A 428,716-nucleotide genomic window follows, 5' to 3' on the forward strand; every position below is an offset into this window, starting at 1 on the left:
GCTCACCTGGCCGCATCAGCTGGTGCGGGTGATGCTGGGTGAACAACTCTACAGGGTGGCGACGATCCTGTCGGGTCATCCCTACCACAGGTCCTGAAAGCCGCCGGATCGCGCCGAATTTGGCCCCAAATGCCGCGCAAGATTCAACGTGGGCCTGTTTTTCCGTTGCATTGCGTTATTGCGAACCCTTTGGGCGACAGGCGCTAACATGGTTGATGATTCGTTAACGAAGGCGCGGATAGAATCGATCGCGAATGTCTGAAGGCTGGAAATCGACGACGGGCCCATCGACGGGGGGCTCCTGGCGCGTGCGCTGCGGTATCGCCGCGGCGGCGGTGCTTCTGTCGCTGCATGCTGTGCGGGCCGAAAACACGCTCGACATGGCGCCCGATCCGGACCAGAGCCGTGCCGAATACGAGCAGGTTTCGAAGGAAATAACGCTGTCGTCGGAACGGCTGGCCAAGCTCGCCGCCGATATCGCCGCGGTCAAGAAGGACCACGCCTCGATCACCGCGGCACTCATCCAGTCGGCGATGACCGAGCAGAAGCTCGGCCAGGACATCGAGGACATCGGCGCCAAGCTGGAAGGGCTCAAGGGCCAGCAACAGAAGATCCGTACTTCGCTGGCGGCGCGGCGCGATGTGCTGGCCGAAGTGCTGGGCGCCCTGCAGCGCATGGGGCTCAACCCGCCGCCGGCGATCCTGGTCAAGCCGGAAGATGCGCTGTCGTCGGTGCGCAGCGCCATCCTGCTCGGCGCCGTGGTGCCTGAGTTGCGCCAGCAGACCGACAGCCTGCTGGCCGATCTCAAGGAGCAGACCCGGGTGACGGCTTCGATCGAGGCGGAACGGGCGCGGCTGACGGCGGCGGTCGGCGATCAGACGGCGGAGAAGAAGCGGCTCGGCATGCTGCTCGAAGCCAAGCAGAAGCTCGAGACCGACACGAAGGCGCAGATGGCGGCCGAACAGCAGCGTTCCGAGCAATTGGCGGCCAAAGCCAGCAGCCTGAAGGATCTGATCATCTCGCTCGAAGCGCAGGCGGACAAGAACCGCAAGGCCGCGGACGCCGCAAAGGCAGCCGCCGCTGGCCAGGCCGGCGGCACCGAGCCCGGTGGCGACCAGACGGCATCGCTGCCGGTCCCCGAAGGCAACAGGTTGACCGCCGCGGCGCCTTTCTCGGCGCTGCAAGGGCAGGTCGCCCTGCCGGTCACCGGCCGCATCAAACTCAGGTTTGGCGCCGACGACGGTAACGGCGCCTTGATGCTTGGGGACATGGTTGCGACACAATCGGGAGCCATCGTTACCGCGCCGGCGGATGGGAATGTGCTTTATGCGGGGCCGTTTCGCTCCTACGGTCAACTCTTGATCCTCAATGCCGGCGACGGTTATCATGTCGTCTTGGCTGGGATGAGCAGAATCAGCGTCGTGACTGGCCAGTCGGTGCTTGCAGGAGAGCCGGTCGGCGCGATGGGAGAAGCCCGGGTGGCAAGCACCTCGGTTTCGAAGAATGGAAATGCCACGCCGGAGCTCTATGTCGAGTTCCGCAAGGATGGAAAACCCGTCGATCCGGCCCCATGGTGGGCGGACCGTTTTTCTGGAAGGACGTGAAATGATGCGGAAACTGTCGCTTCTGTTTGCCGGTGCGCTGATGGGCGCGTCCGCCATGAGCCTTGTCTATGGCGCACCCGGCTCGGCGGCGAACGCTGCGGGGTCCGAGACTTACAAGCAACTGGCGATCTTCGGCGACATCTTCGAGCGGGTGCGGGCGCAGTATGTGACCCCGCCCGACGACAAGTCGCTGGTCGAGAACGCCATTAACGGCATGCTTTCCTCGCTCGACCCGCACTCCTCCTACATGAACGCCGAACAGGCGCAGGACATGCGCGTGCAGACCAAGGGCGAGTTCGGCGGGCTCGGCATCGAGGTCACCATGGAGAACGACCTGGTCAAGGTGATCACGCCGATCGACGATACGCCGGCCGCCAAGGCTGGCGTGCTGGCCGGCGACTATATCGCCAAGATCGACGGCGAGGAGGTTCGCGGCCTGACGCTCAACGACGCGGTCGACAAGATGCGAGGCCTGGTCAACACGCCGATCAAGCTGACCATCCTGCGCCAGGGCGCCGACAAGCCGATCGAGCTGACGGTGGTGCGCGACATCATCAAGGTCAAGGCGGTCAAGTTCCGGGTCGAGAACGATATCGGCTACATGAAGATCACCTCCTTTACCGAAAAGACCTATGACGACCTCGAGAACGCCATCGAGACCATCAAGAAGCAGGTGCCGGACGACAAGCTGAAGGGCTATGTGCTCGACCTGCGCCTCAATCCGGGCGGCCTGCTCGACCAGGCGGTGAGCGTGTCGGACGCCTTCCTCAAGCGCGGCGAGATCGTCTCGACGCGCGGACGCGATCCAAAGGACGTCACCCGCTTCGACGCCAAGCCGAAGCAGACCGACGATATCAATGGCAAGCCGATGATCGTGCTCGTCAATGGCGGCTCGGCCAGCGCTTCGGAAATCGTCGCCGGCGCGCTGCAGGACCTGCGCCGCGTCACGGTGGTCGGCACGCAGTCCTTCGGCAAGGGCTCGGTCCAGACCATCATCCCGCTCGGCGAGAATGGCGCGCTCAGGTTGACGACGGCGCTCTATTACACGCCGTCGGGCAAATCGATCCAGGGCAAGGGCATCACGCCCGACATCAAGGTCGACCAGCCGCTGCCGCCCGAACTGCAGGGCAGGGACCTGACGCGCGGCGAATCCGATCTCAAGGGCCATATCAAGGGCGCCGACGAGAGCAAGACCGGCTCGGGTTCCGCGGCCTATGTGCCACCGGATCCGAAGGACGATCTGCAGCTCATCTATGCCGAGCAGTTGCTGCGCGGCCAGAAGACCGATCCGGCCTTCCCGCCCAATCCGGAAAAGGCCGTGCTCAACCAGTAAGGCAACCGGTCTGGCCGGTTGAACGAAGCAATGCGATGCTGCCGGGACCGAAAGGTTCCGGCAGTTTGATTCGGGGGCAGGACCAGGCCTCCAAATACGGCGCCAAGGCGCCGGGATGGATGAATTCGTGCATGTGTTGCCGAAGGAGGTCGCCTTCGGAACCGTGCATCGGGGACAGGGCTTGGCTGATATCGGCAAGGACATCGAACGCCCGCTTGGACAGGCCGTCCGGGCGCCTCGCGGCGCCGGCAGGATCAGCGTCGGTGTGATCGCGGCGAGCGCGATCGTGCTTGCCGTGGTCGGCGTCTCGGCCGCAATCGCGTTCAGGGAAAAGCCGTTTCGAAAGCCGCAGGAAGTCGCCGTCTCGACGCCGAAAGTGACCGCGGCGGCCGAGCCCGCCGCGTCGCCTCCCGCATTGGCTCCGGCGACGACGCCAAAGGTGGAGATGCCGGCCAAGACGGGCGGTCCGCAGATCATTCATGTGCAGACCGAAGAAGGCGATGGCCCGCCAAAGGCGGCAATCGTCATTCGCGATCCATCGACCGTCGGCCAGAACCTCAAGATCGCGCATATTCCCGACAAGGCGCTGATCGAAACCAGTGAAACCGGGCTCTTGCCGATGCGCTCCGCCGACGGAAGGCGACCGTTCGACGTCTATGCGCGGCCATGGTCCGGCACGCGTGGCGCGCGTGTGGCGATCATCATCGGCGGGCTCGCGGTTTCACAGACTGGTACCCAGGCGGCGATCGCCAAGCTGCCGGCGGAAGTGACGCTGGCCTTCGCGCCACAGGGCAACAGCATCGGCCGCTGGATGCAGGCTGCAAGGCAGAGCGGCCACGAGGTCGTCATGCAGGTGCCGCTCGAGCCGTTCGACTATCCCAAGGTCAACCCCGGCCGCAACACGCTGACGGTGGCGGCGAGCGCGGAAGAAAACCTGAAGAACCTGCACTGGGCGCTGTCGCGGACGACGAACTATACCGGTGTCATGAACTATATGGGCGCGCGGTTTTCCGCCGACTCCGCGGCGATGGAGCCGTTCATGGCCGAACTTGGCAAAAGGGGCCTCGCCTATATCGACGACGGCTCGTCGGCGCGCAGCTTGGCTCCGGACATGGCGCTGAGGAATGGCGTCCCTTTCGTCGCCGGCGACACGGCGATCGATGCGGTGCAGGATCGCGGCGCCATCCTGAAGAAGCTCGACAGCCTCGAAGCGACCGCGCGTGCCAAAGGCACGGCCGTCGGCATCGGCTCGGCTTTCGACCTGACGGTCGACACGGTCTCGTCATGGGTGGCCGAGGCCAAGAAGCGCGGCATCGAGATCGTGCCGATTTCAGCGGTGGCCGTCGATCCGCAAAAAGGTTAGCCAAGGCCTTCGGAAGGCGACTGGAGAGACTGAGTGATGCCGCAGACGAAAAAAGTCGACCGCGAAACGCTGCCCTACCGACCCTGTGTCGGGCTGATGATCCTCAATGGCGAGGGGCTGGTCTGGGTCGGGCATCGCATTGCCGAACCCGACAGCGAGTTCGCCGGCACGACGCAGCTCTGGCAGATGCCGCAAGGCGGCATCGACAAGGGCGAGGAGCCGTTGCAGGCCGCCGAGCGCGAGCTCTACGAGGAGACCGGCATGCGCAGCGTCTCGCTGTTGGCAGAAGCGCCGGACTGGATCAACTATGACCTGCCGGACCATCTGGTCGGTATCGCCTTCAAGGGGCGGTATCGCGGCCAGACGCAGAAATGGTACGCCTTCCGCTTCCATGGCGATGCCAGCGAGATCCAGATCAATCCGCCGCCGGGCGGCCACACAGCCGAATTCGACAAATGGTCATGGCAGCCGATGCAAGACCTGCCCGACCTGATCGTGCCGTTCAAGCGCAAGGTCTATGAAGAGGTGGTGGGGGCGTTCCGTCACCTTGTGCCATAGCTGGACGGGCTCCGGCCGCGGTTCAAACGCCCGCGGTTGCCGCGCCGGTTCGACCGCCTTATTGATTTGATGTCTGTCCGTCACAAGAAGGGCCGCCATGTACGACGCCCCCAAAAGATCACTGCCCGAGGAAGCCGACGCCCCGAGCGAGGCTGCTGCCGGGGCTATCCTCACCATCGATCTTGGCGCGATCCGTGAAAATTACCGGCGACTGAAGGCGCGGCTGGGCGGCGTGCGCTGCGCGGGCGTGGTCAAGGCCGACAGCTACGGTCTGGGTGCGAGCCAAGTGGCATCGACGCTGATGAAAGAAGGCTGCGACATCTTCTTCGTCGCTCTGCTGGCCGAAGGAATCGCGCTCCGCAAGGCGATCGGGGCAGGACCCGAGATCTATGTGCTGAACGGTCTGCCGCCAGGCTCCGAGGGGGAAGCGGTCGCGTCTGGTCTCTGCGCGGTCATCAACAGTGGCGCACAGTTGAGAGCCTGGCGCGCGGCGGCACATCGCGTTGGCCAAAGACTTCCGGCCGCGATCCAGGTCGACAGCGGCATGTCGCGACTTGGCATGGCGCCGCCCGAAGTCGAGGCCATGGCCGGCGACACCGCCGCGTTCGATGGCATCGCCATCAGGTATGTAGTGAGCCATCTGGCCTGCGCCGACGAGCCGCACCATCCCGCCAACGAACAGCAGCGGCGGGCCTTCGAGCGGTTGCGTGCCATGCTGCCCGGGGCACCCGCCTCGCTCGCCAATTCCTCCGGCATCTTTCTGGGACCGTCCTACCATTATGATCTCGCCCGCCCTGGCGCCGCGCTCTATGGCATCAATCCGACGCCTGCCGAACCCAACCCGATGCTGCCCGTGGTGCGGCTGCAGGCCAAGGTGGCGCAGACGCGCAGCGTCGAAAAGGGCACCGGCATCGGCTATGGCCACACCTACCATGCGGAAGGGCCGCTCAGCCTGGCGACGATCTCGTTCGGCTACGCGGATGGCTGGCTGCGCCGGTCCGCGTCGGCCGCCTGGTTCGAGGGGGCGCGCCTGCCCTTCCTCGGACGCGTATCGATGGATTCGATCATTCTCGACATCTCGGCCTTGCCGCCCGGCAGGCTCCGCGAAGGGGATCTCGTCGAACTGCTCGGCCCTTCACAGAGCGTCGACGATGCCGCCGGCCATGCCGGCACCATCGGCTACGAAATCCTGGCCAGCTTTGGGACGCGGTTTCATCGGCGCTATGTCGGCGGCTGAGCGGTTTGGCCGCGCTTGACAAGCGGACGCCTGTCGGCAAGGTTCGGCGCATGAGCAACCTCGCTTGTAGCACAACCTTGTTCAGGGTCTGCCCGATCGCGGGATCGTAGCCCCGGCGCGGCCGCCTTCCGGCGTCCGTCCGTACCGGGGCATCCATACATCCACAATCGCCATCAAGCCGAACAGCCCTTCGCGGCTGCCGGCCTTTCATCACGCCGCCGCCAGTGCGGCGGCAGGCGCGCATCCGTTCGATGCGCCGATCCCATGAGGTTTGCCATGCAACATGCAAAAGAACTGCGTCCAAACAGCCATATTCTGATCAGCGAAGCCGACCATGACAGGCTGACCGGCCTGGCGAGGGCGTTGCTCGATCGCGCGCCCGAGACGGCCGAGGAGCTGCTTTCGGAAATGGACCGGGCCGTCGTCACGAACGCGGCGGCGATGCCGGCCGGTGTGGTGCGAATGGGCTCGACGGTTATGGTGCGCGGCGAAAGCGGGGACATCCAGCGCATCATGCTGGTCTACCCGGGTGAGGCCGACATAGCCGAGAATCGGATCTCGGTGCTGACGCCGATGGGAACCGCGCTCATCGGCGCGAGCGTTGGGCAGGCGGTTTGCTGGAACGGTCGTGGTGGTCGGGAACTGTTCGTGACCGTCGAAGCCGTCGATACGCCGGCTTCCGGCCCGCAACGAGCTTGAAGGCGGAGGCGGTGATGACGAGCACGAATTGCTGCCTGACGACGAAGGACTTTGCCGTTCTCGAAGTCATGCTGGAGCGCCGGCGGGCATTCGCGGATCCGATCGTGCGCATGCTCGAATACAAGCTTTCATGCGCCGATGTCGTGCCGATCGATTCGGTCGGCCCCGACATCGTCACGCTGAACAGCAGGGTGGTGTTCGGCGTCGATACCGGTCCCGCGGAGACGCGAACCCTGGTGCAGCACGAGGTGCGCGGGCCGGTCGGCTCCAGCCTGTCGGTCGCAACGAGGCGCGGACTCTGCATGCTTGGCATGGCGCAAGGCCAGACTGCAATGGTCGAACACGCCGACGGCCGGCGGGAGTGGATCCTGATCCGGGCCGTGCTCTACCAGCCGGAGGCTGCCCGGCGCACGGTCAGGCAGAAACACCAGGCTGACGCGCAGCGACCGCACGGGCTCAGGCTCGTCTACAGTGCCGCAGCCGATTGGAGGCCTCTTGGCGAGACGGCCGGAATGCGGCAGACAGAAGACGACGACCCCGGTCCCTCGGCGGCGTGAATGGGCAACAGCGCGTGGTCTCGAAGATCGACATCGATTTTCGCTCGGGATCATGCGCAAATCGAAAAATACGGCCGCGTCCACGGGCGTCCTGAGGACGCTCGGCGCGGCAAGGAGTGAATGATGAAAATCATGGTGCTGGGCAGTGGCGTGATCGGGGTGACCACGGCCTATTATCTCGCCGAGGCCGGCCACGAGGTGACGGTGATCGACCGCCAGAAAGGGCCGGGGCTGGAAACCAGCTTTGCCAATGCCGGCGAGATTTCGCCCGGCTATGCCTCGCCTTGGGCCGGGCCCGGCATCCCGCTCAAGGCGATCAAGTGGCTCTTGATGAAGCATGGTCCGCTGGTGGTGCGGCCGGCCTTCGATCCGCATATGTGGACGTGGCTGGTCAAGATGCTGCGCAACTGCACCGCCGAGCGCTACGCGATCAACAAATCGCGCATGGTGCCGCTGGCGGAATACAGCCGCGACACGCTGAAGGCGCTGCGCGAGGCGACCGGCATCGCCTATGACGAGCGGACGCAGGGCACGCTGCAGCTGTTTCGCACGCAAAAGCAGCTCGACGGCACATCAGGCGATCTCGAGGTGCTGAAGAAATATGGCGTGCCCTATGAGGTCCTTGATCCCGACGGCTGCATCACGGCGGAACCAGCGCTGGCCGGGGTGCGTGAAAAATTTGTCGGCGGCCTGAGACTGCCGGGCGACGAGACCGGCGACTGCAAGATGTTCACCGACAGGCTGGCCGAGCTCTGCGTGGCGCGCGGCGTGAAGTTCGAATACGACACGACGATATGGCGCGTCATCCGCAGCCGCAACCGCGTCAACAATATGAGCACCAGCAAGGGCTGGCTGACCGCCGACGCCTATGTGATGGCGCTGGGCAGCTATTCGGCTGGTTTCATGCGCCGGATGAAGCGACCGATCCCGGTCTATCCGGTCAAGGGCTATTCGATCACGGTGCCGATCAAGGACGCCGCCGCCGCACCGGTGTCGACGGTGATGGACGAAACCTACAAGGTCGCGATCACCCGGCTCGGCGATCGCATCCGCGTCGGCGGCACGGCCGAGATTTCCGGCTTCGACCTCAGGCTGCATGAATCGCGTCGGCGCACGCTCGAACACTCGGTCGGCGACCTGTTTCCGGGAGCCGGCGCGATGCGCGATGCGACGTTCTGGTGCGGGCTGCGGCCGATGACGCCGGACGGACCGCCGCTGATCGGCCGCACGGAGCTGTCCAACCTCTATCTCAACACCGGCCATGGCACGCTCGGCTGGACCATGGCCTGCGGCTCGGCCAAGGTGCTGGCCGACATCATCTCCAACCGGGTGCCCGATATCGACGTGCGTGCCTTGGCCCAGGAGCGTTACCTGAAATAGCCGCCGCGCGTCTCGCGCTTTATTCTTTGCTTATGTCGTTGCCCCGGAACCGGGGCGATATCAGAACGCCTGCCTGACCCACGCCTCGTCGAACAGCAGCCGGTAGGCCCACGGGATCGTCACATTGGTGGCGACCGGGTTCGAGTGGACGAGGTAGTCGTCATAGACCGGCTTCATCCTGGCATAGATGGCGCGGTCGAGCACCATCATGCCGTTCTCCGAATCGTGGAAGAAGCTGCGGTTGTTGAGGTTGACCGAGGAGATGGCAACCAGCCTTTCATCGATCATCATGATTTTGGAATGCAGCACCACGTCAGGCGCCTTGAACTCGCGGATATCGATACGGTCGCCATATTTCTCGACGAACAGCTTGTTGAGCGCGGTGAGAAACCTGCCCCCGATATCGCCCTTGAGGTCGATGCGGCCGACGATATCGATCCTGACGCCGCGGGCGAGCGCCCGGTCAAAAGCTTTGGCGAGGCTGGGCGTCAGATTGAGGTAGGGGTTGACGATCTGGATATGGTGCCGGGCGGCATCGACCAGTTCGACGAAATAGGCCTCCAGCGCATGGTCATCCTCATAGGGCATCGAGATGAAATGCCGGGCATTGCCCCGGGGGCCATCTCCGCGGACCGGGATGGAGAAGGGGCGCGCCAGGTTGGTGTCGGCGTCGCGCAGCCATATCGTCGACAGCTGCGCGGCGAGCGTCTCGACCGTCGCCCGGTCGGCGAACTCGATGTCGAAGTCGCTCCAGTTCGAGTAGTAATTCAGCGAAAACCCGTCGGTCTTGCCGTATTGCTCGAGGTCCGGATAGCGCGACAGATCGATCGGCTGGTGGAACAGGAAACCGTCATGGATGTTGCGGCCGCCGATGATGACGCGCGAGCGCGCGGGGTCCTGCGCCAGCGTGGCCAGCATCTTGACATGATGGACCTTGTGCAGTTGTGAAATCTGCTCGTCGATCGGCGCGCCGTGGTCCGCCCGCCAGCGATATTCCTGCAGCTCCACATTGGGGAATTCGGCGGCCAGCCGGTGCAGCATGGCGTCGTCCTTTTCGCGCTCCAGCACGTCGGTGACTATGATGCGCACCTTGGTGCCAAGCGCTGCATGATGGCGGATCAGCCGTTCGATGACGCGCCCGGAAAAATCGGCCTTGAATTCCAGCGAGGACAGATAGATCAGCTTCAGCCTTGGCGCCTTCGAGAAATCGAGCGGCAGTTCCGGATCGCCCTTGTCTATTGCCGCATTGGACAGCGGCGCGCCCATCAGCGCCTCGACCTTGGCGTTGAAGCCGTCGCGCGACTTGCGCAGCAGCCTGGGCTCGCCGATCGGCATGGCGCAGGTCTGCGACAGCCAGCGGCTGGCATAGAAGGCGCGCTCGAGCGCATCGAGGCCTGCATCGCCGGGGACTGGGCAGCGCTGGTAGCGGCTGTCCAAGCTGGCAAGCGCCGGATCCGCGGTTTCTTCACGCCGGATGGTGAGCGGTGTACCGGTGGGCGCAAGGCTGGAGCGGATCCTCGCCGTGCACCGGTTCAGGCCGTCGCCCGGGAACAGGCTGACCGTGTCGTCCTCGCCGGAGAGGTGAAAGTGGAATGCCGCGCCGGCGGCGATGGTGCGTGAGGCTCCGCCAGCGCGGAGCGCCACTGCGCCGTCGCAACTGCCTTCGATGTCGGCCGGCTGTTTGCCCGCCTGGCGCACGACGATCTCGGTGCTGCGTGCCTGCAAGCCGGAGAAATCGAAAATCCTGGCGGCCGAGGGCCGCGCCGCCGCATCGATATAGAGCGTCTGCCGCGACACCCGCCAGCGGCCGTCGAAATGACCGTCACCGCTGCCCCCACCGGTCGGCGGCAGATGAGCGTTGGCGACCGGTCCGGCCAGGTGCTGGAGCGTCGAATAGGTCGCCTGGAAATCGCGGTTCTGGACATCGAGGCGGTTGCGCCCGAAGGGGCCGGTGCCGTTGGCACGGTCCATGGCGCCGAGCTGGTGGTGGGCGAGCAGTGCCAGGAACCGTCTTTCATAGTCGCTGCCGCCGTCATTGCCGAAGAACTGCTCAGCCGCGACCCGCGACCCGGGCGTGCCAGCCGACAGCGAGGGCCGTGCGCAAGCCTCCTGCCCGGCCGATAGTTCGCAGGCATTGCGGCCCGCACCGCAGCCGGCAAGGGCGGCCAGCCCGAACAGGGCGAGGATGGCCGTGCGGATGTTCACCCCGTCGCCCCGGCCTTCATGACGCTCAACTGCGCCGGGTCGCGGGGCGGCATGAAACCTTGCGGGAAAACCTTGCAGACAGGGATGGCGAAGGTGGCGATCAGCAGGTCCGCCTCGCCGCGCATCTTGCGGGGCGCCGTCATGTCATCGCGGATCGCCCTCGCCGAGGCGACAAGGGCGCCGTCGCAGTCGCAATGGTTGCGGCGGGCGATGTAGCAGGCATCATGGGTTCGGCAAACGGCGTCGAGGCGATCGACAGGCCGGGCCGACAGATCGCCGGTGCGGGTGCCGGGACCGCAGTAATTGCCGATGACGAAAGGCGAGGGACGCGCCATGGCGTAGCGGATCGGTTTCGGCAATTCGGCTTCCGGAACTTTTGTCCATGGGTTGGCGCATGCGGAGACGAACAGCAGCGGCAGGATGGCAAGAACGGCTCGCATGTCTATCCGCGCCAGCTTTCTGAAAGATTTCCCCACCCGACCTGTCCCATGGCCGGCGACCGCACGCCTGATGCCACACTGGTCGGTTTTGTGGCAAGGAAAAGGCGGCGTGCGTGATCCAGGCCCGCGTTATTGTGATGTCGGCACCCTGCCTGAAGGGCGCGAAACCCGCAGGCATCTGGGCGAAATCAGGTAAACAACCCCCGCTCCCGTTCCACCGCCTTGGTGATGAAGGAGGCAACGATCTGGACGCGGCGCAGCGGTCTCACCGATTCGTGATAGACCAGCCAGTAGGCGCGGCGGATGGGCGCGACCACATCGACGGCGACCAACTCCGGCATCGAGCGGGCGACGAAGGTGTGCAGGATGCCGATGCCGGCGCTCGAGCGCACCGCTTCGGCCTGACCAAGTGCGGAGGAGATGGCAAAGCTGGTCCGCCAATCGGCGCTGAATTCGGCGGCGTAGTCGAGCGACGGGCTGACGATCAGGTCAGGCACATAGCCGATGAGGGTGTGCTGGCCAAGTTCGGCGGCGGTTTTGGGCAGGCCATGCGCGCCGACATAGCCGCGGGAGGCAAACAGCCCGAGCGAGTAGTCGACCAGTTTTCCCGCCACCAGCCGGCCTTCGGTCGGCCGCTCGACGGTTATGGCAATGTCGGCCTCGCGTCGCGACAGGGAGAAGGAGCGCGGCACCGGGACGAGCTGGATGGTGAGTTCGCGGTGCTGGGCGGTGAGTTCGCCCAGCCGCTTGGCCAGGAAAGCGACGCCGAAGCCGTCAGGCGCGCCGATGCGCACGGTTCCGGACACGTCGTCGCCTTCGCCCGATATGGTCGAGCGGGCGGCGATCATGTCGCCCTCCATGCGCTCGGCGATGTCGAGGAAGCGCTCGCCGGCCGGGGTCAGTTCGCTGCCGGTGGTCAGCCGGCGGAAGAGTTTCGTGCGTAACGCGTCTTCAAGGGCCGCGATGCGGCGCGAGACCGTGGCGTGGTTCAGCTCCAACCGCCTGGCGGCGCCAAGGATCTGGCCGGCCCGCGCCACGGCGAGGAAGATGCGGACGTCATCCCAGTTCATGGCGTTCCCCTGATGGCGATCTCGGGCGAGTATTGCGAGAATTGATGCTCGCGCGTCAATCGATATCTATTTTGCGCACAACGGTTGCGTTCTCCCTCGCGTTGCCATCGGCCGGCCAAAGGCGGACAATGCGACATCACAACCCAGGGAGAGAAATCATGATCGACTACGGTCATTTCATCGGCGGCAAGCGTGTCGCCGGCACCAGCGGCCGCAAGCAGGACGTCATGCAGCCGATGGACGGCACGGTGCGCGGCACGGTGGCACTGGCCTCGCAGGCGGAATTGCGCGCGGCGGTCGAGAACGCCAAGGCCGCACAGCCCAAATGGGCCGCGACCAATCCGCAGCGCCGCGTGCGCGTGCTGATGAAGTTCCTCGAACTGGTTGCCCGCGACTATGACGAACTGGCTGAGATTCTTGCGCGCGAACATGGCAAGACCATCGCCGACGCCAAGGGCGATATCCAGCGCGGCCTGGAAGTGGTCGAGGTTTGCATCGGCGCTCCGCACATGATGAAGGGCGAGTTCACCGACGGCGCCGGCCCCGGCATCGATGTCTATTCGATGCGCCAGCCGCTCGGCGTCGTCGCCGGCATCACGCCATTCAATTTCCCGGCGATGATCCCGCTTTGGAAGATCGCGCCGGCGATCGCCTGCGGCAACGCCTTCATCCTGAAGCCTTCGGAGCGTGATCCGGGTGTGCCGATGCGCATTGCCGAACTGTTCATCGAGGCCGGTCTGCCGGCCGGCATCCTCAATGTCGTCAACGGCGACAAGGATGTCGTCGACGCCATCCTCGACGATCCGGATATCAAGGCCATCGGTTTTGTCGGCTCGACGCCGATCGCGCACTACATCTATTCGCGCGGCACGGCGGCCGGCAAGCGCGTGCAGTGCTTCGGCGGCGCCAAGAACCACATGATCATCATGCCCGACGCCGACATGGACCAGACCGTCGACGCACTGATCGGCGCCGGCTACGGCTCGGCCGGCGAGCGCTGCATGGCTATCTCGGTGGCCGTTCCGGTCGGCAACGACACCGCCAACCGGCTGATGGAAAAGCTGATCCCGCGCGTCGAAAGCCTGAAGGTCGGCCCGTCGACGGATTCGGCAGCGGATTTCGGCCCGCTGGTTACCGCTCAGGCGCTGGAGCGCGTCAAGGGTTACGTCGACACCGGTGTCAAGGAAGGCGCCAAGCTTGTCGTCGACGGCCGCGGCTTCAAGATGCAGGGCTATGAGAACGGCTACTATATGGGCGGTTGCCTTTTCGACAATGTCACGGCCGATATGCGCATCTACAAGGAAGAGATCTTTGGGCCGGTGCTCTCGGTGGTGCGCGCGCCGACCTATGAGAACGCCATCAAACTCGCCAACGATCATGAGATGGGCAATGGCGTCGCCATCTTCACCCGCGATGGCGACGCCGCGCGCGACTTCGCCAGCCGTGTCCAAGTCGGCATGGTCGGCGTCAACGTACCGATCCCGGTGCCGATCGCCTATTACACTTTCGGCGGCTGGAAGGCGTCTTCCTTCGGCGACCTCAACCAGCATGGCCCGGACGCGTTCCGCTTCTACACCAAGACCAAGACGGTTACCTCGCGCTGGCCGTCCGGCATCAAGGACGGCGCCGAGTTCGTTATCCCGACGATGAATTGACCGGACGCTTTTTTATCTGGTCTTCCTCGCTGCAGGGCGGATGAGAAGATCGATTGAACCTGAGGCCTAAGTCCCCGGACTTAGGCCTTTTGTTTTTGCAAACGCTAATGTGATGGAACCGGTGGGGGATTGCGCGACTTAGGGCTGCAATCCTGCCGTGGAGGAGGCGCGGCAGACAACCAGGGCGCCGACGGCGGGCCGGTGGCATTGCATCGTCCGGCGCAAGGAGGTGTCAAATGACACGACGTCTTACGGCGACAATGTTCGTTGCGGCGATGGCGATGTGCTCGTGCGCTGCTCAGGCAAATGCAGCTGGGCAATGCGCGCCACGCGCCGATATCGTGAAGGCGCTCGGCGAGAACTTCCACGAAAGCGAAGCCGGGCGCGGCCTGATCAACCCCAATGTGGTCCTCGAGGTCTTCGTTTCGGAACAAGGCAGCTGGACGGTCTTGGCTTCCGATACGAAAGGCCAGAGTTGTATCCTGTCGGTTGGCGAAGGCTGGGACAGCCCGACACTCAAGGCGGCCTTGCCGGGCGCCTGAGCGATTTGCCTTCGCGCTCTTGCAACTAGCGCGTGGCGGCGACCTCGGCATGGCCGCGCAGCAGTGCCATCAGTTTCTTGGCGTCCTTGGCGGCGCCTTCCTCATCGCCGTCCAGGATCGAGCGGATCAATGCAACATGGTGCTCGGCGGACTCCGCCAGCCCGGTGTCGGCCTTGTAGCGGAACCAGAAGCGGCGGCTGTGGGTCTGCAGGGGGGCGGCCAGCCGGGCGGCGAACGGGTTGTCGGCGGCCAGCGCCAGCGCCTCGTCGAGCGCCTTGTCGGCCTGGATGAAGGCGAGCACATTGCCTGATATCACTGCTTTCTGCATGGCGAGCGCCGCCTCGTGGAACAGGTCGGCGGCCTCGCGGGTGACGAAGCGTGCGGCCGAACGGGCGAGCACCACCTCGACGCCGCGCCTTGCGTCGAGCACACGCAGCCAGTCGCCGGGGTGCAGTGGCGCGATCGCGATGCCGGCGCGGGGCCTGACGTCTAGCAATCCCTCCCAGGCCAGCCGCTGGATCGCCTCGCGCACCGGCGTGCGGCCGAGCGCCAGCCGCTCGATCAGGGACCCCTCGGTGACAAAACTCGCCGGGGCCAGTTCGAGCGTGACGATCATGTTTTCGAGGACGCGATAGGCCTTGGTCGCCGCGGGCTCCGACACGATGCTTGCTTCCATGGATATCAAAGGCTCTCTCCTGATATATCTAGAATATATCATAACAGATTCCGCGTTGACAGCAGCTTTCCTAACAGATATACAGCTGATATATCAGATGGAGAGATAGCTATGTGGACCGGAGTTTTCCCCGCCGTCACGACCAAATTCACCGCCGACGACCGGCTCGATCACGCCGAGATGGAGCGCTGCTTCGGCCTGCAAATGGATGCCGGCTGCGATGGCATCATCGTCTGCGGCTCGCTGGGGGAGGGACCGATGCTGTCGCCTGACGAGAAGATCGAGGTGCTGAAGACCGCGCAGAAGATCGCTGGCAAGAAGCCGGTGCTACTGACGGTCAACGAGGCCGGCACCCGCGAGGCCGCCAGTATCGCCAAGCGCGCCGCCAAGGAAGGCGCCAATGGCCTGATGGTGGTGCCGAGCCCGATCTACCACACCAACGCGGAAGAGACGGTGGCCGCGCTGCGCGCAGTGGCGGAAGCCGGCGACTTGCCGGTCATGATCTATTCCAACCGCCTCGCCTACCGCGTCGATGTAAGCGTCGACCAGATGGAGGAGCTGGCGTCGGACAAGCGCTTCGTCGCCATCAAGGAATCCTCCGACGACATCCGCCGCTCGACCGAGATCATCAACCGCCTGGGCAGCCGCTACGACCTGTTCACCGGCGTCGACAACCTGGCCTTCGAGGCGCTCTCCGTGGGTGCCATCGGCTGGGTGGCCGGCCTGGTCACCGCCTTCCCGCGCGAGACCGTCGCCATCTACCAGCTGATGAAGCAGGGGCGCCGCGAAGAAGCGCTCGCCATCTACCGCTGGTTCCGGCCGCTGCTCGACCTCGATGTCTCGACCTATCTGGTGCAGAACATCAAGCTTGCCGAAGTGTTCGCAATCAACACCAATGACCGCGTGCGCATGCCGCGCATGCCGCTGTCGGGCGAACGCCGCAAGGCTGTCGAGAAGATCATCAAGGATGCGCTGGCGGCGCGGCCGACACTGCCGCAGTTCTAAAGAGGGTGGCGGCAGCCAGATGAGAGGCAGCGCCCAGGTGCAAGGAAAGTCCAAATCGACAGACAAGGGGCGGCGCTCCTCATCCGCCCTGCGGGCACCTTCTCCCCGTGAACGGGGAGAAGGGAGAGACATCGCCATCGTCGGTGGCGGCATCATCGGCATTTGCGCGGCTGCCTTCCTTGCCGAGGCGGGACTGGACGTCACGCTCTTCGACCGCACGGGTATCTGCGAGGAGACGAGCTCCGGCAACGCCGCCGCCTTTGCCTTCTCCGACGTGCTGCCGCTGGCGCACAAGGGCATGATCCGGCAGCTGCCAAAATGGCTCGCCGATCCACTCGGCCCGCTCAGCATTCCGCCCGCCTACCTGCCGAAGCTGCTGCCCTGGCTGATCCGGTTCTGGCGCGCCGGCGCGCCTGGGAAATACGAGGCGAGCCTGACCGCGCAGGCCGGCATGATGAAGCTTGCCGAGGCCGAATGGATGGATCTGCTCGATCGTTCCGGCACCCGGCCGATGCTACGTGAGGACGGTTCGCTCGAACTTTACGAAGGCGAGGCCGAGTTCCGCGCCGCGCTGTCGGGCTGGGCGGCGCGCGAGCGCTTCGGCATCGGCTTCCGCCATGTCGAGGGCGAGAACCTAGCGGACTTGCAGCCGGGGCTGTCACCGCGCTTCGTCAAAGGCACTTTCGTGCCTGGATGGAAGACCGTCGCCGATCCAAAACTGCTCGGCAAGGCGGTGTGGGCGTACGCGCAGTCCAAGGGCGCCCGCTTCGAAATGGCCCGCATCGACCGCGTCGCGGCGGATCAGGATGGCGCGACACTGACGCTGGCCGACGGCACGACGAGGCAAGCCGGTCACATAGTCATTGCCGCGGGCGCCTGGTCGCATCTGCTGGCGCGGCAACTCGGCGATCGCATTCCGCTGGAGACCGAACGCGGCTACAACACGACGCTGCCGCCGAGCGCCTTCGACGTGAGGCGACAGTTGATCTTTTCCGGCCATGGCTTCGTCATCACCCCGCTCGAAACCGGCCTGCGTGTCGGCGGTGCCGTGGAACTCGGCGGCATCGAGCGGCCGCCCAATTTCAACAGGTCGAAAGCGCTCTTGCGGAAGGCGCGGGAATTCCTGCCGGGGCTCGATCCCTCGGGCGGGCGCGAATGGATGGGGTTCCGGCCCTCGCTGCCGGATTCGGTGCCCGTCGTCGGCAAGGCGGCGCGAAGCCAGTCGGTGATCTACGCCTTCGGCCACGGCCATCTCGGCCTGACGCAGGCCGCGGCAACCGGGCGGTTGATCAGGGAATTCGTTCTGGGGCAGACTTCATCCGTTGATCTGGCCCCCTTCAGTCCACAACGGTTTTGATCTCGAGGAGCGACATGGCCAAGAAATCCTTCTTCTGCATCGACGGCCACACTTGCGGCAACCCGGTGCGGCTGGTCGCCGGCGGGGGCCCGCTGCTGCAGGGCTCGACGATGATGGAGCGACGGGCGCATTTCCTGGCCGAATACGACTGGATCCGCACCGGCCTGATGTTCGAACCGCGCGGCCATGACGTGATGTCCGGCTCGATCCTCTACCCGCCGACCCGTGAGGATTGCGACATCGCCATCCTGTTCATCGAGACGTCCGGCTGCCTGCCGATGTGCGGTCACGGCACCATCGGCACGGTGACGATGGCGATCGAGCATGGGCTGATCAAGCCGAAGACGCCGGGTGTGCTGCGGCTCGACACGCCCGCCGGCCTGGTCATCGCGGAATACAAGCAAGTCGGCGAGTATGTCGAGGAGGTGCGCATCACCAACGTGCCGTCATTCCTTTATGCCGAAGGACTGGCGGTAGAATGTCCGGGGCTCGGCGAGATCACCGTCGATGTCGCCTATGGCGGCAATTTCTACGCCATCGTGGAGCCGCAGGCGAACTATCGCGATATGGCCGACTATTCCGCCGGCGACCTCATCGCCTGGAGCCCGGTGGTGCGGCAGCGGCTCAACGAGAAGTATTCCTTCGTGCATCCGGAGAATCCCGGGATCACCGGGTTGTCGCACATGCTGTGGACCGGCAAGCCGACGGTCGAGGGAGCCGATGCCCGCAATGCCGTCTTCTACGGCGACAAGGCGATCGACCGCTCTCCATGCGGCACCGGCACCTCGGCGCGCATGGCGCAACTCCATGCCAAGGGCAAGCTCAAGGCGGGGGATGCGTTCGTCCATGAATCGATCATCGGCTCGCTGTTCAAGGGCAAGGTTGAAAAGGACGTCACCGTCGCCGGCAAGCCGGCCATCATCCCTTCGATCGGCGGCTGGGCCCGCATGACTGGACTGAACACGATCTTCATCGACGACCGCGATCCGTTCGCGCATGGTTTCGTGGTCAAGTAGGAGAATCCTGACCCTGCGGAAAGGAGTGTGACGAAAAAACGAACCGTGTCAGGAACGCAACGATTCCTCTTATCACCTAATTTTGACGGTGATTTCTTCGAAACGGAGCGCATGATGCGGCTCAATCGTCAAAGACATTGCGTTATGCCAATGATAGGGTCCGCGATAGTCCAGGGGCTGGGTGCGAAAAGCGGGCGATCGGGAAGACGTGACTTGCAAACACGCGGAGCGGTCAAAAAAATCACGTTGCAATCCGGGCTCGAAACTTTACGACTAGGGGAAATACGAAAAGGAATGCGTCTGCATGGGCGACATTCCAGGGGAGCCATGTACACATGCAGTACTTTGTCCAGCAGCTTATCAACGGGCTGACGCTGGGATCGATCTATGGGCTGATCGCGATCGGCTACACGATGGTCTACGGCATCATCGGCATGATCAATTTCGCCCATGGCGACATCTTCATGGTGGGCGCTTTCACGGCGCTGATCGTCTTCCTCATCCTCGGCGCGCTGTTTTATTCGGTGCCCGTGGTCATCGCGCTGCTGGTCATGATGATCGTGGCGATGCTGCTCACCAGCCTCTACAACTGGACGATCGAGAAAGTGGCCTACCGGCCGCTGCGCGGTTCCTTCCGGCTGGCGCCGCTGATCACCGCCATCGGCATGTCGATCGCGCTGTCGAACTTCGTCCAGGTGACGCAAGGCCCGCGCAACAAGCCGATCCCGCCGATGGTCAGCCAAGTCTACAACATCAACGGCGTCAGCGTTTCGCTGAAGCAGATCATCATCGTCATCGTCACCGCTTTGCTGTTGGCGCTGTTCTGGTACCTGGTCAACAAGACCTCGCTTGGCCGGGCGCAACGCGCCTGCGAGCAGGACCGCAAGATGGCCGCACTGCTGGGCATCGACGTCGACCGCACCATCTCGATCACGTTCATCATGGGCGCCGCTCTTGCCGCTGTCGCCGGCACGCTGTTCCTGATGTACTACGGCGTCATCGCCTTCTCGGACGGCTTTACCCCCGGGGTCAAAGCATTCACGGCGGCGGTTCTTGGCGGCATCGGCTCATTGCCAGGTGCGGTGCTGGGCGGCCTCCTGATCGGCTTCATCGAGAGCATGTGGTCGGCCTATTTCTCGATCGACTACAAGGACGTCGCCGCGTTCTCGATCCTGGCAATCGTGCTGATCTTCCTGCCTTCCGGCATATTGGGCCGGCCAGAAGTCGAAAAGGTCTGAGACCATGGCCGTGACCGTATCTCCAGAGCGCGACACCGTCGCCAGCCCCATGCAGCGCGCGCTGCGCGAGGGCTTCTATGCCGGCGCCATCTCGCTTGGCCTGTTCGTGCTGTTCATCGGCCTCAAGACAGACCAGAACATCTCCAATGAACTGGTCCTGGTGAAGCGCTGGGGCCTCTTGGCCGCCGTGGTGATCGCCACGGCTATCGGCCGTTTCCTTTATGTCGCCTATGGTCAACCCTTCATGGCCAACCAGAAGATCGCCGATGTCGCCACCGGCCTGTTGCCGGCCAGTGCGGCGTCGCGCTTCTTCCTGTTGCCGGCGTTTGTCGTGGCGATCATCGCGGTGGTGCTGCTGTTCGTGTTCAACGGCTCGCTTCCCGGATGGATAGGAGCAGAGGCGGCCGGCTATCTGCAGTTCCTGCGCGCGCTCGCAATCATCTATGCGCTGGCCTGTGTGATCTACTATTACCGCGGCTTCATCCACGCCAACTTCACCAAGCTCGGCATTGCCGCGCTGGTGCTCTATCCGATCCTTGTCATCGTCGTGCTGTCGCTGATGTCGTGGTCGGTCGCCACCGGATTGCAGGGCTCGCTGAAATGGGTCGACAATTTCGGCATCCAGATCCTGATCTACGTGATGCTGGCCTGGGGGCTGAACATCGTCGTCGGCCTCGCCGGCCTGCTCGATCTGGGCTACGTCGCCTTCTACGCCGTCGGGGCCTACGCCTATGCGCTGCTTGGCACAACCTACGGCCTGTCGTTCTGGATCCTGCTTCCGGCGGCCGGCGCCATGGCCGCGTTCTGGGGCGTGCTGCTCGGCTTTCCGGTGCTGCGCCTGCGCGGCGATTACCTGGCGATCGTCACCCTTGCCTTCGGGGAGATCATCCGCCTGGTGCTGATCAACTGGCGCGATGTGACCAACGGTTCGGCCGGTATCTCCGGCATCCCGAAAGTCACCTTTTTCGGCTTGATGACCTTCAACGTCTCGGACCCCAACTACATCGCCAAGGTCCTGCACCTCGCAACCTCGAGCGCCTACTACAAGATCTTCCTCTATTACCTGATCCTGGCGCTTTGCATGCTCACCGCCTTCGTCACCATCAGGCTGAGGCGCATGCCCGTCGGGCGTGCCTGGGAGGCGCTGCGCGAGGACGAGATTGCCTGCCGCTCGCTCGGCATCAACACCACCACGACCAAGCTGACGGCGTTTGCCACCGGTGCCATGTTCGGCGGTTTTGCCGGGGCATTCTTCGCCGCGCGACAAGGCTTCGTCAGCCCGGAATCCTTCGTCTTCCTGGAATCGGCCATCATCCTGGCCATCGTCGTCCTTGGCGGCATGGGGTCGCTGGTCGGCATCGCCGTCGCCGCGATGGTGATGATCGGCGGCACCGAGGCGCTGCGCGAGCTCGACTTCCTCAAACAGGTCTTCGGGCAAGACTTCACCCCCGAACTCTACCGCATGCTTCTGTTCGGCATGGCCATGGTCATCGTCATGCTGTGGAAGCCGCGGGGCTTTGTCGGCAGTCGTGAACCGACAGCCTTCCTCAAGGAGCGAAGGGCTGTCTCAAGCTCCTTCACCAAGGAGGGTCACGGCTGATGAATGCGAACGCACAAATGAACGACGCCATCCTGCAGGTCGATCATCTGTCGATGAAGTTCGGCGGCCTGGTCGCCATCGGCGACCTGTCCTTCACTGCCAGGCGCGGCGAAATCACCGCGCTGATCGGCCCCAACGGCGCCGGCAAGACCACCGTGTTCAATTGCATCACCGGCTTCTACAAGCCGTCGGAAGGCATGATCACGCTCAACCGGGCCGATGGCTCCAGCTACCTGCTGGAACGGCTGCCCAACCATGAGATCCCGGCGCGCGCCAAGGTGGCGCGCACCTTCCAGAACATCCGCCTGTTCTCGGGCATGACGCTGCTGGAGAACCTGCTCGTCGCCCAGCACAACAAGCTGATGAAGGCCTCCGGGTATACGATCCTGGGCCTGTTCGGCTTCAGCGGCTACCGCAAGGCCTCGGCCGAATCGGTGGAGCTTGCCAAGCACTGGCTGGAAAAGGCCGATCTCGTCGATCGCGCCGACGATCCGGCCGGCGACTTGCCCTACGGCGCACAGCGGCGGCTCGAGATCGCGCGCGCCATGTGCACCGGTCCCGAGCTTCTGTGCCTCGACGAACCGGCGGCCGGTCTCAACCCGAAGGAATCGGCGGCTCTCAACGAACTGCTGATGGGGATCAAGCACACGACAGGCACCTCGATCCTCCTGATCGAGCACGACATGTCGGTGGTCATGCAGATCTCCGACCATGTCGTGGTGCTGGAATATGGCCGCAAGATCTCCGACGGCAATCCGCAGTCGGTGCGCACCGACCCGCGCGTCATCGCTGCCTATCTTGGCGTCGACGACGAGGAGGTCGAGACCGTACTTACCGAAGTCGGCGACGAGGACGTCATCGAACAGCTCGACATCGGCCCCGATTCCGCGCATGGCCCGGGGACATCGTCATCGTATCTGGCCGGGCCGGTGAGCGACACCGTCGGCCATAGCCAAGGCGAACGCGTAACCGTGTCGAAAGGCGCCTCGAAGGCAGCGCAGGTCGATGCCCGCGGCGCCAGCGTGGCAAGCAGGCCTGTTGCCCCGACACCGGCGCCGGCCAAGCCCGCCGCGAAGAAAGCGGCACCAAGGAAAACGGCGGCCAAGGCGCCCGCCGCGAAGGCCGAAGGCGTTTCGAACCGCCTCGCTGCCCCCCGTGGCGGCAAGGCCGACAATCTGACCCGCATCAAGGGCATCGGCACGGTCAACGAGAAGAAGCTCAACGAACACGGCATCTTCCACTTCGATCAGATCGGCGCCTGGAAGAAGGCAGACGTCGAGGCGGTCGAGGCCTATCTCGCCTTTGACGGACGCATCGCGCGCGAGGAGTGGGTCAAGCAGGCCAAGCTGCTCGGCCAAGGCAAGGATACGGAATTCTCGCGCCGCGTCGATGCAGGCAAGGTGGCGACCAGTCATGTGTCCGGCAAAGCCAAGGCGAGCACAGCCAAGCCCGTTCAGGGCAAGCGTGGAGGGGGCAAGTGATGGCCACGACAACGCTGCTCGATATCAAGGGCGTGGAGACCTATTACGGCAACATCCGTGCGCTGAACGGCGTCAATGTCAGTGTCAAGCAAGGTGAGATCGTGGCGCTGATCGGCGCCAACGGCGCCGGCAAGTCGACGCTGATGATGACCATCTTCGGGGCTCCACGCGCCCGCACGGGCACCATCACTTTCAACGGGACCGATATCACCCAGTTGCCGACACACGAAATCGCGCGCATGCGCATTGCTCAGTCACCGGAGGGCCGGCGCATCTTTCCGCGCATGACGGTGATGGAAAACCTGCAGATGGGCGCCAGCCTCGACAACCTCAAATATTATGGCGAGGACGTCGAGAAGGTGTTCACGCTGTTCCCCAGGCTGAAGGAGCGTATCGCCCAGCGTGGCGGTACGCTGTCGGGCGGCGAACAGCAGATGCTGTCGATCGGACGCGCACTGATGGCGCGGCCGAAACTGCTTCTGCTCGACGAGCCGTCGCTGGGTCTGGCGCCGCTGATCGTCAAGCAGATCTTCGATGCCATTCGTGAGTTGAACCGCACCCAAGGGCTGACCGTGTTCCTGGTCGAGCAGAACGCGTTCGGCGCGCTCAAGCTCGCCACGCGCGGCTATGTCATGGTCAACGGCAATGTGACGATGAGCGGCACCGGCAAGGAGCTGCTCGCCAATCCGGAAGTGCGCGCCGCCTATCTCGAAGGCGGACATCACTGAGTTCAGGAGACTTCCCATGCAAGGCATTCTCTACGAGGAACCGTCGATCTGGCAGTTCTTCTTCGTCACCTGCCTGCTCGGCGGATGGGCGGCCTGGATGACCGGCAAGGCCAGTGCCCAGACATGGCGCAGCTTCATCCAGCTGTTTGCCTATCTGCTCGGGCTCGGCATCGGAATCCGCTTCATCCATCACGCGCTGTTCGACGGCACGATGTTCTCGCTGCATTACTATATCGTCGACACCATCGTGCTGATGATACTGGGCTTCGTCGGCTATCAATACACACGAACCAACCAGATGGTCACACAGTATAATTGGCTCTACGAAAGAGCTTCAATCTTGAGCTGGAAACCGAAAGGTTGACGTTCATCATTAACGCCGCGTCAGGGATGAATCGGCGTGACAAGTGCCTGAAAATCGGCAAACTATGCTTTCTGCGATAAGGGTGGGCATCGCATGAAAGCTTCATCCACGCCCACTCCGTTAATGGGAGCGTTTAAATGAAAAAGTCACTTTTGTCCGCCGTGGCCCTGACCGCGCTCGTCGCGTTCGGCGGCAACGCGTGGGCTGATGTAATGTTCGCCGTCGCCGGGCCGATCACCGGTCCGAACGCGGCCTTCGGCGCACAGTTGCAGAAGGGCGCCGAAGCGGCGGTCGCCGAGATCAATGCCAAGGGCGGCATCAATGGCGAGCAGATCAAGCTCGAAGTCGGCGACGATGTCTCCGATCCGAAGCAGGGCATCTCGGTCGCCAACAAGTTCGTCGGCGACGGCGTCAAGTTCGTGATTGGCCACTTCAACTCGGGCGTGTCGATCCCGGCCTCCGAAGTGTACGCCGAAAACAACATCGTCGAAATCACGCCGGCCGCAACCAACCCGAAGTTTACCGAGCGCGGCTTGTGGAATGTGTTCCGTACCTGCGGACGCGACGACCAGCAGGGCAGCATCGCTGGCGCCTATATCGCCGCGAACTTCAAGGATGCCAAAGTCGCCGTGATCCATGACAAGACCCCTTATGGCCAGGGCCTCGCGGACGAAACCAAGAAGGCGATGAACGCCGCCGGCATCAAGGAAGTGATGTATGAAGGCGTCAATGTCGGCGACAAGGACTTCTCGGCGCTGATCGCCAAGATGAAGGAAGCCGGCGTCACCCTGATCTACTGGGGTGGCCTGCATACCGAAGCCGGTCTGATCATCCGTCAATCGGCGGACCAGGGCCTCAAGGCCCCGATGATGTCGGGTGACGGCATCGTGACGGACGAACTCGCCGCCATCGCGGGCGACGCTGTCGCCGGCACCCTCAACACGTTCGGCCCCGATCCGCGTCTGATCCCGGCCAATAAGGAACTCGTCGAGAAGTTCCGCGCGCAGGGTTTCGAGCCGGAAGCCTACACGCTCTACGCCTATGCCGCCGTGCAGGTGGTCGCCGAGGCGGCCGCTGCTGCCAAGACGAACGATCCGCAGGCCGTCGCCAAGGCGATGCATGAAAGCGGCCCGTTCCCGACCGTTCTGGGCGATCTCGCCTATGACGCCAAGGGCGATCCGAAGCTGCCGGGCTACATCATGTACGAATGGAAGAAGAAGGACGACGGGAAGTATTCCTGGTTCCCGAAGTCGTAATTCATTCGGATCCGAAACCAACGATGCCCGGCGCCTCGCGCCGGGCATTTTCTTTTGATGCGCGGCGGCAGCCGGGTTACGTCACGGTGAGCCTTCCTTAGCCAGGAAGATCGCATCCAGGATCGAAATTGTCGCCATTGTTCCGTCCGTTCGAACCGATGCATGCGAGTGTTGGCCGGACAATCGATCTAAATCGGTTTAAATCAGCGTCGATTTTGTTTGCACTGCAGCATTTTCGCGCTAATCATTGCCCCGATTTCCCGTTCCTTCCGCTGCTGGAGCCCAGTCCTTGGCCATCACGAAGATCCTCGTCGCCAACCGGTCAGAAATCGCCATCCGCGTCTTTCGCGCGGCCAACGAGCTGGGCCTCAAAACCGTGGCGATCTGGGCCGAGGAAGACAAATACTCGCTGCACCGCTTCAAGGCCGATGAGAGCTACCAGGTCGGGCGCGGCCCGCATCTCGGCAAGGACATGGGTCCGATCGAGAGCTATCTGTCGATCGAGGAGGTGATCCGCGTCGCCAGACTTTCAGGCGCCGATGCCATCCACCCCGGCTACGGGCTGCTGTCGGAAAGCCCCGAATTCGCCGAGGCCTGCGCGCAAGCAGGCATCACGTTCATCGGTCCCAAGCCCGACACGATGCGCCGGCTGGGCAACAAGGTTGCCGCGCGCAATCTGGCCATCGAGGTCGGCGTGCCCGTGGTGCCGGCGACCGATCCGTTGCCGGACGATATGGAGGCGGTCAAGGAACTCGCCAAGACGGTCGGTTATCCGGTCATGCTGAAAGCCTCGTGGGGTGGCGGTGGCCGCGGCATGCGCGCCATTCGCTCCGAGGCCGACCTCGCCCGCGAGGTCATGGAAGGCAAGCGCGAGGCGAAGGCCGCCTTCGGAAAGGACGAGGTCTATCTCGAAAAGCTGATCGAGCGCGCCCGCCATGTCGAGGTGCAGGTGCTTGGCGACACACACGGCAATGCAGTGCACCTGTTCGAGCGCGACTGCTCGATCCAGCGCCGCAACCAGAAGGTCGTCGAGCGCGCGCCGGCGCCCTACCTTAGCGAGGACCTGCGCCAGGAACTTTGCGGCTACGCGCTGAAGATCGCGCGCGAGACCAGCTATATCGGCGCTGGCACCGTCGAATTCCTGCAGGACGCGGATACCGGCAAGTTCTACTTCATCGAGGTCAATCCGCGCATCCAGGTCGAGCACACCGTCACCGAAATGGTGACCGGCATCGACATCGTGAAGGCGCAGATCCACATCCTCGACGGTTTCGCCATCGGCACGCCGGAATCGGGTGTGCCGGCGCAGAGGGATATCCGGCTGAACGGCCATGCCTTGCAGTGCCGCATCACCACGGAAGATCCCGAACACAATTTCATTCCGGACTACGGCCGCATCACCGCCTATCGCGGCGCCACCGGCTTCGGCATCCGCCTCGATGGCGGCACGGCCTATTCCGGCGCGGTCATCACCCGCTTCTACGATCCGCTGCTGGAGAAGGTCACGGCCTGGGCGCCGACGCCGGCCGAGACGATCGCCCGCATGAACCGCGCGCTGCGCGAGTTCCGCATCCGTGGCGTCGCCACCAACCTCACCTTCCTCGAAGCGATCATCAATCACCCGAGCTTCGCCGACAATTCCTATACGACCAGGTTCATCGACACGACGCCGGAGCTGTTCCAGCAGGTCAAGCGTCAGGACCGCGCCACCAAGCTGCTCAACTACCTGGCCGACGTCAGCGTCAACGGCCATCCCGAGACGCGCGGCCGGCCGACGCCAAAGGCCGACGCGGCGCCGCCCGTGGTGCCCTATCTAAACGGCAATGTGCCGAGCGGCAGCAAGCAGAAGCTCGACGTGCTCGGGCCGGAAAAGTTCGCCGCCTGGATGCGCGAGCAGAAGGAGGTGCTGGTCACCGACACGACGATGCGCGACGGCCACCAGTCGCTGCTCGCCACCCGTGTGCGCACGCATGACATTGCCGGCATCGCCGGCACCTATGCGCGCGCCTTGCCGCAGTTGCTGTCGCTCGAATGCTGGGGTGGGGCCACTTTCGACGTCGCCATGCGCTTCCTCACCGAGGATCCATGGGAGCGGCTGTCGCTGGTGCGGGAAGCCGCCCCCAACCTGTTGCTGCAGATGCTGCTGCGCGGCGCCAACGGCGTCGGCTATACCAATTATCCCGACAATGTCGTGCAGCATTTCGTCAAGCAGGCTGCGTCGGGCGGCGTCGACCTGTTCCGCGTCTTCGACTGCCTGAACTGGGTCGAGAACATGCGCGTCGCCATGGACGCGGTCGGCGCCGAGGGCAAGCTGATCGAAGCGGCGATGTGCTATACCGGCGACATCCTCGATCCGGCGAGGGCCAAGTACGACCTGAAATACTATGTCGGGCTCGCCAGGGAATTGCAGGCCGCCGGCGCCCATATCATCGCCGTCAAGGACATGGCCGGCCTGTTGAAGCCGAGTGCTGCCCGCGTGCTGTTCAAGGCGCTGCGCGAGGCGACCGACCTGCCGATCCATTTTCACACCCACGACACATCGGGTCTGTCGGCGGCAACCGTGCTGGCGGCCGTGGAAAGCGGTGTCGACGCCATCGACGCGGCGATGGACGCCTTCTCCGGCAACACCTCGCAGCCGTGCCTGGGTTCAATCGTCGAAGCGCTGAAAGGCACCGAGCGCGATCCAGGCCTCGACCCGCAATGGATCCGAAAGATCTCGTTCTACTGGGAAGCCGTTCGCAATCAGTACGCTGCTTTCGAGAGCGACCTGAAAGGCCCGGCTTCCGAGGTTTATCTGCACGAAATGCCGGGGGGGCAGTTCACCAATTTGAAGGAACAGGCGCGTTCGCTGGGGCTGGAGACACGCTGGCACGAGGTGGCGCAGACCTATCACGACGTCAACCTGATGTTCGGCGACATCGTCAAGGTGACGCCGTCCTCCAAGGTCGTGGGCGACATGGCGCTGATGATGGTGAGCCAGGACCTGACCGTTGCCGATGTCGAGAACCCGGCCCGCGACATCGCCTTCCCGGACTCGGTGGTTTCGATGCTGCGCGGCGATCTTGGCCAATCCCCTGGCGGCTGGCCGCAGGCGTTGCAGAAGAAGGCACTCAAGGGCGACAAGCCGATCACGGCGCGGCCCGGCTCATTGCTCAAGCCGGCCGACCTCGAGAAGAGCCGCAAGGAGATCGAGGACAAGCTCGAGCGCAAGCTGTCGGAATACGAGTTCGCCTCGTGGCTGATGTATCCGAAGGTGTTTTCCGACTTCGTCGCCGCGCAGGAGACCTACGGCCCGGTCAGCGTTCTGCCGACGCCGACCTATTTCTACGGCATGAAATCGGAAGACGAGATTTTCGTCGATATCGAAAGGGGCAAGACCTTGGTCGTGCGCTGCCAGGCGTTTGGCGATGTCGACGACAAGGGTATGGTCACGGTGTTCTTCGAGCTCAACGGCCAGCCGCGGCGCGTGAAGGTGCCCGACCGCGCGCATGGTGCGTCGGCGGCCAAGGCGCGCCGCAAGGCGGAGCCCGGCAACGAGGCGCATGTTGGGGCGCCGATGCCGGGTGTGGTTTCCGCACTTTCGGTCGCAGCCGGCCAGGCGGTCAAAGCCGGCGACGTGCTGCTTTCCATCGAAGCGATGAAGATGGAGACGGCGCTGCACGCCGAGCGCGACGGCACCGTCGCCGAGGTGCTGGTGAAGGCCGGCGACCAGATCGATGCGAAGGATCTCCTGATAGCCTTCAACTGAGAGCTCGCAAGGAACGGGCAGGCTGTCGGCTCATGACGGCAGGCCTTGGCGAGCTGTTCGATAACGGCTTGACCCGCCGGCTCCGGTCGGGCATCGAACCGCTGAAATTCGTCGCGGCACGTTCCCCGAGTCGCGGCGCGGAACCGATTTGGAGAAAACATGGCCGACGATATCACCGAGACCAGCCAGACTGTTGCCGCCGGCCAGCTGCGTGCCTTGATCGAGCGCATCGAGCGGCTCGAGGAAGAAAAGAAGACGATCTCCGACGACATCAAGGAAGTCTTCGCCGAAGCCAAGGGCACCGGCTTCGACACCAAGGCAATCCGCACCATCATCCGTCTGCGCAAGAAGGACCAGGCCGAGCGCCAGGAGGAGGACGCCATCCTCGATCTGTACATGGCCGCCCTCGGCATGGTGTAAGACTAACCGGCCGGTGCCCGACGCGGTTGCCGGTGATACGGTTCGAACCATGAGCGAATTCGACTTCGGCGGCCGCCGCGCCTCGGAATTCCGCCATCGCGGCTTCTGGTTGCTGTTTGCCGAACGGCATCCGGAAGAAAGAGCCCGGCTGGCGCGGCGCGGGCCCTGGTTCTGGCAGCGCGGACTGCCCGATTTCGCTCTGGTGCTTTCCATGTATGTCGCGCCGGCGCAGAACCATGTCGGCGTCTTCTTCGGCCGCAACGAGAAGTTCGGCGCCACGCAAAGCTGGTCGCGGCTGGAGCCGCTCCGGCCAGCGATCGAAGACAGGCTGAAACTCAGGCCGGAACAAAGCTGCGAGGGCCTTGGCATCAATTCGATGTGGCGCGTCAATTGCTTTGCCGAGGACAACTGGCCTGCCATGACCGACTGGCTGGTGACGGAATGCTCGCGGGTCGAGTGCGCCGTGACCGAAGTGCTGAGGCAGGGGTAAGTGATCGCGGATTTCTTCCGCTCGCGTTGGCTTGGCGAGGTGCCGATCGGCCGGCTGTTCTGGCGCGACATGATGCTTGTCGGAACCGCGATCAATATAGTGTCGTCCGCCGCGGCGCTGATCCTGCTTGGACTGAAGATGCCGCTCGGCCTCGTCCTGGCGGTGCATTTCGCACCGGTGCCCTACAGCATCTTCCTGGCTTTGGCGGTCTGGCGCACGGCTGAGAAGGCCGGTGGTGCCAGGGCTTCCCTCTTCATGCTGGGATCAGCGCTCTGGCTGATCGCCACCATCGTCGTCTGACGAAGCTGCCCGCACGAAAAAGGGCGGCCGGAGCCGCCCTTGGCAAGCATTCACGACGCGTTGTTCAGCCGGCCGGCTCGAATTTCAGCGCCACGCCATTGATGCAGTAGCGCAGGCCGGTCGGCGGCGGGCCGTCCTCGAAGACATGGCCGAGATGGCTGCCGCAACGGGCACAATGGCATTCGGTGCGGACCATGCCGTAGCTGCGATCGACGGTGTTCTCGACCGAGCCCGGCACGGGATCGTTGAAGCTCGGCCAGCCGGTGCCGCTCTCGAATTTCAGCGTGGATTGGAACAGCGGCTGGTCGCAGCCGACGCAGGAAAAAGTACCGGCGCGCTTCTCGTACAGCAGGGCACAGCTTCCCGGCCGCTCGGTGCCATGGTTGCGCATGACGGCGTATTGCTCCGGCGTCAGCCGGGCGCGCCATTCGGCGTCGGTGCGGGTGACGGGGTAGGTGTGGGTGTCCATTTGATCTCCTCAGCCTTGGCGGCTCGTTCTTGGTTGCAACCGGATATTCGCAACAAGATAGGGGTTTGTTACAGACCTGCCCAGTCCGACCGCTCCGGATATCTCAATGTTTGCGCGACAATTGCCTCGTGGCGCCTTCCAGTCCGGCCAGAGTCAACGGGAACATGCGGCCGTCGAAGATGTCACGGATTATCGCGATCGAATGGGTAAAGCCCCAGTTCTTCTCGTTCTCGGGGTTAAGCCACACCGCGTTCGGCCATTGCCGCAGCAGCCGGCCGAGCCAGACGGCTCCGGCCTCGAGGTTCCAGTGTTCCACCGAGCCGCCTGGGTGGGCGATCTCGTATGGGCTCATCGAGGCATCACCGACGACGATGACCTTGTAGTCGGGGCCATATTTGTGGATGAGATCGAAGGTCGAGATCGTCTCGGCATGGCGGCGGCGATTGTCCTTCCACACGCCTTCGTAGAGGCAGTTGTGGAAATAGAAATATTCGAGCTGGCGGAATTCGGCGCGGGCGGCGGAAAACAGCTCCTCGACGCTCTTGATATGATCGTCCATCGAGCCGCCGACATCGAAGAACATCAGGAGCTTCACCGCATTGCGGCGCTCGGGCCGTGTCTGGACGTCGAGATAGCCGTGCTCGGCGGTGGCGTGGATGGTACCGGGCAGGTCGAATTCTTCTTCGGCGCCCTCGCGCACCCAGCGGCGCAGGCGCTTCAGCGCGATCTTGATGTTGCGGGTGCCGAGTTCGACGGCATCGTCGAAATTCCGGAACTCGCGCTTGTCCCAGACTTTCACCGCGCGACGGTTGCGGCTTTCGTTCTGGCCGATGCGCACGCCTTCGGGGTTGTAGCCATAGGCGCCGAAGGGAGAGGTGCCGCCGGTGCCGATCCATTTCGAACCGCCCTGGTGGCGGCCCTTCTGTTCCTCGAGCCGCTGCTTTAGCGTCTCCATCAGCCTGTCGAAACCGCCCAGCGCCTCGACCAGCTTTTTCTCTTCCTCGGTCAGGTGCTTTTCGGCGAGCCGGCGCAGCCATTCCTCGGGAATATTGGCGACGTCGACCGCATCCGGCCCGCCCAGTGCCTCGACGCCCTTGAAGACATGCGCGAAGACCTGGTCGAAGCGGTCGATATGGCGTTCGTCCTTCACCAAAGCGGCACGGGCGAGATAATAAAAACCCTCGACGTCGTAATCGACCAGCCCGGCGGCCAGCCCCTCCAGCAGAGAGAGGTATTCCCTGAGCGAGACGGGAACGCGCGCTGCCTTCAGCTCGAGGAAGAAGGGGATGAACATGGCCGGTTACAGCAAATCATACTCGATAAAGCCCGTCCTGCGCGCGACATGGTCGTAGAGCTTGCGGGCGGTGGCATTGGTTTCGTGCGTCATCCAATAGACGTTCTTCACGCCGATTTTGCCGGCCTCCTGCTTCACCGCCTCGATGAGGGCCGCGCCGATGCCCTTTCCGCGCACATCCGGGTCGGCGAACAGATCCTGCAGGTAGCAGTTGTTTTTCTCCGACCAGCCGGAGCGATGGTAGAGATAATGGGTGAGGCCGACGGCCTTGCCGCCCGATGTGGCGATAAAACCCTTCGGCTCGAACTCGCCTTCGGTGAATAACCGTTTCCAGGTGATGGCATAGACCTCTTCCGGCAGCTTGGTTTCGTAGAAGGTCAGATAATCGGTCCACAGGCGGTGCCAGTCGGCGTGGTCGGATTGCGCGAGCGGGCGGACAACGATCTCAGACATTTTATCTCCTCCGAAGGGTTCTGGCCGAAGCTGACCTTCTCTTCGGCCCGCGGCAACGGTCCACAGCCGGGGAAAGCGCTGCCCTATTGCTGTCTTCTCGCCATGAATGCCAGCCGCTCGAACAGATGCACGTCCTGCTCGTTCTTCAACAGGGCGCCATGCAGTTTAGGCAATGCGTTCTTGGGGTCGGCGCGCAAATCCTCCGGCGCGATGTCGTCGGCGACCAGCAGGCGGATCCAGTCGAGCGCCTCGGAGGTCGATGGCTTCTTCTTCAAGCCTGGCACGTCGCGGATTTCATAGAACTGGGTGAGGGCCGCGCGCACCAGGTTCTGCTTGATGCCAGGATAGTGCACGTCGACGATTCTGTGCAGCGTGTCGACGTCGGGAAAGCGGATGTAGTGGAAGAAGCAGCGGCGCAGGAAAGCGTCCGGCAACTCCTTCTCGTTGTTGGAGGTGATGATGACGATCGGGCGAACGGCGGCGCGGATGGTCTCGCCGGTCTCGTAGACGAAGAACTCCATCCGATCGAGCTCCTGCAGCAGGTCGTTGGGGAATTCGATGTCGGCCTTGTCGATCTCGTCGATCAGAAGCACGACCTTCTTGTCGGCCGCGAATGCCTCCCAAAGCTTGCCGCGCTTGATGTAGTTCTTGATATCGTTGAACCTGACATCGCCGAGCTGGCTGTCGCGCAGCCGCGACACCGCATCGTATTCGTAGAGACCTTGCTGCGCCCGCGTCGTCGATTTGACGTGCCACTCGATCAGCTCGAGGCCGAGTGCCGCCGCCACCTGGCGGGCGAGTTCCGTCTTGCCGGTGCCGGGCTCGCCCTTGACCAGCAAGGGCCGCTCCAGCGCGATCGCCGCGTTGACCGCCACCATCAGATCCTTGTCGGCGACATAGGCCGCCGTGCCTTCGAAACGCATTTTTGCTCCTTGGTTGGTCGTCGCGACCGTAAGGACGCCGCCGCGGCTGTGCAAGGGTTGCGCCGGATGGCGAATAAAGCCGCCGTGACTGCCTGCGTCACTGGCGCTTGAGCCACCAGCGGCCTATATTGGGCAGGACGGTCTGTGCTTCCCGGCAGGAGAACATTTTCCCCGGGGCCTTAACGATCCTTAGGGAGCTGTCCCTGGGAAGACCCGTGGGTTTTCTCACACGGCGCCCACCTACTTTGTAGGTTCCCGGGATCGCTCTCTCCACCGGTTGTGTGGATCGTCACTTGTCGCAAGGCGTCCACGCATCTTGGTGGATGATGCGGTGGAAAACGTCGCACTTGAGACCCCGCACAGCTCTGACCTTTTCTACCTTGGCCGCATGACCTCTCCTAAAGACCTGAAAAAGAAGCTGCGCCTCGAGGCACTCGCCCGCCGCGACGGCCTCGATGCATTCTGGCGGGTGGAGGCTGCGCTCGAAATGGCGGAGACGGCGCGCGACCATCTGGAGATCGGGCCCGGTCAGATCGTCTCCGGCTTCTGGCCGATGCGCTCGGAGGTCGATGTCAGGCCGCTGATGTTCGCCTTGCGAGAGAAGGGCGCACGGCTCTGCCTGCCTGCCATTCTCGACAAGACCACCATCGTCTTTCGCGAACTGGTTCGCGGCGCGCCGATGGTCGACATGGGCTTTGGCACGGTCGGGCCGCATGCCGAGGCCGAAGTTCTCGATCCTTCGGTCGTGCTGGTGCCGCTCGCCGCCTTCGACGCGCGCGGTCACCGCATCGGATATGGCGCTGGCTATTACGACCGGGCGATCGCGAAGCTCGTCGACAAGGGACTCGCGCCCCGGCTGATCGGCATCGCCTTCGACTGCCAAGAAGTTTCGCAAGTTCCAGACGAACCCCATGACGTGGTCATCCCGGAAATACTCACCGAGAGCGGGTTGCGCCGCTTTGCGCCAAAATTGTAGATAGTTCTTTGAAACGCATGATCTTTGCCGAAAAGTCATGCAACTTTTCGGGATCAGGCATAGATGCGACTTCTTTTCCTCGGGGACATGGTCGGCAAGACGGGCCGCACCGCGGTATGGGAACAACTGCCTGGCCTGATCTCCGACTTCAAGCTCGATTTCGTCATCGTCAACGGCGAGAACGCGGCCGGCGGCTTCGGCATCACCGAAGAGATCTTGCGTGAGACGATCGCGGCGGGCTGCGATGTCGTGACCACCGGCAACCATGTCTGGGACCAGCGCGACGCTCTGGCCTTCGCGCCGCGCGAGCAGCGGTTCCTGCGGCCTTCCAATTTCCCCAAAGGCACGCCCGGGCGCGGCTCCGGTGTCTACATCGCCAAAAACGGCGCGCGCGTGCTGGTCGCCAACATTATGGGCCGGGTGTTCATGCACCCGGAACTCGACGACCCGTTCCAGGCCGGCGAACGCGAGCTTGCCGCCTGTCCGCTCGGCGAGCAGGCGGATGCGGTGGTGATCGACTTCCACGCCGAGGCAACCTCGGAAAAAATGTGCTTCGCGCATTTTGTCGATGGCCGCGCCAGTCTCGTCGTCGGCACTCACACGCACCAGCCCACCGCCGACCACCAGATCCTCAATGGCGGCACCGGGTACCTGTCGGATGCCGGCATGTGCGGTGACTATGATTCCTCGCTCGGCATGGACAAGGAAGAACCGCTCAACCGGTTCCTGTCGAAAGTGCCGAAAGGGCGTTTCGAGGCGGCGACGGGACCGGCGACGTTGTGCGGCGTCGGCGTCGATATTTCCGACCGCACGGGGCTGACCGAGAAGATCGCGCCGTTTCGTCGCGGGCCAAGGCTGGAAGAAACGGCTCCGTCCTTCTGGGCGTGACATTGATATAGGGGGTCGCAGTACCTAATTGCCGGCGACACTGCTCTAGATCGTAGGGGACGACCTCCATGCAGCTTATCGAATTCCTGGCGCCGCATTTTCAATTCGTTTCGGACCCGACCGCCTGGGTCGCGCTGCTGACGCTGGTGGTGCTCGAGATCGTGCTCGGCATCGACAACCTGATCTTCATCTCGATCCTCACCAACAAGCTGCCCGTGGAGCAGAGAGCTCGCGCGCGGCGTCTTGGCATCTCAGCGGCGCTGGTCATGCGCCTGGTGCTGCTCGCCACCATTTCCATCATCGTTCAACTGACGACGCCGGTCTTCACGGCGTTCGGCCACGGCTTCTCCTGGCGCGACCTGATCCTGATCGCCGGCGGTCTGTTCCTGGTGTGGAAGGCGACCAAGGAGATCCACCACACGGTCGATCCCGACGACCATCAGGACACGATGCTGGGCGAAACGCTCAAGATCTCGCTTGCCGGCGCGATCTTCCAGATCCTGCTGCTCGACCTCGTCTTCTCCATCGATTCCATCATCACCGCCGTCGGCATGACCGACGAGATCGCCATCATGTATATCGCGGTCATCGCGGCCGTGACCGTGATGATGCTGGCGGCCGGACCGCTGGCGGACTTCATCGCCAAGAACCCGAGCATCGTCATGCTGGCGCTGGGCTTCCTGCTGATGATCGGCATGACGCTGATCGCCGACGGCATGGGCTATCATGTGCCCAAGGGCTACATCTATGCGGCGATGGGTTTTTCGGCGCTGGTCGAGGGGCTCAACATGCTGGCGCGGCGGCGCAAGAAAGCGAAAACCGGCGACGGCCACTGATACTAGTCGGCCGGGGCGAGCCTAGTGCCCCGGAACACCCTTCGGATGGCGGTCACCCATCAAGCCGAGCGTCAGGCCCTGTTCCAGCCAGGCCTTGGCGCCGGCGAGCACAAGCGCAAAGCCGTCGGTTGAGCCGACCGCTTGTTTCACCTGCTCGTCGCCATTGCCGGCAAAGCCGAAATTGTGGACCTCGAGGAATGTCGCTTCGCCAGGCATTTCGGTGAAGGTCCAGACCACCGTGGTCGGCGGATCGCTCCACGTCATGACGATCTTCTTGTCCCTGGCGATCTCGCTGACCTCGACTGTCGTCGAGACCCCATACATGCGCCACTCCCACTGAACCGGTTTGCCGCCATCAAGCCGGCCGCTGCCATGGGTGAACCAGAATTTGGTCGTGATCGCCGGATCGACGACGGCTTCGAAAACCTCAGCGACCGGCCGCCGGATCAGCATGGCGGCTTCGGCTGTCGGTGTCTCACGGATTTCCATGGCGATCTCCTTTCGAATACGCCCTCACCAGGCGTCGGGTTCGCGCACCATATGGATGATGCCGGCCGGATTGGTGATCCAACCACCTCGGAAACCCGCGTCCAAGGGCTCGACGGCATCGCAACGCACAATTCCCGCCTTGGCCAGATGATCCGCGGCGCCCGGAAAATCCCGCGTGAAAAGCTCCAGCCAGATCTCGGCCTGGCTCATCGTCGGCGCCTCGTCGATCCAAAGCCTGTTGGGGCCGAGCTCGAAGCCGATGGCCGGCGCCTTGGCTGTGAACGGCTTGAGGCCGACGACATCGCGGTAGAAGGCGATCGTCGCTTCGTACTGGTGCGATGGCACCTTCATGGCGATGTTGATGCCGCCGGTGATCTTCGCGGTCATGGCTGGGCTCTGTTTTCAAATGTTGTTTTCGCTGGCGGGTTCGCCCTTCATCTCGCTGCGGTAATAGCCGTCGCGCAGATTGATGCCGTATTCGACATAGGCCTTCATGCAGGCCAGCATCTGCGACCAGCCCTCGCAATTCAGGTAGGACTTCTTCAGACCGACCGCGCCTTCCTGCCAGCCGCTCTCGGCGATGGTGACGAAGGTGCCGCCATCGTCGAGCGGCTCGAAATTCATCTCGATGCGGGTCTTGTAGGCGGGGTTGCCGTCGGCGTCGGTGGCATCCCAGCGCAGCACGATGCGGCTGTCCTTGACCACTTCGTCGGCCTCGACCGGCACCTTGCCCCACCAGACGACAGCCGAACCGGCGACCAATGGCGCGCTGGCACCGCCGATGGTGGTGAAATAGCCGCTCAGCTTCTTCGGGTTGACGACCGCGTCGAAGACTTCGGCGACCGGTTTGCCGATGCGCCCTGAAACGCTGAATCCAAGAGACATATCCACAGCTCCTTGCTTGAACGAGCCAACAATATGTTATAAAAACATAACATGTCAAGCCGATCGCAGGACGACCATGTTTTCAAGGCGCTGGCGCATCCGCGCCGGCGCGAAATGCTGGATCTGTTGAAAGACCAGCCAAAGACCACCGGCATGCTGTGCGAAGCTTTTCCCGATATCGACCGCTGCACGGTCATGCTGCATCTCAAGGTGCTGGAGGACGCGGACCTGATCGTCGCGCGCCGCGACGGACGCGAGCGCTGGAACCATCTCAATGCGTTGCCGATCAAGCAGATTCACGACCGCTGGATCAGCCAGTATGCCGGCCATGCGCTCAGCATCATTGACCGGCTGAAGTCCGATCTGGAAGGGTAGGACAGCCTGCTTGCCGGGCCGCCGCATGCCGAGCGCCCCGGCAACGCGGCGCGGCTGGACGAATTGAGCCGATTTATCTATAAGCCGGCCATTCCGACACAGGGCGCCGTACGTTCACCCGGACGCATCGGGACGCTCTGAAATTGAATTCGAGCCTTTTGCAAAGGCGAGATGACGCATCTCGCGGCAAGACGCTCTAGCCGAACACGACAGGGGTGCCATGGCTGGCCATTCACAGTTCAAGAACATCATGCACCGCAAGGGCCGTCAGGACGCGGTGCGGTCGAAAATGTTTTCCAAGCTGGCGCGCGAAATCACCGTCGCCGCCAAGAGCGGAACGCCGGACCCATCGATGAACCCGCGTCTGCGCCTGGCGATCCAGAACGCCAAGGCGGTGTCGATGCCCAAGGACAACATCCAGCGCGCCATCAACAAGGCCTCGATGGGCGACGCCGAAAACTACGAAGCGGTGCGCTACGAAGGGTATGGGCCTGGTGGCGTCGCCGTGATCGTCGAGGCGCTGACCGACAACCGCAACCGTTCGGCGTCCAATGTGCGCGCCGCCTTCACCAAGGCCGGCGGCGCGCTCGGCGAAACCGGATCGGTGTCGTTCATGTGGGACCGCGCCGGCGAAATCTACTATCCGGCCTCGGCCGGCAGCGCGGACAAGATCATGGATGCGGCGATCGAAGCCGGCGCCGACGATGTCGAATCGGACGAGGAAGGCCACACGATCTATTGCTCCTTCGAGACTCTCGGCGAGGTGTCTAAGGCGCTTGAAACCTCGCTCGGCGAGGCCGAATCGGTCAAGGCGATCTGGAAGCCGCAGAACAATGTCCCCGTCGACGAAGAGCGGGCGCAATCGCTGATGAAGCTGGTTGCCACGCTCGAGGATGATGACGACGTGCAAAGCGTGTACGCCAACTTCGAAGTCGACGACGAGACGATGGCGAAGCTCAGCGCGGCGTGAGCGAAGGTCGTCCGATATGAGCAAAGCTCAGTTGCCGGCCATCCGCATTACCTACTGCACGCAATGCCAGTGGCTGTTGCGTGCCGGCTGGATGGCGCAGGAGCTGCTGTCCACCTTCGGTACCGATCTCGGCGAGGTGACGCTGGTGCCGGGCACCGGCGGCATCTTCACCATCTCCTGTAACGATGTGCTGGTCTGGGACCGCAAGCGCGACGGCGGCTTCCCTGACGCGGCCAAACTCAAGCAGCTGGTCCGCGACGTGATCGATCCGGATCGGGATCTCGGTCACGCCGACCGCAAAGGCCACAAGGGTGACACGCAGAAAGACCTCGCCTGAGCGGAGTTTTTCTGCGTCTCGTTAGACCTCTTCAGAGCAATGCGAAGATAAAGCACGCCATCGCCACGATGGCGGTGACGGTGCGGACGTGGTTCCACATCACCCATTGGCTCAGATGGTTCGCCCACACGGCAGCGCCGTTGCTGCTGGCCGGGTCGACGGCGGCGAGAGCATCGTTGAGCGGCACGTTGAAGACCATGGTCACGATAGGGTTGCCGACCAGATAGATCACCGCGCCGGCCAGTAACCAGTACGAGCCGGACTGGCTCCAGCCCAAGAGAGCGGCGGCAATGAGAACGAGGCAGATGAGGCCGGTGCCAAACAGCGCTGTCATGAAGGTCGGGGTGATCACCGTGACATTGATCGAATTCATCGCGGCGATGCCCGCTGGGACGGGCAGCCGGGCAAGGGCCGCCATGACGAAGTTGGAAAAGGCGAAGAATACGCCACCGACGACGCCCGCGCCGATCGCGGCAATGAAGGTGAGGGTTGGAAGAAGCTTGATCATCTCAGTTGCTCCAGACGCCGGTTGCGGCGGTTTGCTCTCTAAAATGTGAGCATACCTCACATTTGCAAAACGTGATAAACCCTCGTATTTTGTAAGTCAAGTCGTTCCCGGCGATTTTGCCGGGCGCGTTTGTTGGAGACGGTCATGGAAGGCACGCAAACCAATGAGCGGATCGGTTCGCCGCGCCGGGCGCCAAGCCAGCAGCGCAGCCGCGAGCGGGTCGAGCGCATGCTGGCCGCCGCCTCGGCGCTGATTGCCGAACAAGGCAGCGACGCAATGCGCATGGGCGAGGTGGCGGAGCGGGCTGTGGTGTCGATCGGCTCGCTCTACCAGTTCTTTCCGGACAAGAGGGCGATCGTCTGGGCGCTGGCCGAACGCTACACAGCGGAAAGCCAGGCTTGTATCTCGGCGGCACTCAGGGATGTCAGCGACGCCAAAGGCCTGCGGCAGGCTTTCTCGGAGCTGGTCGATATTTACTACGAGCTGTTCCTGGCCGAGCCGGTGATGCGCGACATCTGGTCGGGCACGCAGGCCGACAAGGCGCTGCGCCAGCTCGAACTCGCCGACAGCCGCGCGAACGCGGAATTTCTGATCGCGGTGCTCAAGCGCCTGCGGCCCGATGCCGATCCGGTGGCGCTCGACACGACGGCATTCTTGGTGTGGCAGATGGGCGAGGCGGCCATGCGGCTGGCGATCTCGGTCGACAGGCAGGAGGGCGACAGGCTGGTCGCGGCCTACAAGCGCATGGCACTCAGGGAATTGCTGGCCGAATAGGGCCGAAGACCCAGCCTTCGGCCAAGCAACAAAAAACCCGCCACAAGGGCGGGCTCTTGATCCGCGAAAAAGCTCTTCGCTTTAGAGACCGAAACCTTCGAAGCGCTTCTTGAACTTCGACAAGCGGCCGCCGCGGTCGAGCAGGGTCTGCTGGCCGCCGGTCCAGGCCGGGTGGGTGGTCGGGTCGATATCGAGGTTCATCGTATCGCCTTCCTTGCCCCAGGTCGAACGGGTCGTGTATTCGGTGCCGTCGGTCATGACGACCTTGATGGTGTGGTAGTCGGGATGGATTGCGCTCTTCATGGCTCTGTTCCTGGCTTGCCGGCGCGGCGGACGGGCATAAGCCTGCGTCGATGCGCCTCTTTTTAAAACTCGAAGCCGCAGCTATTGAGGAGCCGCGGCTTCTAAAACGGTCGGCGTGCCTATACATCAGCCGGAATTGAATCACAAGGCCGCGGCAAGCGCATATTGAGGCGCATAGGCTGAAGTGGCTAGAGGAAACACCGAGATGGTGCAATCAAGCAGCGCAGACGAGCGCCGACGCTCGCTCAAGCCGCTCAGGCGCCTGTTTCCGTATATCGCCGGATATCGCACGCTGGTCATCGGCGCCCTTATCTCACTGGCCATCGCGGCGGCAACGACATTGGCACTGCCGCTGGCCGTCCGGCGCATGATCGACCACGGTTTCTCGTCGGCCAGCACCACCTTCATCGCCGAATATTTCGGCGCCCTCGTGGCGATGGCCGCCGTGCTGGCCGCGGCGTCGGCCGGCCGTTATTACTTCGTCATCACGCTCGGCGAGCGCGTCGTCGCCGACATCAGGCGCGATGTCTTTGCCCATGTGACGACGCTGTCGCCTGCCTTCTTCGACACCGCCCAGTCGGGGGAAATCGTGTCACGGCTCGCCGCCGACACCACGCAGGTCAAGTCGGCGGTAGGCGCCACCGCTTCGGTGGCGCTGCGCAATGTCATCCTCGGCCTCGGCGCGGTGGGCATGATGGTCGTCACCAGCCCGAAACTCTCCGGCCTGGTCATCGGGGCGATCCCCGTGATCGTGCTGCCGCTGGTCGCCTTCGGCCGCTCGGTGCGGCGCAAGTCAAGGCAGGCCCAGGACACGCTTGCCGACGCGACGGCCTATGCCAGCGAGCAGATCGGCGCGGTGCGCACGCTGCAGGCCTTCACCAATGAGAGACTGGTCACCGGACGATTCTCGGGCGCGGTGGAAGCGGCCTTCGAGGCAGCGCGCGCTTCGATCTTCGCGCGCTCCTTCCTCACCTTCTTTGCCATCTTCACCATTTTCTCCTCGGTCGTGGCGGTGCTGTGGTTCGGCTCGCGCGACGTGCTCGACGGCACGATATCGCCTGGCACGCTTGGCCAATTCCTCCTTTATTCGGTGTTCGCCGCTGGCGCGCTCGGCGCGCTGTCGGAAGTCTGGGGCGAACTCGCGCAAGCCGCAGGTGCCGCCGAACGGCTGACCGAGATTCTGGCCGAGACGCCGGCAATCCAGGCGCCGGCCGATCCGAAGCCGCTGCCGGCGGTTGCCAAGGGCGCGATCGTCTTCGAGAATGTGTCCTTCTCCTATCCGGCGAGGCCCGATCGCGCCGCCGTCCACGGCCTGAGTTTTCAAGTCATGCCCGGCGAGACGGTCGCCATCGTCGGCCCCTCGGGTGCCGGCAAGAGCACGGTGTTCTCGCTGATCCTGCGCTTCTACGATCCGGAAACCGGCAAGATCCTGATCGACGGCGTCGATGTGCGCGAGGCCGATCCCGTCGTGGTCAGGCAGCGCATCGCCATCGTGCCGCAGGACGTCACCATCTTCGCGGCGAGCGCGCGCGACAATATCGGCTTCGGCCGGCCAGGCGCCAGCGAGGCCGAGATCGAGGCCGCGGCCAAGGACGCACTGGCCGACGAGTTTATCCTCAGGCTCGAGAACGGCTATGACAGCCAGGTCGGCGAGCGTGGCGTGACGCTGTCCGGCGGCCAGCGCCAGCGTGTGGCGATTGCACGTGCCATCCTGCGCGACGCGCCGATCCTGCTGCTCGACGAGGCCACCTCGGCCCTCGACGCCGAAAGCGAGACGCTGGTGCAGACCGCGCTCGAGCGGCTGATGCGGGGGCGCACCACCATCGTCATCGCCCACCGGCTGGCGACGGTGCTGAAGGCCAACAGGATCCTGGTCATGGATGGCGGCCGCATCGTCGAGGAAGGCACGCATCAGAGCCTGGTCGCCAAGGGTGGCATCTATGCCAGGCTCGCCAAGCTGCAGTTCGAGACCGGCGCCAGCGCCTTCAGGGGCGCGGCGGAGTAGCAGGTTCAGTTCGCCTCGGCGTAACGAAAATTGTCGTCCCAGGCGGCATCTCAGCCGCCGTAGCGCTGCCTCAAATGGTTGACGAAATGCTTCGCGTTGAGCTTTTCGCCGGTGGCGCGCTCAAGCAGGTCCGGCGTCGACCAGCGCGACCCCTGCGACCAGATTTTCTCGCGGCGCCAACCGTTGATCGCCTCGAAATTCCCCTTTGCAAGGTCTTCGTCGGCTGAAGGACGCTCGCGCGTCAGCGCGGCCCATTGCTGCGCCGCCATCATCGCGCCCAGCGTATAGGACGGGAAATAACCGAAGGCGGCACCCGGCCAATGGACGTCCTGCATCGGCCCGTCGGCGGGGTTGTCGATGGTCGAGAGACCAAGATAGTCGCGCATCCTGGCATCCCAGGCTTCGGGCAAATCAGCCACTTCGAGGCTGCCCGAAACAAGCTCCTGCTCCAGTTCGTAGCGAAGGATGACGTGCAAGGGATAGGTCACCTCGTCGGCGTCGACGCGGATCAGGCCACGTTCGACACGATGCACATGCGGCAGGATATCGTCGAGCGACCAGGCTTCGCCGAGATGCTTCTCCACCACCGGCAGCGCCCAGCGCCAGAAGGCAGGATTGCGCCCGATCTGCTTTTCGACGAACAGGCTCTGGCTCTCATGCACGGCCATGCCGCGGGCCTTGCCGAGCGGCCAGTGCGCCCACGCCTTGGGCAGGTTCTGTTCGTAGAGCGCATGACCGGTCTCGTGCAGCACGCCCATCAGCGCCGACAGGAAATCCGAGGTCTTGTAGCGCGTGGTGATGCGCACGTCGCTGGGCACGCCGCCGCAGAACGGATGGTGCGATACCGACAGTGAGCCGTGCGTCAGGTCGAAGCCGACCGCCGCCATCATGGCAAGGCCGAGTTCGCGCTGCCGGTCGATGGCATAGGTACCCGAAAGCGGCTTCAGCGGATGCTTGCGCAGCCGCGCTTCCTGGATCGCCAGCGCCTCCGGCATGAAGCCCTTGAGGAAGGCCTTGAGGTCGGCGAAGACGGGCGTGATGTCGGCCGTGCGATTGCCGGGATCGTATTGTTCCATCAGCGCGTCATAGGGGGCAAGGCCGAGCACGTCGGAGCGCAGGGCGGCCTCGTCGCGCACCAGCGCCACCACGCCTTCAAGCGCCGGCTGAAAACCCGCCCAATCGTTCTTGGCGCGCAGGGCGCGCCACAATTGCTCGCAGCGCATGCGCGCCGTCGTCTGGCGCTCGACGAATTCGACCGGCAGGCAGGTCAGGTTGGTGTATTGCCGCCGCAGCTCGGCGAGAGCCGCCCGCTGCTCATCGTCCAATTCCTCGCCTTCGGCCGCGGCGATCCAGTCCGGTATTTCCGGCGCGGTCGCCCTGGTGTGATACATGCCGGCAAGGGCCGCCATCGCCTTGGCGCGCTTCTCGCCACCGCCGACGGCCATGTGGGTCGCCTCATCGGCGCCGAGGATGGCCAGCGCGTGCTCAAGCGCTTCGAGCTTGCGGCCGAGATCGTCGAGTTTGTGAAAGGACATGGCGGCTTCCGTGGTTGGGGACGGGGCGAAAAGACACCAACGCAAAAGCATTGGCAACCCTCGGATACCATCCGGCAGATGCAGCTTGCGCAAGCGAGGTTGGGCATGAAATGCTGCCGGCGATGGATGAAGGGGGAGCAGAATGATCGGCAACATCCTGGTCGGGCTGGTGGCCTTGATCCATGTCTACATCGTCTATCTCGAGATGGTGCTTTGGGACACGCCGCGCGGGCACAAGACATTCCGCCTGACGCCGGAATTCGCCGGCGCCTCCAAAGTGCTCGCCGCCAATCAGGGTCTCTATAACGGCTTTCTCGCCGCCGGCCTAATCTGGGGGCTTTACCTCGGCGCCGCCGGTTTCCAGGTCGAGGTCTTCTTCCTGTTGTGCGTGACCATTGCCGGTCTCTATGGCGCGGCGACGGTCGGCCGCAAGATCCTGTACATCCAAACCGTGCCGGCGGTGGTCGCCCTGGTCGCGGCCTGGCTCGGTTGGTAGGCAGGATGGGCTGGTAAGGAAAAAAAGGACGCCAGCGGGATTGGGTTCCCGAAGGCGTCAATGGGTCCCTTCCCCGAGGAGGTTTCCAGGCCGGAATAGCCTCAGCCGTTCGGATAGTTTCCGCCGTCGGCGCCATCACCCATCAGGAAACCGCTGCCGGTGTCGATCATCAGGCGTTGATCCACATTGTCGAGCCGGCGCAGCAGGTCATGGTATTGCGCGGCCGGGATCCTGCCGTGATCCGACGCGGCTATCCTCTCGGCGACCTGACTGATGCGGGCGGTGCGCATTTCCAGGCGCTCCGCGACGGCCGGGGTGATGTGGTTGGCTTGCCTGGCGTCGACGATGCCCTGATGAACACCCTGGACCTGCTGAACGAGCGCCTCGACACGGGGGCCTGCCATGTCGGTGGGGGCGGTCGCGTCGAGAGCACCCTTGTGGTGGCCCGCGGCATAGGCGCCGGCGAGCGGGACGGCAATGAGAATTGCGGCAAGCGTTGCAGTCTTGAGAGATGCTGATGAGCGCATGGTGTGCTTCCTCCTGCTGGGAAGGGAGAGCGGCCGCGCCGCCTCGCCTTCCGACCATTTCGGGTCGTCCAGTCCCGTCGCGTCGCGATGGGAGGCATCGCCGGCGGTTCTCGGCCCTGCGCAGCAAGCTAGGAGCGCTTCGGCGCGAAGTGTAATTAAAAAAAGATAATCTTTTCAGGCCTTGCCGGCGGATGCCTGCGCCCTAGAGTTGAGCCGGCGAACAATTTCGCGTGAGTTCGCGTGATGATGGATCAACGTTCGGTGAGCTTCAGTTCAATGCGGCGGTTCTTGTTGCGCGCCTCTTCGGTGTCGGCGGGATCGAGCGGCTGGAATTCCCCGAAGCCGGCGGCGACGAGCCGGTTAGCCGGCACGCCATTCTCGATCAGGAACTTGACCACCGAGGTCGAGCGCGCCGTCGACAGTTCCCAATTGTCGCGATAACGGCCGTTGCCGGACAGCGGCTTGTTGTCGGTGTGGCCGTCCACGCGCAGCACCCAGTTGATCTCCGGCGGGATCTCTTTCTGCAGTTCGATGATGGCGTCGGCGAGCTTCTTCATCTCGACCTTGCCGGCATCGTTGATCACTTCGGATCCGGTCGGGAACAGAACCTCCGACTGGAACACGAAGCGGTCGCCGACGATGCGGATGTTCTCGCGATCGGCCAGGATTTCGCGCAGACGTCCGAAGAAATCGGAGCGGTAGCGGTTCAGTTCCTGCACACGCTGCGCCAGCGCCACGTTCAGGCGACGGCCGAGATCGGCGATCTTGGTGTTGGAATCGCGGTCGCGCGTTTCGGAGACGTTGAGGGCATCCTCGAGCGCGCCGATCTGCTTGCGCAATGCCGCGATCTGCTGGTTGAGGATCTCGACCTGGCTCAGCGCCTGCTGGCTGATCTGGCGCTGGCTGTCCAGTTCGCCGCCCAGCGCCGCGGCTCGCTGGTTGGCGGCGTCGCCGGCACCCGCACCCTGCGCCAGCAACTGTTCGAGCCGGCTCTTCTCCGCCTCCGCCGCCGACAGCGACGCCTGCAGGTTGGCCAGCGAATCGTCCTTGTCCTGTGCCGTCGAGCGCTCCAGCGCCAGAAGCTGGGTCAGTTCGTTGATCTGCGAATTGAGGCGCGACAGCGCTGTATCCTTGCCGGAGATTTCGCGCCCGAGCAGGAACTGCGCCAACACGAAGACGGTGAGCAGGAACATGATGGCGAGCAACAGCGTCGACAGCGCGTCGACGAAGCCCGGCCAATAGTCGATGCGGCGATCGGTACGCCGGCCCCTGGCAAGCGCCATGCTAGTGCACCCCGGGCTTCTTCAGCGCGTCGGCGATCTTTTCCAGCGTGTTGCGCATCGCCTTTTGTTCGTCCGACTGGGCTTCGACCCAGTCGCGCATGATCTGCTGTTCGGAGCGCATGTTCTTGACCAAGCCGGAAATGCCGTCGGCGAGATTGGCCATGGCGGTGGCGACGCGCGGGTTGGAGCCGCCGCCATTCTCCTGCATGCTGCGCAGCCGCTCCGACAGGACGCGGATCTCGTCGGAAGAGTCGGCCTTGGCCGGGTCGGAAACGACGATGTCGGACGACAGATCCGTGACCGAGGACAGCCAGTTCTCGAGCTCGGTGTAGAAACGTGTCTGGGCGCGGCCGGCCTGCAAGTCGAGGAAGCCGAGCACGAGCGAGCCGGAGAGGCCGAACAGCGAGGACGAGAAGGCCGTGCCCATGCCGGCCAGCGGCGCCGACAAGCCCTGTTTCAGCGAATCGAGCACCGCGGCGGCGTCACCCGTGCCGGGATCGAGCGATTCGATGGTCTCGCGGATCGAGCCGATCGTATTCAGCAGGCCCCAGAAAGTGCCAAGCAGGCCGAGGAACACCAAAAGGCCCACAAGGTAGCGCGAGGTGTCGCGGCTTTCGTCGAGGCGGGTGGCGATGGAATCGAGCATTGTGCGCATCGATGAGGTCGAAAAGGCCATGGACGAGGAACGGCCGATCATCGCCTTCATCGGCGCCAGCAGCACCGGTTCGGTGGTTTCGGAGCCGGCTCGGAAAGAGTTGACCCAGCGGACCTCGCGAAACAGCCGCCCGACCTGCGTGAAGGCCAGCAGGATACCGACGACGAGCACGCCGACGATCAGGCCGTTAAGGCCGGGGTTGGTGACGAAAGCGGTGGTGACCTGGCGGGTCAGGATGGCGGCGATGAAAGCGACGATGGCCAGGAAGATGACCATGGTCAGCAGGAAGACCTGCGGACTGGACAGTTTATGCGGGTCGTAGATCAGCACGTCGGAGCGCCTGCCCATGCCGAAGGATCTGAGAAAAGCCATCCGTGCCCCGTTTCCGATGCCGCTGCCGCTGCCGCCGATCACGTAGTTGGCAACTCTAAACGGAATTATGACCAAATTGAATGGTGCTTGGCAATATTGCCACAGGCGGCCTTTGGAGCCGGCGCATCAGAGGCGGTTGATGACGAGGCAGTCGACCATGGCCGCCAAATGCAGGCCGGCGCCGGTGACGACGAAGCCGTGCCACAGTGCGTTGTGGAAGCGCAGCGCCTTCCAGGCGAAGAAAATCACGCCGCAGGAATAGACGACGCCCCCGGCGACGATGAGCACGATCGACGTGGTCGGCAGCGTCTCGACGAGCGGCTTGACGAGAACGATGCCGCTCCAGCCGATGGCAAGATAGAAGACGATCGCCAGCCTGTCGAAACGGCCGGGGAAAAACACCTTGATGGCAATGCCCGTTGCGGCCGCGGCCCAGACCAGGACGATCATCCAGCGCGCCAGCGCAGAGTTTCCCAACTGGGCGAGAAAGGGTGTGTAGGTGGCGGCGATCAAGAGATAGATAGCGGCATGATCGAAGCGCCGCAGGATCCATTTCGCGGGCGAGGTCACCGGCCACAGATTGTAGGTCAGCGATAGCGAGAGCACGGTGAGCAGCGACACGACATAGAAGGCGGCGGCGATATATTCGCCAGGCCCGACCCGGAAGGCAGCGAGCGCCAGCAGTGCCGAACCGGCCGCGATCGCCAGCACGATCCCGATAGCATGGACGATCCCGTCGGCGATCATCTCGGCGCGCGAATAGTGCCAGCGTCCGATGAACGGAATCTCGATCTGTGGCGGGGTGTTGGTCATCTATCGTCCTGCATCACCCCATATCTGGGCAACCGACGGACAGTATTTCAAGCTTTGTTTGCGGTTTTACGACTGCGCGCTTTGCCTTGACGCAATGCCAGATGCAAAACCGCGAACATTTTTTCCGGAATTGCTTCAGCGCGGCGGGAGCGGCTTTTTCACCGTCTTCAGCAATGCGCGCTGGATGATCTCGTTGCCGGCGACGACCGTGCCGGTGTCCAGCATGTCCTGTCCGCCATCCATGTCGGAGGCGAAGCCGCCCGCTTCGCGGATCAAGAGCAGGCCGGCGGCCATGTCCCAGGCCGACAGGCCCACTTCCCAGAAGCCGTCCATGCGGCCGGCGGCGACATAGGCAAGATCGAGCGAGGCGGAGCCCATGCGGCGGACGCCGGAGACCTCGGCCATGACGTTGCGCAGTTCGACCAGGAAATTGCCGTGATGGCCGCGGCCGAGATGCGGCACGCCGCAGCCGATCACCGTGTCGACAAGCTTGGTGCGGCCGGCAACGCGCAGGCGCCGATCATTCATGAAGGCGCCGCCGCCGCGCTCGGTGGTGTAGAGCTCGTCCATGGCGGGATTGTAGACGACCCCCGCCACGATCTGGCCCTGGCGCTCCAGTGCGATCGAGACGGCGAAAAGCGGGATGCCGTGCAGGAAATTGGTGGTGCCGTCGAGCGGGTCGACGATCCAGCGGTGCTGGCTGTCATCGCCGGCGACGGCGCCGCGCTCTTCCATCAGGAAGCCGTAGCCAGGACGTGCCTTCGACAGTTCGGCGAAAACGATGTCCTCGGCCTTGCGGTCGGCCTGGCTGACATAGTCGCCGGGGCCCTTCATCGAGACTTGCAGGTTCTGGACCTCGCCGAAGTCGCGCGACAGCGAGCGGCCGGCCTTCATTGCGGCCTGGACCATGACGTTGAGGAGGGCTGAGCGTGCCATAGTGCTTCTTCCTGGTGCGGCGCTTTAAATTCTGTCTCGATGCATGCCGGCGACCCAAACCGGGGCCGCTTCCGGGCGACATGCATGCATCAGTCGGCGCGGCGCACGTAAGTGATTTCGTTGGTGTCGACGATGATGCGTTCGCCGGCACCGATGAAGGGTGGCACCAGCACGCGAATGCCATTTTCCAGCACCGCCGGCTTGTAGGAGGATGCCGCCGTCTGGCCCCTCACCACGGGATCCGCCTCGGTGATGGTCAGCGTCACGTAATCGGGCAGCGAAATGCCGATCGGCCGCTCCTCGTAGAGCTGAACCGTCACCATCATGCCGTCCTGCAGGAACGCGGCACGGTCGCCGACGAAATCCTTGTTCAGTTCGAGCTGCTCGTAGCTTTGGGTGTCCATGAACACCAGCGCGTCGTCCTGCTCATAGAGGAAGGAGAAGTCCTTCAGGTCCAGCCGGATCTGCTCGACCGTCTCGGCCGAGCGGAAGCGCTCGTTGAGCTTGGTGCCGTTGATGAGGTTCTTCAGCTCAACCTGGTTGTAGGCGCCGCCCTTGCCGGGCTTGACGGTGTTGGTCCTGACCGCCACCCAGAGGCCGCCATCGTGTTCGATGACGTAGCCGGGGCGGATTTCGTTGCCATTGATCTTGGCCATGATGATGGGATCCGGGATGCTGCCAACGGCCGGGCCATTGGTATGGGATGTTCGCCGTGACAGGCGATTTAAGGCTCCAAGACCACAAATCGCCCGGAGAGGCAAGGGAGGGCGGGTTGCGGCTGAGCAAGGGGGCCGGTTCCGCCTACCGCCATCAGGGCAGGCGGTTGGCCTTCTGCAGGGCCTGCTTGGTCTGGTCGTCGCTCAGCCCTTGCAGGAAATCGTCCATCTGCTGATCGATGAGGCCGGCGCGGCGGGCGACGATGTACCAGGCGCCGGCGAGCACGAGGTCGGGATCGGTGCCGATGCCTTGCATATAGAGTTTTGCCAGCCGGTTCTGGGCCGCGACATTGCCGCCTTCGGCGGCCTGCTTCGTCCAGCCGAAGGCCGATTTCAGGTCGCGCGCGCCGCCGCGGCCCTCGATCATCCAGGCGGCGAGATCGATCTGCGCGGTGTCGTAGTTCTGACGGGCGGCCTGCGCCAGCAGCCGCCGTGCCTGTGCATCGTCGCGCGGCTTGCCCCCGACGCCGTTGGCATAGATCTGCGACATGGCGTACTGCGCGTCGGCGAGACCGGTCGCGGCGGCACGCTCATAGTAGGAAACCGCCTTGGCCAGGCCGGCGTTGCCGGGATCCTGCTGGACCAGCATCTGCGCGAAATTGAACTGCGCCAGCTGGTTGCCGGCCTCGGCGGCAGCCTGCATCAGGGCATAGGCTTCCTTCGCGTCCTTCTTGACGTAGCGGCCGTCGAGCAGCATCAACGCATATTGGAACTGCGATTCCGGCACACCCTGCTCGGCGGCAAGCGCGTACCATTTCGCGGCCTCGGCCGCGTTCAACGGCACGCCCAACCCACGCGACAGGATCTCGGCCACCAGCGTCTGCGCCGCCGGATCGCCATTCTGCGCACGGACCAGCGCCAGATTATAGGCGGTCTTGTAAAGACCACGCTGGAAGGCACCATAGGCAGCGTCCGCCGGCTTGGCGCCAAAGCGGTCGGGATTGACGCTGTCGGCCGATGGCAACGGCGCGGGTTCGGATGTGGTGGCGGGCTGCGGCAGCTGCTTTTCGATCGGCTTGTCGGTGTGCACGCCGGTTTCAGGCTTGGGCTGCGGCAAGGGTATGGTTTCGGCGGCGGCGGCCTGGATCATCACCGCCGCAAGCAGGGCCTGAAGGGAAAGCCTTGCCAGGAACACGTCAGTCCTCGAGGCGCGGCGCTGTTTCGTCGAGCAGCGCATTGGCCCGGGCGATCGCCGCCTTCGGATCGATGCCGTCGGCGAACACGGCGCTCGACAGCGCGACGAATTCGGCGCCGGTGGCGGCCACGGTTTCGACAGAGGCAAGATCGGAACCGGCCTCGACGATGCAGGGGATCTGGATCATCTGCGCCCACCATTGCCCCAATGACAGGTTGCGCGGATGCGGCTCGGGCTTGTTGTCGTAGCCGAACCGGCCGAAGAAGATGTAGTCGGGCCGGGCTTCGCCGAGTTCGAGCGCGTCGTCACGCGTCTTGGCGCCGCCGGCGCCGACCGTCATTTTCGCCTGGAAATGTTCGATCGTCTCGGCGAGTTCGGCCTTGGAGACCTCGACATGGATGCCGTCGGCCTGGACGCGGCCCGCGATGCGGGTGTCGCCAGCGATAATGACGGCCACTCCGGCGGCCTGCGCGGCCGGCACGATACGCTCGGCGAAGGCCTGGAAGGAGGCCTCGTCCATGCCGTTCTCGGGCAGGATCAGCGAGGCGACATCGCCGCCGTCGAATGCGGCCGTGATCCGATCCGCCGACACGCCGGACGGCGCGATCAGCACGATGCGGCAGCGGTTGGGGGGCGTTGCGTCATTCATGGTTCTTCGATCCCGGGTTTCGCCTATGCCGGGCGAAGATGGTTGGATTGCGGCATAGAGCAAACTGCCCGCTTTGAACAGGCGGGCAGCCGGGATCGCGATTTTTGATCCGCCGGGCAGCCGGCGCGTCGCCTTACCTGATCGGCTCGGGGCTCGCGGCGGCCGGTCTCGGTTTCCGCAATGTCCAGCCGAGGTTCATGCCGGCGGCCGCGATCAGGATGGCGGCGGCGCCGGCGACCTGGCTGAGGTGCAGCCGGTGGCCGAAGGCGGTGACATCGACCAGGATGGCAACGACCGGATAAATGAAGGACAGCGACCCCTGCAGATGCGTCGGCAGCTTCTGGATGGCGCCGTACATGAGGATGTACATCAGGCCGGTGTGGACGATGCCGAGCGTTGCCAGCATGGCCCAGCTCCATGGATCGCCGGGGAGATGCGCGAGATTGGCGAAGGGCGCCAGCATGGCGACGCCGACGCAGACCTGAATCAGCGCGATCAGATGCGGCGGCGTGCCCTTGAGCTTCTTGGTGACGATTGCCGCGACGGCCCAGAAAAAGGCGGCGGCCAGGGCCATCAGGATGCCGGCGAAATAGTTCGTGCCGACATCAGCGGCATCGGGAGCAGCGGCGACGATCAGCAGCATGCCGGCGAAGGCGATTGCCAGCCATGTCAGCTTGGTCAATGTCAGCCGCTCGGCGAACAAGAGCGCGCCGAAGCCGACCAGCATGAAAGGCTGCGTGTTGTAGACGGCAGTGGCGATCGAGATCGACGCGCGGGAGAAGGCGCTGAACAAGAGCAGCCAGTTGACGACGATCGCCGCACCCCCTAGCGCGGCAAGGCCGATGACGCGCAACGACAGCCTGTTGCGCAGCAATCCAAGCGAAGCGCAGATGAAGAGCAGCGTCAGCGCGCCGAACGCGCAGCGCCAGAACACGACATCCATGATCGGCTGACCGGACATGATGACGAACCAGCCGATCGTTCCCAGGATCGCCATTGCGGCCGACATTTCGACCGTGCCTCGTACCGTATCGTTCATAATAAGCCTCTGAACCCGTTGAGGCGGCATAATCTCATGTGAGGTCTGGGCTATCCATCTCCTAGGAAAGGCAATATAATGATAGTGCCTAATTAAATTAGGCATCCGCTCGAAATCAACGAGAAATAGAAAATGCTGGATGATTTAGACCGAAATCTGCTGGAAATCCTGGTCAGGGATGCGCGAACCTCGCTGAAGGATCTGGCGGCCCAGGTCGGGCTATCGTCGCCGAGCGTTTCGGAGCGGCTGCGGCGCCTCGAGGAGCGCGGCGTCATCCGGGCGTTCACCGTCGAGATCGATCCGCTGGCGCTCGGCTATACGCTGCAGGCGATCGTGCGGATCAAGCCTCTGCCGGGCAAGCTGCACATCGTTCAGAAATTGATCGAGGAGATTGAGGCGTTTGGCGAATGCGACAAGGTGACCGGCGACGACTGCTTCGTCGCCCGGCTGTTCGTGCGCTCGATCGGCGACCTCGACGGCATTCTCGATCGCATCGCCGACAAGGCCGAGACCAGCACCGCCATTATCAAGGCACAGCCGATCCGGCGGCGACCGCCGCCACTGGGGTTGCCGGCGGCCTCGTAGGCTTGACACGGCATGGCAGTGGTGGAAAGGCGCGGCCAGTCCACCATCTGTCAGTCTTCCGCCGGATGACCGTCCGAGGAGCCAAAAAAAGATGGCGCAGAACATTTATGATCAACCCGATTTCTTTGCGGGCTACAGCCAGCTTGGCCGCTCCGTCGAAGGCCTGGATGGTGCCGCCGAGTGGCCGGCGTTGCGCGCGATGCTGCCCGATGTCGGTGGCCTGAGGGTCGTCGACCTCGGCTGCGGCTTTGGCTGGTTCTGCCGCTGGGCACATGAAAATGGAGCGAGGGAAGTCCTTGGGCTGGACCTGTCGGAGAAGATGCTGGCCCGTGCGAGAGCGGCCGGCCCGGACACCGGCATCACCTACGAGAGAGCCGACCTCGACCAGCTCAGCCTGCCGCAAGGCGGCTTCGACCTCGCCTACAGTTCGCTCGCCTTGCATTACGTCGAAGACATTGAGCGCCTGTTCGGGGCCGTGCACGAAGCCCTGTCGCCCGGCGGGCATTTCGTCTTCTCGACCGAGCATCCGATCTACATGGCGCCGACCAATCCGGGCTGGTCGATCGATGGGGAGGGGAAAAGGACCTGGCCTGTCGACCAGTATCTGGTGGAAGGGCCGCGCAAGACCAACTGGCTGGCCAAGGGGGTGGTGAAACATCACCGCACCATCGGCACCACGCTCAACGCCCTGATCCGCGCGGGTTTCACGATCGAGCATGTCGAGGAATTCAGTCCGACGGACGCGCAGATCGCGGCCAGACCGGACCTGGCGGAAGAACTCGAGCGACCGATGTTCCTGCTGGTTTCGGCGTGCCGATAGAATAGGGGCATGGCGAGGCGCGCGGGTTGCTTTTGCTGTCGCTCGACTCAAGATTGTGGGCTATTCAGGCGTCGACGCGCTTTCCCTCCAGATCAGTTCCTCCTCATGTCAGGCCTGCTTCTCGATCCGTGGTTCTACGCGGCCGCCATTCCGGCGGTCATCCTGGTCGGCCTGTCCAAGGGCGGCTTCGGCGGCGCGGTTGGTTTCGTCGGCGTGCCGCTGATGGCGCTGACCATGCCGCCGGTTCAAGCGGCCGCCATCCTGCTGCCCATCCTGTGCCTGATGGACATCGTCTCGGTGTGGACATGGTGGGGCGTGTACGACCGCAAGATGCTGGTCGACATGATGCCGGGCGCCATCGTGGGCATCGGGCTTGGCTGGCTGACGGCGGCACTGGTCACCGAGGAAGCGGTGCGGCTCATCGTCGGCGCCGTTGCCATTATCTTCGTGCTGCGCTGGCTTTACCTGCAATTTCGTCATGGTTCCGACCATGCGGCCGCACCTAATCGCGTGGCCGCGGCCATATGGGGCACGGTCGCAGGCTTCACCAGCTTCGTCGCCCATGTCGGCGGCCCGCCCTTCCAGGTCTATGCCTTGCCGATCCGGCTCGACCCCAAGGTGTTGTCGGGCACGGCAGCGATCTTCTTCGCCGCCACCAACGCGCTGAAACTCATCCCCTATTTCGCGCTCGGCCAGTTCGACACCGCCAATCTGACGGCGTCCGCCGTGCTGATGCCGCTGGCGCCACTGTCGACCATCGCCGGTGCCTGGCTGGTGCGGCGGATGCGGCCAGAAATTTTTTATCCCTTCACCTATGCGACCGTGGCGGTCGTGGCAGTGAAGCTTCTGTGGGACGGGATCGCCGGCATCATGTAGCGCTCCAGCCGCGTCAGGCGGCGCTGGGCACCATGCGTCTTGGCCGGCTGAGCGCCATTGTGGCACCGGCGGCAAGGACCACCACCATGCCGGCGAGAATCCCGACGTCGTGCTGGGTAGGCTTCAGAACCATGTCGGTGATGATGATGAGCATGACCGCATAGTCGAAGCGCGCCGCCCGCAGGATGCGCTGTCCATAGCCAAGTGCCGCAGGCGTCACGCCATCCCTGGCGATCATCGCGCCCATGCGGTCGGCGGTCGGCTTGAAGACGAACATGCCAATGCAAAAGGTCGTGGCGTAGCCGGCAAGCCCGATCAGGACCCAGAGATCGGAGAAGCCGACCCAGAACGAGCACATGATCAATCCGAAGACCAATGTCAGCATCGACATCGGAGCGAAGAAGCGGTTGCCCAGTTCGCCAGTGGCGCGCATCGCCTGCAGCGTTCCCTGGATGTTGCCGGCGCGATCCGCCAGCGTCGCCAGCACCATCAGAGTGAAGCCGCCGCCGACCCAAAGCATCGCCGAAAGGATGTGCAGCAATTTGATGATGGAATACCAATCCATGGCTTTTCCCCGATGTCCAATGGTTGCTGGCGAGGCCGCGCCATTGCCCGCCCGCCGCTTCGATGCCGCAGCGTTTAGCGCCGCGGCTGTTTCAGGACGATGTCGTGGAAAAACCGGCTGTGTTTCAGGCTGTCGGCTAACGAAAGGAGAGACTAATATGATGAACCCACCGCCCGGTTTTCTGCTATCGTCGGCAGCGTCGGGGAGCGACATCGTCCGGAAACACTGCCGATGCTAGTGCCGACGCCGGAAGTCCGGCGGCGACAGCGCTCGCCTGACGATCAACCCATTCCCAGCTTGGGAAAAAGGCAATTCGGGGGACTAATATGCAAGGGGTAGCACGGAATTTCTTCACGCTGGCGATCATCTACGCGTTGTGCGGCATGGCGCTCGGCATCCACATGGCGATCAGCGAAGACCACGGCCAGATGCCGACCCACGCCCACACGATGGTGGCCGGTTGGTTGATGTCGGCGGTTTTCGCGTTCTTTTACCACCTGTTTCCGGCTGCCGGGCAAAAGACGCTGGCCCTTGTCCATTTCTGGCTGACGGCAATCAGCGGCATCGGGCTGATGATCGGCCTTTATATACTGCTTGCCGGAAATCCGGGGATCGAGCCGTTGCTGGGGATATCTTCGATCGGCTTCTACGCAGGCATGCTGCTGTTTGCCTTCATCGCCTTGCCGGTGGTGTGGAAAAAAAGCCTGAGTGAAGGCTGAAACCCAGCCGGTGCGGCTGTGTTGTTACGGCACAGGAGCACGGTGTTGGGTAAAAAAACATCAGAGCCGTTAAGGGTTCATTAAGCTTTACAGGCGTTTACTATGTCCATCCAGTGATCTGGATTCTTACCGAGTGGTTGGAGCCACTTTGTTTGACGCCTCCCTGTTAAACTCCTGAGAGCCGCCTTATCCGCGGCTCTTTTTTTGTCCGCACCCAGGCGGCATTCCGCACGGCCGAACGCCGTTAACCTTCTGTTAAACATGTGCTTGCCTTCACCCCGGACGAAGCGCATTTTCAAGCTTCAGTTTTATAGGGTCACGGGTGTATCGGCAGAGAGCCGAATCGGCCGGTCGCAAGTGCAGGGGCGTATCAATGAACGAGCCTTCGAAGGGCATTGCGAAAACCGTCAAGCTGGCGGAACGCCGGGTGTTTTCGCACTCCTTCAAACCGCTTTACCAGGAAGGCATGGGCCTAGTCGAACAGGCGGCGGAATATCTCGACGGCAAAGGCCGGGCAGAGGCCAAGAAACTGTCGCGGCTGGCGGCCACGCTCTACGCGGCCGAATCGATGCGGCTGACCACCAGGCTGATGCAGGTTGCCTCGTGGCTGCTTTTGCAGCGTGCGGCGAATTCCGGCGAGATGACGCGCGATCAGGTCGCTTCGGAAAAATCCAAGGTGCGTCTCGACACCGCTTCCGCCCATGACGAGGCGGCCGGCTGGGCCGAACTGCCGACCGATTTCCTCGATCTCGTCAACCGGTCGTTGCGCCTGCAGGCATTGGTGCGCCGCATGGACGAAGAGATCTATGGCGCAGGCGCCGTGGTCGACATGCAGCCCGTGGCTCGCCGGCCCAATCCGGTGTCGGACCAGATCAGCTTGCTCAACACGGCGTTCGCCCGAAACTGAGAACGTCGAGGCCTTCCCGGTTGGTCGGGCAAACGTTTCCGGTTTGTTCACTTTTCGCTGGCATCGCTGTCCGCCGGAGGTACACTCACGGCATGGGGGACGCGATTCGCATCATCGGGATCGATCCGGGGCTCAGGCGCACCGGCTGGGGCATCGTCGAGAGCCTCGGCAATTCCTTGCGCTTTGTTGCTGCGGGCACCGTGCGCTCGGAGGACAAGGCGGCGCTGGCGACGCGGCTTTGCCAGCTGCATGACGGGCTTGCCGAGATCCTGCATCGGGCCATGCCGCATGAAGCCGCGGTCGAACAGACCTTCGTCAACAAGGATGCCGTGGCGACGCTGAAGCTCGGCCAGGCGCGCGGCATCGCCATGCTGGTGCCGGCGCGCGCCGGCCTCGTCGTCGCCGAATATGCGCCGAACGCGGTGAAGAAAGCGGTGATCGGCGTCGGTCACGGCGACAAGAAGCAGATCCACATGATGGTGAAGGTGCTGTTGCCGAAAGCGATCTTCGACACCGAACATGCCGCCGACGCTCTGGCCATCGCGATTTGTCACGTGCATCACCGGCAAAGTGCCGCTTACCGGATGGCGCTTGCCGAATAGCAATGTTCTTGACTTGTTCACGCTGCGCGCGTAGTAATACCCTAGAGGTATTACCATGCGCGTGACCACCAAGGGCCAAGTCACAATCCCCAAGCCGATAAGGGACCATCTGGGCATCGGACCGGGCTCCGAGGTTGAGTTCGTGGCCACCGAGGAAGGGGCTCGGCTCGTTGCCGTCAATGAAAACCTGTCCGATGAAGAAGTCGCGCGCAGGTTCAGGAATATTCTCCACGGCATGGCGGGCACACTGGATCTGGGAGGCATGACCGCCGACGCTTACATGGAGTGGTTGAGAGGCCCGCGTGAAGATCTCGACGTTGATTGACACCAATGTCCTCATCGACGTTTGGGGGCCAACCGGGCCCCTGACGGAATGGTCAGCGTCTGCAATCGTTTCATGCCGTAGCGACGGCGCATTGGTCGTCAATACAATCGTCTGGTCTGAGCTCGCGCCGCTGATCCCGACGGAGACGGCGCTTCGAAGAGCCGTCGACATGCTCGAAATGGATCGCGAACTTGTACCTTGGGAGGCGGCATTCCTTGCGGGCGTCACGCATTCCCGCTATCGCCGGGCCGGCGGCGTTCGGGAACGCATCTTGCCTGATTTCTTTATTGGTGCTCATGCGGCTGTTGCCGGACATCGTCTTTTGACCCGCGACGCCGCGCGCTATCGCAGTTATTTCCCCGATCTCGATATCATCTCTCCCGAAACGCACCCATGAGGGGCTTATCTCCCATGAAAGATCTGGCATGATCGGCAAGCTCAAGGGTACGCTCGACGAGGTCGACGAAGACCATTGTCTCGTCGATATCCACGGCGTCGGCTACGTCGCGTACTGCTCGACCCGCACGCTTGCCGCGCTGCCTTCGCCTGGCGAAGCGGTGGTGCTGTTCATCGAGACCTATGTGCGAGAGGACATGATCCGGCTCTATGGTTTCCAGTCGCAGCTCGAGCGCGAATGGTTTCGGCTGCTGATGAACAATGTGCCGGGTGTCGGCGCCAAGGTGGCGCTGGCCATCCTGTCGACGCTGGCGCCGGCTGACCTTGCCAATGCCATTGCACTGCGCGACATCGCCATGGTTTCCCGCGCGCCCGGCGTCGGCAAGAAGGTGGCCGAGCGCATCGTCACCGAATTGAAGGCCAAGGCGCCGGCCTATGCGGGCACCGCCACCGGCACCATTGGGCTCAAGCAGGAACTCGGCGAAGGCGTAGCGCCGGCGCCGATCACCGACGCCGTCTCGGCGCTGGTCAATCTCGGCTATTCCCGCGACACCGCCGCCAATGCGGTGTCAGCAGCGCTGAAGACGGCGGGCGAGGGCGCCGATGCGTCCAAACTGATCCGTTTTGGGTTGAAGGAACTGGCACGGTGAGCCATCGCTTGTCCGGGGCGCTGCCCTGTGCAAGGAAGGTCCCATGAGCCTTTCCCCCCGCCTCATTGCACCGGAAAAGCGCGGCGAGGATGCCGAGCAGACCCTGCGGCCGCAAACGCTTGACGATTTCGTCGGCCAAGCGGCGGTGCGGGCCAATCTCAAGGTCTTCATAGAGGCCGCCAAGGGCCGCAAGGAAGCGCTCGACCATGTGCTGTTCGTCGGACCGCCGGGGCTGGGCAAGACGACGCTGGCGCAGATCATGGCGCGCGAACTCGGTGTCAATTTCCGCTCGACCTCCGGGCCGGTCATCGCCAAGGCCGGCGATCTCGCGGCATTGCTTACCAATCTCGAAGAAGGCGACGTGCTGTTCATCGACGAGATCCACAGGCTCAACCCGGCGGTGGAGGAAATCCTTTATCCGGCGATGGAGGATTTCCAGCTCGACCTGATCATCGGCGAGGGTCCGGCGGCGCGTTCGGTGAAGATCGACCTAGCGCACTTCACGCTGGTCGCCGCCACCACGCGGCTCGGCCTGCTCACCAATCCGCTGCGCGACCGCTTCGGCATCCCGGTGCGGCTCAACTTCTACACCGTCGAGGAGTTGGAGCAGATCGTGCGGCGCGGCGCGCGCATCCTGCAGATGCCACTCGGCGACGACGGTGCGCTGGAAATCGCGCGGCGCGCGCGCGGCACGCCACGCATTGCCGGACGGCTGCTGCGGCGCGTGCGCGATTTCGCCTCGGTGGCCGGCGACGGCCATGTCGACCGCCTGATCGCCGACGAGGCCTTGACCCGGCTCGAAGTCGACGCGCTTGGCCTCGACGCCCTCGACCGCCGCTATCTCAGCATGATCGCCCGTAATTTCGGCGGCGGTCCGGTCGGCATCGAGACCATCGCCGCCGGCCTGTCCGAGCCGCGCGATGCCATCGAGGACATCATCGAGCCCTATCTGATCCAGCAGGGGTTCATCCAGCGCACACCACGCGGACGCATGCTGACCGCCAATGCCTGGCGCCATCTCGGCCTCGATGCGCCGAAGGATTTGGCGCAGCAGCAGATCAATCTGTTCCAGGAAGAATAGCCACGCAAGCGATCAGGCGCGGGTTTCGCGGACTAGCGATCAAGCATCAGTGAACGGGCCTGCGCAAATTCTCCTCATCTTCGCCGGCTTACCGGCGTATTGCTGGATTTTGTCGGGTTCGCTGCATCCATGCATGTCCTCCTCCCGACCGAGATCGCTTTTGGGCGACATGTAGCAGCGCATGCCGAAATGAGGTGCCGGAGCCACTTGATGATAACCAGACGCGGGTTCCTGCGCTTTATCGGCGGGTCGTTCCTGTCGGTCGCCTCCTTCAGCGCCTACGCCGTCGGTATCGAGCCGATGCTGCTGACGCATGTGAAGCGCTATGCGCTGACGCCACCGCATTGGCCGGCCGGATTGAAGCTGCGCGTCGTCGCGCTCGCCGACATCCATGCTTGCCGGCCGTGGATGACGCCGGAGCGGATCGCTTCGCTTGCCGAAGAGGCGAATGCCTTGCAGCCGGACCTGATCGTGCTGCTCGGCGACTACATAGCCGGCATGCGCCTGGTGTCGCAAAGGGTGACGCCGCCGGAATGGGCTGGCGCCCTGTCGGGCCTCAAGGCGCCGCTCGGCGTGGTGTCGATCCTCGGCAATCACGACTGGTGGGCCGACGGCTTTGCGCAGCGTGCCGAAGTCGGCCCGACGATCGCGCGCAAGGCTCTGGAGAAAGCCGGCATCCCGGTGCTGGAGAACGACGCCGTGCGTCTGGAAAAGGACGGACATGGCGTCTGGATCGCGGGCCTCGCCGATCAGTTGGCGCTGTTGCCGAAAAAGAAGCACGAGCCTCCCAGGGGATTGGACGATCTCGACGGCACGCTGGCCAAGATCAGCGACGCCGCGCCCGTCATCCTGCTGGCGCACGAACCGGACATTTTTCCAAAAATGCCGTGGCGTGTGTCGCTGACGCTATCGGGACACACCCATGGTGGGCAGGTGCGGCTGTTCGGCTATTCGCCGATCGTGCCATCCCAGTTCGGCAATCGCTACGCCTATGGCCATGTCGTCGAGAACGACCGCAACCTCATCGTCTCGGGCGGGCTTGGCTTCAGCAATTTGCCGATCCGTTTCGGAATGCGTCCGGAAATCCTGCAGATCGACCTCGGCTGACTGGCGCGTCATGGCAGGCTTCGGATTGCGTCCAGCACGTCAGGCTCGGCCTTGTCGCCATTGAATGCGTCGACGATGCCGAAAGCCCCGCCATAGCTCCACACCGACCATGAGAAGCCATGCGCTTCGGCCCGAGCGATCATGTCCCTGACATAGGCGGCCCGATATTCGGCCGGCATCACGTAGGCATTGCCATACTCCTGGCGGATCATGCCGAACTCGCCCAGCGTGATGTCTTCCGGCTTGATGCCGTTGGCCCTCGCCCAAGCCTCGACAGCCTTGAACGGCGCATCCATCAAGCCAAGCAGCTTGTCGGCGCTGTCCATGCTGGCGACCTGCTCGTCGAGGTAGGCAAGCAGGCCATGCTGCCGTGTCCACGGCGCCTCGGCCTTGATCCGGGCGCGGATGGTGTCCAGCGTCACATCAAGCTGCGCCTTCGGCACCGCGGTCAAAGGATAGGGCAGGCCGGTCACATAGGGAATGAAGTCGCCGGCCCAGGTCGCGCCCTGATGGGTGAGCAGGAACGGGTCATAGGAGTGGAAGGTCCAGATGACGTTGTCGTCGGGGATCGTCTTCGGGTCGATCTTTTCCAGAGACGAAGCAGCGGAATAGCAAGCTCCGGTCAGGACCAGCGTCAGTTTCGTCGCCGAGGCGCGCGCCGCCGCGAACAGCTTGCGCTGGCGGTCAGGCCACAGGCTGGTGCCGTCGCTGCCGCAATCGACGATCGGCTCGTTCATGGGTTCGAAAGCGACCTTCTCGGGATCTTCGGCGGCCAGCGTGCGCGCCATGCCGCGAACCACCTCGACATAGCGGTCGAAGGTCGCGGGGTCGTCCATCACTTCGCCCATGCCGATCTTGCGGCCGCCGCCGGCCGGGATCAGGTGCATGTCGACGATGACCTTCAGTCCGGCGCGATTGATCATGCGCGCCGAGTCCAGCACGCTGGCATTGAGTTGGTCACGAAGGTCCGTTGTCTTGTCCGAGAGAAAAGGCGACGGATCGACCGGCATGCGCAGGAAATCGAAGCCGGCATCCTTCAGCGCCTTGAGGTCGTCCTCGTTGAGGAATTTGCGCCATTCCGGGTAGGGCAGGATGGCCTTGGCATCACCCCACTGGTCCTCGCCGGGCCAGGTGACCCACTGGTCGAGATTGAGACCGCGCTTCATCGTGAAGGTCGCCGCCTCACCCGACAGTGTGGAAGCGGCCAGCGCCAGCACGACCGCCATCAAGGTCTTGATCATCGTCGTTAACAGTGCCATCGGGTTCATGCGCCAAAAATACCTGCCGCGTCGGCATCCAAAAGGGAAGCGCAATGGGCGATCATGGTGAATCCGCGGCATTGCTGGCAGGGCTTTCCGGTGCGCTGACCGCGTTCGGCCACCGGCTGATGGCGCGGGTCTATTATGCCGATACCGATTTCTCGGGTGTCGTCTATCACGCGCGCTATCTGGAATTCCTCGAGCGCGGCCGATCCGACTATCTCAGGCTCACCGGCGTGCATCACACCGAACTCGCCGACGGCAAGCACGGCGAGAAGATCGTGTGGGTGGTGCGCCGCATGGAGATCGACTTCCGCATCCCCGCCCGTATCGATGACATCCTGACCGTCGACACCCGCACCGAGACCATTTCCGGCGCGCGTATCTTCATGGCGCAGCAGCTCAAGCGCGGCGAAGAGGTGCTGGTCGAGGCCAAGGTCGAGGCGGCGATCATCGGCGAAAACGGCCGGCCGAGGCGTTTTCCCAGGGAATGGGTGGCGGCGTTCATGCCCAAGGTCGTTCCCCAGGACTGATTGGACGGATCGCGTGCTGACTTCGCCGGCGGCGGTGCCGGGGCGCGGCAATGCGCCGCGCCTTATGGACTAACCCATCCTTAACCATAACGGTTCATGAAGAGATTGGTGAAGATTGGCGTTATCGAGCGCCTTCCTTTCACCAATATTTGCCCCGAAAAGGCCGCTAACGGCACGGTTTGGGGTGTCCGGTAGCTTCGTGCGAACCGACCACAAGGGATGCCATGGGCCAGCCGCCAGCTTCGCCCGGAAAATCTTAAGGACGTAACGATGGAAAATATCGCACTCGCCGAACCGGGCGCGCAATTGTCGATTTGGGCCTTGTTCATGCAGGCCAGCTGGGTGGTCAAGCTGGTCATGATCGGGCTGCTCTGCGCCTCGGTGTGGACCTGGGCGATCATCGTCGACAAGCTGGTTGCCTATGGCCGCATGCGCCTGGCGCTGAACCGCTTCGAGCAGGTTTTCTGGTCCGGGCAGTCGCTGGAGGAGCTCTATCGCACCCTTGCCGACCGCAAGACGACAGGCATGGGCGCCATCTTCGTCGCCGCCATGCGCGAATGGAAGAAGAGTTTCGAGAAAGGCGCCAAGTCGCCGCTCGGCCTGCAGACCCGCATCGACAAGGCCATGGACCTGGCGCTGACCCGTGAGATGGAAAAGCTGGAGGGCCGCCTCGGCTTTCTCGCCACCACCGGCTCGGCGGCACCTTTCATCGGCCTGTTCGGCACCGTCATCGGCATCATGACCTCGTTCCAGGCCATCGCCGGCTCAAAGAACACCAGTCTCGCGGTGGTCGCGCCCGGCATCGCCGAGGCGCTGCTGGCGACGGCCATCGGCCTGCTCGCCGCCATTCCGGCGGTCATCGCCTATAACAAGCTGTCATCGGATGCGAGCAAGATCGCCGTGCGGATGGAGGGGTTCTCCGACGAGTTCTCCGCCATACTCTCGCGCCAAATCGATGAAAAAGTCGCGCCGAAGGCCTGAGGGACGATCATGGGAATGTCTGTAGGCGCAGGTGGTGGACGTGGCGGCAGGGGTCATCGACGGCGCGGCCGTCACCATGCATTGATGTCGGAGATCAATGTTACGCCGATGGTCGACGTGATGCTGGTGCTGCTGATCATCTTCATGGTCGCCGCACCGATGCTGACGGTCGGCGTGCCGATCGACCTGCCCGACACGCAGGCCAAGGCGATGAATGCCGACACCCAGCCGATCACCGTCTCGATCGATGCGACCGGCAAGATCTTCCTGCAGGAAACCGAGATTCCGATCGAGGAGCTGGTGGCCAAGCTGCAGGCGATTTCGAAGACCGGCTATGAAGAGCGCATCTTCATCCGCGGCGACAGGTCGACGGACTACGGCACGGCGATGAAGGTGATGGCCCGCATTTCGGCCGCTGGCTACAAGAACATCGGCCTGGTTTCACTGCAGGAACAGGATCAATAGACACACGATGAGGACCGGCCTCACCACATCGGTGATCTTGCATACGGCGGTGCTGGCCTTCGGCCTGTTCACGCTGTCGGCGCCGGCCGCGCTTCCGTCCGCCGATGTCGAGTCCGTCGCGGTCGATATCGTGCCGATGGAAGCCATTGCGCAGACCCTGCAGGGCGACAAGAAGGCCGTGATGCATGAAAAGCCGGCGCCGTTGCCGACGCAGCGTCCCGATATCGTGCCGAATGCACAGAAGGTCGGCGAAAACAGCGTCGACACCGACAAGCCGATAACGCCTGAAGCCAAGCCGAAACCCGTCGACACGACCTCGGCTCCGGCGCCAGCACCGACCCCGAAGGAAATCCCGAAGACCGAGGACGTGCCGAAGCCGCAGGAAAAGCCCAAGCCCATTCCGGCGACGGAAGTGGCGCCAGCGCCGACGCCCAAGGAAGAGGTCAAGCCTGAGCCGGTCAAGCAGACCGAGCCAAAGCCCACTCCGGCAAAGCCCGCGCCGACACCGCCGCCGCAGGACAAGACCGCCGCCATCGATCCGACGCCCGAGGTCAAGCCCGACGCCGTCGCCGAGGCCATAGCCAAGGACCCGCCCACCGAGGAGACGCAGTTGCCGAATTCGGCGCCCGCGCCGGAGGCCCGGCCGAAGCCGCAGCCGGCACAGGCCGAAAGCGCCAAGGCGCCGGAACGCAAGGATGCCGACAAGCCAGTCAAGGAAGCCTCGTCCAAACCAAAGTCGGACGACAAGCAGTTCAACGCCAACGAGATATCGGCGCTGCTCGACAAGCAGAAGCCGTCCGGCGGCGGCGCCAAGCGCTCGACGCAGCAAGCGTCGCTCGGCGGCGACAAGGATCAGGGCCAGAAGCTGTCGAAGTCGGAGCAGGGCGCCCTGGAAAGCCAGCTCGGCGGTTGCTGGACCTTGCCGGCCGGGCTTGAAGGTTCGGAGAATTTCGTCGTCGTCGTCCGTTTCAACCTGAACAACTCCGGCAAGCTCGACGGCCGTCCTTCCGTTGAAACGTCGAGCGGCAACAGGCAGTTCGACGAGAGCGCGGTGCGCGCGGTTCAGAAATGCGACATGGCCGGCCTGCAGGTTCCCGCCGGCAAGCAGGACATCTGGAACGACATCCGGGTCACATTCGACCCAAGGGAGATGCTCGGCCTCTAGGCCCTGATATCCGAAGATCAGTATGAGAAGCGAGAAGACATGAAATCAATCCTCAAGCCGCTCCTGACGATTGCAGCCATGGCGCTGGGCATGACGGCCATCGTTCCGATGCCTGCCTGGGCGCTGGTCGAACTCAACGTCAACAAGGGCAATGTCGAGCCGTTGCCGATCGCCATCACCGATTTCCAGGGCGGCGACGCACTTGGCGCGCAGATTTCCCAGATCGTCACCGCCGACTTGAAGCGCTCCGGCCTGTTCGCGCCGATCGACAAGAGCGCCTTCATCGAGAAGATCGCCAATCCGGACGCAACCCCCCGCTTCGACGACTGGAAGGTGATCAATGCGCAGGCTCTGGTCACCGGCAGCGTCAGCAAGGAAGCAGACGGCCGCATCCGCGCCCAGTACCGGCTGTGGGACACATTCGCGGGGCAGCAGATGGCCGGTGAGCAGTTCTTCGCCAACGACGCCAATCAGCGCCGCGTCGCCCATATCATCGCCGACGCCATCTATGAGCGGCTGACCGGCGAGAAGGGCTATTTCGACACGCGTGTCGTGTTCATCGACGAGTCCGGCGCCAAGAACGCGCGCAAGAAGCGCCTCGCCATCATGGACCAGGACGGCGCCAACGTCCGCTACCTTTCGGACGGCAGGTCGATCGTGCTGACGCCGCGCTTCTCGCCGAACCGGCAGGAAATCACCTACATGTCCTACGAGAGCGGCCAGCCCAGGGTCTATCTCCTGCAGATCGAGACCGGGCAGCGTGAACTGGTAGGCAATTTTCCAGGCATGACCTTTGCACCGCGCTTCTCGCCCGACGGCCAGAAGGTGATCATGAGCCTGCTGCGCGACGACGGCAATTCCAACATCTTCGCCATGGACCTGCGCAGCCGTTCGACGACGCGGCTGACCAACTCGACCGCCATCGACACCTCGCCTTCCTACTCGCCCGACGGCAGCAAGGTGGTGTTCACCTCCGACCGTGGCGGTCGCGCGCAGATCTACGTCATGGGCGCCGACGGATCGGGCCAGACCCGCATCTCGTTCGGCGACGGCGTCTATTCGACGCCGGTGTGGTCGCCGCGCGGCGACCTCATCGCCTTCACCAAGCAGAGCGGCGGCGAATTCCAGATCGGCGTCATGAAGACCGACGGCTCGGGCGAGCGCATACTGTCGTCCGGCTTCCAGCAGGAAGGCCCGACCTGGGCGCCGAACGGCCGCGTGCTGATGTTCTTCCGCGACGCCAATGGCGGCCCGAAACTGGTTTCCGTCGATCTCACCGGCCGCAACGAGCAGCCGATCCCGACGACGAACTTTGCTTCGGATCCGGCCTGGTCGCCGCTGCTGGAATAGAACGGGAATTGGCGAACTGAAGAATTGAAGAGATGGTGAAAGCAGAGGGCTACGTTAAGCGAGCAAAGGATCTAGAGGTCTACAAGCGCGCTTACGTGGTCTCTCTGGCGGTTCACAAGGCCACCCTCGCTTTTCCCAAGATAGAGCAATACGCGCTGGCCGATCAGTTGCGGCGTTCCAGCAAAGGGATTTGCGCCAATCTGGCTGAGGGATTTGCCAAACAGAGCCACTCCAAAGCCGAATTTGGCCGGTTCATTTCGATGGCCATAGGATCGTGCAGTGAAGTGGAGACGTGGATTTCATACGCGTTCGATCTCGAATACATCTCGCAGGCGCAACGGGACGAGTGGCTACAATCGTATGGCCAGGTGTACGGAATGCTGGTGAACCTCAGAGTGAAGCTAGGGTGACCATCCTTCTTCAATTCTTCAGTTCTCCAACTCTTCAATTCCCCTCTTACATTCCCCTTTTCCATGCCTTCGTCGCGTTTTGGCCGCATTTCCGCCTAGGGTCCGCGCCAACTGTGGCCTATGACAAAACAGCTGCGGACGGGCAGCCTAAACCAAATTTTAACCGTGTTTCTTGAATGCCGGTTAACCCAAACGTGGTTACTGGGTGATCAACGAAATCACTCGAAACATGATCACTCGAATACGAAGGAGAGGCGGCATGGGCCGTATCGCAGCACTGACCAGAAACCCGGCCATGATCGCGCTGGTGGCGATGCTCGCCATCACCGGTTGCGCTTCGAAGAAGACCCCGAACAGCGCCGCTGACCTTGGCCTCAATGGCGCGGGTGCCGCAACACCCGGCTCGGCACAGGACTTCACCGTCAACATCGGCGACCGTATCTTCTTCGATACGGACTCGACCTCGATCCGTGCCGACGCACAGACGACGCTGTCGCGCCAGGCACAGTGGCTGAACCAGTACAAGCAGTATGCCATCGTCGTCGAAGGCCATGCCGACGAACGCGGCACGCGCGAATACAATCTGGCGCTCGGTGCCCGCCGTGCCGCCGCCACGCGCGACTTCCTGGTTTCCAAGGGCGTTTCGGCGAGCCGTCTCAAGACGATTTCCTACGGCAAGGAACGTCCGGTCGCCGTATGCGACGACATCTCCTGCTGGTCGCAGAATCGCCGCGCCGTCACCACGCTCAGCGGCGCTGGTTCCTGAGGCGTCGCGCGCCGAAAGGCGCGCACGGCACAGATGGCAAAAATACAACACCTCTTTGCGAAAGGCGGTCCTCGGGCCGCCTTTTTCATGTCCTGACACCCGAAACAAAATTTGGCCGAAGTCTCGCGCCCTGCTATGAGCCGAGGGCGCTTGGCTGGTCTCACATCGATTGGAAGGCGCGAACAAGCTAACGATTGGACGGCGAGAGACACATGCATTTGAGATCGGTTCTAAGCGGCACGCTGGCGCTGCTGCTCCTATCAGGCGTAACCGCTTCGGCGAGCGGTACAGGGCAAACAGCCGAGACCGGCTTTTCCTTCCATCTGCCGACACTCGAGTTGCCCAGCCTTTTCGGCGAGAAGAAAAAGCAAGATCAGGTCCAGCTCGCCCAGTCGAGCGGCGCCGGCGTGACCGGGCTCGAGGACAAAATGCGGCAGCTGACCGGCAAGGTCGAGGAACTCAATTTCCAGATCCTGCAGATGCAGGAGCAGATCCGCAAACAGCAGGAAGACAACGAGTTCCGCTTCCAGCAGCTTGAAGGCGGCTCGCAAGGTGGACAACCGCCGGCGCAGAAGAAATCAGATGCCACCACCGGAACCAACACCGACGTGGCCTCGGCCCCGGCAACCCAGGCGCCGGCCGATGCCGGGGCCGCGCCGGGCGGCGATCAATCCACAGGCGGCAAGACGGTCGAGGACGTCATCGTCGAATCACCCGACGGTGACCCCGGCAAGGTGATCCCCGGCAAGGGAGCGCCCGAAAAGACCTTTGGGTCCATCACTGTCGACAAGAATGGCAATGTGATCGATGCTGGCGGCAGCACGCAGGCAACCGCGCCGGCACAGGACACGGCACCAGCCGCCAGCGCGCCGGCCAAGGCCGGCAAGGCCGGCGGCACGGTGGTCGCGGCGCTGCCCGCGACCAACAATCCCGAAGAGCTTTATCGCAACTCCTACCAGTTCATCCTGTCGGGTGACTACGGCACCGCCGAACAGGGTTTCCGCGATCATATCTCGCGCTTCCCCAAGGACGCGAAGGCGGCGGACGCGCATTACTGGCTGGGGGAATCGCTGCTTGGCCAGCAGAAATACCGCGATGCGGCGGAAGTGTTCCTCGCCGCCAGCAAGGATTATCCCAAAGCCAAGAAGGCGCCCGACATGCTGTTGAAGCTGGGCGTGTCGCTGGTCGGTCTCAAGCAGCACGATGTTGCCTGCGCCACCTTCAGCGAGGTCGGCAAGCGCTATCCCGATATTTCCAGCACACTCAAGGAACGCGTCAAGCAGGAGAAGGCCCTGGCTGCGTGCTGATTTTTTCTGGGGGTCTCGTAGTCCCAAAACCGGGACCGCTTTTTGGCGACATGGATTGATGCTCGATACGGGGCCTGATCTTTCGACCGGACTCTTTTCGCATATCGATTTTTCCAACGGCGCCGTAGCGGCCGTATCCGGGGGCAGCGACTCGACTGCGCTCCTTCTCCTTCTCAAACAGCATCTCGACAAAACCGCACCGTCCGCGAAGCTGCTCGCGGTCACAATCGACCACGGCTTGCGGCAAGGTTCGGCTGATGAGGCGCGGACCGTGGCGAAGCTTTGCGCGGATCGCGACATCGCCCACCGCATGCTGGCCTGGTCCGGCGCCAAGCCGTCGACCGGCCTGCCGGCGGCGGCGCGCGAGGCGCGCTACCAGCTGCTGGCCAGCGCCGCCCGGGCGGAAGGCATCGGCCTGATCGTGACCGGACATACAGCGGACGACCAGGCCGAGACGGTGCTGATGCGGCGCGATCGCAACGATGCGACCCGCGACGAGGGACGGGGCCTCGCCGGCATGGCGCCCGCCACCCTGCATGACTGGCGCGACTGGATCGTGCGACCGCTTCTTGGCGTGCGGCGCGATGCGCTGCGCGATTTCCTGCGGCGCCAACAGGTCGGCTGGGCCGAGGACCCGACCAATGCCGATGAAGCTTTCGAGCGCACGCGCATGCGCGCAGCCCTTGCCGGGGAGGCCGGCGCGCAGCGCATGAACGACGCGCTGGCGTTGGCCGCGCGGCAGGCCGGCGACCGGACGCGGCTTGGCGGTGAGGCCGCCCGTCTGATCGAGCGCTTTGCCAGCCAGCCGGCGGCGGGCCTCATCCGGCTCGATCCGGCCCTGCTCGGCGCCGGCGCCGATCGGGCGGCCGTATACGCACTGCGCGTGCTCCTGGCGACGTCAGGCGGGATTGCCTTCCTGCCGGACCAGGCCCGCGGCGAGGCGTTGTTCGCCCGGCTGAAAGCCGGATTTCTTTGCGCCACATTGTCGCGGACAGTGGTCGACTTCCGGCGCGCCGGCATCTTCCTGCGTCGGGAGATGCGCGGTTTGCCGGCGGCGGCGGCAACGATCGACGGCGCCATCTGGGATGGGCGCCGCCAAATCACATTGAACGACGCCGGCGGCGCATTGTTGATCGCGCCATTCGGGGCAATGGCGGCGAAGCGGCTGGCTGTAGGCCGGGACGAAACCCCGCCAAGCCTGCTGCGTGCCGCATTGGCGGCGGAACCAGGATGGCTGCAAGCCGTCGAGAAGGTGGGTCCGGAGCCTGATTGGCCGACATCGCAAGGGTTCGCGGCCTCGCCGGTCGTTGCTCCCTTTGCCCGCTTCCTGCCGTCCTTCGACCTGGCCCCGGCGCGCGCCGTCGCCGGGTTGATCGGCGCGGCGCCGCTTCCCGCCCTGCCATTGCGTGGCCCTAGTGCCGGTTGATGCTGGGCGAAAGCTTAACCCAGACATGCTGTTCTGCTTGGCAAGGGGGTACGCTCTCCCTATGTTAGGCCCAAGTTTCCTCTCATGATGCTGTCCGCTCGCGGACGCCAACGGGACAATTGATGAATCCGAACTATCGCAACCTCGCGCTCTGGGCGATCATAGCGGTCCTGCTCATCGCCCTCTTCAATCTGTTCCAGACGCCGCAGACGCGCGGGGCTTCGAGCGATGTGCCTTATTCGCAGTTCCTGCAGGACGTCGCGGCCGGCCGGGTCAAGACGGTGACCATCGCGGGCGCCCGCATCACCGGCAACTACACCGACAATTCCAGCGGCTTCCAGACCTATTCGCCCGGCGATCCCCAGCTGGTCTCGCGGCTGCAGGACAAGAACGTCACCATCAATGCGCGGCCCGAGACCGACGGCTCCAATTCGCTGTTCGGCTATCTGATCTCGTGGCTGCCGATGATCCTCATCCTCGGCGTGTGGATATTCTTCATGCGCCAGATGCAGTCCGGCTCCGGGCGCGCCATGGGCTTCGGCAAGTCGAAGGCCAAGCTGCTTACCGAGGCGCATGGCCGCGTCACCTTCCAGGACGTCGCCGGCGTCGACGAGGCCAAGGAAGACCTCGAAGAGATCGTCGAATTCCTGCGCGATCCGCAGAAGTTCCAGCGCCTCGGCGGCAAGATTCCGCGCGGCGTGCTGCTGGTCGGCCCTCCCGGCACCGGCAAGACGCTGCTTGCCCGTTCGGTCGCCGGTGAAGCCAACGTGCCGTTCTTTACCATTTCGGGTTCGGATTTCGTTGAGATGTTCGTCGGCGTCGGCGCGTCCCGTGTCCGCGACATGTTCGACCAGGCCAAGAAGAATGCGCCCTGCATCATCTTCATCGACGAAATCGACGCCGTCGGCCGCCATCGCGGTGCCGGCCTCGGCGGTGGCAATGACGAGCGCGAGCAGACGCTGAACCAGCTGCTCGTCGAGATGGACGGCTTCGAGTCCAACGAAAGCATCATCCTGATCGCCGCCACCAACCGGCCCGACGTGCTCGATCCGGCGTTGCTGCGTCCAGGCCGTTTCGACCGCCAGGTGGTGGTGCCGAACCCAGACATCGTCGGCCGCGAGAAGATCCTCAAGGTGCATGTGCGCAACGTGCCGCTGGCGCCCAATGTCGACCTCAAGGTCGTCGCCCGTGGCACGCCCGGCTTCTCCGGCGCCGACCTGATGAACCTGGTCAACGAATCCGCGCTGATGGCGGCGCGGCGCAACAAGCGCCTCGTCACCATGGCCGAGTTCGAGGACGCCAAGGACAAGATCATGATGGGCGCCGAGCGCCGCTCGTCGGCCATGACCCAGGCCGAGAAGGAACTGACCGCCTATCACGAGGCCGGACACGCCATCCTGGCGCTCAACGTGCCGTCGGCCGATCCGCTGCACAAGGCGACCATCATCCCGCGCGGCCGCGCGCTCGGCATGGTCATGCAGTTGCCGGAAGGCGACCGCTATTCCATGAGCTACAAATACATGGTCTCGCGCCTCGCCATCATGATGGGCGGCCGCGTTGCCGAGGAGTTCAAGTTCGGCAAGGAGAACATCACGTCCGGTGCTTCCTCCGACATCGAGCAGGCGACCAAGCTGGCGCGCGCCATGGTCACGCGCTGGGGCTTCTCCGACAAGCTCGGCCATGTCGCCTATGGCGACAACCAGGAGGAAGTGTTCCTCGGCCATTCGGTGGCGCGCACGCAGAACATTTCGGAAGAGACCGCGCAGATCATCGACGGCGAGGTGCGCCGCCTGATCGACGAGGCCTATTCGACGGCGAAGTCGGTGCTGACCAAGAAGAAGAAGGAATGGATCGCGCTGGCGCAGGGCCTGCTCGAATACGAGACGCTGTCGGGCGAGGAGATCAAGCAGCTGATCGCGGGCAACAAGCCCTCGCGCGACCTCGGCGACGACACGCCGCCGAGCCGTGGCTCGGCCGTGCCGAAGTCCGGCGGCCGCCGCAAGAAGGGTCCCGAGCCCGAAGGCGGCATGGAGCCACAGCCGTCAAGCTAGACCAGAGCGGTTCACCGTTTCACGGAACGCAGAACCGCTCTGTTCTTTGACGCTATCCCCGACGCGCTTTAAGTCTTTGCTTCTAAGTATGTCGTCGCCCCCAAACCACCTTTGGGCGACATCGCATCAGGAGGCTGGCCGGACGTACATTTGGAACGTCAACCTCAGGCTAGCCCGAGGTCCAGATGTCGCCCGACAGCAGATCCTCGGGACAGCCTGAGGATAACGGCCACGTCTGCGGGAAAAACGGTGAACCGCTTTCCGCCGTTATCGCTTTTTATGATTCAGCTTTCAGCCGCGCATTGCACAGGCTGTAATAACCACCGCCCTTCTGGATCCAGCGAAGGCCGTTCAACGTACCTGCCTCCTTGTTGCCATGGTAACCCTGCAGGCAGGTCTTCATCCGTGCCTTCGCGGGCTTTTCGGTCTCGAACTCGGCGGCGAGGGTGGTCGGGAATGTTACGCCCGCTGGCGCTACGGTGGGGGCAAGTGCCGCGCTGGTTTCCTTTTTCGGCTGCGGTGCGGTTTCGACCTTATCCGCGCTGACACTCTCCGCAGCCGACGTCGCGCATTTCTCCTTGCGGAAAGCGGCCCAGTCCATGCCATTCAGAGTGCCGCTCTCCTTGGCTGTCCGATAGGTCTCGCCACATTCCTTCATCGTCAATGCGCTTGCAGGGGCGACGCCGCAAGCAACCAATGCCGTCACAGCCAATACCGCCAATTTTAAACTGGGCATAAGATCCTCCTGGTTGATGACAAGTTCAGACGTCTTTTGTATACTTTTTGTTCCTGATATGTTCAATCAGAATTTTCATGAGTTACCAATCAGCCTCGCGGCGAGAGTGTAAGCGAATTGATGATGCAGGCAGCTTCCGCGATATGCAGACGCGAGCAAGACCCTGGCGTCTTCGTGCGCAACAAAAGGCCCGCGAAGCAGATGCATCGCGGGCCTTTGCCTGGCCTTGCCAGATTTCATCTAATTCAATTCACCGTCATGCCCCATCGATCCCGGGGGGATGCTATGCGCGGCTCAGCCCTTCAGCTTGGCATTGCAGAGGCTGTAGAAGCCGCCGCCCTTCTGGATCCACTTCAGACCGCCGAGTGCGTTGGCGTCCTTGAGGACATAGTACTGGTCAAGGCAGGTATGCATGCGGCCTTTTCCGGGGGTCTCGCTGGCATATTTCGCCGAGATCGCGGACGGGAAGGTGACGCCCTTGGGGGCAACCGTCGTCGGCTTTGCGGGTTCCTTGGTGTAGCTCGCCTCGCTTGGAGCGGGCACGCTGTCGTCATCCGAGGCACTGGCGCCGCATTCGGCCTTGCGGAAGTCGTTCCACTTCATGCCCTTCAGCGTGTTCGCCGTCTTGGCAGCCTGGTACTTGGTGCTGCATTCGGCCATGCTCAGGCCCTTGCCAGAAGCTGCGGCCGTCGTGGTCGCAGCCTTGGTGGTCGCCGGCTTGACGGTGTCGGCGGCGGCGGATGCGCCAGCGGCGCATTCGGCCTTGCGGAAGTCGTTCCACTTCATGCCGTTCAATGTGCCGGCGGCCTTGGCCGCCTGGTACTTGGTGCTGCATTCCTTGGCGGTCAGGCCCTTGGCCGTGCTGTCGCTGGCCGCTGCGGCGGCCTTGGTGGTCTTGGCCGGCTTGGCTTCGGCCGGCTTGGTTTCAGCAGCCTTGGTCGTGGCCGCCTTGGTGTCGGTGGTGGCGGCAGCGTCAGTGCCGCACTGTGCCTTGCGGAACTGGTTCCAGGTCGCCCCGGCAAGTGTCCCAGCGTCCTTGGCGGCGTTGTACTTCGTGCTGCACTCGGCCATCGTCAGCGCGTTGGCTGGCGCGGCCAGGAACAACGTCGCGACCGCAAGGCCGGTCAGAGTAGCAATTCGGTGGATGAGCATAGCGTTTCTCCGTGGCTGCAGCCCATTATACGTCCCAGCGAATCAATAACGCTCAACGGTCGGTTGCGCCAGATGCCAGGCGGCTTATATATCGCCGAAATCGCTTTCTAACGACAAGGTGATGAAATCATTCGGCCTGACTGCCGCCGAGGCAAGAATTCTCGGGATGTATCCGCGCCGAATGGCTGGCAAAACTGGTATATGTGACGCCACAGCGTCTCCGTGCTAGGCTGCGGCCATGTTGTGTGCAACGCACAACAATGATTTTCTAAGGATTGGTAACATATAATCACACAATGTGATCGAGGCACGACGGCCAATTGTGGCATGACGTGCCGGCTAAGGACAACCAAGGAAACTGACTGGCATGGCAGGGAATTACTTCGGCACGGACGGCATTCGCGGGCGCGCCAACAAGTTTCCGATGACCGCGGAAATCGCCATGCGGGTCGGCATGGCCGCCGGCCTTTCGTTCCAGCGCGGCAGCCATCGCCATCGTGTCGTGCTCGGCAAGGACACCAGGCTGTCCGGCTATATGATCGAAAACGCGATGGTGGCCGGCCTTTGCGCCGCCGGCATGGACGTGTTTCTGCTCGGCCCGATCCCGACCCCGGCGGTTGCCATGCTGGTGCGCTCGCTGCGCGCCGACATTGGCGTCATGATCTCGGCCTCTCACAATCCCTACTACGACAACGGCATCAAGCTGTTCGGCCCAGACGGCTACAAGCTGTCCGACGAGATCGAAGAGCGCATCGAGAGCATGCTCGACAAGGATATCGAACTGGCGCTCGCCGATTCCGACGGGCTTGGCCGCGCCAAGCGCGTCGACGGCGTGCATGACCGTTACATCGAATTCGCCAAGCGCACCTTGCCGCGCTCGATGTCGCTTTCGGGTCTGCGGATCGTCGTCGACTGTGCCAATGGCGCGGCCTACAAGGTGGCGCCCGAGGCGCTGTGGGAACTGGGCGCCGAAGTCGTGGCCATCAATGTCGAACCCAATGGCTTCAACATCAACAAGGAATGCGGCTCGACCCATCCCGCCGATCTGCAGAAAAAGGTGCACGAAGTGCGCGCCGACATCGGCATCGCGCTTGATGGCGATGCGGACCGGGTCGTCATCGTCGACGAGAACGGCGCCATCGTCGACGGCGACCAGATCATGGCGCTGATTGCCGAGTCCTGGCACCAGAGCGGGCGGCTGGCTGGCGGTGGCGTCGTTTCGACGGTAATGTCCAATCTCGGCCTCGAGCGCTTTCTCGGCGACATGAAGCTGCAGTTGCACCGCACCAAGGTCGGCGACCGCTATGTCGTGGAGCATATGCGCGCGCATGGGCTCAATGTCGGCGGTGAGCAGTCGGGCCACATCGTGCTGTCCGACTTCTCGACCACAGGTGACGGGCTGGTCTCGGCACTGCAGGTGCTGGCCTGCATCAAGCGGCAAGGCCGCCCGGTCAGCGAACTGTCGAAGAAGTTCGAGCCGGTGCCGCAATTGCTGAAGAACGTTCGCATCGCCGGCGGCAAACCGTTGGAGGAAGCCCCGGTCAAGGCCGCGATCGAGGACGCCCGCCATCGTCTCGGCAAGGCTGGGCGGCTGGTCATCCGTCCATCCGGCACCGAGCCGCTGATCCGTGTGATGGCCGAGGGCGACGATCCGCAACTGGTCGAGGCCGTCGTCAACGACATCGTCGGGGTCATCTCGGAAACCCGCAGCAGCGCCGCCTGATCCCCGCCAGCCCCGAAGGCGTCACGCCGCCTTTATTGCATCGAAGCCCGCCCCTCCGGCGGGCTTTTTTGTTGGCAAAGGATCGGCTCTTTCTGTCGAAATCCTTGCCAGATCTCCGGGATTCTGGAGATTCGTGGTTAATCGATAGGGTTAAACGCCTTTTAACTTTTGCAATTCATTATCCACGCCTGAAAGCCAATCTTATTCGGACACGATCGCCGTTCCGAGGTTTCTAGGGGTAACAAGCATGTTCAATACAGCAAGAAAGGCCCTGTTCGCGCTGCTGTTCGCGGGCTTGGCCTGGCCGGTGTTCGCAGCTGACCTGCCCGAGCCGCAAGTCGAAGAAGCGCCGCCGCCGGTCTATGAGCAACCGGTCGATGTCGGCGGCTGGTATATCCGTGGCGACCTCGACTATCACAAGTCGAAGGTCGGTGACATCGACTACATCACCTACGGCGCCGCGCCTTGCCCGTGCGGGCCTCCTGTCGGGGTCGCCGGGAGCAAGTCCTTCGACTATGGCAAGCTCAAGGGCGGCTTCTCGCTTGGCGGCGGCGTCGGCTACAAGATCAATGAACACTTCCGCACCGACCTGACCGCCGACTACTGGTTCAAGTCGAACTTCAACGGCGGCACCTCGGATCTCACCACGGTCTCGGTCGAGTCGTCGAAGATGAGCGCCTTGCTGCTTCTGGCAAATGCCTATGTCGATATCGGCACCTGGCACGGCATCACGCCCTATGTCGGCGCCGGTATCGGCGGAGCGCGCGTCAAATGGGATACTGTCTACGACCCGACCCCGGGCGCAACCGAGTCCAACCCCGGAACATCCAGCTGGCGCTTCGCGTACGCGGTAATGGCCGGCGCCTCCTACTGCTTGACCGACAAAGTCATCCTCGATGCTGGTTACCGTTTCTCCCATATTCAAGGCGGTCGCATGTTCGAGTATGGTCCAGCCGGCGCCACGCCGGGCGCCGGGCCGGGCTTCGATCACGGCTTCAACACCCACGAGGTGCGCGGCGGTCTGCGTTACCAGTTCGGCGGCAACAACGGTTGCGCCGCGCCGGTGGTGGCCTATCAGCCGGAGCCCGAGCCGATCTACACCAAGTAATCGCTTCGAAGTTTCCAGGAATTCGTCGACCGCCCGGCATCAGCCGGGCGGTTTTCGTTTGAGATGAGCCGAGGTCAGCCCGTTCGAAATCAATTCGCTAACCCTCTGTTAGCCTTAACCGGCACTTAACCACTATGGTTAACAATGGCTCATGAAACGTTGGCCGCCGTTGCTTGTTTGACGGCGCCGAATTCGGGAGCCGGGGACCATGATACCAATATCGCGTATGGCGCTGGCGCTTGCCGCACTGCTGTTGCCGCTGGCGCCTGCAATCGCCGCCGACTACGATCCGCCGATCTATGTCGACCAGGCGCCGGATTATGTGCCGGTCGAGGTCGGCTCCGGCTGGTACCTGCGCGGCGATGTTTCATACCTGGCGCAGAAGAGTTTCGAGAATGGGGATTTCACCTTCCCGTCGGCGATCAACAACGAAAACTTTAGCGAGAGCGAAGATGCAATTTTTGCGAGCGTCGGCTTCGGATATCATTTCAACGATTACCTCCGCGCCGATCTCAACTTCGGCTATTTGCCGGGTAACAAGGCAAGCTTCGGCTATGACGATACTGCTACCGCACCGGCTGGAACGTCGATCGTGGGATCGGGAAACCTGAAGAACTATGCGTTCTCAGGCATACTCAATGGCTATGTTGACCTTGGCACCTATGTTGGAATCACACCGTATGTCGGTGCGGGTGTCGGCGTCGTCCTGAGCAAACGCAGCCTCTCCGCCAGCTATGCCGACGAGGCCACCCCCGCCAACGATTTCACGCTTGATGACAGCAAGACGCAGTATTCCCTCGCCTATACGTTGAATGCCGGTCTTGCGTATCAAGTGTCCAAGAATGTTTCCGTAGATCTCGGCTATCAGTATTTTTCCGCGCCTAGCGTCGAATACGCGACCGCCGCGAGCCTGACTTCCTTTCCGGTCGAGAAAGGGATCAGCAATCACCAGATCAAGCTCGGGCTGCGCTACGATCTCTGGTAGACTGGGCACACCAGCTCTTGACGGCGGATCTCTCGGGTCCGCCGTTTGCATTTGAAGTCACGCGATCCTGATCGCGGCGCTTTCCTGTTTGACGCATGTCGTAGCCCCAAAACCGCCGCGCACCTTTTGGCGACATGCATCCGGTATCCCGGCAGCGACAAAAACTTTCCTCTTGACGCCCGATGCCTGAACGCATATCGCCGTCCGTGGGCCACCCCTCCCCAACGAGGGGCCACTATCTGGAAGGATAGACCACGATGACGACGCTTACGAAGCCCGGACTCCGTCCGGCAAATCCCAATTTTTCCTCTGGTCCCTGCGCAAAACGTCCCGGCTGGTCGGTCGAGGCGCTGAAAGCTGCCGCGCTCGGCCGTTCCCACCGCGCCAAGATCGGCAAGACCAAGCTCGAGCAGGCGATCGCGTTGACGCGCGAGATACTCAAGGTCCCGGCCGACTACCGGATCGGCATCGTGCCGGCTTCCGACACAGGTGCCGTCGAGATGGCGCTGTGGTCTCTTCTCGGCGAACGCGGCGTCGACATGGTCGCCTGGGAAAGCTTCGGCTCCGGCTGGGTCACCGACGTGGTCAAGCAGCTGAAACTCGCCGATATCAGAAAGATCGAGGCCGGTTATGGCGCGCTGCCTGATCTGACCAAGATCGATTTCGATCGCGACGTGGTCTTCACTTGGAACGGCACGACCTCGGGCGTGCGCGTGCCGGACGGTGACTTCATTCCCGCCGATCGCAAGGGCCTGACCATTTGCGACGCTACTTCAGCGGCCTTCGCGCAAAGGCTCGACTTCGAGAAGCTCGATGTCGTGACCTTCTCCTGGCAGAAGGTGCTGGGCGGTGAGGGTGCGCATGGCATGCTGATCCTGTCGCCGCGTGCCGTAGCGCGGCTGGAGAGCTACAAGCCTTCATGGCCGCTGCCGAAAATCTTCCGCCTGACCTCGGGCGGCAAGCTGATCGAGGGCATTTTCAAGGGCGAAACCATCAACACGCCGTCGATGCTTTGCGTCGAGGATTATCTCGACGCGTTGAACTGGGCTAAGTCGGTCGGCGGCCTCGATGCGCTGATTGCCAGGGCGGATGCCAATGCCGCCGTGCTCGACCGGTTCGTGGAAAGATCATCCTGGCTCGGCCATCTTGCGGTGGCCCCGGCGACACGCTCGAACACGTCGGTCTGTCTGTCCTTCACCGACCCCGATATCGCGGCGCTCGACGCTGATGGACAGGCGGCGTTTGCCAAGGGTCTGGTCTCGACGCTCGACAAGGAAGGCGTCGCCTACGACATCGGTTCTTATCGCGATGCCCCGCCGGGATTGCGCATCTGGTGCGGCGCAACCGTCGAGACCTCCGATCTCGAAGCGCTGCTGCCTTGGCTCGACTGGGCCTTTGCCAGCCAGAAGGCGTCGCTCAAAGCGGCCGCCTGAGAGTTTCCGTGGCGGCCCCGAGGGCCGTCCGTTCCCGGATCAATTTCATTTTCAAGGAGGCCGCCATGGCGCCCCGCGTTCTCGTCTCTGACAAACTCTCTCCCACCGCCGTGCAGATCTTCAAGGATCGCGGCGTCGAGGTCGACTATCTGCCCGACCTCGGCAAGGACAAGGAAAAGCTGCTCGAAGTGATCGGCAAGTATGACGGTCTCGCCATCCGTTCGGCGACCAAGGTCACCGAGAAGCTGATCAACGCGGCCACCAATCTCAAGGTCGTCGGTCGCGCCGGCATCGGCGTCGACAATGTCGATATCCCGGCGGCAAGCCGCAAGGGTATCATCGTGATGAACACGCCCTTCGGCAATTCGATCACGACGGCCGAACACGCCGTGGCGATGATCTTCGCGCTCGCCCGCCAGATCCCGGAAGCCAACGCTTCGACCCATGCCGGCAAATGGGAGAAAAACCGCTTCATGGGCGTCGAGATCACCGGCAAGACGCTGGGCGTCATCGGCTGCGGCAATATCGGTTCGATCGTCGCCACACGCGGCGTCGGGCTGAAGATGCACGTCGTCGCCTTTGATCCGTTCCTGTCGGACAAGCGCGCCGAGGAGCTCGGCGTCGACAAGGTGGAACTGGACGAACTCTTCGCCCGCGCCGACTTCATCACGCTGCACACGCCGTTGACCGACAAGACCCGCAACATCATCGATGCGGCGGCGATCGCCAAGATGAAGAATGGCGTGCGTATCATCAACTGCGCGCGTGGCGGGCTGGTGGTCGAGGCCGACCTGGTTGCGGCGCTGAAGAGCGGCAAGGTGGCAGGCGCCGGCATCGATGTGTTCGAGGTCGAACCGGCGGAGCAGAATGCGCTGTTCGGCATGGAGAACGTGGTGGCGACACCACACCTTGGCGCCTCGACGGCGGAAGCGCAGGAGAATGTCGCGCTGCAGGTCGCCGAGCAGATGGCCGACTACCTGATCAAGGGCGCGGTCTCCAACGCCATCAACATGCCCTCGATCACGGCGGAAGAGGCGCCGCGGCTGAAGCCGTTCGTCAAGCTCGCCGAAGTGTTGGGCGCCTTTGTCGGCCAGGTCACCGAGGATCCGATCAGCGAGGTCGAGATCCTGTTCGACGGCTCGACCGCGACGATGAACACGCGGGCGCTGATCAGTGCCGCCCTGGCCGGACTGATCCGGCCGCAGGTCGCCGACGTCAACATGGTGTCGGCGCCGATCATGGTGAAGGAGCGCGGCATCATCGTCGCCGAAGTCAAGCGCGACAAATCGGGCGTCTTCGACGGTTACATCAAGCTGACCGTCAAGACCGAGCACATGACGCGCTCGATCGCCGGTACCTGCTTTTCGGACGGCAAGCCGCGCTTCATTCAGATCAAGGGCATCAATCTCGACGCCGAGGTCGGCCAGCACATGCTGTATACGACCAATGCCGATGCGCCCGGCATTATTGGCCTGCTCGGCACTGTCTGCGGCGAGAACGACGTCAACATCGCCAACTTCCAGCTTGGCCGCAACCGGCCGGGCGGTGACGCTATCGCACTGCTCTATCTCGACGCCCCGTTCCCCGAGAAGGTGCTGGAGCAGGTGCGCGGCCACAAGTCGATCGATTCGGCAAAGCGGCTGCGGTTCGACGTGGGCGGGATCTAGCCCCCACACCCTCTGAGGTGACAAGCCATACATCAGACGCCCCGTTTGCCGGCATGCATGCGGGGCGTTTCCATGACCGCTGGCGCCGCCCGACGGTTTGCGTCGTTGCGGGCGCCGCCGCAGGCGTCGCGCCAACGGCGTCCTTGCGTCAAGCTGCTGCAAGATATCCTTTTTTGCCGCCAGTACATTAGCGGATTTAGATAAGCATAAGGTCTGGCCCAATCTAACGATTTTGTGATCTGCTTGACGATCCCGGTTTCTTTCCGCACGCTGCGGTCAATTGATGGATGCGATCTAAACTTAACTGAGTTGGTCATGATTTTGCGCGCAACATCCGGCGCGCTTCTGTTGCTGTCGGGGTGCCTTCGATGGATCATCGCAATACTGTCCGACTGAGCCGGCGTCTTTTTCTGTCTTCGGCTGCGATGTTTACAGTGACGGCAACATCGGCAGGTTTTGCCCGATCCTTGTCCGGCTCGCTGCCCTGGGCGCCGCTGTCTTCCGATCCTCCGATGCAGGTGGTGTCCGGCGGCTGGCAGTTCTTCACGCCGCAGGAGGCCGCGCTGGTCGAGGCTATCGTCGACCGCATCATCCCCGCCGACGATCTGTCGATGGGCGGCAAGGAGGCCGGCTGCGCCGTCTATATAGACCGTCAGTTGACGGGCGCGTTCGGAACGTCGAGCCGGCTCTACACAAAAGGACCGTTTCTGCCGGGATTGCCCACGCAGGGCTACCAGGGCGAGGCAAGCCCCGCCCAGCGCTACCGCTCCGGCCTCGCCGCCATCGACGCTTTCCTGAAGCAGCGCGATGGCAAGGCATTCACCGAACTCCAGCCGGCCGATCAGGATACGTTCCTGGCGGCGATGGAGGCTGGAAAGGTCGACTTGCCCAATGGAGTCGAGGCTGCCGGCTTCTTCGGACTTCTGCTGCAGAACACGATGGAAGGGTTCTTTGCCGATCCGGTCTATGGCGGCAACAAGGACATGGTGTCGTGGCGCATGCTTGGTTTCCCCGGCGCGCGCTATGACTACCGGGATCACGTCAGCAAGCACAATCAGCCCTATCCGCGGCCGCCCGTCTCGATCGAGGGCAGCCCGGAATGGCTCGTGAAAAGGAGCTGACCATGACGACGATACTGCCCCGCAAGGACGTCGTGATCGTCGGCCTCGGCTGGACGGGGTCCATCCTTGCACATGAACTGACCGATCAAGGCCTGGACGTGCTGGCCATCGAGCGTGGTCCCTGGCGCGACACGGCGACCGATTTCAACATCGGCTATGCGCAGGACGAGTTGCGCTACAGCGTGCGGCGCGACCTGTTCCTGCAGCCAGCCGTCGAAACCATGACGATGCGCAACGACCCTTCGCAGACGGCGCTGCCGATGCGCGATTTCGGCTCGTTCCTGCCCGGCAACGGCGTCGGCGGCGCAGGCGTCCATTGGAACGGCCACACCTGGCGGTTCTGGGACTCCGACTTCCAGATCAAGACCAACCTGACCAAGAAGTATGGCGCGGCGCGGATCGCCGATCTCCAGGTCGAGGACTGGGGCGTGACCGGCGCCGAGATGGAGCCGTATTACGACCAGTTCGAATATCTGGCGGGAATCTCGGGCAAGGCCGGCAATATCAAGGGGCAGATACAGGAAGGTGGCAACCCGTTCGAGGATCCGAGGTCCCGGGATTACCCAAATCCGCCAATGGAGATGACCTACGCGCCGACCCTGTTCGCCAATGCCGGCCGGTCCATGGGACTGCACCCGTTCCCGACACCGTCCGCCAACATGTCGCGGACCTATGTCAATCCGCTCGGCATCACCATGGGGCAGTGCACCTACTGCGGATTCTGCGAGCGGTTCGGCTGCGCCAACTACTCCAAATCCAGCGCCCAGACCACCATCCTTCCCGTGCTGATGAAGAAGGCCAATTTCGAGGTGCGGACCGACAGCGAGGTGCTGCATGTCGATCTCGCCGCCGGCGGCAAGTCCGCGCGAGGTGTCACTTACGTCGATACGTCGGGGCAGGAATTCTTCCAGCCGGCCGATCTCGTGCTTCTGTGCGCCTACGGCCTCCACAATGCCCGGCTGATGATGCTGTCGGGCATCGGCAAGATCTACGATCCCGCTACCGGCGAGGGCACCGTCGGGCGCAATTATTGCTACCAGACCAATGCCGGCGTGCAGGTGTTCTTCGACGACAAGAACTTCAACCCATTCATTGCCGCGGGCGCGCTCGGACAGACGATCGATGACTATAATGGCGACGCTTTCGACCATGGCGGCCTCGATTTCGTCGGCGGCGCGGGCATCAACTGCATTCCCACCAATGGACGTCCGATCGGGACGAGGCCGACGCTGCCCGGCACGCCGAAGTGGGGTAGCGCCTGGAAGAAGGCGACCGTCGCGGGCTACAAAAGCACGCTCGGCTTCTCCTCGCAGGGCAGCAGCTACGCGACGCGCACCAACTACCTCGACCTCGATCCGACCTACAAGGATCGCTTCGGCCGGCCGCTCATGCGCATGACCTTCGATTTTCCCGACAATGATATCCGAATGTCGAATTATCTCTGCGACCGGATGGAGGAGATCGCGAAGACGCTTGGGGGCAAGCAGTACAATGTCGGCCGCCGCAAGAAGGGCTGGGACAGCGTCCCTTATCAAAGCACCCATAATACGGGCGGCGCCATCATGGGAACGGACCCTAGGAAGAGTGCGGTCAACAGCTTCCTGCAAAGCTGGGATGTGCCCAACGTCTTCGTCATCGGCGCCTCGGCCTTTCCGCAGAATGCCGGCAAGAATCCGACGGGAACGGTCGGCGCGCTCGCCTACCGCGCCGCTGACGGCATCCGCAATCACTATTTGCGCAATCCCGGCGCCCCCTTGGTGCAGGCATGAGGACGCTCGCCGCCGCCGCTGGCGCCGCTATGCTGGCGATCACGCCGGCGCTCGCCGCCGACCAGGCCGACCAGATCATCCGTGGCCAATATCAGGCCGTGCTCGGCGATTGCGCCGGCTGTCATACCAGGCCGGGCGGCAAGCCGCTGGCCGGCGGCCTGCCGCTCGAAACGCCTTTCGGCGCACTGGTGCCGCCCAACATCACACCCGACCACGAGACGGGCATCGGCAATTGGTCGGAGGCCGATTTCCGCAACATGATGAAGACCGGCGTCGGCCACAATGGCGTGCGGCTCTATCCCGCCATGCCTTACCCCGCCTATACCAGGATGAACGAGCAGGACATTTCCGACCTGTGGGCCTACATGACCACGGTCGACCCGGTCTCGAACAAGGTCGAAGCCAACCAGCTGCCGTTCCCGCTGAACATCCGGCTGGCGATGTGGGGGTGGAACCTCCTCAACTTCAGCGAGGCAAGCTTCCAGGCCGACCCCTCCAAATCGGCGGAATGGAACCGCGGCGCCTATATCGTCCAGGGCGCCGGGCACTGCGGCACCTGCCACACGCCCAAATCGTTCCTTGGAGCGGACCAAGACAGCGGCTTCCTGCAAGGCGCCTCGCTGCAAGGCTGGTTTGCCCCCGACATCACCAACAATGCCCAATCCGGCCTGGGCAAATGGTCGCAAGACGATGTGGTCGCCTACCTCAGGACCGGCGTCAACGCGCATTCGATCGCATCCGGTCCGATGGCCGAGGCGATCGAGAACTCGACCTCCAAAATGACGGATCCCGACCTCAAGGCCGTGGCCGTCTATCTCAAGAGCCTGGGGCCGGACACCGGCAATGCGCAGGCGCCCAAGCCCGACGAGGCGCGGATGGTGGCGGGCGCGGCGATCTATCGTGACAATTGCTCGGCCTGCCATGGCGGCGATGGCGCCGGGGCCGGAGCGCTTTTCCCAGCGCTTGTCGGCAACTCGATCGTCGCGCAGGGCAATCCCGAGACCCTGGCCCGCGTCGTTCTCGCCGGAAGCCAGGCGGTGCACACGGCCGGTGCGCCGACGACGCCTTCGATGCCCTCGCTGGCATGGCGGCTGAAGGACCAGGAAATCGCCGACGTGCTGACCTATGTGCGCGGCAGCTGGGGCAATTCCGCTCCGGCGGTCTCGTCGGACGATATCGCGGCGGTGCGCAAGGAATTGGTGCAGTAATTTAGGCGCGCGTTAAACGCCGGATGCCATCTTGCGCCCGCTGTATTCCGCGAGCCCGATGCCGCCCAGAACGAGAACCAGCGCCAGCGCCTGATAGAGCTGGAAGGTCTCGCCGACGATCAGCACCGAAAGCAGCGTGCCGAAGATCGGCACCAGATTGATGAACAGGCCGGCGCGATTGGCGCCGATCAGTTCGTTGCCCCTGATATAGGTTATCTGCGAGATGACCGAAGCGCCGATCGCCGTGTAGACGATGACCGCCCAGCCGCGGGCGTCGGGCACGATCACCTTGCTGGCGGCGGCTTCCCACAGGAAGAAGGGCAGTGAGGTGATGAGCGCGGCGAACGACATGGCCAGCATCAGGCTTTGCCAGCGCATCGCCGGCTTCAGCCGTAACCCGACCGAATAGCTGCTGTAGAGAACGACCGCGACCAGCATGATGGCGTCGCCGAAATTGAGCTCCAGCGTCAGCAGCCGGCGCGGATCGCCATGGCAGGCGGTCAGGATGACGCCGAAGACGGTCAGCACCACGCCGGCGATCTGCGCCCAGTTCACGCGCAGGCGGAAGAAAACGAAATTGGCTGTCATGATCAGGATCGGCATCGCCGCCTGTTCGATCGAGACATTGATCGCCGTGGTGTAGTTGAGGGCGGTGTAGAAGATGGTGTTGAACAGGGTGAAGCCGCTGGCGCCAAGCGCCGCCAGCACGAGCCAGTGCCGGCGCACGACGGGCCAATCCTCCTGGATCGTGCGCCAGCCGATCGGCAGCAGGATCGCCACGGCCAGCATCCAGCGCAGGAAGACCAGCGTCATCGGCGAGACGTGGCCGACCGCCAGCTTGCCGGCCACCGAATTGCCGCCCCACAGCAAGGTGGTGAGCAGCAGGAACATGTAGGCGTTTCGATGCATCGCTGGCTTCCGGCCGCGGGATGGGCCGCGGTGTTTGCCGGCCTATTGCCCCGGTCAGCCCAAGTAAATGATGTCAAAGCCGAAAATTGTTGTGCCTCAGGGCATTTTCGGCGGCAAAGAAAGGTCGCACTCGCGAGGTCTTGACGCTATAGAGGCCTGTCGTTTCGAACCATATCCAAGCCGCGCGGCGGCGTCTCAAGGGAAAAGAAACATGGCCAATGTGGTGGTCGTCGGCTCGCAGTGGGGCGACGAAGGCAAGGGCAAGATCGTCGACTGGCTGTCGGAGCGCGCCGATGTCGTGGTGCGTTTCCAGGGCGGCCACAATGCCGGCCACACGCTGGTCGTCGACGGCAAGGTCTACAAGCTGTCGCTGCTGCCTTCGGGCGTCGTGCGGGAAGGCAAGCTGTCCATCATCGGCAATGGCGTGGTCTTCGATCCGCATGCTTTCGTCGCCGAGGTGCAGAAACTGAAAGGCCAGGGCGTGGACGTGACGCCGGATCGCCTGAAAATAGCCGAAAACACGGCGCTTATCCTGTCCGTACACCGGGAGCTGGACGGGTTTCGCGAGGATGCCGCTTCGAATTCCGGAACAAAGATTGGCACGACCCGACGCGGGATCGGCCCCGCCTACGAGGACAAGGTGGGGCGGCGCGCGGTGCGGGTGATGGATCTGGCGGATTTGGAAACTTTGCCCTTGAAGGTCGACAGGCTGCTGACGCACCACAATGCGCTGCGTCGCGGGCTCGGCCATGACGAAGTCACGCATGATGCGATCATGCAGGAATTGACCTCGGTCGCGAACGACATCCTGCCCTACATGGACCGCGTCTGGAAGGTGCTCGACGACAAGCGCCGCGCCGGCGAGCGCATCCTGTTCGAGGGCGCGCAAGGCACGCTGCTCGACATCGACCACGGCACCTATCCCTTCGTCACCTCGTCCAACACGGTCGCCGGCCAGGCCGCCGCCGGCTCCGGCGTCGGCCCGGGCGCCATCGGCTATGTTCTCGGCATCACAAAGGCCTACACGACGCGTGTCGGCGAAGGTCCGTTCCCGACCGAGCAGAAGAACGAGATCGGCGAATTCCTCGGCACGCGCGGCCATGAATTCGGTGTCGTCACCGGGCGCAAGCGCCGCTGCGGCTGGTTTGACGCGGTGCTGGTGCGCCAGGCGGTTGCCGTCAACGGCATCAAAGGCATCGCGCTGACCAAGCTCGACGTGCTCGACGGGTTGGATGAGATCAAGGTCTGCACCGGCTACAGGCTGGACGGCGAGACGATCGACTATCTGCCGGCAAGCCAGGGCGCCCAGGCTCGCGTGGAACCCATTTACGAGACGTTGGAGGGTTGGAAGGGCACCACCGCCGGCGCACGCAGCTGGAATGATCTTCCGGCCCAGGCCGTCAAATATGTCCGATACATAGAGGAGTTGATCGGCGCGCCGGTCGCACTCCTTTCCACCAGCCCGGAACGGGACGACACGATACTTGTGACCGATCCGTTTCAAGACTAGTTTCTGAAGCCTTTCCGGGCATCGCGGCTGATTTGCGGGGGCCGGCGCGGAGGCAAAAAATACAGGTCGACTGAAGCATGGCAGATTTCGTTGCTGTTCTGAAAAACGCGTTCGAGAAGCACGGCGACGAGACGCCCGAGAAGCGTACGCGCATCTATAACAGCGTGCGCGCCATGCTGGCCAAGAAGCTGGCGGAATATTCGCCGCCGCTGGCTTCCGAGGCCATAGACAAACAGAAACGCGCGCTGGACGACGCCATTGCCGGCGTCGAGCGGGACTATGTCAAGAGTGTGCCCGAGCCGGATCCGCTCGCGGAACTGGAACACATCTTTTCCTCCATCGACCGCAACAAGAACCAGTCGAACCACGTCAAGCAGCCGGCCAAGGCGGAGGCTGCCGCAATTCCTGCTCCGTCTCCGTATCGGCCCGCCCCGGCCACGGTCAGGCCGGAGCCGTACAAGCCGGCACAGCCGGCGGCGAACCCCGAACCCTACCGGCCCGCTCCAGCCGCCAAGGTCGAGCCTGGCTGGCAAAGGCCGGCGCCGGTGCAGCCCGCTCCGGACTTTTCCGAGAAGACCTTGCCGGGGATGGACGCGGATCGGGACGACGACCAGGACGACGTCTTTGCCGATGACGAAGCGCCTGCCGCCACCGACACTTTCGAGCGTTTGCGGCCGGCCGAACGCAAGCGCAGCTATGGCGGGCTGATCGCCGCCGTCGTCGCACTGCTGGTCGTTGCCGGCGGCGGCTACGGCATCTGGCTGAACAAGGATGCCTTCGGCAAGATGCTGGGCCTGGAGAGCAGCAAGGTTGTTGCCAAAACCGAGCCGGTGAAAACGACGCCGGCCAAGCCGGCGACCGATGCCGCGGCCACGCCGCCGGCGCCCGCGACCGGCGCGGAAGGCACGAAGTTCACGCAGCGGCTGACGCCTGAAGGCGGCGAGACCGACCCCGGCCCAGCCGGCGGGCAAAGCGGCGTAGGCGAGGGCGAATCCGTCGCCGCGCTGACGACACCGCCAACGGCAACGAATGCGCCGGCCACGGCAGCGCCGGCGGTTCCCGCGCCGGCTGCCAATACGCCGGCTGCCAATACGCCTGCTGCCGGTACGCCCGCGGCAGGCGCGCCAGCCGCGACCACGCCCGCGGCGGGCACCCCGCCCGCGACACCGCCCACCAACGGAACCGTGCCCGCGGCCCCGGCCGATGCCGCCGCCACGCCGCCGCCCGCACCGGCAGCCGCAACGCCGCCGGCGGCACCGGCTCCGGCCGTGGCGCCAACCTCGGTTCCGGTCGGCCAGAAGGCGATCTTCTATGAGGAGCGCACCAGCACCGCGCAGGGTTCAGCCGAGCCCGGCAGCATCGTCTGGTCGCTGGTGCAGGAATCGCCCGGCGGCGACCTGCCGCCAGAGCCTGCGATCCGTGCCGAGGCGACCATTCCCGGCAAGGACATCCAGTTGCGCATGACCATCCGTCGCAACACCGACCAGACCCTGCCGGCCAGCCATATCATCGAGATGATCTTCCTGACCCCAGACGGGTTCGAGGGCGGCGGCGTCGACAATATATTGCGCGTTGCCATGAAGAGTTCGGAACAGGACGCCGGCAGCCCGCTGATCGGCATCCCGGCCAAGATCGCCGACGGCTTCTTCCTCGTCGCGCTCAACGACACCAAGGCCGACGAAGACGCCAACATGACCCTGTTGCGCGGCCAGGACTGGATCGACGTGCCGGTCGTCTACAAGACCGGACGGCGGGCACTGCTGACCATGGAAAAGGGCATTCCCGGCGAGAAGGTGTTCGACGAGGCGATCAAGGCCTGGCAGGCCAAGACGGCGGGCTGAGACGGCGGGTTGAGACGGGCGGCGTGACGGTCGCCTCCGTTCAGAATCCTTGGAACAGCATGTCGAGCGCGGCAACGATGTCATCGTGATGCTTCGCCAGGTTCAGCCGACTTTCAACCAATTCGCTTGCGGGAACGGTGGCGATCAGGTGTGTCGCCATGACCAGCTTCCGTCCATTGATCTCGAAGATCGGATGAAGCTTTCGCATTGGCGGCGGCACCGTTGCGACCGGCAGAAGCGGAACGACAACCCGCGTCTTGAAATTGTCGAGCAGGTCGGATTGGACGTCGAGCAAATAGTTGTCTTCAACGCGACCGGCGAAGACATCATAGCGGGGCATCAGAACTGCCGATACTCTTCCAACGGGATGCCGTTCTTGTCGATGTAGTCGTTCCACGCATCCATCGTGGTACGGTTCTCAAGCTTCCACAGCCGCCCCTTTTCAGCTGCCACCGCCTCCGCGATGCCGGCTTCCGCAGCGCGCGAGACATTCACGTCAAGCCCCTTGGCTTCCCGCATGAGGTTCGAGTCGATCGACAGATTTGCTGGCTGACGGATCGCATTCAAGGCAATCTTACGCATAATGGCCTCCGCAACATGCGCATAATGTATGCGCATTCCGATGTGGAGGCAATGCTCAGGCGCAGCAAGGAGCGCCCCACTATGGCTCCGGGCGCTCGTCGCTTCAGTCGACAAATCGTTGTCAATCGATCGGCCTACGGCCGACCGCTCTTCACCCTTCCATCTCCTCGCGCAGCATCTCCAGTTCCAGCCATTCTTCCTCGAGCGCGGCCAGCGTCGCACGCTCCTTGTCGAGGGCGGCGATCGTCTTCTGGAACGAGGCCGGGTCGCGTTCGTAATAGGCCGGGTCGGCGATGTTGTTCTCCAGCCGCGAGATCGACGCGGTCACTGCCTCGATCTTCTTGGGCAGGGACTCCAGCGCGAACTTCTGCTTGAACGACAATTTCTTCGCCGGCCCTTTTGGCGCCGCCGGATCGCTCTTGCCCGGTGCCGGCGCATCGCCGGCTTCCGCCTTGGCGCGCGCCTTGCGGTCGTCAAGCCTGGTGCCGCCGCGCTGCGCCAGCATGTCGGAATAGCCGCCGGCATATTCGACCCAGCGGCCGCCGCCGTCCGGCGCGATGATGCTGGTGACTGTGCGGTCGAGGAAATCGCGGTCGTGGCTGACCAGGATGACGGTGCCGGCAAAACCGGCGACCAGTTCCTGCAGCAGTTCCAGCGTCTCCATGTCGAGATCATTGGTCGGCTCATCGAGAACCAGGAGGTTTGCTGGCCGTGCCAGCACGCGCGCCAGGATCAGCCGCGCCCGTTCGCCGCCGGACAGCTCGCGCACCGGCGTGCGGGCCTGTTCCGGCTTGAACAGGAAATCCTTCATATAGGACACGACATGGCGCTGCTCGCCATTGATGACGAGGTTCTCGCCGCGCCCGTCGGTCAGATATTGCGCCAGCGTCTCTTGCGGGTCGACCGCCTCGCGCTTCTGGTCGAGCGTGGCGATCTCCAGATTGGTGCCAAGCCGTATCGAACCCGCGTCCGGCGCCAATTCGCCGGTCAGCATCTTCAGAAGTGTCGTCTTGCCGGCGCCGTTCGGCCCGACAAGGCCGACGCGGTCGCCGCGCTGGATGCGGGTCGAGAACCCCTTGACGACGGTGAGGTCGCCAAAGCTCTTCTCGATGTTCTTGGCCTCGATCACCAGCTTGCCGGATTCGGCGGCGTCGCTTGCCACCATTATCGCGGTGCCTTCGGCGCCGCGATGGCCGCGAAAACGCTGGCGCATGGTCTGCAACTCGCCTAGGCGCCGCATGTTGCGCTTGCGCCGCGCCGTCACCCCGTAGCGCAGCCAGTGCTCCTCGCGCACGATCTGGCGGCCGAGCTTGTGCTGTTCGCGCTCTTCCTCTTCCAGCACCAGGTCGCGCCATTCCTCGAAATGGCCAAAGCCCTTGTCCAGCCTGCGCGTCTGGCCGCGATCGAGCCAGACTGTGGCGCGCGACACGCGCTCGAGGAAGCGGCGGTCATGCGAGATGACGATGAGCGCCGAGGAGGTCCGGACGAGCTCTTCTTCCAGCCATTCGATGACAGATAAATCAAGATGGTTAGTCGGCTCATCAAGAAGCAGGATGTCGGGCTCCGGCGCCATGACGCGGGCAAGCGCGGCGCGCCTGGCCTCTCCGCCGGACAGGTCGCCAGGCCGTTCTTCGCCCGACAGGCCGAGATGCTCCATCAGATAGCTGGCGCGGTAGGGATCGTCGGCGGGCCCGAGCCCGGCCTCCACATAGGCGCGCACGGTTGCAAAGCCGTCCATGTCGGGCATTTGCGGCAGATAACGCACCGTCGCCGAAGGCTGGCGGAACACCTCGCCGTCCTGTGGTTCGATCAGGCCGGCGGCGATCTTGAGCAGCGTCGACTTGCCGGACCCGTTGCGGCCGACCAGCGCGATCTTGTCGCCGGCCGAAGCGGTCAAGGCGGCGCCGTCGAGCAGCGGCGCGCCGCCGAAGGTCAGTCTTATCCCGTCGAGATTGAGAAGAGGCGGGGCCATGTCAGCTTTCGGGCAATGGATAGGGATGGGCGAGCAGCAGCGCGCGGCCATGGCCGAGCGCGATGTCGAGGCGGCCCCCGGTCTTGCCGAACTTGACCTCGTTGGAAATGGTCAGCGACGAACCGAACGCCACCTCGACCTTGTCGAGCGGCCATTTGGCGCCGGTGACGGTCAGGCCGGAGAGTTCGGAGAAGCCGAGAATCGAGAACAGCGTGCCGTCGGCATAATCGAAGCCGGCCCTGCCGGGCAGCAAGGGAACACCTTCCTGGGCGCCGCTGGTCAGAAACACATCCATTCCGGCTTCGGCCAGCCGCAGGCCAAGCGCCAGATGCAGGAAGGCGTGGTCGGCGCGCTTGCCGCCGAAGGCGCCCGCCAGCACAAGGCGGGTCGCCCCGCGCTCCAGTGCGGCCGCGATCGCCAGTTCTCCGTCGGTCTTGTCCTTTTCCGCCGGGAAGGTTTGCCGCGGCACGGCGGCGAGGTCGGCGGGCAGATCAGCCGGGACCGAGTCGAAATCACCCACCCACAGTTCCGGCACGAGGCCCAGCATCTGCGCATGGCCGATGCCGGCGTCGGCAGCGATGACGCGCGAGCCTTCGACCTGGCGGTCGAGCCGAGGCGTGCGGATGAGGTCGCCGCCAAGCAGGATGGTGAATGTGCTCATATCCCGTCGCCTTACCAGCCCGGCACGGGAAACGGAAGGCGGCAAAGTCCCACTTGCGCGGGTCATCGGCCCGGCCTATGTGTCGAAACGCTCTAACGGGGTGCCGGACGCGAATTTCGCGGGCCGGCTGAGAGGCAGTCTCGCCAACCCGCTGAACCTGATCCGGTTTGTACCGGCGGAGGGATTAGACGTTTCGGACACTCCGACGCCTCAATTCCTTTCAACGCAAACGAAGGAGGCGCCGATGCGCACGTTTTTATATTCTCTGGTCGCCGCCACGGCAGTAACCCTGTCCGGGCCGGCCTTGGCCAAGGACAAGCTGACCGTCTACACCTATGAGAGCTTCACCGCCGACTGGGGTCCAGGTCCCGTGGTGAAGAAGGAATTCGAGGCAGAATGCGGCTGCGATCTCGAGTTCGTCTCGGTCGCCGATGGCGTGGCGCTGCTCAACCGCGTCAAGCTGGAAGGCGCTTCGACCAAGGCCGACATCGTGCTCGGCCTCGACACCAATCTCACCGCCGATGCCAAGGCCTCGGGCCTGTTCGCGCCACATGGCGCAATAACGGACGTCAACGTGCCGGGCGGCTGGACCGACGACACTTTTGTCCCGTTCGATTACGGCTACTTCGCCGTCGTCTACGACACTGAAAAGCTGAAGAGCCCACCCAAGAGCTTGAAGGATTTGGTGGAGGGTAGCGCCGACGACAAGATCGTCATCCAGGACCCGCGCACATCGACGCCCGGTCTCGGCCTGCTGTTGTGGGTGAAGTCGGTCTACGGCGACAAGGCGCCGGAGGCCTGGGCCAAGCTCAAGACCAAGGTGCTGACCGTGACGCCGGGCTGGAGCGAGGCCTATGGCCTGTTCACCAAGGGCGAGGCGCCGATGGTGCTGTCCTACACCACCTCGCCGGCCTACCACATGGTCGCCGAGAACACCGAGCGCTATCAGGCGGCGTCGTTCGAGGAAGGCGAATATCTGCAGATCGAGGTCGCGGGCATCACCACGACCGGCGCCAAGAATCCGCTGGCGGAAAAGTTCATGGCCTTCATGACTGGGCCGAAATTCCAGGACGCCATCCCCGAGACCAACTGGATGTTCCCGGCCGGGAAGACCGACAAGCCGCTCAACCCCGCCTTCGACAAGCTGGTCAAGCCGACCAAGACCTTGCTGTTCAGCCCGGAGGAGGTCGCGGCCAACCGCAAAGCCTGGGTCGATGAATGGCTGGCGGTGATGAGCAAGTAGGTTTTGTGGGCTAATCTCGTGAGATGAACGCTCTCCGGCGATGCTCCCTAAGCTTCACCCAATCGTTGATGTGCGGTGTGCAAACCCGCTCTGATCCCCGCATCACAGCCGGCGTGATAGGGCTCGCCGCCATCGCCATTTTGATCGGCGGAGCGTTTGCGGGGCTGCTTGTCGAAGGTGCTCGCGATTTTTCCGGCGCTTGGGCTGCGTTCGATCTCTACCTGTTCCGGGTCGTGCGCTTCACGCTCTGGCAGGCGGCCCTGTCGACGCTGCTCTCGGTCGGGCCGGCCCTGCTCGTGGCGCGGGCGCTGTCGCGGCATCCACGGTTTTTCGGCCGTGCCTTCATCCTGCAGCTCTTCGCCGTGCCGCTGGCGCTGCCGGGCATCGTCGCGGCGCTCGGTATCCTGGCGCTCTATGGCCGCGCCGGCTATTTCTCCGGCTTTCTCAGCGCCGTCGGCGGCCAGGGTTGGCCGGGCATCTATGGCCTGTCCGGCATTCTCGTCGCCCATGTCTTCTTCAACCTGCCGCTGGCCACACGTCTGCTCCTCGAGGCGCTGCGGACCATTCCCTCCGACCAGTGGCGGCTGGCGAGCCAGCTCGGCATGGGGGCGCGGCCGGCATTCCGGCTGATCGAGTGGCCGACGCTGCGTGCCGCGCTGCCCGGGGTCGCCGGACTTGTCTTCATGCTGTGCGTCACATCCTTCACCATCGTGCTGACGCTCGGCGGCGGGCCGGCCGCGACGACGCTCGAAGTCGGCATCTATCAGGCATTGCGCTTCGATTTCGATCCCGCGAGGGCTGTCGCGCTGACAACGCTGCAGATCGCCTTGACCCTCATCGTGGTGCTGGCGTTGACCCGACTCGGAGCCGACGTCGTCGCCGACGTCAACCTGCCGGTCGCGCCGCGCCGCTACCTCTCCGTCAACAGGACCGAAGCCTGGCTGAACGCGACGCTCATCGTGTTGGCCTTGCTCTTCGTTGCCGGGCCGATGGCGGCGACCGTGGCGGCCGGCCTTGGCGCCGACCTCGGCCGGCTTGCAGGCGAGGCCACTGTCCGTCAGGCGACGCTGACCAGTGCCGTGCTCGCTTTCCTTTCGGCATTGCTTTCGGTGATGCTTTCGCTGGCATTGACCATGGCGCGCAGGGCGCTGGCGTCGAACCGCCGCTTCGGGGCAAGGACACTGCTCGAACATGCCACCGATACCGGCGCCGGGTTTGTCCTGGTCGTGCCGCCGATCGTCGTCGGCGCCGGCTGGTTCCTGTTGCTGCGCCATGTCGGCGATGTGTTAGCCATCGCCCCGCTCATGGTCGTCACCGTCAACGCTGTCATGGCGATGCCTTTTGCGCTGCGCGCCATCCGTCCCGCCTATGATGCGGCAAGCGAGCGTCACGAGCGGCTTTGCGCGCAGCTTGGAATTTCCGGCTGGTCAAGACTGTGGCTGGTCGACTGGCCGACGTTGCGGCGGCCGCTGGCCACCGCTTTTGCCTTCGCCATGGCACTGTCGCTCGGCGATCTCGGCGTCATCGCCCTGTTCGGCAGTGATTCCGTGCAGACCTTGCCCTACCTTCTCCTGGCGCGCATGGGCAGCTACCGAACCGAGGACGCCGCCGGCTTGGCGCTGCTGCTCGGCCTTGTCTGCCTGGCACTGGTGCTGGCAGCGGACCGGCTGGGAAAGGAGACGGCCCGCAATGTCTGACGGGGCGGCTGGCGGCAAAGGGGTTTCGGTGCGGCTGGACAAGGTTTCGTTCAGCTATGGCGAGGCGTCGTTCGCCTTCGATGCCGAGTTCACGGCGGGGCAAATCACCGCCATCATGGGACCGAGCGGCTCCGGAAAGTCGACGCTGCTCAATCTGGTGGCCGGGTTCGAGCCGCCGCGATCCGGCCGCGTGCTGATCGGCGGGGCCGATGTCAGCACCGCGCCACCGGCGGCGCGGCCAGTGTCGGTGGTTTTTCAGGAAAACAACCTTTTCGCGCATCTTTCCGTCGAGCAGAATGTCGGGCTCGGCCGTTCGCCATCGTTGCGGCTGGCCGAAGCCGATCGCGCTGCGATCGCCGATGCGCTTGCGCGCACCGGTCTTGCCGGCAAGGAGAAGCGGCTGCCGCGCGAACTTTCCGGCGGCGAGCGCCAGCGCGTCGCCCTGGCTCGCGTGCTGGTGCGTGACCGCCCGGTGCTGCTGCTCGATGAGCCCTTCGCTTCGCTTGGGCCCGCCTTGCGAGACGATATGCTCGACCTGGTTGCCGGCCTGCATGCCGAGCGTGGCATGACGGTGCTGTTCGTCACGCATCAGCCGCAAGATGCCCGCCGCATCGGTCAGAGGCTGGTGTTTCTCGAGAACGGCGCCGTCGCCGCTATCGGCACGGCGGATGATTTCTTTGCCGGGGCTGGTCCGGAGGCATTCCGGCGCTATATCGGAGCCGGTGCCGGGGATTCCTTATCACGAGATATTGCCCGGAAGCGGACATAATTTACGCTCAAACCGGCCCGATGCGATGTGGCGCTTGCTTGCCATGACTGGAGTAGTGTGGCTAGGTCCGCTCGATACCGGTCCGGCACAGGCCGTGATTTGCCTACAGCTTCCGCCGCATGCTCCGAGGGGCGCGTGACGGATACTGTAGCAGTTTGTTTTGCGCATGTGGTCATGTGCAGGGACCTGAAAGGAAGCCGTTCTGGCGATCGGCGTTGACAGGCTACGAATGAACTCGCTGGCGCGCTTTCTGGCGCTGGCCGGCTTTGCCGTGGCGCTGGCGAGCTGCCAGATGTTCACGCCTCCAGAAGTCCAGGAATCAGGCTTTCAGCCATCCGACAAGCCGATCACGGTCGACAATGTCGCCGCCAACAACAAGCTCGCGGAACTCGCCAAGGCGCAGCATCCGCGCATCCTGGCGACCTATGGCGGCGAATATTCCGATCCCAAGCTCGAACGCATGGTCGCCAAGGTGGTCGGCAATCTGACCGTGGTGTCGGCGAACCCAACCCAGACCTATCGCATCACCATCCTCAATTCGCCCAACGTCAACGCCTTCGCGCTGCCGGGCGGCTATCTCTACATAACGCGCGGCCTCTTGGCGCTGGCCAATGATTCGTCCGAGCTCGCCGCCGTCATCGCGCATGAGATGGGCCACGTCACCGCCAATCATGGGCTGCAGCGCCAGCAGCTGGAGGCCGAGGAAGGTCTGGCGACCAAGGTCGTTTCCGATGTGCTTGGCGACAGCCCGACCGCCAAGGCTGCACTCATCCGCGGCAAGCTCAGGCTGGCGCAGTTCTCGCGCAACCAGGAGCTTGAGGCTGACGCCATCGGCATCAAGTCGATCGGCGAAGCCGGCTACGATCCCTATGCCGCCGGCCGCTTCCTGCAGTCGATGTCGGCCTATACCGATTTCCGCTCGATCAGCGGCGCCACCGACGCCAGCCTCGACTTCCTGGCGACGCACCCCAACACGCCGCAACGCATCGATTTGGCACAGCGGCACGCCCGCCAGTTCGGTGCGCCCGGCTTCGGTACACGCGACCGCGATTCCTTCCTCGCCGGCATAGACGGCCTGCTTTACGGCGACACGCCGGAAGAAGGCTATGTGCGCGGCGAAACCTTCCTGCATCCAGGCTTGGGCGTGTCGTTCACGGTGCCGGACGGTTTCATCATCGACAATTCGGCGGCGGCGGTGACGGCGACCGGTCCCGGCGACATAGCGATCCGCTTCGACGGCGTTTCGATCGACAAGAACCGCGCCCTGACCGACTATATCAGAAGCGGCTGGGTGGCCGGCCTCGACGACAGCACCGTCAAGCAGGAAACCATCAACGGCAATGAGGCGGCGACCGCCCATGCAGGCGCCGAAGGCTGGCAGTTCGATATCGCTGTGATCCGCGCCGGCGGCCAGGTTTACCGATTGCTGACCGCGGCCCCCTCGGCCAGCACCTCGCTTGAAACGGTAGCGCGCTCGGTCAGCGGCTCCTTCCGCATCCTCAGCCCCGCCGAGAAGGCGGCACTGAAGCCACTGCATATTCGTGTGCTCACCGTGCAGCCGGGACAGACCATGGGGTCGCTTGCCGCGCAGATGGTTGGCGTCGACCGCAAGCTCGACCTGTTCCGCGTGCTCAATGCGCTGTCGCCGGGGGCCGCGGTTTCGGCCGGCGACAAGGTCAAGATCGTCACCGACAAATAAAAGCCCGAGCGGGAGATCAGGCGGCGGTCGCCATGAATTCCGGATTCTGCTTCACCAGCGCGACCTTGAGCTTTTCCATGGCGCGCGCCTCGATCTGGCGGACACGTTCCTTGGAGATGCCGAGCGTCTCGCCGAGCGCCTCGAGCGTGGCCCCCTCGTCATTCAGCCGGCGTTCCTCGATGATCCTGAGTTCACGCGCGTTGAGCGCGTGAAGCGCTTCCTTCAGCCAAAGCGAGCGGCGCGCGACATCGATCTTGTCGCCGACAATTTCGTCCGGCAAGGGATCGTCCGAGACCAGGAAATCCATCCGCTCGGTGCCGCCCGCGTCGTCGGCCAGCGGTACGTTCAGCGAAGAATCCGGAGCCGACAGTCGTGAATCCATCATTGCGACATCAGCCTCGGATACACCAAGCGCAACCGAAACCTCGCGGTAGAGATTTGTGTTGGAGAGCGGCTCGGCGCCGTTCGCGAGACGCGCACGCAAGCGTCTGAGATTGAAGAACAGGGCCTTTTGCGCCGAACTGGTGCCACCGCGCACGATCGACCAGTTGCGCAGGATGTAGTCCTGCATCGATGCGCGGATCCACCACGTCGCGTAGGTCGAGAACCGCACCTCGCGCTCCGGTTCGAAACGGGCGGCGGCCTCGAGCAGTCCGACATGGCCCTCTTGAACCAGATCGCCGAGCGGCAGCCCGTAATGGCGGAATTTCGAGGCCATGGAAATAACCAGCCGCATGTGGGCGACGGTGATGCTGTGCAGCGCGTTCTGGTCGTTGTCTTCCTTCCAGAGCAATGCCAGCCGATGCTCCTCCTCGCGCTCGAGATAGGGTGCCTTCATTGCCGCGCGGACCATGATCCGTCCTGCCGTGTCTTCCATCATAAGGCGCTCCGTGGCTCGGCGAGGCGAATGGCAGACACCGGCTTGAAATGACGGCGGCGTGCCCTACAACAGCCAAAACTGTCATGCGGGAGAAAGGTTCCGCCGGTGCGGGCAGGGCAAGCGCTAGCGTCCGCGCAGCTGTCTGGAACTTCCGGGCCTGCGAGTGAATTCCTTCCGGAGAATTTGATTTCCGGAAGACGCTCTGTTTGAAATTTCATTCCTTATTTTTTCGACGTGCATCTGTCATTTTCCAGCCCTCACAACATGCCGGGTTACCGGCCAAGGACGGGATCACAGAAAAATGAAATGGCTCAAGTCACTCATCATCGCCGGAACGTTGCAGGCCCTGGCCGTCGCATCGGGCCACGCCGGCGCCAATCTCGACCAGATCAAGCAGGCCGGAATCATCAAGGTCGGTACGGAGGGCACCTACGCTCCCTTCACCTACCATGACGCTTCCGGCGCGCTGGTTGGCTTCGATGTGGAGATCGCGAAGGCGATCGCCGATAAGCTCGGCGTCAAGGCTGAGTTCCTCGAAGGCAAGTGGGACGGGCTGATCGCCGGCCTCGACGTCAACCGTTATGATGCCGTCATCAACGAAGTCGGCATCACCGACGCCCGCAAGGCCAAGTACGACTTTTCCGATCCCTATATCGCCTCCAAGGCAGTGCTGATCGTGCGCGGCGACAACACCGACATCAAGGCCTTCGCCGACCTCAAGGGCAAGAAGTCGGCGCAGTCGCTGACATCCAATTTCGGCAAGCTGGCCGAGTCCAATGGCGCCGAACTGGTCGGCACCGACGGCTTCGACCAGTCGATCCAGCTGCTTTTGACCGGCCGTGCGGACGCTACCATCAATGACAGCCTGTCGTTCCTCGACTTCAAGAAGCACAAGCCCGACGCCAATGTGAAGATCGCCGCCCAGGAAGAGAATGCCGATTACTCCGGCGTCATCGTGCGCAAGGGCGATCCGGAGCTGGTCGCGGCCATCAACAAGGCGCTGGCCGACATCAAGGCGGACGGCACCTACCAGAAGATCGCCAACACCTATTTCGGCCAGGACGTCTCGAAGTAATTCACCAAGCGGGGCCGGCTGTCGCCCTGTGACGTATCCAGCGGCGAGTCGTTTTTGACGGCTCGCCGCTTTTGTCGTGATATGGCTGGCGCATTCGCGCTTGGATGACGCTCCCCGTCCATTCCGGAGGATCTTTCGTGCCGCACTGGCTGCAACTGATGCTGGACTCGCTGCCCTCGCTGCTGTGGGCAGCGTTGATCTTTACCGTGCCGCTGACGTTGCTGTCCTTCGTGCTCGGCCTGACGGTAGGGCTGGGCGCGGCGCTCGGCAGGCTGTTCGGCCCGAAGCCGCTGGTGGCGCTCGTGCGCTTCTATGTCTGGATCTTCCGCGGCACGCCGCTCCTTGTGCAGCTTTTCCTGATCTTCTACGGCCTGCCGTCGGTCGGCATCCTGCTTGACGCCTTCACCGCGGCGCTGATCGGCTTCACGCTCAACATCGGGGCCTACACGTCGGAAATCATCCGGGCGGCCATCGGCTCGGTGCCCAAGGGCCAGTGGGAGGCCGCCTATTCGATCGGGATGACCTGGAGGCAGGCGATGCGGCGCACCATTCTGCCGCAAGCCGGACGGGTGGCGGTACCGCCGCTCTCCAACACCTTCATCTCGCTGGTCAAGGACACGTCGCTGGCCGCCGCCATCACCGTGCCGGAAATGTTCCAGGCGGCGCAACGCATCGTCGCCACCACCTATGAGCCGCTCATCCTCTATGTCGAGGCGGCGATCCTCTATCTGGCGATGAGTTCGGTACTGTCGGCCTTGCAGACGCGACTGGAGGAGCGGCTCAACCGCTATGGCGGCTTCCTGGAGGCACGCTCATGATCAGCCTCACCAACATCGAAAAGCGTTTCGGCGACAATCTCGTGCTGAAGGGGGTGACTGTCGCCATCGCCGAAGGCAGCGTCACCGCGCTTGTCGGCCCTTCCGGCGGGGGGAAAAGCACGCTGCTGCGCTGCATCAACCTGCTGGAGATCCCAACTTCGGGCACGGTGCGGATCGGCGACGAGACGCTTGAGTTCCGCCCGGGCGGGAAGGTGCCGGCGGCGGACATAAGGCGTCTGCGCCTGCAGACCGGCATGGTGTTCCAGAATTTCCAGTTGTTTCCGCATCGCACAGCCATCGAAAATGTCATGGAAGGCTTGGTTACGGTGCTCAAATGGTCGCCGCAGAAGGCACATGAGCGGGCACTCGCGCTGCTGGAGAAGGTCGGCATGGTGCATAAGGCCGATGCCTGGCCGGCGACGCTGTCGGGCGGCCAGCAGCAGCGCGTGGCGATCGCCCGTGCGCTGGCGCCGTCGCCGAAGGTGCTGCTGTGCGACGAACCGACTTCGGCGCTCGACCCGGAGCTGGCTCAGGAGGTGGTCGATGTGCTGGGTCAGCTCGCCAGCGAGGGAACGACCATGGTGATGGCGACGCATGATTTGCGCCTGGCCTCCAAGATCGCCCAGGAGGCGGTGTTCCTCGACGCCGGCGTCATCGTCGAGCAGGGGGCATCCGCCAAGCTGTTCGGCAATCCGGAGCGCGAACGCACCAAGCGGTTTATCGCCACGCTGAAGCAGGAGGCGGCGGAGGAAGAGGGAGGCGCATAGGCGCGACAATCGCGGCCTTCCCCAAAAACAAAAACCCGGCGCGAGGCCGGGTTTTCGTCAACTTGAATGCGAAAAAGCTCAGGCAGCTTCTTCCTGCTCGGCTTCCTCATTGTCGGCCTTGGCGCCACGCTTGGGGCCTTTGTTGAGGTTGACCTCGATCAGGCGCACGGCTTCGGTTTCCGACATGCGGTTGACGGCCGCGATCTCGCGGGCCATGCGGTCGAGTGCCGCCTCGTAGAGCTGGCGTTCGGAATAGGACTGCTCCGGCTGGTTGTCGGCGCGATAGAGGTCGCGCACGACTTCCGAGATCGAGATCAGGTCGCCCGAATTGATCTTGGCATCATATTCCTGGGCGCGGCGCGACCACATGGTGCGCTTGACGCGGGCGCGGCCCTGCACGACCTTCAGCGCGCGCTCGACATAATCCTCTTCCGACAGCTTGCGCATGCCGATAGAGGTCGCCTTGGCGACCGGCACTTTCAGGCGCATCTTGTCCTTCTGGAAGTCGATGACGAACAGTTCCAGCTTGTGGCCGGCCACTTCCTGCTCGTCGATCGAGACGATCTGGCCGACGCCATGCGCCGGATAGACGATGAACTCGCCGGTCTTGAAACCGTGACGTGCAGCTGTGGACTTCTTCTGCGGGGTGATCGTTGCCATTACGCCCTGAACTCCTTGTTGTGGGCCGGCGGCGGTGCCGGCTGAACTCACGTGATCGGGGTCACCGATCATTAGCCGCACAACAGATGAACCCACCGGAAAGCCGGGACCGGCAAACCGCAAGAATTGCGACCGCCTGGCCCAGATCGCTCTGGTCCGGAATGGGATTTTCACCTTTCAGTGATTTGGGGCGTCTGCGCCATAAATCGACGTTGTGTCACCGGCATGTTTCGCTGATGTAACACAAAAAGTCGGAAGAATCAAGGTTTTGCTGCGTAAGCGAAGGCCACAACCAATCGCCGCCTGTCAAGCCGGTTAATCCGGCGTGCCTGTTACGCTGCGTCATACAAGCCTTTGCAGCGGTGTTGTCAATCGCCTTCGCCGGGCTCGGCGGAGAAGTATTTCTCGAATTTGCCGGCCTCGCCGTCGAAGCTCTTGGCGTCGGCCGGCGGCTCCTTCTTGGCGGTGATGTTGGGCCATTTATCGGCATATTCGGTGTTGATCTGCAGCCATTTGTCGAGGCCCGACTCGGTGTCGGGCTTGATCGCGTCGGCCGGGCATTCCGGCTCGCAGACGCCGCAGTCGATGCACTCGTCGGGATGGATGACGAGCATGTTCTCGCCTTCGTAGAAACAGTCGACCGGACAGACCTCGATGCAGTCCATGTATTTGCATTTGATGCAGTTGTCGGTCACGACATAGGTCATCGGTCGGCTCCGGGACGTCCCGTTTTTGTTGGCTTTTTCCGTGAGGTAACGCCTTTATGGGCTGCTTGCAAGGGTAGCCATTCCCAGCGGCGCCAGAGTTTGGGAATTGAATTTTCAGGTCGGCGGTGCCGCGACGGTCCCGCATCCCTCACCGACGTTGGTTTGCCGGTGCAAAATTCGCTTTGGTTGCCGTTGCCGCGGGAGCGCACATCTGCGTCGATCGGCAGGCTCAATCTTCGTCGCGCAATCGGTCGGTCTGGCGACGCTCTTTTTTGGTCGGGCGGCCGCTGCCTGCCTCGCGCAGCGCCGCGATAGCGTCGGGCGGGGCGTCGCCCTTTGGTGCGGGCGGAGGCGACATGTCTTGATAAAGAGTGCGGGCTTCCTCGGACGGGCCGCGCCGCGCGCCAGCGCCGAGCACCTTCCAGACGAAGATACGCCGGTCGAGCGTGATGGTCAGCACGTCGCCTGGCTTGACCAGATCGGAGGCCTGCGCCGCTTTGTCGCGATTGATGCGCACGCGGCCGGCGACCACCAATTTGGCCGCCAGCGAGCGCGATTTCACCGCGCGCGAGAAGAACAGCCATTTGTCGATGCGCTGACGGCCTTCAGCAACCATCGAAGCGAGTTTACTTCTTCAATTGGTCGCGCAAGGCGGCGAGCTTGGCGAAGGGTGAGTCCGGATCGAAACGCACCGGGCGCTCCTCGCGCGGCTTGGGCTGGAAAGCGGGCTTTCCGCCGCGATCGGCACCCTTGCCTTCCGGCCTGCCGCCCTTCCAGTCTGGCCGGCCTTCGCGGCGCTCGGGACGCTCGCCCTGCGGGCGGCCGTCGCGGCGCTCAGCACCCTCAGCTTGCGGCTTGGGCTTGAACTTCGAGCGGTCGAAGCGCGGCTTTCCGGCGCCGTCGCGGCGTCCTTCGTGTGTGGGACGGTCCGCGGGCGCGGCTGTTGCTTGTTCACCGCCGGCCGGCGCGTTGCTTCGGCCGCGCGCCTGTCCGTTTTGCGGCCGGTTGTTGCGGCCGTCGCGATGACGCGGACGCTGGTCGAAGCGACCTTGGCGCCACAGCAGGATCGGCTTTGGCGCTTCGGCTTCCGGCACGGGTTCGCCGGCGGCTTCCGCCACTGCAGCCGGTTCGGCGGCTTCAGTCGACGCGGAGGCTTCGACGGCGGGCTCCGCCGCTGCGGTTTCCTCGGTGGGCTCGGCAGTTTCAGGTTCGGCCCGCGGCTCAACCGGCGCCGGCTCGGCGGCTTCAACAGCGGCTTCGGCTACAGGTTCCTCCGCAACTTCAGCGGTGGCTTCCGCCTGCTCTTGCGCGACAGCTTCCACCGGCGCGTCGGCGGCGACTTCGGCTGGAACCTCCGTCTCCACGTCGGTTGCCGCATCCGGCACCAGTTCAACTCCCTCGGCGGCCGCCTCTTCCGCCGCCTTGGCTTGTTCCGCGCGGGCTGCTTCTTCGGCTGCCTGCCTGGCCGCGGCGGCTTCCCGCGCGGCATTGTCCTGCGCTTCCAGCCGTGCCTTGACTTCCGCGGCCGGCTTCGGCTCGGCGCGATAGCCAAGACCCTTGAGGATCTCTTCCATGTCGTCGGCGGTGGCGCCAAGGATCGACATCATCGGCGGCGTCACCATGAAGGACTGGCCGTCATAGGCGCCGTCCGGACGCTGGCCAAGGCCGGGCTTCCAGTTGGTCGCCGGGCGGATCAGGTCGGCCAGCCGCTCCAGAATGTCGATGCGCACGGCGCGGCGGCCGAGATTGCGGTAGCCAGCGAGCTTGTAGAAGGCCTTGTCGAAGGCCGGGTCGATGACAACAGAGGTGCGGCCCGAGGCCAGCGCGTGGACGACGTCGCCGAAGCCTGGCTTGTCCTTGCCGTCGTTCTTCAACGCCCACAGCAGCGTCACCAGCCCGGCGGGTGCCGGCTTGATCAGCGCGGGCACGAACACGTGGTAGGCGCCGAAGCGGACGCCAAGCCGGCGCAGCGCCGCGCGGCCTTCCTGGTCCAAGGATTTCATCTCTTCGGCGATGTCACGACGGTTGATGAGGCCGAAATTCTCGACCAGCTGGAAAGCGATGCCACGGCCGATGCCGGAAATCTGCTCGGCGTTCTTCAGATCGACCAGCGGCTTCAACAACGACTCGATCTGGAAATTGACGAAGCGTTCGGCGCGCGCCGCGACCTTGTCGCGCGCCGGGCCCGTCAGCTGTTCGTCAGTCAGCAACACCAGGCGCGGCTTCAGCGCGTCTTCGCCCGAGACCAGCGTGCCTATCGGCGCGCCGATCCAGCGCAGCGTGCCGTCCGAACCGAGCGCGAGATCGCCATTGGCGCAGGCGCCGAAGCGCTCCGCGCGTGCCTCGAACTCGGCGGCAAGCGCCTTTTGCGCGGCAGTGCGCACGGCCTTGGCGTCTTCGCCGCCGGCGGTCTGGTCGGCGGTGAAGCGGAACCCTTGCAACTCGCCGACATGATGGCCTTCGACAAGGACGGTTCCGGTAGGACTGATTTCGGCTTCAGGCATGGTATTTTCTCTAAGGCGCCGCATGAGGACGGAAGTCCTGCGGTCTACGAAGCGTTTCGTCAACCGCTCATGCAGCGCATCCGACAATCTGTCTTCGATTTCGCGCGTCTTTTCCTGCCAGTGTGCCTGATCGGCCAGCCAGCCGGGCCGGTTCGACACGAATGTCCAGGTGCGGATCTGGGCGATGCGGTGCGACAGCGTGTCGATGTCGCCCTCGGTGGTGTCGGCGCGGCGCACCTGTTCGGCCATGTAGTTCTCGTCGACATGGCCCTGCCGGGCGAGGTCCATGTAGATCGAGGCGATGAGGTCGGCATGCTGGGCAGGCGCGATCTTGCGATAGTCGGGCAGGGCGCAGGCTTCCCACAGCAGCGCCACGCGCTTGGCGTTGGTGGCGAGCGCGCGGATGTCTTCGTCGCGGGAGAGATGTTCGAGCGCTTGCGCATCGACGGCCGGCAGCGCGCGTGTCAGGCCCTCGACCGGAGCGTTGGTTTCGATCGAGCGCTTCAGCGCATCGAGGCTGGCGAAATCGAATTGGGCGGTGCGCCACTGCAGCACCTTCACTGGGTCGAAGTCATGGCCCTCTATCTTCTGGACCAGGTCCTCGTCCAGCGGATCGACCTGGCCGGTGACGCCGAACGTGCCATCGCGCAGATGCCGGCCGGCGCGGCCGGCGATCTGGCCGAGTTCGGCCGCCGTCAGATTGCGGTACTGGTAGCCGTCGAACTTGCGGTTCTGGGCGAAGGCGACATGGTCGAGGTCGAGGTTGAGGCCCATGCCAATCGCATCGGTGGCAATGAGATAGTCGACATCGCCCGATTGGAACAGCGCCACCTGAGCATTGCGGGTGCGGGGCGACAGCGCCCCGAGCACGACGGCCGCACCACCCTGCTGGCGGCGGATGAGTTCGGCGATGGCATAGACCTCGTCGGCGGAGAAGGCAACGATCGCGGTGCGCCTGGGCAAGCGGGTCAGTTTCTTGGAGCCGGCATAGGCCAGATGCGACAGCCGCGGCCGCGTCACTACCGAGACGCCTTTCAGCAAGCGCTGCAGGATACCGTGCATGGTGGCGGCACCAAGCAGCAGCGTCTCCTGACGGCCGCGCAGATGCAGGATGCGATCGGTGAAGATATGGCCGCGTTCGAGGTCGCCGGCCAGTTGCACCTCGTCGATGGCAACAAAGGCGGCGTCGGTTTCACGCGGCATGGCTTCGACGGTGCAGACCGAATATCTGGCGCCCGGCGGCTGGATCTTCTCCTCGCCGGTGATCAGCGCCACTTTGTTGGCACCGACCTTTTCGCAGACGCGCGTGTAGACCTCGCGGGCCAGCAGCCTCAGCGGCAGGCCGATGATACCGGTTTCGTGCGCCACCATGCGCTCGATGGCGAGATGGGTCTTGCCGGTATTGGTCGGCCCAAGCACGGCGGTCACGTCGCGGCCCGACAGGATCAGCGGCTCGGTGTGTTTCGGCTGGATGTTCATCGGCTCGGAAATAAGGCTTTCTGGCCTCTCGTGGTCGGGAGCGTGCCAGGACGGCGCGTATGACAGCCGACACATAGGGATTTCGGGCGCGAAGCGAAAGCAGAATGTTCCGGCAGGGTTCCGGAGACGCCCGCCTCACTCCGCAAATCAGCCCCTGCTTAACAGTTGGAACGAGTCTGGAACGAATCAGCGACGAATCGGCGACTCCGTAAGATTCAGCTTTTGTTCACGGCTAGATATGGATTTCGTGACCACGAGTCTCACCACATGCTGAATCACCGAACTGGCCCGTTTTATGCTGGGCGGGTCCTGCCGTTAACTTTCGCCGGGAACGATGAGGGCGATTCGGTGCGCGCCCGTTAAACTTATGAAACTGTTAATCTTTCTAAACTCGACGTTAAAGAATAGCAGCTTATCCCAGCCATTAATCTTAACATTGGGCTCAAAGCCGGAACGAATCGGCGACAAAGCAGCGCCGGCCGTATTTTCTCTTTTTGTTCCCTCAATATCTTGTCTTGTGAACAGCTTATCCACCGAGAATCCACAGGCTTAATCACAGGGTTCGCGCAGACGCGCCTACCGGCATTAACCTTTGCGTGCCGGATTGGGGCATTGCGTCACAGCGGCGTCTTCCAAGAGTCAGGCGCCATTTGGAAGCGGACCGATTTTCCGGTCCGCTTATCGCAGGGCACGCATGGATCCGCAGCGTTGGACTGCGCGAGCAGACGTCTCAGACGAAGTATTGGCCGCCATTGGCGGTGAGGGTCGAGCCGGTGATGAAGCCGGCATCTTGCGAAGCGAGGAAGACCACGCAGCGCGCGATCTCTTCCGGTTCGCCAAGGCGGCCGACCGGAATTTGCGGGATGATGCGCTCGTTGAGCACCTTTTCGTCGATTGCCTTGACCATCTCGGTGGCGATGTAGCCAGGGCAGATGACGTTGACGGTGATGCCCGCGCGGGCACCTTCCTGGGCGAGCGCCTTCGAGAAGCCGATGTCGCCGGCCTTGGCGGCGGAGTAATTGACCTGACCGGCCTGGCCCTTCTGGCCGTTGATCGAGGAGATGGTGATGACGCGGCCGAACTTGCGGTCGCGCATGCCGCCCCACAACGGATGGGTCATATTGAAGACACCGGACAGATTGGTATCGATCACCTCTTTCCACTGCTCGCGGGTGATCTTGTGGAACATGGCGTCGCGGGTGATGCCGGCATTGTTGACCAGCACCGAGACAGGGCCGAGGTCGGCCTCGACTTGTTTGATACCGGCCGCGCAAGCGTCATAGTCGGCGACCGACCATTTGTAGACCGGAATGCCGGTCTGCGCCTTGAACTTCGCCGCCGCCTCGTCGTTGCCGGCGTAGTTCGCGGCAACCGAATAGCCGGCGTTCTTCAAAGCGATCGAGATCGCCGCGCCGATGCCACGCGATCCACCCGTGACGATTGCAACCTTGGTCATGCATTTCCCCTTTTTGAAATTGCCCTGTTGTCGGGCTTGGCAGGCACTGGATTTGCTACAGGCACCACATGTGAAACGGGCGGCTTGCGCCGCCCGTCCAAAGTCTATCAGAAAGCCTCCACGCACATGGCGACGCCCATGCCGCCGCCGATGCATAGGGTGGCCAGTCCCTTCTTGGCGCCGCGCCGGCGCATTTCGAAGACCAGCGTGTTGAAGATGCGGGCGCCCGAGGCGCCGATCGGGTGGCCGATGGCGATGGCGCCGCCATTGACATTGACGATCGAGGGATCCCAGCCCATGTCCTTGTTGACGGCGCAGGCCTGTGCGGCGAACGCCTCATTGGCCTCGACAAGGTCGAGATCCCCTGCCGACCAACCGGCCCGTTCCAAGGCCTTGCGTGAAGCGGGAATGGGTCCGGTGCCCATGATCGCCGGATCGACGCCGGCGGTCGCCCAGGAGGCGATGCGCGCCAGCGGGGTGATGCCACGCCTTGCGGCTTCCGCTTCGCTCATCAGCAGCGCGCCGGCGGCACCATCATTGATGCCGGAGGCATTGGCGGCGGTCACCGTGCCATCCTTGTCGAAGGCCGGCTTCAGCTTGGTCATGGCATCGATCGTGGCGCCGTGGCGGATGTATTCGTCCTGATCGACAACCGTATCGCCCTTCTTGCCCTTGATGGTGAAGGCGACGATCTCGTCCTTGAACTTGCCCGCCTTCTGCGCGGCCTCGGCCTTGTTCTGGGAAGCCAGTGCGAACTGGTCCTGGTCGTCGCGGGTGATCTGGAACTGGCGGGCGACGTTCTCGGCGGTGTTGCCCATGTGGTAGCCATTGAAGGCGTCCCACAGCCCGTCCTTGATCATGGTGTCGATCATCTTGTAGTCGCCCATCTTGACGCCGGCGCGCAGGTGCTCGGCGTGCGGCGACAGCGACATCGATTCCTGGCCGCCGGCAATGATTACCTTGGCGTCGCCGGTGGCGATCTGCTGCATGCCGAGCGCGATGGCGCGCAGGCCCGAACCGCAAACCTGGTTGAGGCCCCAGGCGGTGGTCTCCTTGGGCAGTCCGGCAAGGATCGAGGCCTGGCGGGCCGGGTTCTGGCCTTGCGCCGCGGTCAGCACCTGGCCGAGGATGACCTCGTCGATCTCGGCCGGTTCGACCCCGGCACGCGCCAAAAGTTCCTGCACGACGACGGCGCCGAGCTCATGCGCGGGCGTGGCGGCGAAGGCGCCGTTGAAGGAGCCTACAGCCGTGCGCGCGGCGCTGGCAATGACAATGGAAGCGGACATTTTCTTCTCCAGACTTCAAGGGTGTTGTTGTGCCGTTGAGGACTTTTTTGCCCTTTCCCACCCCCAAGTCAAACCGGAAATCGGCATGGCGCCGATGCGCCGCAAGCGGGCCGCGCATCGTGGTGTCGGCGGTCCGGTCGCTGCCGCGCAGCATATTTTGCCTGCTATGCAGCATTATATGATCCCGCAGTGCACAAACTGCTTGGAATTGTAGGGCTTTTGCGCATATCCTCAAAAAGGGCGCAATCGTTACCGGCTGCTTACTCAGGCGTGCCGGGATCCGGGGAGGATGCAGATGGCCGCAAAAGACGACCCTATCATTATCAAGAAATACGCCAATCGCCGCCTCTATAATACGGGGACGAGTACGTATGTGACGCTCGAGGATCTGGCCGAGATGGTCAAGAAGGGCGAGGAGTTCACCGTCCAGGACGCCAAGACCGGCGACGACATCACGCATCCGGTGCTGACCCAGATCATCTTCGAGCTGGAGAACAAGGACGGGCAGAACATGCTGCCGATCCCGTTCCTGCGCCAGCTGATCGCCTTCTACGGCGACCAGATGCAGATGATCGTGCCGAGTTTCCTCGAGCAATCGATGATCGCCTTCTCCAAGGAACAAGAGCGGTTCCGCGAGCAGATGAAGGGCGCCATCGGCAAGTCGCCACTGGACGTGATGAAGATGGCGACGCCGATCAAGGCGCTGGAAGAACAGACGCGCCGAAACATGGAAATGTTCCAGAACGCGATGCGGCTGTTCACGCCTTTTCCGCCCGCCGGCTCGGCACCGGCAGCGGCCCCCGCCGAGCCGGCCAGGAAGGAAGCGCCGGAGAAGTCCGACGATCTGCAGCAGTTGAAGGACCAGATCGCGGCCATGCAGCGCAAGCTCGATACGATGTCGTGAGCGCATAGCGCTCACGCGATTTACGGCAGCAATCCCTCATAGCGGCCGCGCGGCCGGATGATGCTGCCGGTCACGATCTGTTCGACCAGATGTGCCGCCCAGCCGACGCTGCGTCCAAGCGCGAAGAGGTGGAACGGTGCATCGCGCGGCAAGCCAAGGCTGCGCGCCAGCACGGCCAGGGCAAAATCGATATTCGGTTGGGCGCCGGTCGCCGCCATGGCGGCGGTTTCCAGCGACCGCAATGTTTCATCGGTGTTGTCGAAGGCCGCCAGAAGCGCCGTGGCCCGGGGATCGCCCTCGGGATAGAGCTGGTGGCCGAATCCCGGCAGTGGCCGGTCGTGGCCAAGCCAGTGCCGGATCGCGGCATCGGCACCATGCCGTCCCGCGTCTTCGGCGAGTTGCATCACGGCTTCGCCGGCGCCGCCGTGGCGGGGACCTGACAGTGTCGTCAGGCCGGCCAGCAGACAAGCGGCGGGCGAGGCTCCGGTCGAGGCGGCGACGCGGGCCGCGAAGGTCGACGCGTTGAGTTCGTGATCGGCAAGCAGCACAAGCGCACGCCGGATCGCATCCGCGCCTTCATCGTCCACCGACCAGCCCCGCGCCAATCGCTGGTGCACCGGTTCCGGCCCCGCCTCGGCACCGAGGGCGCTGGCCAGCACGCCGATCGCGTGTGCGGCATCAGTGCACAGCGAGGCACCATTTCGTCCAAGCGAGGGCCGCGCCTGGCCGGCAAGCAAAGCGAGTTGCACGAACGCCTGGGCGCGGCCGGTCGGACGCGGCGCATCTGGAGGCGATGCTTCGAAATGGACCGGGCCGGGCAGAGCCCAGAGCAGTCCAGCGGTTTCTTCCAGCGTGGCATGGTCGGACAGCGCAACGGCATTCCGGCCCCGATAGATGAGGTTGCCGTGCCAGACGGTCGAAATCGCGGTGACGAGCGACGGCTCGCCCCAGGCGATCGCGCTTTCGGCGATGGCCGAGGGGCTGCGCCCGCGCGCCCTTCGCGTTGCCAGCGCCGCGATGTCGTCGGCGCGGTACTGGCTGCGGCGCGGATCGGCCCGATCCGGGCGCATGCCGATGCGGCCGCGGCTGACATAGGCATAGAGCGTCTGCGGCCTCACCCGGAGCCTTTCCAGCGCCTCTTCCCGCGACAACCATTCGGACATATCGAGCTCGGATATTGATTCTATTGATCAAGATTGATGCTTGTGGCGCCCATCCTTATCTCCCACCCGGAAAAGCTCCAAGGAGATAAGGCCATGGCGAATGGGCTCGATGATGTGGTGGCGGCCGAAACCGTGCTGTCCGACGTGGATGGCCTGGGCGGCCGCCTGACGATCCGAGGTCATTCGCTTGGGGACTTGGCTGGACGATGGAGTTACGCCCGGGTCGTCCGCCTGCTGCTGGACGGCTTCTTCGACGATCTGCCCGGTGACGCCGAACTGGCGGCAAAGTTGGGCTAGGCACGCGTCGAGGTCTTCGACCGGCTCGCGCCTTCGCTGCCCCTGCTGGCGCCGCTCGAAATCTACAGCACCATGCGCGCCGGCATGGCCTTGCTGCCGGATGGCGAAACGCTGGCGGACGCCCTGCGGCTGATCGCTGCGCCCGCGGTGCTGACGCCGGCCCTGCTGCGCCTGCGGCGCGGAGAGCAGCCGATCGCACCCGACGGTAAGGCGGATCATGCCACCGACATGTTGAGGATGCTCAGGGGATCGGCCCCGTCGCCGGCATTGGCAAACGCGCTCGACACCTATCTGGTGACCGTTTGCGATCATGGCCTCAATGCCTCGACCTTCGCCACCCGCGTCGTCGCTTCGACCCTGGCGGGCCTGACATCGTCGGTGCTAGCCGGGCTTGGCGCGCTCAAGGGGCCGCTGCATGGCGGCGCGCCCGGCCCGGTCATCGAGATGCTCGACGCCATCGCCGCGCATGGCGATGCGGCCACCTGGCTGCGCGACGAGATCGCGCATGGCGAACGCATCATGGGCTTCGGTCACCGCATCTACCGCGTGCGCGATCCGCGTGCCGATGTCCTGAAAGCGTTGGTGCGCAAGCTTGGCGGTGAGGGCGACACCGGCAGGCGGCTGGCTTTCGCCGAGACGGTCGAGCAAACCGCGCTCGACGTGCTCCGGGTCGCCAAGCCGCAGCGTTCGCTGCAGACCAATGTCGAATTCTACACCGCACTGGTGCTGGAGGCGGCAGGGTTTCCGCCCGAGGCGTTCAGCAATGTCTTCGCAGCCGGACGCGTCGCCGGGTGGGTCGCGCACGCGCGCGAGCAGCAGACCACCGGACGGCTGATCCGTCCGCAGTCACGCTATATCGGGCCTGTGCCGGACCTCGTCGCCTAGCTCCCATGCCTGGCTTCATGTCTGTTTCGAAAGCCGCGGTCTCTCCGCATGCAGCGATTGGCTTTCGCACGACCGAAATTTCATGTGATCACGCGAGCGTGTTCGTGTTCTTGCCTTGGCCCATCCTTATATGCTGCACTGCAACATAAGCTGGCGATAGCTGCTTCCTTCGAATGACGTTGGGGGGCGGGCTGGCGTATCAGGATGACAGGAACGCCATGACGAAGAACGGCAAGGCGGAGGAAAAGAAGAAGATCAACATCGCTCTCCAGGGTGGCGGCTCGCATGGCGCCTTTTCCTGGGGCGTGCTCGACCGGCTGCTGGAGGATGGCAGGCTGGAGATATCGGCGGTGTCCGGTACCAGTGCCGGCGCGATGAACGCGGTGGCGCTGGCTGACGGTTTTGTCAGAGGCGGGGTCGAGGGCGCGCGCAAGAAGCTGGACGATTTCTGGCGCGCGGTGGCGGCGAAGGGACGGTTCAGCCCGGTGCAACGCATGCCGTGGGATGTCGCCTGGGGCAATTGGTCGATCGAGAACACGCCGGGCTATGTCTTCTTCGACACCATGTCGCGGGTATTCTCGCCCTATGTCGCCAACCCGCTCGGCCTCAATCCGCTGCGCGACGTCGTCGCGCAGGAGATCGATTTCGGGAATGTCCATGCCTGCAAGCCGATGGAACTGTTCATCTCCGCCACCAATGTCGAGACAGGGCAGTTGCGAGTGTTTTCCGATGGCGAGATCGATCTCGACACAGTGATGGCCTCGGCCTGCCTGCCGCAACTGTTCCGTGCTGTCGAGATCAAGGGCGTGCCCTATTGGGATGGCGGCTATGGCGGCAACCCGGCGCTCTATCCGTTCTTCAAGACGGCGGCGACCGAGGACGTGCTTCTGGTGCAGATCAACCCGGTGGTGCGCGAGGGAACACCAAGAAGCGCCAACGAGATCCAGAACCGCATCGACGAGATCACCTTCAATGCCGGGCTGCTGCGCGAATTCCGCTCGATCGCCTTCGTCAAGGAGCTGATCGCCGCCGGGCGTCTGCCGCATGGCGAATACCGGGACATCCGCATGCACCGCATCGATGCCGACGAGGCGTTCAAGGATCTGTCGGCATCCTCGAAGGTCAATGCCGAATGGGCCTTCCTGACCTATCTGCGCGACCTCGGCCGCACCGCCGCCAGCGACTGGCTTGAAGAGAATTACGATGCCGTCGGCAAGCATGCCACGCTCGACCTCTCGGGCGAACTCGACGACGGTTTCAAGCCGGTCCGCGGTCCGGCACCGGGCCGTCGCGTGAAGGAGTTTCTCGCCGTTCGCAAGAATCCGGAGGCAGAGCGCCGTCGGGCCTGAGCCCGCCGGCGGCACGGCGGGGTCTCCGCAGCAGCGCGTAGTCCAGCGCTGCTGGCGTGACAGCAACCTTGGCGTGCGGAAGAGCCGTCATCATGCTGACGCCTGTTGCCACCAACGGTCAGATGACGCCGGGCGGAAGACGTCCGAAGGGATCGGGCGCAATGCTCGATCCCGAATTGCGAATGGGACGAAACACACCCGGTGTTCCCGCCCTGTCTCGTGCCGAGCCCTATGTCGCGCGTATCGCGACGCGATTGTCCAGGGCGTAAGAATGCGGGCGCGTCGAGTTTTTCAGCATCAGGTTCGACCTCGGGGCATTGGCGGCGGCAAGCCTGACCTGAAAGCTTTCCGTGCCTCTTTTTCGAGGGATTCCAGCGGCTTGGCCGAGTGTTGTGGTGTCTTTGTCATTGCCCATCGTAGACCGCACTGACGCGGGATCGTCGGTTTGTGCCTGCACTTCGATCCGCGACGCGATGCGGATCGCGGCTGTATTCGGAGACGGCCGGACGGGCCTGTGGCGAGCCGCGCTGGTCTCCGGTGGACGATGTTTCAGAGCCGGATCGTGAGCCGGCGGCCGGCTTCACCAAGTAGCCTGGCAAGTCACGAAGAACCGTTTCATGGCGGCCACGCCTTGTTCGGCTACGCAATGCTGCTGCAACTTTGGGGCTATATTGCGATGCAACTTTGATGTAGAAGCGCGCTCGCCGATCACGGCAATTTGAACACGGTCGAGCGCGCACCCATATCGGCGACGCGCACGCGTCATCAGACGCGGTGCTGGCCGAACCCGCAGTGGAAAAATGACGATGCCTAAAATCAGGTTTCACAAGCTTGCAGCCATTGTTGTGCTCATCGGTTTCGCGGCGTGGATGGCGACAGGCGAGTTCTCGTCGGTCGGCAGCTTCTCGTCGGTCGGCAGCGTAGCGGCGAACAAGGCCAAGGCAGCCGAAGCCGAGCAGGGCAAGACGCCGGACGCGAGCAAGCCGAAGACGGCGGAAGCCGAACCGAAAGCCCCGCTGCGTACCGTCGCTGTGGTGACGCCGCCGCGAAAGACCTATGCGCGCGCCATCCGCATTTCCGGGCTGACCGAAGCCGACAAGCGCGCGGTGCTGGCAACCCGCGTCGCCGGCGTCATCGACAAGCTGCCGGTCAAGCAGGGCGACCACGTCAAGACCGGCGACCTGGTGCTGATGCTCGCCGCCGAGGAAAAGATCTCGATGGTCGACAACGCCAAGCAGCTTGTGGCGCAGCGCAAGGCCGAACTCGACGCCGCCGAGCGTCTGGCCAAGACAGGCAATTTGCCGAAGCTGCAGCTCGACACCGCCCGCTCCAACCTGACCCAGGCGCAATCCCAGCTGGACACCGCACAGGCCGAGCTCGACCGCAACGAAGTGAAGGCACCGTTCGACGGCGTCATCGACCGGGTGCCGGTGGAACTCGGCAGCTCCGTCATGCAGGGCGGCGAGGTGGCGACGATCCTCAAGCTCGACCCGGTGATCGCGCGCGGCGAAATCAGCGAGCGCGACCTCGGCTATCTCAAGATCGGCGACAAGGCCAGCGTTCGGCTGGTCAGCGGCCAGACCGTCGAAGGCACCGTGCGCTATATCAGCCGCGACGCCTCGTCGGCGACCCGCACCTTCCGTGTCGAGATTGCCATCCCCAATGCCGATGGCTCGGTGCCGGCCGGCATGACGGCCGAAATCCGGCTCAGCGCGCTGCCGACCGACGCGGTGCTTTTGCCGCGCTCGGTGGTGACGCTCGGCGACAAGGGCGACCTCGGCATCCGCGCCGTCGGAAAGGACAACAAGGTGGCGTTCTTCCCGATCGATCTGGTCGACGATACGCCGACCGGTCTCGTGCTTGGCGGCATCCCGGCCGATGCACGCATCATCGTTGCCGGCCAGGAACTGGTGAAGGAAGGCGACGAGGTCCATCCGGTCGAGGCCGATCAGGCGACCATCAAAAAACTGATCGGCGAAGCCACCGCCGGGACGCAGTAGCGCATGGGCGCCGGCGCCGGGCCTTGTCCGGCGACAGCATGTCCGTTCGCCACTCCCGAAAGCAACAGCAGGCATAAGTCATGGATATCGTCAGACTCGCAATCAACAATGCCCGCCTGACCATCTCGGTCCTGGTCTTCCTGCTGATTGCAGGCTGGGTCGCCTATCAGTCGACACCGAAGGAAGCGGAACCCGATGTTCCGATTCCGATGATGTATGTCAGCCTGATCTATCAAGGCATTTCGCCGGAGGATTCCGAGCGTCTTCTGCTGCGGCCGATGGAAAGCAAGTTGAAAAGCCTGAAGGGCCTCAAGGAGATGCGCTCGGCCGCCTTCCAGGGCGGCGGCTACGTTCTGGTCGAGTTCCAGCCGCAGACGAACCTGGCGACGGCACTGCAGGACACACGCTCCAAGGTGCAGGACGGCAAGGCCGACCTGCCGCAGGCGGCCGAGGAGCCTGTCGTCACGGAGGTCAACATTTCCGAATTCCCGGTGCTCGTCGTCACGCTGTCCGGCGAATTGCCCGAACGCGTGCTGGCTGCCGCGGCGCGCGAACTGCGTGATCGCATCGAGGAAGTGCCCGGCGTGCTCGAAGGCTCGTTGCAGGGCTCGCGCGACGATCTGGTCGAGGTCGTCATCGATCCGATGAAGCTGTCGTCCTATGGCCTGCAGCTCGACCAGCTAATCGGCGCGGTCGGTGCTTCCAACAGCCTGGTCGCCGCCGGCAACATCGAGGGCTCGGAAGGCAAATATGCCGTCAAGGTGCCGTCGCTGATCGAGACACCCGAGGATGTGGCGGCACTTCCCGTGGTCGCCGGGCCCAATGCCGTGGTGCAGGCCAAGGACATCGCGACGATACGCTCGACCTTCGCCGACGCGACGACAATCACGCGCCTCAACGGCAAGCCGGCCATCGCCATCGAAGTCAAAAAGCGCATCGGCGCCAATCTGATCGATACGCTGACCAAGGTCAGGGAGGTGTCGGATGCCTTCGTCAAGACCATGCCCGAGGGCATGCACGTCACCTACACGCAGGACAAGTCGGTCTTCGTCAACCAGCTGCTGGGGGACTTGCAGAACCATGTGATGATCGCCGTCATCCTGGTGTTCATCGTCATCCTCTACGCGCTGTCCGGCCGTGCCTCGCTGCTGATTGGCCTGGCCATTCCGTCGTCCTTCCTAATCGGTATCCTGCTGCTTGCCATGATGGGCTACACGATCAACATGATCGTGCTGTTCAGCCTCATCCTGGCGGTCGGCATGCTGGTCGACGACGCCATCATCGTCACCGAGTTCGCCGAACGAAGGATGAGCGAAGGCATGCCGAAGCAGGAAGCCTTCGCGCTTGCCGCCAAGCGCATGGCCGGCCCGGTCATCGCCGCGACGATGACGCGTATCGCCGCCTTCTCGCCGCTGTTGTTCTGGCCCGGCATCATCGGCGATTTCATGAAGTACATGCCGATCACGCTGATCGTCACGCTGTCGGCCTCGATGCTCTATGCGCTGGTCTTCGCGCCGACGCTGGGCGCTATATTCGCCAAGGCGCCGCAGCATCACGAGGATGGCAATCGCGACGGCTGGTACATGGCTGTCGTCAAGCAGGCGGTGCGCTTTCCCATCACCGTGATGGTGCTCACCGTCGTCTTGCTGACCGGTATTTTCGTTGGCTATTCAAAGTACGGTGCCGGCGTCGAGTTTTTCCCGAGCGTCGAACCTGACTACGGCCTGCTTTACGTGCATGCCCGCGGCAACCTTTCGCTGGCCGAAATGGATACGGCGACCAAGATCGCCGAGAGCCGGTTGCTCGGGTGGCCTGGCGTGAAGTCGGTCTACACCCGCGTCGGCAAGACGCAGGGCGGCGGCCAGGACGTGCCCGAGGACGTCGTCGGCGTCATCCAGTACGAATTCATCGACTGGCGCGAACGCAAGTCCGCCAACCAGATCCTAAGCGATCTGCGCGGCGTGATGGCCGGCATTCCCGGGGTCGACGTGGAGGTGCGCGTGCCGGAAGCCGGTCCGCCGACCGGCAAACCGATCCAGATCAGGCTATCGGCCGTCGATCCAGCCGGCCTCGACGACAAGGCGCGCGCCGTCGCGGCGCGTATCGCCAAGGTGCCGGGCGTCATCGATATTTCCGATGGCCTGCCGCCGCCCGGCGTCGACTGGGCTCTCGAGGTCGACCGCGCCAAGGCCGCGCAATACGGCATCAGCCCGACTTCGGTCGGCACCGTGGTGCAGCTGGTGACGAACGGACTGAAGCTCTCCGAATACCGGCCTGCTGGTGCCGATGACGCCGTCGACATCCGCCTGCGTCTTCCGGAAGACCGGCGCACGCTGTCGACGCTGGACGAGCTCAGGGTGCAGACCTCGCAAGGGTCGGTGCCGATCTCAAACTTCGTCGTGCGCAAACCCGAGCCGACGGTCGGCATCCTCAACCGCATCGACGGTGCCCGAACCGTGGTGGTGCAGGCCAATGTTGCCGCCGGCCAACAGGTCGCGGCAGTCCAGCAGCAGGTCACTCAGGCCGTCACCGATATGAATCTGGGCAGCGGAATACGCTGGAAGCTCGCCGGATCGAACGAGGACAGCGCGGAAGCCAGCGCCTTCCTCAGCAAGGCCTTCGGCGCGGCGATCTTCCTGATCTTCTTGGTGCTGCTGGCGCAGTTCAACAAGTTCACCAGCGTATGGCTGGTGCTGTCCTGCGTGGTCATGGCGACAATCGGCGTGTTCCTTGGACTGCTGATCACGGGCGAGACGTTCGGCATCGTCATGTCGGGCATTGGCGTCATCGCGCTGGCCGGCGTGGTGGTGAACAACAACATCGTGTTGATCGACACCTACGACCGGTTGCGTGAGGAGGGCTGGGACAAGATGGACGCGGTGCTGCAGACCTGCCGCGAGCGTGCGCGACCGGTTGTGCTGACGGCGGTGTCGGCGATTCTCGGCGTGCTGCCGATCGCCTTCGGCCTTGGGCTCGAAATCTTCCATCACGAGACGACGATCAATGCGCCGTCGACGCAATGGTGGATTTCGCTGTCCTCCGCGATCGTCTTCGGCCTGTCCTTCGCCACCATTCTCACGCTGGTTGTGACGCCGTCGATGCTGATGGTGTTCACCCGCGCCAAGGTCAAGCCCGGCGCGCGACGCGGCTTAATCAGCCGTCTCTTCCGGCGCGGCCAGGGCGAGATATCGTCCCAAGGGCCTCTGGCAGATGTCGGCGCCGAGCCGGCAGTCAGCTTTCCGAAGGCGGCGGAATAGAGCATTTCGCAGGCCAAGCAACAAAGGCCGTCCGGGAACAACCGGGCGGCCTTTTGCATTGTTCCCTCGAATGCAACCAGACGGCGAGGGCTCAAAATGACGATCAGCACACTTCTCGTTATCATCCTGATCCTGATCCTGATCGGCGCTGTGCCGGCATGGCCGCATTCGCGCTCCTGGGGCTACGGACCATCGGGCATTGTCGGCGTCATACTGGTCGTGGTGCTGATCCTGCTTGTGCTGGGCAGGATCTGACCGGCAACGATCCGCCGCCGGACCCTTACTGGGCGCAGCTGTTCTCACCTGCCAGCAAGCTCGATCAGGCGGCCTGGCGACGGGCGGGCGCGACGGCGATGCCGATATCCTGCAAGGCTTTGTTCACCGCCTGATCGAGCGGCGTATGCGGGATTTCGCCGATGATGCCTGCCAGCCGCGTCGAGATCAGCCGGTGCGGCTCGAAGCGCAGGTATGACATCGAGACGATCTCGCGCCACATCGCCACGAACGGGCTGCCGGCGCGCAGCACCCACCAAGGCATGGAAGTCATCTTGAGTTGATGGCCGACGGCGTTCTCGGCGGCCACCTTGATCTCGAGATCGGTGACGGCATGGCCCGGAAAGTTCAGCGCCTCATAGAAGCCGAGCTTGTCGAGATTGCGGGCCAGCGCGACGAAACCGACGGCGAAATCCGGCAAATAGGCCCATTCATGCACGAGGTCGGCCGGACCGGGCGCGGTGTAGATGCCCTTGTTGATCTTGGCGGCGACGATCAGGTCAAACCAGGAGCCACTGCCGGTGCCGCCGAAGAAATCGCCGGCCCGCAGAACAATGGTGCGCACCCGTCTGGCCTCGGCCTCACGGCGGAACAGATCCTCCATGGCACAGCGGATGCGGCCCTTCTCGGTCGTCGGATGGAACGGCGTGTCTTCCGTGATCACCGCCGGCATGGGCGAGCCGTAATTGTAGACCGTGCCGGGGAAGAGATGCTGCGCATCGTTGGCATGGCAGGCGGCCATGACATTTTCGGCCATTGGCAGGCATTTGCCCCAGTCGGTGTAGATCGGGTTGAGGCCGTTGAAGATGATGTCGACGCCCTCGGTGGCCTGGATCAGCGATTGACGGTCCAGCGCATCGCCGGCAACCGCCGTGGCGCCCTCGAGCTCGGCCGGCACCATGCCGGTACGGGTGACGGCGCGGACGTCGAAGCCGGCGTCGATGAAGGCCTTGGCAACCACGCGACCGAGCCGGCCATTGGCGCCGAGAATTGCGATCTTGGTCATTCTTCGTCTCCTTATTCGTTTTCAAGTGCGGGATTTGCCTAGAAGCGACGGGACGAGCCCGCCGCTTCTGGATTTTCGAGGACCACCGTTCAGCGGCTGCCGAAGAGGTCGCGGTTGCTGCCCTGGACGACAGGCTTCTGATTGGTCGCCTCGGATTTGCTGATCGACGAGGTGGTCACATTGTCGGTGGTGGCGACGGTCTGGCTGGCATTGTCCGAGCCAAACTTGTCGCTGCCGGCGAAAGCCGTGTTGGCGGCGATGAAGAGGGCGGCGGTTGCGAGTGCGATCTTGGTCATTTGGATTGCTCCTGGTTGGTTGTTGCAGTCCGTGTTTGCAGGGTGAATATGATTGCTTCATCAATGAATTAAAATTGACTATGAATGCAGTTTCGATATTCATTATTGAATGGACAACATTGACTGGAACCTGATCAAGAGCTTTGTCACCGTGGCGGAAACCGGCAGCCTGTCGGCCGCGGCGCGAAAGCTGTCGGCAAGCCAGCCGACGCTTGGCCGTCACATCGGGGAGTTGGAACAGGCGCTCGGCGTCACGCTTTTCCGGCGCGGGCGAAGCGGCTATGCGCTGACCGAAGCGGGAGCCACGCTGTTCGAGCGCGGCAAGACGGTGAGCGAGCAGGCAAGCGCCTTTTCACGGCTCGCGCTGGGTTCGGTCGAGGCGATCGAAGGCACTGTGCGCATCGCGGCCAGTGAGGTGGTAGCGGCCTATGTGCTGCCCGACATGATGGCGCGGCTCGGCATCGACGAGCCCGGCATCGAGGTCGAGATCGTTGCCTCGAACCAGGTCGAAAACCTGCTGCGCAGGGATGCCGACATTGCCATCCGCATGGTCAAGCCGGCGCAGAACGAACTGGTGGCGCGCAAGGTCTGCGATATCGAACTCTGCGCCTGCGCGGCCATATCCTATCTCGACAGGTGCGGGCGCCCGCTGGGGCCGGCCGACCTCGTCAATCACGCCCTGATCGGCTTCGATCGCAGCGACGAGATGATCCGGGCCTTTTCCCGGTATGGCATCCCGGTCACCCGAAACAGCTTTCGTTTCAGGGCCGACAATCAGATCGTGCTCTGGGAAGCGGTGCGGGCGGGAAACGGCATTGGTCTTGGCCAGGAGCCGCTGGCAGACCTCGATCCGCTGGTGGAGAAGGTGTTGCCCGGCCTGCCCTTGCCTGCCCTGCCGGTATGGCTGGCCATGCATCGCGACGTGCGCACCAGCGTGCGCATCCGCCGCGTGGCTGATTTTCTCCACGAGGAATTGAAGCACTATTCGGCGGGCGCGGCATCCGGAGCGAATTCGGCGCGGTGAGCCAAACCGGCCATCAGCAAGACGACGATCAGCAGAGCCGACATGGCGATGAAGATCGGGCCGAAACTGGAATGCTCGGCGACGAAGCCGATCGCAGACGGCGCCACCAGAATGCCGGAATAGCCCATGGTGGTGACGACGCTCATGCCGGTGCCCGAGGACATGCCCTCCTGGTTGCCGCCGGCCGAAAAGATGATCGGCACCATGTTGGCGATGCCGAAGCCGCAAAGCGCAAAGGCTGATATGGCGAGCCAAGGCGAAGGCGACAGGCCGGCGATCAGCATGCCGGCGGCCGCGACGATGGCCGAACCGCGCAGTGTCATCACTGCGCCGAAGCGGTTGCGGACGCCATCGCCGAAAAAGCGCATGATCGCCATGACGCCGGAGAAGGCGGCATAGGCAAGACCGGCGACGGCGAGGTCGGCGCCGAGTTCCTGCCGCAGATACAGCGCCGCCCAATCGAGCACCGCGCCCTCTGAAATCATCGTCAACAGGGCCATCAGGCCGATGAGGTAGACCAATGGGTTTGCCGGCAGAGCGAATTTATGATGCTCGACCGCCTGCGGTTTGTTTTCGGCCACGATGTGGGGCACCGCCGCCGCGATTGCCGCGAAGGCAAGCACGGTCACCACCGCGGCATGGGCGAGGTGGCCATAGGTCTGGATGGCGAAGCCGCCGAGGGCGCCGCCGGCGAACCCGCCGAGGCTCCAGAAGCCGTGCGACGAGGACATGATGGCGCGCCCCAGCCGCCGTTCCACCACCACCGCATTCGCATTCATGGCGACATCCATGCCGCCGATGGAGCCGCCGAATATGAACATGGCGATGGCCGCCAGCGGCACGTCGGGTGCCAGCGCCACGACCAGCAGGCCGAGGCTGCCGCACAGGCCGAACCAGCGCAGCACGGTGCGCGAGCCGTGTTTGGAGATCAGGTGGCCGCACCATGTCATGGCGGTGACCGCGCCGGCGCCGAACAAAAGGATCAGCAGGCCGAGCGTGAATTTCGAGATGTCCAGCCGGGTCAGGAAGACAGGAATCTGCGGCGCCCAGCTGCCGGTCAGGAAACCATTGGCGAGGAAAATGGCCGCCACGGCCCATCGCCCGCGAATGGCAGTCTGCATGGCGTTCGAAGCGTTCATGGCACGAATCCGGTCAGAAAATGGCTTTGCGCGGCAAATTAGATCGATTCAATTTCCAGTCAAGCGCTGTTGTGGGAAAGCATTTGGGCCAAACGGGCTCAGTGATCCTTGGGGCGCCGTGCTTCGAATTCCGCCTTCTTGGCGTCCGACGCCTCTATCTGGTTGAGCGCCTGCCATTGCGCATAGGGCATGCCGTAGACGATCTCGCGCGATTGCTCTTTGCCGAGCTCGACGCCTTCCGCATTGGCTGCTTCGCGGTACCAGTTCGACAGGCAGTTGCGGCAGAAGCCGGCGAGGTTCATCAGATCGATGTTCTGCACGTCGCCCCGTTCACGCAAATGCTCGACCAGTCGCCGAAAGGCGGCGGCCTCGAAGTCGCGCTTCTGTTCGTTGCTGAGTTCGGTCATCGAAACCTCCGTCATAGCGGCCCGGTGCGCGAGCCGAACATCTTTACCGCATGTATATCGGGACGGCGGTCGATCGCGTCAACGATCGGTGCGAGCCGCCCGGCCCAGGCGACAATGCCCTTCTGGTCCGCTATCAGATCCTGGCGGATTTCGATCAGCGCGTGGGCATAGCCATTGACGATGGCGTGCCTGAACATGGTGTCGCCGCGCAACGCGCCATCATACGGTTCGTTGTCGCCAACCACGAGTTGTTTGTCCTCAGCCAGCATATCGATCAGCGGTCGCGCCACCCGGTCGTCCTTGTCCCACAGGATACCGACATGCCACGGACGTTGCTTGCCCTGCATGGCAGGGGTGAAGGAATGCACCGAGAAGATGAAAGGCGCTTGCCCTGAAGCCTGCGCGACTGACGCAATCATGGCGCCGACCGCGTCGTGATAAGGGCGGTAGAAGCGATCGAGCCGCCTTTCGCGTTCCTCCTGCGCCAGGGGATAATTTCCGGGAATGATGGTGCCGTCGTAAAGCTGGCGAATGAGTGTTGGATCGTCCTCGCCTCGGTTGGGGTCGATCAGCAGCCGCGAGAAATTGGCGAGCACCGCCGACGCATCGAGCAGGGCCGCCAGTTCGCGCGTCACCGCTTCGACGCCAATGTCATAGGCGATATGGCGGTCGAATTCGGCCGCCGGCAGCCCCAGGCTGCCATATTCTTCCGGCAGGTCGCGGCGGGCGTGATCGGCCAGAAGCACGATGCCTCGCTTGCGGTCGCCCTCGACGATGTCGAAGGGCGCGAAAACTGTGGATCGGGTCATTGGCGGAAAATGGTCGTTCGCTGGCCTTCGGGGAGGATGCTATCGTCATTCCACGAAGACGACGTGTACGCAATGCCGTTGTTTAGCCAAGGTTTCCCGGGAAATCTGGCACGGGGCGACGGTCGTGCGCCGGGAGCCTTCCTAAATCGATTGGAATTGGTCAAAACGGCGCGTTGACATGCGCCCGGACTTTTCCGAAAAGGGGCGCAGAGAGATGCTGATGTGGTTCTTGAGGGGTTTTAGGATGGGTTCCCACGGCGGGCAGCGCGCGCGCTTTGCCTTAGCCATGCCGCTCCTGACGCTCGCCGTGGGACTGTCAGCGATGGTCACAGCTTCACCGGCGCGCGCCGACTTCCGCGTCTGCAACGCCACGCAGAACCTGGTCGGCGTCGGAATCGGCTATCGGGCCAAGGCCGGCTGGATCACCGAGGGCTGGTGGCACATCGAAGGATCGAGTTGCAAGACGTTGATCGAAGGACCGCTGTCATCAAGGTTTTACTATCTTTATGCAGAAGACGCCGAGCGCGGTGGACGCTGGGACGGCCCGATCAACATGTGCGTGGCTGAAAAAGAGTTCAAGATTGCCGGCGTAAGCGACTGCGTCGCCAGGGGCTTCCAGCGCGCTGGATTCCAGGAATATGACACGGGCGAGCAGGCAAGCTGGATGGTCCAGCTCACCGACGAGCCCGCAACGGGAGGCGCTCCAGCCGCCCCGGGAACGAATAGTCAATGAGACGTAGCCGCAAGGTCAAGATCCTAGCCACAATCGGTCCGGCATCTTCCTCCGAGGAGATGCTGAAGAAGCTGTTCGAAGCCGGCGCCGATGTGTTCCGCATCAATATGAGCCATACCGATCATGAGCTGATGCGCACGCTGGTCGCCCGCATCCGCGCGGTCGAGGAAAGAGTTGGCAGGCCGATCGGCATCCTCGCCGACCTGCAAGGCCCGAAGCTGCGCGTCGGCAAGTTCGCCAATGGCAAGGAAGTCCTGACGCTGGGCCAGATATTCACGCTCGACGACAATCCCGAGCCCGGCACCTCGACAAGGGTCTACCTGCCGCATCCTGAAATCCTGAGCTCGGTCGAGGCTGGCCATCGCCTCCTGATCGACGACGGCAAGCTCGAACTGAAGGCGGTAAAGAGCGACGGCAAGTCGATCGTCTGCACCGTTATTGCCGGCACCACCATTTCCGACAAGAAGGGCGTCAGCCTGCCCGATACCGACCTGCCGGTCGGCGCGCTGACCGAGAAGGACCGCAAGGATCTCGACGCGGTGCTCGCCACGGGCGTGGACTGGGTCGCGCTATCCTTCGTGCAGCGGCCGGAAGATCTGGCCGAGGCGCGCAAGATCGCCCGTGGCCGAGCGCTGATCATGGCCAAGATCGAAAAGCCGCAGGCCGTGGCCCGGCTGGCCGAGATCATCGAACTGTCCGACGCGCTGATGGTCGCCCGCGGCGATCTCGGCGTCGAAATGCCGTTGGAAGCGGTGCCCGGCATCCAGAAGCAGATCACGCGCGCCGCGCGCCGCGCCGGCAAGCCGGTGGTGGTCGCCACGCAGATGCTGGAATCGATGATCACCGCCCCTGTGCCGACCCGCGCCGAAGTGTCCGACGTTTCGATTGCCGTCTTCGAAGGCGCCGACGCGATCATGCTGTCGGCGGAATCGGCAGCGGGCGCCTATCCGGTCGAGGCGGTGGCGATGATGAACCGCATCGCCGCCAAGGTCGAAACCGATCCGACCTATGCCGGCATCATCAACGCACAGCGTTCGGAGCCGGAAGCGACCGGCGCCGATGCCATTTCGCTGGCCGCCCGCGAGATCGCCGAGACGCTGAAACTGTCGGCGATCATCACCTACACGGCATCGGGCACCACCGGCCTGCGCGCCGCGCGCGAGCGTCCGCAGGTGCCGATCATCGCGCTGTCGCCGATCCTCAACACGGCGCGACGGCTGTCGCTTTTGTGGGGCACGCATTGCGTCGTCTCGCCCGATGCCACCGATCTCGACGACATGGTCAACCGCGCCTGCCGCATCGCGCTGGAAGAAGACTTCGGCAAGCCGGGCGACCGGGTCATCATCACCGCAGGCGTGCCGCTGCGGACTCCGGGATCGACCAACATGCTGCGCATCGCCTATGTCGGATCGGAAACAGCCGGCCGGTAGTCGGCCGCCAGCGTCGTTGCAGTCCCCAGCGCTCTTGCCGCGGCTTCCGCGTGGTTTCTTCGCTGGAGAAACCGTCGAGCGCGAGGAATGGGGTCATGCAGATACTGATCCGGGCCGAGCATCTTTCGCCGGTTGAGCTCGGTCTTATCGAGCAGATCGAAATCGACCTTCGCAATCGCGCAATGCCATCCGGTGTTGCGCGAAGCCCAGCTTCTTTCATGGTGTTCGAGCAACCGCTCTCGGGCGCAATAGCCGTGGTAGTCGAAAGCGATCAGGCCGTTCGTCACATAGATATGGTTTCCTGAAAAACCTTCGTCAGAAATGATCCGTTCGCCGTAAAATCCCTCCAGAGGCGGATGCTTGAGGAAGGTGCCGGCGAGAATGGCGCATGCGCCGTGACCGAAGAAGATGCGATCCGGCAGCGCCCATCGCTTTTCCGGATTTTTCTTTATGCCGTGTTTCAGGACGTACATGCCGCTCTGATCCCAATGGCGGGCTGCGATAGCCGTTTTCGGATGGCACGCATCAGGTCGGCGCGAGCTCCGCTTCAGGTTCCTTGATGTCGGCGCATTTGCCCGTGCCATATGTGTCGCTGGCAATCCGTGCCTCCACCGTCCTGGCGATTGCTTCCAGATCGATATCCTTGCCGCCGACTTTCTCGATGGCGCCGACGACGAGGTCGGAAGCGATCCAGTCCGGCTTATGACCGAGATTATGCACCCAGACGAGCTCGGCACCCGGGATGTCGCGCACCAGGCCGACGGAGTGGATCCGGGCATAGACGACCTTGTCGCGGTCGCCGGAGATGACCACGGTCGGGGCCGTGATCTCTTTGTAGTGCGGTGCGGCGGCGAGCGCATAGCGATAGAGGCCGGCAACGTCGGTGGCGTTGGCGCGAAAGGCCGACGGCCTCAGCACCAGCGGGATCGAGGTTGCGGCGAGATAGTTGTCGGGCACCTTGTTGGGTGAGAAGACGCAGGTCGTGGCGTCCGCCATCCACAGCGTCCCGGCAGGATAGGTCAGCGTCTCGGAAAACAGCCGGCCGATCACCGGAATGGTGGTCAGGTCGTAGTACCAGGACGTCGCGCCGCCCGGCCAGGGATGGGTCGCCGGCGCCAGGAAGACCAGCCCGAGCGTCTTGTCCGCATGCTCGCGGCCGAAAGCCGCCGTCACCACGCCGCCGAAAGAATGGCCGACGATGATTGCCTTCTTGATGCCGAGACGGTCCATCAGGGCGGCGATGGTTGCGGCTTGCGCCGATGGGTCCTCATTGTTGCCTGGACCGCGGCCGGACCAGCCAAAACCAGGCCGGTCGAAGAACAGCATTTCGGCACGGCCTTCAAGCAGCGGCCTGAGGGGCAGCATCTGGTCTTTCAAATTGGCGCTGGCGCCATGGATGAAGACGATCGGCGGCAGATCCGCACTGGCTGGGGCGGGGAGGTGGACGTAGTGGATGCGAGCACCGTCGATGTCGGCGAAAGCGCCGACCGATGGACCGCGGCGCTCGATCAGCCACGAGCCGGCGCGGGTGACGCCGACAAGGGCAAGGACAAGCGCCATCAGGAAGGCGAGCGCGGCATAGATCAGGTTCATGCGGGGATATACGGGAATGGAGGGGGATAAGTTGTGGGGCAGTAGGGCTGGCTCCAGCGCCAGCGCCTAATGGCTATTCCTGATCTATCAAATGCCTTCGCCGGCAAGCTCTTCCGACAGGGTCGCGACCTGGTTCTGGGCGCTGCGCATCATCGGGTAGATGGCCAGCACCTTCTGCCAGGCCTCGAGCGCCGATTGCTTGTGGCCGGTCTCGGCCATGATCTGGGCCAGGCCCGACAGCGCGCCAAAATGGCGTGGCTCGAGCTGCAGCGTGCGGTCGATGTCGGCCATCGACTTGCCGTAGTTCTTCATCATGAAATGCACGGTGGCGCGACGGTTCCAGCCTTCGGCGTAGCTAGGCTGCAAGGTCACCACCTGGTCCAGGAAATCGAGCGCGACGTCGAACTTCTGATCATTCATCGCCTTTTGCGACCACTGCATCATCAGGTCGATCGAGGCGCTGCCGGACTGGAACCATTCGTTCCAGATGCTGCCGGCAATGCGCTCGGCGGCCTTTTCGTTGCGCTCGCGCTTCAGGTCGGAGAACAACTTGTCGAGCCGGGCCTGTTTCGTCATCGGCGCGGCCGGAGTGTCCGGAGCCGCTGGCTGGGCATCGGCGGGCGCCGGCTGACCATCCGCGGCCGCCACCGCGATCGGCCGATCACCGGCTTGGGCCGGCAGGGAGATGACGCCGGAAACCAGCAAAGTCGTCAAGAATACAAAAAGAATCCGCATCGCCCGAGTTTAATCCCGGGCGGCGGAACATCAAAGTGATTTTAGCGTGGGAAGGTCGGCTGGCCGACAAGCATCAGTGGGCGGAGACGAGAAGCCTCCGGCCGAAAACTCAACCCTGGCGCGCCTTGTAGCGCGGGGCGGTCTTGTTGATGATGTAAACGCGGCCCTTGCGGCGAACCAGCTGGTTGTCGCGGTGACGCGCCTTCAACGCCTTGAGCGAATTCTTGATCTTCATGGTCTTGCCTGTCGGTCTGGACCCGGTTCGGGGTCGAATTTTTAAGGCGCGCCAGAAGACGCGCCTTTTGAACGGTGGGTGGCTCATAAACGAGGAGACTTGCCCATGTCAACCGTAAGTCAACCGCAAGCGCGCTCCGCGTCCCGATATCATCAAATATCCGCCATGTCGGCCCCGTGGCATTGCGCGGCCATGAGCCGGCTGGGATGATGTCGTCCATCGCAAGCGATTTGGGAACGACCATGCGCCGAATATTCCTCTCCTCCTGCCTCGTCATCCTGGCGGCGAGCTCGGCTGCCCGAGGGCAAGAATGCGACCGCTCCGACGACAGCCAGCAGATGATGAATATCTGTGCCGGCGAGGACTATCAGGCGGCCGACGCCAGGCTCAATGCGGCCTATCAGGCGCTGATTGGCTCCGATGATGCCGACGGCAAGAGATTGCTTCAGGTGGCACAACGCGCCTGGATCAGCTTCCGGGATGCCGAATGCGCGCATAACACCGCCGCCAGCCAGGGCGGGTCCATCCATGCGATGGAGGTCTCGCAATGCCTGACCAGGCTGACCAATGATCGCATCAAGCAGCTCGCCGCCTCCGCCAATTGCGAGGAAGGCGACGCAAGTTGCGCCAGCCCCGACGCGGACAGCGACGAGGTGCAATAGGCGTGTCTGGTATCAGCCGCGGCGGCTGATGCGGGTGAAATGACCCATCTTGCGACCGGGCCGGGCCTCGGCCTTGCCGTAGAGGTGCAGCATCAGGTCGGGTTCGGCGAGCAAGGCGGGAACGCGCAGCACGTCGTCGCCGATCAGGTTCTCCATCACGCAATCGGAATGACGGTTCGAGCTTCCCAATGGCAGGCCGGCAATGGCGCGGATATGTTGCTCGAACTGCGAAACGATGCAGGCGGCTTCGGTCCAATGGCCGGAATTGTGGACGCGGGGCGCGATCTCGTTGGCCAGCAGGGAGCCGTCGGCCGGTACGAAGAACTCGACACCGATGACGCCGACATAGTCGAGCGCCGACAGGATTTTCGTCGCCGCGTCTTTCGCGTCCCGCGCGGTCGCCGGCGCAACGCCGGCCGGCAAGGTCGATGTGTGCAGAATACCGTCGCGGTGCACATTCCAGGCTGGATCGTAGGCGGCGACAGTGCCGTCCAGCCCTCGCGCGGCGATGACGGAAATCTCGCGCTCGAACTGCACGAAGCTTTCCAGGATCAGCGGCACATTGCCCATCCCCTCGCAGGTGCCGGCGAAACCGCCGGCTTCCATGTTGCGGAAGACGCGCTGGCCCTTGCCGTCGTAACCCATTCGCCGCGTCTTCAGGATGCCGCTGCCGCCGAAGGCCTTCAGCGCCGCCGCCAGCTCGTCGTCGGTGTCGACTTGATGGAACGCGGCGGTGGCGATGCCGATGCCGTTGAGGAATGTCTTTTCGCTCACCCGGTCCTGCGCCACGTCAAGCGCCCGCGGCGGCGGATAGACCGGCACTTTGGCGGCAAGCGCGGTTGCGGCGGCGACCGGCACGTTCTCGAACTCGTAGGTGACGACGGCGCTTGCAGCCGCCAGTTCGGCAAGTGCTGCCGGATCGTCATAGGCGGCCGTAATCTGCCGGTTGGCGACCTGTGCCGCCGGGCAATCCGGTTGAGGCTCCAGCACGATGGTGCGATAGCCGAGCCGGGCGGCGGCCATTGCCAGCATGCGGCCAAGCTGGCCGCCGCCAATGATGCCGATGGTCGATCCGGCGGGCAGGCTCACGGCGTATCCGTCGGTTCGGCCGCGACCTTGGCGGTCTGCGAGGCGCGCCAGGCATCGAGGCGCTGGGCAAGCTTGTCGTCGTTGAGCGCCAGCACGGCGGCGGCCAGCAGGGCGGCGTTGGCCGCACCAGCCTTGCCGATGGCCAGCGTTCCCACAGGAATGCCGGCCGGCATCTGGACGATCGAGAGCAGCGAATCCTGGCCCGACAGCGCCTTCGATTCCACCGGCACGCCGAACACCGGCAGTGGTGTCATCGCCGCCGTCATGCCGGGCAGATGCGCGGCGCCGCCGGCGCCGGCGATGATGACCTTGTAGCCGGCGGCCTTGGCGCCTTTGGCGAATTCGTAAAGCCGGTCGGGCGTGCGGTGCGCCGAGATGATCAGCCGTTCGTGGGGCACACCAAGCGCCTCCAGCGTCTCCGCTGCCTGGCGCATCGTCGCCCAATCGGATTGGCTGCCCATGATGATGGCGACGTCGGCGCGTTGATCGTCCAAGCTTCTGCTCCCCGGCGACAAAGGCGCGCCTTAGCGGAATTCGCGCGGGGCCGCAAGGATTTCAGGCCATCGGCGAGATGCCGACGGCCATATTCCGGCTCATGCCGCCGCCTTGCGGAAGCGAGCGACGAAGTCGTCGAGCTCGGGGCGCTCCATGTCGGAGATCGCCCAATAGGAGAAGGCGCCGTCGCTCCAGTGCACCATCGAAAAGCCGCCGGAGGAAAGATCGTCCGGCTGGGTGGTCTTGCCGCCCTGCTGCGGTTCGGCGACCAGGGTGATCAGGTGCTCGCGGTGGCGGTAGACCAGTGCCGGTACCGGCCGGCCCGATATCACCTCGACCCGGCCGCCGATGAGGGCGAAACCCTCCTGGGCAAGATCCGGCGCCGGCGGCGAGACGCCGATGCGGGCGTCCAGCCACGGTTTGACCGTATGGCGGTCGGAGGAGACGATGTCGATCGGGCTCGCGGCGAGCAGGCTGCGGCGATGGCCGCTGGCGACGGCCGCGGCCAAGCCGTCTTCGGCGCCGTTGAACATTACCCATTGCGTTGCGCCGCTGGCCAGCACCGCGCTGATCATGATCGATGCCGCCATGGCGCGCCAGTCGAACGAGCCGAAGCGGCTTGCCCTCGGCGATCTCCGCGCCAGCGAAGGACGCGTCCCGGCTTCACGCCGCTGGCCGACGCCAGCGCCGGCAATCAAGCCCGGCAGCGCCGACGGCGTGCCGCGCTGCGGCTCTGCTGCCTCGGCTGTCGCCGGCTGCTCGGTGCTGGCCATGCCGATCGCCGCGATGCGGGCCCGAAAGGCGTCGCTCACGTCGGGGCGCGGCAAGCGGCTGACCGCGCCTCGCAAGGCAAGGATGCGGGCATGTTCGGCGGCAAGCCGGGGATCGGCGGCGATGCGACGCTCCACCGCAAGGGCCGCCGCCGCATCAAGCTCGCCATCAACAAGGGCGTGGATCATCAGTCTGACACCTTCGGGATCATTGGGCAGTCCATCGTCATGGCCGGTCATGGCGCTCTCCCCAGTTCGGACGCCAGCAGGCCGCGGGCGCGGGCCAGCCTGGACATCACCGTACCCATCGGCACGTCGAGCATGGCCGCTATCTCGCGATAGCTGAGGCCGTTGATGTCGCGCAGCACCAGCGTTTCGCGAAACGGCTGCGGCAGGGCAGCGATCGCAGCCTCCAGTGCCGCCGTGTCGGCCCTGGCGATCAGGCTCGCTTCCGGACCATCCTCGTCCGGCAGGCTGGTGCCATGGGCGGCCGCCATGTCGTCGAGATCGCCGAGGTCGCCGACGGCCATCATGCCGCGCGGCCGGTTGCGCGCCATCCAGGTGTAGGAGGTGTTGCGCACGATGGTGAGCAGCCAGGCACGCGCATTGCCGCCGGCGTAGCCTGATATGCCGGCATGCGCCTTGATGCAGGCGTCCTGAACGACATCCTCGGCGTCGGCGGCATTGCCGGTCAGCCAGCGGGCAAGCGCCAGCGCGTCGCCGAGATGCGGCAGCACTACGTCGTTGAAACGCTCTGCCAGGGCCCTGTCGCTCAAAGCAGCACCATGATCCTCTCCGGAGCGGACAGGCCGTGCCGCCTCAAGATGCGACAGCGATTTTGCCTGGCTTGCAGGAGCAAAGCCCCCGGAAACGGGCAAAGTCGTCTGCCTTGCTGAAAGTGAATTCATCTGCGTCACCAGTGTCAAGCGCTATGAAAGGAGGGGCGCTATGAAAAGGAGGGGCGCCATGGAGAAGGGATTGATGACGATCATGCTCGGCAGCGCATGACGGCGGCTGACGCCGCAGCCGTGTTCGCTGTGCTCGCGATGATGGGGCATGCCAGTCTCCTCAACGCCAGCCGTGGCGTATGTCGAGGAGACTTGTTGAAGAGAGGATTTATTCCCGCGTGGGCAAATTCCGGCTGTTCACAGTCGCGTGATCAGCCGATGCCTTCGGCATGGTCGGTTTAGCGATCAATCCGGCCAGCGCAAGACGCCTGACGAATCCTTGCGGGCGACCTTCATCGCGTCGGCCGGGCGCTCCTTCGCCGTCAGCACGGCGCGCAGACGTTCGGCGACAATCTCCGCCTCGCCGGGGTGAAGGTTGCAGGGGTCGAGGAAGAAATGGCCGCGCTCGACCTCGTGGTTGCGCACGATGATCGGCGGCGAGCCGGCGGCAAGGGCCGAGGCAAGACCGGCGGCGGTGAAGCGGCTCTCCGGCGTGACGAATATCTGCAGCCGGTCGAGCGGATTGGCGGTGGGGTCGGGAATGATGATGGCGGCGATGCCGGGCAGTCCCTGCAGCGCGTCCTTCCACAGGTTCAGTGCTGCTTCCTCGCGCCGGCGGATGCCGGCATGGTCGCGCTTCTCCCAGGCTTCGAGTGCCGCCATGGTGCCGGCGATGCTTTCCTTGCCGACCTTCATGGCGCGCGCAACGCCGCGGTTCTGCAGATAGGCGGCCCGCACCAGATCCTTGCGGCCGGTGACGATGCCGCTGGTCGGCCCGCTCAGGAATTTATGGCCGCTGTAGATGACGACATCGGCGCCGCGCGCCAGAAAACCGCGCAGATCATACTCGGACGCGGCGTCGACGATCACCGGCACGCCCTTGGCGTGGCAGATATCGCCGAATTCCTCCAGCGACAGCATGCCGTATTGCACCGTGTGGTGGGCCACGACGTAGAGGGCCGCCGCCGTGCGCTCGTTGATCGCCTCGCTTACATGATAGTCCTGGGTCACGCTGACCGTGCCGGCGGGCACCACCCTGGCGCCGGCGACGCGGACCGACTGGTCGATCGGGGCGCCGTAATTGACGATGTGGCCGAGCTGGATGACGACCTCCGACTTGAGGTCGCCAGTGTCGTCGGGCAGGCGCTCGATGGCGAGCAGGCTGGTTCCGGTCATCGCACCGGCGATCGCCATGGTGATGCCGCTGGCGCAGCAGGCGGTGATGAAGCCGGCCTCGCCGCCGGTGAGGCGTGCGACGACCGTGCTCGCGGCGCGCTGCAGATCGTCCATTTCCACCCATTGCGAGGCCATTTCAGCCATGGCGGAGATCGCTTCCGGGACGATGATCGAGGCGCCGAGCGCGGTCATGGTGCCCGAGACGTTGATGATCGGCCGCAATCCCAGCCGTTCGCGGATGGTGGTGTTGGAGCCGGTGTCGGAAGAGGTTTTCATGTGAGCTAATCCCGTGGGTGGCAGGTCAGGCGGCGATCTCGACGACCGCTTCGATTTCGACGGTGATGTTTCCAGGCAGCGAGCCGACGCCGATCGCCGAGCGGGCATGGCCGCCGATCTTGTCGAAGACATCGGCGAACAGGTCCGAGCAGCCATTGACCACTTTCGGGTGGTCGCTGAAGGTCGGCGTCGCGTTGACGAAGCCGAGCAGCTTGACGACGCGTACGATACGGCCGAGATCGCCGGCGGCGGCATGCATGACGGCAAGCAGGTTGAGCCCGGTCAGCCGGGCATGCTGATAGGCCTGCTCGACCGTCACGTCCTCGCCCACCTTGCCGGTGCAGAGCGTGCCGTCGGCGCGCAGGGGCCCCTGGCCGGAGAGGAAGATCAGCCGCCCGCTCTCGGCATGGGTGACGAAGTTGGCGATCGGCGTCGGCGGCTCGGGCAACGTCAGGCCGAGTTCGGCGAGCCTGATATAAGGCGTCATGGATGAAGGCTCCTTGGGCGGCTTTGGCCGCCTGAGTTTAGAAATGCGAGGCTCGGAAGCGCGCCAGGAAAGTACGGAGGCGTTCGTTGCTGGTCTCCGCCGCGAGGATCTCCTTCGGCGGCCCGACGGCGCTGACGCCGCCATCGGCCATGAAGACGATGCGGCTAGAAGCGTCGCGGGCAAAGGCCATTTCGTGGGTTACCATCAGCATGGTCATGCCATCCTCGGCGAGGCTGCGCACCACGGCCAGCACCTCGCCGACGAGTTCGGGATCGAGCGCGGAGGTGATCTCGTCGAGCAGCAGGATCTTCGGTTCCATGGCCACGGCGCGGGCTATGCCGACGCGCTGCTGCTGGCCGCCGGAGAGTTCGGCCGGCAGGCTGTCGGCCTTGTGGCCAAGGCCGACGCGCCCGAGCCAGTGTTCGGCGATCGATCGTGCCTCGGCGTCCTTTTTTCCGCGCACCTTGGTCAGACCCAGCATGATGTTGCCGGCCGCCGTCAGGTGAGGGAAGAGGTTGAAGCTCTGGAACACCATGCCGGTCTCGGCGCGCATGGCGGCAAGATCGCGTTCGCTACGGCGCTGACGCGTTCCGGCTTCGCGAAAACCGACCTCCTTGCCGTCGATGCGGATCGAGCCGCTGTCGTAGCTCTCCAGGAAGTTGACGCAGCGCAGCAGCGTGGTCTTGCCGCTGCCGGAAGGGCCGATGACGGTCACCACCTCGCCGCGCTTCACCTGAAGGCTGACGGAGCGCAGCACCTCGACGGCGCCGAAGGCCTTGGAGACATCGCGCACGTCGAGCAGTGCCGGACTGGCGTTTGGGGCTTCGGACATCGTTGCTATTCCCGGATGAAGGAGAAACGCCGCTCGAGCCGCCGGCTGGCGAGCGAGAGTGCGTAGTTGACCGCGAAATAGAGGAGCGCGCCCAGTATATAGAGCGGCATCGCTTCATAGGTGCGGCCGATGACCTGATTGATGGCCTGCATCAAGTCGGTGATGCCGAGCAGCGACACCAGCGCGCTGCCCTTGACCGCGTCGGTGACGCCATTGATCCAGGGCGGCAGGAAGCGCCTGAAGGCCTGCGGAAAGATGACGTAGGTGAGCCTCTGGCGAAAGGTCAACCCGATCGCCATCGCGGCTTCGGACTGTCCCTTCGGGATCGAGCCGACCGCGCCCCTGAGGTATTCGATGACCTGCGCCGTCTTGAACAGGGTGAGCGCGGACACCGCGGCCCAGAACGATGGCAGATGCAGCCCGATCGCCGGCAGGCCGTAATAGACGAAGAACATCAGCACCAGGATCGGAATGCCGCGAATGGTGTCCGAGAAGATGCGCACCGCCCAGCGCAAAGGGGCGGGACCATAGATCAGGCCGACGCCCAGCAGGACGCCGGCGATAAGCGACAGCACCACCACCAGCAGCGAGACCCACAAGGTCACGGCGAAGCCCTGGGCAAGGAAGGGCAGTGCGTAGAGGATCTGGCTCAGCATGTCAGCGCGCCGCCCTGAACCGGCGCTCGACGAGCCGCAGCCCGAAAAGCAGCGCATAGCCGGTTACCAGATACATCGCCGTCGTGACCAGGTAGACCTCGACGATGCGGAATGTGTTGAAGTTGATCCATTGGGCGCCGAAGGTGAGTTCGGGCACCGAGATGACCGAGGCGATCGAGGTGTCCTTGAACAGCGAGATGAAGGTGTTGGAGAGCGCCGGCAGCGTGATGCGCAGCATTGTAGGCAGGCGCACGTGCAACAGCCTCTGCCATGGCGTTAGGCCGATCGCCTTGCCGGCATCGAGCTGGCCGCGCGGGACAGCCTCGAGCCCGGAGCGAAACACCTCGACCAGATAGGCGCCGCTATAGACCGACAGGGTCAATACAAACGAGGTCGGTGCACTGTAGGCCAGGTCGACCACGGTCGGCAGGCCGTAGAAGACGAGATAGACCAGCAGGATCAGCGGCACGTTGCGGATGAATTCGACATAGGCGGCGATCACCGCCCGCACCACGCGTCCGGCCGAGACGTACCAGACCGCGAGCACCAACCCGATGACGACGCCGATGGCGATCGAGATCACGGCAAGCTCGAGGCTGAGCAGCAGGCCGCCCCAGAGCTTGTCGAAATGCCGCCAGATCAGGTTGAAATTAAGGGCATAGCCCATGCATCCGCCTCGGTGTGAAGGACGTCGAGTCGATTACGGAAGGGCAACAACGCCACCCTTCCGTAATCCGGGATCAGATGACCGGGAAGCCGGGGTGACGCGCCGGCGGCTCCTGGCCGAAATAGTCCTTGAAGGCGGCGTCATAGAGCGCCGATTCGTGGCCGAACATGGCGATGGTGAAAGTCTGGTTGACGAAGGTCAGCCAGTCCAAATCGCCTTGCCGCAGCGCGGCGCCGTAAAGCATCGAATACCAGCTCTTGCCGGCATCGAAATACTTGTCTGGATTGCGCGAGGCGAGCCAGCGCACGGTGGACAGGTCGACCGCGGCGGCGTCGGCACGCTTGGACTCCAGCGCCTGCAGCACGTTCGCCTGCGTGTCGATCTGCAACACCTGGGCCTGCGGCAGAGCATAGTGGACCGAGCTTTCGGCGTCGACATTCTGCAGGATGGAAATGCGTGTCGCTGAACCACCGGCCAGCAGCTTGTCGAAGGTCTTGTTCTCGGCGGTCGGCAGGGTCAGCAAGGCAACGCCTTCGACATAGTAGGGCCGGGAGAAATTGATCAGCTGCGAGCGCTGCGCCGTCATAGTCATGAACTGAATGGTGATGTCGACCTTGTTGGTGGTCACGTTGGGAATGCGCTGGGCCGGATCCTGCATGACGAACTCGACCTTGGTCGGGTCGTCGAAAAGGCCCTTGGCGAGAATGCGGCCCATGGTGATATCCATTCCGACCAGTTCGCCGGCATCGTTCTCGAAATGCCAGGGTGCGTTGGTGCTGCCGGTCCCGACAATCAGCTTGCCTCTGTCGAGCACGGTGCGCAGCAGGCTGTCGGATGCGGCCTGTGCGGCGGCCTTCTGCGCATCGACGGCTGCCAGCACGCCGGCCGTGGCAAGTCCCGCCATTCCCAATTTCAGAAAATCACGTCTTCCGGATGTGTCGTTCACGGCGACCTCCTTTCGTGTTGTGTTCCCCTATGCACAGGCCATACACGCGGCAGTGATTATCAAAGATTGTCTCTTACAAGAGACGCATGTATCCTGTACAAGACAGATACTAGCACCGGGAATCGACAATGCAAGATAGTAGTGTTTTGGCTGCTTCGGCCGACGAGAAGGCGCCGGGCTCCCGTGAGAAGGGCCTCAACCGGGTCCTGGAAATCCTAGAGTTCCTTCACACGACGCAGCGTGCGATCGGCATTGGCGATCTCGCCAAGGGCGTCAATGCGCCGCGTTCGACCACCTACACGCTGGTGCGGTCTCTGGTCGATGCCGGCCTCCTTGAAATGGCCGGCGACGGCAATCGCGTCTATTTCGGCAAGAAGCTCTACCTTTACGGAATGGACTATGTGCGCGGCAACGACCTGTTGCGGCGCGGGCGCCAGGAGGTCGACCATCTGTCGCGCGAGACGGGCGAGACCTCGGAATTGTGCATGCTGCAGAGCGGCCGCTACACGATCGTCCATTCCAGCCCTGGTAGCAGGCCGTTCCGCATCAGTTCGGCCACCGGCCTGCAGATACCGCTGCCCTGGACCGCGTCTGGACGGCTATTGCTTGCGGGGCTGGATAGAGCCGCGATCGAAGCTATGGTGTCTGATGACGATCTCGTGCTGCCTGACGGGCGCAAGCTGCGGCTCGACGATTTCATCGCCGACATCGCAAAGGCAGGGGTGACCGGCTACTGCGTCACGTCGGGCCTGGTCGACGCTTACACGAAATGCCTTGCCGTGCCGGTCTTTTCAGCCCCAGGCAAGGTCGAGGCGACGATGTGCCTGGTGGTTCCGATCGATACGTCGGAGGAGCGGACCGCCGATCTCATCGGCCTGCTGCGCGGCCGCGCCGCCGGGCTCTCGATCGGCGCATAGGCGGAAAGTGCCGGCAGCGCGATTCCGTCTCAGGCGATGATGTCTGGAATGATCCTGTCTTCCAGCTTCATCAGCCGGTCCTTGAGGAACAGCTTCTTCTTTTTCATGCGCTGGATCTGCAGCGGGTCGCAATTCATGGCGATCATCGCGTTGATCGCGGCATCGAAATCGGCGTGTTCCTGCTTCAGCCGGGAAAATTCGAGGCGAGTATCGGCCTGTTCCTGATCGGACATTCTCTACCGTCTGCACGTCTGCGGCGCCCAAAACTGGGCCTGGTTGGGCGGGGGCGGCAATTTCTGCCACCGGCGCGCAGGCCATATCACATTTCACGTTGTCGTGGAATGCTACCACGCAGCATTCGACATCGCTGCTCGATGGTGGCACACTGTCATTGTGCCGTCACAGATACGACCTGCGGTGTACGTGCCTTGGCGGCTGCAATCGAGGAAACCATGAAAGGGAGAACCAATCATGTCTCTTGCATCCCATCTTGATGAGTTGCAGCGGAAACACGGCGACATCGAACGCGAAATCGATGACGCGATGAATCACCCGTCGGTTGACGACCTCGAAATCGGGAATCTCAAGCGACGCAAGCTGGCACTCAAGGATGCGATTGAGAAACTGAGGGCGCAACCAACCACGCATTGATCCTCACCTGACATAGCCGCTCACCACTGGCGGTCTTCCTTGCCGGCGGCGCCAGCCGCCGGTGCAGTGATTGCGATTTTCAGCGCTGCACCATAAGCCGGAACTAATATCCTTCGGACCCATTTTGTCCACCTGGCCGCCGCCAGGTCGCGTGCTGTTTCAGGCCCCGGCCGGGACCAATTGCTGCCAGTGGCGACCTGTCGCCATTGACAAGCCATCTTTGCTCCTCCACCTCATGCCGGACTTCAGCGCATCGGCCTCGGCTTGTGCGTCCAGGTGGACGCACGCGCTTCAGAGAGACGCATAGCGCTCCAGAGACAAAAGGCTGCCGGCATGACCGGATATTTTTCTTCTCCCTTCCCCCGCCGCACCTCGGTCGGCGTCGATGTCGGCGGCGTGGTCGTCGGCGGCGGCGCGCCGGTGGTCGTTCAGTCGATGACCAACACCGACACGGCCGATATCGACCAGACAGTCGCGCAGGTCGCGGCGCTGCACCGCGCCGGCTCCGAGATCGTGCGCATCACCGTCGACCGCGATGAAAGTGCCGCCGCCGTGCCGCGCATTCATGAGTGGCTGCAGCGGCTTGGCATCAACGTGCCGCTGGTCGGCGATTTCCACTATATCGGACATAAGCTCCTGGCCGATCATCCGGCTTGCGCCGAGGCGCTGGCCAAGTACCGCATCAATCCCGGCAATGTCGGCTTCAAGGATAAGAAGGACCGGCAGTTCGCGGCGATCGTCGAGATGGCGATCAAACATGACAAGCCGGTGCGCATCGGCGTCAACTGGGGCTCGCTTGACCAGGAGCTCCTGACGCGGCTGATGGACGACAACCAGGACAAGGGTTTCCCGCTGACGGCGCAGGAAGTGACGCGCGAGGCAATCGTGCAGTCGGCGATCCTGTCGGCCGAGATGGCCGAGGAAATCGGTCTTGGCCGCGAAAAAATCATCCTGTCGGCCAAGGTCAGCGGCGTGCAGGACCTGATCGCCGTCTACACCGAGCTTGCGACCCGTTCCAACCATGCGCTGCATCTCGGCCTCACCGAGGCCGGCATGGGCTCCAAAGGCATCGTCGCGTCTTCCGCGGCCATGGGCATCCTCTTGCAGCAAGGCATTGGCGATACCATCCGCATCTCGCTGACGCCGGAGCCCAATGGCGATCGCACCCGCGAGGTGCAGGTGTCGCAGGAACTGCTGCAGACCATGGGTTTCCGGCAGTTCGTGCCGATCGTCGCGGCCTGCCCGGGCTGCGGCCGCACCACCTCCACCGTGTTCCAGGAACTGGCGCAGAACATCCAGGCGGACCTGCGCAAGAACATGCCGGTGTGGCGGGAGAAATACCCGGGCGTCGAGAACCTCAAGGTCGCGGTGATGGGGTGCATCGTCAACGGTCCCGGTGAATCCAAGCATGCCGATATCGGCATTTCGCTGCCCGGCACCGGCGAGACGCCGACCGCGCCGGTCTTCGTCGACGGCAAGAAGGCGGCGACGCTGCGCGGGCCGTCGATCGCGGCGGATTTCGAGAAAATGGTCGCCGACTATATTGACCAGCGCTTCGGTCGGGGCGGCAAAGCCGCGGCAGAGTAAACCAGATGCGGCGTTTCCCGTGGGCGGCGCTGATATTCCTGTGTGGTATGGCCTGGTCGACGCTTGCCCAAGCGGATCCACCGCAATCGGCCAAGCAGCGGCTGATCGACAAGGTCTGTAACCTGATCCAGGCGCATGCCGACCAGAACGGCCTGCCCCGGGATTTCTTCGCCCGCCTGATCTGGAAGGAAAGCCGGTTCGATCCCAACGCCGTGAGCCCTGTCGGCGCCGAAGGCATTGCCCAGTTCATGCCGGGCACCGCCAAGATGCGGGGGCTGGAAAATTCCTTCGACATCAACCAGGCAATTCCGGCGTCGGCCAGATATCTCGCCGAAATGAAGGCCGGCTATGGCAATCTCGGTCTGGCGGCCGCTGCCTACAATGCCGGCGAGAGCCGGGTGTCGCGCTGGCTGAATTCCGGTGGCTTCCTGCCGATGGAGACGGAAAGCTATGTCTTCGATGTGATGGGCGAGCCGGTCGACAAGTTCACCGACCGGGCCTATGCCGGCAAAGTCGAGCCACTCGACGCCAAGCTGGATTTCGCGGTCGCCTGCCGCAAGCTGCCGGTGATCATGTCCAGAACCGTGGCGATGGCCTCAATCAACATCAAGCCATGGGGCATTCAGGTGGCGGGCAATTTCCGCCGCAGCGCCGCGATCAGCCAATGGCTCAGGGTACGGGGCCGTTTTCCGGCCCTGCTTGCCGGGCATGATCCGGTGGTCAGCCGAGTGCGTACGCCGATCGGCCGGCGCGGCATCTACGCGGTCCGGATCGGCGTCGACGACCGCGCCGCCGCCAATGTCATCTGCCAGAAACTGCAAAGCATCGGTGGCGCCTGCGTGGTGGTGCGCAACCGGTAGCCGAGGAGGGTTGGGCTGCACGGGGCACACGCCGTTGGAATGTGCCCATCGTATCCAGCAACGATTTCAGCTATAGCGGCGCCGGACCGGTGGGCTGGTCCGCCTTCGGCAGCTACAGGGACAGCGATGTTCGACGCGTACATTATCTGCGGCACGCCCAGAACCGGCAGCACCTTGCTGTGCAAACTGCTGGCGGCCACCAGAACGACCGGCGATCCACACTCATTCTATCGGCGGCAGGATGTGTCGGAGTGGGCCGAAGAATGGAACCTGCCGCCTCGCGACACGATGGGCGAGCTTGAATTCCAGCTTGCCTATCTCAATGCGGCGATCGATGCCGGCAAGGGTGGTACGGAAATCTTCGGTCTTCGCCTGATGCGAGAAAACCTGGACGAGCTTTCAGCGATCCTCGACCGGATTTTTCCGGGGCTTGTGTCGGACAAAGCGCGTTTCGAAAGGGCTTTCGGTCGCGTTCTCTACGTGCATCTGTCGCGTGAGAACAAGCTTGCGCAGGCTGTCTCCCTGGTCAAGGCGGAGCAGACCGGCCTTTGGCACGTCGCTCCCGATGGAACGGAGATCGAAAGGGTCGGATCGCCAGGAGAACCGCGGTACGATTTCCAGCGTATCAGGGACGAAGTCGCCGAGCTTGAGGCCTATGACGCAGCGTGGAACACATGGTTCGCCGAGCAAGACATAACGCCACTGCGGATTGGCTACGAGCGGCTTTCAAGCAGCCCGGCGGCGACACTGATTTCCATCTGTCAGGCCTTGGGCGTACAGTCGCCGAACGCCGGGGATGTGAAACCGGGTGTCGCGAAGCTCGCCGACGCGACAAGCCTCGACTGGATGCGCCGCTACCATCTGGACGCAACCGTCTGACGCCGGACGGAGTTCAGGCCGTCTTGGCCACCACCGTTTCGCTGAGCCAGGTGCCTATCTTGGCGCCGAGGCGATCGGGCGAAACGGGCTTGGGCAGATAGTCGTCCATGCCGGCCTCGATGCACTTGTCGCGGTCGCCCTTCAGCGCATGCGCGGTGACGCCGATGATCGGAATGTGGCCGCCCGACGACGCCTCGATCGCCCGAATGGCGCGTGTCGCCTCGTAGCCGTTCATTTCCGGCATCGAGACGTCCATCAGAACCAGCCTCGGATGCAGCGACCGGTACATCTCGACCGCGGTGCGGCCATTGCCTGCGATGCGGTAGCTCAAGCCCAGCCCATTGAGGATTTGGCCGAACACCATCTGGTTCACGTCATTGTCCTCGGCGATGAGGATGTCGATCGGGCTGTTCGGCGCGGCATTCGATTCCGGCACTGCCGCGATCGGCATGGCGGGGCCGCGGATAACCGTGAAGGCCGGCGGAGCCGGCTGAGGCATCGGTTGGATCGGTTCGCGAATGAAGTGCGCCTTGCCGACCTGCGAGCGCGCCTTCTGGATGACCGAGATGACGGTGCCGAGCAGGACCGCCGAGCGCGCCGGCTTGGTCAGATGCGCCGATATACCGAAGTCGATGATCATCTTGCCGAAATCGACCTGGTCGACCGAGGTCAGGATAACGACTGGGATGGTGGACAGCCGGCTGTCGGCGGCGATGGCCCGGGCGACATCGGCGCCGTTCATGCCGGGCATCTGATAATCGAGGATGATGCAGTCGACGCTGGCGCCGAGCTGGCAGGCGCGATCGAGGAAGGCGAGGCCAACCGCGCCGCTTTCGGCGGCGGCGCAGTCGAAGCTCCAGCTTCTGAGCTGTTCTAGCAGGATCTCGCGGTTGACCGGATTGTCGTCGATGACCAGCACACGCGCGCCGGTGACGTCGACCGGCACGATGGCGTCGCGCGCCTCGGCACGGTGGACCGGCAGCGGCACTGCGAACCAGAAGACGGAGCCGCGGCCGATCTCGCTCTCGACGCCGATCTTGCCGGCCATCAGGTCGACGAGGCGGGCGGCGATGGCGAGCCCAAGGCCGGTACCTTCGTGACGGCGGGTCGAGGAGCCATCGACCTGAGCGAACTTCTCGAACACGTTCTGCAATTTCTCGGCCGGAATGCCGATGCCGGTGTCCTCGACGCGCAGCTTGAGCTGGACGACGTCGTTGACGGTTTCGCCGCCGACATCGATCAGCACATGGCCCTTCTCGGTGAATTTCACCGCATTGCCGACCAGGTTGGTGACGATCTGCCGGAAGCGGCCGGCGTCGCCGACGACATAGGCCGGCAGCCTGGGGTCGACGCGCACGATAAGTTCCAGGTTCTTCTCGGCGACGCGCGCCGAGACAAGCGTCGCCACGTCCTCCACCGCTTCCGAGAGGCGGAAGGGGGCGGGGTCGAGCGTCAACTGCCCGGCATTGATCTTCGAGAAGTCGAGGATGTCGTTGATGATGGTGAGCAGCGCGTTGCCCGACTTGACGATAACGTCGGTGAACGTCTTCTGGCGCGGGTTGAGCTCGGTCTTGGCCAGCAATTCGGCCATGCCGAGCACGCCGTTCATCGGTGTGCGGATCTCGTGGCTCATATTGGCCAGGAATTCCGACTTGGCGCGGTCGGCGGCCTCAGCCTTGAACAAGGATTCGGCCGACTGGGCAAAGGCGCGACGGATCGCCTGTTCCATCGGCCGGAAGATCCAGAAAGCGACGATGCCAAGGACGGCAAACAACAGGCCGCTTGCCCACAGAAGCAGCCGGTCGCTGGAGGCATCCGCCTGATGGCGTTCGTCGTCCATCGCGGTGCGGACACGCACCAGCATGGGTTGAACGAACAGGTCGTTCTGGTTGCGGATTTCGCGAGTGCTCCATTCATCGGTCTTTTGCGCCACCGACATCAGATTGAAGTTGCGAACCATGTCACGCGGCGACCAGAACAAGTCGCCATTGACCGAAGCGGCTGCGAGCTCGCTGACGGTCTTGGCCGACAGGCGCGGGCGGATCGCGGCGAGCTGGGCGGTCAGTGTCTCGATCTCGCCGGTCAGCCGCTCGGAATGGTCGCGCGCCGAAGCCGTCAGCGCATCGCGCGTCTCGATCCGCCAGGCGGAACTGGTTGTCTCGGCGAAGCTGGTGGCGTTGCGCAGATCGCGGGTGAAAATGACGAGATTGCTGCTCAGCGCATCGATTTCATGGCGCAAGGAATTGACGCGATTGAGCGCAACCATGATGGCGGCTGAGGCCAGCGCGAAAACCAACAATCCTGAAAGATAACGTATCCGGACGGACCGGATAAAGGAAGAATATTCCGGCATGCGCAACCCCAACACATACGCATCATTCTAAGGATTGGGATTACGCTTCATTTACATTAAGATTTCGTTGGCACAACCGCAGGTGCACTGCTCAACGGTATGAGCCTGCCGTCAGCTGTTACGGGTTGCGACGAAGATCGCCGCGGCTTTCAGCAGGGCAGCCTTTTCGCCATAGGGTTCGAGCAGCGCGTGCGCCTGGCCGACGAGGCCGTCGAGCTGCTTGCGTGCCCAATCCGCACCGTGCAAGGCCACCAGCGTACCCTTGCCCGCGGCGGCATCCTTGCCGGTCGCCTTGCCCATCTGCTCGGCGTCGGCCGTCAGATCCAGCAGGTCGTCGGCGAGCTGGAAGGCCAGGCCGATCGCCGAACCGAACTCGGCAAGCCTTTCCAGGTCATCCGACTGTGCGCCGGCCAGGATCGCACCCGCCTCGCAGGCGAAGCGGATCAGCGCGCCGGTCTTCATCGCCTGCAGCTTTATGATGCCGGCCTCGTCCGGTCGCACTTGCTCGGCTTCGAGGTCTAGCTTCTGGCCGCCGACCATCCCACCGGCCCCGGCGGCGCGGGCGAGCGCCAGCACCAGGGCTGCGCGCCGTTCGGCCGGGAGCGCCGTCGCTTCGCCGGCGATGATGTCGAAGGCAAGCGTCAGCAAGGCGTCGCCCGCGAGGATGGCGGTGGCTTCGTCAAAGGCCTTGTGCACGGTCGGCTGGCCGCGGCGAAGGTCATCGTCGTCCATCGCCGGCAGGTCATCGTGGATCAGCGAATAGCAATGCACGCATTCGAGCGCCGCCGCGACGCGCAACGCCGCTTCGCCATCGGCGGAAAACAGGGCGGCACTTTCCATGACCAGGAAGGGGCGCAGGCGCTTGCCGCCGTTCAACACGCCATGGCGCATCGCCGCCATCAGACGATCGGGCCGAGCGATCTCACCCGAAAGCGGGCGATCGTCGAGCAAGCGACGCAGCATCACCTCGACGGCGGCCGCGCGCCTGATGAGCGCCATTTCGAACGCCATTTCGTCGTCATTCGTCATGGCCGGGACCGGTAGCCGACACTCAGACGTTGCGCAAGAAGGCAAGCGCCATTATGCCGGGGCGGTAAGAGCCCGTTTGGAAACTCATCTCCTGCGGTCATCTGAAGGCGTTTTCCGCGCTTCCGGTGTTCACGTACTCGAATGTACGCTCCGCTCCGGTTCTCGAAAACACCCTTACATGACTCCCAGGAGGCAGTTTCAAAGCGAGTTCTCTGGCATGGGTTGGGCGGCTTGGCGGAACCGATCGTCGATCATGAGACCGAAAAGCTGGACATGGCGACGAGATTGCGAGGCGTGAGCCGCCGCAGTCTCAAGCGCTGGGTCCGGCGCGGCATCGTCGTGGCCGCCGTGCTGGCGCTCATCCCGGTGGTGCTGACCTTTCTCTACCTGCCGTCCTTCGTGCATCCAGTGTCGACGCTGATGCTGAAGGATCTCGCGACATTCTCCGGCTACGACCGGCGCTGGGTGTCGATCGATGATGTCGCGCCTGTGCTCGCCCATTCCGTCATCATGTCGGAGGACGGGCAGTTCTGCTTTCATCGCGGCGTCGATCTTGGCGAGCTCAGGGGGGTCGTCGATGATGCGCTGGCCGGCGAGGCGACGCGTGGTGCCTCGACCATCACCATGCAGACGGTGAAGAACCTCTTCCTGTGGTCGCGGCCGCTGGGCTCGGTGCGCAAGGTCGTCGAACTGCCGCTGGCCGTCTATTTCGACGCGGTGATGTCGAAGCGGCGCATTATGGAGATCTATCTCAACATCGCCGAGTGGGGGCCCGGCATCTACGGCATCGAGGCGGCGGCGCGGCACCATTTCGGCATTTCGGCAAAGCAGCTGTCCAGACGGCAGGCGGCCCTTCTCGCCGTCACGCTGCCCAATCCGATCGCCCGCAATCCGGCAAAACCAGGGCCGGGCTTGAGAAGGCTCGCCAATCTGATCGAGCGGCGCGCCGGCCGCTCCGGCGCCTATGTCGGTTGCCTGGACTAGCCGGTATAAAAAAGATTCACCACAGTGCTGGCCAAAACGGTGTCAGGCGTGTATAGGCACCCGACTTTCTCAGATTTAGGCCCCGACATGGCCCTTTCACGAGGGCGGGCGGGGCTTTTGACCATGTAGTGGAGCATATCCATGGCCGTTCCGAAACGCAAAACCTCTCCGTCCAAGCGCGGCATGCGCCGCTCGGCCGACGCCCTCAAGGCCCCGACCTATGTCGAGGACAAGAACTCCGGCGAAATGCGCCGCCCGCACCACATCGACCTGAAGACCGGCATGTATCGCGGTCGCCAGGTGCTGACGCCCAAGGAAAGCTGAGACCAGCTTTTCCCAAGCAACCGAGTTACAAAAGACCGGCTTCTGGCCGGTCTTTTTGCGTTTTGGCCTTGCCCTGCGCGCCGGCTACTTCAAGCGCTGAGCTTTTTTGTCTCGTCTTTCATGTCGGCCGGGCAACCGGCTGACATGGTTGTTGCATCCGGTATTCGACCGTGTTTGCGGCCGCGCACGAAAAATCTTGACGCCGTGCCTGTGGGGCATTCTACAGAAGGTGCCCCCATATGGAGACGCCAGATGTTCGGTGCCGTCCCGCTTTTGATCGTGCCTTTCGTGCTCTACAATCTCGGCCTGCTCGGTATATTCGGCGGCGGCGACGATCCGTGGGCGAGCGAGATGTTCTCGTTCCGCATGATGTCGGGCGGGGTGTTCTCGATGACGCTCGGCGACCTGATCGTGCTGATCGGGCTGATTTTTCTGTTCCTTGAAATGGTGAAGTCGGCGCGCACGACCACCGCCTCGATCATGGACCATCTGTTGTCGACGCTTGTCTTCGTTGCTTTCCTGGTCGAGTTTCTGCTGGTGAAGGGTGCCGCGCACTCCATCTTCTTCACGCTGCTGATCATCGCGCTGTTCGACGTGCTGGCCGGGTTCGCGGTGTCGATGCGGTCGGCCAGCCGCGACATCAATTTGAGTTAGACCGGAACCTCAGCCCGGATCGGCGGCGAAGCCGGCGGCTTCGATGCCGGCAATCGCGGCCGCCTCGTCATTGTCAGACGTGTCGCCGGAAATGCCGACAGCGCCGATGACACTGCCTGCCTTGTCGCGGATCAGCACGCCGCCGACGACCGGCAGCACGCGTCCACCCGACACGTCGGAAATGCCGGCAACCAGATGCGGGCGCTCCTTGGCGAAGGCCTCGACCCTGCGCGAGCCCATGCCGATCGCCAGCGCGCCATAAGCCTTGCCGGCCGACATTTGCGGGCGCAGGAACGAGGCGCCGTCCTGGCGCTGGAAGGCGACCAGGTGCCCGCCGGCGTCGAGCACCGAGACGCCGAGCGGCTTGAGCTTGAGGTCGGCGCCCCTGGCGAAGGCGGCATTGATGATCTCGACGGCTTTTTCGAGCGACAGAGCGGTCATGGCAATCTCCTGTTGAACAGCCCAATCATCGCCGGCCAGCCGGACCAGGCAATCCCGCTTTCGGTTGAAATTGCTTCCCGCGCAGCAGCGGGACGAAGGCGTGCCTGTCGGATGCGTTACGACCGCTCGATCCAGGACGAGGCATTGGCGGAGAGACGGGGCTATTTTTTCTTGGCGCGGGCCGGCTTCTTGGCAGGTGCGGCAGGCGCGTTGGCTAGATCTTCGGCTTCCTTGGCCAGCCGCAGCGCCCGCAGCTTGTCGGTCTTGGCCTTGCGGGCATCGCTCTCGGCGACGTATTCGGCCATGGCTTTCTGCCGGACCGTCGCCGCCTCTTCCTGCTTCTTGAAGCGCAGATCGGCACGCGCGCGGGCAGTGTCCCTAGAGTTCTCAACCAAGAGCGTATCCAATCCCGTGAAGTGTGATTTCCGTCCTTTGTAGCAGAGCCGGCCTTTCAACGGGGAAAATAGTTGGTCAGACGGCCGGGCTGGCGTTGCGGGCCTTTTCGGCAACCACCGCTTCATAGGCGGCCTGCAGCGTCGCGCGGACAGAGGAGCCGGGCGCTGTGTCGAGGGGGGTGCCGAGATGCTCATGGCGCAATTCGTCCATGAATTTCTCCCACATTGGAGGTCCGCCCTTTTCCAGGAGTTCGGCGCGGATCGAGAGTTCCTCGCTTGTCGGCAGCCAGACGCGGCCCCAGGCGCCGAGATGGGCCAGGATGGGCACCAGCGTGATGGCCATCTCGGTCAGGCTGTAGATCGCCTTCTGCTTATGACTGGGGTCGTCCGCCTTGGTCAGCATGCCGAGCTCCATCAGCCGCTTCAAACGGTCTGCGAGGATGTTGGAGGCGATACCCTCCATCGAGCCGTTGAGCAGCTCGCGAAAATGGCGCCTGCCGCCGAAAATCATATCGCGCAGGATGATCAGGCTCCAGCGATCGCCGAACACCTCGAGCGAAAGGTTGATCGGGCAGCCGGACCGGCGATCGAGGGTCATTCCATTTTCTCCACAAAAACCGGTTGCATTATTGTATCGGTTTTATTATCGTGCAACCGATTGCAAAATGCAAGCAGATGAGGAGGCCATGAAATGACGAGCAAAGACCGTCCCGAGATCGTATCGGAAGCCTTTGGCGATCCGGCGGATCCGGCGCTGCTGCTGATCATGGGCGCGATGGCCTCGATGCTGTGGTGGCCGGAGGCGTTTTGCCGGAAGCTCGCGAATGCCGGCCTTTACGTGATCCGCTACGACAATCGCGACACCGGTCGGTCGACCAAATATCAGGTGGGGCAGCCGCCCTACACTTTCGACGACATGGCTGACGACGCGATAGCCGTTCTCGACAGTTACGGCATCGGCAAGGCGCATGTCGCGGGCATGTCGATGGGCGGCATGATCGCGCAGTTCGTCGCGCTCCGGCACCCTTTGCGCGTCGCTTCGCTGACCGTGATCAGCAGTTCGCCCGTGGGGACCGACACGTCGCATCTGCCGCAAACGACCGATGCCTATATCGAGCATTCGGCCGATGGGGCCAAAGTCGACTGGGCGGACCGCCGCCAGGTCATCGACTTCATGGTCAGCGATGCACGCGCGATCGCCAGCACCGCGCATCGGTTCGACGAGGCCGGGATGAGGGCGTTCATCGAGCGGGATTATACCAGGTCCGGCGGCTTGCTCAGCGCCACCAATCATTTCATGCTCAAGGGCAATGACCAATGGAAGGGTCGCCTGCACGAACTGGCGGTGCCGCTTCTGGTCATCCACGGCACGTCGGATCCGATCTTTCCGGTCGAGCATGGCGAGGCCTTGGCCCAAGCAGTTGCCGGCGCGAAACTCCTTCGTGTCGAAGGCGGCGGTCACGAACTGCATCCGGATGACTGGCCTGATATAGAAGCCGCCATTGTCGAGCATGTCCGATCCAGCTGAGACTTCGTGGGCGAGCCTTGACGAGCGAGGCCTGCCGCAATAGTTAAGTAAATGCTTCAGTGTTTCCACAGAACAGATGAGCACAAGAATGTCCCTGACGCTGCATTTCCATCCGCTGGCCTCCTTTTGCTGGAAGCCGCTGATCGCGCTCTACGAGAACGCCACGCCTTTTGCGCCTGTCATCGTCGATCTGGGCGACGAGCAATCGCGCGCGGCCTTTCTGAAGATATCGCCGACCGGCAAGATGCCGGCGCTGCGCGACGACGCGCGTGACCGGACGGTGCTGGAATCGACCATCGTCGTGGAATATCTGGCCACGCACTATCCGGGACCGGCCGAACTCATTCCAGCCGACATCGATTTGGCGCTGGCTGTCCGCCAGGCCGACCGCTTCTATGATTTCTATGTGCAGGAGCCGATGCAGAAGATCGTCGGCGACAGGTTGCGGCCGCAGGACAAGACCGATCCATTCGGTGTCGAGCAGGCGCGGAGCCAGCTGCGCAATTCCTACGCCATCATCGAACGGGAGATGCTGTCGAGGGAATGGGCTGTGGGCGATATCTTCACCATGGCCGATTGCGCGGCGTCTCCGGCGCTCTTCTATGCCAACAAGGTCGAGCCGTTCGGCGACAGCTATCCCGCCGTGAAGCGCTATCACGACCGCCTGCTGCAGCGCGCCGCCTTCACCAGGGTGATCGAGGAGGCGCAGCCTTACTTCAAGTTCTTTCCCTACAACAACGGCTGATCGCGATGCTGCACGATCCCGCCCAACTCGACCTGATGTTCCAGGCGCTCGCCGATCCGGCGCGGCGGCAGATGGTCGACCGGCTATCACGCGGCCCGGCGTCGGTGAGCCAGTTGGCCGAGCCGCTGGCGATGTCGCTGTCGGCGGTCGTCCAGCACCTCAATCTCCTGGAGGCGAGCGGCCTCGTGCGCACGCAAAAGGTCGGACGGGTGCGCACCTGTCAGATCGAGCCGAAGGCGCTGCGCGCGGCCGAACACTGGATCAATGAGCGGCGCCTCTCATGGGAACGCCGGCTGGATCGGCTCGGCGATTTTCTTGCGGAGAACTGAAGAGGAGCATGCCATGTCAAAGAGAAAATCCGATCTTGTCCGCGGCTATTTCGCGGCCTTTCAGGCCGGCGACCGCGCCGTCATGGAGGCGACCCTCGCCGACGATTTCACCTTCACCAGCCCCTATGACGACGCCATCGATCGCACGACCTATTTCGAGCGCTGCTGGCCGAATGGCAAGCTGTTCCGGTCGATGACGATTGAGCGGATTTGCGAAGACGGGGCTGCCGCCTTCGTTCTGTATGGCTGCGAAACGGTGGACGGAAAATCCTTCCGCAACACCGAGCTACACGTGTTTCGCGGCGGCCGGCTGCGTAGTGTCGAGGTCTATTTCGGCGCTGCCTATCGCAACGGTGTCTTCATTCCGCCGAACCAATCGAGTTGACCAGCGAGGACCCAAGCCATGACCGAACGTTCCGTCGTCCACTCCACCTTCGTTATCGAGCGCCTCTATCCGGCGGCGCCATCGAAGGTCTTTTTCGCGCTCAGCAATCCGGACGCCAAGCGGCACTGGTTCACCGATCCGGGCAACCCGATGCCCAGCCGATACGAACTGGACTTTCGCGTCGGCGGCAAGGAGATCAATGCCGGAGGGCCGAAGGATGGGCCGATCCACGTCTACACCGCCACTTACTGGGATATCGTGCCCGACCAGCGCATCGTCTACAGCTACGACATGCTGTTTGGCGATATCAGAATTTCGGTGTCGCTGGCCACGATCGAACTTTTTGCCGAAGACAAGAGCACGCGCCTGGTGCTGACCGAGCAGGGCGCTTTCCTGGATGGCCATGACACGTCCGGCACACGCGAGCATGGGACCGGGGTGTTGCTCGATCTTCTCGGCAAGTTTTTGCGGATAGAAACCTGATCGTTGTGGCCGCTGACCGAAGAGGATCAGGCTTCCCAGAATTGATCGAGCCAGATGTTGAGTCTGAGGAAGCCGGCATTGCTCACCGTATAGACACGCCGCGTCCCTTCAGCCTTGGCATTGACCAGTCCGGCGTCGAGCAACACTTTCAGATGCTGTGATACCGCCGGGCGGGAGACTGGCAGCCCGGCCGCCAATTCGTTGACGGTCTTCGGACCGCGTCGAAGTTCTTCCAGAAGATGGCGCCGATTGGGATCGGCGATCGCCATGAAGGCGTCGGAAAACATCATGCCTCATTTGTGAGGCAAAGTTTTTCAAATCTCAACTGTTTGCTTCTGCTTTTCTTCTCGGATCGAGCCGCAATGCTTCGGGGGTCACCGAGCGGTCGGCCGGCTGCGTCTTGAAGGCATCGCGATCTCCGATCGGCACCGGCGCGCGGCGGCTGATGCGCAGCAGCGTGTAGCCGGCCAGCGACAGATGCGCGAAGGCTGTCGCCAGGAACAGGCCCTCCGGGCGCATCCAGCCCATCAGGGCGGCGGCCAGCAACGGCCCGATCATGGTGCCGAAGCCGTAAAGCAGCAGCAGCCCGCCCGACACCTTGACGAAATCTTCCGACCGGGCGTGGTCGTTGGCATGCGCTACGGCGATCGAATAGAGCGTGTAGGCGAAAGCGCCGTAGGCGGCGGTGAAGACGAGGACGAAGACCGCCGAGCGCGGCTCGAACAGGAAGATGAGCAGCGCAAACAGCGCCGCGCCGAAGGCGGCACCGGCCAGCACGAAACGCCGGTCGGTCTTGTCGGAGAGGCGCCCGGCCGGAAGTTGCATGGCGGCGCCGGCGACGACCACCAGGCTCATCATCAAGGCGATCTCGGCGGTGGAGATTCCGATGCGGGCGCCGTAGACGGCGCCGAGCGTGCCCCAGGCGCCGTTGGCGATGCCGATCAAAAGGCAAGCGATCGCCGACACCGGCGAGTTGGCGTAGAGTCCCTTGACGTCGAGCTTGACGTCCTGCAGCGGCTTGGGATGCGAGGCGGTCGACACGGCCGTCGGGATCAGTGACAGGCAAAACAGGATGCCGGTGATCATGAACAACGACGCCGATTTCACGTCGCCGCCGGCGACGATCATCTGGCCGCCCATGATCGAGGCATAGGTGACCATCATGTAAAGGCCGAAAACGGTGCCGCGGTTCTCGTTGGTGGCTTTCTCGTTCAGCCAGCTTTCGATGACCATGAAGGCGCCGGCCATGGTGAAGCCGGTAAAGGCACGCAGCAGGATCCAGACATACTCGTCGATGATCAGGCCGGTGAGCAGTGCCACGATCGCGCCGGACGCGGCAAAGGCGCCGAAGGCGCGCACATGTCCGGCGCGGCGCACGATGCGCGGCGCAAAGAAACAGCCGGTGACGAAGCCGCCGGCCCAAGCCGTGCCCATCAGGCCGAGCGAAGCGGTCGAGAACCCTTCCACCTGGCCGCGCAAGGGCAGCAGCAGCCCGTGCAGTCCCGATGCAGCCAGAAGAAAGGCGGTGCCGCGAAGCAGGGAAAGGATCGGTCTGTAGGCTGCGAGCATTTTTTGATCCGGCTGGGGACTGGGCGGGGACGCAGGTTTAAAGGCAGTCGCATTCGGTTTTCGGCGGCGGGCGGTTACCTCAGCGAACTTATCCGCGACGGAACAGCGCCTCGGCAGCCGACTTGGTGGTGTCCTTGGTCTTGAGTTCGGCCTCCAGCCGGGCGATCTCGTCGCGCAGGATGCCGATGCGCTCGGACAGTTCACCGACGGAAAGCAGCGACAGGTCTTGCCCGATCTCGTGCGGACGTGCCTTCTTCTTGGGTTCGTCGTCGAAGATCGCCATGGCTGCTCCTCCTCCGCCAGACCAGATTGGCCATTTGCCTGATTTGGCAATGAGCATACATAGGGCAAGGGCGTCGATGCAAACAGCCGGTAAGAGTGCGGCGAGGAAAGACGGAAAACTTCATGGCGAGCGGACAGAAAATTCCGGCACGGATGACGGCGATCGCTATCTCGGAGCCGGGTGGCCCACGGGTGCTGAAACCGGAAACGCGCGACGTACCGCAGCCCGGCCCCGGCGAAATCCTGATCAAGGTGCATGCCGCCGGCGTCAACCGGCCGGACGTGCAGCAGCGCAAGGGGGCCTACCCGCCTCCGCCCGGTGCATCGGACCTGCCGGGCCTCGAGGTGTCGGGAGAAGTGGCCGCTCTTGGCGACCAGATATCGCGCTGGCGCATCGGGGACAGGGTCTGCGCGCTCACGCCCGGCGGCGGCTATGCCGAATATGTCAGGGTTCATGCAGGCAGCGTTCTGCCACTGCCGGCGGGCTTCACCCACACGGAAGCGGCGGCGGTGCCGGAAAACTATTTCACCGTCTGGCACAATGTGTTCGAACGCGGCGGCCTGAAGAAGGGTGAGACACTGCTCGTCCATGGCGGCTCGTCCGGCATCGGCACCACGACGATCCAGCTCGCCTCGGCCTTCGGCGCTTATGTGATCACCACCGCCGGATCCCAGGAGAAATGCGACGCCTGCCTGAAGATCGGAGCCGACCGTGCGATCAATTACCGCGAGCAGGATTTCGTCACCGCGGTCAAGGAGGTGACCGAAGGCCGAGGCGCCAACGTCATCCTCGACATGGTCGGCGGCGACTATGTCCAGCGAAACTACGAGGCCGCCGCTGTCGAGGGCCGGATCGTGCAGATCGCGGTTCAGGCAGGCGCTGTCGCCAGTGCCGATTTTTCCAAGGTAATGGTCAAGCGGCTGACCCATACGGGCTCGACGCTCAGGCCGCGCACAGTCGAATTCAAGGCGGCGATCGCGGCGGCGCTGGAGGCACAGGTGTGGCCTCTGCTGGGCACGCGCAAGGTGGCACCGGTGATGGACATGATCTACCCGCTTACCGACGCATGGCGCGCGCATGAGCGGATGGAGGAGGGGGAGCATATCGGCAAGATCGTGCTCGACGTCGGCTAGGACGCCAGCATTTTCGGCTCGGCCCGACCGGATCTCGACACGGTCTGGCCAGCGTCCTTCGCCCCTGCCCACAAGATGAACACAAGCTTAATGGTGCAATGCAGCATTTGCATCATTGCTATGCAAAATCGGCTGTTCAAGTCCCGCCCGATGATCACTATTTGAGCATCATCGAAACGAACCCAATTCAGGAGGACTACCATGAACCCGATCCGTGCTTTCCGTAACTGGCGCATGTACAACGAGACCGTTCGCGAACTGAACCGCCTCAACGCCCGTCAGCTCAGCGACCTCGGCATCAACCGCGGCGACATCGAGCGGATCGCCCGTCAGGCGATCTGATTGCAAGCGCGACCCGCCGCAAGGCAGGGTCGCAATGCAGAGCCGCCGCAGACGCTTGTCGTCGCCGGTTCCAAACCCGCTGGACCCTGTCCGGCGGGTTTTGTCTTTTGGGGGATTGGATTCATCTCGGCTTCGGCGTGATATGCCATGGCGATCCGCGGCAAATGCGGCGGCAGGGTTTGGACCGCCGTGGCAAACGTTAGCCGTCACCGCGTGCCTCGGTTGGCCACGTCGTTCCCAGCTCTTCCAAAAACGTTGCGAAACGACCTGAGAGCAGTTATACAGGCCGCGAATTTCCCATTTTGGTGGCTCTAAACCACCGCCCGCGCGGGAACGCGGGCGAAGGAGAAGGATTTTTGAAATGGCCAATACGCTCTTGATGCCCAAGGCGACCGCCGTCTGGCTGGTCGACAACACCGCGCTCTCCTTTGAGCAGATCGCGCAGTTCTGCGGGCTGCATCCGCTCGAGGTCAAGGCGATCGCCGACGGAGAATCGGCGCAAGGCATCAAGGGCATGGATCCGATCATGACCGGCCAGCTGACCCGCGACGAGATCGCGCGCGCCGAGAAGGATCCGAACCAGCGCCTGAAGCTTTCCGACCCCAAGGTGCGGGTACCCGAATCCAAGCGCAAGGGCCCGCGCTATACGCCGCTGTCGAAACGTCAGGACCGGCCGAACGCCATCCTGTGGCTGGTGCGCAATCATCCAGAGCTGAAGGACGCGCAGATTTCGCGCCTCGTCGGCACCACCAAGTCAACGATCGAGCAGATCCGCGAACGCAAGCACTGGAATTCGGCCAATCTGCAGCCGATGGACCCGGTGACGCTGGGTCTCGCCTCGCAGATCGACCTCGACATGGAAGTCAACCGCGCCTCGCGCGGCCGCGAACAGGCGCAGCCGGTCGGCGACACGCTGCTGCCGGCGGCATTGACCGAGCGGTTGGTGCCTGCACCGGAGAAGCCGAAGGACGAGGACGCGGAGCTCGATGCAAACGCCGTCTTCGCCAAGCTGTCGGCGCTGAAGTCGAAGGACACCGATACGGACGACGAGGAATAGGCTTTTCGCGAACGGAACAAAATAGCCCGCTTCGAGCGGGCTATTTTGTGCGGCCGGCAAGTCTCAGCTTCGCGCCGCGCGGTCGGGCGCCATGCCGTAGTCCTCGCTGCGCTCCACCGCCCGGTAAAAATCGGCAAGCTGCTTGCCGCGCTCCGGCTTGAAGATCCGGCCGGCGATGACCACGGAGGCAATGCGGTCGATGCGGAAGGCGCGGAAATCATCGCGCATCTCGCACCAGGCGACCAGCGTCCACACCTTGCCCCAGAACCACAGGCCGAGCGGCCTGATATCGCGCGCGGTGCCGCGGCCGGCTTCGTCCGAGTAGTCGATGGTCAGCACCTGGCGCTTTTCGACCGCGCGCTCGATCAGGTCGATCGCCTCGCGGGCGGCATCGCTGACCACCCACATCGGCGTGTGGATCTCGGTGCGGGCGATGCGGTCTTTCTCGGCATCGGGCAGCACGGCACCGATCTTGACCAGTGCTTCGTCGGCGGCCCGCGCCATGGCGGCGCCGCCAAAGGCGCGCACCATGCGGGCGCCGGCTACCAGCGCCACGATCTCGTCACGCGTGAACATCAGCGGCGGAAGGTCGAAACCCTCCCTCATCATATAGCCAACGCCAGCCTCGCCGTCGATCGGCACTCCGGTCGACTGCAGGTCGGCTATGTCGCGGTAAATGGTTCGCTCGGAAACCTCGAGCCATGTGCCGAGCTTCTGGGCGGTGACAAGGCGGCCACCACGCAGATGCTGCACGATCTGAAAGAGCCTGTCGGCGCGGCGCATCGTTTGCTTCCCCAGTGTTTTTCCCATGCATGCCGTGGCTCCCTGACCGGATCCACTTCCACATGACATGCATTACGGCTTCAGCCCTTCGCGCTTGCGCTGCGCGGCGACGAATTCCGCGCCGAAGGACAGTTTCCTCGTTGTCGGCGTCTTCGCATCGAGAACGCGCCAGAAGGGAGCGACGTCGCTGAGCGTCATGCCGCGCTCGAGATCCTCCTTGGCAGCCTCGGCGACCGTACGCGGATGATAGCCCATGGTGACCGGGCATGTCACTTCGGCGCCATGCTCGATGGCAAGGGCCGTGCGCAGCGCGCGAACGTCCATATCGACGCCTTCGGGGATGGAGCGGATGAAATCGTCGACCTGGCGCGCGGTCGGCACCAGCATGGGCTGGCCTTCGATAACGTCCCCTACCGTGCGCGGCGTTGGCTTCACGCCGTTGATGCCAGGCGCGTTCAGCCTGTCGTTCCAGTGTTTCATCGATCGTCCTTGGCCGGCCATGCGCATTGTCCCACCATCGCACGCACCTCCTGACAGCATGCTGTCAGGAGGCTTCAGCATACTCCTTGGCGAACAGCGTCCGCATCTGCGCGAGTTCGCTGCCTTTTTCCGGGTAGAGCGTCTGCAGGAAGGCAAGGGCGAAAGTGCCGGGCGCCGAACCTGGCGCGGACACGATTTTGCCGTCGGCCACGGCATGTGGCACATCCTGATAATTGCCGTCGCCTGCATAGCCGGACTCGTGACGGCTGATCCAGTCACGGCCATTGCTGGTATGTCTGGCGTTCTCGAACATGCCGGCTCGGGCCAGCGCCAGCGTTCCCGCACAGATGCCACCAACGACACCGCCGCGCGATGCGACAGCCATCAGCAGTTCGGCAGCATCCGGCGGCGTCTTGCCCGCCCAGTGGTCGGAACCGATGACGGCCACGGCATCGAGATCGGTATTCTCATTGATGCTGGCCGAGCGGTCTGGCGTCAGCTTAAAACCGCTGATTCCGGTCACCGGCTTGCCGTCGGGCGTCAGCGACACGGCGCGAGCGCCGAACCATTCGACCGCCGAGGCCGCCAGCAGCCCATATTCCCAGTCGGCAAAACCTTCGATGAACAGAAAGCCGATTGTCTTCTGATCGGACATGAGCTCGCTCCATCCCTCGCGCGCCGGACTTGATATCTGGGTGCTGACGCGTGAGCATCCAACCGCTGCGTTGAAAATTTCGTCTCAATTGCCGTGATGGCGACGCTCGGCATACATGTCCGGCCAGCCGATATCCTTGCGAATGTCTGCGGGTAGCGCGTTCATGAACCGCTGGGTCCGGATCTCGTTGCGCATCGTGCGGATCTTGCCGACATAATGCTGCATGCCGCGCAGAATGGTAAAACCGTTCATGACCAATCTCCTCTCTCTAACTGGAGACACTATCGCACACCCCTCCTGACAGCAGTCTGTCAGGAGGATGGCAGGTCGTGTGGCGACTGTTCCGTTCTTGTCGTGACGGGTCACGCGAGCGCGGATTGTTCACTAAGGCAGGGCTAATCGAGGCAGTATTGTTCATAGCTTGGCGACGGACTGTCGGGATAGGCGGCCTTCAGCGAAGTGACCGGAGTTCTGATATGAAAGGAGAAAATTCTTCCCCAAAAACAGGGAGACCACCATGAGCTTGCAACTGACAGGAATTCACCACCTGACCGCCATCACCGCCAATGCGCCCGGCAATCTTCACTTCTACACGAGGCTGCTGGGGCTGCGGCTGGTCAAGAAGACAGTGAACCAGGACGATACCTCGGCCTACCATCTCTTTTACGCCGACGCCGAGGCAACGCCGGGTACCGACCTCACCTTCTTCGACTGGCCGATCGGCCGCGAACGGCGCGGCACACACAGCATCGCGCGGACCAGCCTCAGGGTCGGCAGCCAGGAGAGCCTTGGCTGGTGGAAGCAGCACCTTGCCAGCGAGGGCATCGTGACAGGAGAGATTGCCGATATCGGCGGCTACAAGTCACTGGATTTCGAGGACCCCGAAGGCCAGCGCCTGCGGCTCGTCAGCGATGGCGGCAAGGGCGGCAGCCATCCCTGGGCGCAAAGCCCGGTGCCGGCCGAGCATCAGATCCGCGGACTGGGGCCGATCGTTATCAGTGTTCCCGACATCACCAACACCGAGGCGGTGCTGGCCAGGGTGATGAACATGCGCAAGGTCCGCGACTATGCCTCGCCTGATGGCGAGGGCCAGGTCCACGTTTTCGAAATGGGCGCGGGCGGGCCGGCGGCGGAGCTTCATGTGGCCGTGCAGCCCGGGCTGGCACCCGCAAGGCAAGGCGCCGGTGCGGTTCACCATGTCGCCTTCAGGGCGCCGGACGAGGAGACGCTGCATCAGTGGACGGCGCGCCTGGCGGAATTCCGGCTGCCGTCAAGCGGCGAGGTCGAGCGCTACTACTTCCGCTCGCTCTATTTCCGTGAGCCGAACGGCATCCTGTTCGAGATTGCCACCGACGGGCCAGGGTTCACCGCCGACGAGCCGCTGGAGACGCTGGGCGAAAGCCTTGCCCTGCCGCCGTTCCTGGAGGCAAAACGCGCATCGATCGAGGCTGGCCTCAAGCCGCTGAAGTAGATTGCTGCGCGGTCAAGGCGTGCGTCGCGTTCCAGTTCGGGTTCGCGGCGCCTTTTCTTTCCCGGAGACCGAACGAACCGCTTTGACAGGCGCAAGCGTTGCTGGTCAAAGGCAGCATGACGAAACTCCTCGCCCTTGTCATCGTCGGGTTCATGGTCATCCAGCTCATCAAGCCGCTCGGCTGGCCGGGGCTCAGGCGCCGCGGCGATTTCTGGAAATTGGCATTGCTCGCCATGGCGGCGATCTCACTGGCGGCCGTGCTCGGGCACTTGACATAGGCCTGGGGACAGCTGCGGTCGCTCTTCAGCCGGCAAGCACTGGGCCGACGAGATGTTCCGCCCAGGCCCGGTAGCCGGCCTCCGAGGCATGAAACCCGTCGGAAGCAAAACCGGCCTCGGGGTTGGTGATCGGCAGGCGCGGCGCCGGCACCGCGCCGCGCTCCAGGCAGAGGCGTTCGCCCATCCGGTTCATCGCGGTGGCGCGGATCTCGAGGATCTTGCCGAGCAGCGATGGCATGGCTGGCGCACGCGTGAACTCCAGCACCGGCGACCATACCACGCGCGCCTCCGGCCATTTGGCGCGCAGCGCGTAGAGGAGGCCGCCGAACTCCTTCTTGAAGCGCGGCACGGAATGAAAATTCTTGGTGTCGTTGGTGCCGATGGCGAGCACGATATGCGTCCACGGATCAGCCGACAGATTGGGCAGGACATGGTCGCGGATCTGACCAGATGTCGCCGAATTGAAGCCGGCGGCACGCCAGCGCACAGCGCCGCCGGTGCGCTGTGCAATCATGACGGCAAGCTGCGCGGCAAGCCCGTTTTCGGAATTGCCGATGCCGACCGAGGCGGCGGAGGAATCGCCCAGCACCAACAGCGAGATCGCCGGAGCCTGGCCCGAGATCTCGTGCATGACCGGTCCCCGCGCCGGCAGCATGCGCGAGGTGCGGCGGCGGACACCCAAGCCCTGCCAGACATAGATCGGGAAGGCGAGCCAGGTGAGGAAGGTCGGAAAGCGTCGCATCGCTGGTCCATTGAACTGGTTTGCGACCAGCATCTAACGCATGTCGCGAGAGAGGTGAACGAGCATCTCCGGCGAAAACAGGATCGCCTCGAACGCTCTACCCCTTTGTTTTACGCAATTCCGAAGGCGCTCCGCACTTTTGCTGGTCAGCCATCGTGGCAATCGTGCTCCGCTTGCGGCTCGCCTGCATATTCGTCATGCAGCCGCACCCAATCCATCAGGTTGCGGTAGAGGCCGGTCTCACCCCGGCCCTTCGGCGTCAGGTCCAGATAGTGGTAGGCGCCGATCAGTTGTTCGCCGCCACGGGCACGCGAAACGAAGGTCAGGAAGATATCGCCGTTCTCGTCCCTGTAGAAAACGCTGGCGCCCGGAAGCTCCTTCGATGTCCGGGGTCGGGTCTCGAAGTTGTAGGTGGTGTCGCCAGCCGCGATCTGCCTGTCGGTGAAGGAGACCTGCATGTCGAAGTTGAAATCCGACGCATAGGACGACACCCAGTCGAACTTCCAGCCCATGCGCTGCCTGTAGGCTACAAGCTCGTCCAGCGGCGCGCGCGAGATCACTACCAGCGATACGTCGTGGTGCATGAGGTGCTGGTTGGCACCGTCGATATGATCGGCAAGAAAGGAGCAGCCTTCGCAATGATTGACGCAGCCCGGCCCGAACATGAAATGGTAGACGATCAGCTGGCTGTTGGCGCCAAACAGATCGGCAAGTTTCTTCGGCCCCCTTTCGGTCTCGAAGACGTAGTCCTTGCGAATTTTCAACCAGGGGAGTTCGCGCCGCTCGGCCGCGACGCGCTCGCGAAGCCGCGTCAGTTCCTTCTCGCGGGCCAGATGTGCCTTATGAGCCTCGAACCATTCTTCGCGCGAAACGACCTTGTTGCGATGCATGAACTTCTCCCTGTCTGCACCCCAAGGACGTACGGGATGGGCTCGCCCCGACATCGCCGCTGTCAGGAATGCTCAGAGAAAATAAGAATTCGAATGCCTTGACCCAAGGCCGGTGCGCCAAACAAAACCCGGGCACGTCTGCCCGGGTTCGAAGGGACGGATAGCAGGGGCTTCAGGCAGCCTGTTCCAGGCTCGCCTTCCATTTCCCAAGTGCCGCCAGGTGGTTCATGTGGGCGCGGTGGGTGAAGGCGGCCTGGCCGGCGGCGATGTTCGAGGCCTTGCCGCTCCATGCCTTCTGCGGGGCGGCCTGCAGCGCGCGGCCATAGGAGAAGGTCAGCTTCCACGGATGCGGGCCGATGGCGTTGATGGCATTGAGGTTGGCGGTCGCTTCCTCGTCATCCTGGCCGCCGGAGAGGAAGGCAATGCCCGGCACCGCGGCCGGCACCGTCTCGCGGAACAGCTTTATCGTCTTCTCCGCGACTTGCTCAGGACTGTCCACCGTGCCCGACTTCTTGCCAGAAAGCACCATGTTGGGCTTCAGGATCGTGCCTTCGAGGACAACACCGGCAGCGTGGAGCTCGTCATAGAGTTTTATCAGCGTCGCCTTGGAGACCTCAAAACAAGTGTCGATGTCGTGAGCGCCGTCCATCAGCACTTCGGGCTCGACGATCGGCACGATGCCGGCCTCCTGGCAAAGTGCGGCATAGCGGGCAAGCGCATGGGTGTTCGAGTTGATCGAATTGACCGAAGGCACGCCCTTGCCGGTGTCGATGTCGATCACCGCGCGCCATTTGGCGAAGCGGGCGCCGAGCTTGTAATAGTCGGCAAGCCGCTCGCGCAAGCCGTCGAGGCCTTCGGTAATGGTGTCGCCGGGAAAGCCGGCCAGCGGCTTGGCGCCGGCATCGACCTTGATGCCTGGAATTGCGCCCGCCGCCTTGATGATGTCGACCAGCGGCGTGCCGTCGGCGGCCTTCTGGCGAATGGTCTCGTCATAGAGGATGACGCCGGAAATGTATTTGGCCATCGCGTCCTTGGCGCGGAACATCATCTCGCGGTAGTCGCGGCGGCTGTCGGGGGTAGATTCGACGCCGATGACGTCGAAGCGCTTCTTGATCGTGCCGGAGCTTTCATCGGCGGCCAGCAGGCCCTTGCCGTTGGCCACAATCGCGGCGGCAATGTCTTCGAGACGTTCGCTCATTATGCTTCTCCTAACCGGTTGGTATCGGCCAGCAGGACACTACCGCCAAAGGAATGACGCCGGAAAGCTCGAATCGAGCGAAAGTGGCCGGCGCTGCCGCCAGCTCCCTTCGAGTTGATCGAATTGCCGGTGAGCCGTCGTGCCCTCAGCGCTTCAGCACGTCCACGCCGGGCAATGGCTTGCCTTCCATCCATTCCAGGAAGGCGCCGCCGGCGGTCGAGACATAGGTGAAGTCGTCGGCGACACCGGCGTGGTTCAATGCAGCCACGGTATCGCCGCCGCCGGCGACCGAAACCAGCTTGCCCGCCTTTGTGCGCGCCGCCGCATGCTTGGCCGCCGCCACCGTGGCGTGATCGAACGGCTCGATCTCGAAGGCGCCGAGCGGTCCGTTCCAGACCAGCGTCGCGGCGCGGTCGATCCACTCGCCGATCGTCGTCACGGTCTTGGCGCCGACATCGAGGATCATGCCATCGGCCGGCACGTCGGAGATGGCGATGGTCTCGCAGGCCGCACCCGCCTTGAATTCCTTGGCGACGACGCCGTCGACCGGCAGGATGATGGCGCAGCCGGCCTCCGCCGCTTCGATCATGATCTGCTTGGCGGTCGGAGCCAGGTCGTGCTCGCACAGCGACTTGCCGACATCGGTGCCGCGCGCGGCGAGGAAGGTGTTGGCCATGCCGCCGCCGATGACCAGCGCATCAACCTTCTTCACCAGGTTCATCAACAGGTCGATCTTCGTCGAGACCTTGGCGCCGCCGACGATGGCAACGACCGGACGGACCGGGTTGCCCAGGCCCTTCTCCAGCGCCTCGAGTTCGGCCTGCATGGTGCGGCCGGCGAAGGAGGGCAAGAGGTGCGCCAGCCCTTCAGTCGACGAATGGGCGCGGTGGGCGGCGGAAAAGGCATCGTTGACGAAGATGTCGCCATTGGCGGCGAGCCGTTCGGTAAAAGCGGGATCGTTCTTCTCTTCGGCCTTGTAGAAGCGGGTGTTTTCCAGGAGCAGCACGTCGCCCTTGTCCATTGCGGCGACAGCGCTGCCTGCCGTGTCGCCGATGCAGTCGGAGGCGAATCCAACGGGACGGCCGAGCACCTCAGCCGTCGCCCTGGCGATCGGCTCCAGCGAGAATTCAGGCGAGGGACCATCCTTGGGCCGACCGAAATGGGCGAGCAGGATGACCTTGGCGCCCTTGCCGGACAATTCGGCGATGGTCGGCGCGATGCGTTCGATGCGGGTGGCGTCGGTGACCTTGCCCTCAGCGACGGGAACGTTGAGGTCGACGCGCACCAGCACGCGCTTGCCGCTGATGTTGCCGATATCGTCCAGTGTCTTGAAGACAGCCATGCCGGTTCCCTTTCGTCTGAAATCGCCGGGACCATACCTCGCATCAATGACGATGCAAGGCTTGGCTGGGGCCGGGTGCGAAATTTTGAGGCGGACGGGGACATAGTCCGTGAAGACCGCCCGGCCTATGTCAGGGGCGAACGGTCGCCCGCGTCAGCTTTCGGCCGACGCTTTCTCGACCGGGGGCTCAGGGGTGTCATCCGCCTGTGTGGCCCCCCGCGCCTCAGCCGGCTTGCGCCAGCTGCGGATAAAGGCGGCGAGACGGTCGCCGATCTCGCCGGCGCTCAGGAAGACAGGCACGCGCGCCACCGGCGCGGTCGGCTCGAAGGACAGGCCGAGCCCGGTGATTTTGCCCTTGTCGTCGACGTCGCGCACAATCAGCTCGATCGGACCAAGCAGCACGCGGTCCGCATATTCGGCATGGCCGCCGAGCCGCGCCGTGATCAGCGCACCGACGGTCTGTTTCTGCTCGGCCTCGCTGAGACCGGGCGCATAGGCTGCTTCCAGTTCGGCGGCGGACCGTGCCGGATCGACGGCGAAGGCGCCGAAGAAATCGGCATCCTCCGGGTCGACGACGGCGCGGCTGGCGAACAGCTTGTCGAGCAGGCGGGGATAGCGATCGGGCACGAAGATGTAGACTTGATCGCCGGCGGCGAGCCGGCCCATGTCCTGGAAACGCATCGAGCGGCCGTCACGCAGCACCAGCGAGGGCCGCGCCCATCGCGGGATGCGTTCGCCGCGCGCCACCGGACTGCCCGGCGCCACACGATAGGCAAGGAGTTCGTGATGCGCGGAGCCGGGCAGTTCCAGTTCGACCTTGTCCAGCGGTCCGAGCCGGGCCGGCACGATCAGGCCGAGGCGCCGCGCCAGCGGGCCGACGGTCCAGCCCTGTATGACCAGGGACACCAGAACGATGATGAAGGCGGCGTTGAAGATGGTGCGGCCGTTTTCCAGCCCGCCGAGCAGCGGTGTGATGGCGAGCAGGATGGACACGGCGCCGCGCAGGCCGACCCAGGAGACGAAGGCGACTTCGGGACGCGGCAGGCGGAACGGGACCAGGCAGAGCCAGACCGCGACAGGACGGGCGACGAACATCAGGAACAGGCCAAGCGCTATCGCAGGCACCATGATCGCCGGGAACTGCGAGGGCGTCGCGAACAGGCCGAGGATGAGGAACATGATGATCTGCGCCAGCCACGACATGCCGTCCTGGAAGCGCTTGAGGATGGTGACAGCGCGGATGTCGGAATTGCCGGCGATGAGCCCGGCGATATAGACCGCCAGGAAGCCGGAGCCGCCGATGGCTCCGGCGGCGGCAAAGACCATCAAGGACAGCGTCAGCACGAAGATCGGCAGCAGGCCATGGTCGAGGTTGAGCCGATCGACAAGACGCACGATGGCGAGGCCGCCGAGCACGCCGACGATAGCGCCAAGGCCCATGTTGATGAGGAAGCCGAGGATCAGATTGGTGACCAGGACATTGGCTTCGGGGTTGGCGTGGGCGGCGATGATCTCGACCAGCGTGATGGTCAGGAAGATGGCGATCGGATCATTGGTGCCCGATTCCACCTCGAGCGTGGAGCGCACGCGCTCGCGCAGATTGATTTCGCCGGCGCGCAGCAGGAAGAACACCGCCGCCGCGTCGGTCGAGGCGACGGCTGCGCCGAGCAGGAAGGATTCCAGCCAGCTGAGGTCGAGCAGGTAGTAGGCGGCGGCGCCGAACAGGCCAGTGGTGAGAAGGACGCCGAAGGTCGCCAGCGACAGGGCTGGTCCTGCCGCCTGCCGCAGGGCGTTGAGTGGCGTGCCGAAACCGGAATCGAACAGGATGACGGCTAGCGCCAGTGAGCCGGCAAAATAAGCGATGCGGGCATTGTCGAACTGGATGCCGAGCCCGTCGGTCCCGGTGGCGAGCCCGATGCACAGAAACAGGAGCAGGAGCGGGGCGCCGAAGCGAAAGGCGATCAGGCTCGAAAACGCCGCGGCGACAACAAGCGCCGTGCCGACCAGCGTAACGAGATAGATCGCATGCTCCATCCGTGATTTGCCCCTCGAATTCCTCTGTCTCCTGGCTTCGCGGCAGAGTGGGGCGAAGGCGTGACCAGTGCAAGGCGGGAGGGTGGTTTTTTGCCCGGCGCCGCCGATTTTCGCGTTGCTGCTCCGGCAAATGAAAACGCCCGGACTAGGCCGGGCGTTTCGAGTGTCGGGAAGATCGATCTTCAGGCGATGGTCTTGCCGAAAGCCACGGCGGTGTCGCCCATGCGGTTGGAAAAGCCCCATTCATTGTCGTACCAGGACAGCACCGAAACGAAGTTGCCGTCCATCACCTTGGTCTGGTCGAGCGCCATGATCGAGGAACGCGGATCGTGGTTGAAGTCGATCGACACGTTCGGGTGATGGGTGACGCCGAGGATGCCCTTCAGCTTGCCGTTGGAGGCGGCGATGACCGCCTCGTTGATTTCCTGCACCGTCGTCGAGCGCTTGGCGATGAACTTGAAGTCGACGACCGAGACGTTCGGCGTCGGCACGCGGATCGAGATGCCGTCGAGCTTGCCCTTGAGGTCGGGCAGGACGAGGCCGATCGCCTTGGCGGCGCCGGTCGAGGTCGGGATCTGCGACAGGGCGGCGGCGCGGGCGCGGTAGAGATCCTTGTGCATGGTGTCCAGCGTCGGCTGGTCGCCCGTGTAGGAATGGATCGTCGTCATCATTCCCTTTTCGATGCCGACGGTCTCATGCAGGACGGCCGCCAGCGGCGCCAGGCAGTTGGTGGTGCAGGACGCATTCGAGATGACGATGTGGTCCTTGGTCAGCTTGTCGTGGTTGATGCCGTAGACGACGGTCAAGTCAGCGCCGTCGGCGGGCGCCGAGACCAGCACGCGCTTGGCGCCGGCGGTCAGGTGCGCGGCGGCCTTGTCGCGGGCGGTGAAGATGCCGGTGCATTCGAGCGCGATGTCGATGCCGAGTTCCTTCCACGGCAGCTGCGTCGGATCCTTGATCGCGGTGACCTTGAACTTCTCCTTGCCGACGCTGATCTGGTCGCCGTCGACCGACACTTCATGCGGAAAGCGGCCGTGCACGCTGTCAAAGCGCAGCAGGTGGGCGTTGGTCTCGACCGGACCGAGATCGTTAACGGCGACGACATCGATATCCTTGCGGCCGGACTCATGGATGGCGCGCAGGATGTTGCGGCCGATGCGGCCAAATCCGTTGATGGCAACTCTGACAGTCATTTTTCTCTCCCGGGGAGCTGGAGGGCAGACGATTGATCCGCAGCTTCATAGCGGCGGACGGGCAAAGAATCCAGCCGCAACGGGCTGGATTTAAATCGATTAGGTTGGGCCAGCCTGGCAAAACCGCTTTTCACGCGATCTCGCCGGGTATTTTGTTTCGTGCATGTCGTTATCTCAAGACCGCGACACACTTTTGGGCGACATGCCCGGGCCTCATCTGCCGTGCAGGCGGGCTTCCGCCGCCTTGGCGGCCGCCTCGGCGGTGATGCCGAAATGCGGATAAAGCTGTTCGATCGTACCGCTCGCACCGAAGCCGGTCATGCCGATGAAGATGCCGTCCGAGCCGATGAGATGATCCCAGCCCTGGCGGATGCCGGCCTCGATCGCCATCTTGATCGGTGCGTCGCCGATCGTCTTCTTGCGATAGGCGTCGGTCTGCTTGTCGAACAGTTCGAAGCAAGGCACCGAGACGACACGGGTCGGATGGCCATGTTTTTCCAGAAGGTCGCGTGCGCCAAGCGCGATCTCGACCTCGGAACCGGTGGCGAAGATCGTCACGGCGGCGTCGCCGCTGGCGGCGGCGAGCTCATAGGCCCCCTGGCTGCTCAGGTTCTTTTCGGTGAACTCGGTGCGCACCGTCGGCAGGTTCTGGCGGGTCAGCGCCAGGGTCGACGGCGTCTTTTCGGATTCGAGCGCGATCTGCCAGCATTCGGCGGTTTCCACCGCGTCGGCCGGACGGAACACATTGTGGTTGGGAATGGCGCGCAGGGCGGCCATGTGCTCGACCGGCTGGTGGGTCGGCCCGTCTTCGCCCAGACCGATGGAATCATGGGTCATGACGAAGATCGAGCGGATACCCATCAGCGAGGCAAGCCGCATCGAGGGGCGGGCATAGTCGGAGAAGCACAGGAAGGTGCCGCCATAGGCAATGACGCCGCCATGCAGCGTCAGGCCATTGATCGCGGCAGCCATGCCGTGTTCGCGGATGCCGTAATGGACATAGCGCTGGCCGTAATCGTCCGGCGTGATGTTCTTGGTCTGGCTGGTCTTGGTGTTGTTGGAGCCGGTCAGGTCGGCCGAGCCGCCGATGGTTTCCGGCACCGCACCATTGATGACTTCCAGCGCCATTTCCGACGATTTGCGGGTCGCGACCTTCGGCTTGTCGGCTGAAAGCTTCTTCTTGTAGTCGGCGATGACGGCGTCGAAATTCGCCGGCAGCTTGCCACTGGTGCGGCGCTCGAACTCGGCCTTCAGCTTTGGATCGGCCTTGGCCAGGCGGCCTTCCCAGTCCGTGCGCGCCTTGACGCCGGCCTTGCCGGCGGAGCGCCAGGCATCGAGAATGTCAGCCGGGATCTCGAAGGGCGGCGAGTCCCAGTTGAAGAACTTGCGCGCGCCAGCGATCTCGTCTGGGCCGAGCGGCGAGCCATGCGCCTTGTTGGTGCCGGCCTTGGTCGGGGCACCGAAGCCGATGGTCGTCTTGCAGGCGATCATCGTCGGCTTGTCGGAATGGCGGGCGGCCTCGATGGCATAGGCGATCGCTTCCGGATCGGTGCCGTCGATGTGGCTGGCGTTCCAGCCGGAGGCCTGGAAGCGCGCGACTTGGTCGGTGTTGTCGGCGAGCGAAACCGGACCGTCGATCGAGATGTTGTTGTTGTCCCAGAAGACAATCAGCTTGTTGAGCTTGAGGTGACCGGCAAGGGCGATGGCTTCCTGGGAAACACCTTCCATCAGGCAGCCGTCGCCGGCCAGCACATAGGTGTAGTGGTCGACAAGGTCGTTGCCGAAGGCGGCGTTCATGATGCGCTCGCCGAGCGCGAAGCCGACCGAGTTGGCGAGGCCCTGGCCGAGCGGGCCGGTCGTGGTCTCGATGCCGGTGGCGTGGCCATATTCGGGATGGCCGGCGGTTTTCGAGCCCAACTGGCGGAAGTGCTTGATCTGGTCGATGGTCATGTCTTCGTAGCCGGTCAGGTGCAGCAACGAATAGAGCAGCATCGAACCATGGCCCGCCGACAGGATGAAGCGGTCACGGTCGGCCCAATGCGGGGCCTTGGGATCGTATTTCAGGAAGCGGGTGAACAGCACCGTGGCAATGTCGGCGCAACCCATGGGCAGGCCGGGATGGCCGGAATTCGCCTTCTCGACGGCGTCCATGGAGAGAAAACGGATCGCATTGGCCATCCGGTCATGTTGTTCACGCGACGTCATGGTACCTCCAGGGTGGGGGTTTGGGGGCTTGGGAGAGCCCTTGAAAAGGGTGCGCGACACATAGCAGGCGCGGGCTTTTAGTCAACAAATCGGGTGCAGATTTGCCGGTCTTGTGATGTCGGCGGTGGACCTACTTTAGCGTTAGCGGGGGACAGTCGCGAGAGCTTTATTGACGTTGCCTTCACCCGGTGCCTAATGTTTCCGGGATAACGCGTTCTGAACGCGAACGATTCGGTGATGGGCAGGGCACAGGACGAAGCCATGACCGGGGAAACCACGCTCAAGGAAGTGATCGCCAGGCTGAGCAAGGCCATCGAAGGGCTGGAAAACGCCGTCGCGGCCAAGCTCGAGCATGAACGCGACTATTCGGAAGCCGAGGCCGAAGTACAGCGGATGAATGCCGACCGCTCGCGGTTGGCGCAGGAACTCGACAATTCCGAAGCGCGCGCCGAACGGCTGGAAGACGCCAACAAGGAAGTGTCGCGACGGCTGGTGACCGCGATGGAAACCATCCGCGCCGTGTTGGACAGATAGGAGCTGGCCCGATGGCACAGGTCACGGTTTCAATCGACGGCAAGCAGTACCGCATGGCCTGCGACGAGGGTCAGGAAGAGCATCTGATCGATCTCGCCGAGCGTTTCGACCGCTATGTCTCGCACCTGAAGGATTCCTTCGGCGAGATCGGCGACCAGCGGCTGACCGTCATGGCCGGCATCATGGTGATGGACGAGCTTTCCGAGCTGCAGAAGCGCGTCAAGGGCATGGAAAGCGAAGTGCTGACCTTGCGCAAGACGCGCGACGAGGCGTTGACCAAGGCCGACAAGAGCGACAGCGTGCTGACCAGCGCGCTCGGCGCCCTGGCGCAGCGCATGGAAGATTTGTCGGCGACGCTGGCAATCAACAAGGCCTGAGGCGTCTTTGCCGATTCCTGCCGCTTGTCTCATGCCCGATACCACGACGTATTTTTGGCCTGATCCCGCGCGTGGGGAAAAATTTTTGCCCATCGAGTGAATGGCCGTCATCTCCAGCGTTTAATCAATCGCGCTGCGGTGCTACGATCAGGTGCCGGGCGCCGGGCGGCGAAGATACCGGCCACATTCACAAGGGGTAGGGATAGGTCATGAGTCTTCGTATCAACGATATCGCGCCGGACTTCACCGCCGAGACCACGCAGGGAGCCATCAAATTCCATGACTGGATCGGCGACGGCTGGGCGATCCTGTTCAGCCATCCGAAGAATTTCACGCCGGTCTGCACGACCGAGCTTGGCACGATGGCCGGGCTCGAGGGCGAGTTCAAGAAGCGCAACGTCAAGATCATCGGCATTTCGGTCGACCCGGTCGAAAGCCATGGCAAATGGCAGGACGACATCAAGACGGCGACCGGCCATTCGGTGCATTATCCGCTGATCGGCGACAAGGACCTCAAGGTCGCCAAGCTTTATGACATGCTGCCAGGCGGCGCCGGCGAAACCTCGGAAGGCCGCACACCCGCCGACAACGCCACCGTGCGCTCGGTCTACGTCATCGGGCCGGACAAGAAGATCAAGCTGGTGCTGACCTATCCGATGACCACGGGGCGCAACTTCGACGAGATTCTGCGGGCGGTCGATTCCATGCAACTCACCGCCAAGCATCAAGTGGCGACGCCGGCGAACTGGAAACAAGGTGAGGACGTCATCATCACCGCCGCCGTTTCCAACGAGGATGCGATCAAGCGCTTCGGCGCCTACGAGACCATCCTGCCTTATCTCAGGAAGACCAAGCAGCCCTCCGCCTGAGCCAGCACGCCGGAATGGTTTCCGGCGTTTTCCGCTCCTGCGAACCAAGTCATGCTTGACTGGTTCGTCGGGGCGGACAACCATGCTCACGGTGGGTTCCGGCGGAGAAAATCGTTCCTGCCGGCTAGGTCTGGGGAAGCCGGACGTGCAGATAACTTTGGCGAAGCCGCAGGTCAGCGGGTTTTATGACAAGCCGACCGGGGCCATCCAGTATGTCGTCGCTGACCCGGCGACGAAGCGATGCGCCATTATCGATCCGATCCTCGACTTTGATGAAAAATCCGGCGCGACGAGTACGATGAGCGCGGATAGCTTGCTCGATTTCATTGGGGAAAACGGGCTGGAGCTCGAGTGGATTCTCGATACCCATCCCCACGCTGACCATTTCTCGGCGGCGCATTACCTGAAACAGAGGACCGGCGCGCCGATGGCGATCGGCGACAAGGTCGTCGACGTCCAGGCACTGTGGAAGGTGATCTATAACTGGCCGGACTTTCCGGCAGACGGCTCACAGTGGGACAGGCTGTTCGCCGAGGGCGAGACCTTCCGGATCGGAACCCTTCCGGTCAGGGTGCTGTTCTCGCCTGGACATACATTGGCATCGATCACCTATGTGATCGGTGACGCCGGCTTCATCCACGACACCCTGTTCATGCCCGACAGCGGCACGGCAAGAACGGACTTTCCCGGTGGAAGCGCCGCGCGGTTGTGGCGCTCGATCCAGGGCATCCTGGCCTTGCCGGAGGAAACCCGGCTGTTCGTCGGCCATGATTACCAGGCCGGCGGGCGCGAACCGATGTGGGAAAGCACGGTCGCGGCGCAGAAGGCGACCAACATCCATCTTGTCACCGCGCGTACAGAGGCCGAGTTCGTCGCGCTACGCGAGGCGCGCGATCGCACATTGCCGATGCCGCGGCTGATCCTGCATGCGCTGCAGGTCAACATCAATGGGGGGCGGCTGCCGGAGCCGGAAGCCAATGGCCGGCGCTACCTCAAATTTCCGCTGGATTCGCTTTGAGGCAACCGTCGTCCCGGCTGCGGCGTACAAAAAAGGCGGCGCCAGTTTCCTGACGCCGCCCTGCTACTTCCTGCGCGAAGCCGGCTTTAAGCCGCCGGCTGTGCCTCGATGGTGCGCAGCGCCTGCATCTGGCGCTTGGCGGCGGCCTTGACCGCATCCTGCACCTTCTCGAAGGCGCGCACCTCGATCTGCCGCACGCGCTCGCGGCTGATGTCGAACTCGGCCGACAGTTCCTCGAGCGTCAGCGGCTCCTCGGCGAGGCGGCGCGCCTCGAAGATGCGCCGCTCGCGATCGTTGAGCACGGCCAGAGCGCCCGACAGCATGCCGCGCCGGTTTTCCAGCTCGTCCTGCTCGATCAGCATCTCTTCCTGGCTTTCGTGGTCGTCGACCAGCCAGTCCTGCCATTCGCCGGACTCGCCTTCCGTCGCCCGGATCGGCGCGTTGAGTGACGCGTCGCCGGACAGCCGGCGGTTCATCGACACCACTTCGGCCTCGGAAACGTTCAGCCGCGTGGCGATCTCGGCGATCTGGTCGGGCTTGAGGTCGCCATCGTCCAGCGCCTGGATCTTGCCCTTCACCTTGCGGAGATTGAAGAACAGACGCTTCTGGTTGGCGGTCGTGCCCATCTTGACCAGGCTCCACGAGCGCAGGATGTATTCCTGGATCGAGGCCTTGATCCACCACATGGCGTAGGTGGCGAGACGGAAACCGCGCTCGGGTTCGAATTTCTTGACGGCCTGCATGAGGCCGACATTGCCTTCCGAGATCACTTCGCCGATCGGCAGGCCATAGCCGCGATAGCCCATGGCGATCTTGGCGACGAGCCTCAAATGGCTGGTGACGAGCTTGTGCGCGGCCGTGGTGTCTTCATGCTCGGCGTAACGCTTGGCGAGCATGTACTCTTCCTGCGGCTGAAGCATGGGAAAGCGGCGGATTTCTTCCAGATAGCGGCTGAGGCCGCCTTCACCGGAAACGATACTGGGTAATGACTGGGCCATGATAGCGCCCCCTCTCTATTGGAGTGATGCCCCCGAAACGCGGCAGGCATGTGACGCGAACACCAAAAGGCTCGCTCGCGACAACAGATCTTATACAGGAACAAAACCAGAAAAGACAGGCATTTGTTCAACACGAAACAGTGTGTCACGCTGAAGTGAACAATGCCACTCAGGTTTTTTGATGGCAGGTTCAGAGCTTGCGAAAGCCGCCGACGAGTTCCTCCATGTCCCCCGGTAACGGCGCCTCGAACCTCATCGTTAGATGGGTAGTCGGGTGCCGAAATGCAAGGAGCCATGCATGCAAAGCTTGCCGGGAAAATGCCTCGACCTGGCGTTTCAGCGGTTCGGGCAGCCGATTGGCCTTGGTGCGGAAGGCTAGCCCGTAGTCCGGGTCGCCAATCACGGGATGGCCGATATGGGCCATGTGGACGCGGATCTGGTGGGTGCGACCGGTTTCCAGCCGGCATTCGACGAGGCTAGCGGCAGCGAATTCCCGCTGGCCCTCGCCGAAACGCTCCTGCACGGCAAAACGGGTGACCGCGTGGCGTGCGTCGTCGCGGCCTTCCGGCACCACGGCGCGGCGAACCCGGTCGGAGGCGCGGCCAAGCGGTGCATCGATCGTTCCGGTCGGCCTCTGCGGTATGCCCCAGACCAGCGCCAGGTAGGCGCGCTCGAGATCGCCGGTCAGGCCGTGGTCGGCGAACGCCTCCGACAGAGCCTTGTGGGCACGGTCGGTCTTGGCGACCACCATGACGCCGCTGGTCTCCTTGTCGAGGCGATGGACGATGCCCGGGCGGCGCACCCCGCCAATGCCTGACAGGCTGTCGCCGCAATGATGAATCAGCGCATTGACCAGCGTGCCGGTCCAGTTGCCGGCGCCGGGGTGCACGACGAGCCCCGCCGGCTTGTTGATGACGATCAACTCGTCGTCTTCGTAGAGCACGTCGAGCGCAATGTTCTCGCCCTGCGGCTGCGCCGGCTCCGGTTCCGGCATGGCTACGGACACATTTTCGCCCGCGCGCATCTTGCGCTTGGTTTCGGCGACCGGCTTGCCGTCGATGACGACGGCGCCTTGCCTGATCAGCATCTGCACGCGACTGCGTGACATGTCCGGGCCAAGGGCTGCCGCCAGCCACTGATCGAGCCGTTGGCCGGCCGCATCCGCGCCGGCGACCAGCAAGGTGGGCGCGGCCTCTATCAACAGGTCCTCTATCAATTCGGGGGCCTCTTCGCTATGAGCGCTCATCGAAAAACCATTCCGGAATGTTTGCCATGGCCCGGCCCGATGCCGATGAAGAGCAGGAAAAGCCGCTCGCCCCCGAAGTCGACAAGCTGCGCGGCAAGCTCATCCGCTTCATGGCCATCAATCTCGGCCTGCTCTTTCTGGCTCTTATGGTGGTGATCGCGGCGATTGTCTACAAATCACGCAAAGCAACGCCGGTGAGCCCGCCGCTGGCCGGCGACGTCCAGGTGCCCGCCGGCGAACCGCTCAGCGGGGACATCGTGCTGCCGGTTGGCGCCAAGGTGGTCGGTCAGTCACTGTCGGGCAGCCGCCTTTCGATCGACGCCGAGCTTGCCGACGGCAGCCGTGCGATCTTCGTCTACGATATCGCCGAGCGCCGCCTGATTGGCCGTTTTGCGATCCGCAACAAATAGGCAGGCGCCAATGCGGCAAACACATTTGCCACGGACATGACCGGCTTCGCCGAACATCGTCGTGTCGCGACAGTGGCGCTGGTCGTCGCCAGCTATGACGAGGCGATCGCCTGGTATGTCGAGCGGCTGGGTTTTACGCTGACGGAGGATATCGATCTCGGCGGCGGCAAGCGGTGGGTCACGGTCGCGCCGTCAGACGGGCAGGGCGCCAGGCTGCTGCTGGCCGAGGCGTCCGACGAGACGCAGAGGAAAAGCATCGGCAACCAGACCGGCGGCCGGGTTTTTCTCTTCCTCGAAACCGACGATTTTGCCGGCGACCATGCAGCGATGCTGGACAAGGGCGTCGAATTCCGCGAGGCGCCGCGTCACGAAGCCTATGGCACGGTGGCGGTTTTCGCCGATCTGCATGGCAATCTGTGGGACCTGATCCAGCCGAAACGGTAACGCGGGGGCGGCTTTTCATTCGATGCGGCAAAGCCGCCGAACCCCAGTTGCTTTTTCCCGGCCGTCAGCCTATATCGCCCCTTCTTGAGCGCGCCCATCGTCTAGCGGTCAGGACACCGCCCTCTCACGGCGGGAACAGGGGTTCGATTCCCCTTGGGCGTACCAGGCAACGGTCCTGTCGTTGACCTACAGACAATCCTGCAGTTTCGGACCCGTCCCGCATGGGCTCCGCATGCTCGAAAGAGCGCGCAAAGCCTGCGAGAGGCCGGGGCTTCCCCATACCCCAAATCCACCCAATTTAAGTCAAGCCGCGACGCTTGAAAGCACTGCGATCTCTGATACTTGCGGTGCGGGGATAGCTTTCGCGGCAACGCGGGTTTTGGGTCGGGTAGAGTTTGGAATGGCCTCTGTTGGGACGACATGCACGCACTGCCATGGCGGTGGAAAGGTTTTCGACTGCTCAAGATGGCGTGCCTCAAAAGGGTATTGCTGCCCGCACGGGACACATCAAAGCGGTTGCCCGGGAAAGACCATGATATGCGCGCAGTGTGCCGGGCTTGGAACGATACCAGAAACCGAGTTCAGGGCCGTCGCGTAGGCCGTCCTATCGCGACAATCATGGACATCGCGGCCATCTATTCCTAGCCTTGCGGGTGGGGACGGCAGGCAGGTTAAGGTTTGGTTTACCAATAGCCTGTCTACTGGGGACAATTCGCTTTCGGCCTGCGACCACGGATGTACTGGCGCAGTTGTCGAGGCGGAAAGGAAAGGTCGGCTCTGTGCCGGCCTTTTTGCTTTTTCGGGCTACATGGCTCGCCTCGGCCAGGCGCCAGGGCGGCTTCGCAGTCGGCTTTCTTCGAACAACTTTTTGGCAAGGGATATTGTCATTGCCCATGTCGGCTCTACCATCGATCACAGCAGTCCGGCGGGTTGCCGGACCGTCGTGACGATGAGGGCTTGCGATGAAACGTGTTGCAAAACTGGCGATTGCGGGTGTGATGTCGGCAGGTGTCGTATGCGCATCTGCCGCAACGCTCAACACTATGGACGATGTCGGGACCGCGATCCAGTCCTGCTGGACACCGCCTGCCGGTGCCGGAGATTCGACTGTAACCCTGAGTTTCAGTTTCAAGCGCGACGGTACTCTGATAGGGCCGCCGCGACCAACCGCCGCCAAGGTGGCTGGCGACGACAAGGCACGTAAGGCGTTCATCGATGCGGCAATAGCGGCGGTGAAGAATTGCACGCCGCTGAGTTTATCGCCGGAGCTGTCGCAAGGGATTGCCGGCAACGTGTTCACGCAGCAATTCGTTTCGCCCAAGCAATAGCGGTAGCGCCCAAAGAACGCCTGCCATGGAGCGGGCATCGGCACGGGTGTTCGTCGAACCGGAGAACCGGGTCGGGTGTCGTTTCCCCCGATCGCCGCAGATCAATGGCTCAGGCGCCGTGCTTCGGCATGCCGTGCCAGATCCGGGGTCTCGAAGACGTAGTCGCTCCAGGCCGAATCCGGAATCTGCCCGGCCAGATAGCACTCCAGTAACAGGTTTTGCTCGGGGTTGAGCGGCCGTGGGGCACGCCCGTGATCCAGCCCGAGGGAGTGAAAAAGGTTTCTTGTCAGCTCCGATACGGTGAAATGCATCGACATCGCGCGTTCTCCTTTGCGCCTCAACGCGGCAGTACGGGCAAAGGTTTCAGTGCCGGACACCGGTAACGTCTGATTGATCGCAGGCTCGACGCATCGGCCCGCCGACGGCCACCCAGCTCCAGTCGATCGAGGCCGGCCAGCGGACGGTGCGTGTGGTCGGCCCCGCCTTTTTCCCGGCTGAATGACCCACGAGTGTTCTCGCGGGAACGGCCGTCTTCGGAACAGGGGCCCGCTTCCCGGCGTTGTGGTCGATATCAGGCAGGGAGAAGCGCCATGGCCACGTTCAGGGAAATGCGGGTACTGGAGATCGTCGAAGACGGCTCCCTGACTACCGACCAGAAGATCGCTGAATTGCGCAAGATCGAATCCGAGGCGCGCGGGCTGCAACGGGCGGCGTCGGAGAGCCCGATGGGCGACGATGACGGCTGGCAGGACGATCTGCGCCAGGTTCGGCTTGCTCTCGACAAGCTCGGCGCCAAGGAACCGAGGAAGGGCGCGGCAACGCTATAGAGCCGAACCGTTCCAAAGCACGCCGCGTCGAAGCGGATTCAGGCGCCGCGCTTTAGGTCTTTGTTTTTATGCATTAGTCGCAAACCATGCGAACTCTTTGGCCGGGAGCGCTTACGTTCCTGCATGCCAATTGTTTTTCGGGGCCCGATGACGGAGGAGAGGGCGTTGTCGCCCTGGTCTGAGACCGTCTGTGAGGCGCAGGCTTAACGACCCTGCGCTCGTTAAACCGCCCAGGAGGCTGGGGTGGACCCGGAAAGGCGCTGTTGTCGACCTGCGGCTGGTAGTCGACATTGGGCGGCGGCCGGTCCCAGATTCGCCTGGCGTCGAGCGGCCGCGGAATAACCACCGTGCCGTCATAGCTGCGAGAGCAGCCGCCGCCGAAAAGCAGCGCCACGCCCAGCAAGAAAGGCCCTATCCGTCCGTACATTAGCAACACCCCTGTGCATGCTTATAGCGCGGCCTTGCTCCGCGCCACAACCGGACGGAATAACGCAGCAGGAACAGGCCGGTTGCGCCATTAAGGTTAGCGGATCGTTAATGCTTCTGCGGCACATTCCGCCGACGGACCGCGGAGGGAGGGTTCGGCCTTGATTTTCGGGGTGGGGACAGCATGGCGGAATCGGACGAAGCAATCGGCGTGCGCGGCAAGCGCAAGCCCGGCAAGGCAGCCGCGCCTGGCGGCGATGGGCCATCCGGCGTCGACATGGATTGCGCCGACGCGCTGCGCCAACTCGTCGAAGCGGGCTCGGACTGGATTTGGGAAACCGACGCGGAATTGCGCTTTTCCTGGCTTTCCCAAGATTACCAGGCGGCAACCGGTATCGATCCGGCAATGGTGCTTGGCCGGTTCCGCTTCGATTTTCTCAACCAGGTCCTGAAGGGCAACCGCGGTGCGGCGGCGCATCTGGAGGATTTGCAGGCGCACCGGCCGTTCCGCGACTTCGTCTACGAACTGAAGGGGGGCCGCCCCGACTGCAGCTGGGTGCTGACGTCAGGCTTCCCGCGTTTCGACAGCGAAGGAAAATTCGTCGGCTATCGCGGCCTGGGCCGCAACGTCACCGCGCTGGCCAGCGCCTTCGAGGCCATGCAGCCGGCGGCTGGCGGCGATGCCGTCCAGCATCTCGCCGATCTCGAGCGGACGATGGATGCCATGCATATGGGCGTCGTGCTTCTGGACGCCAGGCTCGATACGCTCATCGTCAACAAGGCCTACCGCGATCTCTCCAGGATTCCGGACGGGGCCGTGACGGTAGGCGCGCCGTTCAGCCTGCTGATGGAACTCAATCGCCGCAACGGCATCTATGGCGACATCGACGAAGAGCAATGGCAGCGCTACCTCGCCACGCGCATCGAAGAGATCAAGGCCGGCACCGTCGCACCTCGGGAGTTTGCCCACACCGACGGGCGCACCATGATGTTCTCCGTCACGGCTCTGTCGGGAGGCAAACGCCTGCTGACCTACTATGAGGTCACCGAGGTCAAGCGGCGGGACGCCGAAATCGAGAATGCCAACGCCAAGATAGCCGAGACTTTCGCCAATCTCCGCACCATGGTCGATCAGATGCCGATCGGTGTTCTTGTCCTCGATGCCGACATGCGTGCCGAGGTCATCAACCGCGCCTTTTACGATTTCTGGCAGATCGACGCCCGGCGCGCCGAGACCGGCTGCAGCTTCCTCGATCTGATGGAAGCCAGCCGCGACATCGACCCGTATGGTTCGGACGACGCGACATGGCACCGGCATGTCGCCGAACGCGAGGCTGAAATCAGAGCCGGCACAGCTGGAGCGAGGCAGTTCCCGCGCAATGACGGCAGGACGCTGATCTCGTCGATGGCGCCGCTGGCCGGCGGCAAGCGGTTCATTTCCTATGTCGATGTCACCGACATGAAGGATCGCGAGGCCGAACTTGCCGAAGCGCTGGAAAAGGCGCGGCTGGCGGAAGCAGTAATCAACGGGGTCAAGGATCCGATCTTCGTCAAGGACGACAATCTGCGCTTCGTCTTCGTCAACGAGGCCTTCGCGGCGCTGTTCAAGCAGGCGCCGCAAGCCATGCTTGGCAGGCCGGGAAGCGATTTCCTCGGGCCGGACGAGGTCGCGCTGTTCGAAAGCAGCGAACGCGAGGTGCTGGCCGGCGGACAGCAATACGAAGTGGAAGAAAGCTTCGAGGCCGGCGGCGGCATCCGTTCGCGTATCGTCAGGAAGAACCGCGTCCGCATGGCAAGCGGCCGCGACTATGTCGCCGGCTTTCTGTTCGACATCTCCGACATGAAGCGGCGCGAGACCGAAGCCGAAGATGCGCGCAAGCATCTCGCCAGCGTGCTGGAATCGCTGCCGGCGGGGGTCATCATCTACGACCGCGACGACAAGTTCGTCTTCGCCAACCACAGGCTGCAGGATACGTTGCCGGCGCTGAAGCCTTTCTGGCAGCCCGGTCGCACCTTCCGCGAAGCGCTGGAGTTCGGCCATTCGGTGGGTTATTTCCGTTCGAGTGGCGATCCTGGGATCGACAGCCTGTACGAAGGCGATTCCGAACGCTGGCTTGACGGCATCCTGGCGCGTTACCGTCTGCCGAATTCCTCCTATGAGCGCCTCAATGCGGATGGCCGCTGGTACCAGGTCTACGATATGCGCACAGGCGACGGCACGTTCATCGGGGTGCGCGTCGACATCACCGACCTCAAGAGCCGCGAGGCGGCGCTTCATGATTCGATGCGCCAGATCGATCTCTTCCGCCATGTCATGGACGAGTTGCCGGTAGCCGCCTTCATCAAGGCGCAGGACCTGAGCATCGAATTCGTCAACAAGGCCTGGTGCGCGCTGACGGGTCTCGCCAAGGACGACGTCATCGGCCGGGCCGACCGTCAGCTGTTCAACGGCGAGGAAGCGGAGGGCTTCAGCCAGGACGATACCGATGTCGTGACGAACGGCAATGTGCGCGAGGTCGAGGAGCCCGTCACCCATCGTGACGGAACGGTGCGGCAGTTGATGACGCGCAAGAGCCGCCTGGTGGCCACGGACGGATCGGTGCATCTGGTCGGATCCAGCACCGACATCACCGACGTCAAGGCGCGCGAGCAAGCTCTGGAAGAGAGCATGCGCGAGAACGAGGTGTTCCGCAGCCTGATCGACAACGTGCCGGTGTCGATCTACGCCAAGCGCTCCGATCTCAGGCAGTTCTATGTCAACAAGGGCTGGTGCGATCTCACCGGCTTCAGCAAGCAGGAGGCGATCGGCAAAACCGACGTCGAGATCTTCGGGCCGGATGGCGAGGCCTTCGTGGCCAGCGATCTCGCCGTGCTGCGTACAGGTGAAACCCAGGAGATCGAGGAGACGGTGCGCCTTCCAGACGGCAGCGTCAGGCATCAGTTCGCCCGCAAGGGCGCAATGATCGCCTCCGACGGTTCGCTCTACCTGATCGGTTCGACCACCGATATCACGGAACTCAAGCAGCGCGAGGCGGAGCTCAGCGAGGCGCGCCGGCGCGCCGTGCTCGCCGACCGCGCCAAGTCGGAGTTCCTCGCCAATATGAGCCACGAGATCCGCACGCCGATGAACGGCGTACTGGGCATGGCTGAACTCCTGGCCAAATCCAATCTCGATCCCAAGCAGAAGACATTCACCGACATCATCGTCAAATCGGGCAACGCGCTGTTGACCATCATCAACGACATCCTGGATTTCTCCAAGATCGATGCCGGCCAGCTGGTGCTCGACCCGGCGCCCTTCAATCTCGCCGAGGCGATCGAGGACGTGGCGACGCTGGTATCGACACGGGCCAAGGAAAAGGATCTCGAGCTCATCGTGCGCATCGAGCCACGGCTCGAAAGTCTGTTCATCGGCGATGTCGGCCGCATCCGGCAAATCGTCACCAACCTGCTCGGCAATGCGGTGAAGTTCACCGATGAAGGCCACGTGCTGGTCGACGTGACCGGCGAACGGGTTCCAACGGGAACCAGGCTGACGATCTCGGTCACCGATACCGGCATAGGCATCCCCGAGGAAAAACTGAAACTGGTGTTCGAGAAATTCAGCCAGGTCGATACGTCCTCGACAAGGCGCCACGAGGGCACCGGGCTTGGCCTTGCCATCACCTCGCGGCTGGTCGACCTGATGGGCGGCGACATTGGCGTCGAGAGCGCCGAAGGCAAGGGGTCGACCTTCTGGTTCACCGTAACGTTGCCAGGGGCCGGGCAGCAGAGCGGGCAGCGCATCACGCCGGTGGACGTGACGGGCGCACGCGTGCTGATCGTCGATGACAACGCCGTCAACCGCGCCATCCTGACCGAGCAGATGACCTCGTGGACGTTCGATTCCTGCGCGGCCGAAAGCGGCGCCGAAGGTCTCAAGGTGCTGATCGCCGCGGCAGCTTATGGCGTGGCGGTCGACTGCGTCGTGCTCGACTACCAGATGCCTGAAATGAGCGGCGCCGAAATGGCGCGTATCGTGCGCAACACCGAGGGCCTCGCGGACACGCCGATCATCATGCTGACATCGGTCGACCAGTCGCTTGCCAACACCAGCTACCGCGATCTTGGCATCGACGCCCAGCTGATCAAGCCGGCGCGCTCCTCGGTGCTCCTGGAAACGCTGGTCGCGACCATCCAGCGCCATCGCCACGCCACCAGCGGCCACGCCGTTCAACCGCTCACGGGCGAGGCGCCCGAGGCGTCCCGGCCGCCGCCCCTGGCACCATCCGAGCAGCGCGCGCAATTGCAGCCGCCACAGGTTCGCCCCAGGCTGCCCGCGACGGCCGGCGGGCACAGGCTGGATATCCTGGTGGCCGAGGACAATGAGGTGAACCAGATGGTGTTCACGCAAATCCTCGGCGAGACCGGCTATGGCTTCGAGATCGTCGGCAATGGCCGCAAGGCGCTCGACGCCTTCGGTACGCTCAATCCGTGCATGATCCTGATGGATGTCTCGATGCCGGAGATGAGCGGTCTCGAAGCGACGGCCGCGATCCGCCTGCTGGAGCAGGAGACCGGCACGCATGTGCCGATCGTCGGCGTCACCGCGCATGCGCTCAAGGGCGACCGCGAGCGCTGCCTGGAGGCAGGCATGGACGACTATCTGCCCAAGCCGATCAGCCCCAGGGCCCTGCTCGAGAAGGTCGAGCGCTGGGTCGGCGCCGGCCGTCAGGTCCACCGCAACGCGGGATAGAGCCCGCGTCGCCTGAATTGCAGGATCCGGGGAGGCAACAAGGAATCAGCGGAGATTCGCTGCTACCGCTGCGTGCAATGACTATGGTGCGATCGCGCCATATCAAAGGCCGTGTCCAGCCGGAACAATAGCGAAATCGAATTCCGCTCTTCTCAGTTACGGGCGGGAGCAGCGACCGCCTGCAAGAAACAGTGTCACTCTACCCCAACGGACCTGTTTTTGGCGATGGCCCGGCCATGACACGCTCTGGCTGCGAGCAACGCGCTCCCGTCCGGATTTTCTTCATTTGGGAAAAGCCTGGTCGAGTCCGTGGTGATTCCAGCCGTCGGACGGCTCAAGCCCCTGATTCCGGCGGCAAACTCGGACCGCGCCGCGAGCGCCCGAGATCAGCGTCTTTCGCGTTGCCGGCAACGCGTTACCGGGCTGACATGAAACTGTCATGCGACTGTTATAATCGAAGGCTATTGGCCTCAGCGGCGCCGGCAAGAAGTGGCGCCGAGAGACCATCTTCCGAACAGGAGCAGGCCACATGAGACATTTCATCCGCTCGGCGGCCGTTGCGATTGCAATGGCTGCGGCGTCCACCCTCACCCTTTCCGCAGCAATGGCAGCTGACCTTTCCGGCGCCGGCTCGACCTTCATCTATCCGGTGTTCGCCAAATGGGCCGACACCTACAAGAAGGATACTGGCATCGGCCTCAACTATCAGTCGATCGGCTCGGGCGGCGGCATCAAGCAGGTCATCGCCAAGACCGTGACCTTCGGCGCCACCGACAAGCCGATGTCCGACGCCGATCTGGAAAAGAACGGCCTCGTGCAGTTCCCGATGGTGATGGGCGGCATCGTGCCGATCGTCAACCTCACGGGCATCAAGCCGGGCGAACTCGTCCTCGACGGCAAGACGCTGGCCCAGATCTATCTCGGCGCGATCACCACCTGGGACGATGCCGCGATCAAGGCCCTGAACCCGGACCTTAAGCTGCCGTCGACCGCTATCGCCGTCGTTCATCGTTCGGACGGCTCGGGCACGACCTTCAACTTCACTGACTACCTCGTGAAGCTCTCGCCCGACTGGAAGGACAAGGTCGGCTCGGATACGGCCGTCGAATGGCCGACCGGCGTCGGCGCCAAGGGCAGCGAAGGCGTTGCCAACACCGTCAAGCAGACCGACGGCGGCATCGGCTATGTCGAATATGCCTATGCCAAGCAGAACAATCTCTCCTACTCCAAGATGCTGAACGCCGCCGGCAAGGTCGTCGAGCCGTCGCTCGAATCCTTCGGCGCGGCTGCTTCGAACGCCGACTTCAAGGGCGCCAAGAACTTCAACGTCATCATCACCAACGAGCCGGGCGACGCCACCTGGCCGATCGCTGCCTCGACCTGGGTGCTGATCCACAAGACCCCGGACGATGCCGCGGCCACCGGCGAAGCGCTCAAGTTCTTTGCCTGGGCCTACAAGGACGGCAAGGAAACCGCCAAGGCGCTCGACTATGTGTCGATCCCCGATAGCGTCGTCGACCTGATCAAGGCTTCGTGGAAGGCCGACATCAAGGCCGACGGCAAGCCCGTCTACGCCGGCGAGTAATATCTTTCTGGAGGAGCGCCGCCCCGCGGCGCTCCTTTTCGTTCAACACAAAGAGCCGAGCTTGACATGAGCGCTGCCCACGAAGCCTTGCCAGCCGTTCGAGGTTCACGCGACGCCACCGTCAGACGGTTCGCGTTGACCGATTCGATCTTCCATGGGCTGACCCGCGCCGCCGCCATTCTCGTGCTGGTGCTGCTCGGCGGCGTCGCCGTCTCGCTGTTCGCCGGTTCCTGGCAGGCACTGTCGACCTTCGGCTTCTCCTTTCTGACCACCGAGAGCTGGAATCCCGTCACCGAGAAATTCGGCGCCCTGGCGCCGATCTATGGCACCATCATCACTTCGGCCATCGCCATCCTGATCGCTGTGCCGCTCGGCATCGGCATCGCCATTTTTCTTACCGAGCTTTGCCCGCGTCCGCTTCGGCGCCCGATCGGCATGGCGGTGGAACTGCTGGCCGGCATTCCTTCGATCATCTACGGTATCTGGGGCCTGTTCGTGCTGGCACCGTTCCTGCAGACGACAGTGCAACCTTTCATCATCAACGTGTTCCACGGCATTCCCGGCCTTAACAGCCTGTTCGCCGGGCCTCCTTATGGCATCGGCCTGCTGACCTCGGCGATGATCCTGGCCATCATGATCCTGCCTTTCATCACCTCGATCACCAAGGATGTGTTCGACACGGTGCCGCCGGTGCTGAAGGAGTCCGCCTACGGCATTGGCTGCACGACCTGGGAGGTAACACGCCGGGTCGTCGTCCCCTACACCCGCATCGGCATCATGGGCGGCGTCATGCTTGCGCTCGGCCGTGCACTCGGTGAAACCATGGCGGTCACCTTCGTCATCGGCAACGCCCACCGGATCAGCGCCTCGCTGTTCGCGCCGGCAACGACGATCTCGGCAACCATCGCCAACGAATTCACCGAAGCCGTCGGCGATCTCTACACCTCCTCGTTGGTGGCGCTCGGTCTGATCCTGTTCGTCATCACCTTCCTCATCCTTGCCATCGCCCGCTACATGCTGATGCGCATCGATGCCCGTACCGGAGTCTGACCGATGTCGACAGCCGCATCGCTTCACCAGAGCCGCAAGCGCAAGAACGGTGTGATGATGACGCTCTGCGTCATCGCCGCCGGCATCGGCCTTGCCTGGCTGGCACTGATCCTCGGCGCGCTGCTCTATAAGGGCCTGTCGGGCGTTTCGCTCTCAGTGTTCACGGAAATGACCCCGCCGCCCGGTGATGCCGGTGGCCTGCTCAACGCCATCTACGGCAGCATCGTGATGACCATTATCGGCATCGTCGTCGGCACGCCGATCGGCGTGCTGGCCGGCACCTACATGGCCGAATATGGCCGCTTTTCGAAGCTCACCACCGTGGTGCGCTTTATCAACGACATCCTGCTGTCGGCGCCCTCAATCATCATCGGCCTGTTCGTCTACGAATTGATGGTGCGGCCGATGGGGCATTTCTCGGCCATCGCCGGTGCCGTGGCACTGGCCATCCTGGTCATTCCCGTCGTGGTGCGTACCACCGAGGACATGCTCAACCTTGTGCCGAACGCTTTGCGCGAGGCCGGCACGGCGATTGGCGCGCCGCGCTGGGTGGTGATTCGTTCGGTGGCCTACCGCGCGGCGATGTCCGGCATCGTCACCGGCATATTGCTGGCCATTGCCCGCATTTCCGGCGAGACGGCGCCGCTACTCTTCACAGCGCTCAACAACCAGTTCTGGTCGAGCAATCTCAATGCGCCGATGGCCAGCCTGCCGGTGACCATCTTCCAGTTCGCTCTCAGCCCTTACGAGGAGTGGCAGCAACTGGCGTGGACCGGCGCACTCATAATCACATTGACGGTTCTCGCGCTCAGCATCTTTGCGCGCAGCCTGACCGGACGCAGAGAGGACAAATGAGCCAGATGTTGTCTCCAGACATGACGATTGCCGCCGAGGCAGCCGCCAAGGCGAAGATCGAGGTCAAGAACCTCAATTTCTACTACGGCCAGTCGAAGGCGCTGAAGGACATCACCTTGTCGCTGCCCGAGCGCAGCGTGACGGCCTTCATCGGACCGTCGGGTTGCGGAAAGTCGACGCTGCTGCGCGTCTTCAACCGCATCTACGAGCTCTACCCCAAGCAGACCGCCGAGGGTCAGGTGCTGCTCGACGGCCAGAACGTTCTCGACCGCTCGCAGGACCTCAACCTGTTGCGCACCAAGATCGGCATGGTGTTCCAGAAGCCGACGCCGTTCCCGATGTCGATCTATGAGAATATCGCCTTCGGCGTCAGGCTCTATGAGAAGATCGGCAAGGCCGAGATGGACGGCCGTGTCGAGCAGGCGTTGAAACGCGCCGCGCTGTGGAACGAGGTCAAGGACAAGCTCAACGCCAGCGGCCTCAGCCTGTCGGGCGGCCAGCAGCAGCGGCTTTGCATCGCCCGCACCGTGGCGGTCAAGCCGGAGGTCATCCTGCTCGACGAGCCGGCCTCGGCGCTCGACCCATTGTCGACCGCCAAGATCGAGGAATTGATCGACGAGTTGCAGGCCGACTACACGATCGTCATCGTCACCCACAACATGCAGCAGGCCGCGCGCGTCTCGAAGCAGACGGCTTTCATGTATCTGGGCGAGCTGGTCGAATTCGACAAGACCGAGAAGATCTTCACGTCGCCTCGCGAGAAGCGCACGCAGGACTATATCACCGGCCGCTTCGGCTGATCTCACGCATACGAGGACCAGGATCATGGCCGAACACACAGTCGCAGCCTTCGACGAGGATCTCGGGCAGATCAGCAGGCTGATCAGCGACATGGGCGATCTCGCCGGCACGATGGTCGGCGGCGCCACCAAGGCGCTGCTGAATTCCGACAACGCGCTGGCACAGCGCGTCGTCTCCGACGACGCCATCATGGACGCGCGCCAGCGCGAACTCGATGATCGCGCCATTACCCTGATCGCCAAGCGCCAGCCGATGGCCGACGATCTGCGTCATGTCGTCGGCTCGATCCGCATGGCGGGCGATCTCGAACGCATCGGCGACCTTGCCAAGAACATCGCCAAGCGCGTCGGCTCGGTCGGCCTCACCGCCACGCCGCGCGACTTGTCGCATTCCATCGACTCCATGGCGCAGCTGGTGCTGATCCAGGTGCAGGGCGTCGTCGAGGAATATGCGGCCGGCGATGCCGCCGCCCTCGCCAAGCTCAGGAATGACGACGAACGCATCGACGTCAAATACACTTCGGTCTTCCGCGAACTCCTGACCTACATGATGGAGGATCCCCGCAACATCACGGCTTGCACGCATCTTTTGTTCTGCGCCAAGAATCTCGAACGCATTGGCGACCACGTGACCAACATCGCCGAGAATGCGTATTATGTGCTGACCGGCACGCAACTGCCCGCCAACCGTCCGAAGCAGGACGAGACGGCGATGTCGGTGCCGGCGGCTTGACGGCAGGGATGATCGATCGATGATCGCGCCACGCATCATGGTGGTGGAGGACGAGGAGCCGCTGGGCGTGCTCCTCCGCTACAACCTGGAGTCCGAGGGTTACCAGGTCGAGGTGGTGACACGCGGCGACGAAGCCGAGATACGCCTCCAGGAAAACGTGCCCGACCTGCTGGTGCTCGACTGGATGGTGCCGGCGGTTTCCGGCATCGAACTCTGTCGGCGCCTGCGCATGCGGCCCGAGACGGAGCGATTGCCGATCATCATGCTGACGGCGCGCGGCGAGGAGAGCGATCGCGTGCGCGGCCTCTCGACCGGCGCCGACGACTATCTGGTCAAGCCGTTCTCGACGCCGGAATTCATGGCCCGGGTCAAGGCGCTGCTGCGCCGCGCCAAACCGGAAGTGCTGTCCAGCGTGCTCAAGGTCGGCGACATCGTGCTCGACCGCGAATCGCACCGGGTCTATCGCAAGAAGAGCGAGATCCGGCTCGGACCGACCGAGTTCAGGCTGCTCGAATTCATGATGCGCCATCCCGGCCGCGTGTTCTCGCGCAGCCAGTTGCTCGACAATGTCTGGGGCGAGACGATCTACATCGACGAGCGCACCGTGGATGTGCATGTCGGCCGCCTGCGCAAGGCGGTCAACAATGGCCGCATGCCCGATGTGATACGCACCATCCGTGGCGCGGGCTACGCAATCCGCGAGGATTGAGATCAGGCCACGTTCTTGCCGGATCTCACCTGCACGCCCGGCGCGAAGATCTCCTGGTCGACGAAGGTGAGCGCGCGCATGGCGCAGCCCTCGCGGATCAGCGGCAATTCGTTCAGCTCTGTATCGAAGGAAATCGACGTCGAATGCTGGCCGCCGGCGGTCTGGGCGATGGCCTCACGCAAGGCCGGCTCGATCAGATCGAAGGCGGCGGCGCTGACGCCGACCATCGCAACCGGCGCCGGATCGATCAGCGCGAACAAGCTGCCAAGGCCATAGCCCAGCGCCTCGCCGGCCTTGCGATAGGCCTCGCGCTCCGGTCCGTCTCTTTCGCGCGCCGTGGCCGCCAATGCGCGCATGTCGGCGTCGCTGACGTCGACCGGTTTGGCGTCCTCACCCATCTGTCCTGCATTACGCCAGATGGCATAGTTGCCGGCATAGGCCTCGACGCAGCCGCGCCGCCCGCAGCGGCAGAGCGCGCCGCCGGGGCGATGGATCATGTGGCCGAACTCGCCGCCTGAGGAATGGGTGCCGGTGAACAGCTCGCCCTTCAGCACCAGGCCCATGCCGATGCCGTGCGAGAGCAGGATGGCGATGAAGTCGTCGCGGTAGCGCTCGGGGTCGCGCCAGCGCAGCGCCACAGCCATCATGTTGCAGTCGTTCTCCATGGTGGCGGGGATGCCGAATTCGGCTTCGAGTATATCGGCGAAGGCAATGTCCGTCTGCGGCGTGATCGGCGACCACAGCATGGCGCGCGCCTCGGTGTCGGTGATGCCCTGGATCGCCAGCGCGATGCGGGCAATGCTGGCGACATCGAGGTCGGGATCCTCGAGGCGGCGTCGGACGATGGCCACGCATTCGCCGATCAGCGCCTCGCGCGACATGGTCAGCGTGTCCAGCCGGCGTTGCTCCTCCGATATCACCTGGCCGGCGTAGTCGATGACGGCGACGGAGAGGAAATTCAGCGACAGCACCACGGTCATGACCGCCGCGGCCTCGGGGTTGAGACAAAGGCCCACCTGCGGCCGGCCGCGTTTCAGTGAGCCGGCCTCGTTCGGCTTGCCTTCGCTCAGGATACCTTCGCCGATCAGGTCGGCTGATATCGCCGATATGGTCGAGTGGCTCAGGGCGGTGGTGGCGGCGATCTCGGTGCGCGAGGGCTGGCCACCCCGGCGCACGGCTCCAATCACCATTGCGCGGTTGCGCCGGCGCAGATCGTCGTGGCGGATTCCGACCGACATGATTTCCTCCCCGTCGCCGCGGTTCTTGACGCCCCCTCGAACACCTCCGGCAACGGGTCGAATACTGGCAGAAGCGGCTGGGGCTGTCATTATTTATTGCGGGGCTCGAAAAAAGGCTTCCGGCACCTCAAAATCCGTCAGAATCGATGTTGACAGTGTTCCGGCGATGGACCAGTGTTTTTTCGAGGCTCGAAAAAATTAGAGCCTTTGTGCCGGCCTTAGGGCCAGTTTGGTCGCGCCACACGCGGCGCAGGGAGGATATCATGAAGAGATTCACAGTCGCCATTCTGGCGGGTGTCGCCATGTCGCTGACGCTGGCGTCGGTCGCGCAGGCGAAGGGCAAGGTTATCGGCGTGTCGTGGTCCAACTTCCAGGAGGAGCGCTGGAAGACCGACGAGGCCGCCATGAAGAAGGCGATCGAGGCCGCGGGCGACAAGTACATTTCCGCCGATGCGCAGTCCAATCCTGGCAAGCAGCTGACCGATGTCGAGAGCCTGATTTCGCAGGGTGCCAATTCGCTGATCATCCTGGCGCAGGACGCGTCGGCCATCGGCCCGGCGGTACAGAAGGCGCTCGACGAGGGCATTCCGGTCGTCGGCTATGACCGCCTGATCGAGAACAAGGACGTCTTCTACCTGACCTTCGACAACAAGGAAGTTGGCCGCATGCAGGCCCGCGAAGTGTTCAAGGTGAAGCCTGAGGGCAATTACGTCTTCATCAAGGGCTCCGGCGCCGATCCGAATGCCGACTTCCTGTTCTCGGGCTCGATGGAAGTGCTGAAGGCGGCCATAGACAGCGGCAAGATCAAGAATGTCGGCGAAGCCTATACGGACGGCTGGCTGCCCGCCAACGCCCAGAAGAACATGGAACAGTTCCTCACCGCCAACGACAACAAGGTCGACGCCGTGGTCGCCGCCAATGACGGCACCGCCGGCGGCGTCGTCGCGGCGCTGACGGCGCAGGGGCTCGCCGGCACCGTGCCGGTCTCCGGCCAGGACGGCGACCACGCCGCGCTCAACCGCATCGCGCTCGGCACCCAGACCGTGTCGGTGTGGAAGGACGCGCGCGAACTCGGCAAGAACGCCGCCGAGATCGCCTCGCAACTCGCCGACGGCAAGAAGATGACCGACATCGCCGGCGTGAAGGACTTCACGACGCCTGGCGGCAACACCGTCAAGTCGCTGTTCCTGACCCCGGTGGCCATCACCAAGGACAATCTCAACCTCGTCATCGACGCCGGCTGGATCAAGAAGGACGAAGTCTGCACGGGCGTTGCCGCGGGCAGCGTCGCGGCCTGCAACTGAGCTTGATCGCCTGAAAAGTCGGAAACGCCGCGGCGTGGAACGGTCAGTGTTCTGAACACTGACCGTTCCAATTTCCTTGTCTTCGCAATTCCGGACAAAAACCCTTTACGCACTTTTCCTGGAATTGCTTCCAAGCCGCGGCGTTTTCCCGACAAGATTTGTGTTTCCGCCGCTGGCGGCTAACTTCTGGGCTCTGGTCCGGCTCCGCGTCAGACGGCAAGCCGCTGGGAGGACATCATGACCGACACGACCTCAACCTCGCAGGCCGATACGGCGCGTGCGTCGGAACTCGGCGCGGTCGCGCGTTTCCTGAAGGCGACCGAGATCGATACCCGCATGCTCGGCATGATCGGCGCGCTGCTGCTGATCTGGGTCGCGCTGCATGTGATTTCGAGCCTGCGTCTTGGTGTCAATCCGCTCGATTTCGACAGCCGCACGTTCCTCACGCCACGCAATCTGTGGAACCTGTCGGTGCAGACGTCCGCGGTCGCCATCATGGCCTGCGGCATGGTGCTGGTCATCGTCATGCGCAACATCGACCTGTCCGTCGGTTCCGCCGAGGGCTTGATCGGCATGGTCATGGGCTTTGCGCAGGTACATTTCCTGGTTCGGTTCGTAGGACTTGAACTCGGCAACCCATGGATCTGGGTCCTGGCACTGGTCATCGGTCTGGCGCTCGGGCTTTTGATCGGCGCCTTCCAGGGCTTCGTCATCGCCTATCTCGAAGTGCCGGCCTTCATCGTCACGCTGGGTGGCCTGCTGGTCTGGCGCGGCGCCGCCTGGTGGGTCACGTCAGGCCAGACGGTGGCACCGCTCGACGCCACGTTCCAGCTTATGGGCGGCGGACCGGCCGGATCGATCGGCGCCACCTGGAGCTGGGTCGTCGGCATCGTCGCCTGCCTGGCCGTCGTGTTCGCGCTGTTCAACGGGCGGGTCCAGCGCAAGCGCTTCCGCTTCCCCCTGCGGCCGATCTGGGCCGAGACGCTGCTCGGCGTCGTCACCTGCGCCGTCATCATGGGCGCGGTCTGGCTAGCCAACTCCTATCCATGGCCGATCGGGATCGTGAACCGGTACGCGGCCGCCAACAACATCACCGTGCCGGAGGGCGGGCTGTTCATCGCCCACGGCATCGCCATACCGGTGCTGATGGCGGTCGCCGTCGGTCTGGTCATGACCTTCATCACCAACCGCACCCGTTTCGGCCGTTATGTCTTTGCTATCGGCGGCAATCCGGAAGCGGCCAATCTCGCCGGCATCAACACGCGCTGGATCACCATGAAGGTGTTCATGATCATGGGCGTGCTGGCCACGATCGCCGCCGCCATTTCGTCGGCCCGGCAGAACTCGTCCACCAATGTGCTGGGAACATTGGATGAGCTGCTGGTCATTGCCGCGGCCGTCATCGGCGGCACCTCGCTTGCCGGCGGCTCGGGAACCATCATCGGCGCCATGCTCGGTGCATTGCTGATGCAGTCGCTGCAGTCGGGCATGGTGCTGCTCGGTGTCGATTCGCCGTTGCAAAGCATCGTCGTCGGCGCCGTGCTGGTCATCGCCGTCTGGCTCGACACCGTCTATCGCAAGCGGGTTTAGGGATACGACCATGGCTGACAAAACCGCTCCCGTAAGGGCCCTCACAACTGCGCCCACTGGCACGCCGCTGGTCGACATGCGCAACATCTCGATCGCCTTCGGCGGCATCCGCGCCGTCGACGACGCCTCGATCGATCTTTTCCCCGGCGAGGTCGTGGCACTGCTCGGCCACAACGGCGCCGGCAAGTCGACGCTGATCAAGATCCTGTCCGGCGCCTACAAGCGCGATGCGGGCCAGATCTTCGTCAATGGCGAGGAGGCAGCGATTTCCAACCCGCGCGACGCCAAGAAATACGGTATCGAGACGATCTACCAGACGCTGGCGCTGGCCGACAATGTCGATGCCGCCGCCAACCTGTTCCTCGGCCGCGAACTGATGACCGCCTGGGGCACGCTCGACGACGTCGCCATGGAGGCCGAGGCGCGCAAGGTGATGGGGCGGCTCAATCCCCGCTTCCAGCGCTTCAAGGAGCCGGTGATCAAGCTGTCAGGCGGTCAGCGGCAATCGGTGGCGATCGCCCGCGCGATCCTGTTCAATGCCCGCATCCTGATCATGGACGAGCCGACGGCGGCACTTGGGCCCCAGGAAACCGCCCAGGTCGGCGAGTTGGTCAGGCAGCTCAAATCCGATGGCATCGGCATCTTCCTGATCAGCCACGACATCCACGACGTCTTCGAGCTGGCCGACCGTGTCTGCGTGATGAAGAATGGCCAGGTGGTCGGTACCGCCCGCACGACTGACGTCACGCAGGACGAGGTGCTTGGGATGATCATCCTGGGCAAATGTCCTCCAGGTGCCATACCGGGGCCGGGCGCGCTGAAGATCGCCGCCTGAGGCCGGTCAGGCCGCTTCGGGCACGCCCCGTTGCCGGTCACGTGATATGCCAGTGATCACGATGGTGTGGCCTGACCATTGTGTTGGCCCGGCGACTTGCCCATAAAAGGTCCTGTTTTGCTCATGGACCGCATCATCCGTTGAAGAAGCTTTTTCCAATCGTCGCGTTCATTGCCGTTGCACTGATCAGCATGACCATGGCGGGGTTCGCTTATTTCGCGACGCAGGAAGCCGCCCGTATCAAGTTCGAAGGGGCGGCCGATGACGCCCTCAACCGGATCGAGAGCCGCATCGACCTGCACCTGTCGCTGCTGCGCTCGACACAGGCCCTGTTCGACGCACGCAACGGCGATATTTCCCAGAACGAGTTCAAGGCATTCTTCAAGGCGCTGGATGTCGACAACAATTTCGCCGGCCTGCGAGGCATCGGCTTCCTGCGGCTGGTCAGGACGGGCGACGAGGCAGCGGTGGAACGCGACACCCTCCACGATTTCGGCGCCAGTCATCCGGTCTATCCGGATACGACGCAGGCCTGGCGCACGCCGATCGCGCTTTTCGAGCCGCTCGATCCGTCCAACCAGACCATCATCGGCTACGACATGTTCAGCGAGCCGGTGCGGCGTGCGGCGATCGAAAAAGCCATGGCCGACGACCAGCAGCATGCGAGCGGGCTGGTGCAACTCGGCCAGGGCATGGGCGTGGCGCAGACTTTCACGGGCTTCCTGGTCTATGTGCGGCTCAATGTGGAAACCGCACCGGAGGTCATCAACGCATCGCGGTCCTCGACCGCCGGCTTTCTCTATGCGGCCTTTCGGGCCCGGGACCTGTTCCAGATCGCGCTCAGCCGTGCGCCGCTGCTGCCGGTCAACACCGAGATCTATGATGGAGCGGTGAACGGCGACAATCTGTTGTTCCGCTCGGAGACGCCACCGGCCTCATCCCTGGGAGACCGGCTGCTGGTCACCCGCAAGATGACCGTGGCGGGACGCCCGTGGACCGTATTGTTCAGGCCAACCAGCGCCTTCTCGCAACCCTCTTCGCGCGCCATCCCCGTGATGCTGGGGCTGTTCGGCCTGCTCCTGGCAGGCGCCATCGCGCTGGTGGCGCGCTATCAGGAGCGAGCCTATGACGCGGTGTCGGCCTTGCACGAGACGACGGAAAAAAGCCTTCTCGAAAAGGACCTGATGCTGCAGGAGATGAAGCATCGCATCAAGAACTCCATCACCAGGGTGCTGGCGATCGCGCGGCAGACGGCTTCGCGGGCAACCGACGTCAATGAGTTTTCCGCTTCCTTCTCGGCCAGGCTGCAGGCGATGGCCGCCTCGCAGGACATGTTGACGCGCTCGCGCTGGCAGAAAGCCGACCTTGCCGATCTGCTGCGCATCGAGCTTGGCCAAGTGTTCGGCAAGGAACTGCCGGACGGGCTCCTGTCAGGCCCGGAGGTGCTGCTCGATGAAACAACGACGCAGGCGCTTGGGCTGACCTTTCATGAACTCGCCACCAACGCGCTGAAATACGGCGAAGCCGGCAATTTCGTTGGCGCTCTCAAGGTGAACTGGTCGCTGGAAGGGCGGGGGCGCGAGCGGACGCTGGCGCTGAACTGGCGGGAGGCGGGGAAGAAGAGGGTAGAGGCGCCATCGCGGACGGGATTCGGCACCAAGCTGATCGATCTCAATGTCACGCGCGAGCTGCGCGGCACGATCAGACGCGATTTTCAGGCCGATGGCCTCAAGGTGGAAATCAAAATTCCACTGGCCGGCTGAAACCCACCCGTCAGCGGCCCTAGCGGCCGACCCCCAGCCATGAAAATCCGGAGGCCCCTGGGCCTCCGGATTTTGACTTGTTATCGCTGAATCAGTTGCAGCGGGCCGTGTAGATCCGGCCGCGATGGTCGCGATACTGGCAGTAGCCGTTGCGCAGGTTGCGAACCAGCAGGCCGGAACCGGCACCGACGGCCGCGCCGATCAGGGCACCCTTGCCGCCGCCGACCAACCCACCCACGCCCGCGCCGATCAAGCCGCCGCCGACGACGTCCTGCTCGGTCGAGGTACAGCCGCTGACGGCAACCACCGCAACCATGGCAATAAGTATTTTCCGCATAGAGTCACTCCTCACTTGTGTCCACACTTTGGTAAGCTCCAACCGCCATTTAGCACGAAACGACGGCCTTTGCTGCTGCAATTTATTGTTGGCTAAGGTCGTCTTTTTCTGGGCGGTTCGTGTTCGATGCCATGACGACGTTGGATACGGCCAACGAAGCGTCAAGACTACCATCTGGCCGCACCTTCCAGACAATCTGATCGTAGTCGTCCTCCAAGGCGGGATCGACCGCGAGGCATTTGGCGACGACATGCTGCGCCTGCCCCTGCACGTCGCCCATCGCGAAGGGGCGCTCAGCGGTGCATTCGTCAGCAGTCGCAAAAACACTGACAGGGACCTGCAATTCCCGACATTCGGCCATTGTGTTCGAGCAACCGATCACCAGCAGCAACGCGGCTATGTGTTCCATGACAGATGTTCCTCTGGCCGCATTAACGGCCGGCATCGTCAAAAAGTTCCTGTCATTCCAACAGCGTTACACGAATAGTTCGGAGAAAACCGCGGCTCCTCACGCCGCGGCGTTGGCCTGCCCGGCGACTTCAATTGGCGCGACGGAGAGGAGAGCAGATTTAGTCAGGTCAACTGCCAGAAAATGGCCAGCACCATGATCGCGGCCGCGGCAAGAACGATCCCCTTCATCAACCCCCTACCTGCTTCAGGGAGTGCCTCCATGGAGGGTTCGGATTCCAGAAATTCGCCCATCGAAATACGGGCGGCTTGTTCCAATCTGTTCATGTCGGCAATCGTCAAGACATTCCTCCCGTACCGTGCTTCGAGCCTGCCAACAATCTCCGAAGGCGGGGCAGGTTCCGACGGTATCTGGGAAAAACAGCATCCGCGCTTATGGTGAACAGCCGGTTAAGGATTGTTGTTTGCCAGGCTCTCACTGCGTCTCGAAATTGCTGTGCGGCACGACAAGGCGATATTCGAGGTGGCCCTCGCCGATATCCAGGTTCGCGGTTCCGTTCAGGGATGCCGGCACCACCCGCTCCAACGCAACGCTTCCGAAGCGCCGTTGACCGCCGCCACCGCGATTGGCTTCTATCGTTTCGGCCCATGTCAGCGACAGCGCAACCTCCCCCGTGGCGGCAGCGTCGAGTTGGGCGGTAACCTCGACGAAGCCATCCGGCCGGGACAGGGCGCCGTAGCTCAACGAGTTGACGGCAAGTTCATGCATCGCCAGCCCGATATGCAGCGCGGCGTTGGGATTGAGGTAAGGATTGGCGCCACGAAAACGGAGGCTGTGCGACGGGTTCGCGCCATAGCGGCCGACCTGGCCCGCCACCAGTTCATGAAGGGCTGCCCCTCGCCAATTGGAGGATGTCACCAGATCCTGGGAGGAGGCCAGCGACTGCAGCCGGCCGCGGAAGCGCGTCAGGAAATCGCCGATGCCGTCGGAATAGCGACCGGTCTGGGTCGCGATGCTCTGGATGATCGCCAGGAGGTTCTTCGAGCGATGGCTGACTTCCCGCAGCAGCGTCGTCAACGTCTGTTCACGCCGCTTTTGCTCGGTCGTCTCGACCATGGTGGTGACGACGCCCTGTACATCGCCATCGTCGCCTCGGTCGGCATCGACCCAAATCTGAAACCAGCGAACGCCATTCTCGACCGGGACACTGATTTCAAGGCGCTGGGGATTGCCGGTCGCGATCACATCGCGCTTGGCGGCGCCGATGCGGTCGGTCTGCGCCGTCGGCAAAATGCCGTTGCCATCGACATCGTCGGAGGCCCAAGGGGCGCGCATGTTGCGGGCCCATACGGTCTTCATATCGCGATCCTGATAGAGGACGGAAATGCCGGCATTGTGGAGCGCGTGGAGAAGAGCCCGGCCAAGCTGCATGCCGCTCTCGGCGGGGTGCATGGCGATCACTTCATCGCCCCGTGCGCCTTCCTCTCTATCTGAAGTCCTCGAGCGCATCGGTCAACCTGTCCACCCCAACTCAGACTGAACCGCTCACCTGCCACATCGGTTCCAAATGAATCGGGATAACCACCCTTCCTAAAGCGGTCCGCCGGACGGCGTCCAGTAAAGGACACCGCCCGGCGGTGGCTGGAAACCGTTTGAGGGGTGCGGCTTCCAGTGTTCCTCTATTCAGTCGCCAGGCTCACGCCCGTCTGAAAAGGCCGGCCAAAAGCGAAATGACCAGGAATGCGAGGAAGATGAAGAACAATATCTGCGCGATACCGGCGGATGTGCCGGCGATACCGCCGAAACCAAGCGCGCCGGCAATAATCGCCACGACGAGAAATACGAGCGCCCAGTAAAGCATGGTTCATCTCCTTCCAATGATACGGTGAAAACGTGGGTAAATGCGGTTTGTTCCACCAATCGCCGAAAAAGCCGATGCTTGCAAACCGTTCCAGGCAGCGCGGGCTGGAAATTCGCTGGCGGCCGATCCGGCTTGTCAAGAAGGCCACCGAATGCATCGCACCCAGTGGCCTTTTATGTCCTTGTCCGGCTCGCGGAGGCCGCGATTTATGCAGCGGCCTTGGCCTGCCGGTCGAAGAAGAGCGCCTGGCTGATCAGCGCCTTCACCATGTCGGGATTGAACGGCTTGGTCACGAGGAAAGCAGGCTCCGGACGCTCTCCGGTCAGCAGACGCTCGGGAAAAGCGGTGATGAAGATTACCGGCACCGATGTCGACGAGAGGATTTCGTTCACCGCCTCGATGCCCGAGCTGCCGTCGGCGAGCTGGATGTCGGCCAGCACCATCTTCGGTCGGGTCTTGCCGAACATCGTCACCGCTTCGGCATGGGTCCGCGCCGTGCCCACCACCCGATGGCCGAGGCTCTCGACCATCTCCTCTATATCCATGGCAATGAGCGGCTCATCCTCGATGATCAGCACGTCGGTCGCCACCTGACGGGAAATCTCGTTGCTTGCCTGGGCAAGCAGCTCGGAGAACTGCTGGTCGCCGACATCGAGGATCTCGGCCGCCTCGTCCTCGCTGAAACCCTCGACGGCAACCAGCAGGAAGGCCTGGCGGGGAAGCGGCGCGATCGCATTGAGATTGGCGGCCGCGCGCTGTTCCCAGCCCGCCTGTGTCTGCTCTTGCGGAACGCGGATGGCAACCGATGTGAAGAGCTTGGCGAAAACCTTGTATAGTGCGATCCGGTCACTCGACGCCTCGGGGAAGATGTCGACATCGGCAATGATCGCCTCAAGCATCGCGGCGACCAGCGCATCGCCGCTCTCCTGCGATCCCGAGACGGCACGCGAAAAGCGCCGCAGGAACGGCAGATGCGGAGCGATGGTGGCGGACAAGCTCATAATAGACGTCTCCCTCAGATGACGCGTTGAACGGATTCCAGGCTATGCCGATTGCAAGCCCCATGGGAAACAACGCCGCTTTTCTGAAAAAGTTCCGCCGATATGGAACGAATCACCGGCAATGGCGTTTTAGTGCCGGGATGGGCAACCAGACGAGGGTGCCGCTTGCCTTGTGTTGTGTTGTGAGCGGCTTGAGTTCTGGGAAATAAAGGGCGAAATGAAGGACATGACCAAAGATATGGCTGGCGTCACGGGCAGGCGCCGGAACGGCGACGGCGATCCGTTAGGGCCGAATTCCGAAATCGGACGCAAACTCAAACAATATTACGACGAGCTGGTCTCCGACAATGTGCCGGATCGCTTCGCCCAGTTGCTCAGCCAACTGGAACAGGCCGAACCCGCACAGAAGAAGGACTAGGGACATGGCAGCGGTCTCCCAAGGCTTCAAGACCGATCTGCTTGGGGCGATCCCGAGCTTGCGGGCCTTTGCCGTGTCGCTGACGCAGAATGCCGACAAGGCCGATGACCTCGTTCAGGAAACGTTGGTCAAGGCCTGGGACAAGCATGAAAGCTTCCAGCCCGGCACCAACCTCAAGGCATGGCTTTTCACGATACTGCGCAATGAATTCTATTCGCAAATGCGCAAGCGCGGTCGCGAGGTGCAGGACAGCGACGGCATCATGACGGCCCGGCTTGCAGTGCACCCGGCCCAGCACGGCCAGCTCGACCTCAAGGATTTTCGCGGGGCACTCGAGCAATTGCCGGAGGACCAGCGCGAAGCCATCATCCTGATCGGCGCATCGGGTTTTTCTTATGAGGAGGCCGCCGAAATCTGCGGGTGCGCGGTCGGAACGATCAAAAGCCGCGTCAGCAGGGCCCGCACGCGCCTGCAGGAAATCCTGAAAATCTCAGGTGAGGACGAGTATGGCCCCGACGCGATTTCGGCTCAGGTCACGGGAACGGCCGCGCATTGAAATGCGGGGCCGCATAACGGCGATTCGGACATTGTCGCGTCAGTCTCAGCCAGGGGAGCCGCGCCCATAGGCCAGCGCCACGGCCTCGACGAGGTCTTCGCCCGAATAGGGCTTGGTGACCAGCCTTACCCCCGGGAAAGACGCCTTGATCTCATCCGCATCCGAATAACCGGACGCAAACACGAACGGGACGCCGGTCTCACGAAGGCCCGCGGCAAATTCGAGCGTCGAGGCGCCACCCAGCATCAGGTCGACAATGGCCGCGTCGAAATCCTTCGCGACCTTCCGGCCATCTACCTCGGCCAAATCGCGGGCAACCACCACCTCGCCTGCACCGTGGTCACGGCAGAGTTGCTCGACATCCATGGCGATGAGGAATTCATCCTCCAGGACAAGAATGCGCAATCCATCAAGTAATTGGGGCACAGGCAATTGCTCCTTGAAACGCCGGGAGTCATGATCGTAATTTGGTGTGTTGTCATTTAAAAAAGACATCCGCCGACAGGCCGATCTCGGCAACGCGCAAAAACAGACCTGCTCACGGCAGGCATTCGCAAGGGGTCGAAATGCCGAGCCAGACCGGGCGCTCTTCCTCAAGCCGTCAATACCCCTGCGAGCAATGCCCGTTGCGGGCCCTGCCGGTGTTCCGGGAGTTCGAGAAGCCGGAGCTTGCCTTCATCAGCAAGTTCAAGAAGGGAGAACTCGCGGTCGACAAGGGTGCCACGGTTCTCGTGGAAGGAAGCCACAGCGCGCATCTCTACACGGTGCTGTCCGGCTGGGCGTTCCGCTACAAGCTGCTGCAGGACGGCCGCCGGCAGATCCTCAATTACCTCATGCCCGGCGATCTCATCGGTCTGCAAGGCAGCGTCATGGGGGAAATGCAGCATTCCGTTGAGGCGCTGTCGCCAATGCTGCTTTGCGTGTTCGAACGCGACAATCTGCTCGAGATCTACCGCAACCATCCGGGCCTCGCCTACGACATCACCTGGATCGCTTCGCGTGAAGAGCGGATGCTGGACGAGAACCTGCTCAGTGTCGGCCGCCGCAGCGCAATCGAACGCGCCGCCTATCTTGTCGCCTTCATCGCCAGCCGCGCCAAGGTCGTGGGCCTGAACGGCACGCAGTCCATCCAGATACCGATCACGCAGCAGCACATCGCCGATACGCTTGGCTTGTCGTTGGTTCACACCAACAAGACGATCCGCAAGCTGATGGACCGTCAGCTGATCGTCTGGCGCGACGGCGGTTGCGGTGTCGTCGACATTGAAGGTCTGAAACAGCTCGCCGGCTGGGAAGGGCTGGCGGAGGGCCGCCGGCCGCTGATCTGACCGCACCTTGCAGGGGCGGATCGGGTGCGCGTGACCGGGGTTTTCGGGTAGTTTGTCCCGACATCGGAACCTTGAGACGCAAGGCGCGTTTGAAATCGAGCAATCACAAGGAGTTAAGCAATGGCCACCGTCGCAGGGAAGACAGCCAACGAAGCGCGGACGAATCCGGATCTGGAAGCCGACATCAGGCAGCTGAAGGCCGATATCGACAAGCTCACCAAGCAATTGGCCAAGACCGGTGAACACGGCTACGGCACTGCGCGGCGCGCGGCAGCCGAAGGCGTCGAACAGTTGCGCGCCCAAGGGGAGGCCGCCTTCGACAGCTTGCGCGGTAATGCCAGGGATATCGAGGCGCAGATGGTGGCAAGCGTACGCGAAAAGCCGGTGACGTCGCTGGCTATCGCCGCGGGCGTCGGCTTCCTGTTCGCGCTGCTCACGCGTCGCTAGTTCCGCCGAGATGGGACTGCTGGCATCGTTGCTCTCGGGTTTCGCCTCGGGCGAAACCGTGGCCGCCATACGTCGAGCACGGACGGCGGCCATCGTCTATATGCTTGCCGCGCTGGCGGTGTTTTGCGGTATCGGCTTCCTGGTCGGCGCGGCCTATATCTGGGCATCGGCCCGCTATGGATCGCTGGCGGCGGCGATTGGTTTCGGTGTCGGCTTTCTGGTCATCGCAGGCCTTGTTCTTTTGACCCATCGGCTGATGTCGGGCACGCGGATGCGCCGCGAGGCTAGGCGGCGCAAGACCGACATGAAAGCGATCGGCATTACGGCCGCGCTCGCTGTGCTTCCGGCATTGCTCAAAGGTGGGCTCAAGGGAAAAGGTGGGCTCGGGGTTATTCTTGGTCCGGCCGTGGCACTCGCGGCCTATGCCATCTACCGCGAGAATGTGAAGTCCGACACCGACCACCACCCGGATGCCGGCGAGGGGTAGTCGCGCCGGCGGCCATGCTCACGTCATCTCGACAGATATTCCAGCGGCATCGATATTTCGGCGAAGACCCCATCGCGCCGGAATTCGTGGGTTACTTCGCTCGAAATGACCTTGGCCAGGCTGCGCCGGATGAGGATCGAGCCGAAGCCTTGCCGCTCGGGCGGCGCTACTTCAGGACCGCCGCTTTCGCGCCAGGTGAACACCAGGCGCCTGTCACCATTCTTGCCTTGCGCTTTCCAGTCGAGATCAACCTTGCCTGACGCAACCGACAGTGACCCATACTGCAGCGCGTTGCTGGCCAGTTCGTGCAAGATCAGCCCGAGGCCGACGGCCTGATCGGGCGACAGCAGCAGATCGGCGCCCGAGATTGCCAGCCGCGGCTGGGCGGCGTTGTCGAAAGGCCTGATCTCGATCTGGACGAGTTCGCGGATGCCGATACCGCGCCACTCGCGGTCGGACAGCAGGCCATGGGCGATACCCAGGGCTTGAAGCCGGGCGCTGAAGGCTTTGAGGAATTCGCTCGGCTGGCGGGCATGGCGCACGGTCTGCGTCGCCACCGCTTGGACCGTCGCCAGCGTGTTCTTGACCCGGTGGTTGAGTTCACGCAGCAGGAGCCGTTGCCGTTCGTCACCGAGCTTGCGTTCCGAAATGTCGTAGTTGACGCCGAAAATCAGCGTCGGCTTGCCTTCGCCATCGCACTCGATGACACGGCCGCGCGTGGCCACCCATCGCGGTGGATGGAAGCCATTCACCCGGTATTCGCCAAAATAGTCGTCACTGCCGGTCAAGGCATCACGAAAGCTGGTTTCGGTCTGGTGGACGTCGCGTGGATCGATGGCTGTCAGAACATCGCGGGCCCGCAACCGTGTCGAGCGCGGCAGGTTGAACAATTCCGGCAATCGGACGTCGCAGTCGATGACGTCGGTGCGGACGTCCCAGGCCCAACTTGCCAGCGAAGCAGCATCGAGGGCGACGGCGCGCCGCTTTTCCTCGCGCGCGAGCGCGGCTTCGGCGACAGCGCCAGTGCGGGTCGCGTGCTTCAGGGTGAACAGGCTGCCGGCGAGGCCGGCGAGCGTTTTCAACTGGTCCAGCTTGGACCGGGACGGGTGGGCACACGGCTTGCGGTGCATGACGCACAGGGTTCCGATCCGCGCTCCCGCGACAATGATCGGGACGCCGGCATAGAAGCGCACATGATGCTTGCCGGTCACCAGCGGATTGGCGTGGAAACGCTGGTCGGCCGCTGCGTCCGTCACCACCATCGGCTCATCGCCAGCGGCGATGGCGTGCGCACAGAAGGAAATGGCTGTCGTAATCTGTGTTTCTTCCATGCCAGAACAGGATTTGAACCATTGCCGATCGAGGTCGACAAGTGTGACCAGGGCGATTGGCGCGCGCATCACGGCGGCGGCAAAGCCGCCGATGCGGTCGAAATCCGGGTCGGCCGCCGTATCCAGCATCTCAAGCCAGTGCAGCACGGCCAGCCGGTGCTCGTCGTGCACGGCGCGCGCAACCTCGGCCGGCAGACCGGCTGCTGTTTCCACCCTGCTATTCAAACCAAGTTCCCGTGACTTGTCTTGATGTCCTCGCCGTCGCCGGCCCGGGACAGCCCTGCAGCCGGAACCATCCTTGCGAGGGACCGTTACCCGAGCGTGATTTGCCGATCGCGTCAGCCGACGCGAAACCAGACGAGGACCCGCCATGGCTAGGAACATTCCCGAAAACAAAGCGCGTCAGGGGCGGTGGGGCTGGCATGGGTTCCGAATCCTGATCGCCGGACTGCTCCTGGTGCTCGTCGCCTGGGGCGTCGCCGAGATCTACGGCGTGTTGATCAAGGCGCCGAACAGCGACGAGCAACATGTCCCCACGCCGCCGAGCACCGGTCCGGCGCCATCCGGCTGAAGTCAGCACCCTGATGGCTTCATACAGCATCAGGCGGCTTTCACCTGGGCGACGCTGGCCGGCACCAGCACATTGAGCGCTCCAGGTTTGATTTCGATCGTCGTCTCACGATCGAGCCTGACCAGTTCGCCGTCCATGACGGCACGGAATTTCCTGCCGCCGGAATGAATTTTGAGGGTCACCCTGTCGGCCTGGTGGATTTCGACATGTTCGTTGTCACGCCACTTGCCGCGCGCCACGTTGAACAAAAACTTGACCAGTTCGGCGCGCTGCTGCGCTACCGTGACGTAAATGCCGAGCACGCCACCGGCCGGATTGTCGGCATAGGGCAGGTGACCTTCGCCGAAGAGATTGTTGGTCACGCCGAGGCCGGATATGCGGGCAGTCATCTCCGCTTCACCGATGCCGAGCGTGACCTTCATTGCCGGCGGGTTCTTGATCGTCGCCCAGGCTGCCTTGGCGGAAGCGCCGATCTTGCCCAGGCGTGAGCCGAATTCCATGCCCTGGCGCAGCTGCACCATCTTGGCATGCATGCCGATCGAGAACTGATGAACGAAAGGCTGGCCATTGGCCGTAGCCATGTCGACCGCGATGACTTCGCCGTCGGCGAAGGATTTCAGCGCCGCATCGAGCGACTGCGGAATACCAAGGCCGCGCGCAAACAGGTTCATGGTGCCGGCCGGCAATATGGCGAGCGCCTTTTTCCTGCCCATCAGCCTGGCGGCCGCGGCCGAGATGGTGCCGTCACCGCCTCCGGCGAGCACGACGTCGACGGTGCGGCGCGACGCAGCGCTGTCGAGGGTGTCCACGACGTCCTTGCCGGCAACGATGTCGATGCTGAGAGAGTGGCCCGCCGATTCCAGCGTCTGACGCATCCGGTCCGAAAAGGCGGCGAGATCGGTGGTGCGCAAGGTGCCGCCGTCCCGGTTCAGCACCGCTGCGAATTTCATGCCCCGCTCCGCTGCTCACTTCAAACCGGCCGGGGTACCCCAGCCGACGGCTGAAACGCGTCAGACCGGGAATAGTTCCGGCAGGGCGGAAACTCCGGCCAGACCCAGGTTTTCGGCAATGGGCAGTCAGATCCGCTTCTTGGGTTTTGGCTTCGGCCATCGCGGTTTTTGTCGGAACAACAGCATGGTCACGACGTTGTGAACCTGCAGAGATGTCGCGTCCGATCCCCAGCGAGGGATTCAACCGGGCGCGGCATGACGAAATCAGGCACGAGGAGAGACTATCATGATCCGCACCCTTTTAGCGACGACCGCCCTTGCGACAATGGTTGCAACCGGCGCCTTCGCGCAGAGCGCTGCAACCCCAGCCCCCGCGAACCAGCCCGCCGCCCAGGAGCCGGCCGCGACGGCGCCGGTACCGCGCGCTGAAGGCAGCATCGTCACCAACATCATCGGCGAAACCGTCTACAATGGCACTGGCGACAATGCCGAGAATATCGGCAAGGTCACTGACGTGGTCTTCGACAAGGACGGCATGGCGAAATCCGTCGTCATCGGCGTAGGCGGTTTCCTTGGCGTGGGAACCAAGAATGTCGCCTTCGACTACGACAAGCTGCAATGGGCCGAGAAGAACGGCGATCGCTGGCTGGTGGCGCAGACCACCAAGGATGAACTGAAGGCGCATCCGGAGTTCGACAGCAAGGCTTACGCGCCGGCCCCGGCCGCAGCGACGACCGCACAGGCGCCGGCCACATCGACCGACACCGCGCAGCAGTCCACGAACGCCGAGCCGGTCAAACAGGCTGATGGCAACCTGGCCACAAACATCATCGGTGAAAATGTCTACAACGGCACCGGCGATGACGCCCAGAAGATCGGGGATGTGAACGACATCGTGCTGACCAAGGAAGGCAAGGCGCAGTCGCTGATTATTGGCGTCGGCGGGTTCCTGGGCATGGGCGAAAAGAACGTGGCTTATGATTTCGCCAAGGCGCAGTGGGCACAGAAGAACGGCGACCGCTGGCTGGTGGCGCAGACCACCAAGGAAGAGCTGCAGGCGCAGCCGGATTTCAACCGCAAGGCCTATGATCCGGCGCCGGCAACGACGGCATCCAATGAACCGGCGCCAACCGCGCCCGCAGCGGCGCCGTCCGCCGCGACAGCTCCCGCCGCCGCTCCGGCGGACAAGACCGCGGCGGCGCCGGCTGACGCCACGGCTCCTGACCAGACACAGACCGCGGCCATCGACAAGTCCAAGCTTACCGAGATGCCGGTTGGAGAGATCAGGGGCGACGACCTGAAGGGCACGACGGTCTATGGCGCCAACGACGCCAAGGTCGGTGAGATCGGCGATGTGGTGCTGACGCCCGACAAGAAACCCGACGCCGTGATCGTCGATGTCGGCGGCTTCCTCGGCATTGGCGAGAAGGAGGTCGCGGTCGGCATGGATAATTTGAAGTTCATGACCGACAAGAACGGCAAGAAGTACCTTTATACGACCTTCACCAAGGAGCAACTCGAGAAGCAAGCGGCTTACGACAAGGGCTCCTACGCCCAGAAGCGGGACGAGCAGCGTCTGATCGTCCGGTAGGCAAGGATTCTTCGTTAGGCAAGATGCTTCGATAGGCAAGGATCCAGGGCGGTAGGGTAATCCCCCTACCGCCCTGCTTGCGATCTGGAATATCCAGCCACCCCGTTTTCCGTCAGTTCCAAAAGGGCAAGCGACTGGTCGAGATGTTCGGCCCGCCAGGCGAGCAGCCTTTCGGCGAATTCCAGCCGGGTCGAACGATGTGCCGGGCTGCCGGCGAGGTTCTTCAATTCGCCAGGGTCGTCCTCCATGTCGAAAAGCAGCGGCGGCAGGCCGCCGCCAAAATGCACGTACTTGAATTTCTTCGTGCGGATGACAGCGAGGTTGCACTGGCGCGAGGTGATGCCGAAGTGCCGTTCGGCTTCACCGCCGGCGATCGAGCGAAAGTCGAACTCCCAGTGCGCGGCGTCGCGCCAAATGGCGGGCGTTCCACCGCTCAGGAAGGGTTTCAGCGAGCATCCGTCAAGGTGCGGTTCGGGAGCCACGCCGAGCAGGTCGATGAGCGTAGGCAAAATGTCCACCGCTTCGGTGAAGCGATCGACAGCGCTGCCGGCAGCCTTGCGGTGGCGTGGATCGCGGATGATCAGCGGGATATGGTAGCTGCCGTCGAAATAGCCGCCCTTGCCCAGCATGAAGTGGTCGCCCATCATTTCAGCATGGTCGGAGGTGAGCACGATGATGGTGTTGTCCCACGCGGCTTCGGTCTTCAGCGCTTGCCACAGGCGGCCGAGCTGCGCGTCCACCTCCGAGATCATGCCGTAATAGATCGCTCGGATGCGGCGGAAATCATCCTCGCTCCAGTCGTGCACTTTCCCCGTGGCGCCGGGGCGGAACTTCGCTCGTTTTTGGCGATCGAGATCATAGGCGACGTAGGGGTGGCCCTGAGATTCGGCGCGCCAACTTTCCGCGCGGTGAAAAGCGGGGCCGTCCGCGGGATCGTATTGAGTGTTGTACGGTTCCGGTACGATGAAGGGCGGATGCGGGCTGATAAAGGAAAGATGCGCAAACCACGGCGTGGCCTCGTCCTGCTCGCCCAGCCAGCGGATGAACTCGCCGGCAAGGAAGGCCGTCGGCGTCTGGTCCCTGGAGTAGACGGGTGGCGCTTCGGTCACCGCACCGTCGACCTCGCCCACCGGACGATGAATGTCAGGACTTCCAGTGCCGGCATCGATGCCTTGCTGCTTCAGCCAGGACAGCCACTGCTTCTGATGTTCGGGCAGCAATTGGCGCGCCGTGAAGCCGGGCAGAACACCCTCATAGCTGTGCAACCGCGGATCGGCCGGTGCAAGCTGGCGCGGATCGAGCGACACATCGGTATAGCCGAACAAGGTCGGATCGTAACCGACGCTGCGCGCGGCGAGCGCAATATTGCCATGGCGGGCGTCGAGCGGCGTGCCGTTGCGGCAGACACGATTGTTCATCTGATAGAGGCCGGTGTAGAGGCAGGCACGGGCCGGTGAGCAAGGCGCCGCGCCGCCGTAATGGCGCTTGAACAGCACGCCGTCGGCGGCCAGCGCATCGGCATTCGGCGTCTTCACCTGGGGATGGCCGACAGCCGACAGGCAATCGCCGCGCCACTGGTCGCAAGTGATGAGAAGGACATTTGGCCGCCTGCCTTTTCCAGTCACTTGCGCTTACCCCTCTCCAGCACGTTCGAATGCGCACATGGAACCGATTCCATCCACCGCGCAAGACCAGGGCTGTTTGCTAAACGGTGAACAAGGATCTTTCGATTGTTCACTTTTAAGGCACAGTCCATCCTGTGTTTGCCGCCTTTGCCATACTCGCTCGTATCCTCATATTGGCGTGGAGAGCGGCGAGGGCCGCACAAACACCAAGGGAAGGAGCAGAGACCATGCTCGACCAAATCAAGGGCCTGCATCACGTCACCTCGATGGCCAGGGATGCACGGCAGAACAATGATTTCTTCACCCACAAGCTCGGCCTGCGCCGGGTCAAAAAGACCGTCAATTTCGACGCGCCCGACGTCTACCATCTCTATTATGGCGATGAGGCCGGCACACCCGGTTCGGTGATGACCTATTTCCCGTTTCCCAACATCGGCAAGGGCCGTCCTGGCGTCGGCGAAGTCGGCACCACGGTCTATTCCGTGCCGGAAGGCACGCTCGCCTCTTGGGAAAAACGCTTCATCGACGAAGGCGTAACCAATGTCGCCCGCGAGGAAAGCTTTGGCGAGAAGCGGCTCGCATTTGCCGGTCCGGATGGCGATGGCTTTGCACTGGTCGAGGACAAGACCGACGGCAGAGCGCCGTGGGTGAAGGGCGGTATTGCCGCGGACGAGGCGATCCGCGGCTTTCACTCGGTTTCGCTGAGGCTGAAGGATGGCGGCGCCACCGAGGAGCTGTTGAAGTTCATGGGTTACGAGGAGGTCGACAAGTCAGGCAATGTCAGGCGGCTCGCCGTCAAGAACGGCAATGGCGCCGATTTCGTCGATATCGAAACGCTGCCGACCGCACCCTTCGCCGATCTCGGCGCCGGCTCCGTTCATCATGTCGCCTTCGCCGTCGAGAATCGCGCCAAGCAGCTCGAAGTGCGCAAGGCGCTGATGGATACGGGCTATGGGGTGACGCCGGTGATCGACCGCGATTATTTCTGGGCGATCTATTTCCGCACGCCGGGCGGCGTGCTGTTCGAAGTCGCCACCAATGAGCCGGGTTTCGACAAGGACGAGGACACCGCCCATCTCGGCGAGGCGCTGAAGCTGCCGACGCAGCATCAGCATCTGCGGCCGTATCTCGAACAGCATCTGCAGAAGCTGGAGGGTTGAGACGATGAGCAAGGACGCTTACGCCCACAAGGTGCTGCCTGGTTCGCCGGGTGGTCCGCTGCTTTTCGTCTTCCATGGCACAGGCGGCGACGAGAGCCAGCTTGTCTCGCTGGGGCGCGATCTCGCGCACCAGGCCACCATCGTCTCGCCGCGCGGCGATGTGTCGGAGCAAGGTGCCGCGCGCTTCTTCCGCCGCACCGGCGAGGGCGTCTATGACATGGACGACCTGGCGCGGGCCACGGCCAAGATGGCGGGCTTTGTCCAGGCCCATGTCGAGGCGGCGAAGCCATCGGCCGTGCTCGGCCTCGGCTATTCCAATGGCGCCAACGTCCTGGCTTCGCTGGTGTTCGAAACCCCTGACCTGTTCGACGCCACAGTGCTGATGCATCCGCTGATCCCGTTCGAGCCGCAGGTGAAGGGCAGCCTTGCCGGTCGTCACATCCTGGTGACTGCCGGCAGGCGCGATCCGATCTGCCCGCCGAACCTGACGGCGCGGCTCGAAGCCTATTTGCGCGCCGACGGAGCCGATGTCACAGTGGAGTGGCACGAAGGCGGGCACGAGGTGCGGCCAAACGAAATCGAAGCGGCGCGGCGGCTTTTCGCCACCATCGCCCAAGGAGTGTAGAGATGCCCGATCAATTGCCAGAGATCGAACTTGAAGATCGCGGCTCCAAGGGTCGCTACGTCCTGCGCGGTGCAGGCGGTGCCGAGGCGGAGATGACCTTCACCAAGATCGGCGAGCACCAGCTGATCATCGATCACACCGAAGTGCCGGACGCCTTTCGCGGCCAGGGCGCCGGGCTTCGGCTCGTCACCCGCGCCGTCGAGGACGCGCGGGCAGCAGGCAAGAAGATCATCCCGCTCTGCCCGTTCGCCAACGCCCAGTTCCGCCGTCACCCGGAATGGGCGGATGTGCTGAAGCAGTAGGGTCCGCAAGCACAAAGCGGATGTGTAGGAACAGAGCTAAACGGGCGGCCATTGCCGTCCTGTTGGCTTTGTAATTTGCCCCGGCGGCACATCTTGCCTAGATATGATATATCGCCCTGCCGACAAACAGACCGAATGATCCCCCATATGACCGAAACAGACCTCGTCCCCGTCTTTGACGGCCACAACGACACGCTGCTGCGTTTGCACCAGGCGAAAGACGCGGACGTCGAGAAGCTGTTCATCGAACGGAAATCGGGCGGCCATATCGACTTGCCGCGCGCCAGGGCCGGCGGATTCGCCGGCGGCATGTTCGCCATCTTCCCGCCGCCGGTCGAGAAAGCGCGGCGCAGCGCCGTGCCTTCGGCGCCGAGCGACAGCGAACCGCTGCCGCCCGAGGTGCCGCGCGCCGATGCGCTCAACTCGACGATCGCGATGGCGTCCATCCTGTTCCGGCTGGAGCGTGCCGGTGCATTGGCGATCTGCCGCAGCGCCGGCGATGTGCGCAATGCCATGGCGCAAGGCACGATTGCCGCGGTGTTCCACATCGAAGGCGTCGAGGCGATCGATCCCGAACTCACCATGCTCGACGTGCTGCATGCCGCGGGCCTGCGCTCGCTCGGCATCGTCTGGAGCCGGCCCAATGCGTTCGGTCACGGCGTGCCGTTCCGCTTTCCGTCCTCGCCGGATACCGGTCCGGGCCTGACCGATGCCGGCAAGGCGCTGGTCAAGGCCTGCAATGAACTGAGGATCATGATCGATCTCTCGCATCTCAACGAGAAGGGTTTTCGCGACGTCGCAGCGCTTAGCGATGCGCCGCTGGTCGCCACCCATTCCAACGTGCATGCGATCTGCGGCCATTCGCGCAACCTCACCGACTGGCAGCTCGGCGCGATCCGCGACTCCGGCGGCATGGTCGGGTTGAACTTCGCCACCGGCTTCCTGCGCGAGGACGGCCGCATGAATGCCGATACCAGCCTCGACATCATGGTGCGCCATATCGATTCCCTGCTGCAGGCTTTGGGCGAGGATGGCGTCGGTCTCGGTTCGGATTTCGACGGCGCCATGATCCCGGCCGTCATCGGCGACGTCGCCGGTCTGCCGAAACTCATCGATGCGCTGGCGGCGCGCGGTTTTGGCCGGGCGCTGATCGAAAAGATTGCCTACCGCAACTGGCTAAGCATGCTGGAAAGAACGATAGGTTAGGACGCCTTATTCGAAGCCCATGCGCTTCAGCCAGTCCTTGCCGACGCCGCGATCGCGAATGATCGGCAGCGGGTTTTCCGCATCGAGCCGAGCGCAAATGCGATAGACCTCCAGCGTCTCGGCGCTCATCTCGCCGCGCTTGTAGAAGAACATGGCGGCGGCATAGCGCGTGCGGCCGGACCATTTCTCGCCGAGCGGCGTGTTGACCAGTTCCCACTGTTCGGCGGCTTCACCTTCTTCCTGTTGCTTGCCCGCTTCCTCGGTCATGGTCAGAAATCCGCCGGCGGATTGGCGGTACGCCGGTCGAGCTTGATGAAAGGTCGCGCCACCACCTTGGCCCGTTTCATCAGCTTCTGGTACTGCAGCTCGCGCATGGCGTAGATCTCGACCCAGAGATCTTCCACGACAGTATCACCATAGGGCCGCGCCAGCGAGGCGATGGCGATGTTGCGCTTGGCCATCGGCGACCACATGGCGGCGCTGACCAGGCCGACCTCCTGGCTCTCTCTGTGATAGACGATCGCGTGTTCGGCCGGGATGTTGCCTTCGATCTCCAGTCCGACGAGGACATGCCGAAGCTTGCGTTTGGCGCGGGCCTCGAGGATGGCGCGGCGGCCATTGAAATGGCCCTTCTCCAGATCGATCATGAAGCCGAGCCCGATCTCGTCGGGCATGCGCGAGCGGTCGGCGCGGATGGCATGCTCGGCGGTGGTGAAATCGGCATTGGCGACGATCAGCCCAGCCTCGAGACGGGCACGGTTGAGGGCGGTGTAGCCGATTGCCCTGATGCCGCGCAGCTCCCCAGCTGTCATCAGTCGGTCCCACAGGCTCAGCGCCTTTTCGGCCGGGACGAACAGTTCGTAACCGAGATCGCCGGTAAAGCCGGTGCGTGAAATGATGGCCGTGCCGCCGTCGTGCGGGAATTCGGCAAGGTCGAATATTTTCAGCCTCTCGACACCGGCAAAACCGGCGTCGCGCAGCACAGCGAAGGATGTGGGCCCCTGCAAGGCGAGCCCGGCGACGGCCTCGGTCTCTTCCTCGACGATGACGTCGAAACCAAGGGCGCTGTCCAGCAGCCACGGCAGATGCCGCTCCTGCGAACACAGCCGGAAGCGGGTCGGCGAAAGTCGGAACAGCGTCCCGTCGTCCAGCACAAAACCCTCGTCGTCACACCAAGCGGTGTAATGAACGCGGCCGGTCCTGAGCTTGGTGACATCGCGCAAGGTGACGCGGTCGAGGAAGGCCTGGGCATCCGGTCCTTCGATCCGGTATTTGGTCATCGGCGAGATGTCGAAGAGTGCTGCCTGACTGCGGATGGCGAAATATTCGAGCTCCTCGTCCCAAAGCGAATGCGGCGCGCGGTAGCCGGCCCAATTGTACCAGTCCTGGGTCTTGGCCAGCGCGTCGAGGCGCGGCTGGAACGGCGTGCCGAGGCGCAGCGTGCGGAAGTGGGATTGGGCTGCGATGCGGGCTGTCAACGGAATGGAGGCTTGATGGGTCATGATGGCGCCATGGAGTGCAGCGTCGGCCAGTTGAGACATCAAGTCACCCCTTCATCGCAATGACGCGCCGCGCGGCATTCAATCCTGGCGCACCCGAAACTCCGCCACCAGGATGCGAACCCGCGCCGGCCAGGAACAACCCGTCGAGCGGCGTGTCGTAGCCCGACCAACCGGAGACGGGACGCGAGATCAGCATCTGATCGGCCTGCAACTCACCGTGGTGCCAGTGGCCACCCGGCATGCGGTAGCGCTTCTCGATGTCCGCAGGGGTGAGCAGTTCGGCATGAATCACCGTCTTGCCGATGCCAGGCGCATAGGCTTCCAACTGGGCCATGATTGCCTCGAGGAATTTCGGCTTGCCGGCATCCCAGCTCTCTTTCAACCGATAGGGCGCGTATTGCACCACGGCGGACAGCACGCAGGCGCCGTCGGGCGCGAGCGACGGATCGGCGAGACTGGGCAGCGTAATTTCCATCACCGGCTCGGGCGAGAACTCGCCATATTTGGATGGATTGAAGGCACGTTCGACGTGGTCGGGAGAGGACGCGATCACCAGTCGGCCCTTATGGCCGGCGGCGTCGACACCGGCAAACCGCGGCGGCCGGTCGAGCGCCAGATGGAGCTTGGCGGCATCGCCCCTCATGCGGATGTTTTTCACTTTGCGCACGAAGCCGGTGTCGATCTCGCGCGGTCCGACGAGATCGAGGAAGGTGGTCGTCGGATTGATGGCCGAGACGATCGTTCGGGCGCGAAGCTCCTCGCCATTGTCGAGGGCAACGCCGACGGCGCGGCCTTTCTCGACAATGATCCTGGCGACGGGCATCGATGCGCGGATCATGACGCCAGCCTTTTCGGCAGCCGTGCGGATGGCGGCGACCACCGCGCCCATGCCGCCCTTTGGCAGCCATTGCGCTCCGGCAACACCGCCGCTCTCTCCGCTCAGACGATAATAGAGGCCGAGCAGCGAGGTCGGCGAGCGCGGGCCGAGATGGCTGCCGAGCGTGGCGTCGAAGGCGAGCAGCCCCTTCAGCCTGCCGTCGGCGAGTTGTTCGTCAAGCAAGTCGGCAACGTTCATCAAAAGCACGCGCAGGAAGTCGCGCATGTCTTCCTTGCCAAGTTTCTTCAGCGCCACCGCGGTGTGGCCGAGCGAAGCGGCCTCCAGCAGCGACATGCCGCCGAGATCGGGCGGCCGGCGCGACAGGAAGGGTTTCAGGATGCCGGCATAGCGCAGCAGTTGTTCGCGTAGTTCCTTCCAGGCGGACTGTTCCGACGAACTGGCGCCGGTCAGCACCTCGCCATAAGCGCCATGCAGGACAAGCGGCGGTCCATCTTTCGACAATGCGACCGACGGCAGGAAGTCGGCGCGAGCGATCTGCAGCCCGTGCTTTTCCAGCTCCAGCGTTTTCACCACATCGGGATGCAGCCGGTTCAACACATGCGCGATGGACGAAGCGCGAAAACCGGGCGCAAATTCCTCGGTCCGCGCGGCGCCGCCGGGTTCGGCTCCTGCTTCCAGCACCAGCACCTTGCGGCCGGCCTTCCCCAGCGTGGCGGCAGCGACAAGCCCGTTGTGGCCGCCGCCGATAACGATGGCATCAGATGACGTCATGGGCCGGGCTCATATGCGAGGTGGATTTTGCGAGATCGCGCAGGATTTCGGCGGCTGCGTTGCGGCCGGGCGCACCCATCACGCCGCCGCCGGGATGGGTCGAGGAGCCGCATATATAGAGGCCGCCGACCGGCGACCGATACTGCGCGTAACCGGGCACCGGGCGGTTGAACAGCAGCTGGTCAAAGGTCAGCTCGCCCTGAAAGATGTTGCCTTCGGTGAGGCCGACCTCGGCCTCGATCTCGCGTGGCGTGCGCACCTCCATATGGACGATGCGGTCGCGGAACCCGGGTGAATAATCCGATATCTGCGCAATCACGCTTTCAGCAAAACCGTCACGATCGGCGTCCGTCCACTCGCGACCAGCGATCTTGGGCGGAGCGTACTGAACGAAGCAGCTCATGAAATGCTTCCCTGGCGGCGCCATGGTCGGGTCGAGCGTCGTCGGGATGACCATGTCGAGGAACGGATCGGCGGACCAGCGGCCGGCCTTCCAGTTGTCATAGGCGCGCTCCATGCGCTCCATCGAATCGGTGAAATGCATGTCGCCGCGATAGACCGGCGAATCCTTCGGCAGCGCCGGGAATTCCGGCAGCGAATCGAGTGCTATGTTGACCTTTCCCGAGGATCCGCGAATCTTGAAGTTCTTCACCCGGCGCAGGAAGATGTCGGGCAGTTCCTTCTCTTCGACCAGCTTCAGGAAAGTGCGCTTCACGTCGGCATTGGAGACGACCAGCTTGCCGTAAATCTCCTCGCCGCTGGCCAGCACGACGCCCCTGGCCTTGCCACGGCTCAGCAGCACATGGTCGACCTCGGCGCCGGTGCGTATGGTTCCACCCGAGGCCTTGAACGAGGCGGCCAGCGCCTTGGTCACGGCGCCCATGCCGCCGCGCGCATAGCCCCAGGCGGCAACCGATCCATCGACCTCGCCCATATAGTGGTGCAGCAGCACGTAAGCGGTGCCGGGCGACATCGGCCCGAGTGCCGTGCCGATGATGCCAGACAGGGCGAAGTTCGCCTTGATGACGTCGGTCTCGAAATATTCGTCGAGGAACTCAGAGATAGACATGGTCCAGAAGCGCAGCGTCAGTGCCATTTCCTCGGCGGAGAGATCCGCGAATTTCTTGCCGAGATAGAGCAGTTCGCCGAGGTCGCGCGGGCACAGGCTGGTTGGGTCCGGCGCGGTGCGCATCAACAGCGGCTGGATGAAGCGGCACTGCCGCGTCACGTCGCGGGCGTAGCGGTCATAGGCCTCGGCATCCCTTTTGGAGAAACGAGCGAATTCCCGCCGGTGCGCGTCGTGGTCGCGATAATTGGCGAGATAGTCGCCATCCCGGGTGAACACCGCGCCGCCCTCATAGGAGATGACTTGCAGGCCGAAGCGGGGGAGCTCCAGATCGCGCATGATCTCGGGTCGGAACAGCGAGCAGACGTAGGAGCAGTTGGAGTAGAGGAAGCCCGGCGTCAGTTCCCTGCTTGTGGCGGCGCCTCCGACCCAGTCGTTCTTCTCCGCAACCAGCACGTCGAGGCCGGCGCGCTGCAGGTAACAGGCGTTGACCAGGCCGTTGTGTCCGCCGCCGATGATGATCGCATCCCAAGCTTTCATTGTGGCCCAGTGCTCATCTGCGTCCCGCTCTTCATTTCTGCGTGAACTGTCCCCTAATGCGTGGAATTTGGCACGGCACCAGCCATTGTGTCCAGCCATACTGAATGAATGTTCAACAAATGATATTGCGTTTTTCCGGACATGAGTTACGCTTTGCCGACGTTCGAACCCAGTAATCCGTCCATTGGGAACCGAGGCTGATGATTGAAATGGCAGACGTCACCCCGGAATATGACGTGGCCGCCATCATGGGCTGGGAGGCCATGCAGAAGGTGCTTGACAGTGCGAGCACCGTCCCACTCATCTTCGCGGGTGGAAGCCGGATGCAAAGGGATAGCCGGCGACGCTGGAGACCATCACACGCATGAAAACGGCAGACGCCAGGGACGCGCTTCTTGAACCGGCGCGGAAAGCCGAATCCGAGAAGCGCGGGCGCAAGGCCTCCAAGGAGGTCAGGCAGCTTCAGCTCATCGAGGCGACGATCGATTCGCTCGCCAAGCGCGGCTATTCGGAAACGACGATGGCCGATGTCGCCGACGGCGCCGGCCTGTCGCGCGGCATCGTCAATTTCCATTTCGAGAGCAAGGAAAAGCTGCTCGTCGCGACGCTGCAATATATGTACGACGAGTATTCCGCGCACTGGCGCAATGCCTTGCAAAAGGCAGGAGACGATCCCGCGCGTCAACTCCAGGTTCTCGTCGCGGCCGATTTCGACCGCTCCATCTGCAACAAGCGCAAGCTTGCCGCATGGTGCGCCTTCTGGGGAGAGGCCAAGTCGCGGCCGACCTACCAGGCGCTGAGCAGCGCGCGGGATGCCGTTTACCAGAATATATTCATCGACCTGTGCGCGGCTCTGAAACAGAGCGGCGGCTACGCCTATGAGCCGCAGGTCATGGCGCTGGCGCTCAGCGCCATGCTGGAAGGCTTGTGGCTGCGGTTGATGATGGGAACCGAGGACACCACGCGGGAGACCTCCTTGCAGGCGGCCAATGAATTCCTGTCGGCGGCTTTTCCGAAACACTACCCGCTGAAGGCCGCCAGCCCAACGAGATCATAAGAAGAGACGAAACCATAAGAAACCGCAGAGGATGGAACAGCAATGAAGACACTGACAAGGCGCCTGACGCTGACGCTCGCGCTGGCGGGAACACTGGCGGTTTCGGCCGCGGCGCTGGCGATCGCGGCCGACAAGGATCTGATCGTGTTCGACTGGTCAGGCTATGAGGATCCGAGCTTCCACCCGAAATATGTCGAGAAAAACGGCGATTCGCCGACCTTTGCCTTCTTCGGCGATGAGGACGAGGCGTTCGAAAAGGTCCGTTCCGGCTTCAAAGCCGACCTTGGCCATCCCTGCTCGCAGAGCGTGACGAAGTGGCGCGAGGCGGGCCTGCTGCAACCGCTCGATACCTCGAAGATCACGGGCTGGAAGGACCTCAATCCCGGCATCATGGCGATGAAAAATCTCGCCACGACGGAGGACGGGAAAGCCTGGTTCATGCCCTGGGACTGGGGCAACACGCAGCTTACCTACAACTCCTCCAAGATCGACGAAAAGGACGTGCAGTCGCTGAAGGCGTTCGCCGATCCGAAGTTCAAGGGCCGCGTTTCGATCGGCGACAATGTCGACGATGCCTATGCGCTGGCGAGCCTTGCCATCGGTCTGAAGGACTGGACCAAGATGACCGACGACCAGTTCAAGCAGGCCTCCGACTTCCTGCGTCAGGTGCACAAGAACGTGCGCTCCTACTGGACTGATACCACCGACGTCGTCCAGCTTCTGAGCGGTGGCGAAGTCGATCTCGCCTGGGCCTGGAACGATGCGACCGTACAGTCGGTCGCTGCCGGCGTGCCGATCAAGTCTAAGAAGGACACGGCGGAAGGCATCTCGACCTGGGTGTGCGGCTACGTGCTGTTCAAGGATGCGCCCGGCAATACCGACAAGGCTTATGACTATCTCAACGCGGTCAACGATCCGGAGACCGCCAAGGTGCTGGTCAAGGACTGGGGCTACGGCCAGGCCAACGCCAAGGGCATGGCCGGCGTCGATCAGGCCATCCTGAAGGAAAAGGGCTATGACGACGTGCAGAAATTCGTCGACAAGACACTGTTCCAGCAGCCGCTCCCGTCAGATCTCAAGCTCAAGATGATCGCCGAGTTCGAGAAGATCAAGGCTGGCTATTGAACGACAAGACAGAAAGAACCGACGTCGTCATCGTCGGCGCCGGCTTCACCGGGCTGTCGGCGGCGCTCGAGCTGAAGAGGGCCGGCGTCGGCTTGCTGCTGCTCGAGGCACGCGACCGCGTCGGTGGGCGGGTCGAGGCTATGTGGAACGGGCTTGGCGAGCGCATCGACAGCGGCGGCCAGTTCCTGTGCGAGGACATGCCGCAGCTGATGGAACTGGCCCAGGCTCGCGGCAAGACCTTCGTCGAGACTTATGTCGAGGGCGATTTCATCACTTGCCCGTCAATGTCGGTCGGCCGGGCCGAACGGACCTATCACGCCTCGATGGCGATCCGCGAACGCATGAACAGCATCGAGCCCAACGATCCCGCCATTGCGGGATTGACCGTTGCCGAGTGGCTGGAGCGGCAGGATGACGTGGGCGAGGTCAAGGCGGCCTTCCGGTCGATGATCGAGGGCCTGTGGTGCCTGGCATTGGAGAGGGTGCCGCTCTGGTATCTGATCGACAATGACCGGCGTATCACCAATGAGGTGCCGGAGCTGCAATATTCCCTGCGCGAGACCATGCAGTCGTTGGCCGATGATCTGGCGGAGGACCTCGGCGGCCGGGTGAGGCTCGGTGAACCTGTCACCCGCATCGAATACGGTCCGCCAGGGGTTCGTGTCGTCTCGAGCAATAGCGTGATCGAAGCGCGAGAAGTTCTGGTCGCCGTGCCGCCGGCGACAGCCGCGAAGCTCGATTTTACGCCCGCCTTGCCGGCAGCCCTGGAAGCGGCGCTCGGCGCCTGGGAAAGCGGCGCGGTGATCAAGGTCCTGGTGCGCTATCCCAAGCCGTTCTGGCGCGAGCGGGATTTGAGCGGGATGGTGATGTGGCGCGATCTGCCGGGGCTGTTTGCCTGCGACGCCAGCAGGGATCCCGATCATGCGGCGCTTGTCGTCTTCGTTGGCGGACCGCTGGCGCTGCGCTGGCACGAACTCGGCGAGTCGGATCTGCGGACGCAGGTGACGACGGAGCTTGTGGAGGCGCTCGGTCCGGAGGCGGCGGATGTTCTCGATTTCAACCGCCGTGACTGGACGCATGATCGCTGGAGCGGCGGTGCCTATAGCGACCTGATCGTCGATGTGTCGGCGAGGGGTGCCGAGGCCACCATTCTTGCCGGCGCACCGCCGGTGCATTTCGCGTCGTCGGAATTGGCGCCGTCATTCCCGGGCTATGTCGAGGGCGCGATCGTGGCCGGGCGTATCGCGGCGCGCAGGATCATCGCCGGAGTTCAGTCGGCCATCGCGACCAACGCTTCCGGATCATAGGCGAGGCGGATCGAGGTGCCGACTGGAATGTCATCGGCGCCGAAATCGTTGGTCTCGGTCACCGAGAGCGGCTTCTCCAGGCCAGGGATTTCGACGATCAGATGGGTGATCTCGCCGAAATAGTGGCGTTCCACCACCTTGCCGGCGACCTCGAACTTGGCTGTCGCGTTGTCCCACAGCACGCGCAGGCGCTCCGGTCGGATGCCGAGCGTCGCGCCGCCGCCATTGCGCACGAAAGCCTTCGGCTTGTCGGTCTTGATACGGCCGAAACCCAGCGTGTCGACGATCAGCGAGGCGCCGTTCTCCTCGACGATCTCGGCCTTGACGAAATTCATGCCGCCAAGGAAGTCGGCGACCTGGCGGTTTACCGGGCGCTGGTAGATTTCCTTCGGGGAGGCGACCTGCGCGATCTTGCCGCCGAACATCACGGCGATGCGATCGGACATTGCGAGCGCTTCATACTGATCGTGGGTGACCAGGACGAAGGTAATGCCGACGGCCTGCTGCAGGCGGCGCAGTTCGACCTGCATCTGCTCGCGCAGCTTCTTGTCGAGCGCCGACAGCGGCTCGTCGAGCAAAAGCACCTTAGGTCGCATCACCAGGGCGCGGGCGAGCGCGACGCGCTGCCGCTGGCCGCCGGAAAGCTCCGTGGCAAGCCGCTTGCCGAGGCCGGTGAGCGAGACCTGCGCCAGCGCCTCCTCGACCCGGCGCTTCTCTTCGTCACCCTGCAGCTTCAACCGCTTCAGCCCGTAGGCGACGTTCTGCTCGACATTGAGGTGCGGGAAGATCGCGTAGCTCTGGAACACCATGTTGGTCGGCCGGCGGTTAGCCGGTATGCCTTCCATGGGCTGGCCGCCAACCGCGATCGAACCGCTGGTCGGATTGTCGAAGCCGGCGATCATGCGCAAAAGCGTGGTCTTGCCGCAGCCCGACGGGCCGAGCAGCGAGAAGAACTCGCCTTCCCTGATGGTCAGGGAGGCGTCGTCCAGCGCCTTGAACGCCCCATAGCTGCGGGTGACATTGCGGATCTCGATCATCGATCTTTCGGATTGGATCCTGTCCGCGTGAGGGCGCTCGATCCGCGGCTGCTCAGGCATAGAGGCCTCCCTCGTTCTGGGTGCGTCTGGCCGCGCGGCGACGCAAGATTTCAGCAATTGTCATCAACAGGAAAGAGGCAACCAAAAGCAGCGTGCCCAGCGCCAGCACACCAGGCAGTTTCGAGGCGAAACGCAACTGGCCCCAGATGTAGATCGGCAGCGTCGCCTCGGTGCCGGTGAGGAAGAAGGCGATGATGAATTCGTCCAGCGAGATGGTGAAGCAGACCAGCAGGCTGGAAATGATCGCCGGCGCCACCATCGGCAGCGTCACGCGCCGGAAAGTGCCGAAGGCGCTTTCGCCGAGATCGGCGGAGGCTTCCTCGAGGCTGCGGTCGAAACCCTCGAAGCCGGAAGTCAGCACCGTCATCGAATAGGGAATGCAGACCAGGACGTGGCCGAGCACGACGGTGAACAGCGAAAGACTGAGGCCCAACTGCAGCATCACCAGCAGCATCGAGATGGCGACGATCACTTCGGGCAGCACAAGCGGGGCCATGATCAGACCGTTGATGGCGCGGCGGCCGGGATAGCGGTAGCGGGTGATCGAGCGCGCGGCGAGGATGCCGAGTACGGTGGAGAGGATGGCTGCCGAGACGCCGACGATCAGGCTGTTCCAGGCGGCATCGAGCAGCGCCGGCGTGCGCGGCAGGTCTTCGTACCATTGCAGGGTGAAGCCGGTCAGCGGGAATTTCGGCGTCGCCGCCGTGTTGACCGAGAAGATCGGCAGGAAGATGACGGGCAGATAGAGGAAGACGATATAGAGGAACGCATAGGCCGACAGCCAGCCGCCCGGCAGGAAGCGCCGCGCCTTCATCGCGCCATCCTTTGCAAGCCGCGGATGATCAGCACCGTGGCGCCGGCCATCAGAGAGACGATCAGCATGGTGGTGACGGAAAGTGCGGCACCGAGCGGCCAGTTGGCGGCTTTGCCGAACTGCGCTTGGATGGCATTGGCGATCATGACGCCATCCTTGCCGCCGACGAGCTTTGGCGTGACATAGTCGCCGACAGTCGGGATCATGACGATCAGCGCCGCGGAAATGATGCCTGGCGCCGACAGCGGCAAGGTCACGCGCAGGAACGACCGGAAGGGTCCATCGCCAAGGTCGGTGGCCGCTTCGACCAGCGTGCGGTCGACCTTCTCCAGGGACACGAAAATCGGCAGGATGGCGAAGGCCGCCCAGGCATGGGTGAGCGTGATGATGACGGCGCTCGAATTGTAGAGCAGGGCGGTCGACGGTTCGTCGATGATGCCCAGACCCATCAGGCCGGAATTCAAGACGCCGTTATAGCCCAGGATGACCTTCCACGACATCACGCGCAAGAGATAGCTGGTCCAGAACGGGATGGTTATGAGGAACAGCCACAGGCTCTTGTGACGGCCGCCATGGAAGGAAATGAAATAGGCGATCGGGTAGGCGAGGACGACGGTGAACAGGCTGACCGTCAGCGAGATGTAGAGCGAGCGCCACAACAGATCGCGGTAGATCGGCTCGGTCAGTGCGACGCGATAGTTTTCCAGCGTGAAGGTGCGGTCGATGGTCAGGTAGTGCTGCGTCCAGAAGGAATGGGCGATGACCACCAGGATCGGCAGGACCAGAAGGATGAGAGCGTAGAGAAAGGTCGGGCTGATCAGGGCAAAGCCTTGTACAGGCTCGGATTGCAGAAGGGCATTTCGTCTGGCCCGCGTCAGGCCCAACGGGGGCGACCCTTCCGCAGCCACCGTCATTGCCAGACTCCGGGGGGACGGGCTCCGGGTGTGATCTCGATTGCTGGCCTGGACTGTCCCGCCATACGGCATCCCATTGGGCTGGCGCCGGCTATTGTTCCCCTTGCCGGCTTTCTTTCATCATGCGCGCATCCGCCGATTGAAATCAAGCGCTAATTCTGCAATATTGATTGAACGGACATTCAAAATCGTGTGAGCAGGGCGGCGATTTCGGCCATGGCGAACCGGATTGATGCCCGAAAAATTCGGGGATGATGTGGAGGCGATGATGGCGACGGTGAGGGATCTGAAGGCACGCGAAACGGCTGGCCCTGGCGACGATGCGGTCGGGCTGGCCAAGCGTCATCTCATCCAGCCCTGGCCCTACGCCGGTTCCGTCGGTTCGGAGGCGCGCGCGCTGATCGGCGAGGGCGATGGCGTCTACATTACCGACAGCACCGGCAAGCGGCTGATCGACGGCCCGGCCGGCATGTGGTGCGTCAATGTCGGGCATCGCCGCGAGGAACTCGCCAGGGTGATGTACGACCAGGCGATGGCGCTGTCCTACAACACGCCCTGGTACACGATGAACGCGCCGTCGGCGGAGCTTGCCAAGCGCATCGCCGGCCATGCCCCAGGCGACCTCAGCCACGTCTTCTACACCACGGGCGGTTCCTCGGCGGTCGAGACGGCGCTGCGCTTCATGCAGTTTTACAACAATGTGCGCGGCCGGCCGGAAAAGAAGCTGATCCTGAGCCGTGGCGGCGCCTATCATGGCTCAACCTATCTCTCGGCCTCGCTCAATGGCCGCCCGCGCGACCGCGACTGGATGGATGGCGCCGACGAACTGGTGGTCAAGCTCGCCTCCCCCGACCCGTTCCGCCGGCCGAAAGGCATGAGCATCGCCGCTTTCACCGATTTCCTTGTCGACCAGTTCCGCGATACGGTCGCGCGTGTCGGCGCCGACAGAATAGGCGCGTTCGTCGGCGAACCCATACAGGCGTCCGGCGGCGTCATCATTCCGCCGGACGGCTACCTCAGGCGCATCCGCGAGATCTGCCGCGACAAGGATATTCTTTATATCTCCGACGAGGTGGTGACGGGCTTCGGACGTCTGGGCCATGTCTTTGCCTCGGGCGACGTGTTCGGCATCGACCCCGACATGATCACTTTCGCGAAGGGCGTCACCTCGGGTTATTTCCCGCTTGGCGGCGTCATCATCTCGGAGCGGCTGCTGGAGGAATTACGCCGTTCCAACCATCCCGACGCGATGTTCGGCCATGGCCTGACCTACACCAGCCATCCGGTCGGCTGTGCCGTGGCGTTGAAGAATCTCGACCTGCTGGAAGAGAGCGTGCTTGCTCACACGCAGGCGGTCGCGCCCTATTTCCAGGCGCAATTGAAGACGCTGGAAGAGCTGCCGCTGGTCGGCGAAGTGCGCGGCGTCGGGCTGATGGGCTGTGTCGAATGCGTCGCCGATCGCGAAAGCAAGGATCCGCTGCAGCTCGACAAGGATGTCGGCAAACGCATCGACGCCCACTGCCACGAGCTTGGCCTGCTGGTGCGGCCGCTGATCAACATGTGCGTTATGTCGCCGCCGCTCGTCATCACGCGCGAGCAGATCGACGACATGGTCGGCATCCTGCGCGAGGGTATTTCACGCACGATGGAAGATCTCAGGAAAGAGGGTGTGTGGCAGGGGTGAGTTTCTTCCTTCTCCCCGTTTTCACGGGGAGAAGGTGCCCGAAGGGCGGATGAGGGGCAGCGCTGACGGGGACAGGGGCGCTGTCATCGGGACTTGGCCAATCAGCAGGTTGTCATGCCCGGCTCCGCAGCGCGTCGTTCAAATTCCACATGTCCTTTTCTTCCGGCGCTGTTTCCAGGCCCAGCACCGGAACCTGCTTGCGCAGGTGGTCGTGGTGGGTGCGGACGCCATATTCGAGGTCGGAGAGATAAAAGCCCCCGAAAGCCTCGGACAGCATGGATTCGTTCGACCAGACCGAGAGCTGCACATCTTCCGACATGGTGTCGCGATCGATGCGGAAGGAGAGGTAGCGGGCGGCGGCCTGCTCTCGGCTCTCGTCGCGATAGCGATAGATGGCGCCGCGCAGCAGCGTCTCACCCGTCGACAGCGGGAACTCCTGATAGAACTGCACCGATTCCGGCATCACCGACAGAACGGCGTTGGGGAAGATACCGTAATAGACCCAGGCCTTCCTGAGATGGTCCGGCAGATGCGTCGGCTCCGGCGCGATCTTGACGTAGTTCTTCACGCTCCAGCGGCGGCCGGCATGCGGGTTGTAGGTGGCGAAGGAGCGTGAGACGCCATTGACGAAGGGCTCGTCGAAATAGGTGGCGCCATAGAGATCCTGCAAGGCCGGATGCGCCATGGCGACATGATAGCCTTCATTGTCGACGTCGCGCACCGACTTCCAGTTGACCGGCGTCTTCTGGGTCCAGATGCCCCAGGAAGGCACCATGTCGGCGGCCTTGTAATGCGCGAATTCGGGCTCGATCGGCCTCAGCAGCTCGGCGACGGAGGGTTGTGGCCCGCCATTGCGGAAGCGGATGAAGATGAAGCCCATCCAGATTTCGAGGTCGAGCGGCATCAGGCCGAACTCGGTCTTGTCGAGGTCGGGGAAGGAGCGCGGGCGGGCGGCACCGCGCAGCGTGCCGTCGAGATTGTAGACCCAGCCGTGGAACGGACAGACCAGCGCGTTCTTGCAATTGCCCTGGCTGTCGGCCACGACGCGGCTGCCGCGGTGGCGGCACATGTTGTTGAAACCGCGCACCACGCCGTCCTTGCCGCGCACGATCAGGGCGCGTTCGCCAATGACATCCATGGTGAGGTAGTCGCCGGCGTCCGGGATGTCGCAGACATGCCCGACGATCTGCCAATGATTGCGGAACACATGCTCTTTCTCCAGTTCGAGAAGGGCGTCGGAATGGTAGCTCCAGCCCGGCAGTCCCCGCCGGTCCCAATCGTTCGGGATTGCCACGTCACGGAGGTGCGGGTTCATAAAACGTCTCTTCTTTTATTGAATATGCATTCAATATAATCATATTTTGCATTGAAATGCAATGGCTTGTGGAAATGTGACTGTTCCGCAGCGAAAATGTCGGCGCTGGTTCCATGGGAATCCCGCGCCGTTGCGGGCTTCGAAAACCCCGGAAAATCCGGATCTTAGCCAGAGTTCCGTAACTGCCCCCGATCGCTGGCTCGCGCCGCCAATCGTTCACGCGGCTACCGGTCGTGCACGCCTTGCAACCGCCACCCCCCGGGCCAAAACAGCCAATGACCGACCCTGCCCGGTTTTGCCCGTATCGATGTTTCAATCCGGTTACATTGCCAAGCTCTCGTCACCTTTGCACCGTTACAAGGCGCGATTAAATTCGTTTAATCGCAAAAAGAAAATCAACGAAGGGGATGATGATGCATGCGAAAGTCCAGATCACCAGCGGCAACCGCTTTCAAGCTCCAGAGCGCGCTGACCGCCGCCCGAAGCTGGCCCTTCGCCAGCGCGCCAGCGACCACCCGATGGGAATGTTCATGGCGCTGGCTGCTTGCGCCTTCGCCGGCATGGCGTTCACGCCGACGGTCGGCCCAGCCTTCGCTTCGTTGAACCCGCCCGCCAACGTCATCGAAGGCGCGCCGACCACGACCACGACCGCCCGCCTGCCTATGCCGGCAATCGATTTCGCCTGCAGGGGGCAGGCCTGGGGCGCCGAGAGCGTGGATTGCCTGCGCGCCATTGCCGAGCAGTCCGGAACGCACAAGATCCGCGCGATCCGCATGATCGCCAACGCCGCGCCGCTGACCAGCACGCCCAACATCTTCTGATTTCTGCCTCTGCGTTTCTGCCGGGGCATGATCCCGAAACCGGTTCCCGTTTGGGGATCATGCCCTACCTCCCCGAGCGCTTCTCGGCGCTCGCTTCGGCTCCCGCCGCGATGTCGGCCGGGAGCCTTTTTTATGCTTTCAACGCGGCCTGCTCGGCAATGGTCGAAAGCACGCTGCGTACATCCAGCGTGCTGAACGGTTTTTCGAGGATCTGTGGCCGCTGCTGCGCCGGCAAGGCTTCGACTTCCGCCTTCGCGCCGATCAGGTCGCCGGTGACGAGCACGAAACGCCGCGCCAGGTCGGGCCGTTCGGCGAGCAGTTCGCGGTAGATCGAAATGCCTGAGATGCCGGGCATGCGCAGATCCGAAAAGACGATATCGGGGGGCATGTGGCCACCCAAGGTGGCGGCGCCCGATTCCCAGAGCGGCGCGATCCGCGACTTGATGCCCATCAGTTCGAGAATATCGGACAGGGAACCGGCGACGTCAGGCTCGTCATCGATGATCAGCGCATGGCGCAGGCCGCTCGATCGCGGCTGGCTTTCGCCGGCGGCGGCGATGCCCGCCGAGATCGCCGGCAACTGGACGACGAAACGCGCGCCTCTCGGCAACACCTCCTCGAACCAGACATTGCCGTTGTGTCGTTCGATGATCGATTTCGAGATCGACAGGCCAATGCCGGTGCCGACGCCGACCGGCTTGGTGGTGAAATAGGATTCGAAAATGCGCGAACGGATGGCTTCGGGAATGCCGGGCCCGTTGTCCTCGACCGAGAAGCCGGGATTGCCCCGATCGCTGCGGAAGCTCCGCACCTTGATCAGGCGGTCGCCGGCGACGCCGGCCAGGGCATGCTGGCTGTTGATGAGGAAATTGGCCGCCACCTGTGTCACGTGGTCGGCATCGGCCATGGCGAGCAGCGGACCCGGCGCGAAATCGGTATCGATGACGATGCCGCTCGATCGCGCGCCGTAGGCGGTCACTTCGAGAGCGGCGCGGATCACCTGGTTGAGATCGGTCTCGGCCTGCGCCGCCGGATGGAGGCGGACCATCGACAGGAAGCTTTTGACGATGCGCCCGCAGCGCTCGGCGGCGGCACGAACCTTTTCGGCCCGGACCTTGGTCTGCGGATCCGAGGCGAATTCATGCAGCAGCGTCGACTGGGCCACGACGACGGCCAGCGGATTGTTGAGTTCGTGCGAGACGCCGGCAAGCAGCGAGCCCATCGCCGCCATCTTCTCGTTCTGGTGCAGCTTCTCGCGCTGCCGGTTGATCTCTTCCTCTGCCCGCAGCCTGTCGCGCAGGTCGCGGATCGAGCCAAAGATCAGGCGGCGGTCGGCGACCCGCATCTCGGTCGCCGTCAGTTCGATCGGAAACACCTCGCCGGCGGCATTCTGCGTCACGGTCTCGAGTCGCTGGCCGACCATCGGGGCGCCGCGGCCGGACATGTAGTCGGCGCCCGAGGCATAGCCCTTGCGGTAATATTCAGGAACGACCGTGTCGAGCAGGTCCTTGCCGAGGATATCGCTGCGCAGGAAGCCGAACATCTTCTCGGCGGCCGGATTGAATTCGATGATCGACCCGGCCTCGTCGATGACGATAATGGCGTCGAGCGAGGCCTGCAGCATGGTGCGGCGGATCACTTCGCTGGCATGGGCGTCCGAGGGGGAGTGTTCGATGGCGTCGCCTATGGCGAGGGCGATGATGTGCAGCGTCGCCTCCTCCTCGTCGGTCCATTCCCGCTCTTCGACGCAGTCATTGACGGCCAGCGTCCCCCACAAATGGCCGTGCGCGAAGACCGACACCGACAGGAACGACTTGATGTTCTGCTTCTCGAAATCGGCCCTCAGGAATCCTTCGAGGTCGCGCGTATGGCCGGCGAAAATCTTGCCCTGCCGCTCATCCTCGGCCAGCCGCTCAAGCAGCGGATCCGAATTGACGATTGACTGCATGATGACGGTCGGTGAGGCCAGTTCGCCGCCGAAGTCAGGATCGATCCAGTAGGCAGCGACCGACTGGGCGAAACCCTGGCCGGGCAATTCGCGCAGGCGGAACAGGATGCCGCGCTGGCACTCCATGGCGTGGCATAGCGTCTCCAGTATGCCGTCCATTTCGCGCTGCCAGTCGCCGGCCTCGCGCAGCCGGCGCACGACACGCACGGCGGCCATCGCCGCGCCCTGCCTGAAACCCTGCATGTCCGTGCTTGCCGTGTCGCCCATCATTGTCAGCCATTAGTCCAGAGTCACGCCAATCGATCGGCTGGCAACGGCTGCGGAGCGGACTTCCTCGGTCTGACGCTCAGCTGCCGTCGCCGGCCGGCAGCGAGAAAATATAGCCTTCGCCACGCACCGTGCGCAGGAATTTCGGGTTGGCCGGGTCCGTCTCGATCTTCTTGCGCAGGCGCATGATGCGGATATCGACGGCGCGCGACGATTCCGGATCCTCGGTGAAGCCGATCGCCTCGGAGATCGCAGCCCTGGTCAGCAGCCGGTTGGCGCGGGTCAGGAAAACCTCCAGCACGTCGAATTCGCTCTTGGCCATGTCGATCACCGTGCCGTTGGCGCCGGTGACCATCCTCCCGTCGAGATCGGCCTGGAAGGGGCCGAAAGCGACGGAGCGGCGATCCGTGCTGGCTTTCCTGTCCCGCGGCTCCGTCGGCTGGGGAACACGGCGCAGCACGCTGCGCACCCTGGCCAGCACCTCGCGCAGTTCATACGGCTTGACGATATAGTCGTCGGCGCCGAGTTCCAGTCCGACGATGCGGTCGAGCGCGGTGCCGGCGGCGGTCGCATAGATGATGCCGATCGGCATTTTCGAGCGCAGCCAGCGGCCGAGCGACAAGCCATCCTCGCCCGGCATGGCGATGTCGAGGATAGCCAGATGGAAGGACTGCGTCTCGATCAGGCCGCGCGCGGCGGCCGCGGTTTCAGCGGTCGAAACATCATAGCCGGCGGCGCCGAGATATTCGGCGACCGCGTCCCTGAGGTCGGGCTCATCCTCGACGATGACAATTCTTGCCCGCACGATGCTCTCGCTCCCACTTTCAGTGGAAAGTAGATTGGGTATAAACATGATGTCCAGCACTCATATCCGGTTGCCAGGGAACGGTTGGAAAACATGGCCGCACGAGCCGTCATTGCGCTTGTTTCCGTCGCCGAGGTCGTCGCGAGCGAGCTTGCCGACCATCTCGAGCGGCGGGGCCACGACGTGCGCCGGGCGCGGCAGCCCTGGGAGGCGGAATCGCTGCTGTCGGGCGGCGGCATCGACGTTGTCGTTGTCGGGGACAGCCTCAGCCAGGCGGAAGGGCGGGATCTGCTCAGGCGTTTTGGCGGCCAAGCTGGGGGTGGGGAGCATGGACCGGATTTCATCCTGATATGCCGGCCGGCCGATCTCCTCGACAAGGTGCTGGCGCTCGAGCTCGGCGCCGCCGACGTCGTCGAAAGTCCGCTCAATGTCAGGGAACTCGCCGCGCGTGTCGGTGGCCTGCTTTCGCGGCGCGGCAGGGGTACCCAGGAGCTGATCGTGCTGGAGAACGCAACCGTCGACCTGAGATCGGCGATGGTCATGCATCGCTCCGGTACGCAGGAGCAGCTCTCGCCCGGCCAGGTGGCGCTCCTCAGGCTGTTCCTGGCGAGCCCGCGCAAGGTACTGACGCGGGACGACATTATCGCAGCCGCGCCGGCCGAGAATGCCGACGCCTTCGATCGCTCGATCGACTCGCGCATCGTGCGGCTGCGCCGCAAGCTCGACACCGAGACCATCACCACCATACGCGGCGCCGGCTACAGGTTCGATCCGCCACGGCAATTCGCCGACTGACGGCTGTGTTTTTCTGCTGGTTCGTCGGATGAGCATCGGACTTTCCATTTTCCCGCGCCGATGCCCGCGAGGTTCAGCGCACCACCAGCAATGACGGGCCCGAGGCCATTTCGCCGCCGACGGCGAACTCGCTTGCGTGAGCGCGTTCCTTGAGCAGCACGCTGGCGAGTGCGGCAAAGCCGAGCAGGCCCTGCGCATAGAGCAGTGCGGAAAGCACGGAAGCCGCGAATTTTGTCTTCATGATCTGAATTCCCCAAAAAGATGACTGTGTAGCGGGTCGCTTCAGGAACTCCCGAAGTGCCCGCGCCGCCCACGGAGCCCCCCGTCGCGGCGCGGGCCTTCGGTCCTCTCGGCAGCAAGTTGCCGGAGGGGCCGCGCAATGCCAGCAGCCGAAGGCCAACCCGCCAGAGGGCCTTCAACCGGGCGATGCGCAGGCTGGAAACGATCCAGACCGTGGCGCAAACAGGGCGACGTAGGGTCGAAATCTCGCTCGAACTCATCGCCGCCAGCCGCGCACGGGGCCGCCGGCAATGGTGCCGCCGCCGACAGCCGCCGCCGTGATGCTGATCCTGGAGAGCCAGGAGCGTATGTTCGTTTTCGTTCCCTTGGTCGTTGCCGTCTGCTTTCGTTGCGTCAACTTTTGCATCCGGTCGGTATCCGGATCATGCCGCCCAAAGCCGCACTTTGTTGCAGATTGGTTTCGGATTGAGACAAACTCTTTCATGTAGGAGACAACTCGAACTTTCGTTTCGGGATGAATGCCTGTGTCCTTCATCCTTGGCCCCGTGTCCGGAATGGAGCGCCATCAAACAGGGTGATTGTCCTGTTAATCAGCGGAAACAGATTCGAAACACAAACGAGCATTTAGCGAAGTCTTTCCGAAACATGCCGCTGGGATAAGCCGCGTCATCAAATTGGAGCCGGCCGGGCCGGCAGAGAGAGGGGACATCATGCACACCGCCATTTCCGCAAAGTTCATCAACATCACCGCCGCCGCGCTCATGGGCAGTGCACTTCTGTTCGGCGCCAACGCCGCCCATGCCGCCAACAGCATCGTTGCCCGCGTTTCGCTGTCGCAGCAGGTCATGGAAGTCTCGGTCGACGGCCGGCCGACTTTCGCCTGGAAGGTTTCCACTGGCGACAGGGCGCACGTGACGCCGACCGGCTCGTTCAAGCCGACGCGCATGCATGAGATGTGGTACTCGAAGAAATACGACAACGCGCCGATGCCACATTCGGTGTTTTTCAGCGGCGGCTACGCGGTCCACGCCACCTATGCCATCAAGCGCCTCGGCCAGCCCGCCTCGCATGGCTGCGTACGGCTGCACCCGGACAACGCCGCCGATTTCTACCAGCTCGTCGAGACGTTCGGAGCGGCCAACACCAGCATCGTCATCGTCAAGTAGCAGGCAGGTTGCCGCATTCGGCCATGTGCCGGAGTTGCTGGAGCGATCGCCAAAAAAGAGGCCGGAGAAATCCCGGCCTCTTTTTTGTGTCTTGCGCCCCGTGCCTCAGCTCGGCAGCGCCGGCATCAGCTTGGGATCCGGCTTTTCCGCCAGATGCGGCAGGTCCTTGCTCGCGATGAAGGTGTAGAACATGGGCACGACGAAGAGCGTGAACATGGTGCCGACCAGGATGCCGGTGAAGATGACCAGGCCCATCGAATAGCGGGCCGCGGCACCGGCGCCGCTGGAAACGATCAGCGGCACCACGCCCAGCGCCATCGCCGCCGTCGTCATCAGGATCGGCCGCAGGCGCACCTTGGCCGAGGCGATGATGGCGTCACGCCGCCGCATGCCATGCAGTTCACGCTGCTGGTTGGCGAATTCGACCAGCAGGATGCCGTGCTTGGTGATCAGGCCGATCAGCGTGATCAGTCCGACCTGGGTATAGATGTTGAGCGTGCCGAGGCCCAGATTGAGCGGCACGATCGCGCCGAAGATCGACAGTGGCACCGCCATCATGATGATCAGCGGATCGCGGAAGCTTTCGAACTGCGCCGCCAGCACCAGGTAGATGACGATGACGGCCGCGCCGAAAGCGATCAGGATCGTGTTGCCCTGTTCCTTCTCCTGCCGGGACTGACCGGAATAATCGATGAAGAAAGTGTCGGGCAGGCTCTCCCTGGCGATGTCCTCGAGCACTTTCAAACCGTCGCCCGTGGTGACGCCGGGCAGCGGCAGCGCCGAGATCGTCGACGAATTCAGCTGGTTGAACTGCTCGATCGCCGCCGGCGACGCATTGTTCGAAATCGTCACCACGGCCGACAACGGCACCATCTCTCCCGTCACGCTGCGCACGAAGTATTCGCCGAGCTTTTCAGGGTTGTCGCGGAATTCCTGCGGCACCTGCGGGATGATGTCATAGGAGTTGGAGTCACGGTCGAATTGCGCCACTTCGGCACCGCCGACCAGCAGCGTCAGCGTCCGGCCGATATCGGCGATCGGCAGGTTGAGCGCGGCGGCGCGGTCGCGATCGATGGTCACCGTCACCTGCGGTGCGTCATAGGCCATCGAATTCTGCACGACGATGAAGCGGCCCGAGGCCTGCGCCTTGTTCTTGATTTTCTCGGCTTCCTCGTAGACCTGAGCGGAATCGCCGGTCGAGCGCACCACCATGGAAATCGGCAAGCCGCCGCCAGAGCCCGGCAGAGTCGGCGGCGCGAAGACGAAGGCCTGGACACCCGCCACCTTGGCGATACGAGCCGTAATGTCGGCCTGCAGCTCCTTCGAATTGCGCTTCCGCTCCGCCCAATCCTTGAAGGCAAAACCGACGAAGGCGCTGTTGGTCGTGCCGCCGAAGGCGACGGCCGAGAACTGCGCCCGGGTCTCGGGAATGTCCTTCACCAGGCCCAGGATCTGATTGACGTAAGTCTCGGTGTAATCGGAGGTCGCATAGCGCGGCCCCGTCACCAGCGAGAGCAGGAAGCCCTGATCCTCTTCCGGCGCCAGTTCCGTCGAGGTTTTGGTGAACATGAAGCCGGTCACACCGACAAGTGCCAGCACGATGAGCAGCGTCAGCGGGCGATAGTTCAGAGATCCGGTGACGGCGCGCTCGTAGACATGCTCGACGCGCGCGAAAGTGCCGTCGACGATACGCTGGAAACGGCCGGCATTGCCGGGCTTCAGGAGGCGCGCCGACATCATCGGCGTGATGGTGATGGCAATGATGCCAGACAGCACCACCGATCCGGCGAGCGTCACCGCGAATTCGCGGAACAGGGCGCCGGTCAGGCCGCCGGTGAAGGCCAGCGGCGCGAACACGGCGGCCAGCGTCATAGTCATGGCGACGATGGCCGACGCGATCTCACGCATGCCGCTGAAGGCCGCCTGCATGGGTGGCATGTGATCCTCTTCCATGTGGCGGTGGATATTTTCCACCACCACGATGGCGTCGTCGACCACAAGGCCGATCGCCAGCACCATAGCCAGCAGCGACAGAAGGTTGATCGAATAGCCTACCGCGAACAAAAGGAAGCAGACGCCGATCAGCGACAGCGGGATGGTGATGATCGGCATCAGCACCGAGCGGAACGAACCGAGGAAGAGGAGGATGACGACAACGACGATGGCGACCGCCTCGCCGATGGTCTTGAACACTTCGTCGATCGAGGCGCTGATCTGTCCGGTCGCGTCGTAGACGACTTCGATCGTCATGCCCTTCGGCAGCGTCTCCTGAATCTGCGGGACGAGCTTGGTGAGTGCCGCCGCCGTGGTCAGCGGATTGGCTGCCGGGGTCGGGAAGATGGCGAGGAAGGTGCCGGGCTTGCCGTTGAAGGAAACCCTGGTGTCGGTGTTCGCGGCGGCCAGTTCGACGCGGGCCACGTCGCGCAGGCGCACGACATTGCCGTCGGTCGAGCGCAATGGCAGCGCGGCGAAGGCTTCCGGTGTCTGCAGCGTCGAGCGCACGGTGATCGACGAGACGACATATTCGTTCTGGGTGTTGCCGGGCGCCGACAGGAAGTTGGAATTGTTGATCGCCGCCAGCACTTCGGCCGCCGTCACGCCGCGCGCGGCAAGCCTGACCGGGTCGATCCAGACGCGCATCGAGTATTCCTGGGCGCCGAAGATCTGCACGTCGGCGACGCCTTCGACCGTCGACATGCGGGGCCTGATGACGCGCTCGATATACTCGGTCAGCTGCTCCTTGGTCATGTTCGGATTCTGCATCGAGATGTACATCATCGCGAACTGCTGACCCGTACCCTTGACGATGACCGGGTCCTTGGAGGCGTCCGGCAAGGTGCCGCGTACGCCCTGGACCTTGGACAGCACTTCGGTCAACGCGACGTCTGGGTTGGAACCGAGCTTCATCTGCACCGTCACGGTGCTGGAGGACGGACGGCTGGACGAGGTGACGTAGTCGATGTTCTCGGTCGAGGCGACGGCGCGCGCGATCGGGGCGGAAATGAAGCCCTGGATCAGGTCGGCGCTGGCGCCCGGATAGGCTGTCGTGATTGTGATCGCGGTCTCGTCGACCTTCGGATACTGCCGGATCGACAGGTTGAAGATGCCCTGGAAACCGAGCAGCAGGATCATGCAGGCAAGAACCGTCGAAAGGACGGGCCGGCGGATGAAGAGATCGGAAAAGCTCATTGCTGGTCGGCCTGCTTGTTCGCCGATTTGGTCGGGTCGATCGTGTTGTCGACGTTGACGGTCATGCCGTTGAAGAGGCGGTTCTGGCCCGCGGTGACGACCTCGTCGCCGGCCTTCAGCCCTTCGACGATCTCGACCATGCCTTGATTGCGGCGGCCCGGCTTGACGAAGACCTGTGACAGCACAAGCGCCGGTTTGTCGCCTTCCGCCGCCGGCTTGGCCGGATCGGCCGCTGCTGGCTTGGCGGCATCGGCAGCGGCCTTGTCCGCTCGCTTGGCTGCGTCGGCGGCCGGCTTCATGGCATCGGCGGCGGGTTTCATGGCGTCTGCCGGCTTGGCGTCTGCCGCATTGGCATCCGCAGGCTTGGCATCCGCTGGCTTGTCAGTGGCCGCCGCCGGCTTTTCGTCCGGCTTGGCTGGCTGCGCCGGGGCTGCCCCGGCGGGCTTCGCCGGCTGCACCACGAATATGTAGTCGCCATAGAGGCTGGTGGTCAGTGCCGTCTGCGGCAGTGACAGCACGTTCTGCTCCTCGGGCAGTTCGACACGCACCTGCACGAACTGACCTGGGGTCAATTTGCCTTCGGGATTGGCAACTTCCGCCCGGATGTTCACCAGCCGGCTGGAGGGGTCGATCTTGGGGTCGATGCCGCGAATGGCGCCGGCAAAGGGCATGTCGTCGCTGCCGCCAAGGCCCAGGCGGACCGTCTGGCCAATCTTGAGCAGCGGCAGCTGCTGTTCGGGAACCGAGAAGTCGACCCGCATCGTGTCGAGGTCCTGCAGCGTCACCACCGCGGTGCCGGGTGCCAGATACTGGCCGAGGTCGATCCTCGGAATGCCGACCGTGCCGGCGAAAGGTGCGGTAAGCTGCTTCTGGTCGAGCACGGCCTGCAGCCTGGTCACCTGGGACGCCGAAGCGGACGCCGCCGCACGCGCCGTGTCCAGCGTCGAGTCGGAGCCAACACCACGCCTTGTCAGTTCGACGGCGCGGGTCAGCGTGGTCTGATCGAGTGCCGCCTGCGCCTTCTGCGCATCGAGATCAGCGCGCTCGACGGCGTCGTCGAGTTGCAGCAGCACTGCGTTGGCCGCCACCTTCTGGTTGGCATGGAAGGCGATTTTCTTGACGATGCCGGCGGTCTCGACCGTCAGGTCGACACCGCGCACGGCCCGCACCGTACCGATCGCCTCGACGCCCGGTGTCCAGTTCGACGGCTTGGCGATGGTGGTCGACACGGTCGCTGCCGGCGGCTTCATGGTGGCGAAATACTGCTTGATGCCGTTGTCGCGCAGGAAGTTGAAACCGACGATCCCGCCGACCACGATGACGAGCACGGCAAGGACCACAATAACGATAAATACACGGAGTATGCGCTTGAACAAGGAAGTCCCCTCAGTCGAAAATCCGGCGCGAAGCGCGGACATCGGGACACATATCGACTGCGGGTCCCGATTTCAAATAGTGGCGATCTTACTGTACCGTCTGGACGGTCTTGTCAATTGGGCCTAAGCTTGCGATGGGAGGCGCCATGAGAGCCCAACGACCGAACTCGCGCGAGAAGATTCTCGCCGCGGCGGCTGATGTTGCCCGGGAATCCGGGCCCGGTAGCCTGTCGCTCGATGCCGTCGCCAACCGCGCCGGCGTGTCGAAGGGCGGGCTGCTCTACAACTTCCCCACCAAGGCGAAATTGATGCAAGGCCTGGTCGAAGGCTATCTGCGCGATTTCGAGCAAGCGCTGGAATCCGCCAACAGCAACGACAAGGGCAAAAATCCCCTCGCCGTCTATATCAGGCTGTCAGCCGAGGATTGCGAGGAGAAGCAGCCGTCGGCATCCTGGATATTCTCGGCGATCGCCGAGGATCCCGATTTCATGATGCCGATCAAGACATTCAAGCGGCAGCTTTTCGAGCGGTTGAAGGGCGAGGCGCCGGACCTCAAATCGCTTCTGGTCTGCTATCTCGCCATCGAAGGGCTGCGCAGCATGAACCTGTTCGATTCCGACGTGCTGTCAAAGGACGAACGGGACCTGCTGGTGTCGTCACTTCTCGATATCGCCAAATAGGCTTGCCTGCGCGCGAGGAGGACGACGCTGCCGCGATCGTTCAATCGACGGCGCTTACAGGGCCTTGCCCGTCGAAGGATCGAACAAGCGAAGCGCGGCCTCGTCGAAGGCGAGGTTGCGCTGTTCGCCCTTGGCGAATTGGGCGCGCGGCGGCAAGCTGGCCGTCAGCCGTTGCGTGCCGATCCGCGCCGTGGTGACCAGCTCGGGCCCGGTCAGTTCGACGACCTCGATCTCCACGGGCAGTGACGGCTCCGCGGCGGCTCCGGTCGCCGCACGCAGCGCTTCCGGCCTGATGCCGACGACCATTTGTGCACCCTCACGTGCCGCATTCGCATAGCGTGCCGGCACGGGGATCCATACATCGGATCCGGCAATGGCCAGCTTGCCGTCGGTGACGGTGGCCTGCAGCATGTTCATCGACGGCGCGCCGACAAAGCCGGCGACGTAGAGTGTCGCCGGGTCGTTATAGATCTCCTCGGGAGTGCCGAGCTGCTCGATCCTGCCGTCGCGCATGACGGCGATGCGGCTGGCCAGCGTCATCGCCTCGATCTGGTCATGGGTGACGTAGACGACGGTCGTCCGCAGCATTTGGTGCAGGCGTTTCAATTCGGTGCGCATTTCCAGGCGCAGTTTGGCGTCGAGATTGGACAGCGGCTCGTCGAACAGGAAGACCTGCGGCTTGCGCACCAGGGCCCTGCCGATGGCGACGCGCTGGCGCTGGCCGCCGGAAAGCTGACTCGGCTTGCGATCGAGCAGAGCCTCGATCTGCAGCAGCCTTGCCGCTTCGTTCACCGCCCTGTCGCGCTCGTCGGCCGCGACGCCGCGCATCTCCAGTCCAAAGCCGATGTTGCGGCGCACGGTCAGGTTCGGATAGAGCGCGTAGGACTGGAAGACCATGGCGATATCGCGGTTCTTGGGGTGGACGCCGAGGATCGAGCGGCCACCGATCAGGACGTCGCCGCTGGTCGCCTCGGCCAGGCCGGCGATGATGTTGAGAAGCGTCGATTTTCCGCAGCCCGACGAGCCGAGCAGCACCAGGAATTCACCGCTCTGCAGCGCGATGTCGATGCCTTTCAGCGTCTCGACGCTGCCGTAGCTCTTGCGGATGCCGCGGATTTCAAGCGCGCTCATGCATGGGACCCTCAAACTGCACTGGCCCGCCATAGTTGCGGGGCAAGGTGGAAATGGCGCGCGAGGCGACGTGCGTAGCGGCGCGGAGGCAAGCGGACAGCGGCCGTTCCTGTGCCAATGCGGCCAGGAAGGCGGCATTGAAGACGTCGCCGGCACCGATCGTGTCGACCACCCTGACGTCGGGCGCGGCGGCTTCGACGAGAGTGCCGTCCGGGCTGATGGCGATGGCGCCGCGTGGCCCGCGCTTGACGACGAAGGTCGCGCCTTGCCTCATGCTGGATCGGATTTCACGCGCCGCTTCCGCCGGACTTGGCAACCCCGCCAGGGTCACCGTCTCAACCTCGTTGAACAGCGCCAGCGCGCAGCGCGACAGCCATGTCCTCGTCGCGGCGCAATTGGCCGCGGTCCAGCCATCGATCGGCCAGCCTGTATCGAGTGCCACGGCAACGCCGTGGCTGTCGGCCCAGTCGAAAAAAGCATTGTAGTCGCGCGTGAGGTCTTCCGTCAGGAAGGAGCCGCAGAGCAGGGCGTAGCCACCGGAGAGTACGGGGCCGTCGAGAACCGACAAGACATCGGCGAGGCCGAAGCGTGGCAAGTGCCCGCGTGTGGTGAAGAAGGTCCGTTCGCCATCGGGGTGGGTCATCCCGACCGACAATGTCGTGCCTTCGGGCCGGATAGCCCATTTCGCGGCGCGGACGCCAAAAGCCTCACCAAGCCAGCGGCCGAACTGGTCGTCACCGACATTGGCGGCAATCGCAAAGTCGACGCCCAGCGCTTGCCAGGCGAGCCCGGTGTTGCCGGCCTGGCCGCCGACGCGCAATTCGTCATGGTCGACGACGGTCTCGGTTCCCGCCTTCGGCCATGGCGCGACCGGGCCGACGATCAGGTCGACATTGACGTTGCCGATCACCGCGAGCGGGCGCATCACTCGCTCCTGGTGATCTTGGTGGTGCGCACCGGCGTGCCCGCATTGTCGACGCGACCGTCCGCGAAGGCGATCATCAGGCGCTGTGCCACCGGCAGCATTGCGAGGATAGCGGCCATCCCCGCGGCTGGTTTGAACGTGAGCGTGACGGCCCCGGCGACCGGCGCTTGTCCGGACGCGTCGAAGATGACCAGCGGCGCGCCGGTTTCGACCACCGAAAGTGCCATCGCGGTCACCAGCTCCGAAGTCGGGTCGGCGCCGCGAAACAGGACAACACCGATCTGCGGGCCAAGCATCTCCATCGGCCCGTGCCGCAACTGGCCGCCTTCGAGCGAAAAGCAGGGCAGCCGCGACAGTTCGGTCAAGCCAAGCGCCAGGGCTTCGGCCACGCCCTGCAGGCGGCGGCCGGAGGTGACGATCGTATCCACCTTGCCAATCGCGGCGAGTGCTTGGGCGATATCGCAATCCTGCGGAGCTTCGAGCATGGCAAGGGCAGGGGCCGGATCCTCCCCCAGAGCCGCCAGGATGGCCAGGTGCAGGGCCAGGGTCACGGTCAGGCTGCGGGTTGCGGCGAAAGCCAGCTCCGTGCCGCCGGCGCCGACCAGGCAAGGCGCGGTGCGGGCGAGAAATGAACCGCCTTCGAGCGTCAGGCCGAAAACGTCCGAGCTGCCGCCGGCCTGCGCAAACCATCTGACGACTTCGGCGCTCTCGCCGGATTGCGAAGTCACAAGCACCGTCCGGTCCGCCAGCGGCAATGGTTGGCCGAGCTGCTCGGACAGTGGCAGCGCCAGCGCATCGATGCCGAGTGCACGATAGAGCGGCTCGACGGCACGGCCGACCGCGTGCGAGCCGCCCATGCCAAGCAGAAGCAGGCGGCCGCTCTTCCTGATCGAAGCGGCGACGTCTGCCGCCATGGCAGCGTTGTTCTCGAACGAAGCACGCGCATCGGCGTGCTGGCGCGCCATTTCGCGGTCGATGGCGGTCAGTCCGGCCGGCCGTTCTTTATCTGCAGTCATGTTCATCCTTTCACACCGCCGCTGGTCAGGCCCGAGATCAGCGCCCGCTGCATGACGAGGCCGATCAGCACCGGCGGCAAGGCGGCCAGCACGCCAGCCGTGGCAATCAATCCGTAGTCGGAAACACGGCCGCCGGCCAAATCGGCGATGGCGACGGTGAGCGTCTTGGCGCGCTGGTCGGAGGTAAACAGCAACGCATAGAAGAATTCGTCCCAGGCCAGCAGCACGGCGAACAGTGCCGATGTCGCCATCACGGGCGCGGCCAGCGGCAAGGTGATGATGCGCAATGTCTGGAACAGGCCGGCGCCGTCGATCATCGCCGCGGCCTCGATCTCGCGCGGGATGGAATCGAAGCCGGATTTCATCAGCCAGGTGGTGAAGGGCGCCAGTATGGTGAGATACACAAGCGTCAGGCCGAAGACATTGTTGAGCAGGCCAAGATGCGACAGGCCCATATAGAGCGGCACGGCGAGCGCCACCGGCGGCAGCATGTAGGTGGCGATGACCATCGACAGCGACCAGCCGATCGACGGTGTGCGCGAAACCGCCCAGCCGGCGGGGATGGCCAAGGCGAGTGCCGCCAGCGTCGCCATGGCGGCGATCTCAAGACTGTTGCGCAGCGACGAGGTGAAGGCGGCGCCGGCGCTGTTTTCGGCCGTCGACAGCAATTGCCGGTAGCGGGAGAAGTCGGCTGCCTGCGGCCACCAGCGCAGCGGCTTGGCGGCGAGATCGACGGCCGGCGAAATGCTCATGATGAACAGCCAGGCGATAGGCGCCAGGATGATCGCGGCAAGCAGCAGCGCGCAGGCATAAATGAAGACGGTGAAGGCGAGGCTCTTGCGCTCCATCAGGCGGCGCTCCCGGCAGTCTTTCGCACCAGGGCGGCGTAGGCGACGGCGAGCAGTGTGACGAGCAAGGTGACGATCAGCGCCAGCGACGCGCCCGAGCCGGCGCGCTGGAAGGAGAACGCTTCCTGGTAGACGAGGATCGAGAGTGTTCGCGTGGTGTTTGCCGGACCGCCGCGTGTCATCACCCAAATGATATCGAAGACCTTGAAGGCCTCGATGGTGCGCAGCACCAGCGCCACCATCAGCGGGCCGGCGAGATAGGGCAGGATGACGAAGCGGAAACGGTTGAACGGTCCCGCTCCATCGACGAGCGAGGCGGCGGTGATGTCACGCGGCACCGCTTGGAGGGCGGCGAGCGCGATCAGCGCCACCAGCGGAAAGTTCTTCCAGCAGTCCGCAACGATGAGGGCAGCCAGCGCCGTTCCCGGCTCGCCGAGCCAGGACCGATAGGCGTCGATGAGGTGCAACTGCGTCAAGGCGGCATTCAGCGCACCATATTCGGGATTGTAGATCAGCCGCCACAGCGTGGCGTTGACCACCGTGGGCAATGCCCAGGGCAGGATCATCAGGGCGCGCAGGATTGCGCGGCCGCGAAAGTCCTGGTTGAGCAGCAGGGCGGCGAGGACGCCGATCACCATTTCGGCGGCAACCGAAATAATCGCGAACAGGGTCGTGGTGATCAGTGTGCGCGAGAAGTTGGTGCTCGACAGCATGTTGGAATAATTGTCGAAGCCGACAAAATCGCCAGCCGTGCCGACCAGCTTGGCATCGGTGAAGGAGAGCCCGACCGTATCGACCAGCGGCCAGCCGATGACGGCGACCATGACCACGAGCAAAGGCAGCATCAGGAGCCATGCGCGGGTCGTCATCCAGGTGCTCGACATCAGAGCAGCCTCTCTTCTCTCATCTGTGATCTGGACATAGTACAGGCGGCAATCGCGCATGACCCCGGAAATCGGAGGCCGATTTCCGGAAAGGATCATGCGTAAGATAGAAAGTGCTGCAGCGTTTCTTGCGCGTCATAAGGGACGCAACGCTGTAGTGCCGCCCGTATCGAACGACTGGCTTGTCTCAGAGGCCGCTGTTCTGCGCGGCGGTCTTCAGGGCGTCTTCCGGCGAAGACGTCCCGAGCAGCGATTCCTGGATTGCCTGCTGCAGCGCGGTCGACAGCTCCTGGTATTTCGGCGTGGTCGGACGCGGATACATGGCAGCCAGACCGAGCTTGGCAGCGGCGATCAGTTCTTCCTGGCCCTTGGTGACCGTAGGGTCGTCATAGGACGAGGCCCAGATCGGCAGCGAGAGCTTGGCGTATTGGTTCTGCGTCGCCTGCGAGGTCATGAAGGTGATGTACTTCCAGGCTTCGTCCGGATGCTTCGAGACCGCGGTGACGCCGAGACCCATCGAACCGTTGACGGCCGACACTTCGCTGGTGCCGGCAACGCCCGGCGCCGGCACGACGCCGACCTTGCCGGCCACCTTCGAGTCCTTCGGGTCGTTGGCCATGTTGTACATGTAGGTCCAGTTCAGCGCGAAGGCGGCATCGCCGTTTTCGAAAACCTTGCGCACGTCCTCTTCGAGGAATTCCTTGGAATTGGGATTGGTGAGACCCGACTTGTAGCTGTCGACCATGTATTTCAGGGCCAGCAGGCCGCCGCCATTCTGGAAGTCCGGCTTGCCGTCCTTGAGGAAGTCGCCGCCATAGGCGCTGACCAGCGTGGTGTAGTCGCAGATGGCCGCTTCCGCCTGCGACCAGCTCCACGCGATCGGCGTCTTCAGCAGGCCTTTGTCCTGGATGATCTTGGCTTGTGCGCCGAGCTCTTCCCAGGTCTTCGGCGGGGCCTTGATGCCGGCCTTTTCCAGGATATCCTTGTTGTAAAACAGGTATTTGGTGTCGAGGATCCACGGCATGCCATAGGACTTGCCGTCATACTGCACCGTGGTCCAGGCGCCGGGCAACACGCCCTTCTTCATGTCGTCGGTGATCTTGGAAGACACATCGACCAGCACCTTGTTGGTGGCGTATTCGGCCGGCCAGATGACGTCGAAGAGGACGACGTCATAGCCTCCGCCCGACCCTTGGGCGAGCACGGTCTTGTCGTGCAGGCCCTCATAGGGGACGAATTCGAGATTGACCTTGACGTCCGGATTGGCCTTGGTGAAGGCATCGGTCATCGCACGCACGTCGGCCTCGCTGTAGGCGGCCTGCGCCATGAAAAGCGCGTTGAGCGTCGTCTCGGCGAAAGCGTGGGGGACGAACAGTCCTCCGGCAAAAACCGCGCCGACCAGTGTCTTGGTGATCGTCTTAAGCATTTTCTTCTCCCATTGCAGCGTTGACGGGCCGGCGCTGCCAGATGTTTGGCATCGTCTTCCCGGATCCATGTCGCGTGACCTGATGGTGCCGGCTGACCAGTGGCGACAGGCGGAAGCCTTTGCCTTCTTGTTTTGCAGTGCTCGGTTACATTAAGTCAACTCGCTTGACTTAATTAGTCGATCAATATTCTAATGGTGTCAAGAGGGGAAACGCCGGTGGACGACATCAGCCCGATTCGTGCCAAGAGCGGCACCAACCAGGAAGGCACGAGCGCGCATAACCGCCGTGTCATGGTCGAGGCGCTGCGTCTCAACGGCGCGCTGTCGCGGGCCGATCTGGCGCGAGCGACGCAGCTTACCAAGCAGGCGGTTTCCAACATCATCGAGGACCTGGAACGCGACGGCCTGGTCGTTGCGCTCGATGCGGTGCGCAAGGGCAGGGGGCAACCGTCGACCCCCTACAGGCTGGTGCCTGAAGGCGCTTTCGCCATCGGCCTTCAGATCGACCGTCACCTGACGCGGGCGGTCGCGGTCGACCTGATGGGCAGCGTGCTGGCGCGGGCCGAGGCGAACCTGCCTTTCAATGAGCCGTCCAGGGGCGTCGAGGTGATCCTCGGCCTGATCGATGGCGTCCGGCGCGAACTGGCCGGTATCTCGTCGCAGTCGGAAAAACGCCTCGTCGGCCTGGGTGTCGCCATGCCCGGACCGTTTGGCCTGAAGAATTCGGATGACAAATGGATGATGCCGGCCTGGCAGAAGTTTCCGCTGCTGGACATGCTGGCCAAGGGCACGGGACTGAATGTCGGCCTGCAGAACGATGCCGCCGCCTGTGCGACGGCCGAGCGCATCGTCGGCGCCGCGCACGGCGTCGACCACGCAGTGTGTCTTTATGTCGGCTATGGCATTGGCGCCGGACTGATCCTCAACGGCGAACTGTACAGCGGCGGCCATGGCAATGCCGGCGAAATCGGCATGGCCTTGCTGTCGCCGGCCGGTCCCGGCTCGACACCGCTCGAACATCGCGCGTCGCTCGCCTCGCTCTACCAGCATCTTGGCCTCGATCCCGCCGACGAGGACCTCTACGGAAAGATCGGCGCGCTGGCCGCGGCGGGTGATGTGAAGATCATGCGCTGGATCGAGGGCGCGGCCCATGATCTGCGCTGGAGCGTGCATCTCATCGAAACCATCTTCGACCCACAGACAGTCATCCTGACCAGCGGCGCGCCGGAAGCGCTGGCGCGCCGGCTTGTCGAGGCCATGCATCCGCTGCTTTCGTCGATCGCAGACCGGCCAGGCCGGACCTTGCCACGCCTGCAGCTCGGCACAACCGATCCCTGGTCGATCGCGCTGGGAGCCGCGGCGGCGCCGATCAGCCGCGCCTTCGATCCGCTGTTCTCGGCGATCCTGAAGACACGCTCCGGTCCCGCCTGAAGGCGACCGCGCGTAAGGCCAAGCCTCTCCCGGCGTCACACAGGGTTCATCGTCCGGACATAGCGTCTTTTCCAGTTCTTTTGCAATGCAATAGGAGTGGGACATGGTGGACATAGTTTCTAGTGAGGCGGGCATTCCAAGGCCGGATCATCCGCTGGATAGTTCGGGTGGCGCGAAGTGGTTCCTGCCGGTCTTCGGTGTGCTGGTGCTGGTCGGCGTGGTCTATGTCGGCTACGCGCTTAGCCAGGACCTGGCGGTGGCCAAGACGGTGCCGTGGATCCTGCTCGGCATCGCCTTGCTGATCGCGCTCGGCTTCGAATTCGTCAACGGGTTCCATGACACCGCCAATGCGGTGGCGACCGTCATCTACACACGCTCGCTGCCGGCGGAGTTCGCCGTCATGTGGTCGGGCGCCTTCAATTTCCTCGGGGTTCTCACTTCCAGCGGCGCGGTCGCCTTCGGCATCCTGTCGCTGCTGCCGGTCGAGCTGATCCTGCAGGTCGGTTCTTCCTCCGGCTTTGCCATGGTGTTCGCACTGCTCGTAGCCGCCATCCTGTGGAACCTCGGCACCTGGTTCCTCGGCCTGCCGGCGTCGAGCTCGCACACCATGGTCGGTTCGATCATCGGTGTCGGCCTCGCCAACCAGTTCATGGCACCTGCCGGCAGCGCTACCAGCGGCGTCGACTGGTCGCAGGCGACCAATGTCGGCGTGACCTTGCTGGTGTCGCCGATCATCGGCTTCTTCGCCGCGGCGATCCTGCTCTACGCGATGAAGCTTCTCGTCCGCAATCCGGCGCTCTACGAGGCGCCGAAAGGCAATGCGCCGCCGCCCTGGTGGATCCGCGCGCTGCTGATCTTCACCTGCACCGGCGTCAGCTTTGCGCATGGCTCCAATGACGGCCAGAAGGGCATGGGCCTGATCATGCTGATCCTGATCGGCGTGGTGCCGACGGCCTACGCGCTCAACCGCACGCCCGACATCAACTATCTCGAAGCCTACAAGTCGGCCTCGGTCAGCGTGGAGACCGCGCTGGGCAAATATGTGAAGCCCGGTGTCACCGTCGCCGATGCGAAGGATGCCAAGGCTGCCGTGCAGGATGCCGTGCGCACCCGGAGCTGGAGCGACAAGACGACCGTCGCTCTGCAGAGCTACATCCACAACACGACGGCCGAGCTGCAGCCTTACGCTTCGGTCGACACCGTGCCGACCGATCTGGTCAGCAACGCCCGCAACGACATCTATCTGATTGGCGAGGCGCTGAAACTGATTGACAAGAAGCAGCTGCTGCCGATGGAGGCCGCCGATCTCAAGGCGGTGACCGACTATCACAAGGCCGTCGACAACGCGACGAAGTTCATCCCGATCTGGGTGAAGGTCGCGGTGGCCCTGGCGCTTGGCCTGGGCACCATGGTCGGCTGGAAACGCATCGTCGTCACGGTCGGCGAGAAGATCGGCAAGAGCCACCTGACCTATGGCCAGGGCGCTGCCGCCGAACTCGTGGCGATGGTCACCATCGGCATGGCCGACCGTCTGGGTCTGCCGGTGTCGACGACCCATGTGCTGTCGTCCGGCGTCGCCGGAACCATGGCGGCCAACGGCTCGGGCCTGCAATGGTCGACGGTGCGCAACCTGCTGCTCGCCTGGGTGCTGACCCTGCCGTGCTCGATCACGCTGGCCTTCGTGCTGTTCATCATCTTCCGCCAGGTGTTCTGAGCGGGCGAAGCGACAACACTACCGACGGCGCCACAATGGCGCCGTCTCGTTTTCCGGCGACAGGTTCGCGACCATTTCGGGCGGCAGTCATGAACGACGCATCGCATCTGGCCCTGCTTGCCGTCGACGACCAGCATCCGGCGCCTGGCCTGGTCTGGGCTTATCACCGCTTGCCAGGCAAAACCCCGGTGGCGCTTGCTCCGCGCGATATCGACGCGGCACTGGCGATGCCGGAAGGCTGGGTCTGGCTGCATGTCGATCTCGTCGACCAGCGCGCCCATTCCTGGGTCAGCCACGCCTGCGCCTTGCCGGCCTCTGCCCATGCAATCCTCGAAGGCCATGAGGACAGCCCCGCGCTGGCGCATGAGGACGGTGTCGTCCATGGCATTTCCGCCGACCTGCACAGCGAAATCGCGCGTCAGTCGACCACCATCGGGAGATTGCGCTTCGCGGTCTCGGAGCGGCTGCTGGTGACCGGCCGCCGCCATTCGCTGGCAGCGGTCGAGGAGGTGCACGAGGCGGTGGCCGCGGGGCTGCGGCCCGCCACCGCCTTCGAACTTTTCGAGGCGATCGTGCTGGCGTTCTGCAGCAGCACCAGCCTGCGGCTCGCTGCCGCCACCAAGCGGCTCGACGAAGTGGAAGATCATTTGGTGACCGAGCGGCTTGCCGACGAAAGGCGGCGGCTGAAAGATGTTCGCCGTCTGGCGGTCTCCCTGCACCGCCCGATCTCGGCGCTGGCGGCACTTTTCCAGGACGAGGACCGCTCGGACTGGAAGCTGTCGGCGGGGGCGCACGAGATCCTGCGCCGGCTTACCACGCGGCTGGAAAGGCTCGACCGCGAAGTCGTCATGGTCAACGACCGTGCACGGCTGTTGCAGGAGGAGGTCGCCGCCGAGCTCGCGGACGAATCCAACCGCAGCCTTAAGGCGCTGGCAGTAATGAGCGCGCTGCTTCTGCCGGGCTCGCTGATTGTCGGCATGTTCGGCATGAACACAGCCGGGCTGCCGCTTACGCAAACGCCGGGCGGATTCGAACTGGCGCTGTTGATCGCGGGGGGCGCGACCGGCCTGTTCTACTGGCTCCTGCTGAGAGCCGGCGCCAATCTTAGGTTCTGAGCCAAAATAGACAGCTAGAGCGGCTCTGCGTTCCGAGGAAACGGAGAACCGCTCTTGGGTCGCTCAGGTCGGATCTTCGCGATGCAGGTCGTGGATGGTGACGCCGTCGGCATTGGTCGGCAGCATCAGCCATTTCTTGTGACGCAGCGTGCGCTCGGTGTCCTCGAGGCCCATCTCCCAATGCTCGCGCATCGAGGTGCCCGAAAACTCATAGTCCTTGGCGTGGCCCTCATAGCCTTTGTGCTGGTAGATCAGGTGGACGATGTTGACGACGCCGGCGTTGGAATAGTCGGCGATCAACTCCTGCTCGCCTTCCCTTAGCTGCTCCGACGGCACGCGCTTCAGCGCATCGAGCAGCTTCATCTTCAGCGCATGGATGCGCTCGAAATTGTCGGTGTTCTGCCGCGTGCGGCTCGAATACATGATGTCCTTGTGGCGCGACAGCACGTCGGCCATGCCGCGCGGCAGCACGCCGCGGGCGCTGAACAGATCGACCTGGAAGACCAGCGAGGAACGGTCCTCTTCCTGGTCGAGCAGGTATTGCAGCGGCGTGTTGGAGACGATGCCACCATCCCAATAGTACTCGCCCTCGATACGGATCGAAGGAAAGGCCGGCGGCAGCGCGCCGCTGGCCATGATGTGCTCCGGCTCGATACGCACCTTCTCGGTGTCGAAATAGACGAAGTTACCGGTCCTGACATTGACCGCGCCGACGCTCAGCCGCTTCTTGCCGTCGTTCAGCACGTCGAAGTCGATCAGGCTCTCCAGCGTGTCCTTCAATTCGGCGGTGTCGTAGAAGCTGGTGGCGCCTTCGGCGCCCGACAGCTGGAACCAGGGATTGGGATTGCGCGGCTTGAAGAAGCCGGGCTGGCCCATCGTCATCGTCATCAACGACGAGGTCTGGTTGCGGATATCGCGGTAGATGTCGCCTTCGGGCGTATAGGACCAGATCTTGCGGCCGGAAATCGTCTGCCAGAACTGTTCCAGCCGCTGCAGCCGGCGGCTCGGCTCGTTGCCTGCGATGATCGCGGCATTGATGGCGCCGATGGAGACGCCGGATAGCCAGGTCGGCTCGCAGCCGGCATCGGCCAGCGCCTGATAGACCCCGGCCTGATAGGCGCCGAGCGCGCCGCCGCCCTGAAAGACCAGCGCGATACGGTCATACTGCGCCGTGATTTCCTCGATGGTGGCGACGGCTGCCTTGTTGCGGTTACGATCAAGCACTGACTTTCTCCAGCTGGGTTGCGCTGGCAGCGGATCGGCTGTGGTCAGCGAGGTAATCATGCACGACTTCGCCCAGGCCGAGCGTCAGATCGGCCTTGAAGTGAACCGCCGACACGATGTCGAGCACGGGCAGCTTCGCCACGTCGGCCATGACATGGGGCCGCAGATCGAGCGCGGCGGGCGCCGTCCAGGCTTCCTTCAGCGTGATATCGGTGAGGTAGTAGCGGACCAGCTCGCAGATGCGCGGCGTGCCGTCGACATGGGGGATGATCTTGATGAGGAAATTGGGGGCGGCGAGCGAGGCGAGCACCTGGTCATGATCGGCCTCACGATGCTTGTAGCCCATCGTGCCGGTGGCGCACAGAACCCTGCCATAGTGCAGCGTGCCGACGATTACCTCGCCTTCATGGACGATCTTGGGATTGGCGAGTTTCTTTGGAAACCCCCACAACTCGCGGCCGCCGGCGATCGGCGCGTCATCGTCGAGATACATCGAATGGACGTAGCCGCCATGCTGGCCCTTGTAGCGCACCGGGATGACCTGGCCGGTCTCGGTGTAGTCGCCGAAGCCGGTGGAGTCCGGCATGCGGATGAATTCGTACTTGACCAGCGGCTCGTCGATTTCAAGCGGCGCCGGCACGACGGCCTCGAGCGCCTCGCGTGTCGTGCGATAGGTGATGATGATGTATTCGCGGTCGAAGAAGCGATAGGGCCCTGGCGGGAACGAGGGATTGGTGAGCGGCATCGCATAGGCGCGCTTCACGACATCGGCGATTTCCATGCTGGTGCCCCAAGGTTCTGTCGGACGAATTCGTTCAGGAAGGATCGCGCGAATGCGCAACGATTATGTTGCACGGCACCATGACAGTGCCGTGTCAGCCTAACGACCAGGTTTCCGAACCGGGCGAGGACAAGCAGGCGTTGTCGTCTGGCTGTAATCGCATCGACACATGGCTCTGCCATTGTCATGCTGCGACGCACAATTATATCGTCATGTTCCCTCCCACCTCGCGCGAGATCTCCCATGGGTTCCCTGTCTTCGAAGAATGCCCTCGTCACCGGCTCGACCAGCGGTATCGGCCTGGCAATCGCCCGCGCCTTTGCCGCCGAGGGCACCAACGTCACCATCAACGGTCTTGGCGATGCTGCCGCCATCGAGCGGGAGCGCGCCGGCATCGAGAAGGATTTCGGCGTCAAGTGCCGCTATTCCGATGCCAACATGATGGATGGCGCCGCGGTCACAGCCATGATCCATGACGCGGAAGAGGCGCTCGGCAGCCTCGACATACTGGTCAACAATGCCGGCATCCAGCATGTGGCGCCGATCGAGGAGTTTCCCGACGACAAATGGGAAGCCATCATCCGCATCAACCTTTTGGCCGCCTTCTACGCCATCAAGGCGGTGGTGCCCGGCATGAAGGCACGCAAATGGGGCCGCATCGTCAACACGGCTTCCGCGCACGCGCTGGTCGCCTCGCCGTTCAAGTCGGCCTATGTCTCGGCCAAGCACGGCATATCAGGCCTGACCAAGACGGTGGCGCTGGAAGTCGCGCAGGACGGCATCACCGTGAACGCGATCGCGCCCGGCTATGTCTGGACGCCGCTGGTCGAAAAGCAGATCCCCGACACGATGAAGGCGCGCGGCATGACCGAGGAACAGGTCAAGCACGACGTGCTGCTGGCGGCGCAGCCGACCAAGGAATTCGTTACTGTCGAAGAGCTTGCGGCACTGGCATTGTTCCTGTGCTCGGATGCGGCCAGGCAGATCACCGGCACGACGTTACCGATGGATGGCGGCTGGACGGCACAGTAAATTGGTCGAAACATGCCGCCTTCAGGGCCAACGCCAGGGCGCCGGCGGGAAGGCAGTGCGCGGCCCATGAAAATCATCCAGCTCTCCGATCCGCATCTGATGGCGCTCGGTGGTTATCTCTACGGTTCGGATCCGCTCGCGCGGCTGGAAGCCTGCCTGGCGGATATCGGCAGGAACCATGCCGATGCCGACCTGGTGGTGATATCAGGCGACCTGAGCAATGATGGCGAGCGCGCCGCCTATGCGGCGTTGCGAGAGGCGCTGGCGCGGTTCGTGCCGCCTTGCCGGCTGATGCTCGGCAACCACGACGACAGGGCGCTTTTTCTCGAAATGTTCCCGGAAGCGCCGGCCGAGCGCGGGTTTGTCCAGAGCGTTTTCGATGGCGGCGATGGCCGCCTGATCCTGCTCGACACGCTGGACAGCGGACATGTCGAGGGCAGGCTGTGCGCGGCCCGTCTCGACTGGCTGGACGAGAAGCTGCACGAAGCGCGCGACAGGCCGGTCTTCCTCTTCATGCACCACCCGCCGTTCCGCATTCACATGCCGGTGCTCGACGAGGTCAGGCTCGCCGACGCCGATGCCTTCCATGACAATCTCCGGCGCCACGGCAATGTCGGCCACATCTTTGCCGGCCATGTCCACAGGCTGATCGCCGGCAGCTGGCGCGGCATACCGGTCAGCACGCTGCGCAGCACCAATCATCAGAGCGCCCTCGATTTTTCGGACAGCTGGCGGCTGGGCCACGAGCCGCCCGCCTATGCCGTCATCTTCATCGATGCGGATGGAGTGGTCGTCCATTTCCACGATTTTGAGACGGGCCGGCCCGAGCCGGTCAAGGATCCTTGACGAGGCGGCTTTCGCCGCCGCCAAGATGGGTCTCCCATACATAATCGGAGATCAGCCGCCGATACTGTGGGGTCATGACCAATTTTCTGTGCGAGGCGCCGCCGACGTGGAAAAAGGCGCCGCCCAGCATCCGATGGTCCGCTTCCATCCCATCAACATCGAGATCGGCTGCCGTCTTTTGCGCATCGGAAACATCGTTCTCGCCAAGTCCGCGATACAGCAGGCTCCAGTTTCCGCCGCCGGTGTCCATTCCGCTGACAAAACGCGGTGTGAAGTCCAGGTCCAGTCCTTGCACGGCGCTGAAGCGGAAGAAGCAGAACCCAGCCCACATGAACCAGGCCTCGGGGTCCGCTTGCGCTGGGCGCTTTGAGCCGTGGACGATTTTTCCCTCCATCGTCGCGGCGATGTCCACGGGGACGGTCGGAAAGCAGTCGTGATCCAGAAATCCGAAAAGCTCCGGCCGCAAAGGCCGAACGATGTTGTGGAAGATCCAGTTCATGGATATCCCGTGCGACCGGTTGGGATGGCTTTCCCGGTTCCGAGGCAAACCGAAATAAGCGGTTTTTCGCGCCCGGCAGATGTCCGCGATACGCACCCTTGCCGATCGATCGGATGAATTGTCGATGACCACCAGCGTCATCCCAGAGGAATACAATTGCCAGGCTCGGGTGAGCGCATCGATGACCCAGGGCGTGTTGAAGGCTATGACAAAGCAGAAGCGCCGGGAACCGGTTTGCAGCAGCTCCTCGGTGAATTTCAGGCCTTCGGGAACGCCGCGCCCGCGAAAATCACGCTCAATCAAGGCGTTGCGAAAAGCCTTGGCCTTTCTGACAGGCCAGTTGTGGTTCAGCAGATCAACAAGGCCCTTGGCCGGCTTCCAGCTCATTACAAACTTCGCCATTGCTCCAAATCGGATGCATGCTCCCATAAGGCGAAGCTCATCTTCCCACAACCCCGGCCTTGAACCGCGAATTTTTGCGACCACCGGCTTGTCGTACACGCATGCTGTATTTCAGCCTGATCTGGTCGCGGGCGCTATCAATCGCGACATTGTAGGGCTAAAACGCCATCCGGGTTCTGCACGGGGTTGATATGTTGGTTGCGATCTTCCGCGCATTGCGCGCCATTCCCTTCGTTGCCGCCAGCATTGTCTTTGCCACGGGCGCCCGGGCGCAAGCGGTCGAATTCAAGACAATCACGATCAAGGTCGGCTATGGCCCCGGCGGGGGCTATGACCAGACATCGCGGCTGATCGCTCGCCACTTCGGCCGGTTCCTTCCCGGCAATCCGGATATAGTCGTCCAGAATGTGCCCGGGGGCGGCAGCCTGAAGCTCACCAAGATGGTGTTGGGCAGCGAGCCGGCCGACGGCAGCGTCATCGCTTCCGTCAGCGAAGCCATGTCATATGCGCCGGTGCTCGATCCCCAGAACGCCAATTTCGATCCGCTTGCCCTGCAATGGATTGGCTCGCTCGTCAACGAGCCGGCCTATTGCCTGACGGCCAAGAGTTCCGGCGTCGACACGATGGACAAGTTCCTGCAGTCCGATTTCCTGATTGGGGCGACCGGCAAGAGCAGCGTGACCTATATTTTCGCGGCGCTGGTCAAGAACGGCTTGAAGGCAAAGTTCAAGGTCGTCACCGGCTTTGAAGGCACAGCCGATATCGAACTGGCGATGCAGCGAGGCGAGATCGCCGGAATGTGCGGAGTCTCCAGTTACAACATCTCCGAAAACCGCGACGCGCTCAACCTCATTGGTACCTTCGGCCAGGGCATCGTTGCAGGCCAGGAGAAGTTCACTGCTAGGATCGACGACCCGAAGGTCCGGGAAGCGGCCGCGCTGATCGAGACGGCTTTGCAGTTCCATCATCCGTTGGTTGTCCCGCCGGGCACGCCCAAGGAGACGGTCGAAACGCTGCGCAAGGGATATATGGAGATGGTCAGGGATAAGGCGTTCCTGGCCGACATCGGCAAGCTTAGCGAAATGACCGTCAACGCCACCAGCGGCGAAGACATAAGCCGGCTTGTCTCGGAGCAGTTGAAGGTGGATCCGGATGTGTTCGAGACCGCCAGAAATCTGGTGAAGTAGATTCCCGGCGAGGCTCAACGGTGGATCTGATACTCACCGCCGTCGTCGAGATGGCCCAGCCGTTTCGCATGCTGATGCTGGTGACCGGCGTTTTCGTCGGCCTCGTCGTCGGCGTTGTCCCGGGCATTGGCGGGCTGTTCGCGATGGCCCTGCTCATCCCGATGACCTACAACATGGACGCCTATGCCGCCTTCGCGCTCCTGCTCGGTATGGGATCGGTCAATACCACCTCCGATACGATCCCGGCCATCCTGTTTGGGGTTCCGGGCTCGGTCGGAGCGGCGGCGACGGTGCTCGACGGCCATGCCATGGCCAAGAAAGGCGAAGCCGCGCGCGCCTTCGGCGCCTCCTATTCGGCGTCGATGATTGGCGGCGTGTTCGGCGCTCTGGTGCTTGCCGCGGCTATTCCCATCATGCGACCGCTTGTCCTCTATCTAAAGACGCCGGACTTCTTCGCCATCTGCGCCTTCGGGCTCTCCATCGTCGCGATGCTGGCCGGGAGCCAGCCGCTGAAGGGGCTGGCCGCGGCCATGTTCGGCATGCTCGCCTCGTTTGTCGGTATCGATAAGATCGCCGGCATCGACCGGTGGACCTTTGGTGAAATCTATCTCTGGGACGGTCTGCCGGTGGCCCTGGTGTTTCTCGGCCTGTTCGGCCTACCGGAGCTGGCTTCGCTCCTGTTGCGAGGTTCCATCCAGGGCAATGCGGAGCGACCGACTTATGCGGGCATGTGGCAAGGCATCAGGGACACGCTGCGGGAGTGGCCGCTGGTGCTGCGATGCAGCAGCATCGGTTCGCTGCTGGGCGCAGTTCCCGGTGTCGGCATCGCGGTGCTGGACTGGATCGCCTATGGCCATGCGTCACGGCGGCCTGGCTCGGGACCGAAATTCGGCGAAGGCAATGTCAGGGGCGTCATCGCGCCCGAGAGCGCCAACAATGCCAAGGAAGGCGGCTCGCTCATCCCGACCATCGCCTTCGGCGTGCCGGGTTCGGCCTCGATGAGCATCCTGCTCGGCGCCTTTGTCGTCCATGGGCTCGTTCCCGGCCCCGACATGCTGGGCAAGAATGCCGCGCTCACCATGTCGATGGTGTTCAGCATCGCCGTGGCAAATATCGTAGGCGCGGTGACCTGCCTTGTGCTGACCCGGCCTCTGGCGCGCGTCGCGCAGGTTCCGGCCGCCATCCTGGTGCCGCTGGTGGTCACCTTCATCGTGGTTGGTGCATACCAGACCAATATGAGCGCCTTCGATTTCGCGCTGGTCATCGGCGTCGGCGCCGTCGGCATGGCGATGAAGGAACTCAACTGGCCGCGCTCGGCCTTTTCATTGGGATTCGTGCTCGGCCCGAGCCTCGAGAACTATTTCTTTCTCGCCTATCAGATTTCCGGCTGGTCGTGGCTTGCCCAGCCGCTGGTGCTCATCCTGCTTGGACTGGCCGTGGTCGGTCTCGTCAGGCAGACGCTGTCGTGGATCAGGGCCAGAAATCCCGGCGGGCCGCTGCCCCCCGCGCTGCCCGACATTGTCGCAGGTGCCACCATGACATTGCTGGCGTTCGCGGCGTTGGTGACGGCTGTGACCGGCTTTCCCTTCGAGGCCGCCATTTTCCCGGTCATCACGGCTGGATTCCTGATGGTGTTTTCGCTGGTGACCACAGTGCAGGCGTCGCTGCGATGGCGCAGGCGGGCCATGCCTGTCCTATCCGCGCCTCCCGCGATACCAGGCGAATGGTCTCCGGTTTCGGAACCCACCATGAAAGGCAATCTCGCGATCATCGGCCTTTGCCTGGCCCTCGCCTTTCTCATCCTGTTGGTCGGTCACCTGGCAGCGACCTTCATCTTCGTTGCCGGCAGCATCACGGTGCTTGGGACGAAGTCGAGGCGGTCATCCCTGGTGATCGCTGCCGCCGCGACGGCCTTCGTCTATTCGGTCTTCGACATGCTGGCATCCCAGCCCTGGCCGACTCCGTGGCTCACAGGCATTAGCGGAATTTTCTAAGAACCCTTATGCGGCGCCAGCGTTTCGACCAGTTGGCGGCGTAGCAGCTTGCCGTTGCCGCTGTAAGGCAACGAGGCGACCAGCCTGATCTCGCGCGGCCGCCGGTCGGGCGCGATGTTGGTGCGCATGAAAGCCTGGAATTCCTCGACGGTTCCGCGGTCGGAGACGATGAAGGCGGCGATTTCCTGCCCCATGGTCTCATCTGGAAAGCCGGCCACGGCGACGTCCTGCACCTTGGCATGGGTGCGGATCAGTTTTTCAAGCTCCTGCGGCGCGACACTGACGCCGCCGCGAACGATCATATCGGCCTCCCGATCGACGATCGTGATAAATCCGTCGGCGTCCAGAAATCCGATATCACCGGGGATGCCCCAGTCGGAGCTCATGATCTGCGGATCGACGAACAGGCGGTTGCCGGGCATCAGGACCGCGGATGCCATGGTCGGCGTCCATGCCTTGATCAGCCCGCGCTCACCTTGCGGCAACACGCGGCCATCGGCACCGAGGATTTCGACCTGTGCGCCGGCGACCGGACGGCCTGCGCTTTCGGGCTTTGCCAGAATATCCTTACCCCATAGCGAGGATATGATGCCGGTAAGGCTCGATGAGTAGCTTATCCGGTATCCAGAGGAGAGATAGCGGTAGGCAGCGATCTTGTCTTCGCCTCTGGCCGGTCCGCCTACGCTGTAGAGAACGGAAAGTTGGGGAAGCAGGTGGGTTGCGCGTTCGCCCACCTCCTTGACCATCCGGGCAATGACTGATGGCGCCAGCGCCGTGCCGCTTGCCTGGAACGAGAGCAGCGCCTCGATGAGCTCCGAGGGGGTGAACAAGGGAGGAAAGAACCGAACGATTCCCCCGTAAAGCAGATAGCCGAAGACCTGGTGACGCATTGCCGAGTATGACAGGGCCATCGGCGTCAGGAATCGTTTTGCGGTTCCCTCCACCACGCCGCGGCGCGCCGCGATGCGCCTGGCGAGTGCCTCATGCGACTGGGTGTAGGCCTTTGGATCGCCCGTCGTGCCGGACGAAAAGATCAAAAAGGCCGGGACGGCATCGCTCGCCGGGGGGCGGACGTCGGATCCCGGCGCCGAAGCCGATTTCCAGCCAGCCTCGAAAAGGGCGTTCGGATAGACCTCATCGCCCGGCATGGCGCGGCTTTCAAAAACCATTCTCAGATCGAAGTCGCGGGCCTGCCTGGCTCGCTGACTCCTGGGAGTTCGAAAGTCGACGACAACAGGGGTCGCGCCGATTTTCCAGCAGGCGAGGATCGAAAGGATCACGTCGATGTTGTCGAGCATGGCGAGGCCGACGCGGTCGCCCGGTCGGATGCCCGATGCGCCGAAATTGGCTGCAAGATGTCCGCTCTGCGTCAGGGCCTGGGAATAGGTGATATCAGACCGGCCGCTGACCATCGCGACCTTGTCGCCATGGGCAGCGAAGGCCTCCAGTATCTGCCAACCAAAACTCATTGACGATGCGGGTTTTCGCGTGGGGCCTCGCTTCGGGCGGAGAGGAACGTCAAGATCTCCGCGTCGATCGCGTCCATGTTGGCCTTGCGGAATTTGTTGTGCGTACCCGGCATGACGACCGTTTTCACGCTGGCCTCGTTAGACGCCCAGCCCTTGTAGTCCTTCACGGTGGTGGCTCCCCATTCGGAACTGGCGAGGATGAGGATGTCGCAGGGGTAGGACGAGGGCACAAAACCGGCTGCGGCCTGCAGCAGCGCGCTCTTGTATGCCTTCTTGCGCAGATGGCGCCCCAGGCGTGTCTGTCCGAGACCGACCGCCTTCAGCGTGTCTCGCAACAGGCGCCAGTAGACCACCTTGCGCACGATATCGCGCCGCCTCCCCTCGGTGAGGCGATCGTCGGGCATCGGCTTCAGCCAGGCCGAACCTGGCGATGGCGGATCAATGAGCACGATTGCCGGCCGCTTGCCCGTTGCCTCATGGCTCAGCCGGCCGACCTCGATCGCGAACAGGCCACCCACGCATATGCCGCCGATGACTTCGGGGTGCCTGCCTGTTACCGAGGTGAAGGCTTCAAAATAGTTGGTGCCAATTTCGGCCATGGTGGAATAGGGCGTCTCGCCGAGTTCCGTGCCCATGCCGCGCACCGCCATGATCGCGTATTTCTCTTTCAGACGCCTGCTGAAGCGATTGGCGAACAAGGCCGAGCCGGTGATGCCGTGGATCATCGCGATCGGCTCCTGGCCGACGCTGCCGGACACCGGCACGATCAGCTCACGGGCCGGATGCTCCGGCACCAGCGATGCGATCAACCGGCCGAATTCGCGCGGTGTCTGCGCTTCGAGCAGGACGGAAGTCTGCAATCTCACGCCGAACCGCTTCTGCACGGCAAGCACTAGAGTCTCCGCCATCAGCGAATCGCCGCCGAGATCGAAGAAATTGTCGTCGAAGCCGACGGCCGGCACCTTCAATTCCGCGGCGAAGATGCCGGCAATCGCATGGGCCGGTCCATCGCCCGGCGGTGGCACAGGTCTAACCCGTTGTTGGACGTTCATCGGAAAAGCCCCTAACCGACGGATGTTCACTGCTAACGCTTTTACGCAGGGTGAGAGCCCCTAACAAGTGTCCTGTGCGCCGCGCGTCGAGCCGCCGCTGGCGTGCTTGTCTCGCCACGGCAACGCGGAAAGTCGCGATTTGCCGGCTCCGCAACGGCCTTTTGTCCAGTTGTGTAAGTGTTGCAAAAGCACGCAGATTTGGACATTAGTCTTGACAGAAATACAGATGTTCAATACCCGTCAGGCAATTGAACAAGCCTGCATTATGGGAGGAATGAGCGGTATGGCGTCCAATGTTTCGTTGACGGGCCTTGCCCGCGATCTCGAGGAACGCGGCAAATCGGGCAAGCCGATCCGGATCGGGCTGATCGGCTCGGGCGAAATGGGAACCGACATCGTCACCCGCGTCGCCCATATGTCGGGCATAGAGATCGGCGCGATCTCCGAGCTGAACCTGCCCGCCGCCAGCAAGGCGGTGGATATCGCCTTCCAGGAAACCGGCCATGCGCGCGAGGTATCGAACGCCTCGGCGATGACGGCCGCCATGGAAGCCGGCAAGGTGGCGGTGACAAACGACGCCAGCCTGGTCATCAACAACGATCTTATCGACGTCGTCATCGATGCCACCGGCGTTCCCGCCGTCGGCGCCGAAATCGGCTTGCGCGCCATGGAGCACGGCAAGCATCTGGTGATGATGAACGTCGAGGCCGACGTCACCATCGGCGCCTATCTCAAGAGCGAAGCCGACCGGCTCGGCGTCACCTATTCGCTCGGCGCCGGCGACGAACCCTCCTCCTGCATGGAACTGATCGAATTCGTTTCGGCCATGGGCCACCCGATCGTCGCCGCCGGCAAGGGCAAGAACAATCCGCTCAACATCGACGCCACGCCGCCCGCCTATGAGGAAGAGGCCAGGCGCCGGCACATGAATGTGCGCATGCTGGTGGAGTTCGTCGACGGCTCCAAGACCATGGTCGAGATGGCGGCGATCGCCAACGCCACCGGGCTGGTGCCCGACAAAGCCGGCATGCATGGCCCGGCCGCGACGCTCGGCGAATTGAACAAGGTGCTGGTACCGCAGAAGGATGGCGGCGTGCTGTCGAGGGTCGGTGTCGTCGACTATTCGATCGGCAAGGGTGTCGCACCCGGTGTCTTCGTCGTCGCCGACATGTCGCATCCGCGCATTTCGGAGCGCATGGAAGATTTGAAGATGGGCAAGGGCCCGTACTTCACCTTCCATCGTCCCTATCACCTGACCTCGCTCGAAGTGCCGCTGACCTGCGCCCGCGTCGTGCTCTACGGCAAGGCCGACATGGTGCCGCTGGCCAAGCCGGTAGCTGAAGTGGCCGCCGTGGCCAAGAAGGACATGCAGCCCGGCGAGAAGCTCGATGCGATCGGCGAATATTGCTACCGCGCGTGGATCATGACTGCACCGGAAGCGCATGCCGCGAGGGCCATTCCCTGCGGCTTGCTGCAGGGCGGGTCGGTTACGGCGCCGATCAAGAAGGGTGAGCTCATCACCTACGCCAATGCCGCCCCGGCAGCGGGGTCCAAGATCGCCGAACTGCGCGCCCGTCAGGACAAGCTCGTCTACGGAACCGTGGAGGCGTAACCATGGCCAGAGCCAGCAAAGCCGTCGCGGACAGCCGCGCCAACCTGCCCTTCGTCTATCGCCAGTACAGCGCCGAGCAGCTGAAGCAGGTGCTCTACAAGATGTACCTGATCCGCCGCTTCGAGGAGGGCGCGGAAGAAAGCTACACGCGCGGCCTCATCCACGGCACCATGCATCTGTCGATCGGCCAGGAGGCGAGCGCCATGGGCATCTGCATGCCGCTTGGCGAGGACGACCAGATCACCTCGACCCATCGCGGCCACGGCCACTGCATCGCCAAGGGCGCCGAGGTGAAGCGCATGTTCGCGGAATTCTTCGGCAAGACCACCGGCTATTGCAAGGGCCGCGGCGGTTCGATGCACATCGCCGATGTCGCCAAGGGAAATCTCGGCGCCAATGGCATTGTCGGCGGCGGCATTCCGATCGCCGTCGGCGCCGCGCTCTCCGCCAAGATGATGAAGACCGGCAAGGTTGTCGTCTCCTTCTTCGGCGACGGAGCCAACAATGAAGGCGCCTTCCACGAGGCGCTCAACATGGCGGCGGTCTGGAAACTGCCCGTTATTTTCGTTTGCGAGAACAATGGCTACGGCATGTCGACGTCGACTGCCCGGTCCACCGCGGTCAAGAACATCGCCGACCGCGCCGCCGCCTATTCGATGCCGGGCGTCATCGTCAACGGCAACATCTTCTCCGAGGTCGCCGAGGCTTCGTACAAGGCGATCGAGCGGGCACGAGCGGGTGAGGGGCCGACGCTGATCGAGTCCAAGACCTATCGCCATCGCGGCCATTCCAAGAGCGACCGCAATCGCTACCGGACCAAGGAAGAGATCGAGGACTGGATGTCGAACCGCGATCCGATCACGCTGTTCGAGAACGAATTGCGGGAATTCGGATTCATCGACGACACGGGCATCGAAGCCATCCGCGAGGTGGTGGCGCGGGAGATCGCCGACGGCATCGAGTTCGCCAAGGGGAGCCCGTCGCCTGACGTCAGCGAGACCGGCAATTACGTGTATACGGAGCAGGCGTGATGGACGCGATGGTGCGTGAACTGAGCTACGCCCAGGCGATCCAGGAAGCCATGGCGATCGCCATGGACATGGACGAGCGCGTCTTCCTGATGGGCGAGGACATCGGCGTCTATGGCGGTGCCTTCCAGGTGACCGGCGACCTCGTCGATCGTTACGGCGCGGACCGGGTGCTGGACACGCCGATTTCCGAACTGGGCGGTGCGGGGGTCGCTGTCGGCGCCGCGCTGACCGGCATGCGGCCGATCTTCGAATTCCAGTTCTCCGATTTCGCCACGCTGGCGATGGAGCAGATCGTCAACCAGGCTGCCAAGATGCGCTTCATGCTGGGCGGCGAGGTTTCGGTGCCCGTCGTGATGCGCTTTCCCGCCGGCTCCGGTACCGGTGCCGCCGCGCAGCACAGCCAGAGCCTGGAAGCTTGGCTTGGCCACGTGCCGGGCCTGAAGGTTATCCAGCCGGCGACGCCCCATGATGCCAAGGGCATGCTTCTGGCTGCGGTCGCCGATCCCGATCCGGTGATGATCTTCGAGCACAAGCTGCTCTACAAGATGAAGGGCCCGGTGCCCGAAGGCTATTACACCGTGCCGATCGGCAAGGCAGATATCCGCCGCGAGGGCCGTGATCTCACCATCGTCGCCACCTCGATCATGGTGCAGAAGGCGCTCGACGCCGCTGCCGCGCTGGAGGCCGAAGGCATCGACGTCGAAGTCGTGGACCTCCGGACCATCCGGCCGATGGACAAGCAGACCGTTATCGACAGCGTCAAGAAGACCTCGCGGCTGATATGCGTCTATGAAGCGGTCAAGACGCTGGGCATCGGCGCCGAGGTCAGCGCCATGATCGCCGAAAGCGAGGCGTTCGACTATCTCGATGCGCCGATCGTGCGGCTGGGCGGTGCGGAAACGCCGATCCCCTACAATCCGGAGCTGGAAAAAGCGACGGTGCCGCAGGTTCCCGACATCGTCACCGCCGCGCGCGACCTCGTCAAAGGGGTTCGCTGATCCATGCCGACCGAAGTCATTCTTCCCAAGGTCGACATGGATATGGCGACCGGACAGATTTCGCGCTGGTTCGCCGAGGAAGGCGCCACGGTCAAGAAGGGCGACGTGCTGTTCGAGATCGAGACCGACAAGGCCGCGATGGAGATCGACGCTCCGGCCAGCGGTGTGTTGCGCGACGTGACCGGCAAGGAAGGAGTCGATATCGCGGTCGGATCGGCGGTGGCTTGGATTTATGCTGACGGCGAGGCTTATAAGGACAAGGCGCCAATCTCACCCCTTGAGGGGGAGATGTCGACGAAGTCGACAGAGGGGGTTGCCTCAGAAGGCACCGCCCTCGCGCTGAGTCCGGTCGAACCGACCCCACCCGACCGGCGTTTGGCCGACCACCCTCCCCTCAAGGGGGAGGGGAAAACCCGCGCTACACCCTTGGCGCGTCGATTGGCTCGTGAAGCAGGACTGAATCTCTCCGGCATATCAGGCACAGGCCCACATGGCCGCGTCGTAAAGGCGGATATCGATGCGGTACTCTCCTCCCCCCTCGAGGGGGAGGTGTCCGCGAAGCGGACGGAGGGGGTCGCCTCAGGAGGCACCGCTTTTGCGCCGAGCCCCGTCGAAGCGACCCCACCCGACCGGCCTTCGGCCGGCCACCCTCCCCTCAAGGGAGAAGGGGACGTGATGAAACTGTTCGAGGAAGGCTCCTACGAACTCGTTCCGCACGACAATATGCGCAAGACCATCGCGCGGCGCCTGGTCGAAGCAAAAACCACCATCCCGCATTTCTATCTGACGCTCGACTGCGAACTCGACGCGCTGCTGGCTTTACGCACTCAGCTCAATGCCGCGGCACCGGTGAAAAAGACCGACAAGGGTGAGGCGCCCGTCTACAAGCTGTCGGTCAACGACATGGTCATCAAGGCGATGGCGATGGCCTTGAAGGCGGTGCCGGATGCCAATGCCTCATGGACCGAGAGCGCCATGGTCAAGCACAGGCATGCCGATGTCGGCGTCGCCGTTTCGATCCCCGGTGGCCTGATCACGCCGATCATCCGGCATGCCGCCGAAAAGACGCTGTCGGTCATCTCCAACGAGATGAAGGACCTGGCCAGCCGCGCCCGCAGCCGCAAGCTGAAGCCGGAAGAATATCAAGGCGGCACGACGGCCGTTTCCAATCTCGGCATGTTCGGCATCAAGGACTTTGCCGCCGTCATCAACCCGCCGCATGCGACGATCCTGGCGGTCGGCGCCGGCGAGGAGCGGGCGGTGGTCAGGAACGGCGAGATCAAGATCGCCACCGTGATGTCGGTGACGCTGTCGACTGACCATCGTGCGGTTGATGGCGCGCTGGGGGCCGAACTGCTGGTCGCCTTCAAGAAGCTGATCGAGAATCCGATGGGCATGCTGGTCTAGGCTCCTGCCGTAAGCCGGCGCCAATGATGCGCCGGCTTATGATGAAACGACTTGTCAGGCACCGAACCTTGACCCATGTTCTCTGGTGATCGCGACCAAGGGAGGCCAACATGCCTGCATTCGACCCGTCTGACGTCAAAACCTTGTTCGGCAGGGTCATGGGCGCGTCGCCTTCCGACATCAAGCTGGTGGCGCAGCGCCTGCACGATCATGCTTTCGAGCCACGCATGTCGGCGGAAGAGACAAGGCAGCTTGTCGTCAGCCTAGGCTATGACAGCCTCGATGCGTTCTGCAGTGATATCGGCCTGCCCGCGCATATCGCCGAGCGCTGGAGCCGTTTTGGCGTTTCGGGCGAGATGAAGCAGGTGTTCACCCTGCTGGCGGGGCAGCGCAGACGCGTGGCCGAAGCGATCGCCGAATTCGAATCCATGACCCATGTCGGCGTCGAGGATTTTTTGCGCGAGCGCGGGTTGATTTAAACCCAGGCATCTCAGCCGGCCTTGGCTAGCAGCGCCATAGCGGTGTCGCTGTCGGTGATCAGCACATTGGTGTTGACAGCCTTGAGCGCGGCGAGGATTGCCGCCACCTTGCGCTTTCCGCCGGCGGCCAGCACGACATTCGGCACATGGGCGACAACATCGAGGTCGATCGCCATGACGCGCCGGTTGACTTCGTGATCGACGAGCCTGCCGGCGGCATCGACGAAATAGCATAGCATGTTGGCGACCGCGCCTTTTGCCTTCAAGGGTGTAATCAGCGATGACGGCACGATGTCATGCCGAAAGATGGTGGCATCGGGCGATATGTCGCCGACGGTGAGCAATGCGATGTCGGCCGCCGCGGCGCGCCGGCGCACATCCTGCAGCGTCGGCTGCGCCCACAGGAGATCGCGCAGCGAGGGGTCGTCCACCATCACCGGCGCCGTGATCTGATAGCTGTCCACCTCGAACACATCGGCGACCTTGGCGGCCACGATCGACGGGTTGATCCATTGCGAATGCGGCAGGCTGCCGACAAGCGCCACCACCGAGGCGCGCTTCAAGTGCCGGCGGGCGAGGAAACCCAGGCTGGCGTGCAGTGTGGCGCCACCGCCGATCGCCAGCGTCATGCCATCCTGCATCTGCTCGCCGAGATAGGCCGCCACGGCGTGGCCGATGGCCTTCTCCAGATGGTCGTGAACCGAAGGTGTCGGGATGACGACGGCGGCGTTGAGGCCCCAGCGTTTTTCCAGTTCCCGCTCAAGCGCCACCTGTTCGGCTGTCGGCGCGTTGATCATGGTAACGACGATGCCCTCGGCGGTACAGGCGGCCAGCGTACGCATGACCTTCACCCTGGAGACATCGAGCTTTTCGGCGATCTGCTCCTGCGTGAAGCCCTCGACATAATAGAGCCATGCCGTCTTGACGCTGAGGTCCGACGAGACCATCGGCAGGCGAGCCGGTGCGGGCTTTTGCGTGGGCATGGATGTCGTCCCTCATGTGTCATGGCCGACGGTTGTCCTCATCCGGCAAGGCCGCTCTTACGTCAATCGGATGCCGGGTTCGCGGCAGGCCGATTATCGCACAGCTGTGATCATTTGTAATTGACATCGTACATATGAACATATTTTGTTGGTTTCACGCGCTGTGTCATCCACCAGTCATATGCGCCGTGCAGGGAGGAAGAGACGGGGTGCTGGCCAGGGGCCAGACCGGTCATGCACAGACAAGACAGGAGGTCTCATGAAGACGCTATTCATCCAGCTGCTGGCCAGCCAGCTGGCGCTCGCGGCAACTTTGTTTGCCGGCGTGGCAAATGCCGAAACACTGACGCTCTACACATCCCAGCCCGAGGCAGACGCAGCCAAGACCGTGGATGCCTTCAAGAAGGCACAGCCCGGCATCGACGTCACCATCTATCGCTCCGGAACCAGCGACATCCTGACCAAGATGGCGGCCGAGTTCGCCGCAGGCAGCCCGCAGCCCGACGTGCTGCTGATCGCCGACGCGGTGTCGATGGAACTGCTGAAGAAGGACGACCGGCTGCTGGCCTATCCCGAGGCCAAGCTCGACGGCATCGAGGCGGATGCCTATGACGCCGACAAGACTTATTTCGGCAGCAAGCTGATCACTACCGGCATCGTCTACAACACCGCTGCCGCCGAAAAGCCGCAGCATTGGGCGGACCTCGCCAAGCCGGCCTATGCCGATGGCCTGGTCATGCCGAGCCCGCTCTATTCCGGTGCCGCCGCCTACCTGCTTTCGGGCTTCGCCGGCGACAGCAATTATGGCTGGGATTTCTTCCAGAAGCTGAAGACCAACAACACCGTCAGCGTCCGCGGCAATGGCGCGGTGCTGAAGTCGGTGGCGTCGGGCGAGAAGCCCTATGGCATCCTCGTCGATTTCATGGCGATGAACGCCAAGAAGAAGGGTTCGCCTGTCGAATTCGTGTTCCCCTCGGAGGGCGTGCCCGCCGTGACCGAACCGGTGGCCATCATGAAGACCGCCAAGAACGTCGACGGTGCGAAAAAATTCGTCGACTTCATTCTGTCCGATGAAGGCCAGAAGCTGGCGCTGTCGATGGGTTACCTGCCGGCACGCGCCTCGGTCGGTCGTCCCGACTGGCTGCCGGAAGGCGTCAAGGTCAAGGTGATGCCGTTCGACACCAAGGCGATCGTCGCCGAGACCGACGCCGACAAGGCGAAGTTCCAGGACCTGTTCGGCGGCTGAGCCGTCGATCCCCGCGAGATGCCGTCTCGACGGCATCTCGTCAGTTCCGGTGAGCCCGGCCGCCCCGCTGACCGATCCCAGGAAACGCAATCATGCCGACACGTATCAGGGAGAGCCGGGGCCAGGAAATGGTCCTGACGGCGGTGGTGGCCGTCGTCATCGTCCTGCTTTCGCTGCTGCCCATGCTGCGCCTCGTTAAGGAGATCGTGGCACCCGGCGGTGTCTTGTCGACGGTGGCCGTGGAGGCCGGGCTGAGAAGCCCGGCAACCTGGATCGCGACATGGCATACACTGGTCGTCGGCATCGGCGGCACTCTTCTGGCGGTGCTGTCGGGAACGCTGGTGGCCGTGCTTGTCTCGCTGACCGACATACGCGGCCGAAGCGCCCTGGTGCTCTGCTACGTCATGCCGCTGATGATCGCGCCGCAGGTGACGGCGCTGGCCTGGCTGCAACTGTTCGGCCCTGCCAGCCCATTCCTCAAGCTTTTCGGAGCGGCGCCGCCGCTCGGCACGAAAAACCCGCTCTACTCGACCTCGGGCATCATCCTGCTGCTTGGCGTCCAATACGGGCCGCTGGTCTTCCTGCTGGTGCGTGCAGGCCTGCGCAAGCTGCCGCGCGAACTAGTCGAGGCGGCGCGCGCCGGCGGTGCGAATTGGTTCACCGTACTGATCACCATCGTGCTGCCCTTGATGACGCCGTCGATCATGGCGGCGGCCGCGCTTGCCTTCGTCTCCTGCGTCGGCAATTTCGGCATTCCGGCCTTTCTCGGCATCCCCGCCAACTACCTGGTGCTGCCGACGCTCATCTATCAGAAGCTGGCCGGCGGGGGGCCGGCGGTACTCGGCGAGACCGCGTTCCTGTCGGTGCTGATCGGCATCATCGCCATGGCCGGCATTCTTGCCCAGGAGGTGATGAGCCGCCGCCGCGACTACCGCATCTCCTCGACGTCGCTGCCGGCCGAACCTTATGAACTGGGCCGCTGGCGGCCGGTCGTCCAGGCCGGGATGTGGTTGCTCATCGTGCTGGTGCTGGTCCTGCCGCTGTTCGGGCTGGTGCTGACGTCGCTGGTGCCGGGCTACGGCATCGCGCTCACCGCCAAGACGGCGACGCTCGACAATTACCGTTTCGTGCTGTTCGAGCATGATGCCGCCAGCCGCGCCTTCTTCAACAGTTTCTGGCTGTCGATCGCTGCCGCTTTCTTCGCGGTCCTCGTCGCCGTGCCGATCGGCTATCTCATCGCTTGGGGCAAGCAGCGCTGGGTGCGGCTGCTCAATCTTTCAGTCGAACTGCCGTATGCCTTGCCCGGCGTGGTGCTGGCGATCGCCTCGCTGCTCTTGTTCCTGCGCCCCATCCCGCTGACAGGCGTCCAGCTCTACAACACCGTCTGGATCATCCTCTATGCCTATCTCGCCCGCTTCCTGGTACTGGCCTTGCGGCCGACCATCAGCGGCTATCACCAGATCGACCGGGCACTCGAAGAAGCTGCACAGGTGGCGGGCGCCGGCCTGTTCACGCGCATGCGCACCATCGTCTTTCCGCTGGTCGCGCCGGCGGCGATCGCCGGCGGCCTGCTGATCTTCATGACGGCCCTCAGCGAACTCACCGTCTCGGCGCTGCTGTGGTCGTCGGGTTCCGAGACCATCGGCGTTGTCATGTTTTCCTTCGAGCAGGGCGGCGATTCCAACTACGCGGCGGCGATGTCGGTCATCACGGTCGCGGTCACCTTCGTGCTGATGCTGGTGACCAACCTGCTTGCCCCTCATCTTCCGAGCGGAGTTCTGCCATGGCGCGATTGACCCTGGACCATGTGACCAAGAGCTTCGCCGATTTCGACGCCGTGAAGGATGTCTCGATCGACGTCGCCGACGGCGAGTTTCTGGCGGTGCTCGGCCCCTCCGGCTGTGGCAAGACGACATTGCTGCGGCTGGTCGCCGGTTTCGAAAAGGTGACCTCGGGCGAAATCCGCATCGGCAGCGATGTCGTGTCGAACAGCGGCGGCAGCGTCGCGCCGGAAAAGCGGCGCGTCGGCATCGTCTTCCAGAATTATGCGCTGTGGCCGCATATGAGCGTCGCCGAGAATATCGGCTATGCGCTGAAGGTGGCCAAGCTCGACAAGGCGGTTGCGCGCCAAAAAGTGGAAGACGCGCTCGCCCTTGTCAATCTTCAGGGTCTGGGCGAGCGCCGGCCCGCCAATCTTTCCGGCGGCCAGCGCCAGCGGGTGGCCTTGGCGCGTTGCCTGGTGGCGACACCTTCGCTGGTGCTGTTCGACGAGCCGCTCGCCAATCTCGACGTCCATCTCAGGGCCTCGATGGAGGACGAGTTCGCCGCCTTCCACAAGCGCACCGGCACGACCATCGTCTACATAACCCATGACCAGGCCGAGGCGATGGCGCTGGCCGACCGCATCGCGGTGATGGACCATGGACGCTTGGCGCAGCTCGCCACCCCGCGTGAACTCTATCATAAGCCGGCAAATGAAATGGTCGCCTCCTTCATTTCGCAAGGCATTCTGCTTCCGGCGGACGTGTTGGCCAGCGAGGACAACGGCCATTGCAAGGTCCGGGTTCTCGGAACCGAGCTGGTGGTCCGTTGCCGGCCTGGCGAGCGGCCGCGCGCCGGCGCCAAGATCTGCTGCCGCTCCGCCGATATCGAGCTTTCGGCCGATGCCTCGGGCTTCGATGGTCTCGTCAAGCGGGCGATCTACCAGGGCGGCGCGGCGCGGATTGAATTCGCGCCGACCGCTGGTCCCGACCTCACCTTGCATTTCGAGCAGCCCGACCCGGTTGCGCTGGAGAACGGGGCGCAAGCGCGTCTGCGCATAAAATCCGGCTGGCTGATCCCGGCGGCGGGGACGGCCTCGTGATGATGCTGGACCTTGCCGGCGGCTTCGGAGAAAAGGGCCGCACCAGCCTCGCCGTCAACAGCGGCGACGATCGCATCCTGCTCGATGTCGGCATCAAGGTCGGCGCTTCCGGGGCGGAATACTATCCAGCGCTCAACGGGTCGAGCGACGACATCGATGCTGTTTTTGTTTCACATGCCCATGAGGATCATGTCGGCGCGCTGAGCTGGCTGTTGTCGCGGGGCTATAGCGGCCCGATCTTCATGACGGCGGAGACCCGTGCCGAGGCGCCGGCCACGCTTGCCGCCTATGCCGAGCCGGAGGATTTCAGGCGATTTCCCTTGCCTGAAAACCGCATCGAACTCTTCGAACCAGGCGACACACTCACTAGCGGCAATTTCGTAGTCAGCACGGGACGTTCAGGTCATGTCGTCGGCGGGGTCTGGTTCGCCGTCGACGACGGGACAAGCCGCATCGCCTATTCGGCCGATGTGGTGCCTGACAGCAATGTGTTCGTCATGGACACGATCCCGCATTGCGATCTCCTGGTCCTCGATGCCTCCTACGGCGCGGATCCCATGCCGGGGGCTGCCCGGGCGCAGGAAATTTCCGAATGGGTGGCGCGGCATCCGCAGGGATGCCTCTTGCCGACGCCGCTGTCTGGCCGATCGCTGGAACTGATCGCGGCCTTGCCGGGGTCGTTCGCCGTCCATGCCGGCATGCGTTCGTCGCTGGAAGCGCAGATCGGCGCGACCGCGTCCCTGTTGCCGGGCATTTCCGAGTTTTTGCTTGCCCGTCTGCGAAGCGCGGCCGACTGGAGCGATGCCGACCCGCTGCCTTCGCTGCCCCTGCTGGCCAATGACGGCATGGGCGAGGCTGGCCCGTCGTCGCGCCTTTTGCCTCGCGCCGGCGATGCCGGGTTTCCGGTGCTGCTCACCGGGCATCTGCCTTTGGGCTCTCCGGGCGATCTCATGCACAAGGCCGGCCGGGCGGACTGGATACGCATGCCCACCCACCCGACACTGTCGGGCAATGTCGGCATCTGGGAGAAGGCGGGACGCCCCCCGGCGCTGGGCCATTCCTGCGCCCCCGATCTTCTTGGCGACTTGAAGAGCCATATTCCGTCGTTGCTCACGCAATGCCGTACCGGCCAACGCATCACGGTGGGGCAAGGAAGCGCATCATGAGAATCCTGATCTGCAACGATGACGGCATCGAAGCGCCGGGTCTTGCCCGTCTCGTCAATGCCGCCCTCGGGTTGAACGACGATGTCTGGGTGGTCGCGCCGGACGGCAAGCGCACCGCCGCCGGCTCGTCGCTGACCATCGCCGGGCCGCTGACGATGCGGCGCGTCAAGCCGAACTGGTATGCATGCTCGGGCACGCCCGCCGATTGCGTGGTGAGCGCCATGACTTGGCTATTCGCCGATGAACCGAAGCCTGACCTCGTATTGTCGGGCATCAATGACGGCCGCAACGTCGCCGAGGATATCGCCTATTCCGGCACGCTGGGTATTGCCCGCGAAGCGAGTTTCTGGGGCGTACCGGCGATCGGCTTTTCGCGCGTGAAAAATCCTGACTTCGGCGCTACCGACGACGAATGGCTTGGCAAGCTGATCGCCTCGCTCTGGCAATCGCGCGCCGAGTGGGCGACAGAGGGCCATTGGCTGAGCGTCAACCTGCCGACCGCGCTGCCGGCCGAAATTCGCCAGCCGCGCATCGGCCGCGACAAGATTGGCCGCACGGCCGAGGTGGTGGAAAGCGCCGGGGATCGTACGATCATCACGGTGCCGCGTGGCCGAGCCCATGCAAGCGAACCGGGGGATGAAAACGCTGCTATCGATGCGGGTTTCGTCAGCATCAACCGGCTGAACTGGTTTGGGGAAACGCGGCTGGACGACGGATTTCTGGACGGAATCCCACGCTGGCGGCAAAGCTAGCCGATCTCCTGCGCGGCATCCTCCAGATCACCAAGCTGTCAGCGGCTAAATGGCGTCAATCCGGTGCTTATGCTTGAAGCCGCCGCTATTTCATTCCACATCGGAAGAGATGAAGGATGAGACACGCGAATGGCGCCGGAATCTGCTGTGGGCCTTGGCCGCATCGCTGGTCCTGCATGCGCTTGTCGCATCGTTCTTCATCTACGGCCTGTCAAAAGCCTCACAAGAGCCCCAGCAGGAGCAACCGATAAGCGTCGCGCTCTTGCCTCCGCCCGACAAGCCAAAACCGCAGCCGCTCAAAGCCGAGAAACCGCCGGAACCGAAGGCTGAGAAGCCCCCAGAGCAGAAGGTTGAAAAGCCACCCGAACAGCCGCGCAAACAACCTGATGACACCGCTTTGAAGCGCGTTTTTCAGTATGGCGACAAAGATACCGGACCGAAGAAATCCCTGGATGGGGGGGCGGCCAAGGACAATGCGCCGTCGCCTGCAAAGGATGAGGCCTCGAAGCCTCCGGTCGTGCCCAAGTCCGCCGAGAACAAGCCTGCAGCGACGGCAAACGCGGAGCAGCGGCCGGATGCGAGCAAAGCCGATGAGAATCCGCCAACCGAGCCGACCGTCGCCAAGCCCACGCCGAGCGAGGAAAAGCAGGTCACGGAAGACGCTGATAAACAGCAGGCTGCGCCAAAAGCTTCCGATCAGCAAGCAGCCGTAGAGCCAAAGCCGTCGCCAGCCGAGAGCGACGCCAAGACCGGGGCCGCGACCGAAAAGCCCAAGGCCAAAGTCGTCAAGACGATGAAGTTCAAGTCTGAAAAAGCCCTGAAGTCCCGGGCCGGAAAAGCCACCGCCTCAAATTCCACGAACGACGCAGGTGCTGGATCACCAATGTATTCCGGTCTTCCGGGGGTTCGGAAACTCTACTCGCAGGGCGCTACCGGCGACGCGTTGGCCACGAGTTCCATGAGCGGCGTACCTCGCAGTCAGCGCGTTGCGACCCTTTGCGCCAACGTGCTGGACCAGGAGCTGCAGGGTGCCGACTATTCTCCCAAATGGCTGCCGACAATTCCGCTGAAAGCCGGCAATGTTCTCGACCGCCCCGAAGCGGCCTTCAGCACGACAACCACATGGTACCAACTGAGCTTCCGATGCGAGGTGGATGCCGATGCGACCAGGGTCCTGTCGTTCGGCTTCCGTGTCGGCTCCGAGATTCCACGCAGCGAATGGCCGCCAAACCATCCTCTTTAGCCTCTGCCACTTAGGCTGGCACACCAAGTCCAGCCAATTGCCGGCTAACTTCTTGCCAGTCGGCGCAGACGAAATCGGCACCTGCCGCCGTCAGCCGTGCGGCATGCTCGGCATAAGTATGGCCGCCGCCGGTATAGCCGATCGCCGTCATGCCGGCGGCGACCGCGCCCTGGATGCCGAAAGGCGAATCCTCGATGACGATGCAGTCGGCTGGGTTGGTCCCCATCCTGGCAGCCGCGAAAAGGAAGATGTCCGGTGCCGGCTTGCCGTTCTTGACCATCGAGGAACTGTAGATCGCATCGCCGAAGAAGCGCGCCAATCCGGTCACCGCCAGGCTGTGGTTTATGCGCTCGACGGAGGATGAGGAGGCAACGCAGCGGTCGCCGGCAAGCGTTTCCAGAAACGAGCCTATTCCAGGCGTTGGCTTCAACTCTTCGGTGAAAAGCACCTTGGTCTCGGCCCAGATATCGCCGTCGGCCGACGCGGGAAACTGATGGCCGGTCAACTCCTTGATCCTGACGATGATGTCGGCCTGTTTCATGCCGACGCACTGGGCGATGATGCCGCCGTGAACGCCAGGCATGCCATGCTTATCGTAGACACGTTCATAGGCCTTGGCGGCCAGCGGCTCGCTGTCGACGAGAACGCCGTCGCAATCGAAAATGATCAGTCTTGACGGCGCCACGCGTTTCTCCCGGCCTCTGTCAGAATTCGCACATCGCTATCGACAAAAAGTCAAATGTTCAATAGCGGGCACGCTCGGCCTCGTGGATAGGAGGTGATAAAGGCCGATTCAAAGCTGGCGCAAGACGTCGCTGGCGCGGGAGGACCCCAGCGCCCGCTGCATGGCCTGCCGCGACTGTGCGCGATCGGGCGTGATCCAGTTCGGTTCCGCCCCCAGGAAGCGGTCGAGGAAAGCCACGGCATAGGCCGGTATTTCGGTGACGTTCTCGCGATAGGACCACCAGGTGCGCAGGTCGTCGGCGCATTTGTCGATACTGGGCGCCGAGCCAAACTCCTGCTCGTAGATCGCCGAAATCACCGAGACACAGTAGTTGGTGTAGAGAAAGCCTTCCGGCCAGAAACGGATGATGTCCAGCGTGCCGGCATTCCGATCCGTTTCGATGAGCTGGGTGAGGCCGGAGATTTCTCTTGCCGGCGCCTGTTTTATCAGTTCGCGCAGGACGAGGCCGGCGGCAAAGACGATGAAATCGGCGCGGTCGATCGCGGCAAAGCGCTTCTGCGCTTCCATGACCTCGACCCAGTCGAGAAAAGCCCGGGTCAGCTTCGCCTCGTCGATTTCGAAGCGTACGCCGAATGTGTCCGAGACCACCTTGGCGCTGCCGCGGAAGGTGGCGCGGAACCAGCGCAACTGCCGCAGCCGGTGGCGCAGGTCGGGCATGAGGGCCAGTTCATCCCTGAAGGGCAGTTCCATTTCCTGTATCCCGTTTCCCCACAGGTTAGCACAGTCGTGCCCCCGCCGTAATCGCGCGGCGGCCCTGTGGATGACCGTGGTTGAGGTCAATATCATACATATTGACATTCGCGGAAACAAATGTTCTCACTTCGCTGTTGTCGTGCGCCGGTCCAAGGTGCGCCTCGACTGAGGCTTCGGGAGGAGAACCGAATGGCGATTTGGCAGTGGGGACTGCTTCTGCTGGTTATTGTGTGGGCGTTGCAGTCGCTCGGCGTCTGGCTGCAGATGCGGCACTATTCGGATGTCTTCCGGGGCGTCACCGACCAGTACAAGGACGGCTTCGTCGGAGCCGGCAATTTTCGCGGCCGATTTGCCAAGGGAACGATCGCGCTGGTCGTGGTTACGCCCGACTTGATCGTGCGCCGCATGATGGTGATGAGCGGCCGTTCCGTGTTCACCAAATTCAAGCGACATGAAGAATTCGAGGGCGTTCCCCTCGATCGACTCCGGTCCAACCCTGCGATCATGGGGGAGGGGGAACCCGGTGTGGCCGAGGCCGTGAAGCGGGCGATCGAACAGATCGACAAAGCACGGTCGGAGCCGGGGAAGAAGCCGGGTTTGGCCGGCTTGAATGTAGCAAGGGCATAGAGGAGGCCGTGCGCCGACTGGGATCAACCGGCGGGCCGGCATAAGGAGGAGAAATGTCTGTATTTTCGTTGTTGGCGCAGCATGCCGACATGGCCGTGCACAATTTGCATGTCGCGGGTGCCATGGTCTCGGATGCTGCATTGCATGGCAGGCTCGCCGTCGAGCATGCTTCCGATCATCTCGTGGTCCTGGCGCAGGCGCAGACCGACAGCGGGCCGGTCACCGCCGATCAGCTGAAGGAACAGCTGAAAAACGTGCAGCAGGAAGAGCAGCTTGGCTGGCTGACTGCCATCGGCAAGTACTTCATCGGCATTTTCCAGAAGGGCGGCGAGGTTTTCGCCGGCTTTGTCACCGGCATCATCCCGACGCTTGTGGTGCTGATGACCGCCTTTTACGCCGTCACCGAACTGGTCGGCGAAGAGCGGGTCCACGGTCTGGCACGTGGTGCTGGCCGCATCGCGCTGACCCGCTATACCGTGCTGCCGCTGCTGGCGGTGTTCTTCCTCACCAACCCGATGGCTTACACCTTCGGCTCGTTCCTGGAAGAAAAGCACAAGCCGGCCTTCTATGACGCGGCCGTGTCCTACGTGCATCCGCCGCTCGGCCTCTTTCCGCACATCAACCCTGGCGAATATTTCGTCTGGGGAGGCATGCTCGTGGCCTTGCTCGATCTCGAGAAGCGCGGCGTCATCGCCGCCGGCTACCATGTCAAGGTTGCCATCTGGTACGCCATCGTCGGCCTCGTCGTCATCCTGCTCAAGGGCATGCTGACCGAGCGCATCACCGCCATCATGGCACGCCGCCAGGGCGTCGAGCTGTAAGGGCGGGGAGGACATCATGGCCAAGACATACAAAGCCGTACGGATCACCCGGGGCAAAACAGGGTGGGGCGGTCCGCTTGTGATCGAGCCGACCGAACAGCGCAGCAAGGTTGTTTCCGTCACCGGTGGAGGCATTCATCCGGTGGCGCAGCTCATCGCCGATATGACCGGCGCTGAAGCCGTCGACGGCTTCAAGGCGCCGCCGATCGAAAGCGAAATGGCGGTTGTCGTCGTCGACTGCGGCGGCACCGCACGATGCGGCGTCTATCCGCGCAAGCGTATCCCGACCGTCAACCTGACGCCGGTCGGACAGTCCGGGCCGCTCGCCCAGTTCATCACCGAGGATATCTATGTTTCGGGCGTCAAGCCGGCCGACGTCACAATGGCGGACGGGTCCGAGGCGGTCACGACTGCAGGGGGAGCAGCATCGATGGGTTCGACCAACAACACAGCGACGCCGACGGCGCTGCCCAGCGAGGGTGGCCTGATCGGTTTCATCAGCACGATCGGCCGCGTCATGGGTCGTGTCGTCGGCATCTTCTTCAATGCCGGCCGCCGCACCATCGACCAGGTCATCCGCAACGTGCTGCCATTCATGGCCTTCGTGACCATGCTCATCGGTCTGATCCTGTATACCGGCGTCGGTGACGTGCTGGCGCAGCCGATGGGTCCGCTGGCCAACAATATCGTCGGCCTGCTGATCATCTCGGCTATTTGCGGCCTGCCGTTCCTGTCGCCCATCCTGGGGCCAGGCGCTGTCATCGCGCAGGTTATCGGCGTCGCCATCATCGGCCCGCAGATTGCCAACGGTACGATCTCTCCGGCGATGGCGCTGCCGGCTCTGTTTGCCTACAACACCCAGGTGGGCTGCGACTTCGTTCCCGTCGGCCTCGCACTGGGTGAAGCCAAGCCGAAAACCATCGAAATCGGCGTGCCGGCGGTGCTCATCAGCCGCCAGATCATGGGTCCGGTCTCGGTGCTGATCGCCTGGGTCGTTTCCCTGATCGTGTTCTAAACACCAGAAATAACGAGGTTCGCCATATGTCGGTTCTTCTCAAGACACGGGTCACGGCAATAGGACCCGAAGTGGCGGACCTCGCCGAGGGCGGCGTGGTCATCCTGTTCGCGGATGGCTCGCCACCGGAGCTTGCCGAGGTCTCGGTGCTCCACAAGGCCGAGATCGGACCTAGCGACGGCGCGCCTGAAAAGGGCGCGTCGATCACCCTTGGCCCGGTTTCGGCTGTCATAACCGCCGTCGGCTCCAGCGCCTGGAGCAAGGTGCTCGAGATGGGCCACGTCGTCATCTCGTTCAACGGCGCCACCGAGGCCGAAAGGCCGGGCGAGATCTGCGCATCGCAGGTCGATACGCAAGCCCTCGTGGCAGCGCTGAAGACAGACGCGATCATCACCATCGCCGCCTGAAAGCATTCGCGCCCAGCCAGTCTGGCTTTGGCGCCCAAAAAAGCAGAGTATTTGCCATGGAACGCTCGACCATCGTCAGAGTGCATGAAGGTTTGCACGCCCGTCCCGCCACGCGCTTCGTCAAGCTCGCCAAGGCTTTCGAATCCGACGTCGAACTGGTCAAGGACGGCAAGGCGGTCAGTGCCAAGAGCTCGGTCAAGCTGATGCTGCTGGCGGTCAAGGAAAACCAGGAAGTCACCGTGCGGGCGAACGGCGCCGACGCCATCGAGGCGATCGAGGCGCTGATCGGCTATCTCGAGAACCCCAAGGCGGGTCTCGACGACGAAGACACCCACGCTCCAGCCACTGACCAGGGCAAGGAAGCGGCGCCCGCGCCAGGGCCCCGGTCCGCGCCGGCTGCATCAGGCGAAGCAAGCAGTGGTTTGCGCGGTGTCGCCGCAAGCGAGGGCGTCGCTATCGGGCCGGCTTTTGCACATTTCCCGCCTGACATCGCCGGGCAGGGCCGGATGCTGCAGGCCGATGAGATCGCCGGCGAGATCGACAGGTTTCGCGCCGCCGTCGCCGCCGTCCAGGCACGCATGGACCGGGCCTTGGCGCAGGATGGTCTGTCGGCCGGTGACCGCGGCATCGTCGCGGCGCTGAGGGATATCGCCGCCGACGACAGCCTGACCGGCGAGGCCGAGAAGGCAATCAAGGGCGGCAATGACGCGGTTTCGGCCGCGATCACCGCCGCCTCCACCATCGCCGCCGACTTCAGCGCCGTCGACGATCATTATCTCAATGCGCGGGCGGACGATGTCCATGCGGTCGGACGGCAGATCAGCCTAGTGCTGCTTGGCCAGGACGACGTCAGCCTCGAGAACATCCCGCAAGGTGCGATCCTGATCGCCGATGATATCGGGGCCTGGGATCTGGCGCGGGCGCCGCTGAAACGCATCGGCGGCGTGGTGTGCGGCCATGGCGGCGCCACCTCGCACATCGCCATCATCGCCCGCTCGCATGGCATTCCGGCGGTGCTCGGCCTTGGCGACCGGATCCACCTCTTGCGCACGGCACAAGAGGTGGCGCTCGACGGCAACAGCGGCCAGGTGATCATCGACCCCGATGCGGCGACGCGCGCCGATTTCGCCGGTCGTGTCCAAGCGGCGGCGAAGGAGCGTGCCGGCCTGACGGCTTTCAAGACGGTGACGCCGAAGCTGGCGGACGGCAGGGTCATCGAGGTCGCGGCCAATATCGGCTCGCTGGAAGAGATCGAGGCAGCGCAAGAGGCCGGCGCCATGGGTGTCGGCCTGTTCCGCACCGAGCTCCTGTTCATGCGCCATATGCACCTTCCGTCGGAGGACATGCAGGCCGAGACCTATGCGGCGCTGGCCAAGGCCTTCGCACCCTATCCGGTCATCGTGCGCACGCTCGACATCGGCGGCGACAAGCCGATTGCCGGCATCGAGTTCCCCGACGAGGAGAACCCCTTCCTCGGTTGGCGCGGCATCCGCATGTGCCTCGACCGGCCCGATATCTTCAAGCGCCAGCTCAGGGCGCTGCTGAGGGCGGCCGTGCACGGCAACATCAAGGTGATGCTGCCGATGGTCTCCGATCTTGGCGAGGTGCGGCAGACGCGCGTTCTTGTCGCCGAATGCGCCGCCGAACTCAAGGCCGAAGGCGTGCCGCATGCGACGTTCGATCTCGGCGTGATGATCGAAACCCCGGCCGCCGTGCTGATCGCCCCGGCACTGGCCAAGGAAGTGGCTTTCTTCTCGATCGGCACCAACGACCTGACCCAGTACATCATGGCGGCCGATCGGCTCAACCCGACCGTTGCGAAGCTCAACGACGTCACCAATCCGGCGGTCATGTCGGCGATCGGGCTGACGGCCAAGGCCGGCGTCGCCGCCGGCATCATGGTCGGCATGTGCGGCGAAGCGGCGGGCCGGCCGGATCTCATTCCGGCCTTCCTGGAGATGGGCCTGACCGAGCTGTCGATGAGCCCGGCCTCGATCCAGCGCGCCAAGAAGACGATCACGGCGATGGCAGCCGGGGAGTAGTTCCCGCAATCGCCGCCGGAGCTTACGGCAGATGCGCAAGCAAGGTGGCGAACACAGGTGCCAATTCATCGACCGGGCTCGCCTTGGCGCAGGCTTGGGCAATGCGCTCATGGCGTATGTCGGCCGCCAGAATCGCGATTTCCAGCATGTCGGGCTCCGGCGCGCCGTCACGACCGGTGGTCGCCAGGCCGCAGGCCAGGACGACCGGCGCCAGGCAGCTTACGTCGAGCGCCTGGCCGCCGGCAGCGCTCGTTTCCGGCGCGGCTTCGCCAAAGCGGACCGGACGCTGGTTGAGCAACTCGACCAGCAGTGCCGCGCAGATGGCCGCGATGGCCTGCAGTCCGGCACCCGGCGCGGCCAGCGCAGCCAACAATTCGCCATGGCGCTTGCGCATGGCCGCGTGGACGGCGGCGAAACCGGCTTCATGGATACGGGCGTGGTCGATCTTCAGCCCGGCAAGCACTGCCTTGGTCAGATAGTACATGTCGCGCCGGAACAGGCGCTCGGCGCTCAATTGCTGGTCTTCGTCACCGGCCGGGAAATAGGTGGCGAGGCCTTTTACGGTCGTTCCGTCCACTCTTATCGGGCGCTCGTGCGGGACGAAGGATTCGGCGATCGACAGCGCTTCGTCGACGGCACTCGCGGCATGGCTGAGCAGGCCTTCGATGCCTTTGCCCGGAAATGGCGGCAGATGGCTGGTTGCTTCGCGCAGCAGGCTGGCCTCGCTGGCGCCGTCATGGCGGCTCTGGCGGATGATGTCGCGGACTTCCCGCAGCCGGTCCTTGAGGTTGACGCGGACATCTTCGGAGATTTGTCGGAGCATCGCGGTTAGCCTCGAATGTGCCGTGCGGCGCCACCTGCGACGGGCACCACCGACTCTACATTGTTCCTATCGATTGGTAGATCAATAGGCGATACTAGACCAGCATGCAGAATCGGCGACGGCGCACTCGTCCGCCGCGGGGGAGGGATGATTGGCCAGGGGACGACAAATCGTGGAAAGACGGCCCGAGGAAAGGCGGACCGACGAAAGGCGGGCAGGAGCGGAAGCGACCGAGCAGATCGTCAGCGAGAGCCGCACGGACCGCCTCAGGATCCGCGCCGCCTGGATGTATTTCGTCGAGCAGATGACGCAGAACGAGATCGCCGATGTGCTCGGCGTCGGCCGCGTCACCATCGTGCGCATGCTGGCGGAGGCGCGGTCGCGCAACGAGGTCAAGATCACCATCGAGAGCGAGCTTCTAGAGATCGTGCGGCTGGAGCGCGCGCTGGAAAAGACCTTCGGCCTCCAGCAGGCGCTGGTGGCGCCGCTGACGGCGGCCAGTGCCGATCCGATCCCGGCAATAGCCGCCAAGACCGGCATGTTCCTGTCCGACGCTATGAAATCCGGCATGCAGGTCGGTGTCGGCTGGGGCAATACGCTGTTCCACACCTTGCCGTTCATCAGCGCCAAATCGCTGACCGATTTCAAGGTGATTTCGCTGCTTGGCGGCGTCGGCGTCGCGCGCCGGGTCAACCCGGCCGAGTTCGCCTGGCGCTTCGCCCAGATCTTCCAGGGCGACGGCTATCTGATGCCGACGCCAGCCGTCGTCGACAGCGTCGAGACCAAGATCGCGCTGATCGAACGCTGCGGCCTGCAGGAGGTTTTTGAAATGGCCGACGCGCTCGACGCCGTTCTGCTGAGTGTCGGCGGGATCGCTTCGGCCACCACCTTCTCGCGCGGCGGCTTCCTCAGGGAAGCGGACCGGGAGGCGCTGCTGGCGCGCGGCGCCGTCGGGGACCTCCTGTTCCACTTCTACGACCGCAATGGCGATCTGGTCGATCATCCCGTCAACAACCATGTGATGTCGGTGGATGTCGACCGGCTGCGCAAGGCGCCAATCCGCATTCTGACCTCCGGCGGCGCGGAGAAGACCGACGCCCTGCTCGGCGCAATGAACCTGATTGCGCCCACAATCCTGATCACCGACGAGGAGAGTGCAAGGCGGATTCTGGCGGCGGTCAGCGAAAGCTGAAGGACCCCATCGTATAGTCCGGCCAGGCCTTATGCTCATCGAAGACAGCGGCGAGGTCAGGCGTGTCGGCCAATATCCCACCCATCACCAGTGCCGTCGCGATGCCGACGCCATTGCCGCCTGCAATATCGTGTTCGACGCTGTCGCCGACGCAGACCACGCTGCCGCGCTTTGGTTCGCCGGCGAGCGCGAGCGCCGCTTCGAAGATCGCCGGGCCGGGCTTGCCGATGCGGGTGACGCTGCCGCCCAGGCTCTCGTAAAGATCGGCGATCTCGCCGGCGCCGAAGCGGGGCCCGACCGCCGTCAGCATGATCTTGTCGGGATTGGTGCAGAAGCATGGCACTTTTCGCGCCGCCGCCGGGGCCAGCAAGCGGCGATAATGCTCGAGGTCGTAGCGGTCGCCCTCGCTGGCCGCGATCAGTACCAGGTTGGCGGTATCGCCGGTTCCGGTCAATACAAAAGGCAGGCCCTCGATCGCTGTGCGGTCATTATCGCGGCTGATCAACAGGCAGTTCGTGCCGGGGCGCAACGCTCCGGTCGCCGCCATTTCGTGGAAGGATCGCCACGCCACCTCGCCGGAGGAAACGAAATGATCCCAGCTTCCGGGCTCGAAGCCGAGCCTCAGCAAACGGTCTTCGTTGGGCTTGGCGCGCCTGCCGGAGTTGGAGACCAGCACCACGGTCTTTCCGGCGCGCTTCAGTGCCGCCAAGGCCACCACCGCACCGGGATAGGGGGCCGAGCCGTCATGCAGCACGCCGAACTGGTCGACCAGGAAGACCTGGTAGCGCTCCTCCAGCGGTCCGATGCCGTCGAGGCGTTCAGCCAGTTTCCCGCTCATAGCAGCCCCGCCTCGTTCGCACCCTTCAACGCCAGGCGCGCCGCTCCGGCAGCGGCCTCGTCCGACAAAGCCGGCAAGAACGCAACGCCGAGCTTACGCTGCCGGATCGCGCTCCACGCCGGATTTGCCGCGCCGCCGCCGACGCTGCGCACCGAAGTCAGCGCCGGCGCGCCGAGCTCGCCAAGCCGGCGATAGCCGAGCGCTTCGATCGCGGCCATGCCTTCGAACATCGCCTTGAGATAGTCGGCATCATCCGCCGGGCGCGGGACGAGGCGCGGGGGGAGCGCCGGATCGGCGATCGGGAAGCGTTCGCCCGATGTGGCGAGCGGATAATAGTCGAGGCCGGTCTCGGTCGCGGGGTCGATCATGGTGCTGAGCTCGATGATCCGCGCGAGCGGAAAATGCCGCGCCAGCACCTTGCCACCGGAATTCGATGCGCCGCCGGCCAGCCAGGTGTCGCCAAGACGATGGCTGTAGATGCCGAAGCGCGGCGCCGAGATCGGCCGGTCGGACAGGATCTTGATGGTCAGCGAGGAACCCAATGCGGTGACGCCGTCGCCGGCTGCCGTAGCGCCCGTCGCCAGGAATGAGGCGCAGCCGTCCGTGGTGCCGGCAACCACAACCACATCGCGCGGCAAGCCGAAAAGCGCGGCGGCGGCCGTGGTAAGCGTGCCGCTGACCTCGCCCGGCTCGACGACATCAGGCAGTAAATTCATGCGCATGCCGGTGGCCGCGACCCAATCCGGCCAGCGGCGAGCCTCGACGTCATAGCCGGTCTTGAGCGCATTGTTCTCGTCGCTGACGTCGAAGCGTCCGGACAGGTTGCCGGCGATCCAGTCGGCCTGGTGCAGCACGGCCGCCGCGCCAGGCAGACGCTGGAATCGGAGCGCCTTGGCGAGGCCTGAAGTCGGCCCGTGGGCGGCGCTCGTTTCCGGCGCCTCGCGGGCGACGATGGCCAGGATGTCTCCGTCATCGACCTTGTCGTTGTACATCAGCGGCTCGGCCAGGGGCCGCCCATCAGTGTCGACCGGCAGCAGCGTGCCCGATGTGCCGTCGACGGCGATGGCGCGGACCGTGGCACGGTCTATGCTTGAAAGCAGCCCGGCCAGCGCCGCCTGGACCGCTTGCCACCATGTCCGGGGATCGCGGGGGTTCGGGCCGAACCTGTCGAGAGGCACGGCGGATTGGGCGGCAATGAAAAAATCCCGGCGCATGGCGACCGCGCGGGCGCCGGAGGTGCCGATGTCGATGCCGACGACAAGTGGCGTCATGTCGTCCGTTCCTTGTCAGGCCGTGCCGGCGGCGTTGAGCTTCTGGCGATACTGCTCGGCGTCCCAGTTGACCAGTTCGTCATTCTCGGCGGCCGTGAGATAGTTCAGCCGCGCCTTGCCATCGACGCGCGCGGTCACGTCGGCCAGGCAACGCTGCATGGCGTCGGCACCGGCGCTGGCGTCGCCGCGCATCAGCACGCCGGCGCCGGGAAACAGGATCGCCGGTGGCGCCGCGCCGAGCCGCGCGACGACGCCGGCCACGTCCTCGCCCGGCCTCGCCAGGACCGAGCCCTGGCCAAGGAATATGACATGGTCCGGATAGAGGCTGCCGGCCTCGGCCATGTGCAGGCTTTCCGCATCGATCGCGACAGCATGCGCTTCGATATCCGCCGGTAACCGGTAGTCGCCGGCTAGCGTCGTCAGGGCGGCGATGTCGGGTGCGGCGGTCGCGCGCGCCGGCCGCGCCAGCAGCGACCGGACGCGGTGCAGCAAGGCCTGTGCGTCGGGGACGGTTTCCGCGGCGACCACCAGTCCGTGATTGCCAAGGATCAGTACGTCGACGCCGGGTCGCAATCTCTCGGCAATGCCACGGGCGAGCGGCAGGCCCGGCCGGAAATAGGGCACCCAGGCCCATTCGATGCCGCCCAGCCGCTTGGCGACCTCGGCCTCGCCATCGGCTTGCACGGCCAGCGAAATCGTGTCGACGCAGTGGACGTGCAGAACCACGCGTTGCGGCATCAAGGCATGCACCGTGGTCTCGATCGACGGACGCAGGCCACGCGGATTGAGGTCTTCGATGGCGAAAGCCTGTGGCTTGTCGGCGGCCGGGTCGCGCCGGTCGACGGCCTCCAGCAACGGCGCCATCGCCACCGGCACCATGATGTCGTCGCTGAGCGCGTCCTTCAGCCAGGTGCCCGAAGCCTTGATCCACAGCGTGTCGCCGGCCTTCAGCGAGGTGTTTCCGCCCGCCGCCTGCGTCATATGCGGGTTCAGCCCGATGCTGGCCGAAAGCGCCCGCAAGGCGGCCAGTTCCTGTGCATCAGCTTGGGTTGCCATGGCCCTTTTCTCCAACGCTTGCACAAAATCCCGTCGTCGGGACCGGTGTTGGCGTTGGTATCGCAGATGTGAGTGATCTGCGTCAATAGTGATCTACTATCGTCAAAAGCAGCTTGCAATCCAACTAATGTTGAGTAAGTTGCATCAATTGCCATAGAAATGGCGTCAGGGAGGAAAGGTTGAGCGACCTCGGCCGCCAGCGTCAGATCGTCGAATTGCTGCGGGATCGCCCGTTTGCCTCCGTGCGCGAGTTGCAGGAGCGGCTCGGCGTTTCGGCGGCGACGGTCAGGCGCGATATCGACCGGATCGACGAGGCCGGTGAGGCCCGCAAGGTCTATGGCGGCATTTCGGCGCTCGATGGCGCCTCGCATGCGGGCGTCGCCTATGCCCGGCCCTATGACGAGAACCGCGACCTTGCCGTCGAAGCCAAACGGCAGATCGCGGCGGTCGCCGCGACCATGGTGCGCGATGGCGACGCGGTCATCGTCCATGGCGGCTCGACCTGCTTCCATCTCGGCGTCAAGCTCGCCGACCGCAACATCCGGCTCTACACCAATTCGATGCCGCTCGCGGCCTATCTCAGCGACCATGGCCATTGCAGCCTGACGGTTGCCGGCGGCGACCTGCACCGTGAACCCGGCATCATCCATTCGCCGACCCAGGCGACGTCCTTCTATGCCTCGAAATTCTTTCTCGGCACACAGGGGCTCAACCAGGAAGGGCTGCTGGAATCGCATCCGCTGCTGGTGCGGTCCATCGTCGAGCTCAGCCTGTGCGCCGACCAGATCGTGGTGCTGGCCGACAGCCGCAAGCTGTCGATCCACGCGCGCAACGTCGCGCTGCCGCTGTCGCGCATCGGCACGCTGGTGACCGATGACGGGCTCTCCGATGCCGATGCGCGCATGCTGGAGGATGCCGGCGTCATGGTGCGGATCGCTTCAACCTCGGGAGCCCTCGCGTGAACGTGGCGGTGCTCGACTTCGGCAAGACCAATTCGAAGCTGTTCGTCTTCGGCCAGGACGGACGCATTCTCGACGAGCGCCGGACGCAACCGAAATGGGCGCGCCAAGGCGGCTTCAGCGTGCTCGACGAGGCCGCCCTCCATAACTGGGCGTTCGGTGCCGTCGCCGACGCGGTCGAAAACCATGGTGTCGAAGGGGTGATGGTGTCGGGCCATGGCTGTACCTTCGCTCTTGTCGACGACAAGGCGCTGACCCATCCGATCCTCGACTACGAACAGGAGCCACCGGCCGAAATCGCGGCGCGGATCGACCGCCGCATCCCGGATTTCGGCGAGACATTCTCTCCCCGCCTGCCGCTCGGCTTCAACTATGGCCGTCACATGCTATGGCTGCAGGAAGTCGATCCCGACGCGTTCGCGGCGGCGAAATGGATCCTCGGCTATCCCCAATACTGGAGCTGGCGCCTTGGCGGCCGGCCGGTCTGCGAGGTCTCCTATCTCGGCTGCCATTCGCATTTGTGGGCCCCGCGCAAACGTGATTTCTCCTCGCTGGTCGACGCCGAGGGCTGGCGTGGCCAGATGCCGGCTTTCGAACGTGCCGGCGCCGTCATCGGCGAGCAGCGCTTCGGTGGTGCCGGGCGCCCGGTCGCCATCCACAACGGCGTTCACGACTCCAATGCGGCGCTGCATGCCTATCGCCGCCAGGAGCTCGGCCCGCTGACTGTCGTGTCGACCGGCACCTGGGTCGTCGTGCTCAACCCCGACTGTCCGCTCGAAGCGCTCGACCGTGAGCGCGACATGCTGGTCAATGTCGATGTCGACGGCGGCCCAGTGCCGACCATCCGCTTCATGGGCGGGCGTGAATTCGCCGCCATCAGCGACGGCTGGCAAGGCCCGATCCCGCATCGCTCGATCCAACAGGCGATCGATGCCGGCCTCATGGCGCTGCCGAGCTTCGCGGCGGGCGGGCCGATGCCGGATCGCCCCGGCCGGTTGGCCGGGCGCACGCCCGATGCCGGTGAACGCGCTGCCGTGGCGCTGCTCTATGTGGCGCTGATGATCGATCTCTGCCTCGACCTCATCCATTCCGACAATACCGTCATCGTCGATGGCGGGCTGAACACTGGCGGCTTGCTCGCCGGGCTGCTGGCGCAGCTGCGTCCCGGCCAGGGTTTCCTGCAAGGTGCTTCGCTCGAAGGCAGCGCCACGGGTGCCGCCGCGCTCGCCTTCGAGAGCGTGGGGCGCGACTTTGCCGCCGAGCCGCCGGAGCCGGTGCAGGCGACACGATTCGGCGGGCTTGCCGGCTATCGCGATGCCTGGCGCGATCTCATTGCCGGGCATGGTGCCGCCGCCAAGGCGGCGGGTGGTGCACGATGAGCGCGGCGGTGCGGACGCAGGCTACGCGCCAGCCGGTGCTGGAGATGCGCCACATCTCGAAGACCTTCGGCGCGATCCGTGCCCTGCAGGACGTCTCGCTCAGCGTCCACGCCGGCGAGCTGCATGCGCTGATGGGCGAGAACGGCGCCGGCAAGTCGACGCTGATGAAGGTGCTGTCCGGCGCCTATCGGCCGGATCCCGGCGGCGAGATCCTGATCGATGGCGCGCCCGCCGCGACGGGCGATCCGATCAAGGCGCGTGCTGCCGGCATCGCGGTGATCTATCAGGAACTGTCGTTGGCGCCCAATCTGACCGTGGCGCAGAACATCTTCCTCGGCAACGAGCCGCGCCGTTTCGGCATCGTCGACCGCGACCAGTGCAACCGGCGCGCGACCGAGATCGTCGGCCGGCTCGGCGTCTCTTTCTCGGCGCGCGCTTTGGTCTCCGGCCTGTCGCTCGGCGAGCGCCAGCTGGTCGAGATCGCCCGGGCGCTGTCGACCAATGCGCGCATCATCGTCATGGACGAGCCGACCACATCGCTCACCTCGCGCGAGACCGACCGCCTGTTCGAGGTGATCGCGACGCTGAAGGCGCAAGGCATCGCCATCATCTACATCAGCCACCGCATGGAGGAAGTCTACCAACTTGCCGACCGCGTCAGCGTGCTGCGCGACAGCGGCTATGTCGGTACGCTCGAGCGCGCCGACCTCAACGCCTCGCGCCTGGTGTCGATGATGGTCGGCCGCGATCTCTCCGCCTTCTACAAGAAGGATCATCGCCCTCCAGACGGAAAACGCGCCATCGCGCTCTCGGTGCGCGGCATGTCCGACGCGCACCTGCTGAAGAACTGTTCGTTCGATCTTCATCACGGCGAGGTGCTGGCATTGGCGGGCCTCGTCGGCTCGGGTCGCACGGAGCTTGCTCGGCTGATCTTCGGTGCCGACAAACGCAGCGCCGGCACGATGGAGCTCGACGGCAAGCCCATAACCATCGGCTCGCCGCGCGAGGCGCTCGATGCCGGCATCGCCTACCTCACCGAGGACCGCAAGGAACTCGGCCTGTTCCTCGATATGTCCATTTCGGACAACATCAGCATGGGCGTACTTGTCAGGGACGCGCGAGCCGGCGGCCTTCGCGATTTCACGGCCGCCGACAAGCGTGCGGCAAAGGCCATTGCCGACCTGTCGATCCGCACCAACTCGGCGCAGGCCAATGCCGGCTCGCTGTCGGGCGGCAACCAGCAGAAAGTGCTGCTCGCGCGCCTTCTGGAGACCGAGCCGAAGGTCGTCATCCTCGACGAGCCGACCCGCGGCGTCGATGTCGGGGCCAAATCGGAAATCTACCGGCTGATCGACAATCTCGCCAACCGGGGCATCGCCATCCTGATGATATCAAGCGAATTGCCCGAGGTGATCGGCGTCGCCGACCGCGTGCTGGTGATGCGCGACGGCGCCATATCAGGCGAGGTGACGGCATCCGAAGGCGAGCCGCTTCGTCAGGAAGCGATCATGGAACTTGCGACGGGAGCGTCTCAGCGATGACAGACAGGACGACCGCGACGAAGAGTGTGGATCAGGCGGCGGTCAGGAGCCGGCGGCTGCGCACCACGCTTGCCGCCCTTGGCATGCTGCCCGTGCTGGTGCTGCTGGCGGCCGGCTTCCAGTTCATCAACCCGCGCTTCCTCACCGGCACCAACCTGCTCATCGTCACGCAGCAATCGTCGATCAACATCGTGCTTGCCGCCGGCATGACATTCGTCATCCTGACCGGCGGCATCGACCTGTCGGTCGGCTCTATCCTCGCAGCGGCCGCGATGGTGGCGGTGCTGGTGTCGCTGGTGCCGGACTGGGGCCTGCTCGGCGTGCCGGCGGCCATTCTGGCGGGGCTCGGCTTCGGGCTCATCAACGGGCTGCTCATCGCCTATATCAGGCTGCCGCCGTTCATCGTCACGCTGGGTTCGCTGACAGCCGTGCGCGGCATTGCCCGCCTGCTCGGGCAGGACACGACGGTGTTCAACTCCGACCTGCCGTTCGACTTCATCGGCAACGGCTCGGTACTCGGCATTCCCTGGCTCGTCGTCATCGCCCTGTCGGTGGTGGTGCTGTCCTGGCTGGTGCTGAAGCGCACGGTGCTCGGCACCTGGATTTATGCCGTCGGCGGCAATGCCGAGGCAGCTCGACTGACCGGCATCAAGGTGCCGCTGGTGCTGCTCTTCGTCTATGGCGTTTCCGGCCTGCTTGCCGGCCTTGGCGGCGCCATGTCGGCGGCAAGGCTCTACGCCGCCAACGGCCTGCAGCTCGGGCAAAGCTACGAACTCGACGCCATCGCCGCCGTCATTCTCGGCGGCACCAGTTTCGTCGGCGGCGTCGGCTCGATCTGGGGCACGCTGATCGGCGGCCTGATCATCGCGGTGCTCTCCAACGGCCTCATCTTGGCCGGTGTCTCTGACATCTGGCAGTACATCATCAAGGGATTGGTCATCATCGTGGCGGTCGCCCTCGACCGCTACCGGCTCCAGGCAGGGGCAAGAACGTGAGTGACCTAGTCGCCGGCATCAACGACCGGCTTGTGTAACGCACCGTGAGAGGCGCGGGGCATCAGGAGGAAGTAAGCGTAATGAAGACCATCGCCAAACTGCTCTGCGGCGCCGCCCTTGCGGCCGTCGCCATCGCGCCGGCATCGGCCAAGGACCTCAACAAGGTCGGCATCTCGGTCGGCCTGCTCGGCAACCCCTTCTTCGTCGCCACCATCAAGGGCATCGAGGACGCGGCCAGGAAGATCAATCCGAAGGTCGAGGTGACGTCGGTATCGGCCGACTACGACCTCAACAAGCAGGTCTCGCAGGTCGATTCCTTCATCGCCGCCGGCGTCGACGTGATCATGCTGAACGCGGTCGATGCCAAGGCGATCGCTCCGGCGGTGAAGAAGGCGCAGGCCGCCGGCATCATCGTCGCGGCCTTCGACGTTTCGGCGCCCGGTGCCGACGTCACGGTGATGACCAACAACGTCAAGGCCGGCGAGGAAGCCTGCCAATACCTGGTCGACCACACCGGCGGCAAGGGCGACTACGTCATCCTCAACGGGCCGGCATCGTCGTCGATCCTGGAACGGGTGAAAGGCTGCAAGAACGTGCTTGCCCAGCATCCCGACATCAAGATCCTGTCCGACGACCAGAACGCCGAAGGCTCCCGCGATGGCGGCTTGAAAGTGTTCCAGTCGCTGCTCACCCGTTTCGACAAGATCGATGCGGTGTTCGCCATCAACGATCCGACGGCGATCGGCGCGGAGCTCGCCGCCAAGCAGCTCAACCGTTCGGAGTTCATCTTCACCGCGGTCGACGGGGCGCCGGATATCGAGAAGGAACTTTCTTCCGGCAAATCGATGATCAAGGCCTCGGCCTCGCAGGATCCCTATGTGATGGCCGGCCAGTCGCTCACCATGGCGGCCGACCTGCTCGCCGGCAAGAAGCCGGCCGAGGCCACCGTACTGCTCGACCCGAAGCTGATCACGGCCGAGAACCTGAAGGACTACAAGGGCTGGACCGCGGCCCGCTAAGCCTCCCAAGGCCGGTGCGGCCGGCGCGATCCGGCCGCACCATTCTCCTCGCCGCTTAACTCTTTGTTTACGCAATTCCGGACGGAAAACCGCCACACGCTTTTCGTGGAATTGCTTTAACCGGAGACGATCATGTCGCGCATCGGAATCCATTCCTTCGTCTGGTCGGCAAGCTCGGCGCAGAACGAGCTCGAACGCACGCTGGCCAATACCAGGGAGGCCGGTTTCGACCTGATCGAATTCTCTTATCTCGACCCCGCCAATGTCGATATTGACGGGCTTGCCAAACGCATCGCCGATCTTGGTCTCGGCGTCGCGATCAGCATCGGATTGCCTGGTGACGGCGATATTTCGAGCGCCGACAAGGCGATCGCCGCGCGCGGCGTCGAGATCCTCAGCGACACCGTCGCGCTGACGCGCGACCTTGGCGGCAGCAAGGTCGCCGGCATTCTTTCGACCAGCCATGGCCTGCAGATCGAGGCACCGACACGCGATCAATGGAACCGCAGCGCGGCAACGCTGGCAAAGGTCGCCGAGACGGCGAGGGCAGCCGGCGTCACGCTCAACCTCGAAATCGTCAACCGCTTCGAAAGCAACCTGCTCAACACCGCCGCGCAAGGGTTGGCCTTCATCGAGGACACGGGGTCGGACAACATCTTCCTGCATCTCGACACGTTCCACATGAACATCGAGGAAGCCGATGTCGGGCTCGCCATCCGCCACGCCGCGGCCAAGATCGGCTATGTCCATATCGGCGAAAGCCATCGCGGCTTCCTCGGCACCGGCAACATCGATTTCGCAGGGATTTTCGATGCGCTGACCGCAATCGGCTATGCCGACGATCTCAGCTTCGAATCCTTCTCCTCGGAGATTGTCGACGAGAACCTGTCGAAGAAGACGGCGATCTGGCGCAATCTGTGGACCGACAACATGGCGCTCGCCAAGCACGCGCGCGCCTTCATCGGCCTCGGGCTGGAGACGGCGCAACGCAAGGCAGAGCTGGTCTCGGCACGGCACAAGCCATAACCACTCCAGCTCCGCGCCGGTCAGCCCGAAATGCGCGGCGGCGCCTGTTTCGCATGGCACGGCATTGCCCCCGTCATGTGCATCGGCTATCCGACCCGCAGCACACATGAAGCAAACGGAGCCCGGCATGACGAACAAGACCATCCTGAAATTCGGCGCGGTCGAGCACGCGGAAGCTGGCGATCTGCCTGGCTGGATCGCGGTCGAGGGCCAACCGACCATGCAGACCGCCGTCCAGCACACGACTTCGGATGGCAAGGTGATATCGGGAACCTGGCGTGCGTCGCCCGGCACTTATCATGCGACCTACACCGATTATGAGTTCGTGCACATGATCGCCGGCCGCATCATCATCACGCCCGACGGCGGCACGCCGGTCGAGGTCGGCCCCGGCGACGCCTTCGTGGTGGAAGCCGATTTCAAGGGCACCTGGAAGATCATCGAGCCGGTGACCAAGCATTTTGTCGTGCGGGTCGGCTGAGCCGGCCCGATCACAGCCGAAGCAAGCCCGCCATGATTCGCCATGGCGGGTAAGCACGGATTGCTTTGCGCCTATTGCGGCAAGCTATCCGCCCACGACTTCACTCAACCAGCTCCGCCACCTGACCGGTTTGTTCCCGCGCGCCTTTCCGCTTCGGAGCTCTGCCGCTTTGGGTTGTGGAACATTCAGCTGCAGCCGGCGTTTTACGTCACACTGTCTTTCAGAGATGCACCGCAGTCGCGCGCGACTGCCTTTGGAGGCATTACCATGGCCCGCAACCCGCAAAGCACGGCAAGCATTGGCGGCCACCCGATCCATCCCATGCTGATCCCCTTCCCGATAGCTTTCTTCGTCGCCACCTTCGTTTGCGACCTGATCTTCTGGCGAACAGGCAATCCGGGATGGGTGAGCGCCAGTCTCTGGCTGCTTGGGGCGGGCCTGATAATGGCCGCCTTGGCAGCTCTTGCCGGGCTGACCGATGTCCTTGGCGATGTTCAAATCCGCAATTTGCGTGACGCGTGGCTCCACGCCGGCGGCAATGTGCTCGTCGTCCTGATCGAACTCTACAACTGGTACTCTCGCTATGCCCATGGCGAGACGGCGGTGGTACCCACCGGCCTGGTCCTCTCGCTGATCGTGGTTCTCATTCTTCTGTTCACGGGCTGGAAGGGCTGGGAAATGGTCTACCGTCATCGCGTGGGCGTCGCCGATGGTCCAGGCGAAGTGAGCCGACACTGAGCGCGGACGAATAGGGCCCTCTGGGCTATGCGCCATGCCCAGCCTGCCGAGCCGTCCCAGGAAGGGGCTATCGGCGACGGGTCGCCATTGCCGGACCGTGCCCGAGACCTATATCCCTAAGCGAATTTGTGATCGGCCAACCCCGGAATTGTCCGCCGCACCAGCTGTCTTCCCGGTACGGTCGCGCCTCCGCGGCCAGAGGATACCCGCATGACAAGGTTCAATTCCACCAGGCTGTTGGCCACAACGACCTTGATGCTGCTCCATCACGGGCTGGCAATGGCGCAGATGCCGGCGCAGCAGCCGGATGCCAAGTCATTCAAACTTGGCACACTCGACATCGTCGCCCTGCACGACGCCCAGTTCGTCAAGCCCAACGACGGCAAGACCTTCGGCCTCGATCACAGCCCCGCGGAAGTCGGCGAGCTGCTCAAGGCGGCGGGAGCGCCGACCGATACCATCACGCTGAGCGTCGACGCCCTACTGGTCAAATCGAAGACCAGTGTCGTGTTGATCGACACGGGTGTCGGCGGCGCGCTGCAGGACAGCCTGGCCAAGGCCGGCATCAAACCCGCTGACGTCAGCGAGATATTGATCACCCATTCTCATCCCGACCACATTGGAGGGCTGGTCAAGGACGACAAACTGGCTTTTCCCAACGCCACGATAAGGATGTCTGACGTGGAGTGGGATTTTGCCAAGTCCAACAAGGATGCGGCCGATATCATCAAGGTCATTGCCGACCATGTGAAACCGTTCAAGGCCGGCGCCGAGGTCGCGCCTGGCATCACCTCGGTGGCGCTCAAGGGACACACACTCGGCCATGTCGGCTATCAGATAAAGTCCGGAAAAGAACGGCTGTTCGATATCGGCGACACGGTGCACAGCTCAATCATCTCGCTCGCCAAGCCGGACTGGGCCGTGGCGTTCGACGGCGACAAGCCGGAAGGTGAGCAGAACAGGGCCAAGACCTTGGCCACGCTGGCCAAGGACCACGAGATGATCTTCGCACCGCACTTTCCGTTCCCCGGTATTGGGCAGATCGAGAAAGACGGCGACCACTTCAAATGGACGCCGAGCGACAAGCCCAAGTAGGGATTGATTCCAGCCATAGAACTACCAGCTGCTTGAGGCTGAGCGCGAATGCGGTTGGCCTCAGACCGATGCTGCAAGCTCAGTCGCGAAGTTGCGATAGGAGTGCAGCGGGCGGCCCAGGATCCCTGTCAAACGCTCGACGTCGCCGGCCCCAGGAAGCATGCCGTCGGCGACATAGCGCTCGGCCATCAGGCGCATTTCATAGGCCATCCACTTGGGCATGATGTTCGCCAGATTCTGCTCGAACCCGGTAGGATCATCGCCGCCATAGGCAATCGGGCGGCCCAGGACATCCGACCAGATCGCCGCTACATCCGAGCCAGTCAGCGTATCGGGGCCGACCAGATTGATGATTTCGATCGGCAGCTTGCCCGGGGCCTGGTCACGACGGACCAGCTCGACGGCTGCGACCTCGGCAATGTCGCGGGCGTCGACCATGGCGATGCCCTTGGCTCCGATCGGCATCGGATAGACGCCATGGTTGAAGATGACATCCTTGATCATGAGTTCATTGTCGATGAAGTAGGCCGGGCGCAGGATAGTGGCGCTGAAGCCCATCTGTTCGATCATCCGCTCCGCGCCGGACTTCACGGCGAAATGCGGCACGTTGACGAAACGATCGCTGTGGATCACCGACAGGTAGACAACCCGCTCGACGCCCGACTCGCGGGCAATGTTCAGGGTGATGAGCGCCTGGGTGAATTCGTCCCCCGACACCGCGTTGAGCAGGAACAGTGTGTTGACGCCGGCAAACGCTTTGCGCAGCGCGTCGATGTCGAGCAGTTCGCCTTGCACGACCTCTACAATGGCCGGAAAGTCAGCCTTCGAGATGTCGCGAACGAGGACGCGCACATCGGCGCCGCGCTTGACGAGCTGCTGGACGACTTGGCGGCCGACACGGCCAGTGGCGCCGGTAACGAGGATAGTCATGATTGTTTCTCCGAGTTGGGTTGCTTGACGACCCCAATATGAGTGGTTCACACATGGGCCAATAGGTGTGATATTTGAACGCAGCGTATCACTGGTGGAACACATGGATCTGGTTGCTCTCGCTGATTTCGTCATCGTGGCGCGCCACGGCGGCTTCGGGCGTGCCGCCCGCGCTGCCACTCGCCCTAAGGCGACGCTGTCGCGTCGGGTCGCGGAGCTTGAGGCCAGCCTTGGTCTGCGCCTGTTCGAACGCGGCGCACGCATGCTCAAGCTGACGGAGGAAGGACGCGCGCTGTACGAACGTGCGGGCCGGCTGCTTACCGAACTCGACGAGACAGCCGCAGCGATCTCCTCGGGAGGTGAAAGGCCGCGAGGCAGGTTGCGGATCAGCGCGCCACTGGTTTTTTCGCAGACCGCGATGGGAAAGATCGCCGCCGGGTTCGCGCTGAAGTATCCGGAAGTGAGGCTCGATGTGTCGACGGAAGACCGCTCCGTCGACATGATCGAGGAGGGATTTGATCTGGTGATCAGGGTCAATCCCGATCCGGATGACAGCCTTGTCGGACGAGTCTTCCTGCGCGATCGGCTGGTGGTCGTGGCAAGCCCTGACCTCGCGCGGCCGCCCGGACACCACCCCGCTCCCGCGGTCGTGCGCACGGCCGGCGATCGACCGATCTGGGCCGTGAAGACGCCCACTGGCCGGGCAACTATCGCGATCCAGCCAGTTCTGACCCTGTCATCGCTGATCATGGTCCGGGGTGCGGTGCGAGCGGGGGTCGGTGCGGGCCGCCTCCCCGTGTCGCTTGTCAGTCACGACATAGCCGACGGCTCGCTGATCCATTGGGGTGATGTCGAGGGAGGCGACATCACCTTGTGGGCGCTCTACCCGTCCAGGCGGCTGCTAAGCGCTAGGGTGTCCGCGTTCCTCGATTACCTCAAGCAGGCATTCCCGATGGGGACGCCCGATGAATTGGCCGCCTATGTCGGCAAGTGACGTGTAGAAAGCGGGTCGCCAACCGGGCAGCTTACTGCACGTAGCCATCGTAAAATTGAAAGCATGGTGATCCCGACAGGAATCGAACCTGTGACCTACAGATTAGGAATCTGCCGCTCTATCCTACTGAGCTACGGGACCACGCGGCCCGACACATAGCCGCTTCGGATCGTTTCGCCAAGAGGGCCGGCCGAACGCAATTCGGCCGGCGCTTTATAAGACCGGCCTCAGGCGGCTAGCGCCGTCTCCGCCAGTTTCACCCAATAGCTCATGCCGTGCGGGATGGCTTCGTCGTTGAAGTCGTAGGCCGGATTGTGGAGACCGGCGGTCTCGCCATTGCCGATGAAGATGAAGGCTCCAGGCCGGGCTTCCAGCATGTAGGAGAAATCCTCGCCGCCCATCACCGGCTGGATCTCGCGGTGCACCTGGGCATCGCCCGCCACGTCGGCGGCCACATCGCTGGCGAAGACCGTCTCATCCGCATGATTGAACGTCACCGGGTAGTTCGCGTCGTAGTCGACCTCGATCGTCGCGCCATAGGCGGTGGCAAGTCCCGCGCAGATGGCGCGGATCCGCTCTTCCGACTTCCTGGCCACTTCCTTCTTCAGCGTGCGCACGGTGCCGGCGATCTCGGCCGATTCCGGGATGATGTTGTAGGCGTCGCCGGCGTGGAACTTGGTCACCGAGACCACCACCGCCTCGACCGGATCGGTGCTGCGCGAGGCGATCGTCTGCAAGGCGCCGACCAACTGGCTGGTGATGACGATCGGATCGATCGTGCCGTGCGGCATCGCCGCATGGCCGCCCCGGCCTTTCACGGTGATGGTGAATTCGGCCGTCGCCGCCATGATCGGGCCCGGACGGATGGCGAACTGGCCGACCGGCAGGCCGGGCATGTTGTGCATGCCGAACACTTTAGCGATGTCGAAACGCTCCATCATGCCGTCCTTGACCATCTCGTTGCCGCCGCCGCCGCCTTCTTCGGCCGGCTGGAAAATCACCGCCACGGAGCCCGTGAAATTGCGCGTCTCGGCGAGATATTTCGCCGCACCGAGCAGCATCGCGGTGTGGCCGTCATGGCCGCAGGCATGCATCTTGCCCGGAACGGTCGAGGCGTAGGGCTTGCCGGTGATCTCCTTGAGCGGCAGTGCATCCATGTCGGCGCGCAACCCGATTGTGGGGCCTTCCCCCTGACGGCCGCGAATGATGCCGACGACGCCCGTCTTGCCGAGGCCGGTCACCACATCGTCGCAGCCGAACTCTTTCAGCTTTTCGGTGACGAAGGCCGCCGTCTTGAAGACATCGAAGTTCAGTTCTGGCGTCTGGTGCAAATGCCGTCGCCAGCCGGCGACTTCGTCCTGCATTTCGGCGGCGCGGTTGAGGATTGGCATGATGGTTCCATTTCGTTGTTGGTGCAGCCGGCTTCAGCCTGGTGGTTTGCAATTGGGCCCGGGGGTGCCTTGCAATTGTGATTGTCAGGCGCTTTGCCATGTTGGCGTCACATAGGGTAAATAGCACCGCAATAATGCGGTCCGGTTTTTGAGGGTCGGATCCTTATGCTGGCGGTCACGTAATGAAATCTTACGGAGCCAGGGGCAATCAGGGCAAGAGGCGATTTCGGATTCGATCATGCGGTACAGGCATTTCCTCAAACTATTCCCGGCTGGCGCAATCATGCTGTCCGTCCTGGCTGGGCCAGCGCTGGCCAATCCGGTGGTGGTCTTCGACCTGAAGAGCGGCCAGATCCTGCAGCACCAGGATGCCTTCAAGCGCTGGTATCCGGCCTCGCTCAGCAAGCTGATGACCGCCTATGTGACCTTCCGGGCGATCGCGGCCGGAGAAGTCCAGCTCGATTCGCCGATCAAAGTGACCAAACATTCCGCCGGCGAACCGCCAAGCAAGATGGGTTTCAAGCCCGGCTCGGTGATGCGGCTCGACAATGCGCTGAAGATGATGCTGGTCAAGTCGGCCAACGACATCGCCATGGCGGTCGGCGAGAATGTCGGCGGCTCGCAGGCCGCCTTCGCTGAAAGGATGAATGCCGAGGCGGCTAGGCTCGGCATGAACGGCACCCATTTCGTCAACCCGAACGGCCTTTACTCGCCCGACCAGTACACGACGGCACGCGACCTTTCGATCTTGGTGATGGCGATCCGCCGCGAGTTCCCGCAATATGCGCCGTGGTTCTCGATCGAGGGGCTCGCGGTCGGCAATAGGGCCATTCCGAACTACAATCTCCTGATCGGCCGGTATCCCGGCGCCGACGGCATGAAGACCGGCTTTGTCTGCCCGTCGGGCTTCAACATGATCGGGTCGGCGACCCGCAACGGACGTACGCTGGTGGCGGTCGTGCTTGGCGAGAAGTCGGCGGTCAGCCGCGCCGAAGCCGCGGCCAAATTGCTCGATCAGGGCTTTGACGCACCTGCCGCCGGGTCCACCACCGTCACCACGCTCGCTCCCTACGGTGATCTGATCTCGCCCAACGACATGCATGACGAAGTCTGCAAGAAGAAGAGGAAGGCGGAGCAGTCCGAGGCGCCGCCGCCGGCCGCCGCCAAGGACCAGCCTAAATCGCCCTATCGGGAGAAGCTCGACCATGTGCCGACACTGGTTGCCGTCGGCCTTGGCGGCGCCACGGGTCCGGCGCCGAAGGCGATCCTTGACGAGGGCGCGCAGGAATATGCCGACGTGCCAATCCCGACCTGGCGGCCCGACAAGCCGGTACCCGCCGGCACGGGCCCGAAAGTCGTGGGTGCCGCCGCGCAAGGCGACCAGCCGGCCAAGGTCGCGAATTAGAGCACGATCCAAAAAGTGAAATCCGGCTTTCGCGAGAGATCATGCTCAAATTAGAAGGCAGAACCAGATGAGCGGTTTCCCGATCCCAGTCTCGGTGCTGACCGGTTTTCTCGGCGCCGGCAAGACGACATTGCTCAACCGGCTGCTGAAGGATCCGGCGCTCGTCGACACCGCGGTCATCATCAACGAGTTCGGTGAGGTGGCGATCGACCATCTGCTGGTCGAGCAGGCCTCCGACGGCATCATCCAGCTTTCCGACGGCTGTCTGTGCTGCACGGTGCGCGGCGAACTTGTCGACACGCTGGCCGACCTGGTCGACCGGCTGCAGACCGGCCGTATCGCCCGGCTTGGCCGCGTCATCGTCGAGACCACGGGATTGGCCGACCCGGCGCCGGTGCTGCAGTCGATCATGGCCCATCCGGCGCTGGTCCAGGCCTTTCGGCTCGACGGCGTCATCACCCTGGTGGATGCGGTCAACGGCAATGCTACGCTCGATGCGCATGTCGAGGCGGTCAAGCAGGTCGCCGTGGCCGACCGCATCGTGCTCTCCAAGGCCGATCTGGCCACCGATCACGGCGACCTCGACACGCTGCGCGCGCGCTTGCGGCAGATCAATCCCGGGGCACGACTGCTCGATGCCGGGGAGGCGAAAACCGGGGTGGCCGCATTGTTCGACTGCGGTCTCTACAATCCTGCGACCAAGTCCGCCGACGTGCGGCGCTGGCTCGGCGAAGAGGCCACGCATGATCATCACCACCATGACCATCATGACCATGACCATGCCCATCGCCACGATCAGCGCGTAAAAACCCGTTCGCTGGTGCATGACGGGCCGGTGCCGTTTTCAGCCATCGAGATGTTCCTCGATCTCCTGCGTTCCACACATGGCGAGCACCTGCTGCGGATGAAGGGCGTCATCGAATTGCAGGAGGATCCGTCGCGGCCCTTGGTCGTGCATGGCGTCCAGAAGATCCTGCATCCGCCGGTGCGATTGCCGTTCTGGCCGGACAGCCAGCGCGGCACGCGGCTGGTGCTGATTACGCTCGACATGCCGGAAGACTATGTGCGCCGGCTGTTCGCCGCCTTCATCAACCGGCCGTCGGTCGACACGCCCGACCGCGCGGCGCTGGAAAACAATCCGCTGGCGATCGCCGGACGTTAGCCTCCTACGATTGGTATTCGCCGCGTTCGACCAGAAAGCGATGGCCACCGGACATCGCCGCCGTCTCGATCAATTGATGTCCGCTGTCGGCGCAGAAGGCAGGAATATCGATAACAGCCAGAGGGTCGGTGGTTTCGAGCCAGAGCCTGCTGCCGGGCTGCATCCCGGCCAGGCGCTTTTTCGCCTTGAGGACCGGCAAAGGGCAGTTCAGCCCCTTGAGGTCGTAGATAGCTATCAGTTCGGCCAAGGTGAAAACCTCAGCCGCCGAACATGCCGAGCAGCTTGTTCTTCAGCTTCGTAACCCGGCTTTCGTCGGCGCTCGCAGCCTGCGTCTCGGCTGCCGGCGCGGCCTCCGCCGGAGCCGCGATGGTCGCGGTGGCAACCGGAGCTTCCTTGGCGGCCTTGGCCGCTTCCTTCGCAGCCACGGCTTGCGCCTTGGCAGCTTCCTTTTCGGCCAACGCTTGCGCCTTGGCGGCTTCCTTCGCCGCTTTTGCCGCTTCTATGGCCGCCACCCGCTCTCGCTCGGCCTTCTCCTTGGCAGCCTTTTCGGCGTCGAGCGCGGCCATCTTGCGACCGGCGGGCGAATCGATGCGGCCCATGCGCGCCGTCTCGGTGACCGAACCGTCGGTGTTGAGCGACGGCGGATCGATCGGCACGCGCTCGCCACGCGCCCGGCGCTTGGACCAGTCGGAGACGATGCTGGCTTCCTTGATGCCGGCAATCGTCGGCTTGGGTGGCGGCACGCTGGCCTTGAGCGCGCTGTTGAAGGCCGCGTCATAGGTGCTTTGATAGGCGTTATAGGCGCTCTTCAGCGAATCCGGCTGCGTGGTCGCCGGGCAGGGGCCGGTCGGATTGAAGGTCTGCCCATCGGGAGCGACCTGGTTGAAGACGTAGCGCTTCTCGCAGACGTCGACTTTCGGTGGCACCTTGGTAACCTCGAAATTGTCGTAGCCGACCTTGAGCATCTTCCAGAATTCGTAATTAGGGTCGTTGCGGTAGCGCGCCATGTTGGCGGCGGTCATGCGGAACGGAAAAGCCTGGATCTGGAACTCGGTCTGGCCACCCTGGAAGGCGTCGCGGCCGAAGGCGTAGATCTGCTCGATCTGGGCGTCGGTCATCGAATAGCAGCCCGATGAAGAGCAGGCGCCATGGACCATCAGGTTCTGGCCGGTGCGGCCATTGGCGCGATCATAGGCGTTGGGAAAGCCGATGTTGAACGACAGATGGTAATTCGAGCGCGGATTCATCTGCGACGGGCGAACCGTGTAAAAACCTTCCGGCGCCTGGCGGTCGCCTTCGGTATATTTCGGCCCGAGCTTGCCCGACCATTTGCAGATGTCGTAGCTCGCCACCATGTCGTAGCGACCGTTGGTCTTGGCCTTCCAGATCTCGAGCTTGCCTTCTTCCTTGAAGATGCGCGCCATTACCGAAGAGGTGCGGACCATGCCCTTGGCTCTCATATCGGCAAGGATCTTGTCGGGCAGCGGCTTGTTGGCTTCCGGGGCAAAGTCCTTCATCGACGAATCATTACAGCCCGCGACGGCAATCGAGGCGGCAAGAACTCCAGTACGAGCAAGCTTGGCAAACATGGATAAGGCTATGTCTTTTCTTTCGGGCCAATGGCTTCGAAACAGCCACACCCGCATGCTGAACACTGACGGACCGTAAGCCCGTTAACCTTGAAAATTCCTTACCGCAAGGCTCGGCCAATCTCCCGCGGTGATTTCATTGAACCGAATGGGGCGGCATTTTTGTGGCGAAACTGCTCATCGCCGCCACATTTGGGGTGGACAGACAGTTTCCGTCAGCCCTGTTCCGCCGCCCAAGCGGCGTCAGAGGCTGCGGCCTATCGCCAGGTATTTCTCGCGGCGCTGTTCGCGGAAATCGATGTTGGCGCCGGCGAATTCCTTCATCGTCTTGGCGATGAGATCGCCGGTCGCGGCAATCACCGTTTCGGGCGCGCGCTGGGCGCCGCCCATCGGCTCGGGGATGATGGCGTCGATGACCTTCAGTTCCAAAAGATCCTGCGCGGTGATCTTCATGTTGGTCGCCGCGTCCTTGGAGCGCGTCGTGTCGCGCCACAGGATGGAGGCGGCACCCTCGGGCGAAATCACCGAATAGATGGCGTGTTCGAGCATGTAGACGCGGTTGGCGGTGGCAATCGCGATGGCGCCGCCCGAACCGCCTTCGCCGATGACCACCGAGATGGACGGTACTTTCAGGCCAAGGCAGGCCGAGGTCGATCGGGCAATGGCTTCGGCCTGGCCGCGCTCCTCGGCGCCAACGCCGGGATAGGCGCCGGCCGTGTCGACCAGTGTCAAAAGCGGGATCTTGAAACGGTCGGCCAGTTCCATCAGCCGCACCGCCTTGCGATAGCCTTCGGGGCGCACCGAACCGAAATTGTGCTTCAGGCGGCTCGCCGTGTCCGAACCCTTTTCCTGGCCGAGAATCGCGATGGGCTCGCCGCGGAAACGGGCAAAGCCGCCGACGATCGCCTGGTCCTCGCCGAAATTGCGGTCGCCGGCGAGTGGCGTGAAGTCGCTGAACAGGCCCTTGATGTAGTCGATGCAGTGCGGCCGGTCGGAGTGGCGCGCCACCTGCACCTTCTGCCACGGCGTCAGCGCCTTGTAGAGTTCGCGCAGCGCGTCGCGCGAGCGCTTCTCGAGCCTGGTGATCTCATCGGCGACATCGACCGCCTCGCCGTTCTCAGCAAGCTTCTTGAGCTCGAGGATCTTGAGCTCAAGATCCTGCACCGGCTTTTCGAAATCGAGGTAATTGTACATGCTTGGGCGGACCGATACGTCGGAAGGCAATGACCGCGGAACCGTTGAAACCAAGGCTCCGGGCGGTGAAATGTCGTCCTCACATAGCGATATGAGGCCTAGTCGGCAAGCGGATGATGATCGTTGACCAGCCGCACCAGCCGCTCTTCCAGCACATGGGTGTAAATCTGTGTCGTCGATATGTCGGCATGGCCAAGCAGTTGCTGAACGGCTCTCAGGTCGGCGCCGTTCTGCAGGAGATGGCTGGCGAAAGCATGGCGCAGCACGTGCGGCGAGATCTTGGCCGAGGCGATGCCGGCGCGCGCGGCCAATCCTTTCAGGTCACGGGCAAAGACCTGGCGCGAGAGATAGCCGCTGTCGGATGCCGCCGGAAACAGGAACGGGCTGTTGGCGAAAGCGGGCAGCTTGGCCCGGGCGTCAAGCCAGCTCCGCATCGCCGCACGCGCCTTGGCCGACAGCGGCACCATGCGTTCCTTGTCGCCCTTGCCGCGTACCATGAAGAAACGGTCATCGCGCTGCGCCACCGTCACCGGCAGGCCGACCAGCTCGGAAACGCGCAGTCCGGTGGCGTAGAGCACTTCGACCAGCGCATGCAGGCGCAAGGCCGCCAGCCTGTCGGCGTGACCGAGCCCGGCATCGCCGGCTTCCTGCGCGGCGCGATCGATCAGCCGGCCGGTTTCGGCCTCGCTCATCGTCTTGGGCAGCGGACGGCCTTTTTTCGGGCTGTCCAGCGTGCCGGTGGGGTCATCCGCGCGCAGGCCCTCGGCGTAGAGGAACTTGAAGAACTGGCGGATCGCCGACAGTTTGCGCGCCTGCGAGGTCGGCGCGAAGCCGCGCGCGGCGATATCGTCGAGATAGGCCCTGATGTCGGCGGCGCCGGCGCGGGCAAGTCCGCCATCGATCCCGCCGGAAGCATCCTCGAGATCGCGGCGATAGGAGGAAAGCGTGTTCTCCGCCGCTCCCCGCTCGGCGCTCATCATTTCCAGGAAGGCCTCGATGCGAGCGGCGCTGTTCATGTCCTTGAGGCGGTTCCGAGTCGGTCTTCTTGGGGTTCAGTTTTTCTTCGGATTGAGCTTTTCCGGCGGAATACGCACGCTCATCTCGGCTTTTTTCGGCTCGACGAACATCACCAGCGCGAACATCGTACCATAGGCAATGCCGGCCAGAATCGCGAGGGTCACGACAAAGCGAAACAGTGTCGGCATTCAGTTCTCGCCCGTCTTCTTGTTCTGCGTTTCCAAACCCTGTGCCCTTATGGGACGCCAATCCGGCCAATTCAAGGAAGAAGCGGACCCCCTGTTAGCAACTTCCGATGCAAGCGTCGCTCTGTCCATATCGGCCCATGGCACTCGGCACGCTTGACGCAAACCGGCTTTTCATGTCGATACGCCGGCAAAGAGGCCCAAAGAAACAGCCGATGAACGCGCTACAGGCAAATCCCCCAGGCGAGACCCATGCCGCGCTGCTTGGCCGGCTGGGCAGCCGGTCCATCGTCTTTGTCGGGCTGATGGGCGCCGGCAAGACGGCGATCGGCCGCAAGGTGGCGACAATGCTTTCGCTGCCCTTCATCGACAGCGACCAGGAGATCGAAAGCGTGTCGCGGATGACGGTTCCGGAGCTGTTCGAGCGCTATGGCGAAACCGAGTTCAGGGCCCTGGAACAGCGTGTCATCCTGCGCGTGCTGGAAAACGGCCCGCAGGTTCTGTCGACCGGCGGCGGTGCCTTCATGAACGCGCAGACGCGCGAGGCCATCGCCGCCCATGGCGTCTCGGTTTGGCTGAAGGCCGAGCTCGACCTTCTGATGGACCGCGTTTCCAAGAAGCAGAACCGGCCGCTCTTGAAAAGCGCCGATCCCCGCGCCGTGCTGGAGCGGCTGATGGCGGAACGCTATCCGGTCTATGCGACCTCTGACGTCACCGTGCCGACCCGCGACGATCGCAAGGAGGTCATCGCGGCCGAGGTAATCGAGGCGCTCTGCCTGCATTTCGGCATCGATGCGATAGCCGCGACGGGCGAGGTCGAATCATGAGCGCGGATCAGCCAGTCACAGTCGAGGTCGGTCTGGGCGACCGCGCCTACGACATATTGATCGGCTCCGGCCTGCTGTCGCGTGCCGGCGCTGAGATTTCGCGCCGGCTGCCGGGCACGCGCGCCGCTGTGGTGACCGACGAGAACGTCGCCGCCGCGCATCTCGATACGCTGAGGACCGGGCTCGAGAAGAGTGGCATCCAGCCCGCGATCATCACGATGCCGCCCGGCGAAAAAACCAAGAGCTTTGCCCATCTCGAGGCGGTTGTCGACGGCCTCCTGGCCGCCAGGCTGGAGCGCGGCGACGTCGTCATCGCGCTTGGCGGCGGCGTCATCGGCGATCTCACCGGTTTTGCCGCCGGGATCGTGCGGCGCGGCATGAATTTCGTGCAGGTTCCGACATCGCTTCTGGCGCAGGTCGATTCCTCGGTCGGCGGCAAGACCGGCATCAACAGCCCGCGCGGCAAGAACCTCGTCGGCGTCTTCCTCCAGCCCAAGCTGGTGCTGGCCGATACCGAAGTGCTCGACACGCTGCCGATCCGCGAATTTCGCGCCGGCTATGCCGAGCTTGCCAAATACGGGCTGATCGACCGGCCGGATTTCTTCGCCTGGCTGGAAACGAATTGGGAAAAGGTGTTCGCCGGCGGACCGGAGCGGGTCGAGGCCATTGCCGAAGCCTGCCGTGCCAAGGCCGATGTCGTTGCCCGCGACGAGTTCGAGACCGGCGACCGCGCTCTGCTCAACCTCGGCCATACGTTCGGGCACGCGCTCGAAGCCGCCACGCAGTATGACGGGACGCGCCTCGTCCACGGCGAGGGGGTCGCCATCGGCATGGCGCTGGCGTACCGGTTCTCCTCTCGGCTCAATCTCGCCAGCCCCGACGACGCGGCCCGCGTCGAGGCGCATCTGCGTGCCGTCGGGCTGCCGTGGCGGATGGCCGACATTCCGGGCGACTTGCCCGATGCGGATGCGCTGCTTTCATTCATCACGCAGGACAAGAAAGTGTCGCGCGGCGCGCTGACCTTCATTCTGACGCGCGGCATCGGCGAGGCCTTCATCGCCAAGGATGTGCCGGCCTCGGAAGTGCTGGCGTTCCTCAGGGAAAACCATCCAGGCAACGGGAAAGCCGGCTGAGATGGACACTGGCTGGGTCGTCTTCGCCGTTCTTGCCATCCTCGTCATCCTGGTCGTTGCCGTGCGCACCCGCCTGCTTGCCATGTTCGGCTATGAACTGTCGCGCATCGAGCCGCAGCGGTCGAGCCAGGACGAATTGCGCGGCGCGGTCGACGATTTCCGCCGCGACGGCCAGGTGGTGCGTGAGGATCGCGACCGCATCGGCGGCCTGTTCGACCTCGAAGAGCTCGAAGTTTCCGACGTCATGGTCCACCGCACGAATATGCGCTCGGTCAATGCCGACAATGCGCCGGAAGCGGTGGTGCGCGAGATCCTGCAGAGCCCGCACACCCGCATGCCGCTTTGGAAAGGTTCACTCGACAACATCGTCGGCGTGCTGCACGCCAAGGATCTGCTGCGCGCGCTGAACGAAGTCGGCAATGATTTCTCGCGGATCGACGTGATGAAGATCGCGTCAAAACCGTGGTTCGTGCCCGACACCACGACCTTGCAGGAACAGCTCAACGCCTTCCTGCGCCGCAAGACGCATTTTGCCGTCGTCGTCGATGAATATGGTGAGGTCGAAGGGCTGGTGACGCTGGAGGACATTATCGAGGAGATCGTCGGCGAGATCGCCGACGAGCACGATGTCGACATCCAGGGCGTCAAGCAGGAGGCGGACGGCTCCGTCGTCGTCGAAGGCACGGTGCCGATCCGCGACCTCAACCGGGCGCTCGACTGGAACCTGCCGGACGAAGAGGCGACGACCATCGCCGGCCTCGTCATCCACGAGGCGCAATCGATCCCCGAGGAGAAGCAGGCTTTTACCTTCCACGGCAAGCGCTTCGTCGTCATGAAACGCGACAAGAACCGGATTGCCAGGGTCAGGATCCGGCCGGCCGGCGACAGTTAAAGCGTTTCAGTGTTGGTAGGTTCTCCGAGCCGCTCTAACTCTTTGTTCTTACGCAATTCCAGACGGGAAACCGCTGCGCACTTTTCCTGGAATTGCCATCGAGCCGTCGCCTTGCCAATCTTTCGTTGGAACTCCCGCCCGCCGGGATGCATTCTTCGCCGATGACGATCGATCGGCGAACCTTGCTCCTGGCCTCGGTGGCTGCCTTGTTGCCAACCGGCACGAGAGCGGCGCGAGATACGCCATCCGCCGAAACTGTCGACTACGGTCCGGCCAAGCTCGATATCTATGCGCCCGATGGCGCGAAAGACCTGCCAGTGGTCTTCTTCGTCCATGGCGGCGCCTGGCGGACCGGCAAACGCAGCCAGGTGAACGCCAAGCCGGCCTTCCTGCTTGCCAACGGCTTCTGCTTCGTCTCCATCGACTACCGCATGCTGCCGCAGGCTGATGTCGCCACCCAGGCGGGCGACGTGGAAAAGGCCTATGCGTATGTCAGGACCAACATCGCCCAACATGGTGGCGATCCCAACCGCATCGTCGGCATGGGGCATTCGGCCGGCTGCCATCTGATCGCCCTGACCGGCATGCGCGGCGGATTGCCCGGCGTCGCTGGCCTGCTTCTCGACGATACAAGGGCTTACGATCTCGCCGCCCTTGCCGGAAGTGGCGGCATGGTGCGGGCCTATTCGCGTGTCTTTTCCGATCCTTCGCAGTGGGCGGCACTGTCACCGGCGAGCTATGTCGATGGCCGCAAGCATCCGCCGACCTTCATCGCCTATTCCCGCGCCGACGGTCGCGGCAAGCAGTCCACGGCCTTTGCCGAGCGCCTGCGCGCCAGCGGCACCGAGGTGACGCTGTTCGACGGCACCGCCTATACGCACATGTCGATCAACCGCGATTTCGGCGAGGACGGCGACGCGCTGACCGCTGCCGCGCTGGCGTTCCTGAAATCGACGGTCGGTTGAGCGCACCGGCTGTCCGTGGCGTGTTCCACTCGTTGTGCCTGGCAGCCGCCGATGCCGCCGGGCGGAAATTCAAAAGTCGTTGCTTGACCGTTCGCTGAGCGTCGCACCGGTTTCGGCGTCGACCGAAGCGAGGCTGACCTCATAGCCCCAGAGGCTTCGGACATGGCGCAGGGTCGCGTCGCGGCTGCCACTGTCGAGCAGTACGCCCTCCTTCACCTTGTGCTGCAGCCGCAAATGCCGGTTACCGAGCAGGTCGACATCCACCACCTGGATATCCGGCCGGCTCGCGCCGATGTCGTAGCTCTGGGCCAGCGCGGCACGTATCTTTTGGTAGCCGCGCTCATTGTGGATCGAGGCCACCTCGTAATGTGCGTCGTCGGCCTGATCGGCGAGGACAAACATCCGCCATTTCCGTATCAGGGCTGGGCTGAGGTGCTGGCGGATGAAGGATTCGTCGCGGTGGTTGGCCCAGGCGTCCAGGAGCACATCGCGCCAGTCACCGCGGCCCGCGATGTCGGGAAACCAGTCGCGGTCCTCCGCCGTCGGCGCGGTCGAAATGCGCTGTATGTCCTGCATCATGTCGAGGCCGAGCGCGTATGGGTTGATACCGGAGAACCGGGGGTCGTCGAAGGCCGGCTGGAAGATCACATTGGAATGGTTGCGCAGGACCTCGAGCATGGCGCCCTCGCTGATCTGGCCGTGGTCAAACAATGCGTTCATGAGGGTGTAGTGCACGAAGGTGGCGCAGCCTTCATTCATCACCTGCGTTTGCCGCTGCGGATAGAAATACTGCGCGACGATACGCACGATTCGGATGATCTCGCGCTGCCAGGGCTCGAGGACAAGGCTGTTCTTCTCGAGGAAATAGAGCAGATTTTCCTCGGGCAGGTTGAGCGATTTCTTCCGCTCCGCCAAGCCTTCGTCCTTCTTCTCGGTCTTGCTGCTGTCCTGCGAGGGAGGCAGCGTGCGCCACAAGTCGTTGTAGGAGCGTTCTTCATATTCCAGGCGCTCGCGCAGCCCTTCACGCTGCCGCTCCGACGACAGCTTTGGCGGCCTGTGGTATCGGAATACGCCTTGTTCCATCAGCGCGTGGGCGCAGTCGAGAATGCTTTCCACGGCCGACAGTCCGTGCCGCTCCTCGCATCGGGCAATGTAGCCCTTGGCGAACTCCAGATAGCTCAGAATTCCCCCGGCGTCGGTCCACTGCCGGAACAGATGATTGTTCTTGAAGAAATGATTGTGTCCGAGCGCGGCATGCGCCGTCACCAGGGCCTGCAAGGCCATGGTGTTTTCCTCCATCAGATAGACGATGCAGGGATTGGAGTTGATCACCAGTTCGTAAGCCAGGCCCCGTCCACCCTTGCGGTAGAGAAAATCCTGGTACAGGAAATGCTTGCCGAACGACCAATGACGGTACATCAGCGGCATGCCGACCGATGAATAAGCGTCGAGCATCTGTTGCGAGGAAATGATTTCCATCTGCACCGGATAGGTGTCCAGCTTGAGTTCCTCGATGGCGATTGCCGCGATCGCCTCGTAGGCGTGCGACAATTTCTGGAAATCCCAGTCGGATCCGGAAAAGAGCAAACCCGGTTTGCTGGCTGTCCTGGCCATGGTTTCCCCTCAGGCGCTCTTCCGGAGCGCGGGCTGTTTGGCGAAGAGCTGACGAAAGACAGGATAGATATCGGCGGCCGTGGCTATGCGGCTCATCTGGAAGTTCGGCCAGTTCGATTCGATGGCGCTGTAGGCTCGCCAGAGCGACGTCCCGTTTTCAGTCGCGCCGAAGATGTGACTCTCGCGTTCGTCGATGATCTCGACATAGGCGAAATACTGGCACAGGCGCATGAGCTTGCCGTTCAGCAGGGCGATGCAGCGCTCGGAATCGGTGGCGAAATTGTCGCCGTCCGAGGCCTGGGCGGCGTAGATGTTCCACTCGCTCGCGGGGTAACGCTGCTCGATGACGCGATGCATCTCCTCGAGCGCGGTGGAAACGACGGTGCCACCGCTTTGCGTGCAGTAGAAGAAGGTTTCCTCATCCACCTCCTGCGCCTCGTGCGTGTGGCGGATGAAGACGATTTCGGTGCGTTCATAACGTCGCTTCAGGAACAGGTGCAGCAGCACGAAGAAGCGCTTGGCCAGGTCCTTCTCGCGCTCGCCCATCGAGCCTGACACATCCATCAGGCAGAACATGACCGCTTTCGCATTCGGCACCGGGCGCTGGTCGAAGCGGTTGAACCGGATGTCGACCGGGTCGACGAAGGCAATCCGCCGGCGCCGGCGCTCCAGCCGCTCGATCTCTTCTTTGAGCGCCACGACGCGCTCGCGCGTTTGAGCATCAGGCGGCGCCGCCTCCAGCAAGGCGAGTTCCTGCATGATCGCGTCGACCGCCGCTTGCTTGGGGCGCCTGAGCGCAATGCGGCGGCCGTGGCTGTTGCGCATCGTGCGGCCGACATTGATATTGGTTGGCGAACCGGTGGCGGCGAAACCCGCCCGGCGCGGCTTGAAGGCAAGGATCTCCTTGAGGTTGAGCTTGACCAGGTCGGGCAGTTCGAGATCCTCGAAAAAGAGATCCAGCACCTCCTCGCGCGAAAGCACGAACCGGAAGTCGTCCTCGGACGCGGTTTTTCCCGGTGACGAACCGCCCATGCCTCCGCCCTGGCCGGGCTTGGGGATCAGGTCGCCTTGGGAGAATTGCCTGTTGCCCGGCAGGATGTGCCGGCGCCGGCCGGTGTCCCTGGCGTCGTTGAAGGTCGGCTCGCCAGTGCCTCTTTCGGGCATCGGCACGACGTGCTCCGCGTCCACGTCGGCGATCCGCCCAGCGCGGATCTGGTCGCGAATGCTGCGCTTGAGCTCCTCGCGGGCACGCCTGAGAAAGCGCTGGCGGTTGCCAAGGCTTTTGTCCTTCGGATTCAGGCGGCGGTCGATAAAGATCGGCATGCAACCATTCGGACTGCGCTCAGCCCGCCTTGTTCACCCGCATGTACCAATCGACCAGCCGGCGCACCTGCCGTTCCGTATAGCCGCGCTCCACCATCCGCTGGACGAATTCATTGTGCCGCTTTTCGGTGACGCTATCCTGCTTGGAGCCGAAGCTGATCACGGGCAGGAGGTCCTCGACCTGGCCGAACATGCGCTTTTCGATGACCTCGCGTAGCTTCTCGTAGCTCGTCCATGAAGGGTTGCGGCCATGGTTGCGTGCCCGGGCACGCAGCGTGAACTTCACCACCTCGTTGCGGAAGTCCTTCGGATTGGCGATGCCTGCCGGCTTTTCGACCTGCGACAGTTCGTTGTCCAACACCTCGCGGTTGAGGATCTGGCCGGTGTCCGGGTCCTTGTAGTCCTGGTCCTCGATCCAGGCATCGGCATAGGCGATGTAGCGGTCGAACAGGTTCTGGCCATATTCGCTATAGGATTCCAGATAGGCCTTCTGGATCTCATGGCCGATGAACTCGGCGTAACGGGCGGCCAGCTCCGACTTGATGAATTCGAGATAGGCGGCTTCCGTCTCCTTCGGAAACTGCTCCCGTTTGATCGCCTCTTCCAGGATGTACATAAGATGCACGGGGTCCGCCGCGACCTCGTTGGTATCGTAGTTGAACGTCTGCGACAGGATCTTGAAGGCGAAGCGCGTGCTGACGCCGGTCATGCCTTCGTCGACGCCGGCGGCGTCGCGATATTCCTGGACTGACTTCGCCCTCGGGTCGACTTCCTTGAGGTTCTCACCATCATAGGCGCGCATTTTGGTGTGCAGCGGCGAATTGTCGTGCTCGGCAAGGCGGGTCGAGACGCTGAACCGGCTGAGGATGTCCAACACCTCGGGCGCGCAAGGGCTGGAGGCCAATTCACTCTCGCGCAGCAGCTTCTCGTAGATCTGCCTCTCTTCGGTGATGCGCAGGCAATACGGCACCTTGACCACGAGGATGCGATCGAGAAACGCCTCATTGTTCTTGTTGTTCTTGAACTGTTGCCACTCGGATTCGTTGGAATGGGCAACGATGATGCCCTGGTAGGGAAAGGCACCAAAATTCTCGGTGCCGTTGTAACTGCCTTCCTGGGTCGCCGTCAGCAATGGATGCAGCACCTTGATGGGCGCCTTGAACATCTCGACGAATTCGAGGAGGCCTTGCGTCGTTCGGTTCAGCCCGCCGCTGTAGGAATAGGCGTCAGGGTCGGACTGGCTGAAATTTTCCAATTGCCTGATGTCGACCTTGCCAACCAGGGCCGAGACGTCCTGGTTGTTCTCGTCGCCAGGCTCGGTCTTGGCGATGCCGATCTGGCGCAGCCGCGACGGCATCAGTTTGACGACGCTGAATTTGGAAATGTCGCCGGACAGTTCGTCGAGGCGCTTGGCCGCCCATGGCGAGATAAGTCCGTTCAGGCGGCGCCTGGCTATCCCGTATTTGTCCTCCAGGAGATCGCTCATGCGATCGGGATGGAACAGGCCAAGCGGCGATTCGAAAACCGGACTGATCTGGTTGCCGACCTTGAGCGTGTAGATCGGGCGCTCCTCCATCAATTTCTTCAACCGTTCGGCCAAGGAGGATTTGCCGCCGCCGACCGGACCCAGGAGGTAGAGGATCTGCTTGCGCTCCTCGAGGCCCTGGGAGGCATAGCGGAAATACCCGGCGATGCGCTCGATCGTATCTTCCATCCCGTAAAAGTCGGAGAAGGAGGGATATATCTTGACGGTCCGGTTCGAGAAAATACGGCCTAGCCGCTCGTCCTTGCTGGTGTCGACCAGGTTTGGCTCGCCGATCGCCTCGACCATTCGTTCCGGCGCCGAGGCATACATCGATTTGTCCTCGCGGCAGGCGAGCAGATATTGCTGGAGACTTATCTCTTCCTGGGCGGCGTTCGCATAAATTTCCGAAAAGAGATGGAAGACGTCGGATTGGTTCTCACGCATGATCGTTGCCTTCGGAGCCATTCTGATGGGGCTCGCATATTCAACTGCGGGAAGGCATTGTTTGTTCCGTCGCTCCGGCCCGAATGGCCGTCCATCAACCGCGATTTCGGCGGAGATGACGGCAATGCGCCGAACGCCGCCGCGCCAGCGTTCCTGAAATCGACGGTCGCCTGATCCTGCCGACCGTCGCTCGCCCATTCCGTGGCTGGATCATGCCAAAAACGGCGGCGGGATATTGCCGTGCCGATATCCGCGGGTGCAATTGCTCTTCGTGAATGGGAGAAAATTCGCATGAATGGCGCCGATGTTCTGTGCGACGTGCTGTTGGCCAATGACGTGAACGTCTGCTTCGCCAATCCCGGCACATCCGAAATGCATTTTGTCGCGGCCCTCGACCGCAAGCCGTCGATGCGCTGCGTGCTCGGCCTGTTCGAGGGGGTGGTGACGGGTGCGGCCGACGGCTATGCGCGCATGACCGATCGTCCCGCCGCGACGCTGCTGCACACCGGCCCGGGCCTCGCCAATGGGCTGGCCAACATGCACAATGCAAGGCGCGCCTTCAGCCCGATGATCAACATCGTCGGGGACCATGCCTCCTACCATCTGCCGCTCGACGCGCCGCTCACCAGCGATATCGAGGGGCTGGCGGCGCCGATGTCGAAGTGGGTGCGCCGCATCGGAGGGCCCGCCGATGTCCAACCGGCCACGGAGGCGGCCTTTCGCGCCTCGCTGACACCGCCGGGTGTCACCACGCTGATCCTGCCGGCGGACGCCGCCTGGGGCGACGCCGACGCGGTTTCGCCCGGCAAGGTGGAACTCGCATCGCCGCCAGCCGTCGACATCGACGCCGTGCGAGCGGTGGCTACCGCGATCCGTGCCGCTCCCGGGCGCGCCGGCATGATCGTTCGGGGACGGGCGGCGCGGGCCGATGCCCTCGAGATCGCCGGCCAGATTTCAGCGGCCTGCGATGTCAGGCTGTTCAGCGAGGTTTTGATCGCGCGCATGCAGCGCGGGCGCGGGCGTGTCGCGCCGACGCGCATTCCCTATCCGGTCGACGCGGCGACGGCAGCGCTCAGGGATATCGATGTCCTTGTGCTGGTCGGCGGCAAGGAGCCGGTCGCCTTCTTCGCCTATCCGGGAAAACCGGGAAGGCTTGTTCGTGACGATTGCCAGGTGCTGACGCTCGCCGCCCATGGTCAGGATCTGCATGCGGCACTGGAGGCGCTTGGCGACGAACTGGGCGTCAGGCAATCGCAGCCGGCGTTGGTTGCAAGCGCCTTTCCCGAGGAAGCAACGCCAACCGGCAGCTTGACGGAAGATGCCATTGCACTCTCGGTGGCCAAAAAGCTGCCGGGCGACGCGATCGTCTGCGACGAGGCCGTCACCTCGGCGCGACGTTTCTTCGCGCTGTCGGCCTTTGCCGCGCCGCACGACTACATGATGGGCACGGGCGGGTCGATCGGCGGCGGCATTCCGCTGGCGACAGGCGCGGCGATCGCCTGTCCCGGCCGCAAGGTGATCAATCTGGAGGCCGACGGCAGCGGCATGTACACGGTGCAGGGCCTGTGGACGCAGGCGCGGGAAAAGCTCGACGTGGTGACGATCGTCTTTTCCAACCGCACCTATGCGATCCTGCATGGCGAGATGCGCAATGTCGGGGTGAACGCGATCGGCGAAAATGCCAGGCGCATGCTCGACCTCGACCATCCGGCGCTGGACTGGGTTTCGCTGGCCAAAGGCATGGGCGTGGAGGCGGCGCGTGCCGACACCTGCGAGCGGTTCGACGCGCTGCTCGATGCCGCCTTGTCGCGGCGCGGGCCATTCCTGATCGAAGCGATAATCTGAGCAGCGCGAGACGAGCTACAGGACCAGCTCCGGGATTTGGCTTACCAGCGGGTCTGTTCGCCCGGCGCCGCGGGCTCGATAGCCAGCGCGTGAACGCCCGCCTTCAACTCGTCGGCCAGCAGTTCGTTGACGGCGCGGTGGCGCTCAACGCGGCTCATGCCAACGAAATTCGCCGAGACGATGCGGACACGGAAATGTGTCTCGCCGGTACCATCGAACTCAGCGTGGTGACCGGATTCCACGTGATGATGGCCGGCGTGGAGATGGCTTTCGTTGAGGATGACCAGCCGCTCGGGCGAAAATGCCTTGTTGAGCTTGTCTTCCATGGTCGCCTGTATGGACATCGTCTTCTCCCTTCACCACATATGGTTGGCGCGCCGCCGTGAAAACCCGAAATAGGTTTCGCCGGGCCGTTGGCGCGCAACAAAATCGGTCATCCGCCTGCTTTAAGCCGCGATTCAGCGGTTAGGGCGATCATCGCGAAAATGTCAATTCTTGTTTCGCATCTGCGAACGCCCCATAAATGGGTAAGATGAAGCCGTATCCCAAATATTTCGAGAAGATTCGCGTCCGCCCCGACAAGGACGCGGAGGTGAAGGCGCACGCGCCGATCTGCCAGTGGGATGGCTGCAAGGAGGCTGGGACGCATCGCGCGCCGGTCGGCCGCATGAAGGAGGGCGAGTATTTCCGCTTCTGCTTCGACCATGTGCGTGAGTACAACAAGGGCTTCAACTACTTCTCCGGCGTGCCGGACACCGAGGTGGCGCGCTTCCAGAAGGAAGCGATGACCGGCCACCGGCCGACCTGGAAGATGGGCGTCAACGGCGCCTCGACGCGTTCCTCGCCCGACATGGCGCAGATGCGCTCCGGCCGCGCAGGCTACTACAACCGCATGCGCGATCCGTTCGACCTGTTCAAGGGACCGAAGGATCCGCGCGAGGCGCGCGAGCGCAAGGCCAAGCCGCTTGAGGCCAAGGCGCTGGAAACGCTTGGCCTTGATACAAAGGCGACTGGCAAGGACATCAAGGCGCGCTATAAGGAACTGGTGAAGCGTCACCATCCGGATGCGAATGGCGGCGACAGAGGTTCGGAAGACCGGTTCCGCGATGTGCTTCAGGCCTATCGCGTGCTCAAACAGGCGGGCCTGTGCTGAGCGACCCTATGGTTCGTGTCGTTTTCCAACTTTCATAAGGTTGGAAAAGGCTCTAAGACCGCCCCCGAACAAAATGGATTGCCGGCGAAACGCGACGTTTCGCCCGTGGAGACGTTGAGAGATATGAACAAGGTCGATCGCGACATCGCCAACCTGCCCGACACGACGGTGTCGGTGAAGGAGAAATTCGGTTTCGAGTCCAAGATGGTGGTGCCAGCGTACTCGGTCACCAGCGAGCATGTGCCCGATGTCGATCCCGATTATCTGTTCGACAAGGCGACGACCTTGGCGATCCTCGCGGGCTTTGCCTACAACCGCCGCGTCATGGTGTCGGGCTATCACGGCACCGGCAAGTCGACCCATATCGAACAGGTCGCCGCCCGCCTCAACTGGCCTTGCGTGCGCGTCAATCTCGACAGCCATGTCAGCCGTATCGATCTTGTCGGCAAGGACGCGATCGTGGTCAAGGACGGCCTGCAGATCACCGAATTTCGCGACGGCATCCTGCCTTGGGCCTACCAGCACAATGTCGCGCTTTGCTTCGACGAGTATGACGCCGGCCGTCCGGACGTGATGTTCGTCATCCAGCGCGTGCTGGAATCGTCCGGCCGCCTGACGCTGCTCGACCAGAGCCGGGTCATCCGCCCGCATCCGGCGTTCCGGCTGTTTTCGACCGCAAATACGGTTGGTCTGGGCGACACCACCGGCCTTTATCACGGCACCCAGCAGATCAACCAGGCGCAGATGGACCGCTGGTCGATCGTTACCACGTTGAATTATCTGCCGCACGACAATGAAGTGAACATCGTGCTGGCCAAGGCCAAGCATTATCGCGACACCAAGGGCAAGGACATCGTCAACAAGATGGTGCGCGTCGCCGACATGACGCGCTCGGCCTTCATCAATGGCGACCTGTCGACGGTGATGAGCCCGCGTACCGTCATCACCTGGGCCGAGAATGCCGAGATCTTCGGCGATGTCGGCATGGCGTTCCGGCTGACCTTCCTCAACAAGTGCGACGAGCTGGAGCGTTCGGTGGTTGCCGAGTTCTACCAGCGCGCCTTCGGCCAGGATCTGCCCGAGAGCGCGGCCAATGTGGTGCTGGGCTAAGCAGAGCCTCGATGGCGGGTCCGGGCGACAATACGCGCAACAAGTCCAAGACGGGGTCTGAAGCCGACAGCTTCAAGCGCGCCGTCACCGTCTGCATGCGCGCCATTGCCGGCGACAAGGAAATGGAAGTCGGCTTCGCCAAGGACAGGCCGGCGCTGGCGGGCAGCCGTGCGCGGCTGCCCGAACTGCCCAAGAAGGCATCGAAGTCCGACATCGCGATTACCCGCGGGCTCGGCGATTCCATGGCGTTGAAGCGCGCCTGCCATGATGTGCGCATCCACAGCAGACTGGCGCCGGAAGGCAAGGCCGCCCGTGCCATCTACGACGCGGTCGAACAGGCCCGCGTCGAGGCGATCGGCAGCCGCGCCATGCAGGGCGTCGCCGACAATATCGGGTCGATGCTGGAGGACAAATACACCAAGGCCAACCTCGTCGACGTCAAGGACAAGGCCGACGCGCCCATCGAGGAGGCGCTGGCGCTGATGGTGCGCGAAAAGCTGACCGGCCGGCCGGTGCCGAAGAGCGGCGAGCGGTTGGTTGAACTCTGGCGGCCCTGGGTCGAGGAGAAGGCCAAGGCCGACCTCGACGGCCTGTCGGAAAAGCTCGAGGACCAGCAGGCCTTCGCCCGCGTCGTGCGCGAGATGCTTGCCTCCATGGAAATGGCCGAGGAACTCGGCGACGACCAGGAGACCGAGGATTCCGAGGACAATGACGACAACCAGCCGCAAGGCGAGGAACAGAGCGAGGAGGGCGGCGAAGACGATTCCGGCTCAGAACAGTCCCAGTCCGAGGATGCCGAAGCCTCCGCAGACGACGAGCAGTCGGCCGAGACGGAAGCCTCCGATGCAACGGCCGACGATCTGTCCGATGATGACGATGCCGATGCCGAGACGCCCGGCGAGGCGCGCCGCAACGACAATCCCTTTACCAATCTGCCGAAGGAAATCGACTACAAGGTTTACACGTCAGCTTTCGACGAGACGGTCGGCGCGGAGGAGCTCTGCGAAGAGGAAGAACTCGACCGGCTGCGCGCTTTCCTCGACAAGCAACTTGCCAATCTGTCGGGCGTGGTCGGACGGCTCGCCAACCGGCTGCAGCGCCGGCTGATGGCGCAGCAGAACCGGTCCTGGGATTTCGACCTGGAAGAGGGCTATCTCGACCCGGCGCGGCTGGTGCGCGTCGTCATCGATCCGATGCAGCCGTTGTCGTTCAAGCAGGAGCGCGACACCAAGTTCCGCGACACGGTGGTGACGCTGGTGCTCGACAATTCCGGCTCGATGCGTGGCCGGCCGATCACGGTCGCCGCCACCTGTGCCGACATTCTGGCGCGCACGCTGGAGCGCTGCGGCGTCTCGGTCGAGATCCTCGGCTTCACCACGCGGGCCTGGAAGGGCGGACAGGCGCGCGAGAAGTGGCTGAAGGACGGCAAGCCGCCGAACCCCGGCCGCCTCAACGATCTGCGTCATATCATCTACAAATCCGCCGATCATCCATGGCGGCGGGCACGCCGCAACCTTGGCCTGATGATGCGTGAAGGCCTGCTCAAGGAGAATATCGACGGCGAGGCGCTGCTGTGGGCCCACAACCGGCTGATTGCCCGGCCCGAACAGCGCAAGATCCTGATGATGATCTCGGACGGCGCGCCGGTCGACGATTCCACGCTGTCGGTCAATCCGGGCAATTATCTCGAGCGGCATCTGCGCGCCGTCATCGAATTGATCGAGACGCGCTCACCGGTCGAGCTGCTGGCCATCGGCATAGGCCATGACGTCACGCGCTACTACAGGCGCGCCGTCACCATCGTCGATGCCGAGGAACTGGCCGGCGCCATGACCGAGCAACTGGCTTCGCTGTTTGCCGAGGAAAGCGCGAAGGATACGCGTCGCGGCGGCATGCGGCGCGCCGGATGATCTTTTCGCGAGGCGGGTTTAGGCAAACGCTTTTCGCCGCCATCGTCCTGCTCGCCGGTGTGGCTCCGGCAGGTTCGGCCGGCTCGGCTCCAGTCGAACCTGTCGCCGTCTCGGCACGCCCGATCACCGAATTCCACATTGGCCGCGCCGACAAGCAATTCGGTCCGCTCGAATTCGTCGGTGGGCTGGAAATGACCTCGCCATCGCGCGATTTCGGCGCGTTGTCGGCCTTTCGGTTTCTGAAAGCCGGCAGCGATTTCATCGGCGTTGCCGATATCGGTTACTGGTTCTTCGGCACTGTGGCCCGCGATGCCGACAGGCGCCCCGTGGGCATCCAGAATTTTCGCATGCAGCAGATGGCCGACCAGGGCGGGCAGCCGATCGACGAAAAATGGGAAGTCGACGCCGAAGGCCTCGCGGTCAAGGACGGCATTGCCACCGTCGGTTTCGAGCGCAACCACCGTGTCTCCCAGTTCAGGATCGACCCGGACAACATGAAGGCGCCATTTAGGCAGCTGGATTTCGTGGTGCCGGCGTGGGAGCTGCGGCAGAACCGCGGCTTCGAGACAGTCACCCATTCAAATGCCAATGGTCAGCATGAAGGCGGCCTGGTCGTGGTCTCGGAGAAGAGCCTCGACAAATCAGGCAACATCTACGCCGCCATTATCGAAGGCCCGCATAGGGGCGTCTTCACTGTCAAGCGCAACGACGATTTCGACATCACCGACGGCGCCTTCCTACCGGATGGCGACCTCTTGCTGCTGGAGCGCAGTTTCACCATGGCGGGCGGCCTCAAGATGCGGCTGCGGCGCATTTATGGAGAGAGCGTCGAGAAGGGCGCCGTCGCCGACGGGCCGGTGCTGCTGCAAGCCGACATGAGCTACCAGATCGACAATATGGAAGGGCTCGATGTCTGGAGCCGGGATGACGGCGCGTTGATGGTGTCGCTGATCTCCGACGACAACCACTCGATCCTGCAGCGCAATCTGTATCTGGAATTCATTCTGCACCAGGATTGAGGGGCAGCCCCTTCGCGACGCTCATTGGCGATGTTTTTATGCGTCGGCCATTTCCGAGAATCCTGCCCTGACAAGCCAGGGGTTGCGCGGAGCTCGACAAGTCCAGACAGGTCCAAACACCGCTGCTGACGGCTCTGGTCTGGACCGCTAGCTGTTGGTGGCGATCCAGATGACATGGCGCGCGCCGCGCTTGCCGTTGGCGCGCGTGTTGACTTCCTCGACAGCGAAACCTGCCTGTTTCAACCGCCGCGTGAAGCCGGCATCCGGCCCTTGCGACCATACGGCCAGGACTCCGCCCGGTCTTAGGGCGGTGCGTGCGGCGGCGAGGCCAGCCACGCTGTAGAGCGCGTCATTGCCCTTGTGGACGATGCCTTCGGGGCCATTGTCGACGTCGAGCAGGATCGCGTCCCAGGCAATGGGTGCGGACCGTATGAGCTGGCCGACATCGGTTTCGTGGATGGTGACGCGGGGATCATCGAGCGAGCCGGCAAAAATCTCGGCCATCGGGCCGCGCGCCCAGGCGACGACGGCCGGCACCAGTTCCGCGACGACGATCTCGGCATTGTCGCCCAATTCGGCGAGGGCAGCGCGCAGCGTAAAACCCATGCCGAGCCCCCCGATCAGGATTCTCCGCCGACGATGACCCGCAATCCTCTGGCAGCACAGTTTTGCCAGCGCTTCCTCGGAGCCGCTCAGCCGGCTGTTCATCAGCTCGTTGGTACCGAGCATGATCGAGAATTCAGAACCGCGCTGTTTCAGCCGCAGTTCCTGCTGGTCATCAGGCGTTTTCGCGGAGTCCAGCTGGATCCAGGGAATCACGGCTAGGCCGCAGCGGCGGCCGGCTGGCTCCAGCGGGCGGCGAGCAGCCGGTAAGGGATCAGAGCCACGACAGCGATGATCAGTTTCACGCTGAGGTCGCCGAGCGCCCAGGACACCCAGCGCATGGCGTCGACATGAAACACGCCCATCAATGGGGCGCTCTCCAGCGCAAACCCGTCGCTTGGGCCGACGAAGGCAAAGGCGGCTGAAAAGGCGACGCCGAAGAACACGAGGGTGTCGAACACCGATCCGACCAGCGTGCCGACGATCGGCGCCCGCCACCAGCTCTGCCGGCGCAAACGGTTGAACACGGTCACATCGAGCAATTGCGCGGACAGGAACGCCGCTCCGGAAGCCGCCGCGATGCGCACCAGCCGGTCGGCTGATGTCTCGAATTCGATCAGGCCATGGCGGAACAGGAAGGGCGGGACGAGGATCGAGCAGACCACCGCCGTCATGAAGCCGACAAAGACGATCCGGCGCGCCACGGCAGGCCCGTAACGGCGGTTGGCGAGGTCCGTGACCAGGAAAGAGAAGGGATAGATGAAAGCGCCCCAGGTCAAAACGTCGGCGAGCGACAGGCCGCCGATGTTTCCCTGCATGGGAAACTGCACGAGGATGTTCGATGCCACGACGACAAGCGCCATGGCAGCCACGAAAGGCAGGTACCGCGAGAAAGAAGACATTTTTTTATCCTGGGTAATGGAACCAGCGGAGCATCATGCCGAGGCAGCGCTCGCTTCGTAATTGAGCATCGGAGTGTCGAACCTTGCGGATCTATCCGATGCTCAGCGGCCAGCAAGGAGGTTGGCCAGGCGGTCGTCCCCCGCCTTTATCTGGATGTTACGCAGCGACCTGCTCGGCAAGCTTCTTGGCGATCTGCTTCTTCAAGAGACGCGCGCGCTGCGACAGTTCCTTGACGTCGGCCTTGGCCAGGAAGGCATCGAGGCCGCCGCGATGTTCGACCGAACGCAGCGCGTTGGCCGAGATGCGCAGGCGTACATTCTGGTTCAGCGCTTCCGAAATGAGCGTCACATTGACGAGGTTCGGCAGGAAGCGACGCTTGGTCTTGTTGTTGGCGTGGCTCACATTGTTGCCGGTCTGGACTGCCTTGGCAGTGAGTTCGCAGGTGCGGGACATGGTTCTAACCTTCAGTTCTCTCGGGGCCTGCCAAACCTTTGTACCCGCGCCGGGTGGCGCGCGGTTCTGGTCAGGCGGCCTTATGGAAAAGTTGGCGTTCCATAGTTGCATTTCACCGGGTCGTCAAGCTCCGGCTTCCGCACGGAAGCGCCCGGCTTTTCATATTAAGGCCGGATTTCACCGTATAAGCGGTCTCATAGGGACACGCCAGACCGGAGTCGCCCGCCTCCGGCCGAAACCAAGGATCCGATCCCGCCATGCCTCGTTCGTCTCACGCGCTTGTTGCCGCGCTTGTCATCGCCTTGCCGACCGCTGCGTCCGCTGCCTCGCCGCAGTCGTTCAAGGGCGAATACACGGTGTCGTTCCTTGGTCTCTCGATCGCCAGATCGACCTTTTCCAGCCATTATGAGAACGGTGCCTACGCGATCGAAGGCAGTGTCTCGGCGGCGGGTCTGGCCAAGCTGTTCGACGACACGCGGGGCACGATCTCGTCAAAAGGCACGATTTCGGGCCAGAAAATGGTGCCGCAGGCGTTTCGGGCCGACTACACTTCCGGCAAGAAGGCGTCTTCGATCGACATTCGCTTTAGCAATGGCAACGTGACCTCGACGCGGGTGATCCCCGCTCCGGGCAAGCGCGATCCCAAGGCCTGGGTGCCGCTCGGCGCCGGCGACCTGGCATCGGTGCTCGATCCGATGGCGGCGACCGTCATCCATGCCGACAGCCTCGACCAGGTCTGTGGCCGCAAGGTCAAGTTCTACGATGGTGAGATGCGCGCCGACCTGACGCTGACCTACGCCTCGAAAGGAACGATCTCGGTGCCGGGCTACAAGGGCGACACCGTCACCTGCCAGATGGGTTTCGAGCCGGTGGCGGGCTATCGCAAGGGCCGCAAGGCGCTCAATTATCTCAAGAACAAAAGCCGCATGATGGTGACGTTTGCACCGCTCGGCCAAACCGGCGTATATGCGCCGATCCACGCCACGGTCGGAACGCAGATCGGCACCTTGACCATCAGCGCCAGACGGTTCGAAGCGGTACAATAAGGCACGCCGCCGGAGACAGAACGGGCGCGCCACTGGAGACAAAATGGGGCGCGCAACACTGATCGGCTTTTCGGCGGTCGCCATGTGGGCATTGCTGGCGTTGCTGACGGATGCGTCCGGCAAGGTGCCGCCATTCCTGTTGTCGGCGATCACCTTCTCGATCGGCACAGGCGTGGGGTTTGTCGCCCGACTGTTCATGCCGGCCACCGACAGGAGTCAAAAGACCCCTCCTCAGGTCTGGGTGATCGGCATTGCCGGCCTCTTCGGCTACCACTTCTTCTACTTCACCGCGCTGCGCAACGCGCCGGCGGTCGAGGCGAGCCTGATTGCGTATCTCTGGCCGCTGCTGATCGTGCTGGGCTCGGCGCTGATGCCGGGCGAGAAGCTGGCCTGGAACCATGTCGTCGGCGCGCTGCTCGGCCTTGCCGGCACCGTGCTGATCGTCACCAAGGGCGGCGGCCTGGCTTTCGATGCGCGCTACGCCTTCGGTTACGCCATGGCCGCCGTCTGCGCCCTGCTATGGTCGTCCTATTCCTTGCTGTCTCGACGTTTCCCGTCGGTGCCGACCAGCATCGTCACCCGGTTCTGCGCGGCAACCGCCGTGCTGTCGCTCGTCTGCCACCTGGCGCTGGAACAAACGGTTCTGCCTGACGGCGCCGGCCAGTGGCTGGCCGTGCTCGGGCTCGGCCTGATGCCGGTGGGCGCGGCCTTCTATGCCTGGGACATCGGTGTCAAGCGCGGCAACATCCAGGTGCTGGGTGCCGCGAGCTACGCGGCGCCGCTGCTGTCGACGCTGGTGCTGATCGCGGCCGGCGTCGCCGAACCGTCGCTGCGCATTCTGGCCGCCTGTGTGCTCATCACCGGCGGCGCGGCGCTAGCGGCAAAATCGCTGTTCCTGCGCAAGCCGGCTACGGAGAGCGGAGCCAGGGCATCCGAAGACGGAGCCAGGGCATGACGATGCCGTTTGCTGGGGGCATTGACGGCAACGCCAATGCGACGCTGATCTTTTCGCTGGTGGCGGCGGTGATCTATGGCTTCACGCTTGGCATGCCGCCGACGCTGGCCCGCTCGGCGGCAAAGACACTTGCCGTCGCGATGCTCGCCGTACTCGCCGCAATACAAGGCGGGCCGCTGCTGCTGGTCGCCGCCCTTGCGCTGAGCGCCATTGGCGATGCCTTCTTGTCGCGCGACGGCGAAAAAGCCTTTCTCGGTGGACTGGCCAGTTTTCTCGTCGCCCATATCGTCTATGTCGCGTTGTTGCTGCGCAGCGGTGCCGGATTGGAGTTGCTTGGCGCCGAGCCCTGGCGTAGCGCGATCGCGCTGGCCATGGCGGTGTTCGCGATCGTCATGCTGGCCGCGCTTTGGCGCCGCGTTGGTCCCGGCTTGCGTATACCGATTGCCGTCTATGTCGTGGCGATCCTGGCGATGGGCATGTCGGCGCTAACGACAAGCAATGTCTGGGTGATCGGTGGCGCCGTACTGTTCATGGCATCGGACGGGCTGCTCGCCATGGAGAAATTTTTAGTGGCGGCCGTCTCGCAGCATCGCGCCTGGATGCGTTTCACCGTGTGGGTTTTGTACTATGCCGCCCAACTGGCGGTCACGCTGGGATTCCTGCTGGGTTAAATCGGCTTCGGCTGCCAGCCCGGCTCGGCCAGTTCGAAGGCGGCGAAATCAAAACCCGGCGCCACCGTGCAGCCGACCAGCGTCCATTCGCCCAGTGTACGCGCCGATTGCCACCAGCCCGCCGGCACGACGATCTGCGGCCGTTCACCCGCCGCGAGCTCGATGCCGAGAACCTGCTCGATAATGGCGCCGCCTTCTTCCCACATCGACAATGCCAATGGCGCGCCGGCATAAAAGTGCCAAAGCTCGGCGGCGTCCCTGACCCGATGCCAGGCCGAAACCTGATGCTGTTCCAGCAGAAAATAGATGGCGGTCGAATGGCCGCGCGCACCGCCGGCTTCGTCGCGAAAGGTTTCCGCGTACCAGCCGCCTTCCGGATGCGGCTTCAGGGCGAGTGTTGCGATGATTTCCGCGGAACTGGTCATCGGCAGAAAGCTGGCATCAGAAATTGTCCTTGCGCTTGCGGATCTCGGCGAAGACCTCGGCATCCCCGGCCTTTTCCATGCCAAGATGCTTGCGGATTGCCGGATCGTGCCAGCGCAGGAAGGGATTGGTCGACAGTTCCTCGCCGATCGTCGTCGGCAGCGTCGGCTTGTTGTCGACCCGCAGCGCCTCGATCCGCGCGGCGCGCTCCTTCAACGCCGAATTGGTGGGGTCGACGCTCAGCGCGAAACGGGCATTGGCGAGCGTGTATTCGTGGCCGCAATAGATTGTCGTCTCGGCGGGAAGGGCCGCGAGATTCCGCAGCGATTCGTACATCACCGGCGGCTTGCATTCGAACAGCCGTCCACAACCCAGCGCAAACAACGTATCCGCGGTGAACGCCACTTTCGACAACGGCAGATGGTAGGAGACATGGCCAGCGGTATGCCCGGGCGTGGCGATCACTTCGATGCGCTCATGGCCGAGATGCAGGACGGAGCCTTCTTCGACGGTTTCATCGATGCCGGGAATCTTGGCCTTTTCCGCCTCCGGGCCGACGATGCGCAGCTTGAAGCGCTCCTTGAGCGCCAGATTGGCCTCGACGTGATCCATATGATGATGCGTGGTCAGGATCATCGTCGGCGTCCAGCCGGTGCGCTTGATCGCGGCCAGGATCGGCGCTTCCTCGGGCGCGTCGATAATCGCGGTCTGGCCGCTTTCGGGGTCATGCACCAGCACGCCGAAATTGTCGGTGCGGCACATGAACTGTTCGATTTCGACCGGCATCGCATTTCTCCATTTGCCGCCGCAGACATAGGGCGCCGCTGCGTGAATGTCATCCCGGATGAGAAAGCGAATGTCATCCCGGATGGCGAGCAAAGCGAATGTTATCGTGGGATGTCAAATTGACATCCGCCGTGCCGGCCGCTTTGGCCTTTTGTTGAATCCGGCTGACATCACGGCTACATCCCTGACATGCATTCCGACATCGTCGACCTTCGTTCCTTCTATTCGACAACGCTCGGCCGGTTCGCCGAGCGCTCGATCACCATGGCGCTGTCGTCGATATGGGCCGCGGTGCCCAATGAGCGGCTGGTCGGCCTGGGCTATACCTTGCCCTGGCTGGAACGCTTCGGCACCGACGCCGAGCGGGTCTTCGCCTTCATGCCGGCGACCCAGGGCGCCGTGGTCTGGCCGGCGGCCGGGCCAACGGCGACGGCCCTGGTGTTCGACGAGGAACTGCCACTGGTCGATTCCTGCATCGACCGCATGCTGCTCGTCCATTCGCTCGAACACGTCGAAAACCCGCGTGAAACGCTGAACGAGATCTGGCGGGTGCTGTCGCCGGCCGGGCGCGTCGTCATCGTCGTGCCAAACCGGCGCGGTGTCTGGGCGCGTTTCGAACATACGCCGTTCGGCAATGGCCGGCCCTTCTCACGCGGGCAGCTCACCGAATTGCTGCGTGAGGCGAATTTCACGCCCGCCGCCTGGTCGGATGCGCTGTTCTTCCCGCCATCGCGGCGGCGTTTCATGATGCGCTTCCACAATGTGCTGGAGCGCGCCGGCCGGAGGCTGTGGCCGATCTTTTCCGGCGTCATTGTCGTCGAAGCGCAGAAACGGCTCTATCAAGGCGTGCCGGTGGCCCAGCGTGCGTCCCGCCGCGTCTTCGTGCCGGTGCTGTCGCCGCATGGCGCGACACGGCTCGGCCGGCGGGCCGAGGCAAGGGGTGTGGCATCGCCCCGGCAAGTGACACCTTCGTGATCGCGATGGAAACTTGCATCGCGCCGCGTCTTTCCGACCTATCTGTCGTGCTGGGCTCGCGGAGTGGTTGAGGGGCTGCCGCCGTCGGCTCCCTTCATCCGGTTTCAGCTTCGCTACTGAACGCAAGGACCTCGGCCATGGCTGATCAATTGGACAATCAGGCCACCATTCAGCCGGTCGCCGTCGCCAGCAGCCTGCGCGATCAGGTGGCGACGATCAAGCGGGCGCTGATCGGATCGCCGGTTCGCAAGTGGTTGCTGTGGACGTCGCTCGGCATCATGGGCGTCATTATCGCGACGTCGATCGGCCAGGTCTTGCTCAACCGCTGGAACCAGCCCTTCTACGATGCCCTCGCGCGCCGCGACATGGCGGCCTTCCTGCATCAGCTGATGGTCTTTGCCATGATCGCCGGCGGACTGCTGGTGCTCAATATCGGCCAGACCTGGCTCAACCAGATGATCCGGCTGAAGTTGCGCGAGGCGCTGACGCTGGACCTGATCGACCAATGGATGCGGCCGGCGCGCGCCTTCCGGCTGGCCAATGCCGGCGCCATCGGCGTCAATCCCGACCAGCGCATGCAACAGGATGCCGCGCATCTCTCGGACCTGTCGACCGATCTTGGTGTCGGCCTGCTGCAGTCGTTCATCCTGCTCGTGTCCTTTGTCGGTGTGCTGTGGGAACTGTCTTCGGGCTTCGTCTTCCACGTCAACGGCTGGTCGCTGGCGATACCGGGCTACATGGTTTGGGCCGCGTTCCTCTATGCCGGTACCGCCTCGTGGCTGAGCTGGCTGGTCGGGCGGCCGCTCATCAGCCTCAACAGCGACCGCTATACGCGCGAAGCGGAACTGCGCTCCTCGATGGTGCGCGTCAACGAGAATGTCGATGCCATCGCGCTGTACCGTGGGGAGGATGACGCCAAGCGACGGCTGCAACTCGACCTCGGCACGGTGCTGGGCGCCATGCGGCGCATCTACACCGCCCAGATCAATCTGTCCTGGGTAACCGATACCTATGGCTGGATCACGGTCGTGGCGCCGATCCTGGTCGCCTCGCCGGTCTATTTCTCGGGGGATATCAGCTTTGGCGGGCTGATGATGGCGGTCGGGGCCTTCAACCAGGTCCACTCCTCCCTGCGTTGGTTCATCAACAACATCGGCAGCATTGCCGACTGGCGCGCCACGCTGATGCGTGTCGCCGACTTCCGCATCGCGCTCGATGAAACCGATGTGCTGCACGACAAGGAGAAGCGCATCGAATTCGCCGACAACGCCAATGGCAACCTGACGTTCGAGAAGCTTCAGGTGGCATCGCCGGACGGATGCACCAAGCTCGCCGACCAGCATGTCGAAATCCATGCCGGCGAGCGCGTCATGATCACCGGTGAACCGGGCGCCGGCAAGACGCTGTTCTTCCGCGCCATTGCCGGGCTGTGGCCGTGGGGCAGCGGGCGGATCGGCCTGCCGGCGGGGGAAACCATCATCTTCGTGCCGCGTGTGCCCTATTTGCCGGCCGGCACGCTGCGCGAGGTCCTCAATCACCCGAACGGGCATGCGCCGGCGAACGACGCAGACATTTCAGCGGTGCTTGCCGAGGTCGGTCTTGGACGGCTGTCGTCGTCGCTCGACCGCGTCGGACGCTGGGACCATGAGTTGGGCGATGACGAACAGCGATTGCTTGGCGTGGCCAGGCTCGCCTTGCGACAGCCAAAATGGGTGATCATCGACGAAGCCATGGATGCGTTCGACGGACCCTCGCTGCGGCGCGTGCTGTCGCTGCTGGAGAAGCGCCTGCCCGGCGCCGCGATCATCAACATCGGGCGCGGCCAGCACAACAATCAGTTCTTCCCGCGTTCCCTGACGATCGTTAAGGATTCCGACGCGCCCGCGCTGAAACCTGCCCACGTCAGGGCGGGTGCCATCGAGCCGCCGCCAGCCGCGGCAAGCCTCCACCACAGGAAGTAGCAGTTTTTCCCCCGTTGCGGCCCGTTGCCTGGCCGCCAAGGCCTGGCGGTCGGCATCTCGCTGCCGGACGAGAAGGAATGCGCCCTGCAACGCGCCGTGCTCGATCGCTGAGCTGTCGCCGGTCAGGCCGGTGGAATTCCAAACTTGCCACGAACTTCGTCGTAGAGGTCGCGCCGCCAGCGGCGGCCGTGGAGATAACCGTTGATCAGTTCCGGCAATGAATAACCAAGCGCATCAGACGAGCGGTTGGCCATGTATCCTGCAAATGCCTGTGGTATTCGCCCCCGGAGAATATCGGCGATGATCTGCCGCGTGATCATAAAGGGAGGGACATGGGGGTAGGAGCGAGCGATGTGCGGATGCTTACTCATCAGGATCGCGTAGGCTTCGACATAGCCGTCCCTGCGGCCTGAAATCGAATTCTGCGAATTGTGCTTCGTCCAGTCGATATCTTCCGATAATTGCGCGCCGAAGCGCTGTGCGAAGCGCAGCAGAAGCTCGCGGTCCTGCATCCGGGGAATGTCGCTGTCATAGCCCCCGATGGCCAGCAAAGCCTCGCGCCTGGCCGTTATAGCCGATCCGGCTATGAAGGCCGTTTGCGCAACCACCGCCCGCTCCAGCATTGGCGGGTTCAGAAAAGCGCCGCGGTTGACGCAGGCGGTGCCGCGGCCACCCTTCACCGAGACATATGAGGAGAGCAGGACTTCGAGCGCTGGATTGTCGTCGAACCATGCCAGCGTCCGTTCGAGCCGGTGCGGCAGGAAGAGATCGTCCGAATCAAGAAAAGTCACCACGGGCGCCCGGGCTAGCTCGATGCCGGCATTCCTGGCGGCATTGGCGCCGCGCCACTTCGCGCCGACATAGATCAGCCGGGGGTCATGGATGCGGGCGAGCGCCGCCTCGGTCCCGTCCGTCGAACCATCGTCGATGACGATATGTTCAAATCGCGGCATGCTCTGGGAAAGCACGCTTTGGACGGCGCGGAGCACCGTTTCGCGCCGGTTGTGAGTCGGCGTGATCACCGTGACGAGGGGCGCCTGTTCGGTGTTCCCGATCATATCACGTCGGTCGCCTCCAGCGCGTAAACACCCTTCGCGCCAGGTCCTTTGATCATCGGGATGGCTAAATGGATCGGACTTCCCCCTGGATGGGCCTCATCGGATTCGGTGCGACGCTACAAAAAACAACCTGCCATGTCACCCCGTCGTGCCGTCGTTCGACCGACCAGGCATGATGAATTCCAGCTCATGGCGCTTCAACTGCAACACTTTCGCACCCGCTGAAAGACGCGCGGCCACCCTCAAGGATTGGCAGTCGCGCCTGCGGGCGTCGCCCATTTCATTATCGCTTCAGCAGGAACACTGCTTGTTGGCCAAAGAAATTCCAGAACCACCATGGCATCGACAGGCCGATCTTCTGGCCGTTGGCGTCGAGCGCGGTCGCCTTCTCCACTGTCGCGCCAAGCTCTTCGCACAAATTGACGAAGTCTCGGATCGTGCAGAAGTGGATGTTGGGCGTGTCGTACCAGGAATAGGGCAGGTCGCTGGTCACAGGCATGCGGCCCTTGACGAACAGCGACAGGCGCACCCGCCAGTGACCGAAATTGGGGAAAGACACGATCGCCCGGTTGCCGATCCTGAGCAGCTCGTCGAGCACCAGCTTCGGGTTGCGGGTGGCCTGCAGGGTCTGCGACAGGACAACGAAGTCAAAGCCCTTGTCGGGATAGAATTCGAGATCGGTGTCGGCGTCGCCCTGGATGACACTGAGACCGCGCGCCACGCATTCGTTGACGCCACGCTGCGACAGCTCGAGTCCGCGACCGTCGACCTGCTTGGTGTCCTGCAGCAATTCGAGCAATGAGCCGTCGCCCGAGCCGACGTCGAGCACACGCGATTGCGGCGGGATGAGGTTGGCGACGACCTCGAGGTCGACGCGTTGGCTGCCGTTGACGCTCATGGCTTCGCCTGGTGGACGGCGCGTGACCTTGGTCCGAAACGTCTGCAACTTTTCGGGGTCATGGCTTCGCCGTCCTGTTTGGCGCATGACCTTGATCCGAAACGTCTGCAACTTTTCGGGGTCATGCGCTGAGCCCCCTGGCGCGCGCGGCCGAGCCGATGAAGCCGTTGATGGCGGCAAACAGTTCCGGCTCGTCGAGCAGGAAGGCGTCGTGGCCGCGATCGGTCTCGATCTCGACGAAGGATACCGAGGCGCCGGCGGCGTTGAGTGCGTGGACGATGGAGCGGCTCTCTTCTGTCGGGAACAGCCAGTCCGATGTGAAGGACACCAGGCAAAAGCGGGTTTTCGTGCCGGCGAAGGCGTCGGCCAGCCGGCCGCCATGATCGGCGGCGAGGTCGAAATAATCCATCGACCGCGTCATGTAGAGATAGGAGTTGGCATCGAAGCGGTCGACGAAGGTCATGCCCTGGTGGCGCAGATAGCTCTCGATCTGGAAGTCGGCATCGAAGCCGAAGGTCAGCGCTTCGCGGTCCTGCAAATTGCGTCCGAATTTGCGGTGCAGGGCGGCTTCGGACAGATAGGTGATGTGGGCGGCCATGCGCGCCACCGCCAGCCCTTTCTCCGGGCGCTTGCCGTGTTCGAAATATTTGCCGCCATGCCAGTCCGGATCCGCCATCACGGCCTGCCTCCCGACTTCGTGGAAGGCGATGTTCTGTGACGAATGGCGCGCCCCGGTGGCGATCGGCAGCGCCGAGAACACGCGCTCGGGATAGCTCGACGCCCATTCCAGAACCTGCATGCCGCCCATCGAGCCGCCGAGCACGCAGAACAGTTTCTCGATGCCGAAATGGTCGATCAGCATCTGCTGCGCGCGCACCATGTCGCGGATGGTGATGACCGGCAGGTCGAGGCCATAGGGTTTACCCGTGGCCGGGTTGGTAGAGGCCGGACCGGTGGAACCCAAGCAGCCGCCGATGACATTGGAGCAGATGACGAAGAAACGGCTGGTATCGATGATCCTGCCCGGTCCGATCAGCACTTCCCACCAACCGGGCTTGCCGGTTACCGGATTGGTGCTGGCGACATGCTGGTCGCCGGTCAGCGCGTGGCAGACGAGGATGGCATTGGAGCGGGCATCGTTCAGCGTGCCATAGGTCTGGTAGGCGATCTGGAACGGCGACAGCAGCGTGCCGGCGTCGAGCTTGAGCGGCTTGTCGGGTCCGAAACGCAACACCGGGCTCGACGGTTGGTCGGCCTCGTTGTTGGTCTTTCCTGCACGCAGAGCGGCCATCACGTCTCTCTTGCTGCACCGTGCGCTCGTGGAAATCGTTGCCGATCTCCGCCGCCGATGCGTCCGTCCGGCCGGTCGCGGACAACAAAAAACCGGCATTGCCTTCGCAAAGCCGGTTACGTCACGCAAACGGCCCTTTAGCGAATTGTTTAACGTGGCTGCAAGCCGACCGGCCAAATCACCACGGAACTGTCATCGTCTTTCTAGAACCCGCCTGCCTCGCCGTCAATGGCGGCGGCTGGCACCACTGCCACCTCTCGACATTGCGTGCCATGGCTTGTATTTCCGCAGCGGCCTCCGGATGGAGGCGTTTTCGACGGATTTTGCAAGATATGAACCAGACACCGGATCAGGCACGTCCAACTCCGCGCGCGGGCATCATGGACATAGAGGCCTATGTGCCCGGCAAAAGCTCGGCGGCCGCCGGTGTGGCCAAGGTCTACAAGCTGTCGTCGAACGAGAATCCGCTTGGGCCTTCGCCGAAGGCGATCGAGGCCGCGCGCGAGGTCGCCGGCAAACTCGACATCTATCCCGACGGCAGCGCCAAGCGGTTGCGCGAGGCTATCGCCGAGGTGCATGGCCTCAACGCGCAAAACATCATCTGCTCCAACGGGTCGGACGAGATCCTCGGCCTGTTGGCGCAGACCTATCTCGCGCCCGGCGACGAGGCTATGTTCACCGAACACGCCTTCATGGTCTACAAGATCTACATCCAGTCGGCAGGTGCCACCCCGGTCGTGGTCAAGGAGACCGACGAGCGCGCCGACATCGACGCGATGCTGGCGGCCGTCACGCCGCGCACGAAAATCGTGTTCCTGGCCAATCCCAACAACCCGACCGGCACCTATGTGCCGTTCCAGGAGGTGCGCCGCCTTCATGCCGGACTGCCGGGAAACGTGCTCCTGGTGCTCGACGCGGCCTACGCCGAATATGTCCGCCGCAACGACTACGAAGCCGGCATCGAGCTGGCCGGCAGCGCCGAGAACGTGGTGATGACCCGCACCTTCTCCAAGATCGGGCTCGGCGGCGCGCGCATCGGCTGGATGTATGGTCCCCTGCATATCGTCGACGCCATCAATCGTGTACGCGGCCCCTTCAACGTCAATGCGACTGCGATCGAGGCTGGCATCGCCGCGATCCGCGACCGTGCCCATGTCGAGCGCAGCGTGGCGCATAACGAGACCTGGCTCACCTGGCTGAGCGGCGAAATGACCGGGCTCGGGCTGCGCGTGACGCCGAGCGTCGGCAATTTCCTGCTCATTCATTTTCCCGACGATCAGAAGCATTCCGCGGCGGCGGCTGACGATTATCTGAGCGCGCGCGGCTATATTCTGCGGCGCGTTTCAGGTTACGGCTTTCCCAACGCGCTTCGCATGACCGTCGGCACTGAAGAGGCCAATCGCGGCGTTGTCGCCGCGCTCACGACATTCCTGAAAAGCTAGAACGTCTAAAGAGCTGGAACACCATGGCATCACCGATGTTCGAAAAGATCGCGCTGGTCGGTATCGGCCTGATCGGCTCGTCTCTGGCCCGCGTCATCCGACGCGAGGGCTTGGCTCGCCATGTCGCCATCTCGACGCGCAGTGCGGCAACGCTCAAGCGAGCCGAGGAACTGGGCCTTGGCGATTCCTACACCATCGATGCCGGGGACGCGGTGCGTGATGCCGATCTGGTCGTTGTCTCGGTGCCGGTCGGCTCATCCGGCGCTGTAGCGGAGGAAATCGCGCCGGCGCTGAAAAAGGGGGCGATCCTCACCGATGTCGGCTCGACCAAGGCCTCGGTCATCGCGCAGATGCAGCCGCATGTGCCTGAAGGCGTCCATTTCATTCCTGGCCATCCGCTGGCGGGCACCGAAAAATCCGGCCCGGATGCCGGGTTTGCCGACCTGTTCGACAACCGCTGGTGCATCTTCACGCCGGTGCCGGGCACCGATCCGGAAGCGCTGGAACGGCTGTCGGAATTCTGGCGCCGCTGCGGCGCCAACATCGACACGATGGACCCGCAGCATCACGACATGACGCTGGCCATCGTCTCGCATCTGCCGCACATCATCGCCTACAACATCGTCGGCACCGCCGACGATCTGGAATCGGTGACCAAGACGGAAGTGATCAAATATTCCGCCTCCGGTTTTCGCGATTTCACGCGTCTGGCTGCCTCCGATCCGACCATGTGGCGGGACGTGTGCCTGCACAACAAGGATGCCATCCTGGAAATGTTGGCGCGGTTCTCGGAAGACCTGGCGTTCCTGCAGCGCGCCATCCGCTGGGGCGACGGCGACAAGCTCTTCGACCTGTTCACCCGCACCCGCGCCGTGCGCCGCTCGATCATCGAGGCGGGCCAGGATATCGACGCGCCCGATTTTGGCCGCCAGGCGGTCGAGCATCCGGCAAAGAGCTAGGTGATTTCAACCGGCCAGGCGGTTGCCATCATGGCGAGCGTCTCCGCCCGATCCGGCGCGCCCAGCCGGCCGCCGAAGCGCAGGCACTTGAGCGCGGCGGCCGCGCTGGCAAAGCGCAGTGCGTGCTCGACCGCCATGGCTTCCGCCAGCCCGACGGCAAAGGCGCCATGAAAGACATCGCCGGCGGCCAGCGTGTCGACCGCCTTGACCCTCGGTGCCTCGACATGGCGGGATGATCCGGCGCTTCGGTCGAACCACCAGGTACCCGCCGCGCCGCCGGTGACCGCGACGAACGCATCGGTGCGGGACGCCAAATCGGTGCAGGCGGTCTCCAGATCCAGCGCGTGGCCGCATATGATGCGGACCGCCGGCTCCGAGGCGACGATGTGCGAGGCGAGCGGCAATAATCGCTCCAGTACCGCCAGGGGCGCGGTATCGGCATCGAGTATGGCTGGGCGGCCGGCGGCGCGCGCCGCCTTAAGGGCAAGCGCCGCGGCGCCCGGCCAGCGCACGTCGGCCAGTACGGCGTCGAATGCCGTTATGTCGGTGAACGGCAAAACCTCGGGATCGGCCTGCGCGCGCGCGTCGTAGAAAGGCACGATGATCCGCTCGCCATGCGCATCGACCAGGATCGAGGCCAGTGCCGAGCGGGCGCCGCTGACGCGGCGTACATGGCTGCAATCGACGCCCTCGGCCTCTATCCCGGCAATCAGCAGATCGCCGACCGGATCGTCGCCGGCGCTAGCCCATAGCGACACCTCGGCACCCAGGCGATGCGCGGCGCAGGCCGCGCTCGTCGCCATGCCCGAGGCGATCTGGATGCCGTCCGAGGCGATGAATTTTCCCTGATGCGTGGGCAGTGATTCGACACGAAGAATGGTGTCAAGCGTCAGTGCGCCGACGCTCAGCAGCTTTGCCGGCCCCGCCATCCGTTAGTTGACCGGCTTGATCTTGCCCAGCGGAATGAAGCCGAGGGAAGCCTTGCCCTTGACCACTTTCAGCGGCATGGACGGTTCGCTGCCAAGCAGCGCCAGGGCGCCAAAACCCTGCTCGATCGCATTCTTCTGCTCGGGTATGGCGCCGGCAAGAATAGATGCCACCGCCTTGGGATCCTTGATCCTGATCATCAGGTCGGCGTCGACGAGACCCTCGGCATCGACTGACAGCGGCCCGGAAACGGTGACGCGCGCCGTGCCGGACGACAGATCGAGGTTGCGGATTTCGATCCGCTGGCCGCGCAGGCTTTTCACCTGCGTGCCGATCAGCGCCACGCCGTTCTTCAGTGTCACGTCGCCGCTGGCATCGAGCGCCGGCAACACCCGCCCGCCGATCGCGTCGGCATCGATCTCGAGATCGCCAAAGCTGCCGACATAATCGAGATCGCCGTTGTTGGGCTGCAATTGGCCTGACGCCTTGCCGGCACTGAACAGTTCCACCGGATCGGTGTCGTCGGCCGGGTCGGTCTGGCCCGACAGGCCCTCGGCCTGCAGCGCTACACGCCGGGGCAGCGGGTACCACAATTTGACGTTGGCCTGCAGATTGTCCCAGTCGATCCAGAGCGGCATCATGCCGGGGACGGAGGTCCGGAGTGGACCGCGTAGATTGGCAACAGGCGACAAGGGCTGGACGATCTGGGCGACGGCGTTGAAGGAGCCGGCCGAGGCAGCAATGCTCTTGGCGTCGTCCTCGTAGGCGAGGTTGTCGCAAGAGACGGCAAAGCTCAGTGGATAGCCACCGACCTGGAGGTTGGCGCAACCGGCCTCGATGCCGCTCTTGTTGAGCGTGGCAACCGCCTTTTCGGCCTCGGACCGGACCCTGCTGGCCAGATAGAACCAGCCGGCGCTGTAAATGGCGAACAGCACGAGGATGAACGCGGCAAGCCACCACAGGCGGCGACGGTTACCCGGTTGGCGTTCGTCACTTGACGTCATGCTTTGGCTCTCATTAACGCATGGATGGTGTGGACGGATTCTCAGGTTCCGAACACTAGGTAGACAGAGACGGATGGAAAAAACACCGGTTACCGGTGCGGTGCTGCCATTCTTTTTGCAATCAGGCGCGGTGATATGGGCGATTTTTGGGTGTTCGGCTACGGTTCGCTGATCTGGCGGCCGGGTTTCGCTCATGTCGAGACACGACGCGCCCGCCTGCATGGCTATCGCCGCTCGCTCTGCGTCTATTCCTTCGTGCATCGCGGCACGCGCCAGCGGCCCGGACTGGTGCTTGGCCTCGACCATGGCGGCTCCTGCGTCGGCCTTGCGTACCGCGTCCCTGGCGAATTGCGCGACGAGGTCATTGCCTATCTGCGCGAGCGCGAACTCGTCACCAGCGTCTATCTCGAGCGGACGCTCAAGGTTCGCCTCGACGGCGGTGGCACGGTGGAAGCCGTGGCCTACGTCGTCGACCGCAAGCATGAGCAATATGCGGGCGCGCTGGACGCGGCGGAGGCGGCGGCCGTGGTGCGCGGCGCGGTCGGCCGATCCGGTGACAACGAGGATTATGTGCTGAGCACGCTGAAGCATCTGGAAGCGCTCGAGATTCGCGACCACTGGCTGGAGGATGTGGCGCACCGGATAGCGACTTTGTGAAGCGCTGGCTCCGCGGAAAAGGGTGGCCAGGCCTTTGACCTCGATGCGGCAAGACCTAGGTTAGGCTCCGAACCCAGCCAGCGGGCGGCATCCGCCCGGTCCCAATCACCACGGAGATCCGTCTTGCAGAAACGCCGTCTCGGTCGCACCGACCTTTCCATCGCGCCGCTGGTTCTGGGTGGCAATGTCTTCGGCTGGACCGCCGACGAGAAGACTTCTTTCGATCTGCTCGATCGCTTTGTCGGAGCCGGCCTCAATGCCATCGACACGGCCGACGCCTATTCGCGCTGGGTTCCCGGCAACAAGGGCGGTGAATCGGAAACCATCATCGGCAAATGGATGAAGGATCGTGGCAATCGCGACAAGGTCGTGGTGGTCACCAAGGTCGGCTCAGACATGGGGCAGGGCCACAAGGACCTGTCGGCCGCCTATATCGAAAAGGCTGTCGATGCATCGCTGAAGCGGCTGCAGACCGAATTCATCGACCTTTACCTGTCGCACTGGCCGGATCCGACCACGCCCTATGAGGAAACCCTCGGCGCCTATGAGAAACTGCTCGCCAAGGGCAAGATCCGCTATGCCGGCTGTTCCAACCTCGACGCCGGCCAGTTGCGCGCGGCACTTGACGTGGCAAGCCTGCGCGGCCTGCCGCGCTACGAGGTGCTGCAGCCGGAATACAATCTCTATGACCGCTCCTCCTTCGATGGCCCGCTGCGCGATCTCTGCGTGGCGGAGGATATCGGCGTCATCACCTATTTCAGCTTGGCCAAGGGCTTTCTCAGCGGCAAGTACCGCAGCGAGGCCGATCTCGGCCAAAGCGAGCGCGGCGGCGGGGTGAAAGACTACCTCAATGCGCGTGGCATGCGCATCCTGGCGGCGCTGGACGCGGTGTCGGCCAGGCATTCGGCCAAACAGGCGGAAGTGGCGCTTGCTTGGGTTATCGCGCGGCCCGGCGTCACCGCGCCGATCGCCAGTGCGACCAAGCCTGAGCAGATGGACAGCCTGATCCGCGCGGCGTCGCTGAAGCTGTCCGCGGACGATATGGCCGAACTCGACAAGGCCGGCGCCTGAGGCTGCGACGCTGGTGCTGACCACGGTGCTGGCGGTGTACGGCTGACGGCCCGTGGTCAGGAGGCTTCAGGCCTTCGCGCCGAGCTCCCGAAGCCGTTTCACCGCCGTTGGCGGCAGGGCCGGCGGGTTGGATGCGCGAGATGCCTCGAGGAGAAGCTGGTCGCAGGCAGCTTCGGTCTCACCGATCAGCCGCGCCATGAACTCGTCCTTGCCTAGGCCAGGCGGTATAGGCGGCAGGAAGCGCGCCTTGACGGTGCCGGGATAGCGCAGGAACTTGCGGCGCGGCCAATAGAGGCCAGCGACATGGGCGACCGGCACGACCGGAACGCCAAGCTGCGAATAGATTTCGACGATGCCGTATTTGTAGGCCGGCTCGTCGCCCGGCGCCCGACGGGTGCCCTCGGGATAGATGATCAGCTGGCGCGGGTTGCGCGCCATTTCTTCCTTGGTCGCCGCAACCACCGCCTTCAAGGCCTTGGAGCGGCTGCCGCGATGCACCGGGATCATCCGCATCTTCAAGATGTACCAGCCGAAGAAGGGGATCCAGGTCAGCTCGCGCTTGAGGATGTAGAGCGGGTCCTGGAGGAAGGGGAAGAAGGCGATGGCGTCCCAGAACGACTGGTGCTTGGGCGCCAGGATGAAGGAGCCCTCGGGCAGGTTTTCCTGCCCGGTGATGTCGTTTTTGGTGCCGGCGATCTTGTCATAGAGCCACATCGAGGTGCGCGACCAGAATTTCGGCACGAACCAGGCGCGGTGGCGGGGCGACAGGAAATAGTACGGGGTCCAGAGGATCATCTGGACGATCAGATTGACGTAGAAGACGAAATTGAACGCCAGCGATCTGACATAGAGCATGGGGGAGGTCCGGTGAGGAAGTGTGCGTTGGTTACACCAAGCGCGGAGAAAAAGGAAACGGTGCGATACTGCCCGTCCTACCAGGTCGCCTGCGCCAGGCGTTCCCTCAGGCGGGGGGCGGCGAAGTCGAGGAAGGCGCGCAGTTTCACCGGCAGCCGGCCCTGGCCCGCATGCACCAGGTTTACCGGCCAAGGCTCGGGTTCGAAATCCCTGAGCACGGGGCGCAGTGTTCCCGAGCGTGCGGCGGCGACAATCTGGTAGGAAAGCACCCGTGTCACTCCGACACCGGCGATCGCCGCATCAATCGCCGCCTCGGCGGTGTTGACCCGGAGCCTTGATCGGACCGGCACGACAAAATCAGCCTTGTCCACGGTGAAGGTCCAGGTGGCGAGCGAGCCAAGGCCCTCGAAGGTAATGCAGCTGTGCGCCTCGAGATCTCCTGGAATTTCTGGAATGCCGCGTCCGGCCAGATAGGCAGGGCTCGCGCAGACAACATGACCGATCGAACCGACCCTGATGGCGACCATGCGCGAATCCGGCAGCCTGCCGATACGGACGGCGAGGTCGATATGATCCTCGGCCAACTGGCTTATCCTGTCGCCGAGCGTCAGGCGGATATCCACCAGGGGATAGGCGGCGAGGAAGTCGGTGACGACCGGTAGCACGTGAAGGCGGCCGAAGACGATCGGCGCGGTGACGATCAATTCCCCTGTCGGGGCGCTGTATTCGCCGCCGGCGGTGCGTTCGGCGTCGCCGACCTCGTCGAGGATGCGGCGGCAGGCAGTGAGATAGGCATGGCCGGCGTCGGTCAGTGTCAGCCGCCGCGTCGAGCGGTTCAACAGGCGTGTCTTCAGGTACCGCTCCAGTTCGGAGACCTTGCGGCTGACTGTTGCCAACGGAACGTCCGAATGGCGCGCGGCGGCGGAAAGGCTGCCGCCCTCCGCCGCCGCGACGAAAAGGGACATGGCTTCGAGACGATCCATCATTTCTTCCAGAAAATGGAAGGGTTGGTTGCAAATATGGCATCTACATCCGCAACATGGAAGGCTGCATATAACGGGGGCACACCTCAACCAGGAAATCTCTATGCCCCGCATCGCTACGCCTTCGTCCATCGCTGCCGCTCCCGCCGCCGCGCAGCCCATGCTGCAAGTGGTGGAAAAACAGCTTGGTGTCGTGCCGAACCTGTTTCGGATGGTCGCCAACAGTCCGGCGGCGCTGGAAGGCTATCTCGGCATGATGGGCGCGCTGGCCAGGGGCCGGCTTCCGGCGCCGACGCGCGAGCGCATCGCGCTGGCGATCGCCGAGATCAATGGCTGCAACTACTGCCTGTGCGCGCACACCTATCTCGGCAAGACGCTCGCAAGCCTCGACGATGCCGAGATGATGGCCAATCGCCATGGCGGCTCCATGGATCCCAAGGCAGCCGCGGCGGTGGGTTTTGCCGCCCGGGTTGCGCAAAGCCGCGGACATGTCGCCCAGGAGGATATCGCCGCTGTCAGGCTCGCGGGCTATGACGACGGAGAGATCATCGAGATTGTCCAGCATGTCGCCCTGAACGTCTGGACCAACTATATCAATGAGGTTGCCCAGACCGAGATCGATTTTCCGGTTGTTTCCGCCCGCAATGCTGCCTGAATCCGGATAGGAGCGGCGATGCCCGCCGGTCCCCACCTCATGCCGCAGAGGAAATCCCATGTCTGAGAGCCGCCCGCCGCTTCCGCCCTTCACCGCCGAGACGTCAGCCCAGAAAGCGCGCATGGCCGAGGATGCCTGGAACTCGCGCGATCCGGCGCGGGTGGCGCTCGCCTATACGGCGGACAGCCGTTGGCGCAACCGCGCCGAGTTCCTGCAAGGCCGCGATGCCATCCAGGCGTTCCTGACGCGCAAATGGAGCCGCGAACTCGACTACCGGCTGATCAAGGAGGTCTGGGCCTTCCACGGCAACCGCATCGCCGTGCGCTTCGCCTATGAATGGCGCGACGACAGCGGCTCATGGTTCCGCAGCTACGGTAACGAGAACTGGGAATTCGACGACCACGGGCTGATGCGGCTGCGCATCGCCAGCATCAACGACCTGCCGATCGCCGAGGCCGAGCGCAAATATCACTGGCCGCTCGGCCGGCGGCCGGACGACCATCCGACGCTGTCGGAGCTCGGTCTTTAGAAGCATTCAGGCAAGGAGGTTTCGATGAACGCACACGCTTTTACCAGCGATGTCGCCTTCACGCCGACGGTCAAGGCGATCCAGGCGCGCAAGGGCTCGCGCCAGTCCTACGCCCGCGTCGAGGAGCGCGGCGGCTGGCAGTCGGCGATCACACCGGACCTCGCCGCATTCATCGAAATGCAGACCAGCATCTTCCTGTCGACGGCCAATGGCGATGGCCAGCCCTACATCCAGCACCGCGGCGGCCCTGCCGGCTTTCTCAAGGTGCTCGACGAGAAGACAATCGGCTTCGCGGATTTTTCCGGCAACAGACAATTCATCACGCAGGGCAATCTGGCCGACAATCCGAGGGCCTTCCTGTTCCTGATCGACTACATGATGCGCCAGCGCATCAAGATCTGGGGTACGGCGCGCGTTGTCGAGGACGATGCCGAGTTGACGACGAGGCTGATGCCGCCGGACTACAAGGCGCGTCCCGAGCAGATCATCCTGTTCACCGTCTCGGCATGGGATGCCAATTGCCCGCAACATATACCGCAGCGCTTCGAGGCGGCTGATGTGGCAGCCGCGCTTGGCGAGCGCGACCGGCGCATCCAAGACCTTGAACAAGAGATCGCGCGCCTCAAGGGCGTTTCAGGGGCTGTCGCCAAGCAATGACGCGGCTCAGCCGCCGGCGGCGGTCTCGGCCAGGGCGATTCCCTCAGGCGTCGGCTTCACCGGGATAAACCCGCGAGCCAGCGCCAGCAGGTACTTGGTGTATTCGGTGAACAGCACGCGCACCGCGCGCGGCTTGGTCAGCCAACTGCCATTATCCAGGTTGGAATTGACCACCGGGTAGGGTTCGAGCTTGGCGCCATGCAGCAGCCGGCCCATCTCCAAAAGGCTGCGCGGCATGTGATAATTGTTGGTGACCAGGATCACCGTGCCATAGGCATGGTTTTCCACCCATTTGGCGCTTTCCTCGGCATTGCCGATCGTGTCGAGCGCGGCGCGATCGATGTCGACACAGCAGGAAAACAGTTTCTTGTCGCCGCCGGTGGCCGCCTGAAGCTGGCGCCGGCTGGCCGAGGGGTGCACGCCGCTGATCAAGAGCCGCTCGCCCTTGCCGGATGCGAGCAGCTCCATCGCGGCGTCGAGGCGCGACTGGCCGCCGGTCAGCACAATGATGGCGTCGGCCTTGGCCGGGTTGGCGGGCGTGGTCAGATGACTGACCTTGCTGGCGAACCAGCCAAAGCCGCCAGCGAACACTGTTGCAAGCACAAGCAGGGAGAGAGCGGAGAGGCGCAGGGCGGTCCTTAGATGGCTAACCTTGCCATGGCCGCGCCAACGGTCAACCACCACTGGCAACTGTCCAGCCGTCCCGATCGAATCCCGCACGTCCATGGTCATATAGTTAATCCTCAAATGCGGCCTTTGATAGGTAAAAGACGCACTTTGCGTTACGCGAATTCTTTCTCCGTGATCGCCCTGTTTCCGTCCAAGCCAAGACGAGGTCCTTTCATGCATCGGGTTGGCGAACGTCGATGTCGCTGAGATAGGCAACGACGGTGACGTGCGAGGTTGCCGCCGTCAGCGCGCCAATCACCAGCACCATCAGGACGACACCTGCGTAACCCGCCGAGCCGATGGCGAAGTTGCCGAACAAAGCGGTCGCCTGATCGGCCTGCGGCGTTGCCATGTTGCGTGACGACCACCAGGAGAACACGATGAAGACGAGCACCGCCGCCGCTCCGCCGGCGGCCGCGCCCTTCATGCCGGTGACCAGAAAATGCCGGCGGAATTCGCGTGCGATGAAGCGCGCCTCGGCGCCGACGAAATGCAGCACCTCGATGATGTGGCCGTTGCCGTCCATGGCCCCACGGGTCGCGAACACCACGGTCAGCACCGTCGCCGACAGCATCAGGGCCAGAACGGCGACGCCTATGGTCACCGTGGTGCGGGCCATGGCCACCAGCCGGTCGACCCAGGTGCGGTGGTCGTCGAGCGATGCACTCGGCAGTTTCAGCGTGATCGCGGCGCGCATGGCGGCGAAGTCAGGCGGGCTGCTCTCGTCGATGGTGACGATGATCAGGCGCGGCACGGGCAGGTCGTCGATGTTGAGGCCCGAACCCAGCCAGGGCTCCAGCAGCCTTGCGGTCGCTTCGCGGTCGATGATCCGGGTCGACTTCACGCCAGGGAATTCGCCGGCGATCCGCGAGGCCTGGGTAAGCGCCGCCTCCATGTCGAGGCCGTCGGCCGGCTTGATCTGGATCGTCGCCTCGCGCGAGATCTGGTTTTCCCAAACCGAGGCTGTGTCGCGCACCAGGGTCACCGCGCCGAAAGTCAGGCAGGACAGGAAAGTCATGATGGCGATGACCAGCACCAGCGCGCGGCCGGCAATGTTCTGCGCCGGCACGATCGGCGCCATCTTGCGTTGTGCGCGCGGCCTCGCCTCCACCGCCTCGGCATCCTGCTCCTCGAAATGGTCGGCCGATAGCTCGGTCTCAGTCATAGATATCAAGCCTGCCGCCGGCCAGGATCATGCGGCGCGCGTCAACCTGCTCCATCAGGCCAAGGTCGTGCGTGGCGATCACGACGGCGGTGCCAAGCCGGTTGAGCTCGATGAACAGCCGCAGCAGCCGCCGCGCCAGCGGCGGATCGACATTGCCGGTCGGCTCGTCAGCGAGCAGGATCTCCGGTTGCTCGATCAGGGCGCGCGCGATCGCGGCGCGCTGCTTCTCGCCTCCGGACAGGACCGGCGGCAGCACATGCATGCGCTCGCCCAGCCCCACCCATTTCAACAACTCGGTGACATCGGTGCGGTAGCTCGCTTCCTCGCGCCCGCGCACGCGCAGCGGCAGCGCGACATTCTCATAGGTGGTCATGTGGTCGAGCAGGCGAAAGTCCTGGAACACCACGCCGATGCGGCGGCGCAGATGCGGCAGTTCGGTGCGCGAGATGCGCGAGCGGTCCTTGCCGAAGATGGTGATCAGTCCACGCGTCGGTTTCAGCGACATGAACAAAAGGCGCAGCAATGTCGTCTTGCCGGCACCCGAAGGCCCGCTCAAGAACTGGAAGGAGCGCTCCGGTATGTGCAGGGAGATGTCGCGGAGGATTTCCGGACCCATGCCATAGCGGAGGCCGACATTTTCGAAGCGAATCAATTTCGACGACCTGAATTTCCTGGCCGCGGCGAACCGGCCTGTTTTGTGAAAAGACCATCGGCCGGCATGGTTAACCGGCGGTTAATTCCTGGCTCGTTTAGGCTCTTCAAGAGGGCTCCGGTGGGGAAGCGTTAACCATTTGTGTTTACGCAAAAGAAACGAAAAGCGAACACGCGCAATACTGGGGCCATGATGGCTGACGAACGAACCGCGCGCCCGGTTTCCGGCGAAATCATGACCGATCCCGCGGCAATTGCCGCGGTTGACCGGATCTTGCGCGCCCCGGCGGCTGATATCATCGATGCGGATTATATGGTGTTGCCGCGGCCGGCCCCACCAGTCGGAAATGTGACGCCGCTGCCGCGTGCGATTGTCCCCCCGGCCATCGAAGGCATGGACATGCTGCGCAAGCCGGAAATGCCAGCGGAACGGCCGCCGGCCTCGCGCGGCGGTCCGATCTTCTGGATCGCCGGCATCGGCGCCGCCCTTGCCGCCTTCTGGGTCTCGGGCGGCCATGCGCTGGTGCGCCAGGCACCGTTCCTGCCCGGCGCGCGAGCGTCGGCGCTGACCATTTCAGGCGTGACGTCACGCATCGATGCCTCCGGCGCCAATCCGGTGCTGTTCGTCGACGGCGAGGCCGCCAATGACGGGACGAGGCCCGCGACAATGCCGCCACTCGAAATCCGGGTGACGGGCAATGACGGCCGCACAACCCGCTATACGCTGGGGACATCTGGCCATTCGCTGGCATCGGGCGAAAGATTCGGCTTTGCCAGCCGGCTCGACGTGCCTAAGAACGGGGTAAGGACCGTTTTGGTCACCTTCGCCGAATAGCGTGTGTCGATATTCAGGTGAAGCCGGCCTGCAAACGGTGGTTCCCTGCGCTTCCGGTGCTCACGTACGCTCCGCTCCGGTTCTCGGAAACCACTGCTTTCGGCTCGGTCTGACCTGACTCTCAACACACGCTCGGTGTGAAGGCGTTTCGGAAAAAAACTGGAGGGGGCGAGAAATGCCAAACGTGCGCGGCAAGGACATCGAAGTGCTGTTTTCGGCATCGGCGATCGCGCGGCGCAATCTCGAACTCGCCAAGGAGATTGCCGGGCACGACTATCACGATCTCCTGGTGATTTCGGTGCTGAAAGGCTCGTTCATCTTCGCCGCCGACCTGATCCGCGCCATGCATGATGTCGGCCTGTCGCCGGAAGTCGAGTTCATCTTCATCTCCAGTTATGGCGCCGGCACAACCAGCGGCGAGGTGAGGGTGCTGCGCGACATCGACAACGAGGTCGCCGGCCGCGACGTGCTGTTGATCGACGACATTCTGGAATCGGGCAAGACGCTGAGCTTCACGCGCGACCTGATGCTGTCGCGCGGCGCGAAAAGCTGTTCCATCGCCGTGCTGCTCGACAAGCGCATGCGCCGCCAGACCGCGCTGAATGCCGATTATGTCGGCTTCGACTGCCCCGATTATTTCGTCGTCGGCTATGGCATGGATGTGGCGCATGCTTTCCGTGAATTGCCGTTCGTGGGTGTGGTGAAAGGCGATGTGTAAGGCGAGTGCCTCGCACCGGTGAATCCTGAAAAAGGCCTTAACGGTGTCAGGAAAATTAGTCTGGGCGAGCGCCTGGGTTTTCAGGAAAAGTCAACGTTTCGCCACCAAATATGCCGGCCATGGCAAAGCTTTTGATCGTCGAGGACGATGAGTCCGTCCGCACCCTCGCAGCCCGCGCGCTCGAACGCGCCGGCCACGCAATCGATATCGCCGCCGATGGCGCGCAGGGGCTTTCGCTGATCCGCGCCGCAAAAGGCGGGTACGATCTCGTCGTCTCCGACATACGCATGCCGGAGATGGACGGCATCGAGATGGCGGTTGCGGCAGCCGCGCTTTTTCCCGCGATGAAGATCATGCTGATGACCGGCTATGCCGACCAGCGCGAGCGCGCCGATGAATTGAACGGCATCATCCTCGATGTTGTGCAAAAGCCCTTCACGCTCGCCGAGATTCGCTCTCGCGTCGAACGGGCGCTGATCTGCTTCGCCTGATCAGGCTGGATCCCTGGCGACAAGCGCCGGTGCCGGGCTGGCGCGGCGCTCGGTGTTGAATGCCAGCAGACCGGCGCCGATGATGAGCGCCGCGCCGATCACCGTCGCTGACCTGGGCACCTCGGCGAAGAACAGGAAACCCCACAGCGGCGACCACAGGATGCCGGTATATTCGAAGGTGGCGACGCGGTTGGCCTGCGCCAGCCGGTAGCCTTGCGAGAGCAGGATCATGCCGGCCGAGGCGACGAAACCGCAGGCGGCCATCTTGAGAAAATCCGGCAGCGTCGGCGCGATCCATGGTCGCACCAGGAATTCGAGGCTCGGGTGGACGGCGTGGGTTATGCCCGCAATGTGGAACGTGCCGGCGACGACGGCCGCGCCGACGAGATAGGCGCCGTTCTGGTAGAAGGCCATGACAGTGGACGATTCGGTATCGCCGATCTTGCGAGCCATCAGCTGCGAGAAGGCGTAGAGCACGGCCGAGCCCAGCGACAGCAAGGCCGCCCAGTCGAACAGCCCGGCGCCGGGGCGCAGCATCACCAGCACGCCAAGCATCCCGATCAGCACGGTCGACAGCGTCTGCCAGGAAACGCGCTCGCCGAGATAGGGGCCGGCCATCGCCATGATGCAGAGCGGCGCCATGAAATAGAGCGCCACGGCGTCGGCCAGCGGGAGGGCGGCGATGGCCAGGTAATAGACCGTGTAGGAGGTGAACTGGATGAAGGCGCGTATCGTCAGCAGGCCGAACCGTTTCGACAGGATTGCCCGCAGCCCGACATCGGCGTGAACCAGAACGATCAGAATCGGCAAGGCTACGATCGAGCGGATCGCCATCACCTCGGTCACAGGGTAGCCGCTCGACACGGCTTTGACGAGCGGATCCTGCAGCGAGAAGACCAGCACGCCCAGGCACAGGCTCAGGATGCCGCGCACCATCCTATTCTGCATCCGTTCAGGCTCCCGCGCATCCGATCCGGCGACGCTCACCAGATCAAAAAGAACCCGCCACCGTTTTCGGGTAGCGGGCACGAGTGAGGACTCTTGATTGGTCCGCAGCCGATTTCGCGACTGCATATCCAATGGGTGAGGCGATTATCGTTCGGCGTTTGACATGTTGCAAACGAATTGGAATGATGCCAGTGATCAAATCTACTTATGATGGATGCCATGCGGCCAACCCTTGATAGTGATCTCCTGCGTACCTTTGTCGCCATCGCCGAGGCCGGCAATTTCACGAGGGCCGCCGAGCAGGCCGGCCGCACGCAATCGGCCGTGTCGATGCAGATGAAGAAGCTCGAAGAGCTGGTCGGCGACAGCCTGTTCGAGCGAGGTTCACGCGGCGTCGCGCTGACGCGGCGTGGCGGCGAACTCATCGTCAATGCCCGCCGTATCGTTTCGCTGCTCGATGAAACGGCGGCGTCGATGGCGGCGGCGCCGCTCGGTGGGCCGGTTCGCATCGGCATTCCGGAGGAATATGGCCACGCCATCCTGTCGCGCGCGCTCGGCGCATTTTCGAAGCGTCACACCAAGGTCGAGGTCACCGTACGCTACGCGCATTCGGAGGCGCAGATCGCGGCGCTCGCCGCCGGCGAGCTGGATTTATGCGTGGTGTTCGAATGGCAGGATCCTTCCGGCGGCGAAGTGCTGATGCATGATCCGACGGTCTGGGTGACGTCGAACCTGCATCACATGCATGAGGAGCGCCCGGTGCCGATCGCGCTCTATAACCGCGCCGGCTGGTGTAAGGACTTCGCCATCAAATCGCTGGAGCAGCGCGGCCTTGCCTACCGCGTCGCCTATACAAGCGATACCAATGGCGGCCTGAAGCTTGCCGTCACCTCAGGGTTGGCGATCGCGCCGATCTCACGCAGCAACATTCCGGCGGACTGCCGAGAGCTGACGTCCGCGGACGGGTTCGGCGACATCGATTCCTCCAATGTGGTGATGCATCGCAACCCGAATGCGTCAGGCGAAGCAATCGACGGCATGCAGGAGGCAATTCGCGAGGCGTTCGTCAACAGGTAGACGGCTCCATGGAAATGAAGCTGGTCCCTCTCGCCGCTTCCTATTTCAGCTCCAGCAGCCGTTCCAGATAGCTGCGCTCGATGTCGGGGCTGAGCGCATTGCCGAGCCGCTTGCGGATCGCTTCCAGGATCTGGCGCGCGCGCTGGACGTCGATCTCGTCGGGCACTTTCACCGAATCGCCAAAATCGGGACCCTGGCTGGCGCGCGGCCGGCCGAGCGGGTCACGGTCGGCATCCTGCTGGCGGCCGCCTTCCTGGCTGCCGCCCTGGTCGCCCTGCATGGCCTGCATCTGTTTCATCATGTCCTTGGCGCCTTTGCGCAGCGCCTCGAGCGCCCGGCCCTGGTGGCCGACGGCCTCGTCGCCTTGGCCCTCGCCAAGCGCCTGCTCGGCGCTGCCCATGGACTTGCCGGCCTCGCCAAATCCTTCATTGGGCTCCATGCCCATGCCCTCGAGGCCTTTCTTCAGCTGCTCCAGATCGCTCTTCAGCTGGCCCTGGCCCTCCTGCAGCTGCTTCAGCGCATCGGCGAATTCCTGCGGCGTCATCGGCTTTGGCTCGCCATTCTCGCCGGGCTTGCCGTTTTCGTCAGATTGACCTTGCTCATCGGTCTGGCCAAGCTGCTCGTCGCGGTTGCGGCCGCGCTGGCGCTCGCCGCGCTGCATCTGATCCATGCGGAAGGTGTCGTTCATCATCTCCTGCTGCCGCCGCAGGATCTCGCCAAGCTTGTCCATCTGCTGACGCATCTGGCTGTCCTGCTCGCCCCCCTGCTGCTGGCGACCGGCCTGGAGGTTGTTCATCATGTCCTGCAACTGAGACAGCAATTGCTGGGCCTTGTCGCGATCGCCCGACTTCGCCAGATTTTCGATCTGGTCCATCATGCGGTCGATGTCGCTCTGGCGCAGCTCCTGGCCGTTCTGCTGCATCTGCGGCGCGTTCGGGTTCTGCTTGGCGCGTTCGGCGAATTCCTGCAGGAACTGGTTCATCGCCTCGCGCAGTTCCTTCATCGCCTTCTCGATCTCGGCATCGCTGGCGCCATTCTTGATGGCGTCCTGCAGTGCCTGCTGGGCTTGGCGCAGCCGCTTTTCGGCCGCCGAGAGATTGCCCTCCTCGATGCCAAGCGCGATCTCCCAGAGGTAGGCAACCTCGCTGCGCAATTGGTCGTCGTTCACCGCCAGCTTCAGCCGGCTCATCGCGCTCATGATGGCGAGGTAGTGGGACATGGTATCAAACGTGTCTTCGGGCCGCAGCGTGATGGCCTCCATCAGGTCGAGCACGCGCGGCTTGGCATTGGCGTCGAGCGCAAGCAGGCGGCGCTGTTCGATCACCGCGCGTGCCAGCGGGTTGGTGAACGGCCGCTCGGGCATCGCGAGCGTCTTGGTTTCGCTTGAGGCGGTGTGGCCGGCGTCGTCGGTGGCGACCAGCGTCAGCTTGATGCTGCTGCCGGCCCAGACATGCTCGGTCAGGTCTTTCGTGGTCTTGGCGGCATTCAACTTGCCGCCGCGGCGCGGCAGTGTCAGCAGCATTTCGGGCGGACCATAGAGCGGATGCGCACCCGGCGGCTGCGGGTCGGCCAGCGCGAAGACCGCCTTGGCGGTGGCGGCGCCGTAATCGTCATCGATCTGATAGTTGAGCTCGAAGGCGCCGTTGGCGGCGCGCTTGGGCTCGCCGACGAAGCGGATCTGCGGCGGCTTGTCCGGGATGACGGCGAAAGCCCAGCGGCCAAGCTGATCCTCCCCCGATTTCAGCGTCAGCGTCCCGTCGCCGGTCAGCTTGCTGGCGAACTGGCGCACCTTCGAAGGCGAGGCGGACGACACCGCCGGGCTTGCTGCCGGCTTGGCGGCGGCTTGCGGGCTTGCGGGGTCGATGGCGCGCGCATTGCCGTCCTTGTCGGCATAGGCAAGCGTTTCCTCGCCCGAGCCTCCGGTAACGCGCAGGGAGACGTCGCTTCCCTCGGGGACATGAAAAGTCGGCGTCGCCTGGTTGGCGTCGGCAGTCAGGAAGATCGGCGGCTTGCCGGTATAGGCCGGCGGCGTCACCCATGCGTCGATGCGCGGCGGTACGGCGTCGAGCGTGCCATGTGCGCTGAACCCATCTGTCAGCCGGCCGCCGGTCGGCCCGAAGGAGAAGGCAAAGGCAGTGACCAGCAGGAGCGCCGCCACGGCGCGCAATCCCCACGGGTCGCGCTCCGGCACGCGCGTGCGCGGCAGATCGGCGCCGAGATTGTCGAGCTTTCCAGCCATTCGCTTCTGGTGCTCGCGCCAGAGCGCCTGCGAGAAACTGCTTTCCTGGCCGCTGGGCCGGTCGCTCTGCACCTGCACCGGGCTGTGCAGCAGTCTGTTGGCGGCTTCGATGCGGCGATCGATCTCGGCCGCGCCAGGTATGCGGAAAAAGCGCAGCGGATAAAGCGCCGCCAGACCTGCCAGGCAAAACATGGCGATAAGGCCGATGCGCACCACGTCCGGCAGCCGGGGAAAAATACCGAACCAGGAGACGCTGAGAAACAGGCCGACGACGATAATGAGCGGAAGCAGCAGCGGCCAGCCACGCTCGATCGCCATCGAGACCCGCGTCGCCAGCCGGCTCAAGGCCAGGCGTCCGGCCAGGCCGCGACTGCTGCTGAAGGTGGGTCGTTCGGTCATCGGCCCTTCCTGGAGCCCTGTTCCGTCCTGAAGGACCGCAATGGGCTCTATCTCTTTGGGCATGATCTGTTCCGAAACTTGGATTCTATTTTTCGGGATCATGCGGCGAGGCGGACGGGATAGCCCAAGCCTCACGACTCGAAGAATACCAGTAAACACGGCAAAGGCGAGGCAGTTTGAGAAAACGTGAAGCCTGCCGAAATGGTTGCAATCAGAAATTGGCGGGGTTTGCGTTGGCCCCACAGACCAGCACGGCGACCCGTTCGCCCGGTGTCGGCGCGTAGCGGCCGGACAGGATCGCGGCAAAGGCGGCGGCACCACCCGGCTCCGAGATGATGCGCACGCGGTTCCAGAGCGCCTTCTGGGCGGCGATGATGTCGTCGTCGCTGACCAGGATGGAGCGTTCGACGAAGGCTTCGGCGATCGGGAACATCATCTCGCCGACCCGCTTCGGCGCCAGCGAATCGGCGGCGATGCCTTCCGCCGGCGCGTCCACCGGATGGCCGGCCTCGAAGGCGCGATGAAGCGTCGGCGCACCCTCGGGCTCTACGGCGACGATGCGGATGCGGCCGGCATACCAGGCGGCGATGCCGCCGATCAGGCCGCCACCACCGACGGCGACCAGCAGCGTGTCGATCTCAGGCAGATCGCGTTCGATTTCGAGCCCGAGAGTGCCTTGGCCGACCAGCGTCTCCTCCTGGTTGAAGGCGTGGATCTGCAAGGCGCCGGTTTCCTCGGCGAACCGTTCGCTGGCGGCCAGCGCTTCGGCATAGCGGGCGCCGCCGACAACGAGGTCGGCGCCATAGGCCCGGATGCGGTCCAGCTTGGCCTGCGGGCTCACTTCGGGAACGAAGATGGTTGCTCTGTGGCCAAGCCGCATGGCGGCGTAGGCGACGGCAGCGCCATGATTGCCGCCCGATGCGGCAACGACGCCGGCCTCGGGAACCGGCCGCTCCAGGAGGTTGGTGAAGGCGCCGCGGGCTTTGAACGAGCCGGAATGCTGCAGGCATTCGAGCTTGAGGTCGATCGCCAATGGCCCCCGATCGAAGTCGGCCATGTCGACGCGCAGAACCGGTGTGTGCCTGATATAGGGGCGGATGCGCGGTTCCATCGCGGCGATGCGTCCGCGTGTGACGACGTTGCCCTGCGACATCAAAATCTCCTTGGGATTGACAGCAATTAGTAACTTGGCAAAATGGCTAAATGCAAGAGGTTGATGTCTTCAAGGCGATCGCCAACGAGCGCAGACTGCAGATTCTCGACTGGCTCAAGAATCCACGTGCGCATTTCCGGGCACAGGCGGATGGCGATCTGGTCGAGGACGGCGTCTGCGCGCTGCTGATCGCCGAGAAGCTCGGCATCACTCAGGCGACGCTTTCCGAGCATATGCGCGTGCTCGTCCAGGCCGGCCTGCTCAGAACCAAGCGCATCAGGCAATGGACCTTCTACCGCCGCGACGAGGACAGGATCGCCGACGCAAGGGCACTCATCCAGAACCGGTTATAGCGCAGAACCGGTTATAGCGTCGCGGCAGGGCGGCTTACGCAAGCCAGTCCGGCACCGAATCCAGCCCGATCAGCTCGTCATAGGTCAGGCGCGGACGCACGACATGGAAACGGTCGCCGTCGACCAGCACCTCCGGCACCAGCAGGCGGGTGTTGTAGGTGCCGGCCTGGACCGCGCCATAGGCGCCGGCGGTGGAAACGGCGACGAGATCGCCCGCCATCAGCCGGGGCAGGTCGCGGTCGAGGCCGAGATAATCGCCGGTCTCGCAGACCTGGCCGACCACGTCGACCACCATGCGCGGCGCGTCGGCCGGCGGCTGCACGACCGGCTTGATCTCGTGGAAGGCATCGTAGAGCGTCGGCCGGATCAGGTCATTCATGGCAGCGTCGACGACGAGGAAATTCTTGGCGTCGCCCTCCTTCACGAAAATCACTTCAGAGACCAGGATGCCGGCATTGCCAACGATCAGCCGGCCCGGCTCGAACATCACCTTCAGACCCAATTTGGTGACATGCTTGCGGACGATCTGGGCATAGGCGTCGGGCAAGGGGGGCGGGTTGTTGTCGACGCGGTAGGGAATGCCGAGACCGCCGCCGAGATCGACATGCTCGATGGCGTGGCCGTCGCCGCGCAGCGCTCCGACCAGGTCGACCAGCAGGGCGAAGGCGTCGTCGAAGGGCTGCAACTCGGTGATCTGGCTGCCGATATGGGTATCGATGCCGGTGACCTTAATGCCCGGAAGCGTTGCCGCGCGGGCATAGACCTGGCGCGCCCGCTGCCAGGGAATGCCGAACTTGTTTTCAGCCTTGCCGGTTGAGATTTTCTTGTGGGTCTTGGCGTCGACATCGGGATTGATGCGCAGCGAGATAGGCGCCACCTTGCCGAGCGCCACGGCACGTGCCGACAACAGTTCGAGTTCCGGCTCGGATTCGACGTTGAAGCAGAGAATGCCGGCTTGGAGCGCAAAGTCCATTTCGCGGGCGGTCTTGCCGACGCCCGAGAACAGGATCTTGCCGGCCGGGACTCCTGCGGCGAGAGCCCGGCGCAATTCGCCTTCCGAGACGACGTCGGCGCCGGCGCCGAGCTTGGCCAAGGTCCGCAGCACCGCCTGGTTGGAATTGGCCTTCATGGCGTAGCAGACCAGCGTATCGAGCCCGGCAAAGGCCTGGACGAAGACACGGTAGTGCCTAGTCAGGGTCGCCGTCGAATAGCAATAGAACGGCGTGCCGACCTGTGCGGCGATATCAGGGATCGCCACGTCCTCGGCATGCAGCACGCCATCGCGGTAGTCGAAATGGTTCACGAGTGTGGTTCCGGAAGTTGAGGCACGATGCGATCGGGTTTGGACAAGACCAATCCCGCCTTCATCGGCGCTAGATCAGCGGGTCGAGAATGAACTTCTTGTCCACGACCGGTTTTTCCGGTTCCGGCGGCACGGGCTGGTGGGCCTTCTCGGCATCCTTGCGTGCTTGGACAGCCGCCTCATAGGGCGTGTCCAGGCCCGCCTTGCGGCCGCAGGCGGTCACGGAGGCAAGCGCCGCAAGCAGCGTCAGCGTCACCAAAATCCTGCTTCCGGTCATCGATCCATCCGTCCGAAACTCTCTGTCCGCCGCTGCTTTTAGCCGAGTTCTCGGTGCATTGCACCCCGGATATTGCTGATCGCGATATCCGGCATTACGCCTTGGCGAGACGCTTTTTCCAATAGCGGATCTGCTTTCTCACTTCCGACGGTGCGGTGCCGCCGAAGCTGGTGCGGCTCTTGACCGAGTTCTGCACCGCCAGCACCGAGAATATGTCGGAAGTGATGCCTGGGTTGATCGACTGCAGATCCTCCAGCGAAAGCTTTTCCAGGCTGACCTTCCTGTGTTCGGCCAGCGCCACCGCGCGGCCGGTGACATGATGCGCCTCGCGGAACGGCAGGCCCAAGGTACGCACCAGCCAGTCGGCGAGGTCAGTGGCGGTGGCGTGGCCGGAGCCGGCGGCCTTCTTCATCGCGGCGGCATTGACCGTCATGTCCGCAACCATGCCGGTCATCGCGGCCAGCATCAGGTCGAGCGTCTCGGCCGCGTCGAACACCGACTCCTTGTCTTCCTGCATGTCCTTGCCGTAGGTCAAAGGCATGCCCTTCATCACCGTCAGCAGGCCGACCAGATGGCCGTTGACGCGGCCTGTCTTGCCGCGAACCAGTTCGGCCGCGTCGGGGTTCTTCTTCTGCGGCATGATCGAGGAGCCGGTGGAAAAACTATCCGACAGCCTGATGAAGCCGAATTGCGGCGTCGACCAGATGATGATCTCCTCGGCCAGCCGCGACAGGTGAGTGGCGCAGATCGCCGCCATGGCAAGGAATTCCAGCGCGAAATCGCGGTCTGAGACGCTGTCCAGCGAATTGCGCATCGGCTCGCGAAAGCCGAGCGCGCTCGCGGTCTGGTGACGGTCGATCGGGAAGCTGGTGCCGGCAAGGGCGGCGGCACCGAGCGGGCTCTCGTCCATGCGTTCGATGGCGTCGCGCACGCGCGACAGGTCGCGCGAAAACATCTCGACATAGGCCATGCAATGATGGCCGAAAGTGACCGGCTGCGCCGCCTGCATGTGGGTGAAACCCGGCATGACGGTCGCCGCATGTTCCTCGGCTCGCGCCAGGAGGGCCATGATCAAGCCTTTCAACGCCTCGGCGACACGAAAGCATTCGTCCTTGACCCAGAGCCTCAGATCGACGGCCACCTGGTCGTTGCGCGAACGGGCGGTGTGCAGCCGGCCGGCCGCCGGACCGATGAGATCGGCAAGGCGGGCCTCTATGTTCATGTGGATGTCTTCCAGCCGCGTCGAAAACTCGAAGCTGCCGCCCTCGATCTCTTTCAGGATCGTGTTCAGACCGTGAGCGATTTTTTCTTGATCGGCCGCCGAAATAATGCCCGTTTGCGCCAGCATCTCGCTATGAGCGATCGAGCCTCTTATGTCCTGCGCGTAGAGTTTGCGGTCGAACGAGATCGACGCGTTGATCGCTTCCATGATCGCGGCCGGACCCGAGGCAAATCGTCCGCCCCACATCTGGTTGCTGGTCTTCTTGTCGCTCATGGCTATAACCCGTGCTTCGGAGCAGTTTGAGAATATGGCAGACGGAAACAGATTTTTCCCGGCCCGGCGCCTGATCCTCGCCGCCCTGATGGCGGGAGCGCTGGCCGGCGCGGTCGCGGTATATGTCAGCGAGAGCCGGTCTGGCAACAACGCCGCGCCCCAAGCAGCCGCCGGCGACAGCAAGGACGATGTCGCCTGCGCCGCCAAGAGCGATCGCGCCAAGAAGGTCGCGGCCGCGGCCACCGGCGAGGTCGCGGCACTTTTGCCGGCCGATCCGCCGCAGTCGATGAGGAGCCTCGCCTTCCACGGTCCGGACGGCAAGCCGATGACGATCGCCGATCATGCCGGCAAGACCGTGCTGCTCAATCTCTGGGCCACATGGTGCGCGCCCTGCCGTGCCGAAATGCCGGCGCTCGATGCGCTGCAAAAGGAGAAAGGCAGCGACGCCTTTCAGGTCGTCGCCGTCAACGTCGATGCCGGCGACGACGTGAAACCGAAGAAGTTTCTCGCCGATACCGGTGTGCACACGCTCGGCTACTACCGCGATTCGACGATGACACTGTTCAACGACCTCAAGACGCGCGGTCTGGCGCTCGGCCTGCCCGTCACCATGCTGATCGACGGCGAAGGCTGCCTGATCGCCCACATGAACGGTCCAGCCGAATGGGCGGGCCCCGATGCAAAGCGGCTGGTCGAGACGGCGCTCGGGTCGTGAGCCAGAGCACCTCCAGGATAGTGTGTAACGGTTCTCCGTCCGGAATTGCGTAAAAACAAAGAGCTCTAGGCCGAGCGTACGCTCGGCTTGAGCAATACGAGGCTGCCATCCTGGCGGTCGGCGCCTCGCGCCCGAACACGCTTGCCGTGGCCGGTCAGGTCTCCGAACGCCTCGATCGGCGCCGGCTTGCCGAGATAATAGCCCTGGCCGATCTCGCAGGCCTCGGCGTCGAGGAACTTCAACTCGCCGAGCGTCTCGACGCCCTCCGCCAGCACCGGCAGACCCAGGCCGCGCCCCAGCCCGAGCACGGCGCGCACGATCGCCGCAACCTGGCCGTTGGTGTCGACGGACTTGATGAAGGAACCGTCGATCTTGATCTTGTCGAAAGGGAAGGCGCGAAGGTTGGAGAGGGAGGAATAGCCGGTTCCGAAATCATCCATGGCCACGCGCACGCCAAGCGCCTTGACCTGTCGCAAACTCGCCAGCGCGCGCGGCATGTCCTTCACCAGCGCCGTCTCGGTGATTTCGAGTTCCAGCCTGGCTGCCGCGAGACCGGACTTGAGCAAGGTCTCGTGCACCTTTCGGCTGAAGTTCGGATTGTGCAACTGCACCGCGGAGACGTTGACGGCCACCGTCAGTGGATTTTCCCAACTGGCGGCCTCCCGGCACGCTGCGGTCAGCACCCAATCTCCGATCTGGCCTATGGCGCCGCTGTCCTCCGCCAGCGGAATGAATATGGACGGGGGAACATCGCCGCGTTCGGGATGCCGCCAACGGATCAAGGCTTCGAAGCCGACCATTTTGCCGCTGCTGATCTCTTTCTGCGGCTGGTAGACGAGATAGAATTCGTCGCGCGCTACTGCCTGGCGCAGTTCGTGCTCCATGACGCGCTTGTCGCGAGCCTCGGCGCCCATCGACGCCTCGAAATAGCGATAGGTGTCCCTGCCTTCGGTCTTGGCGCGATAGAGCGCGGTATCCGCATGGCTGATGAGGCTGGCCTGGTCTTCCGCGTCCAGCGGATAGAGCGCGATGCCGATGCTCCCCGATACCAGCCCGCCACCCGCCGAGAGCCGGTTCTCCTCGCGCATCGCGGCGAGCACCGCGTCGGCGATCCGGCTCGCCGCCTGCGGGTCGGGCAGGTTGGGGGCGATGATGGCGAATTCGTCGCCGCCCAGGCGCGCCAGCATCTGTCCGTGGCGAAGAACGCCGGAGACACAGTTCGCCACCTTCTGAAGCATCGCGTCGCCGGCGCCATGCCCATAAAGATCGTTCACCTCCTTGAACCGGTCGAGGTCGAGCAGCAGAAGCGCAAGATGCCCGCCCCTCGCGCCCTTGCCGGCTTTTGCGTCTCGGCTCGTGGCGGCGATTTCGGTATCAAGCCGGCTGGAAAAGCTACGGCGGTTGGCGAGCCCCGTCAGCGGATCGAAATGAGCGAGGCGAAGGATTTCCTGTTCCGCCTTCTTGCGTTCGCGAATGTCGCGGACGGCGACGACATTGTGAGGCTTGCCGCAATAGTCGATGCTTCTGGCGATCAGTTCGACGGGAATTCTCATCCCGTCGCGATTGCTTAGTTCCGCCTCCCACGGCTGTCCCTGGAAGTTGATCAGGTCGGATGCGGTGCGCTCATCGAAGAGGTCGCCAAGTTCCCTTCCGTTCAGTGTCGTGGCGACCATGCCGGTCAGCCTGGCCATGCTGTCGTTGACACTGACGATGCGATTGCCATCGCAGACGATCAGGCCTTCCACCGCGGCGTTGGCTAAGCCGTGCATGCGGTCGACCTCAAGCTTTTGGCGGCGGAAGCGAAGGTCGATCCACAGCGCGGTGGCCGAAAGCACCAGGATCACCAGAGTGGCCGCAGCGGCGGCGAAGGCCTGCGAGGTCGGTGCGACGGTGTGTTGGGATATGGCGATCGAGGAATCCGGGAAGATCGAGACGGCAGCCATGGCGATGAAGTGCAGGCCGCAGATTGCCAGCGTCAGCAAGACCGCACCGGCAAGCGTCGCAGGCAGCGACGAGCCGCGCAGGACGACGCGCAAAGCCAGCGCCGCGAGCGTCACGCCGGCCAGCAAGGAGACGGCGACGAGGAGCAGGTTCCATTCGATCCGGCCCTCGACCTCGAATGCCGCCATGCCGATGTAGTGCATGGCGGCAATACCGCCGCCCAGAACGGCGCCGCCGACCAGATGGTAATCAAGCTCGTCGCGCAAGGTGGCGACCCACATGCCGGCCCCCGTAACCGCCACCGCGCCAGCGAGCGAGAGTACTGAAAGTCCGGGATCATAGGCGTTGGGGATTCCCGGCGTGAAGGCAAGCATGGCGATGAAGTGCGTTGCCCAGATGCCGAAACCGGTCGAGGTGGAGGCGATCGTCAGCCAGGCAAGCCGATTTCGATCCGTCGAGCGGCCTATGTGATGAAGAAGATTGACGGCTGAAAAACAGGAAATTCCACAAATCAGCGCTGCCAGTGCAACCAGCCTCAGATCGTGCTGGTTCACGATGCAGTTATAGACCGTCAGCATCTTATTCCCCCTGGCCCGCAGGAAATAAAGAAAGAAATATGACTGATTAATGCTTGGCTGTTGAAGGATCGATAAAGCCGCCTGCAACCATAGCGTGCTTTTGCGGCGCAAGCTGACCGCAAGAGCACAGGCCAGGTCAGCCGCATCGATTGAAGACGACGGTTATTTCAGGCGGACGGTCACTGTCAGGGCGTCATGATCCGAGCTTGGGCTGCCATCCGGCAACACCGCCGGAAGAACCGCCGGCGCGCTGGCCGCGAGGCCGCGCGTGAAGAACCAGTCGATTCGGCCAACCGGGGTGCCGGCGGGCCGACGCTGGGTGGGCAGGTCCAAATTGTTGGCGGCCTGCCAATCATAGCCGCGCTCGGCAAGGGCCGCGAACAGCGGCTCGTGACGCTCGGCATGGATCAGCCGGTCCGGTTCGGCCATGACCCGAGCCATCCACGCCCGTGGGTCGTCATGGCGCTCCTCGTGGCTTGCCGTCAGCGTGTTGAAATCGCCGCCGAGCAGTACTGGCGCTTGCGGATCATAGTTGTCGATTGCATCGAGGAGTTTGCGTGTCTGAGCTGCCCTGCCAGCCGGATCGGTTCGGTTTTCAAGGTGCACCGAGACGACCGTCATCCTGCGGTCGCCGATGCGCACCTGGCCGCCGATCGCCATGCGTCCGCCGATGCGCGGTTGGCCGCGCTCCGGCCGAAACCAGCCGCCGGCGGCGTCCAGGCGCACCAGGAAGGGTCGCAGCAGCGGCATGCCACTGGTCACGGCATTGCCGTGAAAGCCTTCCGCGTTGGCGGCTTCACCGGTTGCCATGCGCTCGGCCTCGTTGCCGCCAGCGAGTTCGACGAACTCGACACCATAGGCGAAGGCATGGCCGAGCCGGTCGGCAAGCACGCTGAGCGGATGGCCGTTGCCGGAGCGTGCCATGCCCTTGTCCACCTCGGACAACAGCACGATTTCGGGGGCCAGCCCGGCAAGCGTTCGTGCAATGGCATCGACATGACGGAGCCGCTCGACGTTCCAGGCCACCACCTTCAAGGCCTCGCCGACGTTCGCGCGCGACGCCTTGCCGCCGATTTCGATCTGGCCAAGAGCCGGAATGGCGGCTGCATGCCGCAAATGCGTGGCGCTGTCGCGGGGGCCTTCGCGCATCGCCTGCCTGTCGGTGATGGGCACGTGCGCCAGCTGCTTCACCAGCATTTCATCATCCCTTTTAGCCGGATAACAATGACGGCCTTTACGTCCTTGGAAGTCGCCCTAGCTACCTAAGGCGCCGGTGTGACGTTTTCATGCCGCTGTAGCCGCCGGAGGGGAGAAAAGACCAGCTGTGCACAGGCCCGGGAGGCCACAACAGAACTGTCACATACCTTCTCTAAGAGAGCGGGCAAGGACTTGCGCAAGACCCTTGTCAACAGTCATTCAAGAGGGAAGAAATCATGACGATCATCAAGCGGGGCTTTGCTGCCCTTGCCGCTGGCGTGCTCAGCTCCGCGCTGGCGATGCCTGCCTTCGCGGAACCGACAAAATTCGATTTCTGGTTTGGTCTTTCGGGCGATCTCGCCCGGGTCGTGGACACGCTGTGCAAGAATTTCAACGCCTCGCAGAAGGACTATGAAGTCGTCTGCACCAGCCAGGGCAATTACGACGCCACCTTGCAGAACACCATTGCCGCCTTCCGCGCCGGCAAGCAGCCCACCGTCGTTCAGGTCTATGACGTCGGCACCGCCACCATGATGCTGTCGGGTGCCTACAAGCCGGCCGACAAGCTCATGGAAGAAAACGGCTACAAGATCGACTACGCCGATTATTTCCCCGGCATCGCCCGCTATTACGCCACCTCGAAAGGCGAGATGCTGTCCTTCCCGTTCAACTCGTCTACGGCGTTGATGTACTGGAACAAGGACGCCTTCGCCAAGATCGGCAAGACCGAAGCGCCGAAGACCTGGGAAGACGTCGGCGCCGACCTCAAGGCAATGAAGGACGCCGGCTATGAATGCCCGATGGCCATCAACATCTCCGCCAATGAAAGCTGGCAGCTGATGGAGCAGTTCTCCGCCATTCACAACCAGCCGATCGCTACCAAGAACAATGGCTATGACGGCCTCGACGCCCGCCTCGAAGTCAACAAGACCAAGTTCGTGCAGTACGTCACCGACCTCAAGAAGTGGTATGATGCCGGCCTGATCAAGATCAAGTCGAAGGATCTCGGCCAGGATATGGTCCAGGCCTTTGCCACCGGCACCTGCCAGGTCATCCTGACCTCGGTCGGCGATCACGGCACGGTTGGCCGTACGCAGAAGGAAGGCATGAACTGGGACGTCGCCGAACTGCCCGTCTATGCCGGCACGGAGCGCAAGAACTCGCTCGTCGGCGGCGCATCGCTGTGGGTTCTCTCGGGCAAGTCGGATGCTGAATACAAGGGCGCGGCCGCGTTCCTCAACTTCATCCACGATCCGAAGACCGCCCTGTTCTGGTCGACCAACACCGGTTACATCCCGGTGACCAAGTCGGGCTTCGACTACATGAAGGGCCAGGGCTTTTACGACAAGGCGCCTTACAAGGGCCGCGAAGTCGCGATCGCCAGCCTGACCGCCTCCGAGCCGACCGAAATCACCCGCGGCATCCGCCTGGGCAATTTCACCCAGATCCGCGCCGAGTTCGGCACCCAGATGCAGGCGATCTTCGCCAACAAGGTCACCGTGCAGGAAGGTCTCGACACGCTGGTCAAGAACGGCGACGCCATCCTCGACCGCTTCCAGCAGACATATCCAGGCAAGACCCTGCCCTGATCCAGGGATTTCCCAGACCGCCCGCCGACCCATTTGAGCATGATCCCGAAGACCGGTTTCCAGTTTTCGGGATCATGCCTGGGTCGACGGGCGGGCATTTCGTTATTAATCTCTCGCTTGCTTTAAGCTGACCACCCTGCGGCAACGGCGGACCGATGGAAAAACGCGTCACTTTCGGCAGTTGGACAATCGGCATTCTTTTCGCGGTGCCGCAGCTCCTGCTGATCTTCACCTTCTTCTACTGGCCTGCCGGCCAGGCCGTATACTGGTCGCTGACGCTGCAGCAGCCCTGGGGCGGCGGCAACATCTGGGTCGGTCTCGACAATTTCCGCTCGATCCTGGCCAACGCCGATTACTGGAACTCGATCACCGCCAGCCTTGTCTTTGCCGGCATCAGCACCGGGCTTGCGATGTTCGTCGCGCTCGTGCTCGCCGCGCTCACCGACCGCCAGCTAGCCGGCTCATGGCTGTATCGCGTGGTGCTGATCTGGCCCTATGGCATCGCCGCGCCCGCCCTGGCGCTGGCATTCCGCTTCATCCTGGCGCCGGAAGCCGGCTTCATGGCCGTCGTCAACCAGGTCTGGCCCGGCTTCTGGGATCCCGGCCTGGACGGCGCCGACGCCATGGCTTCGATCATCATCGCCTTTTCCTGGAAGTATGTCGGCTACAACTTCATCTTCTTCCTCGCCGCGTTCCAGGCGATCCCGCGTTCCCTGATCGAAGCCGCCGCGATGGACGGCTCTGGTGTCATGAGGCGCTTCTGGGACATCCAGTTTCCGCTGATCACCCCGACCATCTTCTTCCTGCTTGTCATCAACATCACGGAAAGCTTCCAGGATTCCTTCGGCATCGTCGACATCATGACGTCCGGTGGGCCGGCGAATGCCACCAATCTGATGGTCTACAAGATCTACTCCGACGGCTTCAAAGGCCTCGATTACTCCGGTGCCGCCGCGCAGAGCATCATCCTGATGCTGCTCATCATCGTGCTGACCATTTTCCAGTTCCGCTTCATCGAGCGGCGCGTCCATTACAGGTGAGACTGATATGGTCGAGCGCACCCCGTTCCTCAATTTTTTCACGCACCTGATCTTGTTCGTCGGCTTCGTTTTCTGTGTGGCGCCGTTCGCCATCGTGGCGATCGCGGCCTCGCATAATCTCAGGGATGTCAACGACGTGCCGATGTCGCTGCTGCCGGGTAGCGATTTCTGGATCAACATCAAGACCGCCTGGGTGACGGCCGACCTTGGTCCCAAGCTGCTGAACAGCTTCATCGTTGCGACCGGCGTTGCCGCAGGCAAAGTGATCGTCTCGGCGCTGACCGCCTTCGCGATCGTCTATTTCCGATTTCCCGGACGCACGCTGATCTTCTGGCTGATCTTCATCACTCTGATGCTGCCGCTTGAAGTGCGCATCGTGCCGACCTACGCGGTGGTCGCCAACGTGCTCGAGCCGTATCAGGCTATCCTGGACGTGACCGGCCTGAGCTGGCTGATCGAAACGGTTTCGGGCGTGCAGGTCCACCTCAGCGTTGGGCTGCTCAACTCCTATCCCGGCCTAATTCTGCCGCTGGTCGCCACGGCGACCGGGACGTTCCTTTATCGCCAATTCTTCCTGACCGTGCCGGACGAATTGACGGAGGCCGCACGCATGGATGGCGCCGGGCCACTGCGCTTCTTCATCGATATCCTGTTGCCGCTGTCGCGCAACAACATGGCGGCGCTCGGGACCATCATGTTCCTGTGGGCATGGAACCAGTATCTATGGCCGCTGCTCATCACCACCGACCAGTCGCATGCGATGGCGGTGACCGAGCTCAAGCAGCTCATCCCCAACGTCGGCGGCACTCCGGAGTGGCATATCGCCATGGCCGGCACTCTCATCATTATGCTGCCGCCGATGATCGTCGTGGTGCTGATGCAGCGCTGGTTCGTGCGCGGCCTGATCGCCACCGAGAAGTAACAAGGAGACAAAAAATGGCCTCCATCGCAATACGCGGCGTCAAGAAGAACTATGCCAAGACGCAGGTCGTGCACGGCGTGGATCTCGACTTTGCCTCGGGCGAATTCGTCGTCATTCTCGGGCCGTCCGGCTGCGGCAAGTCCACGCTGCTCAGGATGATCGCGGGGCTGGAAGAAATTTCCGACGGCACGATCGCCATAGACGGCACGGTGGTCAACAAACTCGAGCCACGCGAGCGCGGCTGCGCCATGGTGTTCCAGAATTACGCGCTTTATCCGCATATGAGCGTGGCCCAGAACATCGGCTATTCGCTGAAAGTCGCCGGTGTTCCCTCGGCCGAGCGCAACCAGCGCATCCAGGCGGTGGCCCGCACACTGGAACTCGAGCAACTGCTCGACCGCAAGCCGATGGCGCTTTCGGGTGGCCAGAGGCAACGCGTCGCCATGGGCCGCGCCATGATCCGCGAGCCGAAGGTGTTCCTGTTCGACGAGCCTCTGTCCAATCTCGACGCCAAGCTGCGCGTGCAGATGCGTTCGGAGATCCGCAAGCTGCATCGCCGGCTGAATGCCACCTCCGTCTTCGTCACCCACGACCAGGTAGAGGCCATGACATTGGCCGACCGACTGGTGGTGATGAATGGGGGACGGGTCGAACAGGTCGGCACGCCAGGTGAAATCTACACCCGCCCGGCCAGCCGCTTCGTCGCCACCTTCGTCGGCGCGCCGGCCATGAACATCCTCGAAGGCACCGCCGAACTCGACGGATTGTCGCTGCTCGGCGGCAGCCGGCGCCTGGCGATGGCTCGCGCCGGCCTGCCGGTCGGCACGAAAGTGGCGATGGGCATCCGGCCGGAGGCGGTGCGGCTGGTGGCGCCGGGAACGCCGGGCGCGCTCGATGCGACTGTCGACCTAGTCGAGGAATTGGGCGCGGGGCGGGTGATCTATGTCGACCTCGACGGCGCGCCGTTTTCGGTGATGACCTCGGAGCCCGTTCACCCCGAGCCCGGCAGCACCGTCGGCCTGAAGATCTCGCCTGACGACATGCACTTCTTCTCGTCGGAGACAGGCACCCGTCTCGATGTCTTCAAGGCTTCGGTGCCAGAGCCAGCGCTTTGATTTCCAGCACGCGCGCCGCCAAAGAGACGTACATGAAAATCATCCAGGTCACCGACGTGCATCTCGGTCGGCAAGGTGAGCGCCGCTATGGGGCCGACCTGCACCAGCGGCTGGACCAGTGCATCGCGCACATCAATGCGCATCACGCCGACGCCGCGCTTTGCGTCTTCACCGGCGACCTGACGGAGACCGGTGCGCCGCGGAGCTATGCCGATCTGCGCGCTGCCCTGACCACGCTGTCGGTGCCGTACAGGCTGCTGCCGGGCAACCATGACCGGCGGGCAAATCTCATCGCCGCGTTTCCCGACGTTCCGGTCGACGAAAACGGCTTCGTGCAGTCGGTCCACGATACCGGCAACGAAGTGCTGTTGTTTCTCGACTGCCTGGCGGAAGGGCGCATCGAGGGCGAACTGTGCGAGAGGCGGCTTGCCTGGCTCGAAGCCCGGCTGGAACGGTCGGGCGGCCGGCCCGCTTACGTGTTCCTGCATCATCCGCCGGTCGCGCTCGGCCTGCCTCAACTCGATCCGCTGGCGCTTCAACAGCCCGAGCGGTTGCTCGACTTGTTGCGGGGCCATGGCAACGTCCGCCATATCTTCTTCGGCCATGTCCATCGCGACATTGCCGGCACCGTTGCCGGCATTCCGTTCTCGGCGCAGCGCGGCTTGCATGCCCGCTTCGAGCTCGCCCTCGAGCGATCGAGCGAGATCGTCGAACAAGCGCCGCCGTCCTACGCCGTCATCCTCATCGACAGCGCCAACGCGTGCGTGGTGGTGCACGGTTGCGATTTTATCGAGCAATGGCCGATCTATTCAGCCGAAACCGGCGAACGCATCACGGCGTGAGCTTGCCACTTCGCTTTGGTTCAAGGGCTTAAAATCGTCGGGCTCAGGCAAAGACGTGCGCCTTGCCCGATACGGTCAGCCGCACGATCTCGCCGACCGCCGGCGCGTCCATGCCGGATTTGCGCAGGATCAGCGGCGTGCCGCCGATGGCCGCGGCGTCGGGCGGATCGGAATTGTTCAGGAGCCGCACCGCGATCGTGCATGTCGAGCCGGCGAATTCCGATTCCGTCACCTCGCCGAACGGCATGTCCGATGTGCCCGACATGCCCTCGCGCGAGGTGCGTTTCAGGCCGATCTGTTCCGGCCGCAGCATGATACGGGCGACATCGCGGCTGTCCGGCGCGTCGACGGCGATGCGGCCCAGCGGCGAACTGGCGAAGCCGCCCGAAATGCTCGCCGGCAGGATGATGGCATCGCCGAGGAACTCGGCGATCATCCTGTCCTTCGGCTTGAGATAGAGCTCGCGCGGCGTGCCGACCTGGGAAAATTTTCCATCGCGCATTACCGCCACCTGGCTGGCGAAGGAGAGTGCCTCGGCCTGGTCGTGCGTCACCAGGATGGTGGTGATGCCAGCCGCCTCCAGAAGTTCGGCCACCGCCTTGCGCATCGAGGCGCGCAGGCCGGTGTCGAGTGCCGAGAACGGCTCGTCGAGCAGCATCAGCCGCGGCTTCATCGCCATGGCCCGGGCCAGCGCCACGCGCTGCTGCTGGCCGCCGGAGAGCTCGTGCGGGCGGCGTTTGAGGATCGCCTTGTCGAGTCCCACGATGTAGGCAAGTTCGACGATGCGCTCGGCGCGCCTGTCGTCGTCCCGTGCCATGCCGAAGCCGATATTGTCCGAGATGGTCAGATGCGGGAACAGGGCGCCGTCCTGCGCCACCACGCCGATGCCGCGGCGATGCGCCGGGACAGCGGCGCCGCCATTGGCCAGCACCTGCCCGTCGAGTACGATGCGGCCTTGGTCAGGCGCCTCGAAGCCGGCGATCAGCCGCAGCAAGGTCGTCTTGCCGCAGCCGGAAGGTCCCACGATCGCCGTGCGGCTGCCGCTGGCGACGTTCAGGTTGACGCCGGCCAGTGCGGCTACCGGGCCGTAGTGCTTGTGCAGATTGCCGAGTTCGAGAAAGCTCATCGTCCTGCCATCCGCTTCGACTGGACGTAGAGCAGCCAGGTCAGGGGCAGCGACATCGCCACCATGATGAAGGCGTAAGGAGCCGCCGAGGCGTAATCGATCTCGCTGCTGTAGGACCAGAACGCCATGGCCAGTGTGCGGGTGCCGTTCGGCGCCAGCATCTGGGTCGCGGTCAGTTCGTTCATGATGCCGAGCGCCACCAGCGCCATGCCAGCCGCCGCACCGGGCGCCGACAGGCGGATCGTCGTCGACCACAGCGCATCGAGCGGCCGCCGGCCGAGGCTGGACGCGGCGCGTTCGAGCTCGACCGGCGCTTGCGCGATCGATGCACGCAGGCTGACCAGCGCGCGCGGCAGGAACATCAGTGCGTAGGCGACCAGGATAGTGAACAGGGTCTGGTAGAGCGGCAGTGCGATGCGCACCGTGATGGTGACCAGCGCCAGCGCGATCACGACCCCGGGCAGCGAGCCGACGATGTAATTGCATCCCTCGAGCAAGCGCTGCAACGGACCCGGCGCGCGGATAGAGATCCAGGCCATCGGCATGGCCGCGACAGTGGCAAGCAGGGCGCCAGCGAGGGACAGGAACAGCGTCTGGCCGAGTGCCAGGCCGATCTCGTCGAAGCGCCAGACATCGGCGCCGCCGGCGGCGAGCCAGCGCCCGATGGTCACGAACGGAACGCCAAGCGCCAGCAATGTGGTGACGGCGAGCAGCAGCAAGCTGGGCAGGGTGGCGCGGCCGAGGTTCATTCGTTGCTGGTATCGCGCGGCACCCGAGCCGACACGGGCATAACGCTCCTCGCCGCGGACCAGCACTTCGAGGCCGAGCAGCACGAAGCAGCAGGTCACCAGCACGCCGGCCAGCATGTTGGCGGCCGGGCCGTTGAAGGTCGACTGGAACTGATCGACGATCGCGGTCGTGAAGGTGTCGAAGCGAATGAAGACATAGAGGCCATATTCGGCCAGCAGATGCAGGCCGACCAACAGCGAGCCGCCGCATATTGCGAGCCTGAGCTGCGGCAGCACGACGCGCCAGAACACGCGCCAGGGTCCATGGCCAAGTGCCGCGGCCGCGTCCTCGAGAGCGGGATCGAGACGGCGCAGGGCCGCCGACACCGGCAGATAGAGGAAAGGGAAATAGGCGATGACGGACACCAGCACGCCAGCCCACAGGCCGTGCAGCCCGGGCACGAGGGTGATCCAGGCATAGGAGTGCACGAAAGCGGGGATGGCGAGCGGCGCCACGCAGAGCCAGGACCACAGCCGGGCACCGGGCAGGTCGCTGCGTTCCGTCAGCCAGGCCAGCGTCACCGACAAGGTGATGGCGATCGGCACCGCCAGCAGGACGAGCAGGCCGGTGTTGACCAGCAGTTCGCCGACACGCGGCCGAAAGACCAGTGCCGAGACCGTCTCCCAGCCGGTCTGCACCGCGATCCAGATGATGAAAGCGAGCGGCAGTAGCGCCAGCAGGGAGACAAATATGGCGGCGGCGACAAGCCAAGGCGCAGCCCGCCGCTGCGCCCGTCGACGCATCTTGGGCGGCAGGCCGGGACGCGCGAGATCGACCGCGGACTGCATCAGTTCAGGCGCCATACCGTTGCGACGCGGCAGCGGCAATCATGGGACCACGGTCGCGGTCAGGAACGAAGCGTGTCGTCATGGACGAATGCATCTCGAAACAAAACGCTCCCGCGAAAGGTGAATTCCCGCGGGAGCACGATCTGACGTCCTTATTAGGAAGAACGGCAACTAAAGCAAGCCGGCTGCCGTCATCAGGTCGGTGACCTTCCTGGAGTTCAGCGTCGTGGCATCGACCTTCGGCGCCTGCAGGTCGGCCAGTGGCACCAGCTTCGGATTGGACTGCGCGCCCTTGCCGACCGCGTATTCGAAGGAGGTTCCGTTCTTCAGCACGTCCTGGCCGTTCTTGCCGGTCACCCATTTCAGGAAGGCCTGGGCTTCCTTGGGATGCTTGCTCGAGGCCAGCACGCCGCCGCCGGAAACCGATACGAAAGCGCCCGGATCCTGGTTCTTGAAATAGTGCAGCGCGACGTTCTTGGAGTTTTCGCCGGTTTTGGCCTGATCGCCAAAGTAGTAGTAGTGGTAGATCACGCCGCCTTCGATCTCACCGGCATTGACCGCCTTCATCACGGTGCTGTTGCCCTTGTAGGCGGTGAAGTTCTCCTTCATCGCCTTCAGCCAGTCGGCCGTGGCGGGCTCGCCCTTGAGCTGCAGCAAAGCGCTCACGATGGCCTGGAAATCGGCGCCGGAAGGCGAAGCCGCCCAGCGGCCCTTCCAGCTCGGGTCGGCGAGATCGAGCATCGACTTGGGCAGCTGGTCTGCCTTGAGCTTGGTGGTGTTATAAGCAAACACGGTGCTGCGCGCGGCCACGCCCACCCATTTGCCGCTGGTGGCCTGATAGTCTTGCGGGACTTGAGCCAGCGTATCGGCGTCGACCGGCGCGAACAGGCCGGCATTTTCGACCAGCACCATGGCCGGCGAATTTTCCGTCAGGAACACGTCGGCGGGCGAGGCGGCGCCTTCGGCGACGATCTGGTTGGAGAAGTCGCTGTCACCGCCGTTGCGCAAGGTGACCTTTATCCCCGTCTCCTTGGTGAACCCTTCCGCCCATTCCTTCGCCAGGCTTTCATGCTGGGCGTTATAGACGACGATGCCGGCATCTTCGGCCGTCGCCGGACCAGCGGCGAGGCTGATTGCAAGCGCGGCTACGCTGGCAAGGGCAAGAAGGGGGGATTTCATAAGGGTACTCCTCGGGTTGTCCCGCACTGGGGTGCGTCCGAGTACCAATTCATGAATGCACTAGTCAAGATTGAAAGACGACGGGCATCATCACGGTTTCGCGTGTCGGACGCCGATGGCATCACCCGAGATGCGGGGCTGGTGGCTGCTCCTGCGGGATGCAGCCATCGACCATCGGATGAATGGTCCACCGCTGGTCCAGCCCCTGCTGTGTTCGTTTGGTCTCGGGATCGAACGCTTCGTTCAGCATGGCGCACCAGGTCCTGCGCAGATTGTCGCAGCGCGCCCGGAACGCTGCGCTGCCAAGCCCGTCACGGATATCCTGCGCGGTCAGGTCGGTGGTCTCGCCCGGCGGTTTGGGCGGAACCGTGCCCGTGTCGGCAAAGTCCGGATCCCACTGCAGATAGTGTTTCGCGTCGACACTGGCGGCCGCATCGAATTTGACCACCGCCATCAGCGGATGAAACTCGTGCCAGCCCTTGTGGTAGCCGTCATAGACATGTTCGCCGAGGACGGCGACATGATCGCCCATCCTGATGGGACCGAGCGCCTTGTCGCCGACATTGGCGTCCTCGACATTGCCGGGGTTCCAGTTGAACAATCCCTGCAGGACCGGCTTGACCCCGCCGAAATAGGATGCCGCTCCGCCGATGGCGCCGCCAATGGCCGCTCCGAGCAATCCTCCCAGGAACGAGCCGATGGCGCAGCCCAGCGCACCCAGGAAGAACGATCCTATGGCGCAGCCGACAGCCGCTCCGGCACTGGCGCCGGCAGCCGCCGCGGCCACCGTGACGACCAGGGCCGCCGTCAGCAGGATGACGATGGCCGGCGCCCATTGGCGCATCTTGATCCAGAAGTCGCCCTCGGCCTCGCAGTGCAGGCCCCAGCGGGCATGATCGTCGGCCGGTGCGTAGCCCAGATCCGTCTTCAGGTCGTCGCGCGGCAACAGCAGCTCATGACCCTGAAAGCCGTCATTGAGAATATCGTTGGCCGGATGGGCCGCGACGCTGGCGGCGAATTCCGCCGCGACGGTGCCGTCGGCATTGTAGCGATTGGCCGCCGCCAAGGCCGCCTCGTTGGTCTCGGCGTTGAGAATTTCCGTCGTCGGATGCGGCATCAGTATGACGTCGAAATACTGGTCGTTGTCGAAGGCGCCGAGATCGCTGCGGAACGGATTGTAGGAGACGATGCCGACGGCGCATTTCGGATTGTCCTTGTCGAGGCAGACCAGGCGGTGGTTGAGCCATTCCCCGGCGGCCTTGTCGATCGTCGCGGTGGCGGACGCCAGAAATGCGATTGCCGCGGCAAGTGCCGCACCGACCGGCCCCAGCAGCAGGCCGAAGGCGGCCGCCAACCCGGTGATCACGATGATCTGCAGCGCCTGGCCGGCGAGGAAAGCCAGCCGATCGTCCTCGTTGTAGGGCTTGCCACCGACCGGATAGAGAAAGCAGCTCGTATAGTGCTTGTAAGCCATCGGAGCGCCTCAGCCTTTCGTGGCGGTGAGCGTCACGCCGCCGGTCATGGTGCGCGATCCACTCTCGCCGATCGTGAAGACGTGGACGTTGAAGGTCTTTGAGCCGCGGAACGCGGTGTCCTTCGGTTCGATTTCGACAGCGATCTCGGTCAGCTGGCGCGGCTGCAGCAAAAGCGTTCTTGGGACGATCCTGACCGACCAGTCGTCCGGCACGGGAAACCGGCCATACGCCTGTTCCTCGAGGGCCTCGGCCCAGCGCGCCTTGCTTTCGGCGAGCCGCGGCTGTGGGGTGTCCGTGCGCTCGTCTCGACCCTGGCCGCGTGGCGGGATACATGGCCGCAGCTTCGGCAGAGCGTAGCAGTCCGCCTCGATCTGGAAACGCCGGACGACCGAGGCCTCGTTGCGCACGCTGAAGACGAACTTCGCCGGTGAGCGCATCTCGGCAATGTTGACGTTCTTCTGGCCAAGGTTGTTGCTGGGGTTGGCGTCATCGCCCCAGGAAAGCTGTGCTTGAAGGCAGTAGTGGCCGCCGGTGGCGGGCGTGGTCCAACTGAACTCGGCATAGGCAGGGCAATCGATCGTGCCCTTGGCTCCGAGATTTATGGCGACGTTGGCGATCGGACGGGAAATGGTCTGGGCGCCGAATGACAGGTAGGACAGTGCCACCCCGACGCCCACCGCTGGGGCGTCATAGGACCCGTTCCAGACGCGCACGCGAACGCGATATGCATGTGCTGGCTGAAGCGCGCCGCTGACCGGCAAGGTGCCGTCGAAAATGTCGATGTCGGGATTGTCCCAGGTGACCGCGAGCCCCTGCGCCATCAGATAATACTGGGCGTATAGAAGAGGATCGGCGCGCTTGTAGATGTCGGGCGGTAGCTGGATGCAGCAGTCATTCTGCGCCGGGCTGGGCAGCCGCTGGTCCTTGGCCAGCCGGCACAGCAGCCTGCATATCGTGGCAAACAGCACCTTCAGCCCGGCGGCCAGACGCTTCCAGAATTCGGCGGCGAACAACAGCAAGGCCGCGGTTCTGATGTGGTTGACCAGAGATCCTGCCATGTCGTGTTTCCCACGCTGAGAGGACGCAACGGTAATGTTTTCCTGGCGGACCTGTCTCCGCCGGTTGTCCAGAGGCTATTTCTTCAGTGATCCCTGTCTTCTGTAGAAGTAGACGGCGGCGACAAGGACTATGGCCGCAATGACAAGGCTGCTCTCGAAAGTTCCCGAGCCATTGTCGGGAGAAAATCCAAAAATGCGTTCAATGAAATCCATTTCGGCCGCCCTCCGATCCCTTGACGCTACAGAAGGGTTTACCTTACGTCAATCAAAGGTTGATCCCGCGCCGCTCCTCACGCATGAGCTGGGAACCAGAGAACCCGTCCGGGAATTTAGCGAGCCATCCCGCAAACTTTCGTGATTTGCCCGTAGTTTGGCTTGGACATTATTTCGCCGGCCACGTAACAAATCAGTGCCGAGGCGCGAAGATCGGGGAGTGAACTCTTGTGAGCGGCAAGGACGAGGCCGAGCTTTCCCGGCTGATGCGGGCCGCGATCGCGGGGGATGAAAAGGCCTATGCCGACTTTCTGCACCGGATTGCCGCGCTGGTGCGCGGTTTCGTCAGGCGCAAGATCGTGCAGGGCGGGGTCGATCCCGAGGATGTCGTGCAGGAAACCTTGCTGGCCATTCATGTGAAACGGCACACCTGGCGCCAGGACGCGCCGGTGCTGCCCTGGGTCTATGCGATTGCCCGTTTCAAGCTGATCGATGCGTTCCGGCGGCGCGGACGGCGCATCGAGATCGATGTCGACGACATCGCCGAGACGTTCGCCGAGCCCGAAACGGAAACCGTCAGCGAGCGGGACATCAACCGGGCGCTCGACGGGCTGCCGCCGGCACAGCGTTCGGTGGTTTCAGCAGTATCCGTGGAGGGCCGCTCGATCGGCGAGACGGCGGCTAAGTTCGGCATCAGCGAGACGGCGGTGCGGGTGTCGCTGCACCGGGGACTTACCGCCATAGCCAGGCGATTCGGGCAGGGGCGGTTCGGGCGGGAATGACATGAAGACCGACGATCTCATCAAGGCGCTCGACGCCGATGCCCGCAGCAAGGCGATGCCATTGCGCTCGGCCTGGTGGCTGGCGGCTGGCGCGGCCGCCTTGGTCGCGGCCGCTGTCTTCATGATGACGATCGGGCCGCGCCCCGATTTCATGGTGGCCGCGCACACGGTGCGTTTCCTGTCCAAATTCGTTTTCACCATCGTGCTCGCCATCAGCGCCTTTGCCCTGATCCGTGCCCTGTCGACGCCGGGCGCGGCGACAGGCCGGGCTATGGCGGCGATGATCGCGGCGCCGCTGCTGGTCGCGGTGGCCGTGGTGCTGGAGCTCTTCATGGTGCCGCAGGCCCTGTGGAGCACGCGTATGATCGGCTCGAACATGATGATCTGCATGGGCTTCATCCCGCTGATCGGCATCGGCCCGCTGGCCATCTTCCTGTGGATGCTGCGCTATGGCGCGCCGACACGGCCGGTGCTTGCCGGCGCGGTCGCGGGGCTGCTTGCCGGCGGGCTGGCGGCGACTTTCTATGCGGCGCACTGCTTCGACGATTCGCCGCTTTTCGTTGCCACCTGGTACACGATCGCCATCGCGGCTCTCGCTTTGCTTGGTGCGCTCGGCGGGCGGTTTTTCGTGCGCTGGTAGCAGGATACCCACGCCTACACCCCGTGAATACCGATCCTTAATCATGCCGGCAATTGTTTGCCGGTTTTCCATGTCGCCTATGCCCTGGGCGCAACCTTTCCTTAAAATCGATCCTTCAGGTTTTTAACGGGAAAAAGCGATTGCCCACGGGGGTGGCACGAATCGTGACATTGCGAGGTATCATCGGGCCGGGACGGCACAAGCATGCAGCTCTGGCGCTGCTTGTGGCCGGTCTGGCCGTAGTGGCCGCCTCGCTTGTGCTGTCAGGGCTGGACCTTGGCGCACAAGCCCTCAGACTTTGCCTCCAAATATCGGTCGCTGTGACGGTCTGCGCGCTTTTCGCGGCCTATCTGTTCATCGGTCGAATCTCGGAGGATCGACGGCAGATCACGGACAGCGAGCAGCGGTTCCGCCGGGCCATGGAGGACTCGGCGATCGGCATCGCTATCGTCGGTCTCGACGGGCGTATTCTCCAGACCAATCCGGCCTTTGCCGCCATGCTTGGCTACAGCCGCGACGAGATCGAGGCGCTGACCTTCTTCCAGCTCACGCATCCCGACGATGTGCAGATCGGAAGCGAAACGATGGCCGGCCTGAAGGCGGGCACCGTCGATGCCTTCCACTTCGAGAAGCGTTATCTCAAGAAGGACGGCACACCGGTCTGGGCTCATCTTGCCGGCTCGGTAATTCGCGACGAGAAAAGCGGCCGGCCGCTCTATCTCGTCTCGCAGATCGAGGACATCGACGCGCGCAAACAGGCCGAGGCGCGCATCACAGAGGCCGAAACGCGCTGGAACTTCGCGCTGGCCGGCGCCGGTCAAGGTGTCTGGGATTTCGACATGCGCAAGGGGGGCACCACCTATTCCTCCACCTGGGTCAAGATGCTGGGCTACGGGGATGGCGAGCTCGATGGCGACCCCGATCGCTGGCTGACGATGATCCATCCAGACGATCGCGCCACGGTCGCGGAGGCCGATCGCGCCCATCTCGCCGGCGAGACGGAATTTTTCGAAGCCGAGTTCCGCATGCGCCACAAGGACGGCCGCTGGATCTGGATCCTCGACCGCGGCAAGGCCATCGAGCGCGATGCGGACGGACACCTGGTCAGAGCGATCGGCAGCTTGATGGACATCACCCGGCGAAAGCAGGCCGAAGAACGGCTCATCGTCTCGGCGGCGATGCTGGCCGACGAGAAGGAGCGGCTGAGGGTGACGCTGCAATCGATCGGGGATGCCGTCATCTGCACCGATGCCGCGAACCGCGTCACTTTCATGAACCCGGTGGCCGAAAAGTTGACCGGCGTTTCCAGTGACGATGCGCTGGGCAAGACGCTGAGCCATGTCTACTGGGCAGTCGACGAGGAGACCGGCCACAGGATCGGGATGACGCGGCCGGTGACAGGCGAAGAGGCGCGCTCCGACCAGAACAGCCGCGCGGTCCTCATCCGCCGCGACGACACGCGCTGCAGCATCCGCCAGGTCGTGTCGCCGATCCTCAACGAACGCAACGAATTCTGCGGTCTGGTGATCGTCTTCCAGGACTTCACCGATGCGCGTGCCCTGCAGCGACAGCTTGCCCATGCCGCCGCGCACGACGCACTGACGGGCCTTGCCAACCGCTCGAGCTTCATCCGCGCCATGGAGGGGATGGTCGATCAGGCGCGCAAGGACGGCACGACGACAGGGGGCCGCCATCAGTTCATGTTCATCGACCTCGACCACTTCAAGCTGGTCAACGACACGGGAGGTCACGCTGCCGGAGACGCCCTGCTGAAGCGGGTCGCTGACGCCGTGCGCGGCGTGCTTGGTCCTGAAGACATCGTCGCGCGTCTGGGTGGCGACGAATTCGCCGTGATCCTGAAATCGGCTTCCACCACCGACGCGAGGATCGCGGCGCGTTCCATCATCGATGCGATAGCGGGCCTGAACTTCACCTGGGATGGCCGGCCGCACGGGATCGGCGCCAGCATCGGGTTGACCGCGATCTGCGCCAATTGCGGCGAAGTCGACGAGATCATCGCAAGGGCCGACGCCGCTTGCTATGCAGCCAAGGCCGCCGGCCGGGGATGCGTTTCGGTGGCGCCGGACGGCAAGGTCAGCGACGATGACAGGTCAGAACCGCCCAAGCCACTCGCCGCGGCCTCGTGAGCGGCAATCACGTCAGCGCGTCGGAACGGGATGCTCGCCGCGATAATCGTAAAAGCCGCGCCCGGTCTTGCGGCCGAGCCAGCCGGCCTCGACATATTTGACCAGCAGCGGGCAAGGCCGGTACTTCGAATCCGACAGGCCGTCATGCAGCACCTGCATGATCGACAGGCAGGTATCCAGGCCGATGAAATCGGCAAGCTGCAGCGGTCCCATCGGATGGTTGGCGCCGAGCCGCATGGCGGTGTCGATGGCATCGACCGAGCCGACGCCCTCATAGAGCGTGTAGATCGCTTCGTTGATCATCGGCAGAAGGATGCGGTTGACGATGAAGGCCGGGAAATCTTCCGAGACGGTGATCGTCTTGTCGAGCTGCTTCACATAGGTCTTGGCCGCCTCGAAGGTCTGGTCCTCGGTGGCGATGCCGCGCACCAGTTCGACCAGCTTCATCAGCGGTACCGGGTTCATGAAATGTATGCCGATGAACCGCTCTGGCCGGTCGGTCTGGGCAGCTAGCCGTGTGATCGAAATCGACGAGGTGTTGGTCGCCAGGATCGCTTCGGGATTGAGCTGCGGACAGAGCTGCGCATAGATCTTGCGCTTGACGGTTTCGTCCTCGGTCGCCGCTTCGATCACCAGATCGGCGCCGGCGAGATCGGCCATCGTCGGTGCCGACGCGATGCGTGCCATGGCCTGATTGCGCAGCTTCTCGTCGAGCTTGCCGGACCCCACCTGACGGGCCATGTTGCCGCTGATTGTGGCAATGCCCTTCTCGATGCGGTCGGGCGATATATCGTAGATCAGCACCTTATAGCCCGAAAGCGCGGAGACGTGGGCGATGCCGCCGCCCATCTGGCCCGCACCAATGATGCCGATCGTCTCGATCTTGCTCATTACCCGATCCCGTCCGGAGCGTTTTTCGCTGGATCGCGAACCGCCCCATCTCTTTGTTTTCCCGCAATTCCCGGCGCAAAAAACCGCTGCGCACTGCCGCTGGAATTGCTCTCAGCCTTTGTGGCCTGCTTATTGTGCGGTGCAAACTAAAAGGGTGGGGCGACTTCGTCTACCCCACCCCTCACAATTTAATACGGTTGCGCGGAAGCGTCAAAGCGCCTTCTGCAACTCCGGCAGGATGACGAAGAGGTCGCCGACGAGGCCGTAATCGGCGACCTGGAAGATCGGCGCTTCCTCGTCCTTGTTGATGGCGACGATGACCTTGGAATCCTTCATGCCGGCAAGGTGCTGGATGGCGCCGGAGATGCCGACCGCGATGTAGAGATCGGGGGCGACGACCTTGCCGGTCTGGCCGACCTGCCAGTCGTTCGGCGCGTACCCGGCATCGACGGCGGCGCGGGAGGCGCCGACGGCGGCACCGAGCTTGTCGGCGACCGGCAGGATGACCTCCTGGAATTTCTCCGAGGAACCGAGCGCGCGGCCGCCCGAGATGATGATCTTGGCCGAGGTCAACTCCGGACGGTCGGTCTCCGACAGCTTGTTCTCGACGAAGGTGGACAGGCCGGGATTGGCTGCCGCATTGACCGTCTCGACCGAAGCCGAGCCACCGTCGGGCGCGGCCTGGAAGGAGGCGGTGCGCACGGTGATGACCTTCTTGGCGTCGCTCGACTGCACCGTCTGGATGGCGTTGCCGGCATAGATCGGCCGCTTGAAGGTATCGGGCGAGACCACTTCGATGATCTCGGAGACCTGCGCGACATCGAGCAGGGCCGCCACGCGCGGCGCGATGTTCTTGCCGGCCGACGTCGCCGGCGCGATGACTGTGTCGTAGGCGCCAGCCAGCGAGACGATCAGTGCCGCCGTCGGCTCGGCCAGGCGCTCGGCGAGTTCGTCGGCTTCGGCGAGCAGCACCTTGGTGACGCCCTTCAGTTTGGCGGCTGCGTCGGCGGCAGCCTTGGCGCCTTTGCCGGCCACCAGCACATGAACGTCCGAGCCGATCTGCAGGGCGGCCGAAAGCGCCTTGGCGGTCTGGTCGGAAAGGGTGGCGTTGTCGTGTTCGGCGATGAGGAGAATTGCCATGTTGTCTGTTCCTTCCGATCTCAGAGCACGCCGGCTTCGTTCTTGAGCTTGTCGACCAGTTCGGCGACGCTCTTGACCTTGACACCCGCCTTGCGGCCGCTCGGCTCCTCGGTCTTGATGACCTTGAGGCGTGGCTTGACGTCGGCGCCGTAATCGGCCGGGCTCTTCTCGTCGAGCGGCTTCTTCTTGGCCTTCATGATATTGGGCAGGGAGGCATAGCGCGGCTGGTTAAGGCGAAGGTCGGCGGTGACGATTATCGGCATCTTCAACTCCACCGTCTGCAGGCCGCCGTCGACTTCGCGCGTCACCTTGGCATGATCGCCTTCGAGCACGACCTTGGAGGCGAAGGTGCCCTGCGCCCATCCCAGAAGGGCCGCCAGCATCTGGCCGGTCTGGTTGGAATCGTCGTCGATCGCCTGCTTGCCGAGAATGACAAGGCCTGGCTGTTCCGCATCGACGACGCCCTTCAGCACCTTGGCGACGCCCAGCGGCTCGGTCTGTTCGTCGGTCTTGACCAGGATGGCGCGGTCGGCGCCCATGGCGAGTGCGGTGCGCAAGGTTTCCTGCGCCTGCTGCGGGCCGATCGACACGACGATGATCTCTTCGGCCTTGCCGGCTTCCTTGATCCGGATCGCCTCTTCCACCGCGATCTCGTCGAACGGGTTCATCGCCATCTTGACGTTGGCCAGTTCCACCGCCGAACCATCAGCCTTCACGCGCACCTTGACGTTTGCGTCCACAACCCGCTTCACGGGCACAAGGATCTTCATTTGCCTGTCACCTCTTCACGCTAGTTGGGCGCGCTATAGCAGCCTGCGCCCCTTCTGAGTTGTCGAAAGCCGACATTCCCGACTGAATTCCGGCCAGACGGAATTCTGGCCGGATGGAAATTCTGGTCTTTGCCCGCCCTGGCTGCTCCTTAAACGCCTTGGGCCGCGGCGGAGACGTTTCCGTAATTGTGGCAACCCCTGCCGTCAATACGCTGAAAGCCGCTCAAATCGGTTCAGTTTGGGCCAGAAGGATTTCCACGTCCCCAGCGCGTCGTGGTGGCGGCCGTTTGGGGCGCCGCTGGTTCGCCGACCACCGGCGGCTGTTCAGGGCTCGGTACCACGGCATCCTCGTCGGCGGGTGCGAACAGCGGCACGCCGCGGCTGCGCAGGACCAGCACCAGAACCGCGCCGGCAATGATGCCGCCGATGTGGCAGGCCCAGGATATCTGATCCTCGCCGCCGGCCGCGAACATGACGATCTGGAACAGCACCCACAGGATGAGCGGGATAAAGGCTGGAATGCGCAAAGGGATGCGGGCGAAGGCAAGCACCCACACCTTCACCCTGGGATAGAGGATCAGGTAGGCGACGACCACGCCGGCGATGGCACCCGACGCGCCGATCAGCGGCGCCTGCGAATCCCAGGCGACCAGCCCCTGGAAGGCGGCTCCGGCGATGGCGCACAGCAGATAGAAGATCAGGTAGCGGATGTGGCCGAGCGCGTCCTCGACATTGTCGCCGAAAACCCAAAGGAACAGCATGTTGCCACCGAGATGAAAAATATCGGCATGCAGGAAGGAATAGGTGAGATAGCTCAGGCTCTCGGGGATGATGACAAAGCGGGGGTCGAGTTCGGCCGTGTCGTGAACGACGGAGGGGATGAAGCCGAGGCCAAGCACGGCGGCATTGGTGAAGTTCTCGCCGCCGAGTGCCGTGGCGCAATAGATCACGGCGTTGGCGACAATCAGACCGATGGTCACATATTGCAGCCTGATGTGGCGCAGCCTGTTGGTGTCGTAAAGCGGGATGAACATCGGTCGCCGGCCCCTCCCGCCTCTGGTCCGTTCAGCGGTTCTTGCCGGGAACCCATAGCACGTCGGCATTTCCGTTGTCATTGACCGCCCGGGCGGCGACAAACAGGAAATCCGAGACGCGGTTGATGTATTTCAGCCCGTCGCGGTTGACGTGTTCGGCCGGGTCCTGAGCCAGGGCGACCATCAGCCGCTCGGCGCGCCGTGCCACCGTGCGGGCGAGATGAAGCGCCGCCGCTGCCGGCGTGCCGCCGTTCAGCACGAAGGATTTCAGCGGCTGGAGCTTCTTGTTGAGGACGTCGATGTCGTGCTCGACACGGTCGGTCTGCGTGGCAACGATGCGCAACGGCTCGTAGCCAAGCGGCTTGCCGTCATCAGGCACGGCGAGATCGGCGCCGAGGTCGAAGAGATCGTTCTGGATGCGCGAGAGCATGGCGTCGATCGCCTGGTAGCTCTGTTCGGTATGCACGCGAGCCATGCCGATGCAGGCATTGGCTTCGTCGACCGTGCCGTAGGCGTCCACCCTGAGATCGGATTTCAGCCGCCGCTCACCAGTGCCAAGGCCCGTAGTGCCATCATCGCCGGTGCGGGTGTAGATCTTGTTGAGCTTGACCACATCGCCTCCCGAAAAGCCTCACTTGCGGGTGAAATACACGGCCAGCAGGATCAGCGCCAGCGCCACGGCCTGCAGCAGGACGCGGGCCTGCATCAGCTTGTTGGAGGTCACACCGGAGCCGCCGCGCATCATGTTGATGAGCCCCCTGATCAGCACGACCACCACGGCGGCCATGACCAGAATGGCAAGGATGTTGAAGGCAGTGGCCATTTTTGCGTTTCCAGTTCTTTGCTTGTTCAGGCGCGCTTGGCGAGCAGGCGGTGGAGCATCGAGGCCGGCAGGATGCGTTTAAGCATGGCGCCGATCCTGGCCGACATTGTTACCACATAGTGCGGGCGTGGGCGCCGCGACAGAAGTGCATGGCGAAGCACCTTGTGGACCACTTCAGGCCCGGGCTTCCGCGCCGATTGGCTGCCGCCGGCGCGCATGCGCTCCAGTTGCGCGGCATAGTCGGCGCGATGCGCGGAATTCTCATGGTCGATATTCCTGAGGAACCAGGGCAGGCCATTGCTGGCGATCTTCGATTTCACCGGCCCCGGCTCGATCAGCGAGACATGGATGCCGCTGCCGGCCAGTTCCTGGCGCTGGCACAGCATCAGGGCCTCCAAGGCATGCTTGGAGGCCGAATAGGCGCCGCGGAAGCGCACAGGCACGAGACCGAGGATCGACGAGCAATGGACGAGGCGGCCGTGGCCCTGGCGTCGCATCACCGGAACCAGGCGGCGGGTCAGGTCGTGCCAGCCGAAGAAATTGGCCTCGAACTGCTCCCTGAGCGCTGCAACGGGCAGATCCTCGACGGCGCCTGCCTGCGCGTAGGCGCCGTTGTTGAACAGCGCGTCGAGCCTGCCGCCGGTGCGATCGAGCACCGCCGCCGCCAGGGCGGCTATGGAGTCCGGTTCGCTATAATCGAGGTAAAAAGCCTCGATGCCGTCGGCTTCGAGGGCGGCGATGTCCTCCGGCTTGCGCGCCGTTGCGAACACCCGCCAGCCCTCAGCCTTCAATGCACGGGTGCAATAGGCGCCTATGCCGGAAGACGCGCCGGTGACGATGATGGTGCGCAACTCTGCAGCTGGAGAATTCGGGGTTTGACGAAGGGTTGCCATTTGCCGCATTCATTTCCCATATTCGCGGCGTCGAGACAATCGAGGGGAGCGCGCGTCCTTGCTGCGGAACATTGTCGCCCTGCGCCGCGTGCTCTACGACGCGCTCGGCCACTTCAACACCGATGACGGCTGGGCGATGGCCAGCCATCTGGCGATCACCTCGCTGATGGCGCTGTTTCCATTCCTGATCTTCGCCACGACGCTGGGCAGCTTCCTTGGCGCCCAGGCCTTTGCCGACACAGCGGTGCACCTGGTCTTTGACACCTGGCCGGACCAGATCGCCAAGCCGATCGCACACGAGGTGCTGAACGTGCTGACCGTCAGGCGCAGCGATCTGTTGACCTATGGTGTGCTGCTTGCCGCCTACTTTGCCTCCAACGGCATCGAGGCGCTGCGCACCTCGCTCAACCGCGCCTATCGGGTCACGGAAACGCGCGGCATCATCTATCGCCGGGTGCAAAGCATCTTTTTCGTGCTGATCGCGACCGCCGGGTTCCTGGCGATAAGCGTGCTGCTGGTGTTCGCGCCCCTGCTGGCGCGGCTGGCGGAAGCCCATTTCGAATGGATCAAACCCTATACGGGCACGATCACGCTGTGGCGGTACGTCATCGCCTCAACCGTCATCATCGGCGGACTGTTTGCCGTCCATTACTGGCTGCCGGCCGGCAAGCGCCGTTTCGTCTCGCTGATTCCGGGCATCATCTTCACACTGGCCGCATGGCTTATCGGCTCGACCATGTTCGCCACCTATCTCGACCATTTCTCGTCCTATGTGACGACCTATGCCGGTCTCGCCTCGATCATGATCGCGGTGGTCTTCCTCTACATCGTCTCGGCGATCTTCATCCTCGGCGGCGAGCTCAACGCCGCGATCAGCCGTTATCTAGAGGCGCGTGCCCGGGTCGGCTGAAGTTTGCCTGTTCGGGCGGTTGCCAGGCCCACGCCGAAAGTGGTGATGGCCATGCCGACGATCTGCAGCGCGTTGAGCTGCTCGTTGAACAAGGCCCAGGCGATGACGGCCGTCACCGCCGGCACCAGGTAGAACAACGAGGCCACTTTCGACATCTCGCCGTCGCGGATCATCACCATCAGGAGAAAGATGGCGCCGAGCGACAGCACCAGCAGCAGCCAGGCCATGGCGAAGACCAATTCGCCATTGATGACGACGGTTTGGGTTTCGAAGGCAAGCGAAGCCAGGATCATCAGCGAAGCGCCGCCGACATATTGCCACATGGTGGCCGCCACGAGGTCGCCTCCGGACGCAAAACGCTTTTGCCAGATCGTGCCGGCGCTCATGCCGAGCACCGAGACCAGCGAGGCGGCCAGCGTCGCCGCCGTCACGCCGCCACCGAGCGCCCCGAGTTTCGGCCACAGCACGATGACGATGCCGACCAGCCCGATAGCGAGGCCAAGCCAGTGGCGCGGCAGGATGGCCTCGCCCAGAACCTTGCCGGCAAGCACTGCGGTGATCAGCGGCTGCAGGCCGACGATCAGGGCCGAAAAGCCGGCCGGCATGCCTCGATGGATGGCCCAGAAGACGGCGCCGAGATAGATGCCATGCATCAGCACGCCGGCGCCGGTGGCATGCAGCGCCTCCTCGCGGGTGGCTCGTTTCGAGCCCAGCACCAGCATCAGCACGGCCAGCAGGATGGCGGCGAGCACAAAACGCGCGGCGAGGAAGGTGAACGGCTCCGCCCATGGCATGGCGTAACGCGCGCCGATGAAGCCGGTCGCCCACAGGACAACGAAGGTGGCGGGGATGAACCGCTTGATGCTGGACATTTTCCGGGATCGCCGCGCTGGTGAGAATTGACCGTGAGGATGCTCTAGTCCTGTTCAACCCCGCGCGCAAAACGAAACGATTGATCCATGCGTCAAGGAGGTTGAACGGGTGGCGTGTCCGGAGAGCGTTTCTCCTGTCAGAGCCCAATCATCCTTCTGACTTCCTCCGGCGAGGCGCCTGCGTCGCGCAAGGCGGCAAGGCCCGTATCCCTGAAGCTCTTCGACAGTTTTCGCCCATCCGGCCCGAGGATCAGCCGATGATGGAAATAGGCGGGTGGCTGCAATCCCAGAATCTCCTGCAGCAGGCGTTGCACCCCGGTCGCGGAAAACAGGTCCTGTCCGCGCACGACATGGCTGACGCCTTGCAGGGCATCGTCGATGACTACGGCGAGGTGGTAGCTGGTCGGGATGTCGCGGCGCGCCACGATAACGTCGCCCCAATCCTGGGGACGCGCCTCGACGGAGCGCGTCGTGGACAGCGTCCCGTCGCTGAATTCGGCCCATGCCAGGTCCCTGCCGGCACGCGCCATGGCGGCGCCGACGTCCAGCCGCCAGGCGAAGGGCGCATTCTCGGCAATCCGCCGCTTGCGTTCCTTCATCGAAAGCGCCTTGTCGGCCGGGGGATAGAGCGGCACACCGTCGGGATCGCGCGGCCAGTCGCGCCCGCGCTTTTCGCCGTCGGCGATGAAGGCGCGTATCTCGCCGCGGCTCATGAAGGCGGGATAGACGAGTTCCTCGCGGATCAGGCGCTCGAGCACCGTTCCATATTCTGCAAAATGCTCGGACTGGCGGCGCACGGGCTTTTCCCAGTCGAGGCCCAGCCATTTCAGATCGGCGATCATGCCCGCCTCGAACTCCGGCGTGCAGCGCGTGGTGTCGATGTCCTCGATGCGCAGCAGCAAGCGGCCGCCGCTGATATTTGCGAGCTTCTGGTTGAGCAGCGCCGAATAGGCGTGGCCCAGATGCAGTTCGCCGTTGGGGCTGGGCGCGAAGCGGAATGTCAGGAGCGTCATGTCTCAGGCGGCAATCGGGTTGTGCTGTGGTTTTGGCGGTTGCTACCTTGCTGCACATCTTCGGACAAGGATACCATGCAGCGCATCGCGACACTGGACGACGTTGAGCGGGGGCTGGACGCGCTTTGCCTCATCGACCCGCGCCTGGAAAAAGTGCGCGGCATGGCCGGCGAGGTGCCGCTCAGGCTTTCGGAGCCGGGCTTCAGGAGCCTGGCCTCGATCATCGTCTCGCAGCAGGTGTCACGGGCGAGCGCCGATGCGATCTTCGGCCGGCTGACGAAACTCGTCGATCCGCTGACGCCGCAGGCGATCCTTGCCGCCGGCGAGGACATGTTTCGCGAGGCCGGCCTGTCGCGGCCCAAGCAGCGCGGCCTGATCGCGGTTGCGCAGGCCGTGGCCGATGGGCTCGACCTGCATCACCTCTGTTCGCTCGATGCCGTGGAGGCGATCGCCAGGATGACGGCGGTGTCCGGAATCGGTCCCTGGACGGCGGAAGTGTATCTATTGTTTGCCGCCGGGCATCCCGACATTTTCCCGGCGCGCGACGTCGCCCTGCAGAGCGCTGTCGGCCATGCCCTCGGCATCGACCCGCGTCCAGCGGAGAAAACACTGATCGCGCTGGCCGAATCATGGAGCCCGTGGCGAGGTGTCGCATCGCGGCTTTTCTGGTCCTATTATCGCGAAACCAGGGGCCGGGACGCCGCGCCGCCGGCCTGAATCCGCAAGAAAGCCTAAAAATCATGTGTTTTTGGCGCTTCGTGCCAGCGACAATCCGCTTCACATCCCTGTCATGTCGGGCTTACAGTATCCACGCCGAACGGTTCTAGAACTAGGAGGTCAACAAGGTGACGGTTGCCGTATCTCCGGATGGGCTTCCAGCGCTGGTGCTGAATGCGGATTACCGTCCGCTCAGCTATTACCCCTTGTCGCTCTGGTCCTGGCAGGACGCCATCAAGGCGGTGTTCCTCGACAGGGTGAACATCGTGGCCGAATACGAGCACGCCGTATCCTCGCCGACCTTCTCGATGAAGCTGCCGAGCGTGGTTAGCCTGAAGGCCTATGTGAAGCCGTCCAGGCATCCGGCCTTCACCCGTTTCAACGTCTTCCTGCGCGACCGTTTCCAGTGCCAGTATTGCGGTACCCCCGAGGACCTGACCTTCGACCATGTCATCCCGCGTCACCGTGGCGGCGCCACGACATGGGAGAATGTCGTCGCCGCCTGTTCGCCCTGCAATCTGAGGAAGGGCGGCATGATGCCGGCTCACGCCAAGATGTGGCCGTTGCAGAAGCCGTTTCAGCCGACGGTGCATGATCTGCACAATAACGGCCGCCTGTTCCCGCCCAACCATCTGCATGAAAGCTGGATGGATTATCTCTACTGGGATGTCGAACTGGAGCCTTGAGTTCGTTCGAAGAATTCGGGAGGTTGGCCGTCTGGAGCAAATTGTCTGCGCTTCCGGGGCTCACGAAGTTGATGGCCGCTCCGCTCCGGTTCTCGAAAATCACTTTATCCGACCCAGCCTGCCGAATTCTTTGAAGGATCTCAAGTCGGCGCGTTCGCTACATCAGTCACGGGCCAGCGCGCCACGGAAGGCGACGGCGGCGAGGATCAGGCTGGCGATGGCGTTCCAACCGGCCAGCGACAGGCCGAGAATGCGCAAGGCGGCCTTGTCGCAGGAGGGCGGCACGAATTTGTCGAGCGCGTCGAGGACGCCCTTGCCACCGGTGTCGACCGGTCCGGCGCCCGCCGTGCAATCGGCAGGACCCTGCCACCAGGCCCATTCGACGCCGGAGTGATAGACGCCGAGATAGAGCCCGTACAGCATCAGGAGGCCGCCAATGGCCAACAGGCCGCGCGTCAGCCATGCGGGTGCGCGCAGCATCGACGCTATCGCCACCAGCACCATCAACGGCACGCCGATGTAATACGGCGTGCGCTGTTCCAGGCAGAGGTGGCAGGGGATGTAGCCGCCAATGTGCTGGAAGCCGAGCGCCGAGCCAACGGTCGCGGCCATCGCGACGGCGAGAAACAGGGCCGCGCGTGTCCGCTGGTGGCCGGTATCGGCATTCATGGTCGCTGTCATGGCGTCTTTCGTCCGTTGTGTTCGCCGTCCGCAAAGTCTGCTCGCCGCGCTGCCAAAACCGTTGCGCGGTTTTAAGCATCAAACCTCAGAGGGCGTATTTGATCAGGATATAGAGCAAAATCAGGGCGACCGCGGCGGCGCCGACGATCAGGCCCAGGCGCTTTTCGATGAATTCGCGGATTGGCTCGCCATAGCGGCGCAAAAGCCACGCCAGCAGCAGGAAGCGGGCGCCGCGCGCGATGATGGCCGAGACGATGAAGACAACAAGGTTGATGTGGAGCGCGCCGGCCAGAATAGTGACCACCTTGATCGGCGGCAGGTGCGCAACGCCGGATGTGACGAGCAGCACCAGCATTAGCCCGGTGCCGGAAGACTGCCACTTCTCGAACGTGGCAAGGCCGCCGAAGTGCTCCAGGATCGGCCGTGCTATTGTGTCGTAGGCATAGTAGCCGATCAGCCAGCCGGCGATGCCGCCCAGCACGGACGCAACGGTGGCGGTCAGCGCGTAGCGATAGGCGCGTTCGGGGCGCGCCAGCGCCATGGGCAGGAACAGAACGTCTGCCGGTATGAAGAACACCGAGCTCTCGACGAAAGCGATGAAGGCCAGCCACCATTCGGCGGATTTGCGCGCCGCCAGCGACAGGGTCCAGTCATACAGTCCGCGAAGCATCGGCTCTCCTATGGAACGGCCCGTCTGTCTAGAAAGGTTTTTCGCGCTGCACAATGGCTGCGGTCTTACAAATTGGAAAGGTGCCGTCTGGTCGCGGCAGAGGCTGGTTTGGAAATTGGCCTGTTGACGAACAGGCCTCCGACCGTATAGTCCGCGCCCATCCAGGCCGCGCGGCCTGAGCCCCTATGGCGGAATTGGTAGACGCGCTCGACTCAAAATCGAGTTCCGCAAGGAGTGCTGGTTCGATCCCGGCTAGGGGCACCATCCTTCAAAATCAGAGCAAAGCTTAGCCATGTTGGGGCAGCTATCGCGGGAGGCGCTCAGGCCATGCTTGCCGTCGCCACTTAGCCACGGAACGAGAAGGCGGCATAGAAGAAGCTCGACATCCGAGAACCCGGCCTCGCAAAGCAGATCCTCTTCGGCGCCGGAAAGCAGCGGCAAAACGGCCGGCCATTTCTGCCCAGGCCGCGGCCTTTCCCCGATCGACGCCGGCGCGGTCGGCGAAGGCGGACGAACGCGCCAACCAGCGCTTCGCCGTTCCGTTCGGCACGCTGTGATGGGCGACAACAAGGCGCGCGCCGGTTTCAGCCGCTCGCTTCTGTCGAGAAAGTGCAGCGTAAGCAGACATGTCGCGCCTGCTGCACTTTTCATCAGGCGCGTGTATAACACACACATTGCTGAGTGAGAGCGCAGGTCGATCCTTGCAAAGTGCGACACTTGCTGTTGGTTATGGTCTAATCCTTCATCGTATCGACGAGCATTCGCATCAAGCGGACTAGATCGTCGAAGTCCTTGCGGTCCCAGTCGGCGAATTTGGCAACGGCTATTTGCTCCCGCGCCGCATCCAGCGCGTCCGTCGCCGCTTTTCCCTGCGGTGTGACAACGGCCTCGCGAACTCTCTTGTCAGCGGCGCTCAAGCGCCGCGTGACCAGTCCCAGCTCCTCCAGTCGTGACACCTGTCGACTGACGGTCGTGTAATCGCGACCGACGCGGCCAGCCAGATCGACAACGCCGATCGGGCCAAGTCTCTCGACAAGAACGAGCAGCGGGAAGAGGGCACGCTCGAGCGTGAGGCCCGCCTTGGTGAGCAATTCCACATCCCGCTCGGGTCGGTTCATGATGGTGACGATGTCAATCAGCGAGCGATGCAGCTCGGGCAACAACACTTTAATATGTGCGTTATGCACTTTCTTTATTGACACCGGCTTGGCTCCCTTTAATATGTGCATTATGCACATTGGAGCCGAAAATGGAAGAGCGAGCTGAAATTGACGTCCTGATCTGCGGCGCGGGAGCAGCCGGGCTGACGCTTGCAATCGACTTGGCGAGGCGAGGCGTGTTGTTCCGCATCGTTGAGCAGATGGAACGTCCCTTCGCCGGCTCGCGCGGCAAGGGCTTGCAGCCACGCACGCAGGAGGTGTTCGAGGATCTGGGCATAATCGACCGCATCATGGCAGCCGGCGGTGTCTATCCGCCGATGAGGGAGTATCGCAACGACGGCGGCTATGACGAAAAGGCAGTTTTCGAAGCGCCCGAACCCTCGCCCGACGTCCCCTATTTCATCGCGCTCATGATCCCGCAGTTCCTTACAGAGGGCGTGATGCGCGAGCGCCTCGCGGAGCTGGGCCATCGTGTCGAGTTCGGCACCGCATTGATCGACTTCGAGCAGGACGATGATGGCGTCGGCGCCCGCCTCAAGTCGTCTGGCGGCGAGGAGCGGGTCCATACGCGCTATCTGGTTGGTGCTGACGGTGGCCGCAGCTCGATCCGCAGTGCGCTCGGCATCGACTTTCCCGGTAAGACGCTGGGTGTCCGTGCTATCGTGGCGGATGCCCATCTGAGCGGACTCGACCGCGCTGCCTGGCACCAGTTCAATGACGGCGACATGGAGCGGCTCGTCATGATCTGCCCGCTCGCCGGCACGGACCTGTTCCAGGTGCAGGCGCCGATCCCGCTGGACGGCGAGCCTGACCTTTCCGCGGATGGATTGACGCGGATGATCGCCGAGCGGACTGGCCGTAGCGACATCGATGTTCAGTCGGTGGCCTGGGCATCCGCCTACGCGATGAACGCGCGTCTGGCTGACCGCTACCGGGTCGGACGGGTTTTGCTAGCCGGCGACGCCGCGCATATCCATCCGCCAACGGGCGGACAGGGCCTCAACACCAGCGTTCAGGACGCCTACAATCTCGGTTGGAAATTGGCCGCAGTCTTGGCCGGCGCCCCCGCAACGCTGCTAGACACCTATGAGGAGGAGCGACGCGCCGTTGCGGCGGATGTCCTGGGGCTTTCGACCCAGTTGCTCGACCGTCAGCGCGAACAAGGCGGCATGCGGCGCGGCCGCGACACACATCAGCTCGACATCGGCTATCCCCACTCATCACTTTCTCACGACGGAGGTGGTCGGACGATTGGCCCGCGGGCCGGTGAGCGCATGCCGGACGCGACCCTAACTGGCGCCGCTGGACAGCCCCGCCGTCTGTTCGACGTGATGACCGGCACGCACTGGACCCTGCTTCTATCGAGCCCTGACTACTGGCCGATCGTGGCTGCGCGCGCGGGCCTGCGAGTGGTCACGGTGGGCGAAGGCGCGGAACTGCGCGACCCCTCCAATCAGCTCAGCTTGGCCGAGGGCGGCTGCCTGCTCATCCGGCCGGACGGCTATGTTGGCGCCACTTTCGATGCCGCGAGTTCCACCCTGGTCGGTGACTATCTGGCGAAGGTACTTCCTTCCGAGAACGCCTGCTCTCAGTCAAACGGGAGGGTCGGCGTTGCACCAACATGACGGACTTGCGAGATCAGGACGGCCTGCGGAGGCCGTCCCCGGACACGACAGCCGCTGGAACGCATGTCGGCCGTTCGACTGTCCTAGGCCCGCCATGCCAGAGGACATTTCTGAATGGGGTTGCAAGGCCTACCAGTAGCGCGACCCACCGGGCAGGTTGTCGCCAATCTACGGTTTTGCATCACCCACCCCGCGCAGGTCTAGCGCCGTCTGAGCAAACTCTTCATCCGGTTGCGCAGCAGGCGCGCCATGTTGCGGGTTTCGCGGTAGAGATGCAGCTGCGAGGCGGCCTGGCGGGCGAGGCGGTCGGCGTCCCTTGTCAACCCGATCACCAATGTGCCGACCGGCTTGCGCTCGCTCCACAGCCGGCTCATCACCGGGTGGTCGGGCACGGCGCAGGAATCGGTCATCATGATGTTGGGATCGTCGAGATGCTGCCTGGTGACCTCGATCATCAGCAGCGTGCCCGGCGAACAGGCGGCCAGCGTCTCGTCATAGGCCGTCTTCCAGGTGTAGGCGACGCCAGCCTCGACGAAGACGATCAGGCAAGCGATGGTGCGGCCGTCGAGCGTCAGCGAATGGATGCGGCACATGTCCTGTTCGGCGAGCCGGTGCACCGCCTCGCGGGCGAAGGCGGCGCGGAAGCGGTCGATCGCCATGGCGGTGCGCTCGCGGCCTTTCCAGCCGGACGCCTCCAGCGTCAGGAAGTGCTCGATGGCGTGGCGGATTTCCTCGGGGCCGCGTGCCACGACATGTTCGAGCTTGCCGAGATCGCCGAGGCGCCGCTTCAGGCGGCGGAATTCGCGATAGTGGTGCGCGCGCAGCGAAGCCTTGAGATAATCGTCGCCGTCGAGTTCGCTCTCCAGCACCGGGCGTGAAGTCTGGCCCGTGGTGACCAGCGCCAGGCCACGCGTCTCGGCCACGGTGGCGACCAGGCTCGACACCGGACCGTCGAGCCTGATGTCGGGCAGGACCAGAACTTTCGGCAGCTTGAGATGCGGGCGCGACAGCATCGAGAAGAAGTCCTCGACCACGCCGACCGGATCGTCGCGGTCGATCAGCGGCGTGCCGAGCGGGCCGAATGGGCTCGACCAGGTGCGCATGACCGGCACGCCGAGCGGCACCACCGGCCGTTCCACCGAGATCGGCACCAGCAGCCGCAGCCGGTTGCGGTATTCATCGCCGTCGCGGATCACGGCAAGGCGCACCTCGCGATCTTCCAGCCGGGGCATGGCCGGCGCCAGGAAACGCGGGTTGAAGAAGACGTTCGGCTCGATCGTGCGGGCGCAGAGATAGTCCAGTTCCTCGACCAGGTCGAAGCCGGCCGACGCCGGGTAGATGGCGAGTTTGCGCTCGGGCCGGTTGTTGGCGAGGATCTCGATATGAGCGGGATCGGCGTCGCGCGCCAGCCCGGCAAGGCCGGACACCATGGCGCCGGCGGGACCGCCGCTGGTTTCCTCGAGCAGAGGGATGGCGGCCATCAGGCGGCTCCTTTGGCTGGCACGAAGATCGCCATGACGATGCCGAGCTTGCGCCAGACCGTGAAGGACAGTGCGCCGGCCTCGAAGATCATGGCAAAGGCGGTGGCCATGGCTGCGCCCCACAGGCCGAAAAGCGGGATCAGCACCACATTGAGCCCGATGTTGAAGGCCAGTGTCATGGCATAGACGGCGGCGCAGACATTCTGATTGCCGCTCATGGTGAGCAGGCTTTCGCAGGGGCCAACGGCGGCGCGCGCCACGACGCCGAAGACGAGTAGGAACAGAAGCGGATAGCCCGATGTGAATTCGGGGCCGAACAGCACCAGCATCGGTTCGCCCAGCGCCAGCACCAGAAACGCCATCAGCAGCGAGGGCCAGAAGGTCCATGATACCGTCTCGCGGGCGAAGGCGGCAAGCTTTTGCGGCTCGCCATGGGTGAACTGCGCGTAGCGCTGGGCGACGCCGGCCTTGACCGCGAAATAGACGAAATGCACCAGCGCCAGCGTCTTGACCGTGGCGAAATAGACGGCGACGTCATTGGGATCCATATAGGCGCCGACCATCAGCACATCGGCGTTGGTGAGCAGGAAGAAGAAGCTCTCGACCAGGAAGATCGGCAGCGAGACGACGAACCATTGCGCGAAATGCACTTTCATCGGGCCGGCCGGAATTTGCCTTTCCATGCGCTGGGTGACCCCGATGAGCTGGGTCAGCGTGGTGGCGTAGGTAGCGGCGATCGAGGCGAAGATCGCCGTCCGCGCGTCGGCGGCGTAGCCCGCCCAAAGCATCAGCGCCATGAACAGCAGGATCAGCACCGGCCGGATCAGGTAGGTCGGCGACAGCGCGAACAATGCCCATGAATTGGCGCGCGCCAGCCCTTGCAGCAAATCCGACAGCGCGATCATCGGCAGGCAGATGACGCCGAGGATGAACGGTATCACGTAGTAGTTTTCGATCCAGGGCGCGGCCAGCCAGACGCCGAGGGCGCCGAGCCCGGCGATGACCGTCGAGGCGATCAGCACGAACAGGCGGCTCGCAACGACGATGCCGCGCAATTCATCCATCAGGCCGCGCTCGCGGTATTCGGGGATGAAGCGGATGACCGATGTGTGGAAGCCGAGGCAGGCGAGGTTGCCGACGATGACCATCGTCACCCAGACCAGCACGAAGATGCCGTATTCGAAGGAACCCATCCAACGCGCCATCAGCACCTGGCTGATGAAGGCGATGACGGCACTGACGATGCGGATGGAGAAGGCGATGACCGACATGCGGCCGGCCTCGCCGCGTTCGTCGGCGGTGAACAGCACGGCGTCGAGGCGGCCAAGCAAAGGCTCCACGCGCAGCGCCAAACGCTGCGGCAAGAACCGCCCGGCAGTCGTGGCCGCGGAAAAGCGCACCCCGATTTCTCTCCGTTTTCCGCCTCTTTTCAGGCTTTGGTGTAGCGAAGACACCTTAAGAAAGCGTGGGTGGGGAGGGCGTGCGTAATGGCTGAGGGTCGACGAACGGTGAAGGTGCCGCACAGGCGCGGCGCCGTTTGTCGCCCAGTCGGATCTACCGGCGGCGCGCCTCTCCGCGCGTTGCGACATGGTCGATCGCGCAACGGCTGATACCGATGTCCTTCAGCATGAAACCGGGCATGGCCTCCAAGCGACGCCGGCCATGCCGCAGGTGCCATCCGTGTGCAAGCCAAGCGGTAACGGCCATCAGGCGCGAAGGCCGGGTGCGCGGCCTCGCCAGGACGACATCGATTTCGGGCATGATTTCTCCTCGCGATGCGCGCGAAAGGCCTGCCGGGACTGGACCGGCAGGCCGGGTGCCGTCAGTCGGCCTTTTTCATGGCGTCGCACGAGACGTTCGGGTTCATGTCGGCGAAGGCGCCGGTCGGGTTTTGCTTCCAGGCCCAGACATGAAGTTCGTAGAAAGGGCCGAGGCCATAGCGGTTGGGAGCGCTGTTGAAGTTGAACAACTGGCCTCCGAGCGAGGCCGGACCCTTCGCGGTGATGTATTCGACGGCCACCAGCTTCAGCGTGCCATCGGACATCGGCTCGTACATCACGGCCTCCGGCTTGGCGAGGTCGATCGCATCGTCCTTCAGATAGGCGCCATTGACGTAATGAATGCCCATGGCGCCGCCAGTGATGCCACTGGCGCAAGGAATCGGCGCATAGCCCTCGGCGGTGGCCGCCGCGACGTTCACGAAGCGGCTGTTGGCCGCCCGCACCTCGTCGGCAAGCGGATTGTCCTTCCCCGCCGATGCGGCGGTGGAGGCGATCGACGTGATGAACAGCGCGGCAAGGCGCCAGAAATTGACGTTCATTTTGTTCTCCATTGATTGTTGATGATCCGGCAGGCGCCCAGGCCGGCCAGCAAGGCCAGGCCTGGCTGCAGACGCCCGCGGCATTGGATTGGCAGTACGGGACGGGTTCGATCCTCGTCCATCCCGTCTAACCGGACCGCGGTCTCATTGGTGCCACCACCAATATTCCCAGTAGTCCCGCCGCATCTCGTGCTCCGGCAGACCGACGTCCCGTCTCAAATAATCGTCTTGCGGAGGCAGGCGCCCGCGCCGGCCTCGCAATGGCGATAGCAGCGCGGAGACAATCCGCGATGCGAGACCGCGCCGGTGGGGTGCAGGGTCGAACGCCACCCCGGCGGCCGTTTCGGGAGGGAACAACAGGGAAAACCGCCCGCTATCATTGCCCAAGACAATTTCACGCTCATGGCTCCATCCTTGCTCCATTGGATCAGCGATAAAAGTAGGGGTCCAGGACCCTCACCTCCGTGATCTTGTCCACCGGCAGGGAATTCTTCTGCGCCGTGCTGCGGATGGCCTCCGGCGAGGGGGAGTCGTAGATGCAGAAACTCTTGCTCTTGTCGGGCGAGACGAAGGACTGCACCCAGGTGACCCCCTTCTCGGCATTGCGCATGATGATACCGCCAAGCGCCGTTGCGCCGATGTCGTTCATCGGCAGGTTGAGTCCGTCGGGGAATGTCCGTTCGATCAGATAGCGAGGCATGGAATGCTTCCTTTTACGATTGATTCACGCTCGAAATGAGCGCGGTCGGAGAAAAACCATGGCCTTCGAAAGCGCGCATCGGAGCCTTTCCCCATATTTCGCGGGACGATTCCCTATGTTTTCGACGTTCGATCTTGGAGCCACACTGCGGATACCGAAGCGTGGGTATCCTGGGGGATGGGGCAGACGACGATACTCATGGGCCAGTAACGATGCTTCTGGAGCGGCAGGCGCAACTTGATCAGTTGGAGGAACTGCTCGCGGCGGCGGCGCGCGGTCGCGGCCGCGTGGCGGCATTGCTGGGTGAGGCCGGCGCCGGCAAGACGGCACTCGTCGAGGCGTTCGTAAGCGGTGTTGGGCAGCACGTTTCCATATTCCGCAGCGCCTGCGAGGATCTGTCGATCCCCGATCCGCTGGGACCCCTCTACGATCTGGCCCGGGACGCGCAGTGGGCACTGCCCCGGGCGATTGATGACCGGCAAGGCCAGCGGCTGCCCCTGTTTTCAGACGCTCTCGAGGTTTTCGAGGCGAAGTCTCGGCCGGGCCTGCTGGTCATCGAGGACATGCACTGGGCCGACGACGCGACCCTGGATTTCGTCCGTTTCCTGGGCCGGCGCATCGCCAACACGCATATGCTGGTGCTGTTCACGGCACGCACCGACCGCAGCGAAGGGCAGATGCGCGCGCGTCGGGTGCTCGGTGAAATTCCGGCCGCCAACGTCCAGCGTATCGAAGTGCCGCTGCTTAGCGAAGCGGCGGTGTTGTCGCTTGCCGAAGCCGCCAACCGCGACGGCAGCGCAATCTATCGCGCCACCGCGGGCAACGCCTTCTTCGTCACAGAGTTGCTGGCTGCCGAAAGCGAGATGATCCCGCCGGCCAGCGTCCGCGACGCTGTGCTGGCGCGTGCCGAGCGCCTGTCGCCGGGCGGGCGCTCGATGCTCGACGCGGTGTCGGTGTTTCCACGCCGCGCCGATGTCTGGGCGCTGCGCGGCCTCTGTGGTGTCGCCAGCGCGGGCCAACTGGCGGAATGTGTCTCGAATGGCCTGCTCGACGATCTCGGCGATGGCTATGCCTTCCGCCACGAGATCGCCCGTCGCGCCGTCGAGATGGCGCTGACCCCAAGCCATCGGCGCGAATTCAACCAGCGCGCGCTTTCCGCACTGCAGGAAAACGCCGAGGTGGCTACGGCAAGACTTGTCCACCATGCGGTGGAGGCCCAGAATTTGGAAGCGGTGCGCGAGCTTGCCCCGCTTGCGGCGCGCGAGGCTTCCCGCGTCGGCGCGCATCGCGATGCGGCCGGCTATTACGAGGTCGCCCTGCGGCACGCCGACGGCCTGCCCATGGGCGACCGGGCGAGGCTTTACGAAGGCTATGCCTTTGAATGCCATCTGATCGGCCGCATCGATATGGCCATCGAGGCGCAGGGCCAGGCGCGGCGGTTGCAGCAGGCGTTGGGCGACACGCTCAGGGAGGGCGACAGCCTCAGATGCCTGTCGCGCTTCGCCTATCTGGTGGGTGACCGAGAACAGGCGGACCTGTTCGGGGCACAGGCGGTGGAATTGCTGGAACAGGCGCCGGCCAGTCCGGAGCTTGCCATGGCCTATTCCAATCTCTCGCAGCTGGCGATGCTGGCCGAGAAGCTCGACGAGACGCTGCTGCTCGGCTGCAAGGCAGTCGGTTTGGCCGAACGGTTGAACAAGCCGGAGATAGTCTGTCATGCGCTCAACAATCTTGGCTCCGCCGAGCAGTGGCTTGACCTGGCCAAGGGCCGTCTGCACCTCGCCCGCAGCCTTGACATCGCGCTCGGGCAGAATTTCCAGGAGCACGCCGCACGCGGCTTCACCAATTGCGCCTGCGCCGAAATGAACCAGCTCGACCTTGTCCGGGCGCAATCCTTTCTCGACCGGGGCATCGCCTATTGCGTCGAGAATGACCTCGCGACCTGGCGCGACTATATGCGGGGCGTGCAGGCGCAATTGCTTTTGCGACGCGGCCTTTGGGACGATGCGGCCGCGATGGCTCACGACGTCATCGACGATAGTGCGACCACGGCCCTGGTGCGCTACCCATCCTTGGTCGCGCTGGCGAAATTGCGCATAAGACGAGGCGATCCGGCCGCGCCGTTGCTGGACGAAATGAAGCGGTTCCTAGACAAAGGAATGGAGCTGCAGCGGCTGGTCCCCTACACGGCGTCGATGGCCGAACTGGCATGGCTCGGGCAAGGCGACACCGAAGAGGCACTTCGCCTGATCGACCTGGCCGAAAGCCTGTCGCCGACGAGGGCAATGTTCGCCGAGTTGGCCGTCTGGCGGCTGCTCTTGTCACCTGAAAGCAGTCCTGGCGACACGACCGGCATGGCGGAGCCCTATCGCCTGCTGCTCACCGGCGACTGGCGTGGTGCCGCGATGCTGTGGGCCCGGCTGGGCGCTCCGTTCGAACGGGCGCTCGCCCTGTTGTACGGCGACGAGCCGGCGCTGCGCCTGGCCCTGGACATATTCGAGGGGCTCGGTGCCCGGCCGGTGGCCCAGCACGTCCGCGCCGTCATGCGGCAGAATGGCGTCCATAACATTGCCAGGGGACCGCGGCAGAGCACACGCGCCAATCATGCTGGCCTGACGCTCCGCCAAATGGAGGTTCTGCACCTGATCGAGCGCGGTTTCTCCAATAAGAGAATCGCCGAGCACCTAACCATCTCCCCGAAGACCGTCGATCATCATGTCTCAGCGGTGCTGGGCAAGCTGGACGCCGTTTCGCGCGGCGAGGCAACCGCCGCGGCGCGCGATTCCGGGCTGATCTGACAATATGGGAGCCGCCCCCGGATCAGAAGTCCGGGGAACACCGATCCTGCAGGTCTTTACGCGAAAGTCCCGTGGCAGTGCTTGTATTTCTTGCCGGAGCCGCAGGGGCAGGCTTCGTTGCGGCCGACCTTGCCCCAGGTTGCGGGGTTGTTAGGGTCGCGGTCCTCGGGAGCGACGATGGCGGTGCTTTCCTGGCGTACCAGAAGGGCCGTTTCGCCGCCTTCGAAATCATTCTCGCCGGTGGTGCCGTCAATATGCGTGCCGAACATGTCGGGCGCTTCCGGCGGCGGCGCTTCGGCGGCCTGGCGGACCAGTTCGACGCGCATCAGCTGCGCGGTGACGGCCTGGCGCAGATTGCCAAGCATCGCCTGGAAGAGCTCGAACGCCTCGCTCTTGTATTCCTGCAGCGGATCGCGCTGGGCGTAGCCGCGGAAGCCGACGACCGAACGCAGATGGTCGAGATTGACGATGTGCTCGCGCCACAGATGGTCGAGCGTCTGCAGCACCACGGAGCGCTCGACATAGTTCATCACCTCGGGACCGAAACGGTCGGCGCGTTCTTTTGCCGCGGCGTCGGCGGCTTGAGAGATGCGCTCGCGAATGTCGTCCTCGGCGATGCCTTCTTCCTTGACCCAATCCTCGATCGGCAGGTCGAGATTGAGGAATTCGGCGACCTCGGCCTTCAGGCCGGCGACGTCCCACTGTTCGGCATAGGCGTTTTCGGGAATGGCCTTGGCGACGATCTCGTCGATGACGCCCGCGCGCATCTCGCCGATGGTCTCCGAAAGGCCCTCGCCGTCCATCAGCTCGATGCGCTGCTCGAACACCACCTTGCGCTGGTCGTTGGAGACGTCGTCATATTTCAACAGGTTCTTGCGGATGTCGAAGTTGCGCGCCTCGACCTTCTTCTGCGCCTTTTCCAGCGCCTTGTTGATCCAGGGATGGATGATGGCCTCGTCTTCCTTGAGGCCGAGCTTCTGCAGCATGCCGTCCATGCGCTCGGAGCCGAAGATGCGCATCAGATCGTCCTGCAGCGACAGGAAGAATTTCGATCGACCGGGGTCGCCCTGGCGGCCAGAGCGGCCTCTGAGCTGATTGTCGATACGGCGTGACTCGTGGCGCTCGGTGGCGAGCACGTAGAGGCCGCCGGCGGCCAGCGCCTTTTCCTTCAGGCGCTCGACGTCGGCATTGATTTCCTTTTCTCGCGCTTCGCGTTCGGGGCCTTCCGGCATGTCGCCCAGCTCCTCGGCAATGCGCATCTCGGCATTGCCGCCGAGCTTGATGTCGGTGCCGCGGCCGGCCATGTTGGTGGCTATGGTGATGGCGCCGGGCTTGCCCGCCTGGGCGACAATTGCCGCTTCCCGCTCGTGATGGCGGGCGTTGAGAACCTCGAAATCCGTGAAGCCTTCCTTGCGCAGGCGCTCGGCCAACTGCTCGGACTTTTCGATTGAGGTCGTGCCGACCAGTGTCGGCTGACCCTTGGCGCTGGCTTCGCGGATCTCCCTGACGATCGCCTTGTACTTCTCCTCGACCGTCCGGTAGACCTCGTCGTCCTCGTCCTTGCGGATGACCGGCAGGTTGGTCGGGATCTCGGTGACTTCGAGACCGTAGATGTTGCCGAATTCCTCGGCTTCGGTCAGCGCCGTGCCGGTCATGCCGGAAAGCTTCTTGTAGAGGCGGAAGTAGTTCTGGAAGGTGACGGAAGCAAGCGTCTGGTTCTCCGGCTGGATCGCCACGTGTTCCTTGGCTTCAAGCGCCTGGTGCAGGCCTTCCGAATAGCGGCGGCCGGGCATCATGCGGCCGGTGAACTCGTCGATGATGACGATCTCGCCGTTGCGCACGATGTAGTCCTTGTCGCGCTGGAACAGCCGGTGCGCCTTCAGCGCGTTGTTGACGTGGTGGACGATGGCGACGTTCTCGACATCGTAGAGCGACTCGCCCTTGAGCAGGTCGGCATCGCGCAGCATGTTCTCCAGCTTCTCGGTGCCTTCCTCGGTGAAGATCGAGGTCTTCTGCTTCTCGTCGATCTCATAATCCTGCGGCTGCAGCTGGATGATGAAGGTGTCGATGGTGTTGTACATTTCCGAACGGTCCTCGAGCGGACCGGAAATGATCAGCGGCGTGCGCGCTTCGTCGACCAGAATGGAATCGACCTCGTCGACGATCGCGTAATTGTGACCGCGCTGCACCATCTGGGCGCGCTCGTACTTCATGTTGTCGCGCAGATAGTCGAAGCCGAGCTCATTGTTGGTGGCGTAGGTGACGTCGGAGGCGTAGGCGACGCGACGCTCCTCGTCCGACAGGCCGTGGACGATAACGCCGACCGAGAGGCCGAGGAACTTGTAGACGCGGCCCATCCATTCGGAGTCGCGGGTGGCGAGGTAGTCGTTGACGGTAACGACATGGACGCCGTTGCCGGCGAGCGCGTTGAGATAGACCGGCAGCGTCGCGACCAGGGTCTTGCCCTCGCCGGTGCGCATCTCGGCGATGCCGCCATTGTGCAGCACCATGCCGCCGATCAGCTGGACGTCGAAGGGGCGCATGCCAAGCACGCGGCGCGCGGCCTCGCGGGCGGTTGCGAAGGCTGGGATCAGCAGATCGTCGAGGCTGGCGCCGTTGGCGATATCCTGGCGAAATTTTTCCGTGCGGCCGGCAAGCTCGGCATCGGAGAGCGCCCGCATCTCGTTTTCCATGGCGTTGATCGCCTCGACACGGGGGCGGGTCGATTTGACACGACGGTCGTTGGAGGAACCGAAAACCTTACGGGCGAGACCGCCGAGACTGACCATCCAATGGTCCTTTCGATAGAATTCTCAATCTTGAGACAGGCGCCGGGCGGCCCCATCACATCCACGTGAACGCACCGCCTGAATACGGGCAAACACAAAAAGCGCCCGGAAAACGGTTCTGGACGCCAAGTCGATGGACAGATAAGAGGGGGCTCAACTGATGTCAACGCCGCGCTGGCCCTGCCGGTCGCGCCAAATTCCGCCACAATCTGGCTGATCTGGAAGCCACCCTCCCTACAATCCCTGACCGGAGTCATCCTTATGTCCTTGTTGTTCAGCCGTGCGTCGCTTGCCAGCCTTGGCCTGGCCCTCGGCCTGTCGGCTCTTTGCCTGTCGCCTGTCACGGCGCAGGAGACCGCTCCCGCCCCGGCCGCCCCGGCGGACGCGGCCGCCCCGGCCGCGGCGCCGGTCGACCCGAATACGGTGATCGCCACCGTCAACGGCCAGCCCTTGACCGAAGCCGATCTGGTGCTTGCCGAAGGCGAGCTGTCGCAGCAGTTCGCGCAGTTGCCGCCCGAGCAGCGCCGCGCCGCGGCACTTTCGGCGGCCATCGAAATTCGCGTCATGGCAGCCAAGGCGGTCACCGACGGTCTCGACAAGGATCCTGACTTCCAGCGCCGCATGGCTTTCCTGCAGCAGCGCGCCCTGCATGGCGAGATGGTCGAGAAGGGTGTGGTCGACAAGGTCACCGACGCCGAGGTTCGCGCCCGCTACGACCAGGAAATCGCCAACACGCCGCCGGTCAACGAGGTGCATGCCCGTCACATCCTCGTGAAGACGAAGGAAGAGGCCGAGGCGATCATCAAGCAGCTCGACGGCGGCGGTGATTTCCAGAAGCTCGCCAACGAGCACACCAGCGATCCCTCGGGCAAGTCCAATGGCGGCGATCTTGGCTGGTTCGGACCTGGCCAGATGGTGCCGGAGTTCGACAAGGCGGCCTTCGCGCTCGAGGTCGGCAAATACACCAAGGAGCCGGTGCAGACGCAGTTCGGCTGGCATGTCATCAAGCTCGAGGACAAGCGCGCCAAGCAGCCGCCGGCCTTCGACGACGTCAAGGACCAGGCCAAGCAGGCGGTCATCCGCGACAAGTATTTCGCGCTGGTCAAGTCGCTGCGCGCCGGCGCCAAGGTCGAGATCCCCGACGCCAATCTGAAGAAGGCCGTCGACACGCTGGAAAGCGCCAAGTAGGACGCAATCGCGAAGGCGCGGCGAGTGATTGCTCGCCGCGCCTATTTTTTTGCCGTTTTTTAGCGCCTGGGCGTGACGATGCCTCGCGTGACATAGCCAACAGCGGTTCGTATCGTGGCTTCATCGACGTCGAGGCGGTTGGTCAAAAGATGCTTCCAGGCGAAGGACCCGATCAGATCGGCGACCACCTCTGAATCGATATCGTCGGCAATTTCACCCCTTGCCTTGGCGCGGTCCACGATCTGGCTGTTGTGAGTCCGGCGCCCCGTGGCATAGCCGGCGAGCGCCGCGCCGGAGGTCTCGTCCGATTGCGCCTCGGCAATCAGCGACCTGTACACGCTGCCCGAAGGCGTGTCGCGCCAATGCGCGAACAGGTTTTTCAGGAAGCCGACGAGGTCTTCTTCCAAGCTTCCGCTGTCTGGGATGTCGACGCGTTTCTGGCGCTGATAGACTTCGAGCAGCAATGCCGCCTTGCTTGGCCACCAGCGATAGATGGTCGGCTTGCCGGCGCGCGCGCGGCGCGCCACGGCCTCGATCGAGAAGCCGGCATAGCCGCCTTCGACCAGCACTGCCTCGGCCGCCTCCAGAATGGCGTCCGCGCTGTCGGGATTGCGCCGCGCACCGATCGATCTGCGCGCCGTATCCGCCTCCTCGGCCATGCCTTTCGTCCTCGTTTCAATTCGCTGGCAATGATAAGTGATCCCGCCTGCCCAATGTGGAAGATCATAGCGCCACGGACCCCGGCGACGCCAACAGATTTGAAATGCAAGCTTGATCCTGAACGGGTTTGCCCTCCGCGGGAGCGACGAAAACGCGCTTGCACCGGCTCGCCGTATCGGGCAAACCGGCCTTCCCTTGCGATTTTCCCGCCCGAGGTCTGAATGTCCACGACGATTTCCCCGCTTGCGCCGAAGAAATACCCCAAAATGCCAGAAATCGAAGGGGTGCGCATCGCCACCGCCGAAGCAGGGATAAAGTACAAGGGCCGCACCGACCTGCTGGCCATGGTGTTCGATGCAGGCACCGCGGTCGCCGGCGTGTTCACCAGGTCGAAATGTCCCTCGGCGCCGGTTGATTTCTGCCGCCAGAACCTTGGCTCGGGCAAGGCGCGGGTGCTGGTCGTCAATTCCGGCAACGCCAACGCCTTCACCGGGCAGAAGGGCCGCGAATCCACCGCGCTGACAGGCGAAGCGGCGGCGAAGGCCGCGGGCTGCACGGCAGGCGAGGTTTTCCTGGCCTCGACCGGCGTCATCGGCGAACCGCTCGACACGGCCAAGTTCAGCCATCTGCTCGCCGGACTGGTCAGCGACGGCAAGCCGGACCTGTGGACAGAGGCGGCAAAGGCCATCATGACCACGGATACATATCCGAAAGTGGCGACGGCGACGGTCAAGCTCGGCGACGCCGATGTCACCATCAATGGCATTTCCAAAGGCGCCGGCATGATCGCGCCCGACATGGCGACGATGCTGTCCTTCATCGCCACCGACGCGCCGATCGCGGCTCCTGTCCTGCAGGACCTGTTGTCGCGCGGCACGGCCAAGACGTTCAATGCTGTCACCGTGGACAGCGATACCTCGACCAGCGACACGCTGCTGTTGTTTGCCACCGGCAAGGCGGCAAAGCGCGGCGCGCCCGAGATCACCGATCCCAGGGACGCCCGCCTTGGCCAGTTCCGCCGGGCGCTCGGCAAGGTGCTGAAGTCGCTGGCGTTGCAGGTGGTGCGCGACGGCGAGGGCGCCCGCAAGCAGGTCGAGGTCACCGTCACCGGGGCCAAGTCGGCCCGCTCGGCCAAACGCATCGCGCTGTCGATCGCCAATTCGCCGCTGGTCAAGACGGCGGTCGCCGGCGAGGACGCCAATTGGGGCCGCGTCGTCATGGCCGTCGGCAAGGCCGGCGAGCCCGCGGATCGCGACCGGCTGTCGATCTGGTTCGGCGACAACAGGCTGGCGCATGAGGGTGAGCGCGACCCCAGCTATTCGGAAGAAAAGACCTCGGCCTATATGAAGCGCGACGACATCCGCATCCGCGCCGATATCGGCATCGGCCGCGGCAAGGCGACAGTGTGGACCTGCGATCTCACCAAGGAATATGTCGCCATCAATGGCGACTACCGGAGCTGATCGCCTTGGTTTCGCGTCATCCCGCAAGCATGCTCGCGACCGTGCGCCGCTATGAGGCGGCCGGCTTTCGCGCCTGGCCCGCGGCCGCCGTCCACTATGACGGCACCTGGGTGGTGCGCCTAACCGCCGGTCATCCGGCCAAGCGGCTGAACTCGGTCAATCCGCTCGATCCCGGCGACATCCAGCACATCGCCGACCGCATCGGCCGCGCGAGCCGCCGTTTCGACGCGTACGGCCGGCCGCTGACGTTCCGCATGTCGCCATTGTCGGGTCCCGATCTTGCCAGTCATCTCGACAAGGAGGGCTGGAGCCGGTTCGACGAATCGCTGGTCATGCGGCTGCCGCTGGCCGACGCGCAGCTCGACGCCGCCATGGACCAGATCCCGCTCAAGGACATCAGCCGCTTCATCGGCGCATTGCTCAAGGTCAGCGGATCGGACGTGTCGCTGCGGCCGGGCCTGTCGGAGATCATCGGCGCTATCCAGCCTGAAGCCGGGCTGTTCGCACTCGAGGATGGGACGGAGCCGCTGGCGACGCTGATCTGCGTGCATGACGGCGATCTGGCCGGCCTGTTCGAGGTCGCTACCGACAAGGCGGCGCGCAACAAGGGCCACGGCCGCAACCTGATCCTGTCGGCGCTGAAATGGGCGAGGCTGCGCGGCGCACGGGAAGCCTGGCTGCAGGTCGAGGCCGGCAACGCGCCGGCGCTGGCGCTCTACCGCGCGCTCGGCTTCGAGGAAGTCTATCGCTACCACTACCGCCGGCCGCCTGTTCATGGGTGAAATCGGACATGAATGATGTGCAATCCAGCGGCAAGCGCCTGCTTCTGGTCGCCGCTTGCGCGCTGGTCGATGCCGATGGTCGGGTGCTGCTGGCGCAGCGGCCGCAAGGCAAGCAACTCGCCGGCCTGTGGGAGTTTCCCGGCGGCAAGGTCGAGCCGGGCGAGACGCCGGAACAATGCCTTATCCGTGAACTGCAGGAGGAGATCGGTATCGAGACCGAGATCCCATGCCTGGCGCCGCTGACCTTCGCCAGCCATTCCTATGACGACTTCCACTTGCTGATGCCGCTTTTTGTCTGCCGCCGCTTCCGCGGCATCGCCCAGCCGAGGGAAGGGCAGGCGCTGAAATGGGTGCGGCCCAAACAGATGCGCGACTATCCGATGCCGCCGGCCGATGCGCCACTGATCCCCTTCCTGATCGATCTCCTTTGAGGATTTGATTGGACCACCGTCCATATCAGCCAGCGTTAATGGAAGATTTATCTCATCATGAAAAATTGATGCATGGCCGTTTTTCGTGCGGCCGCCGCCATTTCGCTGGGGAGCGATAGAATGAGCCTGGACAGGGATTGGGATTCGATCCGGCCCGAGCGCGGCTTTCGTGTCGCTGATGCGGGCATGGGCGTCCTGCGCCTCACGCTGCTGTTCGGATCGGCCGCCGTGGCGCTGGCGTTGATCGCGACCCCTTTCCTCGACAGCCAGGCGCGTTCGCAAACGGCCCGCGACGGTTTCCCCGGCCTGGACATGACGGCTACCGGTTCGATCAGCCATCGCAGCACCTATACGGTACGCCGCAGCGTGCTGCAGGCCGATCCGGGAGGCGTCTGCATTATCCGTTCCGATGGCAAAAGCAGTGGCGACTGCTGACAAGGCCAGGACATTTCCGACGGTCGGCGACTTCACCGCCTGTTAAGCCTTTGCCGTTAACCTTTCTTAACAGATCCGCGGTAAAAGTTTCGGCAACGGGGATCGAGGTCATGAAAACAGTGCTGGTGCGTTTTCTGGAGGACGAAAACGGCGCCACGGTCGTCGAATACGGTCTGATCATTGCCGTGCTATCGTTGACGATCATCGGCGGTATCGGCCAGGTCTTCAACTCGCTGACCTGGCTGTTCAGCGACAACTCCAGCAGGCTTGCCAACGCCTTTGCGCAATGAGGCTGGTGCCTGCGAATAGGTCAATGCCCATCAGGTCCCTCCAGTATAGTCTTCAGCGAAACCTTGGCTGAACCGGGTTTCAGCGGCTTTTGCTGCGATGCATCGGGCGCCCAGCCGGACATCCAGACCGTCGAGAAGCTTGCCCTGATACGACCGTCGGGGTCGGAAAAGCGTTCGGCGTAGATTTCCGCGGCGCGGGCAAACAGCTGGCGCGTGCCCGGCCGCCGGCTGCGATCGGCCAGCGCGTTGGTTTCGCCCATGGCACGCAGATCCGCCATCAGGGCAAACGGGTTGGCATAGCGCACCGTCACCGTCTCGACGTCGGCGACCGGCAGCGCGAAACCGGCGCGCTGCAGCAACGCACCGGCATCGCGTACGTCGGTGAAGGGGATGACGCGAGGGCTGACGCCGCCGTAGAGCTCTGTCTCGGCGGCAAGCAGGCTTTCGCGCAGTTCCGCAAGCGTGCCGGCGCCTGCGAAAGCGCCGAGGAAAAGTCCGTCCGGCCGCAGCGCGCGACGGACCTGGATCAACATGCCCGGGATGTCGTTCATCGCCTGCAGTGACAAAAGCGATACCACCAGATCAAGACTTTGCGGCTCGAACGGGACGGTCTCCGGCGGTGCAATCAGCCCGGCGGCACCGTTCAGGAAAGCCGCGGCCGTCTCGACACGGGCGAGATCCGCCACCTTGCCGCTCCGCGCAAGGACATCGGCCGCGGCCGATGTCTGGCAAAACAGCACCGCCGCCTTGGCGAACTTTCGCTCGACGGCGCCCAGCCGGTCGGCGAGATCCTCGGCGGCACGGCGCATGAGGAAGTCGGCGCCGTCAACCGGGCGGATGAGCGCGCGCCGCTTGTGCGCCAGCCACAGAGAGGTGTCCATTATAGGCTGCAAGGGATTGATCCTTGTATGTCGGCGCCTTGATGTGATTGGTATTGGTGGCGCCGAGGAACCAATCACGTGGCCGATCCGATGCCCAAGATCAAGTCCGTCGAGATCAGGAAGCTGGCCGGGTCTGCTGCACGGTCGGCTCTGGGCTGGCCGGCGCGCATCCTGTTTCCGCCGGTCTGCGCCGGTTGCCGCCGGCAGGTCTCGCAGCCCGGTGTGTTGTGCGGCGGCTGCTGGCCGAAGCTGCGGCTGCTGGAGCGGCCCTGGTGTCCGGTGATGGGCACGCCGTTCACCCATCACATGGGCGATGGTTTTCTGTCGGCGGAGGCGATCGCGGATCCGCCTCCCTTCGAACGGGCACGGGCCGCGGTCGTCTACTCCGGCGTTGCCCGCCAGATGGTGCAAGGGCTGAAATACCAGGACCGCACGGATCTCGCACCCTGGATGGCGCGCTGGATGGTTCGTGTGGGCGCCGAGCTCATCGCCGACGCGGATGTGGTGGTACCGGTGCCGCTGCATTGGCGCCGTTTTTTCAGGCGGCGGTTCAATCAATCGGCGGAACTGGCGCGCGCGGTTTGCGAGCTCAGCGGGCTGCCTTTCTCGCCCTCCGCCATGCGGCGCGTGAAACTCACCCGCCAGCAGGTCGGACTGGAGCGGCAGGAGCGCGAGGAAAACGTACGCGCCGCCTTTCGCGTGCCGGCAGAGGCCGAGATCGAGATTGCCGGCCGCAGGGTGCTTCTGATCGACGATGTCTACACCACCGGCGCCACCGTGCGTGCCGCCACCAAGGCGCTGAAAAGGGGAGGTGCGGCCGCCGTCGACGTGCTGACCTTTGCCCGTGTGTTGCCGGGGGACTTCCGGGCGGACGAGTCCGTGACTATATAAGTCGGCAACGGAAGCGGAATTCGTCATGGTCGATGTCACGATCTATACGCGCATGATGTGCGGCTACTGCACGGCGGCCAAGCGGTTGCTGGAGCGCAAAGGCGTCGCCTATACCGAGCACGACGCTTCCTTCTCCCCGGAACTGCGCCAGGAGATGATGTTGCGGGCCCACGGGCGCACGACCTTTCCGCAGATTTTCATAGGCGACACACATGTCGGTGGCTGCGACGACCTCCATGATCTGGAGGCAGAAGGCCGACTGGACAAACTGCTCGCCAACGGCTCGTCGATTTGAGGGGTATGACAATGGGTGTTTTCAAGACGGCGGGTGTTTTCAAGGCGGCGGCAGTGCAGATGCGTTCAGGCGAGAGCCCCGAGCGCAATGCGGCCGATATGGAGCGGCTGGTGCGCGAGGCCGCGGGCCAGGGCGCGATCTATATCCAGACGCCGGAGATGACCGGCGCATTGATCCGCGACAAGGAAGCGCGTGCCGCCTCCTTCACCTCGCAGGACAAGGACATCGTTGTCGCAACCGCGCGGAAGCTCGCCAGTGAGCTCGGCATCTTCCTGCACGTTGGCTCGACCGCAATACTGCGCGCCGACGGCAAGCTCGCCAACCGCGCGCTCCTGTTCGGACCCGATGGCGCGACGCTCGCCACCTACGACAAGATCCACATGTTCGACGTCGACCTCGATAACGGCGAAAGCTGGCGCGAATCCGCCGCCTATGAGCCGGGGACCGAAGCCGTCGTTATTCCGATCAACGATGCGAAACTAGGCTTTGCCGTCTGCTACGACCTGCGTTTTCCGCAATTGTTCCGTGCCGAAGCGATGGCCGGCGCCGAGGTGCTGACCGTGCCCGCGGCCTTCACCCGCCAGACCGGCGAAGCGCATTGGCATGTGCTGCTCAGGGCACGCGCCATTGAGAACGGCGCCTATGTCGTCGCCGCCGCGCAAGGCGGCCTGCACGAGGACGGCCGCGAGACCTATGGGCATTCGCTGATCGTCGATCCGTGGGGCCGCATCATCGCCGAAGCCGCGCATGACGAGCCAGCGGTGATTGTCGCGGAGATCGACCCGGCGCAGTCGCTTGCCGCGCGCAAGAAGATCCCCAATCTCAGGAATGCGCGGGATTTCACCATCAATACCGGCGAGGGGCCGCGTCTCAGGGGCGCCGCATCTTGATCCGCTTTTCCCTGATCTGCGAAAACGAGCATGAGTTCGAGGGTTGGTTTCGCAGCAATGACGATTTCGACACGCAGAAGAAGCGCGGTTTTGTCGATTGCCCCAGCTGCGGCTCGCACAAGGTCGAGAAGGCGCTGATGGCCCCGGCCGTTTCCACGGCCCGCAAGCAGGAAACCATAGCGCTTGCCATGGGCGAGGCGCAGAAGCAGGCGCTGGCGCAGCTGAAGGCGATGGCCGAGAAGGTGCGTGAAAACGCCGACTATGTCGGCGACAAGTTCGCCGAGGAAGCGCGCAAGATCCATTTCGGCGAAACCGATGCGCGCGGCATCTATGGCGAGGCGACGCTGGAAGAGGCCAAGAGCCTGGCCGAGGACGGCGTCGAGTTCATGCCGATCCCGGTGTTTCCGGACGACCGGAACTGAGCGATCAGCTCACGCTGCCGATCAATTTTTCCAGCAGGTGCGAAAGCGTTTCCCGTTCGGTCTGTGTCAGGCCGGATAGGATCTGATGCTCGTTCGCCACATGGGCTGCAACGGCCTCGTCGATCAAGGCGAGCCCCTTTTCGGTCAGCCGCACGACGATGCCGCGCCGATCGTTGGGGTGCGGTGCACGCAGGATCAATCCGGCCTTTTCCAACCGGTCGAGCCGGTTGGTCATGGCGCCTGATGTCACCATCGTCGCTTCATAGAGAGCGGTCGGCGTCAGCGCGTAAGGCGAGCCGGAGCGGCGCAGCGTCGCCAATACATCGAACTCTCCCGCCTGCAGTCCGAAACGGGCGAACAGCGGGGCGAGGCGATCGCGTGCTATCAGCGAGGAGACCTCATTCAGACGCCCGATCACGGCCATCGGCGATACATCCAGGTCCGGCCGTTCCCGCTGCCATTGCTCGATGGCTTTCCCAGCGCGGTCCATCTATCTCACCATAGTGTATCTTGACGTTAAGAATCTTTCCATTATCTTATCTCAATATTCAACGCCGGCCAAGAGGCTGTGCCACCCATAGGGTTCCATCATGAAATATCTCTGGGATTCGGCGCTCGGCCTGCTGGTTGTCACCGGCGGCCTGCTGGGCCTGACGCTGCCCTTCGGCAAGCTCGCCACGGCGGCCGGCGTGCCAGCCATGGTCTGGGCCTTTGTCATCTCGCTCGGCGCTGGCGGCGTGCTTTTGGGCGTGCTCCTGGCGCGTGGTCAGCGCATCCGGCTCACCCCGCACAAACTGCGCTATTTCTTCGTCACCGCGGCAGTGTCCTATGCCGTCCCCAATCTCCTGATGTTTTCGGCCATTCCGCATCTGGGCGCCGGCTACACCGGCATCATGTTCACGCTGTCGCCGGTGATCACATTGGTGTTTTCGATCCTGCTCGGCGTCCGGCGCCCCAACCTGCTGGGCGTATCAGGCATCGCCGTCGGCTTCGTCGGCGCCGTCATGGTGGCGGTGACGCGCGGCGAGGCCGGCCAGCCGGCCGATCTGTTCTGGGTGATGATGGGACTGCTGATCCCGGTCAGCCTTGCCGCCGGCAACATCTACCGCACCATCGACTGGCCGGAAGGAACCGGTCCCATCGAACTCGCGGTCGGCAGCCATCTGGCGTCCGCGGCGATGCTGCTCGTCGGCATCCTGACCTTGCTCGGAGGCAAGGCCTTCGTCCAGCTTGGCGCCGTGCCGCTCATCGTCTTGGCGCAGATGGCCTCGGCATCGGCGATGTTTGCTTTCTTCTTCCGGCTGCAGGCGGTTGGCGGTCCGGTCTATCTCAGCCAGATCGGCTATGTCGCGGCAGCGGTCGGGCTGTTTGCCGGCACGATCTTCCTTGGTGAACACTATCAACTGCTGACCTGGGTCGGCGCCGTCATCATCACCGCGGGCGTGTTCATCACCACCAAGGCGCAGAGCCAAAAAGCCTGACGGCTTCGAGGCTCACGTCGCACTGCCGTCAGCGTCACCGCCGGGCTCCGGCCTCGGCTGGCCGAGGATTGGCTGTCAGACCGATTCCTTTTCCGCCAGCACCATGTAGTTGACGTCCATGTCCTTCGACCGCGCCCAGCGGTCGGCAAGCGGATTGTAGGAGACGCCGGTGCGGTCGATGATGGTCAGGCCGGCGCCGCGCAGCGCCTTTTCCAGCTCTTCCGGGCGCACCAGCTTGCCGAATTGGTGGGTGCCGCGCGGCAGCCAGCGCAACACATATTCGGCGCCGATGATGGCGAGGCCGAGCGCCTTGAGCGTGCGGTTGATAGTGGCCACGAACATGATGCCGCCGGGTTTGACCATCTCGCCGCATTTGGCGACGAACAGGTCGATATCGGCGACATGTTCGACCACTTCCATGTTGAGGATGACATCGAATTTTTCACCGGCCTCGGCGAGATCTTCCGCCGTCGTGGCACGATAGTCGACGCTGACATTGCCCTCGGCGGCATGCAGTTTCGCCACTTCGATGTTTGTTTCGGACGCGTCCGCTCCGACCACCTCGGCACCGAGCCGCGCCATCGGCTCGCACAAAAGGCCACCGCCGCAGCCGATGTCGAGGATGCGCAGGCCCTCGAACGGCCGCGCTGCCCGTGGGTCGCGGCCGAAGCGCGCCGCGATCTGGTCGCGGATATAGGAAAGCCGGACCGGATTGAATTTGTGCAGCGGACGAAACTTGCCGTTCGGGTTCCACCATTCGGCGGCAAGGGCGGAAAAGCGTTCCACCTCTCCGGCATCGATCGTCGATCGTCGGGGCTCAGGCATCGGTTGGTCTCCTCGGACGCTACAGCGCCGCGCGTCCTTCGGACGCGCAAAGGACGCTGTAGCACTTTGATTCTGCGCATGATCCTTTCCGAAATCGAAGTCGATTTCGGGGTCATGCGCTAGGAAGTCGGGCGTGAGGCATCGAATGTCAAGGCAACATTTTCCTCTGCTGACAAAGTGGCTGGGCGATCAAAGGCCCGGCTTATTTCGTGTCCAGAACATCCCGCAGCTTGGCCGCCAGCTGCTCGATGGTGAACGGCTTGGCCAGGAAGTGCACGTCATGATCGAGCATGCCGTTGTGGACCACGGCATTCCTGGTGAAGCCGGTGGTGAAGACCACTTTCAGCTCGGGCTGGCGCGCGAGCGCTTCCTCGGCGAGCTTGCGGCCGTTCATCACCGGCATGACGATGTCGGTGAAAAGCAGGGCGATGCCTGGTGTCGCGGCGAGCTTCTGAAGGGCCTCCGGTCCGCTTCCCGCATGGATGACGATGTAGCCGAGTTCGCGCATGACACCCGTCGTGGAGGCCCGCACGCGGGGGTCATCCTCGACGACGAGGATCGTCTCGGTGACCTTGGCGGCGCTCTTGTCGCGCCCGACGGGCGCTGCCGGCTCCTCGGCTCCGAAAAACCGGGGCAGGTAGATCTTGATCGTCGTGCCTTCGCCGGGCTCGGAGTAGATCTTGACGTGGCCGCCCGATTGTTTGACGAAGCCGAACACTTGGCTCAGCCCAAGTCCCGTGCCCTTGTTGACCGGCTTGGTCGTGAAGAAGGGTTCGAAGGCCCTGGCGATGGTCTCGGGCGACATGCCGGCGCCGGTGTCGGTTACCGCGATCATCACATATTGGCCAGGCGTGACTTCGGCGTGCGTCGATGCATAGCCGTCGTCGAGGTGGCTGTTGACAGTCTCGATGGTCAGCTTGCCCTCATTGTCCATGGCGTCGCGGGAATTGACGGCCAGATTGAGGATCGCGTTCTCGATCTGGCTGGGATCGGCGTGGGTTTTCCACAGGCCGCCCGCTAATACTGTCTCGATGCGGATGCCTTCACCCAAGGTGCGGCGCAGAAGATCGGACATGCCGGTCAACAGCCCGTTGATGTCGACAACCTGCGGCGCCAGAGGCTGCAGGCGGGAGAAGGCAAGCAGGCGGGAGGTCAGGTTGGCGGCACGGCTCGCCGCGTCGGTCGCGGCCTCGACGAGTTTTTCGATGTCATGCTCGCCCCGCTTCAGCTTGCGCTGGGCAAGGTTCATGGCGCTGAGGATCACCGCCAGCATGTTGTTGAAGTCGTGGGCGATGCCGCCTGTCAGCTGTCCGACAGCCTCCATCTTCTGCATCTGGCGTATCTGGGATTCGGCGTTTTCACGCGTCTGGATCTCGTTGCCGAGTTCGATGTTCTTGCGCATCAGCTCTTGCTGGGCGACGACCACCTCGTGGAAGCGGCGACGGGATTGACGTATGGTGTAGGCGGCCAGCAGGAAAATCGCCAGCAACGCGGCCAATGAGCCGATCCGCAGCCAGGCCTCGACCCGGTCGGTACGCTCGTCGCGCGCGGCCACCGCGGCGGCGCCGATGCGTCGGATTGTGTCCATGCTGGCCCGCATCTCGTCCATGGCGGCCTTGCCCTGGCCACTGCGGACCAGTTGCAGGGCCTTTGCCGCATCGCCTCGCTCGTAGAGAGCTATGGTTTCGGCCAGGTCGGCCTGCTGTCGAGAAAGCGCGTCCTTGATGTGGCCGATCTGCTGGGCGATCTGGTCGTCGGGAGCGGTCGCGCTGTCGACCCGCGCCAATTGCCCCGGAATTGCCTCGACGGCCTTCCGGTAAGGCTCCAGATAGGATTTTTCACCGGTCAGCAGGTAGCCGCGCTGACCACTCTGGGCCTCCTGCGCCAATGAAAGCAGCCCGGAAAGCTGCTCCTGGTACTCGATTGTCTCACGTGCGGCGGCACGACTGGCCCTTTGGCTCTCGACGAGCACTGCACGGGTGCCGACGATCAGTGCCAGCACCGCAAAGCCCGCGACAAGCGGGAGCGATTGCAATCGCATGGCGCGCCGAAGCCGAGCAATCATCCGTTATGCCGAACCAAAAGCAATTTCCCGCAGGCAGCATTTGGTAAGCGGCGCCGGCCCGGAAGGCAATATGTCGTGCTGTTACGCAATCCGCCGTCAGCCTTGCGAAACCTTCCTCATTTGGCTATGGAGGCCGCGCATTCAGTGGCCGGCGGCAGCCGGACGCTGTTCTTCCATTTTCGGCCGCGGGCCGGCTCCAGTCAAAGGCATTTCGCTTCCATGGCGCGTATCGTGATGAAATTCGGCGGGACCTCCGTCGCCGACATCGCTCGCATCCGCAACGTGGCACGTCACGTCAAACGCGAGGTCGACGCCGGTCACGAAGTGGCTGTGGTGGTTTCGGCGATGGCCGGCAAGACCAACGAGCTGGTCGGCTGGACCCGCGAGGCCTCACCGATGCACGATGCACGCGAATATGACGCGGTCGTCGCTTCCGGCGAACAGGTCACGGCTGGCCTTCTCGCCATCACCCTGCAGAACATGGGCGTGCATGCGCGCTCCTGGCAGGGCTGGCAGATTCCGATCAAGACCGACAACGCGCATGGCGCGGCGCGCATCCTCGACATCGACGGCGCCTTCCTGGTCAAGCGCTTCGGCGAAGGCCAGGTGGCTGTCATCGCCGGTTTCCAGGGCATCGGGCCGGACAACCGCATCGCGACACTCGGACGTGGCGGCTCCGATACCAGCGCCGTGGCGATCGCCGCCGCGGTCAAGGCCGACCGCTGCGACATCTACACCGACGTCGATGGGGTCTACACCACCGACCCGCGCATCGAGCCCAAAGCGCGGCGGCTGGCCAAGATATCGTTCGAGGAAATGCTTGAAATGGCCTCGCTCGGCGCCAAGGTTCTGCAGGTGCGTTCGGTCGAGCTTGCCATGGTGCACAGGGTGCGTACCTTCGTGCGGTCGTCCTTCGACGATCCCGATGCGCCCGGAATGGGGGATTTGCTCAATCCTCCGGGAACGCTCATTTGCGACGAGGAAGAGATCGTGGAACAGCAGGTCGTCACCGGAATTGCCTATGCCAAGGACGAGGCCCAGATTTCGCTGCGCCGCGTCGGCGACCGGCCGGGCGTCGCCGCCGGCATTTTCGGACCGCTGGCCGAGGCCAACATCAATGTCGACATGATCGTCCAGAACATTTCCGAGGACGGCAAGCTGACCGACATGACCTTCACCGTGCCGTCGGGCGATGTGGACAAGGCGCTGGCCGTGCTCGATCGGCTGAAAGCCGAGATCGGCTACGATGTCGTGCAGTCGGAAGCCGGCATGTCGAAGGTCTCGGTCATCGGCATCGGCATGCGGAGCCATGCCGGCGTCGCCGCCACCGCCTTCAAGGCGCTGGCCGACAAGGCGATCAACATCCGCGCCATCACCACCTCCGAGATCAAGATTTCGATACTGATCGACGGTCCCTATACGGAACTTGCGGTTCGCACTTTGCATTCCGTCTACGGTCTGGATAAGCAGTAGCAGGACTGAATCAGCTGTTGCGCACTTGCCGGGCGCGGCGGAAACTGCCCCGGCAAGAAGTCTATTGGAGAAGAAGCCGCGATGCGTGACACGGCCGTTGGCCCGCGCGTTTTGCTGAAACGGCTCCGCGAGCTCATGCAGGAGCCGCTGGAGCCGCAGGAGCGGCTCGACCGGATTGTGCGCGACATCGCCTCCAACATGGTCGCGGAAGTCTGCTCGCTCTACGTGCTGCGCGCCGATTCGGTGCTGGAGCTCTACGCCACCGAAGGTCTGAACCCGAACGCCGTCCATCTGGCGCAGCTGCGGCTAGGGCAAGGCCTGGTCGGCACCATTGCCGCGAGTGCCAGGCCGCTCAACCTGTCCAACGCGCAAGAACACCCGGCCTTCGCCTACCTGCCGGAGACCGGGGAGGAGATCTACAATTCCTTCCTCGGCGTGCCGGTGCTCAGGGCAGGGCGCACGCTGGGCGTCCTGGTCGTCCAGAACAAGACCATGCGCCACTACCGCGACGACGAGGTCGAGGCGCTGGAAACCACGGCCATGGTCATCGCAGAGATGATCGCCACCGGCGATCTGGCGCGGCTGACCCGGCCAGGCCTCGAACTCGACCTGCGCCGGCCTGTCAGCTTCACCGGCCTGTCCTTCAACGATGGCGTCGGGCTCGGTCACGTCGTGCTGCACGAGCCGCGTATCGTCGTCACCAATTTGTTCAACGAGGACAGCGAGGAGGAGGTCCGGCGGCTCGAAGCCTCGCTTGGTTCTCTGCGGCTTTCCATCGACGACATGCTGGAGCGCCGCGATGTCGCCTTCGAGGGCGAGCACCGCCAGGTGCTGGAAGCCTACCGCATGTTCGCCAACGACCGGGGCTGGGTACGGCGCCTGGAAGAGGCGATCCGTAACGGCCTGACTGCCGAGGCGGCGGTCGAAAAAGTTCAGAGCGACATGCGCGCCCGCATGCTGCACATGACCGATCCCTATCTGCGCGAGCGGATGAGCGATTTCGACGATCTCGCCAACCGGCTGTTGCGCCAGCTGATGGGACGTGGACCCGAGGATGTCGCGGCCTCGCTGCCCAAGGACGCCATCATCGTCGCCCGCTCGATGGGCGCTGCCGAACTGCTCGACTATCCTCGCGACAAGCTGCGCGGGCTGGTGCTGGAGGATGGCGCGGCGACCAGCCATGTCGTCATCGTCGCGCGCGCCATGGGCATTCCCGTCGCCGGCCAGATGAAAGGCGCCGTTTCCATGGCGGAAAACGGCGATGCCATCATCGTCGACGGCGAGGAAGGCGCGATCCATCTGCGGCCGCAATCCGATCTTGAAGCCGCCTATGCCGAGAAGGTGCGGTTCCGGGCGCGACGGCAGGAGGTCTACCGCGAACTGCGCAAGAAGCCGTCGACGACCCGGGACGGGGTCCAGGTCGACCTGCTGATGAATGCCGGGCTTGCCGTCGACCTGCCGCAACTTGCCGAAGCGGGCGCCGCCGGCATTGGCCTGTTCCGCACGGAACTGCAGTTCATGGTCGCGTCGACCTTTCCGCGCGCCGAAGCCCAGGAAAAACTCTACCGCGACGTGCTCGAGGCAGCGCGCGGCAAGCCGGTCACCTTCCGCACCATCGACATTGGTGGCGACAAGGTGCTGCCTTATTTCAAGGGCGCGATCCAGGAAGAGAATCCGGCGCTCGGCTGGCGGGCGATCCGCCTGACGCTAGATCGGCCGGGCTTGCTGCGCACCCAGATCCGCGCCTTGCTCAAGGCCAGCGGCGGGCGCGAGCTCAAGCTGATGCTGCCGATGGTGACCGAGCTCGGCGAAATCGCCCAGGCGCGCGAAATCATCGACCGCGAGGTGCGGCATCTCTCACGCTTCGCCCATCATCTGCCGACCAGTCTCAAGCTGGGCGCCATGCTGGAAGTGCCGTCGCTTCTGTTCCAGCTCGACGAACTGATGAAGGCGGTCGACTTCGTCTCGGTCGGATCGAACGACCTGTTCCAGTTCGTCATGGCGGTCGACCGCGGCAACACGCAACTGGCCAACCGCTTCGATACGTTGTCGGCGCCATTCCTGCGCGTGCTCAAGCAGATCGCCGACGCCGGCGCCCGCAATCATACGCCGGTCACCCTGTGCGGTGAACTCGCCGGCAAGCCGATCTCGGCGATGGCGCTGATCGGCCTCGGTTTCCGCTCGATCTCGATGTCGCCGGCCTCGATCGGTCCGGTCAAGGCCATGCTGACGGAGCTGCCGCTGGAGGAGCTGAAGGCTTTCTTCGACGACAATCTGATGGCGCCGGCGCAAGGGCTGCCGATGCGGGCATTGCTGCAGGCCTTCGCCGACGACCGCTCGATCCCGTTGTAGCACCCTCATCATGGTCAATTTGCCCCGCGATCGTATGGATCAAGTCGTCAAGCGTTTCGAGATGCTCGAAGCGCAGATGTCGGCCGGGCCGGCGCCGGATGCCTATGTGAGGATGGCATCGGAATATGCCGAGTTGCAGGAGATGGTGGCCAAGGTCAGGGAATTGCGCTCTGCCGAGCACGAGCAGGCCGACCTCGAAGCGATGCTCGCCGACAAGGGCACCGACGCTGAGATGCGAGCGCTTGCCGAAGCAGATTTGCCCGGCGTCGAGGAGCGCATCGAGACGCTGCAGAAAGACATCCAGATCCTGCTCCTGCCCAGGGATGCCGCCGACGACAAGAACGCCATTCTTGAAATCCGCGCCGGCACCGGCGGCGATGAGGCGGCACTCTTCGCCGGCGATCTATTTCGCATGTATGAGCGCTATGCCGCCGAACGCGGCTGGCGGTTCGAAACGGTATCGGCCAGCGACGGCGATGCCGGCGGCTTCAAGGAAATCATCGCCACGATCTCCGGTAAAGGTGTGTTCGCCCATCTGAAATTCGAATCCGGGGTGCATCGCGTCCAGCGCGTGCCGGCCACCGAGGCCAGCGGGCGCATCCACACGTCAGCCGCCACAGTCGCCGTGCTGCCGGAAGCCGAAGAGGTCGACATCGATATCAGGGCCGAGGACATCCGCATCGACACGATGCGTGCCTCCGGCTCCGGCGGCCAGCACGTCAACACCACCGATTCCGCGGTCCGCATCACCCATCTGCCGACCGGCATCATGGTGGTGCAGGCGGAGAAGTCGCAGCACCAGAACCGGGCCAAGGCCATGCAGATCCTGCGCGCCCGGCTCTATGACATGGAGCGCAGCAAGGCGGATGAGGAGCGTTCCGAGTCGCGCAAGTCGCAGGTCGGTTCCGGCGACCGCTCCGAGCGTATCCGCACCTACAATTTTCCGCAGGGCCGGGTCACTGATCATCGCATCAACCTGACGCTCTACAAACTCGACCGGGTGATGATGGGTGAACTCGACGAAATCGTCGACGCGCTGATCGCCGATCATCAGTCGAAGCTGCTGGCCGATATCGGCATCGATGGCTGACCATCCGCCCGCGGCGCTGGGGTCGCTGCTGCGGGAAGCGCGGACCCGGCTTGCCGCAGCCGGCATCGATGATCCCGCGCTCGATGCGAGGCTGATCGTCGAGCACTATTCCGGCACGACGCGCACCCAGGCGATCGCCGACCCGGAGTGCAAGATCGACGGGAACGCCATCGCCGCGATCGACGGCGCCTTGAGACGGCGAGCCCGTGGCGAGCCGGTGCATCGCATCCTCGGCTATCGCGAGTTCTACGGTTTGCGCTTGTCGCTGTCGCCGGAGACGCTGGAGCCGCGACCGGACACCGAAACGCTGGTCGAGGCGGTGCTGCCCTTCGTCAAGGCAATAGCCACGCGGGAGGGCACATGCCGCATCCTCGATCTCGGCACCGGAACGGGCGCGATCGCCCTGGCGTTGCTGAGCGTCGTGCCGGCCGCGACCGCCACCGGTGTCGACATCTCCGCCGGCGCTCTGACCACGGCGGCCCGCAATGCCGGGCAATTCGGCCTCGGCGGCCGGTTCACGGCGGTTCAGTCGGACTGGTTTGAAAAAGTTTCCGGCCGGTACCATGTAATTGCCGCAAACCCTCCCTATATACCAACACAAGAGATTGGAAATCTGCAGGACGAAGTCCGCGATTTCGACCCGCGCCTTGCCCTTGATGGCGGTGTGGATGGGCTGAACCCCTACAGGATCATCGCCGCCGAGGCGGCAAGGTTTCTGGAAGCCGAAGGCAGGATTGCGGTCGAGATCGGCCACACGCAAAGCAACGAAGTCAACGATATATTTCGCGCGGCCGGTTACGCGGCTGGCGAGGTTTTTAGCGATCTCGGCGGAAACGACAGGGTTCTTGTTTTTCAACGGGCAACGTCTTGACGCAGTGCAAAAAAAGCGCTTGGCAATACCGGGGAATGCGGCTAGGGTCGCCTAACCGGATGAGACGAAGCAGGCAGTGCTCTTAGCGATTCGGTTTTTCCTTGGAAATAGCTGCCTTCTTGCGCAAACGACGCCCAAGCTTCGTGCGGGAATCGTCCGGCAAGTGATGTAACCGGAAACAGGATGACACGTGGCGCCAACGCAATCGATGCGGGCGAACGCCGGTGAAGAAACGAAACGGCTGGCTGCATGAGCGCCTCCGTTCGTGAAGAGTTTTTCAAAATTTCAAGATGAAGAGAGTCGAATGAGGCCACAACAGCAGAACAGGCGCATGCGCGGTCGCAACAACAATGGCGGCGGCGGTGGCAATAACAATAACAACAACAATAACAACAACCGCAAGGGGCCGAATCCGCTTACGCGCAATTACGAGAGCAACGGCCCGGACGTGAAAATCCGTGGATCGGCTCAGCAGATTGCCGAAAAATACGCCACGCTTGCCCGTGACTCGCACAGCTCCGGCGACCGGGTGATGGCGGAGAACTACCTCCAGCACGCTGAACACTACAATCGCATCATTGCCGCCGCGCAGGCGCAGATGCCGATCCAGAACGTCCAGCAGGCACGCGACGAGTTCGACGAGGACGGCGACGACGATCGCGACGAGTTCGACAATGCCGGCAGTGGGGCCGGCAACAGTGGGGCGGGAAATAGCAGCGGCAATGCCGGTTCCGATCCACAGCTCCCCGTGATCAACCATGGCGCAGGTCCGCAGCCGGTGATCGAGGGCATGCCGGCGGAGGTTGCGCTGAACCGGGAAAACGGTCGCGACAATCGCGACAATAGCGGGCGCGACAACAGCGGGCGTGACAATAACGGTCGCAACAATGGCGGCCGCGACAACAGTGGCGGGCGCCATCGCGATCGCCGCCCCAATGGCGGCTACGGCCAGCGCGACTACGCTTCACCCGAACAGGGCGGCCAGCAACAGCGCAACGAGGCCCCGGGGCAGACAGAAGGCCAGGCAGAGGCCGCTTCGCCGCCCGAGACCGTCGCGGCGGCCGAGCCGGCTCCACGGTTCGAGAATTTTTCACCGGCAGGTCTGGCCGCCCAGGCGGAACTCAATGAGGCGGCCGCCGAAAGCGGTGCTGCCCGCCGTCCACGGCGTCCGCGCCGTCCGCGCACCAATGCCGATCAGGTCGAGAGCGGCAGCGAAAATGGGGATGCGGCCGAGACAGCGGCGGCTCCGGTCGACAGCGGCGGTGCCGAACCCGTGGTTTCCGACATCGACAACTGAGCGAACGGCATTCAAGGCCTTGAGCGGCGGAGAGAAATCTCCGCCGTTTTCGTTTGGGCTGACGTGGAATATTATGCGCCTGCCATATTGCGACATCTTGAGGGGCAAGGGTCCATGCACCATATCTGGCCTGAACAGGATCCGGCTCGAATGGGCGGGTCCGTCACCGCAATCTGATCCGGTGCCGCAAAGCGGGCCGGTGATGGAAGGAGACAAATATGAACCTTGAGAAATACTCGGAGCGCGTGCGCGGCTTTATCCAGTCCGCGCAGACCATGGCGCTCTCGCGCAACCACCAGCAATTCACCCCCGAACACATTCTGAAAGTCCTCGTCGACGATGACGAAGGCTTGGCCGCGTCGTTGATCGAGCGCGCCGGCGGCAATGTCCGCGATGTCAAGCTCGGCGTCGAGACGGCGCTCGAGGCGATGCCCAAGGTGGAGGGCGGCAATGGCCAGCTCTATCTGGCACAGCCGCTGGCCAAGGTGTTCTCGACCGCCGAAGACCTGGCTAAGAAGGCCGGCGACAGCTTTGTCACCGTCGAGCGGCTGCTGCAGGCGCTTGCCATGGAGAAATCGGCCAAGACGGCCGAAATCCTGGCCAAGGCTGGTGTCACCGCGCAGGCGCTGAACCAGGTCATCAACGACGTCCGCAAGGGCCGCACCGCCGATTCGGCGAGTGCCGAACAGGGCTATGACGCGCTGAAGAAATACGCACGCGACCTCACCGCGGACGCACGCGCGGGCAAGCTCGACCCCGTGATTGGCCGCGACGACGAGATTCGACGCACCATCCAGGTGCTGTCGCGCCGCACCAAGAACAACCCGGTGCTGATCGGCGAGCCGGGCGTCGGCAAGACGGCGATCGCCGAAGGGCTGGCGCTGCGCATCGTCAATGGCGACGTGCCGGAATCGCTGAAGGACAAGCAGTTGATGGCGCTCGACATGGGCGCGCTGATTGCCGGTGCCAAATATCGCGGCGAATTCGAGGAGCGGCTGAAGGCTGTGCTTTCGGAGGTCACTTCGGCCAGTGGCAACATCATCCTGTTCATCGATGAGATGCACACGCTGGTCGGCGCCGGCAAGGCCGATGGCGCCATGGACGCGTCGAATCTCCTGAAGCCGGCGCTGGCGCGCGGCGAACTGCACTGCGTCGGCGCCACCACGCTGGATGAATACAGGAAGCATGTCGAGAAGGATCCCGCCCTTGCCCGCCGTTTCCAGCCCGTCTTCGTCGACGAGCCGACAGTGGAGGACACGGTCTCGATCCTGCGTGGCCTGAAGGAGAAATACGAGCAGCACCACAAGGTGCGTATCTCCGATTCGGCACTGGTGGCGGCGGCGACATTGTCCAACCGCTACATCGCCGACCGCTTCCTGCCGGACAAGGCGATCGACCTCGTCGACGAAGCCGCCTCGCGGCTCAGGATGCAGGTCGATTCCAAGCCCGAAGCACTGGACGAGATCGACCGCCGCATCATGCAGCTCAAGATTGAACGCGAAGCGTTGAAGGTCGAGACGGACGATGCCTCGAAGGACCGGCTCGCCCGCCTGGAAAAGGAACTTGTCGGCCTGGAAGAGGAATCGACAGAGATCACCGCGAAGTGGCAGGCCGAGAAGCAGAAGCTCGGGCTAGCGGCCGACTTGAAGAAGCAGCTCGACGAAGCGCGCAACGACCTTGCCATTGCCCAGCGCAAGGGTGAGTTCCAGCGCGCCGGCGAGCTTGCTTATGGCAAGATCCCGGAACTGGAAAAGAAGCTGAAGGAGGCCGAAGCCCAGGACGGCAAGGCCGGCATGGTCGAGGAAGTGGTCACGCCCGACCACGTCGCCCATATCGTGTCGCGCTGGACCGGCATTCCGGTCGACAAGATGCTGCAGGGCGAGCGTGACAAGCTGCTGCGCATGGAAGACGAGATCGGCAAGCGTGTCGTCGGCCAGGGCGAAGCGGTGCAGGCCGTTTCCAAGGCGGTGCGGCGTGCCCGTGCGGGCCTTCAGGATCCGAACCGGCCGATCGGCTCGTTCATGTTCCTCGGGCCTACCGGCGTCGGCAAGACGGAACTGACCAAGGCTTTGGCCAATTTCCTGTTCGACGATGAGACGGCGCTGGCGCGCATCGACATGTCCGAATACATGGAGAAGCACTCCGTCGCCCGGCTGATCGGCGCGCCTCCCGGCTATGTCGGCTATGAGGAAGGCGGTGCGCTGACCGAAGCGGTGCGGCGCCGGCCCTATCAGGTCGTGCTGTTCGACGAGATCGAAAAGGCGCATCCGGATGTCTTCAACGTGCTGTTGCAGGTGCTCGATGACGGCCGGCTCACCGACGGGCAGGGCCGCACCGTCGACTTCCGCAACACACTGATCATCATGACGTCTAATTTGGGCGCCGAATATCTCGTCAATCTCGGCGAGGATCAGGATGTCGATGCCGTACGAGACGAAGTGATGGGCGTGGTCAGGGCATCGTTCCGGCCGGAGTTCCTCAATCGCGTCGACGAGGTGATCCTGTTCCACCGGCTGCGCCGCAAGGACATGGACCGTATCGTCGAGATCCAGCTCAAGCGGCTCGAGAGCCTGCTGAGGGATCGCAAGATCACGCTGTCGCTGGATCCCGAGGCGATCGAGTGGCTGGCGGCCAAGGGTTACGACCCCGCTTATGGTGCCCGGCCGCTGAAGCGGGTGATGCAGAAGGAACTGCAGGATCCGCTGGCGGAAAAGATCCTGCTCGGCGAGATCCTGGACGGCTCGACTGTCAAGGTCACGGCCGGTTCCGACCGGCTGAATTTCCGCTCCAAGCCGGCGATCGTCGCGGCCGAGGTCGCGGCCTGATTCAAACGCCGCGCGTCCACCGGACGCGCGGCGTTTTCATGCAATTGGCGGGGGATTGATGACGCTGGACGACTACAACGGCTTCTGCGCTTCGTTGCCTGCAACGAACCACGTGGTGCAATGGGGCGGCGCCCATGTCTGGAAGGTCGGGACCAAGGTGTTTGCGATCGGTGGCTGGGATCAGGGTCGGCAGCTCTTCGTCACCTTCAAATGCTCCGACATCGCCTATGACGTGCTCAAGGAGCAGCCGGGCCTGCGCCCCGCGCCCTATCTTGCCTCCCGCGGCATGAAGTGGATCCAGCGTCAGACAAGCCAGAGCATGGATGATGGTGCGCTGGAGGACTATCTGCGCGAGAGCCACCGCCTTGTTGCCCTTAAGCTGACGAAGCAGGCGCGCAAGGAATTGGGGCTTGGCGCAAGCTAGCCAATATTCCCCGAGGCGCCGGAAAACCGCCATCTTCATGCCCGGTTCATGTTGGAACCATATGGTGGGTAACTGGTTTGCTGGCGAAGGGTTCGCCGAACTGAACAATGCCGGGCGGCGGCACATACGGACCGGAGAGTTTCGCACGATGCTGCGCAGTATCTTCACCCTTTCGGCGCTTGCCGCGGGACTGGTGTTTTCCAGTGCGTTCGCCGCGCCGACGCATGACGGTGCCGCCCAGCCTGTCCGCACGTCCGGGAGCGGCGGCATTCTGCTCGCCCAGGACGGCAATCTCGACATTTATTACGATGCCAGGGGCAATCGCGTCATCGTCGATTCGGACACCGGCAAGGTGATCGCCATCCAGCCGCCACAGACACGCCTCGACCGGCGGGCGCTGCGCCGAGAGAGCCGGATGCGCGAACTTGGCCGCGCACCCGCCGACGATGACCGCTACTATCTCGACGATCCCCAGGACATGGCCCGCTTCCGCCGCAGACAGCTGGAAGAGGAAGGCCGGGTCATTCCACCGCCCGCCGACGAATACGATCCTGACGGAAATGGTTCAGTCGATGCCTATCCGCCGGCACCGCGGGACGACGGCAGCTACGACAACAATTATCCCGACGCGCCGCAGCCGGGTACAATCAAGCGCCAACCGCTGAACGAGGCGTCGATAGACCCCGTCCGGCCGGCAGACCCGACGGACCAGGCAGCGCCCTCCGACCAGGCGGCATCGCCGCCAAAGGCCGGCGGCAAGACGTCGGTCGACCCGTCGCTTTCGTTGGGCGCACGCCAGGATGTCGCGGCGCTGCAGGTGCTGCTCGACCGGGGCGGGGCTTCGCCTGGCGTCATCGACGGGCGCTTCGGTTCGAATGTCGACAAGGCGCTGGCGGCCTACAATCAGATCAACGGCAGCAGCCTCAAATCGACCGATTCGGTCGGCATCCAGGCCGCATTGTCGCAGTCCGGTGGCGACGCGTTCGCCAACTACACCATCACCGCGGAGGATGCGGCCGGCCCCTATGTCGCGTCGATCCCGGAGGACTACAGCCAGAAGGCGCAACTCGACCGCATGGGCTTCACCTCCGTCACCGAGGCGCTGGCCGAGCGCTTCCACATGGACGAGAACTATCTCAAGGCGCTCAATCCGGACGCCAACTTCAATCGTCCGGGCACGATCATCAAGGTCGCGAATTTCGGCAAACTGGTTTCTGCCCCGGTTGCCCGCATCGTCGCCGACAAGGGCAAGAAGGAAGTCTTTGCCTATGATGCGTCCGGCAAGCTGGTCGCGGCCTACCCCGCCACAATCGGCTCGTCGGACACGCCGTCGCCGACCGGCATCCATGCCGTTTCGCGTGTCGCGCTCGATCCGAACTACACCTATAACCCCAACATCAACTTCAAGCAGGGCGAGAACAACAAGATCCTGACCATTCCGCCTGGGCCGAATGGCCCGGTCGGATCGGTGTGGATCGCCCTGGACAAGCCGACTTACGGCATCCACGGCACGCCAGAGCCCTCGAAGATAGGCAAGACCGAGAGCCATGGCTGCGTGCGCCTGACTAATTGGGACGCGCGTGAATTGGCCAAGCTGGTCTCGCCGGGCGTGCCGGTGGAGTTCGTCGAGTAGGTATGTCGATATTCAGGCGATGCCGGCCTGACCTGAATCTCAACATAAATCTCAACCAATGATCCTGCGCACCCACTTCACATTCGGCGTTGCCGCGTAGATCAACTGCACCACCAGAATGAAGCCTACGCTCGCCAACGGGGTGATCAGGCAAAGTGCGGCGCCGACGGCCCACAGGATCTGCGCCTTGACGATGCGCAGGTAGACCGTGCGTTTCGTTTCCGCGTCGACGTCCTCCGCGACAAGGCCGCTCTTCTCCGCATACCGCCAGCTGACGAACAGCGTGATGCCGAGCATCAAGAGGTTGAGCCAGTAAACCAGCACCGCGGTCCTGAATTCCAGAAAATCGGCCAGAAGGTCGGTCGAGAACGGCAAGAGCGCGATGAAGGCGAGAAAGCAGAGGTTCAGCGTGGCCAGCCGTCTGTCGGATTTGGCGATCAGACCATGCTGGGCCTGCTGGCCGAACCAGAAGATGGTCAGGGTCAGAAAGCTCAAGGCATAGGTGAGGAAGCGTGGCGCGAGTGCCGCGATGGCGGCGAGCAGATCATGTTCGGAGTGGATCACCTCATGCGCTGGCACCCTGATCTCGAGCACGATCAGGGTGAGCGCGATGGCGAACACGCCATCGGTGATACCGACAATACGGCCGCGCCCCTCAACCGATGCTTCGAGCGGACGCTTCATCGATTTCTCCTGCCCGCGGGTCCTGGAAACCTAAAGCGCGTCTCGTCGAAACGGATTCATGCGACGCGCTTTAAATCTTGCCTGATGCATGTCGTTGTCGCAAAAGCCGAGGTCACATCTGCGCGACATGCATTAGCATGACTGCCGCGGTTTGCATCGGGGCAGATGCAATCCCTGGCAATATGGCTGGTTTCAAGGACAACAAGCCGCTGGCCGGTTGTTGCCGCCGCGCCGACGGTCTAATGAGGGTGGCATGCATGCGCCCAATCAAGCCGCCGCCGTTCCGCTGACCGCTCCGGTCGCGAACGGCACGTTCTGCCCGCAATCGCAGCGGCGTTATGTGTTGATCGCGGCGATCCTGGCCTCGGCGCTCGGCTTCATCGACGGATCGATCCTGGCGATAGCCATGCCGGCGATCCGCGTCGACCTCGGCGCCAGCCTTGCCGAGGCGCAGTGGATTTCCAATGCCTATGCGCTGACACTCTCAGCGCTGATCCTTGCCGGCGGTGCCGCAGGCGATCGGTTCGGGCTGCGCCATGCTTTCGTGGCCGGCATTGCGCTGTTCGTCGTGACCTCGCTTGCCTGCGCGCTGGCGCCGAACGCTGTCGTGCTGATCGCATTTCGCGCGCTCCAGGGCATCGGCGCCGCGATCATGGTGCCGGGCAGTCTCGCCATTATCGCCAAGGCTTATCCGAAGAAGGAACGCGGCAGGGCGATCGGCATCTGGGCGGCGGCCTCGGCGCTGACCACCGCTCTCGGCCCTGTGCTCGGCGGCCTGGTGCTCTCGGCTTTCGGCGGCGGCATCTGGCGGGCGATCTTTGCCGTCAATCTGCCGCTCGGCCTGATCTCGATCTATCTGCTGCTCGCCAAGATTCCGGCCGATGCGCCGACGGAGAAACGCAGCCTTGACCTTGCCGGCGGGGCGCTTGCGACGCTGGCCTTCGGCGCGCTCGCCTATGGGCTGACTTCAGTGAGCGCCAGCGGCGAGAGCCACATGGCCGGTCCAAGCATTGCCGCCGGCGCCGTGCTGCTTGTCGTCTTCATCCTGTTCGAGCGGCGGCAGCGCGAGCCGATGATAGATCTCAGCCTGTTTCGCATCGGTGCTTTCGCCGGCGCCAACGTCGCGACGTTCTTTCTCTATTTCGCACTGTCAGCCAATCTTTTTTATCTGCCGATGCTGCTGATCGCAGGCTGGGGACTGAGCACCGCCGAGGTCGGCTTCATCTTCCTGCCGCTGTCGGCGGCGATCGCGCTTCTGTCGGGACCCGTCGGCAAGCTGTCGGACCGGATCGGGCCCCGTTTTCCCATTGCCTGCGGCAGCCTGATCGTGGCGGTTGCCTTCGCCGGGCTGGCCTTGCTCGCCTATGCCGGCTTTCACCATTTCTGGACCGGCATCTTCCCCTTGATGGCGCTGATGGGGCTCGGCATGGCGTTGGTCGTATCGCCATTGTCCACCGCGATCATGACGGCGGTGGAAGACAAGGACACCGGCGCGGCTTCCGGCATCAACAACGCCGTCTCACGCATCGGCGGTTTGATCGCGGTGGCGGCGATGGGGTCGCTCGCTGCCTGGATCTACGCCAATGCCCTGGAGGTAAATGCCGCGCCCGGCGTGCCTGGCTTCGGCGAACCGCCACCAGCAGGACTTTCGCCGGCACTCGATGCGGCGAGGATCGCCGCCAGCGACGCAGCCTTTTCCGCCATCTCCTTGGTGACGGCGCTGCTATGCCTGCTTTCCGCTGTCATTGCCTGGATGACGATTTCGGGCGAAGCGCTGCCGTGGTCGCGGCGCGCCGAACCTCGGCAGGGCGAAGGCTGAGTCTCAGCCTTCGATCTTGGCGCTGGCGACCTTCAGCGAATTGCCATCTTCCTGTTTCAGCAGATCGTCGATGCGCTCGCGCTCGCGCTTGAAGGCGACGAGATCGTCGCCCTTCAGCACCTTGCCGACCGGTAGACGGACGCGCATCGGATCGACTTTGGTGCCATTGACGATCAACTCGTAGTGCAGGTGCGGGCCTGTGGCGAGGCCGGTCTGGCCGAGATAGCCGATAGTCTGTCCCTGGCGCACATGCATGCCCGGCTCCATACCTTTGGCAAAGGCACTCTGGTGATTGTACGAGGTCTCGTAGCCATTGGCATGGCGAATGATGATCTGCTTGCCATAGCCGCCGGCCCAGCCGACCTTCTCGATGACGCCATTGCCGGCGGCGATGATCGGCGTGCCGATCGGGGCTGCCCAGTCGACGCCTGTGTGCATGCGGACATAGCCGAGGATCGGATGCTTGCGGGCGCCGAAGCCGGAGCGGAACTTTCCGGCGGGCAGCGGATTGCGCAGCAGGAACTGCTGGGCGCTCGAGCCGTCTTCGTCGAAATAGTCCGTGCTGCCATCCTGCATCTGGAAGCGGTAGAAATTGCGCGTCGTGCCGCCGAAGGTCGCCGAGACATAGAGAAGCTCGGAATTGTCCGAGGTCTGGTCGTCGCCATCAGGCTGCGAGAACAGCACTTCAAGGCGGTCGGAGGGATTGAGGCGGGACTGGAAATCGACATCGGATGCTAGGAGCTTGATCAGCCGCTGGGTCATCGCCTTGGACATGCCGTAGGAATAGGCGGCGCGGTAGATGCCGTCATAGACGTTGGGCAGATTGCCGCGCACCACTACCGGCGCCGACGAATCGTCGAATGCGGTCAGCAATTCGGGATTGGGCTCGGGCTCCTGGGCCGGCACGTACTGGCCGCGGTCGTCGAGCGCGATGGTGACGATATGCGTGGTCTTGTCATAGACGCTTGTGCGCACGACCTTGGCGGCATCGCCGTGGACCTCAAGGCCAACACGCAGCACGGTACCTGCCTTGAGCGCCGGCGCGTTGAGCAACTTGGCGATCGCTTCGGCCATGCCGGTGGCATCATCGCCCGTGTAGCCCGAATCGGCGAAAGCCTCCGTGAGGTCGGTGTCTTTGGTGAAGGGGATGATTTCCTCGGCGAAAGCCGGTGCCTGGTCGTCCGCGTTGGCGCGTGGCGATACGGAGACATTTTCCGGCACGATCTTCACATCGTAGGAGCCGGCCATGCTCTCGGCAAAGGCTTCGCCGAATCGCTGCGGATCGACATAATGAAGCGAAGCCACCTGCACGGCGCCGTCGCTGAGGTCGGTGCCGGCTTCGCGTACCACTTTTTCGACTTCGTCGGCCGACAGGTCGCTCTTCTCGTCGAAGGAAGCCGTCGCGATGGGGAAATCCACGGTCTTCAGGCTCATTTCGCTTTCGACCTTGGCGCCGTAGATCTGGCCAGAGGCGGCCGACGCTGTCGCCGGCTGCGCCGATGCATCGTCGCCGTCGTCGCCGAACACCTGCATCGGGTCGAAAGGGGGGTAGGCCCGGCTGGTGGTGTGGCCTGCTGCGAGTGCCATCTTGATCTGCACGAAAGGCATGGTGTGGATGACATCGCGGTCGCCGACCTTGGTGACCATCGACACTTCCATGCGGCGGCGATCCTTGGCCTTGGCGATCTGGCGCGGCGCCACCAGCCTGGTGGTCTTTGCCACCTCGCCGGAATCGCCGTTGCTGGCAAGGCCGATCAGTTCGGCGATCTCGGGTGGGGTCGCCAGTTGCTGGCGACCATC

421 protein-coding genes, 3 tRNA genes, 1 other RNA gene, 3 pseudogenes and 2 riboswitches (2 of these 430 cut by a window edge) are annotated in these 428,716 nt (G+C 63.6%); of the genes and pseudogenes, 237 read left to right on the top strand and 191 right to left on the bottom strand.

Going from position 1 to position 428,716, the window contains the following annotated elements; translation table 11 throughout:
- The 9 genes from rlmH to MESAU_RS06225 form a co-directional block, all read left to right on the top strand.
- Positions 1-97, top strand: the final stretch of a protein-coding gene (gene rlmH / locus MESAU_RS06185) for a 23S rRNA (pseudouridine(1915)-N(3))-methyltransferase RlmH (RefSeq protein ID WP_015315199.1). It extends 386 nt beyond the left edge of the window; the window shows 97 of its 483 coding nt (coding positions 387-483); the start codon falls outside the window, past its left edge; it ends in the stop codon at positions 95-97.
- A gap of 157 nt (positions 98-254) precedes the next feature.
- Positions 255-1,604, top strand: a complete 1,350-nt coding sequence (locus MESAU_RS06190; RefSeq protein ID WP_015315200.1) for a murein hydrolase activator EnvC family protein — start codon at positions 255-257, stop codon at positions 1,602-1,604.
- 1 nt (position 1,605) lies between these two features.
- Entirely contained in the window at positions 1,606-2,937 is a 1,332-nt protein-coding gene (locus MESAU_RS06195) for a S41 family peptidase (protein WP_015315201.1), read from the top strand.
- A 181-nt stretch (positions 2,938-3,118) separates the two neighbouring features.
- Complete coding sequence (locus MESAU_RS06200; protein WP_041163648.1) at positions 3,119-4,300, top strand: divergent polysaccharide deacetylase family protein; 1,182 nt, start codon at positions 3,119-3,121, stop codon at positions 4,298-4,300.
- Positions 4,301-4,336: 36 nt separating this feature from the next.
- Positions 4,337-4,858 (top strand): RNA pyrophosphohydrolase, encoded by a 522-nt coding sequence (locus tag MESAU_RS06205; protein WP_015315203.1) that lies wholly within the window; start codon positions 4,337-4,339, stop codon positions 4,856-4,858.
- 97 nt (positions 4,859-4,955) lie between these two features.
- Positions 4,956-6,095: an alanine racemase gene (gene alr / locus MESAU_RS06210; protein WP_015315204.1), complete on the top strand. Its 1,140-nt coding sequence runs from the start codon at positions 4,956-4,958 to the stop codon at positions 6,093-6,095.
- A gap of 276 nt (positions 6,096-6,371) precedes the next feature.
- A complete protein-coding gene (gene rnk, locus MESAU_RS06215; RefSeq protein ID WP_015315205.1) occupies positions 6,372-6,794 on the top strand; it encodes a nucleoside diphosphate kinase regulator in 423 nt (140 codons plus the stop codon).
- 14 nt (positions 6,795-6,808) lie between these two features.
- Positions 6,809-7,351 (top strand): GreA/GreB family elongation factor, encoded by a 543-nt coding sequence (locus MESAU_RS06220; RefSeq protein ID WP_015315206.1) that lies wholly within the window; start codon positions 6,809-6,811, stop codon positions 7,349-7,351.
- 123 nt (positions 7,352-7,474) lie between these two features.
- On the top strand, positions 7,475-8,731 hold the full coding sequence (locus tag MESAU_RS06225; RefSeq protein ID WP_015315207.1) for a D-amino acid dehydrogenase: 1,257 nt from the start codon (positions 7,475-7,477) through the stop codon (positions 8,729-8,731).
- A gap of 60 nt (positions 8,732-8,791) precedes the next feature.
- On the opposite strand, the gene MESAU_RS06230 is transcribed toward MESAU_RS06225, so the two are convergent.
- The 3 genes from MESAU_RS06230 to MESAU_RS06240 all read right to left on the bottom strand — a co-directional run bounded on the left by MESAU_RS06230 (position 8,792) and on the right by MESAU_RS06240 (position 12,446).
- Positions 8,792-10,936, bottom strand: a complete 2,145-nt coding sequence (locus tag MESAU_RS06230; RefSeq protein WP_015315208.1) for a phospholipase D-like domain-containing protein — start codon at positions 10,934-10,936, stop codon at positions 8,792-8,794.
- Complete coding sequence (locus tag MESAU_RS06235; protein WP_015315209.1) at positions 10,933-11,376, bottom strand: phospholipase A2 family protein; 444 nt, start codon at positions 11,374-11,376, stop codon at positions 10,933-10,935. Before MESAU_RS06235 ends, MESAU_RS06230 begins: the two co-directional genes overlap by 4 nt.
- Before the next feature lie 188 nt (positions 11,377-11,564).
- A complete protein-coding gene (locus MESAU_RS06240; protein WP_015315210.1) occupies positions 11,565-12,446 on the bottom strand; it encodes a LysR family transcriptional regulator in 882 nt (293 codons plus the stop codon).
- Between the two features lie 158 nt (positions 12,447-12,604).
- Between MESAU_RS06240 and MESAU_RS06245 the strand changes: the two genes are divergently transcribed.
- Together MESAU_RS06245 and MESAU_RS06250 are read left to right on the top strand one after the other, a co-directional pair.
- Positions 12,605-14,101, top strand: a complete 1,497-nt coding sequence (locus tag MESAU_RS06245) for a CoA-acylating methylmalonate-semialdehyde dehydrogenase (RefSeq protein ID WP_015315211.1) — start codon at positions 12,605-12,607, stop codon at positions 14,099-14,101.
- A 236-nt stretch (positions 14,102-14,337) separates the two neighbouring features.
- Positions 14,338-14,643, top strand: a complete 306-nt coding sequence (locus MESAU_RS06250; protein WP_015315212.1) for a hypothetical protein — start codon at positions 14,338-14,340, stop codon at positions 14,641-14,643.
- A gap of 25 nt (positions 14,644-14,668) precedes the next feature.
- Here the strand turns inward: MESAU_RS06250 and MESAU_RS06255 are convergent, their stop codons facing one another.
- Positions 14,669-15,361, bottom strand: coding sequence for a GntR family transcriptional regulator (locus tag MESAU_RS06255; RefSeq protein WP_051041241.1), 693 nt, complete (start codon positions 15,359-15,361; stop codon positions 14,669-14,671).
- A 69-nt stretch (positions 15,362-15,430) separates the two neighbouring features.
- On the opposite strand from MESAU_RS06255, the gene MESAU_RS06260 reads away from it, so the two are divergent.
- From MESAU_RS06260 to MESAU_RS06320, 13 genes and pseudogenes are all read left to right on the top strand, one after another.
- Entirely contained in the window at positions 15,431-16,324 is an 894-nt protein-coding gene (locus MESAU_RS06260) for a dihydrodipicolinate synthase family protein (RefSeq protein ID WP_015315214.1), read from the top strand.
- A 19-nt stretch (positions 16,325-16,343) separates the two neighbouring features.
- Entirely contained in the window at positions 16,344-17,681 is a 1,338-nt protein-coding gene (locus MESAU_RS06265) for an NAD(P)/FAD-dependent oxidoreductase (protein WP_015315215.1), read from the top strand.
- A 14-nt stretch (positions 17,682-17,695) separates the two neighbouring features.
- Positions 17,696-18,697, top strand: coding sequence for a 4-hydroxyproline epimerase (locus tag MESAU_RS06270; RefSeq protein ID WP_015315216.1), 1,002 nt, complete (start codon positions 17,696-17,698; stop codon positions 18,695-18,697).
- A 335-nt stretch (positions 18,698-19,032) separates the two neighbouring features.
- Positions 19,033-19,935: a branched-chain amino acid ABC transporter permease gene (locus tag MESAU_RS06275; protein ID WP_015315217.1), complete on the top strand. Its 903-nt coding sequence runs from the start codon at positions 19,033-19,035 to the stop codon at positions 19,933-19,935.
- A gap of 94 nt (positions 19,936-20,029) precedes the next feature.
- A pseudogene (gene livM / locus MESAU_RS06280) lies at positions 20,030-21,535 on the top strand (high-affinity branched-chain amino acid ABC transporter permease LivM); the annotation flags it as partial.
- Entirely contained in the window at positions 21,535-23,016 is a 1,482-nt protein-coding gene (locus MESAU_RS06285; protein ID WP_015315219.1) for an ATP-binding cassette domain-containing protein, read from the top strand. The pseudogene livM and the gene MESAU_RS06285, both read left to right, overlap by 1 nt.
- Positions 23,016-23,744: an ABC transporter ATP-binding protein gene (locus tag MESAU_RS06290; RefSeq protein ID WP_015315220.1), complete on the top strand. Its 729-nt coding sequence runs from the start codon at positions 23,016-23,018 to the stop codon at positions 23,742-23,744. The genes MESAU_RS06285 and MESAU_RS06290 overlap by 1 nt, the downstream gene beginning before the upstream one ends.
- Positions 23,745-23,760: 16 nt before the next feature.
- On the top strand, positions 23,761-24,108 hold the full coding sequence (locus MESAU_RS06295; protein WP_013892487.1) for a DUF6867 family protein: 348 nt from the start codon (positions 23,761-23,763) through the stop codon (positions 24,106-24,108).
- Between the two features lie 137 nt (positions 24,109-24,245).
- Positions 24,246-25,364, top strand: coding sequence for a branched-chain amino acid ABC transporter substrate-binding protein (locus MESAU_RS06300; RefSeq protein ID WP_015315221.1), 1,119 nt, complete (start codon positions 24,246-24,248; stop codon positions 25,362-25,364).
- 289 nt (positions 25,365-25,653) lie between these two features.
- Complete coding sequence (gene pyc / locus MESAU_RS06305) at positions 25,654-29,112, top strand: pyruvate carboxylase (protein WP_015315222.1); 3,459 nt, start codon at positions 25,654-25,656, stop codon at positions 29,110-29,112.
- Between the two features lie 159 nt (positions 29,113-29,271).
- The gene (locus MESAU_RS06310) at positions 29,272-29,532 is read left to right on the top strand and encodes a DUF2312 domain-containing protein (RefSeq protein WP_015315223.1); all 261 of its coding nucleotides are present in this window, start codon (positions 29,272-29,274) and stop codon (positions 29,530-29,532) included.
- 49 nt (positions 29,533-29,581) lie between these two features.
- Complete coding sequence (locus MESAU_RS06315) at positions 29,582-30,022, top strand: hypothetical protein (protein WP_015315224.1); 441 nt, start codon at positions 29,582-29,584, stop codon at positions 30,020-30,022.
- Positions 30,023-30,322, top strand: a complete 300-nt coding sequence (locus MESAU_RS06320; protein WP_015315225.1) for a hypothetical protein — start codon at positions 30,023-30,025, stop codon at positions 30,320-30,322. It begins immediately after the preceding gene.
- Positions 30,323-30,386: 64 nt separating this feature from the next.
- On the opposite strand, the gene msrB is transcribed toward MESAU_RS06320, so the two are convergent.
- From msrB to MESAU_RS06340, 4 genes are all read right to left on the bottom strand, one after another.
- The gene (gene msrB / locus MESAU_RS06325; RefSeq protein WP_015315226.1) at positions 30,387-30,791 is read right to left on the bottom strand and encodes a peptide-methionine (R)-S-oxide reductase MsrB; all 405 of its coding nucleotides are present in this window, start codon (positions 30,789-30,791) and stop codon (positions 30,387-30,389) included.
- A gap of 103 nt (positions 30,792-30,894) precedes the next feature.
- Positions 30,895-32,085 (bottom strand): vWA domain-containing protein, encoded by a 1,191-nt coding sequence (locus tag MESAU_RS06330; protein ID WP_015315227.1) that lies wholly within the window; start codon positions 32,083-32,085, stop codon positions 30,895-30,897.
- Between the two features lie 6 nt (positions 32,086-32,091).
- Complete coding sequence (locus MESAU_RS06335) at positions 32,092-32,538, bottom strand: GNAT family N-acetyltransferase (RefSeq protein ID WP_015315228.1); 447 nt, start codon at positions 32,536-32,538, stop codon at positions 32,092-32,094.
- Positions 32,539-32,621: 83 nt separating this feature from the next.
- Positions 32,622-33,461, bottom strand: a complete 840-nt coding sequence (locus MESAU_RS06340; protein ID WP_015315229.1) for an AAA family ATPase — start codon at positions 33,459-33,461, stop codon at positions 32,622-32,624.
- Between the two features lie 136 nt (positions 33,462-33,597).
- Between MESAU_RS06340 and ssrS the strand changes: the two genes are divergently transcribed.
- The 4 genes from ssrS (at position 33,598) to MESAU_RS06355 (ending at position 36,161) form a co-directional block, all read left to right on the top strand.
- Positions 33,598-33,753: non-coding RNA, 6S RNA (ssrS, locus tag MESAU_RS29910), on the top strand.
- 96 nt (positions 33,754-33,849) lie between these two features.
- On the top strand, positions 33,850-34,437 hold the full coding sequence (locus MESAU_RS06345) for a 5-formyltetrahydrofolate cyclo-ligase (RefSeq protein WP_041163649.1): 588 nt from the start codon (positions 33,850-33,852) through the stop codon (positions 34,435-34,437).
- Between the two features lie 63 nt (positions 34,438-34,500).
- Positions 34,501-35,325: a TIGR00282 family metallophosphoesterase gene (locus MESAU_RS06350; RefSeq protein WP_015315231.1), complete on the top strand. Its 825-nt coding sequence runs from the start codon at positions 34,501-34,503 to the stop codon at positions 35,323-35,325.
- Between the two features lie 68 nt (positions 35,326-35,393).
- Entirely contained in the window at positions 35,394-36,161 is a 768-nt protein-coding gene (locus tag MESAU_RS06355) for a TerC family protein (protein ID WP_015315232.1), read from the top strand.
- Between the two features lie 21 nt (positions 36,162-36,182).
- Here the strand turns inward: MESAU_RS06355 and MESAU_RS06360 are convergent, their stop codons facing one another.
- From MESAU_RS06360 to MESAU_RS06370, 3 genes are read right to left on the bottom strand one after another with little or no spacing between them, the layout of a single operon-like run.
- On the bottom strand, positions 36,183-36,650 hold the full coding sequence (locus MESAU_RS06360) for an SRPBCC family protein (protein ID WP_015315233.1): 468 nt from the start codon (positions 36,648-36,650) through the stop codon (positions 36,183-36,185).
- Positions 36,651-36,674: 24 nt separating this feature from the next.
- Positions 36,675-37,037, bottom strand: coding sequence for a glyoxalase/bleomycin resistance/dioxygenase family protein (locus MESAU_RS06365; protein ID WP_015315234.1), 363 nt, complete (start codon positions 37,035-37,037; stop codon positions 36,675-36,677).
- Between the two features lie 15 nt (positions 37,038-37,052).
- Positions 37,053-37,535 (bottom strand): SRPBCC domain-containing protein, encoded by a 483-nt coding sequence (locus MESAU_RS06370; protein WP_015315235.1) that lies wholly within the window; start codon positions 37,533-37,535, stop codon positions 37,053-37,055.
- A 51-nt stretch (positions 37,536-37,586) separates the two neighbouring features.
- On the opposite strand from MESAU_RS06370, the gene MESAU_RS06375 reads away from it, so the two are divergent.
- From MESAU_RS06375 to MESAU_RS06385, 3 genes are all read left to right on the top strand, one after another.
- Complete coding sequence (locus MESAU_RS06375) at positions 37,587-37,910, top strand: ArsR/SmtB family transcription factor (protein ID WP_015315236.1); 324 nt, start codon at positions 37,587-37,589, stop codon at positions 37,908-37,910.
- Between the two features lie 220 nt (positions 37,911-38,130).
- Positions 38,131-38,880 carry a YebC/PmpR family DNA-binding transcriptional regulator gene (locus MESAU_RS06380; RefSeq protein WP_015315237.1) on the top strand — a complete coding sequence of 250 codons (750 nt, stop codon included), beginning with the start codon at positions 38,131-38,133 and terminating at the stop codon, positions 38,878-38,880.
- 16 nt (positions 38,881-38,896) lie between these two features.
- On the top strand, positions 38,897-39,217 hold the full coding sequence (locus tag MESAU_RS06385) for an Rdx family protein (protein WP_015315238.1): 321 nt from the start codon (positions 38,897-38,899) through the stop codon (positions 39,215-39,217).
- A 31-nt stretch (positions 39,218-39,248) separates the two neighbouring features.
- On the opposite strand, the gene MESAU_RS06390 is transcribed toward MESAU_RS06385, so the two are convergent.
- A complete protein-coding gene (locus MESAU_RS06390) occupies positions 39,249-39,725 on the bottom strand; it encodes an anthrone oxygenase family protein (RefSeq protein ID WP_015315239.1) in 477 nt (158 codons plus the stop codon).
- A gap of 144 nt (positions 39,726-39,869) precedes the next feature.
- On the opposite strand from MESAU_RS06390, the gene MESAU_RS06395 reads away from it, so the two are divergent.
- Positions 39,870-40,499, top strand: coding sequence for a TetR/AcrR family transcriptional regulator (locus tag MESAU_RS06395; protein ID WP_015315240.1), 630 nt, complete (start codon positions 39,870-39,872; stop codon positions 40,497-40,499).
- Positions 40,500-40,580: 81 nt separating this feature from the next.
- Here MESAU_RS06395 and rpmE read toward each other — a convergent pair whose 3' ends face one another.
- A complete protein-coding gene (gene rpmE, locus MESAU_RS06400; protein WP_010912060.1) occupies positions 40,581-40,802 on the bottom strand; it encodes a 50S ribosomal protein L31 in 222 nt (73 codons plus the stop codon).
- 205 nt (positions 40,803-41,007) lie between these two features.
- Between rpmE and MESAU_RS06405 the strand changes: the two genes are divergently transcribed.
- Positions 41,008-42,807 (top strand): ABC transporter transmembrane domain-containing protein, encoded by a 1,800-nt coding sequence (locus MESAU_RS06405; RefSeq protein ID WP_015315241.1) that lies wholly within the window; start codon positions 41,008-41,010, stop codon positions 42,805-42,807.
- A 50-nt stretch (positions 42,808-42,857) separates the two neighbouring features.
- Here the strand turns inward: MESAU_RS06405 and MESAU_RS06410 are convergent, their stop codons facing one another.
- The gene (locus tag MESAU_RS06410; protein ID WP_041163300.1) at positions 42,858-44,342 is read right to left on the bottom strand and encodes a carboxypeptidase M32; all 1,485 of its coding nucleotides are present in this window, start codon (positions 44,340-44,342) and stop codon (positions 42,858-42,860) included.
- Between the two features lie 142 nt (positions 44,343-44,484).
- Here MESAU_RS06410 and MESAU_RS06415 point away from each other — a divergent pair, with 142 nt between their 5' ends.
- Entirely contained in the window at positions 44,485-44,838 is a 354-nt protein-coding gene (locus MESAU_RS06415; protein ID WP_015315243.1) for a DUF1304 domain-containing protein, read from the top strand.
- Between the two features lie 101 nt (positions 44,839-44,939).
- On the opposite strand, the gene MESAU_RS06420 is transcribed toward MESAU_RS06415, so the two are convergent.
- From MESAU_RS06420 to MESAU_RS06460, 9 genes are all read right to left on the bottom strand, one after another.
- On the bottom strand, positions 44,940-45,365 hold the full coding sequence (locus MESAU_RS06420; RefSeq protein WP_015315244.1) for a hypothetical protein: 426 nt from the start codon (positions 45,363-45,365) through the stop codon (positions 44,940-44,942).
- Positions 45,366-45,616: 251 nt separating this feature from the next.
- Entirely contained in the window at positions 45,617-46,648 is a 1,032-nt protein-coding gene (locus MESAU_RS06425; RefSeq protein ID WP_015315245.1) for a peptidoglycan -binding protein, read from the bottom strand.
- Position 46,649: 1 nt separating this feature from the next.
- Entirely contained in the window at positions 46,650-47,675 is a 1,026-nt protein-coding gene (locus MESAU_RS06430; RefSeq protein ID WP_041163650.1) for a MotA/TolQ/ExbB proton channel family protein, read from the bottom strand.
- A gap of 126 nt (positions 47,676-47,801) precedes the next feature.
- Positions 47,802-48,488 (bottom strand): PAQR family membrane homeostasis protein TrhA, encoded by a 687-nt coding sequence (gene trhA, locus MESAU_RS06435; RefSeq protein ID WP_015315247.1) that lies wholly within the window; start codon positions 48,486-48,488, stop codon positions 47,802-47,804.
- Between the two features lie 135 nt (positions 48,489-48,623).
- Entirely contained in the window at positions 48,624-49,424 is an 801-nt protein-coding gene (locus MESAU_RS06440) for an inositol monophosphatase family protein (RefSeq protein WP_015315248.1), read from the bottom strand.
- A gap of 89 nt (positions 49,425-49,513) precedes the next feature.
- Positions 49,514-50,080 (bottom strand): elongation factor P, encoded by a 567-nt coding sequence (gene efp, locus MESAU_RS06445; protein WP_015315249.1) that lies wholly within the window; start codon positions 50,078-50,080, stop codon positions 49,514-49,516.
- 154 nt (positions 50,081-50,234) lie between these two features.
- On the bottom strand, positions 50,235-51,230 hold the full coding sequence (locus MESAU_RS06450) for a tetratricopeptide repeat protein (protein WP_085986614.1): 996 nt from the start codon (positions 51,228-51,230) through the stop codon (positions 50,235-50,237).
- Between the two features lie 46 nt (positions 51,231-51,276).
- Positions 51,277-51,924, bottom strand: coding sequence for a thiamine phosphate synthase (locus MESAU_RS06455; RefSeq protein ID WP_015315251.1), 648 nt, complete (start codon positions 51,922-51,924; stop codon positions 51,277-51,279).
- Between the two features lie 133 nt (positions 51,925-52,057).
- On the bottom strand, positions 52,058-52,963 hold the full coding sequence (locus MESAU_RS06460) for a DMT family transporter (RefSeq protein WP_015315252.1): 906 nt from the start codon (positions 52,961-52,963) through the stop codon (positions 52,058-52,060).
- 132 nt (positions 52,964-53,095) lie between these two features.
- Between MESAU_RS06460 and MESAU_RS06465 the strand changes: the two genes are divergently transcribed.
- From MESAU_RS06465 to MESAU_RS06475, 3 genes are all read left to right on the top strand, one after another.
- Positions 53,096-53,548: an Lrp/AsnC family transcriptional regulator gene (locus MESAU_RS06465; RefSeq protein ID WP_015315253.1), complete on the top strand. Its 453-nt coding sequence runs from the start codon at positions 53,096-53,098 to the stop codon at positions 53,546-53,548.
- 91 nt (positions 53,549-53,639) lie between these two features.
- A complete protein-coding gene (locus MESAU_RS06470; protein ID WP_015315254.1) occupies positions 53,640-54,368 on the top strand; it encodes a class I SAM-dependent methyltransferase in 729 nt (242 codons plus the stop codon).
- A gap of 105 nt (positions 54,369-54,473) precedes the next feature.
- Positions 54,474-55,244, top strand: a complete 771-nt coding sequence (locus MESAU_RS06475; protein WP_015315255.1) for a sulfite exporter TauE/SafE family protein — start codon at positions 54,474-54,476, stop codon at positions 55,242-55,244.
- A gap of 13 nt (positions 55,245-55,257) precedes the next feature.
- Here the strand turns inward: MESAU_RS06475 and MESAU_RS06480 are convergent, their stop codons facing one another.
- Entirely contained in the window at positions 55,258-55,809 is a 552-nt protein-coding gene (locus MESAU_RS06480; RefSeq protein WP_015315256.1) for a DUF2269 family protein, read from the bottom strand.
- A gap of 326 nt (positions 55,810-56,135) precedes the next feature.
- Here MESAU_RS06480 and MESAU_RS06485 point away from each other — a divergent pair, with 326 nt between their 5' ends.
- From MESAU_RS06485 to MESAU_RS06520, 8 genes are all read left to right on the top strand, one after another.
- Entirely contained in the window at positions 56,136-56,528 is a 393-nt protein-coding gene (locus tag MESAU_RS06485) for a hypothetical protein (protein ID WP_015315257.1), read from the top strand.
- A gap of 373 nt (positions 56,529-56,901) precedes the next feature.
- Positions 56,902-57,435: a protease adaptor protein RcdA gene (gene rcdA, locus MESAU_RS06490; protein WP_015315258.1), complete on the top strand. Its 534-nt coding sequence runs from the start codon at positions 56,902-56,904 to the stop codon at positions 57,433-57,435.
- 92 nt (positions 57,436-57,527) lie between these two features.
- Positions 57,528-58,037 (top strand): crossover junction endodeoxyribonuclease RuvC, encoded by a 510-nt coding sequence (ruvC, locus tag MESAU_RS06495; protein WP_015315259.1) that lies wholly within the window; start codon positions 57,528-57,530, stop codon positions 58,035-58,037.
- 55 nt (positions 58,038-58,092) lie between these two features.
- A complete protein-coding gene (locus MESAU_RS06500; protein ID WP_015315260.1) occupies positions 58,093-58,362 on the top strand; it encodes an AbrB/MazE/SpoVT family DNA-binding domain-containing protein in 270 nt (89 codons plus the stop codon).
- The gene (locus tag MESAU_RS06505; RefSeq protein WP_015315261.1) at positions 58,340-58,759 is read left to right on the top strand and encodes a type II toxin-antitoxin system VapC family toxin; all 420 of its coding nucleotides are present in this window, start codon (positions 58,340-58,342) and stop codon (positions 58,757-58,759) included. Before MESAU_RS06500 ends, MESAU_RS06505 begins: the two co-directional genes overlap by 23 nt.
- A gap of 28 nt (positions 58,760-58,787) precedes the next feature.
- The gene (gene ruvA / locus MESAU_RS06510) at positions 58,788-59,408 is read left to right on the top strand and encodes a Holliday junction branch migration protein RuvA (protein WP_015315262.1); all 621 of its coding nucleotides are present in this window, start codon (positions 58,788-58,790) and stop codon (positions 59,406-59,408) included.
- Between the two features lie 43 nt (positions 59,409-59,451).
- A complete protein-coding gene (gene ruvB, locus MESAU_RS06515; RefSeq protein WP_015315263.1) occupies positions 59,452-60,489 on the top strand; it encodes a Holliday junction branch migration DNA helicase RuvB in 1,038 nt (345 codons plus the stop codon).
- Between the two features lie 210 nt (positions 60,490-60,699).
- A complete protein-coding gene (locus MESAU_RS06520) occupies positions 60,700-61,596 on the top strand; it encodes a metallophosphoesterase (RefSeq protein WP_015315264.1) in 897 nt (298 codons plus the stop codon).
- Positions 61,597-61,604: 8 nt separating this feature from the next.
- Here the strand turns inward: MESAU_RS06520 and MESAU_RS06525 are convergent, their stop codons facing one another.
- Entirely contained in the window at positions 61,605-62,855 is a 1,251-nt protein-coding gene (locus MESAU_RS06525) for a glycoside hydrolase family 5 protein (protein ID WP_041163651.1), read from the bottom strand.
- 53 nt (positions 62,856-62,908) lie between these two features.
- Between MESAU_RS06525 and ybgC the strand changes: the two genes are divergently transcribed.
- From ybgC to ftsH, 10 genes are all read left to right on the top strand, one after another.
- Positions 62,909-63,388 carry a tol-pal system-associated acyl-CoA thioesterase gene (gene ybgC, locus MESAU_RS06530; RefSeq protein ID WP_015315266.1) on the top strand — a complete coding sequence of 160 codons (480 nt, stop codon included), beginning with the start codon at positions 62,909-62,911 and terminating at the stop codon, positions 63,386-63,388.
- A gap of 270 nt (positions 63,389-63,658) precedes the next feature.
- A complete protein-coding gene (gene tolQ, locus MESAU_RS06535; RefSeq protein WP_015315267.1) occupies positions 63,659-64,369 on the top strand; it encodes a protein TolQ in 711 nt (236 codons plus the stop codon).
- A gap of 9 nt (positions 64,370-64,378) precedes the next feature.
- Complete coding sequence (gene tolR, locus MESAU_RS06540; protein ID WP_015315268.1) at positions 64,379-64,834, top strand: protein TolR; 456 nt, start codon at positions 64,379-64,381, stop codon at positions 64,832-64,834.
- Between the two features lie 7 nt (positions 64,835-64,841).
- Positions 64,842-65,999 carry a TonB family protein gene (locus MESAU_RS06545; RefSeq protein ID WP_015315269.1) on the top strand — a complete coding sequence of 386 codons (1,158 nt, stop codon included), beginning with the start codon at positions 64,842-64,844 and terminating at the stop codon, positions 65,997-65,999.
- Between the two features lie 78 nt (positions 66,000-66,077).
- Positions 66,078-67,349 (top strand): Tol-Pal system beta propeller repeat protein TolB, encoded by a 1,272-nt coding sequence (gene tolB, locus MESAU_RS06550; protein ID WP_224531044.1) that lies wholly within the window; start codon positions 66,078-66,080, stop codon positions 67,347-67,349.
- Positions 67,350-67,381: 32 nt separating this feature from the next.
- Complete coding sequence (locus MESAU_RS06555; protein ID WP_015315271.1) at positions 67,382-67,759, top strand: four helix bundle protein; 378 nt, start codon at positions 67,382-67,384, stop codon at positions 67,757-67,759.
- A 259-nt stretch (positions 67,760-68,018) separates the two neighbouring features.
- The gene (gene pal, locus MESAU_RS06560) at positions 68,019-68,525 is read left to right on the top strand and encodes a peptidoglycan-associated lipoprotein Pal (protein WP_015315272.1); all 507 of its coding nucleotides are present in this window, start codon (positions 68,019-68,021) and stop codon (positions 68,523-68,525) included.
- 212 nt (positions 68,526-68,737) lie between these two features.
- Positions 68,738-69,832, top strand: coding sequence for a tol-pal system protein YbgF (ybgF, locus tag MESAU_RS06565; RefSeq protein ID WP_015315273.1), 1,095 nt, complete (start codon positions 68,738-68,740; stop codon positions 69,830-69,832).
- Positions 69,833-69,890: 58 nt separating this feature from the next.
- Positions 69,891-71,258 (top strand): tRNA lysidine(34) synthetase TilS, encoded by a 1,368-nt coding sequence (tilS, locus tag MESAU_RS06570; RefSeq protein WP_015315274.1) that lies wholly within the window; start codon positions 69,891-69,893, stop codon positions 71,256-71,258.
- Positions 71,259-71,380: 122 nt separating this feature from the next.
- The gene (gene ftsH, locus MESAU_RS06575) at positions 71,381-73,309 is read left to right on the top strand and encodes an ATP-dependent zinc metalloprotease FtsH (protein WP_015315275.1); all 1,929 of its coding nucleotides are present in this window, start codon (positions 71,381-71,383) and stop codon (positions 73,307-73,309) included.
- 277 nt (positions 73,310-73,586) lie between these two features.
- On the opposite strand, the gene MESAU_RS06580 is transcribed toward ftsH, so the two are convergent.
- A complete protein-coding gene (locus tag MESAU_RS06580) occupies positions 73,587-74,045 on the bottom strand; it encodes a hypothetical protein (RefSeq protein ID WP_015315276.1) in 459 nt (152 codons plus the stop codon).
- Between the two features lie 294 nt (positions 74,046-74,339).
- Positions 74,340-75,197 (bottom strand): hypothetical protein, encoded by an 858-nt coding sequence (locus MESAU_RS06585; protein ID WP_015315277.1) that lies wholly within the window; start codon positions 75,195-75,197, stop codon positions 74,340-74,342.
- A gap of 367 nt (positions 75,198-75,564) precedes the next feature.
- Between MESAU_RS06585 and glmM the strand changes: the two genes are divergently transcribed.
- The 8 genes from glmM to MESAU_RS06625 all read left to right on the top strand — a co-directional run bounded on the left by glmM (position 75,565) and on the right by MESAU_RS06625 (position 86,211).
- Entirely contained in the window at positions 75,565-76,920 is a 1,356-nt protein-coding gene (gene glmM, locus MESAU_RS06590; protein WP_015315278.1) for a phosphoglucosamine mutase, read from the top strand.
- A gap of 247 nt (positions 76,921-77,167) precedes the next feature.
- The gene (locus MESAU_RS06595; RefSeq protein ID WP_015315279.1) at positions 77,168-78,028 is read left to right on the top strand and encodes an outer membrane protein; all 861 of its coding nucleotides are present in this window, start codon (positions 77,168-77,170) and stop codon (positions 78,026-78,028) included.
- A 208-nt stretch (positions 78,029-78,236) separates the two neighbouring features.
- Positions 78,237-79,013, top strand: a complete 777-nt coding sequence (locus MESAU_RS06600; protein ID WP_015315280.1) for an outer membrane protein — start codon at positions 78,237-78,239, stop codon at positions 79,011-79,013.
- A 257-nt stretch (positions 79,014-79,270) separates the two neighbouring features.
- The gene (locus MESAU_RS06605; RefSeq protein ID WP_015315281.1) at positions 79,271-80,446 is read left to right on the top strand and encodes a phosphoserine transaminase; all 1,176 of its coding nucleotides are present in this window, start codon (positions 79,271-79,273) and stop codon (positions 80,444-80,446) included.
- 65 nt (positions 80,447-80,511) lie between these two features.
- Complete coding sequence (gene serA / locus MESAU_RS06610) at positions 80,512-82,113, top strand: phosphoglycerate dehydrogenase (RefSeq protein WP_015315282.1); 1,602 nt, start codon at positions 80,512-80,514, stop codon at positions 82,111-82,113.
- Positions 82,114-82,538: 425 nt separating this feature from the next.
- Positions 82,539-83,234, top strand: a complete 696-nt coding sequence (locus tag MESAU_RS06615; protein ID WP_245262948.1) for a gluconate 2-dehydrogenase subunit 3 family protein — start codon at positions 82,539-82,541, stop codon at positions 83,232-83,234.
- Between the two features lie 2 nt (positions 83,235-83,236).
- Positions 83,237-85,003: a GMC family oxidoreductase gene (locus MESAU_RS06620; RefSeq protein WP_015315284.1), complete on the top strand. Its 1,767-nt coding sequence runs from the start codon at positions 83,237-83,239 to the stop codon at positions 85,001-85,003.
- On the top strand, positions 85,000-86,211 hold the full coding sequence (locus MESAU_RS06625) for a cytochrome c (protein WP_015315285.1): 1,212 nt from the start codon (positions 85,000-85,002) through the stop codon (positions 86,209-86,211). The genes MESAU_RS06620 and MESAU_RS06625 overlap by 4 nt, the downstream gene beginning before the upstream one ends.
- Positions 86,212-86,223: 12 nt before the next feature.
- On the opposite strand, the gene MESAU_RS06630 is transcribed toward MESAU_RS06625, so the two are convergent.
- Entirely contained in the window at positions 86,224-87,120 is an 897-nt protein-coding gene (locus tag MESAU_RS06630; RefSeq protein WP_015315286.1) for a DMT family transporter, read from the bottom strand.
- Positions 87,121-87,331: 211 nt separating this feature from the next.
- Between MESAU_RS06630 and MESAU_RS06635 the strand changes: the two genes are divergently transcribed.
- Together MESAU_RS06635 and MESAU_RS06640 are read left to right on the top strand one after the other, a co-directional pair.
- A complete protein-coding gene (locus MESAU_RS06635; protein WP_015315287.1) occupies positions 87,332-88,630 on the top strand; it encodes an adenylosuccinate synthase in 1,299 nt (432 codons plus the stop codon).
- Between the two features lie 77 nt (positions 88,631-88,707).
- Positions 88,708-90,471 carry a hypothetical protein gene (locus MESAU_RS06640; protein WP_015315288.1) on the top strand — a complete coding sequence of 588 codons (1,764 nt, stop codon included), beginning with the start codon at positions 88,708-88,710 and terminating at the stop codon, positions 90,469-90,471.
- 40 nt (positions 90,472-90,511) lie between these two features.
- Here the strand turns inward: MESAU_RS06640 and MESAU_RS06645 are convergent, their stop codons facing one another.
- The 4 genes from MESAU_RS06645 to MESAU_RS06660 all read right to left on the bottom strand — a co-directional run bounded on the left by MESAU_RS06645 (position 90,512) and on the right by MESAU_RS06660 (position 93,686).
- Complete coding sequence (locus MESAU_RS06645) at positions 90,512-90,811, bottom strand: CcdB family protein (protein WP_015315289.1); 300 nt, start codon at positions 90,809-90,811, stop codon at positions 90,512-90,514.
- Positions 90,811-91,053 carry a type II toxin-antitoxin system CcdA family antitoxin gene (locus tag MESAU_RS06650; protein ID WP_015315290.1) on the bottom strand — a complete coding sequence of 81 codons (243 nt, stop codon included), beginning with the start codon at positions 91,051-91,053 and terminating at the stop codon, positions 90,811-90,813. The genes MESAU_RS06645 and MESAU_RS06650 overlap by 1 nt, the downstream gene beginning before the upstream one ends.
- 151 nt (positions 91,054-91,204) lie before the next feature.
- The gene (locus MESAU_RS06655) at positions 91,205-93,025 is read right to left on the bottom strand and encodes an ABC-F family ATP-binding cassette domain-containing protein (protein WP_015315291.1); all 1,821 of its coding nucleotides are present in this window, start codon (positions 93,023-93,025) and stop codon (positions 91,205-91,207) included.
- 1 nt (position 93,026) lies between these two features.
- The gene (locus MESAU_RS06660; protein WP_015315292.1) at positions 93,027-93,686 is read right to left on the bottom strand and encodes a thiamine diphosphokinase; all 660 of its coding nucleotides are present in this window, start codon (positions 93,684-93,686) and stop codon (positions 93,027-93,029) included.
- 86 nt (positions 93,687-93,772) lie between these two features.
- A riboswitch (TPP riboswitch) is annotated at positions 93,773-93,887 on the top strand.
- 43 nt (positions 93,888-93,930) lie between these two features.
- On the opposite strand from MESAU_RS06660, the gene thiB reads away from it, so the two are divergent.
- From thiB to MESAU_RS06680, 4 genes are all read left to right on the top strand, one after another.
- Entirely contained in the window at positions 93,931-94,929 is a 999-nt protein-coding gene (thiB, locus tag MESAU_RS06665; protein WP_015315293.1) for a thiamine ABC transporter substrate binding subunit, read from the top strand.
- A 68-nt stretch (positions 94,930-94,997) separates the two neighbouring features.
- On the top strand, positions 94,998-96,626 hold the full coding sequence (gene thiP, locus MESAU_RS06670) for a thiamine/thiamine pyrophosphate ABC transporter permease (protein ID WP_015315294.1): 1,629 nt from the start codon (positions 94,998-95,000) through the stop codon (positions 96,624-96,626).
- Positions 96,619-97,395: a thiamine ABC transporter ATP-binding protein gene (gene thiQ, locus MESAU_RS06675; protein ID WP_015315295.1), complete on the top strand. Its 777-nt coding sequence runs from the start codon at positions 96,619-96,621 to the stop codon at positions 97,393-97,395. Before thiP ends, thiQ begins: the two co-directional genes overlap by 8 nt.
- A gap of 229 nt (positions 97,396-97,624) precedes the next feature.
- Complete coding sequence (locus MESAU_RS06680) at positions 97,625-99,094, top strand: M48 family metalloprotease (protein WP_015315296.1); 1,470 nt, start codon at positions 97,625-97,627, stop codon at positions 99,092-99,094.
- 16 nt (positions 99,095-99,110) lie between these two features.
- On the opposite strand, the gene MESAU_RS06685 is transcribed toward MESAU_RS06680, so the two are convergent.
- Complete coding sequence (locus MESAU_RS06685) at positions 99,111-99,974, bottom strand: RNA polymerase factor sigma-32 (RefSeq protein ID WP_015315297.1); 864 nt, start codon at positions 99,972-99,974, stop codon at positions 99,111-99,113.
- Between the two features lie 301 nt (positions 99,975-100,275).
- Between MESAU_RS06685 and MESAU_RS06690 the strand changes: the two genes are divergently transcribed.
- The 3 genes from MESAU_RS06690 (at position 100,276) to MESAU_RS06700 (ending at position 102,634) form a co-directional block, all read left to right on the top strand.
- Complete coding sequence (locus tag MESAU_RS06690) at positions 100,276-101,049, top strand: amino acid ABC transporter substrate-binding protein (protein WP_015315298.1); 774 nt, start codon at positions 100,276-100,278, stop codon at positions 101,047-101,049.
- Positions 101,050-101,186: 137 nt separating this feature from the next.
- On the top strand, positions 101,187-101,867 hold the full coding sequence (locus MESAU_RS06695; protein WP_015315299.1) for an amino acid ABC transporter permease: 681 nt from the start codon (positions 101,187-101,189) through the stop codon (positions 101,865-101,867).
- Positions 101,864-102,634 carry an amino acid ABC transporter ATP-binding protein gene (locus tag MESAU_RS06700; protein ID WP_015315300.1) on the top strand — a complete coding sequence of 257 codons (771 nt, stop codon included), beginning with the start codon at positions 101,864-101,866 and terminating at the stop codon, positions 102,632-102,634. The genes MESAU_RS06695 and MESAU_RS06700 overlap by 4 nt, the downstream gene beginning before the upstream one ends.
- A 78-nt stretch (positions 102,635-102,712) precedes the next feature.
- Here MESAU_RS06700 and MESAU_RS06705 read toward each other — a convergent pair whose 3' ends face one another.
- The 7 genes from MESAU_RS06705 to MESAU_RS06730 form a co-directional block, all read right to left on the bottom strand.
- Entirely contained in the window at positions 102,713-103,294 is a 582-nt protein-coding gene (locus MESAU_RS06705; protein ID WP_015315301.1) for a CarD family transcriptional regulator, read from the bottom strand.
- 368 nt (positions 103,295-103,662) lie between these two features.
- On the bottom strand, positions 103,663-104,001 hold the full coding sequence (gene fdxA, locus MESAU_RS06710; RefSeq protein ID WP_015315302.1) for a ferredoxin FdxA: 339 nt from the start codon (positions 103,999-104,001) through the stop codon (positions 103,663-103,665).
- A 229-nt stretch (positions 104,002-104,230) separates the two neighbouring features.
- Positions 104,231-104,617 (bottom strand): RNA-binding S4 domain-containing protein, encoded by a 387-nt coding sequence (locus tag MESAU_RS06715; RefSeq protein ID WP_015315303.1) that lies wholly within the window; start codon positions 104,615-104,617, stop codon positions 104,231-104,233.
- Positions 104,618-104,627: 10 nt separating this feature from the next.
- Complete coding sequence (locus tag MESAU_RS06720) at positions 104,628-107,984, bottom strand: helicase-related protein (RefSeq protein ID WP_015315304.1); 3,357 nt, start codon at positions 107,982-107,984, stop codon at positions 104,628-104,630.
- Between the two features lie 315 nt (positions 107,985-108,299).
- Complete coding sequence (locus tag MESAU_RS31075) at positions 108,300-108,518, bottom strand: hypothetical protein (protein ID WP_140720034.1); 219 nt, start codon at positions 108,516-108,518, stop codon at positions 108,300-108,302.
- Positions 108,519-108,714: 196 nt separating this feature from the next.
- On the bottom strand, positions 108,715-109,440 hold the full coding sequence (gene phbB, locus MESAU_RS06725) for an acetoacetyl-CoA reductase (protein WP_015315305.1): 726 nt from the start codon (positions 109,438-109,440) through the stop codon (positions 108,715-108,717).
- Positions 109,441-109,547: 107 nt separating this feature from the next.
- Positions 109,548-110,726 carry an acetyl-CoA C-acetyltransferase gene (locus MESAU_RS06730; protein ID WP_015315306.1) on the bottom strand — a complete coding sequence of 393 codons (1,179 nt, stop codon included), beginning with the start codon at positions 110,724-110,726 and terminating at the stop codon, positions 109,548-109,550.
- Here MESAU_RS06730 and MESAU_RS31080 point away from each other — a divergent pair.
- Together MESAU_RS31080 and phaR are read left to right on the top strand one after the other, a co-directional pair.
- Positions 110,713-110,940, top strand: coding sequence for a hypothetical protein (locus tag MESAU_RS31080; RefSeq protein ID WP_140616661.1), 228 nt, complete (start codon positions 110,713-110,715; stop codon positions 110,938-110,940). The two genes, MESAU_RS06730 and MESAU_RS31080, sit on opposite strands and share 14 nt — an antisense overlap.
- Positions 110,941-111,021: 81 nt before the next feature.
- On the top strand, positions 111,022-111,630 hold the full coding sequence (gene phaR / locus MESAU_RS06735; protein ID WP_015315307.1) for a polyhydroxyalkanoate synthesis repressor PhaR: 609 nt from the start codon (positions 111,022-111,024) through the stop codon (positions 111,628-111,630).
- Between the two features lie 20 nt (positions 111,631-111,650).
- On the opposite strand, the gene MESAU_RS06740 is transcribed toward phaR, so the two are convergent.
- Positions 111,651-112,793, bottom strand: a complete 1,143-nt coding sequence (locus tag MESAU_RS06740; RefSeq protein ID WP_015315308.1) for a citrate synthase — start codon at positions 112,791-112,793, stop codon at positions 111,651-111,653.
- A 93-nt stretch (positions 112,794-112,886) separates the two neighbouring features.
- On the opposite strand from MESAU_RS06740, the pseudogene MESAU_RS06745 reads away from it, so the two are divergent.
- The 5 genes and pseudogenes from MESAU_RS06745 (at position 112,887) to MESAU_RS29915 (ending at position 120,836) form a co-directional block, all read left to right on the top strand.
- A pseudogene (locus MESAU_RS06745) lies at positions 112,887-113,975 on the top strand (citrate synthase/methylcitrate synthase).
- A 218-nt stretch (positions 113,976-114,193) separates the two neighbouring features.
- Complete coding sequence (locus tag MESAU_RS06750) at positions 114,194-115,324, top strand: patatin-like phospholipase family protein (protein ID WP_015315309.1); 1,131 nt, start codon at positions 114,194-114,196, stop codon at positions 115,322-115,324.
- 806 nt (positions 115,325-116,130) lie between these two features.
- Positions 116,131-117,324 (top strand): efflux RND transporter periplasmic adaptor subunit, encoded by a 1,194-nt coding sequence (locus MESAU_RS06755; protein ID WP_015315310.1) that lies wholly within the window; start codon positions 116,131-116,133, stop codon positions 117,322-117,324.
- Between the two features lie 80 nt (positions 117,325-117,404).
- Entirely contained in the window at positions 117,405-120,581 is a 3,177-nt protein-coding gene (locus MESAU_RS06760) for an efflux RND transporter permease subunit (RefSeq protein WP_015315311.1), read from the top strand.
- 96 nt (positions 120,582-120,677) lie between these two features.
- Positions 120,678-120,836, top strand: coding sequence for a DUF3309 family protein (locus MESAU_RS29915; RefSeq protein WP_015315312.1), 159 nt, complete (start codon positions 120,678-120,680; stop codon positions 120,834-120,836).
- A gap of 64 nt (positions 120,837-120,900) precedes the next feature.
- Here the strand turns inward: MESAU_RS29915 and MESAU_RS06770 are convergent, their stop codons facing one another.
- Positions 120,901-121,860: an SDR family oxidoreductase gene (locus MESAU_RS06770; RefSeq protein ID WP_015315313.1), complete on the bottom strand. Its 960-nt coding sequence runs from the start codon at positions 121,858-121,860 to the stop codon at positions 120,901-120,903.
- A gap of 89 nt (positions 121,861-121,949) precedes the next feature.
- Positions 121,950-122,156 (bottom strand): DUF680 domain-containing protein, encoded by a 207-nt coding sequence (locus tag MESAU_RS06775; protein ID WP_015315314.1) that lies wholly within the window; start codon positions 122,154-122,156, stop codon positions 121,950-121,952.
- Positions 122,157-122,265: 109 nt separating this feature from the next.
- Here MESAU_RS06775 and MESAU_RS06780 point away from each other — a divergent pair, with 109 nt between their 5' ends.
- On the top strand, positions 122,266-123,180 hold the full coding sequence (locus tag MESAU_RS06780) for a LysR family transcriptional regulator (RefSeq protein WP_015315315.1): 915 nt from the start codon (positions 122,266-122,268) through the stop codon (positions 123,178-123,180).
- Here the strand turns inward: MESAU_RS06780 and MESAU_RS06785 are convergent.
- From MESAU_RS06785 to MESAU_RS06795, 3 genes are all read right to left on the bottom strand, one after another.
- Positions 123,138-124,319, bottom strand: a complete 1,182-nt coding sequence (locus MESAU_RS06785; RefSeq protein ID WP_015315316.1) for an MFS transporter — start codon at positions 124,317-124,319, stop codon at positions 123,138-123,140. The two genes, MESAU_RS06780 and MESAU_RS06785, sit on opposite strands and share 43 nt — an antisense overlap.
- 98 nt (positions 124,320-124,417) lie before the next feature.
- Positions 124,418-124,726, bottom strand: coding sequence for a DUF1244 domain-containing protein (locus tag MESAU_RS06790; RefSeq protein ID WP_015315317.1), 309 nt, complete (start codon positions 124,724-124,726; stop codon positions 124,418-124,420).
- Between the two features lie 11 nt (positions 124,727-124,737).
- A complete protein-coding gene (locus tag MESAU_RS06795) occupies positions 124,738-125,535 on the bottom strand; it encodes an N-formylglutamate amidohydrolase (RefSeq protein ID WP_015315318.1) in 798 nt (265 codons plus the stop codon).
- Between the two features lie 286 nt (positions 125,536-125,821).
- Here MESAU_RS06795 and MESAU_RS06800 point away from each other — a divergent pair, with 286 nt between their 5' ends.
- Entirely contained in the window at positions 125,822-126,268 is a 447-nt protein-coding gene (locus tag MESAU_RS06800) for a DUF1036 domain-containing protein (RefSeq protein WP_174361986.1), read from the top strand.
- Positions 126,265-127,698, top strand: a complete 1,434-nt coding sequence (gene pyk / locus MESAU_RS06805; RefSeq protein ID WP_015315320.1) for a pyruvate kinase — start codon at positions 126,265-126,267, stop codon at positions 127,696-127,698. The genes MESAU_RS06800 and pyk overlap by 4 nt, the downstream gene beginning before the upstream one ends.
- On the opposite strand, the gene MESAU_RS06810 is transcribed toward pyk, so the two are convergent.
- The 4 genes from MESAU_RS06810 to ykgO form a co-directional block, all read right to left on the bottom strand.
- Entirely contained in the window at positions 127,668-128,171 is a 504-nt protein-coding gene (locus MESAU_RS06810; RefSeq protein WP_015315321.1) for a hypothetical protein, read from the bottom strand. The two genes, pyk and MESAU_RS06810, sit on opposite strands and share 31 nt — an antisense overlap.
- Before the next feature lie 52 nt (positions 128,172-128,223).
- On the bottom strand, positions 128,224-129,291 hold the full coding sequence (locus MESAU_RS06815) for an alpha/beta fold hydrolase (RefSeq protein ID WP_015315322.1): 1,068 nt from the start codon (positions 129,289-129,291) through the stop codon (positions 128,224-128,226).
- A gap of 87 nt (positions 129,292-129,378) precedes the next feature.
- The gene (locus MESAU_RS06820; protein WP_015315323.1) at positions 129,379-130,026 is read right to left on the bottom strand and encodes a tetratricopeptide repeat protein; all 648 of its coding nucleotides are present in this window, start codon (positions 130,024-130,026) and stop codon (positions 129,379-129,381) included.
- Positions 130,027-130,135: 109 nt separating this feature from the next.
- Entirely contained in the window at positions 130,136-130,261 is a 126-nt protein-coding gene (gene ykgO, locus MESAU_RS06825) for a type B 50S ribosomal protein L36 (RefSeq protein WP_006327841.1), read from the bottom strand.
- A 242-nt stretch (positions 130,262-130,503) separates the two neighbouring features.
- Between ykgO and MESAU_RS06830 the strand changes: the two genes are divergently transcribed.
- Positions 130,504-130,923, top strand: coding sequence for a lysozyme inhibitor LprI family protein (locus MESAU_RS06830; protein WP_015315324.1), 420 nt, complete (start codon positions 130,504-130,506; stop codon positions 130,921-130,923).
- A gap of 12 nt (positions 130,924-130,935) precedes the next feature.
- Here the strand turns inward: MESAU_RS06830 and MESAU_RS06835 are convergent, their stop codons facing one another.
- The 10 genes from MESAU_RS06835 to MESAU_RS06880 form a co-directional block, all read right to left on the bottom strand.
- The gene (locus tag MESAU_RS06835; RefSeq protein WP_015315325.1) at positions 130,936-132,012 is read right to left on the bottom strand and encodes a 5-(carboxyamino)imidazole ribonucleotide synthase; all 1,077 of its coding nucleotides are present in this window, start codon (positions 132,010-132,012) and stop codon (positions 130,936-130,938) included.
- Positions 132,009-132,506: a 5-(carboxyamino)imidazole ribonucleotide mutase gene (gene purE / locus MESAU_RS06840; RefSeq protein ID WP_015315326.1), complete on the bottom strand. Its 498-nt coding sequence runs from the start codon at positions 132,504-132,506 to the stop codon at positions 132,009-132,011. The genes MESAU_RS06835 and purE overlap by 4 nt, the downstream gene beginning before the upstream one ends.
- A 99-nt stretch (positions 132,507-132,605) precedes the next feature.
- Positions 132,606-133,517 carry an anti-sigma factor family protein gene (locus tag MESAU_RS06845; protein WP_015315327.1) on the bottom strand — a complete coding sequence of 304 codons (912 nt, stop codon included), beginning with the start codon at positions 133,515-133,517 and terminating at the stop codon, positions 132,606-132,608.
- On the bottom strand, positions 133,514-134,053 hold the full coding sequence (locus MESAU_RS06850) for a sigma-70 family RNA polymerase sigma factor (RefSeq protein ID WP_041163301.1): 540 nt from the start codon (positions 134,051-134,053) through the stop codon (positions 133,514-133,516). The genes MESAU_RS06845 and MESAU_RS06850 overlap by 4 nt, the downstream gene beginning before the upstream one ends.
- Before the next feature lie 417 nt (positions 134,054-134,470).
- A complete protein-coding gene (locus MESAU_RS06855; protein ID WP_015315330.1) occupies positions 134,471-135,676 on the bottom strand; it encodes an aminotransferase class V-fold PLP-dependent enzyme in 1,206 nt (401 codons plus the stop codon).
- Between the two features lie 25 nt (positions 135,677-135,701).
- Complete coding sequence (locus tag MESAU_RS06860) at positions 135,702-136,163, bottom strand: RidA family protein (protein ID WP_015315331.1); 462 nt, start codon at positions 136,161-136,163, stop codon at positions 135,702-135,704.
- Positions 136,164-136,200: 37 nt separating this feature from the next.
- The gene (locus MESAU_RS06865; protein WP_015315332.1) at positions 136,201-136,995 is read right to left on the bottom strand and encodes an amino acid ABC transporter ATP-binding protein; all 795 of its coding nucleotides are present in this window, start codon (positions 136,993-136,995) and stop codon (positions 136,201-136,203) included.
- Between the two features lie 5 nt (positions 136,996-137,000).
- Positions 137,001-137,651: an amino acid ABC transporter permease gene (locus tag MESAU_RS06870; RefSeq protein WP_015315333.1), complete on the bottom strand. Its 651-nt coding sequence runs from the start codon at positions 137,649-137,651 to the stop codon at positions 137,001-137,003.
- A gap of 1 nt (position 137,652) precedes the next feature.
- Complete coding sequence (locus MESAU_RS06875) at positions 137,653-138,318, bottom strand: amino acid ABC transporter permease (protein WP_015315334.1); 666 nt, start codon at positions 138,316-138,318, stop codon at positions 137,653-137,655.
- Between the two features lie 73 nt (positions 138,319-138,391).
- Positions 138,392-139,222, bottom strand: coding sequence for a transporter substrate-binding protein (locus MESAU_RS06880; RefSeq protein WP_174361987.1), 831 nt, complete (start codon positions 139,220-139,222; stop codon positions 138,392-138,394).
- A 170-nt stretch (positions 139,223-139,392) separates the two neighbouring features.
- On the opposite strand from MESAU_RS06880, the gene MESAU_RS06885 reads away from it, so the two are divergent.
- Positions 139,393-140,181, top strand: a complete 789-nt coding sequence (locus MESAU_RS06885) for an IclR family transcriptional regulator (protein ID WP_015315336.1) — start codon at positions 139,393-139,395, stop codon at positions 140,179-140,181.
- 29 nt (positions 140,182-140,210) lie between these two features.
- Here MESAU_RS06885 and MESAU_RS06890 read toward each other — a convergent pair whose 3' ends face one another.
- Positions 140,211-140,414 carry a YdcH family protein gene (locus tag MESAU_RS06890; protein ID WP_015315337.1) on the bottom strand — a complete coding sequence of 68 codons (204 nt, stop codon included), beginning with the start codon at positions 140,412-140,414 and terminating at the stop codon, positions 140,211-140,213.
- Between the two features lie 238 nt (positions 140,415-140,652).
- On the opposite strand from MESAU_RS06890, the gene MESAU_RS06895 reads away from it, so the two are divergent.
- From MESAU_RS06895 to MESAU_RS06910, 4 genes are all read left to right on the top strand, one after another.
- On the top strand, positions 140,653-140,832 hold the full coding sequence (locus MESAU_RS06895; protein ID WP_015315338.1) for a YdcH family protein: 180 nt from the start codon (positions 140,653-140,655) through the stop codon (positions 140,830-140,832).
- 333 nt (positions 140,833-141,165) lie between these two features.
- A complete protein-coding gene (gene ispG / locus MESAU_RS06900; RefSeq protein ID WP_015315339.1) occupies positions 141,166-142,419 on the top strand; it encodes a flavodoxin-dependent (E)-4-hydroxy-3-methylbut-2-enyl-diphosphate synthase in 1,254 nt (417 codons plus the stop codon).
- Positions 142,420-142,424: 5 nt separating this feature from the next.
- Complete coding sequence (locus MESAU_RS06905) at positions 142,425-143,279, top strand: lytic transglycosylase domain-containing protein (RefSeq protein WP_015315340.1); 855 nt, start codon at positions 142,425-142,427, stop codon at positions 143,277-143,279.
- Between the two features lie 126 nt (positions 143,280-143,405).
- Complete coding sequence (locus MESAU_RS06910) at positions 143,406-144,158, top strand: Stf0 family sulfotransferase (RefSeq protein WP_015315341.1); 753 nt, start codon at positions 143,406-143,408, stop codon at positions 144,156-144,158.
- 13 nt (positions 144,159-144,171) lie between these two features.
- On the opposite strand, the gene MESAU_RS06915 is transcribed toward MESAU_RS06910, so the two are convergent.
- Both MESAU_RS06915 and MESAU_RS06920 read right to left on the bottom strand, forming a co-directional pair.
- Positions 144,172-146,511, bottom strand: coding sequence for a response regulator (locus MESAU_RS06915; protein WP_015315342.1), 2,340 nt, complete (start codon positions 146,509-146,511; stop codon positions 144,172-144,174).
- A gap of 111 nt (positions 146,512-146,622) precedes the next feature.
- Entirely contained in the window at positions 146,623-147,540 is a 918-nt protein-coding gene (locus tag MESAU_RS06920; protein WP_015315343.1) for a polyprenyl synthetase family protein, read from the bottom strand.
- A 222-nt stretch (positions 147,541-147,762) separates the two neighbouring features.
- Here MESAU_RS06920 and MESAU_RS06925 point away from each other — a divergent pair, with 222 nt between their 5' ends.
- The 3 genes from MESAU_RS06925 (at position 147,763) to MESAU_RS06935 (ending at position 149,502) form a co-directional block, all read left to right on the top strand.
- Positions 147,763-148,524 (top strand): biosynthetic peptidoglycan transglycosylase, encoded by a 762-nt coding sequence (locus MESAU_RS06925; RefSeq protein ID WP_015315344.1) that lies wholly within the window; start codon positions 147,763-147,765, stop codon positions 148,522-148,524.
- Positions 148,525-148,665: 141 nt separating this feature from the next.
- The gene (rpmF, locus tag MESAU_RS06930) at positions 148,666-148,848 is read left to right on the top strand and encodes a 50S ribosomal protein L32 (RefSeq protein WP_008834724.1); all 183 of its coding nucleotides are present in this window, start codon (positions 148,666-148,668) and stop codon (positions 148,846-148,848) included.
- Positions 148,849-149,100: 252 nt separating this feature from the next.
- On the top strand, positions 149,101-149,502 hold the full coding sequence (locus tag MESAU_RS06935) for a hypothetical protein (RefSeq protein ID WP_015315345.1): 402 nt from the start codon (positions 149,101-149,103) through the stop codon (positions 149,500-149,502).
- A gap of 9 nt (positions 149,503-149,511) precedes the next feature.
- Here MESAU_RS06935 and MESAU_RS06940 read toward each other — a convergent pair whose 3' ends face one another.
- The 3 genes from MESAU_RS06940 to MESAU_RS06950 form a co-directional block, all read right to left on the bottom strand.
- A complete protein-coding gene (locus MESAU_RS06940) occupies positions 149,512-149,943 on the bottom strand; it encodes a GlcG/HbpS family heme-binding protein (RefSeq protein ID WP_015315346.1) in 432 nt (143 codons plus the stop codon).
- Between the two features lie 161 nt (positions 149,944-150,104).
- Positions 150,105-150,338: a hypothetical protein gene (locus MESAU_RS06945; protein WP_023773965.1), complete on the bottom strand. Its 234-nt coding sequence runs from the start codon at positions 150,336-150,338 to the stop codon at positions 150,105-150,107.
- A gap of 76 nt (positions 150,339-150,414) precedes the next feature.
- The gene (locus tag MESAU_RS06950) at positions 150,415-150,936 is read right to left on the bottom strand and encodes a winged helix-turn-helix transcriptional regulator (protein WP_015315348.1); all 522 of its coding nucleotides are present in this window, start codon (positions 150,934-150,936) and stop codon (positions 150,415-150,417) included.
- A gap of 93 nt (positions 150,937-151,029) precedes the next feature.
- Between MESAU_RS06950 and MESAU_RS06955 the strand changes: the two genes are divergently transcribed.
- The 5 genes from MESAU_RS06955 to MESAU_RS06975 all read left to right on the top strand — a co-directional run bounded on the left by MESAU_RS06955 (position 151,030) and on the right by MESAU_RS06975 (position 153,808).
- Positions 151,030-151,866 carry an alpha/beta fold hydrolase gene (locus MESAU_RS06955; RefSeq protein WP_015315349.1) on the top strand — a complete coding sequence of 279 codons (837 nt, stop codon included), beginning with the start codon at positions 151,030-151,032 and terminating at the stop codon, positions 151,864-151,866.
- Between the two features lie 88 nt (positions 151,867-151,954).
- Positions 151,955-152,611, top strand: a complete 657-nt coding sequence (locus tag MESAU_RS06960; protein ID WP_015315350.1) for a glutathione S-transferase family protein — start codon at positions 151,955-151,957, stop codon at positions 152,609-152,611.
- Between the two features lie 5 nt (positions 152,612-152,616).
- Positions 152,617-152,940 carry an ArsR/SmtB family transcription factor gene (locus MESAU_RS06965; RefSeq protein WP_015315351.1) on the top strand — a complete coding sequence of 108 codons (324 nt, stop codon included), beginning with the start codon at positions 152,617-152,619 and terminating at the stop codon, positions 152,938-152,940.
- A gap of 13 nt (positions 152,941-152,953) precedes the next feature.
- Positions 152,954-153,325, top strand: coding sequence for a nuclear transport factor 2 family protein (locus MESAU_RS06970; protein ID WP_015315352.1), 372 nt, complete (start codon positions 152,954-152,956; stop codon positions 153,323-153,325).
- Positions 153,326-153,343: 18 nt separating this feature from the next.
- A complete protein-coding gene (locus MESAU_RS06975; protein WP_015315353.1) occupies positions 153,344-153,808 on the top strand; it encodes an SRPBCC family protein in 465 nt (154 codons plus the stop codon).
- 26 nt (positions 153,809-153,834) lie between these two features.
- On the opposite strand, the gene MESAU_RS06980 is transcribed toward MESAU_RS06975, so the two are convergent.
- The 3 genes and pseudogenes from MESAU_RS06980 to MESAU_RS06990 all read right to left on the bottom strand — a co-directional run bounded on the left by MESAU_RS06980 (position 153,835) and on the right by MESAU_RS06990 (position 155,660).
- A complete protein-coding gene (locus MESAU_RS06980) occupies positions 153,835-154,098 on the bottom strand; it encodes an ArsR/SmtB family transcription factor (protein ID WP_010911936.1) in 264 nt (87 codons plus the stop codon).
- A 31-nt stretch (positions 154,099-154,129) separates the two neighbouring features.
- Positions 154,130-155,389 (bottom strand): annotated as a pseudogene (locus MESAU_RS06985) (MFS transporter); the annotation flags it as partial.
- Positions 155,390-155,465: 76 nt separating this feature from the next.
- Positions 155,466-155,660 carry a DUF1192 domain-containing protein gene (locus MESAU_RS06990; protein WP_015315356.1) on the bottom strand — a complete coding sequence of 65 codons (195 nt, stop codon included), beginning with the start codon at positions 155,658-155,660 and terminating at the stop codon, positions 155,466-155,468.
- A gap of 122 nt (positions 155,661-155,782) precedes the next feature.
- On the opposite strand from MESAU_RS06990, the gene MESAU_RS06995 reads away from it, so the two are divergent.
- The 3 genes from MESAU_RS06995 to MESAU_RS07005 all read left to right on the top strand — a co-directional run bounded on the left by MESAU_RS06995 (position 155,783) and on the right by MESAU_RS07005 (position 158,192).
- On the top strand, positions 155,783-156,793 hold the full coding sequence (locus tag MESAU_RS06995) for an NAD(P)H-quinone oxidoreductase (protein ID WP_015315357.1): 1,011 nt from the start codon (positions 155,783-155,785) through the stop codon (positions 156,791-156,793).
- A 201-nt stretch (positions 156,794-156,994) separates the two neighbouring features.
- On the top strand, positions 156,995-157,135 hold the full coding sequence (locus MESAU_RS29920) for a DUF1127 domain-containing protein (protein WP_013892619.1): 141 nt from the start codon (positions 156,995-156,997) through the stop codon (positions 157,133-157,135).
- 361 nt (positions 157,136-157,496) lie between these two features.
- Positions 157,497-158,192, top strand: coding sequence for a DUF1013 domain-containing protein (locus tag MESAU_RS07005; RefSeq protein WP_015315358.1), 696 nt, complete (start codon positions 157,497-157,499; stop codon positions 158,190-158,192).
- Positions 158,193-158,255: 63 nt separating this feature from the next.
- On the opposite strand, the gene MESAU_RS07010 is transcribed toward MESAU_RS07005, so the two are convergent.
- The 4 genes from MESAU_RS07010 to MESAU_RS29925 form a co-directional block, all read right to left on the bottom strand.
- A complete protein-coding gene (locus tag MESAU_RS07010) occupies positions 158,256-158,975 on the bottom strand; it encodes a helix-turn-helix transcriptional regulator (RefSeq protein ID WP_013529238.1) in 720 nt (239 codons plus the stop codon).
- Between the two features lie 72 nt (positions 158,976-159,047).
- Complete coding sequence (locus MESAU_RS07015) at positions 159,048-159,455, bottom strand: hypothetical protein (protein ID WP_015315359.1); 408 nt, start codon at positions 159,453-159,455, stop codon at positions 159,048-159,050.
- A 64-nt stretch (positions 159,456-159,519) separates the two neighbouring features.
- On the bottom strand, positions 159,520-160,110 hold the full coding sequence (locus tag MESAU_RS07020; RefSeq protein ID WP_015315360.1) for a DJ-1/PfpI family protein: 591 nt from the start codon (positions 160,108-160,110) through the stop codon (positions 159,520-159,522).
- 84 nt (positions 160,111-160,194) lie between these two features.
- Positions 160,195-160,362, bottom strand: a complete 168-nt coding sequence (locus MESAU_RS29925) for a hypothetical protein (protein ID WP_015315361.1) — start codon at positions 160,360-160,362, stop codon at positions 160,195-160,197.
- A gap of 265 nt (positions 160,363-160,627) precedes the next feature.
- On the opposite strand from MESAU_RS29925, the gene MESAU_RS07025 reads away from it, so the two are divergent.
- Together MESAU_RS07025 and MESAU_RS07030 are read left to right on the top strand one after the other, a co-directional pair.
- Positions 160,628-161,581 carry a ring-cleaving dioxygenase gene (locus MESAU_RS07025; RefSeq protein WP_015315362.1) on the top strand — a complete coding sequence of 318 codons (954 nt, stop codon included), beginning with the start codon at positions 160,628-160,630 and terminating at the stop codon, positions 161,579-161,581.
- A gap of 116 nt (positions 161,582-161,697) precedes the next feature.
- Complete coding sequence (locus tag MESAU_RS07030; RefSeq protein WP_015315363.1) at positions 161,698-161,859, top strand: hypothetical protein; 162 nt, start codon at positions 161,698-161,700, stop codon at positions 161,857-161,859.
- Between the two features lie 25 nt (positions 161,860-161,884).
- Here the strand turns inward: MESAU_RS07030 and MESAU_RS07035 are convergent, their stop codons facing one another.
- The 7 genes from MESAU_RS07035 to tkt all read right to left on the bottom strand — a co-directional run bounded on the left by MESAU_RS07035 (position 161,885) and on the right by tkt (position 171,463).
- Positions 161,885-162,601 carry an SGNH/GDSL hydrolase family protein gene (locus MESAU_RS07035; protein ID WP_015315364.1) on the bottom strand — a complete coding sequence of 239 codons (717 nt, stop codon included), beginning with the start codon at positions 162,599-162,601 and terminating at the stop codon, positions 161,885-161,887.
- A 146-nt stretch (positions 162,602-162,747) separates the two neighbouring features.
- Entirely contained in the window at positions 162,748-163,491 is a 744-nt protein-coding gene (locus MESAU_RS07040) for a DUF899 domain-containing protein (protein ID WP_015315365.1), read from the bottom strand.
- A 172-nt stretch (positions 163,492-163,663) separates the two neighbouring features.
- Complete coding sequence (locus MESAU_RS07045; protein WP_015315366.1) at positions 163,664-164,689, bottom strand: class I fructose-bisphosphate aldolase; 1,026 nt, start codon at positions 164,687-164,689, stop codon at positions 163,664-163,666.
- Positions 164,690-164,834: 145 nt separating this feature from the next.
- Positions 164,835-166,031, bottom strand: coding sequence for a phosphoglycerate kinase (locus MESAU_RS07050; RefSeq protein WP_015315367.1), 1,197 nt, complete (start codon positions 166,029-166,031; stop codon positions 164,835-164,837).
- 153 nt (positions 166,032-166,184) lie between these two features.
- Positions 166,185-168,065: a potassium/proton antiporter gene (locus MESAU_RS07055; RefSeq protein WP_015315368.1), complete on the bottom strand. Its 1,881-nt coding sequence runs from the start codon at positions 168,063-168,065 to the stop codon at positions 166,185-166,187.
- Positions 168,066-168,247: 182 nt separating this feature from the next.
- On the bottom strand, positions 168,248-169,258 hold the full coding sequence (gene gap / locus MESAU_RS07060; RefSeq protein ID WP_015315369.1) for a type I glyceraldehyde-3-phosphate dehydrogenase: 1,011 nt from the start codon (positions 169,256-169,258) through the stop codon (positions 168,248-168,250).
- Between the two features lie 213 nt (positions 169,259-169,471).
- Positions 169,472-171,463, bottom strand: coding sequence for a transketolase (gene tkt, locus MESAU_RS07065; RefSeq protein WP_015315370.1), 1,992 nt, complete (start codon positions 171,461-171,463; stop codon positions 169,472-169,474).
- A gap of 261 nt (positions 171,464-171,724) precedes the next feature.
- Between tkt and MESAU_RS07070 the strand changes: the two genes are divergently transcribed.
- The 4 genes from MESAU_RS07070 (at position 171,725) to MESAU_RS07085 (ending at position 174,261) form a co-directional block, all read left to right on the top strand.
- Positions 171,725-171,997, top strand: a complete 273-nt coding sequence (locus tag MESAU_RS07070; RefSeq protein WP_015315371.1) for a DUF4164 domain-containing protein — start codon at positions 171,725-171,727, stop codon at positions 171,995-171,997.
- Between the two features lie 11 nt (positions 171,998-172,008).
- Positions 172,009-172,374, top strand: coding sequence for a cell division protein ZapA (locus tag MESAU_RS07075; RefSeq protein ID WP_015315372.1), 366 nt, complete (start codon positions 172,009-172,011; stop codon positions 172,372-172,374).
- A 209-nt stretch (positions 172,375-172,583) separates the two neighbouring features.
- The gene (locus tag MESAU_RS07080; protein WP_015315373.1) at positions 172,584-173,243 is read left to right on the top strand and encodes a peroxiredoxin; all 660 of its coding nucleotides are present in this window, start codon (positions 172,584-172,586) and stop codon (positions 173,241-173,243) included.
- 145 nt (positions 173,244-173,388) lie between these two features.
- A complete protein-coding gene (locus MESAU_RS07085; protein WP_041163303.1) occupies positions 173,389-174,261 on the top strand; it encodes an MBL fold metallo-hydrolase in 873 nt (290 codons plus the stop codon).
- An 86-nt stretch (positions 174,262-174,347) separates the two neighbouring features.
- Here the strand turns inward: MESAU_RS07085 and rpoH are convergent, their stop codons facing one another.
- Entirely contained in the window at positions 174,348-175,259 is a 912-nt protein-coding gene (gene rpoH / locus MESAU_RS07090; RefSeq protein WP_015315375.1) for an RNA polymerase sigma factor RpoH, read from the bottom strand.
- Positions 175,260-175,449: 190 nt separating this feature from the next.
- A complete protein-coding gene (locus tag MESAU_RS07095) occupies positions 175,450-176,505 on the bottom strand; it encodes an RluA family pseudouridine synthase (protein ID WP_015315376.1) in 1,056 nt (351 codons plus the stop codon).
- Positions 176,506-176,531: 26 nt separating this feature from the next.
- Here MESAU_RS07095 and MESAU_RS07100 point away from each other — a divergent pair, with 26 nt between their 5' ends.
- The 4 genes from MESAU_RS07100 to MESAU_RS07115 all read left to right on the top strand — a co-directional run bounded on the left by MESAU_RS07100 (position 176,532) and on the right by MESAU_RS07115 (position 178,687).
- Positions 176,532-176,915 (top strand): hypothetical protein, encoded by a 384-nt coding sequence (locus tag MESAU_RS07100; RefSeq protein ID WP_015315377.1) that lies wholly within the window; start codon positions 176,532-176,534, stop codon positions 176,913-176,915.
- Positions 176,916-176,951: 36 nt separating this feature from the next.
- Positions 176,952-177,359 (top strand): VOC family protein, encoded by a 408-nt coding sequence (locus tag MESAU_RS07105; RefSeq protein ID WP_015315378.1) that lies wholly within the window; start codon positions 176,952-176,954, stop codon positions 177,357-177,359.
- A gap of 90 nt (positions 177,360-177,449) precedes the next feature.
- Positions 177,450-177,524 (top strand) — tRNA-Glu (locus MESAU_RS07110).
- A 797-nt stretch (positions 177,525-178,321) separates the two neighbouring features.
- Positions 178,322-178,687 carry a hypothetical protein gene (locus MESAU_RS07115; protein WP_015315379.1) on the top strand — a complete coding sequence of 122 codons (366 nt, stop codon included), beginning with the start codon at positions 178,322-178,324 and terminating at the stop codon, positions 178,685-178,687.
- A gap of 101 nt (positions 178,688-178,788) precedes the next feature.
- Here the strand turns inward: MESAU_RS07115 and MESAU_RS07120 are convergent, their stop codons facing one another.
- A complete protein-coding gene (locus MESAU_RS07120) occupies positions 178,789-179,004 on the bottom strand; it encodes a hypothetical protein (RefSeq protein WP_015315380.1) in 216 nt (71 codons plus the stop codon).
- 273 nt (positions 179,005-179,277) lie between these two features.
- On the opposite strand from MESAU_RS07120, the gene MESAU_RS07125 reads away from it, so the two are divergent.
- The 8 genes from MESAU_RS07125 to phoB all read left to right on the top strand — a co-directional run bounded on the left by MESAU_RS07125 (position 179,278) and on the right by phoB (position 190,407).
- The gene (locus tag MESAU_RS07125) at positions 179,278-179,514 is read left to right on the top strand and encodes a hypothetical protein (protein WP_015315381.1); all 237 of its coding nucleotides are present in this window, start codon (positions 179,278-179,280) and stop codon (positions 179,512-179,514) included.
- Between the two features lie 610 nt (positions 179,515-180,124).
- Complete coding sequence (locus MESAU_RS07130; RefSeq protein ID WP_015315382.1) at positions 180,125-184,675, top strand: PAS domain-containing protein; 4,551 nt, start codon at positions 180,125-180,127, stop codon at positions 184,673-184,675.
- Positions 184,676-185,204: 529 nt separating this feature from the next.
- Positions 185,205-186,260, top strand: coding sequence for a phosphate ABC transporter substrate-binding protein PstS (gene pstS, locus MESAU_RS07135; RefSeq protein ID WP_015315383.1), 1,056 nt, complete (start codon positions 185,205-185,207; stop codon positions 186,258-186,260).
- A 66-nt stretch (positions 186,261-186,326) separates the two neighbouring features.
- Positions 186,327-187,310, top strand: coding sequence for a phosphate ABC transporter permease subunit PstC (pstC, locus tag MESAU_RS07140; protein ID WP_015315384.1), 984 nt, complete (start codon positions 186,327-186,329; stop codon positions 187,308-187,310).
- 3 nt (positions 187,311-187,313) lie between these two features.
- Entirely contained in the window at positions 187,314-188,165 is an 852-nt protein-coding gene (gene pstA, locus MESAU_RS07145; protein ID WP_015315385.1) for a phosphate ABC transporter permease PstA, read from the top strand.
- Positions 188,162-188,965 carry a phosphate ABC transporter ATP-binding protein PstB gene (gene pstB / locus MESAU_RS07150; protein ID WP_015315386.1) on the top strand — a complete coding sequence of 268 codons (804 nt, stop codon included), beginning with the start codon at positions 188,162-188,164 and terminating at the stop codon, positions 188,963-188,965. The genes pstA and pstB overlap by 4 nt, the downstream gene beginning before the upstream one ends.
- A gap of 25 nt (positions 188,966-188,990) precedes the next feature.
- Positions 188,991-189,698, top strand: coding sequence for a phosphate signaling complex protein PhoU (gene phoU, locus MESAU_RS07155; RefSeq protein WP_015315387.1), 708 nt, complete (start codon positions 188,991-188,993; stop codon positions 189,696-189,698).
- A gap of 19 nt (positions 189,699-189,717) precedes the next feature.
- Positions 189,718-190,407: a phosphate regulon transcriptional regulator PhoB gene (gene phoB / locus MESAU_RS07160; RefSeq protein ID WP_010911896.1), complete on the top strand. Its 690-nt coding sequence runs from the start codon at positions 189,718-189,720 to the stop codon at positions 190,405-190,407.
- A 2-nt stretch (positions 190,408-190,409) separates the two neighbouring features.
- Here the strand turns inward: phoB and MESAU_RS07165 are convergent, their stop codons facing one another.
- Positions 190,410-191,645, bottom strand: coding sequence for an ROK family protein (locus MESAU_RS07165; RefSeq protein WP_015315388.1), 1,236 nt, complete (start codon positions 191,643-191,645; stop codon positions 190,410-190,412).
- 263 nt (positions 191,646-191,908) lie between these two features.
- Here MESAU_RS07165 and xylF point away from each other — a divergent pair, with 263 nt between their 5' ends.
- The 4 genes from xylF to MESAU_RS07185 all read left to right on the top strand — a co-directional run bounded on the left by xylF (position 191,909) and on the right by MESAU_RS07185 (position 197,137).
- Positions 191,909-192,949: a D-xylose ABC transporter substrate-binding protein gene (gene xylF, locus MESAU_RS07170; RefSeq protein WP_015315389.1), complete on the top strand. Its 1,041-nt coding sequence runs from the start codon at positions 191,909-191,911 to the stop codon at positions 192,947-192,949.
- 237 nt (positions 192,950-193,186) lie between these two features.
- The gene (locus MESAU_RS07175) at positions 193,187-194,539 is read left to right on the top strand and encodes a sugar ABC transporter permease (protein ID WP_015315390.1); all 1,353 of its coding nucleotides are present in this window, start codon (positions 193,187-193,189) and stop codon (positions 194,537-194,539) included.
- Between the two features lie 10 nt (positions 194,540-194,549).
- On the top strand, positions 194,550-195,374 hold the full coding sequence (locus MESAU_RS07180) for an ATP-binding cassette domain-containing protein (protein WP_015315391.1): 825 nt from the start codon (positions 194,550-194,552) through the stop codon (positions 195,372-195,374).
- A gap of 140 nt (positions 195,375-195,514) precedes the next feature.
- Positions 195,515-197,137 (top strand): CHASE domain-containing protein, encoded by a 1,623-nt coding sequence (locus MESAU_RS07185; RefSeq protein WP_015315392.1) that lies wholly within the window; start codon positions 195,515-195,517, stop codon positions 197,135-197,137.
- 91 nt (positions 197,138-197,228) lie between these two features.
- Here the strand turns inward: MESAU_RS07185 and MESAU_RS07190 are convergent, their stop codons facing one another.
- The 6 genes from MESAU_RS07190 to MESAU_RS07210 form a co-directional block, all read right to left on the bottom strand.
- Positions 197,229-197,474 (bottom strand): YMGG-like glycine zipper-containing protein, encoded by a 246-nt coding sequence (locus tag MESAU_RS07190; protein ID WP_015315393.1) that lies wholly within the window; start codon positions 197,472-197,474, stop codon positions 197,229-197,231.
- An 82-nt stretch (positions 197,475-197,556) separates the two neighbouring features.
- Positions 197,557-197,883 carry a hypothetical protein gene (locus MESAU_RS07195; protein ID WP_015315394.1) on the bottom strand — a complete coding sequence of 109 codons (327 nt, stop codon included), beginning with the start codon at positions 197,881-197,883 and terminating at the stop codon, positions 197,557-197,559.
- A 164-nt stretch (positions 197,884-198,047) separates the two neighbouring features.
- Positions 198,048-198,224 (bottom strand): hypothetical protein, encoded by a 177-nt coding sequence (locus tag MESAU_RS31465; protein ID WP_015315395.1) that lies wholly within the window; start codon positions 198,222-198,224, stop codon positions 198,048-198,050.
- Positions 198,225-198,357: 133 nt separating this feature from the next.
- Positions 198,358-199,392 carry a sensor histidine kinase gene (locus MESAU_RS07200; protein ID WP_015315396.1) on the bottom strand — a complete coding sequence of 345 codons (1,035 nt, stop codon included), beginning with the start codon at positions 199,390-199,392 and terminating at the stop codon, positions 198,358-198,360.
- Between the two features lie 187 nt (positions 199,393-199,579).
- On the bottom strand, positions 199,580-199,744 hold the full coding sequence (locus MESAU_RS29940; protein WP_010911886.1) for a DUF1328 domain-containing protein: 165 nt from the start codon (positions 199,742-199,744) through the stop codon (positions 199,580-199,582).
- Positions 199,745-199,950: 206 nt separating this feature from the next.
- Positions 199,951-200,745 (bottom strand): response regulator, encoded by a 795-nt coding sequence (locus MESAU_RS07210; RefSeq protein WP_015315397.1) that lies wholly within the window; start codon positions 200,743-200,745, stop codon positions 199,951-199,953.
- 217 nt (positions 200,746-200,962) lie between these two features.
- Here MESAU_RS07210 and MESAU_RS07215 point away from each other — a divergent pair, with 217 nt between their 5' ends.
- Positions 200,963-201,163, top strand: coding sequence for a NepR family anti-sigma factor (locus MESAU_RS07215; protein WP_015315398.1), 201 nt, complete (start codon positions 200,963-200,965; stop codon positions 201,161-201,163).
- Positions 201,164-201,167: 4 nt separating this feature from the next.
- Positions 201,168-201,719, top strand: coding sequence for an RNA polymerase sigma factor (locus tag MESAU_RS07220; protein ID WP_010911883.1), 552 nt, complete (start codon positions 201,168-201,170; stop codon positions 201,717-201,719).
- A 45-nt stretch (positions 201,720-201,764) separates the two neighbouring features.
- Here the strand turns inward: MESAU_RS07220 and MESAU_RS07225 are convergent, their stop codons facing one another.
- Complete coding sequence (locus MESAU_RS07225; RefSeq protein ID WP_015315399.1) at positions 201,765-202,214, bottom strand: response regulator; 450 nt, start codon at positions 202,212-202,214, stop codon at positions 201,765-201,767.
- A gap of 71 nt (positions 202,215-202,285) precedes the next feature.
- Between MESAU_RS07225 and MESAU_RS07230 the strand changes: the two genes are divergently transcribed.
- The 3 genes from MESAU_RS07230 to MESAU_RS07240 all read left to right on the top strand — a co-directional run bounded on the left by MESAU_RS07230 (position 202,286) and on the right by MESAU_RS07240 (position 203,981).
- Positions 202,286-203,047, top strand: coding sequence for a Crp/Fnr family transcriptional regulator (locus tag MESAU_RS07230; protein WP_015315400.1), 762 nt, complete (start codon positions 202,286-202,288; stop codon positions 203,045-203,047).
- Between the two features lie 120 nt (positions 203,048-203,167).
- A complete protein-coding gene (locus tag MESAU_RS07235; RefSeq protein WP_015315401.1) occupies positions 203,168-203,494 on the top strand; it encodes an ElaB/YgaM/YqjD family protein in 327 nt (108 codons plus the stop codon).
- A gap of 10 nt (positions 203,495-203,504) precedes the next feature.
- Positions 203,505-203,981, top strand: coding sequence for a hypothetical protein (locus MESAU_RS07240; protein ID WP_015315402.1), 477 nt, complete (start codon positions 203,505-203,507; stop codon positions 203,979-203,981).
- Between the two features lie 23 nt (positions 203,982-204,004).
- Here MESAU_RS07240 and MESAU_RS07245 read toward each other — a convergent pair whose 3' ends face one another.
- Positions 204,005-205,537, bottom strand: a complete 1,533-nt coding sequence (locus tag MESAU_RS07245; protein WP_015315403.1) for a sensor histidine kinase — start codon at positions 205,535-205,537, stop codon at positions 204,005-204,007.
- Between the two features lie 145 nt (positions 205,538-205,682).
- Here MESAU_RS07245 and MESAU_RS07250 point away from each other — a divergent pair, with 145 nt between their 5' ends.
- Positions 205,683-205,883, top strand: a complete 201-nt coding sequence (locus MESAU_RS07250; RefSeq protein WP_015315404.1) for a hypothetical protein — start codon at positions 205,683-205,685, stop codon at positions 205,881-205,883.
- A 29-nt stretch (positions 205,884-205,912) separates the two neighbouring features.
- On the opposite strand, the gene MESAU_RS07255 is transcribed toward MESAU_RS07250, so the two are convergent.
- Positions 205,913-206,833: a diacylglycerol/lipid kinase family protein gene (locus tag MESAU_RS07255; protein WP_015315405.1), complete on the bottom strand. Its 921-nt coding sequence runs from the start codon at positions 206,831-206,833 to the stop codon at positions 205,913-205,915.
- Between the two features lie 286 nt (positions 206,834-207,119).
- Here MESAU_RS07255 and MESAU_RS07260 point away from each other — a divergent pair, with 286 nt between their 5' ends.
- Positions 207,120-208,424 carry a PRC-barrel domain-containing protein gene (locus MESAU_RS07260; RefSeq protein WP_015315406.1) on the top strand — a complete coding sequence of 435 codons (1,305 nt, stop codon included), beginning with the start codon at positions 207,120-207,122 and terminating at the stop codon, positions 208,422-208,424.
- A 65-nt stretch (positions 208,425-208,489) separates the two neighbouring features.
- Here the strand turns inward: MESAU_RS07260 and MESAU_RS07265 are convergent, their stop codons facing one another.
- Positions 208,490-210,049: an alkaline phosphatase family protein gene (locus MESAU_RS07265; RefSeq protein WP_015315407.1), complete on the bottom strand. Its 1,560-nt coding sequence runs from the start codon at positions 210,047-210,049 to the stop codon at positions 208,490-208,492.
- 227 nt (positions 210,050-210,276) lie between these two features.
- On the opposite strand from MESAU_RS07265, the gene MESAU_RS07270 reads away from it, so the two are divergent.
- The 4 genes from MESAU_RS07270 to MESAU_RS07285 all read left to right on the top strand — a co-directional run bounded on the left by MESAU_RS07270 (position 210,277) and on the right by MESAU_RS07285 (position 213,342).
- Entirely contained in the window at positions 210,277-211,209 is a 933-nt protein-coding gene (locus MESAU_RS07270) for a VOC family protein (protein ID WP_015315408.1), read from the top strand.
- Positions 211,210-211,213: 4 nt separating this feature from the next.
- Positions 211,214-211,834 (top strand): alpha/beta hydrolase, encoded by a 621-nt coding sequence (locus MESAU_RS07275; protein WP_015315409.1) that lies wholly within the window; start codon positions 211,214-211,216, stop codon positions 211,832-211,834.
- 2 nt (positions 211,835-211,836) lie between these two features.
- Entirely contained in the window at positions 211,837-212,136 is a 300-nt protein-coding gene (locus MESAU_RS07280) for a GNAT family N-acetyltransferase (RefSeq protein WP_015315410.1), read from the top strand.
- A 147-nt stretch (positions 212,137-212,283) separates the two neighbouring features.
- Complete coding sequence (locus MESAU_RS07285; RefSeq protein ID WP_041163305.1) at positions 212,284-213,342, top strand: dipeptidase; 1,059 nt, start codon at positions 212,284-212,286, stop codon at positions 213,340-213,342.
- A 6-nt stretch (positions 213,343-213,348) separates the two neighbouring features.
- Here MESAU_RS07285 and MESAU_RS07290 read toward each other — a convergent pair whose 3' ends face one another.
- Genes MESAU_RS07290 through MESAU_RS07305 form a run of 4 tightly spaced genes read right to left on the bottom strand, consistent with a single transcriptional unit; the run spans position 213,349 to position 218,059 of the window.
- The gene (locus tag MESAU_RS07290) at positions 213,349-213,609 is read right to left on the bottom strand and encodes a hypothetical protein (RefSeq protein ID WP_015315412.1); all 261 of its coding nucleotides are present in this window, start codon (positions 213,607-213,609) and stop codon (positions 213,349-213,351) included.
- A 2-nt stretch (positions 213,610-213,611) separates the two neighbouring features.
- Entirely contained in the window at positions 213,612-214,844 is a 1,233-nt protein-coding gene (locus MESAU_RS07295; protein WP_041163656.1) for an aminomethyl transferase family protein, read from the bottom strand.
- A 43-nt stretch (positions 214,845-214,887) separates the two neighbouring features.
- Positions 214,888-216,453 carry a phytoene desaturase family protein gene (locus MESAU_RS07300; protein WP_015315414.1) on the bottom strand — a complete coding sequence of 522 codons (1,566 nt, stop codon included), beginning with the start codon at positions 216,451-216,453 and terminating at the stop codon, positions 214,888-214,890.
- The gene (locus MESAU_RS07305) at positions 216,440-218,059 is read right to left on the bottom strand and encodes a phytoene desaturase family protein (protein WP_015315415.1); all 1,620 of its coding nucleotides are present in this window, start codon (positions 218,057-218,059) and stop codon (positions 216,440-216,442) included. The genes MESAU_RS07300 and MESAU_RS07305 overlap by 14 nt, the downstream gene beginning before the upstream one ends.
- Positions 218,060-218,423: 364 nt before the next feature.
- Here MESAU_RS07305 and betI point away from each other — a divergent pair, with 364 nt between their 5' ends.
- Genes betI through MESAU_RS07320 form a run of 3 tightly spaced genes read left to right on the top strand, consistent with a single transcriptional unit; the run spans position 218,424 to position 221,548 of the window.
- Positions 218,424-219,116, top strand: a complete 693-nt coding sequence (gene betI, locus MESAU_RS07310) for a transcriptional regulator BetI (RefSeq protein WP_015315417.1) — start codon at positions 218,424-218,426, stop codon at positions 219,114-219,116.
- 42 nt (positions 219,117-219,158) lie between these two features.
- A complete protein-coding gene (locus tag MESAU_RS07315) occupies positions 219,159-220,241 on the top strand; it encodes an ABC transporter substrate-binding protein (protein WP_015315418.1) in 1,083 nt (360 codons plus the stop codon).
- Entirely contained in the window at positions 220,238-221,548 is a 1,311-nt protein-coding gene (locus MESAU_RS07320; RefSeq protein WP_015315419.1) for a flavin monoamine oxidase family protein, read from the top strand. Before MESAU_RS07315 ends, MESAU_RS07320 begins: the two co-directional genes overlap by 4 nt.
- Here MESAU_RS07320 and MESAU_RS07325 read toward each other — a convergent pair.
- The 3 genes from MESAU_RS07325 to MESAU_RS07335 are packed head-to-tail and all read right to left on the bottom strand — an operon-like array spanning position 221,512 to position 224,373.
- Positions 221,512-222,585 (bottom strand): ABC transporter ATP-binding protein, encoded by a 1,074-nt coding sequence (locus MESAU_RS07325; protein ID WP_041163306.1) that lies wholly within the window; start codon positions 222,583-222,585, stop codon positions 221,512-221,514. The genes MESAU_RS07320 and MESAU_RS07325 overlap by 37 nt on opposite strands.
- A 52-nt stretch (positions 222,586-222,637) precedes the next feature.
- On the bottom strand, positions 222,638-223,459 hold the full coding sequence (locus tag MESAU_RS07330; RefSeq protein WP_015315421.1) for an ABC transporter permease: 822 nt from the start codon (positions 223,457-223,459) through the stop codon (positions 222,638-222,640).
- Positions 223,456-224,373: an ABC transporter permease gene (locus MESAU_RS07335; protein ID WP_015315422.1), complete on the bottom strand. Its 918-nt coding sequence runs from the start codon at positions 224,371-224,373 to the stop codon at positions 223,456-223,458. The genes MESAU_RS07330 and MESAU_RS07335 overlap by 4 nt, the downstream gene beginning before the upstream one ends.
- Positions 224,374-224,641: 268 nt before the next feature.
- Between MESAU_RS07335 and MESAU_RS07340 the strand changes: the two genes are divergently transcribed.
- On the top strand, positions 224,642-226,057 hold the full coding sequence (locus tag MESAU_RS07340; RefSeq protein WP_015315423.1) for an aminotransferase: 1,416 nt from the start codon (positions 224,642-224,644) through the stop codon (positions 226,055-226,057).
- A 112-nt stretch (positions 226,058-226,169) separates the two neighbouring features.
- On the opposite strand, the gene MESAU_RS07345 is transcribed toward MESAU_RS07340, so the two are convergent.
- Positions 226,170-227,372 carry an aromatic ring-hydroxylating oxygenase subunit alpha gene (locus MESAU_RS07345; protein ID WP_015315424.1) on the bottom strand — a complete coding sequence of 401 codons (1,203 nt, stop codon included), beginning with the start codon at positions 227,370-227,372 and terminating at the stop codon, positions 226,170-226,172.
- A 413-nt stretch (positions 227,373-227,785) separates the two neighbouring features.
- On the opposite strand from MESAU_RS07345, the gene MESAU_RS07350 reads away from it, so the two are divergent.
- Complete coding sequence (locus MESAU_RS07350) at positions 227,786-228,193, top strand: hypothetical protein (RefSeq protein ID WP_041163657.1); 408 nt, start codon at positions 227,786-227,788, stop codon at positions 228,191-228,193.
- A gap of 130 nt (positions 228,194-228,323) precedes the next feature.
- Here the strand turns inward: MESAU_RS07350 and MESAU_RS07355 are convergent, their stop codons facing one another.
- Complete coding sequence (locus tag MESAU_RS07355; RefSeq protein WP_015315426.1) at positions 228,324-230,411, bottom strand: PAS domain S-box protein; 2,088 nt, start codon at positions 230,409-230,411, stop codon at positions 228,324-228,326.
- Positions 230,412-230,487: 76 nt separating this feature from the next.
- Positions 230,488-231,261 carry a response regulator gene (locus MESAU_RS07360; protein ID WP_015315427.1) on the bottom strand — a complete coding sequence of 258 codons (774 nt, stop codon included), beginning with the start codon at positions 231,259-231,261 and terminating at the stop codon, positions 230,488-230,490.
- A 45-nt stretch (positions 231,262-231,306) separates the two neighbouring features.
- Here MESAU_RS07360 and MESAU_RS07365 point away from each other — a divergent pair, with 45 nt between their 5' ends.
- Positions 231,307-232,008, top strand: coding sequence for a response regulator transcription factor (locus MESAU_RS07365; RefSeq protein WP_015315428.1), 702 nt, complete (start codon positions 231,307-231,309; stop codon positions 232,006-232,008).
- Between the two features lie 73 nt (positions 232,009-232,081).
- Here MESAU_RS07365 and MESAU_RS29945 read toward each other — a convergent pair whose 3' ends face one another.
- Both MESAU_RS29945 and MESAU_RS31785 read right to left on the bottom strand, forming a co-directional pair.
- On the bottom strand, positions 232,082-232,249 hold the full coding sequence (locus MESAU_RS29945; RefSeq protein WP_015315429.1) for a hypothetical protein: 168 nt from the start codon (positions 232,247-232,249) through the stop codon (positions 232,082-232,084).
- Between the two features lie 255 nt (positions 232,250-232,504).
- Complete coding sequence (locus MESAU_RS31785; protein WP_245262949.1) at positions 232,505-232,783, bottom strand: hypothetical protein; 279 nt, start codon at positions 232,781-232,783, stop codon at positions 232,505-232,507.
- Between the two features lie 175 nt (positions 232,784-232,958).
- Here MESAU_RS31785 and MESAU_RS07370 point away from each other — a divergent pair, with 175 nt between their 5' ends.
- On the top strand, positions 232,959-233,414 hold the full coding sequence (locus MESAU_RS07370) for a L,D-transpeptidase (RefSeq protein WP_015315431.1): 456 nt from the start codon (positions 232,959-232,961) through the stop codon (positions 233,412-233,414).
- 105 nt (positions 233,415-233,519) lie between these two features.
- On the opposite strand, the gene MESAU_RS07375 is transcribed toward MESAU_RS07370, so the two are convergent.
- Positions 233,520-236,603 (bottom strand): efflux RND transporter permease subunit, encoded by a 3,084-nt coding sequence (locus MESAU_RS07375; protein ID WP_015315432.1) that lies wholly within the window; start codon positions 236,601-236,603, stop codon positions 233,520-233,522.
- The gene (locus MESAU_RS07380; protein WP_015315433.1) at positions 236,600-237,979 is read right to left on the bottom strand and encodes an efflux RND transporter periplasmic adaptor subunit; all 1,380 of its coding nucleotides are present in this window, start codon (positions 237,977-237,979) and stop codon (positions 236,600-236,602) included. The genes MESAU_RS07375 and MESAU_RS07380 overlap by 4 nt, the downstream gene beginning before the upstream one ends.
- Before the next feature lie 146 nt (positions 237,980-238,125).
- Between MESAU_RS07380 and MESAU_RS07385 the strand changes: the two genes are divergently transcribed.
- Positions 238,126-238,659, top strand: coding sequence for a TetR/AcrR family transcriptional regulator (locus tag MESAU_RS07385; RefSeq protein ID WP_015315434.1), 534 nt, complete (start codon positions 238,126-238,128; stop codon positions 238,657-238,659).
- A gap of 54 nt (positions 238,660-238,713) precedes the next feature.
- Here the strand turns inward: MESAU_RS07385 and MESAU_RS07390 are convergent, their stop codons facing one another.
- The 6 genes from MESAU_RS07390 to MESAU_RS07415 all read right to left on the bottom strand — a co-directional run bounded on the left by MESAU_RS07390 (position 238,714) and on the right by MESAU_RS07415 (position 244,889).
- Entirely contained in the window at positions 238,714-239,790 is a 1,077-nt protein-coding gene (locus tag MESAU_RS07390) for an ABC transporter ATP-binding protein (protein ID WP_015315435.1), read from the bottom strand.
- Positions 239,777-240,715, bottom strand: coding sequence for a PfkB family carbohydrate kinase (locus tag MESAU_RS07395; RefSeq protein ID WP_015315436.1), 939 nt, complete (start codon positions 240,713-240,715; stop codon positions 239,777-239,779). Before MESAU_RS07395 ends, MESAU_RS07390 begins: the two co-directional genes overlap by 14 nt.
- Positions 240,715-241,737: an SIS domain-containing protein gene (locus MESAU_RS07400; protein ID WP_041163308.1), complete on the bottom strand. Its 1,023-nt coding sequence runs from the start codon at positions 241,735-241,737 to the stop codon at positions 240,715-240,717. Before MESAU_RS07400 ends, MESAU_RS07395 begins: the two co-directional genes overlap by 1 nt.
- Complete coding sequence (locus tag MESAU_RS07405; protein ID WP_015315438.1) at positions 241,734-242,579, bottom strand: carbohydrate ABC transporter permease; 846 nt, start codon at positions 242,577-242,579, stop codon at positions 241,734-241,736. Before MESAU_RS07405 ends, MESAU_RS07400 begins: the two co-directional genes overlap by 4 nt.
- Positions 242,579-243,463 (bottom strand): carbohydrate ABC transporter permease, encoded by an 885-nt coding sequence (locus MESAU_RS07410; RefSeq protein WP_015315439.1) that lies wholly within the window; start codon positions 243,461-243,463, stop codon positions 242,579-242,581. The genes MESAU_RS07405 and MESAU_RS07410 overlap by 1 nt, the downstream gene beginning before the upstream one ends.
- 187 nt (positions 243,464-243,650) lie before the next feature.
- Positions 243,651-244,889, bottom strand: coding sequence for an extracellular solute-binding protein (locus MESAU_RS07415; protein WP_015315440.1), 1,239 nt, complete (start codon positions 244,887-244,889; stop codon positions 243,651-243,653).
- 216 nt (positions 244,890-245,105) lie between these two features.
- On the opposite strand from MESAU_RS07415, the gene MESAU_RS07420 reads away from it, so the two are divergent.
- The 3 genes from MESAU_RS07420 (at position 245,106) to MESAU_RS07430 (ending at position 249,149) form a co-directional block, all read left to right on the top strand.
- Positions 245,106-246,320 (top strand): ROK family transcriptional regulator, encoded by a 1,215-nt coding sequence (locus MESAU_RS07420; protein WP_015315441.1) that lies wholly within the window; start codon positions 245,106-245,108, stop codon positions 246,318-246,320.
- Positions 246,321-246,423: 103 nt separating this feature from the next.
- Positions 246,424-248,034, top strand: coding sequence for an inorganic phosphate transporter (locus MESAU_RS07425; protein WP_015315442.1), 1,611 nt, complete (start codon positions 246,424-246,426; stop codon positions 248,032-248,034).
- Positions 248,035-248,123: 89 nt separating this feature from the next.
- The gene (locus MESAU_RS07430; RefSeq protein ID WP_015315443.1) at positions 248,124-249,149 is read left to right on the top strand and encodes a transporter; all 1,026 of its coding nucleotides are present in this window, start codon (positions 248,124-248,126) and stop codon (positions 249,147-249,149) included.
- Positions 249,150-249,212: 63 nt separating this feature from the next.
- On the opposite strand, the gene MESAU_RS07435 is transcribed toward MESAU_RS07430, so the two are convergent.
- Positions 249,213-250,373, bottom strand: coding sequence for a patatin-like phospholipase family protein (locus MESAU_RS07435; protein WP_015315444.1), 1,161 nt, complete (start codon positions 250,371-250,373; stop codon positions 249,213-249,215).
- The gene (locus MESAU_RS07440) at positions 250,366-251,154 is read right to left on the bottom strand and encodes an acetoacetate decarboxylase (RefSeq protein ID WP_015315445.1); all 789 of its coding nucleotides are present in this window, start codon (positions 251,152-251,154) and stop codon (positions 250,366-250,368) included. Before MESAU_RS07440 ends, MESAU_RS07435 begins: the two co-directional genes overlap by 8 nt.
- A gap of 243 nt (positions 251,155-251,397) precedes the next feature.
- Here MESAU_RS07440 and MESAU_RS07445 point away from each other — a divergent pair, with 243 nt between their 5' ends.
- Both MESAU_RS07445 and MESAU_RS07450 read left to right on the top strand, forming a co-directional pair.
- The gene (locus MESAU_RS07445; RefSeq protein ID WP_015315446.1) at positions 251,398-252,186 is read left to right on the top strand and encodes a 3-hydroxybutyrate dehydrogenase; all 789 of its coding nucleotides are present in this window, start codon (positions 251,398-251,400) and stop codon (positions 252,184-252,186) included.
- Between the two features lie 66 nt (positions 252,187-252,252).
- A complete protein-coding gene (locus MESAU_RS07450; protein ID WP_015315447.1) occupies positions 252,253-253,032 on the top strand; it encodes a phosphodiesterase in 780 nt (259 codons plus the stop codon).
- Here the strand turns inward: MESAU_RS07450 and MESAU_RS07455 are convergent.
- Positions 253,019-253,918: a hypothetical protein gene (locus tag MESAU_RS07455; protein ID WP_041163309.1), complete on the bottom strand. Its 900-nt coding sequence runs from the start codon at positions 253,916-253,918 to the stop codon at positions 253,019-253,021. The two genes, MESAU_RS07450 and MESAU_RS07455, sit on opposite strands and share 14 nt — an antisense overlap.
- Before the next feature lie 206 nt (positions 253,919-254,124).
- Here MESAU_RS07455 and MESAU_RS07460 point away from each other — a divergent pair, with 206 nt between their 5' ends.
- Both MESAU_RS07460 and MESAU_RS07465 read left to right on the top strand, forming a co-directional pair.
- Positions 254,125-255,120 (top strand): Bug family tripartite tricarboxylate transporter substrate binding protein, encoded by a 996-nt coding sequence (locus MESAU_RS07460; RefSeq protein ID WP_015315449.1) that lies wholly within the window; start codon positions 254,125-254,127, stop codon positions 255,118-255,120.
- 20 nt (positions 255,121-255,140) lie between these two features.
- Complete coding sequence (locus tag MESAU_RS07465) at positions 255,141-257,114, top strand: tripartite tricarboxylate transporter permease (protein ID WP_015315450.1); 1,974 nt, start codon at positions 255,141-255,143, stop codon at positions 257,112-257,114.
- On the opposite strand, the gene MESAU_RS07470 is transcribed toward MESAU_RS07465, so the two are convergent.
- Positions 257,111-258,583, bottom strand: coding sequence for a class I adenylate-forming enzyme family protein (locus tag MESAU_RS07470; protein ID WP_015315451.1), 1,473 nt, complete (start codon positions 258,581-258,583; stop codon positions 257,111-257,113). The two genes, MESAU_RS07465 and MESAU_RS07470, sit on opposite strands and share 4 nt — an antisense overlap.
- Positions 258,580-259,635, bottom strand: coding sequence for a thioesterase domain-containing protein (locus MESAU_RS07475; RefSeq protein ID WP_015315452.1), 1,056 nt, complete (start codon positions 259,633-259,635; stop codon positions 258,580-258,582). Before MESAU_RS07475 ends, MESAU_RS07470 begins: the two co-directional genes overlap by 4 nt.
- Before the next feature lie 283 nt (positions 259,636-259,918).
- On the opposite strand from MESAU_RS07475, the gene MESAU_RS07480 reads away from it, so the two are divergent.
- The 5 genes from MESAU_RS07480 to MESAU_RS07500 all read left to right on the top strand — a co-directional run bounded on the left by MESAU_RS07480 (position 259,919) and on the right by MESAU_RS07500 (position 265,162).
- The gene (locus MESAU_RS07480) at positions 259,919-261,247 is read left to right on the top strand and encodes an NAD(P)H-dependent oxidoreductase (RefSeq protein ID WP_015315453.1); all 1,329 of its coding nucleotides are present in this window, start codon (positions 259,919-259,921) and stop codon (positions 261,245-261,247) included.
- A gap of 2 nt (positions 261,248-261,249) precedes the next feature.
- Entirely contained in the window at positions 261,250-262,278 is a 1,029-nt protein-coding gene (locus MESAU_RS07485) for a thiamine pyrophosphate-dependent dehydrogenase E1 component subunit alpha (RefSeq protein WP_015315454.1), read from the top strand.
- Positions 262,278-263,276, top strand: coding sequence for an alpha-ketoacid dehydrogenase subunit beta (locus MESAU_RS07490; RefSeq protein ID WP_015315455.1), 999 nt, complete (start codon positions 262,278-262,280; stop codon positions 263,274-263,276). Before MESAU_RS07485 ends, MESAU_RS07490 begins: the two co-directional genes overlap by 1 nt.
- A gap of 3 nt (positions 263,277-263,279) precedes the next feature.
- Positions 263,280-264,683: a pyruvate dehydrogenase complex dihydrolipoamide acetyltransferase gene (locus MESAU_RS07495; protein WP_015315456.1), complete on the top strand. Its 1,404-nt coding sequence runs from the start codon at positions 263,280-263,282 to the stop codon at positions 264,681-264,683.
- Between the two features lie 110 nt (positions 264,684-264,793).
- Entirely contained in the window at positions 264,794-265,162 is a 369-nt protein-coding gene (locus MESAU_RS07500; protein ID WP_015315457.1) for a hypothetical protein, read from the top strand.
- Between the two features lie 11 nt (positions 265,163-265,173).
- Here MESAU_RS07500 and MESAU_RS07505 read toward each other — a convergent pair whose 3' ends face one another.
- Positions 265,174-266,145 carry a sugar-binding transcriptional regulator gene (locus MESAU_RS07505; RefSeq protein WP_015315458.1) on the bottom strand — a complete coding sequence of 324 codons (972 nt, stop codon included), beginning with the start codon at positions 266,143-266,145 and terminating at the stop codon, positions 265,174-265,176.
- A 259-nt stretch (positions 266,146-266,404) separates the two neighbouring features.
- Here MESAU_RS07505 and MESAU_RS07510 point away from each other — a divergent pair, with 259 nt between their 5' ends.
- The 6 genes from MESAU_RS07510 (at position 266,405) to MESAU_RS07535 (ending at position 273,415) form a co-directional block, all read left to right on the top strand.
- A complete protein-coding gene (locus MESAU_RS07510) occupies positions 266,405-267,391 on the top strand; it encodes an ABC transporter substrate-binding protein (RefSeq protein ID WP_015315459.1) in 987 nt (328 codons plus the stop codon).
- Positions 267,392-267,483: 92 nt separating this feature from the next.
- Entirely contained in the window at positions 267,484-269,187 is a 1,704-nt protein-coding gene (locus MESAU_RS07515) for an ABC transporter permease (protein WP_015315460.1), read from the top strand.
- The gene (locus MESAU_RS07520; protein WP_015315461.1) at positions 269,175-270,254 is read left to right on the top strand and encodes an ABC transporter ATP-binding protein; all 1,080 of its coding nucleotides are present in this window, start codon (positions 269,175-269,177) and stop codon (positions 270,252-270,254) included. Before MESAU_RS07515 ends, MESAU_RS07520 begins: the two co-directional genes overlap by 13 nt.
- Positions 270,254-271,420, top strand: coding sequence for an MBL fold metallo-hydrolase (locus tag MESAU_RS07525; protein ID WP_015315462.1), 1,167 nt, complete (start codon positions 270,254-270,256; stop codon positions 271,418-271,420). Before MESAU_RS07520 ends, MESAU_RS07525 begins: the two co-directional genes overlap by 1 nt.
- The gene (surE, locus tag MESAU_RS07530; protein WP_015315463.1) at positions 271,417-272,172 is read left to right on the top strand and encodes a 5'/3'-nucleotidase SurE; all 756 of its coding nucleotides are present in this window, start codon (positions 271,417-271,419) and stop codon (positions 272,170-272,172) included. The genes MESAU_RS07525 and surE overlap by 4 nt, the downstream gene beginning before the upstream one ends.
- 109 nt (positions 272,173-272,281) lie before the next feature.
- Positions 272,282-273,415 (top strand): DUF930 domain-containing protein, encoded by a 1,134-nt coding sequence (locus MESAU_RS07535; RefSeq protein ID WP_015315464.1) that lies wholly within the window; start codon positions 272,282-272,284, stop codon positions 273,413-273,415.
- 10 nt (positions 273,416-273,425) lie between these two features.
- Here MESAU_RS07535 and MESAU_RS07540 read toward each other — a convergent pair whose 3' ends face one another.
- Both MESAU_RS07540 and MESAU_RS07545 read right to left on the bottom strand, forming a co-directional pair.
- Complete coding sequence (locus MESAU_RS07540) at positions 273,426-274,100, bottom strand: HAD family hydrolase (protein WP_015315465.1); 675 nt, start codon at positions 274,098-274,100, stop codon at positions 273,426-273,428.
- A 108-nt stretch (positions 274,101-274,208) separates the two neighbouring features.
- A complete protein-coding gene (locus MESAU_RS07545; protein WP_015315466.1) occupies positions 274,209-274,850 on the bottom strand; it encodes a hypothetical protein in 642 nt (213 codons plus the stop codon).
- Positions 274,851-275,042: 192 nt separating this feature from the next.
- On the opposite strand from MESAU_RS07545, the gene MESAU_RS07550 reads away from it, so the two are divergent.
- Genes MESAU_RS07550 through ptsP (MESAU_RS07570) form a run of 5 tightly spaced genes read left to right on the top strand, consistent with a single transcriptional unit; the run spans position 275,043 to position 279,765 of the window.
- Complete coding sequence (locus MESAU_RS07550; RefSeq protein ID WP_015315467.1) at positions 275,043-275,480, top strand: transcriptional regulator GutM; 438 nt, start codon at positions 275,043-275,045, stop codon at positions 275,478-275,480.
- A 53-nt stretch (positions 275,481-275,533) separates the two neighbouring features.
- Complete coding sequence (gene srlA, locus MESAU_RS07555) at positions 275,534-276,301, top strand: PTS glucitol/sorbitol transporter subunit IIC (RefSeq protein ID WP_015315468.1); 768 nt, start codon at positions 275,534-275,536, stop codon at positions 276,299-276,301.
- A gap of 16 nt (positions 276,302-276,317) precedes the next feature.
- On the top strand, positions 276,318-277,316 hold the full coding sequence (gene srlE / locus MESAU_RS07560) for a PTS glucitol/sorbitol transporter subunit IIB (RefSeq protein ID WP_015315469.1): 999 nt from the start codon (positions 276,318-276,320) through the stop codon (positions 277,314-277,316).
- Positions 277,317-277,342: 26 nt separating this feature from the next.
- On the top strand, positions 277,343-277,723 hold the full coding sequence (locus MESAU_RS07565; RefSeq protein ID WP_015315470.1) for a PTS glucitol/sorbitol transporter subunit IIA: 381 nt from the start codon (positions 277,343-277,345) through the stop codon (positions 277,721-277,723).
- A gap of 56 nt (positions 277,724-277,779) precedes the next feature.
- On the top strand, positions 277,780-279,765 hold the full coding sequence (gene ptsP, locus MESAU_RS07570) for a phosphoenolpyruvate--protein phosphotransferase (RefSeq protein ID WP_015315471.1): 1,986 nt from the start codon (positions 277,780-277,782) through the stop codon (positions 279,763-279,765).
- 22 nt (positions 279,766-279,787) lie between these two features.
- Here ptsP (MESAU_RS07570) and MESAU_RS07575 read toward each other — a convergent pair whose 3' ends face one another.
- Complete coding sequence (locus tag MESAU_RS07575; RefSeq protein ID WP_015315472.1) at positions 279,788-280,588, bottom strand: hypothetical protein; 801 nt, start codon at positions 280,586-280,588, stop codon at positions 279,788-279,790.
- A 172-nt stretch (positions 280,589-280,760) separates the two neighbouring features.
- Here MESAU_RS07575 and MESAU_RS07580 point away from each other — a divergent pair, with 172 nt between their 5' ends.
- Entirely contained in the window at positions 280,761-281,780 is a 1,020-nt protein-coding gene (locus MESAU_RS07580; RefSeq protein WP_051041246.1) for a sugar-binding transcriptional regulator, read from the top strand.
- Here MESAU_RS07580 and MESAU_RS07585 read toward each other — a convergent pair.
- From MESAU_RS07585 to MESAU_RS07595, 3 genes are read right to left on the bottom strand one after another with little or no spacing between them, the layout of a single operon-like run.
- Positions 281,767-282,618 (bottom strand): TIGR01459 family HAD-type hydrolase, encoded by an 852-nt coding sequence (locus MESAU_RS07585; protein WP_015315474.1) that lies wholly within the window; start codon positions 282,616-282,618, stop codon positions 281,767-281,769. The genes MESAU_RS07580 and MESAU_RS07585 overlap by 14 nt on opposite strands.
- Entirely contained in the window at positions 282,615-283,889 is a 1,275-nt protein-coding gene (locus MESAU_RS07590; RefSeq protein ID WP_015315475.1) for an FGGY-family carbohydrate kinase, read from the bottom strand. The genes MESAU_RS07585 and MESAU_RS07590 overlap by 4 nt, the downstream gene beginning before the upstream one ends.
- 15 nt (positions 283,890-283,904) lie before the next feature.
- On the bottom strand, positions 283,905-284,945 hold the full coding sequence (locus tag MESAU_RS07595; protein WP_015315476.1) for a class II aldolase/adducin family protein: 1,041 nt from the start codon (positions 284,943-284,945) through the stop codon (positions 283,905-283,907).
- Between the two features lie 179 nt (positions 284,946-285,124).
- On the opposite strand from MESAU_RS07595, the gene MESAU_RS07600 reads away from it, so the two are divergent.
- The 9 genes from MESAU_RS07600 to MESAU_RS07640 all read left to right on the top strand — a co-directional run bounded on the left by MESAU_RS07600 (position 285,125) and on the right by MESAU_RS07640 (position 294,178).
- Positions 285,125-285,907 (top strand): DeoR/GlpR family DNA-binding transcription regulator, encoded by a 783-nt coding sequence (locus tag MESAU_RS07600; RefSeq protein ID WP_015315477.1) that lies wholly within the window; start codon positions 285,125-285,127, stop codon positions 285,905-285,907.
- Entirely contained in the window at positions 285,904-287,283 is a 1,380-nt protein-coding gene (locus MESAU_RS07605) for an FGGY-family carbohydrate kinase (protein ID WP_015315478.1), read from the top strand. The genes MESAU_RS07600 and MESAU_RS07605 overlap by 4 nt, the downstream gene beginning before the upstream one ends.
- Positions 287,280-288,824, top strand: coding sequence for a sugar ABC transporter ATP-binding protein (locus MESAU_RS07610; protein ID WP_015315479.1), 1,545 nt, complete (start codon positions 287,280-287,282; stop codon positions 288,822-288,824). Before MESAU_RS07605 ends, MESAU_RS07610 begins: the two co-directional genes overlap by 4 nt.
- Entirely contained in the window at positions 288,821-289,819 is a 999-nt protein-coding gene (locus MESAU_RS07615; RefSeq protein WP_015315480.1) for an ABC transporter permease subunit, read from the top strand. Before MESAU_RS07610 ends, MESAU_RS07615 begins: the two co-directional genes overlap by 4 nt.
- A gap of 80 nt (positions 289,820-289,899) precedes the next feature.
- Positions 289,900-290,838, top strand: a complete 939-nt coding sequence (locus tag MESAU_RS07620; protein WP_015315481.1) for an ABC transporter substrate-binding protein — start codon at positions 289,900-289,902, stop codon at positions 290,836-290,838.
- Between the two features lie 132 nt (positions 290,839-290,970).
- The gene (locus tag MESAU_RS07625) at positions 290,971-291,864 is read left to right on the top strand and encodes a sugar phosphate isomerase/epimerase family protein (RefSeq protein ID WP_015315482.1); all 894 of its coding nucleotides are present in this window, start codon (positions 290,971-290,973) and stop codon (positions 291,862-291,864) included.
- A 127-nt stretch (positions 291,865-291,991) separates the two neighbouring features.
- Positions 291,992-292,345 carry a cupin domain-containing protein gene (locus MESAU_RS07630; protein WP_015315483.1) on the top strand — a complete coding sequence of 118 codons (354 nt, stop codon included), beginning with the start codon at positions 291,992-291,994 and terminating at the stop codon, positions 292,343-292,345.
- Between the two features lie 267 nt (positions 292,346-292,612).
- Positions 292,613-293,083 (top strand): DUF2231 domain-containing protein, encoded by a 471-nt coding sequence (locus MESAU_RS07635; protein WP_015315484.1) that lies wholly within the window; start codon positions 292,613-292,615, stop codon positions 293,081-293,083.
- A gap of 210 nt (positions 293,084-293,293) precedes the next feature.
- Complete coding sequence (locus MESAU_RS07640) at positions 293,294-294,178, top strand: MBL fold metallo-hydrolase (protein WP_015315485.1); 885 nt, start codon at positions 293,294-293,296, stop codon at positions 294,176-294,178.
- A 60-nt stretch (positions 294,179-294,238) separates the two neighbouring features.
- Here the strand turns inward: MESAU_RS07640 and MESAU_RS07645 are convergent, their stop codons facing one another.
- Positions 294,239-295,108, bottom strand: coding sequence for an SDR family oxidoreductase (locus MESAU_RS07645; protein WP_015315486.1), 870 nt, complete (start codon positions 295,106-295,108; stop codon positions 294,239-294,241).
- A 103-nt stretch (positions 295,109-295,211) separates the two neighbouring features.
- On the opposite strand from MESAU_RS07645, the gene MESAU_RS07650 reads away from it, so the two are divergent.
- On the top strand, positions 295,212-296,102 hold the full coding sequence (locus MESAU_RS07650) for a LysR family transcriptional regulator (RefSeq protein ID WP_015315487.1): 891 nt from the start codon (positions 295,212-295,214) through the stop codon (positions 296,100-296,102).
- Between the two features lie 64 nt (positions 296,103-296,166).
- Here MESAU_RS07650 and MESAU_RS07655 read toward each other — a convergent pair.
- Both MESAU_RS07655 and MESAU_RS07660 read right to left on the bottom strand, forming a co-directional pair.
- Positions 296,167-296,243: transfer RNA gene (locus MESAU_RS07655), tRNA-Arg, on the bottom strand.
- 86 nt (positions 296,244-296,329) lie between these two features.
- Entirely contained in the window at positions 296,330-297,493 is a 1,164-nt protein-coding gene (locus MESAU_RS07660; RefSeq protein ID WP_015315488.1) for a M20 aminoacylase family protein, read from the bottom strand.
- A 238-nt stretch (positions 297,494-297,731) separates the two neighbouring features.
- Here MESAU_RS07660 and MESAU_RS07665 point away from each other — a divergent pair, with 238 nt between their 5' ends.
- Both MESAU_RS07665 and MESAU_RS07670 read left to right on the top strand, forming a co-directional pair.
- Positions 297,732-298,898, top strand: a complete 1,167-nt coding sequence (locus MESAU_RS07665) for a D-alanyl-D-alanine carboxypeptidase family protein (protein ID WP_015315489.1) — start codon at positions 297,732-297,734, stop codon at positions 298,896-298,898.
- A gap of 67 nt (positions 298,899-298,965) precedes the next feature.
- On the top strand, positions 298,966-300,060 hold the full coding sequence (locus tag MESAU_RS07670; protein ID WP_015315490.1) for a CobW family GTP-binding protein: 1,095 nt from the start codon (positions 298,966-298,968) through the stop codon (positions 300,058-300,060).
- 4 nt (positions 300,061-300,064) lie between these two features.
- On the opposite strand, the gene MESAU_RS07675 is transcribed toward MESAU_RS07670, so the two are convergent.
- The 5 genes from MESAU_RS07675 to MESAU_RS07695 all read right to left on the bottom strand — a co-directional run bounded on the left by MESAU_RS07675 (position 300,065) and on the right by MESAU_RS07695 (position 304,048).
- Positions 300,065-300,307, bottom strand: coding sequence for a sulfurtransferase TusA family protein (locus MESAU_RS07675; RefSeq protein WP_015315491.1), 243 nt, complete (start codon positions 300,305-300,307; stop codon positions 300,065-300,067).
- A 10-nt stretch (positions 300,308-300,317) separates the two neighbouring features.
- Entirely contained in the window at positions 300,318-301,649 is a 1,332-nt protein-coding gene (locus MESAU_RS07680; protein ID WP_015315492.1) for a L,D-transpeptidase family protein, read from the bottom strand.
- A 243-nt stretch (positions 301,650-301,892) separates the two neighbouring features.
- Positions 301,893-302,843 carry an acetyl-CoA carboxylase carboxyltransferase subunit alpha gene (locus MESAU_RS07685; protein ID WP_015315493.1) on the bottom strand — a complete coding sequence of 317 codons (951 nt, stop codon included), beginning with the start codon at positions 302,841-302,843 and terminating at the stop codon, positions 301,893-301,895.
- A gap of 98 nt (positions 302,844-302,941) precedes the next feature.
- The gene (locus MESAU_RS07690) at positions 302,942-303,859 is read right to left on the bottom strand and encodes a site-specific tyrosine recombinase XerD (protein WP_015315494.1); all 918 of its coding nucleotides are present in this window, start codon (positions 303,857-303,859) and stop codon (positions 302,942-302,944) included.
- Positions 303,860-303,895: 36 nt separating this feature from the next.
- Positions 303,896-304,048 carry a hypothetical protein gene (locus tag MESAU_RS07695; protein WP_015315495.1) on the bottom strand — a complete coding sequence of 51 codons (153 nt, stop codon included), beginning with the start codon at positions 304,046-304,048 and terminating at the stop codon, positions 303,896-303,898.
- Between the two features lie 212 nt (positions 304,049-304,260).
- On the opposite strand from MESAU_RS07695, the gene MESAU_RS07700 reads away from it, so the two are divergent.
- From MESAU_RS07700 to MESAU_RS07715, 4 genes are all read left to right on the top strand, one after another.
- Complete coding sequence (locus MESAU_RS07700) at positions 304,261-304,872, top strand: shikimate kinase (protein WP_015315496.1); 612 nt, start codon at positions 304,261-304,263, stop codon at positions 304,870-304,872.
- Entirely contained in the window at positions 304,869-306,005 is a 1,137-nt protein-coding gene (gene aroB / locus MESAU_RS07705; protein WP_015315497.1) for a 3-dehydroquinate synthase, read from the top strand. The genes MESAU_RS07700 and aroB overlap by 4 nt, the downstream gene beginning before the upstream one ends.
- Before the next feature lies 1 nt (position 306,006).
- Positions 306,007-306,897 (top strand): HlyC/CorC family transporter, encoded by an 891-nt coding sequence (locus tag MESAU_RS07710; protein WP_015315498.1) that lies wholly within the window; start codon positions 306,007-306,009, stop codon positions 306,895-306,897.
- Between the two features lie 161 nt (positions 306,898-307,058).
- A complete protein-coding gene (locus MESAU_RS07715) occupies positions 307,059-307,862 on the top strand; it encodes an alpha/beta hydrolase (RefSeq protein ID WP_015315499.1) in 804 nt (267 codons plus the stop codon).
- Positions 307,863-307,931: 69 nt separating this feature from the next.
- Here MESAU_RS07715 and MESAU_RS07720 read toward each other — a convergent pair whose 3' ends face one another.
- The 3 genes from MESAU_RS07720 to MESAU_RS07730 are packed head-to-tail and all read right to left on the bottom strand — an operon-like array spanning position 307,932 to position 312,768.
- Positions 307,932-309,476 carry a SpoVR family protein gene (locus MESAU_RS07720; RefSeq protein WP_015315500.1) on the bottom strand — a complete coding sequence of 515 codons (1,545 nt, stop codon included), beginning with the start codon at positions 309,474-309,476 and terminating at the stop codon, positions 307,932-307,934.
- A gap of 9 nt (positions 309,477-309,485) precedes the next feature.
- Positions 309,486-310,799, bottom strand: coding sequence for a YeaH/YhbH family protein (locus tag MESAU_RS07725; RefSeq protein WP_015315501.1), 1,314 nt, complete (start codon positions 310,797-310,799; stop codon positions 309,486-309,488).
- A 19-nt stretch (positions 310,800-310,818) separates the two neighbouring features.
- Positions 310,819-312,768: a PrkA family serine protein kinase gene (locus MESAU_RS07730; protein ID WP_041163660.1), complete on the bottom strand. Its 1,950-nt coding sequence runs from the start codon at positions 312,766-312,768 to the stop codon at positions 310,819-310,821.
- 291 nt (positions 312,769-313,059) lie between these two features.
- Between MESAU_RS07730 and MESAU_RS07735 the strand changes: the two genes are divergently transcribed.
- Positions 313,060-314,613, top strand: coding sequence for an acetolactate synthase large subunit (locus MESAU_RS07735; RefSeq protein WP_015315503.1), 1,554 nt, complete (start codon positions 313,060-313,062; stop codon positions 314,611-314,613).
- A 41-nt stretch (positions 314,614-314,654) separates the two neighbouring features.
- Here the strand turns inward: MESAU_RS07735 and MESAU_RS07740 are convergent, their stop codons facing one another.
- On the bottom strand, positions 314,655-314,957 hold the full coding sequence (locus MESAU_RS07740; protein ID WP_015315504.1) for a BolA family protein: 303 nt from the start codon (positions 314,955-314,957) through the stop codon (positions 314,655-314,657).
- A gap of 179 nt (positions 314,958-315,136) precedes the next feature.
- On the opposite strand from MESAU_RS07740, the gene MESAU_RS07745 reads away from it, so the two are divergent.
- The 4 genes from MESAU_RS07745 to MESAU_RS07760 all read left to right on the top strand — a co-directional run bounded on the left by MESAU_RS07745 (position 315,137) and on the right by MESAU_RS07760 (position 319,805).
- Positions 315,137-315,766 carry a J domain-containing protein gene (locus MESAU_RS07745; RefSeq protein ID WP_015315505.1) on the top strand — a complete coding sequence of 210 codons (630 nt, stop codon included), beginning with the start codon at positions 315,137-315,139 and terminating at the stop codon, positions 315,764-315,766.
- A gap of 123 nt (positions 315,767-315,889) precedes the next feature.
- On the top strand, positions 315,890-316,876 hold the full coding sequence (gene cobS / locus MESAU_RS07750) for a cobaltochelatase subunit CobS (protein WP_015315506.1): 987 nt from the start codon (positions 315,890-315,892) through the stop codon (positions 316,874-316,876).
- Positions 316,877-316,887: 11 nt separating this feature from the next.
- Positions 316,888-318,786, top strand: coding sequence for a cobaltochelatase subunit CobT (gene cobT, locus MESAU_RS07755; RefSeq protein ID WP_015315507.1), 1,899 nt, complete (start codon positions 316,888-316,890; stop codon positions 318,784-318,786).
- The gene (locus MESAU_RS07760; protein WP_015315508.1) at positions 318,783-319,805 is read left to right on the top strand and encodes an esterase-like activity of phytase family protein; all 1,023 of its coding nucleotides are present in this window, start codon (positions 318,783-318,785) and stop codon (positions 319,803-319,805) included. Before cobT ends, MESAU_RS07760 begins: the two co-directional genes overlap by 4 nt.
- Before the next feature lie 147 nt (positions 319,806-319,952).
- Here the strand turns inward: MESAU_RS07760 and MESAU_RS07765 are convergent, their stop codons facing one another.
- The 3 genes from MESAU_RS07765 to rpmB all read right to left on the bottom strand — a co-directional run bounded on the left by MESAU_RS07765 (position 319,953) and on the right by rpmB (position 321,764).
- Positions 319,953-320,624: a spermidine synthase gene (locus tag MESAU_RS07765; protein ID WP_015315509.1), complete on the bottom strand. Its 672-nt coding sequence runs from the start codon at positions 320,622-320,624 to the stop codon at positions 319,953-319,955.
- 2 nt (positions 320,625-320,626) lie between these two features.
- Positions 320,627-321,310 (bottom strand): queuosine precursor transporter, encoded by a 684-nt coding sequence (locus MESAU_RS07770; RefSeq protein WP_015315510.1) that lies wholly within the window; start codon positions 321,308-321,310, stop codon positions 320,627-320,629.
- 157 nt (positions 321,311-321,467) lie between these two features.
- Positions 321,468-321,764 carry a 50S ribosomal protein L28 gene (rpmB, locus tag MESAU_RS07775; protein WP_010911765.1) on the bottom strand — a complete coding sequence of 99 codons (297 nt, stop codon included), beginning with the start codon at positions 321,762-321,764 and terminating at the stop codon, positions 321,468-321,470.
- A gap of 257 nt (positions 321,765-322,021) precedes the next feature.
- Here rpmB and MESAU_RS07780 point away from each other — a divergent pair, with 257 nt between their 5' ends.
- From MESAU_RS07780 to MESAU_RS07790, 3 genes are read left to right on the top strand one after another with little or no spacing between them, the layout of a single operon-like run.
- Positions 322,022-322,810, top strand: coding sequence for a DUF3108 domain-containing protein (locus MESAU_RS07780; protein WP_015315511.1), 789 nt, complete (start codon positions 322,022-322,024; stop codon positions 322,808-322,810).
- A gap of 43 nt (positions 322,811-322,853) precedes the next feature.
- The gene (gene yddG, locus MESAU_RS07785) at positions 322,854-323,765 is read left to right on the top strand and encodes an aromatic amino acid exporter YddG (RefSeq protein ID WP_015315512.1); all 912 of its coding nucleotides are present in this window, start codon (positions 322,854-322,856) and stop codon (positions 323,763-323,765) included.
- Entirely contained in the window at positions 323,762-324,436 is a 675-nt protein-coding gene (locus MESAU_RS07790; protein WP_015315513.1) for a lysoplasmalogenase family protein, read from the top strand. Before yddG ends, MESAU_RS07790 begins: the two co-directional genes overlap by 4 nt.
- On the opposite strand, the gene MESAU_RS07795 is transcribed toward MESAU_RS07790, so the two are convergent.
- On the bottom strand, positions 324,433-324,861 hold the full coding sequence (locus MESAU_RS07795) for a cupin domain-containing protein (protein WP_015315514.1): 429 nt from the start codon (positions 324,859-324,861) through the stop codon (positions 324,433-324,435). The two genes, MESAU_RS07790 and MESAU_RS07795, sit on opposite strands and share 4 nt — an antisense overlap.
- A gap of 16 nt (positions 324,862-324,877) precedes the next feature.
- Positions 324,878-325,645 carry a hydroxyacylglutathione hydrolase gene (gloB, locus tag MESAU_RS07800; RefSeq protein WP_015315515.1) on the bottom strand — a complete coding sequence of 256 codons (768 nt, stop codon included), beginning with the start codon at positions 325,643-325,645 and terminating at the stop codon, positions 324,878-324,880.
- 189 nt (positions 325,646-325,834) lie between these two features.
- On the opposite strand from gloB, the gene MESAU_RS07805 reads away from it, so the two are divergent.
- Together MESAU_RS07805 and MESAU_RS07810 are read left to right on the top strand one after the other, a co-directional pair.
- Complete coding sequence (locus tag MESAU_RS07805) at positions 325,835-326,620, top strand: class I SAM-dependent methyltransferase (protein ID WP_015315516.1); 786 nt, start codon at positions 325,835-325,837, stop codon at positions 326,618-326,620.
- Between the two features lie 137 nt (positions 326,621-326,757).
- Positions 326,758-328,581 (top strand): ABC transporter ATP-binding protein/permease, encoded by a 1,824-nt coding sequence (locus MESAU_RS07810; RefSeq protein ID WP_015315517.1) that lies wholly within the window; start codon positions 326,758-326,760, stop codon positions 328,579-328,581.
- Positions 328,582-328,703: 122 nt separating this feature from the next.
- Here MESAU_RS07810 and MESAU_RS07815 read toward each other — a convergent pair whose 3' ends face one another.
- From MESAU_RS07815 to metX, 3 genes are all read right to left on the bottom strand, one after another.
- On the bottom strand, positions 328,704-329,639 hold the full coding sequence (locus MESAU_RS07815) for a glycosyltransferase family 2 protein (protein WP_015315518.1): 936 nt from the start codon (positions 329,637-329,639) through the stop codon (positions 328,704-328,706).
- A gap of 283 nt (positions 329,640-329,922) precedes the next feature.
- Positions 329,923-330,537 carry a methionine biosynthesis protein MetW gene (gene metW / locus MESAU_RS07820; protein WP_015315519.1) on the bottom strand — a complete coding sequence of 205 codons (615 nt, stop codon included), beginning with the start codon at positions 330,535-330,537 and terminating at the stop codon, positions 329,923-329,925.
- Positions 330,538-330,658: 121 nt separating this feature from the next.
- The gene (gene metX / locus MESAU_RS07825; protein ID WP_015315520.1) at positions 330,659-331,828 is read right to left on the bottom strand and encodes a homoserine O-acetyltransferase MetX; all 1,170 of its coding nucleotides are present in this window, start codon (positions 331,826-331,828) and stop codon (positions 330,659-330,661) included.
- A gap of 117 nt (positions 331,829-331,945) precedes the next feature.
- Positions 331,946-332,023: riboswitch (SAM riboswitch) on the bottom strand.
- Between the two features lie 137 nt (positions 332,024-332,160).
- Here metX and hisC point away from each other — a divergent pair.
- The gene (gene hisC, locus MESAU_RS07830) at positions 332,161-333,270 is read left to right on the top strand and encodes a histidinol-phosphate transaminase (protein ID WP_015315521.1); all 1,110 of its coding nucleotides are present in this window, start codon (positions 332,161-332,163) and stop codon (positions 333,268-333,270) included.
- Between the two features lie 23 nt (positions 333,271-333,293).
- Complete coding sequence (locus MESAU_RS07835) at positions 333,294-334,229, top strand: prephenate/arogenate dehydrogenase family protein (RefSeq protein ID WP_015315522.1); 936 nt, start codon at positions 333,294-333,296, stop codon at positions 334,227-334,229.
- On the opposite strand, the gene MESAU_RS07840 is transcribed toward MESAU_RS07835, so the two are convergent.
- The gene (locus tag MESAU_RS07840) at positions 334,226-335,158 is read right to left on the bottom strand and encodes a sugar kinase (RefSeq protein WP_015315523.1); all 933 of its coding nucleotides are present in this window, start codon (positions 335,156-335,158) and stop codon (positions 334,226-334,228) included. The two genes, MESAU_RS07835 and MESAU_RS07840, sit on opposite strands and share 4 nt — an antisense overlap.
- Before the next feature lie 3 nt (positions 335,159-335,161).
- Positions 335,162-336,160: a DUF2125 domain-containing protein gene (locus MESAU_RS07845; protein WP_015315524.1), complete on the bottom strand. Its 999-nt coding sequence runs from the start codon at positions 336,158-336,160 to the stop codon at positions 335,162-335,164.
- A 135-nt stretch (positions 336,161-336,295) separates the two neighbouring features.
- Here MESAU_RS07845 and MESAU_RS07850 point away from each other — a divergent pair, with 135 nt between their 5' ends.
- Together MESAU_RS07850 and MESAU_RS07855 are read left to right on the top strand one after the other, a co-directional pair.
- Positions 336,296-336,817, top strand: coding sequence for a gamma-glutamylcyclotransferase (locus MESAU_RS07850; RefSeq protein WP_015315525.1), 522 nt, complete (start codon positions 336,296-336,298; stop codon positions 336,815-336,817).
- A gap of 123 nt (positions 336,818-336,940) precedes the next feature.
- Positions 336,941-337,888 (top strand): aldo/keto reductase, encoded by a 948-nt coding sequence (locus MESAU_RS07855; protein ID WP_015315526.1) that lies wholly within the window; start codon positions 336,941-336,943, stop codon positions 337,886-337,888.
- A gap of 66 nt (positions 337,889-337,954) precedes the next feature.
- Here the strand turns inward: MESAU_RS07855 and MESAU_RS07860 are convergent, their stop codons facing one another.
- Positions 337,955-338,743: a lysophospholipid acyltransferase family protein gene (locus MESAU_RS07860; protein ID WP_015315527.1), complete on the bottom strand. Its 789-nt coding sequence runs from the start codon at positions 338,741-338,743 to the stop codon at positions 337,955-337,957.
- A gap of 77 nt (positions 338,744-338,820) precedes the next feature.
- The gene (locus MESAU_RS07865) at positions 338,821-339,726 is read right to left on the bottom strand and encodes a LysR family transcriptional regulator (protein WP_015315528.1); all 906 of its coding nucleotides are present in this window, start codon (positions 339,724-339,726) and stop codon (positions 338,821-338,823) included.
- 103 nt (positions 339,727-339,829) lie between these two features.
- On the opposite strand from MESAU_RS07865, the gene MESAU_RS07870 reads away from it, so the two are divergent.
- The 3 genes from MESAU_RS07870 to MESAU_RS07880 are packed head-to-tail and all read left to right on the top strand — an operon-like array spanning position 339,830 to position 341,567.
- Positions 339,830-340,381 carry a carboxymuconolactone decarboxylase family protein gene (locus tag MESAU_RS07870; protein WP_015315529.1) on the top strand — a complete coding sequence of 184 codons (552 nt, stop codon included), beginning with the start codon at positions 339,830-339,832 and terminating at the stop codon, positions 340,379-340,381.
- A gap of 58 nt (positions 340,382-340,439) precedes the next feature.
- Positions 340,440-340,910, top strand: coding sequence for a nuclear transport factor 2 family protein (locus MESAU_RS07875; protein WP_015315530.1), 471 nt, complete (start codon positions 340,440-340,442; stop codon positions 340,908-340,910).
- A 24-nt stretch (positions 340,911-340,934) separates the two neighbouring features.
- Complete coding sequence (locus MESAU_RS07880) at positions 340,935-341,567, top strand: pyridoxamine 5'-phosphate oxidase family protein (protein WP_015315531.1); 633 nt, start codon at positions 340,935-340,937, stop codon at positions 341,565-341,567.
- Positions 341,568-341,573: 6 nt separating this feature from the next.
- On the opposite strand, the gene MESAU_RS07885 is transcribed toward MESAU_RS07880, so the two are convergent.
- The 3 genes from MESAU_RS07885 to ftsE form a co-directional block, all read right to left on the bottom strand.
- Positions 341,574-342,299 (bottom strand): YdcF family protein, encoded by a 726-nt coding sequence (locus MESAU_RS07885; protein ID WP_015315532.1) that lies wholly within the window; start codon positions 342,297-342,299, stop codon positions 341,574-341,576.
- Between the two features lie 109 nt (positions 342,300-342,408).
- On the bottom strand, positions 342,409-343,401 hold the full coding sequence (locus MESAU_RS07890) for a cell division protein FtsX (RefSeq protein ID WP_015315533.1): 993 nt from the start codon (positions 343,399-343,401) through the stop codon (positions 342,409-342,411).
- Positions 343,394-344,053, bottom strand: coding sequence for a cell division ATP-binding protein FtsE (gene ftsE / locus MESAU_RS07895; RefSeq protein WP_010911739.1), 660 nt, complete (start codon positions 344,051-344,053; stop codon positions 343,394-343,396). The genes MESAU_RS07890 and ftsE overlap by 8 nt, the downstream gene beginning before the upstream one ends.
- A 189-nt stretch (positions 344,054-344,242) precedes the next feature.
- On the opposite strand from ftsE, the gene MESAU_RS07900 reads away from it, so the two are divergent.
- The 3 genes from MESAU_RS07900 to MESAU_RS07910 all read left to right on the top strand — a co-directional run bounded on the left by MESAU_RS07900 (position 344,243) and on the right by MESAU_RS07910 (position 346,096).
- Positions 344,243-344,887 carry a cadherin-like beta sandwich domain-containing protein gene (locus MESAU_RS07900; RefSeq protein ID WP_015315534.1) on the top strand — a complete coding sequence of 215 codons (645 nt, stop codon included), beginning with the start codon at positions 344,243-344,245 and terminating at the stop codon, positions 344,885-344,887.
- Positions 344,888-345,062: 175 nt separating this feature from the next.
- Positions 345,063-345,605: a hypoxanthine phosphoribosyltransferase gene (hpt, locus tag MESAU_RS07905; protein ID WP_015315535.1), complete on the top strand. Its 543-nt coding sequence runs from the start codon at positions 345,063-345,065 to the stop codon at positions 345,603-345,605.
- 119 nt (positions 345,606-345,724) lie between these two features.
- Positions 345,725-346,096, top strand: a complete 372-nt coding sequence (locus MESAU_RS07910; protein ID WP_015315536.1) for a response regulator — start codon at positions 345,725-345,727, stop codon at positions 346,094-346,096.
- On the opposite strand, the gene MESAU_RS07915 is transcribed toward MESAU_RS07910, so the two are convergent.
- A complete protein-coding gene (locus MESAU_RS07915) occupies positions 346,097-347,044 on the bottom strand; it encodes a DMT family transporter (protein WP_015315537.1) in 948 nt (315 codons plus the stop codon). It lies immediately after the preceding gene.
- A gap of 219 nt (positions 347,045-347,263) precedes the next feature.
- On the opposite strand from MESAU_RS07915, the gene MESAU_RS07920 reads away from it, so the two are divergent.
- Positions 347,264-348,121 (top strand): LysR family transcriptional regulator, encoded by an 858-nt coding sequence (locus MESAU_RS07920; RefSeq protein WP_015315538.1) that lies wholly within the window; start codon positions 347,264-347,266, stop codon positions 348,119-348,121.
- Positions 348,122-348,161: 40 nt separating this feature from the next.
- On the opposite strand, the gene MESAU_RS07925 is transcribed toward MESAU_RS07920, so the two are convergent.
- The gene (locus MESAU_RS07925; protein WP_041163661.1) at positions 348,162-350,759 is read right to left on the bottom strand and encodes a TIGR02302 family protein; all 2,598 of its coding nucleotides are present in this window, start codon (positions 350,757-350,759) and stop codon (positions 348,162-348,164) included.
- Between the two features lie 211 nt (positions 350,760-350,970).
- Positions 350,971-351,912: a threonine/serine dehydratase gene (locus MESAU_RS07930; RefSeq protein WP_015315540.1), complete on the bottom strand. Its 942-nt coding sequence runs from the start codon at positions 351,910-351,912 to the stop codon at positions 350,971-350,973.
- A gap of 50 nt (positions 351,913-351,962) precedes the next feature.
- Here MESAU_RS07930 and MESAU_RS07935 point away from each other — a divergent pair, with 50 nt between their 5' ends.
- The gene (locus MESAU_RS07935) at positions 351,963-352,265 is read left to right on the top strand and encodes an ArsR/SmtB family transcription factor (RefSeq protein ID WP_015315541.1); all 303 of its coding nucleotides are present in this window, start codon (positions 351,963-351,965) and stop codon (positions 352,263-352,265) included.
- Between the two features lie 34 nt (positions 352,266-352,299).
- On the opposite strand, the gene lysA is transcribed toward MESAU_RS07935, so the two are convergent.
- From lysA to argH, 3 genes are all read right to left on the bottom strand, one after another.
- Positions 352,300-353,568, bottom strand: a complete 1,269-nt coding sequence (gene lysA, locus MESAU_RS07940) for a diaminopimelate decarboxylase (RefSeq protein WP_015315542.1) — start codon at positions 353,566-353,568, stop codon at positions 352,300-352,302.
- Positions 353,569-353,638: 70 nt separating this feature from the next.
- Positions 353,639-353,845: a lipoprotein gene (locus tag MESAU_RS07945; protein WP_015315543.1), complete on the bottom strand. Its 207-nt coding sequence runs from the start codon at positions 353,843-353,845 to the stop codon at positions 353,639-353,641.
- A gap of 94 nt (positions 353,846-353,939) precedes the next feature.
- Positions 353,940-355,340: an argininosuccinate lyase gene (gene argH, locus MESAU_RS07950; protein ID WP_015315544.1), complete on the bottom strand. Its 1,401-nt coding sequence runs from the start codon at positions 355,338-355,340 to the stop codon at positions 353,940-353,942.
- Positions 355,341-355,374: 34 nt separating this feature from the next.
- Between argH and tlpA the strand changes: the two genes are divergently transcribed.
- On the top strand, positions 355,375-356,055 hold the full coding sequence (gene tlpA, locus MESAU_RS07955) for a thiol:disulfide interchange protein TlpA (RefSeq protein WP_015315545.1): 681 nt from the start codon (positions 355,375-355,377) through the stop codon (positions 356,053-356,055).
- 65 nt (positions 356,056-356,120) lie between these two features.
- On the opposite strand, the gene MESAU_RS07960 is transcribed toward tlpA, so the two are convergent.
- Together MESAU_RS07960 and MESAU_RS07965 are read right to left on the bottom strand one after the other, a co-directional pair.
- Complete coding sequence (locus MESAU_RS07960; protein ID WP_015315546.1) at positions 356,121-358,574, bottom strand: sensor domain-containing diguanylate cyclase; 2,454 nt, start codon at positions 358,572-358,574, stop codon at positions 356,121-356,123.
- Positions 358,575-358,736: 162 nt separating this feature from the next.
- Positions 358,737-359,771, bottom strand: coding sequence for an endonuclease/exonuclease/phosphatase family protein (locus MESAU_RS07965; protein ID WP_015315547.1), 1,035 nt, complete (start codon positions 359,769-359,771; stop codon positions 358,737-358,739).
- Between the two features lie 236 nt (positions 359,772-360,007).
- On the opposite strand from MESAU_RS07965, the gene MESAU_RS07970 reads away from it, so the two are divergent.
- From MESAU_RS07970 to MESAU_RS07990, 5 genes are all read left to right on the top strand, one after another.
- Positions 360,008-361,360 (top strand): extracellular solute-binding protein, encoded by a 1,353-nt coding sequence (locus MESAU_RS07970; protein ID WP_015315548.1) that lies wholly within the window; start codon positions 360,008-360,010, stop codon positions 361,358-361,360.
- Between the two features lie 155 nt (positions 361,361-361,515).
- On the top strand, positions 361,516-362,400 hold the full coding sequence (locus tag MESAU_RS07975) for a carbohydrate ABC transporter permease (RefSeq protein WP_015315549.1): 885 nt from the start codon (positions 361,516-361,518) through the stop codon (positions 362,398-362,400).
- A 7-nt stretch (positions 362,401-362,407) separates the two neighbouring features.
- The gene (locus MESAU_RS07980; protein WP_015315550.1) at positions 362,408-363,322 is read left to right on the top strand and encodes an ABC transporter permease subunit; all 915 of its coding nucleotides are present in this window, start codon (positions 362,408-362,410) and stop codon (positions 363,320-363,322) included.
- Positions 363,323-363,336: 14 nt separating this feature from the next.
- Positions 363,337-364,437, top strand: coding sequence for a sn-glycerol-3-phosphate import ATP-binding protein UgpC (locus tag MESAU_RS07985; protein WP_015315551.1), 1,101 nt, complete (start codon positions 363,337-363,339; stop codon positions 364,435-364,437).
- A gap of 32 nt (positions 364,438-364,469) precedes the next feature.
- On the top strand, positions 364,470-365,279 hold the full coding sequence (locus tag MESAU_RS07990) for a phosphodiesterase (protein WP_015315552.1): 810 nt from the start codon (positions 364,470-364,472) through the stop codon (positions 365,277-365,279).
- A gap of 43 nt (positions 365,280-365,322) precedes the next feature.
- On the opposite strand, the gene MESAU_RS07995 is transcribed toward MESAU_RS07990, so the two are convergent.
- The 5 genes from MESAU_RS07995 to MESAU_RS08015 all read right to left on the bottom strand — a co-directional run bounded on the left by MESAU_RS07995 (position 365,323) and on the right by MESAU_RS08015 (position 371,694).
- A complete protein-coding gene (locus MESAU_RS07995) occupies positions 365,323-366,405 on the bottom strand; it encodes an ABC transporter ATP-binding protein (protein WP_015315553.1) in 1,083 nt (360 codons plus the stop codon).
- Positions 366,402-367,982, bottom strand: a complete 1,581-nt coding sequence (locus tag MESAU_RS08000) for an ABC transporter permease (RefSeq protein ID WP_015315554.1) — start codon at positions 367,980-367,982, stop codon at positions 366,402-366,404. The genes MESAU_RS07995 and MESAU_RS08000 overlap by 4 nt, the downstream gene beginning before the upstream one ends.
- Positions 367,983-368,153: 171 nt before the next feature.
- Entirely contained in the window at positions 368,154-369,161 is a 1,008-nt protein-coding gene (locus tag MESAU_RS08005; protein ID WP_015315555.1) for an iron ABC transporter substrate-binding protein, read from the bottom strand.
- A 121-nt stretch (positions 369,162-369,282) separates the two neighbouring features.
- The gene (locus MESAU_RS29575) at positions 369,283-370,635 is read right to left on the bottom strand and encodes a hypothetical protein (RefSeq protein ID WP_015315556.1); all 1,353 of its coding nucleotides are present in this window, start codon (positions 370,633-370,635) and stop codon (positions 369,283-369,285) included.
- Between the two features lie 9 nt (positions 370,636-370,644).
- The gene (locus MESAU_RS08015) at positions 370,645-371,694 is read right to left on the bottom strand and encodes a hypothetical protein (RefSeq protein WP_015315557.1); all 1,050 of its coding nucleotides are present in this window, start codon (positions 371,692-371,694) and stop codon (positions 370,645-370,647) included.
- 443 nt (positions 371,695-372,137) lie between these two features.
- On the opposite strand from MESAU_RS08015, the gene MESAU_RS08020 reads away from it, so the two are divergent.
- The 3 genes from MESAU_RS08020 (at position 372,138) to MESAU_RS08030 (ending at position 375,476) form a co-directional block, all read left to right on the top strand.
- Positions 372,138-372,689 carry a sigma-70 family RNA polymerase sigma factor gene (locus tag MESAU_RS08020; protein ID WP_015315559.1) on the top strand — a complete coding sequence of 184 codons (552 nt, stop codon included), beginning with the start codon at positions 372,138-372,140 and terminating at the stop codon, positions 372,687-372,689.
- Between the two features lies 1 nt (position 372,690).
- On the top strand, positions 372,691-373,329 hold the full coding sequence (locus MESAU_RS08025; protein WP_015315560.1) for an NrsF family protein: 639 nt from the start codon (positions 372,691-372,693) through the stop codon (positions 373,327-373,329).
- A gap of 164 nt (positions 373,330-373,493) precedes the next feature.
- Positions 373,494-375,476: a PAS domain S-box protein gene (locus tag MESAU_RS08030; RefSeq protein WP_015315561.1), complete on the top strand. Its 1,983-nt coding sequence runs from the start codon at positions 373,494-373,496 to the stop codon at positions 375,474-375,476.
- Between the two features lie 12 nt (positions 375,477-375,488).
- Here MESAU_RS08030 and MESAU_RS08035 read toward each other — a convergent pair whose 3' ends face one another.
- The 7 genes from MESAU_RS08035 to MESAU_RS08065 all read right to left on the bottom strand — a co-directional run bounded on the left by MESAU_RS08035 (position 375,489) and on the right by MESAU_RS08065 (position 381,027).
- Positions 375,489-376,367, bottom strand: a complete 879-nt coding sequence (locus tag MESAU_RS08035; protein WP_015315562.1) for a 3-hydroxybutyryl-CoA dehydrogenase — start codon at positions 376,365-376,367, stop codon at positions 375,489-375,491.
- A gap of 210 nt (positions 376,368-376,577) precedes the next feature.
- Positions 376,578-377,507 carry an electron transfer flavoprotein subunit alpha/FixB family protein gene (locus MESAU_RS08040; RefSeq protein ID WP_015315563.1) on the bottom strand — a complete coding sequence of 310 codons (930 nt, stop codon included), beginning with the start codon at positions 377,505-377,507 and terminating at the stop codon, positions 376,578-376,580.
- 20 nt (positions 377,508-377,527) lie between these two features.
- Entirely contained in the window at positions 377,528-378,277 is a 750-nt protein-coding gene (locus MESAU_RS08045) for an electron transfer flavoprotein subunit beta/FixA family protein (protein ID WP_015315564.1), read from the bottom strand.
- Positions 378,278-378,510: 233 nt separating this feature from the next.
- Positions 378,511-379,311 carry a rhomboid family intramembrane serine protease gene (locus tag MESAU_RS08050; RefSeq protein ID WP_015315565.1) on the bottom strand — a complete coding sequence of 267 codons (801 nt, stop codon included), beginning with the start codon at positions 379,309-379,311 and terminating at the stop codon, positions 378,511-378,513.
- Positions 379,312-379,342: 31 nt separating this feature from the next.
- Positions 379,343-379,924, bottom strand: a complete 582-nt coding sequence (locus MESAU_RS08055) for a cob(I)yrinic acid a,c-diamide adenosyltransferase (RefSeq protein WP_015315566.1) — start codon at positions 379,922-379,924, stop codon at positions 379,343-379,345.
- Between the two features lie 18 nt (positions 379,925-379,942).
- Entirely contained in the window at positions 379,943-380,134 is a 192-nt protein-coding gene (locus MESAU_RS08060) for a twin transmembrane helix small protein (RefSeq protein WP_015315567.1), read from the bottom strand.
- Between the two features lie 26 nt (positions 380,135-380,160).
- Positions 380,161-381,027: an SDR family oxidoreductase gene (locus MESAU_RS08065; RefSeq protein ID WP_083882969.1), complete on the bottom strand. Its 867-nt coding sequence runs from the start codon at positions 381,025-381,027 to the stop codon at positions 380,161-380,163.
- Between the two features lie 58 nt (positions 381,028-381,085).
- On the opposite strand from MESAU_RS08065, the gene MESAU_RS08070 reads away from it, so the two are divergent.
- A complete protein-coding gene (locus MESAU_RS08070) occupies positions 381,086-381,937 on the top strand; it encodes a YihY/virulence factor BrkB family protein (protein WP_015315569.1) in 852 nt (283 codons plus the stop codon).
- On the opposite strand, the gene MESAU_RS08075 is transcribed toward MESAU_RS08070, so the two are convergent.
- Positions 381,907-382,809, bottom strand: a complete 903-nt coding sequence (locus tag MESAU_RS08075) for a DMT family transporter (RefSeq protein WP_015315570.1) — start codon at positions 382,807-382,809, stop codon at positions 381,907-381,909. The two genes, MESAU_RS08070 and MESAU_RS08075, sit on opposite strands and share 31 nt — an antisense overlap.
- Before the next feature lie 137 nt (positions 382,810-382,946).
- The gene (gluQRS, locus tag MESAU_RS08080) at positions 382,947-383,822 is read right to left on the bottom strand and encodes a tRNA glutamyl-Q(34) synthetase GluQRS (protein WP_015315571.1); all 876 of its coding nucleotides are present in this window, start codon (positions 383,820-383,822) and stop codon (positions 382,947-382,949) included.
- Positions 383,823-383,897: 75 nt separating this feature from the next.
- On the opposite strand from gluQRS, the gene MESAU_RS08085 reads away from it, so the two are divergent.
- Together MESAU_RS08085 and MESAU_RS08090 are read left to right on the top strand one after the other, a co-directional pair.
- The gene (locus MESAU_RS08085; RefSeq protein WP_015315572.1) at positions 383,898-384,539 is read left to right on the top strand and encodes a DNA-3-methyladenine glycosylase family protein; all 642 of its coding nucleotides are present in this window, start codon (positions 383,898-383,900) and stop codon (positions 384,537-384,539) included.
- 128 nt (positions 384,540-384,667) lie between these two features.
- On the top strand, positions 384,668-385,225 hold the full coding sequence (locus MESAU_RS08090; RefSeq protein WP_006328497.1) for an HNH endonuclease: 558 nt from the start codon (positions 384,668-384,670) through the stop codon (positions 385,223-385,225).
- A 162-nt stretch (positions 385,226-385,387) separates the two neighbouring features.
- On the opposite strand, the gene MESAU_RS08095 is transcribed toward MESAU_RS08090, so the two are convergent.
- Positions 385,388-385,906, bottom strand: coding sequence for a disulfide bond formation protein B (locus MESAU_RS08095; protein WP_015315573.1), 519 nt, complete (start codon positions 385,904-385,906; stop codon positions 385,388-385,390).
- A gap of 85 nt (positions 385,907-385,991) precedes the next feature.
- Entirely contained in the window at positions 385,992-386,576 is a 585-nt protein-coding gene (locus MESAU_RS08100; protein WP_015315574.1) for a YqaA family protein, read from the bottom strand.
- Between the two features lie 179 nt (positions 386,577-386,755).
- On the opposite strand from MESAU_RS08100, the gene MESAU_RS08105 reads away from it, so the two are divergent.
- Positions 386,756-386,840, top strand: a tRNA-Leu gene (locus MESAU_RS08105).
- 470 nt (positions 386,841-387,310) lie between these two features.
- Here the strand turns inward: MESAU_RS08105 and MESAU_RS08110 are convergent.
- The gene (locus tag MESAU_RS08110) at positions 387,311-387,805 is read right to left on the bottom strand and encodes a MarR family winged helix-turn-helix transcriptional regulator (protein WP_210161499.1); all 495 of its coding nucleotides are present in this window, start codon (positions 387,803-387,805) and stop codon (positions 387,311-387,313) included.
- A gap of 20 nt (positions 387,806-387,825) precedes the next feature.
- Between MESAU_RS08110 and MESAU_RS08115 the strand changes: the two genes are divergently transcribed.
- The gene (locus tag MESAU_RS08115) at positions 387,826-389,361 is read left to right on the top strand and encodes an FAD-dependent oxidoreductase (protein ID WP_015315576.1); all 1,536 of its coding nucleotides are present in this window, start codon (positions 387,826-387,828) and stop codon (positions 389,359-389,361) included.
- Positions 389,362-389,561: 200 nt separating this feature from the next.
- Here the strand turns inward: MESAU_RS08115 and MESAU_RS08120 are convergent, their stop codons facing one another.
- The 5 genes from MESAU_RS08120 to MESAU_RS08140 all read right to left on the bottom strand — a co-directional run bounded on the left by MESAU_RS08120 (position 389,562) and on the right by MESAU_RS08140 (position 393,862).
- The gene (locus tag MESAU_RS08120) at positions 389,562-390,842 is read right to left on the bottom strand and encodes a GNAT family N-acetyltransferase (protein WP_015315577.1); all 1,281 of its coding nucleotides are present in this window, start codon (positions 390,840-390,842) and stop codon (positions 389,562-389,564) included.
- The gene (locus MESAU_RS08125) at positions 390,842-392,242 is read right to left on the bottom strand and encodes an oligosaccharide flippase family protein (protein ID WP_015315578.1); all 1,401 of its coding nucleotides are present in this window, start codon (positions 392,240-392,242) and stop codon (positions 390,842-390,844) included. Before MESAU_RS08125 ends, MESAU_RS08120 begins: the two co-directional genes overlap by 1 nt.
- A 154-nt stretch (positions 392,243-392,396) precedes the next feature.
- Positions 392,397-392,603 carry a DUF1127 domain-containing protein gene (locus MESAU_RS08130; protein WP_015315579.1) on the bottom strand — a complete coding sequence of 69 codons (207 nt, stop codon included), beginning with the start codon at positions 392,601-392,603 and terminating at the stop codon, positions 392,397-392,399.
- A 61-nt stretch (positions 392,604-392,664) separates the two neighbouring features.
- Entirely contained in the window at positions 392,665-393,162 is a 498-nt protein-coding gene (locus MESAU_RS08135; protein ID WP_015315580.1) for a hypothetical protein, read from the bottom strand.
- 427 nt (positions 393,163-393,589) lie between these two features.
- Positions 393,590-393,862 carry a DUF4242 domain-containing protein gene (locus MESAU_RS08140; protein WP_015315581.1) on the bottom strand — a complete coding sequence of 91 codons (273 nt, stop codon included), beginning with the start codon at positions 393,860-393,862 and terminating at the stop codon, positions 393,590-393,592.
- A gap of 161 nt (positions 393,863-394,023) precedes the next feature.
- On the opposite strand from MESAU_RS08140, the gene MESAU_RS08145 reads away from it, so the two are divergent.
- Positions 394,024-396,660 (top strand): helix-turn-helix transcriptional regulator, encoded by a 2,637-nt coding sequence (locus tag MESAU_RS08145; protein WP_245262950.1) that lies wholly within the window; start codon positions 394,024-394,026, stop codon positions 396,658-396,660.
- A 56-nt stretch (positions 396,661-396,716) separates the two neighbouring features.
- Here the strand turns inward: MESAU_RS08145 and secA are convergent, their stop codons facing one another.
- Entirely contained in the window at positions 396,717-399,449 is a 2,733-nt protein-coding gene (secA, locus tag MESAU_RS08150) for a preprotein translocase subunit SecA (RefSeq protein WP_015315583.1), read from the bottom strand.
- 261 nt (positions 399,450-399,710) lie between these two features.
- On the opposite strand from secA, the gene MESAU_RS08155 reads away from it, so the two are divergent.
- Positions 399,711-400,637 (top strand): peptidylprolyl isomerase, encoded by a 927-nt coding sequence (locus tag MESAU_RS08155; protein ID WP_015315584.1) that lies wholly within the window; start codon positions 399,711-399,713, stop codon positions 400,635-400,637.
- A gap of 59 nt (positions 400,638-400,696) precedes the next feature.
- On the opposite strand, the gene MESAU_RS08160 is transcribed toward MESAU_RS08155, so the two are convergent.
- The gene (locus MESAU_RS08160) at positions 400,697-401,296 is read right to left on the bottom strand and encodes a TetR/AcrR family transcriptional regulator (RefSeq protein WP_015315585.1); all 600 of its coding nucleotides are present in this window, start codon (positions 401,294-401,296) and stop codon (positions 400,697-400,699) included.
- A gap of 222 nt (positions 401,297-401,518) precedes the next feature.
- Here MESAU_RS08160 and argJ point away from each other — a divergent pair, with 222 nt between their 5' ends.
- The 5 genes from argJ to MESAU_RS08185 all read left to right on the top strand — a co-directional run bounded on the left by argJ (position 401,519) and on the right by MESAU_RS08185 (position 404,698).
- Positions 401,519-402,760, top strand: a complete 1,242-nt coding sequence (gene argJ, locus MESAU_RS08165; protein ID WP_015315586.1) for a bifunctional glutamate N-acetyltransferase/amino-acid acetyltransferase ArgJ — start codon at positions 401,519-401,521, stop codon at positions 402,758-402,760.
- A 29-nt stretch (positions 402,761-402,789) separates the two neighbouring features.
- On the top strand, positions 402,790-403,542 hold the full coding sequence (locus tag MESAU_RS08170; RefSeq protein ID WP_041163313.1) for a GNAT family N-acetyltransferase: 753 nt from the start codon (positions 402,790-402,792) through the stop codon (positions 403,540-403,542).
- A gap of 8 nt (positions 403,543-403,550) precedes the next feature.
- Positions 403,551-403,973: a (deoxy)nucleoside triphosphate pyrophosphohydrolase gene (locus MESAU_RS08175; RefSeq protein WP_015315588.1), complete on the top strand. Its 423-nt coding sequence runs from the start codon at positions 403,551-403,553 to the stop codon at positions 403,971-403,973.
- 120 nt (positions 403,974-404,093) lie between these two features.
- Positions 404,094-404,408 (top strand): hypothetical protein, encoded by a 315-nt coding sequence (locus tag MESAU_RS08180; protein ID WP_015315589.1) that lies wholly within the window; start codon positions 404,094-404,096, stop codon positions 404,406-404,408.
- 110 nt (positions 404,409-404,518) lie between these two features.
- Entirely contained in the window at positions 404,519-404,698 is a 180-nt protein-coding gene (locus tag MESAU_RS08185) for a Flp family type IVb pilin (protein ID WP_015315590.1), read from the top strand.
- Between the two features lie 20 nt (positions 404,699-404,718).
- Here MESAU_RS08185 and MESAU_RS08190 read toward each other — a convergent pair whose 3' ends face one another.
- A complete protein-coding gene (locus MESAU_RS08190) occupies positions 404,719-405,591 on the bottom strand; it encodes a methyltransferase domain-containing protein (RefSeq protein ID WP_015315591.1) in 873 nt (290 codons plus the stop codon).
- Positions 405,592-405,657: 66 nt separating this feature from the next.
- Between MESAU_RS08190 and MESAU_RS08195 the strand changes: the two genes are divergently transcribed.
- From MESAU_RS08195 to MESAU_RS08210, 4 genes are read left to right on the top strand one after another with little or no spacing between them, the layout of a single operon-like run.
- Entirely contained in the window at positions 405,658-406,470 is an 813-nt protein-coding gene (locus MESAU_RS08195; RefSeq protein ID WP_015315592.1) for a ComF family protein, read from the top strand.
- 25 nt (positions 406,471-406,495) lie between these two features.
- Positions 406,496-406,765: a glutaredoxin 3 gene (gene grxC / locus MESAU_RS08200; protein ID WP_015315593.1), complete on the top strand. Its 270-nt coding sequence runs from the start codon at positions 406,496-406,498 to the stop codon at positions 406,763-406,765.
- Positions 406,766-406,776: 11 nt separating this feature from the next.
- Positions 406,777-407,655 (top strand): carbon-nitrogen hydrolase family protein, encoded by an 879-nt coding sequence (locus MESAU_RS08205; protein ID WP_015315594.1) that lies wholly within the window; start codon positions 406,777-406,779, stop codon positions 407,653-407,655.
- The gene (locus MESAU_RS08210) at positions 407,652-408,077 is read left to right on the top strand and encodes a DUF1178 family protein (RefSeq protein WP_015315595.1); all 426 of its coding nucleotides are present in this window, start codon (positions 407,652-407,654) and stop codon (positions 408,075-408,077) included. Before MESAU_RS08205 ends, MESAU_RS08210 begins: the two co-directional genes overlap by 4 nt.
- A gap of 4 nt (positions 408,078-408,081) precedes the next feature.
- Here MESAU_RS08210 and MESAU_RS08215 read toward each other — a convergent pair whose 3' ends face one another.
- Positions 408,082-408,567: a MarR family winged helix-turn-helix transcriptional regulator gene (locus tag MESAU_RS08215; protein ID WP_015315596.1), complete on the bottom strand. Its 486-nt coding sequence runs from the start codon at positions 408,565-408,567 to the stop codon at positions 408,082-408,084.
- 100 nt (positions 408,568-408,667) lie between these two features.
- Here MESAU_RS08215 and MESAU_RS08220 point away from each other — a divergent pair, with 100 nt between their 5' ends.
- Complete coding sequence (locus MESAU_RS08220) at positions 408,668-409,558, top strand: DMT family transporter (RefSeq protein WP_015315597.1); 891 nt, start codon at positions 408,668-408,670, stop codon at positions 409,556-409,558.
- A gap of 75 nt (positions 409,559-409,633) precedes the next feature.
- Here MESAU_RS08220 and ubiG read toward each other — a convergent pair whose 3' ends face one another.
- Both ubiG and MESAU_RS08230 read right to left on the bottom strand, forming a co-directional pair.
- Positions 409,634-410,383, bottom strand: coding sequence for a bifunctional 2-polyprenyl-6-hydroxyphenol methylase/3-demethylubiquinol 3-O-methyltransferase UbiG (ubiG, locus tag MESAU_RS08225; RefSeq protein WP_015315598.1), 750 nt, complete (start codon positions 410,381-410,383; stop codon positions 409,634-409,636).
- A 202-nt stretch (positions 410,384-410,585) separates the two neighbouring features.
- Entirely contained in the window at positions 410,586-412,424 is a 1,839-nt protein-coding gene (locus MESAU_RS08230) for a CHASE3 domain-containing protein (RefSeq protein WP_015315599.1), read from the bottom strand.
- A gap of 243 nt (positions 412,425-412,667) precedes the next feature.
- On the opposite strand from MESAU_RS08230, the gene MESAU_RS08235 reads away from it, so the two are divergent.
- From MESAU_RS08235 to MESAU_RS08270, 8 genes are all read left to right on the top strand, one after another.
- A complete protein-coding gene (locus MESAU_RS08235; RefSeq protein ID WP_015315600.1) occupies positions 412,668-413,921 on the top strand; it encodes an aspartate kinase in 1,254 nt (417 codons plus the stop codon).
- A gap of 81 nt (positions 413,922-414,002) precedes the next feature.
- Positions 414,003-416,273 (top strand): phosphoenolpyruvate--protein phosphotransferase, encoded by a 2,271-nt coding sequence (gene ptsP, locus MESAU_RS08240; RefSeq protein ID WP_015315601.1) that lies wholly within the window; start codon positions 414,003-414,005, stop codon positions 416,271-416,273.
- Positions 416,274-416,283: 10 nt separating this feature from the next.
- Positions 416,284-417,363: a peptide chain release factor 1 gene (gene prfA, locus MESAU_RS08245; protein WP_015315602.1), complete on the top strand. Its 1,080-nt coding sequence runs from the start codon at positions 416,284-416,286 to the stop codon at positions 417,361-417,363.
- The gene (gene prmC / locus MESAU_RS08250; protein WP_015315603.1) at positions 417,356-418,234 is read left to right on the top strand and encodes a peptide chain release factor N(5)-glutamine methyltransferase; all 879 of its coding nucleotides are present in this window, start codon (positions 417,356-417,358) and stop codon (positions 418,232-418,234) included. The genes prfA and prmC overlap by 8 nt, the downstream gene beginning before the upstream one ends.
- Positions 418,235-418,538: 304 nt before the next feature.
- A complete protein-coding gene (locus tag MESAU_RS08255; RefSeq protein ID WP_015315604.1) occupies positions 418,539-419,531 on the top strand; it encodes a DUF4167 domain-containing protein in 993 nt (330 codons plus the stop codon).
- A 218-nt stretch (positions 419,532-419,749) separates the two neighbouring features.
- Positions 419,750-422,356 carry an ATP-dependent chaperone ClpB gene (gene clpB, locus MESAU_RS08260; protein ID WP_015315605.1) on the top strand — a complete coding sequence of 869 codons (2,607 nt, stop codon included), beginning with the start codon at positions 419,750-419,752 and terminating at the stop codon, positions 422,354-422,356.
- 58 nt (positions 422,357-422,414) lie between these two features.
- The gene (locus MESAU_RS08265; protein WP_015315606.1) at positions 422,415-422,780 is read left to right on the top strand and encodes an MmcQ/YjbR family DNA-binding protein; all 366 of its coding nucleotides are present in this window, start codon (positions 422,415-422,417) and stop codon (positions 422,778-422,780) included.
- A 148-nt stretch (positions 422,781-422,928) separates the two neighbouring features.
- Positions 422,929-424,413 carry a L,D-transpeptidase family protein gene (locus MESAU_RS08270; RefSeq protein WP_041163664.1) on the top strand — a complete coding sequence of 495 codons (1,485 nt, stop codon included), beginning with the start codon at positions 422,929-422,931 and terminating at the stop codon, positions 424,411-424,413.
- Positions 424,414-424,464: 51 nt separating this feature from the next.
- Here MESAU_RS08270 and MESAU_RS08275 read toward each other — a convergent pair whose 3' ends face one another.
- Positions 424,465-425,097 carry a TMEM175 family protein gene (locus tag MESAU_RS08275; protein WP_015315608.1) on the bottom strand — a complete coding sequence of 211 codons (633 nt, stop codon included), beginning with the start codon at positions 425,095-425,097 and terminating at the stop codon, positions 424,465-424,467.
- A 253-nt stretch (positions 425,098-425,350) separates the two neighbouring features.
- Between MESAU_RS08275 and MESAU_RS08280 the strand changes: the two genes are divergently transcribed.
- Complete coding sequence (locus tag MESAU_RS08280; protein ID WP_015315609.1) at positions 425,351-426,916, top strand: MFS transporter; 1,566 nt, start codon at positions 425,351-425,353, stop codon at positions 426,914-426,916.
- A gap of 3 nt (positions 426,917-426,919) precedes the next feature.
- On the opposite strand, the gene MESAU_RS08285 is transcribed toward MESAU_RS08280, so the two are convergent.
- On the bottom strand, positions 426,920-428,716 hold the 3' portion of the coding sequence (locus MESAU_RS08285) for a M23 family metallopeptidase (RefSeq protein WP_015315610.1). Its footprint extends 174 nt past the window's final position; the window shows 1,797 of its 1,971 coding nt (coding positions 175-1,971); the start codon falls outside the window, past its right edge; the stop codon is at positions 426,920-426,922.

Source organism: Mesorhizobium australicum WSM2073 (assembly GCF_000230995.2).
Taxonomy (GTDB): domain Bacteria; phylum Pseudomonadota; class Alphaproteobacteria; order Rhizobiales; family Rhizobiaceae; genus Mesorhizobium; species Mesorhizobium australicum.

Bases quoted from the DNA above. Each gene is read 5' to 3' on its own strand.
- MESAU_RS07360 (WP_015315427.1), bottom strand. From the start codon at position 231,261: ATGTTTATACCCAATCTACTTTCCACTGAAAGTGGGAGCGAGAGCATC.
- MESAU_RS07350 (WP_041163657.1), top strand. From the start codon at position 227,786: ATGCATGCGAAAGTCCAGATCACCAGCGGCAACCGCTTTCAAGCTCCA.
- efp (WP_015315249.1), bottom strand. From the start codon at position 50,080: ATGGCCAAGATCAATGGCAACGAAATCCGCCCCGGCTACGTCATCGAA.
- MESAU_RS06290 (WP_015315220.1), top strand. From the start codon at position 23,016: ATGGCCACGACAACGCTGCTCGATATCAAGGGCGTGGAGACCTATTAC.
- MESAU_RS07690 (WP_015315494.1), bottom strand. From the start codon at position 303,859: ATGAACAGCGCCGCTCGCATCGAGGCCTTCCTGGAAATGATGAGCGCC.
- MESAU_RS06855 (WP_015315330.1), bottom strand. From the start codon at position 135,676: ATGAAAACCTCTTCCGACACCGGCTCCAACACCACCATCCGCGAACGG.
- betI (WP_015315417.1), top strand. From the start codon at position 218,424: ATGAAAACGGCAGACGCCAGGGACGCGCTTCTTGAACCGGCGCGGAAA.
- MESAU_RS06425 (WP_015315245.1), bottom strand. From the start codon at position 46,648: ATGGCGCTTGCCAGGGGCCGGCGTACCGATCGCCGCATCGACTATTGG.
- MESAU_RS08130 (WP_015315579.1), bottom strand. From the start codon at position 392,603: ATGCCCGAAATCGATGTCGTCCTGGCGAGGCCGCGCACCCGGCCTTCG.
- MESAU_RS06700 (WP_015315300.1), top strand. From the start codon at position 101,864: ATGATCAGCCTCACCAACATCGAAAAGCGTTTCGGCGACAATCTCGTG.
- MESAU_RS06340 (WP_015315229.1), bottom strand. From the start codon at position 33,461: ATGCGTTTCGAAGGCACGGCGGCCTATGTCGCCGACAAGGATCTGATG.
- MESAU_RS07990 (WP_015315552.1), top strand. From the start codon at position 364,470: ATGAAAATCATCCAGGTCACCGACGTGCATCTCGGTCGGCAAGGTGAG.
- MESAU_RS31080 (WP_140616661.1), top strand. From the start codon at position 110,713: ATGGAAGCGGACATTTTCTTCTCCAGACTTCAAGGGTGTTGTTGTGCC.
- MESAU_RS07510 (WP_015315459.1), top strand. From the start codon at position 266,405: ATGAAGACGCTATTCATCCAGCTGCTGGCCAGCCAGCTGGCGCTCGCG.
- cobS (WP_015315506.1), top strand. From the start codon at position 315,890: ATGAACAAGGTCGATCGCGACATCGCCAACCTGCCCGACACGACGGTG.
- MESAU_RS06970 (WP_015315352.1), top strand. From the start codon at position 152,954: ATGTCAAAGAGAAAATCCGATCTTGTCCGCGGCTATTTCGCGGCCTTT.
- MESAU_RS06810 (WP_015315321.1), bottom strand. From the start codon at position 128,171: ATGTACGTCCTGAAACACGGCATAAAGAAAAATCCGGAAAAGCGATGG.
- ruvA (WP_015315262.1), top strand. From the start codon at position 58,788: ATGATCGGCAAGCTCAAGGGTACGCTCGACGAGGTCGACGAAGACCAT.
- MESAU_RS06890 (WP_015315337.1), bottom strand. From the start codon at position 140,414: ATGTCCGATCAGGAACAGGCCGATACTCGCCTCGAATTTTCCCGGCTG.
- MESAU_RS07370 (WP_015315431.1), top strand. From the start codon at position 232,959: ATGCACACCGCCATTTCCGCAAAGTTCATCAACATCACCGCCGCCGCG.
- MESAU_RS08085 (WP_015315572.1), top strand. From the start codon at position 383,898: ATGCAGCGCATCGCGACACTGGACGACGTTGAGCGGGGGCTGGACGCG.
- MESAU_RS07665 (WP_015315489.1), top strand. From the start codon at position 297,732: ATGCGGTACAGGCATTTCCTCAAACTATTCCCGGCTGGCGCAATCATG.
- MESAU_RS07650 (WP_015315487.1), top strand. From the start codon at position 295,212: ATGGATCTGGTTGCTCTCGCTGATTTCGTCATCGTGGCGCGCCACGGC.
- MESAU_RS08120 (WP_015315577.1), bottom strand. From the start codon at position 390,842: ATGGCCGCCATCCCTCTGCTCGAGGAAACCAGCGGCGGTCCCGCCGGC.
- tolB (WP_224531044.1), top strand. From the start codon at position 66,078: ATGGCGCTGGGCATGACGGCCATCGTTCCGATGCCTGCCTGGGCGCTG.
- MESAU_RS07275 (WP_015315409.1), top strand. From the start codon at position 211,214: ATGAGCAAGGACGCTTACGCCCACAAGGTGCTGCCTGGTTCGCCGGGT.
- MESAU_RS06680 (WP_015315296.1), top strand. From the start codon at position 97,625: ATGAACTCGCTGGCGCGCTTTCTGGCGCTGGCCGGCTTTGCCGTGGCG.
- MESAU_RS07740 (WP_015315504.1), bottom strand. From the start codon at position 314,957: ATGTCCATACAGGCGACCATGGAAGACAAGCTCAACAAGGCATTTTCG.
- MESAU_RS06250 (WP_015315212.1), top strand. From the start codon at position 14,338: ATGACACGACGTCTTACGGCGACAATGTTCGTTGCGGCGATGGCGATG.
- MESAU_RS06955 (WP_015315349.1), top strand. From the start codon at position 151,030: ATGACGAGCAAAGACCGTCCCGAGATCGTATCGGAAGCCTTTGGCGAT.
- rnk (WP_015315205.1), top strand. From the start codon at position 6,372: ATGCAACATGCAAAAGAACTGCGTCCAAACAGCCATATTCTGATCAGC.
- MESAU_RS07215 (WP_015315398.1), top strand. From the start codon at position 200,963: ATGAAGGACATGACCAAAGATATGGCTGGCGTCACGGGCAGGCGCCGG.
- argJ (WP_015315586.1), top strand. From the start codon at position 401,519: ATGTCCACGACGATTTCCCCGCTTGCGCCGAAGAAATACCCCAAAATG.
- MESAU_RS07805 (WP_015315516.1), top strand. From the start codon at position 325,835: ATGCATTCCGACATCGTCGACCTTCGTTCCTTCTATTCGACAACGCTC.
- MESAU_RS07960 (WP_015315546.1), bottom strand. From the start codon at position 358,574: ATGCTGACGGTCTATAACTGCATCGTGAACCAGCACGATCTGAGGCTG.
- MESAU_RS07290 (WP_015315412.1), bottom strand. From the start codon at position 213,609: ATGACCGAGGAAGCGGGCAAGCAACAGGAAGAAGGTGAAGCCGCCGAA.
- MESAU_RS06385 (WP_015315238.1), top strand. From the start codon at position 38,897: ATGAGCAAAGCTCAGTTGCCGGCCATCCGCATTACCTACTGCACGCAA.
- phaR (WP_015315307.1), top strand. From the start codon at position 111,022: ATGGCCGCAAAAGACGACCCTATCATTATCAAGAAATACGCCAATCGC.
- MESAU_RS06875 (WP_015315334.1), bottom strand. From the start codon at position 138,318: ATGGGCTATGCCCTTAATTTCAACCTGATCTGGCGGCATTTCGACAAG.
- MESAU_RS07505 (WP_015315458.1), bottom strand. From the start codon at position 266,145: ATGCCCACGCAAAAGCCCGCACCGGCTCGCCTGCCGATGGTCTCGTCG.
- MESAU_RS06975 (WP_015315353.1), top strand. From the start codon at position 153,344: ATGACCGAACGTTCCGTCGTCCACTCCACCTTCGTTATCGAGCGCCTC.
- MESAU_RS06585 (WP_015315277.1), bottom strand. From the start codon at position 75,197: ATGCTCATCCACCGAATTGCTACTCTGACCGGCCTTGCGGTCGCGACG.
- rpmF (WP_008834724.1), top strand. From the start codon at position 148,666: ATGGCCGTTCCGAAACGCAAAACCTCTCCGTCCAAGCGCGGCATGCGC.
- MESAU_RS06355 (WP_015315232.1), top strand. From the start codon at position 35,394: ATGCAGCTTATCGAATTCCTGGCGCCGCATTTTCAATTCGTTTCGGAC.
- MESAU_RS07440 (WP_015315445.1), bottom strand. From the start codon at position 251,154: ATGGAAATCGCCGATGTCGTGAAGCGCGCCTATGCGATGCCGCTCACC.
- MESAU_RS29945 (WP_015315429.1), bottom strand. From the start codon at position 232,249: ATGAAGACAAAATTCGCGGCTTCCGTGCTTTCCGCACTGCTCTATGCG.
- tolQ (WP_015315267.1), top strand. From the start codon at position 63,659: ATGGAAAATATCGCACTCGCCGAACCGGGCGCGCAATTGTCGATTTGG.
- thiB (WP_015315293.1), top strand. From the start codon at position 93,931: ATGCGCACGTTTTTATATTCTCTGGTCGCCGCCACGGCAGTAACCCTG.
- ubiG (WP_015315598.1), bottom strand. From the start codon at position 410,383: ATGCCTGAGCCCCGACGATCGACGATCGATGCCGGAGAGGTGGAACGC.
- MESAU_RS07405 (WP_015315438.1), bottom strand. From the start codon at position 242,579: ATGGAGCGCAAGAGCCTCGCCTTCACCGTCTTCATTTATGCCTGCGCG.
- MESAU_RS07300 (WP_015315414.1), bottom strand. From the start codon at position 216,453: ATGACGTCATCTGATGCCATCGTTATCGGCGGCGGCCACAACGGGCTT.
- MESAU_RS08230 (WP_015315599.1), bottom strand. From the start codon at position 412,424: ATGCGATTGCAATCGCTCCCGCTTGTCGCGGGCTTTGCGGTGCTGGCA.
- MESAU_RS07890 (WP_015315533.1), bottom strand. From the start codon at position 343,401: ATGACTGAGACCGAGCTATCGGCCGACCATTTCGAGGAGCAGGATGCC.
- MESAU_RS07970 (WP_015315548.1), top strand. From the start codon at position 360,008: ATGACGATCATCAAGCGGGGCTTTGCTGCCCTTGCCGCTGGCGTGCTC.
- MESAU_RS08175 (WP_015315588.1), top strand. From the start codon at position 403,551: ATGAATGATGTGCAATCCAGCGGCAAGCGCCTGCTTCTGGTCGCCGCT.
- xylF (WP_015315389.1), top strand. From the start codon at position 191,909: ATGAAGAGATTCACAGTCGCCATTCTGGCGGGTGTCGCCATGTCGCTG.
- MESAU_RS07030 (WP_015315363.1), top strand. From the start codon at position 161,698: ATGACGAAACTCCTCGCCCTTGTCATCGTCGGGTTCATGGTCATCCAG.
- MESAU_RS06235 (WP_015315209.1), bottom strand. From the start codon at position 11,376: ATGCGAGCCGTTCTTGCCATCCTGCCGCTGCTGTTCGTCTCCGCATGC.
- MESAU_RS07545 (WP_015315466.1), bottom strand. From the start codon at position 274,850: ATGGAACTGCCCTTCAGGGATGAACTGGCCCTCATGCCCGACCTGCGC.
- MESAU_RS07645 (WP_015315486.1), bottom strand. From the start codon at position 295,108: ATGACTATCCTCGTTACCGGCGCCACTGGCCGTGTCGGCCGCCAAGTC.
- tilS (WP_015315274.1), top strand. From the start codon at position 69,891: ATGCTCGATACGGGGCCTGATCTTTCGACCGGACTCTTTTCGCATATC.
- MESAU_RS07445 (WP_015315446.1), top strand. From the start codon at position 251,398: ATGGGTTCCCTGTCTTCGAAGAATGCCCTCGTCACCGGCTCGACCAGC.
- MESAU_RS07660 (WP_015315488.1), bottom strand. From the start codon at position 297,493: ATGCCAATCCTCAACCGCGCCGCCGAAATGCAGGACGAAGTCGCCGGC.
- MESAU_RS06845 (WP_015315327.1), bottom strand. From the start codon at position 133,517: ATGACCGGCCATGACGATGGACTGCCCAATGATCCCGAAGGTGTCAGA.
- MESAU_RS07835 (WP_015315522.1), top strand. From the start codon at position 333,294: ATGGCATCACCGATGTTCGAAAAGATCGCGCTGGTCGGTATCGGCCTG.
- MESAU_RS07695 (WP_015315495.1), bottom strand. From the start codon at position 304,048: ATGCCGACACTGTTTCGCTTTGTCGTGACCCTCGCGATTCTGGCCGGC.
- MESAU_RS06275 (WP_015315217.1), top strand. From the start codon at position 19,033: ATGCAGTACTTTGTCCAGCAGCTTATCAACGGGCTGACGCTGGGATCG.
- MESAU_RS07945 (WP_015315543.1), bottom strand. From the start codon at position 353,845: ATGACCGGAAGCAGGATTTTGGTGACGCTGACGCTGCTTGCGGCGCTT.
- MESAU_RS08095 (WP_015315573.1), bottom strand. From the start codon at position 385,906: ATGACAGCGACCATGAATGCCGATACCGGCCACCAGCGGACACGCGCG.
- MESAU_RS06870 (WP_015315333.1), bottom strand. From the start codon at position 137,651: ATGCTGAGCCAGATCCTCTACGCACTGCCCTTCCTTGCCCAGGGCTTC.
- MESAU_RS07715 (WP_015315499.1), top strand. From the start codon at position 307,059: ATGACGATCGATCGGCGAACCTTGCTCCTGGCCTCGGTGGCTGCCTTG.
- MESAU_RS07630 (WP_015315483.1), top strand. From the start codon at position 291,992: ATGACGAACAAGACCATCCTGAAATTCGGCGCGGTCGAGCACGCGGAA.
- MESAU_RS07865 (WP_015315528.1), bottom strand. From the start codon at position 339,726: ATGGATCGTCTCGAAGCCATGTCCCTTTTCGTCGCGGCGGCGGAGGGC.
- MESAU_RS07725 (WP_015315501.1), bottom strand. From the start codon at position 310,799: ATGCCGATCTTTATCGACCGCCGCCTGAATCCGAAGGACAAAAGCCTT.
- MESAU_RS06500 (WP_015315260.1), top strand. From the start codon at position 58,093: ATGCGCGTGACCACCAAGGGCCAAGTCACAATCCCCAAGCCGATAAGG.
- MESAU_RS06795 (WP_015315318.1), bottom strand. From the start codon at position 125,535: ATGACCCGATCCACAGTTTTCGCGCCCTTCGACATCGTCGAGGGCGAC.
- MESAU_RS08220 (WP_015315597.1), top strand. From the start codon at position 408,668: ATGAAATATCTCTGGGATTCGGCGCTCGGCCTGCTGGTTGTCACCGGC.
- MESAU_RS07270 (WP_015315408.1), top strand. From the start codon at position 210,277: ATGCTCGACCAAATCAAGGGCCTGCATCACGTCACCTCGATGGCCAGG.
- metX (WP_015315520.1), bottom strand. From the start codon at position 331,828: ATGGCCGCTCTGCGTGCAGGAAAGACCAACAACGAGGCCGACCAACCG.
- ruvC (WP_015315259.1), top strand. From the start codon at position 57,528: ATGGGGGACGCGATTCGCATCATCGGGATCGATCCGGGGCTCAGGCGC.
- MESAU_RS07815 (WP_015315518.1), bottom strand. From the start codon at position 329,639: ATGATCGGGAACACCGAACAGGCGCCCCTCGTCACGGTGATCACGCCG.
- MESAU_RS07565 (WP_015315470.1), top strand. From the start codon at position 277,343: ATGTCGGTTCTTCTCAAGACACGGGTCACGGCAATAGGACCCGAAGTG.
- MESAU_RS07180 (WP_015315391.1), top strand. From the start codon at position 194,550: ATGGCTGACAAAACCGCTCCCGTAAGGGCCCTCACAACTGCGCCCACT.
- MESAU_RS06335 (WP_015315228.1), bottom strand. From the start codon at position 32,538: ATGTCTGAGATCGTTGTCCGCCCGCTCGCGCAATCCGACCACGCCGAC.
- MESAU_RS06380 (WP_015315237.1), top strand. From the start codon at position 38,131: ATGGCTGGCCATTCACAGTTCAAGAACATCATGCACCGCAAGGGCCGT.
- MESAU_RS06755 (WP_015315310.1), top strand. From the start codon at position 116,131: ATGCCTAAAATCAGGTTTCACAAGCTTGCAGCCATTGTTGTGCTCATC.
- MESAU_RS06800 (WP_174361986.1), top strand. From the start codon at position 125,822: ATGCCGCTCCTGACGCTCGCCGTGGGACTGTCAGCGATGGTCACAGCT.
- MESAU_RS07925 (WP_041163661.1), bottom strand. From the start codon at position 350,759: ATGACCGAACGACCCACCTTCAGCAGCAGTCGCGGCCTGGCCGGACGC.
- MESAU_RS07745 (WP_015315505.1), top strand. From the start codon at position 315,137: ATGGGTAAGATGAAGCCGTATCCCAAATATTTCGAGAAGATTCGCGTC.
- MESAU_RS06605 (WP_015315281.1), top strand. From the start codon at position 79,271: ATGACGACGCTTACGAAGCCCGGACTCCGTCCGGCAAATCCCAATTTT.
- MESAU_RS07415 (WP_015315440.1), bottom strand. From the start codon at position 244,889: ATGCTTAAGACGATCACCAAGACACTGGTCGGCGCGGTTTTTGCCGGA.
- MESAU_RS08040 (WP_015315563.1), bottom strand. From the start codon at position 377,507: ATGGCAATTCTCCTCATCGCCGAACACGACAACGCCACCCTTTCCGAC.
- MESAU_RS07625 (WP_015315482.1), top strand. From the start codon at position 290,971: ATGTCGCGCATCGGAATCCATTCCTTCGTCTGGTCGGCAAGCTCGGCG.
- MESAU_RS07535 (WP_015315464.1), top strand. From the start codon at position 272,282: ATGAAGGATGAGACACGCGAATGGCGCCGGAATCTGCTGTGGGCCTTG.
- MESAU_RS08215 (WP_015315596.1), bottom strand. From the start codon at position 408,567: ATGGACCGCGCTGGGAAAGCCATCGAGCAATGGCAGCGGGAACGGCCG.
- MESAU_RS06450 (WP_085986614.1), bottom strand. From the start codon at position 51,230: ATGATCCAGGCCGCCGCCGCCGAAACCATACCCTTGCCGCAGCCCAAG.
- MESAU_RS07285 (WP_041163305.1), top strand. From the start codon at position 212,284: ATGACCGAAACAGACCTCGTCCCCGTCTTTGACGGCCACAACGACACG.
- MESAU_RS06625 (WP_015315285.1), top strand. From the start codon at position 85,000: ATGAGGACGCTCGCCGCCGCCGCTGGCGCCGCTATGCTGGCGATCACG.
- MESAU_RS07860 (WP_015315527.1), bottom strand. From the start codon at position 338,743: ATGCTCTATGTCAGATCGCTGGCGTTCAATTTCGTCTTCTACGTCAAT.
- MESAU_RS06525 (WP_041163651.1), bottom strand. From the start codon at position 62,855: ATGGCACTGTTAACGACGATGATCAAGACCTTGATGGCGGTCGTGCTG.
- MESAU_RS08155 (WP_015315584.1), top strand. From the start codon at position 399,711: ATGTCCTTGTTGTTCAGCCGTGCGTCGCTTGCCAGCCTTGGCCTGGCC.
- MESAU_RS06885 (WP_015315336.1), top strand. From the start codon at position 139,393: ATGCAAGATAGTAGTGTTTTGGCTGCTTCGGCCGACGAGAAGGCGCCG.
- MESAU_RS06715 (WP_015315303.1), bottom strand. From the start codon at position 104,617: ATGGTTGCTGAAGGCCGTCAGCGCATCGACAAATGGCTGTTCTTCTCG.
- MESAU_RS06480 (WP_015315256.1), bottom strand. From the start codon at position 55,809: ATGGATTGGTATTCCATCATCAAATTGCTGCACATCCTTTCGGCGATG.
- MESAU_RS06285 (WP_015315219.1), top strand. From the start codon at position 21,535: ATGAATGCGAACGCACAAATGAACGACGCCATCCTGCAGGTCGATCAT.
- MESAU_RS06720 (WP_015315304.1), bottom strand. From the start codon at position 107,984: ATGAACATCCAGCCGAAACACACCGAGCCGCTGATCCTGTCGGGCCGC.
- MESAU_RS06790 (WP_015315317.1), bottom strand. From the start codon at position 124,726: ATGACCGAACTCAGCAACGAACAGAAGCGCGACTTCGAGGCCGCCGCC.
- MESAU_RS07130 (WP_015315382.1), top strand. From the start codon at position 180,125: ATGGCGGAATCGGACGAAGCAATCGGCGTGCGCGGCAAGCGCAAGCCC.
- MESAU_RS06485 (WP_015315257.1), top strand. From the start codon at position 56,136: ATGCAAGGGGTAGCACGGAATTTCTTCACGCTGGCGATCATCTACGCG.
- MESAU_RS07610 (WP_015315479.1), top strand. From the start codon at position 287,280: ATGAGCGCGGCGGTGCGGACGCAGGCTACGCGCCAGCCGGTGCTGGAG.
- prfA (WP_015315602.1), top strand. From the start codon at position 416,284: ATGGTCAATTTGCCCCGCGATCGTATGGATCAAGTCGTCAAGCGTTTC.
- rpmB (WP_010911765.1), bottom strand. From the start codon at position 321,764: ATGTCCCGCACCTGCGAACTCACTGCCAAGGCAGTCCAGACCGGCAAC.
- MESAU_RS07120 (WP_015315380.1), bottom strand. From the start codon at position 179,004: ATGTCGATGCATTTCACCGTATCGGAGCTGACAAGAAACCTTTTTCAC.
- MESAU_RS07430 (WP_015315443.1), top strand. From the start codon at position 248,124: ATGAACGACGCATCGCATCTGGCCCTGCTTGCCGTCGACGACCAGCAT.
- thiQ (WP_015315295.1), top strand. From the start codon at position 96,619: ATGTCTGACGGGGCGGCTGGCGGCAAAGGGGTTTCGGTGCGGCTGGAC.
- MESAU_RS07025 (WP_015315362.1), top strand. From the start codon at position 160,628: ATGAGCTTGCAACTGACAGGAATTCACCACCTGACCGCCATCACCGCC.
- trhA (WP_015315247.1), bottom strand. From the start codon at position 48,488: ATGACCAACACCCCGCCACAGATCGAGATTCCGTTCATCGGACGCTGG.
- MESAU_RS07770 (WP_015315510.1), bottom strand. From the start codon at position 321,310: ATGTCTTCTTTCTCGCGGTACCTGCCTTTCGTGGCTGCCATGGCGCTT.
- MESAU_RS07210 (WP_015315397.1), bottom strand. From the start codon at position 200,745: ATGAGCTTGTCCGCCACCATCGCTCCGCATCTGCCGTTCCTGCGGCGC.
- MESAU_RS06225 (WP_015315207.1), top strand. From the start codon at position 7,475: ATGAAAATCATGGTGCTGGGCAGTGGCGTGATCGGGGTGACCACGGCC.
- MESAU_RS06475 (WP_015315255.1), top strand. From the start codon at position 54,474: ATGTCAGGCCTGCTTCTCGATCCGTGGTTCTACGCGGCCGCCATTCCG.
- MESAU_RS06330 (WP_015315227.1), bottom strand. From the start codon at position 32,085: ATGTTCATCCCCTTCTTCCTCGAGCTGAAGGCAGCGCGCGTTCCCGTC.
- MESAU_RS07035 (WP_015315364.1), bottom strand. From the start codon at position 162,601: ATGCGACGCTTTCCGACCTTCCTCACCTGGCTCGCCTTCCCGATCTAT.
- MESAU_RS07450 (WP_015315447.1), top strand. From the start codon at position 252,253: ATGAAAATCATCCAGCTCTCCGATCCGCATCTGATGGCGCTCGGTGGT.
- MESAU_RS06690 (WP_015315298.1), top strand. From the start codon at position 100,276: ATGAAATGGCTCAAGTCACTCATCATCGCCGGAACGTTGCAGGCCCTG.
- MESAU_RS07635 (WP_015315484.1), top strand. From the start codon at position 292,613: ATGGCCCGCAACCCGCAAAGCACGGCAAGCATTGGCGGCCACCCGATC.
- MESAU_RS07020 (WP_015315360.1), bottom strand. From the start codon at position 160,110: ATGTCCGATCAGAAGACAATCGGCTTTCTGTTCATCGAAGGTTTTGCC.
- MESAU_RS07550 (WP_015315467.1), top strand. From the start codon at position 275,043: ATGGCGATTTGGCAGTGGGGACTGCTTCTGCTGGTTATTGTGTGGGCG.
- MESAU_RS06910 (WP_015315341.1), top strand. From the start codon at position 143,406: ATGTTCGACGCGTACATTATCTGCGGCACGCCCAGAACCGGCAGCACC.
- MESAU_RS29925 (WP_015315361.1), bottom strand. From the start codon at position 160,362: ATGAACGGTTTTACCATTCTGCGCGGCATGCAGCATTATGTCGGCAAG.
- MESAU_RS07095 (WP_015315376.1), bottom strand. From the start codon at position 176,505: ATGAGCGCTCATAGCGAAGAGGCCCCCGAATTGATAGAGGACCTGTTG.
- MESAU_RS06960 (WP_015315350.1), top strand. From the start codon at position 151,955: ATGTCCCTGACGCTGCATTTCCATCCGCTGGCCTCCTTTTGCTGGAAG.
- MESAU_RS07595 (WP_015315476.1), bottom strand. From the start codon at position 284,945: ATGGCAACCCAAGCTGATGCACAGGAACTGGCCGCCTTGCGGGCGCTT.
- ptsP (WP_015315471.1), top strand. From the start codon at position 277,780: ATGGAACGCTCGACCATCGTCAGAGTGCATGAAGGTTTGCACGCCCGT.
- MESAU_RS06270 (WP_015315216.1), top strand. From the start codon at position 17,696: ATGGCCAAGAAATCCTTCTTCTGCATCGACGGCCACACTTGCGGCAAC.
- yddG (WP_015315512.1), top strand. From the start codon at position 322,854: ATGGGGCGCGCAACACTGATCGGCTTTTCGGCGGTCGCCATGTGGGCA.
- MESAU_RS06880 (WP_174361987.1), bottom strand. From the start codon at position 139,222: ATGGCGGGACTTGCCACGGCCGGCGTGCTGGCAGCCGTCGATGCGCAG.
- MESAU_RS07680 (WP_015315492.1), bottom strand. From the start codon at position 301,649: ATGTTTGCCAAGCTTGCTCGTACTGGAGTTCTTGCCGCCTCGATTGCC.
- MESAU_RS07850 (WP_015315525.1), top strand. From the start codon at position 336,296: ATGGGCGATTTTTGGGTGTTCGGCTACGGTTCGCTGATCTGGCGGCCG.
- MESAU_RS08110 (WP_210161499.1), bottom strand. From the start codon at position 387,805: ATGCACATATTAAAGGGAGCCAAGCCGGTGTCAATAAAGAAAGTGCAT.
- MESAU_RS06580 (WP_015315276.1), bottom strand. From the start codon at position 74,045: ATGCCCAGTTTAAAATTGGCGGTATTGGCTGTGACGGCATTGGTTGCT.
- MESAU_RS07585 (WP_015315474.1), bottom strand. From the start codon at position 282,618: ATGAGCGGGAAACTGGCTGAACGCCTCGACGGCATCGGACCGCTGGAG.
- MESAU_RS07885 (WP_015315532.1), bottom strand. From the start codon at position 342,299: ATGACCATGGACGTGCGGGATTCGATCGGGACGGCTGGACAGTTGCCA.
- MESAU_RS07010 (WP_013529238.1), bottom strand. From the start codon at position 158,975: ATGCGCCGCGCCGACAGGCTCTTTCAGATCGTGCAGCATCTGCGTGGT.
- MESAU_RS06645 (WP_015315289.1), bottom strand. From the start codon at position 90,811: ATGCCCCGCTATGATGTCTTCGCCGGTCGCGTTGAAGACAACTATTTG.
- MESAU_RS07780 (WP_015315511.1), top strand. From the start codon at position 322,022: ATGCCTCGTTCGTCTCACGCGCTTGTTGCCGCGCTTGTCATCGCCTTG.
- MESAU_RS06520 (WP_015315264.1), top strand. From the start codon at position 60,700: ATGATAACCAGACGCGGGTTCCTGCGCTTTATCGGCGGGTCGTTCCTG.
- MESAU_RS07810 (WP_015315517.1), top strand. From the start codon at position 326,758: ATGGCTGATCAATTGGACAATCAGGCCACCATTCAGCCGGTCGCCGTC.
- MESAU_RS29575 (WP_015315556.1), bottom strand. From the start codon at position 370,635: ATGGCTTACAAGCACTATACGAGCTGCTTTCTCTATCCGGTCGGTGGC.
- MESAU_RS06310 (WP_015315223.1), top strand. From the start codon at position 29,272: ATGGCCGACGATATCACCGAGACCAGCCAGACTGTTGCCGCCGGCCAG.
- grxC (WP_015315593.1), top strand. From the start codon at position 406,496: ATGGTCGATGTCACGATCTATACGCGCATGATGTGCGGCTACTGCACG.
- fdxA (WP_015315302.1), bottom strand. From the start codon at position 104,001: ATGACCTATGTCGTGACCGACAACTGCATCAAATGCAAATACATGGAC.
- MESAU_RS06775 (WP_015315314.1), bottom strand. From the start codon at position 122,156: ATGACCAAGATCGCACTCGCAACCGCCGCCCTCTTCATCGCCGCCAAC.
- MESAU_RS07480 (WP_015315453.1), top strand. From the start codon at position 259,919: ATGGCGTCCAATGTTTCGTTGACGGGCCTTGCCCGCGATCTCGAGGAA.
- MESAU_RS07845 (WP_015315524.1), bottom strand. From the start codon at position 336,160: ATGACGTCAAGTGACGAACGCCAACCGGGTAACCGTCGCCGCCTGTGG.
- MESAU_RS07485 (WP_015315454.1), top strand. From the start codon at position 261,250: ATGGCCAGAGCCAGCAAAGCCGTCGCGGACAGCCGCGCCAACCTGCCC.
- MESAU_RS07910 (WP_015315536.1), top strand. From the start codon at position 345,725: ATGGCAAAGCTTTTGATCGTCGAGGACGATGAGTCCGTCCGCACCCTC.
- MESAU_RS06860 (WP_015315331.1), bottom strand. From the start codon at position 136,163: ATGACGCCTTATATCAGGCTCGCCGAACTCGGCCTGACGTTGCCCGAG.
- MESAU_RS06360 (WP_015315233.1), bottom strand. From the start codon at position 36,650: ATGGAAATCCGTGAGACACCGACAGCCGAAGCCGCCATGCTGATCCGG.
- MESAU_RS07930 (WP_015315540.1), bottom strand. From the start codon at position 351,912: ATGTCGCAGGGCAACGTCGTCACACGCGGACGCATCGCCGCGATGGAA.
- MESAU_RS07470 (WP_015315451.1), bottom strand. From the start codon at position 258,583: ATGAGTTTTGGTTGGCAGATACTGGAGGCCTTCGCTGCCCATGGCGAC.
- alr (WP_015315204.1), top strand. From the start codon at position 4,956: ATGTACGACGCCCCCAAAAGATCACTGCCCGAGGAAGCCGACGCCCCG.
- MESAU_RS07790 (WP_015315513.1), top strand. From the start codon at position 323,762: ATGACGATGCCGTTTGCTGGGGGCATTGACGGCAACGCCAATGCGACG.
- MESAU_RS06650 (WP_015315290.1), bottom strand. From the start codon at position 91,053: ATGCGTAAGATTGCCTTGAATGCGATCCGTCAGCCAGCAAATCTGTCG.
- MESAU_RS08170 (WP_041163313.1), top strand. From the start codon at position 402,790: ATGCTCGCGACCGTGCGCCGCTATGAGGCGGCCGGCTTTCGCGCCTGG.
- MESAU_RS07685 (WP_015315493.1), bottom strand. From the start codon at position 302,843: ATGTACAATTACCTCGATTTCGAAAAGCCGGTGCAGGATCTTGAGCTC.
- MESAU_RS07070 (WP_015315371.1), top strand. From the start codon at position 171,725: ATGACCGGGGAAACCACGCTCAAGGAAGTGATCGCCAGGCTGAGCAAG.
- MESAU_RS08135 (WP_015315580.1), bottom strand. From the start codon at position 393,162: ATGAACGTCAATTTCTGGCGCCTTGCCGCGCTGTTCATCACGTCGATC.
- MESAU_RS07500 (WP_015315457.1), top strand. From the start codon at position 264,794: ATGCCTGCATTCGACCCGTCTGACGTCAAAACCTTGTTCGGCAGGGTC.
- MESAU_RS08100 (WP_015315574.1), bottom strand. From the start codon at position 386,576: ATGCTTCGCGGACTGTATGACTGGACCCTGTCGCTGGCGGCGCGCAAA.
- MESAU_RS06315 (WP_015315224.1), top strand. From the start codon at position 29,582: ATGAGCGAATTCGACTTCGGCGGCCGCCGCGCCTCGGAATTCCGCCAT.
- MESAU_RS06195 (WP_015315201.1), top strand. From the start codon at position 1,606: ATGATGCGGAAACTGTCGCTTCTGTTTGCCGGTGCGCTGATGGGCGCG.
- MESAU_RS07700 (WP_015315496.1), top strand. From the start codon at position 304,261: ATGAACGCGCTACAGGCAAATCCCCCAGGCGAGACCCATGCCGCGCTG.
- pyk (WP_015315320.1), top strand. From the start codon at position 126,265: ATGAGACGTAGCCGCAAGGTCAAGATCCTAGCCACAATCGGTCCGGCA.
- MESAU_RS08180 (WP_015315589.1), top strand. From the start codon at position 404,094: ATGAGCCTGGACAGGGATTGGGATTCGATCCGGCCCGAGCGCGGCTTT.
- MESAU_RS07730 (WP_041163660.1), bottom strand. From the start codon at position 312,768: ATGCGTGAGAACCAATCCGACGTCTTCCATCTCTTTTCGGAAATTTAT.
- MESAU_RS07840 (WP_015315523.1), bottom strand. From the start codon at position 335,158: ATGGCGGGGCCGGCAAAGCTGCTGAGCGTCGGCGCACTGACGCTTGAC.
- gap (WP_015315369.1), bottom strand. From the start codon at position 169,258: ATGACTGTCAGAGTTGCCATCAACGGATTTGGCCGCATCGGCCGCAAC.
- MESAU_RS06190 (WP_015315200.1), top strand. From the start codon at position 255: ATGTCTGAAGGCTGGAAATCGACGACGGGCCCATCGACGGGGGGCTCC.
- MESAU_RS07495 (WP_015315456.1), top strand. From the start codon at position 263,280: ATGCCGACCGAAGTCATTCTTCCCAAGGTCGACATGGATATGGCGACC.
- MESAU_RS06245 (WP_015315211.1), top strand. From the start codon at position 12,605: ATGATCGACTACGGTCATTTCATCGGCGGCAAGCGTGTCGCCGGCACC.
- MESAU_RS07880 (WP_015315531.1), top strand. From the start codon at position 340,935: ATGAACGCACACGCTTTTACCAGCGATGTCGCCTTCACGCCGACGGTC.
- MESAU_RS29915 (WP_015315312.1), top strand. From the start codon at position 120,678: ATGACGATCAGCACACTTCTCGTTATCATCCTGATCCTGATCCTGATC.
- MESAU_RS06655 (WP_015315291.1), bottom strand. From the start codon at position 93,025: ATGGCCCCGCCTCTTCTCAATCTCGACGGGATAAGACTGACCTTCGGC.
- MESAU_RS07175 (WP_015315390.1), top strand. From the start codon at position 193,187: ATGACCGACACGACCTCAACCTCGCAGGCCGATACGGCGCGTGCGTCG.
- MESAU_RS29920 (WP_013892619.1), top strand. From the start codon at position 156,995: ATGAACCCGATCCGTGCTTTCCGTAACTGGCGCATGTACAACGAGACC.
- MESAU_RS07330 (WP_015315421.1), bottom strand. From the start codon at position 223,459: ATGAAGGCGCGGCGCTTCCTGCCGGGCGGCTGGCTGTCGGCCTATGCG.
- pstS (WP_015315383.1), top strand. From the start codon at position 185,205: ATGAGACATTTCATCCGCTCGGCGGCCGTTGCGATTGCAATGGCTGCG.
- gluQRS (WP_015315571.1), bottom strand. From the start codon at position 383,822: ATGACGCTCCTGACATTCCGCTTCGCGCCCAGCCCCAACGGCGAACTG.
- prmC (WP_015315603.1), top strand. From the start codon at position 417,356: ATGGCTGACCATCCGCCCGCGGCGCTGGGGTCGCTGCTGCGGGAAGCG.
- MESAU_RS08065 (WP_083882969.1), bottom strand. From the start codon at position 381,027: ATGGCAACCCTTCGTCAAACCCCGAATTCTCCAGCTGCAGAGTTGCGC.
- MESAU_RS07985 (WP_015315551.1), top strand. From the start codon at position 363,337: ATGGCCTCCATCGCAATACGCGGCGTCAAGAAGAACTATGCCAAGACG.
- MESAU_RS07345 (WP_015315424.1), bottom strand. From the start codon at position 227,372: ATGAACCCGCACCTCCGTGACGTGGCAATCCCGAACGATTGGGACCGG.
- MESAU_RS08160 (WP_015315585.1), bottom strand. From the start codon at position 401,296: ATGGCCGAGGAGGCGGATACGGCGCGCAGATCGATCGGTGCGCGGCGC.
- pstC (WP_015315384.1), top strand. From the start codon at position 186,327: ATGAGCGCTGCCCACGAAGCCTTGCCAGCCGTTCGAGGTTCACGCGAC.
- MESAU_RS07190 (WP_015315393.1), bottom strand. From the start codon at position 197,474: ATGCGGAAAATACTTATTGCCATGGTTGCGGTGGTTGCCGTCAGCGGC.
- ftsH (WP_015315275.1), top strand. From the start codon at position 71,381: ATGAATCCGAACTATCGCAACCTCGCGCTCTGGGCGATCATAGCGGTC.
- MESAU_RS07195 (WP_015315394.1), bottom strand. From the start codon at position 197,883: ATGGAACACATAGCCGCGTTGCTGCTGGTGATCGGTTGCTCGAACACA.
- MESAU_RS07100 (WP_015315377.1), top strand. From the start codon at position 176,532: ATGGCCCGGCCCGATGCCGATGAAGAGCAGGAAAAGCCGCTCGCCCCC.
- rpmE (WP_010912060.1), bottom strand. From the start codon at position 40,802: ATGAAGAGCGCAATCCATCCCGACTACCACACCATCAAGGTCGTCATG.
- ykgO (WP_006327841.1), bottom strand. From the start codon at position 130,261: ATGAAGATCAAGAATTCGCTCAAGGCGTTGAAGGCGCGTCACCGCGAC.
- MESAU_RS06640 (WP_015315288.1), top strand. From the start codon at position 88,708: ATGGCAGATTTCGTTGCTGTTCTGAAAAACGCGTTCGAGAAGCACGGC.
- MESAU_RS31785 (WP_245262949.1), bottom strand. From the start codon at position 232,783: ATGAAGGACACAGGCATTCATCCCGAAACGAAAGTTCGAGTTGTCTCC.
- rcdA (WP_015315258.1), top strand. From the start codon at position 56,902: ATGAACGAGCCTTCGAAGGGCATTGCGAAAACCGTCAAGCTGGCGGAA.
- MESAU_RS06940 (WP_015315346.1), bottom strand. From the start codon at position 149,943: ATGACCGCTCTGTCGCTCGAAAAAGCCGTCGAGATCATCAATGCCGCC.
- MESAU_RS06415 (WP_015315243.1), top strand. From the start codon at position 44,485: ATGATCGGCAACATCCTGGTCGGGCTGGTGGCCTTGATCCATGTCTAC.
- phoB (WP_010911896.1), top strand. From the start codon at position 189,718: ATGATCGCGCCACGCATCATGGTGGTGGAGGACGAGGAGCCGCTGGGC.
- MESAU_RS07575 (WP_015315472.1), bottom strand. From the start codon at position 280,588: ATGCTCCGACAAATCTCCGAAGATGTCCGCGTCAACCTCAAGGACCGG.
- MESAU_RS07335 (WP_015315422.1), bottom strand. From the start codon at position 224,373: ATGACGGTGGCTGCGGAAGGGTCGCCCCCGTTGGGCCTGACGCGGGCC.
- rpoH (WP_015315375.1), bottom strand. From the start codon at position 175,259: ATGGCCCAGTCATTACCCAGTATCGTTTCCGGTGAAGGCGGCCTCAGC.
- MESAU_RS06635 (WP_015315287.1), top strand. From the start codon at position 87,332: ATGGCCAATGTGGTGGTCGTCGGCTCGCAGTGGGGCGACGAAGGCAAG.
- MESAU_RS07255 (WP_015315405.1), bottom strand. From the start codon at position 206,833: ATGAAATTCGCAGCGGTGCTGAACCGGGACGGCGGCACCTTGCGCACC.
- MESAU_RS08255 (WP_015315604.1), top strand. From the start codon at position 418,539: ATGAGGCCACAACAGCAGAACAGGCGCATGCGCGGTCGCAACAACAAT.
- MESAU_RS07460 (WP_015315449.1), top strand. From the start codon at position 254,125: ATGTTGGTTGCGATCTTCCGCGCATTGCGCGCCATTCCCTTCGTTGCC.
- MESAU_RS07400 (WP_041163308.1), bottom strand. From the start codon at position 241,737: ATGAACATGACTGCAGATAAAGAACGGCCGGCCGGACTGACCGCCATC.
- pal (WP_015315272.1), top strand. From the start codon at position 68,019: ATGGGCCGTATCGCAGCACTGACCAGAAACCCGGCCATGATCGCGCTG.
- MESAU_RS08235 (WP_015315600.1), top strand. From the start codon at position 412,668: ATGGCGCGTATCGTGATGAAATTCGGCGGGACCTCCGTCGCCGACATC.
- MESAU_RS06240 (WP_015315210.1), bottom strand. From the start codon at position 12,446: ATGAACTGGGATGACGTCCGCATCTTCCTCGCCGTGGCGCGGGCCGGC.
- serA (WP_015315282.1), top strand. From the start codon at position 80,512: ATGGCGCCCCGCGTTCTCGTCTCTGACAAACTCTCTCCCACCGCCGTG.
- MESAU_RS06760 (WP_015315311.1), top strand. From the start codon at position 117,405: ATGGATATCGTCAGACTCGCAATCAACAATGCCCGCCTGACCATCTCG.
- MESAU_RS07390 (WP_015315435.1), bottom strand. From the start codon at position 239,790: ATGAGCGCGCTTGAAATCCGCGGCATCCGCAAGAGCTACGGCAGCGTC.
- srlE (WP_015315469.1), top strand. From the start codon at position 276,318: ATGGCCAAGACATACAAAGCCGTACGGATCACCCGGGGCAAAACAGGG.
- MESAU_RS06600 (WP_015315280.1), top strand. From the start codon at position 78,237: ATGATACCAATATCGCGTATGGCGCTGGCGCTTGCCGCACTGCTGTTG.
- MESAU_RS06965 (WP_015315351.1), top strand. From the start codon at position 152,617: ATGCTGCACGATCCCGCCCAACTCGACCTGATGTTCCAGGCGCTCGCC.
- MESAU_RS06950 (WP_015315348.1), bottom strand. From the start codon at position 150,936: ATGACCCTCGATCGCCGGTCCGGCTGCCCGATCAACCTTTCGCTCGAG.
- MESAU_RS06345 (WP_041163649.1), top strand. From the start codon at position 33,850: ATGACCTCTCCTAAAGACCTGAAAAAGAAGCTGCGCCTCGAGGCACTC.
- MESAU_RS08205 (WP_015315594.1), top strand. From the start codon at position 406,777: ATGGGTGTTTTCAAGACGGCGGGTGTTTTCAAGGCGGCGGCAGTGCAG.
- MESAU_RS06205 (WP_015315203.1), top strand. From the start codon at position 4,337: ATGCCGCAGACGAAAAAAGTCGACCGCGAAACGCTGCCCTACCGACCC.
- MESAU_RS07235 (WP_015315401.1), top strand. From the start codon at position 203,168: ATGGCCACCGTCGCAGGGAAGACAGCCAACGAAGCGCGGACGAATCCG.
- MESAU_RS08005 (WP_015315555.1), bottom strand. From the start codon at position 369,161: ATGAAATCCCCCCTTCTTGCCCTTGCCAGCGTAGCCGCGCTTGCAATC.
- MESAU_RS07760 (WP_015315508.1), top strand. From the start codon at position 318,783: ATGATCTTTTCGCGAGGCGGGTTTAGGCAAACGCTTTTCGCCGCCATC.
- MESAU_RS07410 (WP_015315439.1), bottom strand. From the start codon at position 243,463: ATGTCGAGCACCTGGATGACGACCCGCGCATGGCTCCTGATGCTGCCT.
- MESAU_RS07230 (WP_015315400.1), top strand. From the start codon at position 202,286: ATGCCGAGCCAGACCGGGCGCTCTTCCTCAAGCCGTCAATACCCCTGC.
- MESAU_RS07250 (WP_015315404.1), top strand. From the start codon at position 205,683: ATGGCTAGGAACATTCCCGAAAACAAAGCGCGTCAGGGGCGGTGGGGC.
- MESAU_RS06980 (WP_010911936.1), bottom strand. From the start codon at position 154,098: ATGATGTTTTCCGACGCCTTCATGGCGATCGCCGATCCCAATCGGCGC.
- MESAU_RS07980 (WP_015315550.1), top strand. From the start codon at position 362,408: ATGGTCGAGCGCACCCCGTTCCTCAATTTTTTCACGCACCTGATCTTG.
- MESAU_RS06260 (WP_015315214.1), top strand. From the start codon at position 15,431: ATGTGGACCGGAGTTTTCCCCGCCGTCACGACCAAATTCACCGCCGAC.
- MESAU_RS07225 (WP_015315399.1), bottom strand. From the start codon at position 202,214: ATGTCTTTTTTAAATGACAACACACCAAATTACGATCATGACTCCCGG.
- MESAU_RS07325 (WP_041163306.1), bottom strand. From the start codon at position 222,585: ATGATCGAGATCCGCAATGTCACCCGCAGCTATGGGGCGTTCAAGGCG.
- MESAU_RS06265 (WP_015315215.1), top strand. From the start codon at position 16,344: ATGAGAGGCAGCGCCCAGGTGCAAGGAAAGTCCAAATCGACAGACAAG.
- MESAU_RS06375 (WP_015315236.1), top strand. From the start codon at position 37,587: ATGTCAAGCCGATCGCAGGACGACCATGTTTTCAAGGCGCTGGCGCAT.
- MESAU_RS07995 (WP_015315553.1), bottom strand. From the start codon at position 366,405: ATGAGCTTTCTCGAACTCGGCAATCTGCACAAGCACTACGGCCCGGTA.
- MESAU_RS07055 (WP_015315368.1), bottom strand. From the start codon at position 168,065: ATGGAGCATGCGATCTATCTCGTTACGCTGGTCGGCACGGCGCTTGTT.
- MESAU_RS06935 (WP_015315345.1), top strand. From the start codon at position 149,101: ATGTTCGGTGCCGTCCCGCTTTTGATCGTGCCTTTCGTGCTCTACAAT.
- MESAU_RS08075 (WP_015315570.1), bottom strand. From the start codon at position 382,809: ATGTCCAGCATCAAGCGGTTCATCCCCGCCACCTTCGTTGTCCTGTGG.
- ptsP (WP_015315601.1), top strand. From the start codon at position 414,003: ATGCGTGACACGGCCGTTGGCCCGCGCGTTTTGCTGAAACGGCTCCGC.
- MESAU_RS06785 (WP_015315316.1), bottom strand. From the start codon at position 124,319: ATGAACGCTTCGAACGCCATGCAGACTGCCATTCGCGGGCGATGGGCC.
- MESAU_RS07875 (WP_015315530.1), top strand. From the start codon at position 340,440: ATGTCTGAGAGCCGCCCGCCGCTTCCGCCCTTCACCGCCGAGACGTCA.
- MESAU_RS07590 (WP_015315475.1), bottom strand. From the start codon at position 283,889: ATGACGCCACTTGTCGTCGGCATCGACATCGGCACCTCCGGCGCCCGC.
- MESAU_RS07200 (WP_015315396.1), bottom strand. From the start codon at position 199,392: ATGCGCTCGAGGACTTCAGATAGAGAGGAAGGCGCACGGGGCGATGAA.
- MESAU_RS08185 (WP_015315590.1), top strand. From the start codon at position 404,519: ATGAAAACAGTGCTGGTGCGTTTTCTGGAGGACGAAAACGGCGCCACG.
- MESAU_RS06460 (WP_015315252.1), bottom strand. From the start codon at position 52,963: ATGAACGATACGGTACGAGGCACGGTCGAAATGTCGGCCGCAATGGCG.
- MESAU_RS07105 (WP_015315378.1), top strand. From the start codon at position 176,952: ATGACCGGCTTCGCCGAACATCGTCGTGTCGCGACAGTGGCGCTGGTC.
- MESAU_RS07280 (WP_015315410.1), top strand. From the start codon at position 211,837: ATGCCCGATCAATTGCCAGAGATCGAACTTGAAGATCGCGGCTCCAAG.
- tlpA (WP_015315545.1), top strand. From the start codon at position 355,375: ATGGCAGACGGAAACAGATTTTTCCCGGCCCGGCGCCTGATCCTCGCC.
- MESAU_RS07240 (WP_015315402.1), top strand. From the start codon at position 203,505: ATGGGACTGCTGGCATCGTTGCTCTCGGGTTTCGCCTCGGGCGAAACC.
- MESAU_RS07455 (WP_041163309.1), bottom strand. From the start codon at position 253,918: ATGAGCTGGAAGCCGGCCAAGGGCCTTGTTGATCTGCTGAACCACAAC.
- MESAU_RS07305 (WP_015315415.1), bottom strand. From the start codon at position 218,059: ATGAAAGCTTGGGATGCGATCATCATCGGCGGCGGACACAACGGCCTG.
- MESAU_RS07260 (WP_015315406.1), top strand. From the start codon at position 207,120: ATGATCCGCACCCTTTTAGCGACGACCGCCCTTGCGACAATGGTTGCA.
- MESAU_RS29940 (WP_010911886.1), bottom strand. From the start codon at position 199,744: ATGCTTTACTGGGCGCTCGTATTTCTCGTCGTGGCGATTATTGCCGGC.
- MESAU_RS07045 (WP_015315366.1), bottom strand. From the start codon at position 164,689: ATGAGCGAACGTCTCGAAGACATTGCCGCCGCGATTGTGGCCAACGGC.
- MESAU_RS07615 (WP_015315480.1), top strand. From the start codon at position 288,821: ATGACAGACAGGACGACCGCGACGAAGAGTGTGGATCAGGCGGCGGTC.
- ybgC (WP_015315266.1), top strand. From the start codon at position 62,909: ATGGGCGATCATGGTGAATCCGCGGCATTGCTGGCAGGGCTTTCCGGT.
- MESAU_RS06995 (WP_015315357.1), top strand. From the start codon at position 155,783: ATGGCGAGCGGACAGAAAATTCCGGCACGGATGACGGCGATCGCTATC.
- MESAU_RS06465 (WP_015315253.1), top strand. From the start codon at position 53,096: ATGCTGGATGATTTAGACCGAAATCTGCTGGAAATCCTGGTCAGGGAT.
- MESAU_RS06545 (WP_015315269.1), top strand. From the start codon at position 64,842: ATGAGGACCGGCCTCACCACATCGGTGATCTTGCATACGGCGGTGCTG.
- MESAU_RS07935 (WP_015315541.1), top strand. From the start codon at position 351,963: ATGCAAGAGGTTGATGTCTTCAAGGCGATCGCCAACGAGCGCAGACTG.
- MESAU_RS06615 (WP_245262948.1), top strand. From the start codon at position 82,539: ATGTTTACAGTGACGGCAACATCGGCAGGTTTTGCCCGATCCTTGTCC.
- MESAU_RS08035 (WP_015315562.1), bottom strand. From the start codon at position 376,367: ATGAGCAAGATCGAGACGATCGGCATCATTGGTGCGGGCCAGATGGGC.
- ispG (WP_015315339.1), top strand. From the start codon at position 141,166: ATGACCGGATATTTTTCTTCTCCCTTCCCCCGCCGCACCTCGGTCGGC.
- MESAU_RS07490 (WP_015315455.1), top strand. From the start codon at position 262,278: ATGGACGCGATGGTGCGTGAACTGAGCTACGCCCAGGCGATCCAGGAA.
- MESAU_RS06750 (WP_015315309.1), top strand. From the start codon at position 114,194: ATGACGAAGAACGGCAAGGCGGAGGAAAAGAAGAAGATCAACATCGCT.
- MESAU_RS06740 (WP_015315308.1), bottom strand. From the start codon at position 112,793: ATGTCCGAATGGTTGTCGCGGGAAGAGGCGCTGGAAAGGCTCCGGGTG.
- MESAU_RS07005 (WP_015315358.1), top strand. From the start codon at position 157,497: ATGGCCAATACGCTCTTGATGCCCAAGGCGACCGCCGTCTGGCTGGTC.
- MESAU_RS07515 (WP_015315460.1), top strand. From the start codon at position 267,484: ATGCCGACACGTATCAGGGAGAGCCGGGGCCAGGAAATGGTCCTGACG.
- MESAU_RS06370 (WP_015315235.1), bottom strand. From the start codon at position 37,535: ATGTCTCTTGGATTCAGCGTTTCAGGGCGCATCGGCAAACCGGTCGCC.
- MESAU_RS07295 (WP_041163656.1), bottom strand. From the start codon at position 214,844: ATGACCCATCAAGCCTCCATTCCGTTGACAGCCCGCATCGCAGCCCAA.
- MESAU_RS07125 (WP_015315381.1), top strand. From the start codon at position 179,278: ATGGCCACGTTCAGGGAAATGCGGGTACTGGAGATCGTCGAAGACGGC.
- MESAU_RS07080 (WP_015315373.1), top strand. From the start codon at position 172,584: ATGAGTCTTCGTATCAACGATATCGCGCCGGACTTCACCGCCGAGACC.
- MESAU_RS08050 (WP_015315565.1), bottom strand. From the start codon at position 379,311: ATGTTCATCCCGCTTTACGACACCAACAGGCTGCGCCACATCAGGCTG.
- MESAU_RS07395 (WP_015315436.1), bottom strand. From the start codon at position 240,715: ATGCGCCCGCTCGCGGTGATCGGCAACGTCAATGTCGACCTGATCGTC.
- MESAU_RS07220 (WP_010911883.1), top strand. From the start codon at position 201,168: ATGGCAGCGGTCTCCCAAGGCTTCAAGACCGATCTGCTTGGGGCGATC.
- MESAU_RS06905 (WP_015315340.1), top strand. From the start codon at position 142,425: ATGCGGCGTTTCCCGTGGGCGGCGCTGATATTCCTGTGTGGTATGGCC.
- metW (WP_015315519.1), bottom strand. From the start codon at position 330,537: ATGAGCGTCAACGGCAGCCAACGCGTCGACCTCGAGGTCGTCGCCAAC.
- MESAU_RS07915 (WP_015315537.1), bottom strand. From the start codon at position 347,044: ATGCAGAATAGGATGGTGCGCGGCATCCTGAGCCTGTGCCTGGGCGTG.
- thiP (WP_015315294.1), top strand. From the start codon at position 94,998: ATGTGCGGTGTGCAAACCCGCTCTGATCCCCGCATCACAGCCGGCGTG.
- MESAU_RS07525 (WP_015315462.1), top strand. From the start codon at position 270,254: ATGATGCTGGACCTTGCCGGCGGCTTCGGAGAAAAGGGCCGCACCAGC.
- MESAU_RS07040 (WP_015315365.1), bottom strand. From the start codon at position 163,491: ATGCATCGCAACAAGGTCGTTTCGCGCGAAGAATGGTTCGAGGCTCAT.
- MESAU_RS06770 (WP_015315313.1), bottom strand. From the start codon at position 121,860: ATGACCAAGATCGCAATTCTCGGCGCCAATGGCCGGCTCGGTCGCGTG.
- MESAU_RS08045 (WP_015315564.1), bottom strand. From the start codon at position 378,277: ATGAAGATCCTTGTGCCCGTGAAGCGGGTTGTGGACGCAAACGTCAAG.
- phoU (WP_015315387.1), top strand. From the start codon at position 188,991: ATGGCCGAACACACAGTCGCAGCCTTCGACGAGGATCTCGGGCAGATC.
- MESAU_RS07355 (WP_015315426.1), bottom strand. From the start codon at position 230,411: ATGATGGGCGACACGGCAAGCACGGACATGCAGGGTTTCAGGCAGGGC.
- MESAU_RS08060 (WP_015315567.1), bottom strand. From the start codon at position 380,134: ATGGCCACTGCCTTCAACATCCTTGCCATTCTGGTCATGGCCGCCGTG.
- MESAU_RS06660 (WP_015315292.1), bottom strand. From the start codon at position 93,686: ATGAGCACATTCACCATCCTGCTTGGCGGCGACCTCATCCGCACGCCT.
- MESAU_RS07340 (WP_015315423.1), top strand. From the start codon at position 224,642: ATGGCGACGGTGAGGGATCTGAAGGCACGCGAAACGGCTGGCCCTGGC.
- MESAU_RS06430 (WP_041163650.1), bottom strand. From the start codon at position 47,675: ATGGCTTTTCTCAGATCCTTCGGCATGGGCAGGCGCTCCGACGTGCTG.
- MESAU_RS06365 (WP_015315234.1), bottom strand. From the start codon at position 37,037: ATGACCGCGAAGATCACCGGCGGCATCAACATCGCCATGAAGGTGCCA.
- MESAU_RS06630 (WP_015315286.1), bottom strand. From the start codon at position 87,120: ATGCATCGAAACGCCTACATGTTCCTGCTGCTCACCACCTTGCTGTGG.
- cobT (WP_015315507.1), top strand. From the start codon at position 316,888: ATGGCGGGTCCGGGCGACAATACGCGCAACAAGTCCAAGACGGGGTCT.
- clpB (WP_015315605.1), top strand. From the start codon at position 419,750: ATGAACCTTGAGAAATACTCGGAGCGCGTGCGCGGCTTTATCCAGTCC.
- phbB (WP_015315305.1), bottom strand. From the start codon at position 109,440: ATGACCAAGGTTGCAATCGTCACGGGTGGATCGCGTGGCATCGGCGCG.
- MESAU_RS07075 (WP_015315372.1), top strand. From the start codon at position 172,009: ATGGCACAGGTCACGGTTTCAATCGACGGCAAGCAGTACCGCATGGCC.
- MESAU_RS06820 (WP_015315323.1), bottom strand. From the start codon at position 130,026: ATGCGGATTCTTTTTGTATTCTTGACGACTTTGCTGGTTTCCGGCGTC.
- MESAU_RS07475 (WP_015315452.1), bottom strand. From the start codon at position 259,635: ATGAACGTCCAACAACGGGTTAGACCTGTGCCACCGCCGGGCGATGGA.
- MESAU_RS06830 (WP_015315324.1), top strand. From the start codon at position 130,504: ATGCGCCGAATATTCCTCTCCTCCTGCCTCGTCATCCTGGCGGCGAGC.
- MESAU_RS07375 (WP_015315432.1), bottom strand. From the start codon at position 236,603: ATGAGCTTTTCCGATCTCTTCATCCGCCGGCCCGTCCTTTCGACGGTT.
- MESAU_RS08265 (WP_015315606.1), top strand. From the start codon at position 422,415: ATGACGCTGGACGACTACAACGGCTTCTGCGCTTCGTTGCCTGCAACG.
- MESAU_RS06915 (WP_015315342.1), bottom strand. From the start codon at position 146,511: ATGCCGGAATATTCTTCCTTTATCCGGTCCGTCCGGATACGTTATCTT.
- MESAU_RS08280 (WP_015315609.1), top strand. From the start codon at position 425,351: ATGCATGCGCCCAATCAAGCCGCCGCCGTTCCGCTGACCGCTCCGGTC.
- MESAU_RS06730 (WP_015315306.1), bottom strand. From the start codon at position 110,726: ATGTCCGCTTCCATTGTCATTGCCAGCGCCGCGCGCACGGCTGTAGGC.
- tolR (WP_015315268.1), top strand. From the start codon at position 64,379: ATGGGAATGTCTGTAGGCGCAGGTGGTGGACGTGGCGGCAGGGGTCAT.
- MESAU_RS06395 (WP_015315240.1), top strand. From the start codon at position 39,870: ATGGAAGGCACGCAAACCAATGAGCGGATCGGTTCGCCGCGCCGGGCG.
- MESAU_RS06420 (WP_015315244.1), bottom strand. From the start codon at position 45,365: ATGCGCTCATCAGCATCTCTCAAGACTGCAACGCTTGCCGCAATTCTC.
- MESAU_RS06455 (WP_015315251.1), bottom strand. From the start codon at position 51,924: ATGAATGACGCAACGCCCCCCAACCGCTGCCGCATCGTGCTGATCGCG.
- glmM (WP_015315278.1), top strand. From the start codon at position 75,565: ATGGCAGGGAATTACTTCGGCACGGACGGCATTCGCGGGCGCGCCAAC.
- ybgF (WP_015315273.1), top strand. From the start codon at position 68,738: ATGCATTTGAGATCGGTTCTAAGCGGCACGCTGGCGCTGCTGCTCCTA.
- MESAU_RS07975 (WP_015315549.1), top strand. From the start codon at position 361,516: ATGGAAAAACGCGTCACTTTCGGCAGTTGGACAATCGGCATTCTTTTC.
- MESAU_RS07315 (WP_015315418.1), top strand. From the start codon at position 219,159: ATGAAGACACTGACAAGGCGCCTGACGCTGACGCTCGCGCTGGCGGGA.
- surE (WP_015315463.1), top strand. From the start codon at position 271,417: ATGAGAATCCTGATCTGCAACGATGACGGCATCGAAGCGCCGGGTCTT.
- MESAU_RS06295 (WP_013892487.1), top strand. From the start codon at position 23,761: ATGCAAGGCATTCTCTACGAGGAACCGTCGATCTGGCAGTTCTTCTTC.
- MESAU_RS07620 (WP_015315481.1), top strand. From the start codon at position 289,900: ATGAAGACCATCGCCAAACTGCTCTGCGGCGCCGCCCTTGCGGCCGTC.
- MESAU_RS08140 (WP_015315581.1), bottom strand. From the start codon at position 393,862: ATGCCTCGCTATCTGATCGAACGGACATTCCCCGACGGACTCAACCTG.
- MESAU_RS07365 (WP_015315428.1), top strand. From the start codon at position 231,307: ATGGCCGCACGAGCCGTCATTGCGCTTGTTTCCGTCGCCGAGGTCGTC.
- MESAU_RS06920 (WP_015315343.1), bottom strand. From the start codon at position 147,540: ATGACGAATGACGACGAAATGGCGTTCGAAATGGCGCTCATCAGGCGC.
- MESAU_RS06705 (WP_015315301.1), bottom strand. From the start codon at position 103,294: ATGGCAACGATCACCCCGCAGAAGAAGTCCACAGCTGCACGTCACGGT.
- MESAU_RS06815 (WP_015315322.1), bottom strand. From the start codon at position 129,291: ATGAACCTGATCTATGCCGCGCTCGCCTTCCTGATGGCGCTTGTCCTT.
- srlA (WP_015315468.1), top strand. From the start codon at position 275,534: ATGTCTGTATTTTCGTTGTTGGCGCAGCATGCCGACATGGCCGTGCAC.
- hpt (WP_015315535.1), top strand. From the start codon at position 345,063: ATGCCAAACGTGCGCGGCAAGGACATCGAAGTGCTGTTTTCGGCATCG.
- pstB (WP_015315386.1), top strand. From the start codon at position 188,162: ATGAGCCAGATGTTGTCTCCAGACATGACGATTGCCGCCGAGGCAGCC.
- MESAU_RS07050 (WP_015315367.1), bottom strand. From the start codon at position 166,031: ATGGCTGTCTTCAAGACACTGGACGATATCGGCAACATCAGCGGCAAG.
- MESAU_RS06990 (WP_015315356.1), bottom strand. From the start codon at position 155,660: ATGGCGATCTTCGACGACGAACCCAAGAAGAAGGCACGTCCGCACGAG.
- MESAU_RS07710 (WP_015315498.1), top strand. From the start codon at position 306,007: ATGGACACTGGCTGGGTCGTCTTCGCCGTTCTTGCCATCCTCGTCATC.
- MESAU_RS06620 (WP_015315284.1), top strand. From the start codon at position 83,237: ATGACGACGATACTGCCCCGCAAGGACGTCGTGATCGTCGGCCTCGGC.
- MESAU_RS08000 (WP_015315554.1), bottom strand. From the start codon at position 367,982: ATGCAGTCCGCGGTCGATCTCGCGCGTCCCGGCCTGCCGCCCAAGATG.
- MESAU_RS07115 (WP_015315379.1), top strand. From the start codon at position 178,322: ATGAAACGTGTTGCAAAACTGGCGATTGCGGGTGTGATGTCGGCAGGT.
- MESAU_RS06685 (WP_015315297.1), bottom strand. From the start codon at position 99,974: ATGATGGAAGACACGGCAGGACGGATCATGGTCCGCGCGGCAATGAAG.
- argH (WP_015315544.1), bottom strand. From the start codon at position 355,340: ATGAGCGACAAGAAGACCAGCAACCAGATGTGGGGCGGACGATTTGCC.
- MESAU_RS07165 (WP_015315388.1), bottom strand. From the start codon at position 191,645: ATGTCGGTCGGAATCCGCCACGACGATCTGCGCCGGCGCAACCGCGCA.
- MESAU_RS06390 (WP_015315239.1), bottom strand. From the start codon at position 39,725: ATGATCAAGCTTCTTCCAACCCTCACCTTCATTGCCGCGATCGGCGCG.
- MESAU_RS08025 (WP_015315560.1), top strand. From the start codon at position 372,691: ATGAAGACCGACGATCTCATCAAGGCGCTCGACGCCGATGCCCGCAGC.
- secA (WP_015315583.1), bottom strand. From the start codon at position 399,449: ATGGTCAGTCTCGGCGGTCTCGCCCGTAAGGTTTTCGGTTCCTCCAAC.
- MESAU_RS07870 (WP_015315529.1), top strand. From the start codon at position 339,830: ATGCCCCGCATCGCTACGCCTTCGTCCATCGCTGCCGCTCCCGCCGCC.
- MESAU_RS06410 (WP_041163300.1), bottom strand. From the start codon at position 44,342: ATGTCCTTTCACAAACTCGACGATCTCGGCCGCAAGCTCGAAGCGCTT.
- MESAU_RS06865 (WP_015315332.1), bottom strand. From the start codon at position 136,995: ATGTCCGAAGCCCCAAACGCCAGTCCGGCACTGCTCGACGTGCGCGAT.
- MESAU_RS06595 (WP_015315279.1), top strand. From the start codon at position 77,168: ATGTTCAATACAGCAAGAAAGGCCCTGTTCGCGCTGCTGTTCGCGGGC.
- MESAU_RS07920 (WP_015315538.1), top strand. From the start codon at position 347,264: ATGCGGCCAACCCTTGATAGTGATCTCCTGCGTACCTTTGTCGCCATC.
- MESAU_RS08015 (WP_015315557.1), bottom strand. From the start codon at position 371,694: ATGGCAGGATCTCTGGTCAACCACATCAGAACCGCGGCCTTGCTGTTG.
- MESAU_RS08270 (WP_041163664.1), top strand. From the start codon at position 422,929: ATGCTGCGCAGTATCTTCACCCTTTCGGCGCTTGCCGCGGGACTGGTG.
- MESAU_RS08275 (WP_015315608.1), bottom strand. From the start codon at position 425,097: ATGAAGCGTCCGCTCGAAGCATCGGTTGAGGGGCGCGGCCGTATTGTC.
- MESAU_RS07520 (WP_015315461.1), top strand. From the start codon at position 269,175: ATGGCGCGATTGACCCTGGACCATGTGACCAAGAGCTTCGCCGATTTC.
- msrB (WP_015315226.1), bottom strand. From the start codon at position 30,791: ATGGACACCCACACCTACCCCGTCACCCGCACCGACGCCGAATGGCGC.
- MESAU_RS07640 (WP_015315485.1), top strand. From the start codon at position 293,294: ATGACAAGGTTCAATTCCACCAGGCTGTTGGCCACAACGACCTTGATG.
- MESAU_RS06300 (WP_015315221.1), top strand. From the start codon at position 24,246: ATGAAAAAGTCACTTTTGTCCGCCGTGGCCCTGACCGCGCTCGTCGCG.
- MESAU_RS06220 (WP_015315206.1), top strand. From the start codon at position 6,809: ATGACGAGCACGAATTGCTGCCTGACGACGAAGGACTTTGCCGTTCTC.
- ruvB (WP_015315263.1), top strand. From the start codon at position 59,452: ATGAGCCTTTCCCCCCGCCTCATTGCACCGGAAAAGCGCGGCGAGGAT.
- MESAU_RS07900 (WP_015315534.1), top strand. From the start codon at position 344,243: ATGATGGCTGACGAACGAACCGCGCGCCCGGTTTCCGGCGAAATCATG.
- MESAU_RS06895 (WP_015315338.1), top strand. From the start codon at position 140,653: ATGTCTCTTGCATCCCATCTTGATGAGTTGCAGCGGAAACACGGCGAC.
- MESAU_RS06440 (WP_015315248.1), bottom strand. From the start codon at position 49,424: ATGGCACGCTCAGCCCTCCTCAACGTCATGGTCCAGGCCGCAATGAAG.
- hisC (WP_015315521.1), top strand. From the start codon at position 332,161: ATGAACCAGACACCGGATCAGGCACGTCCAACTCCGCGCGCGGGCATC.
- pstA (WP_015315385.1), top strand. From the start codon at position 187,314: ATGTCGACAGCCGCATCGCTTCACCAGAGCCGCAAGCGCAAGAACGGT.
- MESAU_RS07425 (WP_015315442.1), top strand. From the start codon at position 246,424: ATGGTGGACATAGTTTCTAGTGAGGCGGGCATTCCAAGGCCGGATCAT.
- MESAU_RS07385 (WP_015315434.1), top strand. From the start codon at position 238,126: ATGAGAGCCCAACGACCGAACTCGCGCGAGAAGATTCTCGCCGCGGCG.
- MESAU_RS06350 (WP_015315231.1), top strand. From the start codon at position 34,501: ATGCGACTTCTTTTCCTCGGGGACATGGTCGGCAAGACGGGCCGCACC.
- gloB (WP_015315515.1), bottom strand. From the start codon at position 325,645: ATGCCGGTCGAAATCGAACAGTTCATGTGCCGCACCGACAATTTCGGC.
- MESAU_RS07670 (WP_015315490.1), top strand. From the start codon at position 298,966: ATGAGCGGTTTCCCGATCCCAGTCTCGGTGCTGACCGGTTTTCTCGGC.
- MESAU_RS06255 (WP_051041241.1), bottom strand. From the start codon at position 15,361: ATGATATATTCTAGATATATCAGGAGAGAGCCTTTGATATCCATGGAA.
- MESAU_RS06780 (WP_015315315.1), top strand. From the start codon at position 122,266: ATGGACAACATTGACTGGAACCTGATCAAGAGCTTTGTCACCGTGGCG.
- MESAU_RS07720 (WP_015315500.1), bottom strand. From the start codon at position 309,476: ATGGCCAGGACAGCCAGCAAACCGGGTTTGCTCTTTTCCGGATCCGAC.
- MESAU_RS07965 (WP_015315547.1), bottom strand. From the start codon at position 359,771: ATGCTGGTGAAGCAGCTGGCGCACGTGCCCATCACCGACAGGCAGGCG.
- MESAU_RS06470 (WP_015315254.1), top strand. From the start codon at position 53,640: ATGGCGCAGAACATTTATGATCAACCCGATTTCTTTGCGGGCTACAGC.
- MESAU_RS06555 (WP_015315271.1), top strand. From the start codon at position 67,382: ATGGTGAAAGCAGAGGGCTACGTTAAGCGAGCAAAGGATCTAGAGGTC.
- MESAU_RS07735 (WP_015315503.1), top strand. From the start codon at position 313,060: ATGAATGGCGCCGATGTTCTGTGCGACGTGCTGTTGGCCAATGACGTG.
- MESAU_RS07015 (WP_015315359.1), bottom strand. From the start codon at position 159,455: ATGAAACACTGGAACGACAGGCTGAACGCGCCTGGCATCAACGGCGTG.
- MESAU_RS08115 (WP_015315576.1), top strand. From the start codon at position 387,826: ATGGAAGAGCGAGCTGAAATTGACGTCCTGATCTGCGGCGCGGGAGCA.
- tkt (WP_015315370.1), bottom strand. From the start codon at position 171,463: ATGACGTCGCGTGAACAACATGACCGGATGGCCAATGCGATCCGTTTT.
- MESAU_RS06405 (WP_015315241.1), top strand. From the start codon at position 41,008: ATGGTGCAATCAAGCAGCGCAGACGAGCGCCGACGCTCGCTCAAGCCG.
- aroB (WP_015315497.1), top strand. From the start codon at position 304,869: ATGAGCGCGGATCAGCCAGTCACAGTCGAGGTCGGTCTGGGCGACCGC.
- MESAU_RS07795 (WP_015315514.1), bottom strand. From the start codon at position 324,861: ATGACCAGTTCCGCGGAAATCATCGCAACACTCGCCCTGAAGCCGCAT.